This is a genomic window from Pseudomonas sp. Pc102 (genome assembly GCF_018408275.1).
GTDB lineage: Bacteria > Pseudomonadota > Gammaproteobacteria > Pseudomonadales > Pseudomonadaceae > Metapseudomonas > Metapseudomonas tohonis.
In genome coordinates, this window is sequence record NZ_AP021905.1 from 1456418 (window position 1) to 1908674 (window position 452257).

Annotated in this window: 397 protein-coding genes, 9 tRNA genes and 12 pseudogenes (2 of these 418 cut by a window edge); 278 read left to right on the top strand and 140 right to left on the bottom strand. The window is 66.4% G+C overall.

The annotated features are described in order from the left end of the window. Positions 1-1268: the end of an AAA domain-containing protein gene (locus PHLH3_RS06880; RefSeq protein WP_213628675.1), read on the top strand. It extends 1450 nt beyond the left edge of the window; 1268 of the gene's 2718 nt are visible here — the last part of the coding sequence; its start codon lies beyond the left edge, outside the window; the stop codon is at positions 1266-1268. Positions 1269-1448: 180 nt separating this feature from the next. Then, a complete protein-coding gene (locus tag PHLH3_RS06885; RefSeq protein ID WP_213628676.1) occupies positions 1449-2624 on the top strand; it encodes a GGDEF domain-containing protein in 1176 nt (391 codons plus the stop codon). Positions 2625-2902: 278 nt separating this feature from the next. Here the strand turns inward: PHLH3_RS06885 and PHLH3_RS06890 are convergent, their stop codons facing one another. Beyond that, positions 2903-4585 carry a hypothetical protein gene (locus PHLH3_RS06890; protein ID WP_213628677.1) on the bottom strand — a complete coding sequence of 561 codons (1683 nt, stop codon included), beginning with the start codon at positions 4583-4585 and terminating at the stop codon, positions 2903-2905. A 190-nt stretch (positions 4586-4775) separates the two neighbouring features. Between PHLH3_RS06890 and PHLH3_RS06895 the strand changes: the two genes are divergently transcribed. Further along, positions 4776-5315, top strand: a complete 540-nt coding sequence (locus PHLH3_RS06895) for a YaeQ family protein (protein WP_173176284.1) — start codon at positions 4776-4778, stop codon at positions 5313-5315. 89 nt (positions 5316-5404) lie between these two features. Beyond that, positions 5405-7120 carry a single-stranded-DNA-specific exonuclease RecJ gene (gene recJ, locus PHLH3_RS06900; protein ID WP_213628678.1) on the top strand — a complete coding sequence of 572 codons (1716 nt, stop codon included), beginning with the start codon at positions 5405-5407 and terminating at the stop codon, positions 7118-7120. Between the two features lie 255 nt (positions 7121-7375). Here recJ and PHLH3_RS06905 read toward each other — a convergent pair whose 3' ends face one another. Beyond that, positions 7376-8179, bottom strand: a complete 804-nt coding sequence (locus tag PHLH3_RS06905) for an SDR family oxidoreductase (protein ID WP_213628679.1) — start codon at positions 8177-8179, stop codon at positions 7376-7378. A 327-nt stretch (positions 8180-8506) separates the two neighbouring features. On the opposite strand from PHLH3_RS06905, the gene PHLH3_RS06910 reads away from it, so the two are divergent. The 4 genes from PHLH3_RS06910 to PHLH3_RS06925 all read left to right on the top strand — a co-directional run bounded on the left by PHLH3_RS06910 (position 8507) and on the right by PHLH3_RS06925 (position 12954). Continuing rightward, a complete protein-coding gene (locus PHLH3_RS06910; protein WP_213628680.1) occupies positions 8507-9871 on the top strand; it encodes a CSLREA domain-containing protein in 1365 nt (454 codons plus the stop codon). Between the two features lie 150 nt (positions 9872-10021). Next, the gene (locus tag PHLH3_RS06915) at positions 10022-11647 is read left to right on the top strand and encodes a methyl-accepting chemotaxis protein (RefSeq protein WP_213628681.1); all 1626 of its coding nucleotides are present in this window, start codon (positions 10022-10024) and stop codon (positions 11645-11647) included. A gap of 369 nt (positions 11648-12016) precedes the next feature. Next, on the top strand, positions 12017-12388 hold the full coding sequence (locus PHLH3_RS06920) for a 1-pyrroline-5-carboxylate dehydrogenase (RefSeq protein ID WP_173176294.1): 372 nt from the start codon (positions 12017-12019) through the stop codon (positions 12386-12388). Further along, positions 12385-12954, top strand: a complete 570-nt coding sequence (locus PHLH3_RS06925) for a DUF4166 domain-containing protein (protein WP_213628682.1) — start codon at positions 12385-12387, stop codon at positions 12952-12954. Before PHLH3_RS06920 ends, PHLH3_RS06925 begins: the two co-directional genes overlap by 4 nt. A 57-nt stretch (positions 12955-13011) precedes the next feature. On the opposite strand, the gene PHLH3_RS06930 is transcribed toward PHLH3_RS06925, so the two are convergent. Genes PHLH3_RS06930 through PHLH3_RS06940 form a run of 3 tightly spaced genes read right to left on the bottom strand, consistent with a single transcriptional unit; the run spans position 13012 to position 15130 of the window. Continuing rightward, a complete protein-coding gene (locus PHLH3_RS06930; RefSeq protein WP_213628683.1) occupies positions 13012-14106 on the bottom strand; it encodes a hypothetical protein in 1095 nt (364 codons plus the stop codon). A gap of 51 nt (positions 14107-14157) precedes the next feature. Then, positions 14158-14628: a YchJ family protein gene (locus PHLH3_RS06935; RefSeq protein WP_213628684.1), complete on the bottom strand. Its 471-nt coding sequence runs from the start codon at positions 14626-14628 to the stop codon at positions 14158-14160. Positions 14629-14632: 4 nt separating this feature from the next. After that, the gene (locus PHLH3_RS06940) at positions 14633-15130 is read right to left on the bottom strand and encodes a DUF6231 family protein (protein ID WP_213628685.1); all 498 of its coding nucleotides are present in this window, start codon (positions 15128-15130) and stop codon (positions 14633-14635) included. A gap of 134 nt (positions 15131-15264) precedes the next feature. On the opposite strand from PHLH3_RS06940, the gene PHLH3_RS06945 reads away from it, so the two are divergent. The 4 genes from PHLH3_RS06945 (at position 15265) to PHLH3_RS06960 (ending at position 17942) form a co-directional block, all read left to right on the top strand. Beyond that, a complete protein-coding gene (locus PHLH3_RS06945) occupies positions 15265-15963 on the top strand; it encodes an OmpA family protein (RefSeq protein WP_213628686.1) in 699 nt (232 codons plus the stop codon). A 99-nt stretch (positions 15964-16062) separates the two neighbouring features. Next, positions 16063-16797: an OmpA family protein gene (locus PHLH3_RS06950; protein WP_213628687.1), complete on the top strand. Its 735-nt coding sequence runs from the start codon at positions 16063-16065 to the stop codon at positions 16795-16797. Between the two features lie 112 nt (positions 16798-16909). After that, positions 16910-17185: a DUF1145 domain-containing protein gene (locus tag PHLH3_RS06955; protein ID WP_111260571.1), complete on the top strand. Its 276-nt coding sequence runs from the start codon at positions 16910-16912 to the stop codon at positions 17183-17185. Then, on the top strand, positions 17178-17942 hold the full coding sequence (locus PHLH3_RS06960; protein ID WP_213628688.1) for a collagen-like protein: 765 nt from the start codon (positions 17178-17180) through the stop codon (positions 17940-17942). The genes PHLH3_RS06955 and PHLH3_RS06960 overlap by 8 nt, the downstream gene beginning before the upstream one ends. Positions 17943-17961: 19 nt before the next feature. Here PHLH3_RS06960 and PHLH3_RS06965 read toward each other — a convergent pair whose 3' ends face one another. Further along, the gene (locus PHLH3_RS06965; protein ID WP_173176310.1) at positions 17962-18426 is read right to left on the bottom strand and encodes a DUF2269 family protein; all 465 of its coding nucleotides are present in this window, start codon (positions 18424-18426) and stop codon (positions 17962-17964) included. A gap of 93 nt (positions 18427-18519) precedes the next feature. Here PHLH3_RS06965 and dinG point away from each other — a divergent pair, with 93 nt between their 5' ends. The 8 genes and pseudogenes from dinG (at position 18520) to PHLH3_RS07005 (ending at position 29920) form a co-directional block, all read left to right on the top strand. Next, a complete protein-coding gene (gene dinG / locus PHLH3_RS06970; protein ID WP_213628689.1) occupies positions 18520-20664 on the top strand; it encodes an ATP-dependent DNA helicase DinG in 2145 nt (714 codons plus the stop codon). A gap of 137 nt (positions 20665-20801) precedes the next feature. Continuing rightward, a complete protein-coding gene (locus tag PHLH3_RS06975) occupies positions 20802-23276 on the top strand; it encodes a procyclic acidic repetitive family protein (protein WP_213628690.1) in 2475 nt (824 codons plus the stop codon). A 105-nt stretch (positions 23277-23381) separates the two neighbouring features. After that, entirely contained in the window at positions 23382-24527 is a 1146-nt protein-coding gene (locus tag PHLH3_RS06980) for a serine hydrolase domain-containing protein (RefSeq protein WP_213628691.1), read from the top strand. Positions 24528-24668: 141 nt separating this feature from the next. Beyond that, positions 24669-25319 (top strand): annotated as a pseudogene (locus PHLH3_RS06985) (OmpA family protein); the annotation flags it as partial. Positions 25320-25418: 99 nt separating this feature from the next. After that, positions 25419-26066, top strand: coding sequence for a pyridoxamine 5'-phosphate oxidase (gene pdxH / locus PHLH3_RS06990; protein ID WP_173176318.1), 648 nt, complete (start codon positions 25419-25421; stop codon positions 26064-26066). A 59-nt stretch (positions 26067-26125) separates the two neighbouring features. Further along, entirely contained in the window at positions 26126-27277 is a 1152-nt protein-coding gene (locus PHLH3_RS06995; RefSeq protein WP_213628692.1) for a sugar diacid recognition domain-containing protein, read from the top strand. Positions 27278-27362: 85 nt separating this feature from the next. Then, positions 27363-28721: a GntP family permease gene (locus tag PHLH3_RS07000; protein ID WP_213628693.1), complete on the top strand. Its 1359-nt coding sequence runs from the start codon at positions 27363-27365 to the stop codon at positions 28719-28721. A gap of 51 nt (positions 28722-28772) precedes the next feature. After that, positions 28773-29920: pseudogene (locus PHLH3_RS07005) on the top strand (glycerate kinase). On the opposite strand, the gene PHLH3_RS07010 reads toward PHLH3_RS07005, so the two are convergent. Beyond that, positions 29905-30141 (bottom strand): hypothetical protein, encoded by a 237-nt coding sequence (locus tag PHLH3_RS07010; protein ID WP_173176327.1) that lies wholly within the window; start codon positions 30139-30141, stop codon positions 29905-29907. The pseudogene PHLH3_RS07005 and the gene PHLH3_RS07010 sit on opposite strands and share 16 nt — an antisense overlap. 158 nt (positions 30142-30299) lie before the next feature. Here PHLH3_RS07010 and PHLH3_RS07015 point away from each other — a divergent pair, with 158 nt between their 5' ends. The 10 genes from PHLH3_RS07015 (at position 30300) to PHLH3_RS07060 (ending at position 39322) form a co-directional block, all read left to right on the top strand. Beyond that, positions 30300-30764 (top strand): glycine zipper 2TM domain-containing protein, encoded by a 465-nt coding sequence (locus tag PHLH3_RS07015; RefSeq protein WP_031287607.1) that lies wholly within the window; start codon positions 30300-30302, stop codon positions 30762-30764. A gap of 237 nt (positions 30765-31001) precedes the next feature. After that, positions 31002-33797 (top strand): monovalent cation/H+ antiporter subunit A, encoded by a 2796-nt coding sequence (locus PHLH3_RS07020; protein ID WP_213628694.1) that lies wholly within the window; start codon positions 31002-31004, stop codon positions 33795-33797. Next, positions 33797-34129, top strand: a complete 333-nt coding sequence (locus PHLH3_RS07025; protein ID WP_213628695.1) for a Na+/H+ antiporter subunit C — start codon at positions 33797-33799, stop codon at positions 34127-34129. Before PHLH3_RS07020 ends, PHLH3_RS07025 begins: the two co-directional genes overlap by 1 nt. Further along, positions 34126-35628 carry a monovalent cation/H+ antiporter subunit D gene (locus PHLH3_RS07030; RefSeq protein ID WP_213628696.1) on the top strand — a complete coding sequence of 501 codons (1503 nt, stop codon included), beginning with the start codon at positions 34126-34128 and terminating at the stop codon, positions 35626-35628. Before PHLH3_RS07025 ends, PHLH3_RS07030 begins: the two co-directional genes overlap by 4 nt. After that, the gene (locus PHLH3_RS07035; protein WP_213628697.1) at positions 35625-36125 is read left to right on the top strand and encodes a Na+/H+ antiporter subunit E; all 501 of its coding nucleotides are present in this window, start codon (positions 35625-35627) and stop codon (positions 36123-36125) included. Before PHLH3_RS07030 ends, PHLH3_RS07035 begins: the two co-directional genes overlap by 4 nt. Beyond that, positions 36110-36379, top strand: coding sequence for a K+/H+ antiporter subunit F (locus PHLH3_RS07040; RefSeq protein WP_213628698.1), 270 nt, complete (start codon positions 36110-36112; stop codon positions 36377-36379). Before PHLH3_RS07035 ends, PHLH3_RS07040 begins: the two co-directional genes overlap by 16 nt. Further along, positions 36376-36723 carry a Na+/H+ antiporter subunit G gene (locus PHLH3_RS07045; RefSeq protein ID WP_213628699.1) on the top strand — a complete coding sequence of 116 codons (348 nt, stop codon included), beginning with the start codon at positions 36376-36378 and terminating at the stop codon, positions 36721-36723. Before PHLH3_RS07040 ends, PHLH3_RS07045 begins: the two co-directional genes overlap by 4 nt. A 75-nt stretch (positions 36724-36798) precedes the next feature. Next, positions 36799-37704 carry a DMT family transporter gene (locus tag PHLH3_RS07050; RefSeq protein ID WP_213628700.1) on the top strand — a complete coding sequence of 302 codons (906 nt, stop codon included), beginning with the start codon at positions 36799-36801 and terminating at the stop codon, positions 37702-37704. Between the two features lie 9 nt (positions 37705-37713). After that, positions 37714-38808, top strand: a complete 1095-nt coding sequence (locus PHLH3_RS07055; protein ID WP_213628701.1) for a PLP-dependent cysteine synthase family protein — start codon at positions 37714-37716, stop codon at positions 38806-38808. A gap of 1 nt (position 38809) precedes the next feature. Continuing rightward, the gene (locus PHLH3_RS07060) at positions 38810-39322 is read left to right on the top strand and encodes a GNAT family N-acetyltransferase (protein ID WP_213628702.1); all 513 of its coding nucleotides are present in this window, start codon (positions 38810-38812) and stop codon (positions 39320-39322) included. Between the two features lie 3 nt (positions 39323-39325). Here PHLH3_RS07060 and gap read toward each other — a convergent pair whose 3' ends face one another. Continuing rightward, a complete protein-coding gene (gap, locus tag PHLH3_RS07065) occupies positions 39326-40324 on the bottom strand; it encodes a type I glyceraldehyde-3-phosphate dehydrogenase (protein ID WP_213628703.1) in 999 nt (332 codons plus the stop codon). A gap of 129 nt (positions 40325-40453) precedes the next feature. Beyond that, positions 40454-41116, bottom strand: a complete 663-nt coding sequence (locus tag PHLH3_RS07070) for a hypothetical protein (protein ID WP_213628704.1) — start codon at positions 41114-41116, stop codon at positions 40454-40456. Positions 41117-41182: 66 nt separating this feature from the next. Between PHLH3_RS07070 and PHLH3_RS07075 the strand changes: the two genes are divergently transcribed. Continuing rightward, a complete protein-coding gene (locus tag PHLH3_RS07075; RefSeq protein ID WP_213628705.1) occupies positions 41183-41578 on the top strand; it encodes a DUF488 domain-containing protein in 396 nt (131 codons plus the stop codon). Positions 41579-41581: 3 nt separating this feature from the next. Here PHLH3_RS07075 and PHLH3_RS07080 read toward each other — a convergent pair whose 3' ends face one another. Beyond that, positions 41582-42181 (bottom strand): short chain dehydrogenase, encoded by a 600-nt coding sequence (locus PHLH3_RS07080; RefSeq protein WP_213628706.1) that lies wholly within the window; start codon positions 42179-42181, stop codon positions 41582-41584. A 115-nt stretch (positions 42182-42296) separates the two neighbouring features. On the opposite strand from PHLH3_RS07080, the gene PHLH3_RS07085 reads away from it, so the two are divergent. Further along, positions 42297-43211, top strand: coding sequence for a LysR family transcriptional regulator (locus PHLH3_RS07085; RefSeq protein ID WP_213628707.1), 915 nt, complete (start codon positions 42297-42299; stop codon positions 43209-43211). 194 nt (positions 43212-43405) lie between these two features. Here PHLH3_RS07085 and PHLH3_RS07090 read toward each other — a convergent pair whose 3' ends face one another. The 5 genes from PHLH3_RS07090 to PHLH3_RS07110 form a co-directional block, all read right to left on the bottom strand. Next, a complete protein-coding gene (locus PHLH3_RS07090; protein ID WP_043242782.1) occupies positions 43406-44107 on the bottom strand; it encodes an ATP-binding cassette domain-containing protein in 702 nt (233 codons plus the stop codon). A gap of 3 nt (positions 44108-44110) precedes the next feature. Further along, positions 44111-44878, bottom strand: coding sequence for a high-affinity branched-chain amino acid ABC transporter ATP-binding protein LivG (livG, locus tag PHLH3_RS07095; RefSeq protein WP_021219238.1), 768 nt, complete (start codon positions 44876-44878; stop codon positions 44111-44113). Beyond that, entirely contained in the window at positions 44878-46137 is a 1260-nt protein-coding gene (locus PHLH3_RS07100) for a high-affinity branched-chain amino acid ABC transporter permease LivM (RefSeq protein WP_173176365.1), read from the bottom strand. Before PHLH3_RS07100 ends, livG begins: the two co-directional genes overlap by 1 nt. Then, positions 46134-47057: a high-affinity branched-chain amino acid ABC transporter permease LivH gene (livH, locus tag PHLH3_RS07105; RefSeq protein ID WP_111260597.1), complete on the bottom strand. Its 924-nt coding sequence runs from the start codon at positions 47055-47057 to the stop codon at positions 46134-46136. The genes PHLH3_RS07100 and livH overlap by 4 nt, the downstream gene beginning before the upstream one ends. A gap of 115 nt (positions 47058-47172) precedes the next feature. Further along, positions 47173-48294, bottom strand: a complete 1122-nt coding sequence (locus PHLH3_RS07110) for a branched-chain amino acid ABC transporter substrate-binding protein (RefSeq protein WP_021219241.1) — start codon at positions 48292-48294, stop codon at positions 47173-47175. A 302-nt stretch (positions 48295-48596) separates the two neighbouring features. On the opposite strand from PHLH3_RS07110, the gene PHLH3_RS07115 reads away from it, so the two are divergent. The 5 genes and pseudogenes from PHLH3_RS07115 (at position 48597) to PHLH3_RS07135 (ending at position 52703) form a co-directional block, all read left to right on the top strand. Continuing rightward, on the top strand, positions 48597-48914 hold the full coding sequence (locus PHLH3_RS07115; protein ID WP_111260598.1) for a DUF2288 domain-containing protein: 318 nt from the start codon (positions 48597-48599) through the stop codon (positions 48912-48914). 190 nt (positions 48915-49104) lie between these two features. After that, entirely contained in the window at positions 49105-49497 is a 393-nt protein-coding gene (locus PHLH3_RS07120) for a DUF5064 family protein (protein ID WP_244862991.1), read from the top strand. Further along, positions 49494-50378, top strand: coding sequence for an NAD(P)-dependent oxidoreductase (locus PHLH3_RS07125; RefSeq protein ID WP_213628708.1), 885 nt, complete (start codon positions 49494-49496; stop codon positions 50376-50378). The genes PHLH3_RS07120 and PHLH3_RS07125 overlap by 4 nt, the downstream gene beginning before the upstream one ends. Continuing rightward, positions 50375-51154 carry a TIM barrel protein gene (locus PHLH3_RS07130; RefSeq protein WP_213628709.1) on the top strand — a complete coding sequence of 260 codons (780 nt, stop codon included), beginning with the start codon at positions 50375-50377 and terminating at the stop codon, positions 51152-51154. Before PHLH3_RS07125 ends, PHLH3_RS07130 begins: the two co-directional genes overlap by 4 nt. Positions 51155-51354: 200 nt before the next feature. Further along, positions 51355-52703, top strand: a pseudogene (locus PHLH3_RS07135) (MFS transporter). 172 nt (positions 52704-52875) lie between these two features. On the opposite strand, the gene rapA reads toward PHLH3_RS07135, so the two are convergent. After that, positions 52876-55725, bottom strand: coding sequence for an RNA polymerase-associated protein RapA (rapA, locus tag PHLH3_RS07140; RefSeq protein ID WP_213628710.1), 2850 nt, complete (start codon positions 55723-55725; stop codon positions 52876-52878). A gap of 156 nt (positions 55726-55881) precedes the next feature. Here rapA and PHLH3_RS07145 point away from each other — a divergent pair, with 156 nt between their 5' ends. The 4 genes from PHLH3_RS07145 to ccoM all read left to right on the top strand — a co-directional run bounded on the left by PHLH3_RS07145 (position 55882) and on the right by ccoM (position 57245). Beyond that, entirely contained in the window at positions 55882-56178 is a 297-nt protein-coding gene (locus tag PHLH3_RS07145) for an aspartate-semialdehyde dehydrogenase (RefSeq protein ID WP_173176376.1), read from the top strand. 41 nt (positions 56179-56219) lie between these two features. After that, positions 56220-56816 carry an alpha-ketoglutarate-dependent dioxygenase AlkB gene (locus PHLH3_RS07150; protein ID WP_173176378.1) on the top strand — a complete coding sequence of 199 codons (597 nt, stop codon included), beginning with the start codon at positions 56220-56222 and terminating at the stop codon, positions 56814-56816. Then, positions 56813-56968, top strand: coding sequence for a hypothetical protein (locus PHLH3_RS07155; RefSeq protein WP_021219249.1), 156 nt, complete (start codon positions 56813-56815; stop codon positions 56966-56968). The genes PHLH3_RS07150 and PHLH3_RS07155 overlap by 4 nt, the downstream gene beginning before the upstream one ends. A 160-nt stretch (positions 56969-57128) precedes the next feature. Next, positions 57129-57245 (top strand): cytochrome c oxidase subunit CcoM, encoded by a 117-nt coding sequence (gene ccoM / locus PHLH3_RS30625; protein WP_276574430.1) that lies wholly within the window; start codon positions 57129-57131, stop codon positions 57243-57245. A gap of 179 nt (positions 57246-57424) precedes the next feature. On the opposite strand, the gene PHLH3_RS07160 is transcribed toward ccoM, so the two are convergent. The 4 genes from PHLH3_RS07160 to PHLH3_RS07175 are packed head-to-tail and all read right to left on the bottom strand — an operon-like array spanning position 57425 to position 61041. Next, complete coding sequence (locus PHLH3_RS07160) at positions 57425-58510, bottom strand: ABC transporter permease (protein WP_213628711.1); 1086 nt, start codon at positions 58508-58510, stop codon at positions 57425-57427. Then, entirely contained in the window at positions 58507-59454 is a 948-nt protein-coding gene (locus PHLH3_RS07165) for an ABC transporter ATP-binding protein (RefSeq protein WP_213628712.1), read from the bottom strand. The genes PHLH3_RS07160 and PHLH3_RS07165 overlap by 4 nt, the downstream gene beginning before the upstream one ends. After that, the gene (locus tag PHLH3_RS07170; RefSeq protein WP_213628713.1) at positions 59447-60409 is read right to left on the bottom strand and encodes a biotin/lipoyl-binding protein; all 963 of its coding nucleotides are present in this window, start codon (positions 60407-60409) and stop codon (positions 59447-59449) included. The genes PHLH3_RS07165 and PHLH3_RS07170 overlap by 8 nt, the downstream gene beginning before the upstream one ends. Then, on the bottom strand, positions 60406-61041 hold the full coding sequence (locus tag PHLH3_RS07175; RefSeq protein ID WP_213628714.1) for a TetR/AcrR family transcriptional regulator: 636 nt from the start codon (positions 61039-61041) through the stop codon (positions 60406-60408). Before PHLH3_RS07175 ends, PHLH3_RS07170 begins: the two co-directional genes overlap by 4 nt. A 177-nt stretch (positions 61042-61218) precedes the next feature. Between PHLH3_RS07175 and PHLH3_RS07180 the strand changes: the two genes are divergently transcribed. From PHLH3_RS07180 to PHLH3_RS07190, 3 genes are read left to right on the top strand one after another with little or no spacing between them, the layout of a single operon-like run. Then, positions 61219-63207 (top strand): FUSC family protein, encoded by a 1989-nt coding sequence (locus tag PHLH3_RS07180; RefSeq protein WP_213628715.1) that lies wholly within the window; start codon positions 61219-61221, stop codon positions 63205-63207. Beyond that, positions 63194-63400, top strand: a complete 207-nt coding sequence (locus tag PHLH3_RS07185; RefSeq protein ID WP_173176391.1) for a DUF1656 domain-containing protein — start codon at positions 63194-63196, stop codon at positions 63398-63400. The genes PHLH3_RS07180 and PHLH3_RS07185 overlap by 14 nt, the downstream gene beginning before the upstream one ends. Before the next feature lie 11 nt (positions 63401-63411). Continuing rightward, positions 63412-64284 (top strand): HlyD family secretion protein, encoded by an 873-nt coding sequence (locus tag PHLH3_RS07190; RefSeq protein WP_213628716.1) that lies wholly within the window; start codon positions 63412-63414, stop codon positions 64282-64284. Between the two features lie 63 nt (positions 64285-64347). Here PHLH3_RS07190 and PHLH3_RS07195 read toward each other — a convergent pair whose 3' ends face one another. Beyond that, entirely contained in the window at positions 64348-64818 is a 471-nt protein-coding gene (locus tag PHLH3_RS07195; RefSeq protein ID WP_021219258.1) for a MaoC family dehydratase, read from the bottom strand. Beyond that, the gene (locus tag PHLH3_RS07200; RefSeq protein ID WP_213628717.1) at positions 64815-65771 is read right to left on the bottom strand and encodes an alpha/beta hydrolase; all 957 of its coding nucleotides are present in this window, start codon (positions 65769-65771) and stop codon (positions 64815-64817) included. The genes PHLH3_RS07195 and PHLH3_RS07200 overlap by 4 nt, the downstream gene beginning before the upstream one ends. A gap of 274 nt (positions 65772-66045) precedes the next feature. Between PHLH3_RS07200 and fadD2 the strand changes: the two genes are divergently transcribed. The 13 genes from fadD2 (at position 66046) to PHLH3_RS07265 (ending at position 82381) form a co-directional block, all read left to right on the top strand. Next, a complete protein-coding gene (fadD2, locus tag PHLH3_RS07205; protein ID WP_213628718.1) occupies positions 66046-67734 on the top strand; it encodes a long-chain-fatty-acid--CoA ligase FadD2 in 1689 nt (562 codons plus the stop codon). Positions 67735-68019: 285 nt separating this feature from the next. Further along, positions 68020-69705, top strand: coding sequence for a long-chain-fatty-acid--CoA ligase FadD1 (gene fadD1, locus PHLH3_RS07210; RefSeq protein WP_173176399.1), 1686 nt, complete (start codon positions 68020-68022; stop codon positions 69703-69705). A 225-nt stretch (positions 69706-69930) separates the two neighbouring features. Next, positions 69931-70836, top strand: coding sequence for a LysR family transcriptional regulator (locus PHLH3_RS07215; RefSeq protein WP_213628719.1), 906 nt, complete (start codon positions 69931-69933; stop codon positions 70834-70836). Between the two features lie 221 nt (positions 70837-71057). Beyond that, entirely contained in the window at positions 71058-72590 is a 1533-nt protein-coding gene (locus PHLH3_RS07220; protein ID WP_213628720.1) for an MFS transporter, read from the top strand. 13 nt (positions 72591-72603) lie between these two features. After that, entirely contained in the window at positions 72604-73665 is a 1062-nt protein-coding gene (locus PHLH3_RS07225) for an HlyD family secretion protein (protein ID WP_213628721.1), read from the top strand. A gap of 1 nt (position 73666) precedes the next feature. Beyond that, positions 73667-73834, top strand: coding sequence for a hypothetical protein (locus tag PHLH3_RS07230; RefSeq protein WP_213628722.1), 168 nt, complete (start codon positions 73667-73669; stop codon positions 73832-73834). A 371-nt stretch (positions 73835-74205) separates the two neighbouring features. Beyond that, positions 74206-75033: an SGNH/GDSL hydrolase family protein gene (locus tag PHLH3_RS07235; protein ID WP_213628723.1), complete on the top strand. Its 828-nt coding sequence runs from the start codon at positions 74206-74208 to the stop codon at positions 75031-75033. Between the two features lie 108 nt (positions 75034-75141). Then, positions 75142-79041 carry an ATP-dependent RNA helicase HrpA gene (gene hrpA / locus PHLH3_RS07240; protein WP_213628724.1) on the top strand — a complete coding sequence of 1300 codons (3900 nt, stop codon included), beginning with the start codon at positions 75142-75144 and terminating at the stop codon, positions 79039-79041. Positions 79042-79056: 15 nt separating this feature from the next. Further along, positions 79057-79581 carry a DUF3087 domain-containing protein gene (locus tag PHLH3_RS07245; RefSeq protein WP_074969123.1) on the top strand — a complete coding sequence of 175 codons (525 nt, stop codon included), beginning with the start codon at positions 79057-79059 and terminating at the stop codon, positions 79579-79581. A 29-nt stretch (positions 79582-79610) separates the two neighbouring features. Further along, on the top strand, positions 79611-80201 hold the full coding sequence (gene pnuC, locus PHLH3_RS07250) for a nicotinamide riboside transporter PnuC (protein WP_107328602.1): 591 nt from the start codon (positions 79611-79613) through the stop codon (positions 80199-80201). Position 80202: 1 nt separating this feature from the next. Beyond that, positions 80203-81243 carry an AAA family ATPase gene (locus PHLH3_RS07255; RefSeq protein ID WP_213628725.1) on the top strand — a complete coding sequence of 347 codons (1041 nt, stop codon included), beginning with the start codon at positions 80203-80205 and terminating at the stop codon, positions 81241-81243. A 135-nt stretch (positions 81244-81378) separates the two neighbouring features. Beyond that, the gene (locus PHLH3_RS07260) at positions 81379-81678 is read left to right on the top strand and encodes a HigA family addiction module antitoxin (protein ID WP_213628726.1); all 300 of its coding nucleotides are present in this window, start codon (positions 81379-81381) and stop codon (positions 81676-81678) included. Positions 81679-81862: 184 nt separating this feature from the next. Continuing rightward, positions 81863-82381, top strand: coding sequence for a putative adhesin (locus PHLH3_RS07265; RefSeq protein ID WP_111260623.1), 519 nt, complete (start codon positions 81863-81865; stop codon positions 82379-82381). Between the two features lie 64 nt (positions 82382-82445). On the opposite strand, the gene PHLH3_RS30630 is transcribed toward PHLH3_RS07265, so the two are convergent. After that, positions 82446-82580 carry a hypothetical protein gene (locus PHLH3_RS30630; protein ID WP_280527453.1) on the bottom strand — a complete coding sequence of 45 codons (135 nt, stop codon included), beginning with the start codon at positions 82578-82580 and terminating at the stop codon, positions 82446-82448. Between the two features lie 87 nt (positions 82581-82667). Between PHLH3_RS30630 and PHLH3_RS07270 the strand changes: the two genes are divergently transcribed. Then, entirely contained in the window at positions 82668-82817 is a 150-nt protein-coding gene (locus PHLH3_RS07270; RefSeq protein ID WP_213628727.1) for a hypothetical protein, read from the top strand. Here the strand turns inward: PHLH3_RS07270 and PHLH3_RS07275 are convergent. After that, positions 82814-83614: a class I SAM-dependent methyltransferase gene (locus PHLH3_RS07275; protein WP_213628728.1), complete on the bottom strand. Its 801-nt coding sequence runs from the start codon at positions 83612-83614 to the stop codon at positions 82814-82816. The genes PHLH3_RS07270 and PHLH3_RS07275 overlap by 4 nt on opposite strands. Before the next feature lie 144 nt (positions 83615-83758). On the opposite strand from PHLH3_RS07275, the gene PHLH3_RS07280 reads away from it, so the two are divergent. From PHLH3_RS07280 to PHLH3_RS07305, 6 genes are all read left to right on the top strand, one after another. Further along, entirely contained in the window at positions 83759-84190 is a 432-nt protein-coding gene (locus PHLH3_RS07280; RefSeq protein ID WP_213628729.1) for an HIT family protein, read from the top strand. Between the two features lie 514 nt (positions 84191-84704). After that, positions 84705-85826: a beta-ketoacyl-ACP synthase III gene (locus PHLH3_RS07285; RefSeq protein WP_213628730.1), complete on the top strand. Its 1122-nt coding sequence runs from the start codon at positions 84705-84707 to the stop codon at positions 85824-85826. Beyond that, the gene (locus PHLH3_RS07290; RefSeq protein WP_213628731.1) at positions 85826-86437 is read left to right on the top strand and encodes an RNA polymerase sigma factor; all 612 of its coding nucleotides are present in this window, start codon (positions 85826-85828) and stop codon (positions 86435-86437) included. The genes PHLH3_RS07285 and PHLH3_RS07290 overlap by 1 nt, the downstream gene beginning before the upstream one ends. After that, the gene (locus tag PHLH3_RS07295) at positions 86431-86664 is read left to right on the top strand and encodes a zf-HC2 domain-containing protein (protein ID WP_213628732.1); all 234 of its coding nucleotides are present in this window, start codon (positions 86431-86433) and stop codon (positions 86662-86664) included. Before PHLH3_RS07290 ends, PHLH3_RS07295 begins: the two co-directional genes overlap by 7 nt. A gap of 269 nt (positions 86665-86933) precedes the next feature. Then, positions 86934-88265: a porin gene (locus tag PHLH3_RS07300; RefSeq protein ID WP_021219276.1), complete on the top strand. Its 1332-nt coding sequence runs from the start codon at positions 86934-86936 to the stop codon at positions 88263-88265. 260 nt (positions 88266-88525) lie between these two features. Further along, the gene (locus tag PHLH3_RS07305; protein WP_213628733.1) at positions 88526-89656 is read left to right on the top strand and encodes a GNAT family N-acetyltransferase; all 1131 of its coding nucleotides are present in this window, start codon (positions 88526-88528) and stop codon (positions 89654-89656) included. Positions 89657-89677: 21 nt separating this feature from the next. Here the strand turns inward: PHLH3_RS07305 and PHLH3_RS07310 are convergent, their stop codons facing one another. From PHLH3_RS07310 to PHLH3_RS07330, 5 genes are all read right to left on the bottom strand, one after another. Continuing rightward, positions 89678-89941: a DUF2790 domain-containing protein gene (locus tag PHLH3_RS07310; RefSeq protein WP_173176431.1), complete on the bottom strand. Its 264-nt coding sequence runs from the start codon at positions 89939-89941 to the stop codon at positions 89678-89680. A gap of 360 nt (positions 89942-90301) precedes the next feature. After that, complete coding sequence (locus PHLH3_RS07315; RefSeq protein ID WP_213628734.1) at positions 90302-92131, bottom strand: ABC transporter ATP-binding protein; 1830 nt, start codon at positions 92129-92131, stop codon at positions 90302-90304. Positions 92132-92185: 54 nt separating this feature from the next. After that, positions 92186-92740, bottom strand: coding sequence for a peptidylprolyl isomerase (locus tag PHLH3_RS07320; RefSeq protein ID WP_173176436.1), 555 nt, complete (start codon positions 92738-92740; stop codon positions 92186-92188). Between the two features lie 2 nt (positions 92741-92742). Then, positions 92743-93543 carry an alpha/beta hydrolase gene (locus PHLH3_RS07325; protein WP_213628735.1) on the bottom strand — a complete coding sequence of 267 codons (801 nt, stop codon included), beginning with the start codon at positions 93541-93543 and terminating at the stop codon, positions 92743-92745. A gap of 13 nt (positions 93544-93556) precedes the next feature. After that, positions 93557-94483, bottom strand: coding sequence for a LysR family transcriptional regulator (locus PHLH3_RS07330; RefSeq protein ID WP_111260637.1), 927 nt, complete (start codon positions 94481-94483; stop codon positions 93557-93559). A 104-nt stretch (positions 94484-94587) separates the two neighbouring features. On the opposite strand from PHLH3_RS07330, the gene PHLH3_RS07335 reads away from it, so the two are divergent. From PHLH3_RS07335 to rarD, 3 genes are all read left to right on the top strand, one after another. Further along, a complete protein-coding gene (locus PHLH3_RS07335) occupies positions 94588-94902 on the top strand; it encodes a 3-phosphoglycerate kinase (RefSeq protein WP_111260638.1) in 315 nt (104 codons plus the stop codon). 172 nt (positions 94903-95074) lie between these two features. Continuing rightward, positions 95075-95674, top strand: a complete 600-nt coding sequence (locus PHLH3_RS07340) for an FMN-dependent NADH-azoreductase (protein WP_173176440.1) — start codon at positions 95075-95077, stop codon at positions 95672-95674. Positions 95675-96052: 378 nt separating this feature from the next. Further along, complete coding sequence (rarD, locus tag PHLH3_RS07345) at positions 96053-96967, top strand: EamA family transporter RarD (RefSeq protein ID WP_213628736.1); 915 nt, start codon at positions 96053-96055, stop codon at positions 96965-96967. Here the strand turns inward: rarD and PHLH3_RS07350 are convergent. Then, positions 96960-97376 carry an NUDIX domain-containing protein gene (locus tag PHLH3_RS07350; RefSeq protein WP_213628737.1) on the bottom strand — a complete coding sequence of 139 codons (417 nt, stop codon included), beginning with the start codon at positions 97374-97376 and terminating at the stop codon, positions 96960-96962. The genes rarD and PHLH3_RS07350 overlap by 8 nt on opposite strands. Continuing rightward, positions 97373-97918: a dihydrofolate reductase family protein gene (locus PHLH3_RS07355; RefSeq protein ID WP_213628738.1), complete on the bottom strand. Its 546-nt coding sequence runs from the start codon at positions 97916-97918 to the stop codon at positions 97373-97375. The genes PHLH3_RS07350 and PHLH3_RS07355 overlap by 4 nt, the downstream gene beginning before the upstream one ends. 200 nt (positions 97919-98118) lie before the next feature. On the opposite strand from PHLH3_RS07355, the gene PHLH3_RS07360 reads away from it, so the two are divergent. The 4 genes and pseudogenes from PHLH3_RS07360 (at position 98119) to PHLH3_RS07375 (ending at position 101751) form a co-directional block, all read left to right on the top strand. Further along, on the top strand, positions 98119-99453 hold the full coding sequence (locus tag PHLH3_RS07360; protein ID WP_173176448.1) for a DEAD/DEAH box helicase: 1335 nt from the start codon (positions 98119-98121) through the stop codon (positions 99451-99453). Between the two features lie 62 nt (positions 99454-99515). Next, a pseudogene (locus PHLH3_RS07365) lies at positions 99516-99749 on the top strand (DUF1294 domain-containing protein); the annotation flags it as partial. 174 nt (positions 99750-99923) lie between these two features. Further along, positions 99924-100940, top strand: coding sequence for a haloacid dehalogenase-like hydrolase (locus tag PHLH3_RS07370; protein ID WP_244863059.1), 1017 nt, complete (start codon positions 99924-99926; stop codon positions 100938-100940). 82 nt (positions 100941-101022) lie between these two features. Continuing rightward, a complete protein-coding gene (locus PHLH3_RS07375) occupies positions 101023-101751 on the top strand; it encodes a transporter substrate-binding domain-containing protein (RefSeq protein WP_244862992.1) in 729 nt (242 codons plus the stop codon). A gap of 9 nt (positions 101752-101760) precedes the next feature. On the opposite strand, the gene PHLH3_RS07380 is transcribed toward PHLH3_RS07375, so the two are convergent. Both PHLH3_RS07380 and PHLH3_RS07385 read right to left on the bottom strand, forming a co-directional pair. After that, positions 101761-102054, bottom strand: coding sequence for a hypothetical protein (locus PHLH3_RS07380; RefSeq protein ID WP_213628740.1), 294 nt, complete (start codon positions 102052-102054; stop codon positions 101761-101763). Positions 102055-102120: 66 nt separating this feature from the next. Further along, positions 102121-103890, bottom strand: a complete 1770-nt coding sequence (locus PHLH3_RS07385; protein ID WP_213628741.1) for a S8/S53 family peptidase — start codon at positions 103888-103890, stop codon at positions 102121-102123. Between the two features lie 152 nt (positions 103891-104042). On the opposite strand from PHLH3_RS07385, the gene PHLH3_RS07390 reads away from it, so the two are divergent. Further along, positions 104043-104441: a transcriptional regulator gene (locus PHLH3_RS07390; RefSeq protein WP_213628742.1), complete on the top strand. Its 399-nt coding sequence runs from the start codon at positions 104043-104045 to the stop codon at positions 104439-104441. A 208-nt stretch (positions 104442-104649) separates the two neighbouring features. On the opposite strand, the gene PHLH3_RS07395 is transcribed toward PHLH3_RS07390, so the two are convergent. Beyond that, positions 104650-104958, bottom strand: a complete 309-nt coding sequence (locus tag PHLH3_RS07395) for a hypothetical protein (RefSeq protein WP_213628743.1) — start codon at positions 104956-104958, stop codon at positions 104650-104652. A 196-nt stretch (positions 104959-105154) separates the two neighbouring features. Between PHLH3_RS07395 and PHLH3_RS07400 the strand changes: the two genes are divergently transcribed. Beyond that, the gene (locus PHLH3_RS07400) at positions 105155-106453 is read left to right on the top strand and encodes a phospholipase (RefSeq protein WP_213628744.1); all 1299 of its coding nucleotides are present in this window, start codon (positions 105155-105157) and stop codon (positions 106451-106453) included. 1 nt (position 106454) lies between these two features. Here PHLH3_RS07400 and PHLH3_RS07405 read toward each other — a convergent pair whose 3' ends face one another. Further along, entirely contained in the window at positions 106455-107339 is an 885-nt protein-coding gene (locus PHLH3_RS07405) for a DUF2855 family protein (protein ID WP_244862993.1), read from the bottom strand. A gap of 29 nt (positions 107340-107368) precedes the next feature. Further along, a pseudogene (locus PHLH3_RS30785) lies at positions 107369-107560 on the bottom strand (DUF2855 domain-containing protein); the annotation flags it as partial. Between the two features lie 89 nt (positions 107561-107649). Here PHLH3_RS30785 and PHLH3_RS07410 point away from each other — a divergent pair. After that, positions 107650-108279, top strand: a complete 630-nt coding sequence (locus PHLH3_RS07410; RefSeq protein WP_244862994.1) for a TetR/AcrR family transcriptional regulator — start codon at positions 107650-107652, stop codon at positions 108277-108279. A gap of 189 nt (positions 108280-108468) precedes the next feature. Here the strand turns inward: PHLH3_RS07410 and PHLH3_RS07415 are convergent, their stop codons facing one another. Continuing rightward, entirely contained in the window at positions 108469-109185 is a 717-nt protein-coding gene (locus PHLH3_RS07415; protein ID WP_213628745.1) for an rRNA pseudouridine synthase, read from the bottom strand. Positions 109186-109295: 110 nt separating this feature from the next. After that, positions 109296-111635 carry an LTA synthase family protein gene (locus PHLH3_RS07420; protein WP_213628746.1) on the bottom strand — a complete coding sequence of 780 codons (2340 nt, stop codon included), beginning with the start codon at positions 111633-111635 and terminating at the stop codon, positions 109296-109298. Between the two features lie 256 nt (positions 111636-111891). Between PHLH3_RS07420 and PHLH3_RS07425 the strand changes: the two genes are divergently transcribed. Next, positions 111892-112731 (top strand): S1-like domain-containing RNA-binding protein, encoded by an 840-nt coding sequence (locus PHLH3_RS07425; RefSeq protein WP_111260654.1) that lies wholly within the window; start codon positions 111892-111894, stop codon positions 112729-112731. 190 nt (positions 112732-112921) lie between these two features. Then, on the top strand, positions 112922-113191 hold the full coding sequence (locus PHLH3_RS07430; RefSeq protein ID WP_111260655.1) for a DUF3509 domain-containing protein: 270 nt from the start codon (positions 112922-112924) through the stop codon (positions 113189-113191). 166 nt (positions 113192-113357) lie between these two features. On the opposite strand, the gene PHLH3_RS07435 is transcribed toward PHLH3_RS07430, so the two are convergent. From PHLH3_RS07435 to PHLH3_RS07445, 3 genes are all read right to left on the bottom strand, one after another. Beyond that, entirely contained in the window at positions 113358-113681 is a 324-nt protein-coding gene (locus PHLH3_RS07435; RefSeq protein ID WP_213628747.1) for a hypothetical protein, read from the bottom strand. Positions 113682-113955: 274 nt separating this feature from the next. After that, positions 113956-114414: a DUF4124 domain-containing protein gene (locus PHLH3_RS07440; protein ID WP_213628748.1), complete on the bottom strand. Its 459-nt coding sequence runs from the start codon at positions 114412-114414 to the stop codon at positions 113956-113958. Positions 114415-114491: 77 nt separating this feature from the next. Beyond that, positions 114492-115427: a DMT family transporter gene (locus PHLH3_RS07445; protein ID WP_173176473.1), complete on the bottom strand. Its 936-nt coding sequence runs from the start codon at positions 115425-115427 to the stop codon at positions 114492-114494. A gap of 122 nt (positions 115428-115549) precedes the next feature. On the opposite strand from PHLH3_RS07445, the gene PHLH3_RS07450 reads away from it, so the two are divergent. Further along, positions 115550-116464, top strand: a complete 915-nt coding sequence (locus tag PHLH3_RS07450) for a LysR substrate-binding domain-containing protein (RefSeq protein WP_213628749.1) — start codon at positions 115550-115552, stop codon at positions 116462-116464. Between the two features lie 11 nt (positions 116465-116475). Here PHLH3_RS07450 and PHLH3_RS07455 read toward each other — a convergent pair whose 3' ends face one another. From PHLH3_RS07455 to PHLH3_RS07465, 3 genes are all read right to left on the bottom strand, one after another. Next, entirely contained in the window at positions 116476-117030 is a 555-nt protein-coding gene (locus tag PHLH3_RS07455; protein ID WP_213628750.1) for a magnesium transporter, read from the bottom strand. Between the two features lie 226 nt (positions 117031-117256). Beyond that, entirely contained in the window at positions 117257-117433 is a 177-nt protein-coding gene (locus tag PHLH3_RS07460; RefSeq protein ID WP_173176478.1) for a hypothetical protein, read from the bottom strand. A 100-nt stretch (positions 117434-117533) separates the two neighbouring features. After that, positions 117534-117743 carry a cold-shock protein gene (locus PHLH3_RS07465; RefSeq protein ID WP_021216916.1) on the bottom strand — a complete coding sequence of 70 codons (210 nt, stop codon included), beginning with the start codon at positions 117741-117743 and terminating at the stop codon, positions 117534-117536. A gap of 297 nt (positions 117744-118040) precedes the next feature. Between PHLH3_RS07465 and def the strand changes: the two genes are divergently transcribed. Together def and PHLH3_RS07475 are read left to right on the top strand one after the other, a co-directional pair. Further along, the gene (gene def, locus PHLH3_RS07470) at positions 118041-118580 is read left to right on the top strand and encodes a peptide deformylase (RefSeq protein ID WP_213628751.1); all 540 of its coding nucleotides are present in this window, start codon (positions 118041-118043) and stop codon (positions 118578-118580) included. Positions 118581-118680: 100 nt separating this feature from the next. Then, positions 118681-120231, top strand: a complete 1551-nt coding sequence (locus tag PHLH3_RS07475) for an MBL fold metallo-hydrolase (RefSeq protein WP_213628752.1) — start codon at positions 118681-118683, stop codon at positions 120229-120231. Between the two features lie 127 nt (positions 120232-120358). Here the strand turns inward: PHLH3_RS07475 and PHLH3_RS07480 are convergent, their stop codons facing one another. From PHLH3_RS07480 to PHLH3_RS30635, 3 genes are all read right to left on the bottom strand, one after another. Beyond that, positions 120359-120697: a DUF2025 family protein gene (locus tag PHLH3_RS07480; RefSeq protein ID WP_111264850.1), complete on the bottom strand. Its 339-nt coding sequence runs from the start codon at positions 120695-120697 to the stop codon at positions 120359-120361. A 149-nt stretch (positions 120698-120846) separates the two neighbouring features. Then, positions 120847-121383, bottom strand: a complete 537-nt coding sequence (locus PHLH3_RS07485) for a hypothetical protein (RefSeq protein ID WP_244862995.1) — start codon at positions 121381-121383, stop codon at positions 120847-120849. 170 nt (positions 121384-121553) lie between these two features. Next, positions 121554-121685 carry a hypothetical protein gene (locus PHLH3_RS30635; RefSeq protein ID WP_256604897.1) on the bottom strand — a complete coding sequence of 44 codons (132 nt, stop codon included), beginning with the start codon at positions 121683-121685 and terminating at the stop codon, positions 121554-121556. Between the two features lie 284 nt (positions 121686-121969). On the opposite strand from PHLH3_RS30635, the gene PHLH3_RS07490 reads away from it, so the two are divergent. From PHLH3_RS07490 to PHLH3_RS07500, 3 genes are all read left to right on the top strand, one after another. After that, entirely contained in the window at positions 121970-122773 is an 804-nt protein-coding gene (locus PHLH3_RS07490) for a protein phosphatase 2C domain-containing protein (protein ID WP_244862996.1), read from the top strand. A gap of 22 nt (positions 122774-122795) precedes the next feature. Next, entirely contained in the window at positions 122796-124340 is a 1545-nt protein-coding gene (locus tag PHLH3_RS07495) for a serine/threonine-protein kinase (RefSeq protein ID WP_213628753.1), read from the top strand. Between the two features lie 61 nt (positions 124341-124401). Beyond that, entirely contained in the window at positions 124402-125256 is an 855-nt protein-coding gene (locus tag PHLH3_RS07500; protein ID WP_213628754.1) for an FHA domain-containing protein, read from the top strand. A gap of 37 nt (positions 125257-125293) precedes the next feature. Here PHLH3_RS07500 and PHLH3_RS07505 read toward each other — a convergent pair whose 3' ends face one another. The 4 genes from PHLH3_RS07505 to PHLH3_RS07520 all read right to left on the bottom strand — a co-directional run bounded on the left by PHLH3_RS07505 (position 125294) and on the right by PHLH3_RS07520 (position 127011). Next, positions 125294-125713 carry a DUF4019 domain-containing protein gene (locus PHLH3_RS07505; RefSeq protein WP_213628755.1) on the bottom strand — a complete coding sequence of 140 codons (420 nt, stop codon included), beginning with the start codon at positions 125711-125713 and terminating at the stop codon, positions 125294-125296. Beyond that, positions 125710-126006 (bottom strand): hypothetical protein, encoded by a 297-nt coding sequence (locus PHLH3_RS07510; RefSeq protein ID WP_213628756.1) that lies wholly within the window; start codon positions 126004-126006, stop codon positions 125710-125712. Before PHLH3_RS07510 ends, PHLH3_RS07505 begins: the two co-directional genes overlap by 4 nt. Positions 126007-126034: 28 nt before the next feature. Next, positions 126035-126283: a hypothetical protein gene (locus PHLH3_RS07515; RefSeq protein ID WP_173176494.1), complete on the bottom strand. Its 249-nt coding sequence runs from the start codon at positions 126281-126283 to the stop codon at positions 126035-126037. A gap of 122 nt (positions 126284-126405) precedes the next feature. Then, complete coding sequence (locus PHLH3_RS07520) at positions 126406-127011, bottom strand: glutathione S-transferase (protein WP_213628757.1); 606 nt, start codon at positions 127009-127011, stop codon at positions 126406-126408. Between the two features lie 127 nt (positions 127012-127138). Here PHLH3_RS07520 and PHLH3_RS07525 point away from each other — a divergent pair, with 127 nt between their 5' ends. After that, on the top strand, positions 127139-128038 hold the full coding sequence (locus PHLH3_RS07525) for a LysR substrate-binding domain-containing protein (protein ID WP_213628758.1): 900 nt from the start codon (positions 127139-127141) through the stop codon (positions 128036-128038). Between the two features lie 62 nt (positions 128039-128100). Here the strand turns inward: PHLH3_RS07525 and PHLH3_RS07530 are convergent, their stop codons facing one another. Together PHLH3_RS07530 and PHLH3_RS07535 are read right to left on the bottom strand one after the other, a co-directional pair. Further along, positions 128101-128493 (bottom strand): hypothetical protein, encoded by a 393-nt coding sequence (locus PHLH3_RS07530; RefSeq protein WP_173176500.1) that lies wholly within the window; start codon positions 128491-128493, stop codon positions 128101-128103. A gap of 974 nt (positions 128494-129467) precedes the next feature. Further along, positions 129468-130733: an OprD family porin gene (locus PHLH3_RS07535; RefSeq protein WP_213628759.1), complete on the bottom strand. Its 1266-nt coding sequence runs from the start codon at positions 130731-130733 to the stop codon at positions 129468-129470. Positions 130734-130948: 215 nt separating this feature from the next. Between PHLH3_RS07535 and PHLH3_RS07540 the strand changes: the two genes are divergently transcribed. Further along, entirely contained in the window at positions 130949-132283 is a 1335-nt protein-coding gene (locus PHLH3_RS07540; RefSeq protein ID WP_213628760.1) for a CSLREA domain-containing protein, read from the top strand. Here PHLH3_RS07540 and PHLH3_RS07545 read toward each other — a convergent pair. Beyond that, positions 132262-132753, bottom strand: a complete 492-nt coding sequence (locus tag PHLH3_RS07545; protein ID WP_213628761.1) for an Lrp/AsnC family transcriptional regulator — start codon at positions 132751-132753, stop codon at positions 132262-132264. The genes PHLH3_RS07540 and PHLH3_RS07545 overlap by 22 nt on opposite strands. A gap of 137 nt (positions 132754-132890) precedes the next feature. On the opposite strand from PHLH3_RS07545, the pseudogene PHLH3_RS07550 reads away from it, so the two are divergent. Together PHLH3_RS07550 and PHLH3_RS07555 are read left to right on the top strand one after the other, a co-directional pair. Continuing rightward, a pseudogene (locus PHLH3_RS07550) lies at positions 132891-134129 on the top strand (Zn-dependent hydrolase); the annotation flags it as partial. A 42-nt stretch (positions 134130-134171) separates the two neighbouring features. Continuing rightward, the gene (locus tag PHLH3_RS07555) at positions 134172-135431 is read left to right on the top strand and encodes a diaminopropionate ammonia-lyase (RefSeq protein WP_213630455.1); all 1260 of its coding nucleotides are present in this window, start codon (positions 134172-134174) and stop codon (positions 135429-135431) included. Positions 135432-135464: 33 nt separating this feature from the next. Here the strand turns inward: PHLH3_RS07555 and PHLH3_RS07560 are convergent, their stop codons facing one another. From PHLH3_RS07560 to PHLH3_RS07570, 3 genes are read right to left on the bottom strand one after another with little or no spacing between them, the layout of a single operon-like run. Continuing rightward, positions 135465-135740, bottom strand: coding sequence for a Rho-binding antiterminator (locus PHLH3_RS07560; protein ID WP_213628762.1), 276 nt, complete (start codon positions 135738-135740; stop codon positions 135465-135467). Next, a complete protein-coding gene (locus PHLH3_RS07565; protein ID WP_213628763.1) occupies positions 135737-136003 on the bottom strand; it encodes a DUF2024 family protein in 267 nt (88 codons plus the stop codon). Before PHLH3_RS07565 ends, PHLH3_RS07560 begins: the two co-directional genes overlap by 4 nt. A gap of 55 nt (positions 136004-136058) precedes the next feature. Continuing rightward, complete coding sequence (locus PHLH3_RS07570) at positions 136059-136289, bottom strand: glutaredoxin domain-containing protein (RefSeq protein ID WP_213628764.1); 231 nt, start codon at positions 136287-136289, stop codon at positions 136059-136061. A gap of 122 nt (positions 136290-136411) precedes the next feature. Here PHLH3_RS07570 and PHLH3_RS07575 point away from each other — a divergent pair, with 122 nt between their 5' ends. Both PHLH3_RS07575 and PHLH3_RS07580 read left to right on the top strand, forming a co-directional pair. Then, positions 136412-136960, top strand: coding sequence for a MarR family winged helix-turn-helix transcriptional regulator (locus PHLH3_RS07575; RefSeq protein ID WP_213628765.1), 549 nt, complete (start codon positions 136412-136414; stop codon positions 136958-136960). A 214-nt stretch (positions 136961-137174) separates the two neighbouring features. Next, the gene (locus tag PHLH3_RS07580; protein ID WP_213628766.1) at positions 137175-138524 is read left to right on the top strand and encodes a CSLREA domain-containing protein; all 1350 of its coding nucleotides are present in this window, start codon (positions 137175-137177) and stop codon (positions 138522-138524) included. Positions 138525-138934: 410 nt separating this feature from the next. On the opposite strand, the gene PHLH3_RS07585 is transcribed toward PHLH3_RS07580, so the two are convergent. The 4 genes from PHLH3_RS07585 to PHLH3_RS07600 form a co-directional block, all read right to left on the bottom strand. Then, entirely contained in the window at positions 138935-139273 is a 339-nt protein-coding gene (locus PHLH3_RS07585) for an FKBP-type peptidyl-prolyl cis-trans isomerase (protein ID WP_213628767.1), read from the bottom strand. Positions 139274-139411: 138 nt separating this feature from the next. Beyond that, the gene (locus PHLH3_RS07590; protein ID WP_213628768.1) at positions 139412-140539 is read right to left on the bottom strand and encodes a PilT/PilU family type 4a pilus ATPase; all 1128 of its coding nucleotides are present in this window, start codon (positions 140537-140539) and stop codon (positions 139412-139414) included. 124 nt (positions 140540-140663) lie between these two features. Further along, on the bottom strand, positions 140664-141410 hold the full coding sequence (locus PHLH3_RS07595) for an SDR family oxidoreductase (protein WP_213628769.1): 747 nt from the start codon (positions 141408-141410) through the stop codon (positions 140664-140666). Between the two features lie 223 nt (positions 141411-141633). After that, complete coding sequence (locus tag PHLH3_RS07600; RefSeq protein ID WP_213628770.1) at positions 141634-141915, bottom strand: peptidylprolyl isomerase; 282 nt, start codon at positions 141913-141915, stop codon at positions 141634-141636. A gap of 554 nt (positions 141916-142469) precedes the next feature. Here PHLH3_RS07600 and PHLH3_RS07605 point away from each other — a divergent pair. Together PHLH3_RS07605 and PHLH3_RS07610 are read left to right on the top strand one after the other, a co-directional pair. Continuing rightward, positions 142470-142919 carry a Bro-N domain-containing protein gene (locus tag PHLH3_RS07605; protein ID WP_213628771.1) on the top strand — a complete coding sequence of 150 codons (450 nt, stop codon included), beginning with the start codon at positions 142470-142472 and terminating at the stop codon, positions 142917-142919. 231 nt (positions 142920-143150) lie between these two features. Beyond that, positions 143151-143738, top strand: coding sequence for a DUF4157 domain-containing protein (locus PHLH3_RS07610; RefSeq protein ID WP_213628772.1), 588 nt, complete (start codon positions 143151-143153; stop codon positions 143736-143738). Between the two features lie 6 nt (positions 143739-143744). On the opposite strand, the gene PHLH3_RS07615 is transcribed toward PHLH3_RS07610, so the two are convergent. Genes PHLH3_RS07615 through PHLH3_RS07625 form a run of 3 tightly spaced genes read right to left on the bottom strand, consistent with a single transcriptional unit; the run spans position 143745 to position 148618 of the window. After that, on the bottom strand, positions 143745-145100 hold the full coding sequence (locus tag PHLH3_RS07615) for an HlyD family type I secretion periplasmic adaptor subunit (RefSeq protein WP_213628773.1): 1356 nt from the start codon (positions 145098-145100) through the stop codon (positions 143745-143747). 9 nt (positions 145101-145109) lie between these two features. Continuing rightward, entirely contained in the window at positions 145110-147269 is a 2160-nt protein-coding gene (locus PHLH3_RS07620; protein ID WP_213628774.1) for a type I secretion system permease/ATPase, read from the bottom strand. A gap of 23 nt (positions 147270-147292) precedes the next feature. After that, positions 147293-148618, bottom strand: a complete 1326-nt coding sequence (locus PHLH3_RS07625) for a TolC family outer membrane protein (protein WP_244862997.1) — start codon at positions 148616-148618, stop codon at positions 147293-147295. 494 nt (positions 148619-149112) lie between these two features. Here PHLH3_RS07625 and PHLH3_RS07630 point away from each other — a divergent pair, with 494 nt between their 5' ends. The 3 genes from PHLH3_RS07630 to PHLH3_RS07640 all read left to right on the top strand — a co-directional run bounded on the left by PHLH3_RS07630 (position 149113) and on the right by PHLH3_RS07640 (position 164704). Beyond that, complete coding sequence (locus PHLH3_RS07630; RefSeq protein WP_213628775.1) at positions 149113-163671, top strand: retention module-containing protein; 14559 nt, start codon at positions 149113-149115, stop codon at positions 163669-163671. Between the two features lie 77 nt (positions 163672-163748). Further along, the gene (locus PHLH3_RS07635) at positions 163749-164087 is read left to right on the top strand and encodes a tryptophan synthase subunit beta (protein ID WP_173177022.1); all 339 of its coding nucleotides are present in this window, start codon (positions 163749-163751) and stop codon (positions 164085-164087) included. A gap of 275 nt (positions 164088-164362) precedes the next feature. Continuing rightward, positions 164363-164704 (top strand): hydrolase, encoded by a 342-nt coding sequence (locus PHLH3_RS07640; protein ID WP_228723558.1) that lies wholly within the window; start codon positions 164363-164365, stop codon positions 164702-164704. 369 nt (positions 164705-165073) lie between these two features. Here PHLH3_RS07640 and lapD read toward each other — a convergent pair whose 3' ends face one another. From lapD to PHLH3_RS07660, 4 genes are all read right to left on the bottom strand, one after another. Continuing rightward, positions 165074-167029 carry a cyclic di-GMP receptor LapD gene (gene lapD / locus PHLH3_RS07645; RefSeq protein WP_213628776.1) on the bottom strand — a complete coding sequence of 652 codons (1956 nt, stop codon included), beginning with the start codon at positions 167027-167029 and terminating at the stop codon, positions 165074-165076. Positions 167030-167032: 3 nt separating this feature from the next. Further along, the gene (gene lapG, locus PHLH3_RS07650) at positions 167033-167716 is read right to left on the bottom strand and encodes a cysteine protease LapG (RefSeq protein WP_213630459.1); all 684 of its coding nucleotides are present in this window, start codon (positions 167714-167716) and stop codon (positions 167033-167035) included. An 89-nt stretch (positions 167717-167805) separates the two neighbouring features. Beyond that, entirely contained in the window at positions 167806-168207 is a 402-nt protein-coding gene (locus tag PHLH3_RS07655) for a YbaN family protein (protein WP_213628777.1), read from the bottom strand. A gap of 13 nt (positions 168208-168220) precedes the next feature. Continuing rightward, positions 168221-168805 carry a YecA family protein gene (locus PHLH3_RS07660; protein ID WP_213628778.1) on the bottom strand — a complete coding sequence of 195 codons (585 nt, stop codon included), beginning with the start codon at positions 168803-168805 and terminating at the stop codon, positions 168221-168223. Between the two features lie 136 nt (positions 168806-168941). Between PHLH3_RS07660 and recQ the strand changes: the two are divergent. The 6 genes and pseudogenes from recQ (at position 168942) to PHLH3_RS07690 (ending at position 178133) form a co-directional block, all read left to right on the top strand. Further along, a pseudogene (gene recQ, locus PHLH3_RS07665) lies at positions 168942-171073 on the top strand (DNA helicase RecQ). A gap of 237 nt (positions 171074-171310) precedes the next feature. Beyond that, entirely contained in the window at positions 171311-172480 is a 1170-nt protein-coding gene (locus tag PHLH3_RS07670; RefSeq protein WP_213628779.1) for a GGDEF domain-containing protein, read from the top strand. Between the two features lie 89 nt (positions 172481-172569). Further along, positions 172570-173586: a DUF2804 domain-containing protein gene (locus PHLH3_RS07675; protein ID WP_213628780.1), complete on the top strand. Its 1017-nt coding sequence runs from the start codon at positions 172570-172572 to the stop codon at positions 173584-173586. Between the two features lie 80 nt (positions 173587-173666). Beyond that, positions 173667-174101 carry a MarR family transcriptional regulator gene (locus PHLH3_RS07680; RefSeq protein WP_173177036.1) on the top strand — a complete coding sequence of 145 codons (435 nt, stop codon included), beginning with the start codon at positions 173667-173669 and terminating at the stop codon, positions 174099-174101. After that, positions 174101-175501: a DHA2 family efflux MFS transporter permease subunit gene (locus PHLH3_RS07685; RefSeq protein ID WP_244862998.1), complete on the top strand. Its 1401-nt coding sequence runs from the start codon at positions 174101-174103 to the stop codon at positions 175499-175501. Before PHLH3_RS07680 ends, PHLH3_RS07685 begins: the two co-directional genes overlap by 1 nt. Positions 175502-175766: 265 nt before the next feature. After that, entirely contained in the window at positions 175767-178133 is a 2367-nt protein-coding gene (locus tag PHLH3_RS07690) for a FimV/HubP family polar landmark protein (protein WP_213628782.1), read from the top strand. Positions 178134-178226: 93 nt separating this feature from the next. Here PHLH3_RS07690 and PHLH3_RS07695 read toward each other — a convergent pair whose 3' ends face one another. Further along, a complete protein-coding gene (locus PHLH3_RS07695) occupies positions 178227-180416 on the bottom strand; it encodes a patatin-like phospholipase family protein (RefSeq protein WP_213628783.1) in 2190 nt (729 codons plus the stop codon). A gap of 74 nt (positions 180417-180490) precedes the next feature. Between PHLH3_RS07695 and PHLH3_RS07700 the strand changes: the two genes are divergently transcribed. The 3 genes from PHLH3_RS07700 (at position 180491) to PHLH3_RS07710 (ending at position 182471) form a co-directional block, all read left to right on the top strand. After that, complete coding sequence (locus PHLH3_RS07700; protein ID WP_213628784.1) at positions 180491-180775, top strand: SelT/SelW/SelH family protein; 285 nt, start codon at positions 180491-180493, stop codon at positions 180773-180775. A gap of 77 nt (positions 180776-180852) precedes the next feature. Beyond that, entirely contained in the window at positions 180853-181851 is a 999-nt protein-coding gene (rfaD, locus tag PHLH3_RS07705; RefSeq protein ID WP_213628785.1) for an ADP-glyceromanno-heptose 6-epimerase, read from the top strand. A 122-nt stretch (positions 181852-181973) separates the two neighbouring features. Further along, positions 181974-182471: a hypothetical protein gene (locus PHLH3_RS07710; protein WP_213628786.1), complete on the top strand. Its 498-nt coding sequence runs from the start codon at positions 181974-181976 to the stop codon at positions 182469-182471. An 86-nt stretch (positions 182472-182557) separates the two neighbouring features. On the opposite strand, the gene PHLH3_RS07715 is transcribed toward PHLH3_RS07710, so the two are convergent. The 3 genes from PHLH3_RS07715 to PHLH3_RS07725 form a co-directional block, all read right to left on the bottom strand. Continuing rightward, positions 182558-183436, bottom strand: a complete 879-nt coding sequence (locus PHLH3_RS07715; RefSeq protein ID WP_213628787.1) for a DMT family transporter — start codon at positions 183434-183436, stop codon at positions 182558-182560. Continuing rightward, a complete protein-coding gene (locus PHLH3_RS07720; protein WP_173177053.1) occupies positions 183433-183771 on the bottom strand; it encodes a tRNA-binding protein in 339 nt (112 codons plus the stop codon). Before PHLH3_RS07720 ends, PHLH3_RS07715 begins: the two co-directional genes overlap by 4 nt. Positions 183772-183863: 92 nt before the next feature. Then, positions 183864-184619, bottom strand: coding sequence for an AraC family transcriptional regulator (locus tag PHLH3_RS07725; protein ID WP_213628788.1), 756 nt, complete (start codon positions 184617-184619; stop codon positions 183864-183866). A 133-nt stretch (positions 184620-184752) separates the two neighbouring features. Between PHLH3_RS07725 and PHLH3_RS07730 the strand changes: the two genes are divergently transcribed. Then, the gene (locus PHLH3_RS07730) at positions 184753-185586 is read left to right on the top strand and encodes a UDP-2,3-diacylglucosamine diphosphatase (protein ID WP_213628789.1); all 834 of its coding nucleotides are present in this window, start codon (positions 184753-184755) and stop codon (positions 185584-185586) included. Beyond that, on the top strand, positions 185583-186620 hold the full coding sequence (locus tag PHLH3_RS07735; RefSeq protein ID WP_213628790.1) for a glycosyltransferase family 1 protein: 1038 nt from the start codon (positions 185583-185585) through the stop codon (positions 186618-186620). Before PHLH3_RS07730 ends, PHLH3_RS07735 begins: the two co-directional genes overlap by 4 nt. A gap of 225 nt (positions 186621-186845) precedes the next feature. Here the strand turns inward: PHLH3_RS07735 and PHLH3_RS07740 are convergent, their stop codons facing one another. The 3 genes from PHLH3_RS07740 to PHLH3_RS07750 all read right to left on the bottom strand — a co-directional run bounded on the left by PHLH3_RS07740 (position 186846) and on the right by PHLH3_RS07750 (position 189328). Continuing rightward, positions 186846-188234: an adenylate/guanylate cyclase domain-containing protein gene (locus tag PHLH3_RS07740; RefSeq protein ID WP_111259502.1), complete on the bottom strand. Its 1389-nt coding sequence runs from the start codon at positions 188232-188234 to the stop codon at positions 186846-186848. A gap of 153 nt (positions 188235-188387) precedes the next feature. Beyond that, a complete protein-coding gene (locus PHLH3_RS07745) occupies positions 188388-188975 on the bottom strand; it encodes an HD domain-containing protein (RefSeq protein WP_173177061.1) in 588 nt (195 codons plus the stop codon). Between the two features lie 35 nt (positions 188976-189010). After that, positions 189011-189328, bottom strand: a complete 318-nt coding sequence (locus PHLH3_RS07750) for an Mpo1-like protein (protein WP_213628791.1) — start codon at positions 189326-189328, stop codon at positions 189011-189013. Positions 189329-189466: 138 nt separating this feature from the next. Between PHLH3_RS07750 and PHLH3_RS07755 the strand changes: the two genes are divergently transcribed. Next, positions 189467-190468 carry an AraC family transcriptional regulator gene (locus PHLH3_RS07755; RefSeq protein ID WP_213628792.1) on the top strand — a complete coding sequence of 334 codons (1002 nt, stop codon included), beginning with the start codon at positions 189467-189469 and terminating at the stop codon, positions 190466-190468. Between the two features lie 153 nt (positions 190469-190621). Here PHLH3_RS07755 and PHLH3_RS07760 read toward each other — a convergent pair whose 3' ends face one another. Next, positions 190622-192076, bottom strand: coding sequence for a TrkH family potassium uptake protein (locus PHLH3_RS07760; RefSeq protein ID WP_173177068.1), 1455 nt, complete (start codon positions 192074-192076; stop codon positions 190622-190624). A 76-nt stretch (positions 192077-192152) separates the two neighbouring features. Continuing rightward, positions 192153-193607: a TrkH family potassium uptake protein gene (locus tag PHLH3_RS07765; RefSeq protein WP_213628793.1), complete on the bottom strand. Its 1455-nt coding sequence runs from the start codon at positions 193605-193607 to the stop codon at positions 192153-192155. Positions 193608-193739: 132 nt separating this feature from the next. Between PHLH3_RS07765 and PHLH3_RS07770 the strand changes: the two genes are divergently transcribed. Beyond that, entirely contained in the window at positions 193740-194297 is a 558-nt protein-coding gene (locus PHLH3_RS07770) for a nitroreductase family protein (protein ID WP_213628794.1), read from the top strand. A 57-nt stretch (positions 194298-194354) separates the two neighbouring features. Here PHLH3_RS07770 and PHLH3_RS07775 read toward each other — a convergent pair whose 3' ends face one another. The 6 genes from PHLH3_RS07775 to PHLH3_RS07800 all read right to left on the bottom strand — a co-directional run bounded on the left by PHLH3_RS07775 (position 194355) and on the right by PHLH3_RS07800 (position 198415). Then, complete coding sequence (locus PHLH3_RS07775; RefSeq protein WP_213628795.1) at positions 194355-195695, bottom strand: HAMP domain-containing sensor histidine kinase; 1341 nt, start codon at positions 195693-195695, stop codon at positions 194355-194357. A 79-nt stretch (positions 195696-195774) separates the two neighbouring features. Next, a complete protein-coding gene (locus tag PHLH3_RS07780) occupies positions 195775-196203 on the bottom strand; it encodes an LTXXQ domain protein (RefSeq protein WP_173177077.1) in 429 nt (142 codons plus the stop codon). Positions 196204-196357: 154 nt separating this feature from the next. Next, entirely contained in the window at positions 196358-197035 is a 678-nt protein-coding gene (locus PHLH3_RS07785) for a response regulator transcription factor (protein ID WP_173177079.1), read from the bottom strand. Between the two features lie 13 nt (positions 197036-197048). Beyond that, positions 197049-197480, bottom strand: a complete 432-nt coding sequence (locus PHLH3_RS07790; RefSeq protein WP_213628796.1) for a hypothetical protein — start codon at positions 197478-197480, stop codon at positions 197049-197051. A gap of 39 nt (positions 197481-197519) precedes the next feature. Then, complete coding sequence (locus tag PHLH3_RS07795) at positions 197520-197816, bottom strand: YciI family protein (RefSeq protein WP_111259485.1); 297 nt, start codon at positions 197814-197816, stop codon at positions 197520-197522. Positions 197817-197824: 8 nt separating this feature from the next. Then, positions 197825-198415, bottom strand: coding sequence for a septation protein A (locus PHLH3_RS07800; RefSeq protein ID WP_213628797.1), 591 nt, complete (start codon positions 198413-198415; stop codon positions 197825-197827). A 66-nt stretch (positions 198416-198481) separates the two neighbouring features. Here PHLH3_RS07800 and PHLH3_RS07805 point away from each other — a divergent pair, with 66 nt between their 5' ends. The 6 genes from PHLH3_RS07805 to rluB all read left to right on the top strand — a co-directional run bounded on the left by PHLH3_RS07805 (position 198482) and on the right by rluB (position 203144). Next, a complete protein-coding gene (locus tag PHLH3_RS07805) occupies positions 198482-199345 on the top strand; it encodes a PHP domain-containing protein (protein WP_213628798.1) in 864 nt (287 codons plus the stop codon). Positions 199346-199358: 13 nt separating this feature from the next. Further along, the gene (locus PHLH3_RS07810; protein WP_213628799.1) at positions 199359-199994 is read left to right on the top strand and encodes an L-threonylcarbamoyladenylate synthase; all 636 of its coding nucleotides are present in this window, start codon (positions 199359-199361) and stop codon (positions 199992-199994) included. A 122-nt stretch (positions 199995-200116) separates the two neighbouring features. Further along, a complete protein-coding gene (locus tag PHLH3_RS07815; RefSeq protein WP_173177204.1) occupies positions 200117-200815 on the top strand; it encodes a ScpA family protein in 699 nt (232 codons plus the stop codon). Further along, positions 200816-201619 carry an SMC-Scp complex subunit ScpB gene (gene scpB, locus PHLH3_RS07820; RefSeq protein WP_213628800.1) on the top strand — a complete coding sequence of 268 codons (804 nt, stop codon included), beginning with the start codon at positions 200816-200818 and terminating at the stop codon, positions 201617-201619. Positions 201620-201641: 22 nt separating this feature from the next. Beyond that, the gene (locus PHLH3_RS07825) at positions 201642-201821 is read left to right on the top strand and encodes a DUF1289 domain-containing protein (RefSeq protein ID WP_213628801.1); all 180 of its coding nucleotides are present in this window, start codon (positions 201642-201644) and stop codon (positions 201819-201821) included. 87 nt (positions 201822-201908) lie between these two features. After that, positions 201909-203144: a 23S rRNA pseudouridine(2605) synthase RluB gene (gene rluB / locus PHLH3_RS07830; protein WP_213628802.1), complete on the top strand. Its 1236-nt coding sequence runs from the start codon at positions 201909-201911 to the stop codon at positions 203142-203144. 69 nt (positions 203145-203213) lie between these two features. Here the strand turns inward: rluB and PHLH3_RS07835 are convergent, their stop codons facing one another. The 5 genes and pseudogenes from PHLH3_RS07835 to PHLH3_RS07855 all read right to left on the bottom strand — a co-directional run bounded on the left by PHLH3_RS07835 (position 203214) and on the right by PHLH3_RS07855 (position 207950). Next, positions 203214-204140 carry a GGDEF domain-containing protein gene (locus PHLH3_RS07835; RefSeq protein WP_213628803.1) on the bottom strand — a complete coding sequence of 309 codons (927 nt, stop codon included), beginning with the start codon at positions 204138-204140 and terminating at the stop codon, positions 203214-203216. A gap of 241 nt (positions 204141-204381) precedes the next feature. Continuing rightward, positions 204382-205121 (bottom strand): annotated as a pseudogene (locus PHLH3_RS07840) (YciK family oxidoreductase). Positions 205122-205221: 100 nt separating this feature from the next. Then, entirely contained in the window at positions 205222-205893 is a 672-nt protein-coding gene (gene mupP / locus PHLH3_RS07845) for an N-acetylmuramic acid 6-phosphate phosphatase MupP (protein WP_213628804.1), read from the bottom strand. A 5-nt stretch (positions 205894-205898) separates the two neighbouring features. Then, complete coding sequence (gene ubiG / locus PHLH3_RS07850) at positions 205899-206597, bottom strand: bifunctional 2-polyprenyl-6-hydroxyphenol methylase/3-demethylubiquinol 3-O-methyltransferase UbiG (RefSeq protein ID WP_111259474.1); 699 nt, start codon at positions 206595-206597, stop codon at positions 205899-205901. A 27-nt stretch (positions 206598-206624) separates the two neighbouring features. After that, the gene (locus PHLH3_RS07855) at positions 206625-207950 is read right to left on the bottom strand and encodes a TRZ/ATZ family hydrolase (RefSeq protein WP_213628805.1); all 1326 of its coding nucleotides are present in this window, start codon (positions 207948-207950) and stop codon (positions 206625-206627) included. A 113-nt stretch (positions 207951-208063) separates the two neighbouring features. On the opposite strand from PHLH3_RS07855, the gene mtnA reads away from it, so the two are divergent. From mtnA to PHLH3_RS07985, 26 genes are all read left to right on the top strand, one after another. Beyond that, positions 208064-209140 carry an S-methyl-5-thioribose-1-phosphate isomerase gene (gene mtnA / locus PHLH3_RS07860; protein ID WP_213628806.1) on the top strand — a complete coding sequence of 359 codons (1077 nt, stop codon included), beginning with the start codon at positions 208064-208066 and terminating at the stop codon, positions 209138-209140. 217 nt (positions 209141-209357) lie between these two features. Beyond that, the gene (gene gyrA / locus PHLH3_RS07865; protein WP_213628807.1) at positions 209358-212129 is read left to right on the top strand and encodes a DNA gyrase subunit A; all 2772 of its coding nucleotides are present in this window, start codon (positions 209358-209360) and stop codon (positions 212127-212129) included. 98 nt (positions 212130-212227) lie between these two features. Beyond that, entirely contained in the window at positions 212228-213313 is a 1086-nt protein-coding gene (serC, locus tag PHLH3_RS07870) for a 3-phosphoserine/phosphohydroxythreonine transaminase (RefSeq protein WP_213628808.1), read from the top strand. After that, positions 213310-214407: a prephenate dehydratase gene (pheA, locus tag PHLH3_RS07875; RefSeq protein WP_173177205.1), complete on the top strand. Its 1098-nt coding sequence runs from the start codon at positions 213310-213312 to the stop codon at positions 214405-214407. The genes serC and pheA overlap by 4 nt, the downstream gene beginning before the upstream one ends. A gap of 26 nt (positions 214408-214433) precedes the next feature. After that, on the top strand, positions 214434-215546 hold the full coding sequence (gene hisC / locus PHLH3_RS07880) for a histidinol-phosphate transaminase (RefSeq protein WP_213628809.1): 1113 nt from the start codon (positions 214434-214436) through the stop codon (positions 215544-215546). Beyond that, complete coding sequence (locus PHLH3_RS07885; RefSeq protein ID WP_213628810.1) at positions 215539-217779, top strand: bifunctional prephenate dehydrogenase/3-phosphoshikimate 1-carboxyvinyltransferase; 2241 nt, start codon at positions 215539-215541, stop codon at positions 217777-217779. Before hisC ends, PHLH3_RS07885 begins: the two co-directional genes overlap by 8 nt. After that, positions 217779-218465 carry a (d)CMP kinase gene (gene cmk, locus PHLH3_RS07890; RefSeq protein ID WP_213628811.1) on the top strand — a complete coding sequence of 229 codons (687 nt, stop codon included), beginning with the start codon at positions 217779-217781 and terminating at the stop codon, positions 218463-218465. The genes PHLH3_RS07885 and cmk overlap by 1 nt, the downstream gene beginning before the upstream one ends. Before the next feature lie 352 nt (positions 218466-218817). Then, positions 218818-220497, top strand: a complete 1680-nt coding sequence (rpsA, locus tag PHLH3_RS07895; RefSeq protein WP_213628812.1) for a 30S ribosomal protein S1 — start codon at positions 218818-218820, stop codon at positions 220495-220497. A 148-nt stretch (positions 220498-220645) separates the two neighbouring features. Then, entirely contained in the window at positions 220646-220930 is a 285-nt protein-coding gene (ihfB, locus tag PHLH3_RS07900) for an integration host factor subunit beta (RefSeq protein WP_021221182.1), read from the top strand. 221 nt (positions 220931-221151) lie between these two features. Continuing rightward, positions 221152-222468, top strand: coding sequence for a UDP-N-acetyl-D-glucosamine 6-dehydrogenase (gene wbpA / locus PHLH3_RS07905; protein ID WP_213628813.1), 1317 nt, complete (start codon positions 221152-221154; stop codon positions 222466-222468). A 54-nt stretch (positions 222469-222522) separates the two neighbouring features. Beyond that, positions 222523-223473, top strand: coding sequence for a Gfo/Idh/MocA family oxidoreductase (locus PHLH3_RS07910; protein ID WP_213628814.1), 951 nt, complete (start codon positions 222523-222525; stop codon positions 223471-223473). Positions 223474-223480: 7 nt separating this feature from the next. Then, positions 223481-224065, top strand: a complete 585-nt coding sequence (gene wbpD / locus PHLH3_RS07915) for a UDP-2-acetamido-3-amino-2,3-dideoxy-D-glucuronate N-acetyltransferase (protein WP_165671199.1) — start codon at positions 223481-223483, stop codon at positions 224063-224065. Further along, complete coding sequence (locus PHLH3_RS07920; protein WP_213628815.1) at positions 224062-225162, top strand: DegT/DnrJ/EryC1/StrS family aminotransferase; 1101 nt, start codon at positions 224062-224064, stop codon at positions 225160-225162. The genes wbpD and PHLH3_RS07920 overlap by 4 nt, the downstream gene beginning before the upstream one ends. 195 nt (positions 225163-225357) lie before the next feature. Continuing rightward, positions 225358-226347 carry an NAD-dependent epimerase/dehydratase family protein gene (locus tag PHLH3_RS07925; RefSeq protein ID WP_213628816.1) on the top strand — a complete coding sequence of 330 codons (990 nt, stop codon included), beginning with the start codon at positions 225358-225360 and terminating at the stop codon, positions 226345-226347. Positions 226348-226349: 2 nt separating this feature from the next. Beyond that, positions 226350-227456, top strand: a complete 1107-nt coding sequence (locus PHLH3_RS07930; protein ID WP_213628817.1) for a DegT/DnrJ/EryC1/StrS family aminotransferase — start codon at positions 226350-226352, stop codon at positions 227454-227456. A gap of 8 nt (positions 227457-227464) precedes the next feature. Next, positions 227465-227980: an acyltransferase gene (locus tag PHLH3_RS30640; RefSeq protein ID WP_213628818.1), complete on the top strand. Its 516-nt coding sequence runs from the start codon at positions 227465-227467 to the stop codon at positions 227978-227980. Continuing rightward, positions 227977-229296, top strand: a complete 1320-nt coding sequence (locus PHLH3_RS07940) for a hypothetical protein (RefSeq protein WP_213628819.1) — start codon at positions 227977-227979, stop codon at positions 229294-229296. The genes PHLH3_RS30640 and PHLH3_RS07940 overlap by 4 nt, the downstream gene beginning before the upstream one ends. Continuing rightward, entirely contained in the window at positions 229289-230740 is a 1452-nt protein-coding gene (locus PHLH3_RS07945) for an oligosaccharide flippase family protein (RefSeq protein ID WP_213628820.1), read from the top strand. Before PHLH3_RS07940 ends, PHLH3_RS07945 begins: the two co-directional genes overlap by 8 nt. A gap of 38 nt (positions 230741-230778) precedes the next feature. Beyond that, positions 230779-232659 carry an asparagine synthase (glutamine-hydrolyzing) gene (asnB, locus tag PHLH3_RS07950; protein WP_213628821.1) on the top strand — a complete coding sequence of 627 codons (1881 nt, stop codon included), beginning with the start codon at positions 230779-230781 and terminating at the stop codon, positions 232657-232659. A gap of 52 nt (positions 232660-232711) precedes the next feature. Further along, entirely contained in the window at positions 232712-233794 is a 1083-nt protein-coding gene (locus PHLH3_RS07955) for a glycosyltransferase family 4 protein (protein WP_213628822.1), read from the top strand. Further along, positions 233794-234519: a glycosyltransferase family 2 protein gene (locus PHLH3_RS07960; RefSeq protein ID WP_213628823.1), complete on the top strand. Its 726-nt coding sequence runs from the start codon at positions 233794-233796 to the stop codon at positions 234517-234519. Before PHLH3_RS07955 ends, PHLH3_RS07960 begins: the two co-directional genes overlap by 1 nt. 72 nt (positions 234520-234591) lie before the next feature. Continuing rightward, complete coding sequence (locus tag PHLH3_RS07965; protein WP_213628824.1) at positions 234592-235338, top strand: hypothetical protein; 747 nt, start codon at positions 234592-234594, stop codon at positions 235336-235338. Further along, the gene (locus tag PHLH3_RS07970) at positions 235335-236300 is read left to right on the top strand and encodes an SDR family oxidoreductase (protein WP_213628825.1); all 966 of its coding nucleotides are present in this window, start codon (positions 235335-235337) and stop codon (positions 236298-236300) included. The genes PHLH3_RS07965 and PHLH3_RS07970 overlap by 4 nt, the downstream gene beginning before the upstream one ends. Continuing rightward, the gene (locus tag PHLH3_RS07975; protein ID WP_213628826.1) at positions 236297-237313 is read left to right on the top strand and encodes a glycosyltransferase family 4 protein; all 1017 of its coding nucleotides are present in this window, start codon (positions 236297-236299) and stop codon (positions 237311-237313) included. The genes PHLH3_RS07970 and PHLH3_RS07975 overlap by 4 nt, the downstream gene beginning before the upstream one ends. Before the next feature lie 31 nt (positions 237314-237344). Continuing rightward, entirely contained in the window at positions 237345-239345 is a 2001-nt protein-coding gene (locus PHLH3_RS07980) for a nucleoside-diphosphate sugar epimerase/dehydratase (RefSeq protein ID WP_213628827.1), read from the top strand. Between the two features lie 59 nt (positions 239346-239404). Next, the gene (locus PHLH3_RS07985; RefSeq protein WP_213630461.1) at positions 239405-239722 is read left to right on the top strand and encodes a ComEA family DNA-binding protein; all 318 of its coding nucleotides are present in this window, start codon (positions 239405-239407) and stop codon (positions 239720-239722) included. 307 nt (positions 239723-240029) lie between these two features. Here the strand turns inward: PHLH3_RS07985 and PHLH3_RS07990 are convergent. After that, positions 240030-240105 (bottom strand) — tRNA-Asn (locus PHLH3_RS07990). 69 nt (positions 240106-240174) lie between these two features. Further along, positions 240175-241371: an amino acid aminotransferase gene (locus tag PHLH3_RS07995; RefSeq protein WP_213628828.1), complete on the bottom strand. Its 1197-nt coding sequence runs from the start codon at positions 241369-241371 to the stop codon at positions 240175-240177. Positions 241372-241558: 187 nt separating this feature from the next. Between PHLH3_RS07995 and uvrB the strand changes: the two genes are divergently transcribed. Beyond that, positions 241559-243574, top strand: a complete 2016-nt coding sequence (gene uvrB / locus PHLH3_RS08000) for an excinuclease ABC subunit UvrB (protein ID WP_213628829.1) — start codon at positions 241559-241561, stop codon at positions 243572-243574. A 48-nt stretch (positions 243575-243622) separates the two neighbouring features. On the opposite strand, the gene PHLH3_RS08005 is transcribed toward uvrB, so the two are convergent. The 3 genes from PHLH3_RS08005 to PHLH3_RS08015 form a co-directional block, all read right to left on the bottom strand. Next, a complete protein-coding gene (locus PHLH3_RS08005; protein ID WP_213628830.1) occupies positions 243623-244522 on the bottom strand; it encodes an EamA family transporter in 900 nt (299 codons plus the stop codon). Positions 244523-244566: 44 nt separating this feature from the next. Further along, a complete protein-coding gene (locus PHLH3_RS08010) occupies positions 244567-246057 on the bottom strand; it encodes an MDR family MFS transporter (protein WP_178082909.1) in 1491 nt (496 codons plus the stop codon). A 62-nt stretch (positions 246058-246119) separates the two neighbouring features. Further along, positions 246120-247157, bottom strand: coding sequence for an HlyD family secretion protein (locus PHLH3_RS08015; RefSeq protein WP_213628831.1), 1038 nt, complete (start codon positions 247155-247157; stop codon positions 246120-246122). Between the two features lie 104 nt (positions 247158-247261). Here PHLH3_RS08015 and PHLH3_RS08020 point away from each other — a divergent pair, with 104 nt between their 5' ends. The 10 genes and pseudogenes from PHLH3_RS08020 (at position 247262) to PHLH3_RS08065 (ending at position 253293) form a co-directional block, all read left to right on the top strand. Then, positions 247262-248182 (top strand): LysR family transcriptional regulator, encoded by a 921-nt coding sequence (locus PHLH3_RS08020; RefSeq protein WP_173177147.1) that lies wholly within the window; start codon positions 247262-247264, stop codon positions 248180-248182. A gap of 25 nt (positions 248183-248207) precedes the next feature. Then, positions 248208-249692: a glutamate--tRNA ligase gene (gene gltX / locus PHLH3_RS08025; protein WP_213628832.1), complete on the top strand. Its 1485-nt coding sequence runs from the start codon at positions 248208-248210 to the stop codon at positions 249690-249692. 246 nt (positions 249693-249938) lie between these two features. After that, positions 249939-250014 (top strand) — tRNA-Ala (locus PHLH3_RS08030). A 45-nt stretch (positions 250015-250059) separates the two neighbouring features. Beyond that, positions 250060-250135, top strand: a tRNA-Glu gene (locus PHLH3_RS08035). A 49-nt stretch (positions 250136-250184) separates the two neighbouring features. Continuing rightward, a tRNA-Ala gene (locus tag PHLH3_RS08040) sits at positions 250185-250260 on the top strand. A gap of 67 nt (positions 250261-250327) precedes the next feature. Then, positions 250328-250403 (top strand) — tRNA-Glu (locus tag PHLH3_RS08045). 187 nt (positions 250404-250590) lie between these two features. After that, positions 250591-251129: pseudogene (locus tag PHLH3_RS08050) on the top strand (TetR/AcrR family transcriptional regulator). Between the two features lie 10 nt (positions 251130-251139). Beyond that, positions 251140-251967 (top strand): alpha/beta fold hydrolase, encoded by an 828-nt coding sequence (locus PHLH3_RS08055; protein WP_213628833.1) that lies wholly within the window; start codon positions 251140-251142, stop codon positions 251965-251967. A gap of 229 nt (positions 251968-252196) precedes the next feature. Further along, on the top strand, positions 252197-252844 hold the full coding sequence (locus tag PHLH3_RS08060; protein WP_111259441.1) for a bifunctional 4-hydroxy-2-oxoglutarate aldolase/2-dehydro-3-deoxy-phosphogluconate aldolase: 648 nt from the start codon (positions 252197-252199) through the stop codon (positions 252842-252844). Continuing rightward, complete coding sequence (locus PHLH3_RS08065) at positions 252844-253293, top strand: thioesterase family protein (protein ID WP_173177155.1); 450 nt, start codon at positions 252844-252846, stop codon at positions 253291-253293. Before PHLH3_RS08060 ends, PHLH3_RS08065 begins: the two co-directional genes overlap by 1 nt. A 9-nt stretch (positions 253294-253302) precedes the next feature. Here the strand turns inward: PHLH3_RS08065 and PHLH3_RS08070 are convergent, their stop codons facing one another. Further along, complete coding sequence (locus tag PHLH3_RS08070) at positions 253303-253695, bottom strand: hypothetical protein (RefSeq protein ID WP_213628834.1); 393 nt, start codon at positions 253693-253695, stop codon at positions 253303-253305. Positions 253696-253830: 135 nt separating this feature from the next. On the opposite strand from PHLH3_RS08070, the gene PHLH3_RS08075 reads away from it, so the two are divergent. Together PHLH3_RS08075 and PHLH3_RS08080 are read left to right on the top strand one after the other, a co-directional pair. After that, on the top strand, positions 253831-254802 hold the full coding sequence (locus PHLH3_RS08075; RefSeq protein WP_213628835.1) for a tRNA-dihydrouridine synthase: 972 nt from the start codon (positions 253831-253833) through the stop codon (positions 254800-254802). Between the two features lie 202 nt (positions 254803-255004). Next, positions 255005-255451, top strand: coding sequence for an Hsp20 family protein (locus PHLH3_RS08080; RefSeq protein ID WP_213628836.1), 447 nt, complete (start codon positions 255005-255007; stop codon positions 255449-255451). Between the two features lie 66 nt (positions 255452-255517). Here the strand turns inward: PHLH3_RS08080 and PHLH3_RS08085 are convergent, their stop codons facing one another. Beyond that, on the bottom strand, positions 255518-259186 hold the full coding sequence (locus tag PHLH3_RS08085) for a PAS domain S-box protein (protein ID WP_213628837.1): 3669 nt from the start codon (positions 259184-259186) through the stop codon (positions 255518-255520). 126 nt (positions 259187-259312) lie between these two features. Then, a complete protein-coding gene (locus PHLH3_RS08090; RefSeq protein WP_111259524.1) occupies positions 259313-260194 on the bottom strand; it encodes a LysR family transcriptional regulator in 882 nt (293 codons plus the stop codon). Positions 260195-260453: 259 nt separating this feature from the next. Between PHLH3_RS08090 and leuC the strand changes: the two are divergent. The 9 genes and pseudogenes from leuC (at position 260454) to PHLH3_RS08135 (ending at position 271333) form a co-directional block, all read left to right on the top strand. Beyond that, positions 260454-261841: pseudogene (gene leuC / locus PHLH3_RS08095) on the top strand (3-isopropylmalate dehydratase large subunit). A gap of 10 nt (positions 261842-261851) precedes the next feature. Further along, entirely contained in the window at positions 261852-262496 is a 645-nt protein-coding gene (gene leuD, locus PHLH3_RS08100; RefSeq protein ID WP_213628838.1) for a 3-isopropylmalate dehydratase small subunit, read from the top strand. A gap of 14 nt (positions 262497-262510) precedes the next feature. Next, positions 262511-263275 (top strand): class I SAM-dependent methyltransferase, encoded by a 765-nt coding sequence (locus PHLH3_RS08105; protein ID WP_213628839.1) that lies wholly within the window; start codon positions 262511-262513, stop codon positions 263273-263275. An 85-nt stretch (positions 263276-263360) separates the two neighbouring features. Continuing rightward, on the top strand, positions 263361-264443 hold the full coding sequence (leuB, locus tag PHLH3_RS08110; RefSeq protein ID WP_213628840.1) for a 3-isopropylmalate dehydrogenase: 1083 nt from the start codon (positions 263361-263363) through the stop codon (positions 264441-264443). A 57-nt stretch (positions 264444-264500) separates the two neighbouring features. Then, positions 264501-265613: an aspartate-semialdehyde dehydrogenase gene (asd, locus tag PHLH3_RS08115; protein WP_173177175.1), complete on the top strand. Its 1113-nt coding sequence runs from the start codon at positions 264501-264503 to the stop codon at positions 265611-265613. A 106-nt stretch (positions 265614-265719) separates the two neighbouring features. Further along, positions 265720-266721, top strand: a complete 1002-nt coding sequence (locus PHLH3_RS08120; RefSeq protein ID WP_213628841.1) for an aspartate-semialdehyde dehydrogenase — start codon at positions 265720-265722, stop codon at positions 266719-266721. A 154-nt stretch (positions 266722-266875) separates the two neighbouring features. Beyond that, positions 266876-269788, top strand: a complete 2913-nt coding sequence (locus PHLH3_RS08125; RefSeq protein ID WP_213628842.1) for a FimV/HubP family polar landmark protein — start codon at positions 266876-266878, stop codon at positions 269786-269788. Between the two features lie 3 nt (positions 269789-269791). Then, on the top strand, positions 269792-270652 hold the full coding sequence (gene truA / locus PHLH3_RS08130; protein ID WP_111259427.1) for a tRNA pseudouridine(38-40) synthase TruA: 861 nt from the start codon (positions 269792-269794) through the stop codon (positions 270650-270652). A 57-nt stretch (positions 270653-270709) separates the two neighbouring features. Further along, the gene (locus PHLH3_RS08135; RefSeq protein ID WP_213628843.1) at positions 270710-271333 is read left to right on the top strand and encodes a phosphoribosylanthranilate isomerase; all 624 of its coding nucleotides are present in this window, start codon (positions 270710-270712) and stop codon (positions 271331-271333) included. Here PHLH3_RS08135 and PHLH3_RS08140 read toward each other — a convergent pair. Further along, entirely contained in the window at positions 271305-271577 is a 273-nt protein-coding gene (locus PHLH3_RS08140; protein ID WP_213628844.1) for a hypothetical protein, read from the bottom strand. The genes PHLH3_RS08135 and PHLH3_RS08140 overlap by 29 nt on opposite strands. 58 nt (positions 271578-271635) lie before the next feature. On the opposite strand from PHLH3_RS08140, the gene accD reads away from it, so the two are divergent. From accD to PHLH3_RS08175, 7 genes are all read left to right on the top strand, one after another. After that, positions 271636-272508, top strand: coding sequence for an acetyl-CoA carboxylase, carboxyltransferase subunit beta (gene accD / locus PHLH3_RS08145; protein WP_111259424.1), 873 nt, complete (start codon positions 271636-271638; stop codon positions 272506-272508). Continuing rightward, positions 272505-273782, top strand: coding sequence for a bifunctional tetrahydrofolate synthase/dihydrofolate synthase (gene folC / locus PHLH3_RS08150; protein ID WP_213628845.1), 1278 nt, complete (start codon positions 272505-272507; stop codon positions 273780-273782). The genes accD and folC overlap by 4 nt, the downstream gene beginning before the upstream one ends. Before the next feature lie 6 nt (positions 273783-273788). After that, the gene (locus tag PHLH3_RS08155) at positions 273789-274436 is read left to right on the top strand and encodes an SPOR domain-containing protein (protein ID WP_213628846.1); all 648 of its coding nucleotides are present in this window, start codon (positions 273789-273791) and stop codon (positions 274434-274436) included. Between the two features lie 95 nt (positions 274437-274531). Further along, a complete protein-coding gene (locus PHLH3_RS08160) occupies positions 274532-275044 on the top strand; it encodes a CvpA family protein (RefSeq protein WP_021218569.1) in 513 nt (170 codons plus the stop codon). 91 nt (positions 275045-275135) lie between these two features. Then, positions 275136-276641, top strand: a complete 1506-nt coding sequence (gene purF, locus PHLH3_RS08165) for an amidophosphoribosyltransferase (protein WP_213628847.1) — start codon at positions 275136-275138, stop codon at positions 276639-276641. 77 nt (positions 276642-276718) lie between these two features. Next, positions 276719-277930, top strand: coding sequence for an O-succinylhomoserine sulfhydrylase (locus tag PHLH3_RS08170; RefSeq protein WP_173177189.1), 1212 nt, complete (start codon positions 276719-276721; stop codon positions 277928-277930). A gap of 11 nt (positions 277931-277941) precedes the next feature. After that, positions 277942-278706: an SDR family oxidoreductase gene (locus PHLH3_RS08175; protein WP_213628848.1), complete on the top strand. Its 765-nt coding sequence runs from the start codon at positions 277942-277944 to the stop codon at positions 278704-278706. A 112-nt stretch (positions 278707-278818) separates the two neighbouring features. Here PHLH3_RS08175 and gspD read toward each other — a convergent pair whose 3' ends face one another. After that, positions 278819-280777: a type II secretion system secretin GspD gene (gene gspD / locus PHLH3_RS08180; RefSeq protein WP_213628849.1), complete on the bottom strand. Its 1959-nt coding sequence runs from the start codon at positions 280775-280777 to the stop codon at positions 278819-278821. Between the two features lie 4 nt (positions 280778-280781). Beyond that, complete coding sequence (locus PHLH3_RS08185) at positions 280782-281423, bottom strand: type II secretion system protein N (RefSeq protein ID WP_244862999.1); 642 nt, start codon at positions 281421-281423, stop codon at positions 280782-280784. Positions 281424-281678: 255 nt separating this feature from the next. Between PHLH3_RS08185 and gspE the strand changes: the two genes are divergently transcribed. The 12 genes from gspE (at position 281679) to PHLH3_RS08245 (ending at position 289683) form a co-directional block, all read left to right on the top strand. Then, positions 281679-283166: a type II secretion system ATPase GspE gene (gspE, locus tag PHLH3_RS08190; protein WP_213628850.1), complete on the top strand. Its 1488-nt coding sequence runs from the start codon at positions 281679-281681 to the stop codon at positions 283164-283166. Further along, positions 283167-284384 carry a GspF family T2SS innner membrane protein variant XcpS gene (xcpS, locus tag PHLH3_RS08195; RefSeq protein ID WP_213628851.1) on the top strand — a complete coding sequence of 406 codons (1218 nt, stop codon included), beginning with the start codon at positions 283167-283169 and terminating at the stop codon, positions 284382-284384. 4 nt (positions 284385-284388) lie between these two features. After that, positions 284389-284820, top strand: coding sequence for a type II secretion system major pseudopilin GspG (gene gspG / locus PHLH3_RS08200; protein ID WP_175384245.1), 432 nt, complete (start codon positions 284389-284391; stop codon positions 284818-284820). Beyond that, the gene (gene gspH, locus PHLH3_RS08205) at positions 284820-285395 is read left to right on the top strand and encodes a type II secretion system minor pseudopilin GspH (RefSeq protein ID WP_213628852.1); all 576 of its coding nucleotides are present in this window, start codon (positions 284820-284822) and stop codon (positions 285393-285395) included. The genes gspG and gspH overlap by 1 nt, the downstream gene beginning before the upstream one ends. Beyond that, entirely contained in the window at positions 285392-285781 is a 390-nt protein-coding gene (gspI, locus tag PHLH3_RS08210; protein ID WP_213628853.1) for a type II secretion system minor pseudopilin GspI, read from the top strand. The genes gspH and gspI overlap by 4 nt, the downstream gene beginning before the upstream one ends. Then, positions 285778-286470 (top strand): type II secretion system minor pseudopilin GspJ, encoded by a 693-nt coding sequence (gene gspJ, locus PHLH3_RS08215; RefSeq protein ID WP_213628854.1) that lies wholly within the window; start codon positions 285778-285780, stop codon positions 286468-286470. The genes gspI and gspJ overlap by 4 nt, the downstream gene beginning before the upstream one ends. After that, positions 286467-287441 carry a type II secretion system minor pseudopilin GspK gene (gene gspK / locus PHLH3_RS08220; protein WP_173173621.1) on the top strand — a complete coding sequence of 325 codons (975 nt, stop codon included), beginning with the start codon at positions 286467-286469 and terminating at the stop codon, positions 287439-287441. The genes gspJ and gspK overlap by 4 nt, the downstream gene beginning before the upstream one ends. Then, positions 287438-288580 carry a type II secretion system protein GspL gene (gspL, locus tag PHLH3_RS08225; protein WP_213628855.1) on the top strand — a complete coding sequence of 381 codons (1143 nt, stop codon included), beginning with the start codon at positions 287438-287440 and terminating at the stop codon, positions 288578-288580. The genes gspK and gspL overlap by 4 nt, the downstream gene beginning before the upstream one ends. A 2-nt stretch (positions 288581-288582) precedes the next feature. Continuing rightward, the gene (locus PHLH3_RS08230) at positions 288583-289101 is read left to right on the top strand and encodes a type II secretion system protein M (protein WP_280527454.1); all 519 of its coding nucleotides are present in this window, start codon (positions 288583-288585) and stop codon (positions 289099-289101) included. A 214-nt stretch (positions 289102-289315) separates the two neighbouring features. Beyond that, positions 289316-289391, top strand: a tRNA-Val gene (locus tag PHLH3_RS08235). A gap of 35 nt (positions 289392-289426) precedes the next feature. After that, positions 289427-289503: transfer RNA gene (locus PHLH3_RS08240), tRNA-Asp, on the top strand. A gap of 103 nt (positions 289504-289606) precedes the next feature. Beyond that, a tRNA-Asp gene (locus PHLH3_RS08245) sits at positions 289607-289683 on the top strand. A 280-nt stretch (positions 289684-289963) separates the two neighbouring features. On the opposite strand, the pseudogene PHLH3_RS08250 reads toward PHLH3_RS08245, so the two are convergent. Both PHLH3_RS08250 and PHLH3_RS08255 read right to left on the bottom strand, forming a co-directional pair. After that, a pseudogene (locus PHLH3_RS08250) lies at positions 289964-291000 on the bottom strand (AraC family transcriptional regulator). Next, a complete protein-coding gene (locus PHLH3_RS08255) occupies positions 290997-292127 on the bottom strand; it encodes a nitrilase-related carbon-nitrogen hydrolase (protein ID WP_213628857.1) in 1131 nt (376 codons plus the stop codon). The pseudogene PHLH3_RS08250 and the gene PHLH3_RS08255 overlap by 4 nt, the downstream one beginning before the upstream one ends. Before the next feature lie 203 nt (positions 292128-292330). Here PHLH3_RS08255 and PHLH3_RS08260 point away from each other — a divergent pair, with 203 nt between their 5' ends. From PHLH3_RS08260 to PHLH3_RS08280, 5 genes are all read left to right on the top strand, one after another. Beyond that, a complete protein-coding gene (locus PHLH3_RS08260) occupies positions 292331-294367 on the top strand; it encodes an NADPH-dependent 2,4-dienoyl-CoA reductase (protein ID WP_213628858.1) in 2037 nt (678 codons plus the stop codon). Between the two features lie 210 nt (positions 294368-294577). Next, positions 294578-295009: a nuclear transport factor 2 family protein gene (locus PHLH3_RS08265; RefSeq protein ID WP_213628859.1), complete on the top strand. Its 432-nt coding sequence runs from the start codon at positions 294578-294580 to the stop codon at positions 295007-295009. A 211-nt stretch (positions 295010-295220) separates the two neighbouring features. After that, positions 295221-296591: a chromosome partitioning protein ParA gene (locus PHLH3_RS08270; RefSeq protein ID WP_213628860.1), complete on the top strand. Its 1371-nt coding sequence runs from the start codon at positions 295221-295223 to the stop codon at positions 296589-296591. A 65-nt stretch (positions 296592-296656) separates the two neighbouring features. After that, positions 296657-297628 carry a pyridoxal-phosphate dependent enzyme gene (locus PHLH3_RS08275; RefSeq protein ID WP_213628861.1) on the top strand — a complete coding sequence of 324 codons (972 nt, stop codon included), beginning with the start codon at positions 296657-296659 and terminating at the stop codon, positions 297626-297628. A 4-nt stretch (positions 297629-297632) separates the two neighbouring features. After that, a complete protein-coding gene (locus PHLH3_RS08280; RefSeq protein WP_213628862.1) occupies positions 297633-298739 on the top strand; it encodes a cyclic nucleotide-binding domain-containing protein in 1107 nt (368 codons plus the stop codon). 146 nt (positions 298740-298885) lie between these two features. On the opposite strand, the gene PHLH3_RS08285 is transcribed toward PHLH3_RS08280, so the two are convergent. After that, entirely contained in the window at positions 298886-299830 is a 945-nt protein-coding gene (locus tag PHLH3_RS08285) for a DUF1853 family protein (protein ID WP_213628863.1), read from the bottom strand. A 93-nt stretch (positions 299831-299923) separates the two neighbouring features. Between PHLH3_RS08285 and PHLH3_RS08290 the strand changes: the two genes are divergently transcribed. The 12 genes from PHLH3_RS08290 (at position 299924) to PHLH3_RS08345 (ending at position 316175) form a co-directional block, all read left to right on the top strand. Continuing rightward, entirely contained in the window at positions 299924-300811 is an 888-nt protein-coding gene (locus PHLH3_RS08290; protein ID WP_173173643.1) for an NAD(+) kinase, read from the top strand. Beyond that, positions 300811-301785, top strand: coding sequence for a metallophosphoesterase (locus tag PHLH3_RS08295; protein WP_213628864.1), 975 nt, complete (start codon positions 300811-300813; stop codon positions 301783-301785). Before PHLH3_RS08290 ends, PHLH3_RS08295 begins: the two co-directional genes overlap by 1 nt. Before the next feature lie 42 nt (positions 301786-301827). Further along, the gene (locus PHLH3_RS08300; protein ID WP_213628865.1) at positions 301828-303177 is read left to right on the top strand and encodes an ATP-binding protein; all 1350 of its coding nucleotides are present in this window, start codon (positions 301828-301830) and stop codon (positions 303175-303177) included. Next, positions 303177-303659: a hypothetical protein gene (locus tag PHLH3_RS08305; protein ID WP_213628866.1), complete on the top strand. Its 483-nt coding sequence runs from the start codon at positions 303177-303179 to the stop codon at positions 303657-303659. Before PHLH3_RS08300 ends, PHLH3_RS08305 begins: the two co-directional genes overlap by 1 nt. Continuing rightward, entirely contained in the window at positions 303659-304582 is a 924-nt protein-coding gene (locus PHLH3_RS08310; protein WP_213628867.1) for a tetratricopeptide repeat protein, read from the top strand. Before PHLH3_RS08305 ends, PHLH3_RS08310 begins: the two co-directional genes overlap by 1 nt. A 106-nt stretch (positions 304583-304688) precedes the next feature. Further along, complete coding sequence (locus PHLH3_RS08315; protein WP_173173653.1) at positions 304689-304952, top strand: DUF1315 family protein; 264 nt, start codon at positions 304689-304691, stop codon at positions 304950-304952. A 14-nt stretch (positions 304953-304966) separates the two neighbouring features. Then, a complete protein-coding gene (locus tag PHLH3_RS08320; RefSeq protein WP_213630465.1) occupies positions 304967-305803 on the top strand; it encodes a DUF2797 domain-containing protein in 837 nt (278 codons plus the stop codon). Between the two features lie 76 nt (positions 305804-305879). Further along, positions 305880-308540 carry an aminopeptidase N gene (pepN, locus tag PHLH3_RS08325; protein ID WP_213628868.1) on the top strand — a complete coding sequence of 887 codons (2661 nt, stop codon included), beginning with the start codon at positions 305880-305882 and terminating at the stop codon, positions 308538-308540. Between the two features lie 525 nt (positions 308541-309065). Beyond that, positions 309066-311069, top strand: a complete 2004-nt coding sequence (locus PHLH3_RS08330; protein ID WP_213628869.1) for a DUF1302 domain-containing protein — start codon at positions 309066-309068, stop codon at positions 311067-311069. A 58-nt stretch (positions 311070-311127) separates the two neighbouring features. Next, positions 311128-312495, top strand: a complete 1368-nt coding sequence (locus tag PHLH3_RS08335; RefSeq protein WP_111259392.1) for a DUF1329 domain-containing protein — start codon at positions 311128-311130, stop codon at positions 312493-312495. Between the two features lie 200 nt (positions 312496-312695). Then, positions 312696-313781 (top strand): YCF48-related protein, encoded by a 1086-nt coding sequence (locus PHLH3_RS08340; protein ID WP_173173659.1) that lies wholly within the window; start codon positions 312696-312698, stop codon positions 313779-313781. 18 nt (positions 313782-313799) lie between these two features. After that, complete coding sequence (locus PHLH3_RS08345; RefSeq protein ID WP_213628870.1) at positions 313800-316175, top strand: RND family transporter; 2376 nt, start codon at positions 313800-313802, stop codon at positions 316173-316175. 390 nt (positions 316176-316565) lie between these two features. Here PHLH3_RS08345 and PHLH3_RS08350 read toward each other — a convergent pair whose 3' ends face one another. From PHLH3_RS08350 to PHLH3_RS08375, 6 genes are read right to left on the bottom strand one after another with little or no spacing between them, the layout of a single operon-like run. Then, positions 316566-318206, bottom strand: coding sequence for a BatD family protein (locus tag PHLH3_RS08350; RefSeq protein WP_213628871.1), 1641 nt, complete (start codon positions 318204-318206; stop codon positions 316566-316568). Continuing rightward, complete coding sequence (locus PHLH3_RS08355) at positions 318203-319948, bottom strand: VWA domain-containing protein (protein WP_213628872.1); 1746 nt, start codon at positions 319946-319948, stop codon at positions 318203-318205. Before PHLH3_RS08355 ends, PHLH3_RS08350 begins: the two co-directional genes overlap by 4 nt. After that, the gene (locus tag PHLH3_RS08360; protein ID WP_173173667.1) at positions 319945-320964 is read right to left on the bottom strand and encodes a VWA domain-containing protein; all 1020 of its coding nucleotides are present in this window, start codon (positions 320962-320964) and stop codon (positions 319945-319947) included. Before PHLH3_RS08360 ends, PHLH3_RS08355 begins: the two co-directional genes overlap by 4 nt. Next, positions 320957-321451, bottom strand: coding sequence for a DUF4381 domain-containing protein (locus PHLH3_RS08365; RefSeq protein ID WP_213628873.1), 495 nt, complete (start codon positions 321449-321451; stop codon positions 320957-320959). The genes PHLH3_RS08360 and PHLH3_RS08365 overlap by 8 nt, the downstream gene beginning before the upstream one ends. Continuing rightward, positions 321448-322383, bottom strand: a complete 936-nt coding sequence (locus PHLH3_RS08370) for a DUF58 domain-containing protein (RefSeq protein WP_213628874.1) — start codon at positions 322381-322383, stop codon at positions 321448-321450. The genes PHLH3_RS08365 and PHLH3_RS08370 overlap by 4 nt, the downstream gene beginning before the upstream one ends. Positions 322384-322386: 3 nt before the next feature. Continuing rightward, positions 322387-323346 carry a MoxR family ATPase gene (locus PHLH3_RS08375; protein WP_111259384.1) on the bottom strand — a complete coding sequence of 320 codons (960 nt, stop codon included), beginning with the start codon at positions 323344-323346 and terminating at the stop codon, positions 322387-322389. Positions 323347-323698: 352 nt separating this feature from the next. On the opposite strand from PHLH3_RS08375, the gene PHLH3_RS08380 reads away from it, so the two are divergent. The 10 genes from PHLH3_RS08380 to PHLH3_RS08425 all read left to right on the top strand — a co-directional run bounded on the left by PHLH3_RS08380 (position 323699) and on the right by PHLH3_RS08425 (position 341527). Further along, entirely contained in the window at positions 323699-328564 is a 4866-nt protein-coding gene (locus PHLH3_RS08380; RefSeq protein ID WP_213628875.1) for an NAD-glutamate dehydrogenase, read from the top strand. A gap of 323 nt (positions 328565-328887) precedes the next feature. Then, a complete protein-coding gene (gene vgrG, locus PHLH3_RS08385) occupies positions 328888-331623 on the top strand; it encodes a type VI secretion system Vgr family protein (RefSeq protein ID WP_213628876.1) in 2736 nt (911 codons plus the stop codon). 4 nt (positions 331624-331627) lie between these two features. Continuing rightward, the gene (locus tag PHLH3_RS08390; protein WP_213628877.1) at positions 331628-332401 is read left to right on the top strand and encodes a hypothetical protein; all 774 of its coding nucleotides are present in this window, start codon (positions 331628-331630) and stop codon (positions 332399-332401) included. Continuing rightward, positions 332361-332747: a hypothetical protein gene (locus tag PHLH3_RS08395; RefSeq protein WP_213628878.1), complete on the top strand. Its 387-nt coding sequence runs from the start codon at positions 332361-332363 to the stop codon at positions 332745-332747. Before PHLH3_RS08390 ends, PHLH3_RS08395 begins: the two co-directional genes overlap by 41 nt. Positions 332748-332804: 57 nt before the next feature. After that, positions 332805-334976: a lipase family protein gene (locus PHLH3_RS08400; RefSeq protein WP_213628879.1), complete on the top strand. Its 2172-nt coding sequence runs from the start codon at positions 332805-332807 to the stop codon at positions 334974-334976. Continuing rightward, the gene (locus PHLH3_RS08405) at positions 334973-335395 is read left to right on the top strand and encodes a hypothetical protein (RefSeq protein WP_213628880.1); all 423 of its coding nucleotides are present in this window, start codon (positions 334973-334975) and stop codon (positions 335393-335395) included. Before PHLH3_RS08400 ends, PHLH3_RS08405 begins: the two co-directional genes overlap by 4 nt. 366 nt (positions 335396-335761) lie before the next feature. Then, on the top strand, positions 335762-336544 hold the full coding sequence (locus tag PHLH3_RS08410) for a hypothetical protein (protein WP_213628881.1): 783 nt from the start codon (positions 335762-335764) through the stop codon (positions 336542-336544). Positions 336545-336665: 121 nt separating this feature from the next. After that, positions 336666-337043: a PAAR domain-containing protein gene (locus PHLH3_RS08415; RefSeq protein WP_244863000.1), complete on the top strand. Its 378-nt coding sequence runs from the start codon at positions 336666-336668 to the stop codon at positions 337041-337043. Between the two features lie 3 nt (positions 337044-337046). Continuing rightward, positions 337047-338207, top strand: coding sequence for a hypothetical protein (locus tag PHLH3_RS08420; RefSeq protein ID WP_213628882.1), 1161 nt, complete (start codon positions 337047-337049; stop codon positions 338205-338207). 299 nt (positions 338208-338506) lie between these two features. Then, complete coding sequence (locus PHLH3_RS08425) at positions 338507-341527, top strand: ImcF-related family protein (RefSeq protein WP_244863001.1); 3021 nt, start codon at positions 338507-338509, stop codon at positions 341525-341527. A gap of 96 nt (positions 341528-341623) precedes the next feature. Here PHLH3_RS08425 and PHLH3_RS08430 read toward each other — a convergent pair whose 3' ends face one another. Then, positions 341624-342496: a DUF6685 family protein gene (locus tag PHLH3_RS08430; RefSeq protein WP_213628884.1), complete on the bottom strand. Its 873-nt coding sequence runs from the start codon at positions 342494-342496 to the stop codon at positions 341624-341626. A 148-nt stretch (positions 342497-342644) separates the two neighbouring features. Between PHLH3_RS08430 and PHLH3_RS08435 the strand changes: the two genes are divergently transcribed. Both PHLH3_RS08435 and PHLH3_RS08440 read left to right on the top strand, forming a co-directional pair. Continuing rightward, positions 342645-342866: a DUF2835 domain-containing protein gene (locus tag PHLH3_RS08435; RefSeq protein WP_111263998.1), complete on the top strand. Its 222-nt coding sequence runs from the start codon at positions 342645-342647 to the stop codon at positions 342864-342866. 53 nt (positions 342867-342919) lie between these two features. Continuing rightward, positions 342920-343945, top strand: coding sequence for a quinone-dependent dihydroorotate dehydrogenase (locus tag PHLH3_RS08440; protein ID WP_111263997.1), 1026 nt, complete (start codon positions 342920-342922; stop codon positions 343943-343945). Between the two features lie 97 nt (positions 343946-344042). On the opposite strand, the gene PHLH3_RS08445 is transcribed toward PHLH3_RS08440, so the two are convergent. Beyond that, complete coding sequence (locus tag PHLH3_RS08445; RefSeq protein ID WP_111263996.1) at positions 344043-344258, bottom strand: ribosome modulation factor; 216 nt, start codon at positions 344256-344258, stop codon at positions 344043-344045. 430 nt (positions 344259-344688) lie between these two features. Here PHLH3_RS08445 and rlmKL point away from each other — a divergent pair, with 430 nt between their 5' ends. Beyond that, positions 344689-346875 carry a bifunctional 23S rRNA (guanine(2069)-N(7))-methyltransferase RlmK/23S rRNA (guanine(2445)-N(2))-methyltransferase RlmL gene (gene rlmKL, locus PHLH3_RS08450; protein WP_213628885.1) on the top strand — a complete coding sequence of 729 codons (2187 nt, stop codon included), beginning with the start codon at positions 344689-344691 and terminating at the stop codon, positions 346873-346875. A gap of 143 nt (positions 346876-347018) precedes the next feature. After that, complete coding sequence (locus PHLH3_RS08455; protein WP_213628886.1) at positions 347019-349805, top strand: diguanylate cyclase; 2787 nt, start codon at positions 347019-347021, stop codon at positions 349803-349805. Positions 349806-349849: 44 nt separating this feature from the next. Here the strand turns inward: PHLH3_RS08455 and dacB are convergent, their stop codons facing one another. Then, positions 349850-351292, bottom strand: coding sequence for a D-alanyl-D-alanine carboxypeptidase/D-alanyl-D-alanine-endopeptidase (gene dacB / locus PHLH3_RS08460; RefSeq protein WP_213628887.1), 1443 nt, complete (start codon positions 351290-351292; stop codon positions 349850-349852). Between the two features lie 233 nt (positions 351293-351525). On the opposite strand from dacB, the gene PHLH3_RS08465 reads away from it, so the two are divergent. After that, on the top strand, positions 351526-351864 hold the full coding sequence (locus PHLH3_RS08465) for a 50S ribosome-binding protein YggL (protein ID WP_111263992.1): 339 nt from the start codon (positions 351526-351528) through the stop codon (positions 351862-351864). Positions 351865-351981: 117 nt separating this feature from the next. On the opposite strand, the gene PHLH3_RS08470 is transcribed toward PHLH3_RS08465, so the two are convergent. After that, positions 351982-354939, bottom strand: a complete 2958-nt coding sequence (locus PHLH3_RS08470) for an HD domain-containing phosphohydrolase (RefSeq protein ID WP_213628888.1) — start codon at positions 354937-354939, stop codon at positions 351982-351984. A 390-nt stretch (positions 354940-355329) separates the two neighbouring features. On the opposite strand from PHLH3_RS08470, the gene PHLH3_RS08475 reads away from it, so the two are divergent. After that, positions 355330-356007 carry a response regulator transcription factor gene (locus PHLH3_RS08475; RefSeq protein ID WP_173173685.1) on the top strand — a complete coding sequence of 226 codons (678 nt, stop codon included), beginning with the start codon at positions 355330-355332 and terminating at the stop codon, positions 356005-356007. Between the two features lie 81 nt (positions 356008-356088). Here the strand turns inward: PHLH3_RS08475 and PHLH3_RS08480 are convergent, their stop codons facing one another. The 6 genes from PHLH3_RS08480 to PHLH3_RS08505 all read right to left on the bottom strand — a co-directional run bounded on the left by PHLH3_RS08480 (position 356089) and on the right by PHLH3_RS08505 (position 360995). Further along, positions 356089-357177: an FUSC family protein gene (locus PHLH3_RS08480; RefSeq protein ID WP_213628889.1), complete on the bottom strand. Its 1089-nt coding sequence runs from the start codon at positions 357175-357177 to the stop codon at positions 356089-356091. Between the two features lie 50 nt (positions 357178-357227). Beyond that, positions 357228-358559 carry a deoxyguanosinetriphosphate triphosphohydrolase gene (locus PHLH3_RS08485; RefSeq protein WP_173173689.1) on the bottom strand — a complete coding sequence of 444 codons (1332 nt, stop codon included), beginning with the start codon at positions 358557-358559 and terminating at the stop codon, positions 357228-357230. 109 nt (positions 358560-358668) lie between these two features. After that, positions 358669-359832, bottom strand: coding sequence for an EAL domain-containing protein (locus PHLH3_RS08490; protein ID WP_213628890.1), 1164 nt, complete (start codon positions 359830-359832; stop codon positions 358669-358671). Positions 359833-359944: 112 nt separating this feature from the next. Beyond that, positions 359945-360289, bottom strand: a complete 345-nt coding sequence (locus PHLH3_RS08495) for a hypothetical protein (RefSeq protein WP_173173693.1) — start codon at positions 360287-360289, stop codon at positions 359945-359947. Next, complete coding sequence (locus PHLH3_RS08500; RefSeq protein WP_244863002.1) at positions 360286-360666, bottom strand: phage holin family protein; 381 nt, start codon at positions 360664-360666, stop codon at positions 360286-360288. Before PHLH3_RS08500 ends, PHLH3_RS08495 begins: the two co-directional genes overlap by 4 nt. Positions 360667-360680: 14 nt before the next feature. Next, entirely contained in the window at positions 360681-360995 is a 315-nt protein-coding gene (locus PHLH3_RS08505; RefSeq protein WP_111263984.1) for a YqjD family protein, read from the bottom strand. 360 nt (positions 360996-361355) lie between these two features. On the opposite strand from PHLH3_RS08505, the gene PHLH3_RS08510 reads away from it, so the two are divergent. Then, complete coding sequence (locus tag PHLH3_RS08510) at positions 361356-362564, top strand: ammonium transporter (protein WP_213628892.1); 1209 nt, start codon at positions 361356-361358, stop codon at positions 362562-362564. A gap of 77 nt (positions 362565-362641) precedes the next feature. On the opposite strand, the gene PHLH3_RS08515 is transcribed toward PHLH3_RS08510, so the two are convergent. The 3 genes from PHLH3_RS08515 to PHLH3_RS08525 all read right to left on the bottom strand — a co-directional run bounded on the left by PHLH3_RS08515 (position 362642) and on the right by PHLH3_RS08525 (position 365531). After that, a complete protein-coding gene (locus PHLH3_RS08515) occupies positions 362642-363937 on the bottom strand; it encodes an OprD family porin (protein ID WP_213628893.1) in 1296 nt (431 codons plus the stop codon). 105 nt (positions 363938-364042) lie between these two features. Further along, the gene (locus tag PHLH3_RS08520) at positions 364043-364909 is read right to left on the bottom strand and encodes an MBL fold metallo-hydrolase (RefSeq protein WP_213628894.1); all 867 of its coding nucleotides are present in this window, start codon (positions 364907-364909) and stop codon (positions 364043-364045) included. A gap of 28 nt (positions 364910-364937) precedes the next feature. Beyond that, positions 364938-365531, bottom strand: a complete 594-nt coding sequence (locus PHLH3_RS08525) for a glutathione S-transferase family protein (protein ID WP_213628895.1) — start codon at positions 365529-365531, stop codon at positions 364938-364940. A gap of 156 nt (positions 365532-365687) precedes the next feature. Between PHLH3_RS08525 and PHLH3_RS08530 the strand changes: the two genes are divergently transcribed. The 7 genes from PHLH3_RS08530 (at position 365688) to PHLH3_RS08560 (ending at position 372716) form a co-directional block, all read left to right on the top strand. Next, positions 365688-366269 (top strand): TetR family transcriptional regulator, encoded by a 582-nt coding sequence (locus tag PHLH3_RS08530; protein ID WP_213628896.1) that lies wholly within the window; start codon positions 365688-365690, stop codon positions 366267-366269. A 108-nt stretch (positions 366270-366377) separates the two neighbouring features. Beyond that, a complete protein-coding gene (locus tag PHLH3_RS08535; protein WP_213628897.1) occupies positions 366378-367538 on the top strand; it encodes a DUF5610 domain-containing protein in 1161 nt (386 codons plus the stop codon). Between the two features lie 46 nt (positions 367539-367584). Continuing rightward, entirely contained in the window at positions 367585-367824 is a 240-nt protein-coding gene (locus tag PHLH3_RS08540; protein WP_173173711.1) for a glutaredoxin family protein, read from the top strand. A gap of 193 nt (positions 367825-368017) precedes the next feature. Continuing rightward, positions 368018-368494: a MarR family transcriptional regulator gene (locus tag PHLH3_RS08545; RefSeq protein WP_213628898.1), complete on the top strand. Its 477-nt coding sequence runs from the start codon at positions 368018-368020 to the stop codon at positions 368492-368494. Then, positions 368487-369968, top strand: coding sequence for an efflux transporter outer membrane subunit (locus PHLH3_RS08550; RefSeq protein WP_213628899.1), 1482 nt, complete (start codon positions 368487-368489; stop codon positions 369966-369968). Before PHLH3_RS08545 ends, PHLH3_RS08550 begins: the two co-directional genes overlap by 8 nt. 14 nt (positions 369969-369982) lie before the next feature. Continuing rightward, positions 369983-371170: an efflux RND transporter periplasmic adaptor subunit gene (locus tag PHLH3_RS08555; RefSeq protein ID WP_213628900.1), complete on the top strand. Its 1188-nt coding sequence runs from the start codon at positions 369983-369985 to the stop codon at positions 371168-371170. 10 nt (positions 371171-371180) lie between these two features. Beyond that, a complete protein-coding gene (locus tag PHLH3_RS08560) occupies positions 371181-372716 on the top strand; it encodes a DHA2 family efflux MFS transporter permease subunit (RefSeq protein ID WP_244863003.1) in 1536 nt (511 codons plus the stop codon). Between the two features lie 141 nt (positions 372717-372857). Here PHLH3_RS08560 and PHLH3_RS08565 read toward each other — a convergent pair. From PHLH3_RS08565 to mobA, 3 genes are all read right to left on the bottom strand, one after another. Beyond that, positions 372858-372934, bottom strand: a tRNA-Pro gene (locus tag PHLH3_RS08565). A 185-nt stretch (positions 372935-373119) separates the two neighbouring features. Then, positions 373120-373341, bottom strand: a complete 222-nt coding sequence (locus PHLH3_RS08570) for a YgdI/YgdR family lipoprotein (protein ID WP_021219560.1) — start codon at positions 373339-373341, stop codon at positions 373120-373122. Positions 373342-373425: 84 nt separating this feature from the next. Next, on the bottom strand, positions 373426-374013 hold the full coding sequence (gene mobA / locus PHLH3_RS08575) for a molybdenum cofactor guanylyltransferase MobA (RefSeq protein WP_213628902.1): 588 nt from the start codon (positions 374011-374013) through the stop codon (positions 373426-373428). 72 nt (positions 374014-374085) lie between these two features. Between mobA and moaB the strand changes: the two genes are divergently transcribed. Both moaB and glp read left to right on the top strand, forming a co-directional pair. After that, on the top strand, positions 374086-374625 hold the full coding sequence (moaB, locus tag PHLH3_RS08580) for a molybdenum cofactor biosynthesis protein B (protein ID WP_173173724.1): 540 nt from the start codon (positions 374086-374088) through the stop codon (positions 374623-374625). Continuing rightward, entirely contained in the window at positions 374622-375836 is a 1215-nt protein-coding gene (glp, locus tag PHLH3_RS08585; protein WP_213628903.1) for a gephyrin-like molybdotransferase Glp, read from the top strand. The genes moaB and glp overlap by 4 nt, the downstream gene beginning before the upstream one ends. A 148-nt stretch (positions 375837-375984) precedes the next feature. Here glp and PHLH3_RS08590 read toward each other — a convergent pair whose 3' ends face one another. Continuing rightward, complete coding sequence (locus PHLH3_RS08590; protein WP_213628904.1) at positions 375985-377007, bottom strand: AraC family transcriptional regulator; 1023 nt, start codon at positions 377005-377007, stop codon at positions 375985-375987. Between the two features lie 132 nt (positions 377008-377139). Between PHLH3_RS08590 and PHLH3_RS08595 the strand changes: the two genes are divergently transcribed. The 3 genes from PHLH3_RS08595 to PHLH3_RS08605 are packed head-to-tail and all read left to right on the top strand — an operon-like array spanning position 377140 to position 381891. Continuing rightward, complete coding sequence (locus PHLH3_RS08595) at positions 377140-378735, top strand: FAD-binding oxidoreductase (protein ID WP_213628905.1); 1596 nt, start codon at positions 377140-377142, stop codon at positions 378733-378735. Positions 378736-378737: 2 nt separating this feature from the next. Beyond that, positions 378738-380315, top strand: coding sequence for a glycerol-3-phosphate dehydrogenase/oxidase (locus tag PHLH3_RS08600; protein ID WP_213628906.1), 1578 nt, complete (start codon positions 378738-378740; stop codon positions 380313-380315). A gap of 16 nt (positions 380316-380331) precedes the next feature. Beyond that, entirely contained in the window at positions 380332-381891 is a 1560-nt protein-coding gene (locus PHLH3_RS08605; RefSeq protein ID WP_213628907.1) for an FGGY-family carbohydrate kinase, read from the top strand. A 132-nt stretch (positions 381892-382023) separates the two neighbouring features. Here the strand turns inward: PHLH3_RS08605 and PHLH3_RS08610 are convergent, their stop codons facing one another. Beyond that, positions 382024-382722, bottom strand: a complete 699-nt coding sequence (locus PHLH3_RS08610; protein ID WP_111262731.1) for a pirin family protein — start codon at positions 382720-382722, stop codon at positions 382024-382026. A 210-nt stretch (positions 382723-382932) separates the two neighbouring features. On the opposite strand from PHLH3_RS08610, the gene yegS reads away from it, so the two are divergent. From yegS to PHLH3_RS08625, 3 genes are all read left to right on the top strand, one after another. Further along, positions 382933-383838 (top strand): lipid kinase YegS, encoded by a 906-nt coding sequence (gene yegS / locus PHLH3_RS08615; RefSeq protein WP_213628908.1) that lies wholly within the window; start codon positions 382933-382935, stop codon positions 383836-383838. A 130-nt stretch (positions 383839-383968) separates the two neighbouring features. Continuing rightward, complete coding sequence (locus PHLH3_RS08620; RefSeq protein WP_213628909.1) at positions 383969-384895, top strand: chemotaxis protein CheV; 927 nt, start codon at positions 383969-383971, stop codon at positions 384893-384895. Between the two features lie 83 nt (positions 384896-384978). Beyond that, positions 384979-385782, top strand: coding sequence for an MOSC domain-containing protein (locus PHLH3_RS08625; protein WP_173173740.1), 804 nt, complete (start codon positions 384979-384981; stop codon positions 385780-385782). Between the two features lie 71 nt (positions 385783-385853). Here the strand turns inward: PHLH3_RS08625 and PHLH3_RS08630 are convergent, their stop codons facing one another. Then, complete coding sequence (locus PHLH3_RS08630; protein ID WP_213628910.1) at positions 385854-387782, bottom strand: transglycosylase SLT domain-containing protein; 1929 nt, start codon at positions 387780-387782, stop codon at positions 385854-385856. Positions 387783-387962: 180 nt separating this feature from the next. Between PHLH3_RS08630 and PHLH3_RS08635 the strand changes: the two genes are divergently transcribed. Then, a complete protein-coding gene (locus PHLH3_RS08635) occupies positions 387963-389882 on the top strand; it encodes an ATP-binding cassette domain-containing protein (protein ID WP_213628911.1) in 1920 nt (639 codons plus the stop codon). Positions 389883-389905: 23 nt separating this feature from the next. Beyond that, on the top strand, positions 389906-390592 hold the full coding sequence (locus PHLH3_RS08640; RefSeq protein WP_173173747.1) for a hypothetical protein: 687 nt from the start codon (positions 389906-389908) through the stop codon (positions 390590-390592). Between the two features lie 20 nt (positions 390593-390612). Here the strand turns inward: PHLH3_RS08640 and PHLH3_RS08645 are convergent, their stop codons facing one another. After that, complete coding sequence (locus tag PHLH3_RS08645; RefSeq protein WP_111262738.1) at positions 390613-391053, bottom strand: universal stress protein; 441 nt, start codon at positions 391051-391053, stop codon at positions 390613-390615. 87 nt (positions 391054-391140) lie between these two features. On the opposite strand from PHLH3_RS08645, the gene PHLH3_RS08650 reads away from it, so the two are divergent. Then, entirely contained in the window at positions 391141-391578 is a 438-nt protein-coding gene (locus PHLH3_RS08650; protein WP_213628912.1) for a hypothetical protein, read from the top strand. A 50-nt stretch (positions 391579-391628) separates the two neighbouring features. Here the strand turns inward: PHLH3_RS08650 and PHLH3_RS08655 are convergent, their stop codons facing one another. After that, complete coding sequence (locus PHLH3_RS08655; protein WP_213628913.1) at positions 391629-392441, bottom strand: hypothetical protein; 813 nt, start codon at positions 392439-392441, stop codon at positions 391629-391631. 472 nt (positions 392442-392913) lie between these two features. Between PHLH3_RS08655 and fadB the strand changes: the two genes are divergently transcribed. The 6 genes from fadB to PHLH3_RS08685 all read left to right on the top strand — a co-directional run bounded on the left by fadB (position 392914) and on the right by PHLH3_RS08685 (position 400269). Further along, the gene (gene fadB / locus PHLH3_RS08660) at positions 392914-395061 is read left to right on the top strand and encodes a fatty acid oxidation complex subunit alpha FadB (protein WP_213628914.1); all 2148 of its coding nucleotides are present in this window, start codon (positions 392914-392916) and stop codon (positions 395059-395061) included. 30 nt (positions 395062-395091) lie between these two features. Next, entirely contained in the window at positions 395092-396267 is a 1176-nt protein-coding gene (fadA, locus tag PHLH3_RS08665) for an acetyl-CoA C-acyltransferase FadA (protein ID WP_173173756.1), read from the top strand. 151 nt (positions 396268-396418) lie between these two features. After that, complete coding sequence (locus tag PHLH3_RS08670) at positions 396419-396655, top strand: DUF1653 domain-containing protein (protein WP_111262743.1); 237 nt, start codon at positions 396419-396421, stop codon at positions 396653-396655. Positions 396656-396768: 113 nt separating this feature from the next. Further along, entirely contained in the window at positions 396769-399378 is a 2610-nt protein-coding gene (gene topA, locus PHLH3_RS08675; protein WP_213628915.1) for a type I DNA topoisomerase, read from the top strand. Positions 399379-399445: 67 nt separating this feature from the next. Continuing rightward, on the top strand, positions 399446-399964 hold the full coding sequence (locus PHLH3_RS08680; protein WP_213628916.1) for a DUF6586 family protein: 519 nt from the start codon (positions 399446-399448) through the stop codon (positions 399962-399964). 71 nt (positions 399965-400035) lie between these two features. Then, positions 400036-400269 carry a hypothetical protein gene (locus tag PHLH3_RS08685; RefSeq protein WP_111262746.1) on the top strand — a complete coding sequence of 78 codons (234 nt, stop codon included), beginning with the start codon at positions 400036-400038 and terminating at the stop codon, positions 400267-400269. Between the two features lie 89 nt (positions 400270-400358). On the opposite strand, the gene sulA is transcribed toward PHLH3_RS08685, so the two are convergent. Together sulA and lexA are read right to left on the bottom strand one after the other, a co-directional pair. Then, positions 400359-400826, bottom strand: a complete 468-nt coding sequence (sulA, locus tag PHLH3_RS08690; protein ID WP_213628917.1) for an SOS-induced cell division inhibitor SulA — start codon at positions 400824-400826, stop codon at positions 400359-400361. 11 nt (positions 400827-400837) lie between these two features. Next, the gene (lexA, locus tag PHLH3_RS08695; protein ID WP_111262748.1) at positions 400838-401446 is read right to left on the bottom strand and encodes a transcriptional repressor LexA; all 609 of its coding nucleotides are present in this window, start codon (positions 401444-401446) and stop codon (positions 400838-400840) included. 240 nt (positions 401447-401686) lie between these two features. Between lexA and PHLH3_RS08700 the strand changes: the two genes are divergently transcribed. From PHLH3_RS08700 to PHLH3_RS08715, 4 genes are read left to right on the top strand one after another with little or no spacing between them, the layout of a single operon-like run. After that, a complete protein-coding gene (locus tag PHLH3_RS08700; RefSeq protein WP_111262749.1) occupies positions 401687-402394 on the top strand; it encodes a TetR/AcrR family transcriptional regulator in 708 nt (235 codons plus the stop codon). 43 nt (positions 402395-402437) lie between these two features. Continuing rightward, positions 402438-402962 carry a L,D-transpeptidase gene (locus PHLH3_RS08705; RefSeq protein ID WP_213628918.1) on the top strand — a complete coding sequence of 175 codons (525 nt, stop codon included), beginning with the start codon at positions 402438-402440 and terminating at the stop codon, positions 402960-402962. An 8-nt stretch (positions 402963-402970) separates the two neighbouring features. Beyond that, positions 402971-403969: a beta-N-acetylhexosaminidase gene (gene nagZ, locus PHLH3_RS08710; protein ID WP_213628919.1), complete on the top strand. Its 999-nt coding sequence runs from the start codon at positions 402971-402973 to the stop codon at positions 403967-403969. Positions 403970-403979: 10 nt separating this feature from the next. Further along, entirely contained in the window at positions 403980-404717 is a 738-nt protein-coding gene (locus tag PHLH3_RS08715) for an S-methyl-5'-thioinosine phosphorylase (protein ID WP_111262752.1), read from the top strand. A 7-nt stretch (positions 404718-404724) separates the two neighbouring features. Here PHLH3_RS08715 and PHLH3_RS08720 read toward each other — a convergent pair whose 3' ends face one another. The 3 genes from PHLH3_RS08720 to mfd form a co-directional block, all read right to left on the bottom strand. Continuing rightward, complete coding sequence (locus PHLH3_RS08720; protein ID WP_213630468.1) at positions 404725-407259, bottom strand: DEAD/DEAH box helicase; 2535 nt, start codon at positions 407257-407259, stop codon at positions 404725-404727. A 119-nt stretch (positions 407260-407378) separates the two neighbouring features. Then, entirely contained in the window at positions 407379-407903 is a 525-nt protein-coding gene (locus PHLH3_RS08725) for a CsiV family protein (RefSeq protein WP_213628920.1), read from the bottom strand. An 11-nt stretch (positions 407904-407914) separates the two neighbouring features. Next, the gene (gene mfd, locus PHLH3_RS08730; protein WP_213628921.1) at positions 407915-411367 is read right to left on the bottom strand and encodes a transcription-repair coupling factor; all 3453 of its coding nucleotides are present in this window, start codon (positions 411365-411367) and stop codon (positions 407915-407917) included. Between the two features lie 134 nt (positions 411368-411501). Here mfd and PHLH3_RS08735 point away from each other — a divergent pair, with 134 nt between their 5' ends. The 11 genes from PHLH3_RS08735 to sthA all read left to right on the top strand — a co-directional run bounded on the left by PHLH3_RS08735 (position 411502) and on the right by sthA (position 423324). Continuing rightward, complete coding sequence (locus PHLH3_RS08735) at positions 411502-412968, top strand: glyceraldehyde-3-phosphate dehydrogenase (protein ID WP_173173773.1); 1467 nt, start codon at positions 411502-411504, stop codon at positions 412966-412968. Between the two features lie 93 nt (positions 412969-413061). Further along, positions 413062-414453 (top strand): amino acid permease, encoded by a 1392-nt coding sequence (locus PHLH3_RS08740; protein WP_213628922.1) that lies wholly within the window; start codon positions 413062-413064, stop codon positions 414451-414453. Positions 414454-414734: 281 nt separating this feature from the next. Then, entirely contained in the window at positions 414735-416072 is a 1338-nt protein-coding gene (locus PHLH3_RS08745) for a Na(+)-translocating NADH-quinone reductase subunit A (protein ID WP_213628923.1), read from the top strand. Between the two features lies 1 nt (position 416073). Beyond that, the gene (locus PHLH3_RS08750; protein WP_213628924.1) at positions 416074-417285 is read left to right on the top strand and encodes an NADH:ubiquinone reductase (Na(+)-transporting) subunit B; all 1212 of its coding nucleotides are present in this window, start codon (positions 416074-416076) and stop codon (positions 417283-417285) included. After that, positions 417278-418066: a Na(+)-translocating NADH-quinone reductase subunit C gene (locus PHLH3_RS08755; RefSeq protein ID WP_213628925.1), complete on the top strand. Its 789-nt coding sequence runs from the start codon at positions 417278-417280 to the stop codon at positions 418064-418066. Before PHLH3_RS08750 ends, PHLH3_RS08755 begins: the two co-directional genes overlap by 8 nt. After that, positions 418063-418737, top strand: coding sequence for an NADH:ubiquinone reductase (Na(+)-transporting) subunit D (locus tag PHLH3_RS08760; RefSeq protein ID WP_213628926.1), 675 nt, complete (start codon positions 418063-418065; stop codon positions 418735-418737). The genes PHLH3_RS08755 and PHLH3_RS08760 overlap by 4 nt, the downstream gene beginning before the upstream one ends. Next, positions 418737-419345, top strand: coding sequence for an NADH:ubiquinone reductase (Na(+)-transporting) subunit E (nqrE, locus tag PHLH3_RS08765; RefSeq protein ID WP_213628927.1), 609 nt, complete (start codon positions 418737-418739; stop codon positions 419343-419345). Before PHLH3_RS08760 ends, nqrE begins: the two co-directional genes overlap by 1 nt. A 9-nt stretch (positions 419346-419354) precedes the next feature. Continuing rightward, on the top strand, positions 419355-420581 hold the full coding sequence (nqrF, locus tag PHLH3_RS08770) for an NADH:ubiquinone reductase (Na(+)-transporting) subunit F (protein WP_213628928.1): 1227 nt from the start codon (positions 419355-419357) through the stop codon (positions 420579-420581). Further along, positions 420574-421581: an FAD:protein FMN transferase gene (locus PHLH3_RS08775; protein ID WP_213628929.1), complete on the top strand. Its 1008-nt coding sequence runs from the start codon at positions 420574-420576 to the stop codon at positions 421579-421581. The genes nqrF and PHLH3_RS08775 overlap by 8 nt, the downstream gene beginning before the upstream one ends. 2 nt (positions 421582-421583) lie before the next feature. Next, the gene (gene nqrM / locus PHLH3_RS08780) at positions 421584-421811 is read left to right on the top strand and encodes a (Na+)-NQR maturation NqrM (RefSeq protein WP_021219519.1); all 228 of its coding nucleotides are present in this window, start codon (positions 421584-421586) and stop codon (positions 421809-421811) included. A 118-nt stretch (positions 421812-421929) separates the two neighbouring features. Next, on the top strand, positions 421930-423324 hold the full coding sequence (gene sthA / locus PHLH3_RS08785; protein ID WP_111262762.1) for a Si-specific NAD(P)(+) transhydrogenase: 1395 nt from the start codon (positions 421930-421932) through the stop codon (positions 423322-423324). Positions 423325-423627: 303 nt separating this feature from the next. On the opposite strand, the gene PHLH3_RS08790 is transcribed toward sthA, so the two are convergent. The 3 genes from PHLH3_RS08790 to PHLH3_RS08800 are packed head-to-tail and all read right to left on the bottom strand — an operon-like array spanning position 423628 to position 425229. Beyond that, positions 423628-424347, bottom strand: a complete 720-nt coding sequence (locus tag PHLH3_RS08790; protein ID WP_173173787.1) for a glycerophosphodiester phosphodiesterase — start codon at positions 424345-424347, stop codon at positions 423628-423630. Continuing rightward, a complete protein-coding gene (locus PHLH3_RS08795; RefSeq protein WP_213628930.1) occupies positions 424344-424637 on the bottom strand; it encodes a phosphodiesterase in 294 nt (97 codons plus the stop codon). The genes PHLH3_RS08790 and PHLH3_RS08795 overlap by 4 nt, the downstream gene beginning before the upstream one ends. 4 nt (positions 424638-424641) lie before the next feature. Next, entirely contained in the window at positions 424642-425229 is a 588-nt protein-coding gene (locus tag PHLH3_RS08800) for a PilZ domain-containing protein (RefSeq protein ID WP_213628931.1), read from the bottom strand. A 96-nt stretch (positions 425230-425325) separates the two neighbouring features. Here PHLH3_RS08800 and PHLH3_RS08805 point away from each other — a divergent pair, with 96 nt between their 5' ends. The 3 genes and pseudogenes from PHLH3_RS08805 to PHLH3_RS08815 all read left to right on the top strand — a co-directional run bounded on the left by PHLH3_RS08805 (position 425326) and on the right by PHLH3_RS08815 (position 428506). Further along, positions 425326-426576: a lipoprotein-releasing ABC transporter permease subunit gene (locus tag PHLH3_RS08805; RefSeq protein WP_213628932.1), complete on the top strand. Its 1251-nt coding sequence runs from the start codon at positions 425326-425328 to the stop codon at positions 426574-426576. A gap of 1 nt (position 426577) precedes the next feature. After that, positions 426578-427260: pseudogene (gene lolD / locus PHLH3_RS08810) on the top strand (lipoprotein-releasing ABC transporter ATP-binding protein LolD). A 1-nt stretch (position 427261) separates the two neighbouring features. Continuing rightward, positions 427262-428506, top strand: coding sequence for a lipoprotein-releasing ABC transporter permease subunit (locus PHLH3_RS08815; RefSeq protein WP_173173793.1), 1245 nt, complete (start codon positions 427262-427264; stop codon positions 428504-428506). A gap of 69 nt (positions 428507-428575) precedes the next feature. On the opposite strand, the gene PHLH3_RS08820 is transcribed toward PHLH3_RS08815, so the two are convergent. Next, positions 428576-429106 carry a DUF2062 domain-containing protein gene (locus tag PHLH3_RS08820; protein WP_173173795.1) on the bottom strand — a complete coding sequence of 177 codons (531 nt, stop codon included), beginning with the start codon at positions 429104-429106 and terminating at the stop codon, positions 428576-428578. 150 nt (positions 429107-429256) lie between these two features. Between PHLH3_RS08820 and PHLH3_RS08825 the strand changes: the two genes are divergently transcribed. The 8 genes from PHLH3_RS08825 (at position 429257) to murB (ending at position 436096) form a co-directional block, all read left to right on the top strand. Further along, complete coding sequence (locus tag PHLH3_RS08825) at positions 429257-431479, top strand: DNA internalization-related competence protein ComEC/Rec2 (RefSeq protein WP_213628933.1); 2223 nt, start codon at positions 429257-429259, stop codon at positions 431477-431479. A gap of 72 nt (positions 431480-431551) precedes the next feature. Further along, positions 431552-432187, top strand: a complete 636-nt coding sequence (locus PHLH3_RS08830) for a MotA/TolQ/ExbB proton channel family protein (RefSeq protein WP_173173797.1) — start codon at positions 431552-431554, stop codon at positions 432185-432187. Next, complete coding sequence (locus PHLH3_RS08835) at positions 432184-432627, top strand: biopolymer transporter ExbD (protein ID WP_173173799.1); 444 nt, start codon at positions 432184-432186, stop codon at positions 432625-432627. The genes PHLH3_RS08830 and PHLH3_RS08835 overlap by 4 nt, the downstream gene beginning before the upstream one ends. Further along, positions 432627-433631 (top strand): tetraacyldisaccharide 4'-kinase, encoded by a 1005-nt coding sequence (gene lpxK / locus PHLH3_RS08840; protein WP_213628934.1) that lies wholly within the window; start codon positions 432627-432629, stop codon positions 433629-433631. Before PHLH3_RS08835 ends, lpxK begins: the two co-directional genes overlap by 1 nt. Before the next feature lie 41 nt (positions 433632-433672). Further along, positions 433673-433858 (top strand): Trm112 family protein, encoded by a 186-nt coding sequence (locus PHLH3_RS08845; protein ID WP_111262773.1) that lies wholly within the window; start codon positions 433673-433675, stop codon positions 433856-433858. Beyond that, complete coding sequence (gene kdsB / locus PHLH3_RS08850; RefSeq protein WP_213628935.1) at positions 433858-434622, top strand: 3-deoxy-manno-octulosonate cytidylyltransferase; 765 nt, start codon at positions 433858-433860, stop codon at positions 434620-434622. Before PHLH3_RS08845 ends, kdsB begins: the two co-directional genes overlap by 1 nt. Then, positions 434622-435080 carry a low molecular weight protein-tyrosine-phosphatase gene (locus PHLH3_RS08855; RefSeq protein ID WP_213628936.1) on the top strand — a complete coding sequence of 153 codons (459 nt, stop codon included), beginning with the start codon at positions 434622-434624 and terminating at the stop codon, positions 435078-435080. The genes kdsB and PHLH3_RS08855 overlap by 1 nt, the downstream gene beginning before the upstream one ends. Continuing rightward, the gene (gene murB, locus PHLH3_RS08860) at positions 435077-436096 is read left to right on the top strand and encodes a UDP-N-acetylmuramate dehydrogenase (protein WP_213628937.1); all 1020 of its coding nucleotides are present in this window, start codon (positions 435077-435079) and stop codon (positions 436094-436096) included. The genes PHLH3_RS08855 and murB overlap by 4 nt, the downstream gene beginning before the upstream one ends. A gap of 194 nt (positions 436097-436290) precedes the next feature. On the opposite strand, the gene rne is transcribed toward murB, so the two are convergent. Next, positions 436291-439362, bottom strand: a complete 3072-nt coding sequence (gene rne / locus PHLH3_RS08865) for a ribonuclease E (RefSeq protein WP_213628938.1) — start codon at positions 439360-439362, stop codon at positions 436291-436293. 569 nt (positions 439363-439931) lie between these two features. Between rne and rluC the strand changes: the two genes are divergently transcribed. Genes rluC through sppA form a run of 3 tightly spaced genes read left to right on the top strand, consistent with a single transcriptional unit; the run spans position 439932 to position 442546 of the window. Beyond that, positions 439932-440885: a 23S rRNA pseudouridine(955/2504/2580) synthase RluC gene (rluC, locus tag PHLH3_RS08870; protein WP_173173811.1), complete on the top strand. Its 954-nt coding sequence runs from the start codon at positions 439932-439934 to the stop codon at positions 440883-440885. Next, positions 440878-441573: an HAD-IA family hydrolase gene (locus tag PHLH3_RS08875; protein WP_213628939.1), complete on the top strand. Its 696-nt coding sequence runs from the start codon at positions 440878-440880 to the stop codon at positions 441571-441573. Before rluC ends, PHLH3_RS08875 begins: the two co-directional genes overlap by 8 nt. Then, complete coding sequence (sppA, locus tag PHLH3_RS08880) at positions 441563-442546, top strand: signal peptide peptidase SppA (RefSeq protein WP_213628940.1); 984 nt, start codon at positions 441563-441565, stop codon at positions 442544-442546. The genes PHLH3_RS08875 and sppA overlap by 11 nt, the downstream gene beginning before the upstream one ends. Before the next feature lie 51 nt (positions 442547-442597). On the opposite strand, the gene PHLH3_RS08885 is transcribed toward sppA, so the two are convergent. Beyond that, positions 442598-443176, bottom strand: coding sequence for a nucleoside triphosphate pyrophosphatase (locus tag PHLH3_RS08885; RefSeq protein WP_173173817.1), 579 nt, complete (start codon positions 443174-443176; stop codon positions 442598-442600). Positions 443177-443283: 107 nt separating this feature from the next. Between PHLH3_RS08885 and PHLH3_RS08890 the strand changes: the two genes are divergently transcribed. From PHLH3_RS08890 to PHLH3_RS08945, 12 genes are all read left to right on the top strand, one after another. Continuing rightward, complete coding sequence (locus PHLH3_RS08890) at positions 443284-443811, top strand: YceD family protein (RefSeq protein WP_173173819.1); 528 nt, start codon at positions 443284-443286, stop codon at positions 443809-443811. A gap of 13 nt (positions 443812-443824) precedes the next feature. Then, positions 443825-444007 carry a 50S ribosomal protein L32 gene (gene rpmF, locus PHLH3_RS08895; RefSeq protein WP_013791824.1) on the top strand — a complete coding sequence of 61 codons (183 nt, stop codon included), beginning with the start codon at positions 443825-443827 and terminating at the stop codon, positions 444005-444007. A gap of 33 nt (positions 444008-444040) precedes the next feature. Then, positions 444041-445021 (top strand): phosphate acyltransferase PlsX, encoded by a 981-nt coding sequence (gene plsX / locus PHLH3_RS08900; protein WP_213630470.1) that lies wholly within the window; start codon positions 444041-444043, stop codon positions 445019-445021. A 105-nt stretch (positions 445022-445126) separates the two neighbouring features. Then, positions 445127-446065, top strand: a complete 939-nt coding sequence (gene fabD, locus PHLH3_RS08905) for an ACP S-malonyltransferase (protein WP_213628941.1) — start codon at positions 445127-445129, stop codon at positions 446063-446065. A 14-nt stretch (positions 446066-446079) separates the two neighbouring features. Then, positions 446080-446823, top strand: coding sequence for a 3-oxoacyl-ACP reductase FabG (fabG, locus tag PHLH3_RS08910; RefSeq protein ID WP_111262429.1), 744 nt, complete (start codon positions 446080-446082; stop codon positions 446821-446823). A gap of 187 nt (positions 446824-447010) precedes the next feature. Then, complete coding sequence (gene acpP, locus PHLH3_RS08915) at positions 447011-447247, top strand: acyl carrier protein (RefSeq protein ID WP_016493661.1); 237 nt, start codon at positions 447011-447013, stop codon at positions 447245-447247. Between the two features lie 102 nt (positions 447248-447349). Then, the gene (gene fabF, locus PHLH3_RS08920) at positions 447350-448594 is read left to right on the top strand and encodes a beta-ketoacyl-ACP synthase II (protein ID WP_213628942.1); all 1245 of its coding nucleotides are present in this window, start codon (positions 447350-447352) and stop codon (positions 448592-448594) included. Continuing rightward, on the top strand, positions 448594-449406 hold the full coding sequence (gene pabC / locus PHLH3_RS08925) for an aminodeoxychorismate lyase (RefSeq protein WP_213628943.1): 813 nt from the start codon (positions 448594-448596) through the stop codon (positions 449404-449406). The genes fabF and pabC overlap by 1 nt, the downstream gene beginning before the upstream one ends. Before the next feature lie 3 nt (positions 449407-449409). Further along, positions 449410-450465 (top strand): endolytic transglycosylase MltG, encoded by a 1056-nt coding sequence (gene mltG / locus PHLH3_RS08930; RefSeq protein WP_213628944.1) that lies wholly within the window; start codon positions 449410-449412, stop codon positions 450463-450465. Then, positions 450462-451094 (top strand): dTMP kinase, encoded by a 633-nt coding sequence (tmk, locus tag PHLH3_RS08935; protein ID WP_213628945.1) that lies wholly within the window; start codon positions 450462-450464, stop codon positions 451092-451094. Before mltG ends, tmk begins: the two co-directional genes overlap by 4 nt. After that, the gene (locus PHLH3_RS08940; protein WP_213628946.1) at positions 451087-452073 is read left to right on the top strand and encodes a DNA polymerase III subunit delta'; all 987 of its coding nucleotides are present in this window, start codon (positions 451087-451089) and stop codon (positions 452071-452073) included. Before tmk ends, PHLH3_RS08940 begins: the two co-directional genes overlap by 8 nt. A 35-nt stretch (positions 452074-452108) precedes the next feature. After that, a protein-coding gene (locus PHLH3_RS08945) for a PilZ domain-containing protein (RefSeq protein WP_021217603.1) crosses the window boundary here: on the top strand, positions 452109-452257 show its start. Its footprint extends 208 nt past the window's final position; only the first 149 of its 357 coding nucleotides appear in the window; it begins with the start codon at positions 452109-452111; the stop codon falls past the right edge of the window.

Here is a 452257-nt window from a genome sequence, read left to right on the forward strand (position 1 = left end):
CGCGCAGTTCGCAGCGCCAGCAGTCGCTGTTCGACGAACTCGACCCGGCGCGCCTGCTCGCCGCCTTCCCCATCTGGGTGGTGAGCCTGGACGACCTGCACAAGGTGCTGCCGTTGCGCGAGGGGCTGTTCGACGTGCTGGTGATAGACGAAGCCACCCAGTGCGACATCGCCAGTGCGCTGCCGGCCCTGCAGCGTTGCAAGCGCGCGGTGGTGGCCGGCGACAGCCGCCAGCTGCGCCACGTGTCCTTCCTCTCCCGCGCCCAGGAGCGCCAGCTGCTGCAGCGTGCCGAGTTGCCGGAGAGCGACCAGCAGGCCTGGAGCTACCGCGACAACAGCCTGCTCGACCTGGTGGGCGAACGCCTGGCCAGCCAGCGCGCGCTGACCTTCCTCGACGAACATTTCCGCGGCCGCCCGGCGCTGATCCGTTTCAGCAACGAGGCCTTCTACAACGGCCGTATCCGGGTGATGAAGGAGCGCCCCGAGCAGCTCGCCGCCGAAAGCCTCAGCCTGCACCGGCTGGAGGGCCAGCGCGTGCCGGCCGGGCACAACCCGGTGGAGGCGCAGCGCGCCCTGGAGCTGCTCGAAGAGCATGTCGGCCGCTACCGCGACAGCCAGGTCAAGCCCAGCGTCGGCCTGCTCTCGCCCTTCCGCGACCAGGTGGAACACTTGCGGCGCCTGCTCGCCGAACGCCTGCCGGGCGAGTTGCTGGCGCAGTTCCGGGTGCGCGTGGCCACGCCCTATGGCTTCCAGGGCGAGGAGCGCGACCTGATGATCCTCAGCTTCGCCATCGACGGAGCCGGCGCCCAGGCGGCGCACTACCTCAACCGCGAGGACATGTTCAACGTCGCCATCACCCGTGCCCGCGAGCACCAGATGCTGCTGTTCAGCGGCGACGAGCGGCAGTTCGCCCCCGGCCACCTGTTGCGGCGTTACCTGGAGCGCCTGGAGCAGGGGCAGGGCCACGACAACGGTGGCCAGGCGGTGGATGCCTTCCAGCAGCAGGTGGCGGAGGCGCTGCAGGCGCAGGGCGTGCGCGTCTGGTCCGGCTACCCGGTGGCCGGGCATTGCCTGGACCTGTTCTGCCAGCGCGGCGAGCGGGTGCTGGCCATCGACCTGATCGGCTACCCCGGCGCCAGCGAGGACGTCTTCGACCTGGAGCGCTACCAGGTGCTGGCCCGCGCCGGGCTGGAAATGATCCCGCTCAGCTATGCGGTATGGAAGCTGCAGCCCCAGGTGGCCCTGGAGGCGTTGCTGCTGCGGCTGTGAATGGCGGGTGGCCATTGGCCGACGGCAGGCCGTGGCGGGCGCACACGGTTACGCGTAAAGTGCGACGCAGGTCACATTTTCATTCGCTGCCTTTTCCGGTACCACCATGCACGCCGTCGCTCGTCACTCCAGCCCGCCGCCCCTTTCCGGGGCGGCGATCGTTCGCCATGGAGTGGCGTCATGGCGCTGAACATCCCCACGCTGGTGCTGGTCGACGTCTACATCCTCATGCTCCTCGGCCTGCTGGCGGGCCGCGCCTGGCGCCGGGGCAGCCCCGAGCCCACCCTCGGCTACCTGAGCCTGATGCTGCTGCTCGGCGCGCTGGCCACGGTGCTCGGCAGCCTGCGCGGGATGAACATCGATCTGGTGCCCATTCTCCTCGGCAACATCGTGCTGCAGTTCAGCTGCGCCATGAACTGGACGGCCATGCGCGTGTTCGCCGGGCGCCGCGCGCACCTGCCGGGCATCCTCGCCGGGCCGCTGCTCTGGGCCGTGCTCTGCAGCGTGCCGGCCTTCTATGAATCGCTGCCGGCGCGGGTCTTCGTCGGCACGGCGCTGACCCTGGGCTACACCCTGCTCGCCGGCCTGGAGCTGTGGCGCGCGCGGCACGAGCTGCAGGTGTCCATAAAGCCGGCGCTGGCGCTGCACCTGATCCACTTCGCCACCTATGGCGTGCGCCTGGTGGTGGACCGGGGCGTGCCGTTCCAGGCCGCGGTGGACGGGCAGAGCACCGGTTTCTTCGCGGTGATGGTGTTCGAGACGCTGCTCTACGCCATCGGCATGGCCTTCGTCACCCTGGCGATGGTCAAGGAGCGCACCGAGCTGCAGTACAAGCACGCCGCCTTCAGCGACCCGCTCACCGGCATCGGCAACCGGCGTGCCTTCATGACCTCCGGCGAGGCGCTGCTCAAGGCCTGCGCGGCGCGCAAGGAGTCGGTGGCGCTGCTGCTCTGCGACCTCGACAACTTCAAGCGGCTCAACGACACCTTCGGCCATTCGGCCGGCGACGAGGTGCTGATGGGCTTCTGCGCGGTGACCTCCGCGCGCATGCGCAAGCACGATGTGTTCGGCCGGATCGGCGGCGAGGAGTTCGCCTGCCTGCTGAGCGACGCCGATGCGGCCACCGCGACGCTGGTGGCCGAGCGCATCCGTCGCGAATTCGCCGAGAGCGACCTCCTCGGGCCCGGGCGGCTCAGCGTGAGCATCGGCATCGCCACCTCGTCCCAGGCCGGGCACGAGCTGTATCGGCTGCTGTCCCTGGCGGACAAGGCGCTCTACGAGGCGAAGAACCAGGGGCGCAATCGCGTGGAGCACTACCACTCCGCCATTCCCACCCGCCCCGCCCGGGGCAGCTGAAGAACCGGCTGCGTGGCCATCGCCGCGTGAGGAACAGGCTCAAGTCGCATGCGTCGGGTCACGTGGCCAATTCGTAGGATGGGTCGGGCGGCGTTCCGCGAGCTTCGCGAAACCCATCAATGCGGAATCCCAGGCATTGCCGGTGTGCCGAGCTCAACTCCGCTTGGTGGAGGTAAAAAGCGACCTCCACCCTACACAGCGGTCACGTCCCAGCGGTGGCACGAGCGCTTTGTGTAGGGGCGACTTCAGTCGCCAAGCGGCGCGCAGCGCCGCCGCTCTTAGGTTCCCAAGGCGCCGTTGGCGAGGGCATCGAGCAACTCTTGTTGCAGCTCATCCGCCCGCTGCGGCGCTTCCGGGCGCAGGCGTTCGATGGCCTGGCGCAGGCGGGCGAGGGGGTTTTCGGGGGCCATCAGGTTGCGCAGGTCGAGCAGGGCGATGGCCTGTGGATAACGGCCCTGGTCGATGTGATGGCGCAGCAGCGCGGCGTCGAGGTCGCGGCTGTCGCCGCCCAGTTCCAGCAGGCGGTCGCGCAGGGTGGCGGCCTGCTCCGCCTGGTCGATGGCGATGGCCGCTTCGGCCAGCGTCTCCAGGTACCAGGTGCGTTCGTCCGGGTCTTCGATCTCCTGGGCTTCCCAGTGCGCCAGCGCCTTGTCCAGGGTCTCTCGGGCAGCGTCCTGCAGCCCCAGGCGGTGTTGCAGGCAGGCCAGGTGGCAGGCCTGGTCCAGCTGTTCGTCCCATTCCAGTTGCTGGCGCAGGGCGTCGAATTCCTCCAGGTCGGCGGTCATCCGCACCGGGTCGCGGGCCGGGTCGCCCTGCAGGCGGCTGCGCAGGGCCAGCAGGCGCAGGCGAATCCAGTCGGTCTCGTCGTCCACGGTCTCCATGGCTTCCAGCCCCTGGTGCAGCAGCGCCGCGCTCCAGGCCGGCTGGGCCTCGGCGCAACGTCCCGCCAGTTCCAGGCACAGCCAGGTGGCGTCGGTGCCGTCCAGGCCGCTGGCGCGCAGCAGGGCATCGGCGCGGGCGGTGTCGGCATGGCCGGCATGCCAGGCCATGAGGTCGGCTAGCAGGTCCTGCTGCATCCCTTCGGGGGCCAGGGCCAGCAGGCGTTCGGCCAGTTGCGGGCGTTCGCCGTCCAGCGCCAGGCGCAGCATGCCGTGCCAGTCGAGGGCGTGCAGGGGCATGTCCGGGCGCGCGAGCAGCTCCAGGGCCTGGGCTTCGCGGTTGTTCTCCAGCAACAGGGTGACGGCGTCGTTGGCCAGGAGCGCGTCGGGGGTGACGGCGAGCTCGCCGAGCAGGTCGAGGCGTTCCTGGGCCAGGCATTCGCGCAGCAGTGCCTGGAAGTCGCCGGGGGCCTCCTGCACCGGGACGTTGAGCATGGCGCGGGCGCGCTCCAGGCTGCGGCTGGCGGCCTCGGGACGTTCCAGCTGGCGTTGCAGGCCGGCCAGCAGCAGGTTCTGGCGGGCGGAGAGGGCCTGGCCCACCTGGCCTTCCTGGCCGGCGGTGACGCTGTCGAGCAACTGGCGGCCCTGCTCCGTGCGGCCGGCCGCGGCCATCAGCGGGATGCTCAGCAGCGGGGCTTCGGGCAGGGGGCTGGCGCTGGCCTCGAGCAGGTCGAGGGCGGCGAGGGCGTCGGCCGTCTCCAGCAGGTTCTCCAGCATGGATTCCAGGGCGGACTGGCGGTAGCCGGCCTTCAGCTCGGCGAGGGCTTCCAGCGCCAGGGCGCGGTCGCCGGCGAGCAGCAGGGCCGGGGCCACCTGGTGCATGGCCAGTTGCCGCGCCTCGCCGTCCAGGCGTTGCGCCAGCTGGTGGCCCAGGTGCGGTTCGAGCAGGGTGAGCAGGGCGACCCGGTTGATCTGCGCGGCACCCTCGGCGCTGACGCGGGTGGGCCGGGCACGCCGGGCCGAACGCAGCAGCGCCACGGCCAGGAGGGCGACGATGCCGGCCACGATGATGAACGCTTCCATTGGCTTCCTTTCCTGAAGTGCGGACCGGGCCGGCTTATAAAGGGGGCCGCCCCCGGCTGGCAACCCCGAGTCGCGCGGGCTGGGAACCCGAGCGCATTTCCAGGGCGCCGAACGGCCGGATGGCGCCCGGGCGCGGCAGCGGGTTTCGGGTTAGACTTGCCGCCTTTTCGCCTAACCAAGAAGCCCGCACATGGCCCTGCAAGCGACGCCCTACAAAGTCGAACTCAACCTCACCGACCTCGACCGCAGCGTGTACGAGAACCTGCGCTTCACCGTCGCCAAGCACCCCTCGGAAACCGAGGAGCGCCTGGCCGTGCGCCTGATCGCCTACGCCCTCTGGTACCACGAGCAGCTGTCCTTCGGCCGTGGCCTGTCGGACGTCGACGAGCCGGCGCTGTGGGAGAAGAGCCTCGATGATCGCGTCCTCCACTGGATCGAGGTGGGCCAGCCGGACGCCGAGCGCATCACCTGGTGTTCGCGCCGTACCGAGCGCTTCAGCCTGGTGGCCTACGGCAACCTGCGCGTGTGGCAGACCAAGGTGCTGGACGGCGTGCGCAGCCTGAAGAACATCAATGTGGTCGGCATCGACCAGCAGGCCCTGGAGAACCTGGCCAAGGACCTGCCGCGCTCGATCAACTGGAGCGTGATGATCAGCGACGGCGAGCTGTTCGTGACCGACGAACGTGGCCAGCACGAGATTCCCCTGGAGTGGCTGGCCGGCGAGCGCTGATCACCGCCCCACGCGGCCGCCCGGCTCACCCGGGCGGCCCCCTGTTTCACGGCGGCAGCGCCCGCCCGCAAGCCTGAAGACTGAGCCGCATGCATATCGATCCCCGCCCGTTGCCCGCCACCCTGCCTGACCTCGGCGACCTGCCGCCCCTGCTGACCCGCCTCTACGCCGCCCGTGGCGTGCAATCGGTCGAGGAACTGGACAAGGGCCTGGCGCGGCTGATCCCGTACCAGAAGCTCAAGGGCATCGACGCCGCGGTCGAGCTGCTGGTGGAGGCCCTGGAGAAGCGCCAGCGCATCCTTTATGTGGGCGACTTCGACGCCGACGGCGCCACCGCCAGCACCGTCGGGGTGCTCGGCCTGCGCATGCTCGGCGCGGCCCACGTCGACTATTTGGTACCCAACCGCTTCGAATACGGCTACGGCCTGACCCCGGAGATCGTCGCCGTGGCCCTGGAGCGCCGCCCCGACCTGCTGGTGACCGTGGACAACGGCATCTCCAGCGTCGATGGCGTCGCCGCGGCCAAGGCCGCCGGGCTCAAGGTGCTGGTCACCGACCACCACCTGCCCGGCCCCGAGCTGCCGGCGGCGGACGCCATCGTCAACCCGAACCAGCCGGGTTGCGAGTTCCCCAGCAAGGCCATGGCCGGGGTCGGCGTGATCTTCTACGTGCTGCTGGCCCTGCGTGCGCGCCTGCGCCAGCTGGACTGGTTCGCCCGGACCGGCCGCCCCGACGCCAACCTCGCCGAGCTGCTCGATCTCGTGGCCCTGGGCAGCGTCGCCGACGTGGTGCCGCTGGACGCCAACAATCGCATCCTGGTGCACCAGGGCCTGGCGCGCATCCGCGCGGGCCGTGCACGCCCCGGCCTCAAGGCGGTGCTGGAGGTCGCCGGCCGCCCGGCCGCGCGCATCACCTCCACCGACCTGGGCTTCATCCTCGGGCCGCGCCTGAATGCTGCCGGCCGCCTGGACGACATGAGCCTGGGCATCGAATGCCTGCTCTGCGAGGACGAGGCCCTGGCGCGCGACATGGCGGTGCAGCTCGACCAGCTCAACCAGGACCGCAAGGCCATCGAGCAGGGCATGCAGCGCGAGGCGCTGGCCCAGCTCAAGGACCTGCCGCTGGAGGACCTGCCCTTCGGCCTGTGCCTGTTCGAGGCGGACTGGCACCAGGGCGTGATCGGCATCCTCGCCTCGCGCATGAAGGAGCGTTACCACCGCCCGACCATCGCCTTCGCCGACGCCGGCGAGGGGCTGCTCAAGGGCTCGGCGCGCTCGGTGCAGGGCTTCCATATCCGTGATGCGCTGGACGCCGTGGCGGCCCGCCACCCGGGGCTCATCAGCAAGTTCGGCGGCCACGCCATGGCCGCCGGCCTGTCGCTGCCCGTGGAAAACTTCGGCGCCTTCGCCGCGGCCTTCGACGCCGAGGTGCGCCGCCAGTTGAGCGAGGACGACCTCACTGGTCGCCTGCTCTCCGACGGCCAGCTGAGCCTCCAGGAATTCCACCTGGAACTGGCCCGCGCCCTGCGCCAGGCCGGCCCCTGGGGCCAGCATTTCCCCGAGCCGGTGTTCCACGGCATCTTCCAGGTGGTGCAACAGCGCCTGGTCGGCGAACGGCATCTCAAGCTGGTGCTCAAGACCGAGTGCGGGTCGCTGCAGCTCGATGGCATCGCCTTCAACATCGACCGCGACCAGTGGCCGAACCCGACCGTGCGCTGGGCGGAGCTGGCCTACAAGCTGGACGTCAACGAATACCGGGGACAGGAAAGCGTGCAACTGATGGTGGCGCACATCGCGCCACGCTGATCGCGCCGGCAGGCACAGGGTGGGCATGGGGGCGTAGGGTGGCGCTTCAGCCCACCGTTTCTCTGACCCCCCAGCCATTTCGAAGCCCTGCCGAACGCCCGTGTACAGGCACAGCCGTGTGCCACGTTCGACTCCGCCCGGTGGAGGTAAAAAGCGACCTCCACCCTACGCAGCGGTCATGCCCCTGCCCTGTGCAGGGGCGACTTCAGTCGCGATCGGCCTCGCTCCTTATCAACGGCCCCCGTGGCCGTTCCATCACCCCGCCGTCTTGTACCGCGCTGCGGCGCTGCTGCGGGACATGTTCGGGCCGAGCTTGGTGCGGGCGCTGACCACGGCGGCCCAGTCGGCGGCGTCGGGGAGGGAGGGGATGGTGACCAGTTCGCCCTGGTCGAAGCCGGCCAGCGCGGCGTCCACCATCTCGCCGGCTTCCATGATCATGTTCGGGTCCAGGTGCGCGGCGTCGATGCCGGAGCGTTCCCAGATCTCGGTGCGGGTGATGCCCGGCAGCACGGCCTGCACCTGCACGCCCTTGGCGGCGACCTCGTGGTTCAGGGTCTGGGTCAGGCTCAGCACGTAGGCCTTGGTGGCGCTGTAGGTAGCGTTGAACATCTCGGGGATCAGCGCGACCACCGAGGCGAGGTTGATGATCGCGCCCTCGCCGGCATCGCCGAAGCGCTTGGCGGCGACGGCGGAGAGGTGGGTGAGAGCGGTGACGTTGAGCTGGATCATCGAGTCGACCTGGTCGAGGTCGGCGTCGGCGAGCGTACCGTTCTGCGCCACGCCGGCGTTGTTGACCAGCACCTTGATGGCGGCGTCGGTGGCCAGGCGCTGTTCGACCGCGCGCAGGTCGGCGCGCTGGGTGAGGTCGGCCTTGAGGGTGTCGACCTTCACGCCGTATTCGCCGCCGAGGCGCTGGGCCAGTTCGTCCAGGCGCTTCTGGTCGCGGGCCACCAGCAGCAGGTCGAGGCCGCGGCGGGCCAGGCGTTCGGCGTAGGTGGCGCCGATCCCGGAGGATGCGCCAGTGATCAGTGCGGTGCCTTTGAGGTTGTGCGAGCTCATTGCGGATCTCCGGAACGGGTAAGGGATGTTTATATGATGCATGTAATTCACGATTTATATTATGACTATAATTTTAGCTGTCAAGCGGAGCATCACCGTCATTCAAGCGGAGCGACAAACGGATTCCAGCCTGTGCTGCGCTGGCGGACGAGTGGTGGTGCGAGGGCGGTGGCCGGATGAACGGCCGTGAACCGGCGCCCCGCTGGCCGGTCCATTTTCCGTGGTCGCCAGGATGGCAGGACGCGGATGCGGGCCACGCCGATGCGGTGGCCGACAGGGCGACCGCTGCCATGGCCAATGACCGGCTGTCGCCGAAAGGAACTCGCCATGTCCCACCGCTGCCGGCCGCGCCTGGCCACCTCGCTGATGCTCGCCTCCCTGCTCGCGCTGCCGACCCTGGCAGCGGCACGGGATTTCCACGTGACCCGCACCGATGACGTTTTCAATGGCCGCTGCGATGCCGACTGTTCCCTGCGCGATGCGGTCGAGGCCGCCAACCGCCTGGGTGGCAAGAACCGCATCCTCCTGCCCGCCGGAACCTATGCCCTGACCTTGCCGCCGGCGCTGGGCGAGGAGGGCGAGATCCTCGACGAGGACCTGAACCTCAACGGCGACCTCGACCTGCGTGCCGGCGAGCTGGCCCTGGTGGGGGCGGGGGTGGGGGTCAGTGTCATCGATGGCTCGGGCATCGACCGCCTGCTGGAGGTCGACCTCGGCGTCACCCTGCGGCTCCAGGACCTGACCCTGCGCAACGGCCGCACCACCCGCAACGGCGGTGCCATCGAGAACTTCGGCTACCTGGTGGTGCGGCGCGTGGCATTCCAGGACAACCGCGCGAGCTTCGGCTTCTACGATGGCGACGGCGGCGCGATCTCCAATCGAGGCACGCTGGAGGTCCATAGCTCGGTGTTCGAACGCAACCGCGCGGACTTCGGCGACTCAGGGCGCGCCCTGGGCGGCGCGATCTTCAACGGCGGGCTGCTGACCCTGCGCGACAGCCTGTTCAGCGAGAACGTCACCAACGGCGACGACGTGGTCGCCCTCGGCGGGGCGCTGTTCAACACCGGCACCGCCGATGTCGCCCGCAGCGCCTTTCTCCATCACCGCGCCGACGGGCCCGGCGTGGTCATCCGCAACGACGGCAACGGTGTGCTCAGGCTGGCCAACGTCACCGTCTCCGGCAAGAACGCCAACGGCGAGGGGGAGTACGACGCGGTGGTGGCCAACGGCTCCGACTACCCGATGTTCGCCGGTACGCCGAGCCTGCAACTGGTCAACGTCACCATCGCCGACAACCTCACCCTCGGCCTGCTCAACCATGGCCGTCTGTCGGTTCGCAACAGCCTGATCGTCGGCAACGGCAACGAATCCATCGGCGTCGCCAACTGCGCCAATGGCGGTGATACGGCGAGCTACCAGGCCAGTGGCCTGCTGCTGGGCACCGATACCGGCAACTGCACCGCCGACATCCAGGTGAACGATGCCGAGGCCTTCACCCGGGTGCTCTATCCGCTGGCGGCCAATGGTTCCAGCCTGCCGACCCATGCCCTGCGCCCTCGCAGCCCGGCGGTGGACACCGGCGTCGGCTCCTGCACCCGGCAGGACCAGCGCGGTTCCATGCGGCCACGGGATGGCGATGGCGACGGCATGGCGCTGTGCGACCTGGGTGCCTATGAGCGGCCCAAGCCCTGAGGCGCAGGCAGATTTTTTGCAAATTGTTTCAAGCCTGACGCGTCGATAAGAAAAAGCAATTTCAGGATCGGGCCTGTTCGGCTGATAAGACTGAAGCTGCAATCCGAATCGGCAGGGACGCTGGCGAGACCCCAACCCGCAGGTACTGCCATGTCCATACGATCCATCACCATCGCTTCGCGCGCTTCCCTGTGTTTCGCCCTGATCACCCTGCTGGTGATCGTCCTCGGTGGTTTCTCATGGCAGCAGATGCATGTGCTGCGGGGTGCTGAACAGGACATCGAGACCAACTGGCTACCCTCCATCCAGACCGCCAACGACATCCAGACCAGCCTGCTGCACGTCCGCCTGGAGAGCCTGCGGCTGCTGGCCAGTACCACCCCCGCCGAACAGCGCAACGCGCTCGACCAGCTGCAGAGCGCACGCCAGACCCTGACCGAGAAAAGCGAGCACTACCGCCGCAACATGATCACCAGTGCCGAAGAACAGCGCGTGTTCGATGGCTCGGCGCAGGCCCTGCAGGCTTATATGACGGGGTTGCAGAAGCTGATCGACCTGCAAGGCAGCGACCCCGCCCAGGCCTTGCTCTGGGCCAACGGCGGCCAACGCGACCTGGCGACGACCTACCAGCAGCACGTGACCAAGCTGATCGACCTCAACGCCGCTGGCGTCAAGCGCTCGGGGGTTGCCGCCGGCGATGCCTACGACACCAGCATCAGCATCGTCATCGGCGCGGTGCTGCTGGCCCTGGCGATGACCGTGGCGCTGGCCATGACCCTGACCCGCAGCATCGTGCGGCCGCTGGGCGATTCGCTGCGCTTCGCCGAATCCATCGCCAAGGGCGACCTGACCCGCACCGTCGAAGTCAGCGGGCAGGACGAGGCCACGCGCCTCAGCGAGGCGCTGCGGCGCATGCAGGAGAACCTGCGGCAGACCATCCGGCAGATTTCCGACTCCTCGATCCAGCTCGCCTCGGCGGCCGAGGAGATGACCAGCGTCACCGAGCAGGGCAGCCTGACCCTGCAGCAGCAGAATTCCGAGATCGAGCAGGCCGCCGCAGCGGTCAACCAGATGACCGCCGCGGTGGAGGAAGTGGCGCGCAACGCGGCGTCGGCCTCGACGTCGGCGCGCCAGTCCAGCGAGGCGGCGAACCTGGGCAACCAGCGCGTGGCCCAGACCCTGGATGCCATCCGTCATCTTTCCCAGCAGGTGCAGGAAACCGAATCACGTGTCCAGGGCCTGGCCCAGCAGGCGGTGGATATCAGCCAGGTGCTCAATGTCATCCGTTCCATCGCCGAGCAGACCAACCTGCTGGCGCTCAACGCTGCCATCGAGGCGGCGCGGGCGGGCGAGCAGGGCCGAGGCTTCGCCGTGGTGGCCGATGAAGTGCGTGCCCTGGCGCACCGCACCCAGACCTCGACGCTGGAGATCGAGAAGATGATTTCCTCGATCCAGTCCGGCACCCATTCGGCGGTGCAGGCCATGCAGGCGAGCAACAGCCAGGCCCAGGCCACGCAGCTTTCGGCCGACGAGGCAGGGCGTGCATTGCAGGAGATCACCGAGGCGGTGGGCACCATCGACGAGCGCAACATGCAGATCGCCACGGCCTCCGAGCAGCAGGCCCATGTGGCACGCGAGGTGGACCGCAACCTGATGAGCATCCGCGACCTGTCCATCCAGAGCGCCGCCGGTGCGCACCAGACCACGGCGGCCAGCAGCGAGCTGGCGCGCCTGGCGGTGGACCTGAAGGGGCTGGTGGCGCGGTTCAGCGTTTGAGGTGGGCAAGCCCGCGCGGTGGATGTCGCTTTCGGCATCCACCGCGCGGAGGTGCTCGCCACCGGGAGCCGAGCTTCACTCCGTGGGAGCGAATTCATTCGCGAAGCTCTTCACGGGGCGGCCCCGACATGAGCCGCCCCTGCGTTCGGCGCCGACCCACGGCGCCGAGCGCCTGCTTTTTCCTCCTGGTGCGAACTCATTCGCGATGCCTTTCCCAAGCTCCTCCAGCCCTCCGCTTCCCGGCATGGGAACCATCTCCCACTCCCACGGACGAACAGCTGTAGGCCTCTGGACAAGCGGCCGGGCGGCGGCATAGCGTTGCCGGGCGCCGGTCGTGGCGCGGGGTTCACAGTCTTCCAAGGAGCGATGGTGTTCGATCTTCTCAAGCCGACGTTGTACGTCCGCGTCTACCGCAACCGCATGCTGATCCGCGAGCTCCAGGCCCAGCGCGAGCAGGATGTGCATGCGAGCTTCAGTACCGAGCGGTTGCTGGTCGGGCAGTTCAATGAAGCCAGGGTCGCGCTGCGCCAGGCGATCAAGCTGATGCTGCGTGGCAAGTGGATGTCCATGGCGCCCACCATTCTCGTGCAGCCGATGGAGATGACCGAAGGCGGCCTGTCCCAGGTCGAGGAGCGGATCTTCCACGAGCTCGGTGCAGGCGTCGGCGGGCGGCGGGTGCGGGTGCACATCGGCGACGAACTCAACGACGAGGCGGTGCGCCGCCAACTGGACGGGCGATGAGCACGGACCGGGTCGAGTCCTGGTTCGGCGAGGGCTTCATCGGGCTGCACCCCTTGCTGCAGCGGCTGCATCGCCAGGGTGGCGTGCTCGAAGGCGAGGTGGAGCTGGCGACGGGCGCAGGTCTCGCCGGGTGGCTGGGGCGTCGGCTGGCGGGAAAACTGGGCATCCCGCTCGGTGCACGGCGCGTGCCCTTGCGCGTGGATATCCATTGCGACGAGTCGGGCTTGCACTGGAGCAGGCGTTTCGCGGGTTCCGCCACCCTGGTTTCCCTGTTCCGCCCCGTGGGGCATTGGCCGGATGGGCACTGGGAGGAATGCACCGGTGCCCTGCGCCTGGCACTGAAGGTCGATACCCGTGACGGTGGCTGGCGCTGGGTGCCGATTGCGGCCTGGGTCCGGGGCATCCGCATTCCGCTGGCCCTGTTGCCGCGTACCACCGCCTACAAGCGCATCGAGGGCGGGCGTTATCACTTCTACGTCGGTTTCTCGTTGCCGGGGCTGGGGGAGTTGTTCTCCTACTGCGGCGGCCTGGAGCTCCTGCCCGCCGGTATCGCAGGGGGCGCCTGAGCCCGGGAGAGGTCGCCGGGCAGGCCGCGACCCCTCTGTCTTCGGCTCATACGGGCTTCACGGCGCCGTGCACTTCTCCTTCGCCTTGTCCGCGTCCAGCTTGCGGATGGAGGTGTAGAACAGCTCGCAGGTCTGCACCTTGTCGGTCACCAGCCACTTCTCTTTGCAGCGGTCGAGCGTGCTGCTCGGGTTGGCGCTGTGGTCCTTGCCCATTCCGGCCTGCCAGCAGGCGACGGTGATGTCCTGGCCCATGACCTTGAGGCCGGCGGCATCGGCCTTGGCCTGGTCGCCGTCGTAGTTCTCCGGGTCGGCGGCGTACCAAATGTAGCTGGGGTGGTTGCTGCCCAGCACCGGCACCTTCTGGTCGGCTGCGGGGCTGATGGTGCCGAGGCCGAGCACGCCGATGGTGGTGCCGTACTGTTGCTTGATCCAGCTGCGCACCGGCCCGCCGAAGGCGACCATCGGCAGCGCCGGGCTGCCCTTGGTGAGCTGCTCGACCATGCGCGTCTGGTAGGGGGTGAAGTAGCTGTAGACGCCTTCCAGGTCGCTGCCGGCGCTGGCCGGGGCGGCGATGGGGGCGATGTCGATGATGGTCTGGTAGCCGGGCGTATCGTCGGCGGCGACGCCGTTCTGCTCCAGCAGGTCGGCCCAGCGGTCGGTGGTGGCCGACTCCAGGTAGTCCTGGGCCCTGGTCAGCGAGTAATCCGGCGGGAAGTGCAGCAGTTCGATGCTGCGGCGGTTCTCCAAGGCCATGCCCAGGGGCAGGAAGAGGTACCAGCTGTACTGCCACTTGCCATCGGTGTTGAGCTGGCTGGCGCCCTTGTAGGCGAGATCGCCCGCATCCAGCAGCTGCACCAGGGGCAGGCCGTAGTCGGCGGGCACGCCGCTGAAGCGGGCGTAGAGCCCCTTGTCGTCACGGCCCACCTTGACCTGGCCGCCGGCGATGCCATCGCGCTTCAGGCTTTGCCCGAGGTAGTGCTCCACGGTCTGTTCCAGGGTCCAGTCGCGGTAGCAGATGACGCTGCAGTTGTTGGGGTAGGCGAACAGGCGGGTGACCCGTTCCTGGCTGCCCAGGCTGACCTGGACGTCGGCGGCCTGGGCGAAACAGGCGAGACCCGCGAGGAACGGGGCGAGCAGGGTGCGCATGCGCATGGACATCTCCTTGTTGTCGTGTGGCGAATCCTTCCGGTGCGGGGCGCTCGGTCAGAGGTATCCCGCACAGCATTTCTTGAATTTCTGCCCGCTGCCGCAGATGCACGGGTCGTTGCGCCCAGCCCTGGTTCCCACGGTCGGGTCGATGAAGTACCAGCGCCCGTCGTTCTGCACGAAGGAGGAGCGTTCGCGATGGCTGTGTTCGCCGCCCTGGTCGTGCCAGCGGGCGGTGAAGGTGACCAGGGCGTGCTCGGGCTTGCCGCCGAGCAGCTCGAAGGCCTCCACCTCGAGGCCGAGCCAGGTGCTCTGGAGGCTCCAGGCCTTCATCGCGTCGCGGTCCAGCCCGTCGCGCTGGGCGGGCAGCGTGGTTTCCACCAGGTAGTCCACCAGGCCGAGCACATAGGCGCTGTAGCGCGAGCGCATCAGCGCCTCGGCACTGGGGGCGGGGTGGCCGCCGTGATGGCGGCCGCAGCAGAGGTCGAGGAGGTTGCCGCTGCCGCAGGGGCATGTGCTCGCGTTCATGCCGTCACCACCAGTACTTGCCGAAGTTCTCGGGGTTGGCCCAGAACTTCGCGTTCAGCCAGTCGGGTACCTGCTTGTATTCGCGCAGGTCGTAGGTGAACAGGCTGAGCACCTGTTCATCGCGCTGGAAGCGCTCGGTGGCCTGCAGGGCCAGGGCGAAGAAGTCGGTGTCGGTCCATTCGCAGGCGCCGAGGTCCACCAGCACGGCGATGCGGCTGGCGTTGAGGTTGCGGATGCCGCCGAGCAGTTGCAGGGCGGTGCGCTTGGGCAGGTGTTCGAGGCAATCGGCGACCAGCGCCAGGTCGAAGCGTTGCGCCGCCTGTTCGGCCGGCAGCGGGCCGGCGGGCACCTGCACCACCTGGCTTTCCGGGTGGGCGGCGGCGAAGGCTTCGAGGGCCGGGAGCGGGGAGTCGCCCACCAGCAGCAGGCGCGCCGGTGCATAACGGTCGAGCAGGGCGGCAAGGGCCTGCTGCGGGGTGCGGGAGGAGAAGCTTGCGGTCATCGAAAATCCTCGGACAAGTCTGCGAAGACTAGCCTGCTGCCCGCTGCTGGCCTAGTGCTGGCGGTTTTTTAATCGCAGGTCTTTACTCCCCAGTTATCGGTTTCCAAAGGCCGATATCACGAGGAGACACGCATATGAGCATCACAAGGACAGCAATACCCTTGCTACTTGTGTCATCCCTGCTGACCGGTTGCGCCGGCCTGCAGAAGACCGACTGGCCCAAGTGTGCAGCAGTAGGCGGTGTAGGCGGTGCAGCGTTGGGTGCGATCGAAAGCAGTTCCTGGGCAGGCTGGGGCGCGTTGATCGGCGGCGGCATGGCTGCCGGCTACTGCTGGGTCCATGGCGACGGCGACGAGGATGGCGATGGTGTGCCTGACAGTCGCGACAAGTGCCCGGGCACTCCGCCGGGCGTGCAGGTGGATGCGAACGGTTGCCCGCCCGCGCCGGTCGTGGAAGAACGGGTCGAGGAAGTGGTCGTGGTCGAGGACGAGACCATCGTCGTGCGCGACCTGCTGTTCGCCTTCGACTCCGCGGCGCTGGACCCGGCCGACAAGGCCAAGCTGGACACCATCGCCAGCCGCCTGCGCAACGAAGCCCCGACCGCCAAGCTGACCATCACCGGTCACACCGACAGCGTCGGCGCCGACAGCTACAACCAGAAACTCTCCGAGAAGCGCGCCCACTCCGTGACGGACTACCTGGTCTCGACCGGCGTACCCAAGGGCAGCATCGTCGGTGTCAGCGGCGCGGGTGAAAGCCAGCCGGTCGCCGACAACGGCACGGCCGACGGTCGCGCGCTGAACCGCAGGGTGGAAATCCTGATCGACCGCTGAACCCCGCGTCCGTCGCGGCGTGCAGCTTGTGCGCCGTGACGGGCGGGTCTTTACTCCTGTGTTACCGGTATGGGACCGGTGACACAGGAGATCCTCACCATGAGAACCTTCTCACGGGCTGCTCTACTTCTTCTGGTCGGCAGTGTTCTCTCGGGTTGCGTCTCGACGTCCAGTACGGGCGACGCGCCGCTCAACCAGGGGAACTGGCCTCTTTGCAGTGCGATTGGCGGTCTGGCCGGCGGTGGGCTGGGCGCTATCGAGAGTTCCGCTTGGGCTGGTGGAGGTGCCGTTGCAGGTGCCATCGTCGGCGGTCTGATCTGTTACGCACAGGATGGCGACGAGGATGGTGACGGGGTCTTCGACCGCCGTGATACCTGCCCGAACACGCCGGCCGGTACTCAGGTCAACCACAATGGCTGTCCGCAGAAGACCTACCCGGCCGTGGTCAAGGCCGAGGAGCCCGCTCCCGAGCCCGCTCCACAGAGCGAGGTGATCGTGCTCAGCGACCAGGGCAAGGTGCTGTTCGCCTTCGATTCGGCCGAACTCACGGCCGATGCCAAGTCGCAACTGAACGAAGTGGCCACGCGCCTGAGCGATGCCACCACGGTCAGCGTCAAGGTCGTGGGCCACACCGACAGCGTCGGTTCCGATACCTATAACCAGGGACTCTCGGAACGGCGTGCCAGGAGTGCGGCCGACTACCTGATCAGCCAGGGCGTTTCCGCAGGCAAGGTCACCACCGAGGGACTCGGCGAGAGCCAGCCGGTGGCGGACAACGGCACCGATGCCGGACGTGCGCAGAACCGTCGCGTGGAGATCCACGTCGCGCGTTGAGGCGGTGTCGTCGTACCGAAGGGGCCCTTGCGGCCCCTTCTTCATGTGCACCATTTGGCAGCGGCGAAGACGAGGAGTAAGGTCGGCGGACTAAAAAAACAGAGGGGGTGGCATGAAACTTTTCCTGGGGGTGGGCAAGCTGGTTGCCCTGGTGTTCTGGCTGGCGGTGCTGGCCAATCTGATCGAGCCTTTCGCCAAACCGTTCGCGTCCCTGCTCAACGCCGTCGCCGCCCTGGTGCTCGGCCTGCACCTGCTGGAGCTGGTGGTGTGCAACGGGCAGTTGCGCACTCGCCCGCGTCCCTGGAACGACCGCCTGCAGCTGCTGCTGTTCGGGGTCTTCCACCTGCTCGGCCTGCCCCGTTCCGAGGGAGGTCGCCAGCATGCGTAAGCTCTGCCTCCTGGCCTTGCTGGCCAGCCCCGTGGTCCTGGCTGAAAGCAGCGTCAGCGTCGACGCCAACAGCCTTCTCAAGCTTCCCGCCCGGGTCGGCTCCCTGAGCCTCGACCGCGTGGTGGTGAACGACTACGGCACCCTGGTGATCCCGGCCAGCGTCACCGAGCTGCGCATCGGCGAGTTGCTGATGGGGCGGGACGCGCGCATCGGCATCGCCCCCTCCGACCAGCCCTTCAGCCTCGTGGTGCGCCGGGGCGAGATCGGCACCGGCGGCCACATCACCGCGTCCGGCGCCGCCGGCAGCATGAAGAAGCCGGCCAGCGCCGGCCGCGACCTGAGCCTGCGCCTGGAGCAGGTGCGGGTGGACGAGATCACCCTGGATGTCCGTGGCGGCATCGGTACGCCCGGCTACAGCGGGCTCGCCGGTGCGGATGGCGATTCGGGCGGCTGCCTCTGGGGCAGCGCCAGCCGTGGCCATGACGGCCAGAACGGCGGCGATGGCCAGGCCGGGGGCGCGGGCGGCCACATCCGCCTGGAAGTGCCGGTGGATTTCCCTGTCGAACAGGTGAAGGTGCGCCTGGAAGGCGGCGCCGGTGGCCCGGCGGGCGAGGCGGGGGCAGCGGGAGCGGGCGGAGCCGCCAAGGGCTGCCTGTTCTATCGCACCGAGGCCGGCAGCAAGGGCCGCCCGGGGCAACCCGGCCAGCCGGGCAGCGCGGGGGCTGCCGGCCAGCTCGACGTGGTGCGCATCCAGTAGTCGTCGAGGCGCTGCGGCCTCAGAAGTTCGGGCGTGCCGCGGCGATCGCCACCAGGAACAGGCCCAGCAGCAGGTTGATGCCCACCAGGCGGCGGATGCGGCCCAGTACCGCGCCGCCGGTTGGCCAATCCTCGGCCGCTATCGCGCGGCGCAGCTCCGGCAACTGCAGGGCGTTGACCCGCAGGAACAGCGCGAGCATGGCGATGTACAGCCCCATCATGATGTGTACGTAGCGCGGCGCGCCGTCGAAGCCGGCGAAGCGCATGTGCATCATGCCCACGCCGCTCACCGGCAGCAGGACCACCGCCACCCAGACCCAGAGGAAGAAGCGGCGGAACACCTCGACCCAGAGCTTCAGCCGTGCCGGCGCATCGAGCGCCTGGACCGCGGCGGGGCGCAGCACCATCCAGGCGAAGAACATGCCGCCGACCCACACCAGGGCGGCGAGGACGTGGACGGCGTAGAGCGCGGCGAAGGGCGTCATCGGGTTTTCTCCAGTCGGAAACAGGGCGCGCTATGATAGCCGCCCTGTTAAAGTACTGAAAATTTATCCAGCCTTCCGCGCCCGCAAGTACCCATGCTCAGCACCGAACTCAAGTCCCAGATCCAGGGCGCCTATTCCCGTTTCCTCGAAGCCAAGGGGCTCAAGGCCCGCTACGGCCAGCGCCTGATGATCGCCGAAGTGGCCAAGGTGCTGGGCGCCATCAAGGCCGACGACGAGGGCCATCGCGATGGCGAGCCCGCCGTGGTCGCGGTGGAGGCGGGCACCGGTACCGGCAAGACGGTCGCCTACAGCCTGGCGGCCATCCCCTCGGCCAAGGCCGCCGGGAAGCGCCTGGTGATCGCCACCGCCACCGTGGCGCTGCAGGAGCAGATCGTCCACAAGGACCTGCCCGACCTGATCCGCAACAGCGGCCTCAATTTCAGCTTCGCCCTGGCCAAGGGGCGGGGTCGCTACCTGTGCCTGTCCAAGCTCGACATGCTGCTGCAGGACGGCCAGGCGCAGAGCGCCACCGCGCAGCTGTTCGCCGACGAGGGCTTTCGCATCGACGTCGACGAGAGCGGGCAGAAGCTGCTCAACCAGATGATCGAGAAGCTCGCCGGCAACCGCTGGGACGGCGACCGCGACTCCTGGCCCGAGGCGATCGAGGACCAGGACTGGGCGCGCGTCACCACCGATCACAGCCAGTGCACCAAGCGCCACTGCCCCAACTTCCAGCAGTGCGCCTTCTATAAGGCGCGCGAGGGCATGACCAAGGTCGACGTTATCGTCACCAACCACGACATGGTCCTGGCCGACCTGGCCCTGGGCGGCGGCGCCGTGCTGCCGGACCCGCGCGAGACCGTCTACGTGTTCGACGAAGGCCATCACCTGCCGGACAAGGCCATCGGCCACTTCGCCCATTTCACCCGCCTGCGCTCCACCGCCGACTGGCTGGAGACGGTGGCCAAGAACCTCACCAAGCTGCTCGCCCAGCACCCGCTGCCGGGCGACCTCGGCCGCCTGATCGAGAACGTGCCGGAGCTGGCGCGGGAAATCCGCGGCCAGCAGCAGTTCATGTTCACCGCCTGCGAGGAGGTCGCCGACTTCCGCGCCGGCGAGGACATGGAAGGGCGCGAGCGCCCGCGCCATCGTTTCGAGGCCGGCGTGGTCCCCGAGCACCTGATCGAGATGGGCATCGAGCTGAAGAAGGGCTTCGCCAAGCTCAACGACGTCTTCACCCGCCTCACCGAACTGCTCAAGGAAGCCATGGACGGGGAGGGCAGCGTCGGCATCGCCAGCCACCAGGCCGAGGAGTGGTACCCGCTGTTCGGCAGCCTGCAGACCCGCGCCCAGGGCAACTGGGAGCTGTGGACCGCCTTCACCGCCGAGGACCCGGAGGAGAGCCCGCCCATGGCTCGCTGGCTGACCCTCGCCGAGTTCGGCTCGGCCTATGACATCGAGGTCAACGCCAGCCCGATCCTCGCCGCCGAGACCCTGCGGCGGAACCTGTGGAACGTCGCCTATGGCGCCCTGGTCACCTCCGCCACGCTCACCGCGCTCGGCACCTTCGACCGCTACCGCATGCGCGCGGGCCTGCCGAAGAAGGCCGTCACCGCCGTGGTGCCCAGCCCCTTCCACCATGCCGACGCGGGCGTGCTCAAGGTGCCGGACCTCAAGGTAGACCCCCGCGATGCCGCGGCCCATACCGCCGCGATCATCCGCGACCTGCCGCAGCTGGTCGAAGGCTCGCGCGGCACCCTGGTGCTCTACGCCTCGCGCAAGCAGATGCAGGAGGTCTTCGACGGCCTCGACCGCGACTGGCGCAAGCGCGTGCTCATCCAGGGCAACCTGTCCAAGCAGGAGACCCTGAACAAGCACAAGCAGCGGGTGGACGAGGGCGAGACCAGCGTGCTGTTCGGGCTGGCCAGCTTCGCCGAGGGTGTCGACCTGCCCGGCGCCTACTGCGAGCACGTCGTCATCGCCAAGATCCCCTTCGCCGTGCCCGACGACCCGGTGGAAGCGGCGCTGTCGGAGTGGATCGAGGCGCGCGGCGGCAACCCCTTCATGGAGATCGCCGTGCCCGATGCATCGCTGCGCCTGGTGCAGGCCTGCGGTCGCCTGCTGCGTACGGAATCCGACCGCGGCACCATCACCCTGCTCGACCGGCGGGTCGTGACCCAGCGCTACGGCAAGGCGATTCTCAATGCGCTGCCGCCCTTCCGCCGCGAGATCGGCTGAAACAGCCACCGCGGCGCTTGACGCCGGGCCCGCCTCTGCGATGATTGCCGGCTTGCGCGGGCACGGTTTTGCAGATCGCGGGCAACATTCGCCCATTCCGCTGTCTATGCACTGACTTCATGTGGGGAATCGGTTTCATGTCATCCAGAACCAAACCAGCGCTGCTGCTGCCCATCCTGCTCGCCATCGGTGGCTTGAGCGCGGCGGCACAGGCCGAGACGCTGTTCAACTTCGTACGCCCGCTGGACTCCGTCACCGTCACCACCCAGGACGCCGGCCTGCCCAGCGTGACCGCCGAGAACACGCCCGAGGGCGAGATTCTCCGTCGTCTGAATTTCAACCAGGCCGACAAGCCCAGCCTGCGCCTCTCGCCGCAGAGCGGGACCTGGGACTGGAGCAAGGCCGGGGCCATGAGCCTGCGCCTGCAGAGCGCCATGGACTGGGCCCTGACCCTGGACGTGACCATCGAGAGTGCCGACGGCAAGGTCGTGCGCACCCGCCTGGCCCTGCCCGCCGGCCCGGCGCAGACGCTCTTGGTCCCGCTCACCGCCACCTCGCCCCGCGCCCACGGCATGCGCGCCGCGCCGCCGCAGCCCTGGGTCCGCGACGGCAAGCGCTACCTGCTGGCCACCGAAGTGGAAGGCGAGCTGGACCTGACCAAGGTCAGCGCCGTGACCCTTTCCCTCGACCACCCCAACGCCGTGCAGAGCGTTTTGCTGGGCCGCTTCGGCACCGCCGAGCAGAGCCTGCAGGATGACTACTACAAGGGCCTGATCGACGGCTACGGCCAGTACACCCGCGCCGACTGGCCGGAGAAGATCAAGAACGACGAGCAGCTCAAGAGCGCCGCCCAGCAGGAGCGCAAGCAGCTCGATGAGTGGCAGAAGAAGCTCCCCGAGCAGGACGCCTACGGTGGCTGGCTGGCCGGCCCGAGCTTCGAGGCCAAGGGGTTCTTCCGCACCGAGAAGCGCGACGGGCGCTGGTACCTGGTGACCCCGGAAGGCCATCCCTTCTATTCGCTGGGCGTCAACGCCGTCACTCCCGAGCACAGTCAGACCTATGTGGAAGGCCGCGAGGCGATGTTCACCGCCCTGCCCAAGGACGGCGAACCCCTGGCCGCCTGGTACGGCAACGGCGACAGCCGCCGCGACACCGGCTCGACCAAGGGACGCGCCTTCGACCACGGTCGCTGGTACGACTTCTATGGCGCCAACCTGGAACGCACCTACGGCAAGCAGGACAAGGCCGCCTGGGTCGACCACAGCATCGAGCGCCTCAAGGCCTGGGGCTTCAACACCGTCGGCAACTGGAGCGCAGGCGAATTCAACACCCGCCAGCGCATGCCCTACACCATTCCGCTGTCGATCCACGGCGACTACGCCACCATAAGCACCGGCCTCGACTGGTGGGGCGGCATGCCCGACCCGTTCGACCCGCGTTTCGCCATGGCCGCCGAGCGGGCCATCGCCATCGCCGCGCGTGATCATCGCGACGACCCCTGGCTGATCGGCTACTTCGCCGACAACGAGCTGGCCTGGGCCGGCCCCGGCGACGACCCGAAGTCCCGCTACGCCCTGGCCTACGGCACCCTGCGCCTGACCACCGACGTGCCGGCCAAGCGTGCCTTCCTTAAGCAGCTGCGCGACAAGTACCGCAACCAGCAGGGCCTGTCCCAGGCCTGGGGCGTCGAGCTGCCCGCGTGGGAGCTGATGGAGGACCCGGGCTTCGAGGCGCCGCTGCCGAACCCCGAGCACCCGGCCATCGAGGAAGACCTCAAGCGCTTCCAGCGTTTCTTCGCCGACACCTACTTCAAGACCATCGCCGAGTCGATGAAGTGGCACGCGCCGAACCACCTGCTGCTGGGCGGTCGTTTCGCCGCCAGCGTGCCGGAGGCGGTGGAGTCCTGCGCCCAGTACTGCGATGTGCTGAGCTTCAACTTCTATACCCGCGAACCTCAGCATGGCTACGACTTCGAGTACCTGCGCAAGCTGGACAAGCCGCTGATGGTCACCGAGTTCCACTTCGGTTCCCGCGATCGCGGTCCGTTCTGGGGCGGTGTGGCCGAGGTCTACAAGGAAGAGGAGCGCGGCCCGGCCTACGCCAACTTCCTGAAGAAGGCCCTGGAGGAGCCGCTGATCGTCGGCGCCCACTGGTTCCAGTACCTCGACCAGCCGGCCAGTGGCCGACTGCTCGACGGCGAGAACGGCCACCTCGGCCTGGTAGGTATCACCGACCGTCCCTATGACGGCTTCGTCAAGGCGGTGCGCAAGGCCAACCTGGACGTCGCCGCGCAACTGGCCAAGCCCGTCGAAGCCAAGCCGGCCGACAAGCCGGCTGAGAAGGCAGCAGCACCGGCTCCCGCTGCCAAGCCCGAGGCCAAGCCTGCTCCCAAGCCGGAAGCCAGGCCCGAGAGCAAGCCGGAAGCCAACGCCGAGGCGAAGCCCGAGGCCAAGCCGGCCGAGCCCAAGCCCGAGGCGGCGCCGGCCGAGCAACCCGAGCAATCGGAGAAGCCCGTCGGCAAGCCCACCGACGAGGCGACGCCCAAGCCCGACCCCGCGCCGAAGGTCGAGACCGACCCCGCGCAGAAGCAGGATGCGCCGGATGCATCCTGAGTCATTCGACTGACCGATGAACCCTGCGCCGAACTTCGGCGAGGTTCACAAAGGACGGCGGCCTTGGTAACAATGCCGCCGTCATTTTTTCCGAGGAGAGTGCCGGTGCAGACCCAGGGTTACTTCGACTTGCGCTTCGAGAAGGTGCGCGACCAGTTCGCCGCGCTGTTCGACGATCCCCAGGAGCGCGGCGCCGCGCTCTGCGTCCAGGTGGGCGGCGAGACCGTGCTCGACCTCTGGGCCGGTGTCGCCGACAAGGACGGCCAGGAGGCCTGGCAGACCGACACCATCCTCAACCTGTTCTCCTGCACCAAGACCTTCACCGCCGTCGCCGCGCTGCAGCTGGTGGGCGAGGGCAAGCTCGAGCTGGACGTGCCCGTGGCCCGCTACTGGCCCGAGTTCGCCGCTGCCGGCAAGGAGCGCATCACCCTGCGCCAGCTGCTCTCCCACCGCGCCGGCTTGCCGGCGATCCGCCAGCCGCTGCCCGCAGAAGCCCTCTACGACTGGCAGGCGATGACCACTGCCCTGGCCGCCGAGGAACCCTGGTGGACGCCGGGCGAGGAACACGGTTATGCCCCCATCACCTATGGCTGGCTGGCCGGCGAGGTGATCCGCCTGGCCGAAGGCCGCGGGCCGGGCGAATCCATCGCCGCGCGCATCGCCCGCCCGCTGGGGCTGGATTTCCATGTCGGCCTGGATGACGCCGAGTTCCATCGCGTGGCCCATATCGCCCGCGCCAAGGGCAACATGGGCGACGCCTCGGCCCAGCGCCTGCTCAAGTGCATGATGAGCGAGCCCACCGCCCTCAGTACCCGTGCCTTCACCAACCCGCCGTCGATCATGACCAGCACCAACAAGCCGGAATGGCGGCGCATGCAGCAGCCGGCGGCCAACGGCCACGGCAACGCCCGCAGCCTGGCGGGCTTCTACGCCGGCCTGCTGGACGGCCAGTTGCTCGACTCCGCGCTGCTCGCCGAGCTCACCCGCGAGCACGCCGTCGGCGACGACCGCACCCTGCTGACCCGTACCCGTTTCGGCCTGGGCTGCATGCTCGACCAGCCGGACGTGGCCAACGCCACCTACGGCATGGGCAGGCTCGCCTTCGGGCATCCCGGCGCCGGCGGCTCCATCGGTTTCGCCGACCCGGAGCGCGAGGTCGCCTTCGGCTTCGTCACCAACACCCTCGGCCCCTATGTGCTGATGGACCCGCGCGCCCAGCGCCTGGCACGCACCTTCGCCGAGTGCCTGTAGCGACACCGCTCGTCAGTTGAGCGGAATATCCCTTTGCGGATGAAGGGGTTGCGTCCAGAATTTCAGCCTGTACCTGAGATTGATGCGCCATCATGCGATGGCGCATCGCCTTCTCCCTTCACCTGTTACGGGGGCCCCTCCATGAAGCTGCTCAAGTCGTCCACCTTGATCCTCTGCATGACCGTTTCCGGTTGCAGCACCTTCAGCCACGACAAGCCGGCGGAACAAGCCCATGCACAGAACAGCGGCACCAGCCACTGGTGGTGGCCGTTCGGTGGCAGCGACGAGAAGGTGGCCAAGGCCGAGGTGCCCAAGGTCGACGAGAAGCTGACCCAGGCCTGGCTGGACCAGTACGAGCCGCGCCTGCGCGAGGCGGTCAAGGGCAGCAAGCTGGAAGTGGAGCGCCGCGACAACCTGCTGGTGGTCACCGCGCCGGTGGAAGGCTCGTTCAATCCCGATCGCCCCAGCATGCTGCTGCCCATCACCCTCGGCCCCTTCAGCCGTGTCGCCAAGCTGGTGGAAGGCGATCCCAAGACCGGCGTGCTGGTCCTCGGCCATGCCGACACCTCCGGCGAGGATGCCCTCAACCGCAAGCTCAGCCAGGAGCGCGCCCAGGCGGTGGCGGCGATCTTCCGCCTCAGCGGCCTGCAGCGTGATCGCCTGTCGCTCAAGGGCGTCGGTTCCGACATGCCCCGCGCGGCCAACGACAGCAAGGACGGGCGTTCCCTGAACCGTCGCGTGGAGATCCTCCTCACCCCGCAAGACACCCTGGTGGCCCTGCTGGCCCGCTACAACCAGCCACCGAAGGTCGCCCAGCAGGTGGTTGCGGCAGATCAAGGAAAATGAGCCTTCCTTGGGTAAGCTAGGGCTTTCCTTTTCCAGGACGCCGTGATGACCCAGACCCTCGCCGACATGCGCCGCGACTACACCCGCGACGGCCTCAGCGAAGCCCAGGCTCCCGAGGAGCCCTTCGCCCTCTTCCAGCAGTGGTTCGGCGATGCGGTGAAGACCGAGCAGTTGCCGGTCGAGCCCAACGCCATGACCCTCGCGACCGTCGATGCCGACGGTCGACCGCACTGCCGGGTGCTCCTGCTCAAGGGGCTCGATGCGCGCGGCTTCACCTTCTTCAGCAACTATGAGAGCGCCAAGGGCGAGCAGCTCGCGGCCCGTCCCTTCGCCGCCATGACCTTCTTCTGGCCCAGCCTGGAGCGGCAGGTACGCATCGAGGGCCGCGTCGAGCGGGTCACCCCGGAAGAGTCCGATGCCTATTTCCAGGTGCGCCCCCTGGGCAGCCGCATCGGCGCATGGGCCTCGCCGCAGAGCCGGGTGATCGCCGACCGTGCCGAGCTGGAGCAGCTCCTTGCCGAGACCGAGCGGCGCTTCCTCAACCTGGCGCCCACCTGCCCGCCGCACTGGGGCGGCTACCGCCTGCTGCCCGAGCGCGTCGAGTTCTGGCAAGGCCGTCCGAGCCGCCTGCACGACCGCCTCAACTACCGCCTCGTCGATGGCCGGTGGATGTTCGAACGCCTCGCCCCCTGAGGCTTTCCCGGGCGGCGTAGCCGCCCTGTAGACTGGCGGCTTCCCCAGGAGGCCGCCCCATGCTCGAACTCGACTCCACCCTGGCGCAGCACATCGTCGACCGCGCCATGGCCATCCTCCCGCACAACATCAATGTCATGGATGCCCAGGGCATGATCATCGGCAGCGGCGACCCGTTGCGCGTGCACACCCGCCACGAGGGCGCCCAACTGGTGTTGGCCAACCGCCGCGTGGTGGAGATCGACGAACAGGCCGCCGCCTGCCTGCGGGGCGTGCGCCCCGGTGTGAACCTGCCGCTGTTCCATGCCGAGCGACTGATCGGCGTGCTCGGTATCACCGGCGAGCCGGATACGGTGCGCCCCTATGCCGAACTGGTGCGCATGGCTGCCGAAATGCTGGTGGAGCAGCGCCAGCTGCAAGCCGAGCGGCACTGGCAGCGCCACCAGCTGGACGCCTGGCTGAACCAGCTCGCCGACCCACGGACCGACCTGGTGCAACTGGCCGCCGAGGCCGAGCGCATCGGCCTGCAACTGCCCTGGAGGCAGCAGGTCTGCGTGCTGGAGCTGATGGAGGAGGGCGACCCGGCGGAGCGACGGGCGCGGGTCCTGGATGGCCTGGCCCGGCAGGGGGTGCTGGGTGCGGCATTGTCCGCCCGTGAACTGATCTGCTGCCGGCCCTACAGCGCCGAGCGCGATGATGCCGTTTGGCTGGCCCAGGCCGACGAGCGTGGCTGGGGCATCGCCCGCCTGTGCATCAGCGACCCCCAGGCCGGTATCGGCGACCTGCGCGAGGCCGCCCTGGCCACCCGCTCGCTGCAGGCCTTCGCCCGTGCCTGCCGGCCACGGCAACGCATCTTCCACCTGGAGGAGCACCGGCTGTCGACGCTGCTGTTCGCCCAGCGTGACAGCTGGCTGCTCCGGCGCTGGCTCGGCCCGTTGCGGGCGCTGGTCCTGGAGGACGAGGACGGCGTGTTGTGCCGCACCCTGCGCTGCTGGTGCGAGCACGATGGCCAAGGCAACACCTGTGCCCAGGCGCTCGGCATCCACCGCAACACCCTGCGCTACCGCCTGGAGCGCATCGCCGAGCGGGTGGGCCTGGAGCAACCGCGTCACGACCAGTTGCTGCTCCTCGGGATGGGGCTGGACCTGCTGCGCTCCAGCGACCTTTGTGCAGATGCACGCGTGAAGGCGGCTCTGGAGGGGGCTTCCTAGGGCGCATGCATAAGGCCATGGCGACGGAGATGCGGCAGAATCGGGCCACTACCGGTATCCATAACAACAACTAAGGAGTCCGCACATGGGCCTGGTCCTGATCCTGGTGGCGTTGATCGCCTTCATCGTGCTGTCCACCACCCGCTTCAAGCTGCATCCCTTCCTTGCATTGCTCGCCGCGGCCTTCATCGCCGGCTTCGCCTACCAGGTCCCCACCGGCGAGATCGTCAAGACCATCACCACCGGCTTCGGCAGCATCCTCGGCTACATCGGCATCGTCATCGTCCTGGGCACCGTCATCGGCGTGATCCTCGAGCGCAGCGGCGCGGCCATCACCATGGCCGAGACGGTCATCCGCCTGCTGGGTGAACGCTTCCCCACCCTGACCATGTCGATCATCGGCTACCTGGTGTCCATCCCGGTGTTCTGCGACTCCGGCTTCGTCATCCTCAATTCGCTGAAGAACGCCCTGGCGGCCCGCATGCGTGTCTCCACCGTGGCCATGAGCGTGGCGCTGGCCACCGGCCTCTACGCCACCCACACCTTCGTGCCGCCCACCCCCGGGCCCATCGCCGCCGCAGGGAACCTTGGCCTGGATGCCAGCCTCGGGCTGGTGATCGCCGTCGGCCTGGTGGTGGCGCTGGCTACCGCCCTGGCGGGCATGTGGTGGGCCAACCGCTTCATCGGCCGCGAGGTGCAGCTGGAGGACGACCACCTGCCGCCGTCGGCGGACCAGGACTTCGCCGCGCTGCGTGCCGGCTACGGCAAGCTGCCCAGCGCCTTCCAGGCCTTCGCGCCGATCTTCGTGCCCATCCTGCTGATCTGCCTGGGCTCCATCGCCGCGTTCCCCGCCAAGCCCTTCGGCAGCGGCACCGTCTTCGGCCTGCTGAGTTTCCTCGGCCAGCCGGTGGTGGCCCTGCTGGTGGGGGTTGCCCTGGCCTGCACGCTGCTCAAGAGCGAGGACAAGCGCAAGGAGTTCCACGATCACGTGGTGGAGGGCATCGTGTCCGCCGCGCCCATCCTGCTGATCACCGGTGCCGGTGGCGCGTTCGGCGCCATGCTCAAGGTCACCCCGCTGGGCGACTACCTCGGCAGCACCCTGTCGGCGCTGGGCATCGGGCTGTTCATGCCCTTCGTGGTCGCCGCCGCGCTGAAGACCGCGCAAGGCTCGACCACCGTGGCGCTGGTCACCACTTCCGCCCTGGTGGCGCCGCTGCTCGGCCAGCTTGGCCTGGACAGCGAGATGGGGCGCGTGCTCACCGTGATGGCCATCGGTGCGGGCGCCATGACCGTGTCCCATGCCAACGACAGCTTCTTCTGGGTGGTGACCCAGTTCAGCCGCATGCCGGTGTCCCTGGCCTACCGTGCGCAGACCCTGGCGACCCTGGTGCAGGGTATCGTCGGCATGCTCGTCACCTGGCTGCTCAGCCTGATCCTGCTCTGACCGCAGTACTGCCCGGAGCCTGGCGCTCCGGGCCCATCCCGAGGTAACCCGATGAAGATTGTGATTGCCCCCGACTCCTTCAAGGAAAGCCTGAGCGCGCCCGACGTGGCCGCCGCCATCGGGCGCGGCTGGACTTCGGTGCACCCGGCCGCACAGGTACTGCTGCGCCCCATGGCCGACGGCGGGGAGGGCACGGTGGATGCCGTGCTCGCGGCCACGGGCGGCGAGCGCCGCACGGCCATCGTGCGGGGGCCGCTGGGGTACGGCGTCGAGGCGCACTGGGGTTGGCTGGGGAGGGCGGCGCGATCATCGAGATGGCCGCCGCCAGCGGCTTGCACCGGGTGCCCCAGGCCGACCGAGATGCCACCCGCACCTGCAGTTTCGGCACCGGTGAGCTGATCCGCGAGGCTCTGGACGCGGGCGCGACGCGCATCACCCTCGGCCTCGGCGGCAGCGCCACCAACGATGGCGGCGCCGGGCTGCTGCGGGCACTCGGGCTGCGTCTGCTGGACGCGGATGGCGAGGAGCTGGCGCCCGGTGGCGCCGCATTGGCGGGGCTGGCACGCATCGATCGCAGCGGCATCGATCCACGCCTCGCAGGTGTCGCGTTCGATGTGGCGGCGGATGTGGACAACCCGCTCTGCGGCCCTCGCGGCGCTTCCCATGTCTTCGGCCCGCAGAAGGGGGCGAGCCCGGCGCAGGTCGAGGCGCTGGACGCGGCCTTGCAGCGCTATGCCGATGTCGTGGCCGCCGAGCTGGGCGAGGATCACAGCCGCCAACCGGGTGTCGGCGCGGCCGGTGGGTTGGGCTTCGCCGCCCGGGCCTTTCTAGGTGCACGTTTCCGTCCCGGTATCGAACTGGTGGCCGAGCTGGCCGGGTTGGCCGAGGCGGTGGTCGGTGCCGACCTGGTGATCACCGGGGAGGGGCGCCTGGATTCCCAGAGCCTGCACGGCAAGACGCCGGTGGGCGTGGCGCGTATCGCACGCGCTGCCGGCGTCCCGGTGATCGCCCTGGCGGGCAGCCTGGGGGAGGGCTACCCGCGTCTGCGCGAGGCGGGCATCGAGGCGGCCTTCAGCCTGGTGCCCGGGCCGATGACGCTGGAGCGGGCGATGGCCGTGGCCGCCGGGGAGCTGGAAGCACGCAGCGCCGACATCGCCCGGCTCTGGGCGCTGGCGGCGCGCAATCAGGCGCCGGGGTAACGCTGCGCGGCCTGTTCCAGCCAGGCGGGCAGGTCCTTGCGCTTCACGCCCTCACGACGCGCGGCCTGCAGTTGGTCGAGCATGTAGTCGCGGCGCCCGGCATCCGCCCCGGCGAGCGACAGCGCCAGGTCGCGATCCATCCAGCGCTTGATGCGCACGTAGATCCACCAGTGGAAGTACAGCCCCGCTGCGGTGGTGACGACGATGATGAAATAATCCATGAACTACCCTTGCTCTGGCGGCACCCGGGCGCTTCGGCGTTGTCCGAGTGAGGAGTCTGTATGGAAACTGAACGGGTCGGCAGTTTGTTCAGGCGCCGGGTGACAGTTTCCGCAGCTGCGGAGTCTAATGGACGAGCATCCAATCTGGAGGAAATGCTATGCGTAAATCCGTTCTGCTAGTCGCTTCGTTCTCTGCGGTAGCGATGCTTCTGGGCGGCTGTCAGTCGAGCCTGACCGGAGACACCTATTCGCGCGACGAAGCACGCCAGGTGCAGACCGTGCGCATGGGCACCATCGAGTCGCTGCGTCCGGTGAAGATCGAAGGCACCAAGACCCCGATCGGCGCAGGGGCCGGTGCGGTCGTTGGTGGCGTCGGCGGCAGCGCCATCGGTGGCGGGCGTGGCAGCGTGGTGGCGGCGGTTATCGGCGCGGTCGCCGGCGGCCTGCTGGGTGCCGCGACCGAGGAAGGCCTGACCCGTACCCAGGGCGTCGAGATCACCGTTCGCGAGGACGATGGCTCCATGCGTGCCTATGTACAGGAAGTGCAGGAAAACGAAATCTTCCGTGTAGGCGAGCGCGTGCGCATCATGACCGTCAACGGTACCAGCCGCGTCTCCCACTGATCCCGGTTCGCCCGCCACGGGCGAATCCTCCCCGTTTCGTCTCTACTCTCCCGTGCTACCTCCGAGAGATGCGGCCGCGCAGCAATGCGCGGGCCCCCCTCTTTCGGAGGTGGCGGGCTTTTGCTAGTTTTTTGAAATAATTCAATGCATGTTCGGCAATCGATAGTTATGGATAATCGTCGAGTTTCGCCACGCCGGTCCTCAGCGCTGGACGAGGCCAAGTAAGGAGGATCATCGATGTATCTGGCGCTGATTGTCGCGCTGCCTTTTCTGGGCGCACTGCTGCCCCTGTTCGCCGAGCGCCTGGGACGCAACCAGGCGTCGCTCGCCGCTGCCCTGGCACCGTTGGCAGGCCTGGTCCTGCTGCTGACCCAGGCGCCCGGCGTGCTGGCCGGGGAGACCCTGAAGCTGGTCCTGCCCTGGCTGCCTGGCCTGGGCTTGAACTTCAGCTTGCGTCTCGACGGCCTGGGCTTCCTCTTCGCGCTGCTGATTCTCGGCATCGGCCTTTTGGTCATCCTCTACTCCCGCTACTACCTGTCCGAGCGCGAACCCATCGGGCGCTTCTTCGCCTTCCTGCAGCTGTTCATGGGCGCGATGCTCGGTGTGGTGCTCTCGGAGAACCTGCTGCTGATGCTGGTGTTCTGGGAGGCCACCAGCCTGTCATCCTTCCTGTTGATCGGCTTCTGGGGCCATCGCTCGGATGCCCGCAAGGGCGCGCGCATGGCGCTGACGGTGACCGGCGCCGGTGGCCTCGCGCTGCTGGCGGGCATCCTGCTGCTGGGCCACGTGGTCGGCAGCTTCGAGCTGAGCGACGTGCTGGCCGCGGGCGACCGCATCAGGGCCCACGCTCTCTATCCGCTGCTGCTGTGCCTGGTGCTGCTGGGCGCGCTGACCAAGTCGGCGCAGTTCCCCTTCCATTTCTGGCTGCCCCACGCGATGGCGGCGCCGACCCCGGTGTCCGCGTACCTGCACTCGGCGACCATGGTCAAGGCCGGCGTCTTCCTCCTTGCGCGGCTCTACCCGGCGCTGGCCGGCACCGACTGGTGGTTCTACCTGGTGAGCATCAGCGGCCTGGCGACCCTGCTGCTGGGCGCGACGATGGCGCTGTTCCAGCACGACCTCAAGGGACTGCTGGCCTACTCGACCATCAGCCACCTGGGCCTGATCACCCTGCTGTTCGGCCTCGACTCGCCGATGTCCAACGTCGCGGCGGTGTTCCACATCATCAACCACGCCACCTTCAAGGCCTCGCTGTTCATGGCCGCCGGGATCATCGACCACGAGACCGGCAGCCGCGACATGCGCCTGATCAACGGCATGTGGCGCTACCTGCCGCACACCGCCGTGCTGGCGATGGTGGCGTCCCTGGCGATGGCCGGGGTGCCGCTGCTCAACGGCTTCCTCAGCAAGGAGATGTTCTTTGGCGAGGCCCTGAGCCAGGACATGGCCGGCGGCCTACACTGGCTGCTGCCGCTGGGTGCGACCCTGGCGGGCGTGTTCTCCGTGGCCTATTCGCTGCGCTTCGTGCATGACGTGTTCTTCAACGGTGAGCCCAAGCCGCTGCCGAAATTCCCGCCCCATGAGCCGCCGCGCTACATGAAGGTGCCGGTGGAGATCCTCGTCGCGCTTTGCGTGCTTGTGGGCATGGCGCCCAACTTCACCGTGGCGCCGCTGCTCGCAGTGGCCGCCAGTGCCAGCCTGGGGGGCGAGCTGCCCGAGTACAGCCTGGCGATCTGGCACGGCCTCAACCTGCCGCTGGCGATGAGCTGCGTGGCGCTGCTCGGCGGCGTACTGCTCTATGTCGGGCGCAAGCCGCTGTTCCGCTGGTACGCGGGGCTGCCCGACGCCGACGCCAAGCTGGTGTTCGAGGCAGCGATGCAGCGCCTGGTGCGCGGCGCCACCCGCCTGACCGAATGCCTGGAGAACGGCTCGCAACAGCGCTACCTGGCCCTGCTGGTGCTGGCGGCGCTGGTGGTGGTGGGCGTCTCGCTGTGGCCGCTGTCCCACCTGACCGGCTCGCGCCCGCCGATGCCGCTGGATGGCGCCGCCCTCGTGGGCATGCTGGTGCTCTCGGCGACTGCGGTGCTCACGGCCGTGTTCCACCGCCAGCGCCTGGTGGCCCTGCTGGTGCTCGGTGTCGGCGGCCTGCTGGTGGCCCTGGCCTTCGCCCGCTTCTCCGCTCCCGACCTGGCGTTGACCCAGCTCTCGGTGGAGGTGGTGACCATGGTCCTGCTGATGCTGGCCATGTACTACCTGCCCTCGCGCACCCCCCGTGAGAGCTCGATGACGCGCCGCCTGCGCGACCTGCTGCTGGCACTCGGCGGGGGCAGCGTGGTCGGCGTGCTGGTCTATGCGGTGATGACCCGGCCTTACCAGACCATCGCCGACTTCTTCCTGGAGAACGCCGTTGGCGGGGGCGGTGGGCACAACGCGGTGAACGTCATCCTCGTGGACTTCCGTGGCTTCGACACCCTGGGCGAGATCACCGTCCTGGCCATCGCCGCCGTCGGTGTCCATGCGCTGCTTTCCGGCCTGCGCCTGACCAACCCCACCTGCGATCCCCAGGGCCGCAACTGGGCGCGCTCCAGCCGGCCGCTGATCCTCGAGACCCTCTCGCGCCTGCTGCTGCCCCTGGCAATGCTGGTGTCCGCCTTCATTTTCCTGCGTGGGCACAACCTGCCTGGCGGTGGCTTCATCGCCGGGCTGATCACCGCCTCCGCGCTGATCCTGCAGTACATTGCCAGTGGCTCGGCCTGGGTCGAGTCGCGTCGACCGCTGCGCTACCAGCGCATGGCCGGTGCCGGAGTGATGATCGCCGGCCTCACCGGGCTCGGCAGCCTGGTGTTCGGCGCCCCCTTCCTGACCTCGGCCTTCGACCACTTCCACCTGCCGCTGGTGGGTGAGATCGAGCTGGCCACCGCGCTGTTCTTCGACCTGGGCGTGTACCTGGCCGTGGTCGGGGCCGTCATGCTGATGCTGGCCGGCCTCGGCAAGCTCAGCCTGCACCCGCCAATCACCGAGGAGATCCACTGATGGAGGCCCTGTTCGCCGTCACCCTTGGCCTGCTCACCGCCAGCGGCATCTACCTGCTGCTGCGTGCTCGCACCTTTCCCGTGGTGCTGGGGCTGACCCTGCTGTCCTACGCCGTCAACCTGTTCCTCTTCGCCATGGGGCGCCTCGCCGGCGACGCCGCGGTGATCGGCAGCGGCGGGCAATACGCCGACCCGCTGCCCCAGGCGCTGGTGCTCACCGCCATCGTCATCGGCTTCGCCATGACCGCCTTCGTGGTGACCCTGGCGCTGCGCGGCGTGGGGAAGCTGGGCAATGACCACGTGGACGGCCGCGCGGACGGGGAGGGGCGATGAGTCACCTGTCCATCCTGCCGATCCTGATTCCGATGTTCGCCGGGGCGCTGCTGCTGATGCTGCCGTCCCTGGAGCGGCTCAAGCGCGGCATCTCGGTCATCGCCACCCTGGCCCTGGTGCCGCTGGCGCTGGCGCTGATGGCACGCGCCGACGACGGCCAGCTGCAGGTCTACGCCCTGGGCGGCTGGCAGCCGCCGTTCGGCATCGTCCTGCTGCTCGATCGCCTCGCGGCGCTGATGCTGCTGGCCACTGCCGTGCTCGGCAGTGCCGTGGTGCTCTATGCGGTGCGTGGCGACGACCGTCGCGGCCTGCGCTTCCATGCGCTGCTGCAACTCCAACTGCTGGGCATCAACGGCGCCTTCATGACCGGCGACCTGTTCAACCTCTTCGTGTTCTTCGAGATCATGCTGATCGCTTCCTATGCGCTGCTGTTCCACGGTGGTGGCGCGGAGCGGGTGCGTGCCGGGCTGCACTACGTGGTGCTCAACCTGGTGGGCTCGGCCTTCTTCCTGATCGCGATCGGCGTGCTCTATGGCGTCACCGGCACCCTGAACATGAGCGACCTTTCCGCCAAGGTGGCCCAGGCCGATGCCGACAGCGCGCCGTTGCTGGCCGCCGCCGGCCTGCTCCTGCTGGTGGTCTTCGCCCTCAAGGCCGCGCTCCTGCCGCTGCATTTCTGGCTACCGCGTGCCTATTCGGCCGCCAGCGCGCCGGTGGCGGCGCTGTTCGCGATCATGACCAAGGTCGGCGTCTACTCCATCGTGCGCATCTACCTGCTGGTGTTCGGCACCGGGGCCGGCGAACTGGCGGACCTCGCCCTCGCCTGGCTCTGGCCCCTGGCCCTGGCGACCATGGCGCTTGCGGCGATCGGCGCCCTCGCCGCCACCCGCCTGCCGGCGCTGGTGGCCTACCTGGTGCTGCTCTCCGCCGGCACGCTGCTGGCCGCCGTCGCGCTGGGCACGCCCGAATCCCTGGCAGCGGCGCTGTTCTACCTGCTGCACAGCACCTGGGTGGCGGGCGGGATGTTCCTGCTCGCCGACCTGATCGCCCGCCAGCGCGGCGACAAGGCCGGCCTGCTGGTGCAGGGGCCGGCGCTGATGAACCCGCACCTGCTGGGGGGCGCCTTCTTCTTCGGCGCCATCGCCGTGGCCGGCCTGCCGCCGCTGTCCGGCTTCATCGGCAAGGTGCTGCTGCTCAAGGCGGTGGCGCCCGGCGTGCAGGCGGCGCTGCTGTGGTCGTTGCTGCTCGGTGGCAGCCTGCTCTGCCTGGTCGCCCTCAGCCGCGCCGGCAGCACGCTGTTCTGGCGGGTAGGCAACGACGTGCTGGGCAGCGCCGAGCTGGACCGTGGCCGACTGCTGGCGACCTTCGCGCTGCTCGCCACCGCCCTGCTGCTGGTGGCGTTCGCCGCGCCGCTGCTCGATTACGTGCAGGCCACCGCCGTGCAGCTGCATGACGTCGATCTCTACAGGCAGGTGAGCCTGCCAGGAGCGACGCCATGATCCGTCGCCTCCTGCCCCATCCGACCATGAGCCTGCTGTTGCTGCTGGTGTGGCTGCTGCTGGTCGACTCCGTCGCCCTCGGCCACTGGCTGCTGGGCGGCCTGCTCGGCGTGGCCATCCCGTTGCTGTGCAAACCGTTGATGATCGAGCGCCCCCGCGAATGGCACCCGACCCTCCTGGTGCGTTTCGTGCTGCTGGTGATGTGGGACATCCTGGTGGCCAACTTCCAGGTCGCACGCCAGACCCTGGGCCCGCTGCACAGGCTGCGCCCGGCCTTCGTCGAGGTGCCCATCGACCTGGACAACGAGATGGCCATCAGCATGCTGGTGTGCGTGGTCTCGCTGACCCCGGGCTCGGTCTCCGCCGACCTCTCGGCGGACCGCCGGACCCTGCTGGTGCACGCCCTCGACGTGCCGGACGAGGCGGCGCTGATCGCCGAGATCAAGTCGCGCTACGAGGCGCCCCTGAAGGAGGTCTTCCCATGCTCGCCTACGTGATCCCGTTGTGCCTCGGGCTGCTGGTGGTCGCCCTGCTGCTGACCCTGGCCCGCCTGGTCCGTGGCCCCTGCCTGCCCGACCGGGTGCTGGCCCTGGACACTCTCTACGTCAACGCCATCGCCCTGGTCATCCTGCTGGGCATCTGGCAGGGCACCACCCTCTACTTCGAAGTGGCGCTGCTGATCGCCGTGCTCGGCTTCGTCGGCACCGTGGCGGTGGCCAAGTACATGCTGCGAGGAGACATCATCGAATGAACGCCGCACCACTGGCCCTCTGGGTCGAGATCCTCATCTCGCTGTTCCTCCTGCTGGGCGCGGCCTTCGTGCTGATCGGTGCCATCGGCCTGTTCCGCCTGCCGGACTTCTTCATGCGCCTGCACGGGCCGACCAAGGCGACCACCCTGGGCGTGGGCAGCCTGGTGGTGGCCTCGCTGATCTACTTCTCGGCGACCCGCGAAGGCCTCAGCCTGCACGAGCTGCTGATCAGCCTGTTCCTCTTCATCAGTGCCCCGGTCAGTGCCTACATGCTGGCCAAGGCGGCGGTGCTGCAGCAGTTGCCGCTGACGCCGCGCACCCGTGGCAAGCCCTGGGAGCAGTAACAGTTTTATCCCCTCGCTGTGCCTGTCATGGCGCCGGCCCGGCGCCTAGACTTGTGATTTTCCCGGAGGCAGGCGATGGCGCAGCAAGGTCGTTGGGTGGCGGTCGCCTGCCTGGTCCTGGCCATGGCCTTGTGGGGCAGCTCCTTCATCGCCCTCAAGCTGGCCTTCCGCGAAGTGGCGCCCATGTGGGTGATCTTTGCGCGCATGGCCTTCGGCAGCCTGGTCTTCGTGCTCGCGTGGCGCTGGCGCGGTGAGTGCGATCCCCGGCCCGGGGACTGGAAATACTTCCTCGGCCTCGCCGCCTGCGAACCCTGCCTGTACTTCATCTTCGAGGCCCTGGCGCTGCAGCACACCAGCGCTGCCCAGGCCGGGATGATCACCGCGCTGCTGCCGCTGCTGGTGGCGGTCGGCGCCTACGCCTTCCTCCGTGAGCGCATCACCCGCACCACCCTGGCGGGCTTCCTCCTGGCGGTGGCCGGTGCCGTGTGGCTGAGCCTGGCCGGCGAGGCGGACGCGCACGCCACGGCGCCGTTGCTGGGCAACTTCTACGAATTCCTCGCCATGGTCTGCGCCACCGGCTACACCTTGCTGCTCAAGCATTTGTCGGCGCGCTATTCGGTGTTCCTGCTCACCGCGATGCAGGCGTTCATCGGCGCGCTGTTCTTCCTGCCCGTCGCCGCGTTGACCGCGCCGCTGCCGCAAGCGCCCGGCGCACTGGCCATCGGCTCGATGCTCTACCTGGGCGTGGTGGTCACGGTCGGCGCCTATGGGCTCTACAACTTCGGCGTGGGCCGCCTGCCGGCCAGCCAGGCATCGGGGTTCATCAACCTGATCCCGGTGTTCACCCTTATCTTCGCCATGCTCCTGCTGGACGAGCGCCTAAGCCCCATGCAGTTCGGCGCCGCCGCCCTGGTCTTCGCCGGGGTGGCCCTGAGCCAGTGGCGCAGCGCTCCTCCGGCTCCCGCCGGCATCCTGGACTGAGAGGTCGTCATGCAAGACATCCGTAGCTGGACCCGCGAAGCCCTGCGCATCATCGAGGCGGACTTCCAGCGCAGCGCCGACACCCACCTGATTCCCCTGGAGCTCCCGGGCCTTCCGGGTATCGAGCTGTACTTCAAGGACGAGTCGAGCCACCCCACCGGCAGCCTCAAGCACCGCCTGGCGCGCTCGCTGTTCCTCTACGCGCTGTGTAACGGCCGGCTGAAGCCGGGGGCGCCGGTGATCGAGGCGTCCAGCGGTTCGACGGCGATTTCCGAAGCCTATTTCGCCCGCCTGCTGGGCCTGCCCTTCATCGCCGTGGTGCCGGCGTCCACCTCGCGGGAGAAGATCGCCCAGATCGCCTTCTACGGCGGGCGCAGCCACCTGGTGGACGACCCGACGCAGATCCACGCCGAATCCGAGCGCCTGGCCCGCGAAAGCGGCGGCCATTTCATGGACCAGTTCACCTACGCCGAGCGGGCCACCGACTGGCGAGCGAACAACAACATCGCCGAGTCGATCTTCCAGCAGCTGCGCCACGAGCATTTCCCCGAGCCCGCCTGGCTGGTCTCCAGCCCCGGCACCGGCGGCACCCTGGCGACCCTGGGCCGCTACGTGCGCTATCGCCAGCACCGCACCCGGGTGTTCTGCGCCGACGCCGAGCGCTCGGTGTTCTTCGATGCCTACCGCAGCGGCGACCGCAGCCTGACCCTGGACTGCGGCTCGCGCATCGAGGGCATCGGCCGGCCGCGCGTGGAGGCGTCCTTCCTGCCGGAGGTGATCGACGCCATGGCCAAGGTGCCGGACGCGCTGTCTCTGGCCGCCATGCGCTACCTGGCCCAGCGCCTTGGGCGGCGTGTCGGCGGTTCCAGCGGCACCAACCTAGTGGGCGCGCTGCTGGTGGGCCTGCGCATGGTCGCGGCGGGGGAGAAGGGCTCTGTGGTCGCCATCCTCTGCGACGGCGGCGAGCGCTACGCCACCACCTACTACGACGATGCCTGGGTGCAGGCCCAGGGCTACGACCTGGCCCCCCTGATCGCGACCATCACGGCTTGTGCGGAGCAGGGCGCGGCGCTGCCCGACTCCATCCAACTGGCCGGCCTCTGAGATGACGGCCGGCTTCCAACTGCGCGCCGCCCGGGCGCAGGACATCGAGTCGCTCGCCGGCTTCATCTTCGAGCACGGTCCCAACCCCTGGAACTTCCTGCCCGAAGCCGAGGTGCGCGAGCACCTGGGCGGTATCGCCGGGGGGCGCGTGCAGGCGCATCTGGCCGAGGAGGCGGGACGCCTGGCGGGCTTCGTCACCTTCCATCGGTGCGAGGCATTCGCCGAGGACCAGGACGTGACGCGTGGCGACCTGCCCCGCGCCTACATCTGCGAGGCCGTGGTGCACCGTGATCTGGCCGGGCGCGGACTGGGCTCGCGGTTGCTGGTGGCGGTGGTCGAGCGCCTGGCGGCCCAGGGCGTGGGCGATGTGTTCATCGAGCGGCACGAGGAAAACGCAGGCTCTGCGGGGATGATGCGCAAGGCGGGTTTCCGCGAGGTGCGCACCTTCGATGACCCGGAGCGCCGTGCCACCGGTTCGCGGCGCACGACGCTCTGCCACCTGCGGGTGGGTTGAGGCTCAGCGCTCCAGCCAGGCCAGCATCACGTCGAGCATGCGGTTGGCGAAGGCCCATTCGTTGTCGTACCAGGCCAGCACCTTGACCAGTTCGCCCTGCACGCGGGTGTGGCCGAGATCCGCTACGCAGGAGACCGGGTGGCCGTTGAAGTCGGTGGAGACCAACGCCTCCTCGTTGCATTCCATCACCCCGGCAGGCATCCGCGCGGCACCCTCGCGCAGGGCGGCGTTGACCGCCTCGCGGCTGGCCGGGCGTTCGGCGATGAAGGAGAGGTCCACCAGCGAGACGTTGGGCGTCGGCACCCGCACCGCCATGCCGTCCAGGCGCCCGGCCAGCTCGGGGATGACCAGGCCGATGGCGCGCGCCGCACCGGTGCCGGTGGGGATCATCGACAGGGCGGCGGCGCGGGCGCGATAGAGGTCGTCGTGGGTCTTGTCCAGCAGGTTCTGGTCATTGGTATAGGCGTGCACCGTGGTCACCAGGCCACTGCGGATGCCGAACGCCTGGTGCAGCACCTGAGCCAGGGGGGCCAGGCAGTTGGTGGTGCAGGAGGCGTTGGAAACGATTCGCTGGTCGCCCAGCAACTCGTGGTTGACGCCATAGACCAGGGTCAGGTCGGCGCTGTCCAGCGGGTGCGAGAGCAGCACCCGGGGGGCGCCGGCGGCCAGGTGGCGCTCGACCTGCTCACGGCTCTTCATGCGCCCGGAGCACTCCAGCACCAGGTCGACGCCCAGTTCGCTCCAGGGCAGCCGCACCGGGTCGCGTTCGGCGAGCAGGCGGATCGACTGCAGGCCGATGTCCATGCGGTCGCCGTTCAGCTTCACGGGGCAGGCGAAGCGGCCGAAGGTGGAGTCGAAGCGGGTGAGGTGGGCGAGGGTGGCGGCGTCGCCGAGGTCGTTGATCGCCTCGATCCGGACGCGGGCGTCGAGGCCCCGTTCGAACAGGGCGCGGACCAGGGCGCGGCCGATGCGGCCATATCCATTCAGTGCGATGCGCAGCATGACGTTCTCCTTCTGCTTGTCCTTGCACAAGCTTAGGAGCTGGCGGCGGCCCGTGCGCCTCGGCCGGCCGGTGGCCGCGGCCGAGAGTGCTGGGAGAAAGGAGCCCGGCCCGGGTCGGCCGGGCGGCGGTCACTCGTTGCGCGAGCCGCCGAAGTAGGCGCAGCCACGCAGGGGCTTGCCGTCCAGGCGCAGTTCGGCGGTCAGGTGCTGCACCGAGCCGCTCATGGAGTCGACGCAGCGCTGCGGGGCGACCCAGAGTTCGATGCGCTTGCCGTTGGCTTCGCTGGTGAGGTTGAAGCGGCCGTCGGGCAGTTGCTCCTCCATGTAGGGCAGGGCGACGGGCTCCTGGCCGAGCTGCTCCAGCACCAGGCCCTTGGCGTTGACGTTGACGTTCCACTCCGGCTCGTGGCCGCTGGCGCGCAGCAGCAGGCGCTTGAAGTTCAGGTCCTCGCAGCCGTGGCCTTCGCGTTGCAGGCGATAGAGCTGGGTGACGTCCATCTGGCCGTCGGCGCCCTTGGCGGCGCCGAGGTTGCCGCGCAGGTCGACGAACAGCGGGCCGGGGCCGTCGTCCAGCAGGGTGGCGGCTTCCTGGAGGATGCCGGTGGCGCCGCTGTCGGCGACCACGAAGCGGCGCTGCTCGGAGCAGGGGCGCAACAGCAGGCGCCCGGCGTCCGCGCTCAGTTCACCCTGGGTACGCGGTGCCAGCGGCGCGGGGGCGTCGTCGGTGGAGAACACCTGGCAGCCGGCGAAGAGGGGGAGCAGACTGAAAAGCAGTGGGCGGACAACGCGCATTCGGGGGGCCTCCTTAAGGAAGCGGCCACGTTACCGGGGCGCATCGACTATCTCAAGGGAGGCGCGATGATCCAGTGCAGGCGGGTCTACGAGGAGAGGCGCCACGACGATGGGCGTCGGGTGCTGGTCGACAGGCTGTGGCCACGGGGCTGCCGCAAGGAGGCGCTGGCGCTCGACGCCTGGCTGCGCGACGTGGCGCCCTCGACCGAGCTGCGCCGGGACTTCTGCCACGACCCGGTGCTGTTCGATCAGTTTCGCCTGCGCTATCGCGGCGAACTGGCGGCCCACCCCGAGCACTGGCAGGGCCTGTTGCAGATGGCCCGGGAAGGTCGGCTGACGCTGCTGTTCGCCGCCAAGGACGAGCAGGCCAACAACGCCCGGGTGCTGGCCGAGTTCCTCGAGGAGGAGCTGGACCGCGAAGGTCCGTCCGCCTCGCCGGTGTGCTATGCCGGCGAGGCCTGAGCCCTACCAGACGCGGTACACCTGGCCGGTCTGCGCGCCTTCTGCACTCTTGGCATAGGCCAGGGCGGCGAGGGCGGCGGGCACGGCCTTGTAGCCCCTGAAGAAGGGGCCGTAGGAGGGCAGGGCTTCCTCGATCACCGTGGGGCTGACGCTGTTGATGCGCAGGCCACGGGGCAGCTCGATGGCGGCGCTCTTCACGAAGCTGTCGATGGCGCCGTTGACCATGCTCGCCGAGGCGCCGGCGCGTATCGGGTCGTCGCTGAGCACGCCCGAGGTGAGGGTGAAGGAGGCGCCGTCCTTGGCGAATTCGCGGCCGATCAGCACCAGGTTCACCTGGCCCATCAGCTTGTCCGCCAGGCCCACGGCGAACTGCGCCTCGCCCATCTCCGCCAGGGCGCCGAAATGCACCTTGCCGGTGGCGCTGATCAGCGCATCGAAGCGGCCGGTCTGCTCGAACAGGCGGCGGATCGACGCGGCATCGCGGATGTCCACCTGGAAGTCGCCGCTGCTGTGGCCGACGCGGATGATCTCGTGGCGCTCCTTCAGTTCGTCGTCGATGGCCCGGCCGATGGTGCCGCTGGCACCGATGAGGATGATCTTCATGGGTCGATTCCTGTGTGTGTGGATGACTGAAGCCAGTGTAGAGTCGCCTTTGTTGTCGATAATCCAGGCAATCGGAAACCTGTGGTTCTCATGTGGAAACAGTGAGGGGCTCTTCATGAGCGAGATGGATGATCTGGCGGCCTTCGCCGTGCTGCTGGAGGTGGGCAGTTTCACCGGCGCCGCCGAGCGCCTGGGTTGCAGCAAGGGGCAGCTGTCCAAGCGTATCCGTCAGTTGGAAGCGGGGCTCGGCGCCATCCTGCTGCACCGCACCACGCGACGGCTGGACCTGACCGCCGCCGGCGCCGCGCTGCTGCCCGAGGCCCAGGCGTTGCTGGCCCAGGCCAACCGGGCGCGCCAGGCGGTGCAGCGGCTGCAAGAGGAGATCGCCGGGCGGGTGCGCATCACCGTGCCGGTGTCCCTGGGCGAGACCTTCTTCGATGCGCTGTTGCTGGAGTTCACCCGCCGACATCCCGAGGTGCGGGTGGAGCTGGACCTGAGCAACAGCTACCGCGACCTGGTGGCGGAAGGCTACGACCTGGGCGTGCGTTCCGGTCCGCACCTGGACGAGCGCCTGGTGGCGCGGCCGCTGTTCTCCCTGGAGGAGATCACCTGCGCCGCACCCGCGTACCTGGCCCGCCACGGCGAGCCGAAAGCGCCGGCGGAACTGGGCGGGCACCAGTGCCTGCTCAACACCCACTACGCGGGCCACGAGGAGTGGCTCTATCACCGCCAGCACCAGCTGGAGCGGGTGCAGGTGGCGGGCAACCTGGCGAGCAATCACTACAGCCTGCTGAAGAAGGCGGCGCTGTCCGGGGCCGGCATCGCCCGGCTGCCATCCTACATGCTGCACGACGAGCTGGCCGATGGGCGCCTGGTGTGGCTGCTGCGCGGCTACCAGACGCGGCAGTCACCGGTGTTCCTCGTGCATCCCTACCAGGGCGGCCTGCCACGCCGCACCCAGGTGCTGATGGATTACCTGCTGGACTGGTTCGAACGCAGCCGTAGGGCGCTGGACAGGTTGGGGCTGTAGAGGGCTCCTGCTCAGCATGGGTTTCGCTGCGCTCTACCCATCCTACGTCTGAGAAACCCAACGCAGCGGGGCCGGGCAGCGTGATGTTGGGCCTCGCTGCGCCCGGCGCCAACCTGCGGTATGGCTCCCGGCCTTTGTTCCCGGCACCAACGAAAACGGCCCCGAAAGGGGCCGTTGTCGGAGTGCCGCGGGGATCAGCCGCCGAGGTAGGCGTCGCGCACCTTGGGATCGGTGAGCAGCGCTTCGCCGGTGCCCTGCATGACGATACGCCCGTTCTCCAGCACATAGCCGCGATCCGCCAGCTTGAGCGCCTGGTTGGCGTTCTGCTCGACGAGGAACACGGTCACGCCATCACGGCGCAGCTGTTCGATGATGTCGAAGATCTGCTGGATGATGATCGGCGCCAGGCCCAGGGACGGCTCGTCGAGCAGCAGCAGTTGCGGCTTGCTCATCAGCGCGCGGCCGATGGCGAGCATCTGCTGCTCACCGCCGGACATGGTGCCGGCGCGCTGTTCGAAGCGTTCCTTGAGGCGCGGGAAGAGGCCGAGGATCTTGTCCATCTGCTCGTCGTAATCACCCTTGGGCGTGAAGAAACCGCCCATGGCCAGGTTCTCCTCGACCGTCAGGCGGGCGAACACGCGGCGGCCTTCCGGCACCACCGCGATGCTCTTGCGCATGATGTCGCTGGACTCCTGGCCCACCAGCTCCTCGCCGAGGTAGCGGATGCTGCCGCTGGCCGCACGCGGCGAGCCGCAGAGGGTCATCAGCAGGGTCGACTTGCCGGCGCCGTTGGCGCCGATCAGGGTGACGATCTCGCCACGGCTGACTTCCATGCTGACCTCGTGCAGCGCCTGGACCTTGCCGTAGAAGGTGGAAACCTTGTCGAAACTCAGCATGGCTCAGGCCTCCCCCAGATAGGCTTTGATCACATCCGGGTTGCTGCGGATCTGCTCCGGCGTACCGTCGGCCAGGGGCGTGCCCTGGTTGATCACGTAGATATGGTCGGAAATGCTCATGACCAGGTGCATGTCGTGCTCGATCAGCAGCACGGTGACGTTGTACTCGTTGCGCAGCAGGGCGATGAGGGCCTTGAGGTCCTCGGTCTCGCGCGGGTTGAGGCCGGCGGCCGGCTCGTCGAGCATGAGGATGCGCGGGCGCGTCATCATGCAGCGGGCGATCTCCAAGCGACGCTGCTGGCCGTAGGCGAGGGTGCCCGCCGGGCGGTTGGCGACGTCGGTCAGGTTGACCTGCTCCAGCCAGTGCGCGGCGTAGTCCATGGCCTCGCGCTCGCTCTTGCGGAAGCCCGGGGTCTTGAACAGGCCGGCGAGGAAGTTGGTGTTGAGGTGACGATGCTGGGCGACCAGCAGGTTCTCCACAGCGGTCATTTCCTTGAACAGGCGGACGTTCTGGAAGGTACGCACCACGCCCTTGCGGGCAATCTTGTGGCCCGGCAGGCCTTCGATCTGCTCACCGTCGAGGCGGATGCTGCCGCCGGTGGGCTGGTAGAAGCCGGTCAGGCAGTTGAACACGGTGGTCTTGCCGGCGCCGTTCGGGCCGATCATCGAGACCACCTGCTTTTCTTGGACGGACAGTGCCACGCCGTTGACGGCCAGGAGGCCGCCGAAACGCATGGAGAGGCCGCTTACTTCGAGAATCGGGCGGCTCATCACTTCAGCTCCAGGTGGGGACGTTGCATGGGCAGCAGGCCCTGCGGACGCCAGATCATCATCAGCACCATCAGGGCGCCGAACATCAGCATGCGGTACTCGTTGAATTCACGGGCGAGTTCCGGCAGCAGGATCATCACCACCGCAGCGAGGATGATCCCCAGCTGCGAACCCATGCCACCCAGCACGACGATGGCGAGGATGATCGCCGACTCGATGAAGGTGAAGGATTCGGGGGTCACCAGGCCCTGGCGGGCGGCGAAGAAGCTGCCGGCGAAACCGGCGAAGCAGGCGCCCAGGGTGAATGCGGAGAGCTTGATGATGGTGGGGTTCATGCCCAGTGCCCGGCAGGCGATCTCGTCTTCGCGCAGCGCTTCCCAGGCACGGCCGATGGGCATGCGCAGCAGGCGGTTGATCACGAACAGCGTCAGCAGCACCAGCAGCAGGGCGATCAGGTAGAGGAACACCACCTTGTTCACCGAGTTGTAGGCGATGCCGAAGTACTCGTGGAAGGTCTGCATGCCTTCGGCCGCACGGCGCTCGAAGGAGAGGCCGAACAGGCTCGGCTTCTCGATGTTGCTGATGCCGTTGGGGCCGCCGGTGATCTCGGTGAGGTTGCGCAGCAGGATGCGGATGATCTCGCCGAAGCCGAGGGTCACGATGGCCAGGTAGTCACCGCGCAGGCGCAGCACCGGGAAGCCCAGCAGGAAGCCGAACAGCGCGGCCATCATGCCGGCGATCGGCAGGCACACCCAGAAGCCCAGGCCGTAGTAGTGCGACAGCAGCGCGTAGCTGTAGGCGCCCACGGCGTAGAAGCCGACGTAGCCCAGGTCCAGCAGGCCGGCGAGGCCGACCACGATGTTCAGGCCGAGGCCGAGCATCACGTAGATCAGGATCAGGGTGGCGATGTCCACCGCACCGCGCGAGCCGAAGAACGGCCAGGCGAGGGCGACCACCACCAGGCCGAGGATGATCCAGCGCTGGGTGGAGGGCAGGGTGAGGAAGTTGCTCGCCTTGCTGGAGAGCTTCGGCAGCTTCGGCGCGCTGTCCCAGGCGCCCATCAGGCGGGTGCGGAACAGTTGCCAGAAGAACATGGCGATGGCGCAACCGGCGATGGTCCAGAGCACGGCGGGGCTGGCGCCCTGCACCTGCAGGCTGATGCCCACGGTGCTGAGCTTCAGGCCCATCACCGGGTAGGCGACGGCCAGGACCAGCAGCGCGCTGAAGAACGCGGTCTTGAGGGATTTCTGGCTGATCATACTTTTTCGACCTCCGGACGACCGAGGATGCCGGTGGGTCGGAACAGCAGCACCAGGACCAGCAGGCTGAAGGCCACGACGTCCTTGTACTGGTCACCGAAGATGTCGGCGCCGAAGGCTTCGGCCACGCCGAGGACCAGGCCGCCGAGCATGGCGCCCGGGATGCTGCCGATGCCGCCGAGTACCGCGGCGGTGAAGGCCTTGATGCCGGCGAGGAAGCCCAGGTGCGGGTTGATCACGCCGTATTGCATGCCCAGCAGCACCGCGGCGACGGCGGCCAGGGTGGCGCCGATGACGAAGGTTAGGGCGATGATGTTGTTGGTGTTGATCCCCAGCAGGTTGGCCATGCGGATGTCTTCCGCGCAGGCGCGGCAGGCGCGTCCGAGGCGCGAGCGGGAGATGAACAGGGTGAGGCCCATCATCACCAGGAAGGTGACGACGAAGATCAGCACCTGCATGTACGAGATGGTCACCCCGTTCATGGTGCTTTCGCCGAACACGAAGTTCCCCGGGATCAGGTTGGGAATCGCCTTGTCCTTGGAATCCTGCGCGAGCAGGACCTCGTTCTGCAGGAATATCGACATGCCGATGGCGGAGATCAGCGGGATCAGGCGGTTGCTGCCGCGCAGCGGCCGGTAAGCGACCCGTTCGATGCTGTAGCCGTAGGCACTGGCGACGATGATGCTCGCGGAGAAGGCCGCGATCATGACGATGGGCAGACTGTCGATACCGAACATGGTGAGTCCGGCGATTACGATGAAGGCCACGTACGAGCCAATCATGTAAACCTCGCCATGGGCGAAGTTGATCATGCCGATGATGCCGTAGACCATGGTGTAGCCGATGGCGATCAGGGCATAGGTGCTGCCAACGGTCAGGCCGTTAACCAGCTGTTGCAGGTAGTGATAGAGATCAGGCATTCCCCAACTCCTCGGGCATCACGTAAAGCGGCGCTTGTGGCGCAGCGGAGCCCGCAAATCTCGAATAAACAAAGCCCACTGCTCTCGCAGTGGGCTCTGGGCTAAGGCGGGAAGCTTATTTGGCTTCGGTTTTGGTGCCGTCCTTGTGCCATTCGTAAACCACGAAGCTGAAGTCCTTCAGATCGCCCTTCTCGTCGAAGGAGAGGTTGCCGGTGGGGGTGGCGAAGCTGTTGGCGCGCAGGGCTGCGGCCACTTTGGCGGTGTCGTCCTCGCCGGCTTTCTTGATGCCTTCTGCAATCACTTGCACGGCGGCGTAGGCCGGGAATACGAACGGGCCGGTGGGGTCTTCGTTCTTGGCCTTGAAGGCGTCGACCAGGGCCTGGTTCTTCGGATCCTGGTCGAAGGACTTCGGCAGGGTGACCAGCAGACCTTCGGAGGCCGGGCCGGCGATGGCCGAGATTTCCTTGTTGCCCACGCCTTCCGGACCCATGAAGCGGGCCTTCAGGCCTTTTTCAGCCGACTGGCGCAGCAGCAGGCCGAGTTCCGGGTGGTAGCCGCCGTAGTAGACGAAGTCGACGTTGGCCTGCTTCAGCTTGGCGATCAGGGCGGAGAAGTCCTTGTCGCCGGCGTTGATGCCTTCGAACAGGGCGACCTTGCCACCCTTGGCTTCCAGGGTCTGCTTCACGGCAGTGGCGATGCCTTCGCCGTACTGCTGCTTGTCGTGGATGACGGCGACGGTCTTCGGCTTGATGTGGTCAGCGATGAAGTTGCCGGCGGTCGGGCCTTGCAGGCTGTCCAGGCCGATGGTGCGGAACACCAGCTGGTAGCCACGGGAGGTGATTTCCGGGCTGGTGGACGCCGCGGTGATCATCAGGATGCCTTCGTCCTCATAGATGTCGGACGCGGGCTGGGTGGAGCTGGAGCACAGGTGGCCGACGACGTACTTCACGCCATCGTTGACGATCTTGTTGGCTACGGCGACCGCTTGTTTCGGGTCGCAGGCGTCGTCGTACACCACGCCTTCCAGTTGAGCGCCGTTCACGCCGCCAGCCTTGTTGATCTGCTCGATCGCCATCTTGGCGCCGATGAACTGCATCTCACCGTACTGGGCGACAGCACCCGTTACCGGGCCGGCCAGGGCGATCTTGATGGTGTCGGCGGCTACGGAGTAGCTGGCAACACCGGCTAGGGCCATGGCGGCGAACAGTTTGGAAATCTGCTTGGTAGCCTTGTTCATAGTGCTCCACTCTTATGTTTTTCGTTGTTTTTGTCCTGATTGCCTACAGGACAGGGTCCTTTTTCCACCCCGCCATATCCCGCGGCAACTGTACCGGTACAGTGTAGAGTGCCGATTTGCGGCTTGAAAAGCCGACACATGGGGGGTGAATGTTCCTATGTCGCTTAATCACAACAAACGTATAGAAAAACGGCGTGCCCCGATTGGAGCAGGAAGCGTCTGGCTGGACTTGTGAACAAGATGGCAGGCGTTGGTTATCATTGCCCGCCCTGCAACCGTTACTTTCCCACTCAGAGCAAGCCATGAACGATTCCTCAAGCACCCTCTATGCCAAGCTGCTTGGCGAGACCGCCGCCATCACCTGGGAGGAGCTGCAGCCCTTCTTCGCACGGGGCGCGCTGCTCTGGGTCGAGGGCGCCGAGGACCTCGTCGGCGTGGCCCTGGCCGTCGCCGAGGACGACAAGCCCAAGGTCGCCGAGCTGCTGGGCCGTGGTGCGCTGAGCAAGGTCGAGGAGACCCGTGCGCAGGACCTGCTGGCGCGCGACCCCAAGCTCTGGGCCGTGGTGGTCGCCCCCTGGGTGCTGATCCAGGAGCGCGACGAGGCGCCGACCCGGCACTGATCGAAGGGGGACCTGCGGCACTCCTGTCTGTCCAGGCGGCTGCGACCGACGCCAGCCATCCCCTCGGGAGTGCCTCCAGTTTCAAGCCCGGCCATCCGCATCGCGGCGACCTCCCCGGCCTGTCCGGCCAGCCCGGATTCATCCCCTATCTCCATTACCAGCCCGCCATGACGAGCAGGAGAGCACGCCGTTGCAGTTCCGCCTGCTGGGTGAGGTCGACGGCGAGCGTTTCGAGGAGGCGTTCGCGTTGCACCGCGACACCGCCTGCAACTTCGCCAGCGTCGTGTCGCGCATCGTCGCGAAGCATGGCCTGCCTCCGGATAGCGGCCCCATCCTGCGTGGCCACGAGGCGTTCGAGGCGATGTTCGAGGACACCCGTGGGCAATTACAGGTCGAGCCGGGCGAGCCGGTGGACCTCGACCCCCGCTCAAGGACGGGCGTTGAGCATTTCGGTGCCCTTATATGGGGCGTGGTGTTACCGGTTGCCCGATGCTGGTGCGCGATCCGCGCCTTGCCGCAGAGGTGCACAGGCCGACCGTTGGGTTTAGATTGGGCACCCGTTTTCCGGAGCCCACCTGCATGACCCTTCCCAGCATCGCCTTCGCCGGCATCGGCCTGATGGGCCTGCCGATGACCCGACGCCTGCTCGCCGCCGGCTACCCGCTGTCGGTGTGGAACCGCAGCGCCGACAAATGCGCCCCCCTCGAAGCTTTGTGCGCACGCCGTGTGGACAGCCCCGCCGCGCTCTGTGCGCAGGCCGATATCGTCATGCTCTGCCTCGCCGATACGGCCGTGGTGCGCGAGGTGGTCTTCGGCCCGGGCGGCGTCGTCGAAGGCGCGCGGCCCGGGCAGTTGCTGGTGGATTTCTCCAGCCTGGAACCGGCAGCCACCCGTGAGATGGCGGCCGAGCTCGAGCGCCGTACCGGCATGCGCTGGGTGGACGCACCGGTTTCCGGCGGCACGCCGGGGGCCGAGGCCGGCACCCTGGCGATCATGGCCGGCGGTCGCGAGGAGGATGTCGAGCGCGTGCGCCCGATACTGGCCCATCTCGGCCAGCGCCTGACCCGCATGGGCGAGGTCGGTGCCGGCCAGGTGACCAAGGTGTGCAACCAGATGATCGTCGCGTGCAACGCCCTGGTGATCGCCGAGGTGGTGGCGCTGGCGGAAAGGTCCGGTGTCGATGCCAGCCTGCTGGCCCCCGCGCTCGCGGGTGGTTTCGCCGATTCCAGGCCGCTGCAGATCCTCGCGCCGCAGATGGCCGAGAGCCGCTTCGAGCCGATCAAGTGGCACGTGCGCACCCTGCTCAAGGACCTGGACACCGCCGTCAAGCTGTCCCGCGAGGAGGGCAGCGCCACCCCCATGAGCGGCCTGGCCGCGCAACTGATGCGCCTGCACGGCAGCCAGGGCAACCTGGCGCGTGATCCGGCGACGCTGGTGGAGATGTACCGCGAGGAGCAGTCATGAGGATCGCCGCCAACCTCTCCATGCTGTTCACCGAGCTGCCGCTGATCGAACGCATCGGCGCCGCTGCCGCTGCGGGCTTCGAAGCGGTGGAAATCCAGTTTCCCTACGAATTGCCGGCCGGCGAGCTCAAGGCCGCGCTGGACCAGGCCGGCCTGCCGCTGCTGCTGATCAACCTGCCCGCCGCCGACCTGCTGCAGGGCGGCCCGGGCCTGGCGGCGGTGCCGGCGCGCCAGGACGCATTCGATGCCGCGCTGCGCCAGGCCTACGCCTACGCGGCGGTGGTCAACCCGCTGTTCGTCAACGTGCTGCCCGGCCGCCTGGGCGAGGGGCTGGACCGCGAGACCGCCCTGGCGACCCTGGTGGCGAACCTGCGCAAGGCCGCCGACACCTTCCACCCGCTGGGCATCCAGGTACTGGCCGAAGCCATCAACCCGATCGACATGCCGGGCTTCCTGATCCATACGCCGGAGCACCTGGATGAACTGCTGCGTGCCGTAGGCCGGCCGAACGTCGCCGCGCAGTTCGACCTGTACCACATGGCCCGCCAGGACCTGGACGTGGTCGCCGGCATCCGCTTGCTGGCGGGGCGCATCGCCCATGTGCAGTTCGCCGATTGCCCCGGTCGCGCCGAGCCGGGCTCGGGCTCCACGGATTTCGCGCCCCTGCTCGATGCGCTGGAGGACAGTGGCTACGCCGGCTGGCTGGCCGCCGAGTACCGGCCGGGCAAGCCAACCGGGGAGAGCCTGGGCTGGCTGCCCGCATTCAAGGCGCGTTGAGGGTGCGAGGCGGCCGGACGGGCTTCACGCCCCGTTGGGGTGGTGCCCGTCCGGCGTCCGTGATTCGGCGGCAGTGTTGGATTGTCCTACATAACGCTTGCGAATGTTCGCAGACAGGGCACGGCCGCAGGGTCTAGATTGCGGCTTACAAGCCTGGCAGGCGGTTTGCCCGGCAGATAACAACAATCGAGACCGACCCCATGCAGCCTTTGCAGCCTTCCCCCCAGGCGGCGAACGCCTGGCGCGTTCTGTTCCTGCTGTTCCTTGCCAACCTGTTCAACTTCTTCGACCGCACCATCCCGGCCATCATCATCGAGCCGGTGCGCCACGAGTGGAGCCTGAGCGATTTCCAGCTCGGCCTGATCGGAACCGCCTTCACCCTCGTCTATGCCATCGCCGGCCTGCCGCTCGGGCGCATGGCCGACACCGGCTCGCGCAAGAAGATCATGGGCTGGGGGCTGGCGGTGTGGAGCGGGCTGACGGCGGTCAACGCCCTGGCGTGGAATTTCTGGAGCTTCCTGTTGATCCGCATGGGCGTGGGCATCGGTGAGGCCAGCTACGCGCCGGCCGCCAACTCGCTGATCGGTGACCTGTTCCCGGCCAACAAGCGCGCCCGCGCCATGGGCATCTTCATGCTCGGCCTGCCGCTGGGCCTGGTGCTGGCCTTCTTCACCATCGGCGCCATGGTCCAGGCCTTCGGCAGCTGGCGTGCGCCCTTCGTCATCGCCGCGATCCCGGGGCTGATCCTGGCGCTGTTCATGTTCTTCATCAAGGAACCGGCCCGGGGGCCGCGGAGTCGGTCAAGGTCGACCTCTCGCCCGTGGACAAGCCGCTGCGGCGGGTCCTGGCCATCCGCACCTTCTGGTGGCTGACCCTGGCGGGCCTCACCTTCAACTTCGCCACCTACGCCTGCAACTCCTTCATGGTGCCGATGCTGCAACGCTACTTCCTGCTGCCGCTGCAGAGCGCGGCCGTGGCCACCGGGGTGATCTGCGGGGTCACCGGGCTGATCGGCCTGACCGTCGGCGGCTGGCTGGCCGACAAGGCCCACGAGAAATCCGAGCGCGGCCGCCTGCTGCTGGCCACCGGCAGCATGCTGGTCGCCACCCTCGCCACCGGTTTCGCGTTGTTCTCCGGGCGCATCGAGATCGGTCTGTTCGTCGGCGTGTTCAGCATCGGCTGGCTGTTCGCCTACACCTTCTACACCTGCGTCTACACCGCCATCCAGGACGTGATCGAGCCGCGCCTGCGGGCCACGGCGATGGCGCTGTTCTTCGCCGGCCTCTACCTGCTCGGCGGTGGCCTCGGCCCGGTGGTGGTGGGGCTGTTGTCCGACCACTTCGCCCACGCCGCGATGTACGCCGCCGGCGCCAGCGAGATGACCGAGCAGTTCAAGGCCATCGGGCTGCACGACGCCATGTACCTGATCCCCGTGGCCCTGGGCCTGACCATGCTGGCGCTGCTCCAGGCCGCCCGCTGCTTCGGCCGCGATGCCCGCAGCATGCGCGCGGGGATGGAAACGGGCAGCGTCAACGCGGTGCCGGCCTGAGGACTGCACGGCACATCCTATGTGGCGGCAGCTTTCGTAGGATGGGTCGGGCGGCGTTCCGCGAGCGAAGCGAAACCCATCGCACGGGCCTTCCCCCGGGTTGAAGCCCGGGCTACAGCAGATAAAGAAAAAGCGCGCCGAAGCGCGCTTTTTCATTTCCCGCGAACCTCGATCAACCCGCCACCAGCACGCGGATCGCCTCCAGGCGCAGGGCGGCTTTTTCCATCAGCGCCAGGCCGTCGTCGCGCTGCTTGCGCAGGGCTTCGATCTCGCTGTCGCGAACGCTGGGGTTGACGGCCTTGAGGGCGGTCATGCGCGCCAGTTCCTCGTCCAGCTCGGCGCTCAGGCGCTTCACGGCATCGGCCACACGGGCTTCGTGACGCGGGCGGATCTTCGCTTCGGCGGCGTGGATCTGTGCCGAAAGCACGTCGCGCTGGGCCTGGACGAACTTGTTGGCGCTGCCGCGCGGCACGCTTTCCAGCTGGTCGTTGAGGGTGTCGAACGCCACCTTGCTGGCCAGGTCGTTGCCGTTGGCGTCGAGCAGGCAGCGCAGCGCCGCCGGCGGCAGGTAGCGGCCCAGCTGCAGCGCACGCGGCGCCACCACTTCGCTGACGTAGAGCAGCTCGAGCAGCACGGTGCCGGGCTTGAGCGCCTTGTTCTTGATCAGCGCCACCGAGGTGTTGCCCATGGAGCCGGAGAGCACCAGGTCCATGCCGCCCTGCACCATGGGGTGTTCCCAGGTGAGGAACTGCATGTCCTCGCGCGACAGCGCCTGGTTGCGGTCGTAGGTGATGGTCACGCCTTCGTCGTCGCCCAGGGGGAAGCCGGCGTCGAGCATCTTCTCGCCCGGCTTGAGCACCAGGGCGTTCTCGGAGTGGTCCTCGCTGTCGATGCCGAAGGCGTCGAACAGGGCCTCCATATAGATGGGCAGGGCGAACTGGTCGTCCTGCTCGTGGATCGCCTCCACCAGCGCCTGGCCTTCGCCGGCACCGCCGGAGTTGAGCTCCAGCAGGCGGTCGCGGCCCGCATGCAGCTCGCCTTCCAGGCGCTTGCGCTCGGCTTCGGCCTCGTCCACCAGGGCCTGCCACTCGCCGTCGTCACCGCCGTCCAGCAGCGGCAGCAGGCGCGGGCCGAACTGGTGCTGCAGGGCGTTGCCGGTGGGGCAGGTGGCGAGGAAGGCGTTGAGTGCCTGGTTGTACCACTGGAACAGGCGCTCCTGCGGGCTGGTTTCCAGGTAGGGCACGTGCAACTGGATGGTGTGCTTCTGGCCGATGCGGTCGAGGCGGCCGATGCGTTGTTCCAGCAGGTCCGGGTGGGCCGGCAGGTCGAACAGCACCAGGTGGTGGGCGAACTGGAAGTTGCGGCCTTCGCTGCCGATCTCGGAGCAGATCAGCACCTGGGCGCCGAATTCCTCGTCGGCGAAGTAGGCGGCGGCGCGGTCGCGCTCGAGGATGCTCATGCCTTCGTGGAACACGGTGGCGGGGATGCCGGAACGCACGCGCAGGGCGTCTTCCAGGTCCAGGGCGGTCTCGGCGTGGGCACAGATCACCAGCACCTTGAACTTCTTGAGCATCTTCAGGGTGTCGATCAGCCATTCGACGCGCGGGTCGAAGCGCCACCAGCGCTCGGCCTCGTCACCGCTTTCCTGCTGCGCCTGGAAGCTGACTTCCGGGTACAGGTCGGGGTGTTCGCCCACCGGCAGCTCCATGTATTCCACGGGGCTCGGCAGCGGGTAGGGGTGCAGGTTGCGCTCGGGGAAGCCCTGCACGGCGGCGCGGGTGTTGCGGAACAGCAGGCGGCCGGTGCCGTGGCGGTCCAGCAGCTCGCGCACCAGGCGGGCGGCGGCCTCGCTGTCGCCATCGGAGACGGCGGCCAGCAGGGCTTCGCCTTCGGCACCGAGGAAGCCGGAGATAGTGGCGTGCGCACCGGGTGACAGGCGGCCCTGGTCCAGCAGCTCCTGCACGGCTTCGGCGATGGGCTTGTAGTTGGCGCTTTCGGCGCGGAAGGCTTCCAGGTCGTGGAAGCGCGCCGGGTCGAGCAGGCGCAGGCGGGCGAAGTGGCTGTCCTGGCCCAGCTGTTCCGGGGTGGCAGTGAGCAGCAGCACGCCGGGGATGACCTCGGCCAGTTGCTCGACCAGGCGGTATTCGTCGCTGGCCTGCTCCGGGTGCCAGACCAGGTGGTGGGCTTCGTCGACCACCAGCAGGTCCCAGCCGGCGGCGAAGGCGGCGTCCTGGGCCTTCTCGCTGTCCTTCAGCCATTCCAGGGAGACCAGCGCCAGCTGCGCGTCCTCGAAGGGGTTGCTGGCGTCGCTCTCGAGGAAGCGCTCGCCGTCGAACAGCGCGACCTGCAGGTTGAAGCGGCGGCGCATCTCCACCAGCCACTGGTGCTGGAGGTTCTCCGGTACCAGGATCAGCACGCGGTTGGCGCGGCCGGACAGCAGCTGGCGGTGGATCACCAGGCCCGCTTCGATGGTCTTGCCGAGGCCCACTTCGTCGGCCAGCAGGACGCGCGGGGCGATGCGGTCGGCCACTTCACGGGCGATGTGCAGCTGGTGGGCGATGGGTTGCGCGCGGGCGCCGCCGAGGCCCCAGAGCGGGGATTGCAGCAGGCGGCTCTGGTGCTCCAGGGTGTGGTAGCGCAGGCCGAACCAGTTCATCGGGTCGATCTGGCCGGCGAACAGGCGATCGCTGGCGAGGCGGAACTGGATGAAGTTGGAGAGCTGGGTCTCCGGCAGGGTCCGTTCTTCGTGCTGCGCGGTGAGGCCGTGGTAGATCAGCAGGCCGTCGATGTCGTCGACTTCCTGGACGGTGAGCTTCCAGCCGTCGAAGTGGGTGATCTCGTCACCCGGGGCGAAGCGGACGCGGGTCAGGGGCGCATTGCGCAGGGCGTACTGGCGGGTTTCGCCCGTGGCCGGGTAGAGCACTGTGAGCAGGCGTCCATCCGATGCCAGGATGGTCCCGAGCCCCAGTTCCGCTTCGCTGTCACTGATCCAGCGTTGCCCCGGTTGGTACTGCTGCGCCATGCGTCTCTCCCACCATGCAAAAAAGCCGGCAAGTTTAACGGAACGCGGTGCCAAGAGCGACGGGACTTGCGCTCCATATGTCTGTTGCAGTGTAGCGAGCGGCGTTAAAGTAGTGATGCGCCCTGCCGACAGTCTGATCAGAGGAGGGCCGAAACCATGTTGCCGCCGATACCCCATAGCCTGGTTCCCGTGACATCCCAGCAGGACGTGATCAAGCCGCGTCCCGACATCCCGCCTGTCACGCCGGCGAAGGAAGGCTCCGAGGAAAGCGCCATCGGCCTGGACCGGCGCCACCCGCAGGAGGCCGAAGAGATGCTCCGCGAGGAGCAGCGCCGCCGCCAGCGCCGGGGCTACACGGCCGAGGAGCTGGCCGAGGGCGATGTGAAACAGGCCGACGAAGAGGTGATCGAGCAGCTCCCGCGCCAGGGGCTGTGGGTGGATGTCGAAGTCTGAGGCGCGCATGATTCCCACCCAGCCCCTTTCCGGTTGACCCCGTGGACCTGTTCGACGACATCCCCCTCGACCTGCCCGACGCCCAGCTGCGTTTCGAACCCCATTGGCTATCCGTCGAAGAAGCCGACGACTGGTTCGCCCGCCTGGTCGCCGAAACCCCCTGGGAACAACCCAGTGTCCATCTGCACGGCCGTGACTACCCGGTGCCCAGGCTGCTGGCCTGGTACGGCGATGCCGAGGCCAGCTACCGCTACTCCGGCCTGGTGCACCGCCCGCTGCCCTGGACGCCGCTGCTGGCCGAGATCCGTGCCCGTGTGCAGGAAGCGGTCGGCCAGCCGCTCAACGGTGCGCTGCTCAACTATTACCGCGACGGCCAGGATTCCATGGGCTGGCACAGCGACGACGAGGCAGAGCTCGGGCGCGATCCGCTCATCGCTTCGTTGAACCTCGGTGGAACCCGGCGTTTCGATCTGCGTCGCAAGGGGAGTGGGCGCATCGGGCATTCGTTGCAGCTCGGGCACGGGGCGCTGCTGGTCATGAGCGGTCCGACACAGCATCATTGGCAACACCAGGTGGCGAAGACGCGCACGCCCTGCGACCCTCGCCTGAATCTCACCTTCCGCTGGATCCGTTCATGAGCAATGACGAGAAACTGGTCGACTTCGGCGCCGAGCGTGACAAACGCATCCATGACCTGCACGAGAAACGCCTCAACGACGTGCGCAACGCCTTCGAGCAGGCCATGCCCCTGGGCAAATCGAAAAAGCCCCGCAAGCCGAAAAAGCGCTGAATCCCTCCGCTGCACCCCCATTTAAATTGACCTGGATCAGTTCCCCGACGGCCTCGCCGGCGGGGCCCTGCGCCCATTGATCTAGATCAATTTCCCCTGCCAGGCACGGGTCTACCTTTGACCCATCGAAACAAACAACGCCAACGCAGGAGGCAGCCAAATGTTCATCGATGTAGTGGTTCTCGCCGGTATCGGGACCGTAGGTCTGATGGTCGCCTTCTTCGCAGGCGTCGGGTATTTCATCTGGAAGGACTCGCACAAGCGCGACAAGGCTTGAGTCCACCAGGTTCACAGGCACGCAAGGCACCTCGGGCGACTTCGGTCGCCCTTTTTTTCGTCCGCGATTTTTGCCCCGCCGAGCTCCACACCTTCACGTAGGGCGGGTGAAACCCGTGACGCCCAGTCTCCGGTATGTGGGATCTCACCCGACCCACGGCACTTCATGGTCCATCGCCATCAGTCCAGCCGCTTGTGCACCCGCGATACGGCGACGCCGAGCATCACCGCCGTGAACACCAGCAGCGCGACCATCTCCAGCCACAGCTCCGCCAGCGTGGCGCTGCGCAGCATGATGCCGCGCGCCAGGCGCAGGAAGTGGGTGAGCGGCAGCACCTCGGCTATCCACTGGGCGATGCGCGGCATGCCGGCGAAGGGGAACATGAACCCCGACAGCAGGATCTGCGGCAGGAAGGTGAAGAAGGCCATCTGCATCGCCTGGAACTGGCTCTGCGCCAGGGTGGAGATGAACACGCCCAGGGTCAGGCTGGCGAAGATGAACAGCAGCGCCGCTGCGTAGAGCTCCAGCAGCGAACCGCGCACCGGCACCTCGAACAGCAGCAGGCCGACGATGAGGATCACCGTCACCTGCACCAGGCCGATGCCGACGAAGGGCAGCACCTTGCCGATGGTCAGCTCCCAGGGCGAGACCGGCGTGGTGATCAGCATCTCCATGTTGCCGCGCTCGCGCTCGCGCACCAGGGCGATGGCGGTGAACAGCACCATGGTCATGGTCAGGATCACCCCGATCAGCCCCGGCACCGTGTTCAGCGGTGCCAGTCGCTCGGGGTTGTAGAAGTTCACCACCGCCATCGCCTGGCGGTTGTTCCAGCCCTGCAAGGGGAAACCCGCCAACTGGCGGGCCGAGGCCTGCACCACCTGGTCGGAGCCGTCCACCACCAGTTGCAGTGGCGGGCGCCCTGGGTCCTGGCGTTGCACCCGGGCCTCGAAATCGCGGGGGATCACCAGCGCCGCGCTGATGCGCCCGACGCGCAGCAGCTGGTCGATTTCCTGGGGGCTGCCCAGGTGGTAGCGGAAGTTCACCACCTGGCTGGAGCCGATCTCCGCCACTGCCTCGCGGGAGCGCGCCGTGTCCGCCTGGTCCAGTACCGCGGCGTCGAGGCCGCGCACATCCATGTTGATTGCGTAGCCGAACAGCACCAGCTGCATGATGGGAATGCCGACGATCATGGCGAAGGTCAGGCGGTCGCGGCGCAACTGGCGCAGCTCCTTGAGGACGATGGCGCCCAGGCGGTGCAGGTTCATCGGGCGGCCTCCGCCTTCTGCATCGGCTGGTGGGTGACGGCGACGAAGACGTCCTCCAGGTTCGGCTCGGTCTCCTTCACCTCGGCCTCCACACCCTGCTCGGCCAGGCGCCGGGCGATGCGCTCGCCGGCGTTGGCCTCGGCGCTGAGTACCCGCAGCGAGGCGCCGATCTGCGCCATGGCGATCACCTCGTCGGTCCCCTGCAGCGCCCGTTGCGCCTGGCGTGGCTGGGCACACTCGATCAGCAGCGGGTGGCCGGGCAGGGCGCCCATCAGCTCGGCCGGGCTGCCGTCGGCCACCAGCCGGCCGGCGTCGAGGATGCCCAGTCGCGTGCAGCGTTCGGCCTCGTCCATGTAGTGGGTGGAGACCAGCAGCGTAGTGCCGGCCTCGGCCAGCTCGAACAGCGAGTCCCAGAATTCCCGGCGCGATTGCGGGTCGACCGCGCTGGTGGGTTCGTCGAGCAGCAGCAGGTCGGGCTTGTGCAGGACCGCCCCGGCCAGGGCCAGGCGCTGCTTCTGCCCGCCGCTGAGGGTGCCGGCGAGCTGCTTGCGGCGGTCTGCCAGCCAGTAGCGCTCCAGCAACTCCTCGATGCGGCGGCGGCTCTCGGGGCGCGAGAGCCCCTGCACGGCAGCGAGGAATTCCAGGTTCTCGCCGATGGTCAGGTCCTCGTAGAGGGAGAACTTCTGCGTCATGTAGCCGATGCGTCGCTTCAGCGCCTCGGCGTCGCGGGGGATCTGGCAACCGAGCACCTCGATCTCCCCCTCGCTGGGCAGCAGCAGGCCGCAGAGCATGCGGATGGTGGTTGACTTGCCGCAGCCATTGGGGCCGAGGAAGCCGAATACCTCGGCGCGGTCCACCTCGAGATTCAATCCGTCCACAGCCGTCAGTTGGCCGAAGCGCTTGGTCAGGCCGCGCGCGCGGATCACCGCTTCGCCGTCATTCATCGCCCGGGCGCTCCGCATGCAGCGGCAGGCCAGCGGGCAGGCGTGCGGCTGCCTCTCCCTCCAGCACCAGTTCGGCGCGGTACACCAGGCGGCTGGCGTCGCTGCCGGTCAGGGCGTAGTAGGGGGTGAAGCTGGCCTCGCTGGCGATGCTGCGCACTCGCCCGGTGAAGAGACCCTCGACCCCCTCGACGCCCACCTGCAGGCGGTCGCCGATGGCGATGCGCGAACGCACCGGGGCGGGGATGAACAGCCGCGCATAGGGCGTCTCGCCCACCAGCAGGCTGACCACCTCGGCGTTGGCCGGCGGCTGGTCGCCGGGGCGGAAGGGCAGGGCGTCGACCCGGCCGGCGCGGGGTGCGCGCACGCTCAGGTGCTCGCGATCCACCTGCATCCGGGCCAGCGCGGCGCGGGCGGCCTGCAGCTCGGCGGCGGCCTGGGCCAGTTGTTCCGGGCGGGTGCCATTGGTGAGTTCGCGCAACTGGGCATCGGCGTTCTTCACCGCGGCGTCGGCCTGGTCACGGCTGGCACGGGCGCGATCGCGCTCGGCGATGGCCACCTGGCCCCGCGCGTAGAGGGCGGCGACGCGCTGGTAGTTGCGTCCGGCCTCGGTGGCATCGGCGCGGTTGCGCACCAGGGTGGCGCGGGCGGCGTCGATGCTTTCCTGGCGTGCGCCGTTGCTCAGTTCCTCCAGGCGCGCCTCGGCCTGGGCCACCTGGCCGCGCGCCTGGTCGAGGCGCGCATCGAGGCGGCGCGGGTCCAGTTCAACGAGCAACTGCCCGGCCTGCACCGCATCCCCTTCGGCCACCTTCCAGTCGAGGATGGTTTCCGAGGCTTCGGCGGGCACGCCGATGCGGTCCCATTCCAGGGTGCCCAGCAGGGGCTCGTTGTCGCGGCGGTCGCAACCGCCCAGCAGGGCCAGGCAGAGGAGGCCGGGAATGAAGGTGCGGGCGGTCATGGCGATACCTCCAGGCCGCGTTCGAGCAGGGCCAGGGTGTGGTTGACGAGGGCGTCGTTGCCGATCTCCGGGTTGGCGAAGATGCCGCGCCAGAGCGGCGCTGCGGCGTGGGGCAGCATGGTCAGGCCGATCAGCGAGACCACCAGCAGACGCGGGTCGAGATCCGGGTTGAGGGCGCCACGGGCCTGGGCCGCAGCGAAGCGCTGGGCCAGCAGCATCGGAATCAGCGGGGCGATGCGCTGGGGCAGCAGCTCGCGCAGCACGCCGCCCTCGCAGAGGATCTCGCGCACCCACAGCGGCGGTATCCAGGGCTGTTCGGCCACCGTTTCGCTGATGCCGCGCACGAACAGGCGCACCAGTTCCAGGGGCTCGTCGCCGGCCTCCTGCAGGCGCACGGCCAGGTTGCGGACCAATGGCAGGAAGCGCTCTTCCACCACCGCATCCACCAGGCGCTGCTTGTTGCCGAAATAGTAATTGACCATCGCCGGCGTCACCCCGGTGCTCTGGGCGATGCCGCGCAGGCTGCTGGCCTTGATGCCCTGCTGGGCGAAGGCTTCGCAGGCGGTGTCGAGCAGGCGTTCGCGTTGCTGGGCTTCGCCGGCAGGGCGGCCGGGTGCGCGGGGCGTGGTCATGCGGCAGGTCCTGGAGGGTGACTGAAATTATTTAAATACTCATTTAATTAATTTTCAAACAGCGCTTCGATAATCCGCTGGACGGCATTTAGATAGCTTGCTAATAATTGTTTCCGTTGAACTCATGACCGGCCGAAGCGGCCTATCCTTCTGGCAATTCCCCTCAAGGTCCTGTGCGTGCGCGATTCCCTGCGGGCGTTCCTCGCCCCCGACATCCCGGCTCTCCAGTTCGCCATCAAGACCCTCCTGGGCGGTGGCCTGGCGCTCTGGTGCGCGCTGCGCTTCGGCCTGGAGCAGCCGCAATGGGCGCTGATGACGGCCTTCATCGTCGCCCAGCCGCTGTCCGGGATGGTGGTGCAGAAGGGCCTGGCACGGCTGCTCGGGACCCTGGTGGGCACCGTCATGGCTGTGGTGGCGATGGCCCTGTTCGCGCAGGCGCCCTGGCTGTTCATCCTCGCGTTGGCCACCTGGCTGGGCCTGTGCACTGCAGCCTCGACCATGCTGCGCAGCGCCTGGTCCTACTCCTTCGTGCTGGCCGGCTACACGGTGGCGATCATCGGCCTGCCGGCCATCGCGCACCCGCTGACCGTTTTCGACCAGGCGGTGGCGCGCTGCACCGAGATCTGCCTCGGCATCATCTGCGCCACCGCCGTCAGCGCGCTGGTCTGGCCGCAGCGGGTGGAGCGCCAGCTGGCGCGCCAGGCCGGCGATGCCTGGAGTGCCGGCATCGCCGCCGCGCGTTCGGCGTTGCGCGGCGAGCCCCATGAACGCCAGGGCCTGCTCGGGGTGCTGGGGCGCATCGTCGCCGTGGACGCCCAGCGCGAGCACGCCTGGTTCGAAGGCAACCGTGGCCGCCAGCGCGCCGCCGCCCTGCGGGTACTCAGCCGCGATTTGCTCAGCCTGCTGCGCCTGGCCCGGGGCGTGGCCCGGCAGTGGCGGCAACTGTCGGCGGGCGAGGCCGAGCGCCTGGCGCCCTGGATGGAAGAGGTGCTGCAACGCCTGGCCGAGCCCGATGACGCCGCCTGCGAAGCCCTCGGCCAGCGCCTGCTGGACGCTGCCGAAGCCGACGACCTGGTGCCCGTGCAGCAGTATTGCCTGGGCCGCCTGGCGGTGATGCTGCGGCAGATGCTCGCCGCCGCCGAAGCCCTGCGTGCAGTGGAGCGCGGCGAGGCGCCGGAAGATGCCGGTGCGCCGCTGTCCTGGCACCGCGACCTGCCCACCGCGCTGCTCTACGGCCTGCGCAGCAGCGTCGCCTTCGTCGGCCTGGCGTCGTTCTGGCTGGCCACCGCCTGGACCTCCTCGGTGGGCGCGCTGACCCTCACCTGCGTGGTCTGCAGCCTGTTCGCCAGCCGCGAGAACGCCGAGCAGATCGGCATGATGTTCCTGCGCGGCATCCTCTACGCGCTGCCGGTGGCCTTTTTCATCGGCCAGGTGGTGCTGCCGCAGATGAGCGGCTTCCCGCTGCTCTGCATGGCCCTCGGCGTACCGCTGTTCTTCGGCACCCTGGGCATGGCCAAGCCGGCACTGGGGGCGACCTCCACCTCCTTCTGCCTGCATTTCATCGTGCTCTGCGCACCGCAGAACACCATGCACTTCGACGTGGCGCTGTTCCTCAACGAGGCCATGGCCATCCTCCTCGGCGTGGGCTTCGCGGTGCTGGTGTTCCGCGTCATCGTGCTGACCAACCCCGGCTGGCACGGGCGGCGCCTGCTCAAGGCCACCTTCCATGACCTGGGCCGCCTCACCCACCGTGCGCTGGCCGGTGCCGAGAACTGGTTCGGCGGGCGCATGGCCGACCGCCTGCTGCAGCTGGCGCGGCACTACCCGGCGCTGCCCAGCCAGTCGCGCAACCGCTGGGACGACGGCATCACCAGCCTCGACATCGGCGACGAACTGCTGCACCTGCGCCGTTGCCTGGCCGCCGGCGAGCGCTCGGTCGAGGCCTGCGAGGCGCGTTTCCTGCGCAGCATCGAGCCGCTGCTGGAGCGCGGGCCGGCGGCGTCGCTGGCGGGTGCGATGGACGAACCCTCGGAACAACTGATCCGCGCCCTGCGCGAGGCCGGCACCAGCATCGACCGGCGCCTGGCCCAGGCGGCCCTGCTGCAGCTGCGGCAGAGCTGGCGCCAATGGTGTGAACAACAGGAGGCGAGCCATGGGCTTGCGTGAATGGTCCCTGGGCGGCGTGCTGCTCAGCCCCTTTCTGATGTATGCGCTGGCGGCGCTGCTGGCGACGGGCGTGCTGCGCCTGGCCCTGCAGCGCGTCGGCATGGCGCGCTGGATCTGGCACGAAGCGCTGTTCGACTGTGCCCTGTATGTCTGTGTCCTGTCGTTGCTGGTCGCCTGGTTCGGGCACTGGTGAAGGAGAAACCCATGCGTTCCACCCTGCGTATCGTCATCACCCTGGCCCTGGTCGCCGCCGCCATCGTCGGTGGCTGGAGCCTCTGGCAGCACTACATGCTCTCGCCCTGGACGCGCGACGCGCGCATCCGTGCCGACGTGGTGGTGATCTCGCCGGACGTTTCCGGCTGGGTCGTCGACCTCAAGGTCCACGACAACCAGCAGGTGAAGGCCGGCGACCTGCTGCTGAGCGTCGACCGCGAGCGCTACCTGGCGGCCCTGGAGAAGGCCCGCGCGGTGGCCGAGACGCGCCAGCAGCAGCTGCGCCTGCGCGAGCACGAGGCTTCTCGCCGCGCCCACCTGGGGCCGCAGGCGATCAGCGCCGAGCTGAAGGAGAACGCGCAGATCACCGCCGACATCGCCCGGGGCGAATATCGCCAGGCCCAGGCGGACGTGAAGGTCGCCGAGCTCAACCTGGCCCGCAGCGAAGTGCGCGCGCCGCGCAGCGGACAGATCACCAACCTGCGCCTGGCCCAGGGCAACTACGCCAACGCCGGGCAGCCGGTGATGGCGCTGGTGGATGACGCCTCCTTCTATGTGCAGGCCTATTTCGAGGAGACCAAGCTGCCGGGCATCCACGTCGGCGCGCCGGTGAAGATCTGGCTGATGAGCGCCGGTCGCCCCCTGACCGGCTCGGTGGAAAGCATCAGCCGCGGCATCACCGACCGCAACGCCAGCCCCGACGGCCAGCTGCTGGCCAACGTCGAGCCCACCTTCAACTGGGTGCGCCTGGCCCAGCGCATCCCGGTGCGGATCAAGCTCGACCCGGTGCCGGAGGACATCCGCCTCAGCGCGGGGATGACCGCCAGCGTCACGGTCGGGGACCCGCCGCACGCGCAGGAATAGTGTGCTCCTGTGCAACGAAAAAGCCCGGCGATTGCCGGGCTTCTTGCATCCTGCCTGCGGGGTTCAGCCGATGGTGATCGGCGGCAGCTCCGGCAGCTCGATGGCCAGGGACTGCTTGGGCGCCAGGACCTCGGCCTCGCCGTCCACCACCTGCTCGGCGTTCTGGTTGAACACGCGGGTGGCGATGCGCACGCGGTTCTTCGGCAGCTTCTCGAGGATTTCCAGTTCCACGGTCAGGGCGTCGCCGAGCTTCACCGGGCGGGTGAACTTCAACTGCTGGCCGAGGTAGATGGTGCCCGGGCCGGGCAGTTCGCAGGCGATGGCCGCGCTGATCAGGGCGCCGCTGAACATGCCGTGGGCGATGCGCTCCTTGAAGATCGTGCCGGCCGCGTACTCGGCATCCAGGTGCACCGGGTTGCGGTCGCCGGAGAGGGCGGCGAACAGCTGGATGTCACGCTCCTCGACTGTCTTGGCGTAGCTGGCCTTCTGGCCGACTTCGAGGGCGTCGTAGGTGAAGTTGGTTACCTGGGTCATGGGGTCTCCTTGTTCGGTTGGCAGTAGCGACTGTGGGCAAGGGCATGCTCCAGCCAGTCGAGCAGGTGGGCGGTCACCTCGTCACGGTTGGTCTCGTTGAGCAGCTCGTGGCGGGCATCGGGGTAGATCTTCAGTTGCACGTCCTTCACCCCGGCCTCGCCCAGGGCGCGGGCGAGGTCGTCCAGGCGGCGACCGTCGCTGACCGGGTCGCGCGCGCCGCCGACCACCAGCAACGGCAGGTCGGGGTCGATCTGCGCCAGGTTCTTCACCGGGGTGATGGTCTGAAGCCCGCCGAGCAGGTCGAGCCACAACTGGTTGGTGCAGCGGAAGCCGCACAGCGGGTCGTTGACGTACTTGTCCACTTCGTCCGGGTCGCGGCTGAGCCAGTCGAAGGGCGTGCGGTTGGGCTTGAAGGCCTTGTTGAAGGAACCGAAGGAGAGGAACTCGATCAGCGCGCTCCGGCCGTTCGGGCCCTGGCGCCAGCGTTCCAGCCGCGCCACCACGGCGGCGGCGCGGTAGAGCCCCACCGGCTGGTAGTTGGAGCCGGAAAGGATCGCGCCCTGCAGGCTGCAGCTGTGCTGCATCAGGTAGGCCTGGCCGATGTAGCTGCCCATGCTGTGGCCGAGCAGGACGATCGGCACCTGCGGGTGCTGCTGGCGGATGTGGTGGTTGAGGCTGGCCAGGTCGCCGACCACCTTGTTCCAGCCGTCGTGCTCGGCGTACAGGCCGAGGATGCCGTGCTGGGCGGTGCGACCGTGGCCGCGCTGGTCGTGCACGTAGAGCTCCAGGCCCGCCGCCACCAGGGCCTGGCCCAGGCGCGCGTAGCGGCCACCGTGCTCGGCCATGCCGTGGGCGACCATCACCACGGCCCTTGGCGGGGCATCGCCGCTCCAGCGGTTGACGTGCAGCGAGGCGCCATCGCTGGCGGTGAGCCAGAAAGCATCGTGGGGCATGGCCAATCCTTGTGGCGTTGGGGTGTCGACGCATTGTGCACGGGCGGCCTGGCGGCGCAAAGCTCGGCAGGTGGCTGACCGATCGGTTCCCTGCGGGACCGCCCGGGCAGCGGGTGGTCAGGGTGCCGCGGGCCGCTCAGGCACGGGCGATGGCGGCAAGATTCACACTGTCTATGACGCGTTCGCGAGTATTTGCGTACGGGTGCGGACCTGCTAATTTCCGGGCAGTCCCGCTCGCGGGCCAGACACATTCAGGGCAAAGAGGATAAGAACAATGCAACCTGATTTCTGGAGCGACAAACGCCCTGCTGGCGTCCCCGACCAGATCGACCTGACCGCCTATCGCTCGGTGATCGAGGTCTTCGAACGTTCCTGCAAGAAATTCGCCGACCGACCGGCCTTCAGCAACCTCGGCGTCACCCTGACCTACGCCGAGCTCGACCGCCTCTCCGGCGCCTTCGCCGCCTACCTGCAGAAGCACACCGACCTCAAGCCGGGCGACCGCATCGCGGTGCAGATGCCCAACGTGCTGCAGTACCCGATCGCCGTGTTCGGCGCCCTGCGCGCCGGCCTCATAGTGGTCAACACCAACCCGCTGTACACCGCCCGCGAGATGCGCCACCAGTTCAAGGACGCCGGCGTGCGCGCGCTGGTCTACGTCAACCTGTTCGGCAAGCTGGTGCAGGAAGTGCTGCCCGATACCGAGATCGACTACCTGATCGAAGCACGCATGGGCGACATGCTGCCGGCCCTCAAGGGCTGGCTGGTCAACACCGTGGTGAAGAAGGTCAAGAAGATGGTGCCGGACTACCACCTGCCCCAGGCCGTGTCCTTCAAGGCCGCGCTGAAGCAGGGCCAGGGCCACGCGCTGAAACCGGTGAAGGTGGGCCTGGAGGACATCGCCGTGCTGCAGTACACCGGCGGCACCACGGGCGTGGCCAAGGGCGCGATGCTCACCCACGGCAACCTGGTGGCCAACATGCAGCAGGTGGACGCCTGCCTCTCGCAGCTGGGCCCGGACGGCCAGCCGCTGATGAAGCAGGGCCAGGAGATCATGATCGCGCCGCTGCCGCTCTACCACATCTATGCCTTCACCGCGAACTGCATGTGCATGATGGTCAACGGCAACCACAACGTGCTGATCACCAACCCGCGCGACATCCCAGGCTTCGTCAAGGAGCTGAAGAAGTGGCGCTTCTCCGCGCTGCTGGGCCTCAACACCCTGTTCGTCGCGCTGATGGACCACCCCGAGTTCAAGGACCTGGACTTCTCCAACCTCAAGGTCACCAACTCCGGCGGCACCGCGCTGGTCAAGGCCACCGCCGAGCGCTGGCAGTCCATGACCGGCTGCTCCGTGGTCGAGGGCTACGGCCTCACCGAAACCTCGCCCGTGGCCAGCACCAACCCCTACGGCAGCCTGGCGCGCCTGGGCACCGTGGGCATCCCGGTGCCGGGTACCGCCTTCAAGGTGATCGATGACGAAGGCGCCGAGCTGCCCCTGGGCGAGCGCGGCGAGCTGTGCATCAAGGGCCCGCAGGTGATGAAGGGCTACTGGCAGCGCGAGGAGGCCACCGCCGAGGTGCTCGACGCCGAAGGCTGGCTGAAGACCGGCGACATCGCCGTGATCGACCCGGACGGCTACGTGCGCATCGTCGACCGCAAGAAGGACCTGATCATCGTCTCCGGCTTCAACGTCTACCCCAACGAGATCGAGGACGTGGTCATGGCCCACCCGAAGGTGGCCAGCTGCGCGGCCATCGGCGTGCCCGACGACAAGTCCGGCGAGGCGGTGAAGCTGTTCGTCGTGGCCCGCGAGGGCGGCCTCAGCGTCGACGAGCTGAAGGCCTACTGCAAGGCCAACTTCACCGGCTACAAGGTGCCCAAGCACATCGTCCTCAAGGACGCCCTGCCGATGACGCCGGTCGGCAAGATCCTCCGTCGCGAGCTGCGCGACATCGCCTGACCCTTCCCCCCATCCCCGGCCCGCGAGGGCCGGCGGATGCACGGCGATCCCTCTGCGACGCCTTCTGCACGCCGATTAGAGACGTTACTCTAAAGATGACCGAAATCATTGCATTCGGTCATTTTAATGACTCGTTGGGCCTTGTTTGGCTCTGGTCGCCCATTTGCAAAGCTGCTACTCTCGGCGCGTTTTTTTGCCCTGGAAAGGGCCGAAACGACCGCACAGAACACAACAAACAACTGCCTCGTGCAGTGAAGATCAGCTGTTGCTTAGGAGTGGGCTTCCATGACCGAAAATTTCTGGAAGGACAAGTATCCAGCAGGCATTCCTGCGGAAATCAATGCCGACGCGTACCCCAATATCCAGGCGGTATTGAAAGAGTCCTGCCAACGCTTTGCCGACAAGCCCGCTTTCAGCAACCTGGGCAAGACCATCACCTACGGTGAGCTCTACGAGCTGTCCGGCGCCTTCGCGGCCTACCTGCAACAGAACACCGACCTGCAACCCGGCGATCGCATCGCCGTGCAGCTGCCGAACGTGCTGCAGTACCCCATCGTGGTCTTCGGTGCCCTGCGCGCCGGCCTCACCGTGGTCAACACCAACCCGCTGTACACCGCGCGGGAGATGGAGCACCAGTTCAACGACGCCGGCGCCAAGGCCCTGGTCTGCCTGGCCAACATGGCCCACCTGGCCCAGGACGTCCTGCCGCGCACCGGCATCAAGCACGTCGTGGTCACCGAAGTCGGCGACATGCTGCCGGCGCTCAAGCGCCTCTTGGTCAACAGCGTCGTCAAGTACGTGAAGAAGATGGTCCCGGCCTATCACCTGCCCCAGGCGGTGAAGCTCAACGATGCCCTGGCCAAGGGCCGTGGCAAGCCGGTCAAGGACGCGTCCCCGGCCGCCAGCGACATCGCCGTGCTGCAGTACACCGGCGGTACCACGGGCGTGGCCAAGGGCGCGATGCTGACCCACCGCAACCTGATCGCCAACATGCTGCAGTGCAAGGCGCTGATGGGCGCCAACCTCAATGAAGGTTGCGAGGTGCTGATCACGCCGCTGCCGCTGTACCACATCTACGCCTTCACCTTCCATTGCATGTCCATGATGCTGACCGGCAACCACAACGTGCTGATCAGCAACCCCCGCGACCTGCCGACCATGGTCAAGGAGCTGTCCAACTGGAAGTTCACCGGCTTCGTGGGGCTCAACACCCTGTTCGTCGCCCTGTGCAACAACGAGGACTTCCGCAAGCTCGACTTCTCCGCCCTCAAGCTGACCCTGTCCGGCGGCATGGCCCTGCAGCTGGCCGCGGCCGAGCGCTGGAAGGACGTCACCGGCTGCGCCATCTGCGAAGGCTTCGGCATGACCGAGACCAGCCCGGTGGTGTCGGTGAACCCGTTCCAGAGCATCCAGATCGGCACCATCGGCATCCCGGTCCCCTCGACCCTGTGCAAGGTGGTCGACGACGAGGGCAACGACCTCGCCATCGGCGCCATCGGCGAGCTGTGCGTCAAGGGCCCGCAGGTGATGAAGGGCTACTGGCAGCGCCAGGACGCCACCGACGAGATCCTCTCGGCGGACGGCTGGCTGAAGACCGGCGACATCGGCCTGATCCAGGAAGACGGCTACATGCGCATCGTCGACCGCAAGAAGGACATGATCCTGGTCTCCGGTTTCAACGTGTACCCGAACGAGCTGGAAGACGTGCTCGCCACCCTGCCGGGCGTGCTGCAATGTGCCGCCATCGGCATCCCGGACGAGAAGTCCGGCGAGGCGATCAAGGTCTTCGTGGTGGTCAAGCCGGGTGCCAGCCTGACCAAGGACGAGGTGATGCAGCACATGCGCGCCAACGTCACCGGCTACAAGATGCCCAAGGCCGTCGAGTTCCGCGACAGCCTGCCGACCACCAACGTCGGCAAGATCCTGCGCCGTGAACTGCGTGACCAGGAACTGAAGAAGCTCAAGGGCTGATCCGTTGTGCATGAACGAGCCCCGCACCCGCGGGGCTTTTTCTTTTCTCCGCCGCCTTGGCCTCCGTAGGATGGGTAGAGCTCCGCGAAACCCATCACCGCATAGTCGCTGACTGCTCCGCAAGTTGGCGCGGGGCTACAAGTCCGATCCCGCCCGCCACGCCTCGACGCCCCATTTCCCGCCCGCTAGAGTGCCGACTCTTCGCGACCGCCCTGGAGCCGGCCCATGCCCTTGCCCGATCTCAACCTGCTGGTCGCCCTGGACGTGCTGCTCGACGAAGGCAGCGTCGCCGGGGCGGCGCGGCGCATGCACCTGAGCGCCCCGGCCATGAGCCGGACGCTGGCCCGCATCCGCGAGGCGGTGGGCGACCCGATCCTGGTGCGCGCCGGTCGCGGCCTGGTGCCAACGCCCCGGGCCCTGGAGCTGCGCGAGCAGGTGCGGGACCTGGTGGAGCGCGCCAGCGGCCTGTTCCATGCCGACCGGGTGGACCTCGCCAACCTGGAGCGCACCTTCAACATCCGCACCAACGACATCTTCATGGTCTGCTACGGCGGTCGCCTGTTCGAGCGCGCCCACCACGAGGCACCAGGCACGGTGCTGCGCTTCGTCCCGGAGATCGACGGCGACGACGACGCCCTGCGTGCCGGGCGCATCGACCTGATGGTGGGCGCCTCGCTCACCCTGGGGCCGGAGATCAAGTCCCAGGGCCTGTTCGAGTGCCGTTTCAGCGGCCTGGTGCGCGAGGGCCACCCGCTGCTGGAAGGCCCCCTCGACGTCGAGCGCTTCGCCGCCTGCGAGCACATCAGCGTGTCGCGCCGCGGCCTGGCGAAGGGCCCCATCGACCAGGCGCTGGCGGAACTCGGTCTGTCGCGCAAGGTGGTGATGATCGCCCCCAGCTTCTTCTCCGCCGTGCTGGCGATGCTGGATTCGGACCTGATCCTGCCGATGCCCGACCCCGTGGTCGCCACCTGCCAGCGGCTTGGCCTGCCCCTGCGCGCCTTCGAGATCCCCCTGCCGCTGGCGACTGTGCGCGTGCGCCAGTCCTGGCACCCACGCTTCGACAGTGATCCGGCGCACCGCTGGCTGCGCCAGCTGATCAAGCGCTGTTGCGAGGACGGCCTGCCCGGTTGAGCAGTGGAGCGCCCATCCCCGCTGGCGTGCGCACGCCGTTCTCCCCGTCATCCCCGAACGCGGGGACCCACTGAATCGATCCGTGCGCCGTGCGCACTCATGAATTAGAAATATTGCAATTTTCGGCATGCCATGGCCGTCCATAGACTTTCCGCGTACCCCTGAAACCCGGAAAGCCCCATGTCTTGCATGCACTCGCGCGCCCTCGGAGCACCGCTCCGATGAACGTGCCCCTGTCCCTGCCCCAGGCCGCCGCCAAGCCCGCGGCCGCTCCGGTGCCGACGCCCTTCGGGCTGCGCATCGTCGTCGGCCTCGTAGGCGTGTTGCTGGCGGTGCTGGTGGCCGGCTTCAACGAGAACGTCACCAAAATCGCCCTGGCCGATATCCGTGGCGCCATGGGCATCGGCCGTGACGAAGGCACCTGGCTGCTGGCGCTCTACGCCGCGCCCTCGGTCTGCGCCATGGCCTTCGCCCCCTGGTTCTCGGTGACCTTCTCCCTGCGCCGCTTCACCCTCGCCGCCATCGGCGCCTTCATGCTGCTGGGCCTGCTCGGCCCCCTGGCGCCCAACCTGCAGTGCCTGATGGCCCTGCGTGCCCTGCAGGGCCTGGCCGGCGGTGCGTTGCCGCCGATGCTGATGACCGTGGCGCTGCGCTTCCTGCCCGCCAACATCAAGCTCTACGGCCTGGCCGGCTACGCCCTGACCGCCACCTTCGGCCCCGGCCTGGGCACGCCGCTGGCGGCGTTCTGGGTGGAGTTCGTCGGCTGGCGCTGGGCCTTCTGGCAGATCGTCCCCATGAGCCTGCTGGCCATGCTCGCGGTGGCCTGGGGGCTGCCGCAGGACCCGCTGCGCCTGGAGCGCTTCCGCCAGTTCGACTGGCTGGGCCTGCTGCTGGGCTTCCCCGCGCTGTCGATGCTGGTGGTCGGCCTGGTGCAGGGCGACCGCCTGGACTGGTTCGAGTCGCCGCTGATCCGCCTGCTGCTGGGCGGGGGCACCGTGCTGCTGGTGCTGTTCCTGCTCAACGAGTGGAAGCACCCGCTGCCCTTCTTCAAGCTCCAGTTGCTCAAGCTGCGCAACCTCAGCTTCGCCCTGTTCGTGCTGGGCGGTGTGCTCTTCGTGCTGCTGGGGGTGATCAGCGTGCCCTCCGCCTACCTGGCCCAGGTGCAGGGTTACCGGCCGCTGCAGAGCGCCCCGGTGTTCCTCGTGGTCGCCCTGCCGCAACTGCTGGCGCTGCCCCTGGTGGCGGCCCTGTGCAACCTGCGCCGGGTGGATTGCCGCTGGGTGCTGGCCTGCGGCCTGGCCATGCTCGCCGTTGCCTGCTGGCTGGGCTCGGGGATGACCTCGGCCTGGGCCCGCGAGGACTTCTACCTGGTGCAGGCGTTGCAGATCTTCGGCCAGCCCATGGCGGTGCTGCCGCTGCTGATGCTCTCCACCGGCAGCATCACGCCGCCGGACGGCCCCTTCGCCTCGGCCTGGTTCAACACCATCAAGGGTTTCGCCGCGGTGCTGGCCGGCGGCGTGCTGGAAGCCCTCGGCACCCTGCGCCTGCACCTGCACTCCACCCAACTGGTGGACCGCCTGGGCAACGGCCCGCTGCTGGAGGAGGGCGCGCAACTGGCCCGTCGTGTCCACCAGCAGGCCTCGGTGCTGGCCTCCGCCGACCTCTACCTGTGCCTGGCCGTCCTGGCGGCCGCGCTGATCATCGCCATCCCCTTCGTGCCCACGCGCATCTACCCGCCGCGTGCCCCGAGCTAACGGAAGAATCACCATGACCGACACACACAACCGTACCCCCCTGATCGTCGGCGCCTTGCTCGCCGGCGCCGGCCTCATCGCCTGGAGCGCCTGGCACTTCACCGCCGGCAGCGGGGGCGAAGGCACCAACGATGCTTTCGTCCAGGCCGACTTCACCCTGGTGGCCCCCAAGGTCTCCGGCTTCATCGGCGAGGTGCTGGTGGAAGACAACCAGCCGGTGACGGCCGGCCAGTTGCTGGCGCGCATCGATGACCGCGACTACCGCGCCGCGCGCTCCGGCGCCCGCGCCGCAGTGGCCAGCGCCGAGGCCAGGCTGGCCAACGCCCGCGCCACCCTGGAGCGCCAGGACGCGCTGATCCGCCAGGCCGAGGCCACGGTGGAGGCGGATCGCGCCGAGATGGCGTTCGCCCGCCACGAGCTGGAGCGCTACCAGCACCTGGCCGGGCAGGGCGCCGGCACCCTGCAGAGCGCCCAGCAGGCGCGCAGCCGCTTCGACACCCGCCGTGCGCGCCAGGCCGAACACGCCGCCGCGCTCTCGGCCACGCGCAAGCAGACCGACATCCTCGCCGCCCAGCGCGACGCCGCCCAGGCCGCCCTGGAACAGGCCCGCGCCGGCCTCGAACGCGCCGAGCTCGACCTTTCCCACACCGAGCTGCGCGCCCCCATGGACGGTACGATCGGCCGCCGCGCGGTGCGGGTCGGCGCCTTCGTCAGCCCCGGCCAGGCCCTGCTGGCGGTGGTGCCCCTGGCGCGGGCCTACGTGGTCGCCAACTTCCAGGAGACCCAGCTCACCCACATGCGCCCCGGCCAGGCGGTGCAGGTGACCGTGGACAGCTTCCCCGGCGAGGTGCTGCAAGGCCATGTGGACAGCATCGCCCCGGCCACCGGCGTGACCTTCGCCGCCATCGCCCCGGACAACGCCACCGGCAACTTCACCAAGGTGGTGCAGCGCATCCCGGTGAAGGTCCGCCTCGACGAGGGCCAGCCCCTGGCCGCGCGCCTGCGGGTGGGCATGTCGGTGGAAGCCGACGTGGACACCCGTGGCGAGCCCGAGGCCCTGGCGGGGGTGAACTGAGATGCGTCGACACGCGACTCTGCTGGTCCTGGCGATGGGCCTCGGCGCCTGCAGCGTCGGCCCGGACTTCACCCGGCCCGATGCCGCCCTGGCGCTGGTGGCCCTCTACCGCGCACTCGTTAGCGGCTGGCAGGCGCTGGACGGGGAGGAGGCGGCGCCAGGTGCCTGATGGCTCCGGGGAAGGCGATCGCGAATGAATCCGCTCCCACAAAAGGGCGGCGGCGCTGTGCGCCGCTTGGCGACTGAAGTCGCCCCCACACAACGGCACAACGCTTCACACAGGAGCTGATCGATGCGTAGGGTGGAGGTCGCTTTCTACCTCCACCAAGCGGAGCCAGGAGCTGCGCGTCGTCACGCCGGGAACGATCCAGCATGTCTCCACTCGCTCAACCCACCGCTTCGCTAGCTCTACCGAACGGTATGACCTCCCGTCGCTCCCGCCCGTTTCCAGCATTGCGACAGCGGTGGATTCGCATAACCTGCGCCGGTCCGCGGGCCCGTGGCCCGCACCGTTGCGCTTCCTGGGGGACCTCCATGCGTATGAACGTGCGTCGAATCCTCCTGGCCTGGATGCTGGGAATTGTCGTCGTCGGCCCGACCGTGGCCGCTGAAAACCCGTCCGCGAAACCGGTGATCGGTTCCGCCTCGCCGCAGGCCGTGACGGGCCGCCCGCTCAGCGTGCTGTTCGTGGGCAACAGCTACACCTTCTACAACGACCTGCCGCGCATGGTCCGGCAGATGTCGCTCGATGCCGCCCAGCCGCGCCCGCTGGACGTGCGCGACGTCACCTTCGGCGGCGCCAGCCTGGAGGCCCACTGGAACCGCGGCGTGGTGCAGCAGGTGCTGGCCAGCCAGCACTGGGACTACGTGGTGATCCAGGACTTCAGCACCATGCCGGTGGACAACCCCGAGAAGACCCGCACCTACGTGCGCCTGATGGCCGCCGAGGCACGCAAGGCCGGCGCCCAGCCGATCCTCTACCTGACCTGGGCACGCCAGGCGAACCCGGCCATGCAGGCGCAGCTCGATGCCGTCTACACCGGCCTGGCCAACGAGACCCACGCGCTGCTGGCCCCGGTCGGGCAGGCCTGGAAGCAGGCCCTGGCGGCCACCCCGCAACCGCACCTGTTCATCGAGGACGGCAGCCACCCGAGCTACAGCGGCAGCTACCTGACCGCCTCGGTGTTCTACGCGCTGATCTACGGCGTGCAGCCGCCGGCACCGTCCAGCGAGCAGGCCGCGCGCCTGGACCACGACAGCAGCAGCGCCCTGCAGGGCTTCGCCTGGAATTCCCTGCAGGCCCAGGACCTGGCCCTGCGCACCGTCCCGGCCGAGCTGCGCAGCCTGCCGGTCACCGCCACCCGCTGACCCGTTCCGCCCCGCGCCGCCGAGCCATCGGCGCGCGGGCGCTTCCCGGTGCGGTGCGGGGGCGGAATCTGCGACAATCGCGCCTTTGCCACGATTGCCCAGCGCCTGATGACCGACATCGCCTCCCTGCACAAGAACCTCGACCACGCCCTGATCGCCGACCGCCATCGCCTGCGCCGCCAGCTCCACGAGCTGCACAAGAAGCCGGACGAGGCGAAGCTCGCCCAGTGGCTGGAACGCTTCCAGGCTTCCTGCGCCAAGGTCGAGGCTCGTCGCGCCAGCGTGCCGCGCATGCGCTACGACGACGCCCTGCCCATCGCCGCCAAGCGCGACGAGATCAAGGCCGCCCTGGAGAAGCACCAGGTGCTGGTGATCGCCGGCGAGACCGGCTCGGGCAAGACCACCCAGCTGCCGAAGATCTGCCTGGAGATCGGCCGCGGCACCCACGGCCTGATCGGGCACACCCAGCCGCGCCGGCTGGCCGCGCGCAGCGTGGCGACCCGCGTGGCCGAGGAGATCGGCACGCCCCTGGGCGAACTGGTGGGCTACCAGGTGCGCTTCGAGGACCAGTCCAACGAGCGCAGCCTGATCAAGCTGATGACCGACGGCATCCTCCTGGCCGAGACCCAGCACGACCGCCTGCTCGAGCGCTACGACACGATCATCGTCGACGAGGCCCACGAGCGCAGCCTGAACATCGACTTCCTCCTGGGCTACCTGAAGACCCTGCTGCCGCGCCGCCCGGACCTGAAGCTGATCATCACCTCGGCGACCATCGACCTGGAGCGCTTTTCCAAGCACTTCGGCGATGCGCCCATCGTCGAAGTCTCCGGCCGCACCTACCCGGTGGACACCTGGTACCGGCCCCTGGCCGCCGAGGTGGACGAGAACGGCGAGCCGCTGTTCGACGACCTGTCGGTGGACCAGGGCATCCTCCGCGCCCTGGACGAGATCGCCGACCACGAGCGCGCCGAAGGCAAGCGCCCGGGCGACGTGCTGGTGTTCCTCCCCGGCGAGCGCGAGATCCGCGACGCCGCCGAGGTGCTGCGCAAGGCCAACCTGCGCCACACCGAGGTGCTGCCGCTGTATGCACGGCTGACCCCGGCCGAGCAGCAGAAGATCTTCGCGCCCATGGCGGGCCGCAAGATCGTGCTCGCCACCAACGTCGCCGAAACCTCGCTGACGGTGCCCGGCATCCGCTACGTGATCGACAGCGGCACCGCTCGCATCAGCCGCTACAGCTACCGCGCCAAGGTCCAGCGCCTGCCCATCGAGGCCGTGTCCCAGGCCAGCGCCAACCAGCGCAAGGGCCGCTGCGGCCGGGTCGAGCCGGGCATCTGCGTGCGCCTGTACAGCGAGGAGGACTTCCTCGGCCGCCCCGAGTTCACCGACCCGGAGATCCTGCGCACCAACCTGGCGGCGGTGATCCTGCAGATGCTCCACCTGCGCCTGGGCGACATCGCCGACTTCCCCTTCATCGAACCGCCCGACGGCAAGGCGGTGAGCGACGGCTTCACCCTGCTGCAGGAACTCTCGGCAGTGAACCGCGAGGGCCAGCTCACGCCCCTGGGCCGCCAGCTGGCACGCCTGCCGGTGGACCCGCGCCTGGGCCGCATGCTGCTGGAGGCCGCCCACCAGGGCAGCCTCGACGAGGTGCTGCTGATCACCAGCGCGCTCTCGGTGCAGGACCCGCGCGAACGGCCGATGGATCGCCAGCAGGCCGCCGACCAGGCCCACGCGCAATGGAAGGACGCCGATTCCGACTTCGCCGCGCTGGTCAACCTCTGGCGCGGCTTCGAGGAGCAGCGCCAGGCGCTGGGCTCCAACGCCCTGCGCACCTGGTGCCGGAAGAACTTCCTCAACTACATGCGCCTGCGCGAGTGGCGCGATGCCCACCGCCAGCTGACGCTGATCTGCCGTGAACTCAAGCTGACCCTCAACAAGGAGCCGGCGGACTACCCGCGCGTGCACAAGGCGCTGCTCTCCGGCCTGCTCAGCCAGATCGGCCAGAAGAGCGAGGACGGCGACTACCTCGGCGCCCGCCAGCGGCGTTTCTGGATCCACCCCTCCACCGTGATCGCCAAGAAGCGCCCGCAGTGGATCATGGCCGCCGAGCTGGTGGAGACCACCAAGCTGTTCGCGCGCATGGTCGCCAAGATCGACCCCGACTGGCTGGAACCCCTGGCCGGCCACCTGGTGAAGAAGAACCACCTGGAGCCGCACTGGGAGAAGCGCCGTGGCCAGGTCGTGGCCTACGAGCAGGTCACCCTCTACGGGCTGATCGTGGTCGGCCGTCGCCCGGTGCACTACGGCCCCATCGACCCGCCGGTGGCGCGCGAGCTGTTCATCCGCGAGGGCCTGGTGCGGGGCGAGATCCACAGCCGCGCCAAGTGCCTGGCCGCCAACCGCCAGTTGCTGGAACGGCTCGACGAGCTGGAGGCCAAGGCCCGCCGCCGCGACATCCTCGCCGACGAGGAAACCCTCTTTGGCTACTACGCCGCGCGCCTGCCCGAGGACATCTACCAGACCGCCAGCTTCGAGAAGTGGTACGAGCGCGAGCGGGCGAAGAACCCCGAGCTGCTGATCATGCGCGAGGAGGACGTGCTGGCCCGCGAAGCCAGCGAAGTCACGGCCGCGCAGTACCCGGACACCCTGCGCATCGGCGAGCTGCAACTGCCGCTGGACTACCACTTCGAACCCGGCCACCCGCGTGACGGCGTGACCCTGCGGGTGCCCGCGCCCCTGCTGCCGCAGCTGCCCGCCGAGCGCCTCGACTGGCTGGTGCCCGGCCTGCTGGAAGCCAAGTGCGTGGCCCTGGTGCGCAACCTGCCCAAGGCCATCCGCAAGAACTTCGTGCCGGTGCCGGATTTCGTGAAGGCCGCGCTGGCCAAGCTGGCCTTCGCCCAGGGCTCGCTGCCCGAGGCGCTGGGCCGCGAACTGCAGCGCATGACCGGCGCCCGCGTGCCCGAGGAGGCCTGGGCGGAAGCCGCCGGCCTGCTGGAGCACCACCTGAAGATGAACATCGAGGTGGTGGACGCGCGCGGCAAGTTCCTCGGCGAAGGCCGCGACCTGGCCGAGCTGACCGCGCGCTTCGCCGAGGCCAGCCAGGCCGCCCTGGCCATTCCGCAGAAGCAGGGCGAGCAGCGCCCGGTGGAAGCCAAGGGCTTCGCCCAGGTGGCGGAGAAGACCCAGCAGAAGGTCGCCGGCCTTTCGATGACCGTCTACCCGGCGCTGGTGGAGGAGGGCGGCAGCGTCAAGGAAAGCCGCTTCCCCACCCAGGCCGAGGCCGACTGGCAGCACCGCCGCGCCCTGCAGCGCCTACTGCTGCAACAACTGGCCGAGCCGGCCAAGTACCTGCGCGGCAAGCTGCCGGGCCTGACCGAGCTGGGCCTGCTGTACCGTGACATGGGCCGGGTCGACGCGCTGGTGGAGGACATCCTCCTGGCCAGCCTCGACAGCTGCATCCTCGACGGCGAAGTCAGCCTGCCCCGCGACGGCGCGGCCCTGGCCTCGCTGGCGGAGAAGAAGCGCGGTGCCTGGGCCGAGCACGCCGAACGCCTGGCCCGCCTGACCCTGGACATCCTCAAGCTCTGGCATGGCCTGCAGAAGCGCTTCAAGGGCCGCATCGACCTGGCCCAGGCGGTGGCGCTCAACGACATCAAGGCGCAGCTGGGCAACCTGGTGTACCCCGGTTTCGTCCGCGAGACCCCGGCCGAGTGGCTGAAGGAAGTGCCGCGCTACCTCAAGGCCATCGAGCAGCGCTTCGACAAGATCGGCGCCCAGCTGCAGCGCGACCGCGTCTGGTCCGGCGAGCTGGCCGGCTACTGGGAGCAGTACCAGGCGCGCCTGGCCAAGCATGCCCAGGAAGGCAAGCGCGACCCCGAGCTGGTGCTGTACCGCTGGATGCTGGAGGAGTACCGCGTGTCCCTCTTCGCCCAGCAGCTGGGGACGAAGATGCCGGTCTCCGACAAGCGTCTCAACAAGCAGTGGACCCAGGTGGAGGGTTGATCCGTGAGTGATGTGCTGTTCGAAATCCGCCCCATGAGCCCCGAGCTGTACCGCGAGAAGACCCGGCGCATCGCCATCGGCATCGCCGTGCTGTTCATCGCCCTGGCCATGCTGTTCGCCACCGCCAGCGTGCAGCTGTTCGGCACCCCCGGTGGCGACAACTTCCGCTGGAACCTGGCCGGCGTGCTGGCCGGGCTGGCGGTGACGGTGGCCCTGGTGCGCCTGCAGTTCTGGCCGCGCCCGTTCATGGCGCCGGCGGTCTATGGCTGGGGGCTCAAGCGCAGCCTGATGCGCGTCACCAACCTGATGCACCGGGTCAAGGCCGGCGTCGCCGTGAACGACCCGGCGGCGATGAAGCTGCTGCGCTTCTACCACCTGGGCGTGACCCAGATGCACCAGCTGGACGGCAACACCTCCGACCTCAGCCAGATGGTCCGCGAGATCGATGCGCACCGCGAGGCCATGCTGGCCCTGGGGCTCGACCCGGAGCAGGGGCGCCTGGAGCGCGACTGGCTGGACGCGGTCAAGCGCTTCGGCTGAACCCGGCCGCATCGGACAAGGACGACCCCATGCCTTCCACCCTCGAACTCGTCGCCGACCTGGTGAACCTGATCGCCGTGCTGCTGGCGGCGCGCAACAGCGTGCACACCTGGTCCAGCGGCATCCTCGGCTGCGTGCTGTTCGGCTGGTTGTTCTTCGAGTCCCAGCTGTATGCCGACGTCACCCTGCAGGGCTTCTTCATCGTCACCAGCGCCCTGGGCTGGTGGGCCTGGTTGCGTGGCAACGCCGGCACCCAGCTGCCGGTGAGCCGCACCGCGCCAGGCACGCTGGCGTGGATGGCGGCCCTGGCGGTGGTGGTGGCGCTGGCCTACGGGGCGCTGCTGCACCACTTCACCGACGCCTACGCACCGCTGGTGGACTCCCTGGTGCTGACCTTCAGCGTGCTGGCGCAACTGTTGCTGATGCGCCGGCGCCTGGAGAACTGGTACGCCTGGCTGCTGGTGAACACCCTGGCGGTGCCGCTCTACGCCTCCCGCGAGCTGTACCTCACCGCCGGGCTCTACACGCTGTTCTGGTGCAACGCCTGGTACGGCCTGTACCGCTGGCGCCGTGAGCTGCGCGAGGCCGCCGCACCGGTGGCCGGACAGGAGCCGGCCTGAGATGAGCGCGGCCTTTCGCACCGGCCTGGTGGTGGGCAAGTTCTCGCCGCTGCACCTGGGCCATGAGCGGCTGATCCGCGCGGCCCAGGGGCAATGCGAGCGGCTGTTGCTGCTTTGCTGGTCCCTGCCCGAGCTGCCGGGTTGCGAGGCCGGGCGCCGTGAGCGCTGGCTGCGCCTGCGCTTTCCGGAATTGCAGGCCGAGGTAGTCACCCCGGCCCGCATCCGGGCCTGGCGGGAGGAGGGCAAGCGCCTGCCCGACCTGCCCCACAACGACGCCCCCGAGTTCGCGCCGCGCCAGTTCGTCGCCGAGTTCTGCCAGGCGGTGTTCGGCACCACGGTGGACGCGGTGTTCACCAGCGAGGGCTATGGCGAGGGGTTCGCCGCGCACCTGGCGGGTGTCTTCGGGCACCCGGTGCGGCACGTCTGCGTCGACCCGCAGCGCCTCGCCGTGCCCGTCTCCGGCACCCGCCTGCGGGCCGACCCGCACGGGTTGCGGGACTTCCTCGCGCCGGAGGTGCACGCCGATTTCGTCGAACGCATCGTCCTGCTCGGTGGCGAATCCACCGGCAAGAGCAGCCTCGCCATCGCCCTGGCCGCCGCGCTCGACGCGCCTTGCGTTGCCGAATTCGGCCGCGAGCACTGGGTGGCGAAGGACGGCCAGCTGGAGTTCGATGACCTGCTGCACATCGGCCGCAACCAGGTGGCGCGGGAAGACCGGGCGGCGCTCACGGCCGGGCGCTACCTGGTCTGCGACACCTCGGCGCTGACCACGCTGTTCTACAGCCAGGCGATGTTCGGCCGCGCCGAGGCCGAGCTGGCCACCCTGGCCGAACGCCCCTACGCGCACACCTTCCTCTGCGCCGACGACTTCCCCTTCGTGCAGGACGGCACCCGCCAGGACGAAACCTTCCGCCGTCGCCAGCAGGCCTGGTACCGCGCCGAACTGCAACGCCGCGGCTGGCCCTTCCAGGTACTCACCGGCCCGCTGGAGGCGCGGGTGGAGCAGGTGCTGGATGCCCTGCACGGTGGCTCCCCTGGCTGAAGCCCGGGCTACGGGGCGGCTGCTCCTGTGGGAGCGGATTCATCCGCGATTGATGCCACTCCGATGGCCTACGGCGCGGAGCCGAGCCCTGTATCGTTGGGTTTCGTCCCTCTACCCAACCTACGGTGACTGCCAATGATCAAGAACGGCATGCGTCCCATCCATCCCGGTGAAATCCTCCGTGAGGAATTCCTCGTGCCGCTGGACATGAGCGTCAACGCGCTGGCCGGTGCCTTGCGCGTTCCGGCCACCCGCCTGCACGAGCTCGTCAAGGAGCGTCGCGCCATTTCCGCCGATACCGCGCTGCGGCTGGCCCGCTACTTCGGTGGCGAGGCGCAGTCCTGGCTCAACCTGCAGGCTGCCTATGACTTGCGGGTCGCCGAGCTGGACCACGGTGCGGAAATCGAGGCCGATGTGTCCCCTCGCGTCGCCTGACTCGTGGGTGGGTTTGTCTACAGGGAAAACCGTCACCGATTCGACAGGGTGCCTTTCCGCTCCCAGGTGGAGTGAATGCTGGCGAGCAAGGGACGGATGGCTTTGGCGCCCCGAAATCCGCGCTGCTATGTTCAATCCGCTGTCCCTGCCGTCTTTCCTTCGGCGACCGTCAATGGAGTGACCCATGAAACTGGCCGAGATTCATGACGACGTGTTCATGTGCAACATCATGGTGTTCGCCGGGCATGGCGGGTTCTGCCGGGTCTACCGTAATCGCCCGAGGATGATCACGGTGCCGTCGAACACCACTATCACCTTCTGGTGCCCTGACCAGAGCGGCCAATTTTCCAGCCTGAGCACGCTGGACAATGACATCGGCAAGCTCATCGACGTGACCAATGGGCTGTCGGAGATGTGCAAGACGATGCGTGCTAGCAATGATCGTCTGCCCGTCACCTATGAAGCCGGTGATCAGATCAAGAACTACGTGCTGATGTCGCCACAGAGTCTGCAGCTAGGTGAGGCCCGCTCCCTGTCAAGGTTGGTGACGGTGCAGCAGAGCGGCATCGGTTCGACCAAGGGCGTGTTCCTGGAGGACCTCCTGTATGAATTCAGCGGCAGGAACTGCCATTGGGCGGCATGTCGCGAAGTGATCAATCTGAGCGACGTCATTATGGAGGGCGGGGAGCTGGTCAGAAACTGACGGGCTCCACAGAGAAAGGCCGCCGCTGGAGTGATCCGGCGGCGGCCTTTTTCGTTGGGCTGGCTCAGGCCATTGCCAGGCGGGCGTCGCGGCGTTTTTCCAGGCGCAGGGCGAAGAAGGCGACCGCAAGGGCGAGGATCGGCAGGCTGGCGGCGGCCCAGGGCAGGGCGGTGAGGCCGGGGCCAGTGCGCGGCCCCATGGGCGGGTGCGCATCAGCTGCAACGTGCCCATCGGCCGGCAGTACCTGATCCCGGTGCTGCCGGAGTTCCTCGCCCTGTAACCGGAGGTGACCCTCGACATCAGCCTCACCGACGCGGTGGTGGACCTGCTGGAGACCCGCGCCGACGTGGCGATCTGCGGCGGCCAGGGCGGGCACCTGCCGACACGGGTGCGGGTGTTGCTGGACTTTCTGGCCGAGCGGATGCGCCTTCCCTAGAGAGGCTTCTCCGCCCAGGTGGCGAGGAAGGTCGGCAGGTACCTGTCGATCACGAAGCGCGGGTTCGGCTGGGCGTCTTCGTGGAAGCCGCGCAGCACGAAGCCGGCTTCCAGCTGCCCGCCGATCTGCTGCGCCAGGCTGTGGCCGAACACCAGGGCCTCGCCGCGTTCGCGCTTGGCCGCCAGCTCCTCTGGACCCAGGTCGTCGAGGTCGGAATAGGGCAGGGTGAAGCGCGGCTTGATCAGGCCCTGCTCGGCATGGTGCGGATCGCGGTCGGCGACGAACACCACCGGGTTGTAGAAGCTCGACAGCAACCGGCCGCCGGGGCGCAGGACGCGGAAGCACTCGCGCCAGACGGGGCGGATATCCGGCACGTAGAGGTTGGAGATGGGGTGGAACACGCAGTCGAAACGCGCATCGGCCAGGGCCGAGAGGTCGCGCATGTCGCCTTGCAGGGTTTCCAGCTGCAGGCCGTCTCGCCCGGCCACCTCGCGGTCGCGGGCGAGCTGCTCGGCGGAGGCATCCAGCACCAGCACCTCGGCACCGGCGGCGGCCAGTACCGGGGCCTGCTGGCCGCCACCGGAAGCCAGGCAGAGGATGCGCAGCCCGCGCACCTGGGGGAGCCAGCCGGCGGGCAGCGGGCCGGGCGTGAGGCGCACCTGCCAGTCGCCCGCGCGGGCGGCGGCGATGGTGGCGGCGTCCACGGGGCGCGACCATTCGCAGTGTTGCCGGGCCTGGCGGTCCCAGGCGGCGCTGTTGTGTCGGAGGATGTCCAGGGGCGGCGGCTTGCCGGTCATGCTGCGTTCCTTGCGAGGGGGAGTGGTGGGCGCAAGGGTGCCGCGCCCGGCATCGTTTTGGAACCGGATCGTTTGCCGGGGGTTCAACCCGGCGGCGGCGGGCGTTAAGGTGCGCGGTCAGCAAACGGCAAATGGAGCGCCACGATGAGCCTTCACGGCACTTACGATCCGCAGAACGTCTTCGCCCAGATCATTCGTGGCGAGGCCCCGTGCTACAAGCTCTACGAGGACGACGACGTGCTCGCCTTCCTCGATATCTTCCCGCAGTCCTACGGCCACACCCTGGTGATCCCCAAGCGCTCGGCGGCGCGCAACATCCTCGATATCGACCCCGATGCGCTGGCCAAGGTCATGGCCGTGGTGCAGCGCCTGGCGCGCGTGCTGGTGGAGGAGCTGGAGCCGGCCGGCGTGCAGGTGGCGCAGTTCAACGGGGCCCCGGCGGGGCAGACGGTGTTCCATATCCACATGCACATCGTCCCCCGCTTCGAGGGCGAGGCCCTGGGCATCCACGCCAGCAAGAAGGCCGATCCGGCGGAGCTGGAAGCGCTGCAGGCGCGTCTGCTCAAGCGCCTCTGACGCCCGTCGCAGGTCGCGGGCGGCCGGCGGAGAAAGCGGCCGTTCGCGTCCTGTGGGCGGTCGATTTGGCCTTTTTAGCCGCATATAAGCCGATTTTCCCACTCGTCCACCTGTGTCCTGGGTGCCGCGTCGAGCATCTATAACCACAATGGACGGAGGCGTTTGTAGGATAAGTCCTACCTGCTCGACGCATTCAGCCCCGCCGGGCGAGCTTCCGGGCACTCGTGCCTGCGCTGGCCGATGGTCCGACGCAGCGGCGCGGGTACCCCGGAAGGGCCCGCGCTGTGGCAGAATTCGCGCCTTGCGCGCGGGGCCGTTGCTATCCTGCGACGAGCCGTGAGAAGGCCCTCGCGCCTGCCGCCGTGCCCCCTGGGCGCCCCGATACAACAAGGATTCGCTGTTCCGTCCCGCGTAGCGGGATGAGCCTTTTTCCAATGCTGGCCGAGCCTTCGTCCAGTGACCAACTGCCCAACCGGCTGTGCCGCGCCACAGCCCAGTACCGAGAGGATCGACCGTGCACAAAGTCGTGATCAGTGGCACCGGCCTTTACACCCCGTCCCAGAGCATCTCCAACGAAGAACTGGTGGCTTCCTTCAACGCCTATGTCCAGGCCTTCAACGCCGAGAACGCCGCCGCCATCGAGCGTGGCGAGGTCGAGGCGCTGAGCGAATCCAGCGTCGCCTTCATCGAGAAGGCCTCGGGGATCCAGAGCCGCTTCGTGATGGACAAGGACGGCATCCTCGACCCGCAACGCATGGTTCCGCGCATTCCCGAGCGCTCCAACGAAGAATGGGGCGTGCTTTGCGAGATGGCCGTCGGAGCCGCCAAGCAGGCCCTGGAGCGTGCCGGCCGCACCGCCGCCGATATCGATGGCGTGATCGTCGCCTGCTCCAACCTGCAACGTGCCTACCCGGCGGTGGCCATCGAGGTCCAGGCCGCCCTGGGCATCCAGGGCTTCGGCTACGACATGAACGTCGCCTGCTCCTCGGCCACCTTCGGCATCCAGGCGGCGACCACCGCCGTACAGACCGGCCAGGCGCGCGCCATCCTCATGGTCAACCCGGAAATCTGCACCGGCCACCTGAACTTCCGCGACCGCGACAGCCACTTCATCTTCGGCGACGCGGCCACTGCGGTGATCATCGAGCGTGCCGACCAGGCCACCTCGAAGTACCAGTTCGACATCGTCGGCACCAAGCTGCTGACCCAGTTCTCCAACAACATCCGCAACAACTTCGGCTTCCTCAACCGCGCGGCGGAAGAGGGCATCGGTGCCCGCGACAAGCTGTTCGTGCAGGAAGGCCGCAAGGTGTTCCGCGACGTCTGCCCCATGGTCGCCGAGCTGATCGCCGCGCACCTGCAGGAGAACGCGCTGGAGGTCACCGACGTGAAGCGCTTCTGGCTGCACCAGGCCAACCTCAACATGAACCTGCTGATCGCCCGCAAGCTGCTGGGTCGCGACGCCGAGGCCCACGAGGCGCCGGTGATCCTCGACACCTACGCCAACACCAGCTCCGCCGGTTCGGTGATCGCGTTCCACAAGTACCAGGACGACCTGCCCAGCGGTGCCCTGGGCGTGCTCAGCTCCTTCGGTGCCGGTTACTCCATCGGCAGTGTGATCCTGCGCAAGCGTTGATGGCCGCTCCCGCGGACGACGAACTGCTGCCGCGCCTCAGGGCGGGGCAGCAGCAGGCGTTCCGCGAACTCATCGATACCTACCAGGGCGCCATGCGCGCCGTGGCCTTCGCCATCGTCGGCGGCCGGCATGCCGAGGAGGTGGTGCAGGATGCCTGGCTCGCCGTGGTGCGCAGCCTGGACAGCTTCCAGCAGCGCTCCAGCCTGAAGACCTGGCTGCTGACCATCGTCGCCAACACCGCCCGTACCCGGCTCAAGCAGAGCCGCCGCGAAGTCCTGCTCGACGACCTGCCCGCGCCCCACGGCACCCTGGACGACACGCGCTTCGCCGCCGACGGCCACTGGCTGGCCGCCCCCTCCGCCTGGCACGAGGACTCTCCCGAGGCCCTGCTCGCCGAGGAGGAGCTGCGCCAGTGCCTGGAGAAGACCCTGCTGAGCCTTTCCGACCTGCAGCGCAGCGTGCTGCTGCTGCGCGAGCGCCAGGGCCTGGAGTTGCAGGAGATCTGTAACCTGCTGGAGGTTTCGCTCTCCAATGTCCGGGTGCTGCTGCATCGTGGGCGCCTCAAGCTGTTCGCCACCCTGGAACACTTCGAGGAGACGGGCCAATGCTGAACTGCCGCGAGCTGGTCGCCCGATCCAGCGACTACATCGATGGCCAGCTAGGCGTCGTGCAGCGCCTGGGCGTGCGCCAGCACCTGCTGATCTGCCCCCATTGCCGGCGCTTCCTCGCCCAGTTGAACCTCACCCGAGCAGTGTTCAGGCAATTGTCCGAACCGGCTCCCGACGGTGATGAAAACCTGGCAGAACGGCTCGCCAGGGCACGCCACGAATCCCCCTGAAGCCGGTCATCGCGCCGTAACATGTTCGTCGTGTTGTCATATCCGGTTGCATGCCACGCTGCGACAGCTTGCCGCTTCGCTTGGCTGTAAAGCCCGGCCTAGAGCGGTTTCTCCCATATTCCCAATGGCGATGAAAAAGTTCCTCTGTCATAAAACATTTATCTAAAAGCAACTGAGCTGAAATAACCCCCCGCCAACATTCCCCCCAGCACGAACGAGCCCAACGCTCGGGTGTTTTCCAGCACTAAAGACCAACAGGGGAATCTTCGATGATCCGTAAGCACTTCGCCGGTTTTGCCGCCAGCGCCATGGCCCTGGCCATTTCCGCCCAGGCTTTCGCTGGTACCGTCACCACCGACGGCACCGACATCGTTATCAAGACCAAGGGCGGCCTTGAAGTCGCTACCACCGACAAGTCCTTCGCCTTCAAGCTGGGCGGCCGCCTGCAAGCCGACTACGGTCGCTTCGATGGCCTGTACACCCGCAATGGCGACACCGGTGACGCTGCCTACTTCCGCCGCGCCTACCTGGAACTCTCCGGCATCGCCTACACCGACTGGGCCTACGCCGTTGCCTATGACTTCTCCGAGAACTCCGGCAACAGCAGCGGTGCTGCCAACAGCGGTAACTTCGACGAAGCCTCCATCAGCTACACCGGCTTCAACCCGATCACCATCCGCGTCGGTCGTTTCGACCCCGACTTCGGCCTGGAAAAAGCCACCAGCTCCAAGTGGGTGACCGCTCTCGAGCGTAACGCCATGAACGAAGTGATCGACTGGGCCAACACCCACCAGGACGGCCTCGGCGTTCAGGTCCAGGCGCTGATCAGCAACTACGCCTACGTTTCCACCAGCCTGACCAGCAAGGATGCCAACGACGACGAAGGCGACAGCGTCAAGCAGTTCAACGCCCGTGGCGTGTTCGCACCGATGGCCGAAGCCGGCAACGTGCTGCACTTCGGTGTGAACTTCGCCCAGCGCAAACTGGACGACGTGGCCGGTGCCGACGTTCGCTACCGCTCCCGTCTGGGCATGCGTGGCGTGGACACCAACGGTGGTAACGCTTCCGGCAACCTGGGCAACCGCGCCGTGCTGGCCGGCACCAACTCCGCCACGTCCTTCTGGGACGACGACACCGCCTTCGGCCTGGAAGCCGCTTTCGCCTCTGGCCCGTTCTCCATCCAGGGTGAGTGGATGAAGCGCGAGACCGACTCCGCTGGCGCCCAGTCCGACCTGGAAGCCGATGGTTTCTACGTCCAGGCCGCCTACACCCTGACCGGTGAAGCGCGTGGCTACAAAATGGGCAAGTTCGACGCCATCAAGCCTGCCAACAAGCAGACCGGCGCCTGGGAAATCTACTACCGCTACGACAGCATCTCGGCTGACAACGACGTTGCCGTCCTGGCTGCTGCCAACCAGACCTTCCTGCGTGATGCCGAAGACACCGAAGCCAAGGTCCACAACATCGGTGTGAACTGGTACGCCAACGAAGCGGTGAAGATCAGCGGCATGTACACCAAGGCCAAGACCGACCACTTCACCAACCGTGTGGGTGATGACAGCGGCGACGGCTTCGTGGTGCGCGCCCAGTACGTGTTCTAAGCAATACCGTTCATCCGCTCCTTCTTGAGCCCCGCTTCGGCGGGGCTTTTTTATGGGCGCGCCTTTCGCGATGTCCGGGAGGGGGCAAGGGGTCGTAGGTTGGGTAGAGGCGCGAAACCCAACGATGCGAGGTCCAGCCACGCTCCGTTGGGCCTCGCTGCGCTCGGCGCCAACCTACGGCACAGCCTTCTGGGCTCATCGTCGATGAATTCTCTGCGACAGGCTTTTTTTCGCCGGCGCCGCAGGCCAGACTGGTCGCCATGCCGATCCAGACCCTTTCCCGCCTTTCCGAAGTCGACGCCGCCAGTTGGGATGCCCTGCTGAAGGACGACCAGCCCTTCCTGCGTCATGCCTTCCTTTCCACCCTGGAGGACAGCGGCAGCATCGGCGGGCGCAGCGGCTGGTGGCCGGCCCATCGCCTTTTGCGTGGCGCGGGTGGCGAGTTGCTCGCGGCGATGCCGGCCTACGTGAAGGCGCATTCCTATGGCGAGTACGTGTTCGACTGGGGCTGGGCCGATGCCTGCCAGCGCGCCGGCATCCCCTACTACCCCAAGCTGCTGGCCGCCGTGCCCTTCTCGCCGGTGGGGGGCGCGCGCCTGCTGGGCCATGACCAGGCTGCGGCGGCGCTGATCGACGAGCTGGTCCCCGAGCTGGAGGCGGCGGGGCTGTCCGGGTTGCACGTCAACTTCACCGACGCCTTCGCCGATGCCCGCCTGCAGGGCCGCGAGCACTGGCTGGAGCGCCTGGGCTGCCAGTACCACTGGCACAACCGGGGCTATCGGGACTTCCAGGACTTCCTCGACACCTTTTCCTCGCGCAAGCGCAAGCAGGTGCGCAAGGAGCGCGAGCAGGTGGCGGGGCAGGGCATCGGCTTCGAGTGGCACGAAGGGGGCGCAATGAGCGAGGCGGACTGGGACTTCGTCTACGCCTGCTACGCCAACACCTATGAGGTGCGCGGCCAGGCGCCCTACCTGACGCGGGCGTTCTTCAGCCTGCTGGCCGAACGCATGCCCCAGGCCATTCGCGTGGTGCTGGCCAGGCAAGGCGCGCGGCCGGTGGCGATGGCTTTCTCACTGGTGGATTCGGGGGCGCTCTACGGGCGCTACTGGGGTTGCCTGGCGGAGTTCGACCGCCTGCATTTCGAGACCTGTTTCTACCAGGGCATCGACATGGCCATCGCTGGCGCGCTGCCCCTCTTCGACGCCGGTGCCCAGGGCGAGCACAAGCTGATCCGGGGGTTCGAACCGGTGATCACCCGCTCCTGGCATTACCTCGTCCACCCCGGCCTGCGCGAGGCGGTGGCGGACTTCCTGGAGCAGGAGCGCCCCGCGATCCTCGGTTATGCCGAAGAAGCGCGGGGCCTGCTGCCGTATCGCAAGTCGGGGGAATGAGCCCCCGTCTGCCGGTGGCGATCAGCTGTTGCTGACGCTGCCACCCCATTCCAGGAACTTCATCTTGTGCACTTCGCCCTTGCTGTCCTCGTAGACCAGCACCACGGGCACGACGCCGGACTTGCTGGTGTTGTCGGTGCGGTAGATGACCTTCTGCACGTCCACGTTCATGCCGTAGTGGTATTCGACGGCGGTAAGGTCGGCGCCCGGCTCGCGGCTTTCGGCGGCGAATACGGCGGGGGCCAGGCTGGAGAGGACGGCGGTGACGGCGGCTGCGATTTTCATGCTGATCTTTCCTCGATGGGCGGTTGGAAAGCCTCAACTGAAACCCGGTGCGCGATGGCTTCCTGCTACGGGTTTGGGTTGCTGCTTTGTACGGGGCCTATATGACCACCGCCGCTTTCATCGCGGAAATTGATGGTTGTTGTAGTCGAGATCATCGCTATCGATAGAGAGGTTTGTCGATGCGAAACCCACAGCGAGCTGCGGTTGGGACCGACATCGGAGCCTTGTTCATCACCGCTGGTGGATGGGTGAAGCGGCATCCACCCTGCGTGTGCGCCGCCTCGGGGTCGCCCGTGACGTAGGGTGGAGGTCGCTCTTTACCTCCACCGTGCGGAGGTCGGGCCTGGGCTCGGGCTGCGATCAGTCCACCCCGACGAAGCCGCCGGTCTGGTGGTGCCAGAGGCGGGCGTAGAGGCCGCGCTGGGCGAGGAGTTCGGCGTGGCTGCCGCTTTCCACCACGCGGCCCTGGTCGAGCACCACCAGGCGGTCCATGCGGGCGATGGTGGAGAGGCGGTGGGCGATGGCGATCACCGTCTTGCCCTGCATGAGGGTCTCCAGGCTTTCCTGGATCGCCGCTTCCACTTCCGAGTCCAGTGCCGAGGTGGCTTCGTCGAGGATCAGGATCGGCGCGTCCTTGAGCAGCACCCGGGCGATGGCGATGCGCTGGCGCTGGCCGCCGGAAAGCTTGACGCCGCGCTCGCCGACATGGGCGTCGAAGCCGGTGCGGCCCTGGGCGTCGGAGAGGTAGGGGATGAACTCCGCCGCGCGGGCCTTGCGTACCGCCTCCCAGAGCTCCTCGTCAGTGGCGCCGGGCCTGCCGTAGAGCAGGTTGTCGCGGATCGAGCGGTGCAGCAGCGAGGTGTCCTGGGTGACCATGCCGATCTGCTCGCGCAGGCTTTCCTGGGTGATGTGGGCGATGTCCTGGCCATCCACCAGGATGCGCCCGCTGTCCAGGTCGTAGAGGCGCAGCAGCAGGTTGACCAGGGTGGACTTGCCGGCGCCCGAGGGGCCGACCAGGCCGATCTTCTCGCCGGGGCGGACCTCAAGGTCGAGCCCCTCGAACACCGTGCGGCCCTTGCCGTAATGGAAACCGATGCGCTCGAAGCGCACTTCGCCGCGCGGCACCTGCAGCGGCTTGGCGTCGTCCTGGTCCTGGACGGCGCGCGGCTGGGAGATGGTCTGCATGCCGTCCTGCACCTGGCCGATGTTCTCGAAGATGCCGCTGACCACCCACATGATCCAGCCGGACATGTTGTTGATGCGGATGACCAGGCTGGTGGCCAGGGCGATGGCGCCGACGGTGATGATGTCCTGGGTCCAGAGCCACAGGGCGAAGCCGGTGGTGCCGACGATCAGCACGCTGGAGAGGGTGGTGATGACCACGTCCATGCCGGTGACCATGCGGTTGGTCTGCTGCACGCGGTGCACCTGCTCGCTGAGGGCCTCGCGCGCGTACTGCTCCTCCAGGCTGGTGTGGGCGAACAGCTTGAGGGTGGTGATGTTGGTGTAGCCGTCGACGATGCGCCCCATCAGCCGCGAGCGCGAATCCGAGGCGGCCACCGAGCGCAGCTTGACCCGTGGCACGAAGTACCAGAGCGCGGCGATGTAGCCGGCGATCCACAGCAGCAGCGGGATCATCAGCCGCCAGTCGGCCTCGGCGAACAGCACCAGGGCGCTGACGGCGTAGATCAGCACGTGCCAGATGGCGTCCACCGCCTGCACGGCCGAGTCGCGCAGGGAGTTGCTGGTCTGCATGATGCGCTGGGCGATGCGCCCGGCGAAGTCGTTCTGGTAGAAGGCCAGGCTCTGCTTGAGCACGTAGCGGTGGTTCTGCCAGCGGATCAGGTTGGTCAGGCTGGGGTTGATGCTCTGGTGCACCAGCAGGTCGTGCAGGCCGTTGAAGATCGGCCGCAGGATCAGCGCCACCACCAGCATCCAGATGAGTTCGGTCGAGTGGTCGGCGAAGAAGGTATCGGCCGCGCTGTGCTGGGCCAGGTCGATGATGCGGCCGAGGAAGCTGTAGAGGGCGACGTCGATCAGGGCGACGACCAGGCCCACCAGCAGGAGGATCGCGAACACCCCCCAGACCTGGCGCAGGTAATGGAGATAGAACTGCACGACGCCACGTGGCGGCATGCTGTCGGGAGCGGGTTTGAAGGTGTCGATCAGGTGTTCGAAGCGGCGAAACATCCTTCGGGTCCTTGTCGCGGGGAGCGGCCCGCCAGGCTGGCGGGCCGCCTTGGTTCAGAGCCGCTTGGCGGAGAGGATCACCACCGGTTGCAGCGGAACGTTCTGGTGCATGCCACGGTTGCCGGTGGGCACGTTGGCGATCTGGTCGACCACCTCGAGGCCGCGCACCACCTTGCCGAACACGGCGTAGCCGAAGCCGCGGGCGCCGTGGTCCAGGGCCGGATTGTCGCGGTGGTTGATGAAGAACTGGCTGGTGGCCGAGTCGGTGGCCTGGGTGCGTGCCATGGCGATGGTGCCGCGCACGTTGTGCAGGCCGTTGTCGGCTTCGTTCTTGATCGATGCGCGGGTCTTCTTCTCGTTCATGGACGCGTCCATGCCGCCGCCCTGGATCATGAAGCCGGGGATCACGCGGTGGAACACGGTGCCGTCATAGAAGCCGGCGTCCACGTAGTCGAGGAAGTTCTTCACGGTGATCGGCGCCTTGGCGTCGTCGAGTTCCAGCTCGATCTCGCCGGCCGAGGTGTTGATCAGCACGTGGGGCTTGTCGGCGGCCATGAGGTTGGCGGTGAACAGCAGGGCGCAGGCCGCGAGGGCGATTTTCTTCAGCATTGTCATCGTTCCTTGTTGGCCTCGACTTCTTCGAGGAAGCCGAGGAGGGTGGCGTTGAAGCGTTGTGGTTGGTCCAGCGGTGTGGCGTGGCGGGAGTCTTCGATGACCACCAGGCGCGCGTCGGGCATTTCCCTGACATAGGCCTCCTTCTGCGCGACCGGGGTGTAGTCGCGGTCGGCCGTGATCACCAGCGTAGGACAGGTGATGCGGCCGAGGCGTTCCCGTACGCCCCAGCCGATGATGGCGTCGAGGGAGGCGAGGTAGGCACGCTTGTCGTTCTGCGGCCAGCGCTCTTCCACCTTGCGCCGCAGCTCGGCCTGTTCAGGGCGGGGGAACAGCAGGCGGGCCAGGGCCTTGGCGATGGTGTCCAGGCTCATCAGGCGCGAGAGGGTCCAGCGCCGGGCGATTTCCCAGTAGTCGCGCGGGGTCTTAGGCTTCACCTCGGGCCCGCTGTTGACGATGGTCAGGCTCCTGAGCAGTTCGGGGCGGTCGACGCCGAGCTGGAAGCCGATCATGCCGCCCATGCTGATGCCCACCAGGTGCACGGGTGGCAGTTGCAGGTGTTCGATCAGGGCGGCGACGTCATCGGCGAAGTCCGCGATGGCGTAGGGGCCCCCGGGCTTGTCGGAGCGGCCGTGGCCGCGCACGTCGAGGGCGATCACCCGGTAGCGGGCGGCGAGCACCGGCACCTGGTATTCCCAGTCGCGGGTGCTGGAGCCGAGGCCGTGCACCAGCAGCAGGGGCGCGCCCTGGCCGTATTCCTCGTAGTGCAGCTGGCAGCCGTCGTTGTCGAACCAGGGCATGGGCGTCTCTCCCTCAGGCGTTGGGCAGGGGGGCGGCGAAGGGCGCGTTGAGCGGCGCCGAGTCGAAGGTCTTGATCAGCTCGACGAGGATCTGCGAGGCCGGGCCGAGCGCCTTCTCCTTGTTGGCGTAGAGGAAGAAGCCGGGGTGCCGGGTGCCGCCCTGGTCCATGGGCAGCGGCTTGAGCAGGCCTTCCTTGAGTTCGCGCTCGATGATGTGGCGTGGCAGCCAGGCGAAGCCCAGGCCGTTGCTGACGAAGTTGGCGGCGGTGGCCAGGCTGCCCACCGTCCAGCGTTGCTCGGCGCCGAGCCAGCCGACATCGCGCGGCTGGGTGCGGCCGGAGTCGCGGATCACCACCTGCAGCTGGGTTTCCAGGTCCTGGAAGGTGACGTCGCGCTGCAGGCGGTGCAGCGGGTGGTCGGGGTGGGCGACGGCGACGAACTCGACGTTGCACAGCTCGGTGCCCAGGTAGCCGGGGATGTTGAGGCCGGTGATGGCGAGGTCGGCGGTGCCTTCGAGCAGCACTTCCTCGACGCCGGAAAGCACTTCCTCGCGCAGGCGCACGCGGCAGCCGCGGCTCTGCGGCATGAAGGCGGCCAGGGCGCGCAGCAGGCGCGCGGTGGGGTAGGCGGCATCCACCACCAGGCGCACCTCGGCTTCCCAGCCCTGTTCCATGTGGTGGGCGAGCTCCTCCAGCTGGCTGGCGGACTTGACCAGTTGCCGCGAGCGCCGCAGCAACACCTCGCCGGCCTCGGTGAGCACGGCCTTGCGTCCGTCGATGCGCAGCAGCGGTACGCCCAGTTGTTCCTGCATGCGGGCCACGGTGTAGCTGACCGATGACTGCGAACGGTGGGTGGCCTCCGCCGCCTGGGCGAAGCCGCCGTGGTCGACCACCGCCTGCAGGGTCCGCCACTGATCCAGGGTTACCCGGGGCGCTTTCATGCCTTGCTCCTTCTTCTTGTGTATCGGTCAGGAAACATGCGGCCGTGCCGATGACCTCGCCTGACGCTCTGTGTAAGCTGGCGGTCCCGCGCTGGAGACCTCCAATGAAAAGAACGCTCTGTGCCCTGCTGGCCTGCCTGCCCGTCGCCGCCTTCGCCTACCCCATCGAGGTGGAGAAGCAATACAACGGTAGCGAGATCACCTACACGACCGATGACATCGATCACAACATGGGTTCGATCAACGTCTACAACCTGGGCGAGGCCCGCGCCGAATGCACGGTGCGCTTCACCAACGGCCCGGAGACCCCGAAGATCCGTCGCGCGGTGATCGAGGGTGGCAAGAGCGTCTACCTCACCGCCAAGTTCAACCGCAGCATCATCCGTCTGCGCATTGGCCTCACCTGCAAGCCTGCCTAGGCGAAAACTCCTAAAAGGAAGTCAGCACAAGGCTCCAGCCTAGTGAGGGCTTCTTTATAAATCAATTTTGTCGATTGTTAGTAGCGGATTAATTCGCTTTTTTATCGAATTGTGTCTGGATAACCTGCGCTCCATCGAATCCCCACCCCTACAAATCGATGGAGCAGCAAACATGTCCAACGTCCTCGTGATCGAAAGCAGCGCCCGCCAGCAGGGTTCCATTTCCCGCGACCTGACCCAGGCGTTCCTCGCCCAGTGGAAGGCCGCCCATCCGGCTGACCGGATCACCGTCCGCGACCTGGCCGTGGAGCAGGTGCCGCACCTGGACGCCGACCTGCTCGGTGGCTGGATGAAGCCTGCCGACCAGCACAGCGAGACCGAGAAGGCCGCCTTGGAGCGCTCCAACCTGCTGACCGAGGAGCTGCTGGCCGCCGACGTGCTGGTGCTGGCCGCGCCCATGTACAACTTCGCCATCCCCAGCACCCTGAAGGCCTGGCTGGACCACGTGCTGCGTGCGGGGGTCACCTTCAAGTACACCGAGACCGGCCCCCAGGGCCTGCTCACCGGCAAGCGCGCCTATGTGCTGACCGCCCGTGGCGGCGTCTACGCCGGCGGCCCGTTCGATCACCAGGAGCCCTACCTGCGCCAGGCGCTGGGTTTCATCGGTATCCACGATGTGTCCTTCATCCATGCCGAGGGCATGAACATGGGCACCGAGTTCCAGGAAAAGGGCATCGCCCAGGCCAAGGCGCTGGTCGCCAAGGTCGCCTGAGGCTCCACCGTTTCACCCGCTCCTTTGTGCATATCCCTTGCCCGGCCCATGGCCGGGTTTTTTTATGGGCGCGCGAAAGACCCCTGCACGGTGGTGGCCCGGGCGTAGGGTGGAGGTCGCTTTTTACCTCCACCAAGCGGAGTTGAGACGAGAGCAGCAGCATGGGTTTCGCTTCGCTCGCGGAACGCCGCCCGACCCATCCTGCGGGCTGGATTGGGGAGGTTGCCGCTTTCAGGCCCATCGATGCCGGGTTGGTCCCAGCGGGCCCGCAGGCGGGTGGGTAAGCTTTCCCTGGTGGCGGCGAGCGGGTATTTTCGCCGGCTGCAATCAGAGGCCTGCCATGTCTTCGTTCATCTCTCCACGCGTTGCGGTGTGGCCATGAGGCTCTCCGGGCGCGGGGTCGCGCTGTCACTCACTGCATCGGTGCTGTTCGCCCTGATGCCCGGCTACGTGCGCGAGCTGGCACCGCTCGATGGCGTGCAGATCTTCGCCCAGCGGGTGCTCTGGTCGATTCCGGCGGTGCTGCTGCTGGTGGCGCTGATGGGGCAGTGGGCGGTGTTGCGCGAGGTGCTCGTGCGCCTGTGCCGGGAACCGCTGCTGCTGGCGGCCTTGCCGTTGGCCGCGCTGTTGATCGGGCTGCAGTGGGGCCTGTTCCTCTGGGCGCCGCTGCAGGGGCGGATGCTGGAGGTTTCCCTCGGTTATTTCCTGCTGCCGCTGGTGATGGTGCTCTGTGGGCGCCTTTTCTATAACGAGCGCTTGCGGCCGTTGCAGTTGCTGGCGGTGCTCTGTGCCATGGCCGGGGTGCTCCACGAGCTGTGGATGACCCGGGCGTTTTCCTGGCTGACCCTGGTCACCGCGCTGGGCTACCCGCCGTATTTCATGCTGCGCCGCTGGATGCGCCTGGACGCGCTGTCCGGCTTCATCCTGGAGATGGCGATGCTGGCACCGCTGGCGGCCTGGCTGATCATCGCCCACGGGCCGGAGGGCGCGTTCGTCCAGGCCCCGCAACTGTGGTGGCTGATTCCCGGGCTGGGCCTGCTGGGCACCCTGGCCTTCGCCGCGATGATGGCGTCCAGCCGGCTGCTGCCCTTGGGGCTGTTCGGCATCCTCAGCTACGTCGAGCCGGTGCTGCTGTTCGCCGTGGCGGTGGCGTTCCTGGGCGAGGCGTTCGACCCGGCGCAGTTCTGGACCTACCTGCCGATCTGGCTGGCGGTGCTGCTGATTGGCTGGGACAGCGCCCAGCTGCTGCGCAAGCAGGCGCGCCAGGAGCGGGCGAACCGGGCCCTCAGCTGAGGACGTTGGCGGCCTGGTGCTCGGCCAGCGCGGCCAGCACCTGGTCGCGCAGCAGGGGCGCAAGCTCGGCCGGCGGGGTCGCGCCCGGGGCCAGCCAGGCCAGTTCCTCCAGCTCTGCCGCCGCCTCCACCGGGTGCGGCAGGCGGGCGACGAAGATTTCCGCATCCACCCAGGTATCGGGCTCGTTGGCGGCCGGCGCGCGGAAGCGGCCGAGCGGCTGCAGCGCGCTGGCGTCCATCTGCAGGTCGAGTTCTTCGTGCAGTTCCCGTTGCAGGGCGGCGAGGGCGGACTCGCCCGCTTCGCGCTTGCCGCCGGGCAGCATGAAGGCGCGGGTGCCGCGCTTGCGGACCAGCAGCAGGCGGTGGGAGTCGTCGAGCAGGCAGGCGGCGGAGAGGATCAGGGTGGTCATGTGACGGGGGCTTCCGGCAGCAGTTTGTAGTGCAGCTGCACCACGCCGGTGCTGAAGCTGCGTTGTTCGTGGAGTTGCAGGCGGCGCTCAAGTCCGGTGGCGAACATCTGGATGCCGGCGCCGAGCAGGTGCGGGATGACGCTGACGATCAGTTCGTCGATCAGGCCCGCCGCATAGCAGGTGCCGGCCAGCGAACCGCCGCCCACCAGCCAGACGCGCTGGCAGCCGGCCTCGGCGAGGTCGGCCAGGGCTTCGGCCGGGGTGCTATGGGCGATCCGCACCTGCGGCGCTGCCGGCTCCAGCTCCGCGCGGGTCAGCACGGTACAGGGCTTGCCGGGGTAGGGCCAGGCCCCGCCCATGGCCAGCACCGTCTCGTAGGTGCCGCGTCCCATCAGCAGGCCGTCGACGCTGTCGTAGAAGGCGCCATAGCCGTGATCGTCGCCGGACTGTTCGACCGGTTGCAGCCAGTCGACGCTGCCGTCGGGGCGGGCGATGTAGCCGTCCAGGCTGGCGGCGACGTAGTAGATCAGCGATGCACTCATGCGGGGCTCCGACGGGTAGGCTGTGCCGGCGGTGAAATCCGTCGGGGACTGAAGCGTTTGGAGTGGAGCACGGCCCCTTGGGTTCAGCAATCGCCGCAACGTCGGGAAATTACCGCGAGGCGCACAGAATTCGGGCGTTCGGGCGCGACAACCGTTAACCTATGCAGCTGTTTTTCAAGCTTTCGATCGAGGTAGCACCCGTGTTCTCCCAATTCGCCCTGCACGAACGTCTGCTCAAGGCCGTGGCCGAGCTGAAATTTGCCGAACCGACGCCCGTGCAGCAGGCGGCCATCCCCCCGGCGCTGGAAGGGCGCGACCTGCGCGTCACCGCCCAGACCGGCAGCGGCAAGACCGCGGCGTTCGTGCTGCCCCTGCTCAACCGCCTGATCGGCGAGGCCAAGCCCCGCGAGCGCATCCGCTCGCTGATCCTGCTGCCGACCCGCGAGCTGGCCCAGCAGACGCTGAGGGAAGTCGAGCGCTTCTCGCAGTTCACCTTCATCAAGTCCGGCATCGTCACCGGCGGCGAGGACTTCAAGGTCCAGGCCGCCATGCTGCGCAAGCTGCCCGACGTGCTGGTGAGCACCCCCGGGCGCCTGATCGAGCACCTCAACTCCGGCACCGTCGACCTCAAGGAAGTGGAAGTGCTGGTGCTGGACGAAGCCGACCGCATGCTCGACATGGGCTTCGCCGAGGACATGCAGCGCATCACCGCCGAGTGCGCCAACCGCAAGCAGACCCTGCTGTTCTCCGCCACCACAGGCGGCGCGGCGCTGCGCGAGGTGTCGGCCAAGGTGCTGAACGACCCGCTGCACCTGCGCCTCAATGGCGTCGAGCAGCTCAACGAGTCCACCCGCCAGCAGATCATCACCGCCGACGATATCGCCCACAAGGAAGCCCTGGCGCGCTGGCTGCTGGCCAACGAGGACTACCAGAAGGCCATCGTCTTCACCAACACCCGCGCCCAGGCCGACCGTTTCTACGGCCACCTGGTGGCGGCCGGCTACAAGGCCTTCGTGCTCCACGGCGACAAGGACCAGAAGGACCGCAAGCTGGCCATCGACCGCGTGCGCGAGGGCGGCACCAAGGTGCTGGTGGCCACCGACGTGGCGGCCCGTGGCCTGGACATCCAGGGCATGGACCTGGTGATCAACTTCGACATGCCGCGCTCCGGCGACGAGTACGTGCACCGTGTCGGCCGCACCGGGCGTGCCGGTGGCGAGGGCCTGGCCATCTCGCTGATCTGCCACAACGACTGGAACCTGATGTCCAGCGTCGAGCGCTACCTCAAGCAGAGCTTCGAGCGCCGCGTGATCAAGGAGCTCAAGGGCAGCTACAGCGGCCCGAAGAAGGTCAAGGCCTCCGGCAAGGCTGCCGGCGTGAAGAAGAAAAAGACCGACAAGAAGGCGGGCGACAAGAAGGCCTCGGCCAAGCCGGCCGCCAAGCGCAAGCCTTCCGGCCCGCGCCGCGACGAGTCCAAGGTGGTCAGCGCCGACGGCCTGGCCCCGCTCAAGCGCAAGAAGCCCGCTGCCGAGTGAGTCTCGCCGGCTTCACGGTCCCGGCAGCGGCGCAAGGCCTGCTGCTGGTCTACCTGGCGATGAGCACGGTCTGCTTCATTGCCTACTGGCGCGACAAGCGCTTCGCCGTCGCCGGTGCCCAGCGCACGCCGGAGTCGCGCCTGCACCTCTACGAGCTGCTCGGCGGCTGGCCGGGCGGGTTGCTGGCGCAGCGGCTGATCCGTCACAAGAATCGCAAGCTGTCCTACCAGGTGAAGTTCTGGTCGATCGTCGCCCTGCACCTGGGCGTGCTCGGGTGGTGGCTGCTGGGGCGCTGAACCCCCGGCTGCGCCGCTGCGAGGATGGTCGGCGTCGGAAATGGTCCGCTCGTGCTTGCGGGGTTTTGCTAGGGTCGATGGGCTGGAGCGAGGCTGCTCCCCACACGCTCATCCACCGCAGGGAACCCCGACACGATGAAGCTCACCCAGACGATTCTCGCCGCCGCGCTGTGCATGGGCCTGGCCGGCACCACCCTCGCCACCGAACTCAAGCACTGGCCGGCGCCCGCCGCCAAGCAGCTCGATGCGCTGATCGCGGCCAACGCCAACAAGGGCGCCTACGCGGTGTTCGACATGGACAACACCAGCTACCGCTACGACCTGGAGGAGTCGTTGCTGCCGTTCCTCGAGGCCAAGGGCGTGCTGACCCGCGAGAAGCTCGACCCCTCGCTCAAGCTGATCCCGTTCAAGGACGTGAACGGCCACAAGGAAAGCCTCAACAGCTACTACTACCGCCTCTGCGAACTCGACGACCTGGTCTGCTACCCCTGGGTGGCCCAGGTGTTCTCCGGCTTCACGTTGCGCGAGCTGAAGGGCTACGTCGACGAGCTGCTGGCCTCCGGCAAGCCGGTCCCCGCCACCTACTACGAGGGTGACGAGGTGAAGACCATCGAGATCAACCCGCCCAGGCTGTTCACCGGCCAGCAGGAGCTGATGAACAAGCTGCGCGAGAACGGCATCGAGGTGTACATCATGACCGCCGCGCTGGAGGAGCTGGTGCGCATGGTCGCCGCCGATCCCAGGTACGGCTACAACGTGAAGCCGGAGAACGTCATCGGCGTCACCACGCTGCTCAAGGACCGCAAGACCGGCGCGCTGACCACCGCACGCAAGCAGATCGAGGAAGGCAAGTACGACGAGAAGGCCAACCTCGACCTGGAGATCACCCCCTACCTGTGGACCCCGGCGACCTGGATGGCCGGCAAGCAGGCGGCGATCCTCACCTATATCGACCAGTGGAAGAAGCCCATCCTGGTCGGTGGCGATACCCCTGACAGCGATGGCTACATGCTCTTCCACGGCACCGACGTGGAGAAGGGCGGTCTGCGCGTCTGGGTGAACCGCAAGGCCAAGTACATGGACCAGATCACCGCCATGCAGAAGAAGAACGCCGAGCAGCAGGCGAAGCTCGGCCTGCCCGTCACCGCCGACCGCAACTGGGTGGTGGTGACGCCCGAGGAAATCCAGTAACCGACCCTCCGTCACGGGGTCGCCCCCCTGCGCAACCGTATCGCCAGCGGCTATGCTGCGAGCTGTAGCGCAAGGGGGTGGCATGGGCAGAGGGCTGCTGGTTGGCGTGTTGTGGCTCGGGCTTCCCTGGCTTGCCATGGGAGAGGAGTTGCGTTTTGGGTTCGGCACGCAGAAGCCGCCCTATGTCTACGAGGGCGAGGACCGCGGGCTCGAGCTGGAAATCGTCACGGCCGCCGCCAAGGCGGCCGGCTTCACCCTGCAGTACCACTACCTGCCGATGGAGCGCCTGCACCTGCTGCTGGGGCGTGGCGAGCTGGACGGCATCGCCAGCACCAGCGAGCGCAGCGGCGTCCAGGCGTTCTATTCCGACGTGTACATCCAGTACCACAACTACGCCATCGCCCTGGCCGGCAATGGTTACCGCATCGATTCCATAGCGGATCTGGGCCAGTACTCGGTCAGCGCCTTCCAGCGGGCGCGCTTCCTGCTGGGCGAGGAGTTCCAGCGCATGGCGGAGAACAACCCGCGCTACCGCGAGGAGGCCCAGCAGATCACCCGCAACCGCCTGCTCTATGCGGGGCGCATCGACGTCGCTATCGGCGACAAGCGCATTATCAACTACCTCAATCGCGAGGTGGTCTCCCAGGTGGATATCAGCCAGTCCATCATCTGGTACGACCTGTTCCCGCCCACGGACTACAAGGTCGGCTTCGTCCACGCCAACCAGCGGGACCGGTTCAACAAGGGCCTGCAGCAGATCCGCGACAGCGGCGAGTACCGCGCCATCGAGAAGAAGTACGAGCGCTATTGAACCATCCGATCACGGCTGCTTCTGCCGGGCGTCGCTCGCGTCGCCGGCCTTGTCGACTTCCTGCTTGCGCTGCTCGGTGACATCGCACTCGTCGTCGCCCTCGCGGGAGTCCGTCTTGAGCTTCTCGTGCTTCAGCTCTTCGTTGACCTGCCGGGCCTTCTTTGGGTCGCTATCGGTGGCCTGGTGCACTTCGGCTGCCAGTTGCTCGCGCTTGGCGGTGGCCTCGTCGGCACCGCACGCGGCCAGGGCGGGCAGGGGGGCGAGCAGGGCCAAGGTGGCGCTCAATGCCAGTAGACGGTTCATGGTGTCTCCTCCAGGTGCATCGCATTCACTAGGGTTGAGCGCCCGCGCGCGGCAAAAGTTCAGGCTTCAGCGCACCCGGTCGCGGCTCTGCACGGCCAGGTCCAGGGCCTTCTGCATGTCCAGCCGTGCCGAGCGGCCCACGTCCTTGTCGTTCAACTGGTAGTTGCGCTCCGACGGCAGGATGGGCGCGGTGAGGTCCTCGGCATCCATCGGCTCGAAGTCGTAGTCGCCGCCTATGGTCATGGCGCTGCGGCGTAGCAGCATGCGCACCTGCTCGGGCTGCAGGCGCGGGTTGATCGAGAGCATGGCGGCGACGATGCCGGTGACCAGCGGCGTGGCGTAGGACGTGCCGCAGTGCACCTCGCCCGTCTCGTCTGCGCGGCGGGTCGAGGCGCGGGCGCAGGCGGCGGCGGTGATGTCCACGCGCATGTCGATGTTCGAGGAGTCGCGCTTGACCACGTAGGCGGGGTCGTCGACGCCCACGTCATCGCGCTCGCTGCGCTGGTGCCCGCCGACCACCAGCAACTGGTCGGTGATGAAGGAGGAGGGCAGGCGGTATTCGTCCGTGCCGGAGAACGAGGCGCCGTTGCCGGCGGAGTTGATCACCAGCACGTCCGGGTGCTCCTTGCGCAGCCAGAGGAAGAACTCCTCCAGCAGTTCCTCGTAGCCGCTCATGGCGATGCCCGAGCGCACCAGGGAATCGACCTCGTCGCCCTCCACGTTCTTCGCCCCGACGCGGTGGATGCCCCAGCTCCAGTTGAGGACCCGCACCCCGTCCTCCACCAGGTTCACCGAGGCGGCGACGTTGGCGGTGATGCCGGCGTCGGAGTTGCGTTCGACTATCACCTCGAAGCCGTTGCTGGCCTTGTCCAGCCCGCGCAGGAAACCGGTGTTGCCACCCTTGTCCCAGCGCGCGGCGAGGATGCCGGCCACGGTGGAGCCATGGTTGTCGGGCTCGTCCGCGTCGCGGGCGTAGAGGCAGGTGCGCGGCTGCCCGCCCTTGCAGCCGCCGAGGTAGTCGGCGAAGTCGGGGGCGTCGAAGTCGACGTTGCGCTCGATCACGCCGATGCGCAGCGGGCGGGTGTCCACCGGCGACTGGCGGGCGGGAATGCGGCGCTGGTAGTAGTTCACCGCGTCCATGAAGCGATTGGCGGCCCACTCGTCCGAGTCCTTGCCGGGCTTCTCCGGCTCCTTGCGCGCGGCCTCGGCTTCCTCGCCCTTTTCCGGAGCGGATTCCTCCACCACCACGGCATCGACGCTGGTCTCGCTGCCGATGCGCAGGATCAGCGCGTCACGCTCGGTGAGGTTCTTCACCGGCAGGCGCAACTGGTAGGTGTTCAGCGGCGGGATGGCGCCCACGACCTGGGCGCCGTACTTGCCGGCCAGGCGCTCGGCTTCCTTGCGGCCGTCGTGGCTTTCCTCGATCAGCAGGCTGATGAGGTCGACATAGGTGGTCAGCCCGTCCATGTTCTTCGCCACCTCGTCCGGGCGGGCGGGCAGCACGTGGCTGTCCCCCCGCGACAGCCACACGGGATTGCTGGCGCGCGGGCCGTCCTGCAGCCAGAGCGGCCCGCTGTCGTGATCCTGTTCGAGGCGCAGCTTCAGGCCGCCCGCGCTGCGGGTCACCGCGCCTTGTGGCAGCGGCTTGCCGTCCAGCAGCAGTTGCGGCATGGCGTCGCCCAGGCCCCTGACCTTGAGGCACCAGTCCTGCTGCTGGCGCTCGAGCAGGTCGCCGCAGCGCTGCAGGCCTTCGAGGCGCAGCGGTTCGTCGGCGCTGGCGAAGGGGCTGGCCAGGGCAAGGAGCAGGGCGATGAGCGGGTGGCGGTGCAGCGGCATCGGGCTGGCCTCCGTGGCGGTTGTCCTGCTGTTCCGACTGCCCGGCTGCGCTTTTCGTTCAGGCCGACCGTTCGCCCTTCAGGTCGAACCCGGGGCGAGCCGGGGCAGTCGGACACCATAGGACCCCTCTTCCCCACGCCTGGAGTGACGTCATGAAAAGCTACGACTGGGAACTCATCGAGCTGCTGCTGCACAAGGTGCAGGAGTCGGCCAACGTCAACTTCGCCCCGCGCGAATACGCCGCCGAACTGGCCGAGCGACGGCAGGCCGCCGGGCAGCCGGTGGGCGGCACCCTGGACCACCTGAAGATGCTCGCGGCGGACTACGAGCGCTTCCTGCTGGAGGGCGGCTACATCGACCACCGACCGGAAAGCGCGGGGGGCAACGGCGAGAACTTCGTCCTGACCGAGCGCGGCAGCCGCCTGCAGGAGCTGATCAACAGCAGCCTGCCGGCCAACCTGCAATTCCGCGAGCTGCTGGACGAGAAGGGCGAAGCGGCGCTGACGCCCGAGGTGTTCGACGAGTTGGCGGCGAGGGCGGCGCGGGCGTGATGGCTCAGGCGGCGCTGGGCGACTGAAGTCGCCCCTGCATCGCCCATGCAATGCCCCGGCAGGCACGGGGTCCACCGCTGTGTAGGGTGGGTACATCGCCGCGAAACCCGCCGTTCGGCGCATCAGGCTTAGCGGGCCCCGGGCTGTCGGGGCGTTGGGCCTTGCTGCGCTCTGCAGCCAAGCTGCACGCCCCTGCCTGCCGATCGCATCAATAGTTCGGCGGGGTTTCCGGCAGCACTTCCGGGTCGGGGATGAAGGGCATGGCCCAGGGATCGAGGTTGCGGCCCTGGTGCACGAGGTCCATCCGCGCCTGTTCCAGGACGCCCGCCAGGCGCACCGGGTTGGCGTACTGGGTGCTGCGGATGTGGCCGATGTCGAGGACCCGCTGCCCCTGCAGGTCCGTCACGGTCAGGCTGAAGCTGTCGTCCTCCTCGTGGGCCAGGGCCTTGCAGCCGTATGGCAGGAAGGCTTCGGTGGCCAGGCGCATGGCGTTGTCCAGGCTGATTGGCGTGGTCATGGCAGTCTCCCGCTGCAGTGCGTTGAGTAGGGTGGACAGCGGGATGGGGGGACGCGGTTCCGCCGGGGTGACGAACTGCAGGCGGCCGATTTGGTGAGTCGCCTGTCCTGCCTGGACAGTGCCCAGCGCCTCCCCGGATTGTTACCCTTCGATGACAAGCGCCGCGGAAGACGGCGCCCCTGTTCACGGAGCCCCGATGAAACGCCTGCTGCTCGCCTTGTCCTGCCTGATCGCCTGCGCCCCCGCTACGTTGCTGGCCTGGTCCAACCACTCCCTCGGCACCTGGCTGGCGTTGGCCGACCTCGAGGAGCTGCGTCAGGCGGAGCCTGTGCAGGTTGAGACCCTGGAGGCCTTCCTCGCCGCCGAGGGCGTGGCGCTGGAGCAGTTGCTGGATGAGCAGGAAGCCTTCGCGCGGGAGCACTTCCCCGGCTATCCGGCCCGGCCCGATGACCTGCGCTGGCTGCCCGGCTCCACGGGGGACCGTCGCCGTGCGTTCCTCATGGCGTTGCGGGTGAACCCGGAGATCCGCCTGGCCAGCTTCGTCCAGGCCCTGCCGGGCCTGCAGCTGCCGGACCACCGCTTCCTCGGCGCCGAGCAGGTGCTGGTGTTCCGCAAGCTCAACCTGTGGAACGAGTGGCGCTTCATCGCCGTCGAGCCGGGCGAGCGCCTCAACCCGCTGGCGGTGCTGGCCAGCGCGGCGGACGAGCCGGACTACGGCCACGACATCAACCTGTTCAGCGACAACCCGGGGGAGGTGGGCGCGCGCTATGGCTTCGGCACCCAGCCCTTCGGCGACGCGCGCTTCGAATACTCCTCCCAGGCGCCGTTCCATATCGGCTACTACCACGAGTCGGCGCTGATCTACCGCGCCGCGCCCTTCCTCGCCCGCACCTACCCGGAGATGCGCGTGCAGCAGTACCTGGGCCTGGCGCGCTTCGCCTTCGAGAGCGGGCACGACTACTGGGGCTATCGCTTCCTCGGCTGGGCACTGCATTACGTCCAGGACCTGACCCAGCCCTACCATTCCAAGGCCCTGCCGGGAGAGAACACCGCGACGCTGATGTGGACGGCGATCAAGGCCGCGCTCGGCCTTACCGCCGACAAGGAAGCGGCCATCGAACGTGTCGCCACCCGCCACACCGAGGTGGAGAAATACCAGGCCGACTGGCTGCGCCGCCTGCTGCGCGAGGGCAGCAACGACAGCCCGCTGCTGGCCGCCTACCGTGACCGCTCGGTGGATGGCGACTACCCGCCGTTCGACCTGGGCTACCTGCGCGATGTGGTGTCCCTCGAGGCCTATGACGCTGCCGATGGTTTCGACGAGCGTATCGGCGCCTGGCTGGCCAAGGGGCAGCCGGGGGCGGACTTCAGCCAGGGCAACCAGCTCAAGCCGCCAGCCAGCGATCCCGAGCTGGATGCGGTGCTGGTGCAGCTGATCCGGCACTTCTCCGGCCACAGCCGCAACCTGGTGCGCACCACCCTGCGCAGCCCCTGACCTAGAGGCGGATCACATGGCCTTCGTCCGCGGCCACCCGGCCGTGGAACAGGTTGCTGATCACCTCTCGGGCGGCCGCCATGCCGTTGCTCTCGACCACGCGCAGGGCCGGTGCCTGGCCCTTGCTGACCTGGCGATAGAACGCCAGCAAGCCGTCGCCGATATAGGCGCCGACCCGCTGCGGGCCCCACTCGGCGTTGCGCTTGCGGATCTGCACCGGGGCGAAGAAGAACGATGGCATCGGCCCTACCGGGCAGCCGAGCACATTGGCTTCCGGCGTCTGTGCGGAGCCGGCGAAGCAGCTATGTACCAAGGCGTTGCCGAAGTGGCGGTGGACCCGCTCGCGCAGAGCCAGGTCGCCGGAGAAATCCACGTAGAGCGTTGGCTGGGTGCCATCCAGACTTTCCAGCTGCGCGTAGTCGCAGCTCTGTGCATAGCAGCCGAGGCCATCGACGAAGGTGCGGTTGCGTGGTGAGGTCAGTGCCACCAGGCGCAGCCTCGGGTGCTGCTGGGCCAGGCAACTGGCGGTGCCGTAGGCGGTCTTGCTGGAGGCGCTGGAGAACACCACCTGGCCAGCCCCGAACAGGCCGTTGTCATCGAGGAAGTCGGCCAGCATCGCGGAGGTGAGGAACAGCGGCTTGAGCAGGATCTGCAGCGCCTCGGTTTCCGTCTTGTAGTAGCCGTCCCAACTGCAGCGGGTGTACTGGTTGTAAGCGGAGGTCAGGCTGCGCCGGTGCTCGGCGCCGTCGTAGAAACCCCGTGGGCTGACCCGTTCGGGCTGCATGCGCAGGTGGCTGGCGATGGGGTAGTAACCGTAGAAGCGTTCGCCGCGTTCGATGCCCGGCACGTTCGAGTCCACCACATCGGCGAAACCCCAGACCGGCATGTGCCCCAGCCCTCGATGCCGGTGGGGAAGAAATTCCAGTACTGCATGGAGTCGCCGAAGGCGGCGTAGGTGATGTTATTGGTGGTGATGGCGCAGAGATCGATGCGCAGCAGCACTTCGCCCTCGCCGGCGCGCAGGTCTTCCGGGACCTGGTCGATACGGGTTTCGTCGAGGGCATCCTTGCGGGTTAGGAGGCGTGTTATGTTTTCCGGGCTGTTCATTTCAGGCTCCTTGCTTCGGTGTTGAAAGGGGTGTGGATACGCTATCAACGCCCCGCTCCAGGCGGGTTCGGATTTGGAAACCAGCACCCGTGGAACCCACCAGGCCCCGTAACAAGCCGCTCAAGCGCCCCACCCAGGCCCGTGCCCGCTTCACTGTGGAAGCCATCTACGATGCTTTCGTTCGGATATGGCGCCAGCGCGGCTGGGAGGGGCTCACCACCCGTGCGGTGGCCCTGGAGACCGGTGTCGCCGTCGGCACGCTCTACGACTATTTCCCCAACAAGGAAGCCTTGCTCTCGGGCTACGTGCGCCACCATGTGGAGCTGTTGCTGCAACGCCTGGACCGCGAGGTGGTGCTGGCCAACGGGCTCGACTGGCAGACCCGCGTCCGCCGTCTGGTGCGGCTGAGCTGCGGCCAGGCGGAGGAGCAGCACCGCCCCTTCTTCGATGCCGGCCTGTTGCTGCTGGAGGACCGCATCGCTGAGCCCAAGCACCAGCAACGGGTATTCGAGGAGCTCTCGGGCAAATGGCGCGAGGCCATAGCCGCCTGCGCCGACCTGCCACGCCAGCCCTCGGCCGAAACCGTGAATGCACTGTTCACCGCGCTCTGGGGCGGCCGTCGCTACAGCCTCACCGCCCGCTTCGACAGCGCCCAGGTCGAGGCTTGGCTGTTGCAGATGGAAGCGCTGTGCTGCATCCGTCTCGCGCATGAGGCGTAGCGCTCAGCGGGGCAATCTACGGCTTCGCGAGCAGCGCTCGCTCCTGAGGTGTCGAGGGGGTGGGTGGGCCCGGTGTCGGCCTGGAATGCGGTGTTCACCAGCGAGGCCCACGACTCACGCTTCGGCTATATCAACGTCAAGGGCGCCTGGGCGGTGACCCTCAAGGCGATGCCGGCGTTGCCCTGAGGCTCAGAACTTCTCGTTCTGGTTCAGGTAGCGCCACTGGCCCGGCTGCAGCTTGGCCATGGCCACGCCACCGATGCGGATGCGCTTCATCGATACCACCTTCAGGCCCACCGCTTCGCACATGTGGCGGATCTGCCCGGGCTGGGAGCCCTTGAGGGCGAAGCGCAGGCGGGTTTCGTTCTGCCAGCTGACCTTCATCGGCGGCAGCGGCTGGCCCTTGTAGGCGAGGCCGTGGCACAGGCGCTTGAGGCCGTTTTCGACGATCTGCCCGCTGACCTCGACAATGAATTCCTCTTCCAGCTTGTTGGCGTGGTCCAGGCGGCGGGTCACGCCCCAGTTCTGGGTGAACACCATCAGGCCGCTGGCGTCGGTCTCCAGCGGGGTGAGCAGGTTCTGGCGGACGAAGTGCTTCTTCAGCGGGCGTCGGCCTGCCTGGTCCGGGCTGAGGTTGCCCGGCACCAGCAGCTGCAGCACGGAATTGGCGCCCTGGCCGCTGCCGTAGCCGGCGGGCTTGTGCAACAGCAGGGTGACCGGTTCGACGGTGGCGGCGACGGCGTCGGGCTGCAGTTCGATCTTCTCGTCCTGCACCTTGAACTGGGGCTCCTCCACCACCTGGCCGGCGACGCTGACCCAGCCGTTCTCGATGTACAGCTCGGCCTCGCGGCGGGAGCAGGGCAACAGTTCGGCGAGACGCTTGGACAGGCGGATGGGTTCGCTCATGGGGCAGTACCTGGACGTGGGGTGCGCATTGTACCCGCTGCCGCCCCTGGGCAGCGGGACTGTGCGTCGGTTGCTGGCGGGCCCGGGGAGCAGGCCCCGCCAGGGGGCGGTCAGTGGACGCGCATCTCCAGGTCGCGAACGGGTTCGGGCAATGCGTCGCCTGCACCCTCCAGCGGCGTCTCGAGGCTGCCCTCGCCGTTCTCGGGTTGCTTGGCGAACAGGCCGATCAGCTTGGAAATCGGATGGCGCGGCGGTGCGGAGTCGGCGACCTGGCCGCCATTCTCCAGCGCTTCGACCGGCGCCGGCAGCGGCTCGGTGACCACGCGGAAGTCGGTGATCTCGATGGTGCCCTTGCCTTCGGCGAGCAGGTGGAAGGAGAAGGCCTTGCGTGCCTGGGGGTTGTCGAAGGCGAAGGCGACGGTCACCGGCTTGCCCTGCACCAGCCGCGGCATCTCGGGGATGGGCAGCGCCACGTCGCGCTCGAATTCCTTGGTCTTGAGCTGCAGGCGTGCGCCCTGGCGGTCCATGCGCAGGACCTTGATGGTGAGCTGGACCTGGGTACGGCTGTTCTTCGGCAGTTCCAGGTACTGGGCGCCGATCAGGTTGTCGGCCCAGTCGTCACGGGCCTTTTCCTTGAGGCGGATGCGCTCGCGGGTGGCGAACTGGTATTCCTGGCCGAGGGTGCCGCCCATCAGCGACTGGTCGAGCAGCGCGGCGCGCTGGCTGACCAGGCGTGCCTGCTTGCCGCTGAAGCGCCCGAGGAAGCGCGCCTCGTCGGCGATGAAGCCTTCGCTGCGGTAGCGCCGGCAGACCTGCTGGAAGTCGCACTCGGTGAAGGTCTCGTGGCCGTCGTGCTGGCGCAGCATGCCGTTGGTGTAGGACATCATCTCGCGGCCGCTCTCGTAGTCGCGGAACAGCGAGCGGCCGGAGAGGTTCTGCGGCACCTCGTAGCCGAAGTAGTCGAGGATCGAGGCGGTCAGGTCGACATGGCCGTACACGCCGCTCTTGATCGGCGGCAGCGAGGCCTGTTCCGGGGCCAGCACCAGGTTGAAGCCCCAGGCGGAGGCGAGGCGGACCTTGTCGATGCCATGGGATTCGTCCGAGGTGATGATCACCAGGGTGTCCTTGAGCACGCCCTGCTTTTCCAGGCCGGTGAGGAAGGCGTCGACGGCGTCGTCGAGGTAGGCGATGGCGGCCTTCTTGGCATCCGGGTAACGCGCCAGGTACTCCTCGGGAGCCGAGTAGGGCTGGTGGGTGCCGACGGTGAGGAGGGTGAGCATCCACGGCTTCTTCTGCTGGCGGATCTGCTTCACGTAGCCCAGCGCGCCTTCGAAGAAGGCCTTGTCGTCCATGCCCCAGGGGAATTCCAGGTAGGCCTTGTTGCGGAACCAGTCACGGCCGAGGGTCTTGTCGAAGCCCATCTGCGGCATGATCTTGTCCTTGGCCATGAAGCGCAGCCCGGCGCCCTGCAGGAAGTGGGTGGCGAACCCGTGCTGGTGCAACTGGGCGGGCAGGCAGTCCTTGGCCCGCGAGGGGTTGTTGAGCAACTCCAGGCCCTTGGGCGTGCCGGAGTCGAGCTTGCTGTAGTCGCCGCAGAGCATCGAGTACAGGCCGCGGATGGTCTGGTGGCTGTGCAGGACGTAGTCCGGGGTGGTCATCGCGCGCTCGGCCCATTGGCTGAGGCGCGGCATCAGCGATTCCTGGTAGCGGCTGTTGATCGCCGCGCGATTGGCGGCGATGTAGGCGCCGGGGATGCCTTCCAGGGTGATCACCAGCACGTTGCGCGCACGGCCGGGCTCGGCCAGCAGCGAGGTGCCGGAGAGGTCGAGACGGGCGAGGCCGGCGATGTCCGGCGGGGTTTCCGGCTGATCGCCGTCGAGCCAGTCCTCCACCGCCAGCTGGCCGCTGTTGAGGGCGCCGGCCAGCAGCTTGTGCGGCAGGTTGAACTGCTGCCACTGCTCGGCTTCGCTCGGGTGCAGGTACTGGATGCCGGCGTGGGCGGCCAGCAGGGCGATGGGCAGGGCGAGCCAGGCGCGCGCCGGGCGCTGCGTGGGGCGGCGCCAGAGCAGGGCACAGGCCAGCAGCGCGATGGCGAGCGCGATCGCCAGCCAGGGGTAGGTGAGGCCGCCGCCCTGGGTCGAGTGGCCGACGAATTGCGGGTCCATCAGGTACTTGAGGTCGCTGGGCTCGGGCATGCGACCGACGGCGCCGACCAGTTCGGCGGTGCCCAGGGTGATCAGGCTGGAGGCGACCATCACCGGCAGTGCCAGCCACAGCGGGCGGCGGTAGAGCAGCGCGATCAGCAGCGAGCCGATGGCCAGGTCCGACAGGTAGCCGAAGCCGTCGCTCCAGCCCAGCCACCAGCGGCTGGCGAGCGGAATGATCAGGAACAGAACGCCAAGGGACAGAAGGTGAAGCGGTGAAGGCAGCCGGCGGCTGGAAGGGCGCACAGGAACTCCTGAGATCAGGCAGCGAGAATCCATGGGGGTGATGGACAGAAAAATGGGCGACGGTCGGTCGCGGACATGATTCTGAAACATCATTGTGCTTACGGCCAGTAGACAATCCGCCGCGAGGCGAATTCTGTGCACCAGGGTGTTTCGGTGGTGAGGCGACGGAAGGCGGGAAAAGAGTCGCGGACGGCATGCATGGCCCGGTTGGGCGGCGGCCTGTAGAATGCCGGCCTTGTTCATTGAGGTAAGCAAGATGGCTCTGATCGGGCGATTCAACTCCCTGCCGGTGGTGAAGCACACCGAATTCGGCCTGTATCTGGACGGCGACCAGGATGGCGAGATCCTCTTGCCCAAGCGCTACATCCCCAAGGACCAGGGCACCGAGATCGGCGACTGGCTCAATGTCTTCGTCTATCTGGACAGCGAGGACCGCCTGATCGCGACCACGCAGAAGCCCAAGGTGCAGGTCGGCGGTTTCGCCAGCCTCAAGGTGGTGGAGATCAACCGCATCGGCCTGTTCCTCGACTGGGGCCTGCCCAAGGATCTGCTGCTGCCGCATTCGGAAGAGAAGCGCCCGCTGCAGGTCGGCGACTATTGCGTGGTGCACGTCTACCTGGATCGCCGCACCCGCCGCATCACCGCCACCGCACGCCTGGATCGCTACCTCGACACCACGCCGGCGCGCTACAGCGTCGGCCAGGAGGTCGAGCTGCTGGTGGCCGACGAGACCGACATGGGTTTCAAGGCCATCATCAACGACCGCCACTGGGGCCTCATCCATCGCAACGAGATCTTCAAGTTCCTGCGCAGCGGCATGCGCGAGAAGGGCTTCATCCGCGAGGTGCGCGCAGACGGCAAGATCGCCCTCAGCCTGCAGCCGGTGGGCGAGAAGCTGGCCAGCGGCCTCAACGAGCAGATCCTGGAGAAGCTCCGCGAGGCGGGCGGTGCCCTGGACGTCAGCGACAAGAGCCCGCCGGAGGTGATCTCGCGGCTGTTCGGCGTCAGCAAGGGCAACTTCAAGAAGGCCATCGGCGGCCTCTACAAGCAGGGCCTGATCCGCATCCATGACGACCGGATCGAGCTGGTCGGCTGAGCCCTTCTCCTGGCGCTGCGCATTGCATTTTGCCCGGTCGAAAACCGCTCGATCGGGCAATTTGCACGGAATTCGCGTCTTGTTAAATTCTCAACCCATTGATTTATCTGGGGTTTTCGTTGTCCAAGAGCTGGCACGACGGCTGCAAAGAAACCCCTCAGGATAAAAAAGCTCATTGGGAGTGAATGATATGGGTCTCGACATCAAGAAGTTGGCCAAGGCCTTTCCGGATTATGAATTCAGCGCTCAGCTGCGCCCCGACGGCGGCTATGTGGTGGCGCTGGAGAAAGACGGCATCCGTTTCCAGCGGGTGGTCCCTGCGCTGAAGGTCGCCGAGCAACTGGAGTGGACCATCAGCACCATCAAGCGCGACATGGCGCTGGAGTTGGGTGAAGTGCCGCCGGTGGAGTCGCTGAAGAACCTGCACAAGACGCCGCTGCCGCGTTACTTCAACGCCTGATCTACCGCAGCGAAAACGGCCATCAGCCTGGGTTGATGGCCGTTTTTTTATGCCTGCGTTCACGGCATTGCAGAAGGCCGTGATGCCGGGGCGGCTCCAGTCGCCCACGGCGCGCAGCGCCGCTAGCGCACGGACGGGCTCACTCGCGAGCGGCCCTCCCGTCCCATCAGGTCTCGACGCCCTGGACCGGCGGCATCATCTGTTCGTCTTCGCCGGGCTCGCGCTTGTCGGCCTGCTGCGGCGGCTGCTCCTGCTCCTGGCCCGGTTGCGGCTTGCCGAGCCAGTCCTTGGCGGATTTCTGCGCCTCGTCCACCTGCTTGTTGACCTGCTCCACCGCTTCGCTGATGGCTTCGCGGGCGACGTTCTCGGCGGCTTGCTGGGCCTTGTCGGCGATTTTGTTGGCTGATTCTTCGGCGAGGTCGCAACCCCCCAGGGCCAGCATCAGGACGCTGCCCAGGGCGAAGGACGTGAAGCGGGAGGCGGGTTTCATCGGGGTACTACTCCGTGGTGGCCGGGCCTGTCGAGCGTGGCCCTGGGACGCGCGGCATGATCGAACAGGACGGCGCGCGGTGGAACGCCCCGGCGTGGGGAAACTGTATGCGGAGATGACAGGCCGCAGGGAAGGGGAACAGCCTCGGGCCCCAGCGGCGACTGTATTGGGCCCGAGGCTTGAGGCCGTCGGTCAGCCGGCCTCGTACTCACTGACTGGCGAGCGGTGGGGAAGGTTCCCGAGTGCCGCCGATCAGCCGCCCTGTGGCGACCTTTCAGCGGGGGTTGGTCTTGTTCCGCTCCTGCAACTGGCGGATCTGCTGCTCCATCTGCTGCATGCGCTTGCGGTCGTAGTCGCGGTCATAGCTCTCGCGCTTTTCCCGCTCGGCTCTCTCGCGCATCTCGCTGACCCGTGCGTCGCGGCTCTGGCTGGCGCTGTCCTCGATGACGGTGACGCGCGAGCCGCGGGCCGATGAGCGGTTATCTTCGCCGCCGTCGTCGTTTCGCGGGCGTGGCTGCTCGGCGCTGCCCTGGATGTCGACCTGCGGCAGGTTCACCGGAGGCGGTGCCACGCCGGAGGGCGGTGCGGGTTCGATGATGCGCATGGACTGGCCTTCGCTGGCCGGGCAGGGCACGGCGGAGTAGCTGGTGGTGCCATCGTTGCCGACGCATTTGAAGACCTGGGCCTGTGCCAGGACCGGCAGCAGGCAGAGGCCGAGCAGGGTGGATCTCAAAGTGCTTCCCTCACTTCGTTCAAAACGGCCGACAGGCTAGCAGCCGGGCCGTTCGCGCGAAAGTGCGCCCTTGTCGCTCAGGTGCCGGCGTCCGCCGTCCTGCGCCGGGCCAGGCGATCACGCACGAGCTCGGCGCCGCTGACCAGCAGCAGGCCGGCCAGCACCAGCAGCGCGCCCAGCATGAAGGGGGTGGTCAGCGGCTCGCCCAGCACCAGCACGCCGAAGCCGACACCGAACAGCGGCGTCATGAACGACAGCATCGACAGGCGCGAAGCGAGGTAGCGGCGCAGCAGCCAGAACCAGGCGACGTAGCTGAACAGCGCCACCACCACCACCTGGAAACCGAGGCTGAGCAGGGCCCGGTCGCTCAGGTGCAACTGGGTCTTGCCGGTGGCGAAGGCCACGGCGAGCAACAGCACCACGGCACCGGCGAGCTGGTAGAAGAGGGTCTTCACCGGCGCCGCTTCGGACAGCGAGGAACCCCGGATGAGCACGGTGGTGGCGCCCCAGGCGATGGCGGCGATCACACCCATGGCGTCGCCCAGCAGCGTGGCGCCGGCGTCGTTCCCCGGGTTGCCGAGGAAGGCGAGGGCGATGCCGCCGAAGGCCACCAGCACGCCCAGCCATTGCAGGGACGACAGGCGCTCCTCCGGCAGGATCAGGTGCAGGCCGAGGGCGGCGAAGATCGGGGCGGTGTAGAGGAACACGCCGATATGCGAGGCGGTGCTGCGCACCAGGCCTTCGGAGATGAAGAGGAATTCCAGGGCGAACAGCAGTCCCACGCCCAGGCCCGGCAGCAGCGTGCCGTCGCTGAAGGCGCCGCGGCCCTCGCGGTACAGGGTGATGATGCCGAGCACCAGGGCGGCGACACCGGAGCGGATCGCCAACTGCATGATCGCGGAGACGTCATCGTCCACCAGCTTGATCGACACCTGCTGGAACCCCCAGATCAGGCACAGCACCAGCATCAGGCTGCAGGCGAACAGATCCAGGGGCAGGCGGCGGGCTTTCATCATCGGTCTCGCAGGGCAGGGGCCGCAGACTCGCGGCCAAGGCGGGCAGGATCGCGTCACGCCACCTTGCATTCAAACGATGTTTTGTCATCATGCTTTGACTTCAACTCAAAGCAGACCCCATGCGCACGCCTTCGCTCATCGCCCTGCGCGCCTTCGAGGTGGCGGCCCGCTGCCGCAATTTCACCGAGGCCGCCCAGGAGCTCTCGGTCACCCCCGGTGCGGTCAGTCGGCAGATCCGTCTGCTCGAAGAGGAGCTGGGCGTCAGCCTGTTCGACCGCACGCGCAATACCGTGACCCTCAACGACAACGGCCGGCGCCTGGCCGCCACCGTCTCCCAGGCCTTCGAGCTGCTGGCCCGTGGTGCCGATGAGCTGCGTGGCGAACGCGAGGGGCCGGTGCACATCAGCTGCGCGCCTTCCATCGCGTCCCATTGGCTGATGAAGCGGCTCAACCAGTTCTCCGCCGTCAACCCGGACATCACCCTGAGCCTGGAGGCCACCGAGGAGCTGGTGGACCTGGAGCGCGGCGAAGCCAGCCTGGCGATCCGCTTCGTGACCGCCGGCACCCGCCTGCCCTCCAGCGAGCTGCTGTTCCGCGAGGCCTTCTTCCCGGTGTGCAGCCCCGCCTACCTGGAGCAGCATCCCCTGCGCCGCCCCGAGGACCTGGCGGGCGCGCGGCTGATCCATGCCACCTGGAAGAGCGCCACCCGCCTGAGCATTCCCAGCTGGGGCGACTGGTTCGACAGCAATGTCGGCCCCGGCGTGGACGCCTCGGCAGGCATGCGCTTCGGCCTGATCGGCCATGCCATCCAGGGCGCGGTCGCCGGCCAGGGGTTCGCCCTGGGTTCCACCGCGCTGGCAGGCGACGACGTCGCCCAGGGGCGGCTGGTGCTGCCCTTCGGGCCGGACCATCGCATCGCCACGCCCTGGGAATACCGCCTGGCCTGGAGCCGCAAGGCCGCACCCGGCGAGCGCCTGCGTCGCCTGATCGACTGGCTGGTGGCGGAAGCCCGGAGCAGTGCGGCGGGCCTCTGAGCGCGGCGTCTTCAGATCATCTTGCGCAGGCGATGCAGCCGGTGCTGGACGGCGATCGCCCAATCCGGCGGGGCGCTGCCGGTTCCCGCCATCCGCAGCATCGGGTGATGGCTGATCACCTGTTGCAGCACGGCTTCCTGGGTGGGTTTCACATCGACGAAGAACACGTGCTTGCCCTCGTGCAGGCGCTGCTCGAAGCGCTTGAACACGGCGCTGGGCGTCTGCATGCCGAGCAGGCTGCCTTCCCAGATGCTGAAGCCCAGCAGCGCGGCGGCGAGGAACAGGAAGGGGATCCAGCCGGCGCGGGTCTCGGTCCAGCCGCTGGCCCAGGCGACGCAGACCACCAGGGCCGTGAGGGCCAGGCCGATCAGGCTGCCGACCAGCCCGGAATGGACCACGTCCTTCTTCATCAGGGAAGAGACATCGTGGAGGTGGTGGCGCTCGACCTCGGAGTCACGTTCGCTGAGCACGTGGATTTGCTCGGTATCGATGCCGCTGGCTTCGAGTTCGGTCTCGACCTTTTCCAGGTCATTGAGGTCGTCGCTGATGTAGTAGTGGCGGTTCATGGCAAACCTCCGGTTTCGCGGTGGATTGGCCCCCTGGTTGGCTGACGGTCCTTGTGGCGCTGATAGTCAGTCTAATACTGCGGGCAGGAGCGGGATGCGCCGCCGCCGGGCGGTTGCGCGAGGTGAAGCGGGCGAAGGGGGGATGCAGGCGAGGAGGGGATGGCGCGGTGTCGAAGCTGCGCCCGGCGAATGAGCGGGCTCACTCGCCAGGGGGCGCGGAAGGGCGTTACTTGCCGATACGGATGTGGCGGCTCGGCGCGCCTTGGCCACTGACGCCCTTGGCGATCTTCTGGATTTCACCACCGGATTTCAGGAAGGCAGCGACCTGCTCGGCGATCGACTCGCTGGTCTCGACGGCGGGCGGGGGCTTGGGCTTGCTGCTGTGGGAGTTCTTGATACGCATGGGGGCTCCTTTTCAAGGACAGTGCCGCAGGGCTCGGCGGTGAAGAAAATACCCTGAAAAAAAAACCGGCCCGAAGGCCGGTTTCCTTGTACGGCAGTGATCAGATCACTTGTACTTCGTCGGCTTGCATGCCCTTCTGGCCTTGCACGGCGATGAAGGAGACCTTCTGGCCTTCCTTCAGGCTTTTGAAGCCGGCGCTCTGGATGGAGCGGTAGTGAACGAACAGGTCCGGGCCGTTATCGGTGGTGATGAAGCCGAAGCCTTTTTCATCGTTGAACCACTTGACGGTACCAGTTTGACGATCAGCCATTTTGAAACTCCTTGAACAAAGTTGACACGGCGTTGGAACTTTCCAGGCCGGACTGAGCGCAAAGAGTGGATAAATCGAAGGGTTGAAACCGTGGATCGATTTACGGTGACACATGCAGCACAGTGCGCAACACCATACCCGTCCTCGCGGGGATTGCCTACAGTTTTATTCGCATCTCGCCAAAAGGCTTTCGCCGCCTGCCGTCCCGCTTCCCCGTCGCGTTGCGCTGGAACCTTGCAAAGCCGCGTGGTTGCTGGCTTCATCCGTTCCTTTCAACGGCCCTGCGGAGAGTGACCGATGATCCGAGAAATCCTCAGGATGGGTGACCCGCGCCTGCTGCGCGTCGCCCCTCCGGTGCCTGCCGAACTCTTTGGCAGCGATGAATTGCAGCGCCTGATCGCCGACATGTTCGAGACCATGGAGCACGTCGGCGGCGTCGGCCTGGCCGCACCGCAGATCGGCGTCGACCTGCAACTGGTGATCTTCGGCTTCGAGCGCAGCGAGCGGTATCCCGACGCACCGCCGGTCCCGCCCACCATTCTCCTCAACCCGGTCATCACGCCCCTGGGCGAGGCGCTGGAGGAGGGCTGGGAAGGCTGCCTCTCGGTGCCCGGCCTGCGCGGGGCGGTGAACCGCTACCGGGCGATCCGCTACCAGGGCCTGGACCCCGATGGCAGGCCGATCGACCGCAGCGTCGAGGGCTTCCATGCGCGGGTGGTGCAACACGAGTGCGACCACCTGATCGGCCGCCTGTATCCCTCGCGTATCACCGATTTCTCCAGGTTCGGCTTCACCGAGGTGCTGTTCCCGGGCCTCGACCCCGCCGCCGACGACTGAGCGCTCCCGACCTTCGTCGGGACCTCGCCGTGCGGCCGGCAACCTGCCCATCGCTCTTCTATGCTCCTGCGCGCCCATCATGCGCAAAAGGAGCCTGAGCATGACCACCACCGCCGCCGTGCTTGCCGTCGACCTGGCCAACGTCTACGACGCCCCCAAGGCCGGCAAGCTGCTCTACACCCTGGCCTGGGGCGACTACGTCGATGTGCTGGAGGTGACCGACACCCACCTGCGCATCGCCACCTACACCTACCAGGAGCGCTCCGACGGCAGCATCCTGCCGGTCGCCACCGAGGCCTGGCTGGTGCCGCCGAAGTCCGCGCGCCGCAACGGGCGTCGCTTGAAACCGGCCGACCTGGTGATCCCGCGGGCGGACAGCCGGGTGCTCAAGGTCAACTTCGTCGACGTGCAGCAGGGCGATGGCGCGGTGATCGAGACCCCCGGCGGCAAGGTGATGCTGGTGGATGGCGGCGACAACCAGATGTTCGCGCGCTACCTGGCCGCGCGTTATCGCGGTTCCCGCGCCGACGCGCCCAAGCTGATCGATTGCATCCTGGTCACCCACGGCGATGCCGACCACTTCTCCGGCCTGACCCAGATCCAGCGCTCGGAGACCAACAACGAACCGCGCAAGCGCCTGTTCATCGAGCCTCGGCGCATCTATCACAACGGCCTGGTCAAGCGCTCGAAGACCGGGCGCAAGGAAACCGAGCTGCTCGGCCCCACCCTCGACGCCGACGGCCTCAAGCTGCTCACGCCGCTGCTGGACAGCCCCCTGCAAGTACCGGCCGAGGAGATGAACAGCGACTTCCGCGCCTGGCGCAAGGCGCTGGAGGCCTGGGAGGCACGGGCCGCGCAGCTGGGGCGTCCCGGCATCGAGTTCCGCCGCCTGTCCGAGGGCCAGCACGACGCCTTCGATTTCCTGCGTGACGAGGACATCGACGTGCAGGTGCTCGGCCCGCTGCTCAGCGAGGCCGGCGGGGCAAGCGGCCTGCCCTTCCTCGGCAGCACGCCGTCCGGGCCGCGCGTCGGCCACGAGTCCCTCGACATCGGCGCCGAGGGTTTCGCCGGTTTTTCCGCCTCGCACACCATCAATGGCCATTCCATCGTCTTCCGCCTGCGCTACGGCGGCTTCAACTACCTGTTCTGCGGCGACCTCAACGACGAAGCCGGGCGTACCCTGGCGCGCCAGCACGATGCCGGCGAGATCGACCTGCGCGCGGAGGTTTTCAAGGTGCCGCACCACGGCTCGGCGGATTTCTCCGGCGGCTTCTTCAAGCGCGTCGAGGCCATCGTCAACATCGTCTCCAGCGGCGATGACCCGATGAACGAGTACATCCACCCCCGCGCCACCCTGATGGGCGCGCTCGGCCGCTACTCGCGGGTGGACGAGCCGCTGGTGTTCGTCACCGAGCTGGTGGCCTTCTTCCGCCTGGAGGGCTGGGCGCATCTTTCCGACAAGGAGAAGGCGGAGAAGCGTGGCGACTTCTTCGCCTTCAGCCGCAGTGCCTACGGCCTGGTCAAGACCCGCACCGATGGCAAGCGCCTGCTGGTCTACACCGACAGCGGCAAGGCCGATCTCAAGGAAGCCTATTGCTACGAACTGGACGCCGACGGCGTGCCCCAGCCGGCAGTGGTGATCAAGGTCTAGCCGCTGTCGAAGAGCGACCGCGCCGCCTCGCCTGCCTTTTTCAACGGCCCGCCAGAGCGCGCGGGCAGGCAGCGTCGGCCGGGCGCCGGTCGGGGCCGACAACGCTGGGCGACGCGGGGGAAACGGCTCAGGCCGTCAGGGTGGACGGCTTGAGCTGGCGCTCGGCGGTGATTTCCGGCAGGTCCTTGCGGCGCATGTAGACGCGCAGGGGCTCGGTGACGTTGAGACGATCGTCGATGTTCTGCTCCAGCAGCAGCTGGATCAGCTCGCGCTTGAGGGTCATGGTGCGGTCGCCGTGGGGCTGCCAGACGAATTCGCAGGCCGGCATGATGCTGTCGTTGTCCACATCCATGCCGAACGAGTCCTCGCTGAAGCGCACGATGTGCCGCCCGGTCTTGGTGTTGAAGCCGACGAAGCCGTTGAGCTGGTCGGCGGCGGCGCAGATGCCGCTGGAGGTGATGCTCATTGGGTAAACCTCGCTGTGGGGTCCGGGGACCCGGGTCAGGTCTACACGCGCAGGCGAAGCGATGGCCCGGTCTGGCGCCGGGCTCGGCGGGGGATTGTGCAACAGGTCGTCGCCCGGGGGGAGGACGGTGGATTGCCGCAGGCGCGTCGCTACGGCTCCTGTGACGGGGCGGGCGGCGGTGGCGCGACCAGGGCGTTGACCACCGCCAGGGCCTTCTCGAATGACGGGTAGCCGCTCTTGGCCACGTCCAGGTTGGCGTAGTCGGCGCGATACAGCTCGGCCTTCAGCGGGTCCGCCTCGCTGATCAGGAAGGGCTCGGCGTAGATCTTGTAGAGCAGCGCGGTGGCGTGGGGGTGTTGCTTCGCGGCGGCCCGTTCCAGCAGGCTGAGCACTTCCTCCACCTGCGGGCCCTCGTGGATCTTCAGCACCGCCTGGTAGAAGGGCACCTCGCCGCGCTGGTCTTGCGCCTCGGCACGGCTGAGCAGGGCCGAGGCCAGCTCGAAATTGTCCGGCTCGCCGGAGGCGACCAGCATCTTCGCCTGCAGCATGTCGTTCTGGTACAGCAGGCGCTCCTCGCGGCATTGCTCGCCCGACATCGGCTCGTCGCAGGAGTGGGAGGCGCATCCGGCCAGCAGCAGCGGCAGGCCCAGCGCGAGCATCCATGCATTGGTACGTTGGTAGACCATCGATCGTCCTCGGACCCCGGAAAGTAGGTGCTTCGACCCGTGCCACGGCGCGCGGTTCGCCCGCATGCGAAAGCGCCCGGCACCGGGTGGCCGGTACCGAGCGCTGTCGAGTTGAACCCATGGATGGCGGCCGGGCTCGCCCGGGCCGCCTTCCCCCTTGCCGCTACGCCCTAGGGCAACGCCCCGTGGCTGCCCAGCAGGCCATCGCCATGCTTCTTGTCACGCTTGGCCATGCGCTTCTCATGGGCGCTCTTCAGCGGCTTCTTCTTGCTTTCCTTCTTCGCGTTCATGCCTTTGCTCATGCTGCTTCTCCGTCAGGGGTTGGGGGTGGCGCATCCATGCGATGCAACGCTCTCGATCACCCGCACCTCCTTCGGCTGCCAGAGCCGGCCATTTGCTGCTACACCCAGAAGCATAGTCGGGAAGCGGCGACCTGCAGGCCCGCGCAAAGCCTCGACTGCTTAACACTTGGGCATGGAAAACCGCGACAGCGCACGCCCGTGATCGCATCATGCGGGGTTGCGGTGACGGGCCCCCGGGCGCGGCGCCGGATGAGTTCACGCGGTGGCAGTACGGACGGGAAAGCATGGGAATGACGCCTGGCCAGGAACCCCTGGGCTATGCGGCGCAATCGGTCGCCGGACGGGTTCGCGATCACAACGAGGATGCGCTGCTGTGCAGGCCGGCGCTCGGCCTCTGGGCGGTCGCCGACGGCATGGGCGGGCACAGCTGCGGCGAAGTGGCCAGCGCCATCGCCCTGGAGACCCTGGAGCGCGAGCTGACCCGGGGCCTCGACCTGGAAGCCGCCGTGCACGCGGCCAACCTCGCGGTGCTCGATGCTGCCGAAGGGCTCGACGACGAGCGCCGTGGCATGGGCACCACCCTGGTGGCGGTGCGCTTCCAGGGCACCGATTTCGAACTGGCCTGGGTCGGCGACAGCCGCGCCTATCGCATCGACGCCGCCGGCATCCACCAGATCAGCCGCGACCACAGCTGGGTCCAGGCGCTGGTGGACGCGGGCCAGATGACCCCCGAGCAAGCGCGCACCGATGCGCGGCGCAATGTCATCACCCAGTGCCTGGGGCGCGACGACCAGGCGCTGGAAGTCGGCCTGCTCAGTGGCAGCCTGCTCCCCGGCGAACTGCTGCTGCTGTGCAGCGACGGCCTCAGCGGCGAGCTGGACGACGAGGAGATCCATGCCCAGTGCAACAAGGCCCGGACGCTGGACGGTATGGTCGATCAGCTGATCGTACTAGCCAATAGCCATGGCGGCAGGGACAATATCTCCTGCATCGTGCTGGGCCTGCCCGCACAGGAGCAGGAACCGGCCAAGGCCCCACCCCCGCGTTCCTTCCTCAGCCGTTTGTTCAACCCCCGAAAACCACGATGAATCCGACGCGCATCGACTCCCTATGAATGACAGCTTGCTAGAAATACCCGGCTACAGCGTGCACGGCCGGCTGGGCAAGGGCGGCATGGCCGAGGTCTACCTCGCGACCCAGGAGTCGCTGCATCGCCAGGTGGCGATCAAGGTGCTGCAACGCCTCGACGACGAAGCCTTCGCCAAGCGCTTCATCAAGGAAGCGCACCTGGTCGCGTCCCTGCACCACCCCTCGATCATCACCATCCACGACATCGGCCAGCTCGCCGACGGGCGCTACTACATCGCCATGGAGTTCGTCGCCGGTGGCGACCTGGCGCAGCACCGTGGCGAGCGCTTCGAGCCGCAGCGGGCGCTGGACATCGTCCGGCAGATCGCCGCCGCGCTGGTGGTGGTGCATGACAAGGGCATGGTTCACCGCGACATCAAGCCGGCCAACATCCTCTTCCGCGAGGACGGCACCGCGGTGCTCAGCGACTTCGGCATCGCCAAGGAGCTGGAACTCGACAGCGAGCTGACCCAGTACAACGTCGCCGTCGGCAGCCCCGCCTACAGCAGCCCCGAGCAGGCCCAGTGCCAGCCGCTGGACGCGCGCAGCGACATCTACAGCCTGGGCGTCATCCTCCTGGAGATGCTCGGCGGCACCAACCCCTTCCGTGGCTCCAGCTACACCCAGACGGTGATGAACCACGTGCAGCAGGAGCCCCCGCGCCTGCACGGCGCCCTGGAGCGCTACCAGTTCCTGCTCGACCGCATGCTGGCCAAGGACCCCGACGAGCGCTTCGCCGACTGCCGCGTGCTGCTGGCGAGCCTGGCCGAACTCAACGAGGGCGAGCTCGACAACACCCGCCTGACCCCCGTCCCCAAGGCCGCCCCCCGCGACGCCAACCCCACGCGCAAGGCGAAGGCAGCACCGGCCGCCCCCGTGCAGCCGGCCCCGCGCCGTGGCATGCCGATCTGGGGCTGGGCCCTGCTGGGCGTGCTGTTGCTCGCCATGGGCGGCGGCCTCGGCTACCACCTGCTGCAACAGAAGAAGATCGACGACCTGCTGGCCCAGGCCGAACTGCGCCTGAGCGCCGGCAGCCTGGTGGAGCCGGCCGGCGACAGCGCCGAGCACTACTTCAACCAGGTGCTGGCCCTGGATGCCGGCAACGCCGCCGCCACCCAGGGCCTGGCCCGCGTGCTGCAGGCCCGGGTCGACGCCCTGGTGGCCCTGGGCGACCAGCGCCTGGCCGAAGACCGCCTGCTGCAGCCCGAGGGCGACAGCGCGGTGGCCTACTACCAGCAGGCGCTGGCCCTGCAACCCGAGAACCCGCGCGCATTCGCGGGCCTCGAACAGGTGGCGCGGCGCTTCGCCCTGCTGGCCGAGGAAGCCTACGGCCACCGTGAGTTCGCCCTGGCCCAGGAATACATCAAGGGTGGCCTTGCGGTGGCGCCGGAAGACCCGCAGCTGCTGCAGCTGCAGGCCGACCACGCCATGCGCGTGCGCAAGGCCCAGGTGGTACGCAGCCAGGCGCGGCAGCAGCAACAGACCGCCAACCCGGTCAAGCGTTTATGGAACCGCATCTTCGACTGATGCGCATCGACGGGCCAGCTGGGTGATCGGCTTGGCGCAACCAGGATCAAGGATTTCGGACATGCTCAGGATTCACTTCGCGGACAATCGCCAGGAACCGGTCTGGCTGGCGGACGAACGCTTCACCATCGGCCAGGACGCCCGCAACCACCTGGTACTCAACGAGGCCGAGGTCAGCCCCTTCCATGCGGAGATCCGCCAGGACCACGGCCTCTACTACCTCACCGACTGCGGCACCCGCAGCGGCACTTTCGTCAACGGCGAGCGCATCGGTGCGCGCTACCAGCTGCGCTCTGACGACCGCGTGCGCATCGGCACCCTGGAGCTGCTGCTGGTCGACCCGGCCAAGGTCAAGCCCAAGGCCGCGCCCACCGCGCGCTGGTTCCTGCAGGTGATCAAGGGCGAGCACGAGGGGCAGAAGTTCCACGTCACCGGCTCCATGACCTTCGGCCGTTCGGTGAAGTGCGAACTGTGCTTCAGCGACCTGGAGCTGTCCCGTCGCCATGCCGAGTTCTTCCTCAAGGACGACGTGCTGGAGATCAAGGACCTGGCCTCGGCCAACGGCGTGTTCGTCAACCAGCAGAAGGTCGGCACCGCGGTGCTGGCGCCGGGTGACCAGGTGCGCATGGCCTCGGTGACCCTGCTGGTGATCGGGCCCAAGGTGGAAGTGCGCCAGGCCGCCGACGAGGACGCCACCCAGTTCGTCCGCGTGATCGACCTGCCCAAGCCGGTCGCTGCACCACGTCCGGCCAGCCAGCCGGCGGTGGCCAATCCGCTGCGCGCCGCCGCGCCGGCACCCGAGGCGCCCGCAGTGGCCGCCTCCAGCGAGGATCGCACCGGGCGCCTGGTGCTGATCGGCGGCATCGTCCTGGCCGTCCTCGGCGTGGCGGCCGTCGTCGCGAAATTCGTCCTGTAGGCCGCGTGCCTGGCCGACCCGCCCGGGTCGGCCTCTTTCAATCGACGTAGTAGCCGGCCACCCGCCACTGGCCGTCGGTGTCGCGCATCGGCGTCACCGTCTCCACCGCCTCGCTGTGGTGCTCGAAGTTGCTGCGGTATTCGAGGATCACGTACTCGCCGTCCGGCAGGCCCGGCAGCTGGGTCGCGTACTTGGCCGACTGCAGCGTGCGTGCCCGCACCGGCCCCAGGGGCGAGCGCAGGTCCACCGCCAGGTTGGTCCAGTCGTAGCGCGTCACCGAGTGACGGAACAGGCTCGCCGCCTGCTGCCAGCTGCGCAGGTAATCCTCGCTGTCGGCGATGGCCAGCCAGGCGCTCGCGGCGGCCTTGGCCTGCTCGATCTTCTGCGCCTCCGAGGCCTGGGCGAGGGTGCAGGCCAGCAGGCCGAAGGCCAACAGGGCACTGCGTAACATCTTCATCCTTCTCTCCTTGAATGCAGGGGTTGGCGGTCTATCCGGTACGCCTGGTGCAGCAGGATACGCAGGGCCAGGCGGCTCTGCGCGTCGTTCGGCGGCAGGTCGAACCGGGGCAGCCAGGCGCGCCGCGTGCGGATATCCACCCAGCGCCGGGCGCCGCGCACCCGGATGTGGCAGAACGGCCGCTGCCCCAGGTAGAAGCTGCCGGGACGGGGCTCGCTGATGCAGGGCCAGTTCCTGATCTCTCCCAGCAGTTGACCGAGGTCCGCCAGGGCATGTTCCGGGTTTCGCGCCATGGGTCTTCCACTCCCGCCGGTCGCCGGCTCAGAACACGTAGCGCGCCGGATTGCCAAGCAGTGACCGTGCCAGCGGCCCGGCCTGGGGCAACTCCAGGCTGGCCGGCAGGGCCAGGGGCGGGCGCTTGTCGCTGGCGGCAAGGGGCAGGAACAGGTCCTGGGCGTGGCTGGCGTCGAGGCGGGCGAGGGCTTGCCAGTCGGCTGCCGCGAGGGTGCCGGCCAGCGCCAGCACGCCAGCTAGGGCGAGCAGCGAATCGAAGAGGCGGGTGAGTGTCATGGCGACTGTCCCTGTCGGAATGGTGGTCGCCTGTCGCGAGCGGCAGGCCGTCGGAGCTGCCCATCCTAGGCAGCCACCGGCGGCGAATATTGCCTGCTTTGTCGTGGAACTGTGAAGGTTTGTTAAGCCATCGGCGTGGCGAGGAAGGCCGGCAGCCGCTCGGCGCGTTCGGCGAAGGCCGCCAGCGACGGGTAGCCGGCCGGCTCCAGTTCGTCGCGTATCACCAGCTGGGCGAAGCCCCAGGCCACCGCCAGGCTGATGCCGTCCTGCCCGATCGCGGCGCCTTCGCCCAGGGGGCGGTGGGCCAGTTCCGCCGCAAGCTCGCTGCAGGCCGCGTGCAACTGGTAGCGCACCCGCTCCAGCCAGGGTGCGTGCTGCTTGTCCTGCGGGCGCAGCTCCTTCTCGTAGACGATCTGCACCGCCTTCTCGCACAGCGCCAGGGCCAGGCCGACCACGCGCAGGGCCTGGGCGCGCGGGGCTGGCGCTGCGGGCAGCAGGCTGCGCCCGGCGAGGGTTTCCAGGTAGTCGAGGATCAGGCTCGAATCCATCAGCGTGGTGCCATCGTCGAGCACCAGGGTCGGTGCCTTGACCACGGGGTTGATCGCCTTGAAGGCATCGAAATGACGAAACACCGAAACCGCCTCGTGCTCGAAGGGGATGTCGAGCGTCCGCAGGCTGATGGCGACCCGGCGTACATAAGGGGAATCCAGCATACCGATCAGTTTCATTAACAGGTTCCTTGGCGACGGATTGGAGGAAGCGCCTCGACCAGGTGGGCGGCTCACCAAAAAAATAGCGGCGCGCCGGTGCCGTGAATATCGATACTTTCTGCCGATTCCTGTTAGTTTTCCTTACATGAACCACATGCCTCCACTGGCCTCGCTGCGCAGCTTCGAAGCGGTCGCGCGCCTGGGCAGCATCACCCGGGCCGCCGCCGAGCTGCACGTCACCCACTCGGCCATCAGCCAGCAGATCAAGCAGCTGGAGCTGCTGCTCGGCCTGCCGCTGTTCGTTCGCGAAGGGCGCGGTCTGCGCCTGAACGAGGATGGCCGCCTCTACGCCCTGCAGATCCGCCGGGCGCTGGAGGACATCGGCGAAGCCACCCGCCTGGTGCGCGACCGCCCCGAGCGCGAGGCACTGACCATCGCGGTGATGCCGTCCTTCGGCGCCCAGTGGCTGCTGCCACGCCTGCCGCGTTTCCAGGCGCGCCACCCGCTCTACCGCATCCACCTGCAAGCCAGCCTCGGGGTGCAGGACCTGCGCCAGTCGGGGATCGACCTGGCCATCCGCATGGGCCAGGGCAACTGGGAGGGGCTGGAGCGGCGCCGGCTGTTCGACGACGAACTGCTGCTGGTGGCCTCGCCACGCCTCAATGGCGGCGACCTGCCGCAGACACCCCAGCAGGCCCTGCGCCTGCCCTTGATCCGCACCGCCGAACCCTGGCTGCGCTGGTGCCAGGCGGCCGGCGTGGACGAGCCGCCAGCGGACCTGGGCCTGTGGATAAACGACTCCAACCTGGTGCTGGAGGCCCTGCGCCTGTGCCAGGGCATCGCCCTGGAACGCCGCAGCCTGGTACAGGGCGCACTGGCACGGGGCGAGCTGGTGCAACTTACCGGCATCAGCGTGCCCTACGCCTTTCCCTATTGGCGGGTGTGGCAGCCGGGCGAGGGCGTGGGCCAGAAGCACGAGGACTTCGGGCGCTGGCTGGACGAGGAGGCGGCGCTCTACCGCGCCTCGATCGGCCAGGCGCCGTGACGCCCGGCGCGGGCCCATGAAAAAGGGAGCCCTGGGGCTCCCTTGTTTCATGCCTGGGTGGATCAGTCCGCCAGGCGCTGGTCGCGGCGCAACTGGATCAGGTCGCCCTTGGTGCACTGCTGCGGTTGGGCGGCGGTCAGGTCGTAGCAACGCTGACCGAAGCCCATGGGCCAGTAGATGATCGCGAAGGGCGGCCAGAAGATCGACGCCACGCGAAAGCGCGCGCGCAGCTTGCCCTGCTGCACCAGCGTGCCGTGGCTGTCGGTCAGCTTGTAGGGGATGCCGCCGGCGGAGCTCCAGAAGAACGGGCGGGTGGTCACCATGCCCTGGCTGAACTGCTGGGGGCGCTCGTAGACCGAGACCTTGGTGTCTTCCGGGAGCTTGAAATAGGTGCGGGTGGAGCAACCCCCCGCCACCAGTGCCACCGCGACGATGGCGGCCGTGCGCTTGAACATCTTCACATCCATTCCTTTATCGGTACGACTTCATCCAGGGCGGCCAGGCCGCCGGGCGCGCATGGTGCCCATCTTTGGCTGATGGCGCCAGGCCATTAGTCGGTTGCGGCACCGATCGACAGGTTTTCTGTGCGCGGGTCGAGGTTGAAGCGGGGAGCCCGTCGTAGGAGCGAATTCATTCGCGATGCTTTTAATGGCGCGTGCAGAGTGGTGCATCGGGTGGGCGTAGGGTGGGCTTCAGCCCACCGCTTATCCGCGCCTAGGCCTATTGCCGTGCAAGCATCCTGCACCAATGCCGGGTTGCACCCGACCTGCAAAAGCGGAGCTCCGCCGGTCCGGTGGGAGCGGTTTCAACCGCGAAGAGCCGATCGCGAATGAATTGGCCTGTCTGCGTTAAGTGTTGCTAGAGGATTTGGAACCCGGTTGATTGCCGAGTCTTGCTGACGGTTTCTGTTTCGCCTTGCCGGGCGAGTCCCTTTTAACAATCGCCTTAAAAGGAACCAAAAGCGCTCGCCCCTGCATCCGGCCCGACTACGTCGGGTTCCCTCGCTCCATCATCGTTTCAGGGGCCCGCCGCGAAGGGCCGTCCCTGGCCCATCGCGGCTCTCGCGACATCCATGTCGCTCAACCCCTGAAACGACGATTGCGCTCGGCCTCCTGAAGGGGCTTTTTGCCGCTGCCCCAACATCGATGCTCAATACTTCACATCGATGTGCGCATCACCACCGGGTGGACGCCGTGGCTGGCGGCATTCGTAGGATGGCGTAGAGCGAAGCGAAACCCATGCGGTGGGTGTATCAGAAGTCCAGAATCGTCCTGAAAGCGCCGTTCTTGAACCTTTTCTTTGAATCCAAAGCAGCTAATGCGGACAGAGCCAATGAATTCGCTAGGTGGCACGCTTGCCTGGCGCTCTCTAGCCCACAAAAAAGCCCCGGCGCTTTCACGCCGGGGCTCCTGGGCTCGCGAGGGCTCGATCAGAAGATATTGACCGGGTACTCGACGAATACGCGGACTTCGTTGCCGTCGTCGACGTAGCTGTTGATGTTGTTGGAGGCACGCAGCATGGAGCCGCGCAGCTTCATCTTCAGGTCCTTGGCCGGGCCTTCCTGGACCACGTACTGCACCTGGTTGAAGATCTCGCGCTCCTGGCCGCGGCCGCCCTGGCCGGCGTCGATGTTGTCGCCGCGCACGTAGGCCACGCGATAGCTCAGGCCGGGTACGCCGTACTCGGCGAAGTCCAGGCCGTAGGCGACCTGCCAGGAGTTCTCGTCCTTGCCGTTGAAGTCCGACCAGTAGGAGTTGGCCAGCCAGATGGTGGTGCCGCCGTCGCCGATGTAGTCGCCGCTCTGGTAGCCGCCGTAGAGGTAGCCGATGTCACCGCTGCTGCGCTGGTGCGCCAGGGTGAAGGAGTGGCCGCCCAGGGCGTAGGTGGCCGCCAGGCTCCAGATGCGGTTGTCGCGCGCGTCGTTGGTGGCGAATTCCTTGTCCAGGCGGGTCTTGTAGCCGTTGAAGTCCAGGGTCACGGACTGGTCGTCGGCCACCGGGATGATGTAGTTCAGGTTCAGGTACTGCTTCTTCAGCACGTCCTTCACGTCGGAGGCGTAGAGCGAGGTGCTGAACTGGTCGTTGAACCTGTAGCTGCCGCCGTACACGTCGATGCGCTTCAGGCCGCCGCTGTCGCGGGCCTCGGCGCTCTTCTGGGCTTCGGCGTTGAAGCGGCCGACGTTCAGTTCCAGGCCTTCGATCTCCTTCGAGGTGATCAGGGTGCCGGTGTAGCTTTCCGGCAGCAGGCGCGAGTCGTCGTAGCTCAGTACCGGCAGGGCGGGCATCTGGTCGCCGACCTTGATCACGGTGTTGGAGATGCGGGCCTTGATGGCGGCGCCGGCGCGGGCGATATCGTCCTGGGCGTGGCCGCTGTCACCGGGCTTGAAGAAGTCGATGCCGGCGGCGCCGACGCGGCCCTTGCCGCCATCCAGGCGCAGGGCGTACAGGCCGAAGGCGTCGACGCCGAAGCCGACGGTGCCTTGGGTGAAACCGGAGCTGAAGTTGCCGATGAAGCCCTGGCCCCATTCCATGCGGTCGGACTTGCCGTGCTTGTAGTCACGGTTCATGTAGGCGTTGCGCAGCAGCACGTTCAGGCTGCTGTCCTCCACGAAGCCCTTGGATTGCGCCTGCTCGTCGGCGAAGGCGGGGGCGGAGGCAGCGATGCAGAGGGCGATCAGGCTCAGATTTTTCTTCATTGTAGGTACTGCTCGGTTTTCGAAAGGCGGCGATTCTGAACAACTCGCCCGGGCGGTTCAAGATCGCCAATGGTCAGGGTGGCGCGTGGCCGGCGACCTGTCGTCGGCCCGTCGCCCGGCGAGGGGGACAACCGGCGCGCCGCGCAGTCCATTTCTGGTCGGCCCAGGGAAGGGCGCGTTCGGCACCCGCCCAGCCACCGCAGAAGGACTTCCCCATGGCGCCCGACCGATCCACCCGCAGCGCATTTATTTCCCTGATGCTCGGCCTCGCCTCCCCGGCGGTGCTCGCCGAGGACATCCGCGTCAGCAAGACCGGCGACAGCGATGATGGCGTGTGCAACGCCGACTGCTCGCTGCGCGAGGCCATCGCCTATGCCGCCGCGCAACCCGGCAGCCATCGCATCCAGCTGGCGGAGGGGCGCTACGTCCTCGACCCCGGCGGCGCGGCCCGTGCCGGTGCCGACGACGGGCTGGTGGTCAGCGGCGAGCTGACCCTGGTGGGCGCGGGCGCCGGCAAGACCCTCCTCGACGGCGGTCGCCACGGCCGCCTGTTCAGCGTCAGCGAAGGCGCGCGCCTGCACCTTGAGCAACTGAGCCTGCGCAACGGCCGCAGCGCCACCCGTGGCGGCGCCCTGCTCAACGAGGGCGAGACCACCCTGGAGCACGTCGAACTGCGCGACAACCAGGTCTACGCCATCGACCCCGGCCCCGATCATGGCTGGGGCGGTGCCATCGCCAACTACGGCTGGCTGGACATCCGCTCCTCGCACCTGGTCGACAACCAGGCCTTCTCCGAAACCACCGACGAAGTCCGTGGCGGCGGCCTCTACAACGCCGGCCAGCTGCGTATGCGCAACTCGACGCTGGTGCACAACAACAGCTCCAACGGCGTCGACAACGGCTTTGGCGGCGGCCTCTACAACCAGGGCCTCGCCGATATCGCCCGCAGCACCCTGGTGCGCAACAGCCAGGGCGAGGGCGGGCTCGGCGCGGCCATCCTCAACACCGGTGTGCTGCGCCTGGTCAACAGCACCCTCAGCAACAACCCGACCTACTTCGGCCGTGGCGTGCTGGTCAACGGCCGGCCCCAGGGGCAGGGCGGGGAGGGCGCCCAGGCGTTGCTGGGCAACGTCACCATCGCGGGCAACGGCAACTACGGGCTGATGAACTTCGCCTCCATGGCGGTGCGCAACAGCCTGGTGGCCGGCAACCGCCATATCAACGACGACAGCGAGGTGTTCGTGCGCAACTGCCTGAACCAGGGCCGCTCCTTCGATGTGCGCGGCCTGATGCTGGGCCGCGATGGCCACGGTTGCAGCGCCGACCTGCCGCTGGACGACGCGCTCACCTTCACCCGGGTGCTCGAGCCGCTGAGCGCCGCGCCCGGCGCGCCGCCCCTGCACCCGCTGCGCGCGGGCAGCCCGGCCATCGACGCCGGGGTCGGCAGCTGCACCGCCAGCGACCAGCGCAAGGTCCTGCGCCCGCAGGACGGCAACGGCGACGGTGTCGCCGGCTGCGACCTGGGCGCCTACGAGCGGGCCGCGCCCTGAGGCGCATCGGCGTCGGTGGGGATCTCCAGCCCCACCTTGACGTTGCTCATGGAGACCAGCGTCTTGAAGCGCCGCACGTTGTTGCTCTCGAAGAACAGGCGACGGGTCAGCTCGGTGTACTGCTCCATGGTGCGCACCGCCAGGATCAGCACGAAGTCCCATTCGCCGGCGGTGTAGTAGCACTGCTGCACCTGGGGGCAGCGGGCGAAGCTGCGCTTCATCGCGTCGAGCAGGTCGATGCGTTCGCTCTCCACCTCCACCTGCACCACGAGGGTCAGCGGGTGGTCCAGATGCTCCGGCTCCACCAGCGCCACCTGGCCTCGCACGATGCCCTCGTCGCGGTAGCGCTTCAGCCGCCGGTTCACCGCGGCGGCGGAAAGGTTCACCCGCTCGCCCAACTCGCTCTGGGGCAGGGTCGCATCGCGCTGGATTTCCGCGAGCAGGCGGCGGTCATAGTCATCGAGGGTCATGGTTGCAATCGCCTGGGCAGGTCGCGCGGGTATGAAATGAAATTCCGCTGGAAGCGCCAATAACGCAAAAGAACGGCAGCGGGTGGGAAATATTATTTCACCACCTCGGTTTCCCCATCCAACCCGGAGCACCCCACATGGCCGTACACCCCGAACCCCCTCTGCCCCGCCTCGATGGCGAGCGGCTCCTGGCGCAGCTCGCCGAACTGGGGGCAGTGGGGGCGGACGACAGCGGTGGGCGCACCCGCATCGCCCTCACTGACACCGACAAGGCCGGGCGCGACCTCCTGGTGAGCTGGATGCGCGAGCTGGAGCTGGAGGTGCGCATCGACCGCATCGGCAACCTCTTCGGCACCCTGCCGGGCGGTGCGGCGGGGACGCCGGTGCTGATGCTCGGCTCGCACATCGACAGCGTCGCCAATGCCGGCGCCCTGGACGGCTGCTACGGCGTGCTCGCCGGGCTGGCGGTGGTGCGGGCCTTCCGCGAGGCGGGGATCGAGCCGCTGCGGCCGATCACCGTCGCCGCCTTCACCAACGAGGAAGGCGTGCGCTACCAGCCGGACATGCTCGGCTCCCTGGTCTACGCCGGCGGCCTGCCCGTTGCGCAGGCGCTGGACATCGTCGGCAGCGACGGCAGCCGCCTGGGCGACGAGCTGCGCCGCATCGGCTACGCCGGCGACCTGGAGCCAGGGGGCATCCCCGTGCACGAGTACCTGGAGCTGCACATCGAGCAGGGCCCGGTGCTGGAGGCCGAGGACCTGCAGATCGGCGTGGTGGAGAACCTCCAGGGCATTTCCTGGCAGCAGGTCACGGTGCGTGGCCACGCCAACCACGCCGGCACCACCCCGACCCGCCTGCGCTACGACGCCGGGCTGGTGGCGGCGACCATCGTCCAGCAACTGCGGCTGATCGCCGACGAGTCGGGCACCACCCTGGCCACCGTCGGGTGCATGCGCTTCGAGCCCAACCTGATCAACGTCATCCCGCGCCTGGCCAGTTTCAGCGTCGACCTGCGCGACCCCGACGAGCAGCGCCTGCAGAGCGTGGAGCGGCGCCTGCAGGGTTACCTTGCTTCACTCGCCGAGCACCGTGGCGTGCAGATCGACAGCCAGTTCCTGGCGCGCACCCGGCCGGTGGTGTTCGACGGCGAGCTGGTGGACGCGATAGAAGGCGCCGCCCGGCGCCTGGGCCTGAGCCACCGACGCATGACCTCCGGCGCCGGCCACGACGCGCAGATGATCGCGCGCATCGCTCCGGCGGCGATGATCTTCGTGCCCAGCCGGGGCGGCATCAGCCACAACCCGCGTGAGTCCACCGACGACGACCAACTGCTGGCCGGTGCGCGCCTGCTGCTGGACCTGGTGGTGGACCGCCTCGGTGCCGCGCGCCCGGCCCAGCGTCGTCCGGCGGTCGGCGAGATGCCGGCGTTGCCGGACCCGGCCACTGCCGCGCCGCTTGAACTGCTGCTCAACCCCCACGCCGTGCACGGCGGCTACCCCACGGAGCTGCGCGCGCTGATGAACATCGCCCAGGCCGGCCAGGACCGCGCCTGGCTGGCCAGCTGGGCGGAACTGAGCCCGCGCGCGACGCCGCTCTGGAGCCTGCCCGACCTGGCGGCGCGCCTGGGCATCGGGCGGCTGTGCATCAAGGACGAATCCCTGCGCTCGCCGCTCGCCAGCTTCAAGGCCCTGGGCGCCCCCATCGCCCTGGTGCGCCTGATCCTGCGGCGCTTCCCCGCCCAGGACTTCGACGCCGCCAGCCTGCTGGCCGGTGAGCACCGCTCGCGCCTGGCCGGCTTCACCGTGGTCAGCGCCACCGACGGCAACCATGGTCGCGCCCTGGCCGCCGCCGCCCGGAGCATCGGCTGCGACTGCGTGATCGTGCTCCACGCCCAAGTCAGCGAGGAGCGCGAGCGCGCCATCGTCGCCTACGGCGCGCAGGTACGGCGCATCGCCGGCAACTACGACGACTCGGTGGAGGAGGCCGCCTCCCTGGCGCTCGCCTATGGCTGGCAGGTGGTGGCCGACACCTCCTGGGAGGGCTACGAGGAGATCCCCCGCGATGTCATGCAGGGCTACGGCATCATCGCCGAGGAGGTGATCGAGACCGCCGGCGTCGACGCCTACACCCACATCATCCTGCAGGGCGGCGTCGGCGGCCTGGCGGCGGGTATCGCCAGCTACTACTGGGAGCGCTGCGGCGCCTCGCGCCCGACCCTGCTGGTGGTGGAGCCGAGCCAGGCCGACTGCCTCTACCAGAGCGCCCTCGCGGGCGAACCGGCACGGGCCACGGGCTCGGTGGATTCGGTGATGGCCGGGCTCGCCTGCGGCGCCACCTCGCCGCTCGCCTGGCGCTTCCTCGACGGCAGCATCGACGCCTTCCTCAAGGTCGAGGACGCCGACGCGGTGGCCGCCATGGGCGTGCTCGCCGCCGGCAGCACGCGGGACATCCCGGTGATCGCCGGCGAATCCGGCGCCGCAGGCCTCGCCGGGTTGCTGCGCCTCCTGGCCGCACCCGAGCGCGCCGCCTTGCTGGGGCTGGACGCCAACGCGCGGGTGCTGCTGATCAACACCGAAGGCGCTACCGCCCCCTCGGTCTACGAGGGGCTGGTGGGCGAACCCGTCGCCTCGGTGCTGGCGCGCCAGCGGGACTGGGCGGCGGCCAACCTGGGGCGTTGAGGTGGCTGTAGTGCGTGAGGCTTGTGCGGCGCGTCATCGCGGGGCCGAGCAGGCAGCGCCCGCCAGCAGCACCCGGCCGAAGGGGGCGTCGGGGTCCAGCGGGGTGATCGCCAGCAACCTGTCGAGGCGTATTTCGCGCAGGTCATCGAAGCGCAGGAATTCCTCCTTGCTGGTGGTGGTACGGGTGGTCTGGGCGCGGGCTTCGAAGGGCTCCCCATCGAGCAGTTCCACCCGCAGCCGGTAGCTGCGCAGGCAGGCGATCTCAAGGTAGTCATGGAGATCGCAGTGCAGCGGTTGGTAGGCATTCATGGCGCCGCCTCGAAACCTTGCAGGGCAATGATGAAGTAGCCGTCGCGCTCGATGGCTGCGGCGACAGGCTCCGGGGCCGACTCGCTGTGGCAGTACAGGCACTGGCTCTGGGCGAGATCGGCGTCGGCCAGGCCGAGGCTGCCCAGCCAATCGCGGGCGAAGCGTTCGGCGCGCGGCTGCTCGGCCGAGTCGATTAGCACGTCGAAGTGCAGGTAGCGCCCGTCACGGGTGCGCACGTGGGTGTCGAATACCTGGATCTGCATGGTGGATTCCTCGTTGGGGAGCGGGTCGCGATGGCGAACGCGACCCGCCGGCGGGTTACTTGAGATCGGCGAGGGCCGCACCGAAATTCAGGTGCAGCACCTGGCCATCGACCACCAGGGCGGGGACCGATTTCACCCCGGCGTTTTCCGCTTCGGCAACGCGGGCCGGCACATCGCCGAGGTGGACGATCTCGACCTGCACCTTCGGGTCGAGCAGGCCGATGAGGGTGCGTTCGGCTTCGACGCAGACGGGGCAACCAGCGTGGTAATAGCGAGCTTGGGTCATGGCGTTTCTCCTGTTTGGTATCGATCCGATACCTTCAGGTGGGAGATTACAGTCAGTGAGATTTTGTCGATATAGTTTTTATTCGATACTATCAATTGAAATAATCTATCGGGAGAAGCGCCTTGCTCTTCGACCTGCTGGAACGCCTTTCCAGCCTGACCCGCGTCTGGTTCCGCGAGCACCCGCTGCTGGCCGACCTGCAGCCGATCCAGTTCAGCGCCTTGCTCTACCTGGCCCGCTGCAACCGCTATTCCGACACGCCGCTGGCTGTGACCGACTACCTCGGGCTGACCAAGGGCACCGTGTCGCAGTCGCTCAAGGCCCTGGAGGCCAAGGGGCTGGTGGTCAAGCGTCCGGATCTGCAGGACCGCCGCAGCGTGCACCTGGAGCTCACGCCGTCGGCCCGCGAGCTGCTGGGCGCGGTGCTGCCGCCGGACTTCCTCGCCGCCGCCACCCTGCACATGGGCCCCGCCGCCGGGCAGCTGGAGGCGCTGCTCGGCGACCTGTTGCGCAACGTCCAGCGCAGCGTCGACGTGCCCTCGTTCGGCCTGTGCCGCACCTGCAGTTTCCACCGCACCCTGGACGGCCTGCCCTTCTGCGGGCTGACCGAGGAGCCCCTGGCCGCCGGCGACGAGGTGCTGATCTGCCGCGAGCATCGGAATCCCGCTTAGCTGCCCATCCGATCCACTCCCCAGGAACCTGGAGCGACCAGTGGGCGAAATCCATCGGAACCAAGGCCGAAAACGCCCGGTCCATCACTAGCCGCATGACGAGCCGTCGCGCGGCTGGAGCGGAAGCCGCGTCGTGTCCGCGCCCCAAGGAACCGACAGGGCAGGGCCGCCGTGCGTCCCGTGGACGCCCTGTCCTCGACACGCAGGACAGCTCATGCACAAGACGCTCATCTCTCCCCTTGCCACCGCGGTGCTCGTCGCCCTGGCAGTGGGCGGCCAGGCCGCCCATGCCGCCGATTTCGTCGTCAACCAGACCGAAGACAGCTACGACGGCGTCTGCGATGCCCATTGCTCGCTGCGCGACGCCATCTCCGCCGCCAACGCCGCGCCGGGCCCGGACCGCATCGTGCTCCAGGCGCAGACCTATCGCCTGAGCCTGCCGGCCGGCCGCGACGAAGAGGGCGACGTCGTCGACGAAGACGACAACCTCAATGGCGACCTCGACATCCACGACTCCCTCGAAATCATCGGCCAGGGCCCTGCCGCGACCGTGATCAGCGGCACCCCGCAGGCCAACGACCGCCTGCTGGAGGTGTTCGACGGCGCCCGCGTGGTGCTCGAGCGCCTGCGTCTCACCGGTGGCCACAGCTCCACCTATGGCGGCGCCCTGGAGAACCATGGCGAGGTGGTATTGCGCCAGGTGGAAGTGAGCCGCAACAGCTCCACCGGTGCCTTCAGCCCCGGCAATGGCGGCGGCATCGCCAACGACGGGCGCCTGGCCGTGCACCGCTCGGTCATCGCCAACAACCGCGCCGGGGCCGGAGAGGGCTACTTCGGGCTGGGTGGCGGCATCTACAACACCGGCGAGCTGTTGCTGCGCGACAGCAGCGTGCAGGGCAACTCCGCCAGCGACGACGATGACGCCGGCTACGGCGGCGGCCTCTACAACCGCGGCACGGCCGACGTGGCGCGGACCACCTTCAGCGGCAACGGGTCCAGTTTCGGCTCGGCCATCGGCAACGACGGCACGCTCACCCTGGTCAACTCGACCCTGAGCGGCAACACCCAGTACTACCGTGCCCAGGCCACCCTGAACAACGGCCAGCCCTGGATCAGCGCCAGCCCCGAGGCGCTGCTGGTGAACGTCACCATCGCCAACAACAGCGGCGGCTACGGGTTGATCAACACAGGCTCGGTGACCCTGCGCAACAGCATCATCGCCGGCAATCTCGACGAGGGCCTGGAGACGCCGATGAACTGCGACAACCAGGGCGCCCAGGCGCAGTACAAGGCCATCGGCCTGCTGCTGGGCACCGGGCCCGGCAACTGCACCGGCGAGCTGTATGTCGAACAGACCGACGTCCTCACCAAGGTCCTCTACCCCCTGGCGGACAACAACGGCCTGACCCAGACCCACGCCCTTCGCCCGCGCAGCCCGGCGGTGGATGCCGGTATCGGCACCTGCACCGCCCATGACCAGCGTGGCTCCAAGCGCCCGCGTGACGGCGACGGCGACGGCGTGGCCCGTTGCGACCTGGGTGCCTACGAGCGGCCGAAGCCGTAGGTTGGCGCCGAGCGCAGCGAGGCCCCACGCCGCGATGCCGAGCCCTGCGACGGGGCTCGGCATTTTCGTGAGTGGACATCCACGTTCCTGGAACGTGACTTTGCCTTTGGCCCCCCTGGAAGGGTGTTCGACCAGACCTCGGAGCAGCAGCCACCGCTCACTCCAGGCGTAGGGTGTGCTGCGCGCACCGGGGCTCGCCGGAAGCACCGTGCGGCGCAGTGCACACGGCACACCCTACGGCACGAGCTCACCCTGCCAGTCCTCAGCTCGAATCGTCACAGGCAGCGACGCCGGCCTCCGCGATGGGCTCGGCCTTTTCGCGAATGAATTGGCTCCTGCAGGTCGGCGAAGCGGGCTTCGGCCTCGATGAGTGAGGGGGCGGAAGGCATGGCGCGGTCTCGTGAGGGGGATCAATCGTCCCGGGTCAGCACTTCCAGCAGCTCGATCTCGAACACCAGGTTGGAGCCGGGCGGGATCCTGCCAACCTGGCGCTCGCCGTAGGCCAGGTGCGCGGGCACCCGCAGCTTGCGCTTGCCGCCGACCTTCATGCCCATCAGGCCCTGGTCCCAGCCCTTGATCACCCGGCCGGTGCCGATCACGCACTGGAAGGGGCGGCCTTTCTCGATGGAGGAGTCGAACAGAGTGCCGTCCTCCAGCCAGCCGTTGTACTGGGTGGTGATCAAGGCGCCCTTGACCACGGCCTTGCCATCGCCTTCGTGCAGGTCTTCGATCTTCAATTCTTCGCTCATGGCTGCTCGCTCGCCCTTGGGGTGCCGCGTTTTCGCACCAAGCGCGGCGCTTGGCAAGGGGTTGCAGGCCTCTTTCTCCGGGCAGGTACACCGACCATCGCCGACCTCCGTGACGAACCTCGAACGATGACTTGCCACTCAATGGTCGCGCAGCACCTTGCGCTCGCTGTCCTGGGGGTCGAAGCCGCGTTCGAGCTTGATCTTCAGCGCCAGGTCGGTGCGCGAGTCGGCGAACTTCAAGGCGTCCGCCAGGCTGATGCGGCCGGCCTCCACCAACGCGAACAGGCTCTGGTCGAAGCTGCAGGAGCCGCTTTCCAGGGCGTTCTCGATGGCGCCTTTCAGCTCATGCAGCTCGTCGCGCAGGATCAGGTCGCGCACATGGGGCGTGCCCAGCATCAGTTCGACCGCCGCCACGCGCTTGTGGTCGATGCCGGGCACCAGGCGTTGGCCGACCATGGCCAGGAGATTCTGCGACAGGTCGCCGAGCACCTGGCGCCGCGCCGCGTCGGGGAAGAAACGGGTGATGCGCTCCACCGCATGGCGGGCGCTGGTGCCGTGCAGGGTGGCCACGCACAGGTGGCCGGTTTCGGCGTAGTGCAGGGCGTGCTGCATGGTTTCGGCGTCGCGTATCTCGCCGATCATGATCACGTCCGGGGCCTCGCGCAGGACGTTGCGCAGGGCGGCGGAAAAGCTGTGGGTGTCGAGGCCTACCTCGCGCTGGTCGATGATCGAGCGACGGTGGCTGTGGAGGAACTCGATGGGGTCCTCGACGCAGAGGATGTGCCCGCTGCGCTGGGCGTTGCGGTAGTCGAGCATGGCCGCGAGGGTGGTGGACTTGCCGGAACCGGCGGCGCCGACCACCAGGATCAGCCCACGGTCCTGCAGGGCGAGCTTCTCCAGCAGCGGCGGCAGGCCGAGGCTTTCCAGGCTGGGGATCTCGGTGCGGATCAGGCGCACCACCATCGAGACCTCGCCGCGCTGCAGGTAGATGTTGGCGCGGAAGCGGCCGCTGCCCGGCAGGCTGATGGCGAGGTTCATCTCCAGCTCGCGCTCGAACTCCTCGCGCTGGACGGGTGTCATCAGCTGGTTGGCCAGCAGGCGCACCTCGCCCGGCTGCAGGGCGCGCTCACCCAGGGGGCGGGCATGGCCTTCGAGCTTGATGTGCGGGGGCGAGCCGACGCTGAAGAACATGTCCGAGCCGGCGTGCTGGTGCAGCAGCTCCAGGTAGGGGAAGACACTGGGTGTCGTCTCGGTCGGGTCGCTCATCCTGCCTCCGTTCGTCGATGGGCAAGCCTAGCAGCGGAACCGGCCGCGCGAACATGGGGTGCGATTGCCGCAGGCGCCGGCGCCGCTTGTGGAATGCCCCCGCCGGGCGCGGGGGCGGGTGGCGTCAGCGCAGGGTGTAGCCGTTGTCGACGACCAGGTCCTGGCCGTGGATGCCACGGGCGGCGGGGGAGAGGAGGAAGAGGATGGCATCGGCGATCGCGCCGGCGTCGAGGAAGTGTCCGTCGAGCAGGCGCTGGTTCACCGTGCCGGCGACGCTGGCGAGCTGCTGGTCGTCGAGGCCGAGGGTGCCCCAGATGGGGGTTGCGGTCGGGCCGGGGGAGACGAGGTTGATACGCACGCCGCCCCCCGCCAGCTCGACCGCCAGGGTGCGCGCCTGGGCCTTGAGGGCGGACTTGCTGGCGATGTACGCGGCGAGGCCGGGAAAGGTGACGCTGGAGAGGAAGGTGCCGATGAACACCACCGAAGCCGGGCGAGACAGGTGGGGCAACAGTGCGGCGAGGGTGTCCAGCGCACCGGCGCCATTCACCGCCCACTGGCGCTGGAAGGCGCCGGCATCGAGGCCGTCGGCGAGCTGGGCGATACCGGCGTTGGGCACCAGGCAGTCCACCGGCCCCAGCTCTGCCGCGCGGCGGGCCAGGCGCGCCAGGTCATCGGCCCGTGTGACGTCGCCTGCCAGCCAGTGCAGCCGTTGCGGGTAGCGCTCCAGCAGGTCCGGCAGGCCGCCGCCCTGGCGCGAGAAGGCGAGCACGCGAGCGCCGGCGTCGAGCAGGCGTTCGCACAGGGCAAGGCCGATGCCGGAGCTGGCGCCGGTGATCACGGCGAGGCGGTCGTTGAATTCGTGTGCAGGCATGAGGCGATTCCTTATGGGTCATTGTGATGGGGCAATGACAGGAATCAGGAAGCGTGCCAGGTAAAATATTCAGTAAAATCAACCGCTTGAAAATTATCGCTGTCGATATGACCTGGTTTGGTCGGGTCGATATGACTGCGCAGGTAGTCGAGTTGACGCGGGGGAGGGGGTGATGCGGAGGGTTGGAGCAGGGCGCCACCTTGGGTGACGCCCTCGACCGGGATCAGTCCTGGCGGCTGGTGATTTCCACCAGGTGATAGCCGAACTGGGTCTTCACCGGGCCTTGCACGACGTTGACCGGGGCGCTGAAGACCACGGTGTCGAACTCGCGGACCATCTGGCCCGGGCCGAAGGAACCGAGGTTGCCGCCGTCACGGCTGGACGGGCAGGTGGAGTTGTCCTTGGCGACCTGGGCGAAATCGGCGCCCCCTTCGATGGCGGCTTTCAGTTCGTTGCACTTGGCTTCGCTGGAAACCAGGATGTGGCGGGCGGTTGCGCGGGGCATGGGAGGACTCCTCTTGAAGAAAGCGCAGAGCCTACCGGAATCGACCGAGCCGTCAACGGGCGGGGGCGTGGGTGGTACGGCGCTGTGGTGCAGGTCGGGTGAAGCCCGGCAGGGGCGGTCACCGGATGTGGCCTGGGCGTGGAAGCGGTTTCAACCGCGAAGGGTGTGGAGGTCCATCGATCGCGAATGAATTCGCTCCCACAGGGTCCACCGCCCAAGTAACACACGGAAATTTCCCAAACCTGCCGCAACCCCTTGTTCGCCTCCCACCCCCTCCCTAAGTTCGCCCGGTCGCGGTCAATCTGCGACCGGGTTTGACGACCTGAAGCTAACGGCGCGATGCCGCCTACGGGGCTTGCGGGAAACGGCGTACGTTTCCAGCGGGAACCGGCTCGCATGCAGTTTTCAGGACTGCATCATCTAATGGCGGATCGCGTGGGGAGACCACTCGTGGTCTGCCGGCTCCGTTTGCCCGGTTCGTCAACCCCACGCGATCCTCCACCCATCGAATGACGACGATGGCGGAGGCATGGAAACGCAAACGGAGAAGCACCATGCATGACGCACTCACCCCCACCTTTTTCTACCGCAATGAACGCCCCCTGCGCGGCGTGATGATCGACGACCAACCCTGGTTCTGCGCCTACGACTTCGCCCGCCTGCTGGGCCTGCACCATCCCCAGGCACTGCACCGGCGCCTGCGTCCCTATCAGGTTCGCAAGGCTCGTTTCAGCTACGCCACGGGCAGCGAGGAGGATGTCCAGCTCGTCAGCGAAGGAGGCCTTTACAAGGCCATGCTTCGTTTCGGTCACCCCGAGCTCCGTCATCTGGAGGAATGGCTTGCCCGCGATGTGATTCCCACACTGCGCGACCAGTACGAACGCTGCCGCAAGCAGCCACGGCGGGTGATGCTGGACTGGAAGTCCCACCGGCTGGTGTTGTTGGATTGGCAAGGCGAGCTGTGGATGCAGTGGGAGAAGGTGCCGCGCTACCGGGAGCTTTGAGGGACTCGCCGCAAGGGCGTGTGAGCGGTTTAAACCGCGAAGGGCGTGGAGTCGGCGCCCTTCGCGAATGAATTCGCTCCCACAGGGGCGGCGGCGCTGCGCGCCGCTGGGCGACTGAAGTCGCCCCTACAGGTCGCCTCCAACAGGTCGCCCTGACGCATAACGGCTTTTGCCGTTGTCTCAATGCCGCCGATCCACCACCATCGCCGCCTGGCCTTTCGAGAACCCTCCATGCCCCGCGCCTTGCCCGTGTCCCTGTTGCTGGCCCTGTTCATCACGTCTGCTTCTAACCTGGCGCTCGCCTGTGCCGAAGGCGAGACCGAGGTGTGCCTGGGCGGCTGCATCTGCGTGCCCGACCCCAATGGCGTGCTGGCGCCCTATCAGGAGCAGGCCGGCGCGGTGGCCGCGTCGGCGCTGGAGGGCTGGCTGCTGCGCTCCCGTGATTCGGCGGCGCAGCAGGGGACGTTGCCGATCCCCCCGGAAATCCGCCAGCGCCTGCTGCCCTGGTATTCGGCGGAGCTGCTCGATGCGGTGCGCTACAAGGTCGGCGACAACGACGAGATGAACGCCGCGCGCACCATGCTGCAGAACCCCGACATCAAGGCCGTGACCCTGGTGGACATCATCGTCTTCCGCACTTCGGAGGCGGCCCTGCACGATGTGGCGCTCTGGGCCCATGAACTGTTCCACGTGCAGCAGTACCGGGAATGGGGCAGCGACGGTTTCGCCCGGCGCTACAGCCGCGACTTCGATGCGGTCGAGTCGCCGGCCTATGCCCGCCAACTGGAGGTGAGCCGCGCCCTGCGGCGCGGCGAATGAGGGTGATCAGCGCTCGCGCATGGCTTCCGAGCGAGCCTTGAGCACCGGTTTGAGCAGGTAGTCGAGCACGCTCTTCTCGCCGGTGATGATATCCACCGTGGCGATCATCCCCGGGATGATCAGCAGCGGGTGGTCGTCCTTGCCCAGGTGGCTTTTGTCGGTGCGCACCTGGATCAGGTAGAAGCTGTTGCCCTTGTCGTCGGTGATGGTATCGGCGCCGATCAGCTCCAGCTTGGCCTTGAGCCCGCCGTAGATGGTGTAGTCGTAGGCGCTGAACTTGACCATCGCCTTCTGTCCCGGGTGGAGGAAGGCCACGTCCTGCGGGCGGATGCGCGCCTCGATCAGCAGGTTGTCTTCCAGCGGCACCACTTCCACCATGTCGTTGCCCGGCTGCACCACGCCGCCGATGGTGTTGACCTTCAACTGCTTGATGATGCCGTTCACCGGCGATACCACGGTGGTGCGGGTGACGCGGTCATCGATGGCCTTGCCGGTGGAGGTGATCTTCTGCAGTTCGGTGCGGGCCTCGTTGAGTTCCTTGAAGGCGTCCGACTGGAACGACAGCTTGCTCTCTTCCATCTTCCGCTCGATTTCCTTCACCGCCGCCTCGGCCCGGGGGATGGCCAGGTTGGTGCCGTTCAGCTCGCCGCGCATCTCCACCGCGCTGCGGCGCAGGCGCAGGATCTCCACTTCAGAGATGGCGCCGGTGCCCACCAGCGGCTGGGACATGTTCAGTTCCTGCTGCAGCAGCCCCAGGCTGGAGGCGTACTGTTGCGACTTGGAGCGGAACTCGGCCAGCTCCTGCTGCTTCTGGCGCAGCTGTTCCTGGAGGATGTGCTGCTCACTGTCCAGGCGCTGCAGGCGCTTGCCGTAAAGCGCCATCTCGTCCTCGGCCAGTTGCGGCGAGACCTTGGCGATGTCCTCCGACACCTTGAAGGGGCGGTCCTCCGCCTCGGCGGAGAGCCGCTGCACCCGAGCCATAAGCGCCAGGCGATCAGCCTCGGTCTCGCCCTTGTTGGAGAGGAAGCGGGTGTCGTCCAGGCGCAGCAGCACGTCGCCCTTGCTTACCACCTGGCCTTCGCGGACGAAGATCTCGGAGACGATGCCGCCCTCCAGGTTCTGGATCACCTGGATCTTGCTGGAGGGGATGGCCTTGCCTTCACCGGTGGTGACTTCCTCCAGCACGGCGAACTTGGCCCAGACCAGGGCGACGATAAGCAGCGTGCAGGCAACCCACACGGTGACGCGCGTGCCGGTGGGGGAGTCCTCCAGCGCTGCGCCGTCCACCTCGGGCATGAACTCGGTATCGGGCTTGCTGCCCATGCCACCGAAGTAGTCGCGGATCGATCGGGTGTTTTCCATGATCTGCTCCTAGACGGCCGCCGGGCCGACGCGGCCCTTGCGCAAGGCTTCGATCACCGCGTCCTTCGGGCCGTCGGCGACGATGTGGCCGCCATCGAGCACCACCAGGCGATCCACCAGGCTGAGCATGGAGGCGCGGTGGGTGATGAGCAGCACGGTCTTGCCCTGGGCCCAGCCGTGCAGGCGGTTGCGCAGGATGTCCTCACTGGTGTTGTCCATCGCACTGGTGGGTTCGTCCAGCAGGAGGATGGGCGGGTCGAGCAGCAGGGCGCGGGCCAGCAGCACCGCCTGGCGCTGGCCGCCGGAGAGCAGCTGGCCGCGCTCACCCACCGGGCGGTCGAAGCCCTGCGGGTGCTGGCGGGCCAGCTCGGTGACGCCGGTCAGTTCGGCCACCTCCAGCATCCGTGCGTCGTTCACGTAGCGCGCGCCCAGGGTGAGGTTGTCGCGCAGGCTGCCGGCGATCAGCGGCATGTCGTGGGTGACGAAGCCGATCTGGTGGCGCAGGTCGGCGACGTCCAACTGGCGCAGGTCGATGCCGTCCAGCAGCAGTTGGCCTTCGTCGGGGCTGTAGAAGTTCATCACCAGGCGCGCGAGGGTGCTCTTGCCCGAGCCGCTTCGGCCGATGATGCCGACCCGTTCGCCGGCATTCAGGCGCAGGCTGACGTTGGCCAGTGCGGGGGCGGCCTGGTCGGGGTAGCGGAAGCTCACGCCGCGCACATCGATGGCGCCCTTGATGTGGGTGCGCTCCAGTGGCTGCTGCTTGTTCTCCCGTTCCTGTGGCAGGCCCATGAGCGAGTCGGTGCTCTTCATGGTCAGTTGCGCCTGCTGGTAGCGGGTGATCAGCCCGGCGATCTGCCCGAGCGGCGCCAGCACACGGCTGTTGAGCATGTAGCTGGCCACCAGGGCGCCGACGCTGAGGTTGCCGGCGATGATGCTGTAGACCCCGGCGATGATCATCGCCAGGCCGGCGAATTGTTGCAGGAACATGGTGCCGTTGGTCACCAGCGCGGAAAGGAAGCGCGCGTGGCTGTCGAGGCGGGTGAGGGCGCCGTGGGTGCGTTCCCAGCGGTGCTGGCGCTCGCTCTCGGCGCTGCAGGCCTTGAGCGTCTCGAGGCCCGAGAGGGTCTCGATCAGCAGGGCCTGGCGTTCCGCCCCCAGGGCCAGGCTGCGCTGCACGGTGTCGCGCAGGCGGGTCTGGATGATCCAGGCGAAGATCGCGGTGAGGGGGAAGGCAAGGATGGGGATCACAACCAGCCAGCCGCCGAGCAGGCCGATCACCAGCAGCATGAGGATGGAGAAGGGCAGGTCGATCAGGCTGGTCAGGGTCACCGCGGTGAGGAATTCCCGCAGGCCCTGGAAGTCGTGGATGCTCTGGGCGAAGCCGCCGATGGTGGTCGGCCGCGCCTTCATCGACATGCCGGTGATGCGTTCGAACAGCGTGGCCGAGAGCACCACGTCGGTCTTCTTCCCGGCGGTGTCCAGCAGGTGCGCGCGCAGCACGCGCAGCAGCAGGTCGAAACCAGTGCCGATGAGCAGGCCGATGGTCAGCACCCAGAGGGTCGAGGTGGCCTGGTTGGGCACCACGCGATCGTAGGTCTGCATCACGAACAAAGGCACCAGCATGCCCAGCAGGTTGATCAGCAGGCTGGCCAGCACCGCATCGGTATAGAGCCAGCGCGACAGCCGCAAGGTGTCGCGGAACCAGGACTTGACCCGTGGCACGAGCGGCGCGCGGGTTTCCTCCAGTTCATGGCGGGGGCGGGCGAACAGGGCTTCGCCGCTGTAGGCAGCGTCCAGAAGATCCCGGTCGATCCATTGCTGGCCGCCGTCGGATTCGCAGGGCAGGATCAGCGCGCGGCCGTCCTTGCCCCATTGGTGGAGCACCGCGCTGCGGCCATCCTTCAACAGCAGCAGCACCGGCAGGTTGAGCGGAGAGATAGCCCCCAGGTCACGGCGCAGCAGCCGCCCCTGCATGCCGACCCGTGCAGCTGCACGGGCCAGCAGGTCGGGTGTCAGCCGCTGGTTCGCCAGCGGCAGGCCGGCGGTGAGGCTGCCCCGGCTGGCGGGGCAGTCGTGCAGCCTGCAGAGGATCAGCAGGCCGTCCAGCAGCGGGTCGTCGTGACTCTGCCGGGGGTCGACGGCGGCACCCGCCCTTTCCATGGTGGTCATCTACTGCTACTCCGGAACCTCGATCACTTCATTTCCGGCAGACGGGCTTCGCTCTTCACTTCAGAAGCGGCGATGGCCTCAGCCGGGACTACGACGTTCTGCCGGCGCAGCAGATCGCCCATGGCGGAGATCACGCGGAACATGGCGAACTCTTCGGTGTAGCGCACCTCGACATAGCGCCGGTTGGCGGTGAAGAGTTCGTTGTCACTGTCCAGAAGGTCGAGCAGGGTGCGCTGTCCGAGGCCGAACTGTTGCTGGTAAGCCTCGCGCACGCGCTGGGTGTAGTCGGCGTAGTCACGCGCCTTGGGGGTCTGCAGGCGGGCGTTTTCCATGGCGTTCCAGGCCAGCGCAAGGTTCTCGTTGAGCACGCGCAGGGCGTTGTTGCGGATGTCCATCGACTGGTTGATCGAGTGCGCGGCCGCCTGCAGGCGGGCCTTGTCACGCATGCCGTTGAACAGGTTGTAGTTCATCACCACGGCGGCCCGCCAGGTGTTGTAGTGGCCTTCATCACCTTGCACGTTGTCATCGGCGGTGGTCGCCAGCTCGGCGTCGAAGCGCGGGTAGAACGGCGACTTGGCCGACTCGTACTGCTTCTCTGCCGCCTGCACGTCGGCCTGGGCCGATTTCAGGAAGGGGTTGTTGTCCATCATGGTCTGGCGGGCGGCGAGCAGGTCCGCCGGCATTTCGCCGCGAATGGTCGCGGGCGCTTCCAGCTCGTCGGCGGGACGGCCGACGGCACTGAGGAAGTTGGCTTCGGCGTCGGCCAGGTTCACTTCCTCGGTGTAGAGGTTGTTCTCGGCCAGGGCCAGGCGCGCAGCGGACTGGTCGGAGTCGGCCATGCTGCCGACGCCGCGCTGGCTGCGCAGGTTGATCTGGTCGCCCACGCGCTGGTGCGACTGCAGGTTGTTGCGGGCCAGGGCCACCATCTCGCGACGCTTGAGCACTTCGAGGTACACCTCGACGGTGCGCAGCGCCAGGCTTTCCGAGGTGCCCAGGGTGTAGTAGGCGCGGGAGTTGACCACCGCTTCGGTACGGCCCACCTCGTTGGGGGTGTTGAAGCCGTCGAAGAGCATCTGCCGCAGGCGCAGCTCGGCGTTGCGGTAGTTCAGTGTCTCGGTGTTGTGATCGCCCAGCGCGCGCGTGCTCGGGCTGTCGGTGTTTTCACGGCCCACACCGGCTATCAGGTCGACGGTCGGTAGATAGCCGCCCTTGGCGATTTTCTTCTCTTCGTCGGCGACGAGCCGAGCATTGGACGCAGCACGGATTTCCGGGTGGTTATCGAGAGTGCTCTGGATAGCCTCGGTGAGGTTCATGGCCTGGACCTGAGCGCTGGCGAGTGCCAACAGCATGCTGCTCCAGAGGGGGTCATTGCTCGCATGAGGGGGTGTCTCCTTGTTCGATGCTCTTTTACGGATCGCCATTTTTTTGGCGAAATCGCCTGTTCAACCGTTTCAGGCTTGTAACATCAGAGCTAAGAACATCTTTTGGAGAAGCTAAGAAATTTTTCTCACATGATTTATGCCGAAAAAATCTTATGCACTCCTCACAATCGGGCACATCTTCTTTTCCTGTCAGCCGCGATTAATCAGGCCTTCAGGCCATTCAGCGCGAGCGGCTAGGGCGGTCAAACAAGGTTCAGAGCCCAAGGGGCGGGGATGTTCTGATGGAGTAGTACGACACGGAGAATGAGTGACGATTTTTTGTCGCGAATTTTTTGACCTGATTAATGTCGTTCCATTCCGCTTCAGTTTTTCCTTCTTCCAAACCTCCGGTGCAGGCCTGTCTTGACCCTTTTTGCGATAGGTGTCGGCGGTGGTCGGCAGTTGTGGTGGAGGAAGGATTCATGGCTACGGTAATCGGTGTCGTCAGTCGGGTTGTAGGCGAGGTGTTCGCGGTAGCAAGCGATGGAACGCGTCGGCCCCTGGTTGAAGGCGACAGGCTTTTTGCCGGCGAGCAACTGCTCACCGGTTCCGAAGGTGCAGTCTCGGTGGCCCTGGCCAACGGCGGCGAACTGACACTGGGTCGCGAAAGCAGTCTCAACCTGACCACCCAGTTGCTGGCCACCAGCAACGGCGACACGCCGGTCGTCGACCCCACTGCCGACGCCCAGCAACAGCAACCGCCGAGCCAGCAGGACCTGACCGACGTCCAGCAACTGCAGGCCGCGATCGAGGCCGGCGCGGACCCGACCCAGACCGGTGAGGCCACGGCTGCTGGCCCTGGCGCTGGCGGTGCCGGCGGGGCAGGCGGCGCGGGTGGCGGCCACTCCTTCGTGCTGCTCTCGGAAACCGGCGGAGCGCTGGACCCGACCATCGGCTTCCCCACCGGTCCGATCACGGCCGGCCCGCTGTTCCCTGAAGCTGAAATCCTCGCGCCCGTCGACTTCAGCCCCGAGCTGACCGTGGTCTTCCTGGACCGAGAAGGCAGTGTGGTCACCGGCCCCGGCGTGGTGGACGAAGAAGCGCTGGACGGCGGCGAAAGCGGTGGCGGCCAGCCGGGCAGCAACCCCGGCAGCGACGCCGAGACCACCTCGGGCACCCTGATCATCAATTCCCCCGACGGCATCGGCCGCATCGAGGTGCTGGACGCGAGCGGCAACTGGATCAACGTCGCTGGCGGCGGCACCGTTCAGGGCACCTATGGGGTGCTGGTGTTCGACGCCGCAGGCAACTGGACCTACACCCTTACCGACAACAGCCTCGACCATAGCGACCCCAATGCCACCGGGGCCGACGACCAACTGTTCGATAACTTCAGCGTGCGCGTCTTCGACCTCGACGGCGATGTGTCGCCCACCGTGCCGCTGACCATCGCCATCAACGACGACGGCCCCAGCGCCGGTCTGGATTTCTCGCGCGAAGGCGGCGAAGTGGTCATCGACGAGAGCGCCGGCCTGCAGCCGGGCAGCAATGACGTCAGCGGCCCGCTGGCCGTGTTCGATGGCGTTGCCAATCCCTCGTCCGACATGCGCGCCTATGCCCAGGGCACCGCTCCTGCGGTCGTGGCGACCTATGAATTCGGCGCCGACGAAGGCGGCGCCACCGCCGTCTATTCCCTGGCGCTGAGCGAAGGCGAGGGCGGTGATGGCGAAGGCGAGCAGGGCCCGCAGGCACAAGCGGTCGGCCTCACCACCACCGCAGGCAGCCCCATCACCCTGAGCGTCGAGAATGGCCTGGTGGTGGGTCGCGATGCCGACGGCAACGCCGCGTTCGCCATTGCCATCGACCCGGACACCGGCGTCATCAGCGTCGCCCAGTACCAGTCCCTGCATCACCCCGACGGCAGCGATGCCAACGACAGCATCGACCTCAGCGGCCTGATCCGCGCGGTGCTGACCGTCACCGACGGCGACGGCGACAAGGCCGTTGCCAGTGCCGACATCGGCCAACTGATCCGCTTCGTCGACGACGGCCCGACCGCCAGCATCCAGGCCAACGAAGGCGTGCGGGTCAGCCATGACGAGAGCGCCGGCCTGCAGAACGGCACCGCCACGCCCACCCCGGGCGGGGATGCCAATGACAACGACACCAGTTCCGCGTCGGTGGTGAGCCTGTTCGCGGGCGTCGCCAACACCGGCACCGATCTTTCCAGCACCGGCTACGCCTCCAGCGACGGCGCGGTGGTGGATATCTCCGGCAGCAGCACGGGCGAGGACAACGAAGGCGCCACCACCGTGCTCAGCCTGTCGATCGTCGACGGTGACGGCAGCGATTCCGGCCTCACCACCACCGATGGCCATTCCATCGTGCTCAGCCTCGAGGGCGGGCTGGTGGTCGGTCGTATCGTCGGCGGCAGCCTCGACGGCCAGGCGGCATTCGCCGTGGCCATCGGCCAGGATGGCAGCGTCAGCGTGGCCCAGTACGTTTCGCTCAATCACCCCGACACCGGTAGCGCCGATGACGCCGTGACCCTGGCCGGCAAGGTCCGCGCCGTGGTCACCGTGACCGATGGCGACGGCGACGTGGACACCGCCCAGGTGGGCATCGGCGGTGCCATCCGCTTCGAGGACGACGGCCCCACCGCCGTCATCGAACGACTCGAAGGCGTGCGCGTCACCCACGACGAGAGCGCCGGCCTGCAGAACGGCACCGAGACCCCGACGCCCCAGGGCGACGCACTCGATGACGACACCAGCAACCCGGATGTGATCGCCCTGTTCGCCGGCGTGGCCAACGTCGGCACCGATCTTTCGGGCTACGCCACCAGCGCCGGCCCCGTGGTCAGCACCGCCGGCACCCGCACCGGCGAGGACGACGAAGGCGCCACCACGGTGCTGAGCCTGGCGATCAACGGCGGCGACGGCACCGATTCGGGCCTCACCACCACCGATGGCCAGAGCATCCGCCTCTATATGGAGAACGGCCTGATCGTCGGCCGCGTGGACGGCGGCGACCAGGGCCCCGGCGCGGCGGTGTTCGCCGTGGCCATCGGCCAGGACGGCAGCATCAGCGTTGCCCAGTACATGTCGCTGAACCACCCCGATACCGGCAGCCGCGATGAGGGCGTCGACCTCGGCGGCCTGGTCCGCGCCGTGGTCACCGTCACCGACGGGGACGGCGATGTCGACGTCGCCACGGTCAACATCGGCGGTGCCATCCGCTTCGAGGACGACGCCCCCACCGCCAGCATCCAGGTGGTCGAAGGCGCTCGCGTCACCCACGACGAGACCCCCGGCCTGCAGAACGGCACCGCCACCCCGACCCCGGGCAACGACGCCAACGACAACGACACCAACAGCCCGAGCGTCATCGCGCTGTTCAGCAGCGTGGCCAATGCCGGCACCGCGCTGGCGGCCGGCTACGCCACCAGCAACGGGCCGGTGGTCGATGCCTCCGGCAGTACCACCGGCGAGGACCAGGAGGGCGCGACCACCGTGCTCAGCCTGGAAGTGCAGGACGCCGACTCGGGGCTCACCACCCTGGACGGCTCGTCCATCGTGCTCAGCGTGGAGAACGGCCTGGTGGTCGGCCGCGTGGATGGCGGCACCTACAACGGCCAGGCGGCCTTCGCCGTGGCCATCGGCCAGGACGGCAGCATCAGCATCGCCCAGTACATCCCGCTGCAGCACCCGGATACCGCCAACCATGACGAGGCGCTGAACCTCTCCGGCAAGATCCGCGCGGTGGTCACCGTCACCGACGGGGATGGCGACGTGTCGGTGGATTCCGTCGGCATCGGCGGCGTGGTGCGCTTCGAGGACGACGGCCCCAGCGCCACCCAGGTGACCGCCACCAGTACCCTGGACGACGAGGGCCTGTCCGGCGGCATCAATGGTGGGCCTGGCGATGTCTCCGGCGCCCACACCAGCACCAGCGGCAGCCTCGGCTACGACGCCGGTGCCGATGGCCTGAAATCCATCGAGCTCACCGGGCCCAGCACCCTGGGCAGCGAGAGCGTCACCTCGACCTGGGACGCCTCGACCAACACCCTGACCATCAGCAGCGCCCGTGGCGACCTGATGACCGTGGTGCTGACCGACCTGGCCAGTGGCGCCTACACCGTCAACCTGCTCAAGCCGCTGATGCACACCGTCGACGGCACCGAGGACAACATCACCCTCAACGTCGGCTACAAGGTCACCGATGGCGATGGCGACACCGCCGACGGCTCCCTGGCGGTCACCATCAACGACGACACCCCGACCCTGCAGGTCGGCGCCCTGGACCTGAACTCCTCGGTGACCTTCGTCGGCACCGACGCCGGCTACAGCAACAGCTACGGCTACTACATCAAGGGCGACGACGGCACCCCGGTCAGCGGCAAGGTGATCTGGGCCAACGTCCACGACCAGAGCAACGGCGACACCTTCGACCTGGGCAACCTGGACCCGGCCAGCACCGGCTTCTTCATCATCCCCAACGGCGGTGCCAACGGCGGCCTGGCCAACGGTGCCGACATCACCTTCCAGCTGGTGGGCGGCAAGTGGCAGGCCTTCGTCGGCAGCACCCCGCTGACCGGCGCCGACGGTGCCAACGTGCTGTTCAGCGACGCCTCGCTGAACCCCGGCGGCTCGCACCTGCAGGACACCGGCAACGCCGGCAACCAGAACTGGGAAGACAAGACCGCCACCTCCGACTACGACTACAACGACGTCAGCACCAGCGTCACCTGGGGCTCGACCCTGCAACTGCAGGTGGACGAGACCAACCTCGGGCAGGGCGCCAGCGCCACCGCCGACTTCAGCGGCCTGTTCAACGTGCAGCCCGGTGCCGACGGCCTGGGCAGCCTGGACTACGGCCTGGAAGTCACCAACCCGGCCTCCGGGCTGGTGGACACCGAGACCGGCGATGACGTGGTGCTGTTCCTGGAGAACGGCCAGGTCGTGGGCCGCGTCGGTGACGCCAGCGGCGAGGTCGTCTTCACCCTGACCGTGGGCGCGGACGGCAAGGTCACCCTCGAACAGCTGCGTGCCATCGAACACCCGACGTCCGATCCGGACGAAGCGGCCTTCCTCGGCTCCGGCCACGTCAAGCTCAACCTGACGGTGACCGACGGCGACGGCGATAGCGTCAGCGGTGGCCTGGACATCGGCAAGGTCATCAGCTTCCGCGACGATGCCCCGAGCATCAGCGCCGGCGAGATCGCCAGCGCCGCGCTGGAGGTGGACGAGACCAACCTGCTGGTGGACAAGACCCTCGACTACAGCACGGCCTTCACCCACAGCTATGGCGCGGATGGCGCCGGCAGCATCAGCTACGCGCTGGCCATAAGCGCCGCGGGGGCCGACAGCGGCCTGAAGGACACCGCCAGCGGCCAGAGCATCAAGCTGTACCTGGAAGGTGGCGAGGTGGTCGGCCGCGTGGGCGACCAGAGCGGGGCGATCTCCTTCAAGGTCACGGTGGACGCCGACGGCAAGGTCACCCTCGACCAGAAACTGGCCATCGTGCACTCGCCCGACTCCGGGCCTGACCAGGCCACCGGCCTCTCCGCCGCCGACCTGGTGAAACTGGTGGCGACCATCACCGACAAGGACGGTGACTCCAGCAGCGCCAGCCTCAACCTGGGCAACGCCATCAGCTTCCGTGACGACGCCCCGAACATCGACCCCGGCCAGGCCGCCAATGGCAGCCTGGAGGTGGACGAAAGCTTCCTGGCGACCGACGTCACCCGTGACTTCAGCGGCGCGTTCACCCACAGCTTCGGCAGTGACGGCGCGGGCACCATCACCTACGCGCTGGCCATCAGCGCCGAGGGTGCCGACAGCGGCCTGAAGGACACCGCCAGTGGCCAGAGCATCAAGCTGTACCTGGAAGGGGGCGAAGTGGTCGGCCGTGTCGGCGACCAGAGCGGGGCGATCTCCTTCAAGGTCACGGTGGATGCCGACGGCAAGGTCACCCTCGACCAGAAACTGGCCATCGTGCACTCGCCCGATTCCGGGCCTGACCAGGCCACGGGGCTCTCCGCCGCCGACCTGGTGAAACTGGTCGCGACCATCACCGACCGCGACGGCGACCCGGACAGCGCCACCCTCAACCTGGGCAACGCCATCAGCTTCAAGGATGACGCCCCCAGCATCCGCGCCACGGCCATTCCCGCGGACAGCCTGCAGGTGGATGAAACCAACCTGCTCGGCAACGCCACCACCGACTTCAGTGGCGCGTTCATCAAGGCCTATGGTGCCGATGGCGCCGGCAGCACCACCTATGCCCTGGACGTGAAGTCCCCGGGTGTCGACAGCGGCCTGAAGGACACCGCCACCGGCAGCGACATCAAGCTGTACCTGGAGAACGGCGAAGTGGTCGGCCGCGTGGGCGACCAGAATGGCGCGATCTCCTTCAAGCTCGCCGTGGACGCCGACGGCAAGGTCTCCCTCGACCAGGTGCGTGCCATCGTCCATTCGCCGAACACCGGCCCGGACCAGGAAAGCAGCCTGGGTGCGGCCGACCTGGTGAAACTGGTGGCGACCATCACCGACAAGGACGGTGATGCCAGCAGCGCCACCCTCAATCTGGGCAACGCCATCAGCTTCAAGGACGACGCCCCGACCATCAGTGCCGGCCAGGCCCAGGTGGGCAGCCTGCAGGTGGACGAGACCAACCTCGCGCTCAACGCCACCACCAACTACAGCGGCGCCTTCACCGGCAACTACGGCGCCGATGGCGCCGGCAGCATCGGCTACAGCCTGGAGGTCAAGTCCCAGGGCGCCGACAGCGGCCTGAAGGACACCGCCAGCGGCAGCGACATCAAGCTCTACCTGGAAGGGGGCGAAGTGGTGGGCCGTGTCGGCACCTCCACCGGTGCCATCGCTTTCAAGGTCACGGTGGATGCTTCCGGCAACGTCACCCTCGACCAGGTGCGTGCCATCGTGCACTCGCCCGACACCGGGCCCGACCAGGCCACGGGCCTGTCCGCCGCGGACCTGGTGAAACTGGTGGCGACCATCACCGACAAGGACGGCGATGCCAGCAGTGCCAGCCTCAACCTGGGTAATGCCATCAGCTTCAGGGACGATGCGCCGACCATCAGCGCCGGCCAGGTCGAATCCGGCAGCCTGCAGGTGGATGAAACCACCCTCGCCACCGATGCCACCCGCGACTTCAGCGGAGCCTTCACCGGCAGCTACGGCAACGATGGCGCCGGCACCACCACCTATGCGCTGGAGGTCAAGGCCGCAGGTGCCGACAGTGGCCTGAAGGACTCCGCCACCGGCAGCGACATCAAGCTGTACCTGGAGGGCAACGCCGTGGTCGGCCGGGTCGGCGACCAGAGCGGCGCGATCTCCTTCAAGGTCACGGTGGATGCCGACGGCAAGGTCACCCTGGACCAGAAACTGGCCGTCCTGCACAACCCCAATAGCGGGCCGGACCAGGCCACCGGCCTGTCCGCGGCCGATCTGGTGAGACTGACGGCAACCATCACCGACAAGGACGGCGACTCCAGCAATGCCAGCCTGAACCTGGGCAACGCCATCAGCTTCCGCGACGACGCGCCCACCGCCGGCAACACCACTGCCACCGCCGTGCTCGACGACGAGGGCCTGTCCGGTGGCATCAACGGTGGTCCCGGCGATGCGGCCGGGGCCAGCACCAGCACCAGCGGCACGCTGAACTACAACGCCGGCAACGACGGTCTGAAGTCCATCGAACTGACCGGGCCCGCCAGCCTGGGCAGCGAGAGCGTGACTTCGACCTGGAACGCTTCGACCAACACCCTGACCATCAGCAGCGCCCGTGGCGACCTGATGACCGTGGTGCTGACCGACCTGGCCAGCGGCGCCTACACCGTCAATCTGCTCAAGCCGCTGATGCACCCGACCGCCGGCACCGAGGACAACATCACCCTCAACGTCGGCTACAAGGTGACCGACAAGGATGATGACTCGGCTACCGGCAGCCTGGCCGTGACCATCAACGACGACACCCCGACCATCCAGGTCGGCGCCCTGGACCTGAACTCCTCGGTGACCTTCGTCGGTACCTCGGCCGGCTACAGCAACAGCTATGGCTACTACATCAAGGGCGACGACGGAACCCCGGTCAGCGGCAAGGTGATCTGGGCCAACGTGCACAACCAGAGCGCCGGCGACAGCGCCGACATCAGTAGCCTGGATCCGGCACACACCGGCTTCTTCATCATCCCCGACGGTGGCGCCAACGGCGGCCTGGCCAACGGTGCTGACATCACCTTCCAGCTGGTGGGCGGCAAATGGCAGGCCTTCGTCGGCAGCACCCCGCTGACCGGCGCCGACGGTGCCAACGTGCTGTTCAGCGACGCCTCGCTGAACCCCGGCGGCTCGCACCTGCAGGACACCGGCAGCGCCGGCAACCAGAACTGGGAGGACAAGACCGCTACTTCCGACTACGACTACAACGATGTCAGCACCACCGTCACCTGGGGGGCCACCCAGCAACTGCAGGTGGACGAGTCGAACCTGATGCAGAACGCCACCGCCGACTTCAGTGGCCTGTTCAACGTCCAGCCGGGTGCCGACGGGCTGCAGAGCCTGGATTACAAGCTGACCGTGCAGAACGCCAATTCCGGCCTGGTGGATACCGCCAGCGGGCAGAACGTAGTGCTCAGCGTCAACGGCGCGGGCGTGGTCGAGGGCCGTACCGCCACCGGCGGCGACCTGGTGTTCACCCTCACCGTTGGTGCGGACGGCAAGGTCACCCTTGACCAGATCCGTGCGATCGTCCACCCGACTTCCGATGCGGACGAGGCCAAGTTCCTCGGCTCGGGGCACATCAGCCTGAGCGCCACCGTGACCGACAAGGACGGCGATACCGCCACCGGCAACCTGGACATCGGCAAGGTCATCAGCTTCAAGGACGACGGCCCGAGCGCCGGGACCAACCAGACGGTGCAATTGGACGACGACGCGCGGCCCAATGGCATTCCCGGCGGTACGGGCGATGACGCCGACTCGCAGAACGCCACCGGCACCCTCAGCCACAGCTACGGCAACGACAACGCCGGCAGCATCAGCTGGGTCAACACCGGCGCACCGGCGGGCTTCACCTACGAGACCTCTGGCAACAACCTGGTGATCAAGCAGGGCACCACCACCGTATTGACGGTGACCCTGACCAACAGCCAGACCGGCGCCTACTCGGTGGTGCAGAACGCACCGATCCATCACGCCGATGGCGACAACGAGAACAACCAGGCCTTCCAGCTCACCTACAAGGTCACCGACAAGGACGGTGACAGCGCCAACGGCACCCTGAACATCAACGTCGACGACGACACCCCGGTGGCGAAGAACGACGTGGCGACCGTGGGCGAGAGCGTGGCGCCGGACATCAACATGGTGTTCGTGCTGGACTTCAGCGGCAGTATCAGCAAGGCCGAGCTCGGGCAGATGCTCGATGCGGTGAAGGCCGCCGCCCAGGCCCTGTTCGCCGGCAACACCGGTGACGTGCAGATGCAGGTCGTGGCCTTCTCGGGGGACGCCAAGTCCTATGCGCCGGTGACCAGCTTCGCGGCGTTCGAGAGCCTGATCAATTCCCTCGACCCGAACGAGCCCGGTGGTGTGCGTCCCTATGACGGCAACACCGACTTCACCGCCGCCATCGAGAAGACCATGGATGCCTTCAGCCCGCTCCCGGGCTGGAACAACCAGGTCGTGTTCATCAGCGACGGCAATCCCAACGAGCAGACCCAGGGCGGCAATGCCCTGCTCAGCCAGACAGCCACCGACTGGCAGCAGTTCATCAACGACAACGGCATCAACGTCACCACCATCGGCATCGGTGACGGCATCGACAATGACAACCTGCAGGACGTCGACCTCGACGGCAGCGGCTCGCCCATCCTGATCGGGGACTTCTCCGACCTGGTGGACACCCTGCTCGACCAGGTCAGCACCGGCATGGTCTCCGGCAACGTACTCAATGGCAGCGATGGCGTCGCCGGCACCGCCGACGACGACGGCTTCGGCGCCGACGGCAAGGGCGGCATCAAGTCCCTGACCGTCGATGGCGACGTCTATACCTGGAACGGCAGCAATGCCACCGCCCAGGTCAACATCACCACCGACCTGGGCGGCAAGCTGGCCTTCAACTTCTCTACCGGCGCCTGGAGCTACACCGCGCCGAGCGGGTTGACCGGCAACGCCGCCGAGCACATCGGCTACACCATCGTCGACTCCGACGGCGACCCGTCCGACGCCACGCTGACCATCAACATCACGGCGGCTGACGATGCCCCGGTGGCGGTCAACGATACCTTCAGCACCAACGAAGACACCTCGGTGACCATCACCAGCGCCGGGCTCTTCGGCGCCGATGGCACCGGCCCGCTGAATGACCATGACGCGGACTCCGGCGCCTTCACCACCATCAAGGTGACCCAGCTGGCGAGCAACGGCGTGCTGCAGCTCAATGGCACCGCCGTGACCCTGAACCAGGTGATCAGCCTGGCCGACATCGACGCCGGCAAGCTGGTGTTCGTGCCCGATGGCAACGAGAACGGCGCGCCCTACGCGACCTTCAAGTACCAGGTCAGCGACGGCACCACCTACAGCAACGTGGCCACCGTGACCATCAACGTCGCTGCGGTGAACGATGCGCCGGTTGCGGTCGACGACACCTTCAGCACCAACGAGGACACTGCGGTCACCATCACCGCCACCGGCCTGTTCGGCAGTGATGGCACCGGCCCGAACAACGACAGCGATGTCGATTCGAGCAGCTTCGCCAACATCAGGATCACCCAACTGGCCACCGATGGCGTGCTCAAGCTCAATGGCGTCGCCGTGACCCTCAATCAGGTGATCAGCGCGGCGGACATCGCCGCCAACAAACTGACCTTCGTGCCGGACGGCAACGAGAACGGCTCGCCCTACGCGACCTTCCAGTACCAGGTCAGCGACGGCAGCCTGTACAGCAACACCGCCACCGTCACCATCAACGTCGCTGCAGTGAACGATGCGCCGGTAGCGGTCAACGACACCTTCAGCACCACCGAGGACACTGCGGTGACCATCACCGCCGCCGGCCTGTTCGGCGCGGACGGCACCGGTCCGGACAACGACAGCGACGTGGACTCCAGCAGCTTCGCCAACATCAAGGTGACCCAGCTGGCGAGCAACGGCGTGCTGCAGCTGAACGGCGTGGCGGTGACGTTGAACCAGGTGATCAGTGCGGCCGACATCAATGCCGGCAAGCTGGTGTTCGTACCGGATGGCAACGAGAACGGCTCGCCCTACGCGACCTTCCAGTACCAGGTCAGCGACGGCAGCCTGTACAGCAACACTGCCACCGTGACCATCAATGTCTCGGCGGTGAACGACGCGCCGGTGGCGGTCAACGACACCTTCAGCACCACCGAAGACAATGCCGTGACCATCACCGCCACCGGGCTGTTCGGCAACGACGGCACCGGGCCGATCAACGACAGCGATGTCGATTCGGGCGCCTTCGACAACATCAAGGTGACCCAGCTGGCCACCGACGGTGTACTCAAGCTCAACGGCGTGGCCGTGACGCTGAACCAGGTGATCAGCGTGGCGGACATCAATGCCGGCAAGCTGGTGTTCGTGCCCGATGGCAACGAGAACGGCTCGCCCTACGCGACCTTCCAGTACCAGGTCAGCGACGGCAGCCTTTATAGCAACACCGCTACGGTCACCATCAACGTCTCGGCGGTCAATGACGCTCCGCAGCTCGACCTGGACGGCAACGACAGCAGCGGCGTGGTGGGCACCGGTTACCAGACCACCTACACCGAAGGCACCCCGGCCGTGGCCATCGCCGATATCGACACCCTGGTCACCGATATCGACAACAGCACCATCGCCTCGGCCAAGGTCGTGCTGACCAACGCCCAGGCCGGTGACGTGCTGACCGCCAGCGGCCTGCCGAGCGGCATCACCGGTGTGGTGGATACCAGCGTCGCCGGCAAGATCACCGTCACCCTTACCGGCGTCGCCACCAAGGCGGCCTACGAGACGGCGATCGAGGCGGTACGCTACTCCAGCACCAGCACCAACCCGAGCACCACGCCACGCAACGTGACGGTTGTGGTGAACGACGGCGCGACGGACTCCAACACCGCCCAGACCACCATCAACGTGGTGGCCGTGGACAACGGTCCGGATGCCAAGAACGATGTCGCCAGCGTGGTCGAAGGCCATGGCAAGGACTTCAACGTGGTGTTCGTCCTCGACTTCAGCGGCAGCATCGACAACACCGAGCTCAACCAGATGCTCACCGCGGTCAAGCAGGCCGGTGCCGAGCTGTTCGACGGCACTTCGGGGCACGTGCAGCTGCAGATCGTGGCGTTCTCCTCCACCGCCGCGTCCTACGCGCCGGTCACCAGCGTCGAGGCCTTCAGTTCGCTGATCAACAGCCTCAACCCGGCTGCCGGTGGGGTCCGTCCGTTCGATGGCAACACCGACTTCACGGCCGGCATCCAGCAGACCATGAGTGCCTACACCCCGGTCCCGGGGTGGAGCAACCAGGTCGTGTTCATCAGTGACGGCAACCCCAACGAGCAGACCGGAACCGGCGGCAACTCGCTGACCGATGCCACGGCGACGGCCTGGAACAACTTCGTCGACAGCAATGGCATCAACGTCACCACGGTGGGCATCGGCGACGGCATCAACAATGCCCGCCTGCAGGATGTCGACCTCGATGGGCAGGGGTCGCCGCTCAACGTGGCCGGCTTCGGCCAATTGGTGGACGCGCTGCTCGGCCAGGTGGTCGGTGGCGACGTATCGGGCAACGTGCTCTGGGGCAGCGATGGCGTCAGTGGTACGGCGGACGATGACAGCTACGGCGTGGACGGCCCCGGCTTCATCAAGTCGATCACCATCGGCAGTGTCACCTACACCTGGAACGGCACCTCGACCATCACCCCGAGCAGCGGCTCGCCGATTTCCGGCAGCGTGCTGACCGGCATCGAGACGGCGCAGCACGGCAAGCTGACCTTCAACTTCGCCACCGGCGCCTGGAGCTACGTGGCACCCGACGGCCTCACCAGCAACCTCACCGAGCAGTTCGGCTACACCCTGGTGGACTCCGATGGCACCACCGACACCGCGACCCTCACGGTCAACGTGATCGACGCCAACAGCCCGCCTGCCGGTGCGGACGCGACCCTCAGCCTGCTTGAGGACGCCAGCCACGTGCTGAGCGCGAGCAGCTTCGGCTTCTCCGACGCCGAAGGCGACAGCCTGGCCGCCGTGAAGATCACCACGCTGCCCACCGCTGGCCAGCTCACGCTGAACGGCAGCGCGATCAGTGCGGGGACCACCGTCTCGGTGGCGGACATCAATGCCGGGAAGCTGGTCTTCACCCCGGCGGCGAACGCCAGCGGCACCGGCTACGCCAAGTTCACCTTCCAGGTCCAGGACAACGGAGGCACGGCCAACGGTGGGGTCGACCTGGACCCGAACCCGAACACCATCACCTTCGATGTCACGCCGGTGAACGATGCGCCGGTGCTGGGAGGCATGGGCGGCACGCTGAACTACACCGAGAACGCCGGCGTCAGGATCATCGACAGCAGCGTCACGCTGAGCGATGTCGATTCGCCGAACTTCAACGGTGGCTCGCTGGTGGTGGCCTTCACCGCCAACGGCACGACGGCGGACCAGCTGTCGGTGGTCAACCAGGGTACAGGTAGCGGTCAGCTCAATGTGAGCGGCAGCAACCTGCGTCTGGGCACCACCACCATCGGTACCATCGCTGGCGGCACCAATGGCAGCAGCCTGACGATCAGCTTCACCAACAACCTGGCGACCCTCGCGGTGATCCAGGCGCTGATCCAGCAGATCGCCTACGCCAACACCTCCGACAACCCGTCCACCCTGGACCGCACCCTGAGCTTTACCGTCAGGGATGGCGACGGCACCGCCAACGGCGGCGCCGACAGTGCCTCTGCCATCGCCTACGTGCACCTCAATGCGGTGAACGATGCGCCGGTCGCCAATGCCGACCACGTGGTGGCCTACAACGCCTCTGTGGTGGTGCCGGACTGGGCGCTGCTGTGGAACGACACCGATGCGGACAGCAATGTCCTCTCGCTGAACAGCGTCGGAGGTGCCAGCGGTGGCTCGGTCTCGCACAGCGGCACCGGGCTGGCGGGCACCACCAGCTTCACCGATAGCGGTTCGGTGGGCGGCTCGTTCACCTACACCACCAAGGACGAGCAGGGTGCGGTCAGCAGTGCCGGTGCAGTCGATGTAGACCGGGACAACAGCGGCACCATCGGCAGTTCGGGTGACAGCAGCGACCAGATCGTCATCGACAACAGCACCCTCGGCAACACGCTCGCCGGTGGCAGTGGCAATGACGTGCTGATCGGCGGGGCCGGCAGCGACACCCTCAATGGCGGCAACGGCAACGACCTGCTGGTAGGGGGCGCCGGTGACGACGCGCTCAACGGCGGTGGCGGGAACGACACCGCCAGCTACATCGACGCGACCTCCGGCGTGACGGTGAGCCTGGCATCCGCGGCGGCGCAGAACACCGGCGGCGCGGGCACCGACACCCTGTCGGGCATCGAGAACCTGATCGGTTCCAACTTCGGCGATGTGCTCACCGGCAACTCCGGGGATAACACGCTGAGTGGACTGGCAGGCAACGACACCCTGATCGGCAACGGTGGCAATGACATCCTCAGCGGCGGCGACGGTGCCGATACCTTCAAGTGGCTGGCGGGCGAGACGGGGACCACCCATATCACCGACTTCGCCAAGGGTTTGGATTCGCTGGACCTGTCGCAGCTGCTCTCCGGTGAGCACGCCAACCTGGGCAGCCTGAGCCAGTACCTGACCTTCAGCTTCGGGGCCAGCACCACCATCACGGTGGACTCCAATGGCACCGGTGCCGGGGCGGCGGGCCCGACCATCGTGCTCGACGGCATCAACCTGCAGACCTCCTACGGGGTGGCGGATGCCGGCGGTGTGATCTCCAGCATGCTGGGCGATGGCACGTTGAAGGTTGACGTCTAAGCTCTTTGAACGAGGCGGCCCGCCACCTTTCCGGGTGGCGGGCCTTTTTTATGCGGATTCGCTGGGGAGAGCAGTCCATGGTGTACGTACAGCGTGATGAGCGGGGCCGGGTGCTGCGGGTCGAGTCGGAGCCTTTCGAGAACATGACCCACAGCATGCCGGCCGCGGATCCGGAGGTGCAGAGCTGGCTGGCCAGCCGCTCGCTGCACGAGCACCTGATGTCGCTGCAGCATTCCGACCTGGAGCTCGTGCGGGTGATCGAAGACCTGGTCAGCGTTCTCGTCGACCGTGGCGTGATGCGCTACACCGACCTGCCCGAGGCCGCGCGCAACAAGCTCCAGCACCGCGCCCAGGCCCGCGCCCAGGTGGAAGGGCTCGGCAGCCTGGTGCAGGACGAGGGGCGCCTGCCTTATTGAGCCCTGTTCGCCGGGGCGCAATCCTGCGCGAAAGGGCTCGGGCGGCTGCCTGGCCCATCGCGGTTGAAAGCGCTCCCACGGGTTTTCCTGCCTGAAACGAATGGCAAAGGATAATGCCCCGGAGGCGACAGAACCGGCGCCTGCCGTTGCGTTCTATTGCGCGACGGCTCCTCGGTCCACCGAGGGTGACCCGGGTTGCGGCCGTCATGTCCTCTTCAGGAGCGATAAGCGAGATGGCGACAAAAGCGGGTGTCTTCACCAGACGTGTGTTGGGCGTGCTTTTGACTGTGGTGGCGCTTGGGGCGGTGACGGCCCATGCGGTGGATTACGACCTGGATAACGATGGCTATCGTGATGCCCAGTTCGGTGGCAGCGACCACGACCTGGACAACGATGGTTATCGAGATGCCCAATTCGGCGGCAGTGACCATGACCTGGATAACGATGGCTATCGTGATGCCGAGTTCGGTGGTAGCGACCACGATCAGGACAACGACGGTTACCGCGATGCCCAGTTCGGTGGCAGTGATCACGATCTGGACAACGATGGTTACCGTGACGCCCAGTTCGGTGGCAGTGACCATGACAGCGACAACGACACCAACCGTGACGATTAACCGGCTCCACCCGTAACGAGAACGCCCGCAGATGCGGGCGTTTTCTTTTGCGGGCGGCTTGGTGGGCTGAAGCCCACCCTACGAAGACTGCGGGGTGGGTGGTGTTTGGGTTGTGGGAGCGAATTCATTCGCGAAAAGGGCTAGGCCGGGTGCCTAGGCCTTCGCGGTTGAAACCGCTCCCACAGGCGCGTGCCGTAGGTTGGTGCCGAGCGCAGCGAGGCCCAACAAAGCGAGGCCCGGCGCAGCGCATCGTCGTTGTGGGAGCGAGTTCATTGTGGGAGCGAATTCATTCGCGAAAAGGGTTGGGGCGAGTGCCTCGGCCTTCGCGGTTGAAACCGCTCCCACGGGTGCGCCGCCGGCCAACATTCATCAGGCCTGGGTTTCGCTCCAGGGGGCGGGCGGGCCGATGAGGCGGCCCATGGCGCCCTGGATGCCCAGCTCGCCGAGCACGGCCAGCTCGCCCTGGGTTTCCACCATCTCGGCGATCAGCGGCAGGTCGATGCTGTTGGTGGCGCGGTACATCGCCTCGATGAACATGCGCTTGTCGTTCTCCTCGTCGATGGCGCGGATGTAGGTGCCATCGATCTTCAGGTAGGCCAGCCCCAGGTGGGTGAGGTTACCGATCAGGCTGAAGCGCCCGCCGAAGTGTTGCAGGCCGAGGTGGAAACCGGCCTCGCGCACGGCCTGGCTGAGTTTCTCCAGCGCGGCGGGCGGGGGCAGGAAGCGTTCGTCCACTTCCAGGGTCATCAGCTCGGCGTGTTGCGGATGGGCGCGCAGCATGGCGAGCAGGCGTTCCTGGGTGGCGTCATCGCGCAGGGTGGCGGCGGACAGGCTCAGGGCCAGCGGCTCGGGGTGCCGGTCGAGGTGGGCGAGGGTGTGTTCGAGCATCGCCAGGTCGAAGCGCGCGGCCCAGCCCAGGCGCTCGATCCAGGGCAGGAAGCGCCCGGCGGCCACGGCCTCGCCCTGCGGGTCGAGAAGCCGTGCGAGGACCTTGCGGTGCAGCAGCCTCGCGGGGGCGGCGCATTCGGCCACGGGCTGGAAGTAGAGCTGCAGCTTGCCCTGCTGCAGGGCTTCGTCGATCCAGGCGCGCCAGCTGTGCAGGCCCTGGTTGGGTGCGGCCTGGTAGTCGTCGAGGCGCTCCCACGGGTGCGCCGGGTTGCTCTGTGCCTGGGCCAGGGCCTGGTCGGCACGGCCGATGACGCTGGTGGCGTCCTCGCCGGGACGGAAGGCGGCGATGCCCAGGTGTGCCACTGGGGTGCAGTCGCTGGCGCCGGTGCCGCGCAGGCTTTCCAGGGAGTCGCTGAGGCTCTGGGCGAGGCGGTCGGCGTCCTCGTTGTCCAGGCCGGGGGCGAGCAGGGTGAATTCGCCGCCGCGGCTGCGCGAGGCCAGCCAGTCGGGGTTGCCGCGGTCCTCCACCAGCCTCTTCAGGAGTTCGCCGATCGCGCCGATCAGGGCGTCGGTGCGCTGGCCGCCGAGGCGCTGGTTGAGGCCGCCGAGGTCGTTGACCCTCAGCAGCAGCAGGTAGCCGGCGGCGTTCTGCTCGGCCACGGCCAGCTGGTTGCCCAGGCGGATGTCGAACTGGCGGCGGTTGGCCAGGCCGGTGAGGCTGTCCTGGTAGGCCTCCTCGCGCAGCTTCTCGCTGCGCGCGGCCTCTTCGGCGAACAGGGTCTTGAGCTTGTCGACCATCTGGTTCATGGCCAGCACCACGCGCTTGAGCTCGGGCGTGCGCGGCACCCGGGGCAGGGTGAGGAACTCGCGGCGGCTGATGGCCTGGGCCTGCTGCACCATGTTGTCCAGCGGGCGCAGCTGGGTGCGCAGGAGGAAGCCGCCGAGCACGGCGCTGACCAGCCCGCAGAGCAGCAGCCAGAGGAGGCTGCCGATGGCGCTGTCCCAGAGCTTGGCCAGGGCGAATTGCGGGTGGCTGAGCACCTCGACCCGCGCGGCCTGCTCCCAACCGCGCATGATCAGGGCGTCGCCGCCCTGCGCGCGCAGGTCGACGAGTCGGACGAACCAGGAGGGGACCTTGTCGGAGGTCGGGTCGGCCTGGCGTTCGACGATGACCTTCTCATCGGCGATGTTGACTACGCGGATGCGGGCGAAGTAGCCGCTGTCGAAGATGGAGCTGACCATCAGCTCGATCATCGCCGGGTCGTCCACGTGGGGCGTCATGGACAGGGCGAGTGCGGTGGCGGCGTCCTGGGCGTGGGAGCGCAACTGGCTGCGCAGCTGTTCCCGGGAGCTTTCCACCCCGGCGAGGAAGCTGCCGGTGAAGGCCACCACGAGGAACAGGCAGATCGCCAGAAACAGCTGCTTGAGTAACGACATCGTCTATCCCTCTCCAATGGCGAAGCCTTCGGCGCGCATCTTCTGCAGGATGTCCTGCCAGCGCGAAAGCTTCTTGCTGTCACCACTGCGCTTGCCGGCGGTGTACAGGCCTTCGGCGTTGAAGGCGTACACGGGCAGCAGGTCCTTGCGTTGCGAGGCCGGCCTTATTTCGCCGATCAGGTTGTCCAGTACCAGCGGGTCCGAGCTGGGGCTGGCGTAGTAGGTGAGCACCATGTGTGCCTGGTTGTAGTTGAGCGCCTTGACGTAGGTGATGCGCAGTTTCTCGGACGGGATGCCGAGGCGGCGCAGGGTGAAGTACTTGGCGATGGAGTAGTCCTCGCAATCGCCGGCGCCCTTGACCAGGGCCTCGACGGGGGTGGCCCAGTAATCGTTCTCGCCCCAGTTGCGCTGGTCGTCGACGAAGCGCAGCTGGCGGTTGAAGAAGCGGTTGACCGTGGCGAGCTTCTCCTTCTCCTGCAGCTCGCCACTGCTGTCGATCAGTGCGCTCCAGGCCTCGATGCGCTCCTTGGCGGTGCCGAGGCTGCCGTAGCGCTTCTGCGCGTTCTGCAGGATCAGGCCGAAATCCCAGTTGGCGGCGACCGCCGAGACCAGCAGGCAGGCGAGCAGGGCCAGCCACGCGGTTCGTGGCCGTCCTTGCTTCGCTTTCGCACGCCGCCCTAGCTGCATCATCAGGGTCTCCGCCCTTGGATCAGTGCAGTCTAGGTGGTGGTCGGGCTTTTTGCCGGTGGGCTCGGGCGATGTTCGAAGACGGGGTTTCAGTCGCGGCCCAGGGTCTTCTGGCGAAGGATGTAGACGGTGACCAGCACGGCGCTGGTGAGCATGAAGCCGCGCGCCCAGGGCATGGGCACCAGGTAGCAGGAGAAGGCGATGCTGATCCACATCAGGCCGATGGCGTAGACCTTGCCCCTGAGCGGGATGCCGCTGCCTTCGAGGTAGTCCCTGATCCAGGGGCCGAGGTGCCTGTGGTTGACGAGCCAGAGGTAGAAGCGACGCGAGCTGCGCACGAAGCAAGCAGCGGCGAGAAGGAGGAAGGGTGTGGTCGGCAATACCGGCAGGAAGATGCCGATCACACCCAGGACGACGGCGAGCCAGCCGACCACCAGTAGTACGTAGCGCACTGCCGGGTTGCGGCTCTGGCGGATATCACCGTGCGCCATCAGCGCGACCGTCTCAGTGACGCGGCTTTAGCAGGGCGGGCTTTTCTTCCGGGGCGTTGCACAACAGGAACAGGGCGGTGAGCAGCTCGGGGATCTGCTCGACCATTTCGTCGACCAGGTTGCGATCGGCGGCGATATCGGCGAATTCGGGCTGTTCGTCGAAGAGTCCGGAACCGACCATGATCGGCAGCAGCAGCTCGCTGACTTCCTCTTCGGCGTCCTCGAACCACACGGACTCGCGCAGGAACACGCCTTCCATGAAGCCGATGCACCAGCCGCGCAGGTCGGAATCGTCCGGGTCGTCGCCCAAATCGAGGTCGCAGGGCATCTCCGGGTCTTCGTCGCTGGCCAATTGGCGGGCAATGTGGGCCTTGAGCAGCAGCAGGGTGGCTTCGACCTCCTCGCGCTCGGCGTCGCTGCGGTAGTGCGGTGGCTCGGCGAACAGGGCGTCGATCCACTCGCGCTCCGGAACCTGGTCCGGGCAGATGCACAGGGCGGTCAGGTAGCCATGGGCGGCCACGTAGTCCAGGGCTTCTTCGTGCAGGTCATCGGCATCGAGGAAGGCTTGCAGGCGGGACAGTTGCTCAGCGAAGGACATCGTGGGACTACCTTGAGGAATAAACGAGGGTGGATTCTAGTCGAGTGGGAGGCCCGCGGCAAAAGCGGCCCCGATGGGCGAGGGCTTCCTCGGTCGTTCGCTGACGTATAATGCGCGGCTTCATTCGGAGACCCGCATGCTCGACCACGCCCAGCGCATCCTCAAAGACGTATTCGGCTACGACGCCTTCCGCGGCCACCAGGCGGCGATCATCGATCGCGTGGCCAAGGGCGGCGATGTGCTGGTGCTGATGCCCACCGGCGGCGGCAAGTCCCTGTGCTTCCAGGTCCCGGCGCTGATGCGCGACGGGCTGGCGGTGGTGGTTTCGCCGCTGATCGCGCTGATGGAGGACCAGGTCGCCACCCTCGACGAGCTCGGCGTGGCCGCGGTGGCGCTGAACTCCACCCTGAGCAACGACGAGCAGCGCGATATCGCCGACCGCATCCGCCGGGGCGAGATCAAGATGCTCTACCTGGCGCCGGAGCGCCTGGTGCAGCCGCGCATGCTGGCCTTCCTGCAGAACCTGGACATCGCCCTGTTCGCCATCGACGAAGCCCACTGCGTTTCCCAGTGGGGGCACGATTTCCGTCCGGAATACCTGCAGCTGGGCCAGCTCGCCGAGCTGTTCCCCGAGGTGCCGCGCATCGCCCTGACTGCCACGGCGGACATGCGCACCCGCGAGGAGATCGTGCAGCGCCTGCACCTGCAGAACGCCGAGCGCTTCCTCTCGAGCTTCGACCGGCCGAACATCTTCTACCGCATCGTCGCCAAGGACAGCCCGCGCAAGCAGTTGCTGTCCTTCCTCGCCGAGCGGCGTGGCGACGCCGGCATCGTCTATTGCCTGTCGCGCAAGAAGGTCGACGAGGTCGCCGCCTTCCTTTCCGAACAGGGCTACCCGGCGCTGCCCTACCACGCGGGCCTGCCCAGCGACCTGCGGGCCTACCACCAGAAGCGCTTCCTCAACGAGGAGGGGCTGATCATGGTGGCGACCATCGCCTTCGGCATGGGCATCGACAAGCCCAACGTGCGCTTCGTCGCCCACCTCGACCTGCCCAAGTCCCTGGAGGCCTATTACCAGGAGACCGGCCGCGCCGGCCGTGACGGCCTGCCCGCCGATGCCTGGATGGCCTACGGCCTGCAGGACGTGCTGCTGCTCAAGCAGATGCTCAACAACTCCGAGGGCGACGAGCGCCACAAGCGCATCGAGCAGCACAAGCTCGACGCCATGCTGGCGCTGTGCGAGGAGATCCGCTGCCGCCGCCAGGCGTTGCTGGCCTATTTCGACGAGGAGCTGCCGCAACCCTGCGGGCATTGCGACATCTGCGTCGACGGCGTGCAGACCTGGGACGCCACCGAGCCCGCGCGCCAGGCGCTCTCGGCCATCTACCGCAGCGGCCAGCGCTACGGCGTCGGCCATCTGGTCGACCTGTTGCTGGGCCGCGACAACGAGAAGGTCCGCGCCGCCGGCCACCAGCACCTGTCGGTCTTCGGCATGGGCAAGGCGCTGTCCGAGGGGGAATGGCGCACGCTGTTCCGCCAGCTGGTCGCCCGTGGCCTGGCGGATGTCGACCTCGACGGCTTCGGCGGCCTGCGCCTGACCGACGCCTGCCGCCCGCTGCTGCGGGGCGAGGTGAGCCTGCAACTGCGCCGCGACCTCTCGACCAAGGCGCCGAAGCCGGCGGCCAGTGCCGCCAGCCAGCTGGTGCGTGGCGAGGAGCGCGAGCAGTGGGAGGCCCTGCGCGCCCTGCGCCGCAAGCTGGCCGAGGAGCATAGCGTGCCGCCCTATGTGATCTTCCCCGACGCCACCCTGCTGGAGATGCTGCGCAGCAAGCCCGGCACCCTGGCGGAGATGGCGCGGGTCAGCGGCGTCGGTGCGCGCAAGCTGGAGCGCTACGGCGAGGCCTTCCTCGAAGTGCTCAACGGTGGCGCCGACGCCGCGCCGGCGCCGCGCGCGGTGGCCGACCTGCGCCACGAGCTGGTCAGCCTGGCCCGTGCGGGCATGACCCCGGCGCAGATCGCGCGCCAGCTCGATTGCACCGAGAAGAACGTCTATTCGCTGCTGGCCGAGGCCATCAGCGAGCAGCAGTTGAGCCTGGAGCAGGCGCTGGACCTGCCTGAGGAGATGCTCGGCGCGGTGCAGGACGCCTTCCTCGATGGCGAGGGCGAGCTGCCCAGCGTCGCCGAGGTGGCCGAGATGCTCGGCGGCAAGGTCCCGAAGGCGTGCTCCACTGCGTGCGTGCCGCGCTGCAGGCCGAGTTCGAGTCCTGAGGCCGCCGTCACGGGCGCGCCGCATAAGACGCGCCCGACGACTTGTGGCGGATTCCGCCTGCTACTAATGTGCACCTAGGCCTCCGGCCGGCGATGTGAGGTCGCCGGCCCCGACAGGAGGCGCAGGGCCCGCGACGATGGACCGTCTATGTGAGGTAGGTGGTTTTCCGCAGGGGCCCGAGGCTGCAAGGCCGGGCGCAGCAGTATGTCCCGGGCCCATAAAAAGAAGAGGTGGCAGTGTCGACACTCAACGCCTGGCTGGACGAAGTACGCCCCAATCCCTATGCCGATCAACTTGCCCTGGGATTCCGGCAACTGCGTTTCGTCCGCCCCCTGGAGCAGGAATACCGCAATTTTTTCCTCGAGCAGACCTTCGACCTCAAGCGCATCGCGCTGCTGCTCGGCTTGCCGATCTGGCTGGCCTTCGCCTTTCTCGACTTCCACCTGATCGCCTCCTCCGAACGCTGGTGGATGCTCGCCGTGCGCCTGGGCGTGCTGGTGCTGCTGGTGGTCTGCGGGCTGCTGATCCTGCAGCGTCGCCATGTGCACCTGCTGGTGCCGCTGAGCCTGGTGTGCGTCAGTGCGCTGGGCATAGGCGCGGCGGCGGTGGTGGCCATCGCCCATCGGGTCGACCCGTCATTCCCCTATGAAGGGCTGCTGCTGGTGTGCATGGCGGCCTATTTCGTGGTCGGGCTGCGCCTGGGCGAGGCATTGCTGGTGTCGGTCCTGATCCTGGGGGCCTATGTGGCGCTGGAGCTCTGGGCCGGGCTGCCCTGGCCGCGGCTGGTCAACAACCTGCTGTTCCTCGTGTTCGGCAACCTGGTGGGGGCGGTGGGCTGCTACCTGCTGGAGTTCAAGTCCCGCGAGCACTTTCTCATCAGCCGTCTGATGCGCGTGCTGGCCGAGCACGACAGCCTGACCGGCCTGCACAACCGGCGCAGCTTCAACCGCCAGCTGGAGCGCGTGTGGCGGCAGGCCCAGCGCGAGGGGCTGCCCCTGGCGCTGCTGCTGTGCGATGTCGACCACTTCAAGGCCTACAACGATCTCTACGGCCACCAGGGCGGCGACCAGGCCCTGCAGCGGGTCGCCGAGGTGCTCGAGGACGCCGCGCGGCGACCGCTGGACATGGCGGTACGCCTGGGGGGCGAGGAGTTCGCCGTGCTCCTCTACGGCACGCCGGAGGCCGAGGCGCGGCAGTGCGCTGAGAATGTGCGCGCGGCCCTGGAGCGCCTGGCCATCCGCCACGAGGGTTCCCAGGTCGCCGAGGTGCTGACGATGTCCATCGGCTTGGCCTGCATCGCGCCGGGCAGCGACACGCCGCTCGGCCAGCTCTATGAACTCTACGAGCACGCCGACCGCGCGCTCTACGAGGCCAAGGCCTTCGGGCGCAACCAGGTGGTGGCGTAGTTCGTCCCCCCGGGTGGCGCGGTGCGTGACTGCGTGGCCTGGTACGCCGGTGCTAGGATCTGCGCCTTCACCACCGACGAGCCCTGCCCATGGACAAGCTGATCAGCGCCGACGGCCAGCCGCAGTACGGCCTTTTCGACGGCACCCCCGGCCTGGTCAACCACCGTGACTTCGATTTCCGCTCGCCCATGGGCCGTCGTCTCGGCGCCCTGGCGAAGTGGCGGCGCTTCCACCAGTTCCAGTATTTCGGCCTGATCAGCGACCAGCTCATCGGCGGCTGCGCGCTGGCCGACCTGAGTCTGGTGGGCGTGGGCTTCGTCTACCTGTTCCACCCGGCCAGCGGGCGCATGATCGAGCGCCAGTTCAAGCTGCCGCTGGGGATGGGCACGCGCTTCTCGCAAGCCCCGGACGATGGTGTCTGCGAGCTGCGCCAGGGCCGCAACCTGCTGCGCCTGGAGAACTCGCCCAAGCCGAAGGAGAAGCGCCTGCTGGTGCAACTGGACGACGGCACCCGCATCGACGCGCGTTTCTCCGAGGACGAGCCGGCCTTCCAGCCCATGAGCCTGTGCACGCCCACGGCGGTGAACGGCTGGGTCTATGCGCGCAAGGTGGCGGGCGTCGCCTGCCGGGGCGAGGTCCACTGCGAGCTGGGTGAGTTCGACCTGCAGGCCATCGGCGCCTTCGCCCACCACGATTGGTCCGCCGGCTACATGCGCCCGGAGACCTTCTGGAACTGGGCCTGCCTGTCCGGCGAGGCGCAGGGGCGGCGGGTAGGGCTGAACCTCTCCTGCGGGGTCAACGAGACCAGCTTCACCGAGAACTGCTTCTGGATCGATGGCGAGCTGATCAAGGTGGATTGCGTGCGTTTCGCCTTCGATCGCGACCGGCCGCTGGAGGAGTGGCGGATCACCTCCGCCGACGGCCAGGTGGCGTTGCGCTTCGTGGGCACCGGCTTGCACAAGGAGCGTCTGAACCTGGGCTTCATCGCCAGCAACTTCAAGCAGATCTTCGGGCGCTTCGATGGGGTGCTCCGGCCGCATGGGCGTCCGGCCCTGGAAATCAATGGGCTGTGGGGCTTTGTCGAAGATCAATATGTGAAGTGGTAGATACAAAGCTGCGCTTGCTCCCGGCTGTCGCCTATGGTTAGCTCGCTAATTATTAGTTTAGGCAGTTAGAGTCCGTTTCAATGTCCCATACCGATCAACACCGCTTCGCCATGCAGCTCGCGCAGATGTCGCGAGCCTGGCGCGCGGAGCTGGATCGCCGGCTCGTCGACCTCGGCCTGTCCCAGGCTCGCTGGCTGGTTCTCCTGCATCTCGCCCGCTTCGAAGAACTCCCCACCCAACGTGAACTGGCGCAGAGCGTCGGTGTCGAGGGCCCGACCCTGGCCCGCCTGCTCGACAGCCTCGAGGCCCAGGGGCTGGTGCAGCGCCTGGCCGTCGCCGAGGACCGCCGGGCGAAGAAGATCACCCTGTGCCCCAAGGCACGGCCGCTGATCGAGAAGATCGAGGCCATTTCCAACCAGCTGCGCAGGGAGGTCTTCACCGGCATCGATGAAGAAGAGCTGCGTCGCTGCCAGCAGATCCACGCGCAGATACTGGCCAATCTGGAACGGCGTTGATGCAGGACCTCGAGGCCCTGCACGCGCGTTTCGGTCCGCGTTATCCGCAGTTGCTGCTCGGTTTGCTGATGGTCGGCAGCATGGCGATGATCCTCGCCTCCACCAGCATCAACGTCGCCCTGCCGGCGATCATGGCGGACTTCGCCATCGGCCGGCCCCTGGCCCAGTGGCTCGCCACCGGCTTCCTCGCCTCCATGACCGCCGGCCTGCTGCTCGCCGCCTGGGCCCAGTCGCGCCTGGGCGCGCGACGCACGGTGCAGGTCGGCCTGCTGGTCTTCATCCTCTGTTCCCTCCTGGCGCTGGCAGCCACCTCCGCCTGGGAGCTGATCGCCCTGCGTATCGTCCAGGGCGCCTGTGCCGGGATCATCCAGCCGCTGGCGATGGTGCTGATCTTCCGCATCTTCGCCGAGGGTGGCCGGGGCATGGCCCTGGGCATCTACGGGCTCGGGGTGATGATCGCGCCGACGCTCGGCCCGACCATCGGTGGCTACCTCATCGACCACTTCGGCTGGGAGGCGGTGTTCTGGTTACCGCTGCCCATGTGCCTGCTGGCGGCGCTCGGTGCCCAGTGGCTGATGCCGTCGGACCGCGACCGGCGCACTCCGGGCGTCGACCTCGTCGCCTTCCTCTATCTCAGCGTCGCGCTGTTCGCCCTGCTCGGCGCCCTGGCCGAGGCCCAGCGCTTCGGCTGGCTGGCACCGAGCTGCTGGATTCCAGGGCTGCTCGGCGTGCTGGCGGCGGTGGCCTTCGTCCTGCGCAGCCGCGCCAGCGGGCGACCGCTGCTGCCGCTCCCGCTGTGGCGCCACGCGGCGTTCCGCAAGGCGAGCGGGGTGGCGCTGGTGCTCGGCCTCGGTCTCTACGGCTCCACCTACCTGATCCCGCTGTTCCTGCAGACGGTCGAGGGCTACAGCGCCGGCCGCGCGGGGCTGTTGCTGCTGCCCACGGGCGTGGTGCTTGGCCTGGCGTCCTTCATCGGCGGCTGGCTCAGCGACAAGCTCTCCGCCGCACTGCTGCTGGTGGCCGGCCTGCTGGTGTTCGCGGCTTCGAGCCTCGGGCTGGGGCTGGTGGAGAGCGGTGCCTCCTTCATGGTGCTGTGCTTCTGGGCCTGCGTCGGCCGCCTCGGCCTGGGCCTGCTGCTGCCGGCGCTGAGCACCGGCTCGCTGGATGTGCTGAGTGCCGAGGAACTGGCCCTCGGAGCCGGCGCCATCACCTTCGTACGCCAGCTCGGCGGCGCCTTCGGCGTCAACCTGGTGACCTTCTTCCTGGAGTGGCGCCACCACGCCGGCGGTGGTGGCGCACTGGCCGAAGCCCTGGCGTTCCAGCAGACCTTTTGGCTGGTCGCCGGGCTTTTCCTGCTCGCTTTGTGGCCCGCCTGGGGCGTAAAAGCGACAAAAGGCTGACGTGCCTCTATAAATACTCGCCAAGGGTGTGAAATACGTCACTTTCATGGCGAACTTGAAGTAAGATCCCCCAGCCTGATGGCCCAAGGCCGGTACGCCGGGCAATCTGGGAAATTGCATCCATACTAATTTTCAGTTGGGTTCCAGGGATCGCTTCCCAACTCGTTCACTTTCAATGCCAACGCCTGTCTTTCGCCCCTCCATGGATACCGGATTGTAGGGAGGTGGCTCTGGCGTTCGAGCCGGCATGACCGGGGGAGGGCACATGGCTCGAGTCAACAGGTTCCTCGTTGCACTTGCATCGGGACCCATCCTTTATTCCGGCCTGGCGTCCGCCATCGGCCTGGGCGAGATCACCCTGCATTCCGCGCTGAACCAGCCCCTCGAGGCGGAAATCGGCCTGCTCGACGTGGGCGACCTGACCGACAGCGACATCAAGGTCAGCCTGGCGTCGGCCGAAGTCTTCGAGCGTTCCGGCGTCGACCGCGTGCTGTTCCTCAACGACCTGCGCTTCAGCCCCATGATCCGCGGTTCCAGCGGCCGCATCCGCGTGGTTTCCAACAAGCCGGTGCGCGAGCCCTACCTGAACTTCATCGTCGAGGTGGCCCGGCCCAACGGCCGCCTGCTGCGCGAATACACCCTGTTGCTGGACCCGCCGGAGTTCTCCGCCTACAACCCCGTGGCCGCGCCGCTGCGCGCTGCCGCCGGCCAGCGCGACGGCAGTCGTGGCGACGCGCCCGGCGCCACCCGCCAACCCGCCCCCGTAGCCGCGCCGCCCGCCACCCAGGGCAAGCGCTACACGGTGGTCAAGGGCGACAGCCTGTGGGCGATCGCGCAGCGCCAGAGTGCCGGCAGCGGCATGAGCACCGCGCAGATGATGAACGGCATCCACGCGCTCAACCCCGGCGCCTTCGCCAATGGCGACCCGAGCCGCCTGAGCGTGGGCCAGAGCCTGCTGCTGCCGGATGCAGCGATGCTGTCAGCGAGCACCTCGACCGCCCCGGCCACCGCCCCGGGCAGTGACGCACAAGCGACTTCGGGCAGCGCCCCTGGCCCGCTCTCCGCGCCCGCCAGCCCGGGCCAGCCGGCGCCGCTGCCGCAGCAGATCGCTGAAGTACAGCGCCGTGTCGACACCGAGCTGCTCAACAGCGAGAACGAACGCCTGCAATTGCGCCAGGACATCGCCGACCTCCAGCTCAAGCTGGAGAACCTGCAGCGCCAGATGGAGCAGAAGGACGCCCAGCTGGCGCGTCTGCAGGGCGCCCTGGACACCCGGGGGGCCGAAGGCGCCGTCGAGGGCGCGAACGTGCCGCCGGCAGGCGCTGCCGTCGCCCCGGACGCCAACGTTGCGGACCGTCAGGCCCAGGAGCCCGCCGATTCCCAGCCCGGAACCACCCCGAGCGAAGCCCCGGCGCCGGCCGCCAGCGATACGTCCGCTCCCGCACCCGCTGCCGACGCCGCGCAATCGCCGGCGGCTTCGCCGGACGCCGAGCCCCAGGTGGTGGTCGAGGCGCCGGCTGGCCCGGACGCCTGGTCCCGTGGCCTGCTGCTCATCGGTGGCGTGCTGCTGTTGGCCGTCCTGGCCCTGGTGCTGTTGCGCCGCCGCCAGGGGGCCCGCCCCGAGGAAGCCGGGCCCGAGCGCGAACCCGAGCCCAGGGTGCGCCCGGCTGTCGTGGCCGTCACCGCCGAGCGCCCGCGCATCGGTGCCGTGCCCCAGCCCCGAGTGGAGCCCGTGGTCGCCACCGCCGCTGCAGTGGCCGCCGCGCCCGCGCCTGCACCGGCGCCGCGCCCGCAACCCCAGCCCGTGGCCCCGCGTGTCTCCAGCGATTCCCTGGATGGCGCCAACATCTACATCGCCTACGGCCGCTTCAACGATGCCGAGAGCGCCCTGCGCGCGGCCATCGTCCAGGAGCCCAAGCGCACCGACCTGCGTTTCCGCCTGCTTGAGGTGCTCGGCGAGCTGCGTGATCCGAGCGGCTTCGCCGCCGAGGAGCGGAGCCTGCTGGAGATGGGCGTCGGCCCGGCGCGCATCGAGCAGATCAAGGCCCGCTACCCCGGCATCGATCAGCACCCGAGCGCCGAGCCGATGCTGGCCGATCCGGAGTTCGTCCTCGCCGACGAGGCTGCCGACCAGCCCCCGGCCACGCTGGTCGTGCACCGTGACGACGAGCTGACCGACGAGTTCCAGCTCAACCTCGACGACCTGCCGCTGGATGCCGACTGGGACAGCCTCAGCCCCTTCAAGACCGAGGCGCCCAAGGCCAAGGCGACGAGCAAGCCCGAGCCGGTGCAGCACCACGTCGACCCCGCATTCCGCAGCAACCTGCAGGACATGCCCGAGGTGTTCGAACTGGACGACCTGGAGCAGGCCGACCGCCTCGAACTGCCGGACCTGCCCCAGGCCGAAGAGCTGGGCGAACTGACCTTCGACTTCGAGGACCCGCTGGAGGCCGATGACGACCTCGACCACCTGGCCGCGCGCCAGGAGAACCTGATGAAGCTCAACCTGGCCCTGGCCTACATCGACCAGGGTGACGTCGAAAGCGCCTGCAGCATCCTCAACGAGGTGATCGATGGCGGCGACGAGGAGCAGAAGCAGGAGGCTCGCCAGTTGCTCGCTAAGATCGCCTGATCCAGCCCTGACATGAAAAAGCCCGGACTTTGTTCCGGGCTTTTTCATGTCAGGGCACTGTGCGTATCGCTTGTAGACGTTTACTGGATCGACTTAGAACACCCGGCCGAGCTTGAGGTAGAGCGCCTGCTCGGACGCGTCGTTGAGGCCGTAGCTGAAGTCGAGCGGGCCCAGCGGCGTGTCGAAGCTTATGAACAGGCTGCCCGCGTTGATGTAGCCGCTGTCGAAGCTGTCGTCGTTGTTCCAGGCCCGACCGCGTTCGAGGCTGGCGCCGAGGTAGAAGGGGAAGTCCAGCGGCAGGAACGAGCGCTGGGTCATGCGCCGGTAGTAGACCAGCCGCGCCAGGGCGACGTTCTGCCCGGAGATCGAGTCCTCGCGGAACCCCGACAACTGTCGCGCACCGCCGAGCTGGAAGCTGGAGGTGACCACCTCGGCGCTGTCCAGGGTGCGACCGTAGCGACCGCCGAGCACGAAGGTGTTGGCGTCGCTGGAGAGCGCCTTGTCCAGGCTCAGCTCCCACTGGCGGTAGCGGTCGTCCGAACCCAGTTCGGGGTCGTACTGGCGCAGGGTCAGCTTGATGTCCTCGCCCTCGTGCGGGTAGTCGACGTTGTCGAGGGTGTCGAAGGAGTACTTCGCCTCGTAGTAGCCCTCGCTGAAACTGAAGCTGGGCAGGCGGCGGTCGCCGATGCGCACGTCGGCATCGCCCCAGCCCTGGCCGATGCCGAGGCGCAGCTCGCCGTTGTTGGCGATCTGCCGGCCGATGTTGAAGCCGTAGCCGTAGCGCTGCAGGCGGTATTCGGCGATGGGGTCGTTGTCCAGGGTGGCGTCCACGTTCTGCGCCTCGGCGGCGATGTAGGGGGCCACGAAGTAGCGCGAGCCGTAGTCCAGCGGCTGGTAGAACTCGCTGTAGAGCTCCTGGTCGCTGCCGATCTGGGCGCGGGTCAGCCATTCGGCACCGAGCGTGTTGATGCCGTTGACCCGGTAGCTGGCGCCCAGGTTGAAGGTGCTGCGGCCGCGCATGTCGTCGTCCAGGCTCAGGCCCAGGCGCAGGTAGTCGGTGCCGGTGCGCTTGCCGCGCGCGTTGATCACCAGCACGTTGCCGTCCTTGCGCTTGACCACGCGGTAATGCACCTGCTCGAAGTAATCCAGGCCGTAGAGCGTGCCCATGTCGCTCTGCAGGCGCTCCAGGTCCAGCGGCTTGCCGGTTTCCTGGCGGATGATGCGGCGGATCACCTCGTCGCCCACCTTGGAGTCGTTCTCCACGCTGATGCGGGCGATCACCGGGCGGCGCTCGACCGGCAGGCGCGCCTCCTCCAGCACGGCCTCCTGCCGGCCACCCGGGTGGGCCAGCGGAGCGAAGCGGTTCTTGAGGATGGTGGCGGCGCGGTAGCCGGCGTCGATCATCTCCCGCGCGCGACCGAAGTCGGTGGCGGAGAAGCCGGCCAGGGGCGGCTGCACCAGGATGTCGTCCGGGCCCAGGGTGGCCAGTTGCGCCTCGGAGTTGCGCCGGGTCATCAGGGTCACCGACTGGTTGAGCACATCGACCACGGTGAGCAGTTCCTTGCGCCCGCGCAGCGGGGTGCCGATGTCGACGGTGATCACGAGGTCGACACCCATCTCCCGCGCCACGTCCACCGGGATGTTGTCCACCATGCCGCCGTCCACCAGCAACCGGCCGTCCACCTCCACCGGGGCGAACACCGCCGGGATCGACATGCTGGCGCGGATCGCCTGGGGCAGGTGGCCCTTGCGGAATACCACCTTCTCGCCGGTGGAGATGTCGGTGGCCACGGCGCGGAAGGGGATGGCCAGGCGGTCGAAGTCACGGGTGTCGCTGGTGTGCACCAGCAGGCTCTCCAGCAGCAGGGCGAGGTTCTGGCCCTGGATCACGCCGAGGGGCAGGCCCAGGCTGCCGTCGTCGCGGAAGCTGAGCTTCTGCTTGACCAGGAAGTCGCGGTCGTCCTGCTTGCGGCGGAAGGGGACGTCGTCACGCAGTGGCGCATCGGAGAGCGCCTGGCGCCAGTCGATGGCCAGGGCCAGCTTCTCCAGTTCCTCGACGCTGTAGCCCGAGGCGTAGAGGCCGCCGATCACCGCGCCCATGCTGGTGCCGGCGATGGCGTCGATGTGCACGCCCTGTTCCTCCAGCGCGCGCAGCACGCCGATGTGCGCCAGCCCGCGCGCGGCACCGCCGGACAGCACCAGGCCGATGCGTGGGTGGGCCTGCTCGGCCAGGGTGGCCAGTGGCAGGAGGGTGAAAGCGAGGAACAGAAGCACGCGGCGCATAACGCATCCCTGGTCAGGCGGGGAGGAAAAGGCCGCTATTATAGGCACCCCGCATCCCACCACCGAGCATCGCCATGTCCAGTGCCAGGCCCGAAATCGTCATCACCTATTGCACTCAGTGCCAATGGCTGCTGCGTGCCGCCTGGCTGGCCCAGGAGCTGCTCAGCACCTTCGCCGACGACCTCGGCCGGGTGGCCCTGGAGCCGGGGACCGGCGGCGTGTTCCGCATCACCTGCGATGGCGAGCAGATCTGGGAGCGCAAGGCCGATGGCGGCTTCCCCGAGGCCAAGGTGCTCAAGCAGCGGGTCCGCGATCGCATCGATCCGACGCGTGACCTGGGCCACAGCGACCGGCCCTGAGCCTTCTTGCCCCAGGTCAAGCGCGACCCGGCAATGCAGGCATAGCCTGGCGGCATTCCCCTTTCTGGAGTGCCGTCATGAGCATCATCGTCACCGGTGCCGCCGGCTTTATCGGCAGCAACCTCGTCCGGGCCCTCAACCAGCGTGGCGAGACGGACATCATCGCCGTCGACGACCTGACCGAGGGCGACAAATTCCGCAACCTCGCCGATTGCGAGATCCGCGACTACCTGGACAAGCGCGACTTCGTCCCGCGCTTCGCCGAGGGCGCCTTCGGCATGGTCCGCGCGCTGTTCCACCAGGGGGCCTGCGCCAGCACCCTGGAGGCGGACGGGCGCTACATGATGGACAACAACTACCGCTACAGCTGTGAGTTGCTGGATGCCGCGCAGCGTCGCGGCTCGCCCTTCATCTATGCCTCGTCGGCCGCCGTCTACGGCGCGGGGCGGGTCTTTCGCGAAGCCCGCGAGCACGAGCGGCCGCTGAACGTCTATGGCTACTCCAAGTTCCTCTTCGACCAGCGCGTGCGCCGCCTGCTGCCCCAGGCCCGTGCCCAGGTGGTCGGGTTGCGCTACTTCAACGTCTACGGCCCGCGCGAGGGCCACAAGGGACCGATGGCCTCGGTGGCGCTGCATTGCTTCCAGCAATACCGCGCGCAGGGGCGGGTGCGGCTGTTCGAGGGCTGCGACGGCTTCGCCGATGGCGAGCAGCGGCGCGACTTCGTCTCGGTGGAGGACGTGGTGCGGGTCAACCTGCACGTTCTCGACCACCCGCAGTGCTCGGGCATCTTCAACCTCGGCACCGGTATCGCCCGCCCCTTCAACTCGGTGGCCGTGGCGGTGGTCAACGCCCTGCGCGCCGAGGCCGACCAGCCACCGCTGGGCTTGGCCGAGCTGGTCGAGCGCGGGGTGCTCGTCTACGAGGCCTTCCCCGAAGCCCTGCGCGGGCGCTACCAGAGCCATACGCAGGCGGACATCGACCTGCTGCGCGAGGCCGGTGCAGGCGACGGTTTCCTCGACCTGGAGACCGGCGTGGCGCGCTACTGCCACTGGTTGCTGGAGCAGGAACAGGCCTGAGAAAGGCATGTATCAGGAGGTTTACCCGGGCTTTACACAGGGCTGACGCCCGCCGGTGCGGCCCCGGCGAATAATGCCCCCGGCGGCAGCGATCCTGCTGCCGCCGTGCAGCGAGGTGAACGATGTCCTTGAAAACAACCATGACGCTGGCGTTGCTGGTGCTCGGTCTCTCCACCCAGGCGTTCGCCGGCCCGGGGCTGGGTGGTCCCGGCGGGCCCGGTCCGGGCGGCCCCGGCAGCTGGGGGCCAGGCCCCGCCGGTGGGCATGGCCACGGCCTGCCATCGGGCGCCCGGGAGCTGTGGATCGGCAGCGCGCTGTATTTCGTCGCCGCCGGCACCTACTACCTGTGGAACGCCAACGTGCAGCGCTACGAGGTGGTGGCCCCGCCGCCGGTGGTGCAGGGCAACAGCGTGGCCAGCTACGAGGTGATCGCCTATCCGGCCAACGGCCAGAGCGTCGACCAACAGGGCCGCGACCGCTACGAATGCCACACCTGGGCGGTGTCCCAGAGCGGCTTCGACCCGGCCACCGTGACCCGCCCGGTGGGCAGCGACAGCACCGAACGCTACCGCCGCGCGCTGGGCGCCTGCCTGATGGGGCGCGGCTACAGCGTCAACTGAGAAAGCCGGGCCGCCTTGAACCCTGCCCCGGACTTCGGTCCGGGGCCCCGGCGGCCTCGCTCCCGCGCTGAAGTACGGGCCAGGGTTCAGTGCGTCGCTTCGGCGGGCTTCACCGCGTTGGTTCTGCGCGTCGGGAAGGCGATGGCGATGATGATCAGCGCGCCACCGGCGAGCATGCGCAGCGAGGGCTCCTCGCTGAACAGCCACCAGGCGAAGGCGATGCCGTAGACCGGCTCCAGCGCGAAGATCACCGCCGTGGTGCGGGCGTTCAGCACCTTCAGGCTGGCCACGAACAGGCTGTGGGCGAGGCCGGTGCAGAGCACGCCGAGCAGGACGATCCACAGCCAGTCGACGGCCCGGACCGTGGGCAGCAGCGACGCGCCCAGGGGCAGCACGCAGACGACGATGCAGAGGTTCTGCCACAGCGCCACCTTCACCGGGTCCAGCCCACGGGTGCTGGCGCGGTTGAGCAACGACAGCAGGGAGAACAGCAGGCCGGAGAGTATGGCCGCGATCAGCCCCTGGGTGGCGTCGCTGGCGAAATCGAACGCCGGGGTCACCAGCACCAGGCCGACGCTGACCAGGACGACCACCAGCATCTCGCGCAGGTGGATGCGCTCGCGGAACAGCAACCCCTCCAGCAGCAGGGTGAAGGCCGGGAAGCTGGCGAAGCCCAGGGTGGCGATAGCCACGCCGCCGACCTTCACCGCCTGGAAGAACAGCACCCAGTGCCCGCCCAGCAGCAGGCCGCCGAGCAGCAGCAGGGGAACCTGGCGCCGCGACGGGGAGCCGCCCCGGGCGCCGCCGACCAACCGGGCGAACAGCGCCAGGGCGAGGACGGCGAACAGCGCCCGGCCCAGGGTGATCACCAGCGGCGTGGTTTCCGCCAGCTTGCCGAAGATGCCCGAAAGGCCGAAGAGCAGGGCACCCAGGTGGATGGCGAGCAGCGCGTTGCGTTCGTTCATGCCAGGCGCGCGCCGTTGGGCAGGGGCTTGTCGAAGCCGGCCAGCACCACCTTGCCGTCGGCGTCGTGGACGCCGGTCACCAGCACCTCCGAGCGCACCCCGGCGATGCGCTTGGGCGCGAAGTTGCAGACGCACAGCACCTGGCGGCCGACCAGCTCCTCGGCGGCGTAGTGGGCAGTGATCTGTGCGCTGGAGGTCTTCACCCCGAGTTCGCCCAGGTCCACCTCCAGTACGTACGCCGGCTTGATGGCCTTGATGTTGGGTGCGGCGGAGACGACGGTGCCGACGCGCAGCTCAACGCGTTCGAAATCCGCCCATTCGATGGTCGATGACATACAGCCCCCTTGTTTGACGATGGCCGCAGTCTAGAGGGCGGCGCGGTGGCTTGTCTGTCGCAGGGCTCGCGTGTTTCGTCGCGACACTCGCGTCAGTCGCGCGTGCGACGCAGCGAGCGCGGCGTCACGCCGAACTCGCGCGACAGCGCGGCGGTGAAGGCGCTCTGCGAGGCATAGCCCACGCGGGCGGCGACCTCGGCCACGCTCAGGGCGCTTTCGAGCAGCAGGCGACGGCCCTGGAGCAGGCGCCGGGTACGCAGGTAGTCCATGGGCGTCTGTCCGGTGGCGGCGAGGAAGCGGCTGTGGAAGCGCGCCACGGAAAGGCCGCAGAGCCGCGCGAGGTCAGCCACCTGCAAGGGGCGGGCGGCGTGCTGGTCGATGTGGGCGTCCAGCGCCGCCAGGGGCAGTTCGCCAGGTTCCGTCGCGGCTTCGCTGCCCGGTGCCACCAGGCTGGCGAGCAGCAGGCCGACGCCCTGGGTGGCGATCACCGGGTCGTCGATCGGGCTGGCGGCGAGCCAGCCCACCAACTGGCTCTGGGCGGGGTTGAGCTGCAGGGCACCGGGTTTTTCCAGCAGGCGCCGGCTGGCATCGAAATGCCCGCCGAGCGTGCGTTGCAGCCAGGTGTCGTCGGGCACGTCCAGCACCAGGCACAGGCTGCCGCGCGGGCTGCCGCAGGCATGGTGCTCACCCGGCGGGACCACGGCGAGGTTCTGCCGTTCGACCCGCGCGCCAATGCCGCCCACCTCGAACTCCAGGCTGCCGGTCAGGCCGAACACCAGCTGGGCGTGGTCGTGGCTGTGGGCGAGCAGGTCGTGATTGTAGCGGCGCAGCGTCAGCATCGGGTTCATGGGGTGGTCCTCGGCAGGCCGCCAGTCTACTCCGTGGCGCGGGCGCCGGCAGTGTCATCGTTCTGCAAGCTAACCGTCACCTGCACTTCACCGGGCCTGCGCAAGATCGGAAAAACCCAGCTGGAGGCCGCCCATGAGCAGCGTTCAACGCCTGGAGCCGGTCGACCCGGCTCGTCCCCGCAAGCAACGCGTCCGCACTCTGTGGATATCAGACGTTCACCTCGGCACCCGCGACTGCCAGGCCGAGCACCTGGCGCGTTTCCTCAAGCGCCACCACGCCGACCGCATCTACCTGGTGGGCGACATCATCGACGGCTGGAAGCTGCGCAGCGGCATCTACTGGCCCCAGGCGCACACCAACGTGATCCGCCGCCTGCTGACCATGAGCAAGCGTGGCACCGAGGTGATCTACGTCACCGGCAACCACGACGAATTCCTGCGTCGCTACTCCAGCCTGCTGCTCGGCAACATCCAGCTGGTGGACGAGGCGATCCACGAGACCGCCGACGGTCGCCGCCTGCTGGTGATCCACGGCGACCAGTTCGACGTCATCACCCGCTACCACAAGTGGCTGGCCTTCCTCGGCGACTCGGCCTACGAGTTCACCCTGACCCTCAACCGCTGGCTCAACCACTGGCGCGAGCGCTGGGGCTACGGCTACTGGTCGCTGTCGGCCTTTCTCAAGCACAAGGTCAAGACGGCGGTGAACTTCATCAGCGACTTCGAGGAGTCCATCGCCCACGAGTGCGTCAAGCGCGGGCTGGATGGCGCCGTCTGCGGCCACATCCACCACGCCGAGATCCGCCAGGTGGGCGGTGTCGAGTACATGAACTGCGGTGACTGGGTCGAGTCCTGCACCGCGCTGATCGAACACTGGGACGGCACCATCGAGCTCTACCGCCTCGCCGACGACCAGGCGCGCCTCGCCGCCGAGCCCCGGCAGCCTGCCCTCGAGCCGGCTGCATGAGGATCCTCATCGTCAGCGATGCCTGGGCGCCCCAGGTCAACGGCGTGGTGACCAGCCTGCAGGCCCTGGTGGCCGAACTGCGCGGGCTCGGCCACCTGGTCAAGCTGCTGTCGCCCCGCGACTTCCGCTCGCGGCCCTGCCCGACCTACCCGGAGATCCCGCTGGTGTGGGACCTCTGGCGCGTCGGGCCGGCGATCCGCGATTTCCGCCCGGATTGCGTGCACCTCGCGACCGAAGGGCCGCTGGGCTGGGCCGCGCGGCGCTGGCTGATGCGCCGTGGCCTGGCCTTCTCCAGCGCCGTGCACACGCGCTTTCCCGAATACGTGCACACCCGCTGGCCGGGCGTGCCGCTGGAGTGGGGCTACGCCGTGCTGCGCGCCTTCCATCGCCCCAGCCAGACGGTGCTGGTGACCACCGAGCGCCTGCGTGGCGAGCTGGCCGGTTGGGGGCTGGGGCACCTGTCGCTGTGGCGCAAGGGCGTGGACACCCGCCTGTTCCACCCGCGCCCGCAGCAGCCCCGGCCGCTGAAACCGGTGTTCCTCTACGTCGGCCGCATCGCGCCGGAGAAGAACCTGCGGGCCTTCCTCGACCTGGAGCTGCCCGGCGAGAAATGGCTGGTGGGCGATGGGCCGCAGCGGGCCGAACTGGAAGCGCACTACCCCGATGCACGCTTCCTCGGCTACCGCCACGGCGAGGCGCTGGCCGAGGCCTATGCCGGCGCCAGCGTGCTGGTCTTCCCCTCGCGTACCGACACCTACGGGCTGGTGATGCTGGAGGCCCTGGCCTGCGGCACGCCGGTGGCCGCCTTGCCGGTGCCGGGGCCTCTGGACGTGCTGGAAGCGGATGTCACCGGGGTGCTCGACGAGGACCTGCAGGGCGCCTGCCTGCGCGCCCTCGAACTGGACCGCGCCACCTGCGCCGAACGGGCCGCGCGCCTGTCCTGGCGGGCCTCCGCCCAGGAGTTCCTGGCACGCCAGCCGCTGCTGGATGGCGAGTTGTGCGGTGAGGCGGTGGGGGAAGGGTCGTTGTCGTAGGGCACGCAGCCATGTATCCGCGTAGCCGCGCTGTTCGGCACTCCGCATTGATGGGTTTCGCTCCGCTCTACCCATCCTACGAACAGCACGAAGCTTCGTCGTGGGAGGCGACGTGCGCACCGAAGCGCTTCGTGAGCGCGGCGCCACTGTCCTCGCGGTGCCTGATGCCTGCACCGCGCCCATGAAAAAGGCCGCCCGAGGGCGGCCTTGCTGTGACCCATTCGGTCAGAGAATGACCTTGTCGCGCAGTTTCTCGGCAGCCAGTTGCAGCGCCTGGATGACCTTTTCCTTGTCGTAGTTCTGGATGCCGTTGGTGTCCAGGTACATGGAGAAGCCCGGCAATTCGTGCTCGACGTAGCTGGAGGTGGCGCCCAGGTCGCGGCGGAAGTCCACCACCTGGTAGATCTGCACGGGGCGGGCGAAGCCCTTGACGGTGATCTGGCCCTTGTCGCGGCACATGATCACGTCCTTGATCAGCGAGTAGGTCTCGTGGGAGATGAGGATCTCGCCGGCCTCGGAGGCGCTTTCCAGGCGGCTGGCGAGGTTCACGTCGCGGCCGATGATGGTGTAGTCCATGCGCGTGTCGGCGCCGAAGTTGCCCACCGTGCAATAGCCGGTGTTCAGGCCCATGCGGATTTCCAGGGGCTTGGTGATGCCCTGGGCGCGCCACTGCTGGCGCAGCACCTTCATGTGCTTGCGCATGGCGATGGCCATGGATACGGCGGCCACGGCGTCCTTCTTGGCGCCCTGGGTGGAGGGGTCGCCGAAGAACACCATCACGCAGTCGCCGACGAACTTGTCGATGGTGCCGCCGTATTTCAGGGCGATCTTCGACATCTCGTTGAGGTAGTTGTTGAGCAGGTCGGTCAGGGCCTCGGCCTCCAGCTCCTCGGACAGCTCGGTGAAGCCCTTGATGTCGGAGAAGAACACGGTGAGCTTCTTGCGCTGGGTCTCCAGGCGCACGTGGCGCTTGCCGCTGAAGATCATTTCCCAGACCTGCGGCGACAGGTATTTGGCGAGGTTGCGGGCCAGGCGCGCGGCCTTTTCCTGCTCCAGCTTGATCTCGCTGCGCGCCAGCGCCAGGCGCAGGCCCTGCTGGTGCACGAAGAAGGCGGTGATGCAGACGTAGAGCGTGGTGAAGCAGATGCTGACGAAGGACACCAGGGCCGGGGTCGCGAGCTTCAGGTCCGGGTGCGCGACCACCGTGGTCAGCACCGTGGCGCTGGCGGCCACGAGGATCGCCAGGCCCAGCTGGCGCAGGCCACCGATGATCAGTGCGCTGAACGAGAGGGTGAGCATGAACATCAGGCTCGGCACCACCGAGAAACCGAGCAGGGCCGCGCCGGCGCCGGCGTGCAGGGCGTCGATGAACAGCAGGATCAGGTGGGTGCGCTCGGGGTGGTCACGCTTGAAGCGCAGGCTCAGGTGATGGGCCAGGTGCGGATAGAGCAGGGCGTAGGGGACCATCCACAGCACGTCGTAGGAGAAGTACTGGATGTAGCTGCCGGCGGCGATGCTGGCGGCCGTGGCGATATACGCCAGTACGCGGGAGTAATACTCGCGAAGCGGCGGGGTCGGAAGACTGCTGAGCCGGTCTAGATTGGCTGACTTCATGTAAACGAACGATCCCTGATGATTTTCTGACGCGACGTACGGGCGTCCGATGGTCTGCAAGACCTGAGCCAATGCCTGGCGGGTGCGGGATCATAACCAAGTGCCACTACGGCGGCCAAGCATGGCCGCCGAACGGTGGCACGGCCTCGACGTTCAGCTCGCGTTGCGCTCCATCACGGCCTTGTAGATCGACTGCCGGGGTTGGGCGAAGACGCGGCGCAGCATGGGCTCGAAGTATTCCAGGGGCAGGTGTTCGGCCTCGGGGTCGAAAGCGGCGGCGTCGTAGCGTGCACAGAACTCGATGGTCTGGCGGTACTGCGGGTGGTCCTTGAACTGCTCGCGCAGGTGGCGATCCAGGCCCAGGTGATGGAAGAAGTAGTAGCCCTGGAAGATCGCGTGCTTCTCCACCATCCAGTGGTTCTCGGGGCTGACGAAGGGCTTGAGCATCGCCGCGGCGATGTCGGCGTGGTTGAAGGAGCCGAGGGTGTCGCCGATGTCGTGGAGCAGGGCGCAGACCACGTATTCCTCGTCCTGGCCGTCGCGGTGGGCGAGGGTGGCGGTCTGCAGCGAGTGGGTCAGGCGGTCGACCGGGAAGCCGCCGAAGTCGCCATCCAGCAGCCTGAGGTGGGTGAGGATGCGGTCCGGGAGCTGGGCGGCATAGCGGGCGAAGTCCTGGGCGATGATGCTCCAGTCCTCGGCGGTACCGTCTTCCATGTGGGTGAAGCGGGCGTGGGCATTCATCAGGGGCCTCTCTTGTTGTTGTTTTCGGGGGCTTGCTAGAAGCGGATGCGGCCGGTGAAGGCGTCCTTCAGCATCACCCAGTCGCCCATCAGGCTGTAGAGCGGGTACTTGAAGGTGGCGGGGCGGTTCTTCTCGAACACGAAGTGGCCGACCCAGGCGAAGCCATAGCCGGCAACGGGCAGGGCCAGCAGCCACAGCCACTGCTGGGTGACCAGGGCGTAGGCGAGGATGCTCAGGACCAGCAGGCTGCCGACGTAGTGCAGGCGGCGGCATACGTCGTTGCTGTGTTCCTGGAGGTAATAGGGGTAGAACTCGGCGAAGCTGTTGAAACGCTCGGCGGGCGCGGTGCTCATGGGGATGTCTCCTCTTTCTTGTAGGAAGAGAGTGTAGGACTGGTACCTTTCCAGACCAGTGACATTAGGTGCCAGTTTAGTATCCTTCGTCGCCAGACCCTGTCCTGTGGTCTCCGTCTGATAGAACAAGAAGGCGCCATGAGCGAACGTACCACGTCATCGAGCTGGGCCCTGGGGATCGTCCAGGCGCTGGAAATGGGCGGCGTCGACTGCCGCAACCTGTTTCCCGAACTGGGGCTCGACTACGCCGCCCTGAACGATCCCGATGCCCGTTTCCCCCAGGACGGCATGACCCGCCTGTGGTTGCGCGCGGTGGAGCTGTCGGGCAACCCGGCCATCGGCCTGAACATGGCCAAGGTGGTGAGGCCGGCGTCCTTCCACGTGGTGGGTTATGCGCTGATGTCCAGCCGCACCCTCAAGGAGGGCTTCGCCCGCCTGGTGCGCTACCAGCGGATCATCGCCGAGGGCGCGGACCTGAGCTTTCGCGCCACCCCCGACGGCTATGCGCTGATCCTGGCGATCCATGGCGACCGCCTGCCGCCGGCGCGGCAGAGCGCCGAGGCGTCCATGGCCTATTCCCTGGCCTTCTGCCGCTGGATGACGGGGCGGCCGATCAACCCGCTGGAAATCCGCTTCCAGGGCCCGCCGCCTGCGGACCTGGAGCCCTATCGCCAGGTGTTCCAGGCGCCGCTGCGGTTCAACACCGAGCACTATGCGCTGCTGTTCGACCGCGCCGACATGGAGACGCCGCTGCCCACGGCCAACGAGTCCCTGGCGCAGCTGCACGACCGCTTCGCTGGCGAGTACCTGGCGCGTTTCTCCGGCAGCCGCGTGACCCACCAGGCGCGCCAGGTTCTGTGCCGCCTGTTGCCCCAGGGCGAACCCAAGCGCGAGGTGGTGGCCAGCACCCTGCACCTGTCCCAGCGCACCCTGCAGCGCCGCCTGCAGGAAGAGGGCACCAGCTTCCAGCAACTGCTGGACGACACCCGTCGCGAGCTGGCCGAGCAGTACCTGGCACAGCCCAACCTGACGTTGCTGGAGACTGCCTACCTGCTGGGCTTCGCCGACCCGAGCAACTTCTTCCGCGCCTTCCGCCGCTGGTTCGACGCCACGCCGGGCGAGTACCGCGCGCGCCTGTAATCGCCTCCCGGAGTCTGTAGGGGGATGTAGGGGCGACTTCAGTCGCCCGGCTCGCCCAGCGCGGCTGGGGGAGGCCAGGCGCCACCCCTGTTCAGTGGAGCTGCGCGTTCGCGAGGGTGACGCGGCACGCAGGTGCCTGTGCGCGACGCCGCCTCAATGCCGCCAGAAATACGGCGTGCAGATCACCAGCACGGTGATGATCTCCAGGCGGCCCAGCAGCATGCCGAGGGAGAGCAGCCACTTGGCGCCGTCCGGCAGGCTGGAGAAGTTGCCCGCCGGCCCGATCACCTCGCCCAGGCCCGGCCCCACGCCGGAGACGGTGCTGGCGGCGCCGGTGAGTGCGGTTATCCAGTCCACCCCCATCAGCGACAGGCCCAGGGCCATGACGCAGATGGTGATGGTGAAGAAGAAGGAAAAGGTGAGGATCGAGCGGACGATCTCTTCGTCGAGGCGGTGGCCGTTGTACTTCTGCTTGATCACCGCGCGGGGGTGGATCAGCTGGTAGAGGTTGGCCTTGAGCAGGATGTAGGCGACCTGGAAGCGGAAGATCTTGATGCCGCCGGCGGTGGACCCGGAGCAGCCGCCGATGAAGCCCAGGTAGAAGAACAGCATCAGCGAGAAGTTGCCCCACAGGCTGTAGTCGCCCAGGGCGAAGCCGGTGGTGGTGAGGATCGAGGTGGTGTTGACCGCGACGTGGCGCAGCGCCTCGGTCCAGGGCAGGTCGGTGGTCAGCCAGTACCAGGTGCCCAGCACCAGCCAGGTCGCGAGCAGCAGGCCGAGGAAGCCGCGTACCTGGTGGTCCTTGATCAGCGCCTTGCGGTGCCCGCGCAGGGTGGAGACGTAGAGGGCGAAGGGCAGGCTGCCGAGGATCATCACCACCACCGCGACCCAGTGCACGGCCGGCTGGTGCCATTTGGCCAGGGACTGGTCGGAGGTGGAGAAGCCCCCGGTGGAAATCGCCGACATGGCGTGGTTGACCGCGTCGAAGGGGCTCATGCCGGCCAGCCAGAAACCCAGGGTGCCGAGCAGGGTGAAGCTGACGTAAACCAGGACGATGAACTTGGCCACCATGTGCGAGCGCGGCATGACCTTGTCGGAGCGGTCGGAGGATTCCGTCTGGAACAGGCGCATGCCGCCGATGCGCAGCAGCGGCAGGATCGCCACGGCCATGCCGATGAAGCCGATGCCCCCCAGCCAGTGCAGCAGCGAGCGCCAGATGAGGATGCCGGGCGACATGGTGTCCAGCCCGCTGAGCACGGTGGCGCCGGTGGCGGTGACGCCCGACATGCTCTCGAAGAAGGCGTCGGTGTAACTGATGTGCTGGGTGAAGAGGAACGGCAGCGCGGCGAAGATCGCCACCACCACCCAGCTGGAGACGGTGAGCAGGTACATGTCGCGCGGGCGCAGGTGCACGTGCTCGGGGCGCCCGGGGATGACCAGCGCCAGGCCGGCGAGGAAGGTGATCAGGCTCGACCAGACGAAGGAGTGGATGTCCTGGGTGCGTTCGAAGATGAACAGCGTCAGCACGGGGATGGCCATGCTCACGGCCAGGGTGATCAGGAATATGCCGATGATGAAGCCGATGATGCGCAGGGTCGGCAATGCCATGGGTCGAGCTCTGAGTTGTCGAGGCCGCCATTCTATCCGGGCTGGGCGACCTGTCCATGCTCACCGCCTCCGGGGGTCAGTGCTTCCAGAAGGCACGGGTGAAGAGCACCAGGACGGTGAGGATCTCCAGGCGGCCGAGGAGCATGCCGAAGGTCAGCAGCCATTTCGCCGCATCCGGCAGGCTGGAGAAGTTGCCGACCGGGCCGATGGTCGGTCCCAGCCCGGGGCCGACGTTGCAGACCGCGGTGGCGGCGCCCGTGATGGCGGTGGTCCAGTCGAGGCCGATCAGGCACAGGCCCAGGGCGATGACGCCGATGGTCACGGTGAAGAAGAAGGAGAAGGTGATCAACGAGCGCACGATTTCCTCGTCGATGTTGTGCCCGTTGTACTTCTGCCGGATCACCGCCCGGGGGTGCACCAGTTGCTGCAGGTTGGCCTTGAGCATGACCAGGGCGACCTGGAAGCGGAATATCTTCAGGCCGCCGGCGGTGGAGCCGGAGCAGCCGCCGACGAAGGTCAGGTAGAAGAAGAGCATCACCGAGAAGCTGCCCCACAGCGTGTAGTCGCCCAGGGCGATACCGGTGGTCGTGACCACCGAGGTGACGTTGACGGCGACGATGCGGACGGCGTCGAGCCAGCTGTTGCTGGAGTTGGCCCAGTACCAGGTGCCGAACAGCAGCCAGGTGACCACCAGGAAGAACAGGAAGCCCCTTACCTGATGGTCGCGGACCAGGGCCTTGCGATTTCCGCGCAGGCTGGCGACATACAGGGTGAAGGGAAGGCTGCCGAGGATCATCACTGCCACGGCGACCCAGTGCACCGCTGGCTGCGGCCAGTGCGCGATGGAGCTGTCGGAGGTGGAGAAACCGCCGGTCGAGATCAGGGAAGCGGCATGGTTGAGCGCTTCGAAAGGGGTCATGCCGGCCAGCCAGAAGGCCAGGGTGCCAAGGGCGGTGAGGCCGATGTAGACGAGGAGGATGTACTTGGCCGCCATGTGCGAACGCGGCATGACCTTCTCACCCCAGTCGGAGGACTCCGTCTGGAACAGGCGCATGCCGCCGATACGCAGCAGCGGCAGGATCGCCACGGCCATGCCGATGAAGCCGATGCCCCCCAGCCAGTGCAGCATCGAGCGCCACAGCAACAGGCCGGGCGAGGCGGAGTCCAGCCCGGTGAGGACGGTCGAGCCGGTGGTGGTGATGCCGGACATGGTTTCGAAGAAGGCATCGGTGTAGCTGATGTGCTGGATGAACACCATCGGCAGTGCCGCGAAGCAGCACACGACCACCCAGCTCGCCGTGGTCAGCAGGTACATGTCGCGGGGGCGCATGTGCGAGTGCTCGGGCCGCCCCTGGGCCACCAGGGCGATGCCGGAGGCGAAGGTGATCAAGCTCGACCAGGTGAAGGCGCTGAGGTCGTCGGTGCGCTCGAACACCAGCAGCGCCAGCATGGGAATGACCATGCTGGCGGACAGGGTGATGAGAAAGATGCCGATGATGAAGGCGATGATGCGGAGGGTCGGCAGCGCCATGGCAAGTCTGGCCCGGTGGACGAGGAGCGAGATTCTACGCAGGTGCATGGGACTGTAAAGCGATGTCGTATATCCGGAATGCTTCGCAACTTCGGCTAGAATGCCGCTTCACTCGAACCTGGAGGTGGCCCGATGGAGGCTCTCGACGCTCTGCTCAACCGCGTATCCCTGTCTCGCCTGGTGGAGCCGGCGCCCGATGCGGCGCAACGCGAGGTGCTGTTCCGCGCCGCCCTGCGCGCCCCGGATCATGGCTACCTGCGGCCCTGGCGCTTCCTCACCATCGAGGGCGAGGCACGCAACCGGTTGGGCGAGCTGTTCGCCGAGGCGGTAAAGGCCAGGGACCCGCAGGCACCCGAGGCTGCGGTGAACAAGGCCCTCGGCATGCCACTGCGTGCGCCGCTGCTGGTGGCGGTGATCGCCCGCCTGACCGCCGGGCACAAGGTGCCGGAAAGTGAGCAGGTGCTGTCGGCGGGCTGCGCCGCCCACGGCATCCTCCTGGCCGCCCATGCCCAGGGGCTGGGCGCCATCTGGCGCACCGGCGAGCTGAGCTATGACCGCCATGTCGCCCGTGGCCTGGGCCTGGCCGACAACGAGCAGGTCGTGGGTTTCCTCTACCTGGGCAGTGTGGAAGGCGACCGCCGCAGCCCGCCGGAGCTGGCTCCGGCTGATTTCGTGAGCGCCTGGGGCTGATCGACTGATCGGCGGCGAGACCGAAGAACCCGGCTGGAGATGCCTCCGCCGGGTTTTTTATTGCCTGGGGGGCACTCGGCCTTGCGGGTGCAGCGGCAGTTCGATGCTGGCGACGAAGCCACCGCCGGGGTGGTTGGCCAGTGCCAGCGAGCCGCCGTGGCGTTCGACGGCGCGACGGGCGATGGCCAGCCCGAGGCCATGGCCCGCTGCGGCCTGGCCCGGCGCGCGGTAGAAGGGTTCGCCCAACTGCGCCAGGTGCTCCGGTGCGACGCCAGGGCCGTGGTCGCGGACCTGCACGCGCAACAGGCCGTCGGCCTGGCTGGCATCCAGCTCCACCGGCTGTTCGGCCGGGTTGAAGCGCAGGGCGTTGCGCAGGAGGTTGTCCAGGGCGCGCTCCAGCATGTCCGGCCAGCCGTCCAGGCGCAGCTCGGCGGGGCAGCGGATCTCGATGCGCTGCTCGGGGTAGAGCAGGCGCGCATCGTCGGCGAGGCCCGCCAGCAGCGGGCGCAGCTCGATCGGGTGGGTCGCGCCGGGTTCGGCGTCCAGGCGCGCCAGGGCGAGTATCTCGCTGATCAGCGCTTCCAGCCGGTCGCATTCCTGGCCCAGGCGCGGCCACAGGGCCTCGCGCTGTTGGGGTTCCGCGCGTTCGGCCAGGGCCAGGGCGATGCGCAGGCGCGCCAGGGGCGAGCGCAGCTCGTGGGAGACGTCACGCAGCAGCTGGCGCTGGCTGCCGATCAGCCCCTGCAGGCGCTGGCCCATGCGGTTGAAGTCGCCGGCGAGCACGCCGAGTTCGTCACGGCGCCGCGACAGGCGTTCCAGGCTGTCCTGCTGGTAGGCGGTCTTGCCGAGGTCGTGCACGGCACGGCGCAGGCGGTTCAACGGACGGGTGATGTAGAGGGTCAGTGCCAGGCTGAACAGGGTCAGCACCACCAGGGCGATGCCCAGGGCGCTGAAGGGCCAGAGCAGGCTGCCGCGGTGCCAGGCTTCCAGTTCGGGGTAGGGGATGCGGTAGATCAGCAGGAACGAGTCGCCGCTGCGCGGGCTGGTGTATTCCTCGGTGAGGCGGCGCCAGGGCAGGCGCTCATCGTGCTGGCGGGCCTCGAAGGCGGCGGCGCGGGGCGGGAAGGTGCCGCGCACCACCGGCTGGCCGCTGTCGTTGAGGATCTGCACGTCGATGCGGGCGCGGCGCTTGAATTGTTCGAGCAGGCGTTGCACCTCGTCCGGCCCGCCGATCTCGTAGCGCTGCACCAGGGTTTCCGCCAAACCCTGCAGGGCGGGGTGGCGGCTGAGGATCCAGGCGTCCTGGTTGAGGGCGCGGCCCAGCAGCATGGCGAGGCCGGCGACCAGCGCCAGGGCGAGCCAGAAGGCGGCGAGGATCCGCCAGAACAGTGAACGCACGCGAGTCTCCTCCGGAAACGGCAAAGCCCATCAGGCGGGTGCCTGATGGGCGCTGGGGCTGGCGGTCAGGCCGCCACGGTCATTGGGTCTTCTGCGCGCGCTGGGCTTTCCAGGCTTCGAACTCGGCACGTTCGGCGCGGCGCTCCTCCATCTTCTTCTGCAGCTCGTCGAACTCCTTCTGCTGCTCGGGCTTGAGCAGCGCGCGGATCTCGGCGCGGTTCTTTTCCTCGCTGGCCTTCAGCTCGTCCTGCATGGCCTTCTTGTCGGCGGCGGGCAGCTTGTCCAGGTACTTCTGGGTGATGTCGTGGCGGCTTCTCATGGAGTCGCCCATCAGCTTGCCGACCTGGTGACGCTGTTCGCGGCTCAGGTCCAGCTCCTTGAACAGGCCGGGACCACCGTGACCGGGGCCGCCGAAGCCGCGCTCCGGGCCGGGGCCGTCTTCGGGCATGGCCATGGCGACGGTGGGCAGGGCGGCTGCGAGCAGCAGGGCGGCGATTGTCTTGCGCATGGTCTATCTCCTTGTCTCTGAACCGGCTGGTTGCCGGATGTGCTCAGTCTAGGGAGGGCAAGGTCAAGGGCGGTCAGGCCTGGGTAAAGCTTGGGTAAAGAGACGTTCAGGACGCTGATACGACTGGCTCGGGGCGAGAAGCGGGTAGCTTGCCTCAGGCGCTGTAGTAATAGCCGCGGCTGCGCAGGGCGACGATGCGCGGCCTGCCGTCGGCGTGCGGCCCGAGCTTCTTGCGCAGGTTGCTGACGTGCATGTCGAGGCTGCGGTCGTAGAGGGTCAGCTTGCGGCCCAGGGCCAGTTGCGCGAGTTCCTGCTTGTCCAGCGGCTCGCCGGGCTGGCGCAGCAGGGCTTCGAGCAGGCGGCCTTCGGAGACGGTGAGGCTGATCTCGTGTTCGCCGACGTTGACCACGCCACGCACTGGGCTGTAGCAGAGGTCACCCAGCTCCAGCTGGCTGGACTGCGAGGGCGGCTGGGTGCGGCGCAGCACGGCGCGCAGGCGGGCAGTGAGTTCGCGCGGGTCGCAGGGCTTGGCCAGGTAGTCGTCGGCACCCAGTTCCAGGCCGAGAATGCGGTCCAGCGGCTCGCCTCGGGCAGAGAGCATCAGTACCGGCAGGTCCGGGTGGTCGCTGCGCAGTTGCTTGAGCAGCTCCAGGCCACTGCCGTCGGGCAGCATCACATCGAGCACCACGGCCGCCGGGGCATGGGCGGCCAGGGCGGCACGGGCGCTGACACCGTCATGGCAGGCGCGCACGCTGAAGCCTTCCTGGCTGAGCCAACTGTTGAGCAGCTCGCAGAGCTCCTGGTCGTCATCGATAAGCAGCAGTTCGCTCATGGCCGTCGATTCGTCAGTTGATCCACTGCCGGCGCTGGCGTTGCCCGCCACGGGCGAACAGGCCGACCAGCAAGGACAGCAGCGCCACGCCGCCGCCGATGGCGAACCACATCTGGTCATCGCTGACCAGGCTCGGGGAGCGGTTCGCCTGGGCTTCCTTGAGTTGCAGCTTCAGGCGCTGGTTTTCCTGGCGCAGGCGCGAGAGCAGCGCCGTGTCGCGCTCGGCCGTGGTGCCGTTGGCCAGTTGGGCGGCCAGTTCGTTGCGCTGGCGCTCGCTTTCGGCCAGGCGCTGTTGCAGGACGGTGAGCTCCTGCGCGGCGACGTTCTCCACCGGGCGGGGCTCGACCGACGCACTGGGGGCGACGGTCGGCAAGGCTTCTTCGGCCTGGGCCAGCGGAGCGAGGAGGGACAGGGCGAACAGCAGGGACAGCGAGGCGTGGCGCATCGGAACTCCTGTTTCCTGAATGGATTCGGTGTGCTGCTGTCAGAAGACCTGCTTGAAGGGTTTGACGATCACGCTGGCGTAGACGCCCGAAGTGCGGAACGGATCGGCTTCGGCCCAGGATTGCGCGGCGACCAGGGATTCGAACTCGGCGACGACCAGGCTGCCGGTGAAGCCGGCGCTGCCCGGGTCGTTGCTGTCCACGGCCGGGTGCGGACCGGCCAGCACCAGGCGGCCTTCGGCTTTCAGCTGCTCCAGGCGGGCGAGGTGCGCGGGGCGGTTGGCCTGGCGTTTTTCCAGGGAGTCGGCAACGTCGGAGGAGATGATCGCGTAGAGCATGATGGTCCTTATTCTTGAGGTTTCTCGGATTCGGGATCGTGCATGTGACGCGCCAGGAAGATGCCCTGGCCGATGAGGAACAGCAGGGTCATGCCCAGGCTGCCGAAGACCTTGAAGTCGACCCAGAACTCTTGGTAGGTGAAGGCGACATAAAGGTTGGCGAAGCCACAGAACAGGAAGAAGACGATCCAGGCCAGGTTCAGGCGCACCCAGATGGCCTGGGGCAGCGAGACGGCATGGCCCATGACGCGCTGGATCAGGGGCTTGTCGCCGATGAAGTGGCTGGCGGCGAAGCCCAGGGCGAACAGCCAGTTGACCACCGGTGCCTTCCACTTGAGGAAGGTCTCGCTGTGAAAGGCCAGGGTCAGGCCGCCGAACACCAGGCAGGCGGCCAGGGTCAGCCACTGGCCCTTCTCCAGGCGGCGCTGGGTGAGGAAGATCGCGCCGTAGACCACCACCGAGGCGGCGATCAGTACGGCGGTGGCGCTGAAGATGCCGCCCAGCATGAGGCTGTGCCCGGCGAATTCGATGGCGCGTGGTTCGAGCTTGTAGACGATGAAGAAGAGGATGAGCGGGATGAAGTCGATGAATTGTTTCACGGCGGCAGCCAGAAGCGGGATGTGCCGGCATAATAACAAACCATTCCCTTAGCGAAAGCGCACGCCATGCACATTGATCTGCACTGTCACAGCACGGCCTCCGATGGCGCCCTGGCGCCCGCCGTGCTGGTGGCGCGCGCCCATGAAAAGGGCGTTCGGGTGCTGGCGCTGACCGACCACGACACCCTCGAGGGGCTGGAAGAGGCCCGCAGCGCCGCCGCCGGGCTGGATATCGAGCTGATCGATGGCGTGGAGCTGTCCTGTACCTGGGGTGGCGCCACGATTCACGTGCTCGGCTATGCCTTCCGTCCGGACGCCCCGGAGTTGCGCCAGGCCATCGCCGACCTGCACCAGGGGCGCTGGTCGCGGGCCGAGGAGATCGACCGCCGCCTTGCGGCCAAGGGCATGCCCGGTGCGCTGGAAGGCGCGCGGGCGATCCAGCGCGAGCTGGGTGACAGCGGCAACGCGCCGGCACGGCCGCACTTCGCCGAGTTCCTGGTGCGCGAGAAGCATGTGCGCGATCGTGCGGAGGCCTTTCGCAAGTGGCTGGGCTCGGGCAAGCTCGGCGACGTCAAGCAGCACTGGCCGACCCTGGCCGAGGCCGTGGGTACGCTGCGCGCCGCCGGGGCCTGGATCAGCCTGGCGCATCCCTACCATTACGACTTCACTAAGACCAAGCGTCGCAAGCTGGTGGCCGACTTCATCGCTGCCGGCGGCCATGCGCTCGAGGTGGTCAACGGCATGCAGCCTGCGGAGCAGGTGGGCACGCTGACGATCCTCGCCCGCGAATTCGGCATGCTGGTGAGCGCCGGCAGCGATTTCCATGCACCTGGAGACTGGTCGGAGCTGGGCGTGTACCGACCCATACCGGAGGACCTGTCGCCTTTGGCGGCGCGTTTCCAAGATGCACAACGACCAACTGAACGCTGAGCAGGGAGATAACGTGAGTCAGTTTTTCCAGGTCCACCCGGAGAATCCCCAGCCGCGGCTGATCAAGCAGGCGGTGGAGATCGTCAGGGCGGGGGGCGTGATCGTCTATCCGACCGACTCCTCGTACGCCGTCGGCTGTGCCATTGGCGAGAAGAACGGCGTGGAGCGCATTCGCCGCCTGCGCCGCCTGGACGACAAGCACAACTTCACCCTGGTCTGCCGCGACCTCTCCGAGCTGGGGCTGTTCGCCAAGGTCGACACCGCGGCGTTCCGCCTGCTCAAGGCGCATACCCCCGGACCCTACACCTTCATCCTCAGCGCCACCCGCGAGGTGCCGCGCATGCTGCTGCACCCCAAGCGCCGCACCATCGGCCTGCGGGTGCCGGACCACCCCATCGCCCTGGCGCTGCTGGAAGAGCTGGGGGCGCCGCTGATGAGCGCAACCCTGACCCTGCCTGGCGAGGCGTTGCCGATGAGCGATCCCTATGAGATGCGGCAGGTCCTCGAGCACCAGGTGGACCTGATCATCGACGGCGGCTACGGCGGCATGGCGGCCTCCACCGTGGTCGACCTGTCCGAAGGCGAGCCGCGCCTGGTGCGTGCCGGTTGCGGTGACCCGACGCCCTTCATGACGGACGCCGAGGCGTGAGCGCAGAAGCTGCGCCCCAGGTCGACAGCCAGGCAGGAGCCCAGCAGGAACTGCCCTTCGCCCTGGTCTACGGGCAGGCCGTCACCGAGCTGCCTGTCGACCTCTATATCCCGCCGGATGCCCTGGAGGTGTTCCTCGAAGCCTTCGAGGGGCCGCTCGATCTGCTGCTCTACCTGATCCGCAAGCAGAACATCGACATCCTCGACATCCCCGTGGCGGAGATCACCCGCCAGTACATGGGCTACGTCGAGCTGATGAAATCCGTGCGCCTGGAGCTGGCCGCCGAGTACCTGGTGATGGCCGCCATGCTGGCGGAGATCAAGTCGCGCATGCTGCTGCCGCGCTCCAGCGAGGCCGAGGCGGAGGAGGAAGACCCCCGCGCCGAGCTGATTCGTCGCTTGCAGGAGTACGAACGCTACAAGGCCGCCGCCGAGGGCATCGACATGCTGCCGCGGGTCGGTCGCGACAACACCGTGCCGCGCCTGGAAGCGCCCGAGGCGCGGGCGCGCAAGCTGCTGCCGGACGTCAGCCTGGAAGAGCTGCTGCTGTCCATGGCCGAGGTGCTGCGCCGCGCCGACATGTTCGAAAGCCACCAGGTGACCCGCGAGGCGCTGTCCACCCGCGAGCGCATGAGCGAGGTGCTGGAGCGCCTGAAGGGTGGCGCCTTCCTGCCGTTCGTCAGCCTGTTCACCGCCGAGGAAGGGCGCCTGGGCGTGGTGGTGACCTTCATGGCGGTGCTGGAGTTGATCAAGGAACAACTGGTGGAGCTGGTGCAGAATGAACCCTTCGCACCCATCCACGTCCGTGCAAGAGCCGAGTAGATGAACCTGAACGACCCCAAGGAGCTGGCCTTCCTGCTCGAGGCTTACCTGCTGGCTTCCGGCAAACCCCTGTCGCTGGAGCGCATCGGCGAGCTGTTCGAGGAAGCCGAGCGCCCGGAACCAGCGCAGATCCGCGATGCGCTGGCGATTCTTGCCGCCTCCTGCCAGGGGCGGGCCTTCGAGCTGAAGGAAGTGGCATCCGGCTACCGGCTGCAGGTGCGCGAGCGCTTCGCTCCCTGGGTCGGTCGCCTCTGGGAGGAGCGTCCACAGCGCTACTCGCGCGCCATGCTGGAGACCCTGGCCCTGATCGCCTACCGCCAGCCGATCACCCGGGGTGAGATCGAGGACATCCGCGGCGTGACGGTGAACAGCCAGATCGTCAAGACACTGATGGAGCGCGAGTGGATCCGCGTGGTCGGCTACCGTGACGTGCCCGGCCGGCCGGCGATGTTCGCCACCACCAAGGCCTTCCTCGACCATTTCAACCTCAGGAACCTCGATGAACTGCCGCCGCTGGCCGCCCTGCGCGAGCTGGAGCCCGAACCGGTGCTGGCCCTCGACGATGTCGACGTACCGGTTCCGGAAGGGCTGCAAGCGCGTGCCGACCTGGCCGGGGAAGAGCCCGCCGAGCCCCGCGAGGAGACCAGCTTCCGCTCGCTGCTGGCGGAGCTGGACACCATGGAGCAGGGCCTGAAGACCGACTTCGACGACCTGCCCGCCCCCGAGGTCGAGCAGCCGGAGGCCGAGGCGGAGGAGGGCGACGCGGCGCTGTTGGGCGATGGCTCCGACGAGACCCGCCACTGAGGCCGGAAGACGAGGCGCGACGATGAAGGACCCCTGCATCAGGGTTTGCCAGTTTGCGGACGATGTCTGCCGGGGCTGCGGCCGCACCCGTGGCGAGATCAAGGCCTGGAAGAAACTTGGCAAGGCGGAGCGCCGCGAGGTGCTGGCCGAGGCCGATATGCGCCTGCTGGCCCTGGCCGCGACCGGCCGGCGAAAACACTGACGACCCCTGCGGACTCAGCTAGCCTGAGGTTCGCCCGCCGCGTATGATGCGCGACCTTTTTGAACGACTACACCGGGAGGTGCCCAGATGAACGAAGACGAATACAGCCCCGCTGGGGAAAAGCTGCAGAAGGTCCTGGCCCGCATCGGCCTGGCTTCGCGCCGCGATATCGAGGCCTGGATCACCGAGGGCCGCGTCAAGGTCAACGGCGTGGCCGCGACCCTTGGCCAGCGCGTCGACCGTCATGACGCGATCAGCGTCGACGGCCGCCTGCTCAAGCGCGAGGAAGAGACCGAAGCCGTCCGCCGCGTGCTGATCTACAACAAGCCCGACGGCGAGGTCTGCACCCGCGACGACCCGGAAGGCCGCCCCACCGTTTTCGAACGTCTGCCGCGCCTGCGTGCCGGTCGCTGGATCAATATCGGCCGTCTCGACATCAACACCACCGGCCTGCTGTTGTTCACCACCGATGGTGAGCTGGCCAACCGCCTGATGCACCCCTCCTACGAGATGGACCGCGAGTACGCCGTGCGCGTGCGCGGCGAAGTCACCGAGGAGATGCTGGAGAACCTGAAGAACGGCGTGATGCTGGAAGACGGCCCCGCCAAGTTCACCGACATCCAGGAAGCGCCCGGCGGCGAAGGCTTCAACCACTGGTACCACTGCGTGGTCATGGAGGGCCGCAACCGCGAAGTGCGTCGCCTGTGGGAATCCCAGGGCGTGGTGGTCAGCCGCCTGAAGCGCGTGCGCTTCGGTCCGGTGTTCCTCACTTCCGACCTGACCATGGGCCGCTGGCGCGAGATGGGCCAGGCCGAGGTGGACATCCTCAGTGGCGAGGTCGGCCTCAAGCCGGTCCTGCTGCCGGAGGTCTCCACCAAGCACAAGGACAAGGTCGAGCGCATGCAACGCAAGCTGGTCAAGCCGGTGAGCGGCCGTGGCAGTCGCCAGGGCAGTGACCGTCCCGCCCGTGGCCCGCGCAGCGAAGGTGGCGAGCGTCCCGCTCGTGGTCGTGGCGAGGGGGCCGAACGTCCGAGCCGCGCGCCGCGTGGTGAAGGTGCCGAGCGTCCGGCGCGCAGCCCGCGTGGCGAAGGCGCCGAGCGTCCGGCCCGGGCACCGCGCCCGGCTGCCCGTGGCGAGCAGGGCCGCAGCACGCCGCTGGCCGAACGCCCGCGCGATGTCGCCAAGAAGCCCCGTGGCAAGCCCCAGGGCGATGCGAGCGAAGTGGCCGAGCGCCCGCAGCGCAAGCCGCAGCGTCCGGTGAACAAGCGCACCAACCCGCCGGCGGGCGATGGCCAGCGACCGGGTTTCGGCCGCAAGCGCTGATCCGCCGATGCAATTAAAAAGGGGCCTGATGGCCCCTTTTTCATGGGTGTCGTTCGCGTCGTCGAGCGGTCAGCCAGCCATGGAGAGGCGGTTGCGGCCGTTGCGCTTGGCCACGTAGAGGGCGCTGTCGGCGCGGCGCAGCAGGCTGTCCACCGATTCGGCCGGCAGCAGGGTGGCGCAGCCCAGGCTCATGGACAGCTCGATCGGACGTCCGCCGACCAGGTACTGGATCTCCATGACGCCCATGCGCAGGCGTTCGCCGACCATGCCGGCGGCTTCGCGGCAGGTGCTGGAGAGCAGGACGAGGAATTCCTCGCCGCCGTAGCGGAACACCATGTCGACGTTGCGCAGCTTGGCCTTGAGGGTGGTGGCGACGGCCTTGAGCACTTCGTCGCCGGTGCTGTGGCCGTATTCGTCGTTGATGCGCTTGAAGTGGTCGATGTCCAGCATCAGGACCGACAGCGGCTGTTGGCTGCGACGCGCCAGGTCCACCTCGCGTTGCAGCGCCTGGTCCATGGCGATGCGGTTGCCGGTGTCGGTCAGCGGGTCGCGCAGCGCCGATTGCACGGCGGTGCGATAGAGCAGCGCGTTGCGCAGCGGGAAGAGCATGCAGGCCAGCAGGGATTCGAGCTGGCCGAGTTCGGCTTCGTCGAAGCGCTGGCGGCGACGGAAGATCAACTCGCCCAGGTATTCGCCTTCGTGGCTCAGGCGGTAGCCGGCCGAATGCGCGGCGCGTTCGCCATATTCCAGGCGCAGGTCGCTGCTCTGGTGCTGATAGGCCAGGGCATCGAGTGGCACCAGGCGCTGCACTTCACGGAAGAACAGGCTGACGATGCGTTCCACATCCAGGCTGGTCTGCAACTGCATGCTCAACTGGCGGCGCAGTTCCAGCAGCGTCATCTGCCGCAGCTTGCTCTGGGCCGGGCTGGTGAAGCCAAGGCGCTGCAACTTGGCGGCATCGAAATCTATGGTGTTGGTAGGGGTGGACGGGACCATTTGGCGAACCTCTGACGCTCGAAGCGACGACGGAGAGGTCAGAGCGATTTCCGTGCCAAAATCCAATTTCGACCGTAAAAGCGTTTGGATTCAATATCTTGAGGATGCTGGCAAAACGCCGGTGGCAAGCTCTTGCCGGTGATTTGGCGAACGCTTGGCAATGTGATGCCGTTCACGCGTGTACGGTGCCGGTTTAATGGCGGAAGGGGCGGCGACCTCGCCGGTCGCCGCGTGGTGCGGGTTACTGCGCGTCGAACGCCTGACCATTGACGCCGGTGCTGTCCGCGCCCATGAGGTAGAGGTAGATCGGCATGATGGCTTCGGGCTCCGGATTGACCTCCGGGTTCTCGCCCGGGTAGGCCTGGGCACGCATGCTGGTGCGGGTGGCGCCGGGGTTGACGCTGTTGGCGCGCACGTTGGCGATGCCGTCCAGTTCGTCGGCCAGTGTCTGCATCAGGCCCTCGGTGGCGAACTTGGAGACGCCGTAGGCCCCCAGTAGGCGCGCCCCTTGCGGCCGACGCTGCTGGAGGTGAAGACCACCGAGGCGTCGCTGGACAGCTTCAGCAGGGGCAGCAGGGTGCTGGTCAGCATGAACATGGCGTTGACGTTGACCTGCATGACGCGCATGAAGTTGTCGCCCGACAACTGCTCCAGCGGCGTGCGCGGGCCGATGATCGAGGCGTTGTGCAGCAGGCCGTCGAGGCGCCCGAACTCGTTCTCCACCATGGCCGAGAGCTCGTCGTACTGGTGCGGCTGGGCCGTTTCCAGGTTGAACGGGATCACCGCCGGCTGCGGATGGCCGGCTGCCTCGATCTCGTCATAGACCTGGTTGAGGTTGGCCTCGGTCTTGCCCAGCAGCAGTACGGTGGCGCCGTGGGCGGCGAAGGTCTTGGCGGCGGCCGCACCGATGCCGCGGCCGGCGCCGGTGATCAGGATGACCCGGCCCTTGAGCAGGTCGGGGCGGGCGGAATACTGGAACATGTCGGGCTCCTTCGGAGAGCTGCAAGCGGCAAGCCTGAAGCTGAAAGTGAGGTGAAGGGGGCGTCTTGCGGCTTGTGGCTTGAAGCTCGCCCCTGCTGCGTCAGCAGCTGCACAGCGCGCGATCGAGCACGGCGCGCAATTGGAGGGGGTGGTCCACGACCACGTCGGCACCCCAGTGGCTGGGGTTGTCGTCGGGGTGGATGTAGCCGTAGGTGACGGCGGCGGTGCGGGTGCCGGCGGCGCGGCCGGACTCGATGTCGCGCAGGTCGTCGCCGACGAAGAGCACGCTGGCCGGGTCCAGTTGCAGGCGGCTGCAGGCCAGCAGCAGGGGCTCGGGGTCGGGTTTGCTGTTCTTCACGTGGTCCGGGCAGATGAGGATCGCCGAGCGCTCGGCCAGGCCCAGCTGCTGCATGATCGGCTCGGCGTAGCGCACCGGCTTGTTGGTGACCACGCCCCAGATCAAGCGGGCCTTCTCGATGTCCTGCAGCAGTGCGTCGATGCCGTCGAAGGGGCGGGTGAACACGGCGCAATGGGCCTGGTAGCGCTCCAGGAATTCCTGGCGCAGGGTTTCGAAACCCTCGGCTTCCGGGTTCATGCCGAAGGTGGCGGCGACCATGGCGCGGGCGCCACCGGAAACCTGGTCGCGGATCAGCTTGTCGTCCAGGGCCGGCAGGCCCCGATCCGTGCGCATGGCCTGGGCGACGGCGATGAAGTCCGGCGCCGAGTCCAGCAGGGTGCCGTCCATGTCGAAGAGAACCGCTCTGAGGCGCATGGCCGTCACTCCTCGCGCAGGGTGTGGATCATGTAGTTGACGTCCACGTCGCTGGCCAGCTTGTAGTGCTTGGTCAGCGGGTTGTAGGTCAGGCCGATGATGTCCTTGACCTGCAGGCCGGCGGCGCGGCTCCAGGCACCCAGTTCGGAGGGGCGGATGAATTTCTTGAAGTCGTGGGTGCCGCGAGGCAGCAGGCCCATGATGTATTCGGCGCCGACGATGGCGAACAGGTAGGCCTTGGGATTGCGGTTGATGGTGGAGAAGAACACCTGGCCGCCCGGCTTGACCAGGGTCTGGCAGGCACGGATCACCGAGGACGGGTCGGGCACGTGCTCGAGCATCTCCAGGCAGGTGACCACGTCGAACTGCCCGGGCATTTCGGCGGCCAGCTCCTCGGCGGTGATGCGGCGGTATTCCACCGGTACGCCGGATTCCAGCTGGTGCAGGCGGGCCACGGCCAGGGGGGCTTCGCCCATGTCGATGCCGGTGACCTTGGCGCCGCGCTGGGCCATGGCTTCGCTGAGAATGCCGCCGCCGCAACCGACGTCCAGCACCGTCTTGCCGGCGAGGCGGGCGCGCTCGTCGATCCAGTTGACCCGCAGGGGGTTGATGTCGTGCAGCGGTTTGAATTCGCTTTCGCGGTCCCACCAGCGGTGGGCGAGGGCCTCGAATTTGGCGATTTCGGCGTGGTCGACGTTGCTCATGGAGACACCTTTTCCATCAATCAGAATTCAGTGGCCGGCGATCCGCTCGCCCCAGGCTTGCGCGGTGGCGATCAGGCGGTCTTCGTCCTGGCGGGTGAGGCGGCCTGCATCGAGCAGGGCCTTGCCGTCGACCCACACGTGCCGGACGCGATCGCGACCGGTGGCATAGATAAGTTGCGAAACCGGGTCGTACACCGGTTGCTGGGCCAGCCCGGTGAGGTCGAAGGCGACCATGTCGGCGGCCTTGCCGATCTCCAGCGAGCCGGTGTCCTGTTCCATTCCCAGCGCCCGTGCACCATTGAGCGTAGCCATGCGCAGCGCGCGATGGGCGTCCAGCGCGGTGGCGGAGCCGGCGACCGCCTTGGCCAGCATGGCGGCGGTGCGGGTTTCCCCCAGCAGGTCGAGGTCGTTGTTGCTGGCGGCGCCATCGGTGCCGACCGCGACATTGACCCCGGCGAGCCACAGGCGCTCCACCGGGCAGAAGCCGCTGGCGAGCTTTAGGTTGGATTCGGGGCAGTGGATGACGCTGGTGTTGCTTTCTACCAGCAGTGCCAGGTCGTCATCGCTGATCTGGGTCATGTGCACGGCCTGGAAGCGCGGGCCGAGCAGGCCGAGGCGGGCGAGGCGGGCCATGGGGCGTTCGCCGCGCTGTTCCAGGCTCTGCTGGACCTCGAAGGCCGTCTCCTGGACGTGCATGTGGATGCCGGCGTCCAGTTCCTCGGCGAGCATGCGGATGTTCTCCAGCTTGTCGTCGCTGACCGTGTAGGGCGCGTGGGGGCCGAAGGCGACCTTGATGCGCGGGTGGTGCTTGAGGTCGCTGAACAGCTCCAGGCCATGGCGGATGGCCTCGGCGGCGTCGAGGGCGCCGGGGATCGGGAAGTCGATGACGGGGATGGTGATCTGCGCCTTCACGCCACATCCGTGCACCGCTTCGCTGGCGATGGCGGGGTAGAAGTACATCTCGGAGAACGTGGTGATGCCGCCCTTGATCTGTTCGGCGATGGCCAGTTCGGTGCCGTCGCGGACGAAGGCTTCGTCGACCCACTTGGCCTCGGCCGGCCAGATGTGCTGTTCCAGCCAGGTCATCAGGGGCAGGTCGTCGGCCATGCCGCGGAACAGCGACATCGCGGCGTGCCCGTGGGCGTTGACCAGGCCGGGTGACAGCAGCATGCCGGGCAACTCGCGTACCTCGGCGGCCGGCCAGCGCAGCGCCTCCTCGCGCTTGGCGATCAGCGCGATCCGACCGTCGCGGACGCCCAGGGCATGGTCGCGGAGGACGACGCCCGCCGGTTCCACGGGGACGATCCAGGTCGGCAGCAGGAGCAGGTCGAGCGGGGCTTTGGCGTCGGGCATGGTGGCGCATCCTGGGCGCAGGAAAATATCGCGGCAGTATACCCGAGCCAGACGGGCGCTGGATCGCTATAATCCGCGGTTTTTCCGCGGGTTTATTGGTGGCGAGGTGTTCCATGCGTGAGCAACTGTTGGCAGCCGAGAAGGTGATCGCCATCGACTGGCGGGACGGGGTCCTGCGTCTGCTCGACCAGCGCCTCCTGCCCCAGGAGGAAACCTGGCTGGAATACGGCACCGCGGCCGGTGTCGCGGAGGCGATCCGCCTGATGGTGGTGCGCGGTGCGCCGGCCATCGGCATCAGTGCCGCCTACGGGCTGGTGCTGGGTGCGCGCGCGCGGCTGGCGGCGGGCGGTGACTGGCGTGAAGCCCTCGAGGAGGACTTCAGTGTGCTGGCCGATTCGCGGCCCACGGCGGTCAACCTGTTCTGGGCGCTCAACCGCATGCGCGAGCGCCTGGATCGGCTGAAGGAGGGCGAGGAGCCGCTGCAGGCGCTGGAGGCGGAAGCCATCGCCATCCATGAAAGCGACCGCGAAGCCAACCTGACCATGGCCCAGCTGGGCATGGAGCTGATCCGCAAGCACCAGGGCAATCCCCAGGCGCTGCTGACCCACTGCAACACCGGCGCCCTGGCCACGGGGGGCTTCGGCACCGCGCTCGGGGTGATCCGTGCGGCCCATCTGGATGGGCTGGTGGAGCGGGTCTACGCCGACGAAACGCGCCCCTGGCTGCAGGGCGCTCGCCTCACGGCCTGGGAGCTGGCGAACGAAGGCGTGCCGGTGAGCCTCAACGCCGACGCGGCGGCGGCCCATCTGATGAAGACGGCCGGCATTACCTGGGTGATAGTCGGGGCCGACCGCATCACCGCCAATGGCGATGTGGCCAACAAGATCGGTACCTACCAGCTGGCGGTCTGCGCCATGCACCATGGCGTGCGTTTCATGGTCGTGGCGCCGAGCTCGACCATCGACATGGCGCTGGAGAGCGGTGACGACATCCCCATCGAGGAGCGTGACGGGCGCGAGTTGCTCGAGTTGGGCGGCAGGCGCGTGGCGGCTGATGTGCATGCGGTGAACCCGGTGTTCGACGTGACCCCGGCCGACCTGATCGACGCGATCGTGACCGAGAAGGGGGTTGTCGAGCGTCCCGATACCGCCAAGCTGGCCCAGTTGATGTGCCGCAAGCGCCTCCATTGAGGCTGAGGCCTGCGCCCGGCGGGGCTGGGTGCAGGGCGGTGACTATGGTAAGCTCCGGCAGTTATCGAGCCTCCCTTTGCAAGGTCGGCATTCCGTGCGGATCCGTGGCTTAACTCGTTGATTTGTCGTGAGTCGTGCTGGCGCTGCCAGGCGACGAGCCCTGCGTCATCCAGGATGGATGTGTCGGGCTTCACTAGAAAAAGGAATCAGGCTTCTCATGGGCGAACTGGCCAAAGAAATCCTCCCGGTCAATATCGAAGACGAGCTGAAACAGTCCTACCTCGACTACGCGATGAGCGTGATCGTCGGGCGCGCCCTGCCGGATGCGCGCGACGGTCTGAAACCGGTTCACCGTCGCGTGCTGTTCGCCATGAGCGAACTGGGCAACGACTGGAACAAGCCGTACAAGAAATCCGCCCGTGTGGTCGGTGACGTGATCGGTAAGTACCACCCCCACGGCGACACCGCCGTGTACGACACCATCGTGCGCATGGCCCAGCCCTTCTCCCTGCGCTACATGCTGGTCGACGGCCAGGGCAACTTCGGTTCGGTGGACGGCGACAACGCCGCGGCCATGCGATACACCGAAGTGCGCATGTCCAAGCTGGCCCACGAGCTGCTGGCCGACCTGGACAAGGAAACCGTCGACTGGGTGCCCAACTACGACGGCACCGAGCAGATCCCGGCGGTCATGCCGACCAAGATCCCCAACCTGCTGGTCAACGGTTCCAGCGGTATCGCCGTGGGCATGGCCACCAACATCCCGCCGCACAACCTCTCCGAGGTCATCGACGGCTGCCTGGCGCTGATGGACAACAGCGAGCTGACCGTCGATGAGCTGATGCAGTACATCCCCGGTCCGGACTTCCCGACCGCAGGGATCATCAACGGCCGTGCCGGCATCATCGAGGCCTACCGCACCGGTCGTGGCCGCATCTATATACGTGCCCGCGCCGAAATCGAGGACATGGAGAAGGGCGGCAACCGCCAGCAGATCATCGTCACCGAGCTGCCCTACCAGCTGAACAAGGCGCGTCTGATCGAGAAGATCGCCGAGCTGGTCAAGGAGAAGAAGCTCGAGGGCATCACCGAGCTGCGCGACGAGTCCGACAAGGACGGCATGCGCGTGGTGATCGAGCTGCGTCGCGGCGAAGTCGGCGAGGTGGTGCTCAACAACCTCTACGCCCAGACCCAGATGCAGAGCGTGTTCGGTATCAACGTCGTGGCCCTGGTGGATGGCCAGCCACGCACGCTGAACCTCAAGGACATGCTCGAGGTGTTCATCCGTCACCGTCGCGAAGTGGTGACCCGCCGTACCGTCTTCGAGCTGCGCAAGGCGCGCGAGCGCGGCCATATCCTCGAAGGCCAGGCCGTCGCCCTGTCGAACATCGACCCGGTGATCGAGCTGATCAAGAATTCGCCGACTCCCGCCGAGGCCAAGGAGCGCCTGATCGCCACCGCGTGGGCGTCCTCCGCCGTGGAAGCGATGGTCGAGCGCGCCGGTGCCGACTCCTGCCGTCCGGAAGACCTGGCCCCGCAATACGGCCTGCGTGACGGCAAGTACTACCTGTCGCCGGAACAGGCCCAGGCCATCCTGGAGCTGCGCCTGCACCGCCTGACCGGCCTGGAGCACGAGAAGCTCCTGTCCGAGTACCAGGAAATCCTGACCCTGATCGGCGAGCTGATCCGCATCCTGACCAGTCCCGAGCGCCTGATGGAAGTCATTCGCGAGGAGCTGGAGAAGGTCAAGGCCGAGTTCGGCGACGCCCGCCGTACCGAGATCGTCGCGTCCCAGGTGGACCTGACCATCGCCGACCTGATCACCGAAGAAGAGCGCGTCGTCACCATTTCCCATGGCGGCTACGCCAAGTCCCAGCCGCTGGCCGCCTACCAGGCCCAGCGCCGCGGCGGTCGCGGCAAGTCCGCTACCGGCGTGAAGGACGAGGACTACATCGAGCACCTGCTGGTCGCCAACAGCCATGCCACGCTGCTGCTGTTCTCCAGCAAGGGCAAGGTGTACTGGCTGAAGACCTTCGAAATCCCGGAAGCCTCGCGCACCGCGCGTGGCCGCCCGCTTGTGAACCTGTTGCCGCTGGACGAGGGCGAGCGCATCACCGCGATGCTGCAGATCGACCTGGAAGCGCTGCAGCGCGAAGCCGGTGACGAGGATGATCTCGAGGACGCCGAGGGCGCCGTGCTCGAAGGCGAAGTGGTGGAGCCGGAAGTCGAAGAAGTCGAAGGCGACACCCCTGAGCTGGTGGCCGAGCCCACCGGTGCCTATATCTTCATGGCCACTGCCTTCGGCACCGTCAAGAAGACCCCGCTGGTGCAGTTCAGCAAGCCGCGTTCCAGTGGCCTGATCGCCCTGCGCCTGGACGAGGGCGACACCCTGATCGCCGCCGCCATCACCGACGGCGCCAAGGAAGTCATGCTGTTCTCCAGCGCCGGCAAGGTGATCCGCTTCGCCGAGAGCATGGTGCGCATCATGGGCCGTACCGCCCGCGGCGTGCGTGGCATGCGCCTGGGCAAGGAGCAGCAACTGATCTCCATGCTGATCCCCGAATCCGGCGCGCAGATCCTCACCGCATCGGAGCGTGGCTTCGGCAAGCGCACCGGCCTTGGCAAGTTCCCGCGCCGCGGTCGTGGCGGCCAGGGCGTGATCGCCATGGTCATCAACGAGCGTAACGGCAAGCTGGTCGGCGCCATCCAGGTGCAGGACGGCGAGGAGATCATGCTGATCTCCGACCAGGGCACCCTGGTGCGTACCCGTGTCGACGAAGTCTCCAGTTCCGGCCGCAACACCCAGGGCGTGACCCTGATCAAGCTGGCCAAGGACGAGACCCTGGTCGGCCTGGAGCGCGTGCAGGAGCCGTCCGGTGTTGACGAGGACGACGAGCTGGAAGACGGCGAAGTGACGGCCGATGCCGTCGCCGAAGTCCAGGCGGACGATGTCCAGCAGGACGACGCGCAACCGGCGGGTGACGAGTAACACGCTGCAGAGCGGGCGGGTCCTAGCCGGCCTGTCCACTCGGTAGAAGACCATCAGCGGGGGCACAGGTGCCCCCGCGCTACCCAGTGAGAGTGGATGTGAGCAAGCGAGCCTTTAACTTCTGCGCCGGCCCGGCCGCGCTTCCGGAAGCCGTCCTGCAACGCGCCCAGGCGGAACTCCTCGATTGGCAAGGCAAGGGCCTTTCCGTCATGGAAATGAGCCATCGCAGTGACGACTACGTCGCCATCGCCGAAAAGGCCGAACAGGACCTGCGCGACCTGCTCTCCATCCCCTCCAACTACAAGGTGCTGTTCCTCCAGGGCGGTGCCAGCCAGCAGTTCGCCGAGATCCCGCTGAACCTGCTCCCGGAAAACGGCGTGGCCGACTACGTCGAGACCGGCATCTGGTCGAAGAAGAGCATCGAGGAGGCGGCACGCTACGGCCGCGTCAACGTCGCGGCCAGTGCCAAGGGCCTGGACTACTTCGCCATCCCTGGCCAGAACGACTGGAAGCTGAGTGCGGATGCCGCCTACCTGCACTACGCCTCCAACGAGACCATCGGCGGCCTGCAGTTCGACTGGATCCCCGAGACCGGTGACGTACCGCTGGTGGTGGACATGTCTTCGGACATCCTTTCCCGTCCGCTCGATGTGTCCCGCTTCGGCCTGATCTATGCCGGCGCGCAGAAGAACATCGGCCCGAGCGGCCTGGTGGTCGTCATCGTCCGCGAAGACCTGCTGGGCCGTGCCCGCTCATCCTGCCCGACCATGCTCAACTACAAGGTCGCGGCGGATAACGGCTCCATGTACAACACCCCGGCCACCTTCTCCTGGTACCTCTCGGGCCTGGTGTTCGAGTGGCTGAAGGAGCAGGGCGGCGTCGAAGCCATGGAGCAGCGCAACCGCGCGAAGAAGGAGCTGCTCTACGGCTACATCGACAAGAGCGACTTCTATACCAACCCCATCGCGGTGAATGCGCGGTCCTGGATGAACGTTCCGTTCCGCCTCGCCGACGAGCGCCTGGACAAGGACTTCCTCGCTGGCGCCGACGCCCGTGGCCTGCTCAACCTCAAGGGCCACCGTTCGGTGGGAGGCATGCGTGCCTCCATCTACAACGCGGTCGGCCTGGATGCAGTCGAGGCCCTGGTGGCCTATATGGCGGAGTTCGAAAAGGAGCGCGCCTGATGTCCGAACAGGAATTGAAGGCCCTGCGCCTGCGCATCGACAGCCTCGACGAGAAGATCCTCGAACTGATCAGTGATCGCGCCCGCTGCGCCCAGGACGTCGCTCGCGTGAAGATGGCGGCCCTGCCGGAAGGCGAGAAGCCGGTCTTCTATCGCCCCGAGCGCGAAGCCTGGGTGCTCAAGCACATCATGGAACGCAACAAGGGGCCGCTGGACAACGAGGAGATGGCGCGGCTGTTCCGCGAAATCATGTCGTCCTGCCTCGCGCTGGAGCAACCGCTCAAGGTCGCGTACCTGGGGCCCGAGGGCACGTTCACCCAGGCCGCTGCGATGAAGCATTTCGGCCACGCCGTGATCAGCACCCCGATGGCCGCCATCGACGAGGTGTTCCGCGAGGTGGCGGCCGGTGCGGTCAATTTCGGCGTGGTGCCGGTGGAGAACTCCACCGAGGGTGCGGTCAACCACACCCTGGACAGCTTCCTCGAGCACGACATGGTCATCTGCGGCGAGGTGGAGCTGCGTATCCACCATCACCTGCTGGTGGGCGATACCACCAAGACCGACAACATCACCCGCATCTATTCCCACGCCCAGTCCCTGGCCCAGTGCCGCAAGTGGCTGGACGCGCACTACCCGAACGTCGAGCGCGTCGCTGTCTCCAGCAATGCGGATGCCGCCAAGCGGGTGAAGAGCGAGTGGAACTCCGCCGCCATCGCCGGCGACATGGCGGCCAGTCTCTACGGGCTGACCAAGCTCTGCGAGAAGATCGAGGACCGCCCGGACAACTCCACGCGCTTCCTCATCATCGGCAGCCAGGAAGTACCGCCTACCGGCGACGACAAGACCTCGGTCATCGTCTCCATGCGCAACAAGCCTGGCGCGCTGCACGAGCTTCTGGTGCCCTTCCACACCAACGGCATCGACCTGACCCGCATCGAGACCCGCCCGTCCCGCAGTGGCAAATGGACCTACGTGTTCTTCATCGACTTCGTCGGCCATCACCGTGACCCGCTGATCAAGGACGTGCTGGAGAAGATCAACCAGGAGGCCGTGGCGCTGAAGGTGCTGGGGTCCTACCCGAAAGCGGTTCTCTGAACCCAAGAGATTTCCAAGGAGCGCCCATGAGCTGCGACTTCCTCGCCCTGGCACAGCCGGGCGTGCAGAAACTTTCGCCCTACGTACCCGGCAAGCCGGTGGACGAGCTGGCCCGTGAGCTGAACCTCGACCCGGCCGGCATCGTCAAGCTGGCCAGCAACGAGAACCCGCTGGGCCCGAGCCCCAGGGTTCTCGAGGCCATCCGTGCCGAGCTGGCCGATCTCACCCGCTACCCGGATGGCAATGGCTTCGAGCTCAAGCGCCGCCTGGCCGAGCGCTATGACGTCCAGCCGGACCAGGTGACCCTCGGCAATGGCTCCAACGACATCCTCGAACTGGTCGGTCGCGCCTACCTGGCCCCGGGCCTGAACGCGGTGTTCAGCCAGCACGCGTTCGCCGTGTACCCCATCGTCACCCAGGCTGTCGGGGCCACCGCCAAGGTCGTGCCGGCCAAGGACTGGGGGCATGACCTGCCGGCGATGCTGGCGGCCATCGACGAGCAGACCCGCGTGGTCTTCGTCGCCAACCCGAACAACCCGACCGGCACCTGGTTCGGTCCGCAGGCGCTGGAAGAATTCCTCGCCAAGGTCCCGGAGACCGTGCTGGTGGTGCTGGATGAGGCCTATATCGAATACGCGTCGGGTGGCGAGCTGCCCGACGGCCTCGACTACCTGTCGCGCCACCTGAACCTGCTGGTTTCCCGCACCTTCTCCAAGGCCTTCGGCCTGGCGGCGCTGCGGGTCGGCTACGGGATTTCGTCCGCTCGTGTCGCCGATGTCCTGAACCGCGTGCGCCAGCCGTTCAACGTCAACAGCCTGGCCCTGGCCGCCGCCTGCGCCGCGCTGGCGGACGCCGACTACCTGGCCGAGAGCCGTCGCCTCAATGACGCTGGCATGGCGCAGCTGGAAGCGGGTTGCCGCGCGCTGGGCCTGGGCTGGATTCCGTCTCGTGGCAACTTCATCGCCATCGATTTCGGTCGCGATACGACGGGCATCAACCAGGCCTTGCTGGCGGCAGGCGTGATCGTGCGCCCGGTCGCGGGCTACGGCATGCCGAACTTCCTGCGCGTCTCCATCGGTCTGCCCGAGGAGAACCAGCGCTTCCTCGACGTCCTGGGGCAGGTGCTTGCCCGTGGCTGATGTCATGCCGCTGCAACAGCGCTCTCCTAAGCTCGGGCGCCTCGTGGTGATCGGGCTCGGCCTGATCGGCGGCTCCTTTGCCAAGGGGCTGCGGGAAAAGGGGGCGTTCGATGAAGTGGTGGGTGTCGATCTGGACGCCGAGTCGCGCCGCCTGGCCGTGGAGCTGGGCGTGGTCGACCGTTGCGAGACCGATCTCGCCGCCGCCTGTCAGGGGGCGGCGGTGATCCAGCTGGCCGTGCCTATCCTGGCCATGGAGCGATTGCTGGCTGAGCTGGCGAAGCTCGATCTTGGCGATGTCGTGCTCACCGATGTCGGCAGCGCCAAGGGGAATGTGGTGCGTGCCGCGCGCCTGGCCTTCGATGGCATGCCGGCTCGCTTCGTCCCCGGTCATCCTATTGCAGGGTCCGAGCAGAGCGGGGTGGAGGCGGCCAATGGCGCTCTCTTTAGTCGCCACAAGGTGATCCTGACGCCTCAGGAGTCCACTGACGGCGAGGCGCTGGCCTTGGTCGACAGGCTCTGGCGCGAGTTGGGGGCCGATGTCGAGCACATGCAGGTCGAGCACCATGACGAGGTGCTTGCGGCGACCAGCCACCTGCCGCACCTGCTGGCTTTCGGGCTGGTCGACTCGCTTGCCAAGCGCAGTGAGAACCTGGAGATATTCCGCTACGCCGCTGGTGGCTTCCGTGATTTCACGCGGATCGCCGGTAGCGATCCGGTCATGTGGCACGACATCTTCCTCGCCAATCGCGAGGCCGTGCTGCGGGTGCTGGACGCATTTCGTGGCGACCTCGACGCCTTGCGCGACGCGGTCGACGCAGGGGATGGGCATCAACTGCTGGGCGTGTTCACCCGCGCCCGCGTCGCCCGCGAACATTTCAGTAAAATCCTGGCCCGCAGGGCCTATGTGGACGCCATGCACAATAACGACCTGATTTACCTGGCCCAGCCGGGTGGCCGCCTTTCCGGGCGTATCCGCGTTCCGGGCGACAAGTCCATTTCCCATCGTTCGATCATGCTCGGCTCCCTGGCCGAGGGCACGACCGAGGTGGAAGGTTTCCTCGAGGGTGAGGACGCCCTGGCGACCCTGCAGGCTTTCCGCGACATGGGGGTGGTCATCGAAGGCCCCCACCATGGTCGCGTGACCATCCACGGCGTTGGCCTGCATGGCCTGAAGCCGCCGCCCGGGCCGCTGTACCTGGGCAACTCCGGTACCTCCATGCGCCTGCTCAGCGGGCTGCTCGCTGCCCAGCCGTTCGACACCACCCTGACCGGTGACGCTTCGCTTTCCAAGCGCCCGATGAATCGTGTGGCCAAGCCGTTGCGCGAGATGGGGGCGGTGATCGAGACCGCTCCGGAAGGTCGCCCGCCGATGACCATCCGTGGTGGCCAGCGCCTCACCGGCATGAGCTACGAGATGCCGATGGCCAGCGCCCAAGTCAAATCCTGCCTGTTGCTCGCCGGCCTCTACGCCGCGGGCGAAACCTCGGTGACCGAGCCGGCTCCGACCCGCGACCATACCGAGCGTATGCTGCAGGGCTTCGGCTATCCGGTTGCCGTCGATGGCAGCACGGCGACCGTCGAGAGCGGCCACAAGCTGTCCGCCACCCATATCGAAGTGCCGGCGGACATCTCTTCCGCAGCCTTCTTCCTGGTGGCAGCGAGCATCGCCGAGGGTTCCGAGCTGCTGCTGGAGCACGTGGGTATCAACCCGACCCGTACCGGCGTGATCGATATCCTCAAGCTGATGGGCGCCGATATCACCCTGGAGAACCCGCGTGAAGTCGGTGGCGAGCCGGTGGCGGATATCCGCGTGCGCGCGGCGAAGCTCAAGGGCATCGATATCCCCGAAGACCTGGTTCCGCTGGCCATCGACGAGTTCCCGGTGCTGTTCGTCGCTGCCGCCTGCGCCGAAGGGCGCACCGTCCTGCGTGGCGCGGAAGAGCTGCGGGTCAAGGAGTCGGACCGCATCCAGGTGATGGCCGACGGGCTGGTAGCGCTGGGCGTGAAGGCCGAGCCGACCCCGGACGGCATCATCATCGACGGCGGTGCGTTCGGCGGTGGTGAGGTGTGGAGCCATGGCGACCATCGCATCGCCATGTCCTTCAGCGTCGCTTCGCTGCGTGCCGGCGGTGCGATCCGTATCCACGATTGCGCCAACGTCGCGACCTCCTTCCCGAACTTCCTCGGGCTGGCGGCGCAGGTCGGCATCCAAGTCGCCGAAGAGGGCAAGTGATGAGTACTGCAGCGCCGGTCATCGCCATCGACGGCCCGGGTGGCTCGGGCAAGGGCACGGTCGCGGGCCTGCTGGCCAAGCGTCTTGGCTGGAACCTGCTGGATTCCGGTGCGCTGTATCGGCTGCTGGCCTTCGCGGCGCGTAACCATGGCGTCGACCTGACCAACGAGGAGTCGCTGAAAGTCCTGGCGGCCCATCTCGATGTGCAGTTCCTCTCCAATGCGGGTGGCGTCCAGCGGATCATCCTCGAGGGTGAGGATGTTTCCGATGTCATCCGCACCGAGACGGTAGGGGCGGGCGCCTCGCAGGTCGCTGCCCTGCCGGCGGTGCGCGATGCGTTGCTGCAGCGTCAGCGTGCCTTCCAGGAGGCGCCCGGGCTGGTTGCTGATGGTCGGGACATGGGGACGGTGGTCTTTCCGGATGCACCGCTGAAGATCTTCCTCACCGCTACCGCGGAGGAGCGTGCACGTCGGCGCTATCTGCAGTTGAAGGGCAAGGGCATGGAGGTCGAGATGGCCTCCCTGCTGACCGAGATCATCGAGCGTGACGAGCGCGACACCCAGCGTTCCGTTGCGCCGCTGAAGCCCGCGACGGATGCCCTGATTCTCGACTCCACCCACCTGAGCATCGACGAAGTGCTGGAGCGCATTCTCGAAGCCTTTGCCGCGCTGGGGCTGGATGACTGATCGCGGCCGCATTCCAGCGACGTCGCGCTCCCTGGGCGCGGCGCTTCTGTTTTTCCGAGTCGGCTCCGTCGGGCGGATCTGCCCGGAGTGCTGGGTCGGGGCAATTGACGGCCGCTAGCCCCATTGCTAACATTCCAGCCCTTATGTCGGCGTGATTTCTCTAATGGGAGTGTCACGTCGGTTCTGATTCCGAAAGGAAGTGCCTCATTGCCGGTCATCCGACTGGGCGTGGTGCCACAGGGGTGGAACGGGATACCAGTTGACGTCCTCTCCACCTTTAATCACTGACTTGACCGCATTTGCTGGTAGTGCGGAATAGGGCCTTTAGTGGCCTTTGACTACAGGTATGATCATGAGCGAAAGCTTCGCAGAACTTTTTGAAGAAAGCCTGAAATCCCTCGACATGCAGCCGGGTGCCATCATCACCGGCATCGTGGTCGACATCGACGGTGACTGGGTCACCGTGCATGCTGGCCTCAAGTCCGAGGGCGTCATCCCGGTCGAGCAGTTCTACAACGAACAGGGCGAGCTGACCATCAGCGTGGGTGACGAAGTTCACGTTGCGCTGGACGCGGTAGAAGATGGCTTCGGTGAAACCAAGCTGTCCCGCGAGAAAGCCAAGCGCGCCGAGTGCTGGATTGTTCTGGAAGCTGCTTTCGCTGCTGAAGAAGTGGTCAAGGGCGTTATCAACGGCAAGGTCAAAGGCGGTTTCACCGTCGACGTCAGCGGCATCCGCGCGTTCCTGCCGGGCTCCCTGGTGGATGTGCGCCCCGTGCGCGACACCACTCACCTGGAAGGCAAAGAGCTCGAGTTCAAAGTCATCAAGCTCGACCAGAAGCGCAACAACGTTGTCGTTTCTCGCCGCAGCGTCCTGGAAGCCGAGAACAGCGCCGAGCGCGAAGCTCTGCTGGAATCCCTGCAGGAAGGCCAGCAAGTCAAAGGTATCGTCAAGAACCTCACCGACTACGGCGCATTCGTTGACCTGGGCGGCGTAGACGGCCTGCTGCACATCACCGACATGGCTTGGAAGCGCATCAAGCACCCGTCCGAGATCGTCAACGTTGGCGATGAGATCGACGTCAAGGTGCTGAAGTTCGACCGCGAGCGCAACCGCGTCTCCCTGGGTCTGAAGCAACTGGGCGAAGATCCGTGGGTTGCCATCAAGGCTCGCTACCCGGAAGGCACCCGCGTAACCGCGCGCGTTACCAACCTGACCGACTACGGCTGCTTCGCAGAGCTGGAAGAGGGCGTGGAAGGTCTGGTGCACGTTTCCGAGATGGATTGGACCAACAAGAACATCCACCCGTCCAAAGTCGTTCAGGTTGGCGACGAAGTGGAAGTTCAGGTTCTCGACATCGACGAAGAGCGTCGTCGTATCTCCCTGGGTATCAAGCAGTGCAAGTCCAACCCGTGGGAAGACTTCTCCGGTCGCTTCAATAAAGGCGATAAGATCTCCGGCACCATCAAGTCGATCACCGATTTCGGTATCTTCATTGGTCTGGAAGGCGGCATCGACGGCCTGGTTCACCTGTCCGATATCTCCTGGAACGAAGTTGGCGAAGAAGCCGTACGTCGCTTCAAGAAGGGCGACGAACTGGATACCGTCATCCTGTCCGTAGATCCGGAGCGCGAGCGCATCTCCCTGGGTATCAAGCAGCTGGAAGACGACCCGTTCTCCAACTACGCCTCCCTGAACGAGAAAGGCACCATCGTGCGCGGTACCGTCAAGGAAGTTGATGCCAAGGGCGCTGTGATCACCTTGGGCGACGATATCGAAGGTATCCTGAAAGCCTCCGAAATCAGCCGTGACCGCGTTGAAGACGCGCGCAACGTGCTGAAGGAAGGCGAAGAAGTCGAAGCCAAGATCATCAGCATCGACCGTAAGAGCCGCGTCATCAGCCTGTCCATCAAGTCGAAAGACGTGGATGACGAGAAAGACGCAATGAAGGAACTGCGCAAGCAGGAATCCGAGAGTACCGGTCCGACCACCATTGGTGATCTGATCCGTGCTCAAATGGAGAGCCAGGGCTAAGTCCTGATTCCCTCATCAAAAAGGGCGGCCTAGGCCGCCCTTTTTGTTGCCCGAGTTTTACCCTTGGTTATTAGGGCTGTTCAAAGCTCCGTGGTCATGCTAAAACCGCGTAGAGCTGATCTAGCCGCTTGATATAGAAGGGAAAACCATGACCAAGTCGGAGTTGATCGAACGAATCGTTACCCACCAGGGCCAGCTTTCCTCGAAAGATGTAGAGCTTGCCATCAAGACCATGCTCGAGCAGATGTCCCAGGCATTGGCCACGGGCGATCGTATCGAGATACGCGGCTTTGGCAGCTTCTCCCTGCATTTTCGTGCGCCTCGCACGGGGCGCAATCCTAAGACCGGCGAGTCTGTTCGTCTGGATGGGAAGTTTGTGCCCCATTTCAAACCGGGCAAGGAATTGCGGGATCGGGTTAACGAGGAGGAGTAATCATTTCCTTTCGCCTGGCTCATTGCGTCCTTTCCAATCCCTCCAGAGCTGCTGCCATCCAGGCTGCATGCGGCTGGTGACAGCCTTGCTGCCCGCAATGGCTATCGGGATTCGCGAATAATTACTAAAATATCGCCCTCTTTCCAACGCCGCCATCTGCAGGCGACTTTAGTTTGGCTTTTGTCGTGCGACCACGAAATTAAAATTTTGGAGTTAATTTGATGTCAGATCAGATTCGTCTGGCTAGTGTCGCTAGATTCAAGGGAAAAGATGCATTGATCGGCATCGTCGGTCTTGGCTACGTAGGCCTGCCGCTGATGCTTCGCTACAACGCGATTGGCTATCGTGTGTTGGGCATCGATATCGACGAATCGAAGGTGGCAAAGCTCAATGCCGGGCAGAGCTATATCGAGCATATTCCGGCGGGGAAGATTGCCCAGGCGCGTGATTCAGGTTTCGAGGCGACGACGGATTTTTCCCGTGTTGGCGAGTGTGATGCGCTGATCCTTTGCGTGCCGACGCCGCTGAACAAATATCGCGAGCCGGACATGAGCTTCGTGATCAACACCACCGACGCGCTCAAGCCGTATCTGCGCGCGGGGCAGGTCGTGTCGCTGGAGAGTACGACCTATCCAGGTACCACTGAAGAAGAACTGCTTCCGCGTGTAGAGGAGGGTGGGCTCAAGGTGGGTGAAAACATCTTCCTGGTGTATTCGCCGGAGCGTGAAGATCCGGGCAACCCCGATTTCGAGACGCGCACCATTCCCAAGGTAATTGGTGGCCATACCCGGATGTGCCTGGAAGTTGGCGTGGCGCTCTATGAGCAGGCGATCGATCGTGTCGTGCCTGTGAGTTCCACCAAGGCGGCAGAGATGACCAAGTTGCTGGAGAACATCCATCGTGCGGTGAACATCGGCCTGGTCAACGAAATGAAGGTCGTGGCCGATCGCATGGGCATTGATATTTTCGAAGTCGTGGATGCGGCGGCGACCAAGCCGTTCGGCTTCACCGCCTACTACCCGGGCCCTGGCCTGGGCGGCCACTGCATCCCGATCGACCCCTTCTACCTGACCTGGAAAGCTCGCGAATATGGTCTTCACACCCGCTTCATTGAACTGTCGGGTGAAGTGAACCGGGCGATGCCGGAATACGTGGTAGGTAAGCTGATGGACGGCCTGAATGATCGTGGCAAGGCCCTCAAGGGCAGCCGCATTCTGGTGCTGGGCATTGCCTACAAGAAGAACGTGGATGACATGCGCGAATCGCCCTCGGTGGAGATCATGGAACTGATCGAAGCCAAGGGTGGCGTCGTGGCCTACAGTGATCCGCACGTTCCTGTCTTCCCGAAGATGCGCGAACACCATTTCGAACTGAGCAGCGAGGCGCTGACGGCGGAGAACCTGGCGTCCTTCGACGCGGTGGTGCTGGCGACCGACCACACTCGTTTCGACTATGAACTGATCCGTGAGCATGCCCGCCTGCTGGTCGATAGCCGGGGCAAGTTCCGTGCGCCGGAAGCCCACATCGTCAAAGCCTGATTTCGTTTTCATGTCGCCCTGGTACGCCGGGGCGCAGCTGTTTGGAGTGGATCCATGAAGCGTTTCGCCCTGGTTGGTGCTGCCGGCTACATCGCGCCGCGGCACATGCGCGCCATCAAGGACACCGGCAATGAGCTGGTAAGCGCCTATGACATCAATGACTCGGTAGGAATCATCGACAGCCTGTCGCCGCAGAGCGAGTTCTTCACCGAGTTCGAACGCTTCTACGACCACGCCTGGTCCCTGAAGCGCCAGCCTGGCCAGGCGCTGGACATCGTCTCGGTATGCAGCCCGAACTACCTGCACCATCCCCATATCAACGCTGGCCTGCGCCTGGGCTGCGATGTGATCTGCGAAAAGCCATTGGTGCCGAGTCCGCATCTGCTGGATGACCTTGCGCTGACCGAGCGCGAGACCGGTCAGCGCCTGTGGAACATCCTGCAACTGCGTCACCACCGGGCGATCATCGACCTGAAGGATCGTGTGCAGAGTGGCAAGGGCGAGCACAAGCACGAAGTAGAGCTGACCTACATCACCTCGCGTGGCAAATGGTACATGGAGAGCTGGAAGGGCGACCCGCGCAAGTCCTTCGGTGTCGCCACCAATATCGGCGTGCACTTCTACGACATGCTGCATTTCATCTTCGGCAAGCTGCAGCGCAACGTCGTGCACTACAGCCACGAACACAAGGCCGCGGGCTATCTCGAGTACGAGAATGCCCGGGTGCGCTGGTTCCTCTCGATCGATGCCAACGACCTGCCGGAGGCCGTGAAAGGCAAGAAGCCGACCTACCGTTCGATCACCGTCGACGGCCAGGAGATCGAGTTCTCCGAAGGCTTCACCGATCTACATACCGTCAGCTACCAGGCAATCCTGGATGGCAAGGGTTATGGCATCGAAGACGCCAGGCATTGTGTTGAGACGGTCGATGTCATCCGCTCGGTCGCCCCGGTTACCGCTCGCGATGGTGAGGGACATCCATTCCTCGCCCGCCTGCTGCGCTGAGGTCGTGATGGCTTATCAGGTACACCCCAGCGCCATCGTCGACGACGGCGCGCAGATCGGCGAAGGCAGTCGCATCTGGCACTTCGTCCACGTATGCGCGGGCGCGAGGATCGGCAAGGGATGCTCCCTGGGACAGAACGTCTTCGTCGGCAACAAGGTGGTGATCGGCGACGATGTGAAGATCCAGAACAACGTCTCGGTTTACGACAATGTCACCCTCGAGGACGGCGTGTTCTGTGGGCCCAGCATGGTGTTCACCAACGTCTACAACCCGCGTTCGCTGATCGAGCGCAAGGCCGAGTACCGCAGCACGCTGGTCGGCAAAGGTGCCACTCTCGGCGCCAATTGCACCATAGTCTGCGGCGTGACCATTGGTGCGTTCGCTTTCGTGGGAGCCGGCGCGGTGGTTAATAAAGACGTGGCGGCCTATGCGCTGGTGGTCGGTGTACCAGGCCGGCAGATTGGTTGGATGAGCGAGTTCGGCGAGCAGTTGCCCCTGCCGCTGGAGGGCGAAGGCGTAGCGCAATGTGAGCACACCGGCGCGCGCTATCGCCTGCAAGGCAAGACGCTGAGCAAGGAACCAGCAGCATGATCGAATTCATTGACCTCAAGACCCAGCAGGCCCGCCTGAAGGAACGCATTGATGCGGGAATCCAGCGGGTGCTCGCACACGGGCAATACATCCTGGGGCCGGAAGTCGCGGAGCTGGAGGAGAGGCTCGCCGCCTTCGTGGGCGTGAAGCATTGCATCAGCGTGGCCAACGGCACCGACGCCTTGCAGATCGCCCTGATGGCACTCGGCGTAGGGCCGGGCGATGAAGTGATCACTCCTGGCTTCACCTACATCGCCACTGCGGAAACTGTTGCGCTACTGGGCGCAAAACCCGTGTATGTGGACATTGATCCACGCACCTACAACCTCGACCCGAGCTTGCTCGAAACCGCTATTACTGCTCGTACCAAGGCGATTATCCCGGTATCGCTGTATGGCCAGTGCGCCGACTTTGATGGAATCAACGCCATTGCCGACAAGCATGGCATCACCGTGATCGAGGATGCCGCGCAGAGCTTTGGTGCGACCTACAAAGGACGGCGCTCCTGCAGCATGAGCCGCATGGCCTGCACCAGCTTCTTCCCGAGCAAGCCGCTGGGCTGCTACGGCGACGGTGGGGCGATGTTCACCGACGACGACGAACTGGCCATCGTGCTGCGCCAGATCGCCCGTCATGGGCAGGATCGTCGTTACCACCACATTCGTGTGGGGGTGAACAGCCGACTGGACACTCTGCAGGCTGCGATCCTGCTGCCCAAGCTGGAGATTTTCGGCGAAGAGCTGGAGCTACGTCAGGCGGTTGCCGGTCGGTATGCTCAGTTGCTGGGTGAGATCGGCCTGGAGGCCCCGTACGTTGAGGCGCATAACAGCAGCGCCTGGGCACAGTACACGGTGCGCGTAAGCAATCGTGACCGTGTGCAGCAGCAATTGAAGGAAGCGGGGATCCCGACGGCCGTGCACTACCCGATCCCGTTGAATCGTCAGCCGGCGGTGGCCGATGAGACGGCACGCCTGCCAATTGGTGACCGTGTGGCCAATGAGGTCATGAGTCTGCCGATGCATCCGTATCTGGATGACGAGGCCTTGAGTCGTATCACGGTTGCGTTGAAGAAAACCTATAAGGTCACTGGTGACTGATGAGGGCGCTTATGCCTTCGTGCCGTGCTTATGGGCTGAAAATGCTTCGCTATCATGAGTATTCAAGGGCAGAGATGCAGTGTTTGCATACGACTGCCTAGGTGTTTAGTCCGATGACATTGCGCAATACACGGGGCGCAATGTTGAATTTTTATTATCGAGACTTTCGGGTCTCAGCAAGCAAGGTTTAGTTGAATGATCACTGGCAAGAAAATCTTCATTACAGGCGGCGCTGGGTTTATTGCCAGCATGCTTATTTCCCGTTTGGCTGAGCAGAACCAGATTGTTGTATATGACAATTACACCCGGAACACGTTGAAGGGTACTGCATACGACAAACATCCCAATGTGCAGCAGATCCAGGGTGATGTACTGGACTATGACGCGCTAAAGTCAGCAATGACCGGCGCTCAGCTGGTGGTGCATGCGGCCGCCATTGCCGGGATCGAGTCGACCGTTCGCAATCCTGTGACGACCATGCGGGTCAACATGATTGGGGCCGCCAATGCAATGCAGGCTGCACAGGAAGTCGGAGGTGTAGAGCGATTTGTCGATTTCTCTACCTCGGAAGTATTCGGCTCGCACGCCTTCAAGGTTGATGAGGGGCAGCAGACCGTTACTGGTGCTGTTGGCGAAGCTCGCTGGACATATGCAGTAAGCAAGCTTGCCGGCGAACATTTGGCGCATGCTTATCACAAGCAATATGGTCTTCCGACTGTCACTGTTCGTCCGTTCAACGTCTATGGTCCAGGGCAGACCGGAGAGGGTGCGCTGTCCATATTCGTGCGCAAAGCGCTCAATAATGAGGATCTTGTCATCTTTGGTGACGGTAGTCAGATTCGCGCCTGGTGCTTCGTTGATGACATGGTCGAAGGCGTTCTCTGCGCGCTTGAGCATCCTAATGCCGTTGGTGAGTCTTTCAACATTGGTAACGCGCGAGCTGTCACCACCATTTACGGGTTGGCTCAAGCCGTTTGCCGCGTTGTGAATAGCTCCTCGAAAATCGTCTTCCGCGATGCGTTGTCTGCTGACATCGAATTGCGCATTCCCAAGATTGGGAAAGCCAAGGACCTGATCGGCTTCGAAGCCAAGGTTGATCTGGAGGAGGGGCTCAAGCGTACCGCCACTTGGGTTGCTGAAAACGAAGCCAGCCTTCCGCAACTTTCTTCCCTGTTCAAGAGCTGAGTATGCTTAAGCTTTCCCAACCCAATATTGATGACGCTGCAATTGCAGCTGTCGTAGAAGTGTTGCGTTCTGGTCAATTGGTTCATGGTCAGGAATGTGAGACTTTCGAGAAAGAGCTTGCTGAGTACCTCGGTTGTGGTGATGTAATTCTTGTGTCATCCGGCACTTCTGCACTTCATGTGGCATTGATGGCTCTTGATATTGGGCAGGGAGATGCTGTCATCGTTCCCGATTTCACATTTCCTGCTACAGCCAATGTCATTGCATTGACAGGAGCCAGGCCCGTTATTGTCGATGTACGACCTGAAACCTATACGCTGGATAGTGACGCCCTTGAGTCCCTTGTTAGTGGCTGGAAAGGTCCGGAGCGTTTGCGCGCAATTATGCCGGTGCATGAGTTTGGATTTCCTGCAGACATGGAGTCGATCAATCGAATCGCGGAGGCTCATGGGTTGGCTGTGATTGAAGATGCGGCCTGTGCCTTGGGGGCAACTTATGCCGGCGGTAAGGCTGGCAACCTGGCTGATATCGGTTGTTTTTCTTTCCATCCCCGAAAAACGCTGACGACCGGGGAGGGGGGAGCTATTGCAACCTGTCATCCTGAATTGGCCGCTCGTATGCGACGGTTACGCAACCATGGCATGGAACGGACTCCATCCGGCATGCAGTTTTTCGAGCCGGCTACAAACTATCGCCTGACCAACTTTCAAGCTGCTCTTGGCCGCCAGCAGTTGCCACATCTTGATGAATGGATCCAGGCCCGTCGTGATTTGGCAAAGGGCTACTTGAGTAACTTGGCTCCGCTTGTGGAGCAAGGATTGTTGACTTGTCCTGTTTGGGATGATGGGCATAGTTGGCAGACCTTTATGGTGGTGCTGAGCCCTTCTTTCGTGCGTAGCGACGTGATAGCTGCATTGCGTGAGCATGGTGTGGAGTCAAATCTCGGGGCTCAGAGCTTGAGTGTGATTGGGATTTATGGCGATCAGACAGGGAATAGCACAGTTGGGCCACAACTGTATGCAAGCGGCTTGGCGCTACCCTTGTTCGAGCAGATGAGTACCGATGATGTGCAGAAGGTCTGCACTGCCTTGAACGCGGTTCTAGGTTGATCATTGAGATGGAGTCATTGCTAAGGGACCTCAAGAAGTTCTGGGTGTCACGTCGACGTGAGGTTCATGAGCGATTCAAGCGTACGCTTCCGTTCGGGGACTACATAGTTGATCGTTGGGAGAAGGCACGGGAGTTAGGGTTCGGTGAGGGGACTTCTGTCTATGACAGCAGTCTTATCCTGGGTGATGTGAAGGTTGGCGAGCACACCTGGATCGGGCCATTTACTGTTCTCGATGGATCTGGAGGAGGCTTGAGCATCGGCTCCCATTGCTCAATTTCTGCTGGTGTACAGATTTATACGCACGATACGGTCGAGCGCTCCCTGTCGGGAGGTCAGGCTCCCATTGAGTTGGCGCCCACTCTAATAGGCTCCAATTGCTATATCGGCCCTAATGTCGTGATTGTGAAAGGCGTGACCATTGGCGATGGTGTGGTTATAGGTGCAAATAGTCTGGTCTTGAAGGATATTCCGTCTGGCTGCAAGGCATTCGGTACCCCATGCAGGGTGGTTGGGCGGGCGTGAGTAGTTTGAGCCATAAAAAAAAATTACATGTCTTCTTGGGGCCTGTGGAGATTGCCGGTATCGCGGAGGGGCTTGCCAGTGGGCTTAACGCGCTGGGTGCATCTGCGAGCGTAAGGCTTTCGATTCCTCACCCGTTCAATTATGGGCGTGATGTTCCTCCTTGGTTCTATCGGTTTTGGCGATATATCGGGGCGTTACGCAATAGCACTCCCCGATCGCGCATAGTACGAAAGCTCGCTCTGGTGGCTGTGCACAGTCTTTGGAGTTGGTTGATTCTTGCTCGCGCAGCGTTCAAGTATGATGCCTTCATCTTTCTGTACGGCCAGACAATAACCAGCTCGTCATTCGAGCTCTGGTTGTTGAGCCGCCTGTCCAGAAAAATCATATTTATTTATGTCGGCAGCGATACCAGGCCTCCTTATATGGATGGTATGCACGCGTTTCCTGAAAGTGGTAGTGCGGCAGCAGTTCAACTTATGCGCCTGTCGCTGAGTAGCAAGAAAAGGCTGAGGTTACAGGAGCGTTATGCTGACTACCTAGTCAACTCGCCTTCCACTGCACATTTTCATGAGCGCCCATACATAAACTGGTTTTCCTTGGGAATCCCCAAGTTTATGCCAGTTGACCTGCCGCCTGCGGAGTGCTCCAGTTCAGGACGGATTCGCATTCTACACAGCCCATCCCATCCTGTTCTTAAAGGCACGGCCATTATTCTGGAAACCATTGATCGACTTATAAGCAAGGGGCACCCTATTGATCTGATCAAGATTGAAAAGATGCCCAATGAGGTTGTACTCAAGGAGCTTGCTACCTGCGATTTTGTGGTGGACCAGTTGTATTCGGATACCCCTTTGGCTGTCTTCGCGACAGAGGCAGCTTTCTTTGGAAAGCCCGCCGTAGTTGGCGGCTACTTTTCCGAGCAGGTTGATTGTGTTTTGAGTGGGGCTGAATTGCCTCCAAGCCTATACATCGTTCCTGAGCAGCTGGAAGCCGCTATAGAGCGACTCATCGTCGATGCACCCTTTCGTAAAGCACTCGGTGAGCGCGCCAGGCGTTTTGTCAGTGAGCGATGGAGTTCTTCTGCTGTGGCTACGCGCTATTTGCGTCTACTGAATGATGATGTGCCTGAAGAGTGGTGGCTGTCTCCTGGGAGCGTGCAATATTTTCAAGGGTGTGGGCTTTCCCAGGCGAGCGTTGCTCACAGGGTTGCGTTGCTGTTAGAGCATTTCGGTGCAGAAGCATTACAGGTCACGGATAAGCCCTTGCTGGAGCAAGGCTTGATAGCTTTTTCAGCATCGATACCCGCCAATGCTTAAGGCCGCGCTGCGCGACAGTCTGGTATATGGCCTGGCATCGCTTCTATCGAAGGGGCTGGCAATATTCCTTCTTCCCCTTTACACACGGGTTTTATCCCCCGGTGACTATGGCGCCTATGATCTTCTGGTAACCCTAGGCGCCTTGGCCAATCTTGTAGTCGCGCTTGAGGTATCACAAGGGCTGGCCCGCCATTGGGCCGATACCCGTGAGCCTGATGAGCGACGTCGGCTCGCCAGTACGACATTCTGGTTCACTGCCATGATGTATGGTGTTTTTCTGACAGCTGGAGAGGTTTTTGCGCCCTGGTTGAACCGTTGGCTCATAGGGAATGAACACTATTTGACGTCATTCAGGATTGCCATTGGTTTCATTGCGGTCAATGGTATTTTCTACCTGCTGCTCAATCAGTTTCGTTGGGAGTTACGTAGCAAGTCGTATGCATTGGTCAGTTTTCTTTTTGCTTCAGGTACGTTGATTTTTTCCGTTATTTTTTGCTTGTTGTTCGATCTGGGTTTGAACGGTGTCATTCTTGCGCAACTGGTTTCAGCGGGTGGCGCTACTCTTTTGAGCCTGTGGTTGTTGCGTGGAACGTTCGGTTTGTTGTTCGACCGTGGCCTCCTGAAAGCCATACTGACGTTTTCCATACCCTTGGTGCCGGCCGGCGTTGCCGTTTTTGTAAGCCTCTATATCAATCGTTTTTTCCTGGGCTACTTTGGAGCGCTGCACGATATAGGTATTTTCGGCATTGGCAACCGAATCGCGGGTCTGATTTCCTTGCTGGTACTGGGGGTGCAGGCGGCTCTTACTCCTCTGATATATCAGCACTTCAAAGAGCCTGAAACGCCTCGGCAGATAGCCAGGCTGTTCTCTTGGTTCTTTGCCTTGTCATTGAGCAGTTGTCTTTTTCTTGGTTTGTTTGCAAAAGAATTGTTGATTCTATTCGCGTCCCCAGACTATCTGGGCGCTGCTCCGTTGGTGATGGTGTTGGCGCCGGCACTCTTGCTGTCACAGATGTATATATTTGCTCCGGGCATTGCCATCGCGAAGAAAACACGTTGGCAACTTTGGATTACCCTGGGTGCAGCATTGGTCGGGCTGGCCGCAAACTGGCTTCTTGTCCCACCGTTAGGGGCTTTGGGTGCAGCATTGGCAACCTTGCTGTCTTCGGCCGTCTTCTTCCTGGCTTGGCTGATGGTCAGCCAAACCCTTTATTCAGTTCCCTACGCTTCGTACTCGAGCTTGGCATCGGTGCTGGTGTTTATTCTTTGTGCGTTTCTTGGCAGATACATCGATCACTCCGAGAGCGGCCTGTGGACGGCGTTGCTGCTCAAGCTCTTGCTGTTCGTTGGCTTGCTCATTGCCATGGTCGTGACTCGACTTCTATCATTTTCCGACATTCATTCATTGGCCATTCGACTGCGACGACTTTTAATGCGTGCATAGGCGCGGAGCGAGTGCAGGCCATAGGGAACATATAAACCATGTGCGGTATTGCTGGTGGCTGGTGGGCGAATGCTTCAGGTCTGGATGAGGGCTTTTCTCAGGCGCTGTGGTCTATGCGTCGCCGAGGACCCAATGACAGTGGCCATATGCTGTATGCCCTTGAACGCGGCACCTTTGGTCTCGGACATACGCGTCTTTCGATCATCGACCTGACCGCCGGGGGGCATCAGCCGATGCACGCGCCGGACGGCAGTGCATCGATCGTGTTCAATGGTGAGATATATAACTATCGCGAGTTGCGGGCGGAGCTTTCCGCATGTGGCCATGTTTTTGTCTCCAACTCTGATACGGAAGTGCTTCTAGCTGCTTGGCGGCAGTGGGGGCGTTCCTGTTTGACGCGATTGGTTGGCATGTTTGCGTTCGCTGTATATGAAAAACGTTCAGGAAAGCTGACTTGCGTTCGTGATGCGTTCGGCATCAAGCCATTTTTCTATACCTCCACCCCTGAGAGCTTTGCCTTCGCCTCGGAAATTTCGGCCGTTAAGGCGCTGACTGGGCGTCGTATGGGGCTGGACTTGCAACGTGCCTACGACTATCTGGTCCACAACGACTACGACAGCAATGCACGTACTTTCGTTGATGGGGTATTGCAGCTCGAGCCTGGTCACCTCTTGGAGTTCGATTTCTCTTCAGGCGCTCTTGCCTCCCCGAAACGCTGGTGGCTGCCTTCTGTCACAGAACGAACTGACCTGAGCTTTGACCAGGCGGCGGAGCGTTTCCGCGAGGAGTTCCTTCAGAGCATCAGGCTTCATCTGCGCAGCGATGTTCCGCTCGGGGCCGCCCTTTCTGGAGGGCTTGATTCCTCTGCCGTTGTTTGCGCCATGCGGCATGTCGAGCCCGATCTACCTATCAATACGTTCAGCTACATTGCCAAGGGCACCCCGCTCTCAGAAGAGCAGTGGGTTGACCATATAAATCAATATGTCGGTGCTACGGCTCATAAGATCACGGTGAGCCAGGACGAGTTGGCAAGTGACCTGGACGACATGATTCGTACCCAGGGAGAGCCTTTCGGAAGCACGAGTATTTACGCCCAGTACCGTGTCTTCCGCTCGGCGATGGAGAATGAAGTAACAGTCACGCTGGATGGGCAAGGCGCAGACGAGATGCTGGCCGGATACGAGGGCTATCCGGGGCACCGCGTGAGAAGCATGCTTGAGCGAGGGGAGTACGGACGGGCCTGGAGTTTCCTCGCAAGCTGGACACGGTGGCCAGGGCGCTCCTGGGGGATGGGCATCAAGCAGGTTATGGGCGAGATCGCTCCAGACTACCTGTATGAGAGTCTCCGTAGCCTAAAAGGATCTAGCGGTACTCCGCAGTGGATCAATGCCAAGTATCTGGTAGAGCAAGGGGTTCTCACGCAATACCCACGCCAGCAGGCTGGTGGTGCAATAGCGGGGCGTCGTTTGGCTGGTGAGTTGGCGCTTGCTTTGACGAAGAAAGGGCTTCCTGCCTTGCTGCGTCATGGTGATCGAAACTCCATGCGTTTCTCAGTGGAAAGCCGGGTGCCGTTTCTAACCCCAGACCTTGCTCAGTCCTTGCTCTCGTTGCCCGAGGAATACCTTATTTCTCCTCAAGGAGAAACAAAGAGGTTATTGCGTGCCGCATTGCGCGGTATCGTCCCTGACGAGGTCTTGGATCGTCGCGACAAAATAGGTTTTGCAACGCCTGAACGGCAATGGCTGTTGCCAATGGCAGACACTATTCGTGGTTGGTTGAGCGAAGACCTTGAGTTGCCATTCCTGGATCAGATGCAGCTGAGAAAAGCATTCGAATCCATTGTTGCTGGGCAGCAGCCATATACTCCGCAGGTGTGGCGTTGGATCAATTTCTGCCGATGGTATTCTCTAAGTCAGTAATCATGAGTGCACTGACTGGCGCTCTGCTTGACTCGTATTGGAGCCTGTTTTAGTGAAGATTGCATATTTGGTTTTTCATGATGCCACCTCTAATGATGGGGTGATAAAAAAGGTGGCATCACAAATAAAAGCCTGGAGAGGGCAAGGGCACGATGTCGAGGTTTTTTGTACAACCCCTCGGCTTGGTGAGTCCATATTGTCTGGGCGGCAGTATTTGCGAAAAGGTGATTTCTCCTCGGCTCTGAGGCAGAATGAATCACTTCTAGATGATGTAAGAGAGTTCTCTCCTGATGTTGTCTATTTTCGGTATATAAGCTTTAGTCGTACGTTGCATAAAGTTCTCAATGATTATATTTGTGTGACTGAGTTAAACTCACATGATGTAAATGAGTTTCGCCTTTTGGCTCGCCTTGAGCGAACGTTGCGTTCTCGCTTGCGTTATTATGTCTACCGTTTTTTCAGGGGGCTCATTCTTTCTCGCGTCCGAGGGATGGTTAGCGTTACGCGCGAGCTTGCTGTTTCACCTGATTTCTCGAAGTACTCTAAACCGATATTCGTTGTTCCGAACAGCATTGATCTGGAGCAATATGAGCCCATGAAGGATCTTGGGCCAGGACGTATCGGCCTGTTCTTCATTGGGACGCCAGGCCAGCCTTGGCACGGGGTTGAGCATATCGAACGCTTGGCTGAGGCGCTGCCTGAGTTTGATTTCAATGTGGTGGGTTATTCAGGTGTGGATAGATCTAATCTGTTCTTTCATGGTTATCTTGGTGTCGAGCGATACCGAGAGATCATGAGGCGAAGTCATATCTGCATTGGTTCTCTTTCTCTTTATAAAAATGGAATGCAGGAAGCTTGTCCCCTGAAAGTCAGAGAGTACATTGCCGCAGGTTTTCCAGTGTTCATCGGGTATTCTGATACTGCGTTCTTGGATTGTAGCCCGGCTTGGGTCTTGCAGGCCGACATGCAAGGTGAGTTTGTTGAGGTAAGGGATGCGTTACGTGCGTTTTGCCTTGAGAATCGTGACTACGTTGTGCCACCGGAGTCTGCGAAGAAATTTGTGGGTAGTGATGTTCTCGAAATGCAGCGGATTTCCTTTCTAGAGGACGTACTTCGAAGAGAGCGTTCAGCGTAATGATCAGCGTATGCCTAGCCTCTTACAATGGAGAGGCTTATATCTCTGAGCAGGTGTCTTCTATCCTCGCGCAGTTATCGCCTGAGGACGAAGTCATTGTCTCGGATGATGGGTCGAGTGACGGTACTCTTGAAAAGATCCATGGATTCAATGACCCCCGGATCAGGTTGCTGCAAGGGCCTCGTCAGGGGTTGATCGCCAACTTCCAGAATGCGCTTCTCCACGCACATGGCGACATTATAATTCTTTCTGATCAGGATGATGTGTGGCTTCCAGGGCGACTGGAAAGTGTCGTGTCCTACCTTCGTGACCATGATCTTGTCGTGTGCGACTGTACCGTTGTCGACCGTGATCTAGGCTTGATCGCCCCTTCATTCTATTTGCTTAATAACTCCGGCCCTGGGTTGCTGAAGAATCTGGTTAGCAACTCTTATCAAGGCTGCTGCATGGCATTCCGAAAGCGCATTCTCGAACTGGCGCTGCCATTTCCTGTCAACATTCCTATGCATGACTGGTGGTTGGGGCTCGTGGCGGAATTGTATGGGCGCGTTTATTTTTTTCAGCAACCGGGCCTGCTTTACAGGCGTCACGATGCCAATCAGTCCAGCACGGCTCAAATTTCTACAATAGACCTTTCCACACGCATCCGATGGCGGCTTGGTTTGATCGTCGCTCTGATTTCGCGCGCGCCGGCTGCTCTTCGGGCCAGGCGGGAGCGAAGGTAGAGTGCATTGTTCTTGGAGGTTTGCTTGAAGCTATACGTTTGTATTGTGTCCCATGGGCATGCGGATCTCGTTATGGATTCATTGCCCGCGTTCTTGGGGCTCGATTCAATAGCCGTATGTGTAGTCGATAACCTTGGGGAAGCGGCTCTTAGAGGGTACTGCGAGAGTCATTCAATTTTGTACGCGTCGCCTTTGGACGCGCCTTGCGGTTTTGGTGCCAATAATAACCGTGGTTTTCGTCTCTTGGCGGAGCATTTCTCCGTGCGGGATGAAGACTATTTCATCTGCTGCAACCCCGATGTGAAGATCAGCAGGGACGGACTACTGTTGTTGCACGAGGAGCTCTTGCTCTACAGGCCTTCATTGGCGTCCATAAATCTATTTCGAAACCCTGAGATGTCGGAGCTTGATCCTAGCGTTCGCTTCTTTCCCCGGCTTTCTGATTATGTTGCTCGCTTTCTCAAGATCGGGCGTGGCTCGTTGATCAATCGAGAGATTTATGACTCTCCGGTTTATTGTGACTGGGCGGCTGGCTCTTTTCTCATCATAAAACCTGCGCTCTATACTGCGTTGCGCGGATTCGATGAGCGCTATTTCATGTACTTCGAGGATGTAGACCTTTGTTTGAGGGCTCGCAGGCAGGAATCAGCCCGCTTGCTTTATTTGCCGAAAGTCAAGGCCATCCACGCCGGCGCTTTCCAGAACCGATATTTTTTTTCCAAGCACTTCAGTTGGTATTTGCGTAGTTTGCTCAGGTATTTGTTCCGGTTCTATTTTGCCGGGGCTATCCCAAAGCGTCAGATAGAGGGGGTTCAATGACGCGTTGTATGGTTACGGGCGCAAATGGCTTCGTTGGGAGCGCTTTGATGTCTCGGCTCGTATCTGAAGGACATTACTCTGTACGTGCCGTAGTTCGAGAGGCTCAGGCAGCAGCGTGCAGCTTTCCGGACGTAAGGGGCGTCGCGGATCTAGGGCCCGATACAGAGTGGACTGAACTGCTTCAAGGCGTTGATGTCGTGGTGCATTGTGCTGCGCGAGTGCACATCATGGGGGAGTCTGGTGACCAGTCCGAGAAGATGTTTGATCGAGTTAACGTCCAGGGCAGTCTCAATCTGGCCAAGCAGGCTGCTGCCATGGGGGTTCGCCGTTTCATTTTTATCAGCTCGATCAAGGTCAACGGTGAACAGACCCGAGCCAATTGCCCGTTTACTGCGGATGACCTGCCTGCGCCAGGCGATGCTTACGCGCGGTCCAAATTGTTGGCGGAGGAGGGGCTGCAGAGACTTGCACGCGAAACCGGGATGGAGCTCGTTATTATCAGGCCTCCTCTCGTATATGGCCCCGGCGTCGGGGCCAACTTTCTGACACTGATGCGCTGGCTGCAGAAAGGGCTCCCATTGCCGTTGGGGAGGGTTGATAATTCGCGTAGCCTTGTCGCCGTGTTCAATCTGGTTGATTTGATCATCCGGTGTATTGACCACCCCGGCGCAAAGGGCGAGACCTTCCTTGTCAGCGATGACGATGACATGTCTACAACTACACTGCTTTTCCGACTGGGCGAGGCCCTAGGTGAACCAGCACGTCTGATTCCGATACCCGCGAAATTGATTATATGGGCTGCGACGATTCTGGGTCGACGGGGCATGGCGCAGCGCTTGTGCGATTCTCTTCAGGTCGATATCCAAAAAACAAAGCGCCTGCTCGAGTGGGCGCCTCCCTGCAAGGTTCAGGATGCCCTGAACGAAACTGCTAAGCATCTTATCGAACAGCGGGTTTCATGACTTTTCTGCTCCTTCTCCCTTTTCTGACCCTGGCAGCCTTCCTGCTGACGGGGGTCATGCGTCGATACGCGCTTTCCCGCAGCCTCATGGATGTTCCGAACGAAAGGAGCTCGCATAAGTTGCCGACTCCGCGGGGAGGGGGGGTAGCTGTTGTGCTCTGTTTCCTTATCTCCCTGTGCGCTCTTTTGATAGTGGGTTTGATCGAGTGGTCAGTCTTTTTTGCCTTCATGGGGGCTGGAGTCAGCACCGCTCTATTAGGCTTTCTCGATGATCATGGTCACATTGCGGCTAGATGGCGTCTGCTTGGGCATTTTGCGGCGGCGGCGTGGGCTCTATTCTGGCTGGGAGGATTTCCGCCCCTGACAATAATGGGAGTAGAACTTGACTTGGGCTGGATAGGTCATCTACTAGCGGTTTTCTATCTCGTATGGATGTTGAATCTGTACAACTTCATGGATGGTATCGATGGTATTGCCAGTGTAGAGGCTGTTTGTGCATGTGGTGGTGGGGCGCTGCTGATATGGTTTGCTGCGTCACCGACGCTTCCATTCCTTCCGCTTTGTGTTGCCTTCTCGGTTGTTGGTTTTTTGTTTTGGAACTTCCCTCCTGCAAGGATATTCATGGGAGATGCGGGCAGTGGTTTTCTAGGCATCACACTCGGACTATTGACGATCCAGGCAGCATGGCTGGATATGCATTTCTTCTGGGGGTGGTTGATCCTTCTTGGCGTGTTCATCGCGGACGCGACTTTCACGCTCATTCGCCGATTACTGAATGGCGAGAAGCCATATGAGGCGCACCGAAGCCACGCCTATCAATATGCTTCCCGTCTCTATGGCCGCCATCTGCCTGTAACCCTGGCAGTGCTGGTCATCAACCTCATCTGGCTATTGCCTCTGGCTTTGCTGGTTGGCACCGGTAGCTTAAATGAACTCGTGGGGCTGGTGTTGGCTTACGTACCTCTGGTTCTGTTGTGTATCAAGTATCAGGCAGGAAAGGAGAGGAGTGCGTAATGGCTATTTTCAGTCCTGTTTGGGAGGGCGCATGGTGCATCTAGATATGAGGGCGCATCTTTTGGGTCTTTCTCGCCAGCGTAAGCGGGCCATGCAGGTAGTCGTTGATATTCTGCTCATCTGGATTGCCCTCTGGCTGTCATTTGCCATCAGGTTGGGCTCCGAGGGGTTCATCAACCCCTTTGCAGAGTATTCCTGGCTATTTCTAATCGCCCCTTTTACAGCTGTCCCTCTTTTTATCAATTTCGGCCTTTACCGCGCGGTACTTCGTTATTTCGGCTCCAGCGCATTACTTACGATATTCAATGCGGTCAGTCTATCCACTCTTATTTTGGCGGTGGTGATTTACTTGGTTCGTCCAGATGAGTTGATGCCACGCTCGGTCATCTTCATCTATTGGTGGCTGTGCCTATTTTTTATCGGTGGCCTGCGCCTGCTTATGCGTCAGTACTTCGCCGGTAGCTTCTTCTCGGATTTCTCCTTCCTTTCGGATGATCGCCTACCCAAAGTGGCGATCTATGGTGCGGGCTCAGCAGGAAATCAGTTGGCAGCCGCATTACGCATGGGTAAAGCGATGCGTCCCGTTGCTTTCATCGATGATGACGAGAATTTGGCGGATCGCGTCATTGCTGGTCTCAAGGTATACAAGCCAGCAGGCATTCCCTCGATGATTTCGCAGACCGCTACTCGCGAGGTACTTCTCGCCATCCCATCTGCTACTCGTCAGCGCCGCCGCGAGATTCTTACGTCGTTGGAGCGTTACCCAGTTCATGTCCGCACTGTTCCTGGATTCATGGATCTAGCCAGTGGTCGTGTCAGTGTCAGTGACCTGCAAGAAGTGGATATCGCCGATTTGCTTGGGCGTGACTCGGTCCCTCCCCGAGCTGACTTGTTCGAGCGCTGTATTCGTGGCCGGATAGTGATAGTCACTGGTGCAGGTGGTTCTATTGGCTCCGAGCTCTGTCGGCAGATTCTCAACTGTAATCCCGAGACGTTGATTCTTTTCGAGCACAGCGAATTCAACCTCTACAGCATCCACTCGGAGTTGGAGCGACGTGTTCGCTCTCATAGCCTGCCTGTGCGTTTGTTGCCGATTCTGGGCTCGATACGTAACAGCGATCGGTTGCTTGATGTGATGCGCACATGGAAAGTGGATACCGTCTACCATGCGGCCGCCTATAAGCATGTCCCCCTTGTTGAGCACAACATTGCGGAGGGTGTACTCAATAATGTTATCGGTAGCCTGAACACCGCTCAGGCTGCTATCCAGGCCGGAGTTGAGCACTTCGTTCTGATTTCAACTGATAAAGCCGTGCGTCCAACCAACGTGATGGGCAGCACCAAGCGCTTGGCCGAGATGGTGTTGCAGGCCTTGAGTCGCGAGGAGGCGCCTGTACTCCATGGAGAAAAGGCCGGAGTAAACCAGGTCAACAAGACCCGCTTCACCATGGTCCGTTTCGGTAACGTGCTGGGGTCGTCCGGCTCGGTGATTCCGTTGTTTCGTGAGCAAATCAAGCGGGGCGGCCCGGTCACCGTCACTCATCCCAATATCACTCGCTACTTCATGACCATCCCGGAAGCTGCTCAGCTTGTCATCCAGGCCGGCTCGATGGGGCAGGGTGGGGATGTCTTCGTATTGGACATGGGGCAGCCCGTCAAGATTGCCGAGTTGGCGGAAAAGATGATCCATCTCTCGGGGCTCAGCGTTCGTAGTGAAGACAATCCAAATGGCGATATCGCTATCGAGTTCACAGGACTGCGTCCGGGCGAGAAGCTGTACGAAGAGTTGCTGATTGGCGAGAACGTCAGTCCGACCGATCACCCGATGATCATGAGGGCGAATGAAGAGCATCTGCCTTGGGAGGCTTTCAAGACTGTCATCGAGCGTCTGCTTGAAGCGGTTGAACAGGACGATTACAAGACGGTGCGCCAGATCCTACGTGAGACTGTAAACGGATACTCTCCCGATGAGGAAATCGTTGACTGGATCCATCAACAGCGTGGAATTGAGCCGCCTCTCTCCAGGGGCTAGCTTGGCTCGGCGGGTTTAGGAGTACCGCACCTCAAGCTAGTCACATGGAGATTTAAGTGATGATCCTCGTACGGATTCTTTCCCTGTTGTTCGTCTTCCTCGGTTTTACCGGGTCCGCCATTGCTGCGGAGACGCCATCCAAGAGCGAGCCGACGAAGGTTGCTACCGAACAGGTCGTAAAAAAGGTGGATATCAACAAGGCCGATGCTGCTGCGTTGCAGGGGGCGATGGTCGGAGTTGGTGAGTTGAAGGCCAAGGCAATCGTGGAGTATCGCGAAGCCAATGGTGCATTCTCATCCGTAGACGATCTGCTGCAGGTCAAGGGAATTGGCGCCAAGACTCTTGAGGCCAACCGCGACAGGCTTAGCGTCGAATAAGCGCTGATGGCCAAAGGAGGAAAGCCGGCTTTATAGTCGGCTTTTTTGTGCCTTTGATCCGCCGCTAACGAGGCTTTGGGTCACGGCAGCTTTCGACAGCGAAGCCTTGTGTACATTAGCCCTGCCATGCGCCGAGGGTTTTGAATTGGCTCCGCGACCTGAACTCGACGGCAAAGCCGAACGCGCTTCAGCGCGGCCATGAAGGGGGTGTGGGCCGAAGGTCCCAAATAACCGGGGACGAAGTCCCTGGTGAGAGTCAGGGTGCTGAAACGAAAAAGCCCCCGGCATATGCCGAGGGCTTTGAATTTGGCTCCGCGACCTGGACTCGAACCAGGGACCCAATGATTAACAGTCATTTGCTCTACCGACTGAGCTATCGCGGAACAACGACGCGTATCCTACTGATTAAGAAGGAGAAGTCAAGCACCTGGCTTGAGCTTCTCCCGCTTTTTTCACAGTACCTGGGTGATGGCGCGGGTCACGCTTTCCAGGTTGCCGTTGTTCAGTGCGGCGACGCAGATGCGCCCGGTGCTGACGGCGTAGATGCCGAACTCGTTCTTCAGGCGCTCGACCTGCTCGGCGGTGAGGCCGGAGTAGGAGAACATGCCGCGCTGGCGGGCGACGAAGCTGAAGTCGCGCTTGGCGCCGAAGGCGGCCAGTTGCTCGACCATCGCCAGGCGCATGCTGCGGATGCGCTGGCGCATCTCGCCCAACTCCTCTTCCCACAGGGCGCGAAGCTCGGGGCTGTTGAGCACCGATGCCACTACCGTGGCGCCGTGGGTCGGCGGGTTGGAGTAGTTGGTACGGATCACGCGCTTGGCCTGCGAGAGTACTCGGCTGGCTTCGTCGCTGGAGCCAGTGACGATGGACAGGGCGCCAACGCGCTCGCCGTAGAGCGAGAACGACTTGGAGAAGGAACTGGAGACGAAGAAGTTCAGGCCCGATTGTGCGAACAGGCGCACCGCTTCCGCGTCTTCTTCTATACCGTCACCGAAGCCTTGGTAGGCGATGTCGAGGAAGGGAATGTGCTCGCGCTCGCGCAGCACTTCCAGTACGGCTTTCCAGTCATCGAGGTTCAGGTCGACGCCCGTCGGGTTGTGGCAACAGGCGTGCATCACGACGATCGAACGAGGAGGAAGGGCCTTGAGGTCTTCGAGCATGCCGGCACGATTCACGCCATGGGTGGCGGCGTCGTAATAGCGGTAGTTCTGCACCGGGAAACCGGCGGACTCGAACAGCGCCCGGTGGTTTTCCCAGCTCGGGTCGCTGATGGCGACAACGGCATCGGGCAGCAAGCGCTTGAGGAAGTCGGCACCGGTCTTCAGGGCCCCTGTGCCGCCGACCGCCTGGGTGGTGATGATGCGGCCGTCGGCAATCAGCGCCGAGTCGGTACCGAACAGCAGCTTCTGCACGGCCTGGTCGTAGGCGGCGATGCCTTCGATCGGCAGGTAGCCACGCGGTGCGTGGGCTTCGATGCGGGCCTTCTCGGCCTCGGCAACGGCGCGCAGCAGCGGGATACGGCCCTGTTCGTTGTAGTAGACGCCCACGCCAAGGTTGACCTTGGTCGGGCGGGGATCGGCGTTGAATGCTTCGTTAAGGCCCAGGATCGGGTCGCGCGGAGCCATTTCGACGGCAGAAAACAGACTCATGATGCGGCTGCTCGAGAGGAGGGGAAGTTGGAGGCCTGGCAACCCCGCGAGCATCGTGCATTGGGGTTGCGCAATCGGGCCGGTATTATAGCGGCCAAGGTCGCGTGCGGCGACATCGTACGCTAGCTTTTCGCCTGGTTTGACGCTGCCCGCGGGCGGGTGTCACATCCTTTTGCCGAGGTCAGACATGTCAGAGTTTCAACTTGTCACCCGCTTCCAGCCGGCCGGCGACCAACCTGAGGCCATCCGTCAGTTGGTCGAGGGCCTGGAAGCCGGTCTGTCGCACCAGACGCTGCTGGGGGTGACCGGTTCGGGCAAGACCTTCAGCATCGCCAATGTCATCTCCCAGGTGCAGCGTCCGACGCTCGTGCTGGCGCCGAACAAGACGCTGGCCGCCCAGCTCTATGGCGAGTTCAAGGCCTTCTTCCCGAACAATTCCGTCGAGTATTTCGTCTCCTACTACGACTATTACCAGCCCGAAGCCTACGTACCGTCCTCGGACACCTATATCGAGAAGGACGCATCGATCAACGACCACATCGAGCAGATGCGCCTGTCGGCGACCAAGGCCCTGCTGGAGCGCTCCGACGCGATCATCGTCGCCACGGTTTCGTCGATCTACGGCCTGGGCGATCCCCAGTCGTACCTGCGCATGGTTCTGCACCTGGACCGGGGCGACAAGATCGACCAACGCGCGCTGCTGCGCCGCTTGGCCGACCTGCAGTACACCCGCAACGACATGGACTTCGCCCGCGCCACCTTCCGTGTCAGGGGTGATGTGATCGACATCTTCCCGGCGGAGTCCGATCTGGAGGCGATCCGCGTCGAGTTGTTCGACGACGAGGTGGAGAGTCTTTCCGCCTTCGATCCACTGACCGGCGAGGTGATCCGCAAGCTGCCGCGCTTCACCTTCTACCCCAAGAGCCACTATGTGACGCCGCGTGAGGTGATCCTCGGTGCGGTGGAGAAGATCAAGGAAGAGCTCAAGGAGCGCCTCGACTACCTGCGCAGCAACAACAAGCTCGTAGAGGCCCAGCGCCTGGAGCAGCGCACCCGTTTCGACCTGGAGATGATCCTCGAACTGGGCTATTGCAACGGCATCGAGAACTACTCCCGCTATCTTTCCGGTCGTGAGCCCGGCCAGGCGCCGCCCACTCTCTACGACTACCTGCCGGCGAACTCGCTGTTGGTGATCGACGAATCCCACGTCAGCGTTCCGCAGGTCGGGGCGATGTTCAAGGGCGACCGTTCGCGCAAGGAAAACCTGGTGGAGTACGGCTTCCGTCTGCCGTCGGCGCTGGACAACCGGCCCATGCGCTTCGACGAATGGGAGGCGGTCAGCCCGCAGACCATCTTCGTTTCCGCGACGCCTGGGCCCTACGAGGCCGAGCATGCCGGGCGCGTCGTCGAACAGGTGGTGCGTCCGACCGGCCTGGTAGACCCGGAGATCGAGGTGCGTCCGGCCACGACGCAAGTCGACGACCTGCTGTCGGAGATCCGCAAGCGTGTCGCCGTCGAACAGCGCGTGCTGGTCACCACCCTGACCAAGCGCATGGCCGAGGACCTCACCGACTACCTGTCCGACCATGACGTTCGGGTGCGCTACCTGCACTCGGATATCGACACGGTGGAGCGGGTGGAGATCATCCGTGACCTGCGCATCGGCGCCTTCGACGTGCTGGTGGGCATCAACCTGCTGCGCGAGGGCCTGGATATGCCCGAGGTTTCGCTGGTGGCCATCCTCGACGCCGACAAGGAGGGCTTCCTGCGTTCCGAGCGCTCGCTGATCCAGACCATCGGTCGGGCCGCGCGCAACCTGCATGGCAAGGCCATCCTCTACGCCGACAACGTCACCGGCTCGATGCAGCGCGCCATCGACGAGACCGAGCGTCGCCGCAACAAGCAGATCGCCTTCAACGAAGCCAACGGCATCGTTCCCAAGGGCGTGCAGAAGGACGTCCAGGACATCCTCGAAGGTGCCACCGTGCCGGGCTCGCGCAGCAACAAGCGCAAGGCGATGGCCAAGGCGGCGGAGGAAAGCGCCCGCTACGAGGCGGAGCTGCGCTCGCCGAGCGAGATCACCAAGCGCATCCGCCAGATGGAGGAGAAGATGTACCAGTTGGCCCGCGACCTGGAGTTCGAGGCTGCCGCGCAGCTGCGTGACGAGATCCAGAAGCTCCGTGACAGGCTGCTGCAGGTGTGAATGGAAAGGGCGCCATCAGGCGCCCTTTTTCCATCACGGCGTCGTTTTTCAGCGGCGTCCGAAGATGATCATCATCACCCCGCCCAGGGTTGCCAGGCAGGCCAGCAGCGCCGTGACGCTCAGGCGCTCGTCGAGGATCAGGTAGCCCAGCAGGAGCGCCACCACCGGGTTGACGAAGGCGAAGGTCGATACCAGGCTCGGACGCACTTCGCGCAGCAGCCAGAAGTAGGCGGGGTAGACGCCGAGACTCACCGGCAGCACCAGGTAGGCCAGCCACAGCCAGCCGCCCGGGGACAGGTGCCCCAGTTCGAAGCCCTGCCAGTCTCCGCGCCACAGGCCGAAGCCGGCCAGCAGCGCAGTACCGATCAGCATCTGCATGGCCAGCCCCATCCAGCTGGAGCGGAACGGCCCGCGCTTGCGCAGCAGCCAGGCGCCGACGGCCCAGAGCAGCGTGGCCGTCACCACCAGCGCGCCGGCGAACCACTGCTCGAAACCCGGGTCCTCGCCCAGGCCGTTGCCCATCAGCAGCAGGATGCCGCCGCTGGCCACCGCCAACCCGCAGAGCACCCAGAGCGGCGGGCGCTCGTCCAGCAGCCATTCCAGAGCCACGCTCCACAGTGGCAGCGTGGTGTAGAGCATCGCAAGCATGCCGGTCGGCAGGTACTGGTTGGCATAGATCAGGGCGCCCTGGCCGACGGCGATCAGCATCACTCCGCCGATGAAGGCGCTGCCCAGGTCGCTGCGCTGCACCTTGGCCTGGCCACGCAACAGCACCCAGGCTAGGGCCAGCAGGCCGGCGAAGAGGAAGCGCAGCGTGGCGATGACGAACGGTGGCTGCTCGCGCAGCAGGAAATGATTGGCCAGGTAGGTGGTGCCCCAGCCGATGTAGATGAGGGCGAAGGCGCCGACGAGGAGGAGGGCGCGGGTTCTCGGGTTGATGCTGGACATGCGAAGCCTGGAGCGGAACGCGCCGCTCCAGGCGGTGCGCGGGGTTAGTGAGCGGCGCCGCCGGTGGCGCCGGCGGGCAGGGAACGGGTCAGCAGCACGGCGATCATGCTGATGCCGAGTGCGATGCCGATGAAATGGAAGGCGTCATTGTACGCCATGATCGCCGCCTGCTGATGGGCGATCTCGCTGAGCTTGGCCAATGCCGCCTGGTCGCTGCCGAGCTTCTCGCCAAGCAGGGCCAGGCGCTCGGCCACCTGCGGGTTGCTCGGTACCAGCGACTCGCGCAGGTAGTCGAAATACACCTTGGCGCGGCTGTCCAGCAGGGTGGCGAGCAGGGCGATGCCGATGGCGCCGCCGAGGTTGCGCAGGATGTTGAACAGGCTGGAGGCCGACCCCGCATCCTGCGGCAGGATGTAGGCCGTGGCGATCAGCGAGATGGTCACCATCACCAGCGGCTGGCCCAAGGCGCGGATGATCTGGATCTGGTTGAACTGCGGGCCGGCGAAGTCGGGGTTGAGCACCCCGGAGGCGAAGCTGGCGGCGCCGAACAGGCCGAAGCCCAGGGCGCAGAGCAGCTTCGGCGAGATGATCTTCATCAGCTTGGGCACCAGCGGGATGAGGAACAGCTGCGGCACCCCCATCCACATGATCACCTCGCCGATCTGCAGCGCGTTGTAGCCCTGGATCTGCGCCAGGTACAGCGGCAGCACGTAGATCGAACCGTAGAGCCCCATGCCCAGGCCGACGCTGGAGATGCTCGACAGGCCGAAGTTGCGGTTCTTGAGGATGCCCAGGTTGATCAGCGGGTTGGGCCGCGAGGTCTGCAGGATGACGAAGAGGACCAGGCTCACCAGGGCGATGCTGCCCAGGCCGACGATGAGCTGCGACTCCAGCCAGTCCTTGCGATGGCCTTCCTCGAGGAATACCTGCAGGCAGCCCAGCCCCAGGCCAAGGGTGAGGATGCCGGCGTAGTCCGTGCTCTTCAGCAGTTCCCAGTGAGGCGCCTTCTTCTCCAGGCCGTACATCAGCCCGGCGATCATCAGCAGGCCCGGGGGCACGTTGATGTAGAAGATGTATTCCCAGCCGAAGTTCTCCGTCAGCCAGCCGCCCAGGGTCGGGCCGATGGAGGGCGCGAAGGTGGCGGTGATGGCGAACAGCGCCATGCCCTTGGCCCGGTGGTGCTCGGGCAGCTTGATCAGGGTCAGGGTGAAGGCCAGGGGGATCAGCGCGCCGCCGGTGAAGCCCTGCATGGCGCGGAACACGATCATGCTTTCAAGGCTCCAGGCCATGGAGCAGAGCAGGGAGGACGCGAGGAAACCGAGGGAGACCCAGACCGCCAGGCGTCGCGCCGAGAGCACCTGCACCAGCCAGGCGGTGAGCGGGATCATGATGATCTCCGCCACCAGGTAGGACGTGGAGATCCACGAGCCTTCCTCAAGGGTGGCGGAGAGCGCGCCCTGGATGTCCTTCAGCGAGGAGTTGGTGATCTGGATGTCCAGCACCGCCATGAAGGCGCCGAGCATGGCGCTCATCACGGCGATCCAGTCGCGCCGGCTGGGCTCGCCGGTCGGGCGGATCAGGGCGTCACCGGCCACCGTCAGTCATCCAGCTTGATCGAGACTTTCACCAGCACCGACATGCCGGGGCGGATGCGGCCCTTGAGCGGGTTGTCGCGCTCGAAGGTCAGCTTCACCGGGATGCGCTGCACCACCTTGGTGAAGTTGCCGGTGGCGTTGTCCGGTGGCAGCAGGCTGAACTGGGCGCCGGACGCGGCGAACAGGCTTTCGACCTTCGCCTCGATGGGCGTATTGGGGAAGCTGTCGAACACCAGTTCGGCCTTTTGCCCAGGCTGCATGTGCTCGATCTGGGTTTCCTTGAAGTTGGCCTGGACCCAGATGTCCTGGTCCGGGACCAGCGACATCAGGTGGGCGCCGACCTGCACGTACTGGCCGTTGCGCGCGGCGCGCTGGCCGACCATGCCGTCGATGGGCGCGCGGATCTCGGTGCGCGCCAGGTTCAGCTCGGCCTGGGCGATATCGGCGCGGGCATTGGCGATCTGCGCTTCCAGGCGCTTCACGTCGGCACGCAGCGCATCGGTCTGCACGCGCTGGGCCTTGAGGTCGGCCTCGGCGCGGGCCACCTGGGAACGGGCCACGCGGGAGTCGGCGGACAGCGTGGTGACGCGTTCCTCGGAGACATAGCCCGGCTTGCGCAGGGTCTGTGCGCGGGACAGGTCGATCTGGGTGCGGCCCAGGGTCGCCTGGCTGGCGGCAACGTCGGCCTCGCTGGCGGCGATCATGCTGTCCTGCTGGGTGAGTTTGCTGCGTGACTGGGCCAGCTCCGCCTCGCGAGTGGCCAGGGTGGCCTGCGCGCGTTGCAGGGCCAGCTTGAAGTCCTCGGCCTCCAGGCGTACCAGCAGGTCGCCTTTCTTCACATGCTGGTTGTCGCCCACCAGCACTTCTTCTATACGCGCGCCGAGCTGGCTGGAGACCCGGGTGATCTCGCCCTGGACATAGGCGTTGTCAGTGGTTTCCAGGAAGCGCCCGACCAGCAGCCAGTGCAGGAAGAAACCGCCCACGACGAGGACCAGCAGGGCGATGAAAACGAACAGGCGACGTTGCAGTTTGGCAGGCATTCCAGGTGCTCGAAGTGCGGGCGGAAAGGCGGAAATCTAGCACTGTTCCAGTCAGGCAAATAGCCAGTACACTTCATAAACTTTGTTGCTTATGGGGAACAATAATGGGTCTGGATGACGCCCTGATCTTCACCCGGGTGGTGGAGTTGCACAGCTTCACCCAGGCCGCCCATAGCCTGGGCATGCAGAAATCCACGGTCAGCCGGCGCATCGCCCTGCTGGAGGAGCGCCTTGGCGTGCGCCTGCTCAACCGCACGACGCGCAAGCTGCGGCTGACCGAGGTCGGCCAGGCCTATTACGAGCGCTGCCGGCAGATCATGGTCGACTTCGCCGAGGCCGAGCAGGCGGTCATGCAGCTGCAGCAGGAGCCCTCCGGCCTGTTGCGCATCACCGCGCCCATCGAGTTCGGCCAGTTGTTCCTCGGCAGGGTGCTGGGCGACTTCATGAGCCAGTACCCACAGATCACCGCTGAAGTGGAGATCACCTCGCGGGACGTGGACCCGCTGGAGGAGGGCGTCGACATCGCCATCATGGTCGGCCAGCCACAGGATTCCACCCTGATCGCCCGCAAGCTGTTCGAGAATGGCCGCCGTCTCTGCGCCAGCCCCGCTTACCTGGCGGCCCACGGCACGCCGCTCGATGTCCAGGCCCTGGCCGAGCACCGCGCGGTGCTCTTGCCCCAGGACCCGCAGCGCTACTGGCCGCTGCTCGATGAAAGCGTGCCCTGCCAGCGCGTGCTGCACTGCAACAACATCACCTTCGCCCGCGAGGCCGTGCTGGGCGGGGCGGGCATCGCCTCGCTGCCGCTGATGATCACCGAGGACGCGGTGCGCCGCGGCGAGCTGGTCGAGCTGCTGCCCGGCGTGCAGTTGCCCAGCGGCGTGATCTACGCCGTCTATCCTTCCCGGCGCTTCCAGGCGATGAAGGTGAAGGCCTTCCTCGATTTCCTCATGGCCAGCCTGCCGATCGATCGCAGCCAGTGGCTGGAGCCCGCAGCTGCGCCCCTGCTAACATCGCGCCTTTGACCGTTCCTCCGTACCAGGACCCGCCATGACCACTGTCCGTACCCGCATCGCGCCGTCGCCCACTGGCGACCCGCACGTCGGCACCGCCTATATAGCCCTGTTCAACCTCTGCTTCGCCCGTCAGCACGGTGGCCAGTTCATCCTGCGCATCGAGGACACCGACCAGCTCCGCTCCACCCGCGAGTCGGAGCAGCAGATCTTCGACGCCCTGCGCTGGCTGGGCATCGAGTGGGACGAGGGCCCCGATGTCGGTGGCCCCCACGGCCCCTATCGGCAGAGCGAGCGCGGCGAGATCTACAAGAAGTATTCCCAGGAACTGGTGGACAAGGGCCATGCCTTCCCCTGCTTCTGCACCGCCGAGCGCCTGGACAAGCTGCGCGCCGAGCAGACCGAGCGCAAGGAAACCCCGCGCTACGACGGCCACTGCATCGACCTGAGCCGCGAGGAAGCGGACACGCGCATCGCCGCCGGCGAGCCTCATGTCGTGCGTATGAAGATGCCCACCGAGGGCGTCTGCGTGGTGCCGGACATGCTCCGCGGCAATGTCGAGATCCCGTGGGATCGCATGGACATGCAGGTGCTGATGAAGACCGATGGCCTGCCGACCTACTTCCTCGCCAACGTGGTCGATGACCACCTCATGGGCATCACCCATGTGCTGCGCGGTGAAGAGTGGCTGCCCTCGGCGCCGAAGCTGATCAAGCTGTACGAGTACTTCGGCTGGGAGCAGCCGGTGCTCTGCTACATGCCGCTGCTGCGCAACCCGGACAAGAGCAAGCTCTCCAAGCGCAAGAACCCGACGTCCATCACCTTTTACGAGCGCATGGGCTACCTGCCCGAGGCGATGCTCAACTACCTCGGCCGCATGGGCTGGTCGATGCCGGACGAGCGCGAGAAGTTCTCCCTGGCGGAGATGATCGAGCACTTCGACCTGTCGCGCGTTTCCCTGGGGGGGCCGATCTTCGACCTGGAGAAGCTCTCCTGGCTCAACGGCCAGTGGATCCGCGAGCTGCCGGTGGAGCGGTTCGCCGCCGAGGTGCAGAAGTGGGCGCTCAATCCCGACTACCTGATGAAGATCGCCCCCCACGTGCAGGGCCGGGTCGAGACCTTCAGCCAGATCGCCCCGCTGGCCGGCTTCTTCTTCGCCGGCGCGCTGCCGCTGGACGCCAAGCTGTTCGAGCACAAGAAACTGTCGCCCGACCAGGTTCGCCAGGTCATGCAACTGGTGCTGTGGAAGCTGGAATCGCTGCGCCAGTGGGAGAAGGACCGCATCACCGCCTGCATCCAGGCCGTCGCCGAACACCTAGAGCTCAAGCTGCGTGACGTGATGCCCCTGATGTTCCCGGCCATCACCGGCCAGGCCAGCTCCGTCTCCGTGCTGGACGCCATGGAAGTGCTCGGCGCCGACCTCACGCGCTTCCGCCTGCGCCAGGCGCTGGAGCTCCTGGGCGGTGCGTCGAAGAAGGAAACCAAGGAGTGGGAAAAGATCCGCGACGCCATTCCTGGCTGAGTGGCCCCGCCTCCAGCAGGCCCGCCTCGTGCGGGCCTTTTCGTCTCTTGAGAAGGGAAGCGGGTTGGCTCGGCGGGAGCGGAGCATGGGCGCTTCTCGCTGAATCCGGTAAGTGATTGTTCTTGCGATGAAAATTTTTCGATCCCGCAGAAAAATTTTGTTGACAGCCTTCAGGGGCGCCCTTAGTATGCGCCCCGTTCTCACGACGAACTCGAAAGCGACGTGAGATGTTCCAGCGTTGTTCGTGGGGCTATAGCTCAGCTGGGAGAGCGCTTGCATGGCATGCAAGAGGTCGACGGTTCGATCCCGTCTAGCTCCACCAAATTGCCGGGATTCGCAGCGATGGTTGCGGTTCCACGAAGGTTAAGTCCCCTTCGTCTAGTGGCCTAGGACACCGCCCTTTCACGGCGGTAACAGGGGTTCGAGTCCCCTAGGGGACGCCACTTTCCAGCAGCGACAGCCACCAGGCCAGTCGCGCACCGAGAAGGTTTCGGGGCTATAGCTCAGCTGGGAGAGCGCTTGCATGGCATGCAAGAGGTCGACGGTTCGATCCCGTCTAGCTCCACCAAACCAGATGCCCAGCGCATCGAATTAAGGCCAGCCGCAAGGCTGGCCTTGCTTTTCGAAGGTTCAAAGTCCCCTTCGTCTAGTGGCCTAGGACACCGCCCTTTCACGGCGGTAACAGGGGTTCGAGTCCCCTAGGGGACGCCACTTTTCCCGCTCTGCGGGGTTTTCAAGGGTCATTCCGTCATGGGGTGGCCCTTTTGTTTTTCCGCTTCCGGAACATCCGCCTACCTCATTCATTCGCATCCCGGCCCACGACGGGTGGCACGTGTATCGGCTTGCCAAATTGAATGATGGATATAATATTATATCCATCATTCCACGGGAGGCCGTCATGAGCGACAAACGCACCCAGACACGCAAGCGCATTCTCGCCGAGGCGGGCAGGGCACTGTTCGCGCGGGGGCCGCTGGAGCCTAGTGTCAGCGAAGTGATGGCGGCGGCCGGGCTCACGGTGGGTGGTTTCTATACCCATTTCGACAGCAAGGAAGCCTTGATGGCGGAGGCGTTCGGTGAGCTGCTGCGGGAACGGCGCCAGCAGATGCGCCAGATCGATTCCGCACTTGCACCACGGGACCGGCGCTCTCTGGCGGCGGCCTTCTACCTCTCACGCAGGCATCGCGACAGCACGGATCGTGGCTGCCCGCTTCCCGGCTCCCTCGGCGAAGTGGCGCGCAATGCCGAACCCTACCAACTGATGCTGGCCGAGCACCTCGAACTGCTCGCTGCCGACCTGGCCGGTACGCCGGAGGAGGGCGACAAGGCCCTGGCCGATATCGCCCTGATGGTCGGCGGCCTGGCCCTTGCCCGGCCCTGGGCGCCGGCGAGTTGTCGGACCGGATACTGCGTGCCGCCCGTACGGCGGTGATCTAGGAGAAACGAGATGAACAGCCTGGACTTGCTTCGAGGATTCAACGCCACGGTCGGCCGGGTCGCGCCCCGGCACGTCGCCGACCGTGCCCGGCGGCGCTTCATGACGCCGCGCGACACCACGCCTCGCGATTGGGAGCTGCCCTGGCTCGAGCGCGCTGAGCGCATCACCCTGCGCTTCGGCCTTTCCGCCCTGCGCTGGGGCAGCGGCCCGACCGTGTTGCTGATGCACGGCTGGGAAGGGCGCCCGACCCAGTTCGCCAGCCTGATCGACGCGCTGGTACAGGCCGGCTACGGCGTGATCGCCCTCGATGCACCCGCCCACGGCCGTTCTCCGGGGCGCGAGGCGAACATCGTGCTGTTCGCCCGTGCCCTGCTCGAAGCCGCCGAGGACCTGCCGCCGCTGCACGGCGTGATCGGCCACTCCATGGGCGGCGCCAGCGCCATGCTGGCCATCCAGCTGGGGTTGCGGCCCCGGGCCCTGGTCACGGTGGCCGCCCCCAGCCGCATTCTCGGCATGCTGCGCGGCTTCGCCCGCTTCATCGGCTTGCCGCCCCGGGCTGGCGAGCAGTTCATCAAGCGGGTCGAGGATCACGCCGGCATCCCCGCTGCGGACCTCGACGTGCAGCACTACCGGCTCGACATGCCCGGCCTTGTGGCCCATGCGGAGGATGATCCCCTGGTTCCCGCCGCCGAAGCCGGGCGTATCCACGAGGCCTGGTTCGACAGCCAGCTGCTGCGCCTGGAGGGCGGTGGCCACCAGCGGGTGCTGGCGGACCCGCGCCTGGTGAAGGCGGTGTTGCAGCTGTTCCACGAGGTCGGCCTGCGCGCCAGTGCCTGAGCCTTTCCCATTGCACGGCGGGCTTGGCGACAGCCGCCGGGTGCAGGAAGATTCGCCCACGGAATGCGTCGGTGGCCCACCGCTGGTCGGTGACCTGCCGCCGATGCTGCGCTTCCAAGGTCCATGTCTGTTGCGCGCCACCGACGGCGGCCAGGGCATGGTCGCCGGGGTGAATCAATTCCGGCCCCGAGCGCGGGGCCGGAGGCACGAATCAAGGGGAAAGATGCAAATGAGCCTGACTATGGATGTGGTGCTGCAGCGGGCGCGCCCCGTCCTTCCGGTGCTGGTCATCGAGGACACCGGGCTGGCCCTGGACCTGGCCGGCGCCCTCGCTGCCGGCGGGATCGAGGTGCTGGAAGTGACGCTGCGTACGCCGCGGGCCCTGGATGCCGTGGCGGCGATCCGCAAGGAATTCCCCGACCTGCTGGTGGGGGCGGGGACGCTGATCCACACCGAGCAGTTCCTCGAAGCCCGCGATGCCGGTGCCCACTTCGCCGTCAGCCCCGGCTGCACCGAGCGCCTGGCGGCCGCTGCAGAGGACTCCGGCCTGCCGTACCTGCCCGGGGTGATGACGCCCTCGGAAGTGCTGCTGGCGCTGGAGTACGGCTACCGCTCGCTGAAACTGTTCCCGGCCAATGGCAACGCCAGCGTGAAGATGCTCAAGAGCTTCAAGGGCCCCTTCACCGGCATCCGCTTCTGCCCCACCGGCGGTGTGACGCCGGACAACCTGCAAGGCTTCCTGCAACTGCCCAACGTCGCCTGCGTCGGAGGCACCTGGATCGCGCCTTCGAGCCTGATCCGCGCCCGTGCCTGGGACCAGATCACCCAGCTCGCCGCCGAAGCCCGTGAACTGGCCAGCAGCTCGGAGCACGCCTGATGAACTGGGACCTGCCCACCCCCTTCGTCATCGACATCAAGGTCGCCGCCGATGACATCGACGGCCTCGGCCACGCCAACAACGCCGTCTACGTCAGCTGGCTGGAGCGCTGCGCCTGGCGCCACTCCCAGAGCCTGGGCCTGGACCTGGTCGAGTACCGCCGGCTGGACCGTGCCATGGCCGTGGTGCGCCACGAGATCGACTACCTCGCCGCCGCCTACGAGGACCAGGAACTGCAGATGGCGACCTGGATCGTCGAGTCCGACCAGCGCCTGAAGATGGACCGGCGCTTCCAGCTGATCCGTCCCGAAGACGGCGCCACGCTGCTGCGGGCGAAGACCACCTTCGTCTGCATCGAGCTCTCCAGCGGCCGGCCCAAGCGCATGCCGCCCGAGTTCATCGAAGGCTACGGCCGTGCATTGATGCCGCCATTCCCCCTGGAGCTCTGAGCGGGTCCGTCACTCCACCGCTGGCGACAGGAACAGCTCGGTCGGGTTCTGCACGATGCGCAGGTGCCGCCGCTCGCCGGGCTGGATCAGAACCGACTGCGGGCGCCCGGTGAGGTTGCCGGCGCAGTAGCCGGAAGGGCTCTGGGCGACGTTCAGGGTCATCTCGCCGGCCGGCACGCTCAGGCTGATGGCCTGCCCGGCGGAAATCTGCGCCACCAGTTCGTCCTGCAGGTAGAGGCCGACCTCGCAGGCATTGGCCGCATTCTCGTCACGGCTGACCACCAGTTCCGCCAGCGAATCGGGGGCCGGCTGCAACTGGCCTTCCAGTGCGCCGGCCGCGTTCACGAGAGGCGCCAGGCCCCCGAGAGCCAGGCAGAGCAGGGTGGGGCGGATCATTTTCATCGGCGATTCCTTTTCTTGGGGCTTACCGGTTCGACTGCACGGGGCCTGGCTTGCTCCCGCAGTTTTCGTCGGGAGGATTCTGCGGCGGCCGGCTCCGCGCTTACACTACGCGCCCTTTTTTCCAAGGTTTCCCTTATGCAAATCGCCCTGGCGCCCATGGAGGGCCTGGTCGACGAGATTCTCCGTGACGTGCTGACCCGCGTGGGTGGCATCGATTGGTGCGTCAGCGAGTTCATCCGCGTCTGCGACCGCCTGCTGCCCGCCAGCACCTACCAGAAGCTCGCCCCCGAGCTGGAGAGCGGGTCGCGCACCCGCGCCGGTACTCCGATGCGGGTGCAGCTGCTGGGTTCCGACCCGGTGTGCCTGGGGGAGAACGCGGCCTACGCCTGCGAACTGGGCGCGCCGGTGATCGACCTCAACTTCGGCTGCCCGGCCAAGACGGTGAACAAGTCCCGTGGCGGTGCCGTGCTGCTCAAGGAGCCCGAGTTGCTGCATGCCATCGTCAGCGGTGTGCGTCGCGCGGTGCCGGCGGCCATCCCGGTGACGGCGAAGATGCGCCTGGGCTTCGACAGCCCCGATGGCGCGCTCGATTGTGCCCTGGCCCTGGCCGAAGGCGGCGCCTCGCAACTGGTGGTGCACGCGCGCACCAAGGTCGAGGGCTACAAGCCGCCGGCCCACTGGGAATGGGTGGCGCGGGTGCAGGATGTGGTCAAGGTGCCGGTGTTCGCCAATGGCGAAGTCTGGACCCTGGATGACTGGCGGCGCTGCCGCGAAGTCAGTGGCGTCGAAGACATCATGCTCGGCCGTGGGCTGGTTTCGCGCCCCGGCCTGGCCCGGCAGATCGCCGCTGTGCGTGACGGCGCGACGCCGGAGGACATGAGCTGGGAGGAGTTCCAGCCGCTGCTCCGTGATTTCTGGCGCCAGGCGCGGCGCAAGCTCGCCCCGCGCTACGCACCGGGGCGCCTCAAGCAGTGGCTGGGCATGCTCACCCGCACCTACCCCGAGGCCGTGGTGCTGTTCACCGAGATCCGCCGGGAAAGCGACTGCTCGCGCATCGACGCCCTGCTGGGCATGCCGAGCCTGGAGCGGGAGCTGGCGGCGGCCTGAGATACGAAGCCCAGCGCCAGGCGCGCCGTGGCGGCGCCTATGCCCCGGCTGGCGCCGGTGATCAGCATGACCTTGTGCATGAGTCCTCCGTGGAAGGGTGGGGCCTTGAAATCATTTCCGGCATCCCTATCTAGGGGAATGCGGGATGCCGAAGTCGGGTCCCGCGACTTTAGACCTTGCTGATTATTCAGGAGAGATTGTCATGACCAGCGCATTTTCCCTCGCTCCGCTGTTCCGCCATTCCGTAGGCTTCGACCGGTTCAACGACCTGTTCGAATCGGCCCTGCGCAACGAGAGCGGCAGCACCTACCCGCCTTACAACGTCGAGAAGCACGGTGACGACCAGTACCGCATCGTGGTCGCCGCGGCCGGCTTCCAGGAAGAAGACCTGGAGCTGCATGTCGAGCGCGGCGTACTGACCGTCAGCGGCGGCAAGCGCGATAACGGCGCCGAAAGCGTGACCTACCTGCACCAGGGCATCGCCCAGCGCGCCTTCAAGCTGTCGTTCCGCCTGGCCGACCACATCGAGGTGCGTAACGCGGGGCTGCAGAACGGCCTGCTGAACATCGACCTGGTACGCATCGTGCCGGAAGAGGCCAAGCCCAAGCGCATCCCGATCAACGGCCCCCGTCCGGTGCTGGAAAACTGATCCGACGCGCAAGCGGCACGAGAAAGGGCGCCCCAGGGCGCCCTTTCTCATTGGGGCGGCTGGCGCTCAGCCCTGTTGGCGGTTCCTGGCCAGCAGCGCGCGGAACTCGTCCAGCGGCACCGGCTTGCTGAACAGGTAGCCCTGGTACAGGTGGCAGCCCTGCTGCTCGAGGAAGTCCAGTTGCTCCCGCTGCTCCACCCCCTCTGCCACCATGCCCAGCCCCAGGCTGCGCGCCATGGCGACGATGGCGCGGATGATCTCGGCGTCGTTGGGGTCGTTGGTGGCGTCGCGGACGAACGACTGGTCGATCTTCAGCACATCCACCGGCAGGCGCTTGAGGTAGGTCAGCGACGAGTAGCCGGTGCCGAAGTCGTCCATGGCGAAGCTGACGCCGAGCTTCTTCAGGCGGCGCATCTTGCCGATGGTGTCGTCGAGGTTCTGGATGACGATGCCTTCGGTGATCTCCAGCTTGAGGATGCTGCGCGGCAGGTGGGTATCGGCCAGGCTCTTCTCGATGCGCTCGACGAAGTCGCTCTGGCGGAACTGCCGTGGGCTGATGTTCACGCACAGGCTGAAGTCATCGGCGCTGGCCAGCCCCTCGGCGAACAGTTGCCCGCAGGCGCGGCAGGCTTCGGCCAGTACCCAGCTGCCCACCTCGACGATCAGGCCGCTTTCCTCCAGCACCTGGATGAACTGCGCCGGCGATTGCGGGCCGAGCGTCGGGTGCTTCCAGCGCAGCAGGGCCTCGGTGCCGATCACGCGGTTGTCCCGGGCATCCACCTGGGGCTGGAAGTGCAGCTCGAACTCGCCGCGCACCAGCGCCAGGCGCAGGTCGTTCTCCAGCCGCAGGCGCTCGCTGGCGGCTTCCTGCATGGTCGCGCGGAACAGCTGGATGGCGTTGCGCCCGGAGTCCTTGGCCCGATACAGGGCGATGTCGGCGCGCTTGAGCAGGTCGGCGGGTGTCTCGCCATGATCGGGGATCAGCGCCACGCCCATGCTCGGCGTCACCTGCAGGTGGTGGCCGTCCAGCAGCATGGGCTCGGCCAGCAGCTTGCGCAGCTTGTCGGCGATCTGCCGCACCTGGCGCGTCACTTCCGAGCGCTTGCCCTCCAGGCCGGTGAGCAGCACGACGAATTCGTCACCGCCCAGGCGCGCCACGGTGTCCTCCAGGCGCACGCTGGCTTCCAGGCGCGCGGTGACCATCTTCAGCACCGAGTCGCCCACCGGGTGGCCGAGGGAATCATTGATGTGCTTGAAGTGGTCGAGGTCGAGGAACAGCAGGGCGCCACGCAGCTTGTGGCGCTTGAGCAGGGCGATCTGCTGGGTCAGGCGGTCCATCAGCAGTGCGCGGTTGGGCAGGTTGGTCAGCGGGTCGTGGTAGGCCAGGTGCTGGATCTGCGCCTGGGCGTCCTTCAGCGCGCTGATGTCGCGGGCGGTCAGCAGCAGGCAGGCCTTGCCGTCCAGGTCGATCTGCTCGACCGACACCTCCACCATCTTGCGCGTGCCGTCGCGGTGCTGGCCGGACATCTCCAGGTGGTGCGCGCGGCCGTCGCGGCGCATGACCTCGACCAGGCGCTGGCGCTCCTCGGGGCGGGCCCAGATGTTCAGGTCATGGGCGGTGCGCCCGATGACTTCCTCGGCGCTGTAGCCGGTGAGGCGGCAGAACCCCTCGTTGACCTCGATGTAGCGGCCGGTGTCGCGCTCGGTGATGGTGATGGCGTCCGGGCTGGAGTGGAACGCCTTGGCGAACTTCTCCTGGCTGGCCTTCAGGGCGGCCTCGGCCTGCTGGCGCTCGGTGATGTCGCGGAAGGTGGTGGTGATGCACAACTGGCGATCGACGCGGATGAAGCGGCTGGACACCACGCAGGTCAGCGTCCGTCCGTCCTGGGTCAGGTACTGGGCCTCGACGTTGTCCAGGCCTTTCTCGCGCATCAGCTCGCGTGACAGGCGGTCGCGTTGCTGCAGGTCGACCCAGAAGGCGATCTCCGGTGCGCAGCGGCCGACGATCTCGTCCGGCCGCCAGCCGAACACCTCGGTGAAGCTGGGGTTGATCTCGATGAAGGCGCCATCGCGCACGCGGGTCACGCAGATGGGGTCGGGGCTGGCCTGGAACAGGGTGACGAACTTCTCCTCCGAGGCCGCCAGGCGCTGCTCGCGGCGCACCCGCTCGGTGATGTCGATGAGGATGCCGGCCATGCGCAGCGGCTCGCCGGTTTCGTCGCGGTAGAGCTTGGCGGTGCTTTCCAGGTAGTGGATCTCACCGTTGGCGAAGCGCGAGCGGTAGGTGAACTGGTAGTCCTTGGTCACGCCGGTCAGCAGGTCCTGGTAGGCCTGGCGCATGGCCATCTGGTCTTCCAGCGGCACGAAGCTGAAGAAGTTCTTGAAGTCGCCCTCGTAGGGCTCGGCCGCCAGCCCGTGCAGGGCGGAGGCGCGCGCCGAGCCATACAGGCAACTGCTGGGGATGTGCCAGTCCCAGGTGCCCAGGTCGGCGGACTCCAGGGCCAGCGCCAGGCGTTCCTGGCTTTCCTTGAGGGCGCGCTCCTGCGCGCGCATGCGGGTGATGTCGCGCACCGTCAGCACCAGGCAGGTGCGGCCGTTGAGCTGGATCTGGTCGCCGTAGAGCAGGTTGGTGCTGACGCTGCCGTCACGGCCGCGCAGTTGCACTTCGAGGCCGTCCAGGGTGCCTTGGCGGTCGAAGTCATCGAGCATCTCGCGGCGCTGCCCGGCATGCACCCAGATGCCCAGTTCCAGGGAGCTGCGGCCGATCGTCTCGCTGGCGTCCCAGCCGAACTGGCGCTGGAAGCCGGGGTTGGCCTCGATGAAGCAGCCGGTCTCGCGGTCGGTGATGACCACGGCGTCGGGCGTGCTGCGGAAGGCCTTGGAGAATTTTTCCTCGCTGGTGCGCAGGGCGGCTTCGGCGCGCTTGCGCTCGGTGGTGTCGAGGAAGGTGCTGATGAGGAAGGACTCGCCCTCCAGTTCGATGAACTGGCTGGACAGCACGCCGTCGAGCACGCGCTGGTCGCGGGTGCGCAGTTGTACTTCCTGGACGATGGGGTCGTCCGAGTCGCTGCGGCTGCGATACAGCAGCTCGCGCTGCTGCGGGTGGACCCAGATGCCCAGCTCCGCCGTGCTGCGGCCGACCACTTCGGTCGCCGGCCAGCCGAACACGCTCTCGAAGTGCTGGTTGGCCTCGGTGATGATGCTGCCCTCCAGGCGCACCAACAGCACCACATCGGGGCTCAGGTGGAACAGGCTGGAGAAGCGCCGCTGGGAGTTCTCCAGAGCTTCGGCGCGTTCCTGCTGCTCGGTCACGTCGCGGATCACGCCGATGATGCGCTTGCGGCCATCGGCATCCTGCTGCGGGCTGCCGCTGATCTCCAGCCAGTGCAGGCTGCCGTCGGGCCAGCGGATGCGGTGGCGGAAGGCGCGCTCGGGGTGGGCGCCCGAGAGCACGCGTGCGAAGAGTTCGAGGACTCCGGCGCGATCCTCTTCGGGAATCAGCTCGATGTAGTCGACCTGGGTACGCAGCGGGCGCTTGGGATCGAGACCGAACAGCGCCTGCGCCCCCCGCGACCAGTTGACCCGGCCGCTGGCGATGTCCCAGTCCCAGGCACCCAGGCGTGCGCCATTGAGGGCGGCGAGCAGGCGCTGCACGTCCTGCCAGCTCTGCTCGAATTCGGCTGGGTCGAGGGCGGGGATGTAGGGCAGCGGCGGATGGTCAGTTGGCTTGGACATGGTGGCCCCTTCCGGTCCGGTGACTGCAATCTGGCGGGAGGACAGGTGGGAGTGGGCGGGGTGGACAGGGCATGCGCGGGCCTTTTCTTATCGTTATGCGGCTCACGTTAGCCCCAGCCTCGGGGACTACGCAAGGTGATCGCGCTGGGCGTCGAGCAGCGCCATGAAGGCCTTGGCCGCGTTCGACAGGGTGCGGTCCGTGTGCAGGATGTAGCCGAGCTTGCGGCTCAGCTGGATGTCCTGCAGCGGCAGGCGGACCACCTGTTCGTCGAGCATGGTGCGCGGTAGCACGCTCCAGGCCAGGCCGATGGAAACCATCATCTTGATGGTCTCCATGTAGTTGGTGCTCATGCCGATGTTGGGCGTCAGCCCCTCGGCCTCGAACAGGCGCCGCACGATGTGGTGGGTGAAGGTGTTGCCACCGGGGAACACCGCCGGGTGCTTGGCCACGTCGGCGAGGAAGATGGTCTTGTCGCGGGCCAGCGGGTGCTCCGGGGCGGCGACGAAGTCCAGGGCGTCGTCCCAGACCGGCACCGCCTGCACCGGCAGCGCGGTTTCCGGGGCCAGGGTGATTACCGCCAGCTCGGCGCGGCCATGCAGGATTTCCTCGTAGGCGACCTCGGAGTCCAGGAACTGGATGTCCAGCGCCACCTGCGGGTAGGCACGGGTGAAGGCGCGCAGCAGCGGCGGCAGGCGATGCAGGCCGATGTGGTGGCTGGTGGCCAGGGTCAGGCGGCCGCTGATGTCGCCGGACAGGTTGGAGAGGGCGCGACGGGTGTCGTCCAGCACATTGAGGATCTGGTAGGCCCGCGGCAGCAGGGCGCGGCCGGCCTCGGTCAGCCCCACTTCGCGGCCGAGGCGGTCGAACAGGCGCACGTTCAGCTGCTGCTCCAGGGAGGCGATGCGCTTGCTCACCGCCGGCTGGGTCAGGTGCAGGCGCTCGCCGGCTTCGGAGAAGCTGCCGGTTTCGGCGATGGCGATGAAGGCATTGAGGCTGGCGAGATCCATGGCGCTGGGGCTCCGGGCCGCGTGGGCGGCGGGTGTGCGGGAGAGGGCAGTCGCATGGGTGGCGGTCGACTGCGGGGCTATCGATTCCTTGTAGGAATCCATTGGATAAAAAATATGAATTTGAGTTATTCATGTCAAATCCCTAGGATCATCCCCACAAGCCAAGGGGCCTTTTTGTCCAATGAGAGCCCCGGCATGGAAACAAGCTGATGAGGAACGCCCGATGGCCGGCAAGACGCTCTACGACAAGCTCTGGGAAATGCACGAGGTGAAGCGCCGCGACGATGGTTCGTCGCTGATCTACATCGACCGCCACATCCTTCATGAAGTGACCTCGCCCCAGGCGTTCGAAGGCCTGCGTCTGGCCGACCGCAAGCCGTGGCGCATCGACGCCAACATCGCCACCCCGGACCACAACGTGCCGACCACCCGCGCCGAGCGTCAGGGGGCCTCGAGGCCATCGCCGACGAGGTGTCGCGCATCCAGGTGCAGACCCTCGATGAGAACTGCGACGACTTCGGCATCCTCGAGTTCAAGATGAATGATGTGCGCCAGGGCATCGTCCACGTGGTCGGCCCGGAGCAGGGCGCCACCTTGCCGGGCATGACCGTGGTCTGCGGCGACTCGCACACCTCCACCCACGGTGCCTTCGGTGCGCTGGCCCACGGCATCGGCACCTCCGAGGTGGAGCATGTGCTCGCCACCCAGTGCCTGATCGCCAAGAAGATGAAGAACATGCAGGTGCGCGTGGAGGGGACGCTGCCCTTCGGCGTCACCGCCAAGGACATCGTGCTCGCGGTGATCGGCAGGATCGGCACCGCCGGCGGCAACGGCCACGCCCTGGAGTTCGCCGGCAGCGCCATCCGCGATCTGTCCATGGAAGGCCGCATGACCATCTGCAACATGTCCATCGAGGCAGGTGCCCGCGTGGGCATGGTGGCGGTGGACGAGAAGACCATCGCCTATGTCGAGGGCCGCCCCTTCGCACCCAAGGGAGCGGACTGGGAGAAGGCCGTGGCGGTCTGGCGCGGCCTGGTTTCCGACGCCGACGCCCACTTCGACACCGTGATCGAGATGCGTGCCGAGGACATCATTCCCCAGGTCAGCTGGGGCACCTCGCCGGAGATGGTGCTGCCGGTCGACCAGCGCGTGCCGGACCCGGCCGTCGAGGCCGACCCGGTCAAGCGCGACTCCATCACCCGCGCCCTCAAGTACATGGGCCTGGCCGCCAACCAGGCGATCACCGATATCCAGCTGGACCGCGTGTTCATCGGCTCCTGCACCAACTCGCGCATCGAAGACCTGCGCGCCGCGGCGGAAGTGGCCAAGGGTCGCAAGGTCGCCGCGACCGTCAAGCAGGCGATGGTGGTGCCGGGCTCGGGCCTGGTGAAGCAGCAGGCCGAGCGTGAGGGGCTGGACAAGATCTTCATCGAGGCGGGCTTCGAATGGCGTGAGCCGGGCTGCTCGATGTGCCTGGCGATGAACCCGGACCGCCTGGAAAGCGGCGAGCATTGCGCCTCCACCTCCAACCGCAACTTCGAAGGCCGCCAGGGTGCCGGTGGGCGTACCCACCTGGTCAGCCCGGCCATGGCCGCCGCAGCCGCCGTCAACGGCCGCTTCGTCGATGTTCGCGAGATGCTCAAGTAAGGAGAGCGAGATGAAAGCCTTCACCCAACACACCGGTCTCGTCGCTCCGCTCGATCGTGCCAACGTCGACACCGACCAGATCATCCCCAAGCAGTTCCTCAAGTCGATCAAGCGCACCGGCTTCGGCCCGAACCTGTTCGATGAGTGGCGCTACCTGGACGTCGGCCAGCCGAACCAGGACAACTCCAAGCGCCCGGTGAACCCGGACTTCGTCCTCAACTTCCCCCGTTTCCAGGGCGCCAGCGTGCTGTTGGCCCGTGAGAACTTCGGCTGCGGCTCCTCCCGCGAGCATGCGCCGTGGGCCCTCGAGGAATACGGCTTCCGCGCCATCATCGCGCCGAGCTACGCCGACATCTTCTTCAACAACAGCTTCAAGAACGGCCTGCTGCCGATCATCCTCAAGGATGAAGAGGTGGACGAGCTGTTCAAGCAGTGCGAAGCGGAGGAGGGCTACCGGCTCACCGTCGACCTCGCCGCGCAGACCGTGACCCGCCCGGACGGCAAGACCTATTCCTTCGACGTGGACGCCTTCCGCAAGCATTGCCTGCTCAACGGCCTGGACGACATCGGCCTGACCCTGCAGGACGCGGACGCCATCCGCGCCTTCGAGAGTGGCCATCGCCAGGCGCAGCCCTGGCTGTTCCGCGACGCCTGAGGCGAGGACGCGAGATGAGCGACAAGGCCCATGTGCAGGTGGTGCAGCGCCAGTTCGGCGAGCAGGCCAGCGCCTACCTGAGCAGCGCCGTGCATGCCCAGGGCGCGGAGTTAGCGCAGTTGCAGGCAGCGGTCGCGGGCCGGGGCGATGCGCGGGTGCTCGACCTCGGTTGCGGCGCGGGCCATGTCAGTTTCCATGTCGCGCCGCTGGTCGGCGAAGTGGTGGCCTACGACCTGTCGCAGCAGATGCTGGATGTGGTCGCCGCGGCTGCCTCCGAGCGTGGCCTGGGTAACGTGCGCACCGAGCGCGGGGCGGCCGAGCGCCTGCCTTTCGCCGACGCCAGCTTCGATTTCGTCTTCAGCCGTTACTCCGCGCACCACTGGAGCGACCTGGGCCTGGCCCTGCGCGAGGTGCGCCGGGTGCTGAAACCGGGCGGCTGCGTTGCCGTCATCGACGTGGCGTCGCCGGGCAGCCCGCTGCTCGACACTCACCTGCAGGCGGTGGAAGTGCTGCGCGACACCAGCCATGTGCGCGATTATTCCGTCGCCGAGTGGTTGCGTCAGGTCAGCGAGGCGGGACTGTTCGTCGAGCGTCATGCGCGTCAGCGCCTGCGCCTGGAGTTCGGCTCCTGGATCACGCGGATGCGTACGCCCGATGTGTTCCGCGATGCCATCCTGGCCCTGCAGAAGGCGGTGGGCGAGGAAGTTCGCGCGTATTTCGAGATCACCGAGGACGGCTCCTTCAGTACCGACGTGCTGGTGCTGTGGGCCACCCAATAACCGAGCGCCAGGCTGCAGGCTCCAAGCGACACGTACTTGGGGCCTGCGACTTGGGGCGTGACGCTTTTTTCCGAAGGAAAGACTCATGAGCAAACAGATTCTGGTTCTCCCTGGCGACGGCATCGGCCCGGAAATCATGGCCGAGGCGGTCAAGGTGCTGGAGCTGGCCAATGACAAGTTCCAGCTCGGCTTCGAGCTGACCCACGACGTGATCGGCGGCGCCGCCATCGACAAGCATGGCGTGCCGCTGGCCGACGAGACCCTGGAGCGTGCGCGCCAGGCCGACGCCGTGCTGCTGGGCGCCGTGGGTGGGCCGAAATGGGACAAGATCGAGCGCGACATCCGCCCGGAGCGCGGCCTGCTGAAGATCCGCTCGCAACTGGGCCTGTTCGCCAACCTGCGCCCGGCCATCCTCTATCCGCAACTGGCGGATGCTTCCAGCCTCAAGCCGGAAGTGGTCTCGGGCCTGGATATCCTCATCGTCCGCGAGCTGACCGGCGGCATCTACTTCGGCCAGCCGCGCGAGCAGCGCGTGCTGGAGAACGGCGAGCGCCAGGCGTATGACACCCTGCCGTATGCCGAGAGCGAAATCCGCCGCATCGCCCGCGTCGGCTTCGACATGGCCCGCGTGCGTGGCAAGAAGCTGTGCTCGGTGGACAAGGCCAACGTGCTCGCCTCCAGCCAGCTGTGGCGCGAAGTGGTGGAGGAGGTGGCCAAGGGCTACCCGGACGTCGAGCTGTCGCACATGTACGTCGACAACGCGGCCATGCAGCTGGTGCGTGCACCCAAGCAGTTCGATGTCATGGTCACCGACAACATGTTCGGCGACATCCTGTCGGATGAGGCTTCCATGCTCACCGGCTCCATCGGCATGCTGCCTTCCGCCTCCCTGGACGCGAACAACAAGGGCATGTACGAGCCGTGCCACGGTTCTGCGCCGGACATCGCCGGCCAGGGCATCGCCAACCCGCTGGCGACCATCCTTTCGGTCTCGATGATGCTGCGCTACAGCTTCAACCAGGGCACCGCCGCGGATGCCATCGAGAAGGCCGTGAGCAACGTCCTCGACCAGGGGCTGCGCACCGGCGACATCTTCTCCGCCGGTACCACCAAGGTCGGTACCCAAGCCATGGGCGATGCAGTGGTCGAGGCCCTGCGTAATCTGTAATCTGTCGGGCCCGCTGCATGGCAGCGGCCCACTTTTTCCCTGAAAGGTGTAGTTGTCATGAAGCGTGTAGGTCTGATCGGTTGGCGCGGCATGGTGGGTTCCGTACTCATGCAGCGGATGCTGGAAGAGCGGGATTTCGACCTGATCGAGCCGGTTTTCTTCACCACCTCCAACGTCGGCGGGCAAGGCCCGGCGATCGGCAAGGACGTCGCTCCGCTGAAGGATGCCTACAGCATCGATGAGCTGAAGAGCCTCGACGTGATCCTGACCTGCCAGGGTGGCGACTACACCAGTGAAGTCTTCCCCAAGCTGCGCGAGGCCGGCTGGCAGGGCTACTGGATCGACGCCGCCTCCAGCCTGCGCATGCAGGATGACGCGGTCATCGTCCTCGATCCGGTCAACCGCCGCGTGATCGACCAGCAGCTGGACGCCGGCACCAAGAACTACATCGGTGGCAACTGCACCGTCAGCCTGATGCTGATGGCCCTGGGCGGCCTGTTCGAAGCCGGCCTGGTGGAGTGGATGAGCGCCATGACCTACCAGGCCGCCTCCGGCGCCGGTGCGCAGAACATGCGCGAGCTGATCAAGCAGATGGGCGCCACCCACGCCGCGGTCGCCGATGACCTGGCCAACCCGGCCAGCGCCATCCTCGACATCGACCGCAAGGTGGCCGAGACCATGCGCGGCGAAGCCTTCCCGACCGAGAACTTCGGCGTGCCGCTGGCTGGCAGCCTGATCCCCTGGATCGACAAGGAGCTGCCCAACGGCCAGAGCCGCGAAGAGTGGAAGGGCCAGGCCGAGACCAACAAGATCCTCGGCCGCTTCAAGAGCCCGATCCCGGTGGACGGCATCTGCGTGCGCATCGGCGCCATGCGCTGCCACAGCCAGGCGCTGACCATCAAGCTGAACAAGGATGTGCCGATCGCCGACATCGAAGGGATGATCAGCCAGCACAACCCCTGGGTGAAGCTGGTGCCGAACCAGCGCGAGATCAGCATGCGCGAGCTGACCCCGACCGCCGTGACCGGCACCCTCAGCGTGCCGGTGGGCCGCCTGCGCAAGCTCAACATGGGTTCGCAGTACCTGGGCGCCTTCACCGTCGGCGACCAACTGCTGTGGGGCGCGGCCGAACCGCTGCGCCGCATGCTGCGCATCCTCCTGGAGCGTTGATCGATCCGGGGCGCCGATGAGGCTCGTCGGCGCCCGGTTTCCCTCGATTGCCTGCGTGCGGGGCGGCGGTTAAAGTGCCGCTCCCGTTTCGCCAGAGGCAATGTCCATGAGCCAGTCCTTCGATATCGCCGTTGTCGGCGCCACCGGCACCGTTGGCGAAACCCTCGTCGAGCTCCTCGCCGAGCGTGAATTCCCCATCGGCACCCTGCACCTGCTGGCGAGCATCGAGTCCGCCGGCGCCTCCGTGCCGTTCCGTGGCAAGAACCTGCGCGTGCGCGATGTCGCCGAGTTCGATTTCTCCCAGGTACGCCTGGCCTTCTTCGCCGCTGGCGAAGCGGTGAGCCGCAGCTTTGCCGATCGCGCCAGCCAGGCGGGCTGTGCGGTGATCGACCTGTCCGGGGCGCTGGATGACGCCAAGCCTCTGGTGCCCGAAGCCAATGCCGGCCTGCTGGGCGAACTGGCCCCTCCTTATAGAGTGAGCAGCCCGAGCGCGTCCGCCGTGGCGTTGGCCTGCGCGTTGGCTCCTCTGGCCTCCCTGGGCATCGAGCGGGTCACCGTCACCGCCTGCCTCGCGGTTTCCAGCCGTGGGCGCGAAGGCGTCAACGAACTGGCCCGGCAGACCGCCGAGTTGCTCAATGCTCGCCCGCTGGAGCCGCGCTTCTTCGATCGCCAGGTGGCTTTCAACGTCCTCGCCCAACCCGATGCGGTGGACGGGGACGGGCACGCGCAACTGGAAAGAAGACTGGCACGCGAATTGAAAGCGCTGCTCATCGCCCCGACGCTGGACGTGGCCGCCACCTGCGTACTCGTGCCGGTGTTCTTCGGCGACAGCCTGAGCGTCTCGCTGCAGGTGCGCGAGGACGTCGATCTGGCTCGTGTGCTGGAACGACTGGAGGCTGCGCCCGGCATCGAACTGGTCGAGCGGGACGACTACCCGACGGCAGTAGGTGACGCTGTGGGGCAGGATGTGATCTACGTCGGCCGGGTGCGAAAAGGGCTGGAAGACCCGCGCCAAGTCAATTTGTGGATTGCGTCTGATAATGTGCGAAAAGGCGCTGCACTCAACGCCGTACAGTCCGGCGAGTTATTGATAAAACACTATCTGTAAAAGATACTTACCTGAAAATTTGAAGAACTTTTCTAGCTTGACAATACTGGTTTAGTTTTCATCGCTGACGGGGAACCGCTATGGCGTGTTGTGGCAGCGATCAAAATACTCTCTCGTTCGGCCGAGAAAAAAAGATAAAACAAGGGATTACGCTATGATTCGGGTTCGCAAACTGGTGCTGGCAATTGCGGCTGCTTCGGCGCTGACCTCCGGCATGGCACATGCTCTGGGGCTCGGGGAAGTGACCCTGAAGTCCGCCTTGAATCAGCCGCTGGTGGCTGAGATCGAGTTGCTCGAGGTCCGCGACCTGGCTTCCAACGAAGTCGTTCCGAACCTGGCTACGGCCGAGGAGTTCAGCAAGGCTGGTGTCGATCGCCAGTACTTCCTGACCGACCTGAAGTTTACGCCGGTGCTCAAGCCCAACGGCAAGAGCGTGATTCGCGTTACCTCCAACAAGCCGGTGCGCGAGCCCTACCTCAATTTCCTGGTGGAAGTGCTGTGGCCCAATGGCCGCCTGTTGCGCGAATACACCCTGCTGCTGGACCCGCCGACCTATTCCCCCGAAACCACCGCCGCCGTCATGCCGAGCATGCCCATCGCCGCTCCGGCCCAGGCGCCGCGTCCGGCCGCTGCCGCCCCGCGCCCGAGCACCAGCCCGGCCGCCCAGGCTCCGCGTGCTTCCGCTCCGGTAGCGCCGGCCGCTTCCACCGCCAAGGCGGGCGCCGAGGAATACAAGACCACCGGTAGCGACACCCTCTGGGAAATCGCCCAGCGCAATCGCTCCAGCGGCTCCGTACACCAGGCCATGCTGGCCATCCAGGACCTGAACCCGGATGCCTTCGTCGGCGGCAACATCAATCGCATGAAGAGTGGCCAGGTGCTGCGCATGCCGACCGATGCGCAGATCGCCAGCCGTTCGCAATCCGAAGCCATCGCCCAGGTCGCCGCTCAGAACGCCGCCTGGCGTGACGGCAGCGCGGTCGCGGGCAGTGCCGGTCAGCGCCAGCTGGACGCCACCAAGCGCGCCACTGCCGGCGCCGCTCCTGCCAAGACCGAAAGCAAGGACAGCCTGCGCCTGCTCTCCGCCGACAGTGGCAAGTCCACCTCTGGCAGCGAGAAGGGTGCCGGCAACGGCAACAACAAGGCCCTGTCCGAGAAGCTGGCGGTCACCCAGGAAAGCCTGGACACCACCCGTCGCGAGAACGACGAGCTCAAGGGTCGGATGAGCGACCTGCAGAGCCAGCTGGACAAGCTGCAACGCCTCATCCAGCTGAAGGACGACCAACTGGCCAAGCTGCAGGGCGACCTGGCGAAGAAGCCCGAAGCCGCCGCCCCGGCGACTCCGGCCACGCCGACCCCGGCAACGCCAGCCGCTTCCGCCACTCCGGCGGCTCCGGCTGCCGAACAACCCGCAGCGGTGCCGGCTACTCCGGCACCCGACGCTACCCAGGCCACTCCCCCGGCCGGGCAGGCGCCGGACTACAACTACAACGAGGAGCCGGCTGCACCTGATGCAGCCGCCCAGTCCCAGAACCAGCAGCCGGCCAGTGAGCCGGCTGATGCCGTTGAAAAACCTGCCGCTCCGGCCGAAGCCGCCAAGCCGGTCGAGCCTGCGCCGGTTGCCGCCGCGCCCGCTCCGGTCGAGCCCGAAGCCGAGCAGCCCGGTTTCATCGACGACCTGATGGGCAACCCGATGCTGCTGGGCATCGCCGGTGGCGGCGCGCTGCTGGCGCTGCTGGTCGCCCTGATGATCCTGTCCCGTCGCAATGCGATGAAGGAAGCCGAGCTGCAGAGCAGCCTGGCTGCCCAGGATGACGACACCCATTTCGACAACGACCTGGACATCCAGGACAACGCCTTCGCCGGCCTCGAGAACGAGCCCGCCGTAGCGGCCGCCGCGCCTGCCCAGGCCGAAGAGCGCGTCACCGCCCAGACTGGCGACGCCATCAGCGAAGCCGATATCTATATCGCCTACGGTCGTTTCAACCAGGCTGCCGAGCTGCTGCAGAACGCCATCAATGACGAGCCGCACCGTGCCGACCTGCGGCTGAAACTGATGGAGGTCTACGCCGAACTGGGTGACCGTGACGGCTTCGCCCGCCAGGAAAGCGAGCTGCGTGAGATCGGCGGTGCCTACGCCGAAGTCGACCAGCTCAAGGCCAAGTACCCGGCCATGGCGCTTGCCGCCGCTGCAGGCCTGGGCTTCGCCGCCAGCTCTTCCGCTGCGGACGACCTGGACAGCTTCAGCCTCGACGACCTGACCCTGGACGAGCCCGCCGCTCCCGCTGCCCCGGCGCCCGCCGCCGCGGAGTCGGATCTGGACGATGCCTTCGACCTGAGCCTCGACGAGTTGGAAGCTGACCTCGATCGCGACCTGCAGGCGTCCGCCGGCAACGATGCGCTGGCCGGCCTGGACGATCTCGACCTGAGCCTCGACGAACCCGCCGCCCCGGCTGCGAGCCTCGACGACGAGCTGGGCTTCGACCTGGAACTGGACAGCAAGCCGCTGGCGGAAGAGCCTCTGGACCTGGGCGACGATCTCGCCGACTTCAGCCTGGATCTGGAATCCGACACCAAGCCGACCGTAGCCGAGGAAGACGACTTCCTCCTCAGCCTCGACGACGAGCTGGGCCTGGGTGGGGCCGAACCCGCCGTCGAGCCGGCCAAGGAAGAAGCCGCTTCCGCCTTCGAACTGCCGTCCGACTTCGACCTGTCGATGCCCGAGGACGAGCCAGCCACCGAAGTGGACGCGCCGCTTTCCGACAGCTTCGCCGCCAAGCTGGATGAAGTGACCGCCGAGCTCGACCAGCTCGCCGAGAGCCTCGACCAGCCGCCGGCAGAAAGCGCACCGGCCAGCACCGCCGCTCCGGCGCTGGACCTGGATGGCGAAGACGACTTCGACTTCCTCTCCGGAACCGACGAAACCGCCACCAAGCTCGATCTGGCCCGCGCCTACATCGACATGGGTGACACCGAAGGCGCCCGCGACATCCTCGACGAAGTGATGGCCGAGGGCAGTGAGAACCAGCAACAGGAAGCGCGCGAGCTCATCGCCCGTATCAGCTGATCAATGACCCAAGCAGTACCCACAACGGCAGCCGACTCGGCTGCCGTTGGCATTTACAGAATCGCCCTCGGCGTCGAGTACAAGGGCTCCCGCTATCGCGGCTTCCAGCGCCAGCGCGCCGGGGTTCCGTCGGTCCAGGAGTGCCTGGAGAAGGCCCTGTCCAAGGTGGCCGGCGGCGCGCCGGTGACGCTCAGCTGTGCCGGCCGCACCGATGCGCTGGTGCATGCCAGCGGCCAGGTGGTGCACTTCGACACGCCGGTCCAGCGCTCCATGCATGCATGGGTCATGGGGGCGAACATGAACCTGCCGGGCGACATCAGCGTGGCCTGGGCCCAGGAGATGCCGCGGCACTTCGATGCGCGCTTCAGCGCCATGGCGCGGCGTTACCGCTACGTCATCTACAACGACCAGATCCGCCCGGCGCACATGGCCGAGGAGGTCACCTGGAACCATCGGCCGCTGGATGTCGAGCGCATGCGTGAGGCCGCTGCCCACCTGGTGGGCACCCATGACTTCAGCGCATTCCGTGCCCGCCAGTGCCAGGCCAAGTCGCCGATCAAGACGGTGCACCACCTGCGCCTGAGCGAGCATGGGCGCTTCATCGTCCTGGACATTCGCGCTAACGCTTTCCTCCACCACATGGTGCGCAACTTCGCCGGGGTATTGATGACCATCGGTGCCGGCGAGCGGCCGCCGGAGTGGGCCCGTGAAGTGCTGGAAAGTCGCGTCCGGCGTACCGGCGGTGTCACCGCGCATCCGTATGGGTTGTACCTGGTGGAAGTGGAATACCCCGAGGAGTTCCAGCTGCCCAAGCGCTACATCGGGCCGCATTTCCTTTCCTGGCTGCCGGAAAACCCGGGCTGACGCTCCGCCGAGCCTTTGCTACCATCCAGCATCTTTTACCCACCCGGTGCCAGCAACTTGCCAGCCGTTCGCATCAAAATCTGTGGCATCACCCGCGTCGAGGACGCCCTGGCGGCGGCTGCGGCCGGGGCCGATGCCATCGGCATGGTGTTCTATCCCGCCAGCCCGCGCGCGGTCACGGCCCAGCAGGCCCAGGCGATAGTCGCGGCGCTGCCGCCCTTCGTCACCACTGTCGGCCTGTTCGTCGACATGCCCGCCGCCGAGCTGGCGGCCATCCTCGATGTGGTTCCCCTCGACCTGCTGCAGTTCCATGGCGACGAGACGCCGGATGCGTGCTCGGGCCATGGCCGCCCCTATATCAAGGCGCTGCGGGTCCGGCCCGGCGATGACGTGGCCGCCCGCGTACGTGAATTCCCCGATGCCTCGGGCGTGCTGCTGGACACCTATGTCCCCGGCATCCCGGGTGGTACGGGCGAGGCGTTCGACTGGAACCTCGTCCCGGCCGAGCTGGACAAACCCGTGATACTCGCAGGCGGCCTCACCCCGGAGAATGTCGGGCTGGCCGTTGCCCAGGTCAGGCCGTATGCCGTGGATGTCAGCGGCGGCGTGGAAGCGAGCAAGGGCATCAAGGACCATGACAAGGTGCGGGCCTTCATCGATGCGGCAAGAGCGGCATGCTGAACCCGTCGCCCGCATATGTGACGGCGCCGCTCGCGCTGCCGTCCATAACCCAGTTGCCCGGGCACGCGCGCATGCGCGCGTTGTCGGAACGGGCCGATTTTGCTTTTCGCGACGGCGCCATGCCGGCTTCCGTCGCCCAGATGGCCGGGGATTGCCCGGCGACGCCGAGCGGGGCAGGGCGCACCATCGCCATCCCGCTGGTGCCGCCAACCCCGTCCGCAATCGTGAATTCGCTCAAGAACATGCGCAGGGCTCCGGGCCGCTAGCGCGTGTTCGGGCCTGAAGCTATGGAGAACGAGAGCATGAGCAACTGGCTGGTAGACAAGCTGATCCCTTCGATCATGCGTTCCGAGGTGAAGAAGAGCTCGGTTCCTGAAGGCCTCTGGCACAAGTGCCCGTCCTGCGAGGCCGTGCTGTACAAGCCCGAGCTCGAGAAGACCCTCGACGTCTGTCCCAAGTGCAACCACCACATGCGCATCGACGCGCGCACCCGCCTGGACATCTTCCTCGACGCCGAGGGCCGCGAGGAGCTGGGAGCCGAGCTGGAACCGGTGGACCGCCTCAAGTTCCGCGACAGCAAGAAGTACAAGGACCGCATCACCGCTGCCCAGAAGGACACCGGCGAGAAGGACGCGCTGATCGCCATGAGCGGCAGCCTGGAAGGCATGCCCATCGTGGCGTGTGCCTTCGAGTTCTCGTTCATGGGGGGCTCCATGGGCGCGGTGGTCGGCGAGCGTTTCGTCCGCGCCGCCAACGTCTCCCTGGAGAAGCGCTGCCCGCTGGTGTGCTTCTCCGCCTCGGGCGGTGCGCGCATGCAGGAAGCGTTGATCTCCCTGATGCAGATGGCCAAGACCTCTGCGGTACTGGCGCGCCTGCGCGAAGAAGGCATTCCCTTCATCTCCGTGCTCACCGACCCCGTCTATGGCGGTGTTTCCGCGAGCCTGGCGATGCTCGGTGACGTGATCGTCGCCGAACCCAAGGCGCTGATCGGCTTCGCCGGTCCCCGCGTAATCGAGCAGACCGTGCGCGAGAAGCTGCCCGAAGGCTTCCAGCGCAGCGAGTTCCTGCTGGAGCACGGCGCCATTGACATGATCATCCCCCGTCAGGAACTGCGCGCCCGCCTATCGCGGCTGTTGGCGCAGTTCATGCGTCTACCCTCACCGGCCACTGCATGACCCAACGAACCCTCGCCGACTGGCTCGCGTACCTCGAGCAACTCCACCCCACAGCCATCGACATGGGGCTGGATCGCAGCCGCCAGGTCGCCCAGCGACTCGGCCTGCACAGGCCGGCGCCGCTGGTGGTCACGGTTACCGGGACCAACGGCAAGGGTTCGACCTGCGCCTTCCTCGCCTCCTTGTTGAGGGCGCAGGGCCTCAAGGTCGGGGTGTACAGCTCCCCGCACCTGCTCACCTACAACGAGCGCGTACAGATCGATGGCCTCGACGCCAGCGACGCTGCGCTCTGCGAGGCCTTCGCCGCCGTGGAGGCTGCGCGTGGCGACGTCTCCCTGACCTATTTCGAGATGGGCACCCTGGCGGTCTTCTGGCTGTTCGAGCGCAGCGGGCTCGACGCCGCGGTGCTCGAAGTCGGCCTCGGCGGCCGCCTGGATGCGGTCAACCTGGTCGATGCCGACCTGGCGCTGGTCACCAGCATCGGCATCGACCATGCCGACTGGCTCGGCGACACCCGTGAAAGCGTCGCCTTCGAGAAGGCCGGCATCTTCCGTGCCGGCAAGCCTGCCCTCTGCGGCGACCTCGATCCTCCTGCACCGCTCATCGAGCAGGCCGCGACCCTGGGCGCTCCCTTCATCCTGCGCGGGCGTGACTACGACCTGGCGGTGGGCGAGGGCGCCTGGCATTGGCGGGGCGTCGACCGGAAGGGCCAGCTGCGCCAACTGCACGACCTGCCGCTGCTCGACCTGCCCCTGGAGAATGCCGCGCTGGCCCTGCAGGCCTACTCGCTGCTGGGCCAAGCGTGGGACGAGGCCACCATCACCCAGGCGCTGCAGGCCACCCGGGTCACCGGCCGCCTGGATCGCCGCTCGCTGAAATGGCGTGGCAAGTCACTCACGCTGCTGCTGGATGTTGGGCATAATCCCCACGCTGCCGGCTACCTGGCCGAGCGCCTGCGCGCCCGTCCGGTCGCGGGTCGCCGCCTCGCGGTGTTCGGCCTGCTGGCCGACAAGGACCTGCCCGGCGTGCTCGCGCCGCTCAAGGACGTGCTGCCCGACTGGGCGGTGACCACCCTGCCGTCGACGCGCAGCCGACCGGCCGCCGAGTTGCAGGCCGCGTTGCTCGCCCTGGGCGTCACGGCGAGCAGCCATGCGGACGTGGCTGCGGCGCTGGACGCGCAGTGCGAGAAGGCCGGGGAGGGGGATGAAATCCTGGTGTTCGGATCTTTCTATTGCGTGGCCGAGGCGCTGGCCTGGCTCGCGCATCAGGCTTAAGGGGGAGTGGCTGTGCTGGACAAGGGACTCAAGCAACGCATCGTCGGTGCCCTGGTGCTGCTGGCGCTGGCGGTGATCTTCCTGCCGATGCTGTTCACCCGAGAGGACGAGCTGCGCCAGGTGCGCATCGACGCCCCGGCCATGCCGCAGACCCCGGAGATGCCGCCGGTGGAGATGGAAACCGTGCCGGTTCCCGAGCCGCAGGTGTTGCCTGAAGAGCCCGTCCCGCCGCTGGATGGCTCCGGCCAGGCCAGTGCCCTGCCCGTCGCCCCTACAGAGCAGCCCGGCACCCCCGTGCAACCGGCCCAGCCCCAGGCCCCCGCGCAACCCCAGGCCCAGCCGCAGCAGGCCCAGGCCGTGCCGCCGGCCGCCACCCCGCCCAAGGCGGAAGAAAAGCGCCTGGACCCGAACGGCCTGCCGGTCAGCTGGTCGATCCAGCTCGCCAGCCTGTCCAACCGGGCCAGCGCCGAGAAGCTCCAGCAGACCTTGCGCAACCAGGGCTACAACGCCTATATCCGCAGCGCGGACGGCATGAACCGGGTGTTCGTCGGCCCGGTCATCGAGCGCGCGGAGGCCGACAGGCTGCGTGACTCCCTGAGCCGCCAACAGAAGCTCAACGGCTTCATCGTTCGCTTCCAGCCCGAAAAAGGCTGATTCGCTCGCTCTATCAGAGCAATCTGATCCGCGGGTTACCGGAGTGACGGGGCTCTGCTAAAATGCAGCGCCTTTTCTGTTCGTGAGCTGCATACGTGGCATTCACCTGGGTCGATTGGTCGATCATCGCCATCATCGCCATTTCCAGTCTGATCAGTCTGAAGCGCGGCTTCGTCAAGGAAGCGCTTTCACTGCTCACCTGGATCATCGCCGGCATAGTCGCCTGGATGTTCGGCGGGGCCTTGTCACAACACCTCACCGAGTTCATCGAAATGCCGTCGGCGCGCGTGATTGCGGCCTGCGCCATTCTCTTCATCGCCACCCTGCTCGTGGGGGCGTTGGTCAATTTCCTGATCGGTGAGCTGATCAGGGTCACCGGCATGGACGGCACCGACCGCTTCCTCGGCATGGTCTTCGGCGCGGCGCGCGGGGCTTTGCTGGTGGTCGTGCTGGTTGGCCTGCTGAGCCTGGCGCCGGTGCAACAGGATCCTTGGTGGCAGCAGTCCACGCTGCTGCCGCATTTTCTCATGGTCGCCGACTGGTCGAAGAACCTGATTCTGGGCTTCACCAGCCAGTGGCTTGCCGGCAGCGTCAGCGCACCAAGCTGAGCCGCCAAACAACGGGTGGCGAGCGGGGCACCAACTGCCCGGCCCGTCGCCCGGTATTAGCCTGAACTACTAGCAGCAGGGGTTGCACCGCATGTGTGGCATCGTCGGTATCGTCGGTAAGTCGAACGTCAATCAGGCGCTGTATGACGCGCTCACCGTTCTCCAGCATCGCGGCCAGGACGCTGCCGGCATCGTGACCAGCCATGACGGCCGGTTGTTCCTGCGCAAGGACAACGGTCTGGTCCGCGATGTCTTCCAGCAGCGGCACATGCAGCGCCTGGTCGGCCACATGGGCATCGGCCACGTGCGCTACCCGACCGCGGGCAGCTCCAGCTCCGCCGAGGCGCAGCCGTTCTACGTCAACTCGCCCTACGGCATCACCCTGGCGCACAACGGCAACCTGACCAACGTCGAGCAGTTGGCCAAGGAAATCTACGAATCCGACCTGCGCCACGTGAACACCAATTCCGACTCGGAAGTACTGCTCAACGTGTTCGCCCACGAGCTGGCCCATCGCGGCAAGCTGCAGCCCACCGAGGAGGACGTGTTCGCCGCCGTCTCCGGGGTGCATGACCGCTGCCTGGGCGGCTACGCCGTGGTGGCGATGATCACCGGCTACGGCATCGTCGGCTTCCGCGACCCCAACGCCATCCGCCCGATCGTCTTCGGCCAGCGTCACACCGACGAAGGCGTGGAATATATGATCGCCTCCGAGAGCGTCTCCCTCGACGTGCTCGGCTTCACCCTGATCCGCGACCTCGCGCCGGGCGAAGCGGTGTACATCACCGAAGACGGCAAGCTCTACACCCGCCAGTGCGCCAAGGCGCCGAGGCTCGCCCCGTGCATCTTCGAACACGTCTACCTGGCGCGTCCGGACTCCATCATGGACGGCGTCTCGGTCTACAAGGCGCGCCTGCGCATGGGCGAGAAGCTGGCCGAGAAGATCCAGCGCGAGCGCCCGGACCACGACATCGACGTGGTCATCCCGATCCCCGATACCAGCCGCACCGCAGCCCTTGAGCTGGCCAACCACCTGGGCGTGAAATTCCGCGAAGGTTTCGTCAAGAACCGCTACATCGGCCGCACCTTCATCATGCCGGGCCAGGCCGCGCGCAAGAAATCGGTGCGCCAGAAGCTCAACGCCATCGAGCTGGAGTTCCGCGGCAAGAACGTGATGCTGGTGGACGACTCCATCGTCCGTGGCACCACCTGCAAGCAGATCATCCAGATGGCCCGCGAAGCCGGCGCCAAGAACGTCTACTTCTGCTCGGCCGCCCCGGCGGTGCGCTACCCCAACGTGTACGGCATCGACATGCCCAGTGCCCACGAGCTGATCGCCCACAACCGCTCCACCGAGGAAGTGGCCGAACTGATCGGCGCCGACTGGCTGATCTACCAGGACCTGCCGGACCTGATCGAGGCGGTCGGTGGCGGCAAGGTGAAGATCGACCAGTTCGACTGCGCGGTGTTCGACGGCAAGTACATCACCGGTGATGTCGACGAGCACTACCTGAACAAGATCGAGCAGGCGCGCAACGACGCCAGCAAGGCCAAGGTCAACGTGGTCAGCGCGATCATCGACCTGTACAACAATTGAGCGGCGACCACTGAGCCGCACGTTGCAAGCCAGCAGCCCGGACCCGATCCGGGCTGCGTTTCTGATGAGGTAGCGATATGACGCAGGAATGGGAAGCCGGCCGGCTGGACAGTGACCTCGAAGGCGCGGCCTTCGACACCCTGGCGGTGCGTGCGGGGCAGCACCGCACGCCGGAAGGCGAGCATGGCGAGGCGATGTTCCTCACCTCCAGCTATGTGTTCCGCACCGCCGCCGACGCCGCCGCGCGTTTCGCCGGCGAAGTGCCGGGCAACGTCTACTCGCGCTACACCAACCCCACGGTGCGTGCCTTCGAAGAGCGCATCGCCGCCCTTGAAGGCGCCGAGCAGGCCGTGGCCACCGCCTCGGGCATGTCGGCGATCCTCTCCATCGTCATGAGCCAGTGCAGCGCGGGCGATCACGTGCTGGTCTCGCGCAGCGTGTTCGGCTCGACCATCAGCCTGTTCGAGAAGTACCTCAAGCGCTTCGGCGTCGAGGTCGACTACCCGCCGCTGGCCGACCTGGCCGGCTGGGAAGCGGCCTTCAAGCCCAACACCCGGCTGCTGTTCGTCGAATCGCCGTCCAACCCCCTGGCCGAGCTGGTGGACATCGCCGCCCTGGCCGAGATCGCCCACGCCCGGGGCGCGCTGCTGGCGGTGGACAACTGCTTCTGCACCCCCGCGCTGCAGCAGCCGCTGAAGCTCGGCGCCGACATCGTCATGCATTCGGCCACCAAGTACATCGACGGCCAGGGCCGCAGCATGGGCGGCGTGGTCGCCGGCCGCAAGGCGCAGATGGAAGGCGTGGTCGGCTTCCTGCGCACCGCCGGCCCGACCCTCAGCCCGTTCAACGCCTGGATCTTCCTCAAGGGCCTGGAAACCCTGCGCGTGCGCATGCAGGCCCACTGCGCCAGCGCCCTGGAGCTGGCCCGCTGGCTGGAACAGCAGCCGGGCATCGAGCGCGTGTACTACGCCGGCCTGGAAAGCCACCCGCAGCACGAACTGGCCAAGCGTCAGCAGAGCGCCTTCGGTGCCGTGGTCAGCTTCGAGGTGGCCGGCGGCAAGGACGCGGCGTGGCGTTTCATCGACGCCACCCGGGTGATCTCCATCACCACCAACCTGGGTGACACCAAGACCACCATTGCCCACCCGGCCACCACCTCCCACGGCCGCCTGTCGCCGCAGGAGCGTGCCAACGCCGGCATCGGCGACAACCTGATCCGCGTCGCCGTGGGCCTGGAAGACATCGCCGACCTCAAGGCCGATCTCGCGCGTGGCCTCGCCGCGTTGTGATCGAGTGGTCCATGGAGTCGCTACCCGCCCATAACGGCAAGGTCGCGCTGGTCACCGGCGCGGCCCGTGGCATTGGCCTGGGCATCGCCGCCTGGCTGATCGCCGAAGGCTGGCAGGTGGTGCTGGCGGACATCGACCGTGCCCGGGGCAGCAAGGTGGCCAGGGCACTGGGCAGCAACGCCTGGTTCGTCGGCATGGACGTGGCCCATGAAAGCCAGGTCGCCGTGGGCATCGCCGAGGTGCTCGGCCAGTTCGGCCGGCTCGATGCGCTGGTGTGCAACGCCGGCGTCGCCGAGGCCCATGGCGCGCCACTGGAAAGCCTCGAGCTGATGCAGTGGAACCGCACCCTGTCGGTCAACCTCACCGGCCCGATGCTGCTGGCCAAGCATTGCGCGCCCTACCTGCGCGGCCATCGGGGCGCCATCGTCACCATCGCCTCGACCCGCGCCCATCAATCCGAACGCGACACCGAAGCCTACGCCGCGAGCAAGGGCGGCCTGGTGGCGCTGACCCACGCGCTGGCCATCAGCCTGGGGCCGGACATCCGCGTCAACGTGGTCAGCCCCGGCTGGATCGACTCCCGCGACCGCGCCGCCCGTGAAGAGGCGCCGCTGTCGGAATGGGATCACGACCAGCACCCGGCGGGCCGCGTCGGTACGGTGGAAGACGTCGCCGCCCTGGTCGCCTGGCTGCTTTCGGACAACAGCGGCTTCGTCACCGGCCAGGAGTTCCTGGTCGACGGCGGCATGACCCGCAAGATGATCTACCTGGACTGAGCTCGCTTTCCCGGTACGCACCGTCCCCGATCATTCCACGGGCCTGCGGCACGAACGAAAACGGGCGCAGTGCCTTCGCACTGCCGCCCGCTGGTTTTCCGAGGCCCGGGTATCAGGGCGCCGGGCTTTCCGCCGGGCGCACGTCGATGGCCGGGGTGCCCTGGCCGCCGTCGAACAACTGCGCCGGGCTGCGCGGCAGGATGCTCGGGCGGTTTTCCTTGTCGCTCTGGTCGCCCAGCACGCGGATGTCGCTGTACTTCTTGCCCGAGAGCGCGGCGAGGCCGGCGCGGTCGCGGACCACGGTCGGGCGCAGGAAGACCATCAGGTTGCGCTTCACGTGGCTGTCCTTGGTGGAGCGGAACAGGCGGCCGAGCAGGGGGATGTCGCCCAGCAGCGGCACCTTGGAATCGGTGGTGGTGACGTCGTCCTGGATCAGGCCGCCGAGCACGATCACCTGGCCGTCCTCGGCGAGGATGGTGCTCTTGATCGAGCGCTTGTTGGTGATCAGGTCCACCGCCTGGGCGGTGAGGGTGGCGCTGGGGGCGATGGAGGAGATCTCCTGCTCGATCTCCAGGCGCAGGGTGGCGCCCTCGTTGATGTGCGGGGTGACCTTGAGGGTCACGCCGATGTCCTTGCGCTCGATGGTGGTGAAGGGGTTGTTGGCCCCGGCCGCATCGGTGGTGTAGGAACCGGTCTGGAAGGGCACGTTCTGGCCCACGAGGATTTCCGCCTTCTGGTTGTCCAGGGTCAGCAGGCTGGGCGTGGACAGCAGGTTGCTCTTGCTGTTGGCCGAGAGCGCGGTGACCAGGGCGGCGAAATGGTCGGTGCCGATGCCGATGATGGCGCCGTCGGGCAGGGTGGTCGGCAGCTTCTCGTCCTTGATGGCATTGAGCACGGTGCCCACCGAGAGGCCGGTGTTGCCGAAGTTGACCCCGCCCAGGCCGCCGGTCTTGCCGCGGGCGTCGACTGCCCACTGCACGCCGAGGGCGTCGGTGATGTCGCCGGAGATTTCCACGATGGCGGCTTCCACCATCACCTGGGCGCGCGGTACGTCGAGCTGGCGGACGATGTCCTCCAGCGCGTTGACCGTGTCCGGTTCGGCCAGCAGGACCAGGGCGTTGAGGCTCTCGTCTGCACGGATGAGGATGTTCTGCGGCTTGCCCTGTTGTTCACCGCCGGCTTCGGGGGCCTTCAGGCCCTCGGAAATCTCGCCCAGGGTGGTGGCCAGGGCCTTGGCGTCGTTGTGGCGCAGGCGGATGACGCGGGTATTGGCCGAGCGCGAGGTCGGTGTGTCGAGGGACTGCGCCAGTGCCACCAGCTTGGCGCGTGCCGAAGGCGGGCCGACGATGATCAGGCGGTTGGTGCGCGCGTCGGCGATCACCTGGGCGGCATTGGTACCCTTGGCCTGGCCACGGCTGACCGCGCTGTTGAGCACCTCGGCGGCGTCCATCACCCAGGCGTTCTGCAGGTTGAGCACGGTGTAGTCGCGGTCGCCCTTCTGGTCGAGCTGGCTCATCAGGCTTTCGATCCGCGCGATGTTGGCGCTGCGGTCGCTGATGATCAGGGCGTTGGACGAGGTCACTGCGGCGAGGTGGCCGTATTGCGGCACCAGCGGGCGGATCAGCGGGATCAGTTCGGTCACCGGCGTGTGCTGCACCTGGATGACCCGGGTTTCCAGCTTGTCCGGCGCGGCCGGCCCGCCCTCGGCTTCGGACTTGGCCTCGGCGTTGGGGATGATGCGTGCCTGGTCGCCCTGGGTGACCACGGTGAAGCCGTGGGTAGCCATCACCGAGAGGAACAGCTGGTAGACCTCGGAGAGGCTCAGCGGCGCCTTGGACACCACACTGACCTGGCCCTTGACCCGGGGGTCGACGATGAAGGTCTCGCCGGTGATGTCGGCCACCTGGTCGACGAACTCGCGAATGTCGGCGTCCTTGAGGTTTATCGTCCAGCCATCCTGCTGGCTGCTTTCGGCCTGGGGTTGCGGGGTTGCCGCCAGCAGGGGCAGCGGCGCGGTAGCGAGGCCGGCGGCCAGCAGGGCGATACTCAGGCGCGAGAGGAGTGTGGGCATTGATTCATTCGCTTTCCGGGGGCTGTTCGGGCGGTAAGTCCGGCGGCAGGCCACCGGATTCTTCCATCTGTTTTCTCAGTGCTTCCATGCGTTCGCGCAGCTCGGCGGCGTTCTCCTCCTGGAGACCGCCAAGGTCGTTCACAGCATCGTTCGCCGGCTCCGCCTCCATGGCGGGCGATCCGGGTGCGGCCAGGCGCGCCCGGGGGAATGTCAGGGTTTCGAGGCGGCCGCCTCGGTCGATCTCCACGCGGTCGCGGTAGACGGCGTGCAGCTTCACGCCGGGGCTGAGCTCATCGCCGCTGTGCAGGCGCCGGGGCTTTTCGCCCTCGGTACGGATGATCACGCTGGAGCGCGCCGGGTCGGCATTGATGAAGCTGCCCAGCAGGGTCAGGCGCAGGTTGGTCGCCGGTGGCGGCGCATCGCTCTGCACGCGGCTCGGGCCGAACAGGGGTTCGAGGCGTTCCAGGCTGGCCGGAACCACGGCCTCGAGGGTGGGGTCACTGCTGGTAACGGGGGAATTGCGGAGCAATCGGATCCAGTCGGCGGTTTGCCAGGCGAGGCTCAGGCTCATGGCGATCACCAGGCCCGCGCCCAGCAGCGCAGGCGAATGCTGTTGCAGCCAGTGTCGAGCACCAGGTGTGGGCAAGTTGGGGGTTCTCCGCGAGTCGTTCTTGGTTTTCTGGATCGGCGAAAGTGCTGAATCATAGCAGTACGACGCAAACACGCTACAACTCGCTGGCACGTGTGTCGTGGAGGTCGATGTGCTAAGAATATTCCAGATTTTTTACGGGTTTGCGTGCGCGCCCCATCACAACGACAAGAGAAATGGCAGGGATTGCCGCACAACCGTCAGGCAGTGTTGTGATAATTGCCCAGGTGATTTCATGAAGGCATTACACGGATGAACCCCTCTTCGATCGAGGCGCCGCTGCGGCGCCTGCCGTTCGGCTTCGCCAAGCGCCACGGCGTCTTCCTGCAGGATGGCGTAGAGCCCTGCCTGGCCCATCGCCAAGGCGCCGAACTGGTAGCCCTGGCCGAGGCCCGGCGCTTCGTCGGCCGCTCGCTGCCGTTGCGCCCGCTGCCCGCCGAAACCTTCGACCAGGCCCTGGCCCAGGCCTACCAGCACGACTCCTCCGCCACCATGCAGCTCGCCGAAGACCTCGGCGGCAGCCTCGACCTGGCCGCGCTCGCCGAGCAGATGCCGGAGACCACCGACCTGATGGAGCAGGAGGACGACGCGCCGATCATCCGCCTGATCAACGCCATCCTCGGCGAGGCTATTCGCGAGAACGCCTCGGACATCCACCTGGAGACCTTCGAGAAGCGCCTCGTGGTGAGGTTCCGTGTCGACGGCATTCTGCGCGAGGTGCTCGAACCCAAGCGTGAGCTGGCGGCGCTGCTGGTGTCGCGGATCAAGGTCATGGCCAAGCTGGACATCGCCGAGAAGCGCGTCCCGCAGGACGGCCGCATCTCCCTGCGCGTGGCCGGGCGCGAAGTCGACATCCGCGTGTCCACGCTGCCCTCGGCCAACGGCGAGCGCGTGGTATTGCGCCTGCTGGACAAGCAGGCCGGGCGCCTCACCCTGCAGCACCTGGGCATGAGCGCGCGCGACCGCGAACTGATGGAGGCCACGGTGCGCAAGCCCCACGGCATCCTGCTGGTCACCGGGCCCACCGGCTCGGGCAAGACCACCACGCTGTACGCCAGCCTGGTGACCCTCAACGACCGCACGCGCAACATCCTCACGGTCGAGGACCCGATCGAGTATCACCTCGAAGGCATCGGCCAGACCCAGGTCAATGCCAAGGTGGAGATGACCTTCGCCCGTGGCCTGCGCGCCATCCTGCGGCAGGACCCGGACGTGGTGATGGTCGGCGAGATCCGTGACCACGAGACCGCCGAGATCGCCGTGCAGGCCTCGCTCACCGGCCACCTGGTGCTTTCCACCCTGCACACCAACAGCGCCATCGGCGCCATCACCCGCCTGGTGGACATGGGGGTCGAGCCCTTCCTGCTGTCGTCCTCCTTGCTCGGCGTGCTTGCCCAGCGCCTGGTGCGTGTGCTCTGCAATCACTGCAAGGCGCCATACAGCGCCGACGCCGCCGAATGCGCGCTGCTGGGCATCGACCCGACGCAGCCGCCGACCCTCTACCACGCCCGTGGCTGCGCCGAATGCCACCAGCAGGGCTATCGCGGGCGTACCGGCATCTACGAACTGGTGGTCTTCGACGACCACATGCGCACCCTCATCCACAACGCCGCTGCGGAGCAGGAGATGACCCGCCATGCACGCCGCTTCGGTCCCAGCATCCGTGACGACGGCAAGCGCAAGGTGCTCGAAGGCGTGACCACGGTGGAAGAAGTGCTGCGCGTGACCCAGGAAGAATAAATGGCCGCCTTCGAATACCTCGCCCTGGATGCCCGCGGGCGCCCGCAGAAGGGTGTGCTCGAGGCCGACAGTGCCCGCCAGGTGCGCCAGCTGTTGCGGGAGAAGCAACTGGCACCGCTGGAGGTGAAGGCCACCCGCACCCGTGAACATGCCGCCAGTGGCGGGCGTTTCGGTTTCACCCGTGGCCTGTCGGCCCGCGACCTTGCGCTGGTGACCCGGCAACTGGCGACCCTGGTACAGGCCGCGCTGCCCATCGAGGAAGCGCTGCGCGCCGCTGCCGCCCAGTCCACCTCGCCGCGCATCCAGTCGATGCTGCTGGCGGTACGCGCACGCGTGCTGGAGGGTCATAGCCTGGCCGGCAGCCTGCGCGAGTTCCCCGCCGCGTTCCCCGAGCTCTACCGGGCCACGGTCGCGGCCGGCGAGCACGCCGGCCACCTCGGGCCGGTGCTGGAGCAGCTCGCCGACTACACCGAGCAACGCCAGCAGTCGCGGCAGAAGATCCAGCTGGCGCTGCTCTACCCGGTGATCCTGATGTGCGCTTCGCTGGGGATCGTCTCCTTCCTCCTGGGCTACGTGGTCCCGGACGTGGTGCGCGTGTTCATCGACTCCGGGCAGACCCTGCCGCTGCTGACCCGGGGCCTCATCGCCCTCAGCGACCTGGTCAAGCACTGGGGCTGGCTGGTGGCACTGGCGCTCATCGCGGCATTCGTCGGCGCGCGCCTGGCGCTGCGCGAGGAGGCGGTGCGTGTCCGCTGGCATGGCCTGGTATTGCGCATTCCACTGGTGGGCGGGCTGGTGCGCGCCACCGACACCGCGCGTTTCGCCTCGACCCTGGCGATCCTCACCCAGAGCGGCGTGCCGCTGGTGGAAGCGCTGGGCATCGGTGCCGAGGTCATCGCCAACCGGGTGATCCGCGCCGATGTGGTGCTGGCGGCGCAGAAGGTCCGCGAAGGCGGCAGCCTGACCCGCGCGCTGGAAGCCAGCGGCCAGTTTCCGCCGATGATGCTGCACATGATCGCCAGCGGCGAACGCTCGGGCGAGCTGGACCAGATGCTGGCGCGCACCGCGCGCAACCAGGAAAGCGACCTCGGCGCGCAGATCGCGTTGCTGGTCGGGCTGTTCGAGCCCTTCATGCTGGTGTTCATGGGCGCGGTGGTGCTGGTCATCGTCCTCGCCATCCTCCTGCCGATCCTTTCTCTCAACCAACTCGTGGGGTAATCGCGTGAAACAGCGCCGTACACAGACGGGCTTTACGCTCATTGAAATCATGGTGGTGGTGGTCATCCTCGGCATCCTCGCCGCCCTGGTGGTGCCGCAGGTGATGAACCGCCCGGACCAGGCCAAGGTCACCGTCGCCAAGGGCGACATCAAGGCCATCGGTGCCTCGCTGGACATGTACAAGCTCGACAACTTCGCCTACCCCAGCACCCAGCAGGGCCTGGAGGCGTTGGTGAAGAAGCCCAGCGGCAACCCGCAGCCGAAGAACTGGAACAAGGACGGCTACCTCAAGCGCCTGCCGGTCGACCCCTGGGGCAACCCGTACCAGTACCTGGCCCCCGGCACCAAGGGCGCCTACGACCTCTACTCCTTCGGCGCCGACGGCAAGGAAGGCGGCACCGACGCCGATGCCGACATCGGTAACTGGGAAAACTGATGCACCCACGGCCGCGCTGCCCAGGCTGCCCGCCCGCCGAGGGGCAGGGCGGCTTCACCCTGATCGAGTTGCTGGTGGTCCTGGTGATCATCGGCTGCCTGGTCGGGCTGGCGGTGCTCAGCACCGGCGTGGCCGGCCCTTCACGTGAGCTGAACAACGAAGCCGAGCGCCTCGCCGGGCTGATCGGCGTGCTGGTGGACGAGGCCGTGCTCGACAACCGCGAGTACGGCCTGCGCCTGGAGGGGGACGGCTATCGCGTACTGCGCTTCGACGAGGCGAAGGCGCGCTGGCAGGAAGTGGGGGATGAAACCCACAAGCTGCCGGCCTGGGCCGAGCTCAAGTTCGAACTCGAAGGCGCCGCGCTGGCATTGCCCGGGCCGGTGGCGGACGAGGACGAGAAAACCAAGGATCAACCCCGTACGCCGCAGTTGCTGATCCTGTCCAGCGGCGAGCTCAGCCCGTTCCGCCTGGAGCTGGGCGAGCGGCGCAAGGACGGCCTGCGCCTGCAGATGAGCAGCGACGGCTTCCGCCTGCCCAGGGTCGAGGCGATGCCGGGCAAGGGGAGGGCGGGATGAGCAACCAGCGTGGCTTCACCCTGCTCGAAGTGCTGGTGGCCCTGGCCATCTTCGCTGTGGTCGCCGCGTCCGTGCTGGCCACCAACGCGCGCAGCCTGCAGAACGCCGCGCGCCTGGAGGACAAGACCCTGGCGATGTGGATCGCCGACAACCGCCTCGCCGAGATGCAGCTGGCCGCCACGCCGCCGGGGGACGGGCGCGACCAGGGCGAGCTGGATTTCGCCGGGCGCCGCTGGGAGTGGCAGAGCCAGGTGGAGGCGACCTCCGATCCGGCCCTGCGCCGCGCCACGCTCTGGGTGGCCCAGCGCAACGACCGGGGCCCCCGGGGCAAGCTGGAGGAGCGTGCCGCCGCGCGCCTGGTCGGCTTCATCGAGACCCGCCAATGAAGCGCTCCGCCGGTTTCACCCTGCTGGAACTGCTGATCGCCATCGCCATCTTCGCGCTGCTGGCACTGGGCACCTACCGCATGCTCGACAGCGTCCTGTCCAGCGACCGGGCCACCCGCGCCCAGGAACAGCAGCTGCGTGAACTGGTGCGGGCAATGGCCGCCATCGAGCGTGACCTGCAGCAGGTGAATCCACGCCCCGTGCGCGATGCCTACGGTGAATGGCGCGGTGCGCTGGTGGGCGAGAGCGGCGACAACGATGCCATCGAACTGAGCCGTGGCGGTTGGCGCAATCCGCTAGGCGCCCCGCGTTCGCGGCTGCAGCGGGTGCGTTGGCAACTGTCCGGGGAGAAGCTGGAGCGCCGCTACTGGACGGTGCTCGACCAGGCCCAGGACAGCCAGCCGCAGGTGCAGCAGGCGCTGGACGGCGTGACCCGCCTCAAGCTGCGCTACCTCGACAAGTCCGATAACTGGGTGGAGGTCTGGCCGGCCGACGGCGAGACCGGCGACAAGAGCCTGGAGAAGCTGCCCCGGGCCATCGAGCTGACCCTCGAACACCGCCGCTACGGCGAGTTGCGCCGCGTGCTGCGCCTGGTGGACGAGCCGCCGGAGCGCAAGCCCCAGGTCCCCGACAACGGCGGTGGCGATGACGGCGGCGACGTACCGCCCGACGACGGTGGTGCGCCATGACGCGGCAGCGTGGCATGGCCATGATCACGGTGCTGCTGGTGGTGGCGGTGGTGACCGTCGTCTGTGCCGGCATGATCGCGCGGCAACAGCTGGCGATCCGCTCCAGTGCCAACCAGCTGCACGCGCGCCAGGCCCTGCAATATGCGCTGGGTGGCGAAGCGCTTGCCCGTGGGATGCTGCAGCGCGACCTGCGCGCCGGCGACCCGCGCACCCCGGTGGATCACCTCGGCGAAGCCTGGGCGCGACCGCTGAACAATTTCCCGCTGGATGACGGCGGCGAGCTGCTGGTGCGCATCGAGGACGCCACCTCGCGCTTCAACCTCAACGCCCTGGTGCGCCAGGGGCGGGTCAACGAGCAGTCGCTGCAGCAGTTCCGTCGCCTCCTGTTGCGCCTGCAAATCGAGGCACCCTATGCGGAGCGCCTGGTGGACTGGCTCGACAAGGACCAGGAGCCCACCGGGGCCAATGGCGCCGAAGACAACGAATACCTGCTGAGCCAGCCGCCCTACCGGGCAGCCAACCGTGCCATGGTCGACGTCTCCGAGCTGCGCCTGCTGGCGGGCATGACCGAGGCGGACTATCGTCGCCTGCTGCCCTACGTCAGCGCGCTGCCGGACGACGCCACGCTCAACGTCAACACCGCCGGCGCGATGGTGCTTTCCAGCCTGGCCGACAGCCTCACGCCCAGCGTGGGGGAGGCGCTGGTGGCGGCCCGTGGCAAGGCCGGCTTCCAGACCCTGGACGCCTTCCTCGGGCAATCGGCGCTGGCCGGCATGGGGATGCAGGCGCAGGGCCTGGCGGTGGGCAGTGAATATTTCCGGGTGACCAGCGAAGTGCATCTGGGCGGACGACGCCAGGTACTGGTCAGCACCTTGCAGCGCAGCAATGACGGCCGCGTGCGGGTGCTTTCCCGCGACATGGGGCAGGGCGGATTGCCGCCGGCCCTTCTCAAGGAAAAGGACGAAGAATGAAGCAGGCAAGTATTTTCCTGCCGGCGGCGGCGGTCACGCGCGTCGAAGGCGAGCTGGAGGTCTGGCTGGTGCAGGGTGGGGACGCCCGGCAACTGCCATTCGCGGCGGCGGTGACGGCGCTCTCCGGTGACTGGCGCCTGGTATTGCCGGTGGAGGCGGTGACTGCCTGCGCCGCGCGCCTGCCCACGCAGAAGGCGCGCTGGCTGCGCCAGGCGCTGCCTTTCGCGGTAGAGGAGTTGCTGGCCGAAGACGTCGACAGCCTGCACCTGGCCCTTGGCGGCAGCCTGCCGGATGGCCTGCACCGCATCTTCGCCGTGCGCCGCGCCTGGCTGAGCGCCTGGGTCGACCTGGCGGCGGAACTGGGCTCGGTACCCACCAGCCTGCAGGTGGACGCCGACCTGCTGCCCGATGAAGGCACTCAGCTGTGCTGGCTGGATGGCCGCTGGCTGCTGGGCGGCGAGCAGAGCGCGCGCCTCGCCCTGCTGGACGAGGACTGGCCGCACCTGCGCGATGCCTGCGTGCTGCCGCTGCAGGGGCACGCGCCCCAGGCACGGCAGGTGCTCGAAGGCATCGAGCAGTGGCAGGAGCACGCGCAGCCGCACCTCTGGCTCGCCGGGCGTTCGGGCAGCGAACTGGCCCAGGCGGAGTTCGAGGTGCGCCAGGAACATCGCCACCAGCGCTTCCTGCGTCCGCTGCTGGGGCTGGTCGGGCTCTGGGCGGTGCTGCAGTGGGGCTTCTACCTGGCCCAGGGCTGGCACCTGCGGCATGAGGGCGATCGCTATGCGGCGGCCAACGAGGCGCTGTACCGCGAACTGTTTCCCCAGGACAGCAAGCTGATCAACCTGCGTGCGCAGTTCGACCAGCACCTGGCGGCCAGCTCGGTGTCGGGACAGGGCCGCTTGCTCGGCATGCTCGACCAGGCCGCCGAGGCGCTGCTGGCGGAGGGGGCCCAGGTGCGTGTGCAGCAACTGGATTTCAGCGACACCCGGGGTGACCTGGCGATGCAGGTGCAGGCCCCTGGCTTCGATGCCCTGGAGCGCTTGCGCGAGCGACTGATCGCCGCCGGGCTGGCCGTGCAGCTGGGCTCGGCCAGCCGTGAAGGCAATGCGGTGAGCGCGCGACTGGTAATCGGAGGATGAGCATGGCCATGGTTTTCAAGGACAGGGTGCAGGCGCAATGGCAGGCATCGGCGCTGGCCGGGCGCTGGAAGGCGTTGCCGCCCCGTGATCGCCTGGCGCTGATGTCGCTGGGCGGCTTCCTGCTGCTGGTGCTGCTCTACCTGGCGCTCTGGCGCCCGGCCCAGCAGGGCGTTGTCAGTGCCCGCGAGTATTTCGAACAGCAGCGTGCGCTGCATGCCTATATGCAGCAGCAGGCACCGCGAGCCCGATCCAGCCAGGAAGCGCCGCAGGCCAGCGTCGAGCCGGAGCGCCTGCAGGGGCTGGTCACCGCCAGTGCTGCCGAGCAGGGGTTGTCGGTCGAACGCCTGGACAGCGACGCCCCGGGGCAGGTGCAGGTGAGCCTGCAGCCCACCAGCTTCGCTCGCCTGTTGCGCTGGTTCGCCGGCCTCGAGGCCCAGGGCGTGCGCATCGAGGAGGCCGGCCTCGACCGCGCGGATGAAGGGCAGGTGACGGCGCGGCTGACCCTGCGCGTCGGTGGCTGAATGCACCTTCCTGTGGCCGGGGCACCGTCGTGCACCGGCCTGGTGATCACCGGTGGTGATCGGTGATCGCTGCGCGGCACCGTTTTCCCCTGTGCGGACGCTGCCATCGAAGGGGCTGTCGAAGGCGTGCAAAAAACGATTCCGAGAAAAAACTTCAAGCAGGGTGTTGACTTAGGTGGGGCCTCTGCGTAAATTGCGCGCCTCGCAAGGCGATGGGTGATTAGCTCAGCCGGGAGAGCATCTGCCTTACAAGCAGAGGGTCGGCGGTTCGATCCCGTCATCACCCACCATCCCTTGTGAATTCGGACGAAAGTCCGGCCGACGCGCAGCGGTAGTTCAGTCGGTTAGAATACCGGCCTGTCACGCCGGGGGTCGCGGGTTCGAGTCCCGTCCGCTGCGCCATATTTACCATGCCAGGTTCCGCCGGGCATGAGGTGACGAGAAGCTCGAAACTCTCATCGCCAGACGAAGCAAAGGTTCCACCGGACGAAAGTCCAACCGACGCGCAGCGGTAGTTCAGTCGGTTAGAATACCGGCCTGTCACGCCGGGGGTCGCGGGTTCGAGTCCCGTCCGCTGCGCCATATAAAGGAAAGCCCTCAGGTAGCAATACCTGGGGGTTTTTTCTTTGCCTCGAAAAAAGTGCAGCTCGCCGGGTTCGGCGCTGATCGACTTCGCGGGGCATTGTCCTGGGTTAATTTTTCGGTCACCGGCACTCGTTACTCTTTTGGCACGGTCCTTGTTTCATCCAGGGCGCGACAGAACAGGAGAGTGATGATGGATGAGTATCAGGAAGAAATTCTCGACTTCCACGCCAGCGAGCAGGACGGGGTGGAGCCGGCGGACGACGCCACCGAGATGTGATCAGCCCACCTGGCGCTGGGCGCGGCGGAACTCGCCGGGTGTGCTGCCGCTCCAGCGCTTGAACGCGCGCTGGAAGGCCTCGGCCGAGGCGAAGCCCAGCAGGTAGGCGATTTCCCGAAGGCCAGTTCGGTGTCGCGGATATAGGCCATGGCCAGGTCGCGTCGGGTGTCGTTGAGGATGCTGCGGAACTGCGTGCCTTCCTCGGCCAGCTTGCGTCGCAGGGTCCAGGTCGGCAGTTGCAGGCGCGCGGCCACCTCCTCCAGATCCGGCTCGCGGCCGTGCAGCAGTGGCCCCAGCAACTGGGTGATGCGTTCGCGCAGGCTGCGGGTGCGGGTACGTTGCTCCAGTTCCTGCTCGCAGAGCTCCAGCAACTGTCGCCAGGTGCTGGGGCAGTGCTCGCGTCCGCGCAGGGCGAGGGTCGGCTGGGACAGGCGCAACTGGTTGCCGCCGGCAGCGAACTCCACCGGGCAGCCGAACAGTTCCGAGTAGCGCTCGGCGTAGTCGGGGGCGGGAAACTCGATCTCCACCTTCTCCACCGCCAGCGGCTCGCCCACCAGCATTCCGAACTGGCAGGCCCAGCTGGCCAGCACGGAATCCACCACGAAGCGGTTATAGGCGTTGTACGGGCTGATGGAATAAAAGCGCAGCCAGGCACCGCCAGCATCCTCGTGGAAGCTCGACTGGCCCCGGTAGTTGTGGGCGTACAGCGGCTCGAAGCGGATCAGCGTGCGAGCCGCCTCGCGCACGTTGGGGGCCTGCATCGCGGTGACGCCGGTGAGGCCGACCTGGCTCAGCCGGCTGATGCGCCCCATGCGCAGGCCCAGCGCCGGGTCGCCGATCAGTTGCATCGCGGCGTGGCCCAGGCGCATGTAGCGGGGGATCGACAGGCGCCCGCGCGGTTCGGCCAGGCGGGCGGCGTCCAGGCCGTACTGGGCGAGCAGGGGGGCCGGGTCCCGGCCGGCGTCGCGCACCGCCTCGGCGAGGTTCTGCACGAAGCCCACCGAGAGGTCGCCCAGGCGTACCCGTGTCGGCTTCATAGCCAGATGTTCAGCAGCTTCGCGCCGCGACCGGCCTCGGCGATGTGGATGCCGTTGGCATCGGCGGCGAGGCCGGGGCCGTCGCTACCCAGGTCCCACAGCTGACCTCGGAGGAAGACCGTCATGCCGGCGCGGGCACCGCTGCCCGGCTGGTGCCCGGCCAGGGCCAGGCGCTGCCAGGCCTCGCCTTCGCTGAGCTTGCCGGCCTGCAGGTTCGCGTCATCGGGCGTCGGCGCGCCTTTTTCGCCGCGCCAGGGCTTGCTCCAGCTGCCGTTGCCGGTGAGGAAGGCCGGCACCGCCAGCAACTCGACGCCCTGTTCGTGCAGCGCCGTGTAGCCGGCGGGGTACCAGCTGTCCGCGCTGACCAGCACGCCCAACCGCCCGGCCGGGGTGTCGACCACCTGGAGCTGGTCGATCCCCGCGGCGGCGGTGAAGCCCTGTTCCTCGTGGCTCGGGAAGAGCTTGCGCTGGGGCTGTCCCACGGGCCTGCCCTGGCGGTCGAACACCAGGCTGACGTTGTACAGCGGCCCGCTCTCGGCCAGCAGGTTGCCGCCTTCGATGCGCGGCGCGGGGAGCAGGATGGAGCCCGCCACCAGGGTGATGCCGAACTCCCGGGCGAGGCCGCCGAACAGGGCCTGGTAGTCACCGGCCATGCGCGTCGCCTTCATGCGGAAGAGGGCATCGGCCAGGCGTTCCTCGCCTTCGGCCGCGACCAGCGCGCGGGCGAGTTTCATCGGGTTGGCGGCGGCCAGCCAGAGCATGGCGTGATCCAGGGTGTGGGCGCTGTAGACCTGGTCCTTCTCGCCGGCGGCCACCAGCCAGGTGCCGATGTGCTCGGGCAGCACGACGACCGTGCGGTCGTTGATCAGCCCTTCGGCGCGGGCCTTCTCCAGGTAGGCCGCGAGCTTCAGGCGCAGGCGCTCCACGCTCTGGTAGTCGGCGGCAAAGAGTTCGGGCTGGATGCCCAGCAGGTTGCCGCGTTCGCCGGGCTGGCCGAGGTTGAGCGCCACCTCGCTGCGCAGGTCGGAGAGGTAGTGGCCGACCGGTCGCTTGTCGGTCCAGATCGCGTAGCTGACCAGCACGCCGGCGAACAGGGCGGAGGCCAGGACAATCAGCAGTTTGCGCATGGGATTGGGCGTCGATGGATGTGCCGGTCAGGGTAGGGGAGCGCGTTGTGCTTGCCAAGTCGCGCTGTGCGTTTGGATCAATAACTTGTCACTTTCGATCATTGAGCGCGCCCGGCTGGCTGACTATCGTCTGCCCCATAAACCGACCGTGGCCCACGACGCCGCGGCATCCCGTGAATGCAACGCCCGCTGTGGAGACATCCATGACCGCTTCCGCCTACCCGAACCTGCTCGCGCCCCTGGACCTGGGCTTCACCACCCTGCGCAACCGTACCCTGATGGGCTCCATGCACACCGGCCTGGAAGAGAAGCCCAATGGCTTCGAGCGCATGGCCGCCTATTTCGCCGAGCGTGCCCGTGGCGGCGTCGGCCTGATGGTGACCGGCGGCATCGGCCCGAACGACGAGGGCGGCGTGTACTCCGGCGCTGCCAAGCTGACCACCGTGGAAGAGGCCGAGAAGCACCGCATCGTCACCCAGGCGGTGCACGAGGCGGGCGGCAAGATCTGCATGCAGATCCTCCACGCCGGCCGTTATGCCTACAGCCCCAAATCCGTCGCACCGTCCGCCATCCAGGCGCCGATCAACCCGTTCAAGCCGCGCGAACTGGACGAGGAAGGCATCGAGAAGCAGATCCAGGACTTCGTGAACTGCTCCGTGCTGGCGCAGAAGGCCGAGTACGACGGCGTCGAGATCATGGGTTCCGAGGGTTACTTCATCAACCAGTTCCTCGCCGCCCACACCAACCAGCGCACCGACCGCTGGGGTGGCAGCTACGAGAACCGCATGCGCCTGCCGGTGGAGATCGTCCGCCGCGTGCGCGAGGCCGTGGGCCCGAATTTCATCATCATCTACCGCCTGTCGATGCTCGACCTGGTGGAAGGCGGCAGCACCTGGGACGAGATCGTCCTCCTGGCCAAGGCCATCGAGGCTGCCGGCGCCACCCTCATCAACACCGGCATCGGCTGGCACGAGGCACGCATCCCCACCATCGCCACCAAGGTGCCGCGCGCGGCCTTCACCAAGGTCACCGCCAAGCTCAAGGGCGAGGTGTCGATCCCGCTGATCACCACCAACCGCATCAACACCCCGGAAGTGGCCGAGCAGGTGCTGGCCGAAGGCGACGCCGACATGGTCTCCATGGCCCGCCCGTTCCTCGCCGACCCGGATTTCGTCAACAAGGCCGCCGAAGGCCGCAGCGACGAGATCAACACCTGCATCGGCTGCAACCAGGCCTGCCTGGACCACACCTTCGGCGGCAAGCTGACCAGCTGCCTGGTCAACCCGCGTGCCTGCCACGAGACCGAGCTGAACTACATCCCCACCACCCAGGTGAAGAAGATCGCCGTGGTCGGCGCAGGCCCGGCCGGCCTCGCGGCTGCCACCGTCGCCGCCGAGCGTGGCCACCAGGTGACCCTGTTCGACGCCGCCGCCGAGATCGGTGGCCAGTTCAACGTCGCCAAGCGCGTGCCGGGCAAGGAAGAGTTCTACGAGACCCTGCGCTACTTCAAGCGCAAGCTGGAGACCACCGGCGTCGACGTTCGCCTGAACACCCGCGTCGGCGTCGATGACCTGGCCCGGGGCGGCTACGACGAGATCCTCCTCGCCACCGGCATCGCCCCGCGCACCCCGGAGATCCCCGGCGTCGACAACCCCAAGGTGATCAGCTACCTGGACGCCATCCTGCAGCGCAAGCCGGTCGGCCAGAAGGTCGCGGTGATCGGTGCCGGCGGCATCGGCTTCGACGTTTCCGAATTCATCACCCACGAAGGCGAGGCCACCAGCCAGAACCGCGATGCATTCTGGAAGGAGTGGGGCATCGACGGTGATCTCGAGGCCCGTGGCGGCATCGCCGGGATCAAGGCCCAGCCGCACCCGGCGGCGCGCGAGGTGTTCCTGCTGCAGCGCAAGAAGACCAAGGTCGGCGACGGCCTGGGCAAGACCACCGGCTGGATCCATCGCACCGGCCTGAAGAACAAGAACGTGCAGATGCTCAACTCGGTCGAGTACCTGAAGATCGACGACGCCGGCCTGCACATCCGCATCGCCGAGGGCGAGCCGCAGTTGCTGCCGGTGGACACGGTGGTCATCTGCGCCGGCCAGGACCCGCTGCGCGAGCTGCACGACGGCCTGGTCGCCGCCGGCCAGACGGTGCACCTGATCGGCGGTGCCGACGTGGCCGCCGAGCTGGACGCCAAGCGCGCGATCAACCAGGGCTCGCGCCTCGCCGCCGAACTCTGATGGAAAGACGCCCCGCCTCGTGCGGGGCGTTCTCTTTAAGGGCATCTCTAAAAACGTAGGCGAGGCCGTCAGCGCAAGGCAAAAACAGGCGAAAAAGCGCAGTTTACGCACGGTAAATGAGCATTTTGAGCGTGTTTTTAACGCAGCGATGACAACACAGGTAGTTTTTTGAGGTGCCCTTTACAGGCTCATAAGAACAAGGAGAAGCCAATGTCCCTCGACGCCCGACTCAACCCCGCCGTGGCCGCCAGCCTGCAGCGCTGGCACCACTTGATCGCCAGCCAGGACCTGAGCCGGCTGCCCGAGCTGCTCCACCCCGAGGCGGTGTTTCGCTCGCCCATGGCGCACACGCCCTACCCGGGCGCGCAGGCGGTCAACCTGATCCTCAACACCGTGATCCAGGTGTTCCAGGACTTCGCCTACCACCGCGAGCTGGCCAGCGCCGACGGCCTGAGCGTGGTGCTGGAATTCAGTGCCCGGGTCGGTGAACGGGAGCTGAAGGGGATCGACATGATCCGCTTCGACGAAGAGGGCCGGATCGTCGATTTCGAGGTCATGATCCGCCCGATGAGCGGCCTTGCCGCCCTCGGCGAGGAGATGGGACGTCGCCTGGCGCCCTACCTGGCGGCCATGAAAAGCTGAAAGTCTCCAACCCCATCACATTTTCACTGTGCACCCGGTCCGCTCCCTGATGGGGGCGGGTCGAGTGCCAACCCAGTCACATTGCCCGTTGCGCTTTTTCCCCTAGACTCCGTGAATCAGGATGTACGCCTGTCTCCCAGGCGTAGCTCCACCGACAGGAATGTCACCCGTCCCGCCCAGGGACTCACCGCGTTGGCCTAGAGGGAAACCGATGAGCATGCAGAACAAGCCGCAGATGGTTGAAGCCGTGCTGTTCTTCAATGAGCGTGGCATCTGCAAGGAAATGCTCTTCCCCGAATTCGAAGCGATGCTCGATGGCGTGGTGAACATGCCCGAGTTCGCCGACGAGCAGATGCGCCTGGCGTATGTGCTGATCAACCCCCGCCTGCTGGTGCGTTCGCTGGTCTTCTTCTATCTGGATTTCGACGAGAAGGGCCAGGCCGACACCGGCTGGAACATGCCCCTGCGCCACCTGGCCGAGCGCGCCGGTCGCGGCCCCGACCTGGGCGCCGGGCCGATCCGCCTGGCCTGCCGCAGCCAGTGCCCGGTCTCCTGGCACCAGATGCACATGTGGGACCCGAACCTGGCTCCGGGCAACAACGACCTCGCCCTGGTCCGCGACACCGTCAAGCGCAATGGCCTGGGCCTGATGGTCGAGGACGACCTGCCCCAGGCGGTCGAGCCGGAGCGGCTGCAGATGGCCCCGGAAGACAAGTGGTACGCGCCGCCGGATGCCGGCGCCGAAGTGGCCGAGCAACTGGCGCAGAAGCTGGAGCAGGAACACCGCCTGAAGACCGCGCAGCTGATCAAGCAGCAGCGCCTGCGCATCGCCAGCCTCGGCCAGCAGAACGAAGAGGCCCTGGCCAAGTACCGCCTGGCTGCCGAAGAGCAGATCCGTGGCCTGCAAGGCCAGATCCAGGCGTTGCAGCAGAACGTGCGCCAGCAGGAAGAACTCAACGCCGATCTCAAGCGCCAGTTGCTCACCCAGACCGAAGGCTTCCAGAAGTCCCGCGAGGAAATGAGCCAGCAGCTGCGTGCACTGGAGCGCCATGGTCGCACCGAGGTGGACATCCTGCGCTCGCAGTTCGAAAGCGAGATGCAGGCCAAGATCGCCGCCGCGGTGATGGACTACAAGGAGCAGATCGCCATCCGTGATGTCGAGCTGGCCTACCGCAACGAGCTCGACGCCCAGTTGCAGCAGGAGATCGACCGTCTCAAGCAGGAGCGTGAGCAACTGGTCAACCAGGGCGGCGACCAGATCCTCGAGCGCCTGGCCCGTCTCGGCGTGGTCTTCGTCGTCTATCACCCGGGTGCCGGGCACCTCACCATCCCGCTGCAGGACGTCGCCCGCTACCAGGACAACCCATTGGCCTACGCGGCCTCCAAGTGCTTCGTATCCGAAGCCCAGTACCGCCAGTGGCTGACCCACTACCAGCAGCCCACCTGCGAAGCGGCGCTGCCCAGCGGCGAGCGTTGCTCGATGCCCATCGACCGGGTGGACTCGCCCAGCCGCTTCGTCGCCGGTGATTCCAACTGCTGCGCCCGGCACAAGGCCAGCAGCCGCCTGCGTACCGTCAGCTGAGATCGCAGCGGCATCGCCGCTGCCGTATCCTGCCGCCCTTAGTCGCCCGGTTGCCGGAACCCGCCTTGCCCCTTCGATCCCCCGACTGGACACCCAGCGCCACCCTCGACCCCGTGCGCCTCGACTGGCTCGATAGCGCCTCGGTCAGCCTCGCCCTGTTGCGCCTGGAACGCATCGACCCGCTGGTGAGCGGCAACAAGTGGTTCAAGCTGGCGCCGCACCTGGCGCGTGCCGCAGCCCAGGGGGCGGAAGGCGTGATCAGCCTCGGCGGCGCCCATTCCAACCACCTGCACGCCCTGGCGGCGGCGGGACGTCGCTTCGGTTTCCCCTGTGTCGGTCTGCTGCGCGGCGAGCCCGTGGAGACGCCGACCGTAAGCGACCTGCGCGAGCTGGGCATGGCGCTGCACTGGCTCGGCTATGGTGGCTACCGCGCCCGCCACCTGCCGGGCTTCTGGGAGCCCTGGGCCGCGCGCTATCCGGGTTTCCTCCAGGTCCCGGAGGGCGGTGGTGGCCTTGTCGGTGCCCAGGGCTGCGCCCCGCTGGTCGCGATGATCCAGGAGCAGCTCCCTCGCCTTGGCTGGGACGACTACGACGCGCTCTGGGTGGCGGCCGGTACCGGCACCACCCTGGCCGGGCTGGTGCTGGGGGAGGGCGGCCGCCATCCGGTGTTCGGAGCCCTGGCGGTGCCCCCCGACCATGGTGTCGCCCAGCAGGTGAGTGCATTGCTGGCCGAAGCCGGCGCCGTGGATGCCGGCTATCGACTGCTGGATGCCAGCCGGGGCGGCTTCGCCCGTGTCGATGCGGCGCTGGCGCAGGAGTTGTTCGACTTCGAGGCACGCACGGGAATCGAACTCGACCCGCTCTATACCGCCAAGGCGTTAATAGCGTTGCGCCAGCACGTGGAGGCCGGTTACCTTGCCGCCGGCAGTCGCGTGATCATGCTGCACACCGGGGGCTTGCAAGGCCGCCGAGCCATGTTGCCGCGCCTGCTGCGGCTGGCTGGCTACACTGCCACTTCAGCTGATGCCTCAAGGTGATGGGATGACCGAACCGCTCAATCCGGACCAACTGCGCAGCCTGACGCCGCTCAATGCTCTGTCCGAGCAGCAGTGGCGCGAATTGCGCAGCCAGCTGGTACCGCAGCCGCTGCTCGCCGGCCAGGCGCTGTTCCGCCGTGGCGACCAGGCGCGGCTGACCTACTACCTGCTGGCCGGTGAGCTGCAACTGCGCGACGCCGACGGTGCCGAGCAGCGCCTGGTGGCTGGCAGCGAAGCCAGCTGCCACCCGCTGTCGCCCAGTCTGCCGCGCCTGCAGGAGGCCCTGGCACTGACCGAAGTGAGCGTGCTGGCCATCGACAGCGCCACCCTGGCGCGGCTCATCACCTGGCGTTCCGCCTACCAGGACCTGCTCCTGCAACTGGACCCGGACGGCGACCAGGAGTGGCTGGAGCACCTGCTGGAAAACCCGCTCTTCGCCAAGGTGCCGCCGGCCAACGTGCAGGAGATGGTGAAGCGCCTGCAACGCATCGAACTGCCCGCCGGCAGCGAGGTGCTGCGCGAAGGCGAGGCGGGGGATTGCTGCTACTTCCTGCAGTCCGGCCGTGCCGAGGTGATCCGCGGTGCCGGCAGCGACCACCAGGTGCTCGCCGAACTCGAAGTGGGGGCCTGCTTCGGCGAGGAGGCGCTGCTGTCCGACCGTCCGCGCAATGCCACCGTCACCCTGATCGAGGACGGCGTCGTGCTGCGCCTGGACCGCCAGGACTTCTTCGCCCTGCTCAAGGCCCCGGTGGTGGACGAGGTCTCCCTCGGCGAGGCCTCGCGCCTGCTGGCCGCCGGCGCCCAGTGGCTGGATGTCCGCCTGCAGGACGAATATGAGCGCGCCCACGCCCCCGAGGCGCTGAACATGCCGCTGCACCTGCTGCGCCTGAAGGCGCGCCTGCTCGACCGCGAGAAGGCCTACCTGTGCTACTGCGACAGCGGCAAGCGCAGCGCCAGCGCGGTGTTCCTCCTCTCCCAGCTGGGCTTCAAGGCCTATGCCCTGCGCGACGGCCTGGATGCACTGCCCGCCATACAGCGTGACGCGCTGCTCTGCGAGGACGGCGCCGGCTACCTGGCCCGCTCCGGCGGGCGGGTCGAGCGCAGCCGGTAAACCCGATTTACAGGGTTCGCCTGATCGCGAATAAATTCGCTCCCACGGGTGCAGGCCGGGCTCGCTTGCCGTAGGAGCGAGCTCTGCTCGCGAAAAGCTGTCGGGTTGCTCCTGGCCTACATGCTGGCAAGCTTCCAGCTTCAGCTCTAAGCCCCCACCGTCTGCGGCCAGCGATCGCTGACCAGGAACACCCGCTCGCGCTCCTCCCAGCATTCCCCGTCCCGTTCCAGCCGCACCAGCATCCGCGCAGGGGCATCGGGGGGCAGTGCCTGCAGCCAGTGCTCCAGGCGCTCGCGGGGCCACAGGTCTTCCCGTACGCAGCGCGCCGGGGCAAGCCATGAATGGCGTTCCAGGGGTTGCCAGGCGGCAGCCGGAGCCAGGGCGAGGAAATCCGCGATCTCGCTGCGCCGCAGCCAGCGTCCGCGCAGGTGCTCGCCATTGGCGCCCAGGGGCGCGGTGCAGTCGCCCGGCCAGGGGTAGAAGAGGTAGCCGCCCAGCCACAGTTCGGCGCTGGCCGGCCAGGCGTCCAGCGCCTCCAGCAGCGGGCGGCATTCCGGGTTGGAGGAGAGTGGCAACTGGTGTTGGGCGAGGTGTTCCAGCTTGAGGTCGAGGCGGTCCAGGCTGCCCGGGCCGAGCCATTGCGAGGCGTCCTCGCCCTGGCCGTGGCGCGGGCCGAGGTAGAGCTTGATGGCGAGTTCCAGGTGATGCACGCCCTCGTCGTCGTGGAGCAGCAGGTCCAGCTCGCCGAGGGTCTGCCCGGCCACCCGCACCGGCAGGTTGGCGCCCAGCAGGCGGATGCCCGGTGCGCGCTCCAGGGCGAACTGCCAGAGGCGCTCGTAATAGAGGCCGAGTCGCCGGCTGGAGCCCTGGGTCAGCCAGTGCTCCAGTTCGGCGGGGGCGGCGTCCTGCTGCTCCAGCCAGGCCGCCAGGCGCGCCGGCTCGGCGGCCCATTCGCTGGCGCTGAGCGGGTGGCGCTGGCACCAGGGGGCCTGGGCGAGCAGCGGTTGGGACAGCAGCACCCAGGCCAGGTCGCGCACGGCGTTATGGCGCAGATGGCGGGGCAGGGCGGCGAGGGCGGCGAAGGGATGCATGCTGCGAGCATAGTCGAGGCTGGTTTGCCGCTGTCCCGGGCTTTCGCCCATAATCCGAGCATTCCTCCCGTTGCAGAGCCCTGCTGGAGCCCCATGGAGCAATTCCGCAATATCGGCATCATCGGTCGCCTGGGCAGCCCCCACGTGCTCGACACCATTCGCCGCCTGAAACGATTCCTGCTGGACCGCCACCTGCATGTGATCCTCGAAGACACCATCGCCGAAGTCCTGCCGGGCCACGGCCTGCAGACGTCTTCGCGGAAGATCCTCGGCGAGGTCTGCGACCTGGTCATCGTGGTTGGCGGTGACGGCAGCATGCTCGGCGCCGCCCGCGCGCTGGCACGCCACAACGTGCCGGTGCTGGGCATCAACCGGGGCAGCCTGGGCTTTCTCACCGACATCAAGCCGGACGAGCTGGAGATCAAGGTCGCCGAGGTGCTCGACGGCCAGTACCTGGTGGAGAGCCGCTTCCTGCTGGAGGCCGAAGTACGCCGCCACGGCGAGGCCATCGGCCAGGGCGACGCGCTCAACGATGTGGTGCTGCACCCCGGCAAGTCGACCAAGATGATCGAGTTCGAGCTGCACATCGACGGCCAGTTCGTCTGCAGCCAGAAGGCCGATGGACTGATCGTCGCCACGCCCACCGGCTCCACGGCCTATGCGCTGTCCGCCGGCGGCCCGATCATGCACCCCAAGCTGGACGCCATCGGCGTGGTGCCGATGTACCCGCATACCCTGTCCAGCCGGCCGATCGTGGTCGACAGCAACAGCGAGCTGAAGATCGTGGTGTCCCCCGACATGCAGATCTATCCGCTGGTTTCCTGTGACGGCCAGAACCACTTCACCTGCGCCCCCGGCGACACCATCACGGTGGCCAAGAAACCGCAGAAGTTGCGGCTCATCCACCCGCTGGACCACAACTACTACGAGGTCTGCCGCACCAAGCTGGGCTGGGGCAGCCGCCTGGGTGGTGGCGACTGATGGAACTCGACGCCGTGCGCGGCTACGACCTGATCGGCGACGTCCATGGCTGCGCGCGCACCCTGGAGCGCCTGCTCGATCGCCTCGGTTACCGCAAGCACGGCGATGTCTGGCAGCACCCCCGGCGCATGGCGCTGTTCCTCGGCGACATCATCGACCGGGGCCCGCGCATCCGCGAGGCGCTGCACCTGGTCCACGCCATGGTCGAGGCCGGCCAGGCGCGTTGCATCATGGGCAACCACGAGTTCAACGCCATCGGCTGGAACACCCCGGCGCCGCCCGGCAGCGGGCGCCAGTTCGTCCATGAGCACACGCCGCGCCATGCGCGCCTGCTCAAGGAGACCCTGGAGCAGTTCGAGGGCCATCCGGGCGACTGGCACGACTTCCTCGGCTGGTTCCAGGAATTGCCGTTGTTCATCGACGGCGGTCACTTCCGCATGGTCCATGCCTGCTGGGACAGCGAGCTGATCGAGCCGCTGCGAGCCCTGCATCCTGACGGGCGGGTCGACGAGGCGTTCATCCAGGCCGCCGCCGAGCGTGGCAGCTTCGCCTTCCGCGTATTCAACCGCCTGCTGCGCGGCACCGACATGCCGCTGCCCAGCGGCATGACCCTGACCGGCAGCGACGGCTTCACCCGCTCGGTGTTCCGCACCAAGTTCTGGGAGGAGGACCCGCAGACCTACGGCGACGTGGTCTTCCAGCCCGATGCACTGCCCGAGCAGGTGGCCCGGCAACCCCTGTCGGCGGCGCAGAAGTCCGCGCTGCTGAGCTATGGCGCCGACGAGCTGCTGCTGTTCGTCGGCCACTACTGGCGACGTGGCCGTCCCGCCCCGATCCGCCCCAATCTCGCCTGCCTCGACTACAGCGCGGTGATGTACGGCAAGCTGGTGGCCTACCGGCTGGACGCCGAAACCCGGCTGGACCCGGACAAGTTCGTCTGGGTCGAGGTGGAGCGCCCGGAAACGCCGCACTGAACGGCGTCCGTCCCGAATCCCCAAATGGAGTCCTCGCGCACTATGGATGACGCGACACTGGTTCAACTGGAGGCGGCGCTGTCGGCGTCTCCCGACAACGATGCCCTGCTGGCGCTGCTGCTGCCGGCCTGGATCGAGCGCAACGAATGCGCCCGCGGCCTGCCCTTCCTGCCCGAGGGACTCGCCAGGCGGCTCGACGCCACGGCGTTGCGCCAACAGGCGGCACGCCTGTGCCTGGGGGCAGGCGATGCCGAGCGGGCGCTGGCGCTGCTGGGCGGTGACGAGCCGGCCGAGCGCCTGCTGCGCGCCCGCGCCCTGGCGGACCTGGAGCGCCGCGAGGAGGGCCTGCGCGAGTACCGCGCCGCCGTCGAAGCCAGCCCGGCGCTGGAGGACCTCGCCCTGCAGCGCCGCCTGAGCGCCTCGGTGGTGGACTTCCGGGGCGGCGAGGGGCGGCCGCGCCTGCGGGTCATCTCCAACGACGACACCGACAAGGCCGAGACCACGCGCCTGCTGACTCCGTCCGCCGAGACCCTGACCTTCGACGATGTCGGCGGCCTCGACGAGCTGAAGAAGACCATCCACAAGAAGATCATCCTGCCGTACCAGAAGCCGGGGCTGTTCCAGCGCTTCCGCAAGCGTGTCGGTGGCGGCATCCTGCTCTACGGCCCGCCGGGCTGCGGCAAGACCATGCTGGCCCGCGCCACGGCGGGTGAGTGCAAGGCCACCTTCCTCAACGTCGCCATCTCCGATGTGCTGGACATGTACATCGGCGAGTCCGAGCGCAAGCTCCACGCCCTGTTCGAGGAAGCCCGGGCCAAGGCACCGGCGGTGCTGTTCTTCGATGAGGTGGAGGCCCTGGGCGGGCGCCGTACCAATACCCGCGAAGCCACTTCGTCCAAGCTGGTGAGCCAGTTCCTCACCGAGATGGACGGCTTCGCCCAGTCCAACCATGGCGTGCTGATCCTCGCCGCCACCAACGTGCCCTGGTCGGTGGATGCCGCCTTCCGTCGTCCCGGGCGCTTCGACCGGGTGCTCTTCGTGCCGCCGCCGGACCGCCCCGCACGCGCCAGCCTGCTGCGCATGCTGATGGCCGACCGGCCCAGCGAAGGAGAGATCGACTACGAGTTCCTCGCCCGCAGCACCTCGGGCTTCTCCGGTGCCGACCTGCGCGAGCTGGTGGAGACGGCGGTGGACGAGGCGATCGAGGAGTCCATCGCCGAAGGCCGCGAGCAGCCGGTGACCGACCGCCACCTCAAGGCGGCCCTCAAGGAGGTGCGCGCCACCACCCTGGAGTGGCTGACCACCGCGCGCAACTACGCGCGCTACTCCAACGAGGGTGGCCAGTACGACGAAGTGCTGGCCTTCCTCGACAAGCACGGCAAGGGGCGCTGATGGACAACCGCAACCTCTACCGGCTGGACGACGAGCCCCGGCCCGGCACCCTGGCACGATTGGCGGTGGAGCCGTTGTGGCCACTGCTGGGCCTGATGCTGGGCGGCGCCTGGCTGGGCCTGCCCTGGTTCGTGCTCAACGGCGTGGCGGTGGGCAGCCCGACGCGGGTGCGCGAGGCCGTGCTGGCCGCCATCGGCCTCCTGGGCAGCCTGGCCCTGGCCTTCGGCCTGCTCTACCTGTGGCAGGCCGGCATCCTCGACAAGAACAGCCTGCAGTACGCGATGCTGGTGCTGGTGGTGTGGAAACTGGCCATCGGCTACGCGCTGTTCGTCATGCAGGCCGCGACCATCGAGCTCTACCAGTACTACGGCGGCGTGCTCAACCGCTTCGGCCTGCCGGTGGTGCTGCTGGGCGCCTTCTTCCTGCGCTCCCTGGTGCTCAACCTGCTGCCCTTCACCCTCTGGTTCCTGGTGCTCAGCTGATGAACGAAACCAACCTGCTGCACCTGGCCTACCAGCGCCTGCAGAGCGGCCATGTCGAGGGCGCGATCAACAGCCTGCGGCAACTGCTCAGCGACGACCCGGAACACGCCGAGGCCCACGCGCTGCTGGCTCTGTGCCTGCTGCTGATGCGCCGCGCCTTCGCCGCCGAGCGCGAGGCCGGGTTGGCCCTGGCCGCCGACCCGCAACTGGAGTTCGCCCATTACGTCGCGGCCCGCGTGGCCATGGCGCGGCGGCGCTTCAAGGTGGCGGAGAAGCATCTGGACCAGGTGCTGGAGCTCAATCCCCAGGAAGCCGGCTATCACCTGGCCCGCGCCGAGCTCGCCGACCTGATGGGGCGTCGCGGCCAGCAACTGCCCAGCCTGCAGCGAGCCCTGGAGCTGGCGCCGGACAACCCCGACTGCCTGGCTGCTCTGGCTCATTACCATCGCCTGCGCGGCGAGGTGGACCCGGCCGAGCGCTATGCCCGCGAGGCGCTGCAGCTGCGTGCCGACCACCCCGGCGCCATCGTCACCATGGGCCACCTGCTGCTGCGTCGCGGCGACCTGCAGGGCGCGCGCGACCACGCCATCTGGGCCCTGCGCGAGAATGCCAACGACGTCTCCGCGCTCTACCTGATGTCCGCCGTCAAGGCGCGCGGCAATCCCTTCATGGGGCTCTGGTGGCGCTACAACTCGTGGATGTCCGAACTGGGGCCGACCCGCTCGATCATCGTGCTGCTGGGTATGTTCGTGCTCTACCGCGTGGTGGTGATCGCCAGCAACCAGCACGGCCACGAGACGCTGGCCCAGGGCATCGAATGGGCCTGGCTGGGCTTCGTGGTCTACAGCTTCGCCGGCCCGCAGATCTTCCGCCGCTCCCTGGAAAAGGAGCTGGAGCAAGTGAAGCTTTCCCGCGATTTCTAGGCTATCGGCCCCCCGCAGGCATCGGCGCCCTGACCGGCGTCGGTGCGCAACACCGGCGGTGCCGCTAGAATGTGCGCTCGTTTTCGCCGCCCTTCAGGAAACCGCCGTGTCCGATTTCGCCAAGCTGATCAGCAACATCACCGAGGATGTCTACCAGAGCCTCAAGCTCGCCGTGGAGATCGGCAAGTGGTCCGACGGCCGCAAGCTGACCCAGGAGCAGAAGGAGCTCAGCCTGCAGGCGGTCATCGCCTGGGAGATCAAGAACCTGCCGGAGGAAGAGCGTACCGGCTACATGGGCCCGCAGGAGTGCAGCTCCAAGTCCGAGAAGATAGAGAACATCCTGTTCAAATCCTCCGACTCGATCCACTGATGGGTACCTGCGACATGCAAGAGCTGGGGCGCGGCGCGCTGAGCAAGATGTCCGCGCAACTGGGTGATCCGGTGGTGCAGTACGCGTTTCGTCTCGGCGAGGGGCAGGTGGCGGTCAATCCGTTGCTGGGCCGGCGCATCCGCCTGGAGTTCCTCGGTGCGATCCACTGCTCCCATTGCGGGCGCAAGACCGGCAAGAGCTTCGCCCAGGGCTACTGCTACCCGTGCTTCACCAAGCTGGCGCAGTGCGACAGCTGCATCATGAGCCCGGAGCGCTGCCACTACGAGGCCGGTACCTGCCGCGAGCCCGCTTGGGGCGAGTCCTTCTGCATGACCGACCACGTGGTCTACCTGGCCAACTCCTCGGGCATCAAGGTCGGCATCACCCGCGCGACCCAGGTGCCGACCCGCTGGATCGACCAGGGCGCGCGCCAGGCATTGCCGATCATGCGCGTCGCCACCCGCCAGCAGTCCGGCCTGGTGGAGGACCTGCTGCGCAGCCAGGTGGCCGATCGCACCAACTGGCGCGCCCTGCTCAAGGGCGAGGCCGAGGCGCTGGACCTGCCCGCCGTGCGCGAGGCCATCTTCGAAGCCTGCGACGCCGGCATCCAGGGGCTGCAGCAGCGCTTCGGGCTGCAATCGGTGCAGAAGCTCGAGGATGTCGAGCCGCTGGAGATCCGCTATCCCGTGGAGGCCTACCCGACCAAGGTGGTGAGCCTCGATCTGGACAAGACGCCGGTGCTGGAGGGTACCCTGCGCGGTATCAAGGGCCAGTACCTGATCCTCGACACCGGGGTCATCAACATCCGCAAGTTCACGGCCTACCAGGTGGTGGCGAGCAGCGAGCCGTAAGGCCGCACCGCCCCGCCTGGCAGGAACACACACCGCAGCCGGGGCATCGCGCCCGGGCTGCCTCGGAGAGGCAAGCATGCGAACCGAACAACCGAAAGTCATCCACCTCAAGGACTATCAGGCGCCGGACTACCTGATCGACGAGACCACCCTGACCTTCGAGCTGCACGAGGACCACACCCTGGTCCACGCCCAGCTGGTGATGCGCCGCAACCCCGAACGCGCCGACGGCAGCCTGCCCGCGCTGGTCCTGGACGGCCAGCAGCTGGAGCTGCTGGCGCTGTCCATGGACGACCGCGAGCTCGGTGCCGCCGACTACCAGTTGACCGACAGCCACCTGACCCTGCAGCCCGTCAGCGACAGCTTCACCCTCGACAGCACGGTGCGCATCCACCCAGAGAGCAATACCGCGCTGGAAGGCCTGTACAAGTCCGGCAGCATGTTCTGCACCCAGTGCGAGGCCGAGGGCTTCCGCAAGATCACCTACTACCTCGACCGCCCGGATGTGATGAGCAGGTTCACCACCACCGTCAGCGCCGAGCAGCATCGCTACCCGGTGTTGCTGTCCAACGGCAACCCGGTGGCCAGCGGGGCGGAGGAGGGCGGTCGCCACTGGGCGACCTGGGAAGACCCGTTCAAGAAGCCGGCCTACCTGTTCGCCCTGGTGGCGGGCGACCTCTGGTGCGTGGAAGACGTGTTCACCACCATGACCCAGCGCGAGGTGACCCTGCGCATCTACGTCGAGCCGGAGAACATCGACAAGGTGCAGCACGCCATGGACAGCCTGAAGAAGTCCATGCGCTGGGACGAGGAGGTCTACGGCCGCGAGTACGACCTGGACATCTTCATGATCGTGGCGGTCAACGATTTCAACATGGGCGCCATGGAGAACAAGGGGCTCAACATCTTCAACTCCAGCTGCGTGCTGGCCAGGGCCGAGACCGCCACCGACGCCGCCCACCAGCGCGTCGAGGCGGTGGTGGCGCACGAGTACTTCCACAACTGGTCGGGCAACCGCGTGACCTGCCGCGACTGGTTCCAGCTGTCGCTCAAGGAAGGCTTCACCGTGTTCCGCGATGCCGAGTTCTCCGCCGACATGAACTCGCGCACCGTCAAGCGCATCGAGGACGTGGCCTTCCTGCGTACCAACCAGTTCGCCGAGGATGCGGGCCCCATGGCCCACCCGGTGCGCCCGGATTCGTTCATCGAGATCTCCAACTTCTACACCCTGACCGTCTACGAGAAGGGCTCGGAAGTGGTGCGCATGATCCACACCCTGTTGGGCGCCGAGGGCTTCCGCAAGGGCACCGACCTGTACTTCGAGCGCCATGACGGCCAGGCCGTGACCTGCGACGACTTCGTCAAGGCCATGGAAGATGCCAACGGCGTCGACCTGACCCAGTTCAAGCGCTGGTACAGCCAGGCCGGTACGCCGCGCCTCGCCGTCGAGGAAGCCTTCGATGCCGCCGCCAGGACCTACAGCCTGACCTTCCGCCAGAGCTGCCCGGCGACCCCCGGCCAGGCCGAGAAGCTGCCCTTCGTCATTCCCGTCGAGCTCGGCCTGCTGGATGCCGCCGGCAACGACCTGCCGCTGCGCCTGGCGGGCGAGGGCGAGGCCCTTGGCGGCAACCGGGTGATCTCGGTGACCGAGGCCGAGCAGACCTTCACCTTCGTCGATATCGCCGAGAAGCCGCTGCCCTCGCTGCTGCGCGGGCTGTCCGCCCCGGTGAAGCTGAGCTTCCCCTATGGGCGCGACCAGCTGATGTTCCTCATGCAGCACGACAGCGACGGCTTCAACCGCTGGGACGCCGGTCAGCAGCTCTCCGTGCAGGTGCTGCAGGAACTGATCGGCCAGCACCAGCGTGGCGAGGCGCTGGTGCTGGACACCCGCCTGCTGGATGCCTTGCGCAGCCTGCTGGAGGACGAGTCGCTGGACCAGGCGATGGTGGCCGAGATGCTCTCGCTGCCCAGCGAGGCCTATCTCACCGAGATCAGCGAAGTCGCCGATGTCGACGCCATCCATGCGGCGCGCGAGTTCGCCCGCCGGTCGATCAGCGATGCCCTGTTCCCGCAACTGCTGGCGCGCTACCAGGCCAATCGTGCCCTCTCGCGCGAGACGCCCTATGTCGCCTCCGCCGAGCACTTTGCCCGTCGCACCCTGCAGAACATCGCCCTGTCCTACCTGATGCTCAGTGGCAAGGCCGAGGTTCTCCAGGCCTGCCTGGAACAGTTCGAGGCCTGCGACAACATGACCGAACGCCTGACCGCGCTCTCGGTGCTGGTCAACTCCGGTTTCGAGGACGAGAAGGCCAGGGCGCTGGCGAGCTTCGCCGATCACTTCAAGGACAACCCGCTGGTGATGGACCAGTGGTTCAGCGTCCAGGCCGGCAGCACCCTGCCGGGGGGGCTGGAGCGCGTGCAGGCGCTGATGGGCCACAAGGCCTTCACCTTGAAGAACCCGAACAAGGTGCGTGCGTTGATCGGCGCCTTCGCCAACCAGAACCTGGTGAACTTCCACCGGGCCGATGGGGCGGGCTACCGCTTCCTCGCCGACCATGTGATCACCCTCAACGCGCTGAACCCGCAGATCGCCTCGCGCCAGCTGGCGCCGTTGACCCGCTGGCGCAAGTACGACGAGGCGCGGCAGACGCTGATGCGGGCCGAGCTGGAACGCATCCTCGCCTCCGGCGAGCTGTCCAGCGATGTCTATGAAGTGGTGAGCAAGAGCCTCGCCTGACCCTCCGGGACCACGTCCGTGGTTCCTCTGCCGTTTCCCCGGCGTCGACAAGTGTTACTGGCAATCTGCCGGTAACACTTTTTTGTTACTCAAAGGAATATCCCTTCGGTCTCTGAGGCGTAAATGGCCTGTTCCCTGGCATTTCTTTCTTGACGGGGTGAGCGAGGTATGAGTGCGCAAGCGCTATAGGTGTGGTTTTGAGTGACAAATCGAGCCACCTTGTAGGACAAAATCGGACGATTCGTAAGATTTGATCAGTGGATGATCAGTCACTCGTTTGAATTTAATCTGTCCCTTCGTTCAGAAAAATATAACGACCCATAAGCGTGCACTTGGCACCATGGTTGCACGTCTCGACGCCGTCCCAGGCCCTCCAGTCCCGCAAGAATTGCCGGAGGCCGCGGTTCAGACGCGTTGGTGCTTCCGCCCACGCCAGAAGAAAGGTCGCACGAGCGGCTGAACAGCGTCCCTGCCAGACGGGGCCGTAATAACAAATGAATGATCTGTCCACGGAGTAAAGTCTCGATGGAACTCAAGTCCCGCAAGCCCCAGTTGCGCTTCGCTCCGGCTACGGCCGGCTACGCCCTCGCCGGTCTCCTGCCCCTGATGTGCGCCGTCCAGGCCCAGGCGGTCGAATTCAGCTTCGCCGACGACGAGATCAGCGGTTCCATCGACACCACCGTCTCCTACGGCCAACTGTGGCGCGTCCAGGGCCAGGACAAGACCAACAACGACATCAACACCAACGACGGCAACCGTAACTTCGACACCGGCCTGGTTTCCGAGGTGTACAAGATCACGTCCGACCTGGAAGCGACTTACAAGAACTACGGTGTGTTCGTTCGCGGCACCGCTTTCTATGACACCCAGATCATGGACAAGCGCAACGATTACTACGACAACAACACTCCGCGCCAGCCTAGCCAGAGCTACCCGAACGACGACCGCTTCACTCACGATACTCGCCACAAGGCCGGTCGTGATGCGCAGATCCTCGATGCCTACCTGTATGGCAACTGGGACATTGCCGACATGCCGGTCACCGGCCGTATCGGCAAGCAGGTCTTCAACTGGGGCGAAGGCATCTTCTACCGGGGTGGCATCAACACCACCAACCCGCTGGATGCTGCCAAGTTCCGCCTGCCGGGCTCCGAGCTGAAAGAGGTTCTGGTGCCGGTCGAAGCCCTGAGCTTCAACGTCGGCCTGACCGACAACCTGTCGATGGAAACCTTCTACCAGTTCAACTGGAAGGAAAGCGCGATTGATCCGAGCGGTACTTTCTTCTCCGAAACTGACCTGTTTGCCGATGGCGGCAATACTGCATACACCAGCCTGGCTGGTAGTGCGCTGACTGCTCCCCAGGCAGCCTTGGGTGGTGCTTCACTCGTTCAGTTCTACAACGCGGGCGCTGGTGGCTTGTGTGCTGGTCAGGTTGGCGGCCTTTGCGCTGGTGGAAAGAACTTTGTTTACCCAGGCAACCAGATCGTAAAAGTCGCCAATATCGGCACCGACCTGAATGCCAAGAACGATGGGCAGTACGGCGTCGCGTTCCGCTACATCGCCGAAGAGCTCAATTCGACCGAGTTCGGTTTCTACTACGTGAACTACCACGCGAAAGAGCCGAGCATCTATGCCGATCTGGGCAATTACAAAGGCGTCAACCTTGATACCGTCGCCGGCCTTCTGCCAGGTGGCTTGACCCCGGCCAACATCCAGGCAGCTGGCGGTCTCGCTACGCTCGATACCTTGGCGAATGTCCAGGCGCGTCGTGAGTATGCCGAAGACATCCGCATGTTCGGTTTGAGCTTCAACACCACCATTCAGGAAACCTCGGTATTCGGTGAGCTGGCTTATCGCCCGAACATGCCGATCGGTATTGCGACCACCAACGACCTGTTGGGCGACCTGATCGGTCAGGCTGCAAAACTGGTCAACACCGGTCCGATTTCCAGCGCGCTTGGTGGCCTTAACGGCTCGGCCCAGATCGCCGGCAATACCGTTCGCCTAGGCGACTCGATCCACAACTACGAGCGCGTCGAGGTCTTCAATACCTCTCTGGGTGCCATTCACAACTTCGGACCCAGCCTGAGCTTCGACTCGCTGATCGGCGTCGCCGAGCTTGCGTCCGAGCACCTGCGTGGCAGCGACCTGCAATACACCGGTTACAACGGCGTTAATCGTTACTACTCCGGTCGTGGCAATAGTTCCTATGTGTCCGGCGGTGATCGTGGAGATCAGGTCAACAAGGACTCCTATGGCTACACCCTCGTCCTGTCCGGTACCTGGAACGATGTGTACGCCGGTGTGAACGTTTCTCCGTTCGTGGTCTACAAAGACGACTTCCAAGGCAACTCCCACCAGACCGGCAACTTCATCGAAGGTCGCAAGGCCTACACCGTCGGCCTCAAGGCGAGCTACCTGAACAGCCTGGAAGGCGAGATCCAGTACACCGAGTTCTATGGCGCCGGCCAGAACAACTCCAGCCGCGATCGCGACAATATCGGCGTCAACGTCAAGTACTCCTTCTAACTAGAAAGAATGCGGGCACCTGCGGGTGCCCGCCGCTGAACCCTCACGGAGAACCAACATGCTGAAAAAGCTTTCGCTGGTTGGCGCGGCAGTCGCTTTCGCACTGTCCGCCGGTAGCGCACTGGCCGCGGTGTCGGCTCAGGAAGCCGCCAAACTGGGCACTAGCCTGACGCCCTTCGGTGCCGAGAAGGCCGGCAACGCCGCCGGTACCATCCCGGCCTGGACCGGTGGCATCACCCAGGCTCCGGCCGGCTACAAGCCGGGCCAGCATCATGTCGATCCGTTCCCGGAAGACAAGCCGCTGTACACCATCACCAAGGCGAACCTGGACCAGTACAAGGCCAACCTGACCCCGGGTCAGATCGCCCTGTTCAATGCCTACCCGACCACCTTCCAGATGCCGGTCTACCCGACCCGCCGCTCCGGTTCCGCGCCGCAGTGGGTGTATGACAACACCATCAAGAACGCCACCACCGCCAAGCTGCTGGACGGCGGCAACGGTTTCGCCGACGCCTACGGCGGCATCCCGTTCCCGATCCCGCAGAACGGCGTAGAGGCGCTGTGGAACCACATCGTCCGCTACCGCGGTTCCTACATCGTGCGTCGCGCCTCCGAAGTGGCCGTGCAGCGCAATGGCGACTACTCCCTGGTCACCTCGCAGCAGGAAGCCCTGTTCAAGTACTACAACCCGAAAGGTTCGTACGCCGACCTGAACAACATCCTGTTCTACTACCTGTCCTTCACCAAGAGCCCGGCCCGCCTGGCCGGTGGCGCCGTGCTGGTGCACGAGACCCTGGACCAGGTGAAGGAGCCGCGTCAGGCCTGGGGCTACAACGCCGGCCAGCGTCGCGTGCGCCGTGCGCCGAACCTGGCCTACGACACCCCGATCGCCGCCGCCGACGGCCTGCGTACCGCCGACGACACTGACATGTTCAACGGTGCTCCGGATCGCTACGACTGGAAACTGGTGGGCAAGAAGGAAATCTACATCCCGTACAACAACTACAAGGTCTCCAGCCCTGAAGTTAAGTACAAGGACCTGCTGCAGCCCGGCCACCTGAACCCGGCCGTCACCCGCAACGAACTGCACCGCGTGTGGGTCGTCGAGGGCACGCTGAAGTCCGGCGCCCGCCACATCTACTCCAAGCGCACCCTGTTCCTCGACGAGGACAGCTGGCAAGCCGCCGTGGTCGACCAGTACGACGGTCGTGGCGAGCTGTGGCGTGTATCGATGGCCTATCTGAAGAACTACTACGACCTGCCGACCACCTGGTCCGCACTGGACGTGTTCCATGACCTTCAGGCCCGTCGCTACCACGTGCAGAACCTGGACAACGAAGAGCCGACCACCATCGACTTCACCCAGGCTGTTCCGGACGACGGCTACTTCAAGCCTTCGGCACTGCGTCGCCGCGGTACCCGATAAGCGCCTTGTAGCCTGACGAAAAGGCCGCTACAAACGTAGCGGCCTTTTTGCTATCAGGGCCCCTGATAAGCCCTCAATCACGCGGGTTTGCCTTAACAAAACATAACGTCCAGCCGATTGTCATGGCTTTCCAAAGCTGGATAGCATAGGCGGCCTGCCAAAAGGCAAGGTCCACCTATAACAATAAGGGGGAAAGGTGTATGAGTGAGCCCGTCCTGCGGCGCACCCAGTCCGGTCATGACGTGCAGTCCCTTGCGCAACCGGCGTTCCGCTTCCACTCGCCGCTGGCCAAAGCGCTCTCGCTGTTCAGTGTGCTCTCCGTCCTGACTCTCGGCGCCGCGCCCATCGCGCAAGCTGCCGAATCAGCACCCGTGTTCTCCATCGAATCGCCCAAGGCGGCCAGCAGCCTGCTGCTGGATATCGCCCATGCCGGCAAGCGCCTCGTCGCCGTCGGCGACCGTGGGCACATCCTCTATTCCGATGACGACGGCAAGACCTGGACCCAGGCCAAGGTGCCGACCCGCCAGATGCTGACCGCCGTCTACTTCGTCGACGACAAGAAGGGCTGGGCCGTCGGCCATGACGCCCAGATCCTCGCCAGCGAGGACGGTGGCGCCACCTGGACCCAGCAGTTCGAGGACCTGGAGCGTGAGGCTCCGCTGCTCGACGTCTGGTTCAAGGATGCCAGCACCGGCTTCGCCGTCGGCTCCTACGGCGCCCTGCTGACCACCGAGGACGGTGGCAAGAACTGGGAAGACGTCAGCGACCGCCTGGACAACGAAGACCAGTACCACATCAACGCCATCACGGCGGTGAAGGACTCCGGCCTGTTCATCGTCGGCGAGATGGGCAGCATGTTCCGCTCGCCCGACTGGGGCCAGACCTGGGAGCGCCTAGAGGGCCCCTACGAGGGTTCCCTGTTCGGCGCCACCGGCACCAACGAGCCGGGCGTGGTCGTGGCCTATGGCCTGCGTGGGCACCTGTTCCGCTCCGCCGACTTCGGCAAGACCTGGGAAACCATCGCACTCAAGAATGCCCGTGGCGGCACCCTGGAGTTCGGTCTTTCCGGCGGCACCCTGCTCGATGACGGCACCCTGCTGGTGGTCGGCCATGGTGGCAGCGTCCTGAAGAGCACCGATGCCGGTCGCACCTTCAGCGTGGTCAACCGTTCCGATCGCCTGTCGCTGGCCAGCGCCACCGCAGATACCAAAGGCAACCTGATCCTGGTGGGACAGGGCGGAGCGCGCGTCGCCTCGCCGACTGGCGCCGAGCTGGGCCAACAATAACGAGCCGGGGGAGTTTCGATGAGTAACCATCACCAGGACAAGGCGACCTTCCTGGAACGCCTGATCTTCAACAACCGGCCGGCCGTGATCGTCATCTGCCTGCTGGTCAGCATCTTCCTCTTCTGGCAGGCCACCCAGGTGCGTCCGTCCACCAGCTTCGAGAAGATGATCCCGCTGCACCACCCCTTCATCCAGAAGATGATGGAGCACCGCAACGACTTGGCGAACCTGGGCAACACCGTGCGTATCTCGGTGGAAGCCAAGGACGGGGACATCTTCAGCAAGGAGTACATGGACACCCTGCGTCAGATCCACGACGAGGTGTTCTACATTCCCGGCGTCGACCGTTCCGGCCTGAAGTCCCTGTGGAGCCCCAGCGTGCGCTGGACCGAGGTCACCGAGGAAGGCTTCGCCGGCGGCGAGGTGATCCCGCAGACCTACGACGGTTCCGACGACAGCCTGGACGAGCTGCGCAACAACGTGCTCAAGTCCGGCCAGATCGGCCGCCTGGTGGCCAACAACTTCAAGTCCAGCATCGTCGACGTGCCGCTGCTCGAGTCCTATCCGGACCCGAACGACCAGGGCAAGCTGCTCAAGCTCGACTACCGCCAGTTCTCCCATGAGCTGGAAGAGAAGATCCGCGACAAGTACCAGGCCCAGAACCCCAACGTTCAGGTGCACATCGTCGGCTTCGCCAAGAAGGTCGGTGACCTGATCGACGGCCTGATCATGGTCGTGGCCTTCTTCGGCATCGCCTTCCTCACCACCCTGGTGCTGCTGTACTGGTTCACCTGGTGTATCCGCAGCACCATCGCCGTGCTCTCCACCACCCTGGTGGCGGTGATCTGGCAGCTGGGCCTGATGCACTCGGTGGGCTTCGGTCTCGACCCCTACTCGATGCTGGTGCCGTTCCTGATCTTCGCCATCGGCATCTCCCACGGGGTGCAGAAGATCAACGGCATCGCCCTGCAATCGAGCGATGCGGACAACGCCCTGACGGCGGCCCGGCGTACCTTCCGCCAGCTGTTCCTGCCGGGCATGATCGCCATCCTGGCCGACGCCGTGGGCTTCATCACCCTGCTGATCATCGACATCGGCGTGATCCGCGAGCTGGCCATCGGCGCCTCCATCGGCGTGGCGGTGATCGTGTTCACCAACCTGATCCTGCTGCCGGTCGCCATCTCCTACGTCGGCATCAGCAAGAAGGCCATCGAGCGCAGCAAGAAAGACGCGACCCGCGAACACCCGTTCTGGCGCCTGCTGTCCAACTTCGCCCATCCGGTCGTTGCCCCGATCTCCGTGGTCGTCGCCCTGGCCGCCTTCGGTGGCGGCCTCTGGTACGGCCAGAACCTGAAGATCGGCGACCTCGACCAGGGCGCGCCGGAACTGCGTCCCGACTCGCGCTACAACAAGGACAACAACTTCATCATCAGCAACTACTCCACCAGCTCCGACGTGCTCGTGGTGATGGTCAAGACCGCGCCGGAAGGCTGCTCCACGCACGAAGCGCTGGCGCCGATCGACGAGCTGATGTGGACGATGGAGAACACCCAGGGCGTGCAATCCGCCATCTCGATGGTCACCGTGTCCAAGCAGGTGATCAAGGGGATGAACGAGGGCAACCTGAAGTGGGAAACCCTGTCGCGCAACCAGGACGTGCTGAACAACTCCATCAGCCGTGCCGATGGCCTGTACAACACCGACTGCTCCCTGGCACCGGTGCTGGTGTTCCTCAACGACCACAAGGCCGAGACCCTGCAGCGCGCGGTCAAGGCGGTCGAAGGCTTCGCCAAGGAACACAACAAGGAAGGGCTGGAGTTCATGCTCGCCGCCGGTAACGCCGGCATCGAAGCGGCCACCAACGAGGTGATCGCCCAGTCCGAGCTGACCATCCTGATCCTGGTCTACATCTGCGTGGCAGTGATGTGCCTGATCACCTTCCGCTCCATCGCCGCGACCATCTGCATCGTGCTGCCGCTGATCCTCACCTCGGTGCTGGGCAACGCGCTGATGGCCTTCCTCGGTATCGGCGTGAAGGTGGCGACGCTGCCGGTCGTGGCGTTGGGCGTGGGTATCGGTGTCGACTACGGCATCTACATCTACAGCCGCCTGGAAAGCTTCCTGCGTGCCGGCCTGCCGCTGCAGGAGGCCTACTACCAGACGCTGAAGTCCACCGGCAAGGCGGTGCTCTTCACCGGCCTGTGCCTGGCCATCGGCGTGGCGACCTGGATGTTCTCGGCGATCAAGTTCCAGGCCGACATGGGCCTGATGCTGACCTTCATGTTCATCGTCAACATGTTCGGTGCGCTCTGGCTGCTGCCTGCCCTGGCACGCTTCCTGATCCGCCCCGAGAAGCTGGCGGGCAAGACCGGTGGTTCGCTGCTGGCCCACTAAGCCTCAAGGCAATGAAGAAACCGCGGCCCAGGCCGCGGTTTTTTTATGGGCGATCAACTACCCGCAACTCACGCGCACAAACCTGTAGGGGCGACTTCAGTCGCCCAGCAACCCTAACGCCTGTGCGCCCGGCTCCGTAGCCCGGATTCAGCCCGGGAGCGCGCCATACTCTCCCCGTGCTGAAGCACGGGCTACGAGACCACATCTGGGGCGTTGGTAGGTCGGGTGCAACCCGACAGGGTTCGGCAGGAGGCTCCAGCGGGTTCCACCCGCCTTGCACCGCAAGCACGTTCTCACCCTGTAGCCCGGACTTCATTCCTGGGCAGCCACGCCTTTCCTGCGTTGACGCACGGCCACGAAGCCGCACCCGGGGTTCTGGTCGGGTGCGGGTCAGCGCGGATAGAGCGGCGGCAGCCCGCTTTCGCCAGCGGCCTGCTGCTGGACCTGCGGGGTTGGCAGGGCGCGGATGGCCTTCCACAGCTCCTCGCCCTGCCAGTGCTGGCCGCTCTCGCTGTAGAGGGCGCCGTTGAGGCCATCCATGGCGTCGGACAGCGGCACGAAGCGTGCGGCCATGTCCGCCAGGGTTTCCGGTTGTTGCCGCGCCCAGGCGTCCAGGGCCTGGCGCGTGGCGTGGGGATCGTTGGCCAGGCAGGCGCGCTTGAGGTCGTCCAGCAGGGTGCGCGGGCTGGGGCCGGTCTGCGCGGTGGGCAGGATCGCCGGTTGCCGGCGGGCGTGCCACCACAGGCCGAAGCCCAGTAGCGTGGTCAGGGCCAGCAGCAGCGTGGCGAGCTTCCAGGGCCACAGTGGCGGACCCTCGACCACGCGCTGGGCGTCATGGGCGCTTTCCACCGGTGCTTCCGGTTCGAGTGCGGGGTTGTTGGCCACTTCCAGGGTGCGCCCCGGCAGTTGGCTGCGTTCCAGGTGATCCTCGCGGGTGTTCCACCAGACCACTTCAACCGGCGGCAATTCGATGCGCCCGCTGGTGGTGGGCACCAATGCCTCGCGTTCCTCGCGGCTGCCGAGCACGCCGCGCTCGCTGGCCTGGTTGGAGAGCTGCGGCTGGTCGGGATAACGGCGCAGGCCCGGTGCATGGGTGGCGGGCAGGGCGGGCAGCTGGGCGCTGGCCAGGCCCTCGACCTTGACCATCAGGCTGCGGGTCAGCGAGTCGCCGACCTGGGCCTTGTCCGGCTCCGGGTTCCAGGCCTCGGCCAGGGTCAGGTTGCGTGCCGGCAGCCAGGGGGCATCGGCGGGGTACTCGGCCGGCTTGGCCTTCACCGTCAGCGGGATTTCCGGCGAGCTGACCCGTGTCAGGCGACCCGGGCGCGGGCCGAAGGGCTGGTAGTCGTTCTGCCCGGAGCGCTCCACCAGGGTCGCGCTGAACACCTGGGCAGGGATGCTCAGTTGGCCGCTCTTCTGCGGGAAGATCGCGTAGCGCAGTTCGATCACGCCGTGGCGGATGCCGTTGATCTCCTTCTCGTAGGTGCGCGGCTCGCCCAGTTGCTCGATGCGCGCATCGGCCATCTGCAGCGGGGTCAGGCTGCTGTCGTCGTACAGTGATACGGAGTGGTAGATGCGCAGGGTGAGGATGGTCTGCGCCTGCACGTAGACGCTTTCCTCGTCCAGGCTGGCGTCGATGAACACCGGGGCGAGCTTGCTGTTGCCGGCGGCGTTGTCGCTCTTCTGGATGTGCAGGGTGATCGGCCGGGTCTCGGCCTCGCCCAGGCGCAGCGGCGGGATCACCACGAAGCCGCTCTGCTTCGGCTGCAGGGTGACGATCCAGCGCGTGGCGCGGTCGTCCTGGCCGTTTAGCGTACTGATGCGGTTGATCTGGCGGGTGCCGAGCACCTCGAAGAGCGACTCCAGCGGCTTGAGGTCGGGCTTGCCGAACAGCGTCGGGTCGGAAGACTCCAGGATCAGCTCCACCGTCTCGCCCTCGCTGAGGCGCGCGCGGTCGACGCTGGCGGTGAAGCCCGCCGCGCTGGCGGTGCAGGCCAGCAGGCTGAGGAGGAGGGCGCAGAGGAGGCGCATCATTCTTGGTTTTCCTGGCGGCGTTGCTGTTCGTACCAAAACTTGCGGCGCAGCAGTTCGGCGGGGTCGTCGGGAATCTGCCGCAGCCATTGCTCCAGGGACTGGCGGCGCTCATCGCCCAGGGGCTCGGCCTTGCCGGGTGCGTCCGCGGGTTGCTGCTGGCCCTCGGGCTTCTGCCCGGGCTCGGCCGGCTGCTCCTGCGTACCGGCCTGCTGGCCCGGTGGCTTGCCTTCTTCGGGTGGTGTGGCGGAAGCGCCTTCGGCGCTCTGCTGCTCGTCCTTCTCCTCGCTTTTCTCCGGGTCGCCACCCTGGCCGGCGGAGGGTTGCTCCTGGGGCTGCTGCTGGCCCTGCTGGCCGTCCTGCGGCTGTTGCGATTGCTGCTGCTTCTGCTGTTGCAGCATCTGTTCCACCAGCGCCTTGTTCTTCAGCGCCGGCTGCAGGTCCGGTTCACGCTCGAGGGCTGATTCGTAGGCGTCCAGGGCGGCCTCCAGCTGGCCGGCCCTGGCCAGCGCGTTGCCACGGTTGTAGTGGTCGGCGGCGCTGTCGCCACCGGCGAAACGTTCGGCGGCTTCGGCGTGCTTGCCGGCCTCGTAGAGCGCATAGCCCTGCCAGCGTGGGTCCTCGAAGCGACGGGCCGCCTCGGCGCTCTGCCGGGCTTCCAGCAGGCGCTGGCCCTGCTGGTCGGGTCGCAACCACAGGTCCTCCGGCTCGAAGGCCAGGGCAGGGCGGGGCAGTACGAAGAACAGCGGCAGGCAGAAGATCCAGCCCCGGCGCCCGGCGCAGGCGGCGATCAGCAGCAGCGGCAGCAGCAGCCAGTGGCCCTGGTCGGCCCAGGCTTCCAGCCGTGTGGTTTCACCACTTTCGCGCAGGGTCCGGGCACCGCCGAGCAGGTCCAGGTTGCGCAGGTCGCGCTCGTCGACGCGGGCGGTGGCGTATCTGCCCCCCAGGCTGCTGGCGAAGCGCTTGAGGCTGGGGGCGTCCAGGCGCGGCAGGAGGATGGCGCCTTGGGCGTCCTTGATGAAGCCACCGTTCTCCTGGGCGATGGGGGCGCCCTGGGACGTGCCGATACCGAGGATGCTCAGGCGTTCGCTCTTCGAGCCGAGCGCCTGGCGGATGCCGTTGCGTTCCTCCTCGCTCAGGCTGCTGGTGATCAGCAGCAGGCGGCCCTGGCCCTGGGCACCCTGCTTGAGCAGTGCGAGGGCCTTTTCCACGGCGAGGTCGGCGCGCTGGCCGGGCTCCGGCATGATCGATGGCTTGAGCGCCTCCAGCAGGTTGCCGGTGGTCATCAGGTCGTCCGAGAGCGGCACCAGGCTGTGGGCGCTGCCGGCATACAGGACGATGGCGGTCTGCGCATCGTGGCGGGCTTCCAGCAGGTCGCGCAGCTTGCGCTTGGCCTGCTCCAGGCGCGTGGGCGGCACGTCGGAGGCGAGCATCGAGGGGGTCAGTTCGAGGATCACCACCAGCGGGTCCGCGCGTTTCTGCGTGCTTTGCTCGACCCGCTGCCAACTGGGGCCGATCAGTGCCAGCAGGCCCAGGCTCCAGGCCAGGCCGAGGGCGATCCAGGGCAGGCGGTTGTTGCGTTCGCGGCCACCGCCCAGCAGCCAGGGCTGGAAGGCGATGGGCAGCAGTTGCTGCCAGCGTCCGCTGCGGCGCTCGCGGTGCCAGAGCTGCCAGATCAGCCAGGCCAGCAGCGGCAGCATGAGCAGCCAGAGCGGGCGCGACCAGTGCGGCCAGAGTTCGCTCATGGGCGTCTCCTCAGCCACTGCGGCCGTTGCTGCAGGGCGTGCGGCCACAGCTCGCGGCTGATCAGCAGCAGGCTCAGCAAGAGGGCGGCGCCCAGCGGCCAGCAATACAGCGCCAAGGCGGGGCGGGCCTGGCTGGGCAGCTGCGAGACGGGCTCCAGCTGGTCAAGCGAGCGCTCGATCTCCTCCAGCTCCTTGCTGGAGCGGGCGCGGAAGTAGCGGCCACCGGTCTGCTCGGCGATGCGGCGCAGGGTCGGCTCGTCCAGGTCCAGGCCGGGGTTGAGGCCGAACATGCCGAGCACGCCGCCCTGTTCCGGGTCGGCGCCGATGCCGATGGTGTAAATCTTCACCTGTTCCTCGGCGGCGAGGCGGGCGGCGGTGAGCGGCTCGATCTCGCCGCCGGTGTTGGCGCCATCGGTGACCAGCACCAGCACGCGGCTGTTGGCCGGGCGCTGGCGCAGGCGCTTCACCGCCAGGCCGATGGCGTCGCCGATGGCGGTGTTCTTGCCGGCGATGCCGATCAGTGCCTCGTCGAGCCAGACGTGCACGGTCTGCCGGTCGAAGGTCAGTGGCGCCTGCAGATACGCCTGGCTGCCGAAGAGGATCAGGCCGATGCGGTCGCCGATGCGGCCGTCGATGAATTCACCCATCAGGTGCTGCACCAGGGTCAGGCGGCTGACTTCCTTGCCGTCGAGTTCCATGTCGGCGTAGTCCATGGAGCCGGACACATCCACCGCCACCAGCAGGTCGCGGCCGCTGGCCGGCAGGGGTTGCGGCTCGCCCACCCATTCCGGGCGCGCGGCGGCGCAGAGCAACAGCAGCCAGAGCAGGATGAACGGCGCCTGCTGGCGCCAGGCCGGCAGGTTGGCGCGGGCGCGGCGGCCGGCGAGGGCCTCCAGCTCGCCGAGGAAGCTCACCTTGAGCGCCGCCTCGCCGCTGTCGGCCGGCGGCAGCAGCACGCGCAGCAGCCAGGGCAGCGGCGCGAGCAGGAAGATCCAGGGCCAGGCGAGCTCAAACATGTTTGCGGATCCAGGTGTCGACCGCCTGGGACAGGCCCTCGATGGCCTTGTCGTCGAGCTTGCACTCGGGGCGGTAGGCGCCTTCCACCAGCACCATCCAGCGGGTCAGGCCGGCGGCGGGGCAGCGGTTGTCCAGGTAGGCCAGCCAGGCACGGCCGCTGAGGGTGAGGCTGTGGTCGTTGGGATAGTGCAGGCGGCACAGGCGCTTGAGCAGGCCGTTGAGCTGCTGCAACCAGGGGCCTGCGGGCGCGCCGTCGTAGGGCTTGCGCAGTTGGGCGAGTTCCCGGAGGGCGGCCTCGCGCATGGGCTCCAGGGGCTGCTCCGCCCGCTCGCCGCGTTGCCGGCGAGGCAGGCGGTGGCGCAGGCGCCAGAGGCCCCAGAGCAATAGCGGCAGCAGCGCCGCCAGCACCCACCAGCCCGGCGCGGGTGGCCACCAGGGCACGGCGTCGGGGGCGATCAGCGGCTCCAGCTGGTCCAGTGGGTTCATCGCTTGCCACCGCGGTGCTGCAGATGGTCACGCAACTGCTCGACCATACCGGCCTGGGTGCTCAGGGGCAGCAGCAGCACGCCCAGGCGTTGGGCCAGGCGCTGCCAGCGTGCCTTGCGGGCGTCGCCCTGGTCGCGATAAGCCTGGCGCAGCTCGGGGTTGTGGGTGTCCAGCTCCAGCCTGGCTCCCAGCTCGGTGAAGCGCAGCAGCCCGGCGGCGGGCAGGGCGTGGTCGAGCGGATCGGACAACGGCAGCAGGATCAGGTCGGTGTGGCGGGCGAGCAGGGCGAGCTGCTGCTCCGAGGTATCGGACAGGGTGCGCTCGTCACAGAGGATCACCACCAGGCTGCCGGGGCGCAGCACTTCGCGGGCGCGGCGCAGGGCCAGGCTGAAGCCTTCGCGGGTGGCGCCCTGCTGGTCGCCGAGTGCCTGGTTGGTGCGCACCAGGCGGTTGAGCAGTTGCAGCAGGCTCTGCTTGCTGCGCCGGGGCTTGATCTCGTGGTGCTCGCAGTCGCTGAAGACCAGGCCGCCGATGCGGTCGTTGTGGCCCAGGGCGGCCCAGCCGATGAGGCTGGCGGCGTGGGCGGCGAGCACCGACTTGAACATCTGCCCGGAGCCGAAGAACAGCCGCTGGCTCTGCTCGACCATGATGAACACCGGGCGTTCGCGCTCTTCGTGGAACAGCTTGGTGTGCGGCTCCTGGGTGCGCGCGGTGACGCGCCAGTCGATGGTGCGCACGTCGTCACCGGGCTGGTAGACGCGCACCTGGTCGAAGTCGACGCCGCGCCCACGCAGCTTGGAATGGTGCAGGCCGATGAGCGGGCTGCGTCGCGAGGGCGTGGAGAACAGCTGCACCTCGCGGACGCGGTGACGCATGTCGATCAGCTCGGCGAGGCTGACCTTGATGCCGGTCGGGGCGGCTGGGCTGTCCATGGGTCAGGCGACGGCGACCACATCGAGGATGCGCTGGATCACCCGGTCCTGGTCGATGCCGGCGGCCTCCGCCTCGAAGGAGAGGATCAGGCGGTGGCGCAGGGCGTCGAAGAGCACGGCCTGGATGTCCTCGGGGCTGACGAAGTCTCGCCCTGCCATCCAGGCGTGCGCGCGTGCGCAGCGGTCGAGGGCGATGGAGCCGCGCGGGCTGGAGCCGTAGGCCAGCCACTCGGCCAGCTCGCTGTCGAACTTGGCCGGGGTGCGCGTGGCCATCACCAGCTGCACCAGGTATTCCTCCACGGCGTCGGCCATGTACAGGCCGAGGATTTCCTTGCGCGCGGCGAAGATCGCCTGCTGGCTGACCTGGTGCTCGGGGCGTGTCTCGCCGTTGAGGGCGACGCCACGGGCCTGCTGGAGGATCTTGCGTTCCACCGAGGCCTCGGGGAAGCCGATCTTCACGTGCATCAGGAAGCGGTCGAGCTGGGCCTCGGGCAGCGGGTAGGTGCCTTCCTGCTCGATGGGGTTCTGCGTCGCCATCACCAAAAACAGCGGTGGCAGGTCGTAGGTGGAGCGACCGATGGAGACCTGGCGCTCGGCCATGGCCTCGAGCAGCGCCGACTGCACCTTGGCCGGCGCGCGGTTGATCTCGTCGGCGAGCACCAGGTTGTGGAAGATCGGTCCCTGCTGGAACACGAAGCTGCCGGTCTCCGGGCGATAGATCTCGGTGCCGGTGATGTCGGCGGGCAACAGGTCGGGGGTGAACTGGATGCGATGGAACTCGGCTTCCACGCCTTCGGCCAGGTCCTTGATCGCCTTGGTCTTGGCCAGGCCGGGCGCCCCTTCCACCAGCAGGTGACCATCGGCGAGCAGGGCGATCAGCAGGCGGTCGATGAGCTTTTCCTGACCGAGGATCTGGGTGGACAGGTACTGGCGCAGGGCGATCAGTGCTTCGCGGTGTTCCATCGTTGGACTCGCTCGGAATGGACGGGGGAAGCGGAAGCCTCCGGGGTGGCGCAGTACTTTAATCCAGAGTGGGGCCACCGGCCTAGGCGGCGTGCCGACGCGCTGAGGATTTCGTCACGGGGCGCGTGCAAGGGGCGGCCAGCGGACCAGTATTGACCGAATATGTCGCGCCTCGAAAAGCCTGCGCGATGCCGCCCTCGCTAAGCTCTTGCGCAACGGTGACCGTCCGGTCCGACCCATGCCCGGCGCGTCATCCGACCGTCACACTGCCCAATGAACCTGTGACCCCATCACCGCGCAATAAGCGTTCTACGCTTACACCCCAACAATACGAGCCAAGCGGAGCACAACCATGGCGTTCTTCACCGCGGCCAGCAAAGCCGACTTCCAGCACCAACTGCAAGCGGCCCTGGCGCAGCACGTCAGCGAACAAGCCTTGCCACAAGTAGCCCTGTTCGCCGAACAATTCTTCGGCATCATCGCCCTCGACGAACTCACCCAGCGGCGCCTGTCCGACCTGGTGGGCTGCACCCTGTCGTCGTGGCGGATGCTGGAACGCTTCGACCCGGCCAAGCCGCAGGTGCGCGCCTTCAACCCCGACTACGAGAAGCACGGCTGGCAATCCACCCACACCGCGGTGGAAGTGCTGCACCCCGACATCCCCTTCCTGGTGGACTCGGTGCGCATGGAGCTGAACCGCCGCGGCTACAACATCCATACGCTGCAGAACAGCGTGCTCAGCGTGCGCCGCAACAAGAAGGGCGAGCTCGCCGAAGTGCTGCCCAAGGGCACCCAGGGCAAGGACGTGCAGCAGGAATCGCTGATGTTCCTGGAGATCGACCGCATCGCCGCGCCCGCCGCCCTCAAGGCCCTGGAGAAGGCGATCGAGGAGATGCTCGGCGAGGTGCGCATCGCCGTCGCCGACTTCCAGCCCATGACCGCCAAGGCCCGCGACCTGCTGGCCTGGCTGGACAAGGCCAAGCTGAAGGTGGACAAGGCCGAGCTGGCCGAGATCAAGGTCTTCATGAACTGGTTGCTGGACAACCACTTCACCTTCCTCGGCTACGAGGAGTTCACCGTGGTGGACGAGGGCGAGGCCGGTGGTCACCTGGTCTATGACGAGAAGTCCCTGCTCGGTGTCTCGCGCCTGCGCCGCACCGGCCTCAGCGCCGCGGACCTGCACGTCGAGAAGGAGGCCGTCGACTACCTGCGCGGCCCGGTACTGCTGTCCTTCGCCAAGGCCGCCGAGCCGAGCCGCGTGCACCGCCCGGCCTACCCGGACTTCGTTTCCATCCGCGAGCTGGACGCCAAGGGTCGCGTGGTCAAGGAATGCCGCTTCATGGGCCTGTACACCTCTGCGGTGTATGCCGAGAGCGTGACCGAGATTCCCTTCATCCGCGGCAAGGTCGCCGAGATCCAGCGCCGCTCCGGCTTCGATCCGCGTGCCCACCTGGGCAAGGAGCTGGGCCAGGTGCTGGAAGTGCTGCCCCGCGACGACCTGTTCCAGACCCCGGTGGACGACCTGTTCTCCACCGCCATGGCCATCGTGCAGATGCAGGAACGCAACAAGATCCGCCTGTTCCTGCGCCGCGACCCCTACGGGCGTTTCGCCTATGCGCTGGCCTACGTGCCGCGCGACGTCTATTCCACCGAGACGCGCCTGAAGATCCAGCAGATCCTCATGGACCGCCTGCAGGCCAGCGACTGCGAGTTCTGGACCTTCTTCTCCGAATCCGTGCTGGCGCGCGTGCAGTTCATCCTGCGCCTGGACCCGAAGAACAAGGCCGTGGTCGACCCGGTGCGCCTGGAGAAGGAAGTGATCCAGGCCTGCCGTTCCTGGAAGGACGACTACGCCAGCCTGGTCAACGAAAGCTTCGGCGAAGCCCAGGGCACCCGTGTGCTGGCCGACTTCCCGAAAGGCTTCCCCGCCGGCTACCGCGAGCGCTTCGCCCCGCACTCGGCCGTGGTCGACATGCAGCACCTGAACAGCCTCTCCGACGAGCGCCAGCTGGTGATGAGCTTCTACCAGCCGCTGACCCAGGGCGAGCAGCTGCTGCACTGCAAGCTGTACCACGCCGACACGCCGCTGCCGCTGTCCGACGTCCTGCCGATCCTGGAGAACCTCGGCCTGCGCGTGCTCGGCGAGTTCCCCTATCGCCTGCACCGCCAGGACGGCCGCGAGTTCTGGATCCACGACTTCGCCTTCACCAGTGCCTCGGGCCAGGAAGTCGACATCCAGCAGCTCAACGACACCCTGCAGGACGCCTTCATCCACATCGTCAGCGGTGACGCCGAGAACGACGCCTTCAACCGCCTGGTCCTGACCGCCTCCATGCCCTGGCGCGACGTGGCGCTGCTGCGCGCCTATGCCCGCTACCTGAAGCAGATCCGCCTGGGCTTCGACCTGTCCTACATCGCCAGCACGCTGCTGAACCACGTGGACATCGCCAAGGAGCTGGTGCGCCTGTTCAAGACCCGCTTCTACCTGGCCCGCAAGCTCACCGCCGAGGACCTGGAAGACAAGCAGCAGAAGCTCGAACAGGCCATCCTCGGCGAGCTGGACAACGTCGCCGTGCTCAACGAGGACCGCATCCTGCGGCGCTACCTCGACCTGATCAAGGCGACCCTGCGCACCAACTTCTACCAGCCCGATGCCAACGGCCAGAACAAGGGCTACTTCAGCTTCAAGCTGAGCCCGCGGCTGATCCCCGACATCCCGCGCCCGGTGCCCAAGTTCGAGATCTTCGTCTACTGCCCGCGCGTCGAGGGCGTGCACCTGCGCTTCGGCGACGTCGCCCGTGGCGGCCTGCGCTGGTCCGACCGCGAGGAAGACTTCCGCACCGAGGTGCTGGGCCTGGTCAAGGCGCAGCAGGTGAAGAACGCGGTGATCGTGCCCATGGGCGCCAAGGGTGGCTTCATCCCCCGGCGCCTGCCGGTGGGCGGCAGCCGTGACGACATCCAGGCCGAGGCCATCGCCTGCTACCGCATCTTCATCAGCGGCCTGCTGGACATCACCGACAACCTCAAGGACGGCCAGGTGGTACCGCCGGCCAACGTGGTGCGCCACGACGCCGACGACCCCTACCTGGTGGTGGCGGCCGACAAGGGCACCGCGACCTTCTCCGACATCGCCAACGGCATCGCCCTGGAATACGGCTTCTGGCTGGGCGACGCCTTCGCTTCCGGCGGCTCCGCCGGCTACGACCACAAGGGCATGGGCATCACCGCCAAGGGCGGCTGGGTCTCGGTGCAGCGCCACTTCCGCGAGCGCGGCATCGACGTGCAGAAGGACAATGTCACCGTGATCGGCATCGGCGACATGGCCGGCGACGTATTCGGCAACGGCCTGCTGCTGTCGGAAACGCTGCAGCTGGTGGCGGCCTTCAACCACATGCACATCTTCATCGACCCGAACCCGGACGCGGCCAGCAGCTTCGTCGAGCGCAAGCGCCTGTTCGACCTGCCGCGATCCTCCTGGGCCGACTACGACGCCAAGCTGATCTCCGCTGGCGGCGGCATCTTCCTGCGCAGCGCCAAGAGCATCGCCATCAGCCCGGAAATGAAGGAACGCTTCGACATCCGTGCCGACAAGCTGACCCCCACCGAACTGCTCAACGCCCTGCTCAAGGCACCGGTCGACCTGCTGTGGAACGGCGGCATCGGCACCTACGTGAAGTCGAGCAAGGAGTCCCATGCCGATGTCGGCGACAAGGCCAACGACGCCCTGCGCGTGGACGGTCGCGAGCTGCGGGCCAAGGTGGTGGGCGAGGGCGGCAACCTGGGCATGACCCAGCTCGGCCGCGTCGAATACGGCCTCAACGGCGGCGCCAGCAACACCGACTTCATCGACAACGCCGGTGGCGTGGACTGCTCCGACCACGAGGTGAACATCAAGATCCTCCTGGGTGAGATCGTCGCGGCCGGCGACATGACCGGCAAGCAGCGCAACAAGCTGCTGGCGGACATGACCGACGCGGTGGGCAGCCTGGTGTTGGGCAACAACTACAAGCAGACCCAGGCGCTGTCCCTGGCGCAACGCCGCGCGCGCGAGCGTATCGGTGAATACAAGCGCCTGATCGCCGCGCTGGAGGGCGCCGGCAAGCTGGACCGCGCGCTGGAATTCCTGCCCGGTGACGAGGAGCTCAACGAGCGCGCCGCCAACGGCCAGGGGCTGACCCGGCCGGAGCTGTCGGTGCTGATTTCCTATAGCAAGATCGACCTCAAGGAATCGCTGCTCAAGTCCCTGGTACCGGACGACGACTACCTCGCCCGAGAGATGGAGACCGCCTTCCCGCCGCTGCTGGCGAGCAAGTTCGGCGAGGCCATGCGCCGCCACCGCCTGAAGCGCGAGATCATCAGCACCCAGATCGCCAACGACCTGGTCAACCACATGGGCATCACCTTCGTGCAACGCCTGAAGGAGTCCACCGGCATGAGCGCGGCCAACGTCGCCGGTGCCTACGTGGTGGTGCGCGATGTGTTCCGCCTGCCGCACTGGTGGAAGCAGATCGAGTCGCTGGACTACAAGGTGCCCGCAGAACTGCAGCTGACCCTGATGGACGAGCTGATGCGCCTTGGCCGCCGCGCCACCCGCTGGTTCCTGCGCAGCCGCCGCGAAGACCAGAACGCCGCCCGTGACGTCGGCCACTTCGGCCCGCGCGTGGCCGAGCTGGCCGGCCGCCTGGACGAGCTGCTGGAAGGCCCGGCCCGCGAGCAGTGGCTGGCCCGCTACCAGGCCTACGTCGAGGCCGGCGCACCGGAGGAACTGGCCCGCGTGGTGGCCGGCACCAGCCACCTGTACACGCTGCTGCCGATCATCGAGGCCTCGGACGTCACCGGCAAGGACACGGCCGAAGTGGCGGCCGCCTACTTCGCCGTCGGTGGCGCGCTGGACCTGTCCTGGTACCTGCAGCAGATCACCGGCCTGCCGGTGGAGAGCAACTGGCAGGCGCTGGCGCGCGAAGCCTTCCGTGACGACCTCGACTGGCAACAGCGGGCGATCACCGTATCGCTGCTGCAGATGGTCGATGCCCCGGTCGACATGGACGAGCGCGTGGCCCTGTGGCTGGAACAGCACCGCCCGCTGGTGGAGCGCTGGAAGGTGATGCTCACCGAACTGCGCGCCGCCACCGGCACCGACTACGCCATGTATGCCGTGGCCAACCGCGAGCTGATGGACCTGGCCCAGAGCGGCCAGCATGGGGTCAAGACCTCCTGAGCCATCGTTCGCTGAAAGGTTGAATGTGCTCTAGCCCCGCTTCGGCGGGGCTTTTTTGTCTGGCGTTCCCGTAGCCGGAGCGGGTGACGCTGACGTTCTTCGGGACGCCGGCAGCTTGCAAGCTATCGGAGTGATTGGGTTCCTACGGCAGGTCCCGTCGTTTCTTCGGAAGCTTCCCGATCCCCTGGGGGCTTTTCCCTATTCCCTGCTCATCGGGGTTTTCCGCCTACTGTCTCGCCCCGGATGCAGGGCTCGGCGGTTTCTTCGAGATACGGTCACGAACCGGCGATGCATACGGGCCATCCCATCGATGAGGCCTCGACATGCTTGCCGAACTCCGCCATTTCTTCGATCACAGCCGTCACCGCCTGCAGGTCGGCGAACTCGACGTCGGGCTCGACGTCCTCGCCTTCGTCGGAGACGAGACGCTCAGCCAGCCCTTCACCTACCAAGTCGAGTTCACCGCGTCCCAGCGCGACCTCCCCTCCAGGCGCATCGTCGGGCAGCCCGCCAGCTTCAGCCTCTTCGCGCCTCCCAAGCCGGTGCCCTTCGCCGGCCTGGGCGCGCCGCCGACCCAGCCGCTGCGCACCCTGCACGGCGTGGTCACGGGCTTCCGGCGGCTCTCCGGCTCCAACGACGAGGCCCGCTACGAAATCACCCTGCAGCCGCGCCTGACCCTGCTCGGGCGAGGCCGGCAGTACCGCATCTACCAGCACCTGTCGGTGCCCGAGATCGTCGAGCAGATCCTGCGCAGCGACCGCCACCGCTGGGCCGGGCAGGACTTCTTCTTCGACCTCAGGCGCGACTACCCCAAGCGCGAGCAGGTCATGCAATACGACGAGAGCGACCTGGCCTTCATCCAGCGCCTGCTGGCCGAGGTCGGCATCTGGTACCGCTTCACCGCCGACGAGCGCCTGGGCATCGATGTCGTCGAGTTCCACGATGACCAGCGCAACTACCGGTTCGGCGTCCAGCTGCCCTACCGCCCGCAGTCCGGCACCGTCAGCAGCGGCCAGGACGCCGTCTGGGACCTGCAATCGAGCCACGGCGTGGTGGAAAGGAACCTGCGTATCCGCGCCTACACCCCGCGCGACGCGACGGCCTACCTCGACGGCGACCTCGACCAGACCCGGGGCGACCCGACCACCTACGGCGAGGCCTATCACTACGGCGAGCCCTACATCGAGCTGGACGACCCCGGCTCCCGCGACGAAGACCTGAAAAGCGAAAGCGGCTACTTCTATGCCCGCCTCGCCCACGAGCGCTACCTCAACGACCAGACCCGTCTCGGCGGCCGCACCAGCAGCGCCACCCTGGCACCGGGGCAGGTGCTGAAGATCGAGGGCGGCGCGCCCGAGGCCTTCACCCCAGGCGCCGTCATCACCCGCCTGGTCACCGTCGCCGCCCGCGACCGCAGCTTCGAAGCCCGCTTCGAGGCCATCCCCTACAGCGAAAGCGTGTGCTTTCGCCCGCCGCTGCTGCCGCGCCCCGTGATCGCCGGCACCATCCCGGCCCGCGTCACCAGCGCGCAGGCCGACGACCTCTACAGCCACATCGACCTGGAGGGCCGCTACAAGGTCAGCTTCCTCTTCGACCAGGACACCTGGCCCGCCGGCCAGGAAAGCATGTGGCTGCGCCTGGCGCGCGCCTATGCCGGGGATACCCATGGCCTGCACCTGCCGCTGATCCAGGGCACCGAGGTCGGCATCGCCTTCGAACGCGGCGACCCGGACCGGGGCTTCATCGCCTTCGCCCTGCACGACAGCCGGCACCCCGACCTCGTCACCCTGAAGAACTACAAGCGCAACGTCCTGCGCACCCCGTCCAACAACAAGCTGCGCCTGGACGACACCCGCGGCCAGGAACACATCAAGCTCAGCACCGAGCACAGCGGCAAGAGCCAGCTCAACCTCGGCCACCTGGTGGATGGGCAACGGCAGAAACGCGGCGAAGGCTTCGAGCTGCGCACCGACGGCTGGGGCGTCATGCGGGCGGGGAGGGGGCTGTACATCAGTGCCGATGAGCAGGCTCGTGCCCAGGGTGATCTTCTGGAAATGGACGCAGCCATCGAACAACTCAGCAGTGCCCTGTCGCTGGCTCGTTCGATGAAAGCCGCTGCACTAGCCGCGCAGGTGAAACCGTGCGATCTCGACAGTCAGGCTCGCCTCAACACTGCGCTGACGGGGCTGGCGAAGCCTGGAGTGCTGCTTCATGCCCCCGATGGTGTGGGCATCCTCAGTCCCAGCGCTGTTTGCGTGTCTTCCGGCAGCGAGAGTGTGGGTGTGATGGCGGGGCACAACCTGGATTTCAGCGCAGGCCAAGACCTTACTGCCGTTGCACAGGAGTCGGTCAGCGTTCTGGCCCAATCAGCCGGCATGCAGCTCAAGGCCGCTCACGGCAATGTCGAGATGCATGCCCAGGACGGCGACCTGCATGCGCTGGCAAGCGATGAACTCAGGATAGAAAGCACCGGCGGACGCGTTGAGATCACCGCTCCTGAAGAGCTGGTCCTGCATTGTGCGGGCGCCTACATCCGCATCAAGGGCGGCGAAATCGAGCTGGGTGCGCCCGGCAACATCTACCTCAAGGCGGCGAATGTCCAAAAGGTTGGCAGTGCAAGCCTGACGACTCCGGTGACCCCTTTACCCGGCGGGTACAGCGCCAGCTATGTGCTCAGGAACGACGCGCAATTGGCCATGCCCTTCATCAGCTATCGGATAACGACATCAGCAGGTGATGTATTCAGCGGTGTTACGGACAAAGACGGCAAAACCATGGCTGTCCATACCCTGACGCCGGATAACTTGAAACTCGAACTCCCCCAATCAGAGGACTGGATCGGATTCTTCGGGCCAGAGGGCATGAGTTACGAAGGCATAGCGTGCAAGGCAACCATGGACGATGGCTCGGTGTTGGAAGGCCGTTTTGATGCTGACAATAAAGTACGGTTCACCTCCATAACGGGCAGGTCTTGTATCGCTCTCGAACTTGAGGGACTGGACCGAAGTGAAGAACTTCCCAGTGCCGCCGCAGCCATGATACGGACGCTTGGGGAGTAGAACCGTGGACTCTTTCTACCGTTATTACTTGTATAAAGAATATCACCCGGCCGACGAGTCGGTTCTTGAAAAAGCCCTCGAAGCACTCGAGGGTGCGGCAATCAAGTTTTCTACTGATGCAATCAGTGATGCCAATCAGAGAGAGAACTACAACAAGAACATGCGGCGTGTGGTCGAGACGGTCAGAAGTGAAGTCAAGTCGGGCCGAATCAGCGTAAAGGACGCTGCCGAATTCTGCTATGAAATGCGTAACAAGATCATGGCGGAGACAAGGGCAAAGACTTCAGTTCAGGGATTGGCGATAGCGGAACGGCGAAAGCGCATTCCCCCTGAGCTTATTGATCTCCTTGATAAGTACGCCGTTGAACAGTTCGGGAAGAAGTTCGCAGCGCTCACGGCAGAGCAGAAGAGCACGGTCCACTACACCATCGTCGAGTCTGCGGCGCGACCGGATGCTGTAATCAATACAACGAACAAGGTCCTCAAGGTCGCGGGAAAAGTGGCGATTATCGTAACGATAATCTACGCCGGGTATGAGATTGCCAATGCCGAGAACAAAAAGAAGGAAACGATAAGGCAGGCGGGAACGATTGGAGGTGGAGTCCTCGGAACATTGGCAGCGGGCGCTCTGGTTTCAACGGCTTGTGGCCCCGGGGCCCCTGTTTGCGCGATCGCGCTCATGCTGGCCGGCGGTGTGGCCGGTAGTTTGGTGGCGTCATCCACCCTGGATTATTTTGATGATGAAATCGAAGAGTTCACCAGATGGGCAATTAGATAAAGCCCCGCTGTGGATTGCCTTGTCCGACATGTTTGTAGACAGCGAAACCAACTATGCATGCATAGCGCGTGTGGCAAAGAACTATCCATTGTCCGACGTCGAGTTCGCATTGTTCGAGCGGGTGGCGCCTGTATGCATCGGGAATATGTTTTCCCCCGTGCCGCCGATCTGGGGTGGGTTTCATGAAAAACAGCTGGTCGCCGATATTGAGGCGTACTCCAGGCAACGGTCCAGCCAAGGGGCATTTTGCAAATTGGGTAGCTTTATATTCGGGCGCTTTATAAGGCTCTACTGTTTGCATATGTGGATTGATTTGAGAAAAGCGATCAATGCGTCGGGCAACTAGATGGCGCGGAAGTTGGCCTATACGGCTCTCGCCTGCTGCTGATACTTAGGGATGGATATGAACGGAACGCATCGTACGGACACACTCGGCTCGGTCAAGGAAGTGCGAGGAGGGCCCCAGGAAAAACACTGGATAGAGTTCGTTCTGCTTGATGAGCAGGGCGATCCATTAGTGGGTATGCCCTATCGCGCAGTGAATGACGCAACGCGTGCGCATTGTGCCTCCGAGTGTTCTGGCCAAAGCGATGCAAATGGAATGATCCGCCTGGATGGGCTGCACCCCATCGCCATTACCCTGACGATTGCAGCCGCGCCCCTGGCCAATGCGCTGCAAACCCGCCGTCTTCGCGCGATGCGCCCTGAGCCGCAAAGGAGAGGACTCCAGACACAGGGTTACGAGGCACCTCCCGCTGGCTGGTCGCCCATAGAGAGGCAGGCGCGGACGGCGGGCAACCTCTATCACTACCTTCGCCTTGGTCAGTTGTGCGACAGCCTGCCGCCACTCGTCCCGCCTCTGCCAGATACCCAGAAGCTGCCAGGCTTCCATTTTCCGGACCCGGAGTTCAGCGGCTTTACCGTACCGGCTGAGCAGCTGAATCGCCGCCATGTCCTGGAGCTTTGCCCCTTCCGTGCCTGGCAGCTGGTGCTGCACCACCAGCCCGAGTACAGCATGGTCAATGGCTACAACCTGGGGCTGATGGCAAACCTGTCGTACAGCACCGTCGTGCAGGACCAGCGCAAGAAAGCACGCCGGGCAGGTTGCGAAGTCGATCCCGAAACGCTGCCCGGCGCTGTGGAGGAGTTCTTCTTCCGCCAATGCCTGGACCTTACGCGTACGCCGCAGATGCTCGACGCCAAGGGGCAGCAGTTCCCAGCGGTGGTGGTGGATGTACCTTTCGATGAGCGCTACACCACTGCAGAGATGCTCGACACCGTTAAGGCCGATGCCGCGCTAGACGAACCGGATACGCCTTTTACCGTCATTGAGAACACCCAGTTGTTCTACTTCAGCAACAAGAAACACGTGATAGTGGCGTGGCGGGGAACCCAGGAGGCCATAGATTGGTTGACGGATGCTCAGTACCGTCCACGTTTGACGGATGGCACCGACTGTGATGTGAAGCGGCCAGTGAATCAATGCACCTTCCTCACTTCAGAAGGAAGTGTGCATCACGGGTTTTTGCAAGCATTCGAGATAGCAAAAAAAATATTTCCGGAGCACTTCAAAACAATTCAACTTCAGCTTGAAGCTAGAGACCTTTTTATATGTGGTCATAGCCTTGGCGGCGCTCTTGCGTTAATTCACTCCGCTAGTCTTAAGCGCGCTAATCCACTGCTTTACACCTACGGCATGCCCCGAACCTTCACTCGTAAGGCCGTGGAAAGCCTGGATGGCATTGTTCATTTCCGCCATGTAAATGACGCCGATACCGTCACCAGCGTACCGCCCGAGGCTGAGCTGGATAACTGGCTGTACAAGTCCTTCGGACCGCTGGGGCCCACCCTTGGCTATACGTGGTCGGTGCCACAACTGGTGATCAACAAGTTGACCGGCTTCGGCGACCCCTACTGGCACCACGGCCAGATCGCCATGCACTACCGGGCCGACCAGCATTATTCTGCGCGTCCTCCAGGCGCCAACTTCCCGGCCTACCGCAGCAAGGACGGGCTCGGTGCCCCCCACTACAGCCATGTCACCAAACGCCTGCCCGAGCGTGCCTTTCTCTACCTGGTGCCCAGCCTGGACGATGCCGCCAGTCGCTATGCCGGTGACGAGCAGAAGGCACTGATGCAGTCGCTGGCGAAAACCAGCATGCAGCGCTACTTCCCGTCACACACCAACCCGGATCGCAGTACCAGTCGAACCAGCGTGTTCGACCATTCGATGATCAGCGGCTACCTGCCCTTTCTGCATAACCAGTTGCTGGAGCTCGCGGATCCAGAGCGCCCCATGGAGCGCAAGGCCCAGCGCCAGCGCTTCGAACAGCAGATGCATCACCCGGCCGTGATCGAGGCGGAAAAGCAACGCAACGAGCACTTCCTTGCCCTGCACAGGTTGTTGCCCATGACCTTGCCGATGACCACTGAAATGGACGGCGGAACGGAGGCGCTGCAGCGCTTCTGCTGCGACCAACCAGCGGGGTTGCCCATTGAAATCATGCGAGCACGCCCCTACGGCCAGGCGGAGCCTGCGGAAGTCATTGCGCCCAAGGAGGTACTGACGCCATGAATCCATTTTCCCATGCGGTCTATGCCGTGGCCGGACTCTGCCTACACGCTAGTCAGGCAGGTTGCGCACAATTAATGAACCAGGATCTTTCACCGCCCCCCGGAGGCGAAACAGTCAGCGTCAGTGTGAAAGTTCCCAAGGACTTGATTGCTAGAAAAATGCGGGTGATGTACCGCTCGGAGAAGTGTCCGATCACCCGCTCCGATGGCAGTGGCGGGCGTTACGAGATTGATGGTGCCAAGGCTATTGAAGTCGAGCCCCAACGTCAGGGAATGACTGATATATATGAAGCAAAGTTGGCTAGGGATGGTGGCGGAAGTTGCCAGTGGAAATTAAGTAACGTGACGTTTGGAGTGTACTACGGAGCCGTCGGTAAGTTTGGTGGGACGGCTCGAGTAGGGGCGGGTGGGGCATTATAGTTATATTCGATGACAATAGCCCACAGCGGACGTCGCTATTGCGTCAGGCTGAAGAGGTGTACGGTGATTTGGTAGTTGAGGTTGAGTATTACATATGGGTTCATAAGCGCTTATTGGGAGGGGAAGAAAACTTGGTTTGGCTGTACGATGGGACTGATATTTTTCGCACCTATAAGGCGAAGAGTGCGAGGTTTGTAAAATTCATTCCTTCTGTATACGAGGGCGGGGTTGTTCACTCTGTCGGTCCAAAAGAGAAGAAAGAAGGAAATCACATACGTTTTCTCTATCCGGATGGCTCTGTAATATCTGATTACCGTACTGAGCCAGATATTAGAAAGCTTAATGAACTAAGGCGGCGATAGATCGATGAGCCAATTTTCACGAATAGACTTGGTCGTTGCTGCGTTATGCCTGCTGGTGAGCCAGACAGGTTGCGCTCAATTAATGAACCAGGATCTTTCACCGCCCCCCGGAGGCGAAACGGTCAGCGTCAGTGTGAAAGTTCCCAAGGACTTGGCAGCCAACACGATGCGAGTGATGTACCGCTCGGATAAGTGTCCGCTCACCCGCTCTGATGGCAGTGGCGGGCGTTATGAAATCGATGGCGCCAAGGCAATCGAAGTTGAACCTCAACGTCAGGGAATGACCGATATATATGAAGCAAAGTTGGCCAAGGATGGCGGCGGTTTCTGTGAGTGGAAGCTGAGTAATGTGACGTTTGGAGTTCATTATCAGAGCGCTACTAAGTTCGGTGAGGATGCTCAGGTTGGCGGTGGTGGGGGGGTAGTGGTTATATTTGACGATAATAGGCCACAGCAAGTATCGCTTTTGCGGCGACCTGAGGAAGTTTTTGGTGATGTAGTGGTTGAAAGTGGATACTACGTATGGGTCCATGAACACTATTTAATAAGGAAAGAGACATGGGTTTGGCTTTACGATGGAGTAGGGTTGTATCGTGCCTATAAAGCCAAGAATGCAAAGTCTGTGATCTTTAAGCCGTTTTTACATGAAGTAGGGGTCGTTCGTTCTGTTGGTCCAAAAGAGAAGAAAGAAGGAAATCATATACGTTTTCTCTATCCGGATGGATCTGTAAGTGCTGACTATCGTACTGAGCCAGATATTAGAAAGCTTAATGAACTAAGGCGGTGATAGATCGTGAGCCAGTTCTTACGAGTGGATTATTTCGTTGCTGCGCTATGTCTGCTGGTGAGCCAGGCAGGTTGTGCGCAAGTAATGAATCGAGAGCTCTCACCTCCCGCGGAAGGTGGTAATGGCTGGCACATATGACGCCAAGTGGATTGCAGTGTCGATTCGTGCACGAGTGCGACTCTTCATTGGCGACTTAATCTTTCCAGTTAATCGTTTGATCAAGGAAGAATTTATGCCCCGAGGATTCGTTTTGCTAGGTGACAAGACCACCCATGGTGGGCAAGTCATTTCCGCCTCTTCCACTCATGTAGTGCATGGCAAGTTGGCGGCACTGGTCGGTGATCTGGTCAGTTGCCCTATTCCCGGTCACGGCGTGAACCCTATTGTCGAGGGTTGCGCGGACTGGTCCGAGAATGGTCGCGCGCTGGTGGTCGATGGATGTCGAAGTGCTTGCGGTTGCCAGGTGATCTCCAGCGCACCAGATTGTGCGGTGATGTGAGTCATGGCTTGGCATCGTCGCCCCCCTGAGGCCATCGCCGCTCCTGAGCCGCTGTCGACTGTTCGTTGGCTTGGTGCGGGACTGTTGATGGTGGTTATCGGTATCGGTTTTTTTATGCTGGCGGCCGCTGGTGAGGTTCCGGTATCGGGCACTCTCAATATCTGGATGCTATCGGCGTTGCCACCGCTGCTCTGGTTGTTGGCGTTCAGTGCGTGTGCTTATCGCTACGGTAGGGCGCTCGGTCGATTCCAGTTCCTGACGGATGAGGCGGCAGAGGCAGGAAGTGCCTGGAACCAATGGGCTCAGCGCAATATGGCGGTGCTGGCCAGTTGTGTCGTGTTGCCGGACCAGATCTCAGCCGCCGCGCTTGCCCAGGGTGCGGACAGTCTCCCCCCGCGCGCGGGGATGGCCAGGCGAATCGTTTCTCTGCCCGCGGAGGTTGGGCGACTCCAGGTTGGGCTGGATCTGTTGCTGAAAGGGGTGCGGCCAATGCTGGCGGGACTTACCGTCGAGCAACCCGTACAGGTCACGCTTCTCAGCGATCTGGCTCCTGAGGAGTCCGAGCAGCTTCGCAGTGCATGGGATGGTTGCTGCAAGCGCCTGGTGCCGGAGCTCACCACGGTCGTTCCACGCTTTGCTCACGCACTGTCCCCCGATTGGATCGAGGTGTCCCTCAAAAAGCCGGGGGCCCATATCGACCTGATCCTCGTTCTTCAGGTTAACGGTGCGGAGGAATACTCCGACGGCCTTGCTGCATTGCTGTTGTGTCCGGATGTCTTGGCCGACCTTGAGCATTTGGCGGTAGAAGCCCGACTGCTGCGCCCCATGCCTTTGACGCTGGAGCAGCTTGATCAAGAGTTGCCGTTGTTTCTCCAAACCCAGTTACAGGCGCGATCGGCCACGGCGATCCTGGCTGATGGCATGCATTGGAAAGCGTCGCTCGCCACCATCCTTTCTCTCAATCAACTGCATGACGGCGAGTTGCAAGCCGAGTGCCAGTGGATCCGGGAGTCGCTGAGTGGACTGCCCGGGCCCCTGAGCCACTGGTTGGCCGCTGCACTGGGAGCCGATGTGGCCCGGCATCGACAGCGGCCATTGCTACTGATCACAAGCGAAGGGTCGCAGCACTGGATCAGCACCTTAACCACGGGAGGCAGCGCATGAAGGGGTATGGCAACGCTTGGAGCCGAATTGGCGTCGCAATGCTGGTCGTTGTAGCGGCGACGCTTGTTGGTGTGCTGATCTGGCGATTCGGCGGCAAGATTGGCCTGGTGAAGGATCTCCACAAACTGTGCGCGTTCCTGTCGATCATGTTCATGGGGATCGTCAGTTGCACGCTACCCAGGATTCTTGCCTACCTCGAAGGGCGGCAACATCGGGATCAGAGCCTGGCTTCAGGGGTGTTGCCGAGCCCTGATGGGGAGCTCCAGCCATCCTCTCGGGGCGTGAAGCTGCCCTCCCATATGAGTGCGCTATACGGGCCGTTCTGGCACCGCCGCGCCCGCCTGCTCCTGGTGATCGGCGAGCCGGACGAAGTCACGGCCATCGCTCCCGGCCTGGCCGATGCGCAATGGCTGGAAGGCGAGGGCGTCGTTCTGCTCTGGGGCGGTGCGGCCGAGGAAGCCGCTGGCGATGCGCGTCTCGAACGATGGCGCAGCCTCCGTCCGCGTCGGCCCGTGGACGGCATCGTCTGGGCGCTCAGCGCGCAGCAGGGCGCCGATGCGGGCTACCTGGCCCGCTACCAGCACCAGTTGCGGGATATCGCCAGGCGGCTGCGCTGGCAGGCGCCGGTGCACCTCTGGGAAGTCTGCCGCAGCGAGTGGGAGCAACCGGCCCCCGAGGCCGCGGTGGGCTGCACGCTGGCGCCTCGCGCCGGGCCGGCGCAGCTGGAAGGCCGTCTGGGGCAGTTGCTCGAGCCGCTGCGTGAGCAAGGGCTCGCCCGGATGCAGGCCGATAACCGCCACGATTTTCTCCTGCGTCTCGCCCAGGGCCTGCGGGACGAAGGCATCCCCCGCTGGCGACGGACCTGGGACCACTTGCAGCGCAGCCATGGGGTGATGCCGCGCGGGCTCTGGTTCAGCCTCGCGATGCTGGGCGCTGGGGGCACTGCGGTGCATCATTGGCTGCCGCCCCCGGCCTGGCGGGGCGTGCTGGCGGACCGGCACGGCGGCCGGCCGCACGGGTGGCCCTGGTGGCGCACCGCGACAGCCGTCACGCTCGGCCTCCTGGCGTTCTGGGGGCTGGGGACGCTGCTCTCCTTCGCCGGCAACCGCGTCCAGATCGCCGAGATGCAGGCCGTCCTGGCCACCCTGGACCAACCCCGGGAAGGCGACGAGCAACTGCTTGCCCTCAACGCGCTGGTCCATGAGCTCGACCGCCTCGACCAACGCAGCAAGCACGGCGTGCCCTGGTACCAGCGTTTCGGCCTGAGCCAGAACGACGGCCTGCTCGCCGCGCTCTGGCCCCGCTACGAGGCGGCCAACAACCGGCTGGTCCGTGACCCGGCTGCGGCCGGCTTCGAGCGCCAGCTGCGCGCGCTGCTCAGCCTGGCGCCGGGCAGTCCCGAGCGCGCCTCCCGGGCCCGGGAGGCCTACGAGCCGCTCAAGGCCTACCTGATGATGGCCCGGCCGGAGAATGTCGATGCGTCATTCCTCGGCAAGGTGCTGGCGGCCGCCGAGCCTGCCCGTACGGGCATCGGCGAGGGCACATGGCAGGGCATCGCGCCGAACCTCTGGCGCTTCTACGCCGCGCAGCTGGAGGCGCACCCCGGCTGGCGCATCACCACCGACCCGGCCCTGGTCGCCCGGGCCCGCCAGCTCCTGATCAGCCAGCTCGGCCAGCGCAACGGCGAGGCCACCCTCTACCGGCAGGTGCTCGACGCCGTCGCCAACCAGTACCCGGCGCTGGGGCTGCAGCAGATGGTCGGCGATACCGACGCGCAGCCGCTGTTCTCCACCACCGCCGAGGTGCCGGGTGTATTCACCCGCCAGGCCTGGGAAGGCGGGGTGCGCAAGGCCATCGACGAGATCGCCGCCGCGCGCCGCGAGGAGATCGACTGGGTGCTCAGCGATGACCGCAGCCAGATCGACGCCGAGCTGACCCCCGAGGCCCTGCGCGAAAGCCTGACCGCACGCTACTTCCAGGACTACGGCCGGGCCTGGCTGGACATGCTCAACAGCCTGCGCTGGCAGGAGGCCGGCAGCCTCGCCGATGTGGTCGACCAGCTCACCCTGATGACCGATGTGCGCCAGTCGCCGTTCATCGCGCTGGTCAATACCCTGTCCTACCAGGGGCGGGCCGGGACCCGCAGCCAGGCCCTGGGCGAGTCGCTTTTGCAGTCCGCGCAGAACCTCATGGGGCCGGACAAGGCGCCGGTCATCGAGCAGCTGGCGGCGCTGCCGAAGGGGCCGCTGGAGGAAAGCTTCGGCCCGCTGCTGGCGTTGCTCGGCAAAGGGGACGAGCCCTCCGGCGGTGACGACAGCATCAGCCTGCATGCCTTCCTCACCCGCGTGACCCGGGTGCGCCTGACCCTGCAGCAGGTGAGCGCCGCCCAGGACCCCCAGGCGATGATCCAGGCCCTGGCGCAAACCGTATTCCAGGGTCGCAGCGTCGACCTCACCGATACCCAGTCCTATGGCAGCCTGATCGCCGCCAGCCTCGGCAGCGAATGGGCCGGCTTTGGCCGGGCACTGTTCGTCCAGCCGCTGGACCAGGCCTGGCAGCGCATCCTGCAACCCTCCGCTGCCGGGCTCAATGACCACTGGCAGCGCGCTATCGTCGGTCCCTGGAACAGCGCCTTCGCCGGCCGCTACCCCTTCGCCGCGAGCACCAGCGACGCATCGCTGCCCATGCTCGGGCAGATGATCCGCGCCGACAGCGGGCACCTCGACCGCTTCCTCACCCGCCAGCTGGGCGGCGTGCTGCGCAAGGACGGCAATCGCTGGGTGCCCGAGAGCGCCCAGGGCCAGGGGCTGCGCCTCGATCCCGCGTTCCTCGCGGCGGTCAATCGGCTCGCCGAACTGGCCGACGTGCTCTACACCGACGGCGGCATGGGCATCGCCTTCGAGCTGCGGGCCAAGCCGGTACGCGACCTCGTGCAGACCACCCTGACCCTCGATGGTCGCCGCCTGGCGTACTTCAACCAGCGGGAGCGCTGGCAACGGTTCGACTGGCCCAGCGCGAGCGATTATCCCGGCGCGCGCCTGAGCTGGACCCACGCCAGGAGCGGAGAGCGGCTGCTTGGCGACTACCCGGGCACCTGGGGCCTGATCCGGCTCCTGGAGCGGGCCCGGGTCACTCCGCTGGATGACAGCGAAACCCGCTATCGCCTGGTGCTCGAAGCCCCCGATGGCCTGGGGCTGACCTGGCACCTGCGCACCGATCTGGGGGCCGGCCCCCTGGCGCTGCTGCAATTGCGCGGCTTCCGCATGCCGGCGCGGATCTTCCTCGAACCCGGCGGCGCCTCGCGTCCGCTGGCGCGCTAGGGAGCGCAGCCATGAGCTTGTTGGTTTTTCTGTGGTGTTCAGGCTTTACGGAAGTCCTGTCTCCAACTGTACGTATAAGGGCGACGTAGGAGGCGGTCAGCTCAGGGACGCGAGGTAGCGCACCACATCGGCGGCGCCGGCCAGGCGCAGGCCTTCGCCAAGGGCGGTGGCCTCGGGGTGGTCCTTGGGCAGCAGCAGGAGTTCGGGGGCGCCGCTGTTCTTCAGCAAGGCGAGGCGGGCATAGGGGATGCCACCGTCGAGCAGCAGGCCCATGAAGGCCGGGTCGCTCCATGCCTGCACCGGCATGGCCAGTACGTGGTAGTGGGCGTCCAGCTCGGCGAGGCCCGCGGGGTTGAGACGGTAGGTGGCGAGTTCGGCCGGCAGGCTGATTTCCAGCTCGCGGCGGCGTGCGTAGGCGATGGCGGCGGCAAAGGCTTCCAGGTGGTGGGTGCCGCTCCAGAACACGCGTTTGCCGTGCCAGCTGGACTGGCACAGGCTGATCCGTTCACCGGCCAGGAAGCGCGGCAGCGGCAGGCTGATGGCCTTGACGAAATCCTTGTAGCTGATGATGCGCACGCTACGACAGGCCGGCGTGGTGGCGAATTCCTCGAAGCTGGGGCAGCTGGGCATCGCGCCCTCGGTGCCGCAGAACCCATCGATCAGGCGCAGGTCGAAATTGGTGAGTTCGCGTTGCTCCAGTTCAACCACGCGGATCAGCACCGCGTGGGCCTGGGCCTTGTCTTCCTGCACCGGACCGGAGAGCGCGTTGCGCGGGAGGTCGACCAGGCGCTGCAGGGGCGGGCCGTTCTGCCACCAGATATCGGCGGCCGGGGGCTTCAACTGCTGGAACGGCAAGCGCAGCTGGCTCGCGCTTTCCAGCAGTCGGGGCGCACGTCCTCCCAGGCCGAGGCGTTGCGCGAGGGCGGCCAGGCGTGATGAAAGAGAGGATGGGGACGACTGCGAACTCATGGCCAGACTAGGACTCCCAGGTCACGAGTGGCAGTGTGGCAGAGGTCGGGCGAGGCTGCACGGCTTTGCCCGCCAATGCGTCCGTACCTGGCGTCCACTGGGGGCGCGGAACGATACTGTTGTTCATTTCAACCAAGAGGATGCCTCCATGCCCAGCCTGGTGCTGGATATCTCCCTGACCGCCGAGCGCTTTCTCGCGGTCTACCAGGGCCACGCCAACCGAGTGATGTTGCGCAGCCGCGACGGGCGCAAGGTTAGCCTGCCTGCACATCATTTGCGGCCTTTTCTGACCCATGATGGCATTCATGGTTCATTCGAGCTGGAATTCGATCCCTCCGGCTCGCTGCTGGCGTTACGTCGCCTCGCCTGAGGCGGGGCTGGCAGCTATAATCGCCGGCCCATCCCGCCGATCGATACCCGCCCATGTACACCCTGGCCCGCGAGCTGCTGTTCAAACTGTCCCCGGAAACCTCCCACGAGCTGTCCATCGACCTGATCGGCGCCGGGGGGCGCCTGGGCCTCAACGGCTTGCTGACCAAAGCGCCGGCCAGCCTGCCGGTGAAGGTCATGGGGCTGGAGTTCCCCAATCCCGTCGGCCTGGCCGCCGGCCTGGACAAGAACGGCGATGCCATCGACGGCTTCGCCCAGTTGGGCTTCGGTTTCGTCGAGATCGGTACCGTGACGCCGCGCCCGCAGCCGGGCAACCCCAAGCCGCGTCTCTTCCGCCTACCCGAGGCCGAGGCGATCATCAATCGCATGGGCTTCAACAACCATGGCGTCGATCATCTGCTGGCCCGGGTTCGCGCGGCGAAGTTCAAGGGCGTGCTGGGCATCAACATCGGCAAGAACTTCGACACCCCGGTCGAGCGCGCGGTGGACGACTACCTGATCTGCCTGGACAAGGTCTACGCCCATGCCAGCTACGTGACGGTCAACGTCAGCTCGCCCAATACCCCCGGCCTGCGCAGCCTGCAGTTCGGCGACTCGCTCAAGCAGTTGCTCGAAGCCCTGCGCCTGCGCCAGGAAGACCTCGCCGTCCAGCATGGCCGTCGTGTGCCGCTGGCGATCAAGATCGCCCCGGACATGAGCGACGAGGAAACCGCCCTGGTGGCCGGTGCGTTGCGGGAGTCGGGCATGGACGCGGTGATCGCCACCAACACCACCCTGGGCCGCGAAGGCGTCGAGGGGCTGGAATATGGTGACGAGGCGGGTGGCCTGTCAGGTGCGCCGGTACGTGACAAGAGCACCCATACCGTCAAGGTGCTGGCTGGCGAGCTGGGCGGTCGCCTGCCGATCATCGCCGTGGGCGGGATCACCGAAGGCCGCCACGCGGCTGAGAAGATCGCTGCCGGTGCGAGCCTGGTGCAGATCTATTCGGGCTTCATCTACAAGGGCCCGGCGCTGATCCGCGAGTCGGTGGATGCCATCGCCGCCTTGCCGAAGCGCTGATAGCGGACAAATAAAAAGGGCTCCCTCTAGGGAGCCCCTGGGCTTGCGCCCGCCGCCCGGATGGGGCGTGCTTGGTGAAATCGTGAGATCCGTGGTGTCAGCCGACGGCGTGGAGTTCGTTCAGTCGATGAATGCCGGCCGTGCCGGTGAGGCCATCCCAATTGTCGCCGCGACCCTCACGCCAGCCGTTGATCCAGGCTTGGCGGGTGGTGGGATGGGTGAAAGGACAGAGATCGCGGGATTTGCCATGAATGCCGTGCTGATAACCGCGCAGGAATGCTCGTTCCATCGGATCACGCTTAAGTCTTCTCATAGGGTGTAGCCCTCATTTGTTGACTGTTATGTCCATCGGTCCCAAGTTGGGAACCCGGCAGAAAATGCTCTGCCACTGAAGAGCAGTTGCCGGCGTGACTGCCCTTCATCCGCTACCGTTGCGGCAGCGGATTAAGCTGAGTTCTAACCGTTGCCCCGAGGCATTGGAATGATCGTTTTGTCATAAGGACGTAACGAGAATGGCTTCCGGACCATAAGCTGTAGGGGCGTCGGACGGGGCATGAACTGCCCAGGCCCGATGGAATGGGGCCTTGGGAAACCCATGATGTCGCGTTGCTATGGAGCCGCACAGATGAGAATGGGAATTTTCTTATCCGACGAAGGGCCGTTCTGCGACCTTTAGTCACATATTCATGACCGCACGGAGACGCATCCGTGCCGCTGATCAGCCGCAAGGCACTGGAATTACCATGTCGGATGTCTTCGAACTCTTCCTTACCTGCCCGAAAAGCCTGGAGGGCCTGCTGCTGGACGAAGCCACCGGGCTCGGCCTTGCCGAGGCGCGCGAGCAGGTGGCCGCCATCCGTGGCCGGAGTGACCTGGAAACCGCCTACCGCCTGTGCCTCTGGTCGCGCCTTGCCAACCGCGTGCTGCTGGTGCTCAAGCGTTTCCCGGTGCAGAACGCCGAGGACCTCTATCAGGGCGTGCTGGAGGTGGACTGGCACGACCACCTGTCGCCCACCGGCAGCCTGGCAGTGGAGTTCAGTGGCCATGGCTCGGGTATCGACAACACCCATTTCGGCGCCCTCAAGGTCAAGGACGCCATCGTCGACAAGCTGCGCACCGCCAATGGCGAGCGCCCGTCGATCGACAAGGTCAGCCCCGATCTGCGCATCCATCTGCGCCTGGAGAAGGGCGAGGCGATCCTCTCCCTCGACCTCGCCGGGCACAGCCTGCACCAGCGCGGCTATCGCCTGCAGCAAGGGGCCGCGCCGCTGAAGGAAAACCTCGCCGCCGCCATCCTGCTGCGTGCCGGCTGGCCACGCATCGCCGCCGAGGGGGGCGCCCTGGCCGACCCCATGTGCGGGGTGGGTACCTTCCTGGTGGAGGCCGCGATGATGGCGGCCGACATCGCCCCCAACCTCAAGCGTGAGCGCTGGGGGTTCTCCAACTGGCAGGGCCATGTGCCGGCCCTGTGGAAGAAGCTGCACGAGGAAGCCCAGGCGCGTGCGGATGCGGGCCTCGCCCGGCCGCCCCTGTGGATCCGTGGCTACGAGGCCGACCCGCGCCTGATCCAGCCCGGGCGCAACAACATCGAGCGTGCGGGCCTCTCCGACTGGGTGAAGATCTACCAGGGGGAACTGGCCACCTTCGAACCGCGCCCGGACCAGAACCAGAAGGGCCTGGTCATCAGCAACCCCCCCTACGGCGAGCGCCTGGGCGACGAGGCCAGCCTGCTGTACCTCTACCAGAACCTCGGCGAGCGCCTGCGCCAGGCCTGCATGGGCTGGGAGGCGGCGGTGTTCACCGGCGCGCCGGAGCTGGGCAAGCGCATGGGCATCCGCAGCCACAAGCAGTACGCCTTCTGGAACGGCGCGCTGCCCTGCAAGTTGCTGCTGATCAAGGTGCTGCCCGACCAGTTCGTCACCGGCTCGCGTCGCCCGGAAGCCGCTGCCGAGCCACAGGCGGGCGCCATGCCTGCGCCGGAGCAGGCGCGCCTGTCCGAGGGCGGGCAGATGTTCGCCAACCGCCTGCAGAAGAACCTCAAGCAACTGGGTAAGTGGGCCAAGCGCGAAGGCGTGCAGTGCTACCGCCTGTATGACGCCGACATGCCCGAGTACGCGCTGGCCATCGACCTCTATGGCGACCGCGTGCACGTGCAGGAATACGCACCGCCGCGCTCCATCGACCCGGAGAAGGCCCAGGCCCGCCTGCTGGACGCCCTGGCGGCCATCCCGCAGGCGCTGGGGGTCGACCCGGCCAACGTCGTGGTCAAGCGCCGCGAGCGCCAGACCGGCACCCGCCAGTACGAGCGCCAGAGCGCACAGGGGCAGTTCCTCGAAGTGGCCGAGGGGGGCGTCAAGCTGCTGGTCAATCTCACCGACTACCTGGATACCGGCCTGTTCCTCGACCACCGTGCCATGCGCCTGCGCATCCAGCGCGAGGCCGCCGGCAAGCGCTTCCTCAACCTGTTCTGCTACACCGCCACCGCCAGCGTGCATGCCGCCAAGGGCGGTGCGCGCAGCACCACCAGCGTCGACCTGTCGAAGACCTACCTGGACTGGGCGCGCCGCAACCTTTCCCTCAACGGCTTCTCCGACAAGCAGAAGCTGGAGCAGGGCGACGTGATGGCATGGCTGGCGGAGGACCGCGGCGAGTACGAACTGATCTTCATCGACCCGCCGACCTTCTCCAACTCCAAGCGCATGGAAGGCGTGTTCGATGTGCAGCGCGACCACGTGCAACTGCTGGACCTGGCCATGGCTCGCCTGGCGCCGGGCGGGGTGCTGTATTTCTCCAACAACTTCCGCAAGTTCCAACTGGACGAGAGCCTGCCCCAGCGTTACCAGGTGAGCGAGATCAGTGCCGAGACCATCGACCCGGATTTCGCCCGTAACCAGAAGATCCACCGCGCCTGGAAATTCACCGCCCGCTGACGCGCGGACCCGGCATTGGAGGGCGGCGAAAGCCGTCCGTCAGGCGGAAAGAGGGTTGCAGGGCGCCGCATCGGCAAAGTGCCAGCATCTTGGCTAGGTTGTGATCACAGGGATCGTCCCTCATCACCACCTCCGAGGTGAGCATGCAGTCGCTCGTCCAGGGACCGTCCTCCCTGTTTTCCCGCCTGCCCTCCGGTCGTGGCCTGCTCCTGCTGGCCTGCGCCCTGGTGCTGGTCGGCGGCCTCGCCACGACCCTGCTGCTGGCCGCCACCATGTACAGCTCCGAGCGCGTGCAGCTTCGCGAGCGCTTCGTCCAGGTCGCCACCGAACGTTTGAGCCGGGTGCAGGAGCGCCTGGGCGACCAGCTCAAGCAACTGGACGCCTTGCGGCGCTTCTTCAACAACTCCAGCAGCGTCAGTCGCAGCGAATTCCATGGCTTCGTCGAGCCGCTGCTGGGCGATACCCTGGCCTACAGCTGGGTGCCCCGCGTGGCGGGAGGCGAGCGCGGCGCCTATGAGGCCGAGGCTCGTGCCGATGGCCTGGAGCACTTTCGTTTCCACGAACTGGATGACGCGGGCGAGACCATTGCCAGCCCACCTCGCGACTACTACCTGCCGGTGTTCTACAGCGTCTCCAACCAGGCTGGACGCATTCCCCTGGGGCTCGACCTCGCCTCCCTGCCGACGCGCCTGGCGTTGCTTGAAAAGGCCCGCACCGGACGCCGGACGGTGGTTTCAGGGCAACTGAAACTGCTCGGCCTGGCCGGTGGCGATGGCAAGGGCATCCTCGTGGTGGCCCCGGTGTTCGGCAGGGCCGGGGACCCGCTCGATGTGTTGCGCGGCTTCGTGATCAGCGTCATCGACCTGCACCAAGAGCTGGAAGCCGGTATTCCCGAGGAGGTGCTGGACAACGTGGCCATGGTGGTGACCGACATCACCGACGCGACCCGTCCGCAGTTGCTCTATCAGAGCCGGGCCGCTGCTGCCGATGGCGAGCTGACCCTGGCGCGCGACATCGTCTTCGCCGACCGCAGCTACCGCCTCGAGCTGAGTGCCAGCGACCACTTCATCCACACCAACCGGACCGGCGTCTGGTACCTGGTGGTCGCCACCGGCGGGCTGATCACCCTGCTTCTGGCGGCGTACCTGATGCTGCTGATCAACCAGCGCCAGCGCGCCTTGCGCCTGGTGGACGAACGCACCCGTGAGCTGCGCGAACGGGAACTCGAGCTGAAACTCAGCGAGGAGCGTTGGGGCTTCGCCCTGGACAGTGCGGGCCATGGCGTCTGGGACTGGGAGCTGGAAGCGGGGACGGTGTTCTACTCGCCGGCCTGGAAGCACATGCTCGGCTATGGCGCGGACGAGGTGGCGGACGAGCCGGACCTGTTCCTGCGCCTGCAGCACCCGGACGATGCCCCGGCCGTCGATGCCGCCCTGCAGCGACACCTTCGCGGCCAGACGCCGATCTACCAGAGCGAGCACCGTATGCGGCGCAAGGACGGCTCCTGGCTGTGGATACTCGACCGCGGCAAGGTGGTGGAGTGGAGTCACGATGGCTCGCCCCGGCGCATGATCGGCACCCAGACCGACATCAGCGCCAGCAAGGCGGCCGAGCTGGAGCTGGCGCTTGCCCACGCTCAGTTGCGCGGGGTTCTTGATGCGGCCACCCAGGTGTCGATCATCGCCACCGATGTCGATGGCTTCGTCCTCCAGTTCAACGTCGGTGCCGAGCGCATGCTCGGCTACAGCGCCGCCGAAATGCTTGGCAAGCGGCCTCGCATGCTGCATCTGGAGTCGGAGATCCAGGCGCGCTGCGAAGCGCTGTCGAAGCGGCTGTCACGGCCTATCCGGGATTTCCACCATTACGTGGTCGAGGTGACCGCCGGCGACTGCTACGACGAACACGAGTGGACCTACGTGCGCAAGGACGGCAGCCATCTCACCGGCAACCTGATCCTCACCGAGGTGCGCGACCAGAACGATGCGCTCATCGGCTACCTGGGCGTCGCCGTCGACGTCACCGATCGCAAGCGCGTGCAGGAGGCGCTTGAAGACCGTGATCGCCTGCTGGACAAGCTCAGTGCGCAGGTGCCTGGTGCCATCTACCAGTACCAGCTGTACCCCGACGGCCGGCACCTCTTCCCCTATGTCAGTGCCGGCGTGCGCGACATCCTCGAAGTGGAGCCCGAGCAGGTGAACACCGATGCCTCGCTGGCCTTCACCCGCCTGCACCCCGAGGACCTGGAGCGGATCTACGCCAGCATCCTGCATTCGGCCAAGGCCATGCAGACCTGGCGCGAGGACTTCCGCGTGTTGCTGCCGCGCCAGGGCCTGCGCTGGTTGCGTGGCGAGTCCGAGCCTGAGCGCATGGCGGATGGCAGCGTGCTCTGGCATGGCTACATCACCGACGTCACCGGGCACAAGCTGGTGGAACAGGAGCTGCGCGCACTGTCGATCACCGATGCCCTGACCGGCGTCTACAACCGTCGGCATTTCCAGGAGCGACTGGAGAACGAGATCGCCCGGGCCCAACGCCGCGAGGGACCGCTGGCGGTGGTGATGCTGGATGTCGACCACTTCAAGCAGATCAACGATGAGCATGGCCACGAGACGGGCGACCGTGTGTTGCGACAGCTGTGCCAGCGTCTGGGTGGGCGTCTGCGACGCATCGATGTGCTGTGCCGGTTGGGTGGGGAGGAGTTCATCGTGCTCTGCCCGGACACCAACCTGGAACAGGCGCACACGCTGGCCGAGGCGTTGTGGCAGTCCCTGCTGCGCGAGGAAATGCCCGGCGTCGGCGTGGTCACCGCCAGCTTCGGATGCGCCAGCTGGCGCGAGGGTGAGACGGCCGATGCCCTGCTGCGGCGTGTGGATTCGGCGGTCTATGCGGCCAAGCAGGGTGGGCGAAACCAGGTGCGGGATGCGGAGTGACCCGCTGCCCTTTCCGGGGGAACCCGGAAAGGGTGGGGTGCTACTCAGCGCCTGGACTGGCCGTAGAGATCGAGCAGCACCTGGTCGAGGATCGAGGACGCTCCCCAGGGGCGCTGGTCATTGAGGATGGCCACCACCGCCCAGGTGTTGCCGCTGTTGTCGCGGCTGAAGCCGGCGATGGCGCGCACCGTGTTCAGGGTGCCGGTCTTGATGTGCGCCTCTCCGGCCATGGGTGTGCGCCGCAGGCGCTTGCGCATGGTCCCGTCCATCGCCACCAGCGGCAGCGATGCGATGTACTCGGCGGCATAGGGGCTCTGCCAGGCAGCGTGGAGGATGGTCGCCATTTCCCGCGCACTGACCCGCTCCTGGCGCGACAGGCCGGAGCCGTTCTCCATCACCAGGTGCGGCGCTGTGATGCCCTTCTTCGCCAGCCAGGCACGGATCACCCGTTGCGCGGCCTTGGCGTCGTCACCGTCCGCGTCGTTGCGGAACTGCGCGCCGATGCTGAGGAACAGCTGCTGCGCCATGGTGTTGTTGCTGTACTTGTTGATGTCGCGAATGATCTCCACCAGGTCCGGGGAGAAGGCGCGTGCCAGCAGCTTGGCGTCCTTGGGCACGCCGGCCAGGCGGTCCTTGCCGAGGATGCTGCCGCCCAGTTCCTTCCAGATCGCCCGCACCGCGCCGGCGGCGTAGGCGGGATGGTCGAGCAGCGACAGGTAGGTCTGCGCGCTGCAGCCGTCGGGCAGGCTGCCGCTGGCGATCACCGTGGTGCCATCGAACTGGGTCACCGGGTTGTAGCGCACGTCCGGCCAGGCGGGGCAGGGCGCCGCCTTGGTCACCTTGACCTGGTTGTCGATGCGGATGCTCTCGATGGGCGGTTCGGCGGCGATGCTGGCGCGGCCACCGTCGGCGCGGGCGATGAAGCGCAGCGCCTTGAGGTTGACCAGCAGCGAGTCCGGGCCGACCAGAAAGGGCTTGTTCTCGTCGCCGCCGTCATCGTTGAAGGCCGGCAGCTGCGGGTGCACGAAGCGGCTGCGGTCGAGCACCAGGTCGCCGGTGATCTTCAGCACGCCGTTGGCGCGCAGGTCACGCATCAGCAGCCAGAGCTTCTCCATGTTCAGCTTCGGGTCGCCACCACCCTTGAGGTAGAGGTTGCCGTTGAGCACGCCGTCCTTGAGGGTGCCGTCGGTGTAGAACTCGGTCTTCCACTGGTAGGTGGGGCCGAGCAGCTCCAGGGCGGCATAGGTCGTGATCAGCTTCATGGTGGAAGCCGGGTTCACCGAGACATCGGCGTTGAAGATGGTCTGCGCGCCCGGACCGGTCAGGGGCAGGGTGACCAGGGACAGGGAGTTCTGCGGGATCTTGTTCTTCTTCAGGGCCTGCTGGACCTTGGCCGGCAGGGTGGAGTTGACCTGGATGGCGAAAACCGGCTGGGCGAAAGGAAGAAGGAGGCCGGTCAGGGCGAGGATACGAATGGACTTGAACATCAACGAAGGCCCTCCGCACGAGGGCGAGTAACGCGGTTTTGCATGGCAGGTTCCCACAACGTGTTCGGGAAATTGCGCGCATTATGCCGTAAGCATTCCCCGGGCGCTCGTGCTGCTGACCGCTCGCACCTGGCCGCTGTGGCCCGCCGTTGCGCCGTTCCGCCACGCGGGCGGGCAAGGTGGCGATGAAACTGCTAGAGTGCCGCGCTTGAACACATGAAGAGGATTGCCTGATGGCCACAAATCGTTCCCGCCGCCTGCGAAAGAAGCTCTGCGTCGATGAATTCCAGGAGCTGGGTTGCGAGCTGAGCCTGACCTACAAGGACGGGCTGGCCGAAGCGGAGCTGGAAAGCTTCCTCGATCAGTTCATCGACGACGCGATCCAGGGCAACGGCCTGGGTTATGTCGGCGGTGACGACTACGGTTTCGTCTGCCTGTCCAAGCGTGGCTCGGTCAGCGAGGAGCAGCGCGGCAAGCTGGAAGCCTGGCTCAAGGGCCGCAGCGAGCTGGCCAGCTTCACCCTGAGCCCGCTGGTGGATGTCTGGTACCCGGAAAACCCGATCAACCAGTGATCCCGGCGGTATTGAAGAGGGGCGCTTGATGCGCCCCTTTTTCATGCCTGCGATTCACCACCGGTGTGGCGCGACCTGCCAGGCCGGCTGCAACCCGACACCGTGGCGCCGGAAGGGTTAGTTGCCCAGCCCCGCGCGTTCCAGGATCGCGCCCTCGTCCACTGCGTCGATCTGCTCGGGCCGCAGGAAGCGCTCCGCGTAGTCGCGGTACACGCCGGAGCGGATGAACAGGCCGAACAGTTCCGGATCGATGTGCGCGCCCTTGCACATGCCGACCATGATCCCCAGCGCCTCGGACAGCGTCTTGCCCTTCTTGTAGGGGCGGTCCACAGCCGTCAGCGCCTCGAAGATATCGGCGATGGCCATCATCCGCGCCGGCAGGCTCATCTGCTCGCGACTCAGGCGTTTCGGGTAGCCGCTGCCGTCCATCTTCTCGTGGTGGCCGCCGGCGATCTCGGCCACGCCCTTGAGGTGCGGCGGGAAGGGCAGTCGGTCGAGCATGAGGATGGTCTGCACGATGTGGTGGTTGATGATGTAGCGCTCCTCCGCCGTCAGCGTGCCCCGAGCGATGGAGAGATTGTGCAGTTCGCCGCGGTTGAACTTGTGCGTGGGCACGTCGAGCTTGAATCCCCAGGGGTTGTCGGGCGCCATGCGCTCGCTTTCCGGCCGCTCCAGGAGGTGTTCGGGGCGGTCGGCCAGCAGCGGCTCGTCCACCGGTAGCGGGCGCGGCGGGGTGCGGGCCATGCGCTGGCCTTCCTCCCAGGACACGCCGAGGCGGTCGTCCAGGGTCCGGCTCCAGGTGCGCGTGGCGATGGTCCTCAGGCGCTGCTGGTCTTCCTCGGCCATGAACTCACCGCCCAGGTTGCTGCGGGCGATGAAGGCGAACTCCTCGTCCAGGGTTGCCAGCAACGCGTCGCGCAGGCCGGCCTGGGTGGATGCGTCGGCGCCTTCGGCCACGGCCTTCCAGTAGGTGACCCAGGCATCGCGCTTGAGCACCTCGAAGCGCATGCGCACCTCATGGATGCGGTCGTAGAGGGTTTCCAGCTTGGTCGCCTTGTCCACCACGTACTCGGGGGTGGTGACCTTGCCGCAGTCGTGCAGCCAGGCGGCAATGTGCAGGGCCTCCCAGTCTTCGTCGCTGGGGGTGTAGTCGCGGAAGGGCGGCTCGTCGCTGGCCGCTGCGGCGCGGGCCAGCGCCAGGGTGATCTCCGGCACGCGCTGGCAATGGCCACCGGTATAGGGACTCTTGGCGTCGATGGCGCCGGCGATGAGCTGGATGAAGGCGTCGAGCAGCTGTTTCTGTTTCTCCAGCAGGCGCTGGCTTTCGATGCACAGCGCGGCGACCCCGGAGATGGCTTCGACGAAGGCGATGCGTTCGGGCCTGAGCATGGCCGGTTCTCCGCTGTCGCCCGTGTCGCTGTGCAGCAGCGCCAGCACGCCGACGGTTTCGCCCTGGCGATTGTGCAGGCCGGTGCTGACCATGTGCATCCGGGGACTTTCCAGGGTCCGTAGCACTTCACGCAAATCGTCGGCCTGGTCGAAGCCGAACGAGCGCACCTGACTGACTCCCCCGCTCGCTGGCAGGCGCAGCCAGTCGGGCAATCCCGCTTCGTCGAGGGCATGGCTGCGCAGGCCGTGGTTCTCGAGGTCGTGTTCGCTACCGCCAAGGAACAGACCGCTGGGCTCCAGGCGACCGCTGGTTCCGTCCAGCAGGTAGATGAAGCCGCCGGAGGCTTCGCTTATGGCTACCGTTTCCTCCAGCACGCGGCGCAAGAGCGCGTCGAAGCGGTTCTCGGCGGAGAGGCTCGCGGTTATTTCCAGGAAGCTGGCCAGGGTGTCCTTCATCTTCGCCATCGCCACGGCGAGCTGGTCCACCTCGAGCACCGGCGAGCGGCCCATGGTAGGGATCTCGAAGTTGAAGCTGCGGATGGCCTCCGCTTCGGCCACGAGGGCCTTCAGCGGCTTGACCAGCACCCGCGACAGCAGCCAGCCGATGGGAATGCACAAAAAGAGAATGCCGAGGGTCAGCACCGCCCCCTGCCAGCGGATGCGATAGGCGTCCGCCAGCAGTTCGTCCTCCGGTGCCAGCAACGCCAGGTAGAGGCCGTCGGGGCCGCCAGCCAGCAGGCGGTTCTGTGACACCACCCAGCGGCGCTTGGTCAGTTCCAGGGTGGTGCGCTGGTCCTGGGTCAGGCCCATGTCGATCAGTGCGGCGACGGCCGGGTCGAGGTCGCGCGCCATGGCCAGTTGCGGCTTTTCATCGATGCGCACGATCAGCCGGGAGATGTCCGGGTAGGCCACCGCGTGGCCGTCGGGCGAGAACAGCAGCACCTGGGTGGAGGGCGTGACCCGGTGCTGCGCCAGGGTGGCGGACAGGTCGTTCAGGGTCAGGTCGGCGGCGATCACCGCATCGTCGCCGGCGGGCTGGGCGAGGGTGGTGCCGACCGCGCCGGTGGAGAAGAACACATAGGGCCGGGTGGTGATCAGGCTGCCCTGCTCCAGGGCGCGCGAGTACCAGGGGCGGTTGCGCGGGTCGTAGCGCTCGTTGAGCTCCTGGCGACGGCTGATGAGCTCCAGGTCCGCATCGAAGTAGAGCGACTCGGAGCGGGCCCGGTTGAGGTTGTCGCGCTCGATGCTCCACAGCTGGTAGGCGGCACCTTCGGGGGCGTCGAAGCGCTGCTTGAGTTCGGCGGTGCGCAGCGGGCGCACCATGAAGAAGTCGCCGTCGTCGTAGCCGACATAGAGCGACGCCAGCTTGGGGTTGTCGCGCAGCGCCTGGGCGAAGCCGCGCAACAGCAGCTCCTGGCGCTGGTAGCCGGCGTACCGCTGGGTGCCGGGGTTGAGGGCCAGCAGGTTGAGCAGGTGGTGGATGGGGCGGTAGGTGTTTTCCAGGTCGGTCTCGACGTCCTGGCTGATGCGCTCGAAGAGCGTGTCGCTGCTGGAGAGGATGATCTGGCTGGTCTGCCTGTAGTTGAAGATTCCCAGCACGATGCCGGTCGTCAGCAACAGGAGGGTGAACAGCAGGCTGATATGGACATGCAACGGAAAACGGCGTTCGACCGGCTTGTACGGCATTGCCCGAAGCTCCTCAATCCCTGTCTAGGAAAAGACCCGCATGGAGAATAGATGAGCGTTTGGACGGCTGTGCCAGCGCGGCGAAATAAATAGCGTCGCGGTCGGATGGTCACGCGTCGCTGGCATCTATCGTCCTGGCGACCGTGGCGCACGCCCTGGCGTCCGACGTTGTGCGAAGTCTTCCGGGAGGGGTGAGGGCAATGCGTCCGATCATCGCTCCGCACGACCATTCGACGCGCCGTGCCGTTGTTTTCTCTAGGACTTCGTAGGAGTTATCTCAAGTTTCTGAGCGGCAGGTCTGGAAGCACTTCCAGCGCCTCCGGCGTGCTCGACAGGCTCGGATGCCCCTCTATCTTGGCAGCTCCGAATCACCGTAGATGGAGACGCAAGGTGAGCAAACTCGTAGACCTGGATGCATTCATTCGCGCAGGCGGTGAGTCGCCGCGCAAGGTTCTGATCGTCGACGACCACCCCGTCATCCGGCTGGCTGTCCGCCTGGTGTTGACGCGGGAAGGGTATGAGGTGGTCGCCGAGACGGACAATGGCGTCGATGCCATCGCGTTGGCTCGCGACCACCTGCCCGACCTGGTGATCCTCGACATCGGCATTCCCAAGCTCGGTGGCCTCGACGTGATCGCCCGCATCAGCTCGCTGGACCTGCCCTTGCGGGTGTTGGTACTGACCGGGCAGAACCCCAGCCATTACGCCGCCCGCTGCATGCAGGCCGGCGCCGCGGGCTTCGTCTGCAAGGAAGGCGACCTGGGCGAGCTGACCGCCTCGGTGCGCGCCGTGCTGTCCGGCTACAGCTATTTTCCCAGCGAGGTCATCCGTACCGGCAAGCGCCAGGGCGGCATGCCCGACGACAGCGAGATGATCGAACGCCTCTCGGATCGCGAACTGGTGGTGCTCAAGTACCTGGCCAACGGCTACACCAACAAGCAGATCGCCAGCGAGATGTTCATCAGCAACAAGACGGTGAGCACCTACAAGTCGCGCCTGCTGCTCAAGCTCAACTCGCGCTCGCTGATCGAGCTGGTCGAATTCGCCAATCGCAACGAACTGGTGTGAAGCGCAGGATGGCTGCGCACCCCAGCCGGTGCGTCGCCATCGATCACCCCACAATCCCTTTTCTCGCGCCCGGCGGCTGGCCTATTCCTGGGCGGGTCGTGGCACCCCTCTGGTGGCGGGCGAGATCGGGGCTTCGACCTTGCGCTCGCCCCAGCGCAGGCGCGCGCGGTGCGCGGCGTAGGCCATCAGCAGTGCCAGGGCGCAGCCCAGCAGGCTGTTGTAGAGGCGTACCTCGGGCAGGTGCCAGTCGCGGGCGAGGCTTTCGGATAGCAGCACGAAGCAGACGGTGGTCTGTACCACGAACAGGCCGTAGTGCTGGGCGATGAAGGCGCGGCTGAGCACGATCAGCGGCAGCATGCAGGCCACCAGCAGCGCCGGGCTCTGCAGCCAGTGGCCGAAGAGGATCAGCAGCAGGGCGCCGATCAAGGTGCCGAGTCCGCGCTGGATGCCGCGCACCAGGCTGCTGTCGAGTTCCATCTGCAGGGTGGTCACCACCGTCAGCGTCAGCCAGTAGCCGCGCGGCATGCCGGTGAGGTTGGCGGCCAGGCCGGCCAGGGCGATGGCCAGCGTGCAGGCCAGCGCGTGGATCCACCACAGCCGTCGGGGCAGCCGCGCGGCGTGGCGGCGCAGTACACGGCTGAAGCCGAGCAGGCGTGGGAGCAGGGGCCACAGGCGCAGCCCGTGCATGCCACGCAGGAAGAACGCCAGCAGCATCACCCAGAGCCCGCCGATGGCGAACAGCGCCCCCACTGCCAGGCCATTGTTGAGGCTGCCGCTGCCGGCCTGACCCTGGCCGAGGCAGAGGCATACCGCCAGGCCGACGCCGAGCTTGCCCAGTTCGGTGCCGTAGCGCTGCAGCAGGGCCAGGAAGAAGCCCCACAGGGCGAAGCTGGCGAGGCTCAGCAGGGGATGGCTGGCGGCCCAGAAGCCGACCCCCGCGCTGAGGGCGCCGAGCAGGGTGAGCAGCAGCATGCGCAACATGCCGAAGCGGTGCATGGGGTTGGCCAGGGCGGCCTGGAAGGCGCCGGTGGCGGCCCAGAGGAAGCCGGTATGGGCGGTGAACAGACCCAGCATCAGCGGCAGGCCGCAGCCCAGGCCGGCGATGGCGGCCGGCCCCCAGGCTGCCGGGCCGGCATGCCAGTGCATGCTTTGTCTGAGCGCCTTGCGCATCTGTCGTGACTCCTTGCAACGGCCGCCCGGCTGCGGGCGGCCTGGTAACCCTAGACCGGGCTGGAACGCCCGGTCATCTCGCGGGCCATTTCCGTGGCGTAGCTGTCGGTCATCCCGGCGATGAAGTCGATGACCCGCAGGAACGAGCGGTATAGCGGCCACGCCGGGTCGGGGGCGTTGTTGCCGAGCAGGTCGAGGATGCGCCGGTTCTTGAACGAGGGGGTGCGCCCGCCGTGCTGCTCCAGCGCCGCGCCGCAGAAAGCGTTGAGGAGGATCTCCAGGGTGGTGTAGGCACCGATCTCGTGGAGCGTCTTGCGCTTGTCCTGGAAGATGCGTTCCCGCGCGATGGCCTTGGCGCGCAGCACGCAGTGCTTGGCCGGGCCGTGCATGTGCTCCACCAGGTCGCCCTGCAGGGTGCCGGCGAGCAGCGCGTCCTGCTGGTCGACGAAGGCATGTGCCGCGGCATTGGTCAGGTGCTCGATGGCCTTGCCGCGGAGGATCGCCAGCTTGCGCCGTCGCGAGTCGCGCGGGCCCAGTTGCCGGTAGGTTTCCGGCAGGTCGTCGCCCACCAGGCCGAGCAGCACCGCCTCGACCTCCTCGTAGTCGAGCAACTCCATTTCGAGGCCGTCCTCGAGGTCGATCAGTGCGTAGCAGATGTCGTCCGCCGCCTCCATCAGGTAGACCAGCGGATGGCGCGCCCACCGCTGTTCCTCCAGCTGCGGCAGGCCCAGCTTCTGGGCGATCTGCTCCAGCAGCGGCAGTTCGCTCTGGTAGCAGCCGAACTTGTGTTTCTTGTAGCCCAGGGCCTCGGCATGGCGGGCCGTCCAGGGGTACTTGAGGTAGGTGCCGAGGGTGGCGTAGGTCAGTCGCGTCCCGCCGTCGAACTGGTGGTACTCCAGCTGCGTGAGGACGCGAAAGCCCTGCGCGTTGCCTTCGAAGCTGAGGAAATCGGCACGCTCGGTGTCGCTCATGGCGTCCAGCCAACCGCGCGCGGACGCCTGCTGGAACCAGTGGCGGATGGCGTCTTCGCCGGAGTGGCCGAAGGGTGGGTTGCCGATGTCGTGGGCCAGGCAGGCGGACTGCACGATCACCCCGAGGTCGGCCGGGTCGCACCAGTCCGGCATCGCATCGCGCAGCACTTCGCCCACGCGCATGCCCAGCGAACGGCCCACGCAGCCGACCTCCAGGGAGTGGGTCAGGCGCGTGTGGATGTGGTCGTTGCTGGAGACGGGGTGGACCTGGGTCTTGCGCCCCAGGCGCCGGAACGCCCCGGAAAAGATGATGCGGTCATGGTCCTTGTGGAACGAACTGCGGCCCAGTTCCTCGGTGCTGTGCACCGGTTTGCCGAGCCGTTCACGGGTGAGCAGTGTCTGCCAGTCCAACGCCAGTCCTCGCCGTTCAGTGGCTGAAGGGGGCTAGCTTCCCGGTTAACGCGCAGCGCCGCAAGGGGACCCGGGGCGCGTGTCGGAGTTCCCGCAGGCGCCGGGGGGGTCACAGGCCGGCGGCGTCGATGTCCACCAGCAGCAGGCGGCCGCCGTTGTCGATGAACTGGCCGGCGGTCAGGCAGTACTGGTTGGTGGTGGCGTCGCGGTAGGTGCTGGAGAGGGTCAGCCGGCGCTCTTCCCAGCCCTCGGCGAGCAGGTGATAGAAGTACGGCCGCCAGGACCAGTTGTGGCCCTGGTAGCGGGCATCTTCGTGCCAGGCCTGGCCATTCCATTCCAGGTTCGGGGTGAGCTGCGTGCCGTTACGGTCGCACTGGTAGATGCGCAGCAGCCAGGGGTAGTGCTCGGGCGAGGGCAGGGAGGAGAGCGGCGCGTTGCCCTCGGCCCAGTTGCGCAGCTGATTCATCAGCAGCGTGAGCTGCTGGCGCATGGTCATCAGCCGGGCGCGCTCGGCCAGCTTGCGCTGTACGTACTGGTCGCGCAGCTGGGCGAAGCGGTCGACGAAGGCGTCGGCGGCGAAGAACTCCAGCTCCGGCTTGGCGAACAGGTAGCCCTGCACGTAGCGGGCACCGCATTCAAGGGCGAAGTCCAGCTCGGCCTCGGTCTCCACGCCCTCGGCGATGATCCAGCAACCGGTCTTCTCGGCCATCTGCGCCAGGGCCTTGACCACCTCGCCGCTGGGGCCGCCACGCGCGGCGGCCTGGAACAGCTGCATGTCGAGCTTGAGGATGTCCGGCTGCAGGGCGAGCACGCGGTCGAGCTGGGAGTAGCCGGCGCCGAAGTCGTCGATGGCGATGCGCGCGCCGGCCTGGCGGTAGCGTGCGACCACGTCCGGCAGGCGCTGGCTGGCGCCACCCAGTTCGGTGATCTCGAAGACGATGCGCTCGGGGGCCACGCCGTTGCGTTCCAGTTGCTTGAGGCTGGGCAGCGCCTGGCCGGGGTGCAGGCGGCTGATCCAGCGCGGCGAGATATTGATGCTGAGGAACCAGTCCGCAGGGGCCTGGTGCAGGCGCCTGAGAGCGTCCTCGCGGATCTCCCGATCGAGGCGGCGCAGGGCCGCAGGCGGCACCTTGGAGTCGGCGAACAGCGGGCCGACCGACAGGAGCCGGCCGTCATCCTGGCGCAGGCGTCCCAGGGCTTCGACCCCGGCGATGCGTCCTGTCGCGGTGTCGATGAACGGCTGGAAGCAGGCAAGTGGTTGCCCGTCTATCACGGTGACTCCTTAGGGCTGGCCCGAAATGCACGCGCTCGCCGAAACGACGCGGAGGGAACCGGCTTCTACCGGCTCCCTCCCAAAGCAAGAATGTGGCCAGCTTGTCCTACGATCAGACCTTGGTGGTAGACGGCGGTTTGACGTCAGAACGGCGCCAGGCTCCGCCCAGCAAGGGCAGCAGCGTGGTACCCAGGCGCAGCAATCGAGTCAGATTGCCACTACGGGCGGCGAAGAAGCCCAGCGCGGCGACGCCGGCGATGCCCCAAAGGGGGGCGTGGGGCAGGGTGCCCAGTTGCTGCTGCCAGCCGCTGGCGATGCCCTTGGCACGGCGCAGCGGCTGGGTGAGGACCAGGGTTTCGTGGCGGATCTCCTGGCGATGCATCTCCAGGCGCAGGCGCACCAGCGCCTTGCGCAGTTCGCGGCGGGAGGTGGTTCGGTGCGTTTCGGGCAGGCTCATGGCAGCAGGCGCTCGCGGTCCTGGGCCAGCTCTTCGAGCGTGGCGGAGAAGGGTGAGGACTCATCGTCCACGGCCTGTTTCAGGCGCCAGGCGCAGTAGAGGGTGAGCAGGAAATAGACGAGGCACAGGCCGCTCATTGTCTCGATCCGCGCGGTATCCCAGAACAGCACCAGCAGCAGCGCAGAGAGCGCCACCAGCAGGAGCAGGGCGAAGATCAGCGACAGGCCGGCGAACAGCAGCAGGCGCAACGTGTTGGCCTTCTGTTCCTGCAACTCGATGCCGAACAGTTCGACGTGACTGTGCAGCAGGCCGAGGAAGGCGGCGCCGAGGCGCCGCGGGGAGGGGCCTTGGCCCGCGTTCTGCGGGCCGGATTCCATTCCCGGCTCCATGGTCAGCGACGCGAGGCGAGCAGGCCGAGGAGGAAGCCGATGCCGGCGGAGAGGCCGATGGTCTGCCAGGGATGTTCCTGTACATAGTCTTCGGTAGCGGCGACGGCGGCCTTGCCCTTGTCGACGATCTTCTCCTCGGTCAGGTGCAGGGTCTCACGGGCGCGCTTGAGGGACTCATGGATCTGCAGGCGCAACTCCTCTGCCTGGTCGCCGGCAAGACTGGCGGTGTGTTGCAGCAGTTTTTCGGTGTCGCCGACGAGGGCCTGGAATTCGGTAAGCAGGTCGTCCTGAGCGCGGCTGGCGGTCTTGCGTGGCATGGCGTGGATCTCCTTGAGGACTGGGAACGCTTGGTAGTTGTGAGTCGCAGCGTCGGGTTTAGGTTCCGGCGATATTTGTGCTCGGGCGCTGGTATGGCGCTTGCAACGCCCTGGTGCGCCAGAGCGTCGCTGCGCCCCGTTATCGGGCGTCGCGCGGGGCTTCGACAGGGCTGTCGAATCCTGGCAAGCATATGAAAAACAAAGAGAAAGCCTGAAAAGTCAAACTGCCGGCTGCACCGCTCCGCCCCGTTATGGCCACAGGCATAGAACCGTTCGGGGGCGTGATGGCTTCAGTGTGGTGCGTGTCCGGCGTGCTTTGAACCGTATTGGTGCTTTTTCCCTGCCGGAGCCTTCCTGCCAATGGAAAACCTCAACAGTGCCGTGCAAACCCTGATCCACGGCTCCAACACCCTGTTCATCCTGATGGGCGCCGTGATGGTGCTCGCCATGCACGCCGGCTTCGCGTTCCTGGAAGTGGGCACCGTGCGCCAGAAGAACCAGGTCAACGCCCTGTCGAAGATCCTCTCGGACTTCGCCATCTCCACCCTGGCCTACTTCTTCATCGGCTACTGGGTGGCCTACGGCGTGACCTTCCTGCAGCCGGCCGGCGAGCTGGCGGCGGAACACGGCTACGCGCTGGTGAAGTTCTTCTTCCTGCTGACCTTCGCCGCCGCCATCCCGGCGATCATCTCCGGCGGCATCGCCGAGCGCGCCCGCTTCGGCCCGCAGCTGTGCGCCACGGCGTTGATCGTGGCCTTCGTCTACCCCTTCTTCGAGGGGCTGATCTGGAACGGCAACTTCGGCCTGCAGGACTGGCTGAAGGCGAGCTTCGGCGCTGGCTTCCACGACTTCGCCGGCTCCGTGGTGGTGCACGCGGTGGGAGGCTGGCTGGCCTTCGGCGCGGTGGTGTTGCTGGGGCGCCGTGACGGCCGCTACCGAGATGGCCGCCTGGTGGCCTTCGCGCCGTCGAACATCCCCTTCCTGGCGCTGGGCTCTTGGATCCTCATCGTCGGCTGGTTCGGCTTCAACGTGATGAGCGCGCAGACCCTGCAAGGCGTCAGCGGCCTGGTGGCGGTCAATTCCTTGATGGCGATGGTCGGTGGCACGGTCGCCGCGCTGCTGGTGGGGCGCAACGACCCGGGCTTCCTGCACAACGGCCCGCTGGCCGGACTGGTGGCGATCTGCGCAGGCTCCGACCTGATGCACCCGGTGGGGGCCCTGGCCACCGGTGCCATCGCGGGCGGCCTGTTCGTCTGGGCCTTCACCGCGACCCAGGTGAAGTGGAAGCTGGACGACGTGCTGGGCGTCTGGCCGCTGCACGGCCTGTGTGGTGTCTGGGGCGGCATCGCCTGCGGCATCTTCGGGCAGGAGGCGCTCGGCGGCCTGGGGGGCGTCAGCCTGGTGAGCCAGTTGATCGGCACCGGCCTCGGCGTGCTGGTGGCGCTGGTGGGCGGCTTCCTGGTCTACGGCCTGCTGAAGAAGACCCTGGGCATCCGCCTGTCCCAGGAGCAGGAGTACTACGGCGCGGACCTGTCGATCCACAAGATCGGCGCGACCAGCCAGGATTGATGCACTCCCATCCGGACGGGATCGCAGGATGAAGAAAGCCCGCCATATGGCGGGCTTATTCATTGCACGGCGGGTGACTACCAGAGCGGCACCACGTAGCTGACGATCAGGCGGTTCTCGTCGATGTCGTTGCCGAAGTTGGTCGAGCGCACCGTCGCGTTGCGCCATTTCACGCCGAGGTTCTTCAGCGGGCCGTCCTGGAAGACGTAGGCGATGTCGGTGTTGCGTTCCCATTCCTTGCCTTCGGGGCGACCGGCGCCCAGGTCGACATTGTCGCCGGACAGGTAGCGGGTCATGAAGGTCAGGCCGGGGATGCCCATGGCGGCGAAGTTGTAGTCGTAGCGCGCCTGCCAGGACTTCTCGTCCTTGGCGGCGAAGTCGCCGATCTGCACGTAGTTGACCAGGAAGGGATCGGTGCCGTTGATGTAGGCGTAGCCGGTATCCCCGCTCATGCTCTGGTAGCCGAGGCCGAAGGCGTGGCCGCCCAGGGCGTAGGTGAACATGGCGCCGAAGGCCTTGTTGTCGACGTTGCTGCTGCCTTCGTCGGTGGAGCGGGCGTAGCGGATGTCACTCTTGAGCGACTGCTTGTCACCCAGCGGCAGGGTGTGCAGGACGGTGAAGATGTGCTGTTTGTAGAACTCGTCCAGGTTGCCGTAGTTGTAGCCGGTGGCGAGGTTGTCGTTCCACTTGTAGGTGGCACCGGCGAAGTTGAACTCGTCGCTGGTCTGGCCACCGCGGAAGGTGATGCCCCGGGCACCGCCGGCACCGGTGGCGGCGACGCGGCTGTTGGTGATGGTCATGTCCTCGTAGTCCGAGGAGTCGCGCTGGTTCACCTGCTTGAGCTGGCCGGCGTCGAGGGTCAGGCCGTCGATTTCCATCGAGTTGATGTGGCCGCCCTGGAAGGTCTGCGGCAGCAGGCGCGAGTCGTTGTATTGCACCGTCGGCAGCTTGGGCAGCAGGGTGCCGACCTTGAGCACGCTCTTGGAGGCACGCAGCTTGGCGGTCAGGCCCACTTCGCCGTATTCGTCCTGGGCGCGGTTGGGCGCTTCGCGGTCGCGCTTGAGCAGGCCGGTGCCGGTGCGGTCCGGGCTGGAGTCGAGCTTGATGCCCAGGGCGCCGATGGCGTCGACACCGACGCCGACGGTGCCTTCGGTGAAGCCCGACTCGTAGCGCAGCAGGAAGCCCTGGGCCCACTCCTCGGCCTTGGACTGGGCGGCGCCGTCCTGGCGGAAGTCACGGTTGAAGTAGAAGTTGCGCAGTTCGACGCTGGCCTTGCTGTCTTTCAGGAATTCGGCCTGGGCGAGGCCGGGCAGGGTGAGGCCGGTGCTGAGCGCAGCCAGGGCGATGGCGTGCGCGAGCGAGGTCTTGCTCATTGTTATTGTCTCCTCGTTGGGGTTGCGGGGCGGTTGGGCCGCCCCGTTACAACGAGTGGAATTAAGCATCCGGTAACACAATCGTCATTTAGACATTGGTCGCCCTCACTGCACCCACTGCGGGTAGTAGCCGAGGCGGTCCTGCACGGCGGCGTCATGGGCCGGCACCACGGTGAGGTCCGGCTCGGCCTGCAGCAGGTCGTGAACGCGCCGGAGCTGGGCGAGGGTGCCGTCGCGGTCGTTGTCCACCATCCGGCGGCTGACCCAGAACTTCTCGTGGGGCCCGGTGAAGCCTTCCAGGCGCCAACTGGTGTCGCCGGTGAAGAAGAAGCGGCGACCGTCGTCGAGGGTGAGGAACAGCCCCACCGAGCCCGGCGTGTGACCGGTGAGCGGCACCAGGACCAGGCTGCCGTCGCCGAACAGGTCGAGGCTCTCGTCGAACCCCATGTAGGGCTCGGGCTGGAAGTCGAAGGGCCGCCAGAGGATCTCGTGGGTGAACTGGCTGGGCAGCACCGCCGGCGGCGCGGCGATGTGGCTGAACTCGATCTCCGCCCAGGGCGCCCAGACCGGCACCTCGGGGAAGTCCGCCAGGCCCGAGGCGTGGTCCCAGTGCGCGTGGGTGAGGAGGATGCGGTCGACGCGGATGCCGTCGCGGTCCAGTTGGTCGCGCGCGGGGGTGACGTCCTCGTACTTGAACAGCGGCTTGTCCCACCAGGGCATGTCGCCCTTGAACTGGGCATCCACCTGGCGCCCCAGGCCGGTGTCCAGCAGCAGGGTGGCGGCGTGGTGCTGGATGAGCACGGCGGTGTGGTTGACCGCGACGGTCCTGGTCCACTGGCCGCCCTCCATGGTGAAGGCGTCGAGGGTCTCGGCGTGGGAAGTCTTCACCAGGGCGAAGCGCAGGCCCTGGGCGCTGGCGAAGGGGCTGGCGGCCAGCAGCAGGCCGGTGAGGAGGAGGCGGAGCAGGCGCATGGGGGCTTCCTTGCAGTGGCGGAGGTGTTCAGAGGCGGGGCAGTTCGACGTAGCCGGGCAGGGCGCGGATGCGGTCGCACCACTGGCGGATGTGCGGGTAGGGCGCGAGTTCGACGCCGCCTTCCCCGGCCATCGCCAGGTAGGGGTAAAGCGCGACGTCGGCGATGCTGGGGGTAGCGCCTTCGGCCAGCCAGGCGTTGCGGCCCAGTTGCAGCTCGACCACGGCCAGCACCTGGCGCGCCTTGGCCTGGGTGGCCTCGAGGTCGCCCGGGCGGCGGAACAGCTTGATCACCCGTGCGCTGGCCGGGCCGTGATGCAGCTCGTTGGCGGCGAAGCTCAGCCAACCGGCGATGCGTCCCTGTTGCAGCGCGTCATCGGGCAGCCAGTCGGGTGCGTGGCGGCGTGCCAGGTAGACGAGGATGGCCTGGGAGTCCACCAGCGCCTGGCCATCTTCCACCAGCACGGGCACCTGGCCACGGGGATTGAGGGCGAGGAACGCCGGTTGCTTCTGTTCACCGGCGGCCAGGTTGACCGTGACGATCTCGGCGCGCTGGCCGATCAGGCCGAGGAACAGACGGACCTTGTAGCAGTTGCCGGAAAGCGGGAAGTCATGGAGCTGCATGGGGGAGACCCTGGTTGTGGTTGTGCGGCTGGATATTAGACAGACAGGTCTGTATATTTCAAGTGCCAACCGTGTCGCGTGCCTCGCAGGCCGATGCGATGCGGGTTTGAGCCGGTGCGGGCGGATACGCATAATGCGCCGGTCAGGAGGTTCCACATGGCTTCGAGCAAACGCGATCAGTTGATCGACACTGCCATCGCGCTGTTCTACCGCGACGGTTTCCACGCCACCGGCATCGATCGCATCCTCGCGGAATCCGGGGTGGCGAAGATGACGCTGTACAAGCACTTCAAGTCCAAGGAAGAGCTGATCGAGGCGGCGCTGCGCCGGCGGCTGGAGCCGAGCCGCCAACTGATGGCCTGGGCGCTGGAGAACCTGTCGCCGACGGCGGCGATCCTTGCCGTCTTCGATGGCCTGCACCAATTGCTCCACGGCAGCGAGTTCTTCGGTTGCGCCTTCGTCAACGCCGCTGCCGAGTTCCATGACCGCGAGCACCCGATCCACCGCGTCGCCGCCCTGCACAAGGCGAACGCCGAGCAGCACTTCCGCTTGGCGCTGGAGCGCTTGCAGGTCTCGGAGCCCGAGCGTCTCGCGCGGCAGCTGCAATACCTGATGGAAGGGGCGATCACCATGGCCCACATGCAGGGGCCGGCGCAGCAGGCGCTGGAGGCCAGGGACGCCGCTGCCGTGCTGCTGCAGGCGGCGGGTGTCGCTGTATCGGGCACGCCGAACTCCTGACGTCAATATCGGTCGCTGCCGTCCATCGGCAGGTGATGGATTCGTTCTCAAGGTTTCCCGGGGGATGCCGTCAAATCGGTGTACATCCGATTTTCCGGGACTGCCGCTATGAAGACTCTCGATTCCCTGGCTTCCGCAACCACGCGCCCGAGTTATCTGAACAAGATCGACAGCGCGACCCGTAATGCCACCAACGCGCAGAACGTGCTGACCAACCGCGTCGCCCAGCGCCTGGGTGTCGAGCCCGGCAGCCTGGCCGGCAAGACCCAGGACGACTACACGCCCGACAAGGTGGCCGGGCGCATCCTCGACTTCGTCGGGGGCCGCATCCAGGCCGAGGCGGCCAAGGGCGCCGACCCCGAGAAACTGCAGAAGATGCTCGACCAGGCCCGCGAAGGCGTGGAGAAGGGCTTCGCCGAGGCGAAGAAGATCCTCCAGGGCCTGGGTGTGCTGGGCGGCAAGATCGCCAGCGACATCGAGGACACCTTCGGCAAGATCCAGGACGGCCTCGACAACCTGGCCAGTTCCCTCGGCCTGGATGGCAAGACACCGAGCACCGGCTCCTCCGGTAGCACCGGCGTAAGTACTTCAAGCCAGAGCTTCTCCGCGCGTTCCTCGACCTTCGACATGGAGGTGACCACCAAGGAAGGCGACAAGGTGAAGATCTCCATCGCCCAGGCCTCGGCCGACTGGTCGAAGAGTTCCTCGACGAACTCAGGCAAGGACGGCAACAGCGCCACCAGCGTCAAATCCGAATCCGGCAGCCTGCAGATCGGCGGCTGGAAGGTGCAGGTGGACGGCGACCTCAACGACGACGAGAAGGCCGCGCTCAACGACCTGCTCGACCAGGTGCAGGACATCTCCAGCAAGTTCTATTCGGGCGACCTCAACGGCGCCTTCGACCGCGCCCTGGCCCTGGACATGAACGGCGACCAATTGGCCTCGATGTCGCTCAACCTGACCCAGACCACGGTCAAGGCCACCAGCACCTATGGCTCCGTGGCCCAGGAGGGTGGCCAGCCGGCCAGCGCGGTGAACACCTCGCTGCAGGACTATGCCAAGGGCATGCTCGAGGCGCTGAGGAACGCCGCCAAGCTGTCCGACGACCCGAAGGGCACGCTGCAGGACCTGCTCAACGGCGGCTTCTCGCTCAACGAGCGCCTCAGCGACAACCAGCTGGACAAGGCCCAGGCCTTCAACAGCAAGCTGCTGGACGGGCTGCAGAACCTGCTGCCCGCCACCGCCAGGGTCGACTCGGCCAAGGCCTGAGGCGTGCTAGAATCCGCGCCTTTCCTGATTGGCGAGGCGCGTGGCGATGCTCCCCGAATGCAGCCTGTTCGGCACCCTGGGTTGCCATCTCTGTGAAGTGGCGGAGGGCGTGCTCATGCCCTTCGTCGAGCATGGCCTGATGGTCGAGCTGATGGACATCGCCGACCGCGAGGAATGGATGGACGACTACGCCCTGCGCATTCCCGTACTGCGTCGCTGCGATACCGGTGCCGAGCTGGACTGGCCCTTCGACGCCGCCAAGGTCGCCGCCTTCCTCGAACACTGACCGCTGGTCGGTTGCCTCCCCCAAGCCTTTCCCGCCTCACGGGTCACCGCGCCCCGTGGTGACTGCTTTCCTGCCGATCAATCCCCCTTTCAGGGAACGGATTGTCGATCCAATGCAACAGTGAATGCCTTGCCAAATGTTTCATCACTCGTATGATTGCCCAGTCAGTTACTGCCTAGGCAGATATTAGCCAATGAAGCACTACAGCCCCGCCGACTACCCCTTCACCGGCTCCATCGGCCAGTACATCGGGCGTTCCGCGCTGCTCAAGGACCGCCTGCTCGACCGTTACCTGGCGCCCCTGGACATCACTTCCGCCCAGTTCAAGGTGCTGATGTTCATCTACATGGACCGCGCCAATACTCCGGCCGACCTGTGCCGTGAGCTCTCGGTGGACAGCGGCTCCATGACCCGCATGCTCGATCGCCTGGAGAAGAAGGGCCTGCTGCTGCGCAAGCCCTGCCCGTCGGACCGCCGCAGCGTGCGCCTGGCCCTCAGCGAGGACGGCCTGCGCATCAGCCGGCAGATGCCGGAGATCGTCGCCGACGCCATGAACGAACTCACCAGCCCGCTGACCAGCGAGGAACTCCGCACCCTGGTGGGCCTGCTGGGCAAGATCTTGCAAGGGCGCGACCCGTGCGCGCCGCTCGGAGCGACCGATCATGAATGAATACCGCCGCACGACCCGCCTGGGGCGTAGCGCCCTGGTGCTCGGCGCCGCCCTGGCGCTGGCCGCCTGCGCCAGCTCCAGCGGCCTGGAGCCCGAGGGCAGGACTCTCGATGCCGCCGCCCTGGAGGCCGGGCGCAGCCTGGCGGGCACGCCTCTCAGCGCCGCCGCCTGGCCGCGCCAGGACTGGTGGAAGCAACTGGGTGACGCCCAGCTCGACGCCATGGTGGACGAAGCCCTTGCCGGCTCGCCGGACCTGCAGGTGGCCACCGCCCGTACCCGCAAGGCCCTGGCCGAAGCCCAGGCGCAGGACGCCGCGCGCATGCCCAGTGTCAATGCCAGCGCCAGCTATTCCGGTGCCCGTGCGCCGGAGAGCGTGGTGCCCGCGCCCATCGGCGGCAGCTATGCGGCCGTGAAGTACCTGTCCCTGGGGTTCAGCTACGACATCGACCTCTGGGGCGGCCAGCGCGCCGCCTGGGAAGCCGCGCTCGGCCAGGCCCGCGCCGCCGAGGTGGACCAGCAGGCCGCGCGCCTCAACCTGTCCGCCAGCGTCGCCCGCGCCTACAGCCAGCTCGCCTACGCCTTCGTCGCCCGTGACCTGGCCGAGGAGGAGCTCAAGCGCTCCGAGCACCTCTACAGCCTCAGCAAGCAGCGCCTGGCAGCCGGCCTGGACAGCAAGGTGCAGCTGCAGCAGAGCGAGGCCCAGCAGGCTGCCGCACACCAGCAACTGCTGGCCGCCGAGCAGCAGATCGACAGCGACCGCATCACCCTCGCCGTGCTGCTGGGGCAGGGCCCCGACCGTGGCCAGCGCATCCAGCGCCCCGCAGTCCTGCAGCCCACCGCCCTGGCGCTGCCGTCGGACCTGCCGGCCGAACTGCTCGGCCGCCGCCCGGATGTGATCGCCGCGCGCTGGCGCGTCGAGGCGGCGAGCAAGGGCATCGAGTCGGCCAAGACCGGCTTCTATCCCAACCTCAACCTCAGCGCCATGGTCGGCCTCGCCGCCCTGAGCAGCGGCGACCTGTTCAAGGGTGACAGCCGCTTCTACCAGGTGGCGCCGGCCATCTCCCTGCCGGTGTTCGACGGCGGCCGCCTGCGCGCCAACCTGGCGGGTGTGGATGCCGACTACGACCTGGCCGTGGCCCAGTACAACAAGACCCTGGTGGCCGCCCTCGGCGAGGTCAGCGACGACCTCAGCCAGCTGCGCTCCCTGGCGCAGCAGATCGAGGTGCAGCGCCAGGCCCGCGATATCGCCAAGTCGAACTACGACCTCGACATGCGCCGCTATGGAGAAGGCATCGGCAACTACCTGGACGCCCTCAGCGTCGAGCAGCAGTTGCTGGTCACCGAACGCCAGCTGGCCAGCCTGGACGTCCAGCAGATCGACACCTCCGTGCGCCTGGTGCAGGCCCTCGGCGGTGGCTTCCAACCCGAACCGACTCCGCTCGCCCAGGGCGCCCGCCCGGCTGCCGCTGAATGAACGAGGCACAGACCATGACCACCCAGACTTCGGAAACCGCCGTCCAAGGCAACCCCAAGCGCAAGCGGATGCTGCTGATCCTGCTCGCCGTGATCCTCATCGTCGCCGCCCTCGCCTTCGCCTGGGAGCAGCTCTTCGGCCGCTGGAGCGAGCACACCGACGACGCCTACATCGGCGGCAACGTGGTGCAGATCACCCCGCAGACCGTGGGAACCGTCACCAGCATCGGCGCCGATGACGGCGACCTGGTGCACGAAGGCCAGGTGCTGGTGCGCTTCGATCCGAGCGACGCGGAGATCGGCCTGCAGCAGGCCGAGGCCAACCTCGCGCGCACCGTGCGCCAGGTGCGTGGGCTCTACAACAGCGTGGATGGCTACAAGGCCGAGGTGGCGGCGAAGAAGATCGCCCTGCAGAAGGCCCGGGCGGACTTCGACCGCCGTCGCAACCTGGCCAAGGATGGCGCGATCTCCCAGGAGGAACTGGCCCACGCCCGAGACGCCCTGGATTCCGCGCAGAGCGCCCTGACCAGCGCCGAGCAGCAGCTCAATACCAGCCGCGCGCTGGTGGACGACACCGTGATCGCCTCCCACCCTGACGTGAAGGCCGCTGCCGCCACCCTGCGCCAGGCCTACCTGGAAGACGCCCGCGCCACCCTGGTGGCACCAGTCACCGGTTACGTCGCCAAGCGCACCGTGCAGCTTGGGCAGCGCGTGCAGCCCGGCACCGCGCTGATGGCGGTCATCCCCCTGGACCAGGTGTGGATCGACGCCAACTTCAAGGAAACTCAGCTGAAGAACATGCGCATCGGCCAGCCGGTGGAGATCGAGTCCGACCTCTACGGCGGCGACGTGAAATACAGCGGCACGGTGGACAGCCTGGGCGTCGGCACCGGCAGCGCCTTCTCCCTGCTGCCGGCGCAGAACGCCACCGGCAACTGGATCAAGATCGTCCAGCGCGTACCGGTGCGCATCCGCATCAACCCCGAGCAGCTCAAGGAGCACCCGCTGCGCATCGGCCTGTCGATGAACGTCAAGGTCGACCTGCACGACCAGAGCGGCCCGTCCCTGGCCCAGCAGGCACCGAAGAAGCCGCTGTTCGCCACCGACGTGTACCAGCGCCAGCTGGCGGAAGCCGACCAGTTGATCGAGCAGCTGATCCACGCCAACGGCCCGGATGCCGCCCACAAGACCGCGCAGCGCTGAGACGGCGACCATGAGCGATAACGCAGCAGCCAGCTTCACCCCGCCGAACCTGGTGCTGGCCACCATCGGCCTGTCGCTGGCGACCTTCATGCAGGTGCTCGACACCACCATCGCCAACGTGGCGCTGCCGACCATCGCCGGCAACCTGGGGGTGAGTTCGGAGCAGGGCACCTGGGTGATCACCTCCTTCGCGGTGAGCAACGCCATCGCCCTGCCGCTGACCGGCTGGATGAGCCGTCGGGTGGGCGAGGTGCGCCTGTTCATCGGCGCCGCGCTGCTGTTCGTGCTGGCGTCGTTCCTCTGCGGCGTGGCCCAGTCGATGAATGCCCTGGTGGACTTCCGCGCCCTCCAGGGCTTCGTCGCCGGGCCGCTGTACCCGATCACCCAGACCCTGCTGCTGTCGATCTATCCACCGGCGAAACGGGGCATGGCCCTGGCGCTGCTGGCGATGGTGACGGTGGTGGCGCCCATCGCCGGGCCCATTCTCGGCGGCTGGATCACCGACGACTTCAGCTGGCCGTGGATCTTCTTCATCAACCTGCCCATCGGCCTGTTCGCCGCCTTCGTGGTCTACCAGCAGTTGCGCAAGCGGCCGGTGGCGCTCAAGCGCGAGCCCATGGACTGGATGGGGCTGGCGACCCTGGTGATCGGCGTCGGGGCGCTGCAGATCGTGCTCGACAAGGGCAACGACCTGGACTGGTTCGAGTCGGACTTCATCGTCGGCGGCACGGTGATCGCGGTCATCGCCCTGGCGGTGTTCATCATCTGGGAGTTCACCGACCGCCACCCCATCGTCAACCTGCGGCTGTTCCGCCACCGCAACTTCAGCGCCGGCACCCTGGCGCTGGTGGGGGGCTACGCGGCCTTCTTCGGCATCAACCTGCTGTTGCCGCAATGGTTGCAGACCCAGCTCGGCTACACCGCCACCTGGGCCGGCCTGGCGGCGGCGCCCATCGGCCTGCTGCCGGTGATCATGTCGCCGTTCGTGGGGCGCTATGCGCAGAACTTCGACCTGCGCGTGCTGGCCAGCCTGGCGTTCTTCGCCATCGGCGCCAGCTGCTTCATGCGGGTGTCCTTCACCACCGAGGTGGACTACCTGCACATCGCCCTGGTGCAGCTGTTCATGGGCTTCGGCGTGGCGCTGTTCTTCATGCCCATCCTCAGCATCCTGCTCTCGGACCTGCCGCAGAACGAGATCGCCGACGGCTCGGGCCTCGCCACCTTCCTGCGGACCCTGGGCGGCAGCTTCGCGGCCTCGCTCACCACCTGGATCTGGATACGCCGCGCCGACCAGCACCACGCCTACCTCACCGAGCACATCAGCACCTACGACCCGGGCACCCGGCAGATGCTGGAGCAGATGGGCGGCATGAGCCAGCAGAACGCCGCGTCCCTGGACCACATCGTCACCGGGCAGGCGTACATGATGTCGACCATCGACTACTTCACCATGATCGGCTGGGTCTGCATGGGACTGATCCTGCTCATCTGGCTGGCCAGGCCGCCGTTCGGCGCCAAGCCCGGTGCCGCGGCCAACGCCCATTGATGGAGGAGGACCGAGCGTAGCGACGCCCGGTACGACAGAGCCCGATGCCTGTGCATCGGGCTTCTTTTTTGCGGAAGGAGAGGAGGAGGCTTTTTCGCAGGCAATAAAAAACCCGCCTATCAAGGCGGGTTTTTCGGGATTTGGTCGGAGCGACTGGATTCGAACCAGCGACCTTCTCGTCCCGAACGAGACGCGCTACCAAGCTGCGCTACGCTCCGTGGAATGAGCGCGCATTCTACAGAAAACTTTTTGGTCGACAAGGGGTTAGCTGAAATTTTTTTAGCGGGCAGGGCTGCCGCGGTGTCCAGGGCGCTGCCCATGGCGGGGCGGAAAAAACGAAGCCCGCCGCAAGGTGGCCTGCGGCGGGCTTGGCCGGGAGACCGCGAAGGTCGCCGGGTGGGGCTCAGAGTTCCTTGATGGTGCGGACCTGGTCCTTGTTGACCTTGGCGCGCTTGCCGTCGAGTTGCTCGAACTCGTAGAAGCCGGAGTCATCGTCGTAATCGGGCTTGTCCACGGCCTGGATCTCGCGGCCGTCGTTCAGGGTGATCACGGTGGGGGACGAGCAGCCGGCCAGGGTGACCAGGCCGAGCGCGAGCACGAATGCGGGAATGATCCGCTGGTTCATCTTCCATCTCCTTGATGAATGAACGGGAGGTTCTCGGGCTCTGACGGAAAACCGGCCGGCAAAGTTCCGGAAGCCCGCTGCAATTCATGCCGATCCGCGCGGAGTCTCCAGCAGGTCCGGGGTGTTCAGGTTGGCCAGGCGTGGGTCGCCCACCGGGCATTCCACGGCGATCGGGTCGAGGGTGCGGAGGATGCGCTGGGGGCTGCGCTCGCCGGCCTGCCAGGCGTGCTCGATCTGCGGCAGAAGCGCGCGTGGCAGCACGCTGAACAGCGGTTCCCAGAAGCCGCCCTGGTGCAGCATCACCGGGCGCTCGCCGGCCTCGCGCAGCAGCGCATCGAGCAGCGCGGCGTCCACCAGCGGCGCATCGCAGGGCAGTACCAGCAGGTGCGCGTGGCGTGCGGCGGCGAGGCCCGCGCGGATGCCCGCCAGCGGGCCGGGGTAGTCGGGGCTGTCGTCCGCCACCAACTGGTCCGCCCACTGCGCATAGCGCTCGGCGTTGCGGTTGCAGGAAATGATCAGGTCGTCGGTGAGCCCGCGCGTCGCAGCGTGCAGCCAGGCGATCAGCGGCCGCCCGCGCCACTCCACCAGGCCCTTGTCACGGCCGCCCAGGCGCTGGCCACGGCCGCCGGCGAGCAGCAGGACGGAGCAGGGAAGGGGGGCGTTGCCGGGCATGGGCGGGCTCTCGGGATGGGGCGGCGCTGTGATATAACACCGGGCATTCTGTCCTACAACTGGAAGCCTGCCATGAACCACAAGGCCGAGGCGGTATTCGTGCCGCTCGATATCGCCGTCCTCACCGTCAGCGACACCCGCAGCCTGGAGACCGACACCTCCGGCCAGCTCTTCGTCGACCGCCTCACCGCCGCCGGCCACCGCCTCGCCGCCCGTGTGCTGCTCAAGGACGACCTGTACAAGATCCGCGCCCAGGTGGCGACCTGGATCGCCGAGGATCAGGTCCAGGTGGTGCTGATCACCGGCGGCACCGGTTTCACCGGCCGCGACAGCACCCCCGAGGCCATCGCCTGCCTGCTGGACAAGCAGGTGGACGGCTTCGGCGAGTACTTCCGGCAGATCTCGGTAGCCGATATCGGCACCTCCACCATGCAGTCCCGCGCCCTGGCCGGCCTCGCCAACCGCACCCTGGTGTGCAGCGTCCCGGGCTCCACCAACGCCTGCCGCACCGCCTGGGACGGCATCCTCGCCGAGCAGTTGGACAACCGTCACCGCCCCTGCAATTTCGTGCCGCACCTGACCCGCGTCGACGCCTGCGAGAGCCGCGGATGAGTGGCTGCGACCACCCCGGCCTGATGCCGGTGGAGGAGGCCCAGGCGCGGCTGCTGAAGCTGGCCGGGGAGGCCCCGATCCGCGAGCAGGAGGACGTCGCCCTGGCCGATGCCGATGGGCGCGTGCTGGCCGAGCCGCTGGTGGCCGGGCTCGACCTGCCGCCCTGGGACAACAGCGCGATGGATGGCTACGCGCTGCGCCTGGCCGACTGGACCGGCGAGCCGCTGGTGGTCAGCCAGCGCATCCAGGCGGGCAGTGCCCCCGGCCCGCTGCAGCCGGGAACCTGTGCGCGCATCTTCACCGGCGCGCCCTTGCCCGAGGGCGCCGACACGGTGGAGATGCAGGAGAACGCCGAGGTGCTCGACGATGGCCGCGTGCGTTTCCTCGAAACCCTCAAGGCGGGGCAGAACGTGCGCCCCAAGGGCCAGGAGACCCGCACCGGCGAAACGGTGCTGGACGCCGGCACCCTGATGGGCCCCATCGAGATGGGCCTGGCCGCCACCCTGGGCGTTGCGCGCCTGCAGGTGCGCAGGCGGCCTCGCGTGGCCGTGCTCTCCACCGGCGACGAACTGGTGGCGCCGGGTCAGCCGCTCGGCCCGGGGCAGATCTACAACAGCAACCGCACCCTGCTGGTCGCCTGGCTGCGTCGCCTGGGCTGCGAGGTGGTCGATGGCGGCATCCTCGCCGACGACCTGGAGCTGACCCGCAAGGCCCTGGGCGAACTGACCGGCGTCGACCTGATCCTCTCCACCGGCGGCGTTTCCGTCGGCGAGGCGGATTTCCTCGGCGTGGCCCTGCGTGAAGCGGGCGAGCTGGCGCTGTGGAAACTGGCGATCAAGCCGGGCAAGCCGCTGACCTTCGGTCATTTCCAGGGCGTGCCGGTGATCGGCCTGCCGGGCAACCCGGCATCCACCCTGGTGACCTTCGGCCTCTTGACCCGGCCCTACCTGCTGCGCCGCCTCGGCGTGGACAAAGTCGCGCCCCTGGGCTTCCCGGTACCGGCCGGCTTTACCTGGAGCAAGCCGGGCAACCGCCGCGAATACCTGCGCGCCCGCCTCGAAAACGGTCGCGCGGTGATCTACCGCAACCAGAGTTCCGGCGTCCTGCGCAGCGCCGCCTGGGCCGAAGGCCTGGTGGAAGTGCTCGAAGGCACCACCCTCGCCGAAGGCGACGCCCTGCGTTTCATCCCCCTGAGCGAACTGCACGCCTGATCCGGCCTGCCCCGCCCGCGCAGCCCGGGCTACTTCCAGGTCTCGTCGGGCATCGGGCCGTAGGTCGGGGCAACCCGACAGCTCAGTTCGATACCCCTCGCAGGTTTCACCCGCCCTACATGCCGCCAAGCCCCGCAGTGCCGCCTGATCACCCCTGCCGCCTGGCCTCGCGGTATTCACCGGGCGTCTGGCCGGTCCAGGTCTTGAAGCTGCGGTGGAAGGAGCGCGATTCGGTGAAGCCGAGGTAGCTGGCGATGTCCTGGATGGCCAGGTCGCTGCGCAGCAGGTAGTGCTCGGCGAGTTCCTGGCGCAGTTCGTCGAGGATCTGCTGGTAGCTGGTGCCGGCCTGCTGCAGGTGGCGCTGCAGGGTGCGCACCGTCATGTGGAATTTCTCCGCGACCCGCTCCTTGCGCGGCAGGCCGTCCTTGAGCAGCAGGCGCAGGGCGTTCTTCACCCGTTGCGGCAGCGGCTCGTCCTGGTCCAGCCCGGCCATCAGCGCCAGGGCGTGCTCTTCCAGGGTGCGCAGCAGGTTGGCGTCGGCCTGGCGCAGGGGCACGCCGAGGTATTCCAGGGGTACCAGCAGGGCGTTGCAGGGCTGGCCGAAGCGGACCGGGCAGCCGAAGACCTCCTCGTAGTCCTCCAGGCGGGTGCCGGCGGGCTGGGCGTGCTCGAACCAGACCTCGCGGGGCGAGCGCTCCATGTCGGCGATCCAGCGGGCGTAGAGCAGCCAGGAGGCGAGCACGTTCTCCACCATGTGGCGGCGGATCTCCGCGGCTTCGTGGCGGCAGTTCCAGATCAGGCGGATGTGGTCGTCGGCAGCCTCGATGCGGCTGGTGCCCATGTCGCCCACCAGTTTCTCGTAGGGGACGATGCGGCTCATCGCCTCGCCCAGGGTGGCGCAGTTCATGGTGATGTAGCCGAGCACGCTCCACGAGCCCGGCTGCACGAAGCGCGCGGAATGCAGGCCGAACAGCGGGTCGCCGGAGACCGCCATCAGGTGCTCCAGCAGGCGCTCGTGAGCCTCGCTGGGCATGCGCTTGCCGTTGTCGGCCAGCTCCTCGGCGCGGATGCCGGCGGCGTCGAGCGCAGCGGCCACGTCCAGGCCGAGGTGCTCGGCGTGGCGCAGGTACTTGAGCAGGGCGGGGACGGATGTGTAGCCGAGGGAATCCATGGTTTCTTCTTGTTCTGAAATGTCTTGATTGGCGATAGCCACTGTCCCGATCCGACAGTGACGCCCTTGCGCGGCTGGCTAGTATAGGCACCCATTGAAAACCTCCGAAACAACTCGAACAAGGAGATGGGCATGCGACGCTGGAACGGCTGGGGCGACGAGTCGACCGTGGTGGAACTGCCGGCCAATGGCACGGATTTTCTCGCTCAGCGCGTCGGCGCCGGCCAGCGCCTGGACGATGCCACCCTCGCGCAGGTGCTGGCCCAGGTGCCGCCCTCGCGACTGCCGCCCCACGTGCTGGTCAGCCAGGACGCCGAGGAGCGCGTGCGTCATGCCCGTGGCCAGAGCCTGCCGGACTGGCTGGCGATGCGTGAAGGCCGCTTCGAGGTGTTCCCCGACGGCGTCGCCTACCCGGAAACCGCCGAGGGCATCCGCCAACTGATGGCCTGGGCGAAGAAGCACGATGTGGTGCTCATCCCCTACGGTGGCGGCACCTCGGTGGCCGGCCACATCAACCCGCAGGCCGGCGAGCGCCCGGTGCTGACGCTTTCCCTGGAGCGCATGAGCCGCCTGCTGGACCTGGACGAGCAAAGCCTGATCGCCACCTTCGGCCCCGGTGCCAACGGCCCGCAGGTGGAAAGCCAGCTGCGGGCCAGGGGCTACACCCTCGGCCACTTCCCGCAGTCCTGGGAGCTCTCGACCATCGGCGGCTGGGTCGCCAGCCGTTCCAGCGGCCAGCAGTCCCTGCGCTACGGGCGCATCGAGCAGCTGTTCGCCGGCGGCACCCTGGAAACCTTCGACGGCCCGCTGGAGCTGCCGACCTTCCCGGCATCCGCCGCGGGGCCGGACCTGCGCGAGGTGGTGCTGGGCTCCGAAGGCCGCTTCGGGGTGATCTCCGAGGTGCGCGTGCGGGTCACCCGCCTGGCCGACCAGGAAAGCTTCTACGCCGTGTTCCTGCCGAACTGGGAGCAGGCCCTGGCAGGCATCCGCGCGCTGGCCCAGGCCCGCGTGCCGTTGTCGATGCTGCGCCTGTCCAACGCCATCGAGACCGAGACCCAGCTGGCCCTGGCCGGCCACCCCGAGCAGATCGCCCTGCTGGAGAAGTACCTGGCCTTCCGCGGTGCGCGCACCGGCAAGTGCATGCTCACCTTCGGCGTCACCGGCAACCGCCAGCAGAACGCCGTGTCGCTGCGCCAGGCGAAGAAGCTGCTCAAGGGCTTCGGCGGCGTGTTCACCGGCACCCTGCTGGGCAAGAAGTGGGCGGAGAACCGCTTCCGCTTCCCCTACCTGCGCCACGGCCTGTGGGATGCCGGCTACGTGGTCGACACCCTGGAGACCGCCACCGACTGGATCAACGTCGACACCCTGCTGAACAAGGTGGAGGCCAGCCTGCGTGACGGCTTGGCGGAGGAGGGCGAGCGCGTCCACGTCTTCACCCACCTGTCCCACGTCTATGGCGAGGGTTCCAGCATCTACACCACCTATGTGTTCCGCCCCGGTGCCAGCTACGAGCAGGCCCTGCAGCGCTGGAGCCGGCTCAAGCGCGCGGCCAGCGAGGTGATCGCACACAACCGCGGCACCATCAGCCACCAGCACGGCGTGGGCCGTGACCACGCGCCCTGGCTGCCGGTGGAGAAGGGCGAGCGCGGCATGGCGGTGCTCAAGGCGCTGGCCGGGCATTTCGACCCCGAGGGCCGCCTGGCCCCCGGCGTGCTGATCCAGGATTGACCATGCAGCCCTGGAACGCGGTCTGGCGCGAGCGCGCGCTGCCGGAGCTGGCGGCGCGGGACTGGGACCTGATCGTCGTCGGCGGCGGCATCACCGGTGCCGGCATCCTCCGCGAGGCGGCCAGGCGGGGCTGGAAGTGCCTGCTGCTGGAGCAGCGCGATTTCGCCTGGGGCACCTCCAGCCGCTCCTCGAAGATGGTCCACGGCGGCCTGCGCTACATCGCCAAGGGCCAGTTCGGCCTGACCCGCGACTCGGTGCGCGAGCGCCAGCGCCTGCTGGCCGAGGCGCCGGGACTGGTCGATCCGCTGAGCTTCGTCATGCCCCACCGCGGCGGCTTTCCCGGCCCCCGTGTGTTCGGCAGCCTGCTGGCGGTCTACGACGCCCTGGCCGGCAAGCGCAACCACCTCTATCACTCGCTGCAGCAATTGCGTTTCCTCACTCCCGGGCTGGATGAGGCGAAGTTGCAGGGCGGCACGCAGTTCTTCGACGCGGTCACCGACGACGCGCGCCTGGTGATGCGCGTGCTGGCCGAGGCCCGCCGCGACGGCGGCGAGGCGCTCAATGGTGTGCGCGTGGTGGAACTGACCCGCGAGCAAGGCCGGGTCACCGGCCTGGTGGCGGAAGACATCGAGAGCGGCCGGCGCTTTTCACTGCGCACCCGCGCCGTGGCCCAGGCCACCGGCGCCTGGGCCGATCGCCTGCGCCGTCGCGAGGGCAGCGAGCACATCCGCCCGTTGCGTGGCAGCCACCTGCTGCTGCCCGGCTGGCGCCTGCCGCTGGCCCACGCCATCAGCTTCATGCACCCGGACGATGGCCGGCCGGTGTTCGTCTTCCCCTGGGAAGGCGCGACCGTGGTCGGCACCACCGACCTGGACCACCGCGAAGAACTGGACCTGGACGCGCGCATCAGCCCCGGGGAAGTCGACTACCTGCTGGCCGCCTGCCGCGAGCAGTTCCCGGCCGCCGCCATCGGGCGCGCGGACGTGCTCTCCACCTGGGCTGGCGTGCGCCCGGTGGTGAGCGATGGCGAAGGCTCGCTGAAGCCTTCCGACGAGAAGCGTGAACACGCGCTGTGGATCGAACCCGGCTGCGTGACCCTGGCCGGCGGCAAGCTGACCACCTTCCGCCTGCTGGCGCTGGAGGTGCTGCGTGCCTGTGCGGCCTTCACCGGCCGTGCCGTGGACGATCTCGGCGCGGCGGTGTTCACCCCGGCGCCGGGAACGAACCTGGCAGGCCTGGGGCCCCTGGTGCATCGGCGCCTGGCGGGGCGGCACGGCCCTGAGCTCGCCGCCATCGCGCGGCTGGTCGAGGCGCTGGGCAGCGAGCGCGTCGGCGCCACCGATACGCTCTGGGCGGAACTCGCCTGGGCGGCCGAGGGCGAAATGGTGCTGCACCTGGACGACCTGCTGTTGCGTCGCACCCGCCTGGGCCTGCTGCTGCCTGGCGGCGGCGCGGCGCTGATGCCGCGCGTCCGTACGCTGTGCCAGGCTCGCCTCGGCTGGAGCGACGCGCGCTGGGAAGACGAGGAACGGGCCTATGCTGCGCTCTGGCAGCGCAGCTACAGCCTGCCCGCAGAATAAGAACAAGGAATCCACCGTGAGCGAGAAGAGCTACCTGCTGGCGATAGACAACGGCACCCAGAGCGTGCGCGCGCTGCTGTTCGACCTGGACGGCAACCTGGTGGGCAAGGGCAAGGTGCCGCTGGAGGCCTATTACTCCAGGCAGCCCGGCTGGGCCGAGCAGGACCCGGAGTACTACTGGTCGAGCCTCGCCGAGGCCTGCCGCCTGCTGTGGGAGTCCGTGGACATCGACCGCAGCCTGATCCGTGGCGTCTCGGTCACCACCCAGCGCGGCACGGTGATCAACGTCGACGAGCAGGGCCAGCCGCTGCGCCCGGCGATCATCTGGCTGGACCAGCGCCGCGCCGAGGTCGAGGGGCGTATCAAGGGCCCCTGGGGCTGGCTGTTCCGCCTGCTGCGCATCGAAGGCACGGTGGACTATTTCCGCGCCCAGGCCGAGGTGAACTGGGTGTCGCAGCACCAGCCGGACATCTGGCAGCGGACGCACAAGGTGTTGCTGCTGTCGGGCTTCCTCACCCATCGCCTGTGTGGCCGCTACGTGGATTCGGTGGCCTGCCAGGTGGCCTACCTGCCGTTCGACTACAAGCGCCTGGACTGGGCCTCGCCCAAGGACTGGAAGTGGCAGGCGATGCCGGTGCGCCGCGAGCAGTTGCCGGACCTGTTCAAGCCCGGCGAGCGCCTGGGCAGCATCAGCGCCGAGGCCAGCCGCCTGACCGGTATCCCCGAGGGCCTGCCGTTGATCGCCGCCGGTGCCGACAAGGCCTGCGAGGTGATGGGCTCGGGCGGCGTGGAGCCGGACACGGCGTGCCTGTCCTACGGCACCACGGCGACCATCAACACCACCCGGCGCAGCTACCTGGAGACGATTCCCTTGATCCCGCCCTACCCGGCGGCGATCCCCGACCACTTCAACACCGAGGTGATGATCTACCGCGGCTTCTGGATGGTCAGCTGGTTCAAGCAGGAGTTCGGCCTGCGCGAGATGCAACGGGCCAAGGAGCTGGGCGTGGAGCCCGAGGCGCTGTTCGATGAACTGGTCGACAGCGTGCCGCCGGGCTCCATGGGCCTGATGCTGCAGCCCTACTGGACGCCGGGTATCCGCGAGCCGGGGCTGGAGGCCAAGGGCTCGATCATCGGTTTCGGTGACGTGCACACCCGCGCGCACATCTACCGCGCCATCCTCGAGGGCCTGGCGTATGCGCTGCGCCAGGGCAAGGAGCGCATCGAGAAGCGCTCGGGCACGCCGATCAGGCGCCTGCGTGTCTCCGGTGGCGGCTCGCAAAGCGATGCGGCCATGCAGTTGACGGCGGATATCTTCGGCCTGCCGGCCGAGCGTCCGCATGTCTACGAAACCTCGGGGCTGGGCGCGGCCATCGATTGCGCGGTGGGGCTGGGGCTGCACCCGGACTTCCCCACGGCGATCCGCGCCATGACCCGTGTCGGCCAGGTGTTCCACCCGGACCCGCAGGCGCAGCGCACCTACGAGCGGCTCTACCAGGGCGTTTACCAGCGCATGTACCGGCAGCTGAAGCCGCTGTACCAGAAGATCCGCGAGATCACCGGGTATCCGGCGTGATGGCGCCGCCCGGCGTCTCGGTGGTGGGCGTATCGCGAAGGAATTCGCTCCCGCACATGCGAAGGCGGTCTAGCGCGGAATGAAAAACGCCCCCGGAGCGGAACCCCGGGGGCGTTTTCGTTGAGGGCCTGATCAGGCGACGTCGACCAGCACGATCTCGGTGTCTTCGCTGGCGGTGAAGCTCAGCACCTCGACATCGCGTATCGCCACGCCGTCGCGCGCCTCGGCGGCCACGCCGTTGACTTCATAACGGCCCTGGGCAGCCACCAGGTAGGCCTTGCGGCCGTTCTCCAGGCGGTATTCCGCCTGCTGGCCAGCCTTCAGGGTGGCGGCTACCAGGCGGGCGTTGGCGCGGATTGGCAGGGCATCGCTGCCCTCGTCTATGCCGCTGGCCAGGGTCACGAAGCTGCCGGCGCGTTCACCTTTCGGGAAGGGCTTGGCACCCCAGGACGGCGCGGCGCCGAACTCGGTGGGCATGATCCAGATCTGGAAGATCTTGGTCGTCTCGCCTTCCAGGTTGTACTCGCTGTGGGCGATGCCGGTGCCCGCGCTCATCACCTGCACGTCGCCGGCTTCGGTGCGGCCCTTGTTGCCCAGGTTGTCCTGGTGGGTGATCGCGCCTTCGCGGACGTAGGTGATGATTTCCATGTCCCGGTGCGGGTGCGGCGGGAAGCCACTGTTGGCGGCGATCTCGTCATCGTTCCAGACGCGCAGCTGGCCCCAGTTCATCCGCGCCGGGTCGTGGTACTCGGCGAAGGAGAAGTGGTGACGGGCGTTGAGCCAGCCGTGGTGGGCACCGCCGAGCTGGTTGAAGGGGCGTACTTCGATCATGGGAATCTCCTCGTTGCTCGCAGGTGGTTGGGCTCTGCGGCGTGTTGGAGGCCATTTTTCATCAAGTTCGTATCGACAAAAAGCGTAAATAATTCAACAAACAGATCGACATATTAGATATTTGTGTAATCCGTCTCTGACGCTTGTCTGAAGTTGTTCCTACGGTGCGAGGCATATACTCGACCGATTCCCCGGTGAATGGAGTGGTTCATGAGCGAGCGCAAGGCGTTGCTGATCCTGCATGGAAAACAGGCACTGAACGAGGAGGTGCGCGCAGCCGTGCAAGCGCGTCGCGATGCGGGATGGGAACTGGCGGTGCGCGTCACCTGGGAGGGCGGCGACGCCCGGCGCATCGTCGGCGAGGCGCTGGACGCCGGTTACCGGACCCTGATCGCCGGCGGTGGGGACGGTACCTTGCGCGATGTCGCCGAGGCCATGGCGCTGGCCGGGGAGGACGCGAGCCTGGCGTTGCTGCCCCTGGGCACCGCCAACGACTTCGCCCGTGCCGCCGGCGTGCCGTTGCTGCCTGGCGAGGCGCTGGCGCTTCTGGACGTGGCGCCCCGGTCGATCGACCTGGGCGAGGCGGATGGGCGGCTGTTCCTCAACATGGCCACCGGCGGCTTCGGTTCGAAGATCACGGCCAACACGTCCGAGGACCTGAAGAAGGTGCTGGGCGGCGCGGCCTACTTTCTCACCGGGCTGACGCGATTTTCCGAGGTGCACTCGGCCTTTGGGCGCTTCAAGGGGCCTGACTTCGAATGGGAGGGCGAATTCCTCGCCGTGGGCATCGGCAATGGCTGCCAGGCCGGCGGTGGCCACGTGCTGTGTCCCAATGCGCGGGTGGACGACGGGTTGCTGGAGTTGTGCATCGTGCCGGCCCCGCAGGACGTGGTGGGCACGCTCGGCACCCTGCTTTCAGGCGGCATCGGCGGGGTGGACGCGGTGTCGGTGAGTGCGCGCCTGCCCTGGGTCGAGGTGGAGGCGCCCGAGGGGCTGGACATGAATCTCGACGGAGAACCCATGGAATGCAGGCAGGTTCGCTTCAATGCGCGCCGCGACGCACTACGCTTACATCTGCCGTACGGTTCTCCGCTGTTGCAGGACGGACGGCAGTAACCGGCTTCTGGTGCCGTCGACCCGCCTGGTGCATGATGGCGCCAGGCCATGATCGCTACAGTTATACGGCCCTCTGCCGATAACGCAGGTGCAGCCGCAGTCTGGCTCGAACATTCAACAGGAGCACGCAATGGCCGGTATTCTCGACACAGTCGATCAACGCACCCAGCTGGTGGGCGAGAACCGCCTGGAAATCCTCATGTTCCGCCTGGCCGGCCGCCAACTGTTCGCCATCAACGTGTTCAAGGTGCAGGAAGTCCTGCAACTGCCGAAGCTGACCCTGATCCCCCAGCGCCATCCCTTCGTCTGCGGTGTGGTCAACCTGCGCGGCCAGACCCTGCCGGTGATCGACCTGTCCCGCGCCATCGGCATGCGCGCGCTGGTGCCGGATGAACGCAGCACCATCATCGTCACCGAGTACAACCGCTCCGTGCAGGCCTTCCTGGTGGGGGGCGTGGACCGCATCCTCAACCTCAACTGGGAGTCCATCCAGCCGCCGCCCGGCGGTGCCGGCCGCCAGCACTACCTGACGGCCATCACCAAGGTGGAGGACCAGATCGTCGAGATCATCGACGTGGAAAAGGTCCTGGCCGAGATCGTGCCGATGAGCACCCGGGTGTCCGAGGAGCGCCTGAGCAACCCGCTGCTGGACAAGGCCCGTGGCCGCGAAGTGCTGCTGGTGGACGATTCCAACGTCGCCCTGACCCAGCTGCGCGAAACCCTGTCGCAACTGGAGATCCGCACCCACGTAGCCAGCGACGGCCTCAAGGCGCTGAACCTGCTGAAGAAGTGGGCCGATTCCGGCGAGGTGATGACCGACAAGCTGCTGATGATCTTCACCGACGCCGAGATGCCGGAGATGGACGGCTACCGCCTGACCACCGAGATTCGCAACGACCCCCGCCTGCGCGACCTCTACGTGGTGATGCACACCTCGCTCTCCGGCAGTTTCAACGACGCCATGGTAAAGAAGGTCGGCTGCGACAACTTCCTCTCCAAGTTCCAGCCGGACAAGCTGGTGGACGTGGTGGCCGACCGCCTGAAGAAGGATGAGTGACCTTTTTGCGAGCCGGGGTTGAGGCCCCGGCCCGCGATTCCGTATAACGGGGCCTTCGCTGACCGCCCAAGGATGCCGGCCCCATGTTGCGTCTCTCCGCCCTCTATCGTTTTCCCATGAAATCCGCCATCGGCGAACGCCTGGAGCGTGCCGAGCTCGATGGCCTCGGGCTGGCCGGCGATCGGCGCTGGATGCTGGTGGACGCGAGCAATGGCCGCTTCCTCACCCAGCGCGCGCTGCCGCAGATGTCGCAGCTGAGCGCGTTGTGGAACGCCGAGGGCGGCCTGACCCTGGCCACCGCCGGCCGGCCGTCGCTCGACGTGAAGCTGCCCGATCCCGACAGCGACCTGCGCGGGACCTTCATCTGGAAGGATTCCATGCGGGTACCCGATGCCGGCGATGAGGCCGCCGACTGGCTCAGCGCCTTCATCGGCAAGCCCACACGCCTGGTGCACGTGCCCGAGAAACGCGCCCGGGATATCCCCGGTAGCCTGCTGCCGGAGGAGAAGGTCGGTTTCGCCGATGGCTTCCCGCTGCTGCTGATCGGCCAGGCCTCGCTGGATGATCTTTCCAGCCGCGTCGGCCGTCCGTTGGAGATGCTGCGCTTCCGTCCCAACCTTGTGGTGGAGGGCGGCGCGCCCTTCGCCGAGGACGAGTGGAAGCGCATCCGCATCGGCGGCGTCGAGTTCAGCGTCGCCAAGGGCTGCACCCGTTGCATCCTCACCACCATCGACCCCGCCACCGGTGAGCGCAGCCCCGACCGCGAGCCCCTCACCACCCTCAAGACCTACCGTGAGCGTGAGGGCGAGGTCTATTTCGGCCAGAACCTGATCAACCGTTCCAACGGCACGCTGGAAGTGGGGATGGACGTCGAGGTGCTGGAGTAACCCCGCAGCGGATTTCATCCAGGAAACGAAACGGGCGCCACATGGGCGCCCGTTTGCATTCCGGCGAGGGATCACTGGTCGTCGAAGAAACGCTCGTGCCAATCCACCAGGGGCTGCGGGGCGTTGAGCTTCTGGCCGTAGATCACCGAGTAGGACAGTACGTTCTGCACGTACTGGCGGGTTTCGTCGAAGGGGATGCTTTCCACCCAGACGTCGAAGGCCAGGTGGTTGGCCCCCTTGAGCCACTGGCGCACGCGACCGGGGCCGGCGTTGTAGGCGGCGGAGGCGAGTACGCGGTTGCCGTTGAACTGGCCGTGCACCTGGCTGAGGTAGGCGGCACCGAGCTGGATGTTGACGTCCGGGTTCAGCGCCTGTTGCGGCGAGGCCAGGGGGATGCCGAACTTGCGTGCGGTCTCCTTGGCGGTGCCGGGCATCAGCTGCATCAGGCCCATGGCGCCGACGCCCGAGCGCGCATCGGCCATGAAGGCGCTTTCCTGGCGGGTGATGGCGAAGACCCAGCTGGAGTGCAGGCCGCGCAGGCGTGCCTGCTGGGTGAGGGAGGTGCGGTGGGCTATGGGGAAGCGGATGTCCAGGTCGTCCCAGTACTGGGCCTGGCTGATGGTGCGGATGGCCGGGAAATACCACTGCATGTCGTAGGCGAGCTTGGCCTGGGCGACCAGTTCGTCGCGGCTGAACAGGCGGCTTACGTAGTACCACTCGCGGCGACCATCGACGATCTGGCCGCGATCGTGGAATTCCAGTGCGCGGCGGATGCCGGCGGTGTTGCGTACCTTCTGCACCAGGCGCGGGTCGAGGGCCAGCGGCTTGTTGTTGAGCTGGTAGGGCGCCTGGATGCGGTCGGCGGCGAGGAAGCCGTAGAAGTCGCGCTCCTTGGCCAGGGGCTGGTAGAGGCGGGCGGCTTCGCCGCTCTGCGGCTGGGCCAGTTGCAGGCTGCGGGCCTGCCAATAGCGCCAGCGGTTGGTGTTCGCCAGCTCGGCGGGCATCTGCTTGGTCAGCTTGTAGGCGTCGTCCCACTGGCCCAGGCGCAGCAGCAGGCGCGCGCGCCACTCGCTGACGGTGTTGTCGCGCAGCTTGGGGTCGTACTGGGTCATGACCTTGAGGGCGCGCGAGTCGTAGCGCTTGGCCAGGGTCAGGCCGATCTCGCGGGCGATGGCGACCTTCTCGCTGCTGGAGAATTTCATCCGTGCGGCGTAGCCATCGAGGAGGGACATGGCTTTTTCCGGATCCTGGCGGGCCAGGCGGCGCAGGCCCAGGCCGACCACATCGGCCATGGCCTTGTCGGCCGGCGCGAAGCGGGCGGTCTGGCTCAGCATCTGCGGGTTCTGCGCGACATCCAGCAGCAGCTTGCCCTGGGCCTGCAGGGTCGGCAGGCTCTTGACCAGGAAGCCGGCCAGGCCGTAGTTGCGCGCCTCGGCGGCGAGCTTGGCGCGACGCCAGCGCATCTGCTCGGTCATCTGGCCTTCGGCGCGCCAGAGGTCGAAGAGCACGTCGCAGGCTTCCGGCTGGGACTTGCCCACCAGCCAGAGCTTCTCGGCGCTCTTGTAGCCCTCGGCCTTGAGGCCGTTCTTGATCTGGTACTGGCCATAGAGGCAGTCCAGTTCGGTGAAGTTCATCTTCGGGTCGTAGTAGTTGACGAAGGTCTTCCACTCGCCGCGTTCGGCCAGCCAGCGCAGCCAGCGCAACTTCATCCAGTTGGCCTGGGGCAGGTCGCCATGCTCGGCGAGGAACTTCTCGATCTCGTCGTTGCTGGCCCATTTCAGGCGCGCGGTCAGCTCGTCATAGGCGAGATAAGGCTCCAGCGGGTAGTCGGCCAGGGCCGTGGCATAGCGCTTGTAGGGGCCGCTGTCGCCCTTGGCGAGGGCACGCTTGGCCTCGTCGTACATCTGACGTTGCTGGGCAAGAGGGACCGCGTGGGCTGCATCGAGGGTGACGGTGGTGAGAAGCAGGCAGGAGAACAGGCTGAGCAGACGACCGCGCATGACACTTCCGGGTAGAGAAATCGTATGGGGCAACGGCCTGGCCGCCACCGGACCTGCGTAGCTTAGCCTGTTGCCCGGCCCGGGTGAAATCCGATCCGGCGGAGGAAACATGATGAAAAAATGGCGGATATGCCGGGGCGCAAACCGGGTAGAATGCGCCCCCTGTTTTCGGAGGCGCCCATGACCCTGCTCAAGTTCAGCGATGTATCCCTTGCCTACGGCGCCATGCCGCTGCTGGACAAGGTGTCATGGCAGATAGCCCGTGGCGAGCGGGTGTGCATCATCGGTCGCAACGGCACCGGCAAGTCGAGCATGCTGCGCCTGGTCAAGGGCGACCAGCATGGCGATGACGGCGAGATCTGGCGCGCCCCGGGCCTGAAGATCGGCGAGTTGCCGCAGGAGTTGCCGCGCGCCGACGACCGCACGGTGTTCGACGTGGTGGCCGAGGGGCTGGCTGGCGTCGGCGCGCTGCTGGCCGAGTATCACCACCTCAGCCAGAACATCCACGGCGACGAAGACCTGAACAAGCTGATGCACGTGCAGCAGGAGCTCGAGGCGAAGGATGGCTGGCGCCTGCAGCAGCTGGTGGACAGCACCCTGAGCCGCCTGCAACTGCCGGCGGACAAGACCCTGGCCGAGCTTTCCGGCGGCTGGCGTCGCCGCGTGCTGCTGGCCCAGGCGCTGGTTTCCGAGCCGGACCTGCTGCTGCTGGACGAGCCCACCAACCACCTGGACATCGGCGCCATCGCCTGGCTGGAAGAAGCGCTCATGGGCTTCGGCGGCGCCGTGCTGTTCATCACCCACGACCGCTCGTTCCTGCAGAACCTGGCGACGCGCATCCTCGAACTGGACCGTGGCCACCTGATCGACTGGAACGGCGACTACGCCAGTTTCCTGGTGCACAAGGAGCAGCAACTGGCGGCGGAAGAGACCGCCAACGCGCTGTTCGACAAGCGCCTGGCCCAGGAGGAGGTGTGGATCCGCCAGGGCATCAAGGCCCGCCGTACCCGTAACGAGGGGCGCGTGCGCGCGCTGAAGGCCATGCGTGCCGAGCGTGCCGATCGCCGTGAGCGCCAGGGCAAGGCCACCATCCAGCTGGAGTCCGCGGAGAAGTCGGGCAAGCAGGTGATGGTCGCCGAGGGCGTGAGCTTCGCCCATCCGGGCGGCGCCCCGCTGATCCGCGATTTCTCCCTGGTGCTGCAACGCTCCGACCGCATCGGCCTGCTGGGCGCCAACGGCACCGGCAAGACCACGCTGCTCAAGCTGCTGCTGGGCGACCTGGAGCCGACCAGCGGCAAGATCGAGGTCGGCACCAAGCTGGAGGTGGCCTATTTCGACCAGTTGCGTCACCAGCTCGAGCCCGAGAAGACGGTGATCGACAATATTTCCGAGGGCCGCGACTTCATCTCCATCGATGGCCAGAACCGCCATGTGCTGAGCTACCTGGGCGACTTCCTGTTCAGCCCGCAGCGTGCCCGCACGCCGGTCAAGGCGCTGTCGGGCGGTGAGCGCGCGCGCCTGTTGCTGGCCAAGCTGTTCAGCAAGCCGGCCAACCTGCTGGTGCTGGACGAACCGACCAACGACCTGGACGTGGAAACCCTGGAGCTGCTGGAGGAAGTGCTGCTGAACTTCCCGGGCACCGTGCTGATGGTCAGCCACGACCGGGCCTTCCTCGACAACGTGGTGACCAGCACCCTGGTGTTCGAGGGGGAAGGGCGCGTGCGCGAGTACGTAGGTGGCTACCAGGACTGGCTGCGCCAGGGCGGTTCGCCGCGCCTGCTGGGCGTGGGCGAGACCAAGTCCGGCAAGGCCGAGCCCACCGCTACGGTCGCTCCGGCCCCCGTCGAGCCCGCACCGGTAGCGACCGCCAGCGAGGCGCCGAAGAAGAAACTCAGCTACAAATTGCAGCGTGAGCTGGAAGCGCTTCCCGGCCAGATCGAGACCCTGGAAGCGGAGATGGCGGCGGTACAGCAGGAAATTTCCGACCCGGCGTTCTACCAGCGGCCCGCGGAGCAGACCCGTGCCGTGCTGGAGCGTTTCGAGCAGCAACAGCAGGAGCTGGATCGCCTGCTGGAGCGCTGGGCCGAACTGGACGACTGAAGAATCACCGAGCTGGAGAGCCCATGGCTGTCGAGTACCGCATCACCCTGGATGACGAACACGAGTTCAGCTACCGCATCGAGCTGGATCGTCAATACGATCAGGAGCGCGCGCTGGCCGCGCCGAAATGGACGCGCCTGGAGTTCCAGCAGTGCAGCAACTGCCCGCTCTCCAGGGACAAGTTCAGCCATTGCCCGGCGGCGGTCGACCTGCACCGGGTGATCGAGGACTTCCACGGGCTGCCTGCGTTCAAGAAGGCGGTGTTCCTGGTGCGCACCCCGGAGCGGGAGTACACCAAGCAGGTGGGCCTGGAAGAAGGGTTGCGGGCGTTGCTCGGGGTGATCATGGCGACCAGTGCCTGCCCGGTGCTGGGCCGCCTCAAGCCGATGGCCCAGCAGCACCTGCCATTCGCCAGCAACCAGGAGTTCATCCTGCGCGCCGTATCGCTCTATCTCGCGCGGCAGTACTTCAATTTCCGCGAAGGGCGGCATGCGGACTGGGAGCTGAAGGGGCTGGTGCGTCTGTTCCAGCAATTGCAGCTGGTCAACCAGGCGTTCTGGCAGCGCATCCATGATGTGTGCGATGGCGATTCGAACCTGAAGGCCTTCCTGACCTTCTTCTCGATGGCATCGAGCATGACCTACTCGCTGGAAACCCAGCTGCAGAAGATCCGCCCGCTGGTCATGAGCGCCGACGAAGGCTTCTTCTGAGGCCTCCGCCGGCGGGTGGGTCAGTCGTTCTTCTTGAGGCGGACGGCGATCACGTCGCAGGGCGCACCATGCAGGACGTCATTGGCGGTGGAGCCCAGCAACAGGGCGAGGCCGTGGCGGCCGTGGCTGCCGACGACGATGAGGTCGCAGCCCTGTTCCTCGGCCAGTCGGTGGATTTCCTGGCGCGGCTGGCCGTAGGCCAGGTGGCGCTGTTCGGCGAGCAGTTCCGGGTAGAGGCCGGCGAAGCCATCCAGGCGTTCCCGTGCCTGTTCGAACTGCTGCTGCTGGAGCATCGAGAGGTCCATGGGTACGTCACCGCCGAAGGCCATGGCCATGGGTTCGACGATATGCACCAGCGACAGCTTGGCCTGGGTCGCCAGGGCAAGAGCCTGGGCACGGCGCACCACCGGGTGGCACTCGTCGGTGAGGTCGACGGCGACCAGAATGTGCTTGTAGGGCATGGGTGACTCCTCCTTAAGGTTTGCGCTTGGACTCAGTATGGCCGCCACGGGTGCCCAGCGGCATGATTTTCATCATGGGATGACGTTATGACCCTCTGGTTGGTGCTATTTCTCCTGCTCGCCGTGCTCAGCCCGCTGGTCTGGCTGGTGCCTTCCAAGGGGCAGCGAGGGCGCATGGAGTTGCGCATGCAGGCGAGGCGGATGGGGCTGGCCATGCAGCTCTCGCGCCAGGAGTGGCCCCATTGGTTGCCGGTAGAGCCACCTGCCTCCTGCGCCCAATATCACCGCCCGCGCCCTCGCGGGGCACCCGGTGCCTGGTGTTATTGGCAGGTGGCGCCCGGGCAGTGGCAGAACCAGTGGCGCGAGCCGCTGGAGGACCCGGCGATGCTGGCGCGCTTTGCAGGGCTGCCGTCGGATGTCTACAAGATCGAGGCCAATTCCCAGATGATCGCCCTTTACTGGGGCGAGCGGGGCACGCCCGAGGACCTGCAGCGCATCGCCGACGTGCTGCGCGCGGTGGTCTGATGCAGGCGTCGCCCGGGCCGCGCGATGGGCCCGGGTGGGGGCGGGGTATTTCAGAGCTGCGTCGCGGCGTATTGGGCCGAAACGCCTTCGAGCCCCTCGATGATGCTGTCGGAATACTTGTTGATCAGGAACGGCACGCTGTTTTCGTTGTAGTTCTGCAGCGATTTCTCGATGTAGCGCCACTTCGTGCCGATGCTGGTGAGCGCCTGCTTGATCTGCGGGGTGTTCTTCGGCTGCTGCTCAAGGGCTGCCAGCTGGCCGGCGAAGTCGCGCGCCAGTTCGTCGATGGGCTTGCCTTCGCCACCGCCGAAGAAGGACGCGCCGACCGAGGCGCTGCGAGAGGCGTAGTCGACGGCGATGGTCTGCATCAGCAGGCTCTGCTCGCGGCTTTGCTGGGTCAGCGGGGGGACGTTGACGCCGCTTTCCTGCTGGATCTTCCCGTAGAGCTCCTTGGCCATGGCCAGCAGCTTCTGGTTGCGGGCGGTCATGTCGGCGATGGGTTGCAGGTCGGTGAAACCCTTGGTCTTGAGCGCGACGACCAGGTTGGTCAGCTCACCGGAGTAGTCCTTCCATTGCTCGCCCAGTTGCGCGCGTAGGGCCTTGGACCCGTCGCCCGGCATTTCGGTCAGCTCCTTCAGGCGTGCATCCGCTTCCTGGACGGACTCATCGATCATCCGCGCGTAGCGCTGGTCGCCCTCCATGCCGTTGTACATATAGAAGTCGCCCAGGCTCTTCTGCGCGGCGAGGCGCATCTGGTGCAGCTTGAGCAGGCTGGTGGCGGGGTCGGCGGCTTGAGCGGGGATGGATAGGGTGGAAAGGGTGAGCAGGGTGCCCAGCAGAATGGCAAGCGTACGGCTCGTCATGTCGCTACTCCGTGTGCCTCTAGGGCGTCATCTAGTTGTTTTTGTTATTCGGCCTGTCCCGGCCGTAACGCGCGACTCTACCCGCCGCGCTGGCGTTTGGCTAGCGTGCGGCACGTCACGTTATCGAGCCTTCCGTCGCCTGCCTGATGGCTTGTCATAACCATCCTGCATGTTGCTTTCCAGAGGGTTGCCGGGCCTGCGCAAAGGCTGGTGGCAGAGCGGGTTGAGCGTGGCTGTACGGTCACGAAGCACAATTGACAACAGCGGACTTTTCCGTGAATGTGTGCGCACCCAAATCAAACGGGCGTATGAATTGAGCGTTTGTCTTACAGAAACGTCCAATAACTACCCGATATCGCGTCGGCGGGTGTGCCGGACCGAATCGGACTAAGCTCGACGGCAATGCCTCGAGCCGGTTCGCCGGTTGGCTCCGATGTGTACTGTTCAGCTTCCATACCGTGGAGATCAGTTGATGATTTACGAAGGTAAAGCCATCACGGTTAAGGCTCTTGAGGGCGGCATCGTCGAACTGAAGTTCGACCTCAAGGGTGAGTCCGTCAACAAGTTCAACCGTCTTACCCTCAATGAGCTGCGTCAGGCGGTTGATGCCATCAAGGCCGATGCGTCGGTCAAGGGCGTTATCGTCAGCAGTGGCAAGGACGTGTTCATCGTCGGTGCGGACATCACCGAATTCGTCGACAACTTCAAGTTGCCCGACGAGGAGCTGGTGGCAGGCAACCTCGAAGCCAACAAGATCTTCAGCGATTTCGAAGACCTGCAGGTTCCGACCGTGGTTGCGATCAATGGCATCGCCCTCGGCGGCGGCCTGGAAATGTGCCTGGCCGGTGACTACCGCGTCATGAGCGAGACCGCCAAGATCGGCCTGCCTGAAGTCAAGCTGGGCATCTACCCGGGCTTCGGCGGCACCGTGCGCCTGCCGCGCGTGATCGGTACCGACAACGCCATCGAGTGGATCGCTTCCGGCAAGGAAAACAAGGCCGCCGACGCCTTGAAAGTGGGCGCCGTCGACGCCGTCGTCGCCCCTGCGAAACTCCAGGAAGCCACTCTGGACCTGGTCAAGCGCGCCATCTCCGGCGAGCTGGACTTCAAGGCCAAGCGCCAGCCCAAGCTGGAGAAGATCAAGCTCAACGCCATCGAGCAGATGATGGCCTTCGAAACCGCCAAGGGTTTCGTGGCTGGCCAGGCCGGTCCGAACTACCCGGCTCCGGTCGAAGCCATCAAGACCATCCAGAAAGCCGCCAACTTCGGTCGTGACAAGGCGCTGGAAGTCGAGGCCGCCGGCTTCGTCAAGCTGGCGAAGACCCCGGTCGCTGCCAGCCTGATCGGCCTGTTCCTGAATGACCAGGAACTGAAGAAGAAAGCCAAGCAGCACGACGAGATCGCTCGCGACGTGAAACTGGCCGCCGTACTCGGCGCCGGCATCATGGGCGGCGGCATCGCCTACCAGTCGGCTTCCAAAGGCACTCCGATCCTGATGAAGGATATCCGCGAAGAGGGTATCCAGATGGGGCTGTCCGAGGCTTCCAAGCTGCTCGGCAAGCGTGTCGAGAAAGGCCGCATGACCCCGGCCAAGATGGCCGAGGCCCTGACCGCCATTCGCCCGACCATGTCCTACGGCGACTTCGGTGCCGTCGACATCGTCGTCGAAGCCGTGGTCGAGAACCCGAAAGTCAAGCAGATCGTGCTGGCCGAAGTGGAAGGCGTGGTTCGCGAGGATGCCATCCTGGCTTCCAACACCTCCACCATCTCCATCAGCCTGCTGGCCAAGGCGCTGAAGCGTCCTGAGAACTTCGTCGGCATGCACTTCTTCAACCCGGTGCACATGATGCCCCTGGTCGAAGTCATCCGTGGCGAGAAGTCCAGCGAAGTGGCCGTGGCCACCACCGTTGCCTACGCCAAGAAAATGGGCAAGAACCCGATCGTGGTCAACGACTGCCCCGGCTTCCTGGTCAACCGCGTACTGTTCCCGTACTTCGGCGGCTTCTCCAAGCTGCTGGGCTTCGGCGTCGACTTCGTGCGCATCGACAAGGTCATGGAGAAGTTCGGCTGGCCCATGGGCCCGGCCTACCTTTCCGACGTAGTCGGCATCGACACCGGCCACCACGGCCGTGACGTGATGGCCGAAGGCTTCCCGGACCGCATGGCCGTGGAAGGCAAGACCGCCGTCGACGTGATGTACGAGGCCAACCGCCTGGGCCAGAAGAATGGCAAGGGCTTCTACGCCTATGAAACCGACAAGCGCGGCAAGCCGAAGAAGGTCTCCGATCCGGAAGCCTACGAGCTGTTGAAGTCCATCGTCGTTGAGCAGCGTGAGCTGACCGACGAAGACATCATCAACTTCATGATGATCCCGCTGTGCCTGGAAACCGTTCGTTGCCTGGAAGACGGCATCGTCGACACCGCAGCCGAGGCCGACATGGGCCTGATCTACGGTATCGGCTTCCCGCCCTTCCGTGGTGGTGCACTGCGTTACATCGACTCCATCGGTGTAGCCGAATTCGTTGCCCTGGCCGACAAGTACGCCGAACTGGGCGCGCTGTACCACCCGACCGCCAAGCTTCGTGAAATGGCCGCCAAGGGCCAGAAGTTTTTCGGTTAATCGCGGAACGAACAGAGCGAGAGTAGAAATATGAGCCTGAATCCTAGAGATGCAGTCATTGTCGACTTCGGCCGTACCCCGATGGGTCGTTCCAAAGGCGGCATGCACCGCAATACCCGTGCCGAGACCATGTCGGCACAACTGATCAGCGGCGTACTGGCCCGCAACACCAAGCTGGACCCGGCTGAAGTCGAAGACGTGATCTGGGGCTGCGTGAACCAGACCCTGGAACAAGGCTGGAACATCGCACGCATGGCGTCGCTGATGACCCAGATCCCGCACACCAGCGCCGGCCAGACCGTCAGTCGCCTGTGCGGCTCCTCCATGAGCGCCCTGCACACCGCCGTGCAGGCCATCCAGACCGGCAACGGCGACGTGTTCGTCGTCGGTGGTGTGGAGCACATGGGCCACGTCGGCATGATGCATGGCGTCGATCCGAACCCGCACCTGTCCCTGTACGCCGCCAAGGCCTCGGGCATGATGGGCCTGACCGCCGAGATGCTGGGCAAGATGCACGGTATCAGCCGCGAGCAGCAGGACGCCTTCGGTGAGCGTTCCCACCGCCTGGCACACAAGGCTACCGTCGAAGGCAAGTTCAAGGATGAAATCATCCCGATGCAAGGCTACGACGAGAATGGCTTCCTGAAGGTGTTCGACTTCGACGAGACCATCCGTCCGGAGACCACCATCGAAAGCCTGGCCGCCCTGAAGCCTGCGTTCAACCCGAAAGGCGGCACCGTGACTGCAGGTACGTCCTCGCAGATCACCGACGGCGCCTCCTGCATGATCGTGATGAGCGCCCAGCGCGCCCAGGATCTCGGCATCCAGCCGATGGCCGTGGTGCGTGCCATGGCGGTCGCGGGTGTCGACCCGGCGATCATGGGCTACGGCCCGGTGCCGTCCACCCAGAAGGCGCTCAAGCGCGCCGGCCTGAGCATGGACGACATCGACTTCGTCGAACTCAACGAAGCCTTCGCCGCTCAGGCCCTGCCCGTGCTGAAGGACCTGAAACTCCTCGACAAGATGGAGCAGAAGGTCAACCTGCACGGCGGCGCCATCGCTCTGGGTCACCCCTTCGGCTGCTCCGGTGCGCGTATCTCCGGCACCCTGCTGAACGTGATGAAGCAGAACGGCGGTACCCTGGGCGTGTCCACCATGTGCGTGGGTCTCGGCCAGGGCATCACCACCGTCTTCGAACGCGTCTAAGCGTCCGCTGATGGAAAAGACCGGGGCCTGGGTGCCCCGGTTTTTTGCTTTCATGGGGCTTATTTCGTCAACGGGGCTGGCCAGCGGGCGCGCGAGTGGGCACCATGCGCACCCTTCGCGAACCGGACCATAGATGGACACGAGGGGGAACATGAGCCTGCAACCTGGACTCTATCGTCACTACAAAGGGCAGCAGTACCGCGTGATCGGTACGGCGCGCCATTCCGAGACCGAAGAAGAGCTGGTGGTCTATCAGGCTCTCTACGGCGAGCACGGCCTCTGGGTCCGCCCGCTGAGCATGTTCACCGAGACGGTCGAGGTGGATGGCGAGCAGATCGCCCGCTTCGCTTTGGTGACTGCCGAGTCAGATCTCTTTCCGCGTCGCTGAGGTATCCCGGGGCGGCGGGCAAGCTTGACCTCGTCTCGTTCGCCACTATATATAGCGGTGCCGCGTCAGGCGGTCCCGCCTTTCATTTATCGAATTCAGGAAATTTCCGATCCATGGGCAAATCGCTGGTCATCGTGGAATCCCCGGCCAAGGCCAAGACCATCAACAAGTACCTGGGCAACCAGTACGTGGTGAAGTCGAGCATCGGCCATATCCGTGACCTGCCTACCAGCGGTTCGGCCAGTGCCAGCAAGGAACCGGTGAAGCGCGGCAAGGCGGCCGCGTCCGAGGCTCCGGCGCTATCGCCCAAGGAAAAGGCCAAGCGCCAATTGTTCACCCGCATGGGCGTCGACCCCGAGCACGGCTGGAAGGCGAAGTACGAGATCCTTCCCGGCAAGGAGAAGGTGATCGAGGAACTGCGCCGACTGGCCAAGGATGCCGACACCATCTATCTCGCAACCGACTTGGACCGCGAAGGGGAGGCCATCGCCTGGCACCTGCGGGAATCCATCGGCGGTGATGACAGCCGCTACAAGCGTGTGGTGTTCAACGAAATCACCAAGAAGGCCATCCAGGAGGCCTTCTCCCAGCCCGGCGAGCTGGATATCAACCGCGTCAACGCCCAGCAGGCGCGCCGCTTCCTCGACCGCGTGGTGGGCTACATGGTCTCGCCGCTGCTGTGGCAGAAGATCGCCCGCGGCCTGTCCGCCGGTCGCGTGCAGTCGGTGGCGGTGAAGCTGGTGGTCGAGCGTGAGCGTGAGATCCGTGCCTTCGTGCCCGAGGAGTACTGGGAAGTCCACGCCGACCTGGGCACTGCCAAGGGGGCCAACGTACGCTTCGAGGTGGCCAAGGAGAACGGTGCGGCCTTCAAGCCGCTGAACGAAGCCCAGGCCATGGCCGCGCTGGAGCAGCTCAAGTCCTCCAGCTACAGCGTGCAGAAGCGCGAAGACAAGCCGACCTCCAGCCGTCCGTCAGCGCCTTTCATCACCTCCACACTGCAACAGGCGGCGAGCAACCGCCTGGGCTTCGGGGTGAAGAAGACCATGATGATGGCCCAGCGTCTCTACGAGGCGGGCTACATCACCTATATGCGTACCGACTCGACCAACCTCTCTGCCGACGCCATCACCATGGTGCGTGGCTTCATCGAGGGCGAGTTCGGTGAGAAGTATTTGCCCGCCAATCCGAACTTCTATTCGAGCAAGGAAGGCGCCCAGGAGGCCCACGAGGCCATCCGCCCCTCGGACGTCAATCTCAAGCCGACCCAGCTGTCGGGCATGGAGCGCGACGCCGAGCGCCTGTACGACTTGATCTGGCGCCAGTTCGTGGCCTGCCAGATGCCGCCGGCCGAGTACCTGTCCACCAGCGTCAGCGTGGCGGCGGGCAACTTCGAGCTGCGTGCCAAGGGCCGCATCCTCAAGTTCGACGGCTACACCCGCGTGTTGCCGCAACAGAGCAAGCCGGGTGAAGACGATGTGCTGCCCGACATGAAGGAAGGCGAGGCGCTCAAGCTGATCAAGCTCGATCCCAGCCAGCACTTCACCAAGCCGCCGGCACGTTTCTCCGAGGCCAGCCTGGTCAAGGAGCTGGAAAAGCGGGGCATTGGCCGCCCATCCACCTATGCCGCGATCATTTCCACCATTCAGGAGCGGGGCTATGTGACGGTGCATAACCGTCGCTTCTACTCCGAGAAGATGGGTGACATCGTCACCGAGCGTCTGAATGAGAGCTTCTCGAACCTGATGGACTATGGCTTCACCGCCGGCATGGAAGAGAACCTGGACGACGTGGCCCAGGGGGAGCGCGACTGGAAGAACCTGCTTGACGAGTTCTACGGCGACTTCAAGAAGAAGCTGGAAGTGGCCGAAGTCGCTGACAGCGGCATGCGCGCCAACCAGCCGACCCCGACCGACATCGCCTGCCGTGAGTGCGGCCGGCCGATGATGATCCGTACCGCTTCCACCGGCGTGTTCCTGGGTTGCTCGGGCTACAGCCTTCCGCCGAAGGAGCGTTGCAAGGCCACCATCAACCTGGTTCCGGGTGACGAGATCGCCGCGGACGACGAAGGTGAGTCCGAGTCCCGCGTGCTGCGTGGCAAGCATCGCTGCCCGATCTGCAGCACCGCTATGGATGCCTACCTGCTGGACGAGACTCGCAAGCTGCATATCTGCGGTAACAACCCGGATTGCGCGGGCTACGAGATCGAGCAGGGCCAGTACCGCATCAAGGGCTATGAAGGCCCGAGCCTCGAGTGCGACAAGTGCGGCAGCGAGATGCAGCTGAAGACCGGCCGTTTCGGCAAGTTCTTCGGATGCACCAACCCCAGCTGCAAGAACACCCGCAAGCTGCTCAAGAATGGCGAGGCTGCGCCGCCGAAGATCGACCCGATCAAGATGCCCGAGCTCAAGTGCGAGAAGGTGGATGACACCTACGTGCTGCGCGATGGTGCCTCGGGTCTGTTCCTGGCCGCCAGCCAGTTCCCGAAGAACCGCGAGACTCGAGCGCCCCTGGTGCTGGAACTGATTCCGCACAAGGACGAGCTCGATCCCAAGTACCACTTCCTGCTCAGTGCGCCGGCCAAGGATCCTGACGGTCGTCCGGCGGTCATTCGTTTCAGTCGCAAGACCAAGGAGCAGTACGTGCAGTCCGAAGTGGACGGCAAGCCGACCGGCTGGCGTGCCTTCTTCGACGGCGGCAAGTGGAAGGTCGAAGACAAGCGTTGATTGGCGGTTGCGCGCCTGCCCGGATGGGCGCGCATACTACCTATCTGATCCAGCAGGAGTGGCCGTCATGGCGCATGAGCTCTATACCCGCACGAACCAGAAACTCTACTTCGCCGGCCTGGCGCTGGAGTCCTTGCGCAAGGCTGAGGAAGGGCGGGCGATGAATGCCCAGGCACTGGTTCAGGCAGAGCGCGAAGCGGCCTTGTTCCATCTGCATGGTGCGTTGCTCGGTCTCTGCCACGAGATCGCCGGGTTCTACCGGTTGCCTCAGGCTGCCGCGCCGCGCCCGGAATTGCTGTTGACCGCTGACGTGCTCGCCGCCGCGCCGAGCCCCGAGTTGTCCGAACTGGTCGAACTGGCCCAACAGCCTGAAACCTGGCTGGCCGAACTGCTGGCCGCGCACGCTGCACTGTTCCTGCCGCCCCAGGCGCCAAAGAAGGCGAAGGTCGACCCGGCAATGCCGCTGATCCAGGCTGTAAGTGTGGATGACGAGCCGACGCCTCTGTCCGGAGTGACCCTGGAAGAGTGGCGGCAGAACTTGAAGGCACTGGCGTTGCGCTTCCGTGAGGGGCTGTCGGAGTGCTGAGTAGATCGATGGGCTAGGGCGGCCCGTCAGCCGGCTGGTACAATGCCCGCCTTTAGTGGAGAGATGACCCCATGCCAACGTCCTTTCTGGAAATAGTCGAGCTGCCCGACGGCCGCATCATCCTGCGCCGCGCGGAAGACGAGGAGGCGTTGGTTACGCTGGACTTCTCTTCCGACGCCAAGGCGTTCCTGCAAGGGCATCACCTGGAAGTCGCCAAGGCCATGCTCAACGTGGGCGTACAGATGGCCGGTCGTCTGGCTGAAGGTGAAGTGGACCACGACGAAGGTCCGCGCGTCCTGCATTGATGGACGCTTGGTCGGCTCCTTCGGAACCGATTATTCCCCTCGACTGTTACCAATCCATTGCGGCCTTGTTCCGGTCGTGGGCTCGATTCCTATCCCAGCCGGATGTTTAGGCTTTGTGCACCACCCTGGCGTGCTGCCTGGGCGAGCGCTTGTTTCTCCGTCCGGTTCAAGCGCAGCCAGCTGACTACGGTGTGGCTACGGCCTAGTCGAAGGGCTTCGCATGTCAATTCCAGCGCACTGCGCTCTCCCCGGGGCTCGAGGAGCAGGATGCGCTCGCGATTCAGCCCGGCATCCCGCAACCAGCCCTGGGTAAGGCTGGCGGGCGCGCCGATCAATGTCAGCCAGCGGGCATCCTGCTCCTGGCTGAGTTCGCGAAGGATGGGGGCTAGCAGGTGGCGGCAATGCCCGGCAGCGCCGCTCAGCGACAGCTCGCTGAAGGCTTCGGGTTCCTCTTCCCATTGCTCGTCGAGATCCAGCACAAGTGGCACCGGGCTGGCGACTATGGCGTCATGGAAAAGCGGTAGTTGGGTTCGGCCAAACGATTGCGGGAACTGCATGACGCCTCCTGTTAGCGGCGGATGACGCCGACGCTCAAGCCTTCGATGACCAGATCCCGCTCCTGAAGGTCCACCTCGATCGGTGCGAAATCCGGGTTTTCGGCGATCAGCCAGACCTTGTTGCCCTCGCGTTTGAAACGCTTGACGGTGACCTCGTCATCCAGGCGGGCTACGACGATCTGGCCGTTGCGGGCCTCGCGGGTGGTATGGACGGCGAGCAGGTCCCCATCGTGGATGCCGACATCCTTCATGCTCATGCCGCTCACGCGCAGCAGGTAGTCGGCGCGGGGATGGAAGAACTCCGGGTTGATCCGGCAGGATTCTTCGATGTTCTGCTGGGCGAGTATGGGAGCGCCGGCAGCAACGCGACCGATGATCGGCAGGCCGTCTTCCTCGGTGCTGGGCTCGAAGCCGGGGATGCGGATGCCGCGGGAGGCGCCGGGGGTCATCTCGATCGCACCCTTTCGGGCCAGCGCCTTGAGGTGCTCTTCGGCAGCATTGGGCGACTTGAAGCCCAATTCCTGGGCGATTTCCGCACGGGTGGGCGGATAGCCATTGTCTTCGATGCAGCGCTTGATGAACGCGAGGATCTCGGCTTGGCGGGGCGTGAGTTTCAGCATGTCGGCGCTCTGTCTTTTTATACAGTGACTGGAATTATATACAGTGATCATCGCTTGGCAACAAGTCTTCTCTGCATCCTTTCGCCGTGTGGCTTGTGGCTCTAGTGACTTGCCTGTCGTCTTGCGTGAATATGGCGCCTGCAAGCCGTGACCGGGGCGTCAGAAGATGGTGTGCGCGACTTGACAAGGCGGCGGCTTGAAACGTATGTTTCAAACAAGTGTTTGTCAGGCGGAGGAGCCATGGCCCAGTCGGAAACCGTCGAACGCATTCTTGATGCTGCGGAACAGCTGTTCGCGGAGAAGGGCTTCGCCGAGACTTCGTTGCGTTTGATCACCAGCAAGGCGGGTGTGAACCTGGCTGCTGTGAATTATCACTTCGGCTCGAAGAAGGCGCTGATCCAGGCGGTGTTCTCGCGCTTCCTCGGGCCCTTCTGCCAGAGTCTGGAGCGTGAGCTCGATCGCCGGCAGGCGAAGAGCGAGGCGCGCGCGACGCTCGAAGAGCTGCTGGAGATGCTGGTGGAGCAGGCGCTGGCGGTGAAGCCACGCAGCGGCAATGACCTGTCCATCTTCATGCGCTTGCTGGGGCTGGCGTTCAGCCAGAGCCAGGGCCACCTGCGCAAGTACCTGGAAGAGGTGTACGGCAAGGTCTTCCGTCGTTACATGCTGCTGGTCAACGAGTCGGCGCCCAAGGTGCCGCCACTCGAGCTGTTCTGGCGCGTGCATTTCATGCTCGGTGCCGCCGCGTTCAGCATGTCCGGCATCAAGGCGCTGCGCGCGATGGCCGAGACCGATTTCGGCGTGAACACGTCCATCGAACAGGTGATGCGCTTGATGGTGCCCTTCCTGGCAGCCGGAATGCGTGCCGAGACCGGGCTGTCCGACGAGACCCTTTCAAAAGCGGTCCTGAAACCGCGCAGCAAGTCCCCGAGCACGCCTGCCAAGGCCTGATCCCGGTGGGCGAGGGCAGGGGGATCGGCTAAGCTAGCGCCCCATGCCCGACCTCGATCTCCTCCATATTTCCATCGCCGACCAGCGCCTCTACGGCTTCGCCGGAGAGCGCCTGGTGCTGCGTCTTCCCGTTTCCACCGCGCTCAACGGCGCCGGTGAGCAGAGTGGCTCCAATCGCACGCCTCGCGGCCTTCACCAGGTGCGAGCGAAGATCGGCGAGGGGCTGCCGCAAGGCGCCGTGCTGCGCGGCCGTCGCTGGACCGGCGAGACCTGGACGCCCGAGTTGCACGCGCAGTTCCCGGGTCGCGACTGGATCCTCAGCCGCATCCTCTGGCTCAGTGGTTGCGAGCCCGGGCGCAACCGCCTGGGCAAGGTCGACACCATGCGTCGCTACATCTACCTGCACGGCACGCCGGACACCGAGCCCATGGGCGTACCGCTGTCCCATGGCTGCGTGCGCCTGCGCAATGCCGACCTGCTTGAACTCTTCCCCCGCGTTCCCGTCCATTGTGCGGTGCGGATCGATGAAGCGCCCCGGCCTGACTGGGCTGCGGCAGAACTCTCCTAAGGAATCCCATGCAAGGCTCTCTGATGCTGGACATCGGCGGCACCTGGCTGACCGCTGAGGATCGCCAGATCCTGCGGCAACCGGAAGTGGCCGGCCTGATCATCTTCGCGCGCAATATCGAGGACCCGCGCCAGGTGCGCGAACTCTGCGCCTCCATCCGCGCCCTGCGCCCGGACCTCATTCTCGCCGTCGACCAGGAAGGCGGGCGCGTGCAGCGTCTGCGCCAGGGGTTCGTGCGCCTGCCGGCCATGCGCGCGCTGGCCGACAACATCAATGCCGAGGCGCTGGCCCGGCAGTGCGGCTGGCTCATGGCGACCGAAGTCCTGGCCGTCGGGCTGGACATCAGCTTCGCCCCGGTGCTCGACCTTGATCACCAGCGCAGCGCCGTGGTCGGCAGCCGTGCCTTCGAGGGCGATCCGCAGCGCGCCACCGACCTGGCCGGTGCCTTCATCGAGGGCCTGCGTGCCGCCGGCATGGCGGCCACCGGCAAGCACTTCCCCGGCCACGGCTGGGCGGAAGCCGACTCCCACGTCGCCATTCCCACGGATGAGCGCAGCCTGGAGCAGATCCGCGCCGCGGACCTGGTGCCCTTCACCCGCCTGGCGCCCGAGCTGGACGGCATGATGCCGGCCCACGTCATCTATCCCAAGGTCGACTCGCAGCCCGCCGGTTTCTCGCGCCGTTGGCTGCAGGACATCCTGCGTGGCGAGCTGAAGTACACCGGGGTGATCTTCAGCGACGACCTGTCCATGGCCGGCGCCCACGTGGTGGGTGACGCCGCCGAGCGCATCGAGGCCGCGCTGAGCGCAGGCTGCGACATGGGCCTGGTGTGCAACGACCGTGCTGCCGCCGAGCTGGCCCTGTCGCGCCTGCAACGTCTCGGGGTGACGCCGCCTGCGCAGCTCGCGCGCATGCGCCGCCGCGCTTTCCCGGGCACCGAATACCGTCAAGACCCGCGTTGGCAAACGGCGATCGCCGCCCTGCGCGAAGCCCAGCTGATCGACTGAAGGAAGCGAAATGACCGTTTACGCGATTATCGGTGGCACCGGCCTCACCCAGCTCGAAGGCCTGACCATGAAGGCGCTGCTCAACCCCGAGACGCCCTACGGCGCGCCCTCGGCGGGCATCGTCCAGGGCGATTACGCCGGGCGCGACCTGCTGTTCCTCGCCCGCCATGGCCACCCGCACCGCATTCCTCCGCACCAGGTCAACTACCGTGCCAATCTCTGGGCGCTCAAGCAGGCTGGCGCCCAGGCGGTGGTCGCGGTCAATGCGGTGGGCGGTATCAACGCCGCCATGGGCACCGGGCACCTCGTTGTGCCGCACCAGCTGATCGACTACACCCACGGGCGTACCGACACCTTCTTCGAAGGCGAGCTGGACCATGTGACCCACATCGATTTCAGTCATCCCTACGACGAGGCGCTGCGGCAGAAGCTGCTCACCGCACTCGCCGCCACCGGGCACGCGCACAGCGACCACGGCGTGTATGGCTGCACCCAGGGCCCGCGCCTGGAGACGGTCGCCGAGATCGCCCGCATGGAGCGCGATGGCTGTGATCTGGTGGGGATGACCGGCATGCCAGAGGCCGTGCTCGCCCGTGAGCTGGACCTTCCCTACGCCTGCATCTCGCTGGTGGTCAATCCCGCTGCCGGCAAGTCCAGCGGCATCATCACCATGGCCGAGATCGAGGCCGCCCTGGCCGACGGCATCGGCAAGGTGCGCGAAGTCCTCGTCCGCCTGTTCAAGGCCTGACCGGCCTTCAGGCCGTCGGCAGGGGCGCGAAGAGAGCGTCGAGGTCCTCTTCGCGCAATTGCCAGTCCGCCCCCTCGCTCTGCCCGAGAATGCCCTCGGCGAGCAGCGCCTTGCGCTGTTGCAGTTGCTGGATCTTCTCTTCCACTGTGCCCCGGGCGATCAGCTTGTAGACGAACACCGGCTTGTCCTGGCCGATGCGGTAGGCACGGTCCGTTGCCTGGCGCTCGGCGGCCGGGTTCCACCAGGGGTCATAGTGGATCACCGTGTCGGCGGCGGTGAGATTCAGGCCCGTGCCACCCGCCTTCAGGCTGATCAGGAACAGCGGCACTTCTCCGGCCTGGAAGCGCTTCACGGGGGTGCGTCGATCGCGGGTGTCGCCCGTGAGGATCAGGTACTCGATGCCGCGCTGCTGCAGTTCGGCCTCGATCAGCTCCAGCATGCTGGTGAACTGCGAGAAGAGCAGCACCTTGCGCCCCTCGGCGAACAGCTCCACCAGCATCTCCATCAGGCTGTCCAGCTTGCCCGAGGTGCTGCCGCGCAGCGGCCGGTTGCGCTCGTGTTCCACCAGGCGCAGGTCGCAGCAGGTCTGGCGCAGCTTCAGCAGCGCCTCGAGGATCACCATCTGGCTGCGCGCCATGCCCTTGTCCTGGATCTCCGCGCGGACCTTGCGGTCCATCGCCAGGCGCACCGTCTCGTAGAGATCACGCTGCCCCTCGCTGAGCTCCACGCGCTGGACGATCTCGGTCTTGGCTGGCAGCTCGGTGGCCACCGATTCCTTGGTCCGGCGCAGCAGGAAGGGACGGATGCGACCGTTGAGATGGGCCAGGCGCTCGTTGTCGCCGCGCTTCTCGATCGGGGTGCGGTAGTCGCGGGCGAACTGCTTGGCGTCACCCAGCCAGCCGGGCATGAGGAAATGGAACAGCGACCAGAGCTCGCCCAGGTGATTCTCCAGCGGCGTGCCGGACAGGCACAGGCGCTGCCGCGCCTCCAGCTGGCGCACGGCCTGGGCGGCCTTGCTGGTGGGCGTCTTGATGTTCTGCGCCTCGTCCAGCACCAGCAGGTGCAGGGGCTGCGCCTTCCAGGTCGCGAGGTCGCGTGGCAGCAGGGCGTAGGTGGTGAGCAGCAGGTCGAACTCGCCCAGGCGTGCGAAGTCCTTCTTGCGGTTCGGGCCATGCAGCGCCAGCACCCGCAGGTCGGGAGCGAAGCGCGCGGCCTCGTCCTGCCAGTTGGGGATCAGGCTGGTGGGCATCACCACCAGCGCCGGACGGTCGAGACGGCCGGCGTTCTTTTCGGTGAGCAGGTGGGCCAGGGTCTGCAGGGTCTTGCCCAGGCCCATGTCGTCACCCAGCACGCCGCCCGCGCCCAATTCGCGCAGGCTCTGCAGCCAGGCGAGGCCTTGTAGCTGATAGGTGCGCAGGTCCGCCTGCAGGCCGGCAGGGGCCTCGTGGCGGGTCTGGCGGCTGTCACGCAGGCGCTCGGCGAAGCTGCGCAGGCGTTCGCCGCCCTGCCACTCCAGTTGCAGTTCGTCCAGTTGTCCCAGGCGTGCGGCATCGGGCAGGGCGAGGCGCAGGCTGCGGCCTTCCGGGCGATCTCGCAGGTAAAGCTCGCCCAGGGTGGCCAGCAAGGGTTTCAGGCGACCGAAGGGCAGGGCGACCTGCAGGGGGCGGCCGGTGTCGGCGCCCAGGGTGTCCAGTTGCAGGCGCAATTGCTCGTCGTCGCGCCGCTTCTCCAGGTTCTTCGGGCTGAGCAGCTTGGGGTTCTGCTGGATCAGACGCAGGAGGACGGGCAGCAGGCTGATGCGCTGGCCTTCGACCACGATGCCCAGTTCCAGGTCGAACCAATGCTGGCCCGGGACTTCGTCGACCTCGGCGTACCAGCGCTCGACGCTGGACAGGTCGAAGTGGAAGCCGGGGCGGATGTCCACCTCCCAGCCCTCGGCGCGTAGCTCCGGCAGGCCCTTGTTCATGAAGCGCTGCCAGGCGCTGTCACCGGGCAGCTCGAAGAGTTCATAGAGGTCACTGGGCAGGGCCAGGCTCTGGCGCAGCGATTCCTTGAAACCGAGCTGGCGCAGGCGCTCACGCAGGGCCTCCTCGGTGGCGGGCTGGCGCTGGACTTCCAGCAATTCGCCCTGGCGCTTGCTCACCGCGTTGTGGCGGGCATTCTTGCCGTGGGCGCTGATGCCGGCGTAGTCGAATGCCAGGCCGGCACGGTGTTGCTGGCTGCCGACCATGCGTCCGCTGCGCAGGTCGTAGAGGCTCTGCGCCAGGCTGCCGAGGGCCAGCAGCGGGCGTGGCTGGATGTCCTTGAGCACGCGCCTGGCCGTGGGCGTCTCTGCAGCCGACAGCGGCCGTTCCGGACGCTGGCTGGGGGCGCCTTCCTCCAGCACTTGCAGGATGGCTGCCACGCAGTGCTTGCAGTTGATGCCCACCGGGCAGCTGCAGCGGCCGATGATGCCGAGGCCGTGGGGCGCCAGGCGGATGTTCTGATGGTAGAAGTTGTCACCCGAACCGGCGCAGCTGGACTGCAGCAGGGTCTCGTCCATGGCCCGCAGGCGCGCCAGGCGCTGGCGGGCATAGCCCGTGCCGCGCTGCAGCGCGCCGCTGTCGAAGTCCTGCCGCCAGTCGTGCTGGCGCAGGTGTTCGAGCAGGGTGAGCACGTCGGTCAGAGCGGGCTGACGCGGATCAGGACGCCGAGGCTGGAGTGATCGAGGTAGGTCAGCTCGCCGGTCTTCAGGCGGGTGCCCTGCTTGATGCGCTCGCTGCCGCTGAGCAGGCCGCTGCCGTCGAACTGGTTGACCCAGAAGTCGACGGCGACATCGGTGTAGCGCACCTGGGACAGGGTCACGGTGCCTTCCACCGGGAAGTGGCCAAGCTGCTGGTCACCGGCGCTGACGGCCACGCGGCTGGGGTTGGCGCCGACGCTCTGCGTCCAGGCCTTGTGCAGCAGCACCTGGTAGCCATTGCCGGGGTTGAGCTTGGCGGCCTCGCCGTTCAGCGCGGTGGCGCGTTCACCGACGCTGACCAGGCTCTGCGCGCCGTTGGCCCAATCGTCCGGTGCCGGCTGGCTGGCGGGCGTGGCGTCGCCCGACTGGCGGAAGAGAATCAGCTCGACCTGGTAGAGCCCATCGGCGAAAGCGCTGGGGGCCAGCAGGGCAAGCATCAGGGCGAGGTAACGGAGCGCACGCATGGATCGGTCCTTTAAGCGGATTGCGGAGTCAGGCGCTCGAACAGCGCCTCGAGTGTGTTGAAGCGTTCTTCCGGGCGCTCCATCGGCACCTGGAAGCGGAACAGCGTGGCGCCTTCGAACTTGTAGCGCTTGGGCTGGCCCTGGATCAGCTTGATCAGCACCAGCGGGTCGACGCAGGTGTCGGCGGCGAATTCTATCCGACCGCCCTGCGGGCCGGCGTCGACTTTCTTGATGCCGAGCTTCTCCGCCTGCAGTTTTAGCAGGGTCAGGCGTACCAGGTTCTTGGTCGGTTCCGGCAGCAGGCCGAAGCGGTCGATCATCTCCACCTGCAGCTCCTTCAGGCCGTCCTCGTCGGCGGCCGAGGCGATGCGCTTGTAGAGGATCAGGCGCGCGTGCACGTCGGGCAGGTAGTCCTCGGGAATCAGCGCCGGCAGGCGCAGGTTGATTTCCGGCCCGCCCCCCAGCGGTTGCTCCAGGTTGGGCTGTTCGCCCTTCTGGATGGCCTTGACCGCGCGTTCGAGCATTTCCATGTAGAGGGTGAAGCCCACCGCCTGGATCTGCCCGCTCTGCCCGTCGCCGAGCAGCTCGCCGGCGCCCCGTATCTCCAGGTCATGGGTGGCCAGGACGAAGCCGGCCCCCAGGTCCTGGGCGTTGGCGATGGCTTCCAGGCGCTTCTGGGCGTCCTCGGTCATCTGCTTGCGTGGCGGGGTGAGCAGGTAGGCGTAGGCTTGGTGGTGGCTGCGCCCGACGCGGCCGCGCAGCTGGTGCAGCTGGGCCAGGCCGAACTTGTCGGCGCGTTCGATGATGATGGTGTTGGCGCTGGGGACGTCGATGCCGGTCTCGATGATGGTCGAGGCGATCAGCACGTTGAAGCGCTTGTGGTAGAAGTCGCTCATCACCTGCTCGAGTTCGCGCTCGTGCATCTGCCCGTGGCCGATGCCGATGCGCGCCTCGGGCACCAGCTCCGCCAGGTCGGCGGCGCACTTCTCGATGCTCTTCACTTCGTTGTGCAGGTAGTACACCTGGCCGCCGCGCAGCAGCTCGCGCAGCAGCGCCTCCTTGATCACGGTGTTCTGCTGTTCCATGACGAAGGTACGCACCGACAGGCGGCGCGCGGGTGGGGTGGCGATGATCGACAGGTCGCGCATGCCGGCGACGGCCATGTTCAGGGTGCGCGGGATCGGCGTGGCGGTGAGGGTGAGGATGTCCACCTCGCTGCGCAGGGCCTTGAGCTGCTCCTTCTGGCGCACGCCGAAGCGGTGTTCCTCGTCGATGATCACCAGGCCCAGGTTCTTGAAGGTGATGTCGTCCTGCAGCAGCTTGTGGGTGCCGATGACGATGTCCACCTTGCCGTCGGCCAGTTGTTGCGCGGCGCCTTCCACTTCCTTGGCGGTCTTGAAGCGGCTCATCACCTCGACCTTCACCGGCCAGTCGGCGAAGCGGTCGCGGAAGCTGTTGTAGTGCTGCTGGGCGAGCAGGGTGGTGGGCACCAGCACCGCCACCTGCTTGCCGCTGTGCACGGCGACGAAGGCGGCGCGCATGGCCACCTCGGTCTTGCCGAAACCCACGTCGCCGCAGACCAGGCGGTCCATCGGCTTGGGCGCCAGCATGTCGGCCAGTACGGCGTCGATGGCGGTCTGCTGGTCCGGGGTCTCCTCGAAGGGGAAGCCGGCGGAGAAGGTGACGTAGTCGGCCATCGGGTCCTTGAAGGCATAGCCTTCGCGGGCGGCGCGACGGGCATAGATGTCCAGCAGTTCGGCGGCGACGTCACGCACCTGTTCGGCGGCCTTGCGCTTGGCCTTCTGCCAGGCCTCCGAGCCCAGGCGGTGCAGCGGCGCGAGGGCGTCGTCGCTGCCGGTGTAGCGGGCGATCAGGTGCAGGCTGGCCACGGGTACATAGAGCTTGGCTTCCTCGGCGTATTGCAGGGCGAGGAACTCGGCGGACTGGCCCTCGATCTCCAGGGTGATCAGGCCCAGGTAGCGGCCGACGCCGTGGTCGATGTGCACCACCGGCGCGCCTTCGCGCAGCTCGGCGAGGTTCTTGATGACGTTGTCGCCACCGTCGCCCCGGCGGTCGCGGCGGCGGCGCTGCATCACGCGCTGGCCGAACAGCGGGCTCTCGGCGACCAGCGCCAGGCCCGGGTCATCCAGCAGCAGGCCTTCGTCCAGGGGCGCGATGGTGATGGCCAGGCGCTCCTTGCCGGCGACGAACTCCGTCCAGCCGCTGACTTCCTGCGGGCGCAGCTTGAGGCGGGCGAGCAACTCCAGCAGCACTTCGCGGCGGCCGGCCGATTCGGCGCTGAACAGCACGCGGCCGGGGAACTCTTCCAGGAAGCGGCGCAGGGCGGCCAGGGGTTCGCTGGCCTTGGCCTGGATCGCCAGGTCCGGCAACGGGCGCGCCGGGAAGCGCTCGCGACCGACGCCGGTGGACAGGTCCTCCTGGCTGACCACGACCCGTGGCGAGCCCTTGAGCCGGGCGAAGCAGTCCTCCACCGGCAGGAACAGCTCGGCGGGCGGCACCAGCGGGCGCTCGGGGTCGACGCGGCGCTCTTCATAGCGGTTGCGCACGTCGTTCCAGAACTGCTCGGCGGCCTGCTCGATGCCGGGCAGGGAGAACACCTGTGTGTCCTGGGGCAGGTAGTCGAAGAGGGTGGCGCTGCCCTCGAAGAACAGCGGCAGGTAGTACTCGATGCCGGCCGGGGTGATGCCGCTGGCCAGGTCCTGGTAGATCGGGCAGCGGCGGAAATCCACGTCGAAGCGCTCGCGGAAGCGGCCGCGGAAGTCGGTCACGGCCTTCTTGTCCAGCGGGAACTCGCGGGCCGGCAGCAGGCGGATCGATTCCACCTTGTCCACCGAGCGCTGGGTCTCGGGGTCGAAGGTGCGCAGGGTCTCGATCTCGTCATCGAACAGGTCGATGCGGAAGGGCACGTCGCTGCCCATCGGGAACAGGTCGATCAGCGCGCCGCGCACGGCGAACTCGCCGTGTTCGTAGACGGTGTCCACGCAGCGATAGCCGGCCGCCTCCAGGCGGCTGCGCATCTGCTCGACGTCGAGCTTCTGGCCGACGTCCAGCACCAGGCTGGAGCCCAGCAGGAAGCGCGTCGGCGCCAGGCGGTGCAGGGCTGTGGTGATGGGCACCACCAGCACGCCGTGGGTCAGCTCCGGCAGTCGGTAGAGGCTGGCGATGCGCTGGGAGATGATGTCCTGGTGCGGCGAGAACAGGTCGTAGGGCAGCGTTTCCCAGTCCGGGAAGTGCAGCACCGGCAGGTCCGGGGCGAAGAAGCTCAGTTCCTGCTCCAGGCGTTCGGCGCTCTGGCTGTCGGCGGTCAGCAGCAGGGTGAAGCGCCGGGCGGCGCTGGCGGCTTCGGCGATCGCCAGGCTGAGGGCGGCACCGGGGAGGTTGCCCCATTGCTGCTTGCCGGCGGCGGCGGGCAGGGTCGGGAGACGCAGGACGGACTCGGGCAAAGGTGGCTCCGGTCGGAAAATTGGACCCGGGCGATTGTAACTATCCCGACTGACGGATGTCAGTCTTACGTCCGCTGCAGATTGCCGCCGCTTGCGCGCGCCGTCATAATGTAGCCCCTTTTTTCAGCCCCTACATGTGGAAGGTACTGCCCGTGACTCAGAAGCCCGACCAGTGTCTCGGTGAGTGGATTGATCGTGAAGCCCTCGCGGAAGCGATGATTCCGCTGATTGGCCAGCTCTACCGCAACAACAGCGTGGTGACCTCGATCTATGGCCGTGGTCTGATCAACCGTTCGGTGATCGACATTCTCAAGGCCCATCGTTTCGCCCGTCACCGCCTGGCTGACGACAGCGAGCTGTCGGTCCACGATACCTTCCCGATCCTCAAGGCCATGAGCGAGCTGAAGCTGGGCGCGGCTTCCGTGGACCTGGGCAAGATGGCCAGCAAGTTCAAGGCCGAAGGCAACGGCCGTGCCGTCGAGCAGTTCGTCAAGGACGAGCTGGCCGACGTGGTCGGCAAGCAGAACGGCGCTGCCCGCGAAGGCACCGACGTCGTCCTGTACGGCTTCGGCCGCATCGGCCGCCTGCTGGCGCGCATCCTGATCGAGAAGACCGGTGGCGGCGACGGCCTGCGCCTGCGCGCCATCGTCGTGCGCAAGGGCGCCAGCAACGACCTGGTCAAGCGCGCCAGCCTGCTGCGCCGCGACTCCGTGCACGGCAAGTTCGATGGCACCATCACCATCGACGAGGAAAACAACACCCTCACCGCCAACGGCAACCTGATCCAGGTGATCTACGCCAAGTCGCCGACCGAAGTCGACTACACCCAGTACGGCATCAAGAATGCCCTGCTGGTCGACAACACCGGCGTGTGGCGCGATGCCGAGGGCCTGGGCCAGCACCTGAGCTGCCCGGGTGTCGATCGCGTCGTCCTGACCGCTCCTGGCAAGGGCGCGCTGAAGAACATCGTGCACGGCATCAACCACAGCGAGATCACCGCCGAAGACAAGATCATCTCGGCCGCCTCCTGCACCACCAACGCCATCGTGCCGGTGCTCAAGGCCGTCAATGATCAGTACGGCATCGTCAACGGCCACGTCGAGACCGTTCACTCGTACACCAACGACCAGAACCTGATCGACAACTTCCACAAGGGCGATCGCCGTGGCCGCAGCGCGCCGCTGAACATGGTGATCACCGAGACCGGCGCCGCCACCGCTGCCGCCAAGGCCCTGCCGGTGCTGAAGGGCAAGCTGACCGGCAACGCCATTCGCGTGCCGACGCCGAACGTGTCGATGGCCATCCTCAACCTGAACCTGGAAAAGGCCACCACCCGCGAAGAGATCAACGAGTACCTGCGCCAGATGGCCATGCACTCGGACCTGCAGAAGCAGATCGACTTCGTCAGCTCGCAGGAAGTGGTCTCCACCGACTTCGTCGGCTCCCGCCACGCCGGTGTGGTCGATGCCGAAGCCACCATCTGCAACGACAACCGTGTCGTGCTCTACGTGTGGTACGACAACGAGTTCGGCTACAGCTGCCAGGTGGTCCGCGTGATGGAAGAGATGGCCGGGGTCAACCCGCCTGCGTTCCCGCGCTGATACCGCGTTGAACAGAACGGGAGCTTTCGGGCTCCCGTTTTTCATTTTTAGGTCTGTAATCGCTATACCCACCTCCTGCTTGGAAACCCCTTGATGGACGGACAACAGCTGCACGCCGGCTCGCTCAAGCGCGGCCTGGAAAATCGCCATATCCAGCTGATCGCCCTGGGCGGCGCCATCGGCACCGGTCTGTTCCTCGGCTCGGCCGGGGTACTCAAATCCGCCGGCCCCTCGATGATCCTCGGCTACGCCATCGCCGGCTTCATCGCCTTCCTGATCATGCGCCAGCTGGGCGAGATGATCGTCGAGGAGCCCGTGGCCGGCTCCTTCAGCCACTTCGCCCACAAGTACTGGGGTGGCTACGCGGGCTTCCTCTCCGGCTGGAACTACTGGGTGCTCTATGTGCTGGTGGGCATGGCCGAGCTGACCGCGGTGGGCAAGTACGTGCAGTTCTGGTGGCCGGAAGTGCCCACCTGGGCGACGGCTGCGGCCTTCTTCGTGCTGATCAACCTGATCAACCTGGCCAACGTCCGCGCCTTCGGCGAGACCGAGTTCTGGTTCGCCCTGATCAAGGTGGTGGCGATCATCGGCATGATCATCCTCGGCCTCTACCTGCTGGTCTCCGGCACCGGCGGCGAGCAGGCGGCCGTGAGCAACCTGTGGAGCCACGGCGGGTTCTTCCCCAATGGCCTGGAGGGGCTGGTGATGGTCCTGGCGATCATCATGTTCTCCTTCGGTGGCCTGGAGCTGGTGGGTATCACCGCCGCCGAGGCCAGCGAGCCGAAGAAGGTGATCCCCAAGGCGATCAACCAGGTGATCTGGCGCATCCTGATCTTCTATATCGGCGCCCTCACCGTGCTGCTGATGCTCTACCCCTGGGACAAGCTGCTGGAAACCCTGAACGCCGCCGGCGACCCCTACAGCGGCAGCCCCTTCGTGCAGATCTTCTCGCTGATCGGCAGCGACACCGCCGCCCATCTGTTGAACTTCGTGGTGCTGACTGCCGCGCTGTCGGTCTACAACAGCGGCGTGTACTGCAACAGCCGCATGCTCTACGGCCTGGCCGAGCAGGGCGATGCACCCAAGGCGCTGCTCAAGGTCAACCGTCGTGGCGTGCCGGTGCTGGCCATCGGCGTCTCCGCGCTGGTGACCCTGCTGTGCGTGCTGGTGAACTACCTGGCGCCCAAGCAGGCGCTGGAACTGCTGATGGCGCTGGTGGTGGCGGCGCTGGTGATCAACTGGGCGATGATCAGCCTGTCGCACCTGATGTTCCGCAAGTCGCTGCAGCGCCAGGGCATCGAGCCCTTCTTCAAGTCGCTCTGGTACCCCTTCAGCAACTACCTGTGCCTGGCCTTCGTGGCGCTGATCCTCGGCGTGATGCTGCTGATCCCCGGCATCAACGTGTCGGTGTACGCCATTCCCTTCTGGCTCGGCTTCATCGCCATCTGCTACGCCATCCGGCGTTCCGCGGGCCCTCGCTCGTAATGTCTGAAACGGGGGCTGCGGCCCCCGTTCCTTTCCTGCTCGCCCCGCCGTTCGCATCCGTGACCCCGCGTCCGCCATCTGACCTCCCGTCACCGCTCCAGGCCTAACCGACGGAAAGCCAAGGATTTTCGGTGGTCGCACCGAGGGGAGCCTCTTTATAATGCGCGGTTTTCGTCCCGAGGCTCTGCCGCGTGCCGGCATATGTGCCGGTGCCTGCCTGGCGTTTGGCGGCTACTGTTCGACACCGGGACGAAACCCTTCTCAAGGTTCAGGCGAGAGACATGACAAGAATCAGACGGGGGTTGGACCTGCCCATCGCAGGCCAGCCTGAGCAGCGCATCGAGGCTGCACGAGCCGTGCGTAGCGTGGCCGTGATCGGCTTCGACTACCACGGCATGAAGCCCACCATGCAGGTGCAGGTCGGGGACCGGGTGAAGCTGGGCCAGGCCCTGTTCGCCGACAAGAAGAACCCCGGCGTGCTCTTCACCGCCCCGGCGGCGGGCGTGGTCTCGGCCATCCACCGCGGCGAGCAGCGTGTGCTGCAGTCGGTGGTGATCGATGTGGACGGCGATGACGAAGTCGTCTTCGACACCTGCCCGGACAACGCCATGGATGCCCTCGATCCCCAGGCCGTGCGGGACAACCTGCAGCGCTCGGGCCTCTGGACCGCACTGCGCACACGCCCGTTCAGCCGGGTGCCGGTGGTCGATGCCGTACCCAGTTCGATCTTCGTGACCGCCCTCGATACCCACCCGCTGGCCGCCGACCCGCAGCCGATCATCGCTGCCCACGCCGCCGACTTTGAACGCGGCCTCAAGGTGCTGGCGCGTCTGGGCCGGGTGTTCCTGTGCAAGGCCGACGGGGCCAGCCTGCCAGGTGAGCAGTTGACCGGCGTGCGCGCCGAGGCCTTCTCCGGTCCGCATCCGGCGGGTCTTCCGGGCACCCACATCCACTTCCTCGACCCGGTGAGCGCCACCAAGAGCGTCTGGCACATCGGCTACCAGGACGTGATCGCCATCGGCAAGCTGTTCGCCACCGGCCGCCTGTGGGTCGAGCGCGTCGTGGCCCTGGCCGGCCCGGTGGTGGAGAAGCCGCGTCTGCTGGCCACCCGCCTGGGCGCGAGCCTCGACGAGCTGACCGCCGGCGAACTCAAGCCCGGCGTCAACCGCGTGGTGTCCGGCTCTCTGCTGGGCGGGCGCACCTCCCGTGGCGCCTGCGCCTACCTGGGGCGCTACCACCTGCAGGTGTCCTGCCTCGCCGAAGGCAACGACCGCGAGCTGCTGCACTACCTGCGCGCCGGGGTGAACAAGCACTCGGTGCTGAACATCTTCGTCTCCAAGCTGATGACGGCCCGCCGGTTCGCCTTCAGCACCAGCACCAACGGCAGCCCGCGCGCCATGGTGCCGGTGGGCAACTACGAGGCGGTGATGCCGCTGGACATCCTGCCCACCCAGTTGCTGCGCTACCTCATCGTCGGCGACACCGAGATGGCCCAGAAGCTGGGCTGCCTGGAGCTGGACGAGGAAGACCTGGCGCTGTGCAGCTACGTCTGCGCCGGCAAGTACGAGTACGGCCCCATCCTGCGGGACAACCTCAACCGCATCGAGAAGGAGGGCTGACATGGGCCTGCGCAAGTTCCTCGACCGGATCGAGCACAACTTCGAACAGGGGGGCCGCTTCGAGAAGTGGTACGCCCTGTACGAAGCGATCGACACCTTCTTCTACCGGCCGGCCGACGTCACCCGGACCACGGCCCACGTGCGCGATGGCATCGACCTCAAGCGCATGATGATCACCGTGTGGCTCTGCACCTTCCCGGCCATGTTCTTCGGCATGTGGAACGTCGGCTACCAGGCCAACCTGGTGTTCGCCCAGAGCCCGGACCTGCTGGCCGCCCAGGACGGCTGGCGCTTCGCGCTGATCGGCAGCCTGGCGGGCTTCGACCCCAACAGCCTGTGGGACAACGTCATCCAGGGCGCTGCCTGGTTCCTGCCCATCTACGCCGTGACCTTCATCGTCGGCGGCTTCTGGGAAGTGCTGTTCGCCGCCATCCGCCGCCATGAAGTGAACGAAGGCTTCTTCGTCACCTCCGTGCTCTTCGCCCTCACCCTGCCGCCGAGCATCCCGCTGTGGCAGGTGGCCCTGGGCATCAGCTTCGGCGTGGTGCTGGGCAAGGAAGTGTTCGGCGGCACCGGCAAGAACTTCCTCAACCCCGCCCTGGTGGGCCGTGCCTTCCTGTTCTTCGCCTACCCGGCGCAGATTTCCGGTGACGCCGTGTGGACGGCGGTGGACGGCTTCGCCGGCGCCACTTCCCTGAGCCTGGGCGCTGCCGGTGGCGTGGAGAACATAATCGGTCACGGCATCACCTGGATGGACGCCTTCCTCGGCACCATCCACGGCTCCATCGGCGAGACCAGCACCCTGGCCATCTTCATCGGCGGCGGCGTGCTGCTGCTGACCCGCATCGCCGCCTGGCGCATCGTCGTCGGCGTGCTGCTGGGCATGATCGCCACCAGCACGCTGTTCAACGCCATCGGTTCCGACACCAACCCGATGTTCGCCATGCCCTGGTACTGGCACCTGGTCCTCGGCGGCTTCGCCTTCGGCATGATGTTCATGGCCACCGACCCGGTGTCCGCCTCCATGACCAACACCGGCAAATGGCTGTTCGGCGCGCTGATCGGCCTGATGGTGGTGCTGATCCGCGTGGTCAACCCCGCCTTCCCGGAAGGCATGATGCTGGCGATCCTCTTCGCCAACCTCTGTGCACCGCTGATCGACCACTTCGTCGTCCAGGGCAACATCAAGCGGAGGCTGGCACGCCATGGCTAACCAGAAGGAATCCACGATCCGCACCCTGTTGGTGGCCCTGGTGGTCTGCCTGGTGTGCTCCATCTTCGTCGCCGGCGGGGCGGTGGCCCTCAAGCCGGTGCAGGTGGAGAACCGCGAGCTGGACAAGCAGCGCAGCATCCTCTCCATCGCCGGCCTCGGCCGGCCGGGCATGTCTGCCAGCGAAGTGAAGGCGCTCTATGCCGAGCGCATCACTGCCAAGGTGGTGGACCTCACCAGCGGCGAATACAGCGACGCCATCCAGGCCGCCGGCTTCGACCCGCTGAAGGCCGCCAAGGACCCGAAGCTCTCCGACGTCCTGCCGGGTGACCAGGACATCGCCTCCATCAAGCGCCGCGAGCGCTTCACCACCGTCTACCTGGTGGAGAAGGACGGCCAACTGGACACCCTGATCCTGCCGGTGCGCGGCTACGGCCTGTGGTCGACCCTGTACGGCTTCCTCGCCCTCAAGGGCGACCTCGACACCGTGGTCGGCCTGGGCTTCTACCAGCACGGCGAGACGCCCGGCCTCGGCGGCGAGGTGGACAACCCGAAATGGAAGGCGCTGTGGAACGGCAAGAGCCTGTTCGATGAGCAGGGCCAACTGGCCATCCAGATCATCAAGGGCAGTGTCGAGCCCGGCTCGCCCAAGGCCAGCCACCAGGTCGACGGCCTGGCCGGCGCCACGCTGACCAGCAAGGGCGTCAACAACCTGCTGCATTTCTGGCTCGGCAAGAACGGCTTCGGCCCCTTCCTGGCCAAGCTGAACAACGGGGAGGCATGAACATGGCGCAACCCACGATCCGCTCGGTCCTGCTGGACCCGATCCTGCACAACAACCCCATCGGCCTGCAGATCCTCGGCATCTGCTCGGCCCTGGCGGTCACCTCCAACCTGAAGACCGCGCTGGTGATGTCCATCGCCCTGACGCTGGTGACCGGCTTCTCCAACCTGTTCATCTCGATGATCCGCAGCCAGATCCCCAGCTCGATCCGCATGATCGTGCAGATGGTGATCATCGCCTCGCTGGTGATAGTGGTGGACCAGGTGCTCAAGGCCTATGCCTTCAGCCTGTCCAAGCAGCTCTCGGTGTTCGTCGGCCTGATCATCACCAACTGCATCGTGATGGGCCGCGCCGAAGCCTTCGCCATGGCCAACCCGCCCGTGCTGTCGTTCTTCGACGGCATCGGCAACGGCCTGGGCTACAGCGCCATGCTCATCGTCCTCGGCGTGATCCGCGAGCTGTTCGGCTCCGGCAAGCTGCTGGGCTACGAGATCCTCCCGGTGATCAACGACGGCGGCTGGTACCAGCCCAACGGGCTGTTACTGCTGCCGCCCTCGGCCTTCTTCCTCATCGGCCTGATCATCTGGGCCCTGCGCAGCTGGAAGACCGAGCAGAAAGAGGCCCCGGCCTTCAAGATCGCGCCCCAGGTATCCAACAAGGAGGCCTACTGATGGAGCACTACCTCAGCCTGTTCGTGAAGGCGGTGTTCGTCGAGAACATGGCCCTGGCCTTCTTCCTCGGCATGTGCACCTTCATCGCCATTTCCAAGAAGGTGGAAACCGCCATCGGCCTCGGCATCGCCGTGATCGTGGTGCAGGCCATCACCGTGCCGGCCAACAACCTGCTCTACACCCTCCTGCTCAAGGACGGTGCGCTGGCCTGGGCCGGCCTGCCGGACGTGGACCTGTCGTTCCTCGGCCTGCTCAGCTACATCGGGGTGATCGCCGCCATCGTGCAGATCCTCGAGATGCTGCTCGACAAGTACGTGCCCTCGCTCTACAACGCCCTCGGCGTGTTCCTGCCGCTGATCACGGTGAACTGCGCCATCATGGCCGGCTCGCTGTTCATGGTGGAGCGCGACTACAACCTGGGCGAGAGCGTGGTCTACGGCGTCGGTTCCGGCTTCTCCTGGGCCCTGGCCATCGCGTTGCTCGCCGGCATCCGCGAGAAGCTCAAGTACAGCGATGTACCCGAGGGCCTGCAGGGCCTGGGCATCACCTTCATCACCATCGGCCTGATGTCGCTGGGCTTCATGTCCTTCTCGGGCGTCCAGCTGTAAGGAGGCGACATGCCGAGTTTCGAAATCTTCCTCGCCATTGGCATGTTCACCGCCATCGTCCTCGCGCTGGTGGTGATCATCCTCGCCGCCCGCGCCAAGCTGGTGTCCGGCGGCGACGTGAACATCGTGATCAACCGCGAGCGCACCATCACCGTCCCGGCCGGCGGCAAGCTGCTGCAGACCCTGGCGGCGCAGAACGTCTTCCTCTCCTCGGCCTGCGGGGGCGGTGGTACCTGCGCCCAGTGCAAGTGCGTGGTGGAGAGCGGTGGCGGCGAGATGCTGCCCACCGAGGAGTCCCACTTCACCCGCCGCCAGGCGAAGGAAGGCTGGCGCCTGTCCTGCCAGACCCCGGTGAAGCAGGACATGCACATCGAGGTGCCCGAAGAGGTCTTCGGGGTGAAGAAGTGGGAATGCACGGTGGAGTCCAACCCCAACGTCGCCACCTTCATCAAGGAGCTGACCCTGCGCCTGCCGGAAGGGGAGAGCGTCGACTTCCGCGCCGGCGGCTACGTCCAGCTGGAGTGCCCGCCCCACGAGGTGCACTACAAGGACTTCGACATCCAGCCCGAATACCGGGCCGACTGGGACAGGTTCAACTTCTGGAAGTACGTCTCCAGGGTCGACGAGACCGTCATCCGCGCCTACTCCATGGCCAACTACCCGGACGAGAAGGGCATCGTGAAGTTCAACATCCGCGTGGCCTCGCCGCCGCCGGGCAAGGACGACATCCCGCCGGGCAAGATGTCCTCCTGGGTGTTCAACCTCAAGCCGGGCGACAAGGTCACCGTATACGGCCCCTTCGGCGAGTTCTTCGCCAAGGATACCGACGCCGAGATGGTCTTCATCGGTGGTGGCGCGGGCATGGCGCCCATGCGCTCGCACATCTTCGACCAGCTCAAGCGCCTGGGCTCCCGGCGCAAGATCAGCTTCTGGTACGGCGCGCGCTCCCTGCGCGAAGCCTTCTACACCGAGGAGTACGACCAGCTGGCCGCCGAGACCCCCAACTTCCAGTGGCACCTGGCGCTGTCCGACCCGCAGCCCGAGGACAACTGGACCGGCTACACCGGCTTCATCCACAACGTGCTGTTCGAGAACTACCTCAAGGACCACCCGGCCCCCGAGGACTGCGAGTTCTACATGTGCGGCCCGCCGATGATGAACGCGGCCGTGATCAAGATGCTGCTGGACCTGGGCGTCGAGCGCGAGAACATCCTGCTGGACGACTTCGGTGGTTAGACCCGTTGCCCTGCTGCTTTCGGCCAGCTTCCTGCTGGCCGGATGCGGCGATTCCCTGGAGCAGTTCGGCGGCCCGACCATGGGCAGCAGCTACTCGGTGAAGTACGTGCGCAACGCGTCCGGGCCCTCCGTGGAGCAGGCGCGGGGTGAAGTGGAGGGCATCCTCGCCGAGATCGACCGGCAGATGTCCACCTACCGTGCCGACTCCGACGTGGAGCGTTTCAACGCCCTGCCGGCAGGCAGCTGCATGGCCCTGCCGGCGCCCATGCTGGAGCTGGTGGCCTTTGGCGACAGCCTGTCCGCACAGAGCGACGGCGCCTTCGACATGACCCTGGAGCCGCTGCTCAACCTCTGGGGCTTCGGCCCGCAGTCGCGCGGGGACCAGGTGCCCAGCGCCGAGGCCATCGCCGCGGCCCGGGCCGATGTCGGCCACCAGCACCTCAAGCGCCAGGGCGACCAACTGTGCAAGGACGCCGCCGTTCAACTGGACTTCAATGCCATCGCCGCCGGCTATGCCGTGGATCGCGTCAGCGCGCGGCTGGGCGAGCTGGGCGTGACCAGCTCGCTGGTGGACATCACCGGGGAGATGAAAGCCACCGGCCACAAGCCCGACGGCAGCCCCTGGCGCGTGGCCATCGAAGCGCCGCGCGACGACCGCCAGGTGGCGCAGAAGATTGTTGCATTGCAGGACATGGGCATTTCCACCTCAGGCGACTATCGCAACTACTTCGAACGGGGTGGACAGCGGTATTCTCACACCCTCGATCCCACCAGCGGCGCACCCATCACCCATCACCTGGCAGCGGTCACGGTCATCGACCCGTCGGCGCTGCGTGCCGATGGACTGTCTACGCTGTTGATGGTGCTCGGTCCCGAGGCCGGCCTGGCGTTTGCCGACCGCCACGACATCGCGGCGTTCTTCGTCACCCGCGAAGGCACGGGCTTCGCCACCCGCGGCAGTCGCCGCTTCGAGCAACTGTTCCCCACGGAGGCGCACTGAACATGACCTGGCTACTGGTCTTCCTGATCATGCTGCTGGTGGTGCTGGGCATGGCCATCGGCGTGATCATGGGGCGCAAGCCCATCGCCGGTTCCTGCGGTGGTATCGCCAACCTGGGGATCGAGAAGGAATGCTCGATCTGTGGTGGCAATCGCGAAAAGTGCGAGGAAGCCAATCGCGACGGCGATGTAGTGGATGCAAAACTCGCCTACGACGCGACCAAGCGCTAATGTGCAGCGCCATGCAGCGTGACTAAGCTGCGCGCCGAGTTCGAAACGCTGCGGTGACCCGTTCCGCGGCCCTGCCGGAGGCCACAGAGAGCCCTCCGGCCCGTTATGAGGAGTAAGCATGGCTGTCTACAACTACGACGTAGTGGTGCTGGGTTCCGGCCCGGCGGGGGAAGGGGCGGCGATGAACGCCGCCAAGGCCGGGCGCAAGGTGGCGGTGGTCGACAACCGCCCGCTGGTCGGCGGCAACTGCACCCACCTGGGCACCATCCCGTCCAAGGCCCTGCGCCACTCGGTGCGGCAGATCATGCAGTACAACACCAACCCGCTGTTCCGCCAGATCGGCGAGCCGCGCTGGTTCTCCTTCCCCGACGTGCTCAAGAGTGCCGAGCGGGTGATCTCCAAGCAGGTCGCCTCGCGCACCGGCTACTACGCCCGTAACCGCGTCGACGTGTTCTTCGGCACCGCCAGCTTCTCCGACGAGCAGACCGTCGAAGTGGTATGCGCCAGCGGCGTGGTGGAAAAGCTGGTGGCCAAGCAGGTCATCATCGCCACCGGCTCGCGTCCCTACCGCCCAGCGGACGTGGACTTCCACCACCCGCGCATCTACGACAGCGACACCATCCTCAGCCTCACCCACACCCCGCGCCGCATCATCATCTACGGTGCCGGCGTGATCGGCTCGGAGTACGCCTCCATCTTCAGCGGCCTGGGCGTGCTGGTGGACCTGATCGACAACCGCGACCAGCTGCTCAGCTTCCTCGACGACGAGATCTCCGACGCCCTCAGCTACCACCTGCGCAACAACAACGTGCTCATCCGCCACAACGAGGAGTACGAGCGCATCGAGGGGCTGGAGAACGGCGTGATCCTGCACCTGAAGTCCGGCAAGAAGATCAAGGCCGACTGCCTGCTGTGGTGCAACGGCCGTACCGGCAACACCGACCGCCTGGGGCTGGAGAACATCGGCATCAAGGTCAACAGCCGTGGCCAGATCGCCGTGGACCAGTACTACCGCACCGAAGTGGGCAATATCTTCGCAGCGGGTGACGTGATCGGCTGGCCGAGCCTGGCCAGCGCCGCCGCCGACCAGGGCCGCTCGGCCGCCGGCAGCGCGGTGGAGAACGACAGCTGGCGCTTCGTCGACGACGTGCCCACCGGCATCTACACCATTCCGGAGATCAGCTCCATCGGCAAGAACGAGCGCGAGCTGACCCAGGCCAAGATCCCCTATGAAGTGGGCAAGGCGTTCTTCAAGGGCATGGCCCGTGCGCAGATCTCCCACGAACCGGTGGGCATGCTGAAGATCCTCTTCCATCGCGAGACCCTGGAAGTGCTCGGCGTGCACTGCTTCGGCTACCAGGCCTCGGAGATCGTCCACATCGGCCAGGCGATCATGAACCAGAAGGGCGAAGCCAACAGCATCAAGTACTTCATCAACACCACCTTCAACTACCCGACCATGGCGGAAGCCTATCGGGTGGCGGCGTTCGACGGCCTCAACCGGCTTTTTTGAGCGGCACCGGCCGGGCGCCTGAGCCGGCCGGGGAGGACCCTCTCGGCGAACCGCGCACCTGGCGCTGGCCGAATCGGGAGAGCTTCTGATCAGGCGACGCCCATGAAAAAACCGGCCCTTGCGGCCGGTTTTTTCGTTCTGGGGGGGAGTGACGCTCGGATGGGCGTAGGGTGGGCTTCAGCCTACCGCTTGGTCAGGAAACAATGCTGAACCTCGCACCGTTGGGCCTCGTTGCGCTCGGCGCCAACCTGTGGCGCAGAGAGGCCGTGCGTAGCCCGGGCTTCAGCCCGGGACCGCAGCGCTTCAGCGCGCCAGCGTGCTTACCGCCAGGCCGGGGAAGTCGGTGATGATGCTGTCCACGCCGAAGTCGGCGAGACGACGCATCAGGGCCGGCTCGTTCACCGTCCACACCGACACGTGCAGGCCCTGCTTCTGCGCCTTCTGCAGGCGCTCGGGGGTGCACAGGGTCCAGTTCAGCGCCAGCAGGTTGCAGCCGTGGTTGGCGGCGACCTTCAGCGGGTCGAGCCAGGCGTACTCGGCTACCAGGCCGCGGGCGAGGTCGGGCGTCAGGCGGTTCAGCGCGCGCAGCACCTCGCGGGAGCTGGAGGTGACGGTGACCTTGTCCAGCAGCCCATGGCGATCGGCCAGCTCGCGGATGGCCAGCACGGTGCGCGCGGCGCGCACGCGGGAGGCGCTCTTCACTTCCAGCTGCCAATGATCGAAGTCGCACTGTTCGAACAGCTCGGCGAGGCGCGGGATGGGGCAGGGCTTCACCCAGCCCGGGCCGCCCTGGCGGGCGTCGTAGGTCACCAGCTCATCGGCGTCGTGTTCCACCACCTTGCCGCGGCGACCGGTGGTGCGCTTGAGCGTCGGGTCGTGGATCACCATCAGTTCGCCGTCACGGGACAGGTGCAGGTCGAGTTCGCAGCGTTTCACGCCGTGGGAGAGGCACTGCTGGAAGCTGGCCAGGGTGTTTTCCGGGCATTCGCCCTTGGCGCCGCGATGGCCGTAGATCAGGGTCACTGTGAAACCTCGGGATGTCGGGGTTGGTGGTGGCGGACGCTGTCGACGACATGCCCGCTCTCGAAATAGACGGAGAACTCCCGGTAGTCCCAGCGCGTGATCGGCGGTTTGCCGACGGCGGGATGTTCCTCGTCCGGCAGGCCGAAACGCTCGAGTACGGCGCGCTGCGATTCGCCGCGCGCGGGCAGCGAAAGGCCGCTGTCGCCTTGCTGGCCGACAGGGATCTCGATGGTTTCGGCCAGGGCCGGGAGGGGGAGGGACAGGCAGAACAGGAGCAGAAGGCGCGACATGGGGTCATCCTGGAGGCGGAACCGGGCGAGCGCGGGCCTGGCGGCGAGCCTGGGCCTGCTTCTGCAGGATATGTCGGGCGAGCAATTGGCGCTGTGCGTCAGTCAGCGCTTCGAATTCGGTGCCGATCTCGAACTGGCCGTCATCGCGTGGCTGGCTGTGGATCACCACCGCACGCAGCAGCAGGCCGAGCGCCTGCGGCATCAGCACCATCTTGATGGCCAGGTGGCAGCCGAGCTCGAAGGGCTGCGGGCAGATGAAGCCGACACCGCCCTCGGAGAGCGTCACCCGGCGCGGCGGGCCGATGTCGCGCATCAGGCTCTGGGCCACGGCCTGGCCGAGCAGGTCGATGCGCTTGTTCATGACCTTCAGGTAGTTGGCCAGGGTCCGGTCGCGCTCGGAAATGTGCCGCAGCAGGTGCTGCGACTCGAAGTCCATCAGGTGCAGGTCACTGAGCAGATTGAACAGCGGCGACGGGTCGTGGAGCTCCTCGCTGGCCTGCGCCTGGGCGTGGGTCAGGGGGGTAAATTCCAGTGCGATCGTATCTTCGATACGGTAGTATTCGCGGCGGTCATCTGCGTCTTGTGTCGACATGGCGAACCCATGGCTGCAGGGGTGGTCTGAGTGTAAAGCTGCTCGCCGGGCCCCGCCACAAGGACGTTCCTTTCTTCGCAAGCGAACCTTTTTTCTATGTTCAGACCGCTGCCCCTGTTCATCGGCGCCCGTTACACGCGCGCCAAGCGTCGCAGTTACTTCGTCTCGTTCATCTCCCTGACTTCCATGATCGGCCTCGCCCTCGGCGTGCTGGTGATGATCCTCGTGCTGTCGGTGATGAACGGCTTCGACCGCGAGATGCGCGAGCGCGTGCTGGGCATGGTGCCCCACGCCACCATCGAATCCGCCACCCCGATCAACGACTGGCAGGCGCTGGCCGACAAGGTGCGCGCGCACCCGGGCATCGTCGCCGTGGCGCCCTTCACCCAGATGCAGGGCCTGCTGACCAACGACGGCAAGGTGCAGAAGGTGCTGGTCAATGCGATCGACCCGGCGCTGGAAAGCCAGGTCTCGATCATCGATGACTTCTTCGTGAAGGGCGACCTGGCTTCGCTGCGTGCCGGCGAGTTCGGCATCGTCATCGGCGACAAGGCGGCTACCAAGCTCGGCGTCGGCCTCGGCGACAAGGTCACCTTCGTGCTGCCGGAGGTGGCGGTCACCCCGGCCGGCGTGTTCCCGCGCATGAAGCGCTTCACCGTGGTCGGCATCTTCCATGTCGGCGCCGGTGAGCTGGACGGCGCCCTGGCCGTGGCCAACATCAAGGACACCGCGCGCCTGCACCGCTGGAAGCCGGACCAGGTGCAGGGCCTGCGCCTGAAGCTCGACGATCTGTTCCAGGCGCCGCGAGTGGCCTGGCAGATCGCCGGGCAGCTCAAGGGCGAGGACTTCTACGCCCGCGACTGGACCCGCACCCACGGCAACCTCTACCAGGCCATCCGCATGGAGAAGACCATGATCGGCCTGCTGCTGCTGCTGATCGTCGCCGTCGCCGCGTTCAACATCATCTCCACCCTGGTCATGGTGGTCACCGACAAGAAGGGCGACATCGCCATCCTGCGCACCCTCGGCGCCACGCCCGGGCAGATCATGGGCATCTTCATGGTCCAGGGCACGGTGATAGGCGTGGTCGGCACCGCCATCGGCTGCGTGCTGGGCATCCTTGCCGCGCTCAATGTCAGCGCCGCCATCTCCTGGCTGGAGGACGTGCTCGGCCACAAGTTCCTCAGCGCCGACGTCTACTTCATCGACTACCTGCCCTCGCAGCTGATGCTGGAGGACGTGGTGCTGGTCTGCGGCGCCGCGCTGGTTTTGAGTTTCTTCGCCACCCTTTACCCGGCCTGGCGTGCCGCGCGCACCCAGCCCGCAGAGGCGCTTCGTTATGAGTGACGTGAAAGATCGCGCGGTACTGAGCTGCCGCAACCTGGGCAAGAGCTACGAGGAAGGCCCGCAATCGGTACAGGTGCTGTCCGGCGTCGAGCTGGAGTTGCACCCGGGCGAGCGCATCGCCATCGTCGGCAGCTCGGGTTCGGGCAAGAGCACCCTGCTGAACATGCTCGGCGGGCTCGACACCCCAGCACCGGCAGCGTCTGGCTGGCGGGCGAGGAGCTGTCCGCCCTCAACGAGAAGGCCCGTGGCCTGCTGCGTAATCGCGCGCTGGGCTTCGTCTACCAGTTCCACCACCTGCTGCCCGAGTTCACCGCCCTGGAGAACGTCTGCATGCCGCTGCTGATCGGCCGCACGCCCCTCGCCGAGGCCCGCCAGCGCGCCACGGCCCTGCTGGAGCGCGTAGGCCTCGGCCATCGCCTGTCGCACAAGCCGGCGGAGCTGTCCGGTGGCGAGCGCCAGCGCGTGGCCATCGCCCGCGCCCTGGTCAACACGCCGGAGCTGGTGCTGCTCGACGAGCCCACCGGCAACCTCGACAAGCACACCGCCCAGAGCATCCAGGAGCTGATGCTGGAACTCAGCGGGTCGTTGCGTACCGCCTTCCTGGTGGTGACCCACGACCTGCAACTGGCCCAGCAGATGGACCGGGTGCTGCGCCTGGAAGAAGGCCGGCTGGTGGCTGCCTGACATGTTCAGACCCCTGGCGATATTCATCGGCGCGCGCTACACCCGCGCGAAGCGCCGCAACCACTTCATCTCCTTCATTTCGCTGACCTCGATGATCGGCCTCGCCCTGGGCGTACTGGCGATGATCGTCGTGCTCTCGGTGATGAACGGCTTCCAGAAGGAGATGAGCTCGCGGATCCTCGGCATGGTGCCCCATGCCACCCTCGCGGCCGACCAGCCCCTGGACGACTGGCGCAGCGTCGCCAGCGCGGCGATGAAGCACCCCGAGGTGACCGGCGCGGTGCCCTTCGCCGAGCTGGAGGGGATGCTCTCCTATAAAGGCATGATGCAGCCGGTGCAGATCAACGGCATCGATCCGGCGGAGGAGCCCAAGGTCTCCATCATCGGCAAGCACATCGTCCAGGGCGCACTGGAAGACCTCGTACCCGGCGAGTTCGGCATCGTCGTCGGCGAGATCACCGCGCGGCGTTTCCATCTCAATGTCGGCGACAAGCTGACCCTGATCGTGCCGGAGGTCAGCAGCGCGCCGGGCGGCATCACCCCGCGCATGCAGCGCCTCAACGTGGTGGGGGTGTTCAAGGTGGGCGCCGAGCTCGACAGCTCCCTGGCGCTGATCAACGTCGCCGACGCCGCGGCCATCCAGCGCCTGCAGGAAGGCCAGGTGCAGAGCGTGCGCATCGCCCTGAAGGATCTCTACGAGGCGCCGCGCGTCTCCGCGCAGATCGTCAAGGCGCTGGGCGCGGGCTATCGCGCCGATGACTGGACCCACACCCAGGGCAGCCTGTTCAGCGCGATGAAGATGGAGAAGACCATGATCGGCCTGCTGCTGCTGCTGATCGTCGCCGTGGCCGCGTTCAACATCATCGCCACCTTGATCATGGTGGTCGCCGACAAGCGCGCCGACATCGCCATCCTCCGCACCCTGGGCGCCACGCCCCGGCAGATCATGGCCATCTTCATGGTCCAGGGCAGCGTCATCGGTGCGGTCGGCACGCTGATCGGCACGGTGCTGGGCATCGTCACCGCGCTCAATGTCAGCACCTGGATCGCCGCGCTGGAGCGGGCCAGTGGGCAGCACATCTTCAGCTCCGACGTGTATTTCGTCAGCTACCTGCCTTCCGACCTGCAGGTGGCGGACGTGGTGCTGATCTGCGGTGCCGCGCTGCTGCTGAGCTTCCTCGCGACCCTCTATCCGGCCTGGCGCGCCGCCCAGACCCAGCCGGCGGAGGCGCTGCGCTACGAATAGGGCCGACCCTGCGCCATTGAAAACGCCGCTCGAAAGCGGCGTTTTTCATTTCAGGCCCGGAAATTGGCGCTACTGGTGCCCGGACTGCTGGCGGCGCTTCTGACGTTTGCGCCAGCTGTGGCCGACCCACCAGCGCCAGTAGAGCATGGTCAGCATGTAGCCCAGTGCACCGACGAGGATGCCGCAGACGATGGAGCCGAGCAGGAAGGGCTGCCAGACGGTCGAGAGTTCCTGGGTGATCCACTGGAAGGTCAGCTCGTCGGGCAGGGTCCGCGGCGGCACGCCCATCAGCCAGGCGCCCATCTTGTAGGTGCAATAGAAGACCGGCGGCATGGTGATAGGGTTCGTCAGCCAGACCAGGCCGACGGAGATCGGCAGGTTGGCGCGCACGGTGATGGCCAGGCCGGCGGCCAGCAGCATCTGCAGGGGCAAGGGTATGAACGCGGCGAACAGGCCCATCGCCATCGCCCGCGAGACCGAGTGGCGGTTGAGGTGCCAGAGGTTCGGGTCATGGATCAGGGCGCCGAGGAAGCGCAGCGACTTGTGCTCCCTGATCAGGTCCGGGTTCGGCATGTAGCGTTTGAAGAGGCGACGCGGCATGAGGGCTCTCTGGCAGGCTGAAGCGCCGACATTATGCATTCCTGGTTATGACATCGCCGGGTCAGTTTGTGTCGATAAATGAATGGAACCGCTCCGATCGACGGTCATTGGCCGTGGCGCGTGGCGGGGCTTCCCAGGGAGGGGAGTGCGATGACGTGGGCGTTGGTGGCGCTGGGCGGTGGCCTGGCCGCGGTGCGGTTCATGCCGGCGTTGCCCCCGACCGCCTGGCTGCTCGTGGCGGCGGTACTGGGGCTGGCATTGCTGGCCGGGCGCGGGCGGGCGGCCGGTCTGTTCCTGCTGGGGTTCGCCTGGGGCTGCTGCTGCGCCCAATGGGCCCTGGATGATCGGCTGGACCCATCCCTCGATGGCGAGACCCGCTGGCTGGAGGGGCGGGTCGTCGGGCTGCCGCAACGGGGCAGCGGGGTGGTGCGCTTCGAGTTGGACGATCCGCAGATGCCAGGTGCCGAACTGCCGTCGCGTATCCGCCTGTCCTGGTACGGCGGGCCACAGCTGCGCGGCGGGGAGCGCTGGCGACTGGCTGTGACCCTCAAGCGCCCGCGCGGCCTGGTCAATCCGCATGCCTTCGATTACGAGGCCTGGCTCCTTGCCCGGCACATAGGCGCCAGCGGCTCGGTGAAGGCCGGCAAGCCGTTGGCACCGGGCAATGGCCCCGCCGCCTGGCGTGACCGCCTGCGCCAGGGCATCGAGCAGGTGCCGGCCCATGGGCGGAACGGCGGCATCGCGGCGCTGGTACTCGGCGACGGCTCGGGGCTGGTCGCTGCGGATTGGCGCTTGCTGCAGGACACAGGGACCGTGCACCTGATGGTGATCTCCGGCCAGCACATCGCCTTGCTCGCCGCTGTGCTCTACGGCGCCGTCGCGCTGCTGGCGCGGCTCGGGCTCTGGCCCGGACGCCTGCCCTGGTTGCCCTGCGCCTGTGCCCTGGCGTTCGTCGGATCACTGGGCTACGGCTTGCTGGCCGGCTTCGACGTGCCGGTGCAGCGCGCTTGCCTGATGACCGCCATCGCGCTGCTCTGGCGCTTGCGTTTCCGCCACCTCGGGGTGGTCCGCCCGTTGCTGGTGGCCTTCTGCGTGGTGCTGGCGGCGGATCCGCTGGCCTCCCTGCAGGCAGGATTCTGGTTGTCCTTCGGCGCCGTGGCGTTGCTCATCCTGATTTTCGCCGGGCGGATGGGCGTGCCGCCCTGGTGGCTCAGCTGGTGGCGTGCGCAATGGACCATGGGGCTGGCGCTGTCACCCCTGCTGCTGGCGTTGGCGCTGCCCATCAGCCTGAGTGGCCCGCTGGCCAACCTGGTCGCCGTGCCCTGGGTCAGCCTGGTCTCGGTGCCGCTTTCCCTGCTCGGGACTGCGCTGCAGGGCGTGCCCTGGCTGGGCGCAGGGCTGCTGTGGCTGGCCGGCGGTTCGCTGGAGCTGTTGTTCCGGCTGCTGGCCTGGATCGCCGCGTGGGTTCCGGCCTGGCAGGCGACGGCCGTTCCTCCGTGGGCCTGGCTGCTGGGCATGGGCGGCTGCCTGTTGCTGGTTCTTCCGGCGGGCGTGCCGGTGCGCGTCCTGGGCGTGGCCCTGCTGTTGCCGACGTTGTTTCCTCCCGTGGAGCGGCCGCCCTGGGGGAGGGCGGACATCTGGCTGCTGGATGTCGGGCAGGGGCTGTCGGTGCTGGTGCGGACCCGGGAGCACGCGCTGCTCTACGACACGGGCGCCCGGCGCGGCGACTTCGACATGGGCGAGCGGGTGGTGCTGCCGAGCCTGCTGGGGCTGGGTGTGCGGCAGCTGGACCAGTTGCTGCTCAGCCATGCCGACAACGACCACGCCGGCGGTGCCGGAGCGGTACTGCGCGGCATGCCGGTGGCGCGGGTGGTCAGCGGTGAGCCGCTGCGCCTGCCGGCTGCGCTGGGCGCCGAGGCCTGCGGCAACGAGGCGTGGGAGTGGGACGGAGTGCGCCTGCGTACCTGGCGCTGGGAGCAGGCGCGCAGTGGCAACGACTGGTCCTGTGTGCTCAGCGTCGAGGCGCACGGCGAGCGCATCCACCTGACCGGCGACATCGGTGTCCAGGCCGAGGCCGCCTGGATCGCCAGCGGTGAGCCCCTGCGCGCCGACTGGCTGCTGGCACCGCACCACGGCAGTGCCAGCTCTTCCTCCGCGGCGCTGATCGAGGCGGTGTCGCCCCGTGGTGCGTTGATCACCCGGGGCAGCCACAACGCCTTCGGCCATCCGCATCCGTCCGTCGTCGCCCGCTACCGTGCCTCTGGCGTCGCGATCCACGACACGGCGCAGTCCGGTGCGCTGCTGATCCGTCTCGGCGAGCGTGACGAGGTGCGTGGACTGCGGACCCAGGCACGTTTCTGGCGGGAAAAATGAGAACGGCGACGGTCGGCGGGGCCCTGACCCTGTGCTAGAGTTGCGCCACTTTTTTCAAGGGGATTTGCCACCGTGTGGGAGCTGGTCAAAGCAGGCGGCTGGATGATGCTGCCTATCATTCTGAGTTCCATCGCAGCCACCGCCATCATTGTGGAGCGCCTGTGGACGCTCCGTGCCAATCGCATCGCACCGCCGCAATTGCTCGGCCAGGTGTGGCGCATGGTCAAGGACAAGCAGCTCAACGCGCAGAAGCTCAAGGAACTGCGTGCCTCGTCCCCGCTGGGCGAGATTCTCGCCGCCGGCCTGGCCAACTCCAAGCATGGTCGCGAGATCATGAAGGAGTGCATCGAGGAGGCTGCATCCCGCGTCATCCATGAGCTGGAGCGCTACCTCAATACCCTGGGCACCATCGCCGCCATGGGCCCGCTGCTGGGCCTTTTGGGTACCGTGTTCGGGATGATCGAGATCTTCAGCGGCTTCATGGACAACGGCATGGCGAACGCCCCGGCCCTGGCTGGCGGTATCGGCAAGGCGCTGATCACCACCGCGGCGGGCCTGATGGTCGCCATCCCCGCCGTGTTCTTCCACCGTTTCCTGCTGCGTCGTGTCGACGAGCTGGTGGTGGCCATGGAGCAGGAGGCGATCAAGCTGGTGGAAGTGACCCAGGGCGATCGTGAAGTGGACTTCGCAGAGGAAGCCAAAGCGTGAAGTTCCGTCGCCGGGCGGGCAACGTCGCCCGTGAGGAAGTCTTCCTCAACCTGACTTCGTTCATCGACGTGATCTTCGTGCTGCTGCTGTTCTTCGTGGTCACCACCACCTTCAGCCGCCCCAGCGAGTTGAAGATCGAATTGCCGGAAGCCGTCAGCGGCACGCCGGCCCAGGCCACCGAGGTGAAGACCCTGGAGCTGTCCATCAGTGCCGATGGCCAGTACGCGCTCAACGGCCAGGTGCTGGTGAAGAACGACCTGGCGACGCTGATGACGGCGCTGAGCAAGGAGTCCGGTGGTGACAACAGCCTGCCGATGATCATCAGCGCCGATGCCAAGACCACCCACCAGACGGTGATCACCGCCATGGATGCGGCCGGCAAGCTGGGCTTCAGCAAGCTGCGCATCACCACGGTCGAGGCCCAGCCGGAGAAGCCCTGATGGCCTTCTCCGATCGCCTGCTGGACGCCTGGTACCGGGGGCATCCTGCCCTGGTGCTGCTTCGCCCCCTGGAGGCGTTGTTCCGCCTCGTGGTGCGGCGCAAGCGGGAGGCCTTCCTCGCCGGTGCGGGCCCCATCTACCGTTCCCCGGTGCCGGTCATGGTGGTGGGCAACATCACCGTCGGCGGTACCGGCAAGACCCCCATGATTCTCTGGCTTATCGAGCACTGCCGCGGCCTCGGCCTGCGCGTAGGCGTGGTCAGCCGTGGCTACGGTGCCCACCCGCCGAGCCTGCCCTGGCGGGTGCGGGCGGAGCAGGGGGCCGATGTCGCCGGCGATGAGCCCCTGCTGATCGTGCAGCGCACGGGCGTGCCCCTGGTGATCGACCCCGATCGGGGCCGCGCCGTGGCGGCGTTGCTGGCCGAAGGCCCGCTGGACCTGGTACTCAGCGACGATGGCCTGCAGCACTATCGCCTGGCACGGGACATCGAACTGGTGCTGATCGACGCTGCCCGTGGCCTGGGCAACGGCCGCTGCCTGCCGGCCGGCCCCCTGCGCGAGCCGGCGCAGCGCCTCGAGACTGTCGACGCGGTGCTCTACAACGGCGCCGACGCCGGCCCCGGTGGTGCCTATGGCTTCCGCCTGCGGCCCAGCGCGTTGGTCAACCTGCTGAGTGGTGAGCGGGTCGGCCTCGAGCATTTCCCTCCTGGCCAGGCCCTCCACGCGGTCGCCGGCATCGGTAATCCGCAGCGTTTCTTCACCACGCTCGAGGCGCTAAACTGGCGCCCGATTCCGCATGCTTTCGCCGACCACGCCAGCTTCGGTGCCGCCGAACTGCAATTCAGCCCGGCACTGCCCCTGGTGATGACCGAGAAGGACGCGGTGAAATGCCGGGCCTTCGCCGCTGACGACTGGTGGTACCTGGCCGTCGATGCCGTGCCCACCGAGGGCTTCGTCGCCTGGCTCGACGCGCGCCTGGCACGCCTGGCCAGCGAACGCTCGTAACCCCATCAGCCACCCCTGAGGGTGGCCTCCAAGGACTCCCCATGGACACCAAACTGCTCGATATCCTCGCCTGCCCCCTGTGCAAGGGCGCGCTGAAGCTCGCCGACGACAAGAGCGAGCTGGTCTGCAAGGCCGATGCCCTGGCCTTCCCCGTCCGCGAAGGCATCCCGGTGATGCTGGAGAGCGAGGCGCGCACCCTCAACGTCGATGAACGGCTGGACAAGTGATGGGCCAGGCATTCACCGTCGTCATCCCCGCTCGCTACGCTTCCACGCGCCTGCCCGGCAAGCCGCTGCAGGACATCGGCGGCAAGCCGATGATCCAGCACGTCTGGGAACAGGCGCGACGCAGCTCGGCCGAGCGCGTGGTGGTGGCCACCGACGATCCGCGCATCGTCGAGGCCTGCAAGGCGTTCGGCGCCGATGTGGTGCTGACCCGTGTGGACCACAACTCCGGTACCGACCGCCTGGCTGAGGTCGCCACCCAGCTGGGGCTCGGTGACGATGCCATCGTGGTCAACGTACAGGGCGACGAGCCGCTGATCCCGCCGTCGATCATCGATCAGGTGGCAGCCAACCTGGCCGCCCATCCCGAGGCCGGCATCGCGACCCTGGCCGAGCCGATCCATGAGGTTGAGGCGTTGTTCAACCCCAACGTGGTCAAGGTGTCGACCGACACCCAGGGGCTGGCCCTGACGTTCAGTCGCGCACCGCTACCCTGGGCCCGCGATGCCTTCGCCCAAGGGCGCGATGCACTGCCCGAAGGGGTGCCTTACCGCCGGCATATCGGCATCTATGCCTACCGCGTGCGGTTTCTCCACGACTTCGTCGCGTGGGGGCCGTGCTGGTTGGAGGACACCGAGTGCCTGGAGCAGCTTCGCGCGCTCTGGCACGGCGTGCGTATCCACGTGGCCGATGCAGTCGAGGCGCCGGCCGCCGGGGTCGACACCGCTGAAGACCTGGAGCGGGTCCGCCGCTTGCTGGGGGCCTGATGAAGGTCCTGTTCGTCTGCCTCGGCAACATCTGCCGCTCGCCCACCGCCGAGGGCGTGCTGCGTCACAAGCTGAGCGAGGCGGGCCTGGATGAGCGGGTGGAGGTCGACTCCGCCGGCACCGGCGACTGGCATGTCGGCAAGGCGCCGGACATGCGCACCCGCCAGGCAGCCCAGCGCCGTGGCTATGACCTTTCCCTGCTACGCGCGCGCCAGGTGAGCGTGGACGATTTCGCCCGTTTCGACCTGGTTCTGGCGATGGACCACAGCAACCTGCGGGACCTCAAGGGGCTGCGTCGCGGCGGCAGCGAGCCGGACCTGTTCCTGCGTCGCTACGGCCTGGTGCCCGAAGAGGTTCCGGATCCCTACTACGGGGGCGAGGAGGGTTTCGAAGAGGTGCTGGACCTGATCGAGCAGGCCTGTGACGGGCTGGTCGCCGAGATACGGGGGCGCCTATGAGCCTGGTCGTTTCCGAGAATGTCTCCCTCAAGCCTTTCAACACCTTTGGCATCGATGTCCGGGCGCGGCTGTTCGCCGAAGCCCGTGACGAGGCTGACGTGCGCGAGGCGCTGGCTCTGGCGGCGGAGCGTGGCGTACCGCTGCAGGTGTTCGGCGGCGGCAGCAACTTGCTGCTGACCCGGGATGTCGACGCGCTGGTGCTGCGCATGGCCAGCCGTGGCGTACGCCTCCTGGCTGACGATGGCGATTCGGTGGTGGTCGAGGCGGAGGCCGGGGAGGCCTGGCACCCCTTCGTGCTCTGGACGCTGGAGCAGGGCCTGGTGGGGCTGGAGAACCTCAGCCTGATTCCCGGTACGGTCGGCGCGGCGCCGATGCAGAACATCGGTGCCTATGGGGTGGAGATCAAGGATGTGTTCGCCGGGTTGACCGCGCTGGACCGCCAGACCGGCGAGCTGCGTGAGTTTGCCCTGAAGGAATGCGCCTTCGCCTACCGGGACAGCCTGTTCAAGCGTGAAGCGGGCCGCTGGCTGATCCTGCGTGTACGCTTCCGCTTGAGCCGCAATGCGCGCCTGCACCTGGACTACGGCCCGGTACGCCAGCGCTTGCAGGACCAGGGCGTGGACGCCCCGACGGCGCTGGATGTGAGCCGTGCCATCTGTTCCATTCGCAGCGAGAAGCTGCCCGACCCGGCGCAACTGGGCAATGCCGGCAGCTTCTTCAAGAACCCGCTGGTTTCCGCAGCGCTGGCCGAACGGTTGCGTGGCGAGCACGTGGATCTGGTGGCCTATCCCCAGGGGGACGGGCAGGTGAAGCTGGCGGCGGGCTGGTTGATCGAGCGCGCGGGCTGGAAGGGCTTCCGGGACGGCGATGCGGGCGTCCACCGTTTGCAGGCGTTGGTGCTGGTCAACTACGGTGCTGCCACTGGCCAGCAACTGTGGACGCTGGCGCAGCGCATCCAGGCTGATATCGCCGAGCGCTTCGGCGTGGCACTGGAGATGGAGCCGAACCTGCTCTGAGGCTGGCTGCATGGCGATGAAAGGGATGCTTCGGCATCCCTTTTTTTATTGGCCTGCGGGAGGGCAGGGTGCCGCTCCGTGGCCTATGCCTGGCCAGCAGTCGTGATTTTCGTCGCGTAGATCGGGGGCTGGATACTTTTCCGACCCAAAGAAAAAGGGATGCCGAAGCATCCCTTTTTCATTCAGGCAGGGCCTCAGACGGTCGGCTTGGACTCGTCCTTGGCTTCTTCCTCTTCCTTCGCCGCTTCAGCAACGGCTTCGTCGGTGGCGCTGCTGGCCTGGGTCACTTCGACCTTCGGCTCTTCAGCGACTTCCGGGGCTTCCACGCTGGCTTCGACGGCAGGCTCGACCTGGGCTTCAGCCACCGGCTCCTGCTCAGCGGCGACTTCGACCACGACCGGGGCGTCTTCTTCAACCACCGGGGCTGCTACGGCCGGAGCGGCAGCGGCTTCACGTGCCAGGCGCTCGGCTTCCTGCTGGCGACGACGCACTTCACGAGGATCGTTCGGTGCGCGGCCACCGGCGCTGACCGGTGCGGCGGCGGGAGCGGGGACCGGCTCGGCTTCAACCGGGGCTTCGACCGGGGCCGGAGCCTCGACTTCCGCGACGGTTTCGGCAGCCGGTACGACGTCTACCGGGGCTTCGACGGCGACGGTTTCGACGGTCGGTTCGGCAACCACGACGGACGCTTCGCTTTCGATAACGGCCGGGGCGCTGGTCTCGACCACTGTGGCCGGCTCCTGCTCCTGGGCGATGGTTTCGGCTACGGATGCGGCAGCAGGCGCTTCGCTGGTGGCATTCTCGACCGGGGTCGGTTCGCTGCTGGCTTGGCCTTCGGCCTGCTCGGCGATGACGCTGGCCGCGACGGCGGTCACGGCGACGGCGGCGGGAGCGCTGCCTTCGACAGTGGCCTCTTCGCTGCCTTCCACGCCTTCTTCGCCTTCGACTTCACGCTGGCGCTCGCGGCGGTTGCTGCGACGACGCTGGCCACGGGAGCGACGACGAGGACGTTCGCCATCGGCGCCTTCCTGATCATCATCCAGCAGCTCTTCGTTGTTCAGCAGTTCTTCTTCGCTGGGCTCGGCAGCCTGCTCGGCGCGCGGTGCGCGCTCTTCACGGGGCTGGCGCTCCTCGCGCGGCGGACGCTCGCCACGTTCGCGGCGGTTTTCCTGGCCTTCGCGGGGTTCACGTGGCTCGCGCGGCTCACGAGCTTCGCGAGGTGCACGCTCTTCACGCGGCTGGCGCTCCTCGCGAGGCTCACGCGGTGCGCGCTCTTCACGGGGCTCACGCTGCTCACGGGCTTCGCGAGGCTGGCGGTCTTCACGCGGTTGACGCTCTTCGCGCGGCGGACGCTCGCCACGTTCACGGCGGTTTTCCTGGCCTTCGCGAGGCTCACGCGGCTCGCGGGCTTCGCGAGGCTGGCGCTCTTCACGCGGCTTGCGCTCTTCGCGACCTTCACGGCCGTCACGACGGCGGTTCTGCTGACGACCGTTACGGCGCTCCTCGGTGCGGGCGGTGCGCTCGCTGGAGGTGCTCTTCTCGGTGGTGGCGGGTTGGGCTTCTTCCTTGCCGGCGAACAGGCCTACCAGCGACTTCACCAGGCCCTTGAACAGGCTCGGTTCGGCCGCGGCGACAGCGGCGGTCGGCGGAGCCATCGGGGCTGGTGCAGGGCGCTCGGGGGCGACGGTCTTCACCGCGGCTTCCTGGCGCACCAGGGTGCGGGTGGCGGCGGCCGGCTGGTGATCCTCGGTTTCGGTCGGAGTCATCTCGTAGCTGGACTGGCCGTTCATCACTTCCGGGCTGTCATCGCGCAGGCGCTGCACTTCGAAGTGCGGCGTCTCCAGATGGTCGTTCGGCAGGATGACGATGCGGGCGCGGGTACGCAGCTCGATCTTGGTGATGCTGTTGCGTTTCTCGTTGAGGAGGAAGGCGGCAACCGGGATCGGCACCTGGGCGCGAACTTCCGCGGTGCGGTCCTTCAGGGCCTCTTCCTCGATCAGGCGCAGGATCGCCAGCGACAGGGACTCGACGTCACGGATGATGCCCTGGCCGTTGCAACGGGGGCAGACGATGCCGCTGCTCTCGCCGAGGGACGGGCGCAGGCGCTGGCGGGACATTTCCAGCAGGCCGAAGCGGGAGATGCGACCGACCTGGACGCGGGCGCGGTCGGCTTCCAGGGCTTCGCGGACCTTCTCTTCCACGGCGCGCTGGTTCTTGGCCGGGGTCATGTCGATGAAGTCGATGACGATCAGGCCGCCGATATCGCGCAGGCGCAGCTGGCGGGCGATTTCCTCGGCCGCTTCCAGGTTGGTCTGCAGGGCGGTTTCTTCGATGTCACCGCCTTTGGTCGCACGCGCCGAGTTGATGTCGATGGACACCAGGGCTTCGGTCGGGTCGATGACGATGGAGCCGCCGGACGGCAGCTTCACTTCGCGCTGGAAGGCGGTTTCGATCTGGCTTTCGATCTGGAAGCGGTTGAACAGCGGAACGCTGTCCTGATAGAGCTTGATCTTGTTCTGGTACTGCGGCATCACCTGGCGGATGAAGCTCAGGGCTTCTTCCTGGGCTTCCACGCTGTCGACCAGTACTTCACCGATGTCCTGGCGCAGGTAGTCACGGATGGCGCGGATGATGACGTTGCTTTCCTGGTAGATCAGGAACGGTGCGCCGCGCTCGCCGGAGGCTTCCTTGATGGCGCTCCACAGCTGCAGCAGGTAGTCCAGGTCCCACTGCAGCTCTTCGCTGGAGCGGCCCAGGCCGGCGGTACGTACGATCAGGCCCATGTCGGCCGGGGCGTTCAGGCCGTTCAGGGCTTCACGCAGTTCGTTGCGCTCTTCGCCCTCGATGCGGCGGGAGATGCCACCGGCACGCGGGTTGTTCGGCATCAGCACCAGGTAGCGGCCGGCGAGGCTGATGAAGGTGGTCAGGGCTGCGCCCTTGTTGCCACGCTCTTCCTTCTCGACCTGGACGATGACTTCCTGGCCTTCGTTGAGCACGTCCTTGATGTTGACGCGCCCCTCGGGGGACTTCTTAAAGTATTCGCGGGAGATTTCTTTCAGCGGCAGGAAGCCGTGACGATCGGCGCCGAAGTCGACGAATGCGGCCTCGAGGCTGGGCTCGATGCGGGTGATGCGGCCTTTGTAGATGTTGGCCTTTTTCTGTTCACGGGCGCCCGACTCGATATCCAGGTCGTACAGGCGTTGGCCGTCGACCAGGGCAACACGCAACTCTTCGGGCTGAGTTGCGTTAATCAGCATTCTTTTCATGTAGTACCGTCGGTTTCCGGGGCTGCCGGAAACGGCGATCAGCACACACGACTCTCGCGGTCGGTGTCAGGTGCGCGTCAGGAGCGGCATGCCACTCCCGTGTCCAGCGACATCCAGGCCAGTAGGGCCGGGGTCGCGACGACGTCTCCTGCTTGCTGTTGTCGTAACAGAAGCACGTTGTCAGGAGGAGGAATCAGCCATCGGTAGCGGACGAGATAAAGCGTCTTGATTGAAGCGTTTGCTACGCAGTCCGACGGTTGTGCATCTCCACCCTACACTTGTCCCTTGAAAATCGGGTGCCGCTCGCAGAATCCGTAGCGGGTTGCATTTACCGCGACTGCCCCTAGGGGATTGTCGCGCGTCATGGCTCAAGGCGTTTTTCTCTGGATATTCGCGCTCTGTGCGGCGAGATATTCTGAAGGACGGCCTGACGTCCTGAATGGGTTGCACGTGGCTGGGATGGCAGTTTTGGCGATCATCCGGGGCACGGCCGCTTTTGGCGGCGTTCGCGACTATAGCAGTAATCATTAAGTGCTTCAATTCCATAAAAAATTGTTATGATGCCCGCCATGACTACTCCTCCCTCCCCAACCTCCAGCGTTCAGCTGCTTGAGGTTGCGCCGGAATATGCCGGCCAGCGAATCGATAATTTCCTGCGCACACAGCTCAAGGGTGTTCCCAAGACGCTGGTCTACCGCATCCTTCGCAAGGGTGAGGTGCGGGTGAACAAGGGGCGGATCAAGCCCGAGTACAAGCTCCAGGCCGGTGACATCGTTCGCGTGCCGCCCTTGCGGCTGGCCGAGCGTGACGAGGCGGCGCCCGTGGCGCAGGGCATGCTCGAGCGCCTGGAGGCGGCAATCGTCTACGAGGACAAGGGCCTGATCGTGCTCAACAAGCCGGCCGGTATCGCCGTGCACGGCGGCAGCGGGTTGAGCTTCGGTGTGATCGAGGCGTTCCGCCAGTTGCGTCCTGATGCCAAGGAGCTGGAGCTGGTGCATCGGCTGGACCGGGATACCTCCGGCCTTCTGATGATCGCCAAGAAGCGCAGCATGCTCCGCCATCTCCATGAGGCCCTGCGCGGCGATGGCGTGGACAAGCGCTATATGGCGCTGGTCCGTGGCAGTTGGCCGACCTCGAAGAAGAAGGTCAGTGCGCCGCTGTTGAAGAACAACCTGCGCTCCGGCGAGCGCATGGTCGAGGTCAATGACGAGGGCAAGGAGGCGCTGACCGAATTCCGTGTGCTGCGCCGCTTCGGCGAGTTCGCCACGTTGGTCGAGGCGAGCCCCATCACCGGGCGGACCCACCAGATCCGCGTGCACACCCGTCACGCTGGCCATGCCATCGCGGGTGATCCCAAGTACGGTGACGAGGACTTTTCCCGTGAGATCCGTGAGCTGGGCGGCAAGCGCCTTTTCCTGCATGCCTACGCGCTGTCGCTGGTGTTGCCGGATGGCACGCCGCTGCAGGTCGAGGCGCCGGTAGATGACATGTGGGAGAAGACCCTGGAGCGCCTCGGTGCCTGACTATCGTCTGCTGGTATTCGATTGGGACGGCACGCTGGTGGATTCCATTTCGCGCATCGTCGAGTCCCTGCAGGTCGCTGCCGAGGCTTGCGGATTGCCGCAACTGGACGAGTCGGCCCTGAAAGGCATCATTGGCCTCGGCTTGCCCGAGGCGATTCGCGTGCTTTATCCCGAGGTCGACGACCCGGTGGCGGTCCAGCGCTATCGGGAGGTCTATGGAGCCCATTACAACCGGCTGGAGGCTCAGCCTTCCGCGTTGTTCCCGGGTGTGCTGGAGGCTCTCGAAGGCTTTCGGGGTGAGGGGTACCTGCTGGCGGTTGCTACCGGCAAGACCCGGCGCGGCCTGGATCATGTGCTGGCCGGTCGTGGCTGGCTCGATTATTTCGATATCACCCGTTGCGCGGACGAGACCGCGAGCAAGCCGGATCCGCGCATGCTGCACGAGATTCTCCAGCATTGCCGTGTGGAGGCCGGGCAGGCGCTGATGGTCGGTGACTCGCCCTTCGATCTGCGGATGGCTCACCGGGCGGGGATGGATTCCGTGGCGGTGGGGTACGGCGCCCAGTCCCTGGATGCACTGTGCGGCGAGTCGCCGCGATTGGCGATCGAGCATTTCGATGAATTGCGTCACTGGCTCGCTGGTGGTGCGAACACACACACTATGAAGGTGGATCTGCATGTCGGATGAATGGAAGGCTTCGACGCCTGCGGGCGGTGGCGATGACAAGAGCTGGAAGCTGCTGGAAAAGGCCGTGCTGGCGGGTGTGCAGGAGCAGCGTCGCTCGCGTCGCTGGGGCATATTCTTCAAGGTCCTGACCTTCCTCTATCTGTTCGTGGCGCTGGCGCTCTTTTCGCCGCTTTTCGATCTGCAGAAGACTGCGGCGCGAGGTGAGAGTCACACGGCGCTGGTCGAAGTGAAGGGCATGATTGCCGATGACGAGGCTGCCAGCGCCGACAACATCGTCGGCAGCCTGCGCGCTGCCTTCGAAGATCCGAAGACCAAGGGCATCGTCCTGCGCATCAACAGCCCGGGCGGTAGCCCGGTGCAGTCCGGCTATATCTACGACGAGATCCGGCGGCTGCGCGGGGAGCACGCGGACATCAAGGTCTATGCGGTGATCACTGACCTGGGGGCCTCTGGCGCCTATTACATCGCCAGCGCCGCCGATGAGATCTATGCCGACAAGGCCAGTCTGGTCGGTTCCATCGGTGTTACTGCCGCGAGCTTCGGTTTCGTCGACCTGATGGGCAAGCTGGGTGTCGAACGTCGCGTCTACACCTCGGGTGAGCACAAGGCCTTTCTCGATCCCTTCCAGCCTCAGAAGGCCGAGGAGACCCAGTTCTGGCAGGGTGTACTCGATACCACTCACAAGCAGTTCATCGAGAGCGTGAAGAAAGGTCGTGGTGATCGCCTGAAGGTCGAGGGGCATCCGGAGCTGTTCAGTGGCCTGGTCTGGTCCGGAGAGCAGGCTCTCGAGCTGGGCTTGGTGGATAAGTTGGGTAGCACCAGCTTCGTTGCGCGCGAAGTGATCGGTGAAAAGGAGATCGTCGACTACACCAAGCAGGAGACGCCCTTCGACCGCTTCGCCAAGCGGCTCGGCGCCAGCGTGGCGGAGCGCCTGGCGCTATGGATGGGTTTCCAGGGGGCGAGCCTGCGCTGACCCATCGCTGCCTTATATAAGGAAGAGCCCGGCCCGTGCCGGGCTTTTTCGTCAGGGTAGCGCCAGGCCTTCTTCGAGCAGCATGTCCACCAGGCGGATCAGTGGCAGGCCCACCAGGCTGGTGGCGTCCTCTCCCTGGGTGGAGCGGAACAGGCTTACGCCCAGTCCTTCGGCCTTGAAGCTGCCGGCGCAGTCGTAGGGCTCTTCGGCATGGAGGTAGCGCTCGATGGTCGCTTCGTTCAGGGGGCGGAAGTTCACCGTGAAGGGCACGCAATCCACTTGGCAGCGGCCACTGCGGGTGTTCAGCAGGGCGAGGCCGGTGAGGAAGGTGACGCTGGTGCCGCTGGCGGCCAGCAGCTGGCTGCGGGCGCGCTCGAACTCCAGGGGCTTGCCGAGTATCTGCTCGCCGAGGACGGCTACCTGGTCGGAGCCGATGATCAGGTGCTGGGGATGCAGGTCGGCCAGGGCGCGAGCTTTTTCTTCGGCCAGGCGGCGGACCAGCTGCTCCGCTGTTTCGTGGGGGTGGCGGGTTTCATCGATGGCCGGCGCGCTCCATGCGAAGGGCAGGCGAAGGCGTTCAAGAAGCTCGCGACGGTACGGCGAGCTGGATGCGAGCACCAGAGGTGGCATGCTGATCTCCCAGTCAGGAAGCGGAAATTCTATAGCTCTAGCCGCATGGCGGACAGGGCGGAATTTGTTTTGACAGGTGCTGGGTGCATCCCTAGAATGTCGCGCCTATGTTGAATGGGCCGATTCCACCTCACGTCGATCCGCGCAAGATGGCTGATCGCGGTGTAACCCTCCAGGGCGAGCTGCAACTCTCCAGTCTTGAGCGTCTCTGCGACCCGCTTGCCGATGATGCAGGCATCGTACGCACGAAACTCGTTTTCGGGCGCGACGAGCGCAGGACTGCGATTATTCGCAGTGAAATCGATGTCGAGGTCAAGATGGTGTGCCAGCGTTGTCTGGAGCTGGTCGTGCTGCCGATCCACAGCGAATGCACGTACGCCGTGGTGAAGGAAGGCGCGGACAGCGAGTCACTGCCCAAGGGCTATGACGTGCTGGAAGTGGGTGAGGATCCCCTGGATCTTCTGACTCTGGTCGAGGATGAGCTCTTGCTCGCCTTGCCCATTGTTCCGGCCCATGACCCTGAAGATTGCCAGCAGCCGGAGGGGCTTGATGAGCCCGAGCCGAGTGAGAACGAGGTGACGCGGTCCAACCCGTTCAGTGTACTGGCGCAGTTAAAGCGTGACCCAAACGTTTAGGAGTTAATTGATTATGGCTGTTCAGCAGAACAAAAAATCCCGCTCTGCCCGCGACATGCGTCGTTCCCACGATGCCCTCGAGGCCAACGCCCTGTCCGTCGAGAAGAGCACCGGTGAAGTACACCTGCGTCACCACGTATCCCCGGAAGGCGTATACCGTGGTCGCAAAGTGATCGACAAGGGCGCTGACGAGTAATCCTTGTCCGCTCCGATCATCGCGATTGACGCAATGGGCGGGGACTTCGGTCCCCGTTGCATTGTTCCGGCCAGCATCGCCTGTCTGGCTGAGTTCCCCTCGCTCCATCTCATTCTTGTCGGCCAAGCCCCTCTGCTCGAAGAGCTGATCGCCCGTGAAAACGGTGTCGATCGTCAGCGGCTTTCCGTCGAGCATGCATCCGAAGTCGTCGGCATGGACGAGCGCCCATCCCAGGCGCTGCGCGGCAAGCCCGATTCCTCCATGCGCATCGCCCTCGATCTGGTCCGTGCCGGTCGTGCCCAGGCCTGCGTCAGCGCCGGCAATACCGGTGCGCTGATGGCGCTTTCCCGCTACATGCTCAAGACCCTGCCGGGCATCGATCGCCCTGCGATGGTCAGTGCCGTGCCTACGGCCAAGGGGCATTGCCACCTGCTGGATCTCGGCGCCAACGTCGATTGCAGTGCCGAGCACCTCTATCAGTTCGCCGTCATGGGCTCGGTCGCGGCCGAAGCACTCGGGGTGTCGCGCCCACGTATCGCGTTGCTCAACGTCGGCACCGAGGACATCAAGGGCAATCAGCAGGTCAAGCTGGCGTCCAGCCTGCTGCAGCAGGCCGAGGGCCTGAACTACATCGGCTATATAGAAGGCGACGGTCTGTACCGTGGCGAGGCCGATGTGGTGGTATGCGACGGTTTCGTCGGCAACATCCTGCTCAAGTCCAGCGAAGGCCTGGCGTCGATGATCTCCGCCCGTATCGAGGCGCTGTTCACCGACAGCCTGGGCTCGCGCATGGTCGGCGCCCTGGCGCTGCCGTTGCTGCGCCGCTTGCAGGGTGACCTCGCGCCTGCCCGGCATAATGGCGCGAGCTTCCTCGGCCTGCAGGGCATCGTGGTCAAGAGCCACGGCGCCGCTGGCTCGGACGGCTTCCAGAGCGCCATCCGCCGTGCGCTCATAGAGATCCGCGAGAATCTTCCCCAGCGCCTGCACGGGCGTCTCGAGGATCTGTTGCTCTAGGATGTGACCGCCGTCTGCGGCCTGTCATCCAACTGTCAGTTCCTTGCGCTTGGCTATGCCCGGCGCTCCTGTACTCCGATCAAGGCAAACAAGGGAATAGTTCCGATGTCCGCATCCCTCGCATTCGTTTTTCCCGGCCAGGGCTCACAGTCCCTGGGCATGCTGGCCGAGCATGGTGCTTCGCAGAAGCTGGTCCTGGATACCTTCGCCGAAGCCTCCGAAGCCCTGGGCTACGACCTCTGGGCCCTGGTCCAGCAGGGGCCGGAAGAAAGCCTGAACCAGACCGACAAGACCCAGCCTGCCATCCTCACCGCCTCCATTGCGCTCTGGCGCCTGTGGCTGGCCGAGGGGGGCGCCCGTCCGGCCTATGTCGCCGGTCACAGCCTGGGTGAGTACTCGGCGCTGGTCGCCGCCGGCAGCCTGGGCTTCGCCGATGCGGTGAAGCTGGTCGAGCGCCGCGGCCAACTGATGCAGCAAGCCGTTCCGGCAGGGCAGGGCGGCATGGCCGCCATCCTCGGCCTGGAAGATGCCGACGTACTCGCCGCTTGCGCCGAAGCCGCGCAGGGTGATGTGGTCAGCGCGGTCAATTTCAACGCCCCCGGCCAGGTTGTGATCGCCGGTAGCGCCGTCGCCGTCGAGCGTGCCATCGAAGCCTGCAAGGCCCGTGGTGCCAAGCGCGCCATGGCGCTGCCGGTCAGCGTGCCCTCCCATTGCGCACTGATGCGCCCGGCTGCCGAACGCTTCGCCGAGTCGGTCGAGGCCATCGCCTGGCAGGCGCCGCAGATCCCGCTGGTGCAGAACGTCAGCGCCGCTGTCGTGGCTGACCTAGGCGTCCTCAAGGGCGACCTGCTGGCCCAGCTTTACAGCCCCGTTCGCTGGGTCGAGTCCATGGTCCGCCTGTCGGAGCAGGGCGTGACCGAGTTGGTCGAGTGCGGCCCCGGCAAGGTTCTTTCCGGCCTGAACAAGCGCTGCGTGAAGGGCATCGGTACGCACAATCTGGATACCCCCGACGCTTTCGCAGCCGCCCGCGCTGCGTTGGCCTGAGCAAGGAGAAGACTATGAGTCTGCAAGGTAAGGTCGCCCTGGTCACCGGTGCGAGCCGTGGCATCGGTCAGGCCATCGCGCTGGAACTGGGTCGCCTGGGTGCCGTCGTCATCGGCACCGCCACCACACCGAGCGGTGCCGAGCGCATCGCCGAATACCTCAAGGAAAACGGCGTCCAAGGCGCCGGCCTGGTGCTCGATGTCAGCAATGACGAGTCCGTCGCCAGCACCCTCGAACACATCCAGCAGCACCTCGGCCAGCCGCTGATCCTGGTGAACAACGCCGGCATCACCCGCGACAACCTGATGCTGCGCATGAAGGACGACGAGTGGTTCGACGTCATCAACACCAACCTCAACAGCCTGTATCGCCTGTCCAAGGCCGTGCTGCGCGGCATGACCAAGGCGCGCTGGGGTCGCATCATCAACATCGGCTCGGTGGTGGGCGCCATGGGCAATGCCGGGCAGGTGAACTACGCCGCCGCCAAGGCCGGCCTGGAAGGCTTCGGCCGCGCACTGGCCCGTGAAGTCGGCTCCCGCGCCATCACCGTGAACTCGGTGGCGCCCGGTTTCATCGATACCGACATGACCCGCGAGCTGCCGGAAGCCCAGCGCGATGCACTGCTGGGGCAGATTCCGCTGGGTCGCCTGGGACAGGCCGAGGAGATCGCCAAGGTGGTCGCATTCCTCGCTTCCGATAGCGCATCCTACGTGACCGGGGCTACTATCCCTGTGAACGGCGGCATGTACATGAGCTGAATGTGACGATTCCCTTCAGGAAACTGTCATAGGAGCTGTCTAAAATCCGGTACATAAGTGCAATTGGGTTATGGACGGGTCCAGACGGGGCCTGGAGGGGTTGGCATCCCGCTTGAAATGCGGAAAACCCTTTCTATACACTGCAGCCCAAGCTGCACGGATTTTTCCATAGGAGTGAAAACAAGGTATGAGCACCATCGAAGAACGCGTCAAGAAAATCGTCGCCGAGCAACTGGGCGTTAAAGAAGACGAAGTAACCAACAGCGCTTCCTTCGTCGAAGACCTGGGCGCCGACTCCCTTGACACCGTTGAGCTGGTGATGGCTCTGGAAGAGGAATTCGAGACCGAGATCCCGGACGAGCAAGCTGAGAAGATCACCACTGTTCAGGAAGCCATCGATTACATCAACGCGCACGCGCAATAAGTAATCGTCGATTCCCGACTCGGAAAAGCCGCACGACCGTCAGGTCGTGCGGCTTTTCTTTAAGTGTCATCCAACCGCCGTGTAGAAATTGAGGAGAGCACAGTGTCGCGTAGACGCGTCGTGATCACTGGCCTTGGCATGCTGTCGCCGCTGGGCACCAACGTCCCGGACAGCTGGCAGGGCATTCTGGCTGGCCGCAGTGGCATCGGCCTGATCGAGCATATGGACCTTTCCGCCTACTCCACCCGCTTCGGTGGTTCGGTGAAGGGCTTCGATGTCGAGCAGTACCTGTCCGCCAAGGAAGCTCGCAAGCTCGACCTGTTCATCCAGTACGGCCTCGCTGCCAGCTTCCAGGCTGTGCGTGACTCCGGTCTGGAAGTCACCGACGCCAATCGTGAGCGCATCGGTGTGGCCATGGGCTCCGGTATCGGCGGCCTGACCAATATCGAGAACAACTGCAAATCCTTGATCGAGCAGGGGCCGCGGCGTATTTCGCCTTTCTTCGTTCCCGGTTCGATCATCAACATGGTGTCCGGCTTCCTGTCGATCCACCTGGGGCTGCAGGGGCCGAACTACGCCATCGCCACCGCCTGCACCACCGGCACCCACTGCATCGGCATGGCCGCACGCAACATCGCCTATGGCGAGGCCGACGTGATGATCGCCGGCGGTTCCGAGATGGCGGCCTGTGGGCTCGGCCTGGGTGGCTTCGGTGCCGCGCGGGCGTTGTCCACGCGCAACGATGACCCTGCCGCCGCCAGTCGCCCCTGGGATCGTGGTCGTGATGGCTTCGTGCTTTCCGACGGCGCCGGTGCGCTGGTCCTCGAGGAGCTGGAGCACGCCAAGGCCCGCGGCGCCACCATCTATGCCGAGCTGGTCGGCTTCGGCATGAGCGGCGACGCCTTCCACATGACCTCGCCGCCGGACGATGGTGCCGGTGCCGCGCGCTGCATGCGCAATGCCCTGCGCGATGCCGGCCTGAACGGTGACCAGGTGCAGTACATCAATGCCCATGGCACCTCCACGCCGGCCGGCGACAAGGCGGAAGCCGCAGCGGTCAAGAGCGTGTTCGGCGACCATGCCTACAAGGTCGCGGTGAGCTCCACCAAGTCCATGACCGGCCACCTGCTGGGCGCCGCCGGTGCCGTCGAGGCGATCTTCAGCGTGCTGGCGATCCGCGACCAGACGGCACCGCCGACCATCAACCTGGATGACCCGGACGATGGTTGCGACCTGGACTTCGTGCCTCACGAAGCCCGTTCCATGCCCATCGACGTGGTCCTGTCCAACTCCTTCGGTTTCGGTGGCACCAACGGTTCCCTGGTGTTCCGCCGGTTCGCCGATTGATGCTGGCCTGGGTCGACGGCCTGCCGGCCGGGTCGCTGTCCCTCAAGGATCGCGGCCTGGCCTACGGCGATGGGCTGTTCGAGACCATCGCCGTGCGCGGTGGTCGACCCGGGCTGCTGGAGCGTCACCTCGCGCGCCTTGCCGAAGGTGCGCGCCGACTGTCCCTCGAACTCGACCTGCACCTCGTGCGTGAAGAGCTGCTGGCGTTCTGCGCCCAGCAGGGCGAGGGCGTCACCAAGCTCATGGTGACCCGTGGCGACGGCCTGCGCGGCTATGCACCGCCCACCACGCCGCCCCGGCGCATCCTCATGGGCAGCGCCTATCCCGCTTATCCCGAAACCAACGCCCGGCAAGGCGTCGAACTGTTCCCCTGCGCCACGCGCCTGGCCGAGCAGCCCCTGCTTGCGGGCCTCAAGCACCTCAACCGCCTGGAGCAGGTGCTGGCCCGAGCGGAATGGCAGGATGCTCGCTTCGCCGAAGGGCTGATGCGCGACGTATCCGGTCGGGTCATCGAAGGGGTGTTCAGCAACCTCTTCCTGGCCAGTGGCGGCGTATTGATCACCGCCGATCTCGCGCGCAGCGGCGTGGCCGGCGTGATGCGTGCCGAACTGCTGGAGCAGGCCGCAGCCCAGGGCATCGCCACGCGCGTATGCGATATCGAGTACGAGGAACTGCTGGGAGCCGACGAAGTCTTCCTCTGCAACAGCCTCTACGGCGTCTGGCCCGTGCGCACCTTCGCCGGGCACGACTGGTCGGTCGGGCCGCTCACCCGTAAACTGCAGGCCCTTGCCCGCGCCCTACTGGATTGCTGATTCGTGATACGCAAATTGCTCGTGCTGCTGCACAGTGGCCTGATCCTCGGCGGCCTGGTGTTCGCCTATGCCGGTTGGCAGCAGCGTGAAGCCCTCAAGCAGCCGCTCGTCCTCACCGGGGAGCAATTGCTCGACGTGCCGGCCGGGTCCACCCCCGGTGGCCTGCTCAACCGGCTGGAAGAGGAGGGCGTGATCCAGGATGCGTTCTGGTTGCGCCAGTATTGGCGCTTCAACCTCGCGGGTCAGTCGCTGCACAGCGGCGAATACCGCATGGCCCCAGGGATGGATGCAGCTCAACTGCTGGGCCTCTGGCAGCGTGCCGAAGTGGTGCAATACAGCCTGACGCTGGTGGAGGGCTGGAACTTCCGTCAACTGCGTGCGGCCCTGGCCAAGCAGCCCAAGCTGGAGCAGACCCTGGCGGATGCCAGCGATGCCGAGCTGATGAAGCGGCTCGGCCTGGAGGGGCAGCACCCCGAGGGGCGTTTCTTCCCCGACACCTATCGCTACGTGCGCGGCATGCGTGACATCGACCTGCTCAAGCAGGCCCACCAGCGTCTCGAACAGGTGCTGGAGAGCGAGTGGGCGAAGCGGGCGGACGACCTGCCCTACGCCGACCCCTACCAGGCGCTGATCATGGCTTCGATGGTGGAGAAGGAGACCGGCGTGCCCAGCGAGCGCGGCCAGATCGCCGGTGTCTTCGTGCGTCGCCTGAAGCTCGGCATGCTGCTGCAGACCGACCCCACGGTGATCTACGGCCTGGGCGAGCGCTACGCCGGCAAGATCACCCGTGCCCACCTGCGTGAATCCACGCCCTACAACACCTATGTGATCGCCGGCATGCCGCCGACCCCCATCGCCATGGTCGGTCGCGAGGCGATCCACGCCGCCTTGCACCCGGTGGATGGCAAGAGCCTCTACTTCGTGGCCCGAGGCGACGGCAGCCACGTGTTTTCCGAATCGCTCGCCGACCACAACCAGGCGGTGCGTGAATACCAGTTGAAGCGGCGCGCGGACTATCGCTCCAGCCCCGCTCCCATCACCAACAAGGACACCCCGTGAGCGGTCTGTTCATCACGCTCGAAGGTCCCGAAGGGGCCGGCAAGAGCACCAATCGCGACTTCCTCGCCGAGCGCCTGCGCGGCCACGGCATCGACGTGCTGCTGACCCGCGAGCCGGGTGGCACTCCGTTGGCCGAGCGCATCCGTGAACTGCTCCTGGCACCCAGCGATGAAGCCATGGCCGCCGATACCGAGCTGCTGCTGATGTTCGCTGCCCGTGCCCAGCACATCGCCGGGGTGATCCGCCCGGCGCTTGCCCGGGGCCAGGTGGTGCTTTGCGACCGTTTCACCGATGCCACCTACGCCTACCAGGGCGGAGGGCGGGGGTTGCCCGTCGAGCGCATCGCATTGCTGGAGAACTTCGTCCAGGGCGAGCTGCGTCCCGACCTGACCCTGGTCTTCGACCTGCCCGTGGACGTCGGCCTCAGCCGTGCCGCCGCGCGCGGTCGCCTGGACCGCTTCGAGCAGGAAGACCGCAGTTTCTTCGAGGCCGTGCGGCAGACCTACCTGCAGCGGGCCGCCGCAGCACCCGAGCGCTACCGTGTGCTGGATGCCGCCGCCCCGCTGGCCGACGTCCAGCAGACCCTCGAAGCCCTGCTGCCCGAACTGCTGGAGCGTTGCCGTGGCTGAAGCCTATCCCTGGCAGGAATCGCTCTGGCAGCACCTCGCCGGTCGTCCGCGTCATGCCCACGCCTACCTGCTGCATGGCCCGGCCGGCATCGGCAAGCGCGCCCTTGCCGAGCGCCTGATGGCGCGTCTCCTGTGCCAGAAGCCCGACGGCCTCGATGCCTGCGGCCAGTGCAAGTCCTGCTACCTGCTGGCCGCCGGGACCCACCCGGACAACTTCGTGCTGGAGCCGGAAGAAGCGGACAAGGCGATCAAGGTCGACCAGGTCCGCGAACTGGTCGAGTTCGTGGTGCAGACCGCGCAACTCGGCGGGCGCAAGGTCGTCCTGCTCGAGCCCGCCGAAGCGATGAACCTGAACTCCGCCAACGCCCTGCTCAAGAGCCTGGAAGAGCCTTCCGGCGACACCGTGCTGCTGCTCATCAGCCACCAGCCCAGCCGGCTGCTGCCGACCATCAAGAGCCGCTGCGTGCAGCAGGCCTGCCCATTGCCGGGCGAGGCCGACAGCCTGGCCTGGCTGGCGAAGGCGCTGCCGGATGCCGACGAACAGGTCCGCCGCGACCTGCTGGTGCTTGCCGGCGGCTCGCCGCTCACCGCCCAGCGCCTGCACGGCCAGGCGGTGCTGGAGCAGCGCGCCCAGGTGGTGGACGGGGTGAAGAAACTGATCAAGCAGCAGGTGGGGGCGAGCCAGCTCGCCGAAGGCTGGAACGCCGTGCCGCTGATCCTGCTGTTCGACTGGTTCTGCGATTGGGCGCAACTGATGCTGCGCTACCAGCTGACGCGTGATGAAGAAGGCCTGGGCATGGCCGACATGCGCAAGGTCGTCCAGTACCTCGCCGACAAGGCACCCCAGCACAAGGTGCTGGGGTTCCAGGACTGGTTGCTGCAGCAGCGGCAGAAGGTCCTGGGCAAGGCCAACCTCAACCGTGTCTTGCTTCTCGAAGCCTTGCTGGTGCAGTGGGCAAGCCTGCCCGGACCGGGCTAGAATCCACCGCTGAGCCAGCTAGCCAGGAAAGCCGCATGAGCCTGCCACCCAATCTGGGCCCGCGTAACGGGATCCTGTCCTTGACCATCAAGGACAAGTCCGTGCTGTATGCCGCCTATATGCCCTTCATCAAGAACGGCGGCCTGTTCATCCCGACGAACAAGAGCTACAAGCTCGGCGACGA

Coding starts and splice junctions, on each gene's coding strand:
- PHLH3_RS07735 (WP_213628790.1), top strand. CDS start 185,583: ATGAGGATCCTCATCGTCAGCGATGCCTGGGCGCCCCAGGTCAACGGC.
- truA (WP_111259427.1), top strand. CDS start 269,792: ATGACCCAAGCAGTACCCACAACGGCAGCCGACTCGGCTGCCGTTGGC.
- PHLH3_RS08595 (WP_213628905.1), top strand. CDS start 377,140: ATGCGACGCTGGAACGGCTGGGGCGACGAGTCGACCGTGGTGGAACTG.
- lpxK (WP_213628934.1), top strand. CDS start 432,627: ATGGCCTTCTCCGATCGCCTGCTGGACGCCTGGTACCGGGGGCATCCT.
- fadA (WP_173173756.1), top strand. CDS start 395,092: ATGAGCCTGAATCCTAGAGATGCAGTCATTGTCGACTTCGGCCGTACC.
- fadB (WP_213628914.1), top strand. CDS start 392,914: ATGATTTACGAAGGTAAAGCCATCACGGTTAAGGCTCTTGAGGGCGGC.
- PHLH3_RS07000 (WP_213628693.1), top strand. CDS start 27,363: ATGGGCCTGGTCCTGATCCTGGTGGCGTTGATCGCCTTCATCGTGCTG.
- PHLH3_RS08415 (WP_244863000.1), top strand. CDS start 336,666: ATGGCTGGCACATATGACGCCAAGTGGATTGCAGTGTCGATTCGTGCA.
- gspD (WP_213628849.1), bottom strand. CDS start 280,777: ATGCCCACACTCCTCTCGCGCCTGAGTATCGCCCTGCTGGCCGCCGGC.
- PHLH3_RS07510 (WP_213628756.1), bottom strand. CDS start 126,006: ATGGCGCGAAACCCGGAACATGCCCTGGCGGACCTCGGTCAACTGCTG.
- PHLH3_RS07455 (WP_213628750.1), bottom strand. CDS start 117,030: ATGAACCGCCACTACTACATCAGCGACGACCTCAATGACCTGGAAAAG.
- PHLH3_RS07720 (WP_173177053.1), bottom strand. CDS start 183,771: ATGTCATCGACCATCGAATGGGCGGATTTCGAACGCGTTGAGCTGCGC.
- PHLH3_RS08125 (WP_213628842.1), top strand. CDS start 266,876: ATGATTCGGGTTCGCAAACTGGTGCTGGCAATTGCGGCTGCTTCGGCG.
- PHLH3_RS07315 (WP_213628734.1), bottom strand. CDS start 92,131: ATGTTTCGCCGCTTCGAACACCTGATCGACACCTTCAAACCCGCTCCC.
- PHLH3_RS08350 (WP_213628871.1), bottom strand. CDS start 318,206: ATGATGCGCCTCCTCTGCGCCCTCCTCCTCAGCCTGCTGGCCTGCACC.
- PHLH3_RS06940 (WP_213628685.1), bottom strand. CDS start 15,130: ATGACCGCAAGCTTCTCCTCCCGCACCCCGCAGCAGGCCCTTGCCGCC.
- rpmF (WP_013791824.1), top strand. CDS start 443,825: ATGGCTGTTCAGCAGAACAAAAAATCCCGCTCTGCCCGCGACATGCGT.
- murB (WP_213628937.1), top strand. CDS start 435,077: ATGAGCCTGGTCGTTTCCGAGAATGTCTCCCTCAAGCCTTTCAACACC.
- PHLH3_RS07505 (WP_213628755.1), bottom strand. CDS start 125,713: ATGAAGATGTTACGCAGTGCCCTGTTGGCCTTCGGCCTGCTGGCCTGC.
- PHLH3_RS08805 (WP_213628932.1), top strand. CDS start 425,326: ATGTTCAGACCGCTGCCCCTGTTCATCGGCGCCCGTTACACGCGCGCC.
- PHLH3_RS08405 (WP_213628880.1), top strand. CDS start 334,973: ATGAATCCATTTTCCCATGCGGTCTATGCCGTGGCCGGACTCTGCCTA.
- PHLH3_RS08380 (WP_213628875.1), top strand. CDS start 323,699: ATGGCGTTCTTCACCGCGGCCAGCAAAGCCGACTTCCAGCACCAACTG.
- PHLH3_RS07055 (WP_213628701.1), top strand. CDS start 37,714: ATGCAAGACATCCGTAGCTGGACCCGCGAAGCCCTGCGCATCATCGAG.
- PHLH3_RS08360 (WP_173173667.1), bottom strand. CDS start 320,964: ATGTTTGAGCTCGCCTGGCCCTGGATCTTCCTGCTCGCGCCGCTGCCC.
- PHLH3_RS08175 (WP_213628848.1), top strand. CDS start 277,942: ATGGAGTCGCTACCCGCCCATAACGGCAAGGTCGCGCTGGTCACCGGC.
- PHLH3_RS07130 (WP_213628709.1), top strand. CDS start 50,375: ATGAGGATCGCCGCCAACCTCTCCATGCTGTTCACCGAGCTGCCGCTG.
- PHLH3_RS07745 (WP_173177061.1), bottom strand. CDS start 188,975: ATGAATGCCCACGCCCGCTTCACCCACATGGAAGACGGTACCGCCGAG.
- PHLH3_RS07695 (WP_213628783.1), bottom strand. CDS start 180,416: ATGCGCCGCGTGCTTCTGTTCCTCGCTTTCACCCTCCTGCCACTGGCC.
- PHLH3_RS07460 (WP_173176478.1), bottom strand. CDS start 117,433: ATGCGTATCAAGAACTCCCACAGCAGCAAGCCCAAGCCCCCGCCCGCC.
- sulA (WP_213628917.1), bottom strand. CDS start 400,826: ATGCAGTTCCCGCAATCGTTTGGCCGAACCCAACTACCGCTTTTCCAT.
- PHLH3_RS07300 (WP_021219276.1), top strand. CDS start 86,934: ATGATCCGTAAGCACTTCGCCGGTTTTGCCGCCAGCGCCATGGCCCTG.
- PHLH3_RS07430 (WP_111260655.1), top strand. CDS start 112,922: ATGGGTCTCGACATCAAGAAGTTGGCCAAGGCCTTTCCGGATTATGAA.
- PHLH3_RS08720 (WP_213630468.1), bottom strand. CDS start 407,259: ATGGACGAGACCCTGCTGCAGTCCAGCTGCGCCGGTTCGGGTGACAAC.
- nqrF (WP_213628928.1), top strand. CDS start 419,355: ATGCCGAGTTTCGAAATCTTCCTCGCCATTGGCATGTTCACCGCCATC.
- fabG (WP_111262429.1), top strand. CDS start 446,080: ATGAGTCTGCAAGGTAAGGTCGCCCTGGTCACCGGTGCGAGCCGTGGC.
- PHLH3_RS07035 (WP_213628697.1), top strand. CDS start 35,625: ATGATCCGTCGCCTCCTGCCCCATCCGACCATGAGCCTGCTGTTGCTG.
- moaB (WP_173173724.1), top strand. CDS start 374,086: ATGAACCACAAGGCCGAGGCGGTATTCGTGCCGCTCGATATCGCCGTC.
- PHLH3_RS08445 (WP_111263996.1), bottom strand. CDS start 344,258: ATGAGAAGACTTAAGCGTGATCCGATGGAACGAGCATTCCTGCGCGGT.
- PHLH3_RS07375 (WP_244862992.1), top strand. CDS start 101,023: ATGGGCAGAGGGCTGCTGGTTGGCGTGTTGTGGCTCGGGCTTCCCTGG.
- PHLH3_RS07275 (WP_213628728.1), bottom strand. CDS start 83,614: ATGACCGGCAAGCCGCCGCCCCTGGACATCCTCCGACACAACAGCGCC.
- PHLH3_RS07100 (WP_173176365.1), bottom strand. CDS start 46,137: ATGATCAGCCAGAAATCCCTCAAGACCGCGTTCTTCAGCGCGCTGCTG.
- plsX (WP_213630470.1), top strand. CDS start 444,041: ATGGGCGGGGACTTCGGTCCCCGTTGCATTGTTCCGGCCAGCATCGCC.
- PHLH3_RS08760 (WP_213628926.1), top strand. CDS start 418,063: ATGAACATGGCGCAACCCACGATCCGCTCGGTCCTGCTGGACCCGATC.
- PHLH3_RS07930 (WP_213628817.1), top strand. CDS start 226,350: ATGCTTAAGCTTTCCCAACCCAATATTGATGACGCTGCAATTGCAGCT.
- acpP (WP_016493661.1), top strand. CDS start 447,011: ATGAGCACCATCGAAGAACGCGTCAAGAAAATCGTCGCCGAGCAACTG.
- PHLH3_RS07450 (WP_213628749.1), top strand. CDS start 115,550: ATGCGCACGCCTTCGCTCATCGCCCTGCGCGCCTTCGAGGTGGCGGCC.
- PHLH3_RS06925 (WP_213628682.1), top strand. CDS start 12,385: ATGAGCACGGACCGGGTCGAGTCCTGGTTCGGCGAGGGCTTCATCGGG.
- PHLH3_RS07655 (WP_213628777.1), bottom strand. CDS start 168,207: ATGGCGCACGGTGATATCCGCCAGAGCCGCAACCCGGCAGTGCGCTAC.
- PHLH3_RS07580 (WP_213628766.1), top strand. CDS start 137,175: ATGCACAAGACGCTCATCTCTCCCCTTGCCACCGCGGTGCTCGTCGCC.
- PHLH3_RS07230 (WP_213628722.1), top strand. CDS start 73,667: ATGCGTCGACACGCGACTCTGCTGGTCCTGGCGATGGGCCTCGGCGCC.
- PHLH3_RS07600 (WP_213628770.1), bottom strand. CDS start 141,915: ATGCCCCGCGCAACCGCCCGCCACATCCTGGTTTCCAGCGAAGCCAAG.
- leuB (WP_213628840.1), top strand. CDS start 263,361: ATGAGCAAACAGATTCTGGTTCTCCCTGGCGACGGCATCGGCCCGGAA.
- PHLH3_RS08020 (WP_173177147.1), top strand. CDS start 247,262: ATGGGTCTGGATGACGCCCTGATCTTCACCCGGGTGGTGGAGTTGCAC.
- PHLH3_RS08745 (WP_213628923.1), top strand. CDS start 414,735: ATGACAAGAATCAGACGGGGGTTGGACCTGCCCATCGCAGGCCAGCCT.
- PHLH3_RS08375 (WP_111259384.1), bottom strand. CDS start 323,346: ATGGAACACCGCGAAGCACTGATCGCCCTGCGCCAGTACCTGTCCACC.
- PHLH3_RS08520 (WP_213628894.1), bottom strand. CDS start 364,909: ATGCGCCTGCTCCGCCTCCTCCTCACCGGCCTGCTGCTGGCCGCCAGC.
- PHLH3_RS07785 (WP_173177079.1), bottom strand. CDS start 197,035: ATGAGCGAACTGCTGCTTATCGATGACGACCAGGAGCTCTGCGAGCTG.
- PHLH3_RS07660 (WP_213628778.1), bottom strand. CDS start 168,805: ATGTCCTTCGCTGAGCAACTGTCCCGCCTGCAAGCCTTCCTCGATGCC.
- purF (WP_213628847.1), top strand. CDS start 275,136: ATGTGTGGCATCGTCGGTATCGTCGGTAAGTCGAACGTCAATCAGGCG.
- PHLH3_RS07125 (WP_213628708.1), top strand. CDS start 49,494: ATGACCCTTCCCAGCATCGCCTTCGCCGGCATCGGCCTGATGGGCCTG.
- PHLH3_RS07060 (WP_213628702.1), top strand. CDS start 38,810: ATGACGGCCGGCTTCCAACTGCGCGCCGCCCGGGCGCAGGACATCGAG.
- PHLH3_RS07350 (WP_213628737.1), bottom strand. CDS start 97,376: ATGACCACCCTGATCCTCTCCGCCGCCTGCCTGCTCGACGACTCCCAC.
- fadD2 (WP_213628718.1), top strand. CDS start 66,046: ATGCAACCTGATTTCTGGAGCGACAAACGCCCTGCTGGCGTCCCCGAC.
- scpB (WP_213628800.1), top strand. CDS start 200,816: ATGAACCTGAACGACCCCAAGGAGCTGGCCTTCCTGCTCGAGGCTTAC.
- PHLH3_RS08065 (WP_173177155.1), top strand. CDS start 252,844: ATGAACTGGGACCTGCCCACCCCCTTCGTCATCGACATCAAGGTCGCC.
- rfaD (WP_213628785.1), top strand. CDS start 180,853: ATGAGCATCATCGTCACCGGTGCCGCCGGCTTTATCGGCAGCAACCTC.
- PHLH3_RS07910 (WP_213628814.1), top strand. CDS start 222,523: ATGAAGCGTTTCGCCCTGGTTGGTGCTGCCGGCTACATCGCGCCGCGG.
- hrpA (WP_213628724.1), top strand. CDS start 75,142: ATGACCGACATCGCCTCCCTGCACAAGAACCTCGACCACGCCCTGATC.
- PHLH3_RS06890 (WP_213628677.1), bottom strand. CDS start 4,585: ATGGAAGCGTTCATCATCGTGGCCGGCATCGTCGCCCTCCTGGCCGTG.
- PHLH3_RS07970 (WP_213628825.1), top strand. CDS start 235,335: ATGACGCGTTGTATGGTTACGGGCGCAAATGGCTTCGTTGGGAGCGCT.
- PHLH3_RS07790 (WP_213628796.1), bottom strand. CDS start 197,480: ATGCGCCACGCCTCGCTGTCCCTGCTGTTCGCCCTGTCCCTCCTCGCT.
- PHLH3_RS07805 (WP_213628798.1), top strand. CDS start 198,482: ATGCACATTGATCTGCACTGTCACAGCACGGCCTCCGATGGCGCCCTG.
- PHLH3_RS08435 (WP_111263998.1), top strand. CDS start 342,645: ATGCCCAGCCTGGTGCTGGATATCTCCCTGACCGCCGAGCGCTTTCTC.
- gspK (WP_173173621.1), top strand. CDS start 286,467: ATGACGCGGCAGCGTGGCATGGCCATGATCACGGTGCTGCTGGTGGTG.
- PHLH3_RS07710 (WP_213628786.1), top strand. CDS start 181,974: ATGTCCTTGAAAACAACCATGACGCTGGCGTTGCTGGTGCTCGGTCTC.
- PHLH3_RS07610 (WP_213628772.1), top strand. CDS start 143,151: ATGCCCCGCGCCTTGCCCGTGTCCCTGTTGCTGGCCCTGTTCATCACG.
- PHLH3_RS08555 (WP_213628900.1), top strand. CDS start 369,983: ATGACCACCCAGACTTCGGAAACCGCCGTCCAAGGCAACCCCAAGCGC.
- PHLH3_RS08825 (WP_213628933.1), top strand. CDS start 429,257: ATGACGTGGGCGTTGGTGGCGCTGGGCGGTGGCCTGGCCGCGGTGCGG.
- PHLH3_RS06935 (WP_213628684.1), bottom strand. CDS start 14,628: ATGAACGCGAGCACATGCCCCTGCGGCAGCGGCAACCTCCTCGACCTC.
- lexA (WP_111262748.1), bottom strand. CDS start 401,446: ATGCTGAAACTCACGCCCCGCCAAGCCGAGATCCTCGCGTTCATCAAG.
- PHLH3_RS06905 (WP_213628679.1), bottom strand. CDS start 8,179: ATGAGCTCGCACAACCTCAAAGGCACCGCACTGATCACTGGCGCATCC.
- PHLH3_RS08320 (WP_213630465.1), top strand. CDS start 304,967: ATGCAAGAGCTGGGGCGCGGCGCGCTGAGCAAGATGTCCGCGCAACTG.
- PHLH3_RS07335 (WP_111260638.1), top strand. CDS start 94,588: ATGAAAAGAACGCTCTGTGCCCTGCTGGCCTGCCTGCCCGTCGCCGCC.
- recJ (WP_213628678.1), top strand. CDS start 5,405: ATGCATATCGATCCCCGCCCGTTGCCCGCCACCCTGCCTGACCTCGGC.
- PHLH3_RS06955 (WP_111260571.1), top strand. CDS start 16,910: ATGAAACTTTTCCTGGGGGTGGGCAAGCTGGTTGCCCTGGTGTTCTGG.
- PHLH3_RS06895 (WP_173176284.1), top strand. CDS start 4,776: ATGGCCCTGCAAGCGACGCCCTACAAAGTCGAACTCAACCTCACCGAC.
- gspJ (WP_213628854.1), top strand. CDS start 285,778: ATGAAGCGCTCCGCCGGTTTCACCCTGCTGGAACTGCTGATCGCCATC.
- PHLH3_RS07960 (WP_213628823.1), top strand. CDS start 233,794: ATGATCAGCGTATGCCTAGCCTCTTACAATGGAGAGGCTTATATCTCT.
- PHLH3_RS07435 (WP_213628747.1), bottom strand. CDS start 113,681: ATGAAACCCGCCTCCCGCTTCACGTCCTTCGCCCTGGGCAGCGTCCTG.
- PHLH3_RS08120 (WP_213628841.1), top strand. CDS start 265,720: ATGAGCCAGTCCTTCGATATCGCCGTTGTCGGCGCCACCGGCACCGTT.
- topA (WP_213628915.1), top strand. CDS start 396,769: ATGGGCAAATCGCTGGTCATCGTGGAATCCCCGGCCAAGGCCAAGACC.
- rluC (WP_173173811.1), top strand. CDS start 439,932: ATGACTACTCCTCCCTCCCCAACCTCCAGCGTTCAGCTGCTTGAGGTT.
- PHLH3_RS07215 (WP_213628719.1), top strand. CDS start 69,931: ATGCCCTTGCCCGATCTCAACCTGCTGGTCGCCCTGGACGTGCTGCTC.
- PHLH3_RS08560 (WP_244863003.1), top strand. CDS start 371,181: ATGAGCGATAACGCAGCAGCCAGCTTCACCCCGCCGAACCTGGTGCTG.
- PHLH3_RS08230 (WP_280527454.1), top strand. CDS start 288,583: ATGGCCATGGTTTTCAAGGACAGGGTGCAGGCGCAATGGCAGGCATCG.
- PHLH3_RS07525 (WP_213628758.1), top strand. CDS start 127,139: ATGAACCACATGCCTCCACTGGCCTCGCTGCGCAGCTTCGAAGCGGTC.
- PHLH3_RS07020 (WP_213628694.1), top strand. CDS start 31,002: ATGTATCTGGCGCTGATTGTCGCGCTGCCTTTTCTGGGCGCACTGCTG.
- PHLH3_RS07195 (WP_021219258.1), bottom strand. CDS start 64,818: ATGACCCAGGTAACCAACTTCACCTACGACGCCCTCGAAGTCGGCCAG.
- PHLH3_RS08650 (WP_213628912.1), top strand. CDS start 391,141: ATGACCCTCTGGTTGGTGCTATTTCTCCTGCTCGCCGTGCTCAGCCCG.
- PHLH3_RS08305 (WP_213628866.1), top strand. CDS start 303,177: ATGGACAACCGCAACCTCTACCGGCTGGACGACGAGCCCCGGCCCGGC.
- PHLH3_RS07170 (WP_213628713.1), bottom strand. CDS start 60,409: ATGACCGCCCGCACCTTCATTCCCGGCCTCCTCTGCCTGGCCCTGCTG.
- gspL (WP_213628855.1), top strand. CDS start 287,438: ATGAAGCAGGCAAGTATTTTCCTGCCGGCGGCGGCGGTCACGCGCGTC.
- PHLH3_RS07535 (WP_213628759.1), bottom strand. CDS start 130,733: ATGAAGAAAAATCTGAGCCTGATCGCCCTCTGCATCGCTGCCTCCGCC.
- livG (WP_021219238.1), bottom strand. CDS start 44,878: ATGAGCCGCCCGATTCTCGAAGTAAGCGGCCTCTCCATGCGTTTCGGC.
- PHLH3_RS07235 (WP_213628723.1), top strand. CDS start 74,206: ATGAACGTGCGTCGAATCCTCCTGGCCTGGATGCTGGGAATTGTCGTC.
- PHLH3_RS08655 (WP_213628913.1), bottom strand. CDS start 392,441: ATGACGAGCCGTACGCTTGCCATTCTGCTGGGCACCCTGCTCACCCTT.
- asnB (WP_213628821.1), top strand. CDS start 230,779: ATGTGCGGTATTGCTGGTGGCTGGTGGGCGAATGCTTCAGGTCTGGAT.
- livH (WP_111260597.1), bottom strand. CDS start 47,057: ATGCCTGATCTCTATCACTACCTGCAACAGCTGGTTAACGGCCTGACC.
- rpsA (WP_213628812.1), top strand. CDS start 218,818: ATGAGCGAAAGCTTCGCAGAACTTTTTGAAGAAAGCCTGAAATCCCTC.
- PHLH3_RS07770 (WP_213628794.1), top strand. CDS start 193,740: ATGGAGGCTCTCGACGCTCTGCTCAACCGCGTATCCCTGTCTCGCCTG.
- PHLH3_RS06960 (WP_213628688.1), top strand. CDS start 17,178: ATGCGTAAGCTCTGCCTCCTGGCCTTGCTGGCCAGCCCCGTGGTCCTG.
- PHLH3_RS07155 (WP_021219249.1), top strand. CDS start 56,813: ATGAGCAATGACGAGAAACTGGTCGACTTCGGCGCCGAGCGTGACAAA.
- rne (WP_213628938.1), bottom strand. CDS start 439,362: ATGAAAAGAATGCTGATTAACGCAACTCAGCCCGAAGAGTTGCGTGTT.
- PHLH3_RS08885 (WP_173173817.1), bottom strand. CDS start 443,176: ATGCCACCTCTGGTGCTCGCATCCAGCTCGCCGTACCGTCGCGAGCTT.
- PHLH3_RS06975 (WP_213628690.1), top strand. CDS start 20,802: ATGTCATCCAGAACCAAACCAGCGCTGCTGCTGCCCATCCTGCTCGCC.
- PHLH3_RS07495 (WP_213628753.1), top strand. CDS start 122,796: ATGAATGACAGCTTGCTAGAAATACCCGGCTACAGCGTGCACGGCCGG.
- PHLH3_RS07985 (WP_213630461.1), top strand. CDS start 239,405: ATGATCCTCGTACGGATTCTTTCCCTGTTGTTCGTCTTCCTCGGTTTT.
- nqrM (WP_021219519.1), top strand. CDS start 421,584: ATGACCTGGCTACTGGTCTTCCTGATCATGCTGCTGGTGGTGCTGGGC.
- PHLH3_RS08285 (WP_213628863.1), bottom strand. CDS start 299,830: ATGCATCCCTTCGCCGCCCTCGCCGCCCTGCCCCGCCATCTGCGCCAT.
- PHLH3_RS07615 (WP_213628773.1), bottom strand. CDS start 145,100: ATGGAAAACACCCGATCGATCCGCGACTACTTCGGTGGCATGGGCAGC.
- PHLH3_RS07255 (WP_213628725.1), top strand. CDS start 80,203: ATGAGCGCGGCCTTTCGCACCGGCCTGGTGGTGGGCAAGTTCTCGCCG.
- PHLH3_RS08505 (WP_111263984.1), bottom strand. CDS start 360,995: ATGCCACGCAAGACCGCCAGCCGCGCTCAGGACGACCTGCTTACCGAA.
- PHLH3_RS07225 (WP_213628721.1), top strand. CDS start 72,604: ATGACCGACACACACAACCGTACCCCCCTGATCGTCGGCGCCTTGCTC.
- PHLH3_RS07340 (WP_173176440.1), top strand. CDS start 95,075: ATGTCCAACGTCCTCGTGATCGAAAGCAGCGCCCGCCAGCAGGGTTCC.
- PHLH3_RS08700 (WP_111262749.1), top strand. CDS start 401,687: ATGGCCCAGTCGGAAACCGTCGAACGCATTCTTGATGCTGCGGAACAG.
- PHLH3_RS08800 (WP_213628931.1), bottom strand. CDS start 425,229: ATGTCGACACAAGACGCAGATGACCGCCGCGAATACTACCGTATCGAA.
- PHLH3_RS08085 (WP_213628837.1), bottom strand. CDS start 259,186: ATGTCCAAGCCAACTGACCATCCGCCGCTGCCCTACATCCCCGCCCTC.
- rarD (WP_213628736.1), top strand. CDS start 96,053: ATGAGGCTCTCCGGGCGCGGGGTCGCGCTGTCACTCACTGCATCGGTG.
- PHLH3_RS08540 (WP_173173711.1), top strand. CDS start 367,585: ATGCTCCCCGAATGCAGCCTGTTCGGCACCCTGGGTTGCCATCTCTGT.
- PHLH3_RS30630 (WP_280527453.1), bottom strand. CDS start 82,580: ATGGGGCCGCGCACTGGCCCCGGCCTCACCGCCCTGCCCTGGGCCGCC.
- PHLH3_RS07040 (WP_213628698.1), top strand. CDS start 36,110: ATGCTCGCCTACGTGATCCCGTTGTGCCTCGGGCTGCTGGTGGTCGCC.
- PHLH3_RS07780 (WP_173177077.1), bottom strand. CDS start 196,203: ATGCGCAAGACAATCGCCGCCCTGCTGCTCGCAGCCGCCCTGCCCACC.
- PHLH3_RS07620 (WP_213628774.1), bottom strand. CDS start 147,269: ATGACCACCATGGAAAGGGCGGGTGCCGCCGTCGACCCCCGGCAGAGT.
- PHLH3_RS07400 (WP_213628744.1), top strand. CDS start 105,155: ATGAAACGCCTGCTGCTCGCCTTGTCCTGCCTGATCGCCTGCGCCCCC.
- PHLH3_RS08480 (WP_213628889.1), bottom strand. CDS start 357,177: ATGCGCAAGGCGCTCAGACAAAGCATGCACTGGCATGCCGGCCCGGCA.
- PHLH3_RS08725 (WP_213628920.1), bottom strand. CDS start 407,903: ATGCGTGCGCTCCGTTACCTCGCCCTGATGCTTGCCCTGCTGGCCCCC.
- def (WP_213628751.1), top strand. CDS start 118,041: ATGATCCGAGAAATCCTCAGGATGGGTGACCCGCGCCTGCTGCGCGTC.
- PHLH3_RS07175 (WP_213628714.1), bottom strand. CDS start 61,041: ATGACCACGCCCCGCGCACCCGGCCGCCCTGCCGGCGAAGCCCAGCAA.
- PHLH3_RS08105 (WP_213628839.1), top strand. CDS start 262,511: ATGAGCGACAAGGCCCATGTGCAGGTGGTGCAGCGCCAGTTCGGCGAG.
- PHLH3_RS07190 (WP_213628716.1), top strand. CDS start 63,412: ATGCGTTCCACCCTGCGTATCGTCATCACCCTGGCCCTGGTCGCCGCC.
- mtnA (WP_213628806.1), top strand. CDS start 208,064: ATGCGTGAGCAACTGTTGGCAGCCGAGAAGGTGATCGCCATCGACTGG.
- wbpD (WP_165671199.1), top strand. CDS start 223,481: ATGGCTTATCAGGTACACCCCAGCGCCATCGTCGACGACGGCGCGCAG.
- PHLH3_RS07920 (WP_213628815.1), top strand. CDS start 224,062: ATGATCGAATTCATTGACCTCAAGACCCAGCAGGCCCGCCTGAAGGAA.
- PHLH3_RS07200 (WP_213628717.1), bottom strand. CDS start 65,771: ATGCCCCACGATGCTTTCTGGCTCACCGCCAGCGATGGCGCCTCGCTG.
- PHLH3_RS07490 (WP_244862996.1), top strand. CDS start 121,970: ATGGGAATGACGCCTGGCCAGGAACCCCTGGGCTATGCGGCGCAATCG.
- PHLH3_RS07370 (WP_244863059.1), top strand. CDS start 99,924: ATGGGCCTGGCCGGCACCACCCTCGCCACCGAACTCAAGCACTGGCCG.
- PHLH3_RS07290 (WP_213628731.1), top strand. CDS start 85,826: ATGGCCGCTCCCGCGGACGACGAACTGCTGCCGCGCCTCAGGGCGGGG.
- ihfB (WP_021221182.1), top strand. CDS start 220,646: ATGACCAAGTCGGAGTTGATCGAACGAATCGTTACCCACCAGGGCCAG.
- PHLH3_RS07090 (WP_043242782.1), bottom strand. CDS start 44,107: ATGCTGAGTTTCGACAAGGTTTCCACCTTCTACGGCAAGGTCCAGGCG.
- PHLH3_RS08680 (WP_213628916.1), top strand. CDS start 399,446: ATGGCGCATGAGCTCTATACCCGCACGAACCAGAAACTCTACTTCGCC.
- lapD (WP_213628776.1), bottom strand. CDS start 167,029: ATGTCGTTACTCAAGCAGCTGTTTCTGGCGATCTGCCTGTTCCTCGTG.
- PHLH3_RS08280 (WP_213628862.1), top strand. CDS start 297,633: ATGACCGAACCGCTCAATCCGGACCAACTGCGCAGCCTGACGCCGCTC.
- PHLH3_RS08055 (WP_213628833.1), top strand. CDS start 251,140: ATGAACAGCCTGGACTTGCTTCGAGGATTCAACGCCACGGTCGGCCGG.
- PHLH3_RS06995 (WP_213628692.1), top strand. CDS start 26,126: ATGCTCGAACTCGACTCCACCCTGGCGCAGCACATCGTCGACCGCGCC.
- PHLH3_RS08090 (WP_111259524.1), bottom strand. CDS start 260,194: ATGGATCTCGCCAGCCTCAATGCCTTCATCGCCATCGCCGAAACCGGC.
- PHLH3_RS07730 (WP_213628789.1), top strand. CDS start 184,753: ATGAGCAGCGTTCAACGCCTGGAGCCGGTCGACCCGGCTCGTCCCCGC.
- glp (WP_213628903.1), top strand. CDS start 374,622: ATGAGTGGCTGCGACCACCCCGGCCTGATGCCGGTGGAGGAGGCCCAG.
- PHLH3_RS07605 (WP_213628771.1), top strand. CDS start 142,470: ATGCATGACGCACTCACCCCCACCTTTTTCTACCGCAATGAACGCCCC.
- PHLH3_RS07555 (WP_213630455.1), top strand. CDS start 134,172: ATGCCGGCGTTGCCGGACCCGGCCACTGCCGCGCCGCTTGAACTGCTG.
- PHLH3_RS07725 (WP_213628788.1), bottom strand. CDS start 184,619: ATGAACCCGATGCTGACGCTGCGCCGCTACAATCACGACCTGCTCGCC.
- PHLH3_RS07310 (WP_173176431.1), bottom strand. CDS start 89,941: ATGAAAATCGCAGCCGCCGTCACCGCCGTCCTCTCCAGCCTGGCCCCC.
- PHLH3_RS06910 (WP_213628680.1), top strand. CDS start 8,507: ATGTCCCACCGCTGCCGGCCGCGCCTGGCCACCTCGCTGATGCTCGCC.
- PHLH3_RS08370 (WP_213628874.1), bottom strand. CDS start 322,383: ATGGACAGCCCAGCCGCCCCGACCGGCATCAAGGTCAGCCTCGCCGAG.
- PHLH3_RS07045 (WP_213628699.1), top strand. CDS start 36,376: ATGAACGCCGCACCACTGGCCCTCTGGGTCGAGATCCTCATCTCGCTG.
- PHLH3_RS07965 (WP_213628824.1), top strand. CDS start 234,592: ATGGATTCATTGCCCGCGTTCTTGGGGCTCGATTCAATAGCCGTATGT.
- PHLH3_RS08750 (WP_213628924.1), top strand. CDS start 416,074: ATGGGCCTGCGCAAGTTCCTCGACCGGATCGAGCACAACTTCGAACAG.
- xcpS (WP_213628851.1), top strand. CDS start 283,167: ATGGCCGCCTTCGAATACCTCGCCCTGGATGCCCGCGGGCGCCCGCAG.
- PHLH3_RS07380 (WP_213628740.1), bottom strand. CDS start 102,054: ATGAACCGTCTACTGGCATTGAGCGCCACCTTGGCCCTGCTCGCCCCC.
- PHLH3_RS06945 (WP_213628686.1), top strand. CDS start 15,265: ATGAGCATCACAAGGACAGCAATACCCTTGCTACTTGTGTCATCCCTG.
- PHLH3_RS07025 (WP_213628695.1), top strand. CDS start 33,797: ATGGAGGCCCTGTTCGCCGTCACCCTTGGCCTGCTCACCGCCAGCGGC.
- PHLH3_RS08510 (WP_213628892.1), top strand. CDS start 361,356: ATGGAAAACCTCAACAGTGCCGTGCAAACCCTGATCCACGGCTCCAAC.
- PHLH3_RS07015 (WP_031287607.1), top strand. CDS start 30,300: ATGCGTAAATCCGTTCTGCTAGTCGCTTCGTTCTCTGCGGTAGCGATG.
- PHLH3_RS07625 (WP_244862997.1), bottom strand. CDS start 148,618: ATGCTGTTGGCACTCGCCAGCGCTCAGGTCCAGGCCATGAACCTCACC.
- PHLH3_RS07515 (WP_173176494.1), bottom strand. CDS start 126,283: ATGACACTCACCCGCCTCTTCGATTCGCTGCTCGCCCTAGCTGGCGTG.
- vgrG (WP_213628876.1), top strand. CDS start 328,888: ATGCTTGCCGAACTCCGCCATTTCTTCGATCACAGCCGTCACCGCCTG.
- ccoM (WP_276574430.1), top strand. CDS start 57,129: ATGTTCATCGATGTAGTGGTTCTCGCCGGTATCGGGACCGTAGGTCTG.
- PHLH3_RS08590 (WP_213628904.1), bottom strand. CDS start 377,007: ATGGATTCCCTCGGCTACACATCCGTCCCCGCCCTGCTCAAGTACCTG.
- PHLH3_RS30635 (WP_256604897.1), bottom strand. CDS start 121,685: ATGAGCAAAGGCATGAACGCGAAGAAGGAAAGCAAGAAGAAGCCGCTG.
- PHLH3_RS08635 (WP_213628911.1), top strand. CDS start 387,963: ATGACCCTGCTCAAGTTCAGCGATGTATCCCTTGCCTACGGCGCCATG.
- dacB (WP_213628887.1), bottom strand. CDS start 351,292: ATGTTCAAGTCCATTCGTATCCTCGCCCTGACCGGCCTCCTTCTTCCT.
- PHLH3_RS07145 (WP_173176376.1), top strand. CDS start 55,882: ATGTTGCCGCCGATACCCCATAGCCTGGTTCCCGTGACATCCCAGCAG.
- PHLH3_RS07595 (WP_213628769.1), bottom strand. CDS start 141,410: ATGCCTGCACACGAATTCAACGACCGCCTCGCCGTGATCACCGGCGCC.
- PHLH3_RS07675 (WP_213628780.1), top strand. CDS start 172,570: ATGGACAAGCTGATCAGCGCCGACGGCCAGCCGCAGTACGGCCTTTTC.
- PHLH3_RS08550 (WP_213628899.1), top strand. CDS start 368,487: ATGAATGAATACCGCCGCACGACCCGCCTGGGGCGTAGCGCCCTGGTG.
- PHLH3_RS08610 (WP_111262731.1), bottom strand. CDS start 382,722: ATGATCGAAGTACGCCCCTTCAACCAGCTCGGCGGTGCCCACCACGGC.
- PHLH3_RS07385 (WP_213628741.1), bottom strand. CDS start 103,890: ATGCCGCTGCACCGCCACCCGCTCATCGCCCTGCTCCTTGCCCTGGCC.
- PHLH3_RS08400 (WP_213628879.1), top strand. CDS start 332,805: ATGAACGGAACGCATCGTACGGACACACTCGGCTCGGTCAAGGAAGTG.
- wbpA (WP_213628813.1), top strand. CDS start 221,152: ATGTCAGATCAGATTCGTCTGGCTAGTGTCGCTAGATTCAAGGGAAAA.
- PHLH3_RS08500 (WP_244863002.1), bottom strand. CDS start 360,666: ATGGAATCCGGCCCGCAGAACGCGGGCCAAGGCCCCTCCCCGCGGCGC.
- PHLH3_RS07590 (WP_213628768.1), bottom strand. CDS start 140,539: ATGAGCGACCCGACCGAGACGACACCCAGTGTCTTCCCCTACCTGGAG.
- PHLH3_RS07560 (WP_213628762.1), bottom strand. CDS start 135,740: ATGAATGCCTACCAACCGCTGCACTGCGATCTCCATGACTACCTTGAG.
- PHLH3_RS08300 (WP_213628865.1), top strand. CDS start 301,828: ATGGATGACGCGACACTGGTTCAACTGGAGGCGGCGCTGTCGGCGTCT.
- PHLH3_RS08345 (WP_213628870.1), top strand. CDS start 313,800: ATGAGTAACCATCACCAGGACAAGGCGACCTTCCTGGAACGCCTGATC.
- PHLH3_RS08430 (WP_213628884.1), bottom strand. CDS start 342,496: ATGAGTTCGCAGTCGTCCCCATCCTCTCTTTCATCACGCCTGGCCGCC.
- PHLH3_RS08685 (WP_111262746.1), top strand. CDS start 400,036: ATGCCAACGTCCTTTCTGGAAATAGTCGAGCTGCCCGACGGCCGCATC.
- PHLH3_RS08820 (WP_173173795.1), bottom strand. CDS start 429,106: ATGCCGCGTCGCCTCTTCAAACGCTACATGCCGAACCCGGACCTGATC.
- PHLH3_RS08755 (WP_213628925.1), top strand. CDS start 417,278: ATGGCTAACCAGAAGGAATCCACGATCCGCACCCTGTTGGTGGCCCTG.
- PHLH3_RS08515 (WP_213628893.1), bottom strand. CDS start 363,937: ATGAGCAAGACCTCGCTCGCGCACGCCATCGCCCTGGCTGCGCTCAGC.
- PHLH3_RS06950 (WP_213628687.1), top strand. CDS start 16,063: ATGAGAACCTTCTCACGGGCTGCTCTACTTCTTCTGGTCGGCAGTGTT.
- PHLH3_RS08735 (WP_173173773.1), top strand. CDS start 411,502: ATGTGGAAGGTACTGCCCGTGACTCAGAAGCCCGACCAGTGTCTCGGT.
- PHLH3_RS07995 (WP_213628828.1), bottom strand. CDS start 241,371: ATGAGTCTGTTTTCTGCCGTCGAAATGGCTCCGCGCGACCCGATCCTG.
- PHLH3_RS08335 (WP_111259392.1), top strand. CDS start 311,128: ATGCTGAAAAAGCTTTCGCTGGTTGGCGCGGCAGTCGCTTTCGCACTG.
- PHLH3_RS07085 (WP_213628707.1), top strand. CDS start 42,297: ATGAGCGAGATGGATGATCTGGCGGCCTTCGCCGTGCTGCTGGAGGTG.
- PHLH3_RS07390 (WP_213628742.1), top strand. CDS start 104,043: ATGAAAAGCTACGACTGGGAACTCATCGAGCTGCTGCTGCACAAGGTG.
- PHLH3_RS06915 (WP_213628681.1), top strand. CDS start 10,022: ATGTCCATACGATCCATCACCATCGCTTCGCGCGCTTCCCTGTGTTTC.
- PHLH3_RS08495 (WP_173173693.1), bottom strand. CDS start 360,289: ATGAGCCTGCCCGAAACGCACCGAACCACCTCCCGCCGCGAACTGCGC.
- PHLH3_RS08545 (WP_213628898.1), top strand. CDS start 368,018: ATGAAGCACTACAGCCCCGCCGACTACCCCTTCACCGGCTCCATCGGC.
- PHLH3_RS08715 (WP_111262752.1), top strand. CDS start 403,980: ATGACCGTTTACGCGATTATCGGTGGCACCGGCCTCACCCAGCTCGAA.
- PHLH3_RS06965 (WP_173176310.1), bottom strand. CDS start 18,426: ATGACGCCCTTCGCCGCGCTCTACGCCGTCCACGTCCTCGCCGCCCTG.
- ubiG (WP_111259474.1), bottom strand. CDS start 206,597: ATGAGCAACGTCGACCACGCCGAAATCGCCAAATTCGAGGCCCTCGCC.
- PHLH3_RS08330 (WP_213628869.1), top strand. CDS start 309,066: ATGGAACTCAAGTCCCGCAAGCCCCAGTTGCGCTTCGCTCCGGCTACG.
- PHLH3_RS07355 (WP_213628738.1), bottom strand. CDS start 97,918: ATGAGTGCATCGCTGATCTACTACGTCGCCGCCAGCCTGGACGGCTAC.
- PHLH3_RS07565 (WP_213628763.1), bottom strand. CDS start 136,003: ATGCAGATCCAGGTATTCGACACCCACGTGCGCACCCGTGACGGGCGC.
- PHLH3_RS08140 (WP_213628844.1), bottom strand. CDS start 271,577: ATGTTCTTGAGCGAATTCACGATTGCGGACGGGGTTGGCGGCACCAGC.
- PHLH3_RS06885 (WP_213628676.1), top strand. CDS start 1,449: ATGGCGCTGAACATCCCCACGCTGGTGCTGGTCGACGTCTACATCCTC.
- PHLH3_RS07075 (WP_213628705.1), top strand. CDS start 41,183: ATGATCCAGTGCAGGCGGGTCTACGAGGAGAGGCGCCACGACGATGGG.
- PHLH3_RS08265 (WP_213628859.1), top strand. CDS start 294,578: ATGTCCCTCGACGCCCGACTCAACCCCGCCGTGGCCGCCAGCCTGCAG.
- PHLH3_RS08740 (WP_213628922.1), top strand. CDS start 413,062: ATGGACGGACAACAGCTGCACGCCGGCTCGCTCAAGCGCGGCCTGGAA.
- PHLH3_RS07480 (WP_111264850.1), bottom strand. CDS start 120,697: ATGAGCATCACCTCCAGCGGCATCTGCGCCGCCGCCGACCAGCTCAAC.
- uvrB (WP_213628829.1), top strand. CDS start 241,559: ATGTCAGAGTTTCAACTTGTCACCCGCTTCCAGCCGGCCGGCGACCAA.
- PHLH3_RS07750 (WP_213628791.1), bottom strand. CDS start 189,328: ATGAGCACCGCGCCCGCCGAGCGTTTCAACAGCTTCGCCGAGTTCTAC.
- PHLH3_RS08855 (WP_213628936.1), top strand. CDS start 434,622: ATGAAGGTCCTGTTCGTCTGCCTCGGCAACATCTGCCGCTCGCCCACC.
- PHLH3_RS08365 (WP_213628873.1), bottom strand. CDS start 321,451: ATGAACCCACTGGACCAGCTGGAGCCGCTGATCGCCCCCGACGCCGTG.
- PHLH3_RS08425 (WP_244863001.1), top strand. CDS start 338,507: ATGAGTGCGCTATACGGGCCGTTCTGGCACCGCCGCGCCCGCCTGCTC.
- PHLH3_RS07280 (WP_213628729.1), top strand. CDS start 83,759: ATGAGCCTTCACGGCACTTACGATCCGCAGAACGTCTTCGCCCAGATC.
- PHLH3_RS30640 (WP_213628818.1), top strand. CDS start 227,465: ATGGAGTCATTGCTAAGGGACCTCAAGAAGTTCTGGGTGTCACGTCGA.
- PHLH3_RS08645 (WP_111262738.1), bottom strand. CDS start 391,053: ATGCCCTACAAGCACATTCTGGTCGCCGTCGACCTCACCGACGAGTGC.
- leuD (WP_213628838.1), top strand. CDS start 261,852: ATGAAAGCCTTCACCCAACACACCGGTCTCGTCGCTCCGCTCGATCGT.
- mupP (WP_213628804.1), bottom strand. CDS start 205,893: ATGCGCCTCAGAGCGGTTCTCTTCGACATGGACGGCACCCTGCTGGAC.
- PHLH3_RS07185 (WP_173176391.1), top strand. CDS start 63,194: ATGGGCTTGCGTGAATGGTCCCTGGGCGGCGTGCTGCTCAGCCCCTTT.
- accD (WP_111259424.1), top strand. CDS start 271,636: ATGAGCAACTGGCTGGTAGACAAGCTGATCCCTTCGATCATGCGTTCC.
- PHLH3_RS08530 (WP_213628896.1), top strand. CDS start 365,688: ATGGCTTCGAGCAAACGCGATCAGTTGATCGACACTGCCATCGCGCTG.
- PHLH3_RS08420 (WP_213628882.1), top strand. CDS start 337,047: ATGGCTTGGCATCGTCGCCCCCCTGAGGCCATCGCCGCTCCTGAGCCG.
- PHLH3_RS08705 (WP_213628918.1), top strand. CDS start 402,438: ATGCCCGACCTCGATCTCCTCCATATTTCCATCGCCGACCAGCGCCTC.
- rapA (WP_213628710.1), bottom strand. CDS start 55,725: ATGGCGCAGCAGTACCAACCGGGGCAACGCTGGATCAGTGACAGCGAA.
- PHLH3_RS07980 (WP_213628827.1), top strand. CDS start 237,345: ATGGTGCATCTAGATATGAGGGCGCATCTTTTGGGTCTTTCTCGCCAG.
- PHLH3_RS07755 (WP_213628792.1), top strand. CDS start 189,467: ATGAGCGAACGTACCACGTCATCGAGCTGGGCCCTGGGGATCGTCCAG.
- PHLH3_RS08310 (WP_213628867.1), top strand. CDS start 303,659: ATGAACGAAACCAACCTGCTGCACCTGGCCTACCAGCGCCTGCAGAGC.
- PHLH3_RS08455 (WP_213628886.1), top strand. CDS start 347,019: ATGCAGTCGCTCGTCCAGGGACCGTCCTCCCTGTTTTCCCGCCTGCCC.
- PHLH3_RS07500 (WP_213628754.1), top strand. CDS start 124,402: ATGCTCAGGATTCACTTCGCGGACAATCGCCAGGAACCGGTCTGGCTG.
- PHLH3_RS07425 (WP_111260654.1), top strand. CDS start 111,892: ATGGCTCTGATCGGGCGATTCAACTCCCTGCCGGTGGTGAAGCACACC.
- PHLH3_RS08290 (WP_173173643.1), top strand. CDS start 299,924: ATGGAGCAATTCCGCAATATCGGCATCATCGGTCGCCTGGGCAGCCCC.
- PHLH3_RS08525 (WP_213628895.1), bottom strand. CDS start 365,531: ATGCAGCTCCATGACTTCCCGCTTTCCGGCAACTGCTACAAGGTCCGT.
- hisC (WP_213628809.1), top strand. CDS start 214,434: ATGAGCTGCGACTTCCTCGCCCTGGCACAGCCGGGCGTGCAGAAACTT.
- PHLH3_RS07110 (WP_021219241.1), bottom strand. CDS start 48,294: ATGAACAAGGCTACCAAGCAGATTTCCAAACTGTTCGCCGCCATGGCC.
- dinG (WP_213628689.1), top strand. CDS start 18,520: ATGCTCAGCACCGAACTCAAGTCCCAGATCCAGGGCGCCTATTCCCGT.
- fadD1 (WP_173176399.1), top strand. CDS start 68,020: ATGACCGAAAATTTCTGGAAGGACAAGTATCCAGCAGGCATTCCTGCG.
- PHLH3_RS07635 (WP_173177022.1), top strand. CDS start 163,749: ATGGTGTACGTACAGCGTGATGAGCGGGGCCGGGTGCTGCGGGTCGAG.
- PHLH3_RS07685 (WP_244862998.1), top strand. CDS start 174,101: ATGCAGGACCTCGAGGCCCTGCACGCGCGTTTCGGTCCGCGTTATCCG.
- PHLH3_RS07630 (WP_213628775.1), top strand. CDS start 149,113: ATGGCTACGGTAATCGGTGTCGTCAGTCGGGTTGTAGGCGAGGTGTTC.
- asd (WP_173177175.1), top strand. CDS start 264,501: ATGAAGCGTGTAGGTCTGATCGGTTGGCGCGGCATGGTGGGTTCCGTA.
- PHLH3_RS08005 (WP_213628830.1), bottom strand. CDS start 244,522: ATGTCCAGCATCAACCCGAGAACCCGCGCCCTCCTCCTCGTCGGCGCC.
- PHLH3_RS07975 (WP_213628826.1), top strand. CDS start 236,297: ATGACTTTTCTGCTCCTTCTCCCTTTTCTGACCCTGGCAGCCTTCCTG.
- PHLH3_RS07330 (WP_111260637.1), bottom strand. CDS start 94,483: ATGAAAGCGCCCCGGGTAACCCTGGATCAGTGGCGGACCCTGCAGGCG.
- PHLH3_RS07405 (WP_244862993.1), bottom strand. CDS start 107,339: ATGCCGGTCTGGGGTTTCGCCGATGTGGTGGACTCGAACGTGCCGGGC.
- PHLH3_RS07265 (WP_111260623.1), top strand. CDS start 81,863: ATGAAACTGGCCGAGATTCATGACGACGTGTTCATGTGCAACATCATG.
- PHLH3_RS08630 (WP_213628910.1), bottom strand. CDS start 387,782: ATGCGCGGTCGTCTGCTCAGCCTGTTCTCCTGCCTGCTTCTCACCACC.
- PHLH3_RS08795 (WP_213628930.1), bottom strand. CDS start 424,637: ATGTCGCGCCTTCTGCTCCTGTTCTGCCTGTCCCTCCCCCTCCCGGCC.
- PHLH3_RS07680 (WP_173177036.1), top strand. CDS start 173,667: ATGTCCCATACCGATCAACACCGCTTCGCCATGCAGCTCGCGCAGATG.
- mobA (WP_213628902.1), bottom strand. CDS start 374,013: ATGCCCGGCAACGCCCCCCTTCCCTGCTCCGTCCTGCTGCTCGCCGGC.
- PHLH3_RS07305 (WP_213628733.1), top strand. CDS start 88,526: ATGCCGATCCAGACCCTTTCCCGCCTTTCCGAAGTCGACGCCGCCAGT.
- PHLH3_RS07485 (WP_244862995.1), bottom strand. CDS start 121,383: ATGGTCTACCAACGTACCAATGCATGGATGCTCGCGCTGGGCCTGCCG.
- nqrE (WP_213628927.1), top strand. CDS start 418,737: ATGGAGCACTACCTCAGCCTGTTCGTGAAGGCGGTGTTCGTCGAGAAC.
- gltX (WP_213628832.1), top strand. CDS start 248,208: ATGACCACTGTCCGTACCCGCATCGCGCCGTCGCCCACTGGCGACCCG.
- PHLH3_RS07925 (WP_213628816.1), top strand. CDS start 225,358: ATGATCACTGGCAAGAAAATCTTCATTACAGGCGGCGCTGGGTTTATT.
- PHLH3_RS08260 (WP_213628858.1), top strand. CDS start 292,331: ATGACCGCTTCCGCCTACCCGAACCTGCTCGCGCCCCTGGACCTGGGC.
- PHLH3_RS08535 (WP_213628897.1), top strand. CDS start 366,378: ATGAAGACTCTCGATTCCCTGGCTTCCGCAACCACGCGCCCGAGTTAT.
- gap (WP_213628703.1), bottom strand. CDS start 40,324: ATGCTGCGCATCGCACTGAATGGATATGGCCGCATCGGCCGCGCCCTG.
- PHLH3_RS08410 (WP_213628881.1), top strand. CDS start 335,762: ATGAGCCAATTTTCACGAATAGACTTGGTCGTTGCTGCGTTATGCCTG.
- PHLH3_RS07165 (WP_213628712.1), bottom strand. CDS start 59,454: ATGAATGACGGCGAAGCGGTGATCCGCGCGCGCGGCCTGACCAAGCGC.
- PHLH3_RS08355 (WP_213628872.1), bottom strand. CDS start 319,948: ATGAGCGAACTCTGGCCGCACTGGTCGCGCCCGCTCTGGCTGCTCATG.
- pepN (WP_213628868.1), top strand. CDS start 305,880: ATGCGAACCGAACAACCGAAAGTCATCCACCTCAAGGACTATCAGGCG.
- PHLH3_RS07445 (WP_173176473.1), bottom strand. CDS start 115,427: ATGAAAGCCCGCCGCCTGCCCCTGGATCTGTTCGCCTGCAGCCTGATG.
- PHLH3_RS08465 (WP_111263992.1), top strand. CDS start 351,526: ATGGCCACAAATCGTTCCCGCCGCCTGCGAAAGAAGCTCTGCGTCGAT.
- PHLH3_RS07540 (WP_213628760.1), top strand. CDS start 130,949: ATGGCGCCCGACCGATCCACCCGCAGCGCATTTATTTCCCTGATGCTC.
- PHLH3_RS08270 (WP_213628860.1), top strand. CDS start 295,221: ATGAGCATGCAGAACAAGCCGCAGATGGTTGAAGCCGTGCTGTTCTTC.
- rlmKL (WP_213628885.1), top strand. CDS start 344,689: ATGTCGGATGTCTTCGAACTCTTCCTTACCTGCCCGAAAAGCCTGGAG.
- PHLH3_RS07260 (WP_213628726.1), top strand. CDS start 81,379: ATGATCAAGAACGGCATGCGTCCCATCCATCCCGGTGAAATCCTCCGT.
- folC (WP_213628845.1), top strand. CDS start 272,505: ATGACCCAACGAACCCTCGCCGACTGGCTCGCGTACCTCGAGCAACTC.
- PHLH3_RS07545 (WP_213628761.1), bottom strand. CDS start 132,753: ATGACCCTCGATGACTATGACCGCCGCCTGCTCGCGGAAATCCAGCGC.
- PHLH3_RS07945 (WP_213628820.1), top strand. CDS start 229,289: ATGCTTAAGGCCGCGCTGCGCGACAGTCTGGTATATGGCCTGGCATCG.
- PHLH3_RS07585 (WP_213628767.1), bottom strand. CDS start 139,273: ATGAGCGAAGAATTGAAGATCGAAGACCTGCACGAAGGCGATGGCAAG.
- PHLH3_RS08890 (WP_173173819.1), top strand. CDS start 443,284: ATGTTGAATGGGCCGATTCCACCTCACGTCGATCCGCGCAAGATGGCT.
- PHLH3_RS08395 (WP_213628878.1), top strand. CDS start 332,361: ATGATGAAATCGAAGAGTTCACCAGATGGGCAATTAGATAAAGCCCCG.
- PHLH3_RS08625 (WP_173173740.1), top strand. CDS start 384,979: ATGTTGCGTCTCTCCGCCCTCTATCGTTTTCCCATGAAATCCGCCATC.
- PHLH3_RS07115 (WP_111260598.1), top strand. CDS start 48,597: ATGAACGATTCCTCAAGCACCCTCTATGCCAAGCTGCTTGGCGAGACC.
- PHLH3_RS08600 (WP_213628906.1), top strand. CDS start 378,738: ATGCAGCCCTGGAACGCGGTCTGGCGCGAGCGCGCGCTGCCGGAGCTG.
- gspI (WP_213628853.1), top strand. CDS start 285,392: ATGAGCAACCAGCGTGGCTTCACCCTGCTCGAAGTGCTGGTGGCCCTG.
- PHLH3_RS07825 (WP_213628801.1), top strand. CDS start 201,642: ATGAAGGACCCCTGCATCAGGGTTTGCCAGTTTGCGGACGATGTCTGC.
- PHLH3_RS08440 (WP_111263997.1), top strand. CDS start 342,920: ATGTACACCCTGGCCCGCGAGCTGCTGTTCAAACTGTCCCCGGAAACC.
- PHLH3_RS07320 (WP_173176436.1), bottom strand. CDS start 92,740: ATGCTGAAGAAAATCGCCCTCGCGGCCTGCGCCCTGCTGTTCACCGCC.
- PHLH3_RS07030 (WP_213628696.1), top strand. CDS start 34,126: ATGAGTCACCTGTCCATCCTGCCGATCCTGATTCCGATGTTCGCCGGG.
- PHLH3_RS08075 (WP_213628835.1), top strand. CDS start 253,831: ATGCAAATCGCCCTGGCGCCCATGGAGGGCCTGGTCGACGAGATTCTC.
- PHLH3_RS08670 (WP_111262743.1), top strand. CDS start 396,419: ATGAGCCTGCAACCTGGACTCTATCGTCACTACAAAGGGCAGCAGTAC.
- PHLH3_RS08845 (WP_111262773.1), top strand. CDS start 433,673: ATGGACACCAAACTGCTCGATATCCTCGCCTGCCCCCTGTGCAAGGGC.
- PHLH3_RS08470 (WP_213628888.1), bottom strand. CDS start 354,939: ATGCCGTACAAGCCGGTCGAACGCCGTTTTCCGTTGCATGTCCATATC.
- PHLH3_RS08070 (WP_213628834.1), bottom strand. CDS start 253,695: ATGAAAATGATCCGCCCCACCCTGCTCTGCCTGGCTCTCGGGGGCCTG.
- PHLH3_RS08815 (WP_173173793.1), top strand. CDS start 427,262: ATGTTCAGACCCCTGGCGATATTCATCGGCGCGCGCTACACCCGCGCG.
- sthA (WP_111262762.1), top strand. CDS start 421,930: ATGGCTGTCTACAACTACGACGTAGTGGTGCTGGGTTCCGGCCCGGCG.
- PHLH3_RS07715 (WP_213628787.1), bottom strand. CDS start 183,436: ATGAACGAACGCAACGCGCTGCTCGCCATCCACCTGGGTGCCCTGCTC.
- PHLH3_RS08255 (WP_213628857.1), bottom strand. CDS start 292,127: ATGCGCAAACTGCTGATTGTCCTGGCCTCCGCCCTGTTCGCCGGCGTG.
- PHLH3_RS08060 (WP_111259441.1), top strand. CDS start 252,197: ATGAGCCTGACTATGGATGTGGTGCTGCAGCGGGCGCGCCCCGTCCTT.
- PHLH3_RS07530 (WP_173176500.1), bottom strand. CDS start 128,493: ATGTTCAAGCGCACGGCCGCCATCGTCGCGGTGGCACTGGTGGCGGGG.
- PHLH3_RS08570 (WP_021219560.1), bottom strand. CDS start 373,341: ATGAACCAGCGGATCATTCCCGCATTCGTGCTCGCGCTCGGCCTGGTC.
- PHLH3_RS07070 (WP_213628704.1), bottom strand. CDS start 41,116: ATGCGCGTTGTCCGCCCACTGCTTTTCAGTCTGCTCCCCCTCTTCGCC.
- PHLH3_RS07325 (WP_213628735.1), bottom strand. CDS start 93,543: ATGCCCTGGTTCGACAACGACGGCTGCCAGCTGCACTACGAGGAATAC.
- PHLH3_RS07570 (WP_213628764.1), bottom strand. CDS start 136,289: ATGACCCAAGCTCGCTATTACCACGCTGGTTGCCCCGTCTGCGTCGAA.
- PHLH3_RS07835 (WP_213628803.1), bottom strand. CDS start 204,140: ATGGTCCCGTCCACCCCTACCAACACCATAGATTTCGATGCCGCCAAG.
- fabD (WP_213628941.1), top strand. CDS start 445,127: ATGTCCGCATCCCTCGCATTCGTTTTTCCCGGCCAGGGCTCACAGTCC.
- PHLH3_RS07010 (WP_173176327.1), bottom strand. CDS start 30,141: ATGGATTATTTCATCATCGTCGTCACCACCGCAGCGGGGCTGTACTTC.
- PHLH3_RS07080 (WP_213628706.1), bottom strand. CDS start 42,181: ATGAAGATCATCCTCATCGGTGCCAGCGGCACCATCGGCCGGGCCATC.
- PHLH3_RS08620 (WP_213628909.1), top strand. CDS start 383,969: ATGGCCGGTATTCTCGACACAGTCGATCAACGCACCCAGCTGGTGGGC.
- rluB (WP_213628802.1), top strand. CDS start 201,909: ATGAACGAAGACGAATACAGCCCCGCTGGGGAAAAGCTGCAGAAGGTC.
- PHLH3_RS07220 (WP_213628720.1), top strand. CDS start 71,058: ATGAACGTGCCCCTGTCCCTGCCCCAGGCCGCCGCCAAGCCCGCGGCC.
- gspH (WP_213628852.1), top strand. CDS start 284,820: ATGCACCCACGGCCGCGCTGCCCAGGCTGCCCGCCCGCCGAGGGGCAG.
- PHLH3_RS08080 (WP_213628836.1), top strand. CDS start 255,005: ATGACCAGCGCATTTTCCCTCGCTCCGCTGTTCCGCCATTCCGTAGGC.
- nagZ (WP_213628919.1), top strand. CDS start 402,971: ATGCAAGGCTCTCTGATGCTGGACATCGGCGGCACCTGGCTGACCGCT.
- sppA (WP_213628940.1), top strand. CDS start 441,563: ATGTCGGATGAATGGAAGGCTTCGACGCCTGCGGGCGGTGGCGATGAC.
- pdxH (WP_173176318.1), top strand. CDS start 25,419: ATGACCCAGACCCTCGCCGACATGCGCCGCGACTACACCCGCGACGGC.
- pabC (WP_213628943.1), top strand. CDS start 448,594: ATGCTGGCCTGGGTCGACGGCCTGCCGGCCGGGTCGCTGTCCCTCAAG.
- lapG (WP_213630459.1), bottom strand. CDS start 167,716: ATGCAGCTAGGGCGGCGTGCGAAAGCGAAGCAAGGACGGCCACGAACC.
- PHLH3_RS07160 (WP_213628711.1), bottom strand. CDS start 58,510: ATGAACCTGCACCGCCTGGGCGCCATCGTCCTCAAGGAGCTGCGCCAG.
- yegS (WP_213628908.1), top strand. CDS start 382,933: ATGAGCGAGCGCAAGGCGTTGCTGATCCTGCATGGAAAACAGGCACTG.
- PHLH3_RS08170 (WP_173177189.1), top strand. CDS start 276,719: ATGACGCAGGAATGGGAAGCCGGCCGGCTGGACAGTGACCTCGAAGGC.
- kdsB (WP_213628935.1), top strand. CDS start 433,858: ATGGGCCAGGCATTCACCGTCGTCATCCCCGCTCGCTACGCTTCCACG.
- PHLH3_RS07765 (WP_213628793.1), bottom strand. CDS start 193,607: ATGGCGCTGCCGACCCTCCGCATCATCGCCTTCATCATCGGCATCTTT.
- PHLH3_RS08015 (WP_213628831.1), bottom strand. CDS start 247,157: ATGCCTGCCAAACTGCAACGTCGCCTGTTCGTTTTCATCGCCCTGCTG.
- PHLH3_RS08640 (WP_173173747.1), top strand. CDS start 389,906: ATGGCTGTCGAGTACCGCATCACCCTGGATGACGAACACGAGTTCAGC.
- PHLH3_RS07855 (WP_213628805.1), bottom strand. CDS start 207,950: ATGCCCGACGCCAAAGCCCCGCTCGACCTGCTCCTGCTGCCGACCTGG.
- cmk (WP_213628811.1), top strand. CDS start 217,779: ATGAGTACTGCAGCGCCGGTCATCGCCATCGACGGCCCGGGTGGCTCG.
- PHLH3_RS07740 (WP_111259502.1), bottom strand. CDS start 188,234: ATGAAGTCAGCCAATCTAGACCGGCTCAGCAGTCTTCCGACCCCGCCG.
- PHLH3_RS07295 (WP_213628732.1), top strand. CDS start 86,431: ATGCTGAACTGCCGCGAGCTGGTCGCCCGATCCAGCGACTACATCGAT.
- pnuC (WP_107328602.1), top strand. CDS start 79,611: ATGCCTTCCACCCTCGAACTCGTCGCCGACCTGGTGAACCTGATCGCC.
- gyrA (WP_213628807.1), top strand. CDS start 209,358: ATGGGCGAACTGGCCAAAGAAATCCTCCCGGTCAATATCGAAGACGAG.
- PHLH3_RS07795 (WP_111259485.1), bottom strand. CDS start 197,816: ATGCTCTACGCGATCATCTCCTCCGACGTTGCCGACTCCCTGGAAAAA.
- PHLH3_RS07415 (WP_213628745.1), bottom strand. CDS start 109,185: ATGAGCGAACCCATCCGCCTGTCCAAGCGTCTCGCCGAACTGTTGCCC.
- PHLH3_RS07395 (WP_213628743.1), bottom strand. CDS start 104,958: ATGACCACGCCAATCAGCCTGGACAACGCCATGCGCCTGGCCACCGAA.
- PHLH3_RS07520 (WP_213628757.1), bottom strand. CDS start 127,011: ATGAAACTGATCGGTATGCTGGATTCCCCTTATGTACGCCGGGTCGCC.
- PHLH3_RS07475 (WP_213628752.1), top strand. CDS start 118,681: ATGACCACCACCGCCGCCGTGCTTGCCGTCGACCTGGCCAACGTCTAC.
- PHLH3_RS07700 (WP_213628784.1), top strand. CDS start 180,491: ATGTCCAGTGCCAGGCCCGAAATCGTCATCACCTATTGCACTCAGTGC.
- PHLH3_RS07050 (WP_213628700.1), top strand. CDS start 36,799: ATGGCGCAGCAAGGTCGTTGGGTGGCGGTCGCCTGCCTGGTCCTGGCC.
- PHLH3_RS07465 (WP_021216916.1), bottom strand. CDS start 117,743: ATGGCTGATCGTCAAACTGGTACCGTCAAGTGGTTCAACGATGAAAAA.
- PHLH3_RS07690 (WP_213628782.1), top strand. CDS start 175,767: ATGGCTCGAGTCAACAGGTTCCTCGTTGCACTTGCATCGGGACCCATC.
- PHLH3_RS08295 (WP_213628864.1), top strand. CDS start 300,811: ATGGAACTCGACGCCGTGCGCGGCTACGACCTGATCGGCGACGTCCAT.
- PHLH3_RS07760 (WP_173177068.1), bottom strand. CDS start 192,076: ATGGCATTGCCGACCCTGCGCATCATCGGCTTCATCATCGGCATATTC.
- gspE (WP_213628850.1), top strand. CDS start 281,679: ATGAACCCCTCTTCGATCGAGGCGCCGCTGCGGCGCCTGCCGTTCGGC.
- PHLH3_RS08340 (WP_173173659.1), top strand. CDS start 312,696: ATGAGTGAGCCCGTCCTGCGGCGCACCCAGTCCGGTCATGACGTGCAG.
- PHLH3_RS06930 (WP_213628683.1), bottom strand. CDS start 14,106: ATGCGCATGCGCACCCTGCTCGCCCCGTTCCTCGCGGGTCTCGCCTGT.